This is a genomic window from Streptomyces sp. NPDC102441 (assembly GCF_044765585.1).
In the GTDB taxonomy this organism is placed as follows: domain Bacteria; phylum Actinomycetota; class Actinomycetes; order Streptomycetales; family Streptomycetaceae; genus Streptomyces.
This window is the reverse complement of the sequence record NZ_JBIWKH010000009.1, coordinates 1-360951: the sequence shown is the minus strand read 5'-3', so window position 1 is coordinate 360951 and position 360951 is coordinate 1. Positions and strand designations below refer to the sequence as shown.

The window sequence follows — 360951 nt, the reverse complement described above, 5'->3', positions numbered from 1 at the left end:
ACGGCACACCCGTCAACTGGCAACAAACAAACACCACACACAACACCCAGACCGTGGACCTCCCCACCTACCCCTTCCAACACACCCACTACTGGGTGACCAAGCCTGAAGGCGCGCGGAACGTCCACGCCGACAGCGGGGACGCCCGCTTCTGGCAGGCGGTCGAGGGACAGGACCTCCAGGCGCTCGCCGAGACGATCGGGACCGGGCATCACGAGGCGCTGGCCCAGGTGTTGCCCGCTCTGACGGACTGGTACCGCGGCCGCACCTCGCGCGCCGAGGCCGACTCCTTGCGGTACGCCATCGCCTGGCGCCCGGTGAACCCGCCGGCCGGTGCCGCCCTCTCGGGGACCTGGATCGTCGCCGCCGCACCGGGTCAGGAGCGGCTCGCCGCGTCCGCCGCGCGGATGCTGACCGAACACGGCGCCTGCGCGGCCCCCCTCACCGACGGCGAAGAGGGTGCGACCCGTGCCGAACTGGGGGCGGTCCTTCGGTCCCACGGCAGGGAGCTCTCCGGGGTGCTGTCCCTGCTTCCCGCCACGGGCACCCTGCGACTGCTCCAGGCACTGGCGGACAGCGAGGCGGCCGCGCCCCTGTGGGCCGTGACGCAGGGAGCCGTGTCCACAGGCTCGTCCGACCCACTCACCGCTCCCGGCCAGGCACCGGTATGGGGTCTGGGCCAGGTCGCCGGACTGGAGTTTCCGCGGCTGTGGGGCGGGCTGATCGACCTGCCCACCGCCGTCGACGCGCAGGCGCGGTCCCGGTGGGCCGGAGTGCTCGGCGGCGGCCTCCGCGGTGAGGACCAGCTGACGATCCGCCCTGCCGGACTGCTCGCGCGGCGGCTGGTCCCGGTGCTCGCGACAGCCGGCCCGGCGGACGTCTGGCAGGCCCACGGCACGGTACTGGTCACCGGCGGCACCGGCCCGGTGGGCACGGAGGTCGCCCGAGCCCTGGCCGAATGGGGCGCGGAGCACCTCGTACTGACCTCCACCCGGGAGGTGCCCGCCCGGCGGCGGGAAGAACTCCGGGCGGAACTCGCCGAATCGGGCACCCGGACCACCTTCGTGGTGTGCGATCCGGCCGACCGGGCACAGCTCGCGGCGGTGTCGGCGGTGATCACGGCCGACGCGCCGCTGACCGCGGTGGTGCACACCGAGGACACCCGGGAGGAGTACGCCCTGGAAGGTATCGACCCCGAACTGTTCGAGGGGCTGGTCCGGGCGCAGACGGCCGCGGCGTGGAACCTGCACGAGTTCACCGCGGGCACGGACGTCTCCGCCTTCGTGCTGTTCTCGTCGATCGCCTCGGCGTTCGGGGCGGGCCCGGGCCTGGCAGCGTACGCGGCCGGGCACGCCTACCACGACGCGCTGGCCGTGCACCGCTCCGGGCTCGGCGAGCCGGCCACCGCCATCGGCTGGGGACTCTGGGAGAGCGACGTCCTGTCCGGTGACGAGGACACCGACGCCGAACGTCTGGACCGGCTCCGTGGGCGCGGCACCCCCGCGATGGCGCCGGCCCGGGCCGTGGAAGCCCTGCGGGCGGCCCTGGGCCGGGCGGCGGGCGAGGAGAGCGGGCCGGTCACCGTCGTCGCCGATGTCGACTGGGAACGCTATCTGGACACCCTGTCCGACGAGCGGCCCCTGCTGGCCGAGGTGCCGCAGGTCAGACGGGTACGGCAGGAGCGGGAGCAGCGGCGAGGCGGCAGCGGCGCCGAGGCAGTCGCGCTGCTCGCGGACCTCGCCGGCAGGGAGCCCGCGGAGCGGCGGGCGCTGGTCCTCGACGCCGTCCGGACACACACAGCGGCAGTCCTGCACCGCGACCCGGCCGCGATCGGCCTGGGGCGGGCGTTCCTCGAGATGGGCCTCGACTCGCTCACCACCGTGGAACTGCGCAACCGGCTGTCCGCCGCGACCGGGCTGCGCATCGCCGCCCGGAAGATCTTCGAACTGCGCACGCCGGACGAGCTCACGGACTACATCCTCACGGAGGTCCTCGCCGGGACGGAAGGCCGGACGGACAGCCCGGCAGGCGGGGAATCCCCGGCCGGGAGCACGATCCGCGCGCAGTTCGAGCGCTCCCTGCTCCACGGTGACCTCACCGGACTGTCCGAGGCGGCCCGGCTGCGTGACACGTTCGAGCATCCGGGGCCCGGCGACATCCCGGAAAGTGTGCTGCTTGCCCAGGGCTGCGAGAAGCCCGCGCTGATCTGCTTCCCCACCATGCTGGCGACTTCGGGCTGCCACCAGTACGCCCGGCTCGCCGCGCCGTTCGCCGGCACCCGGGACGTGGCCGCCGTATCGCTGCCCGGGTTCCTTCCCGGCGAGCGGGTCCCGGGGAGCCTGGGCGCACTCGTGGACGCGGCCGCCGAGGCGGTGCTGCGGCGCGCGGCGGGCGGGCCGTTCGTCCTGGTCGGCTACTCCTCAGGCGGGATCCTCGCACACGCCGTCGCCCAGCGGCTGGAGGAGCGGGCCCACGCCGTGCCCGAGGGCCTGGTTTTGCTGGACACCTATCCTCCGGACTCGGGCCTCCTGGCCCGGACGGCTCCGGGACTGCTGGCCGCCATGGCCGGGCGGGCCGGCGAGGTGGTCCCCCTGGACGACACGCGGCTGACGGCGATGGGGGCGTACCTGAGCCTCGTCACGGACTGGCAGCCGGGTGCGATCGAGACGCCGGCGCTGCTGGTGCGGGCCGCGCGGCCGCTCACGGAGTCGGCGGACGAGGAGAGGCGAGCCGTCTGGCCGCTGCCGCACTGGTCCGTGGACGTGCCCGGTGACCATTTCGACCTGATCGAGGACAGCGCGCACAAGACCGCGGCCTCGATGGCCGCCTGGCTGGACGGGGCTCTCTGCCAGGCCTCCTGCCCGGCCGTCCGGTGAAGGACAACAGACATCCGGTGAAGGACAACAGACAATCGACAACGAAGGAACGGGATGACGATGACCACCCCCGTGCTGATCGCCGGAGCCGGCCCCGCGGGCATGGCGGCCGGATGTGAACTGCTGAGACTCGGTGTCCCGATACGTGTACTGGACTCCGCGCCCGAACGCAGCAAGGGCACCCGCGCGCTCCAGCTCTGGCCGCCTGCCCTGGAGGTCCTGCGGGGTCTGGGGATCCAGGGCGAGGCGGAGAGCCGCGGGCTCAAGGTCCGGGCCATGAACTACCACCTGGCCGGCGGCCGCAGCCTGCGGATCACGCTCGGCGCGCACAACGAGCCGCTGCTCCTGCCGCAGGAGCAGACCAACCTGCTGCTGGAAGAGGAACTGGAGCGGCTCGGCGGGAAGATAGAACGCGACAGGACCGTCACCGGGGTGGCCGTCCACGACGAGCGCGTGGTGGTCACGGCCGAGGGCCCGGCCGGCACCGAGACGATCGAGGCCGAGTGGCTGATCGCCGCGGACGGCGTCCGCAGCACGGTCCGTGACCGGATCGGGAGCGAGTTCGCCGGTGAGCGCGTCACGATGACCTTCCTGCTCGCCGAGGGCCGGATCGACGGCGAGTACGAGCGCGGAGCCGTGCACTACTTCCTCGGCCGGTCCGGCTCGCTCGTCTTCGCGCCGATGGCGGGTGGCAACGTCCGGGTCTCCGCAGCCGTCCCGGAGAACACCCCGATGACCGCGGAATCCGTCCAGGCGCTCCTCGACGAGCGCGGACCCGGCGACCTGCGGGTCTCTCGGCTCGACAGTCTGCGGACCTTCACCAGCTCCGAGCGCATCGCCTCTCCGATGCGTGAGGGCCGGGCCTTCCTCGTCGGGGACGCGGCACACACCCACTCTCCCATCGGCGGGCAGGGCCTCAACCTGGGCCTGCAGGACGTCCACAACCTCGTGTGGAAACTCGCCGGGGTCGTGCAGGGACGGCTCGACGCCTCGGTCCTGGACAGTTACGAGCCCGAGCGCCGCCAGGCCGCAGAACAGGTGCTGCGCACGACACACCAGATGATCCGGATGTTCACCCTGGGACCGACCGCGGCCCGGATACGCAACTTCTCCTGGCGGGGTCTGGACTCCGCCGGGGTGCTGCGGCACTGGTTCGTGCCGCTGCTGGCCGGCTGGCGCGTCCGCTACCCGGACGCGTTCCCGGGGCCGGGTGCCCCCCGGGCGGCCACGAGCCGCGCCACCCGGTTCGCCTGGGGCCTGGGCCGGCTACCGCGGCCGGGGACGCGTACACCGCACTGGGTACCCCGGCCCCAGCTGCCCGCGCAGGGCGTCGGCCTACGGCTGCTGACCTCGGGCGTCTCCGGGAGCGACCTGGTGCGGCAGGCGCGGCGGACGGCGAACCGGTACCGGGGCCTGGTGACACACGGCCACCTGGAGCGGCGCGGCACGGGGTTCATGCTGCTGCGGCCCGACGGATATGTGGCGGCAAGCGGGACCGGCCGCGAGGAAATGGAGCGGATCGGCACACTGCTCGACCAGCTGGCCAACGTTCGTAAGGAGACAGGATGAGTACGCCGACCATCGCCACCCGGGTGGAGGAACTCGCCCGGCTGAAGGAGGTTGCCCGGCGCGGACCGGACCGCAAGGCCACCGAGCGGCAGCACGCCAAGGGCAAACTGACCGCTCACGAGCGCGTCGAACTGCTCCTGGACGAGGGCTCGTTCCAGGAGATCGAGCCCTTGCGCAGACACCGCGCCGTCGGCTTCGGCCTGGAGGACAAGAAGCCCTATACGGACGGCGTCGTCACCGGCTGGGGGACCGTGCACGGCCGGGCGGTGTTCGTGTACGCGCACGACTTCCGGATCTTCGGCGGTGCCCTCGGAGAGGCGCACGCAGCGAAGATCCACAAGCTGATGGACCTGGCGGCGTCCTCCGGGGCGCCACTGGTGAGTCTCAACGACGGCGCGGGCGCCCGTATCCAGGAGGGGGTCACGGCCCTGGCCGGCTACGGCGGCATCTTCCAGCGCAACACCCGCAACTCCGGGGTGATCCCGCAGATCAGCGTGATGCTGGGGCCCTGCGCGGGCGGCGCCGCGTACTCGCCCGCGCTCACCGATTTCGTGTTCATGGTCCGGGACACCGCGCAGATGTTCATCACGGGCCCCGACGTCGTCCAGGCCGTGACCGGCGAGAAGGTCAGCCAGAACGGGCTGGGCGGCGCCGATGTGCACGCGTCCACCTCGGGCGTGGCGCACTTCGCGTACGACGACGAGCAGAGCTGCCTGGAGGACGTCCGGTACCTGCTGTCACTGCTGCCGGCGAACAACCGGGAGCTACCGCCGCGGGAGCGCGGCGGTGATCCGGCCGACCGGTCCACCCCGGCCCTGCTCGACCTGGTGCCCGCCGACGCCAACCGGTCGTACGACATGCGCCGGGTCATCGAGGAGATCGTCGACGACGGCGACTTCTTCGAGGTCCATCCGGCCTGGGCGGGCAACATCCTGTGCGCACTGGCCCGGATGGACGGCAGCGTCGTCGGCATCGTCGCCAACCAGCCCCTGACCATGGCGGGCGTGCTGGACATCGAGGCGTCCGAGAAGGCCGCACGCTTCGTGCAGTTCTGCGACGCGTTCAGCATCCCGCTGGTCACCCTCGTCGACGTGCCCGGGTTCCTGCCGGGCGTCGACCAGGAGCACGGTGGGATCATCCGGCACGGTGCCAAACTGCTTTACGCGTACTGCAACGCCACGGTGCCACGGATTTCACTGATCGTCCGCAAGGCGTACGGCGGCGCCTACATCGTGATGGACTCCCGTTCGATCGGGGCGGACATCGCGCTGGCCTGGCCGACGAACGAAATCGCCGTCATGGGTGCCGAGGGCGCGGCCAATGTCATCTTCCGCCGGGAAATAGCAGCTGCGGACGATCCGGACGCTGTGCGGCAGCAGAAGATAAAGGAATACCAGACCGAATTGATGCACCCCTATTACGCGGCGGAGCGCGGGCTGATCGATGACGTCATCGATCCGGCCGACACCAGGGCCGTGCTCATTCGCACGCTCGGCATGCTGCGCGGCAAGCACGCCGAACTCCCGTCCCGCAAGCACGGGAACGCGCCGACATGAGCGGGATACGCGTGGTGCGCGGGAAGGCCGACGAGGCGGACATCGCCGCGCTCACGGCCGTACTGCTGGCCGTCCGGCGACAGCGGTGGGCGAACGTGGCCACCGTCCCGGCCGATGCCGGCCCCGCCGCGGCCGGCTGGGACCGGGCCCGGCCGCCCGGCCACCGGCCTGCCGGCTCATGGCGCTCCGGGTAGGGGACCCGCGCACCGGATCAGGGGTTGGCGATAGGGGGCGGCCGTTCCTAGTTTGATGGTCAGGAAGGCCGAAAGGCATCCGTCCGAAAGTTGAGGAGTCGTACGCATGCCCGGATTTCTGGCCGGCCTCGAATCCGGCCGGCTCCGCTGGGACCTGCTGGAGCCCTTTCCGGATTCTTCGCCCGAGGCGGAAGCCGCCGGCGATGCGGCGGTGGCCACCGTGGCCGAATTCGTCGAAGCGGTCGTGGACCCGGATGAACTCGACCGCACCCGGCAGCTGCCGGAGGGCTTCCTCGACGGACTCCAGGAGCGCGGTCTGCTACGGCTGTGTGTGGAGGCGGAACTGGGCGGCCTCGGCCTCTCCTCGTACGAGGCCTTCCGGGCCATCGTCCGGGCGGCCCGCTGGTCGGTCACGGCCGGTCAGGTCATGGCGATCCAGGCAGGGGTCGGCGCGACCGCGCTGCTCCCTGCGCTTCCCGAGGGCGAACTGCGCGACCACGTGCGGGCGCGGATCGCCGAGGGAGTCGTATCGGGCTTCGGGGACACCGACCGGACGGGCCAGAACAACACCTGGCCGGCGCTGACCGCGACCCCCACCGAGGACGGCACGGCCTACGAACTGCGCGGCGAGAAGCTCTTCATAGGCAACGGCCCGGTGGCTGATCTGCTGCCGGTCTCGGTGACCCTCCTCGACACCGACCGGCAGCGGCTCGGGGTCGCCTACGTCGACACCGCCGCGCCCGGCTTCCGCGTCGTTTCCCGGATCGGGTTCATGGGCAGCCGCGGGCTTCCGAACGGATCGCTGGCCTTCGACGGCGTCCGAGTCCCCCGGAAGCGGGTGCTGGTGGAGGGGGACGGCGATCAGCTGCCCACCGCCATCGCGTTCCTGGCCCTCGTCGGCCGCATCCACTTCACGGGCGCGCCCGCCCTGGCCATTGCCGAGAACTGCGCCGAGTGGTCCCGTTCTTTCGTGGCCCGACGGCGGATCGACGGCCGGGACCTCGGCGAGTTCGACCAGATCCAGCGCCTGGTCGCGTTGACGGTGGCGGAGGTCTTCGCGATGGACAGCGTGGCCCGGTCCAGCCTCGTGGGAGCCGGGCTCTCGGACCGGTGGCTGGAGCAGTTCCTCGCCAAGAACATCCTCACGCTGGCCGCGGGCCGTGTCGTGGACCGTACAGTGTCGCTGCTGGGCGCCGAGGGGTTCGAGACCGCTCGGAGCAAGCGGCGGCGCGGCGCCGACCCGCTGCCGGTCGAGCGGGCCTACCGCGACGCGCGCGGTCTGCGGATCGCCGGGAACGTCGACTTCAGGCTCGACCACCAGGCGGCGAAGCTGTTGCTGGCCGGCTTCTACCGCGCGGTGGACGACTCCACGGACACCGGCACGGACGTGAACGCCGATACCGCCGACGCCGAACTCACCCCCGCCAACCGGGGGCACCTGCTCGAGACTGTCCGGCTGACCGCCGAACTGCACACACGGTGCCGGGAACTGGTCCGCAACCACCCGGACCGGGAGGTTCTGTTCGAACGACAGGACACGCTCGCTCTGATCAGCATGATCGCGGGTGAGCTGTTCTCCTGCTCCTCGGCACTCGCCCGCGCAAGCCACCTGAGCCGGACCGCCGACGAGGCTTCCCTGCCATGGGGAGGCGACCCGCAGTCCCTGGCCGACATCCACTGCACCGAGGCGCTGCACCGCACCGCCGGCCACTTCCGCCGCCTCGGCGCCGCGGCGGAACCCGACTACGCCAAGGTCAGCCACGCCTGGCTGACCGCGTCGCGCCTAACCGACTGAGCGGCACAGAGAGGCATCGATGAGCACGCAAACAGCCCCCGAAGCAGGCGAACTCCCTGCCATCCTCGGCGGGTTCGACCTGACCGATCAGTCCGCCTACGCGGCCGGCCTGCCCTACGAGCTGTTCGCCAGGCTACGCCGCGACGAGCCGCTGCTCCACCACCCGCCCGGCCACAGCGCGGACGGCGAGGGCTTCTGGGTCCTGACACGGCACGCCGACGTGGTGGGCGTCACACGGTCACCCGACTTCTCGGCGCAGGGCGGCGGCGGCCGGGCCGGCGGCGGCACCCACCTGGACGACATGCCCGCGGGCGTCCACGCGGGTGTTCTGCTCCCCATGATGGACAACCCTCGGCACGACGCGATCAAGCACCTGTTGTCGCCCGCTGTCACCGGCGAGGTCGCCGCCCGCCTCGGGGAGGAGCTGCGCGGGCGCGCCCGCGCCCTCGTCGACGACGCCGTCGACCGGGGCAGCGCCGACTTCGTCGACGACGTCTCCGAGCCGTTCGCGCTGGAGTCGATGGCCCTTCTGCTGGGCGTCCCGCCCGAGGACTGGGCGCAGCTGACCACATGGGTGCACGGCGTCCTGGGCTTCACCAACCGTCGTACCGGCGAGAGCGACGCGTACTCGATCGCCACCTTCACGGCGATGCAGGAGTACTTCACGGACTTCGTCGGCCGCAAGCGGGCCCGGCCGGGGCACGACCTCGGCTCCCTGCTGGCCGTCGGCGAGCTGCCCGAGTCGCTGGGGCTCGCGCCGCTGTCGGACCGGGAGCGCGAGGGCAACGCCGTGCTGTTCCTGGTGTCCGGGTTCGAGCAGCCCCGCAACACCATCGCGGCGGCGGTGCTCGCGTTCGCCCAGTTCCCCGAGCAGTGGGAGGCGCTGCGCGCCGACCGGTCGCTGATGCCCGGCGCGATCGAGGAGATCCTGCGCTGGGCGCCGGCCAACCCGTACAACCGGCGTACGGCGGTCCGCGACGTCGAGCTGCACGGCCAGGTCATCAAGGCGGGCGAGAAGGTCACCCTGTGGTGGCCGTCGGCCAACCGGGACGAGGCGGTCTTCGAGAACGCGGCCTCCTTCGACATCCGCCGCCCGCGTAATCCGCACGTCTCCTTCGGCCACGGAATGCACTCCTGCCTGGGCGACGAGGTCGGCCGACTTCAGATCAGGCTGGTACTGGAAGCCCTGCTCGACAGAGTGGCCGCGTTCCGGCTGACCGGCCCTGAGCAGTGGGGCCCCAACAACAAGCACACCGTGCTCCTCGACCTGCCGGTCGAGTTCGTCGAAACCGGAAGTGAATCATGACCGAAACCCTCACCGGGCCGGACGAGACCTACACGCCGCCCGAGGTCCTGCCGTACGACCCCTTCGACCCGTCCTTCCATGCCGACCCGTACACGGTGTTCGAGAAGCTGCGTGCGGAATCCGGCCAGGTCATCCGTACGCCGGCCGGGGTGGCCCTGCTCGGCCACGACGTCATCCAGTCCGCCCTGCGCGACCCGCGGCTCGGCCGCGGCGAAGGCGCCGGGGTACAGGAAGGGATGATGCCGACCTCGGAGGGCATGCGCCGGGCGTTCTTCTTCATGGATCCCCCGGACCACACCCGGGTGCGCGCGCTGGCTTCGAAGGCGTTCACCCCGCGACTGGTCGAGCGGCTGCGCCCGCCGGCCGAGAAGTTCGTGGCGGAGCGGCTCGCGGCCGCGCGGGAGACGGCCGTCGACGGCGTGGTCGACCTGATGCCGACCGTGCTTCGGCCGCTCAGCGCCTACATCATGAACCAGATGATGGGCGTGCCGGACGAGTACCTGGACCGCTCCATCGAGGCGGCGACCGACGGTGGCCGGGGCATAGACCCCGAGTACGCCATGCCGCCCGAGGCGGTCCAGGCCCGTACCGACCTGCGCATATGGATGGGCGAACTCGCCACGAAGCTCATAGCCGAGCGGCGCGAGGAGCCGCGCGAGGACCTGATCAGCGCCCTGGTCGCGGCGGAGCAGGACGGCGACCGGCTCAGCGAGGTCGAGGTCCTCACGACCACCATGGCGATCTTCCTGCCGGGCTTCAGCGCGCCGCAGGCCATGATGGGGCTCTGCGCCTTCAACCTGCTGCGCCATCCCGAGCAGCTGGAGTGGTTCCGCAGCCACCCGGAGCACACGGTGACCTCCGTGGAGGAACTGCTGCGCTACGACGCCGCCCTCCAGATCATCAACCGTACGGTGCTGGAGGAGGCCGAGATCGGCGGCCACCCGCTGGTGCCGGGCGACGAGGTCTTCATGCTGCTCGGCGCGGGCAACCGCGACCCGGAGGTTTTCGAGGAAGCCGACCGGCTCGACCTGTCCCGCAAGCAGATCCGCAACTTCGGCTTCGGTCACGGCATCCATTTCTGCGTGGCCGCGCCGGTCGCCCGGCTCGCGACGCAGGTCGTGCTGTCCGAGCTGGTCCGTCACGACATCGAGCTCGCTACGGACACCCCTGCCACCAATGGCGCCCTGGCCATCCGGAGTCTCGCCGAACTTCCGGTGATCCTCCGCTGAGCCAGGTGATGTTGATTGACACCACCCCCAGAGAGGCACACATTTCATGAGCACCGATTACCAGTCGCTGATCGAGAAGTTCATCGACGTCGTCAACGAGCCCGACAACGGCCGGCGCCGGGCGGGCATCGACGCGCTGTTCACCGAGCAGCCCGAGTACTGCGACCCCGACATCCAGGTCGAGGGCCGCGACGGGCTCGCCGCGCACCTGGACAAGCTGCGCGCCGGCTTCCCTCCGGGCGTCTCCTTCTACCTGACGGCCAAGGTCAACGGCCATCACAACCAGGCCCGGTTCGAGTGGGCCTTCGGAACGCCTGGCGCGCCGTTCGCCGGCGGCAGCGACGTCGTCGTCCTGGAGGGAGGCCGCATCAAGCGCCTGCACGCCTTCTTCAACTGACACCGTCCTGCGCGCAGGCGGTGAACCGATGACAGCGGCGGCCGCCGCGGTGTTCAGGCACCGCGGCGGCCGCCGCTGCATCGTCGCGGAGGGAGGCGGAGCCGGGGCAGGACCGGCACGACGCGGTCAGCGCGGAGGAGTCAGGCCCAGCGAGACGATCAGGTCCAGCAGTTCGGCTCGGTAAAGCCGGGTGGGGTCCGCGGACTGGGGGGTCAGATGTCCGTACACCTCCAGCGAGACCAAGCCGTGCATCCGGCCCCACACCCGCAGCGCGACGGCCGCGGCGGCCGCCGGCAGCTCGGGGTGCCGCTCGCGGAAGGCGCCGGCGAACTCCGGACCGAAGTCAGCCCAGGTGAATTCCTGGAGGACGGGCGGATGTTCGGCGAGGGACCAAGCGGCGGCCACGAGGTCGCCGAACAGCTCGCAGGCGCGGTGCTCGGCGGCGGCTGCGGCGCCGCCCTCCGGGCTGCGGTAGCCGGGCACGGGGGCGCCGTAGACCAGCTGGAACTCTTCCGGGCGGGAGACCGCCCAGTGGCGGTAGGTCTCGCCGAAGGTCATGATGCGCTGGGCGACATCACCGGCGGGCAGAGCGGCCAGGGCCGCCTGCTGACCGTCCGTGAAGGCCGTGTAGACGTCCGAGACAAGGGCCGTGATCAAGGCGTCGCGCGTTTCGTAGTAGCTGTAGATGGCGCCGGCGGTCATGCCCATCTCCCGCGCGATGGCCCGCAAGGAGATCGCGGCCGCACCCTCGGCGGCGAGCTGCTTGCTCGCGATGGCCTTGATCTCCCTGGCGGTCTCGACCCGGAGGCGGTCTCGTCTGCCCAGCGTGGCTCCCATGCGCGGATCGTACACCGTTCACTTTCTGGACGGCGCGTACTTACGGGCCGTACGGGGTTAGGGGGTCGCGACTCCCACTCGGGGTTGCCGGTAGGGGGAGGCCCGGCCTTAGCGTTTCCATGAGCGATCCCCGTGGTCTCTCCTGATTCCCGACTCCCTGCGATCACATCCGATCGCACCAGTCCCCCACATCAAGTCCGCGTCAGACAAACGCACTTGACAGCCAACGGTGTTCATATACTCTTCGTCGAGCTAACTTTGAACGCCGTGCATTAACTGAACGCCCTGTACTTTCCCCTGATCTTGGAAGGAAGCCCCCACCGTGGTTTCTTCAGCGACCCGAACCCAGAAGGGGAGCGGGCTGACCCTGGCGTTGCTGGCATTCGCCCAGTTCATCGTCGCTCTCGACTACAACATCGTGTACGTCGCACTCCCCGACATCGGCAAGGAGCTCGGCTTCACCGCCCAGTCCCTCCAGTGGGTGGTAAGCGCCTACGTCGTCGCCTTCGGCGGCCTGCTGCTCCTGGGCGGCAGGGCCGTGGACCGGCTCGGCGCCCGGCGCCTGTTCATGACCGGTCTCGCCCTCTACGGCCTGGCCTCCCTGGTCGGCGGTCTGGCCACCGAGCCCGGCCTGCTGATCGCGGCCCGCGCGGTCCAGGGCATCGGCGGCGCGCTGCTGACCCCGGCGACCCTCGCGCTGGTGGCCGTCAGCTTCGACGAGGGCCCGGCACGCACCAAGGCCATGGCGGTGTGGGGCGCAGCCGGCAGCGGCGGCCTCGCGGCCGGCGCCCTGCTGGGCGGCGTGCTCACCAACTACCTGGGCTGGACCTGGGTGTTCTTCGTCAACGTGCCCCTCGTGCTGATCGCGGTCCTCGCCGCCCCGCGTCTGCTCGCCGCCGACGCCCGCGCAACCGGACCGAAGGCCTCCTTCGACCTGCCCGGCGCGATCATCGCCTCGATCGGCTCCACACTGCTGGTCTTCGGCCTGGCGACCGGCCCGGAGAGCGGCTGGACCTCGGCCCGCACCGCCGGCTCCCTCGTCGCCGGTGTGGTCCTCCTCCTCGTCTTCCTGCTTGTCGAGAGCAAGACCCGTGACCCGCTGGTGCCGCTGCGTATGTTCCTCAGCCGCGGGCTGGCCACCACGATGGTCGTGTTCTTCCTCTTCCAGGGCACGCTCGCCACCGGCTACTACCTGTTCACCACCTACCTGCAGGGCGCACTCGACTACAGCCCGCTCGCCGCCGGCCTCGCCTTCCTCCCCCTCACACTCATCTCCATGGGCTCGTCGACCAAGTTCGTCGGCCCGCTGATGGGTAAGTGGGGCGTGGGCAAGACCCTGGCCTTCGGCGCCTTCTTCACTGGGCTCGGAATGGGCATCCTGGCTGTGGGCATGTCCGTCGGCGGCTCCTTCTGGGCGCTGGTCCCCGGCATCGTCGTCTGGGGCCTCGGCGGCGGAATCGCCTTCCCCTCCCTCTTCATCGCGGCGGCCACCGGTGCCCAGCCCGGTGAGCAGGGTGTCGCCTCGGCACTCGCCTCGACCTCCCAGCAGATCGGTGGCGCCGTCGGCCTCGCCGCGCTCGTGGCGGTGGCCAACGCCGGCCTGGACCTCAGCGAGGGCGCGACCCCGCCGCTCGCCGACGTGGTCGACGGTCTCCAGGTCACCGGATACGTGGCCGCGGTCGTGACCATCGTGGCGGCCGCCATCGCGCTCTGGTTCCGTCCCCCGGCCGCTCCGGCCGCCCCTGCCGCCGACGAGCCCGCCACGGGGCGCGCCGCCGAGCAGGTCAGCGGCGCGGTCTGAGCGAGCCGCCCCCTGAACGAGGCCCGCGGCGGTACACGTTCCCCCGCGCCCGCCGCGGGCCTCCCCCTCCCTCCCATCACCGATGCGCTTCACCGAGGAGACACGACATGCAGTGGGACGGCATTTACGTGAACGGCGCCGCCGCTCATCTGGGCCGCACCGAGGGCGTGCGGACAGCCGTGGCCGAAGGCCGGTACGACGAGACCGAGTGCCGCGAGGACGCCTACCTCGCCGTGCGCGTGGCACCCGACGACGAGGCTCCTGTCGACATGGCGGTGGCCGCCGGACGCACCGCACTGGAGCGGTCCGGCATACCGGCAGACGTCTTCGCCCTTGTCCTGCACGCCAGCATCGCCCACCAGGGGCTCGACCATTTCACGGCGGCCTCGTACATCCAGGGCCGGACCGTAGCGGGGCGCGCGCAGGCTCTGGAGATCAAGCAGTCCTCCAACGGAGGCATGGCCGCGCTCGAACTGGCGGCGGCCCATCTGTCGGCCGGTTCGGAACAGGCCGCCGCGCTCATCACCACCAGCGACAAGTTCGCCGCCCCGGCGTACGACCGCTACCGCTCGGACGGCGGCATGCTGATGTCCGACGGCGCCACCTCCGTCGTCCTGTCACGCCGCCCCGGCGTCGCGCGGCTCCTGTCGACGGCGATCATCGGCGATGCCACGCACGAGAACGCCTACCGCGGCGATGTGCCGTGGACCGCCGCCCCCGGCGACGAGGGATGGCCGCTGGACATCCGGGCACGCCGCGGCCGCCATCTGGAAAACGGCGGCAACATCTGGGAGATCGTCAAGGACCTCACCGCGCGCCAGCAGGAAGCCATCGACCTCGCGCTGACCGACGCCGGCACCGACGTCGGCGAGATCACCCGCTTCGTCTTCCCCAACGTGGGCCGCTCCGTGCAGGACTGGGACTCACGCAAGGCCAACGGCATCGACGAGGCCCAGGCCACCTGGGAGTGGGGCCGCCAGGTCGGCCACATCGGCGCAGGCGACCAGCTCGGCGGTCTGACCCACCTGCTGGAGACCGGAGCCGTGCGCCCGGGCGACAAGGTCATGCTCTGCGGCATCGGCAGCGGCTGGTCCTTCAGCACCGCCGTCCTGGAGATCACCGGCCGGCCGGACTGGTCCGTCACGACCCTCTGAGACCGCTGCCCCGCTTCGTCGCTTCCACAGGAGATCCCATGTCCCCCGATACAAAGCCCGCGATCCTGGAGTTTCTCACCGGCCGGTACCCGGGCACCGAATTCACCTACGACCAGGACATTTTCAAAATCGGCTTCGTGAGCTCGCTGCTCGCCACCGAACTCGTCGTGTTCATCGAGAAGACCTTCTCGGTCTCGATCCCGGGACGTGAGCTGCGGATCGAGAACTTCCGGACGATCAACGCCATGGACGCGCTGATCCGCCGCCAGAGTGGAGTCAGCGCATGACCAGCACCGCCACAGAGCCCTCGTCGCAGGAGACCTCCGTACCGCGCAAGCCCAAGCGTGGCCGCGTCAAGTGCGTCGTCTGGGACCTCGACCACACGCTGTGGGACGGCGTCCTCCTGGAGGACGGCACGACCCGGCTCCGCGAGGACGTCGTGGCCGCGATCCGCCGTCTCGACGAGGCCGGAGTTCTGCACTCCGTCGCCAGCCGCAACGATCACGACGCGGCCATGGAGCGCCTGCGCGAGTTCGGGATCGACGACCTCTTCCTGCACCCGCAGATCAACTGGAACGCCAAGTCCCACTCGATCCGGGAGATAGCCCGGGCCCTGAACATCGGCATCGACGCCATCGCCTTCGTCGACGATCAGGACTTCGAACGGGCGGAGGTGGCCCGGGAGCTGCCCGAGGTGATCTGCGTCGACGCGCTCGACGTCCACCAGGAGCTGGAGCGCGAGGAGTTCAGGCCCCGCTTCATCACAGACGAGTCGCGTCGCCGGCGCGCCATGTACCGCGGCCAGATCGAGCGGGAGCAGGCGGAGACCGAGTACGTCGGCCCGAGCGAGGAGTTCCTCGCCGACCTCGGCATGACCCTGAACATCACCAAGGCCCGGACCGAGGACCTCCAGCGGGCGGAGGAGCTGACGATCCGCACCAACCAGCTCAACTCCACCGGCCGCACCTACTCGTACGAGGAACTCGACGCCCTGCGCACCTCGCCCGACCATCTGTTGCTGGTCGCCGCGCTGGACGACCGGTACGGCAGTTACGGGAAGATCGGTGTCACGCTGCTGGAGAAGGGCGAGGGGCACTGGCACCTTCGCCTGCTCCTGATGTCCTGCCGCGTCATGTCCCGAGGTGTGGGAACAATTCTCCTCAACCACATCATGAGCCTGGCGAAGGAGGCCGGGGTCACGCTGCGCGCCGACTTCGTCGAGACCGGCCGCAATCGAATGATGCAGATCGCCTACGCCTTCGCCGGCTTCGAGGAGATCAGCCGCGACGGCGACCACCTGGTGATGGAGAACGACCTGTCCGCCATCCAGGGCGCCGCCGCCTACATGAAGGTGATCACCGACCACGCTCCGTCCGCCGACTAGACGGCCGTGATGACACAGCGTCCGCCGTCCGTCTGGCGGATCGCGCTGGACCAGCCACCCGCCACCGTCTCCCGCCTTCACGGCCTGCTGGACCTCCGGGAGCGGTGGCGGGCACAGCAACTGGCCTCCCCCGCCGACAGGCGGCGCTACATCGTGGCGCACGGCGCCGCCCGGTCCGTGCTTGGCGGGCTCTGCGACTGTCCGCCCGGACTGCTGGCCGTACGGCGGGAACCCGACGGCCGCCCCCGGCTGACCGCCGCCGCCCGCCCCGGCCACCCGCCAGGCGGACTGCCGGACTTCAACCTCTCGCACACCGACGGCTGGGCCCTGCTCGGTGTCGCCTGGGACGGCTGTCGCATCGGCGTCGACGTGGAGCGGGTCCGGGAGGACCTCGACCTCTCCGGTGTGGCCCGGCGGTTCTTCCAGCCCCATGAGGTGCGCCTGATCAACAGCAGCCCGCCCACCGACCGGCCGCGTGAGTTCTTCCGCCTGTGGACCCTCAAGGAAGCCTTCCTCAAGGCCCACGGCAGGCGAGTTGGTGAACTGGCCGAGGTCACAGGCGACGTGCCCGGGGAGCCCGGAGGGCCTGGAGCCCTCCGGCTCGCGCCCGACGGCACTCTCACAGCCACCGGCTGGGAGGTACCGGCACCGGCGGGCCACAGTGCGGCGGTGGCGATCGCCGGGGGGCCGGCCACCCGCCCGATGTACACCGCCTGGAGCGAAGACATTTCGACCGACGAGGCACCGACTGCGAGGCAGGACCGTGACGCAACAGATCGATGATCGCTGGATCCGCAGGTTCCATCCCGGCGCACCGGGTGCGCTGCCCCTGGTGTTCTTTCCCCACGCGGGCGGCGGGGCGAGCTCCGCCCTGCAGCTCTCCAAAGCCCTCACCCCCTCCGTAGAGGTTCTGTCACTGCAGTACCCGGGGCGCCAGGACCGCCGTACCGAGGGCCAGATCGCCGGCATCCACGAGCTGGCCGACGAACTCGCCGGGGTACTCGCCGATGGCCTCGCGCCCGAGGCAGGTACCCCGTATGCCTTCTTCGGCCACAGCATGGGCGCCATCCTCGCCTTCGAGGTGGCCCGTCGCCTGGAGGAGGCCATCGGCAACGGGCCGGGGCGGCTGATCGTCTCCGCCCGCCGCGCCCCCTCGGTGCCTCGCCACGAACTGCACCACCTGCGCGACGACGCCGGACTGCTGTCCGTCATCCGGGGCCTGAGCGGAACGGACCAGCGGGTGTTCGAGGACGAGGAACTTCTCGCGCTCGCTCTGCCCACCATCCGCGGCGACTATCGTGCGATCGAGACCTATGTCTACCGGCCGACCCCGGGACGAGAGTTCGACCTCCAGGTCCCTGTCACCGTTTTCACCGGCACCGACGATCCCGAGACGGCACCCGTCGGCACCGTCGCCGAATGGGCCCACCACACCGGCGCGCACACCACGCACCGGTCCTTCCCCGGCGGCCACTTCTACCTCGACGGTCAGGTGCGGGCCGTCGCCCGCGAGATCAGCGCCGTAGTGTCGGGCGACCGGGAGGCGGGCACGCGGGCGGGCGCGACGAGCGGCCTGACATGATCGGGTGCGGGCACTGGGCTTCACCGGCCTGCCGCGCCAGGACGACCGTACCCGGTGCGGATTCCCACGCGCGCCGGCTGGAGCTGCGTTGACCTGCTCGCTACCGGACTCAGACCGTTGCCGTCCGGTACGCCGCCGCCAGTTCGCTGCGCCGGGTCACCCCCAGCTTGCGATAGACACGGGTCAGGTGCTGTTCGACCGTACTGACCGTGATGAACAGCTTCTTGGCGATCTGCCGATTGCTGTAGCCGGCGGCGGCCTGTGACGCGACCCGGTGCTCGGCATCGCTGAGCGGAGCAGACCGGCCGCTCGCCGAGGAGACCGACGCTGCTCCGGCACCCGGCACACCGGCCGCCGGAGCAGAAAGCGGGTACGGATCCTGCACGCCGCACTCCCGGGCGAGCAGCCTGGCCCGCTCCCGGCACTCCGCCGCCCGCTCCGGCACCCCGGCGCCGTCCAGTACGTCGGCGAATTCGGCCAGCGCGTCGGCGAGTTGCAGCGGCGCCTCGCAGCCGCTCAGCGCCTCGACCGCCTGCTCGTAGACCTCTATTTGCTTGCCGCTGTCGCTGGTCGCGGCCAGGACGCGCAGGCACGCGCCACGGGTTCGCGCGTCCTCGAACGCGGTCCGGTCCATCTCCTCGTTCGCCAGCTGGCGCGCCCGCGTGGGACGGCGCATGGCCAGCTGCACCCGAGCGGCGTCGATGCGCCAGGACACGAACGGCTGGGGCTCCACGTGCCACTGCTCCAACAGCTCACCGACGGTGCGGAAATCCTCCAGCGCCTCGTCGTACTTGCCGATGGCGTAAAGATAACGGCCGCGCGCCTGAAGGTAGTAGAGACCGATGGGGCTCTGGAACATCGCCTCCGGCACCGGCACGTGCAACAGGGAATCGGCCTCTTCCAGCCGGCCCAACGCGACCTCGGCCTGCACGAGCACGCTGAGTGGTACCGCCACCCGGATTCCCCAGGACGCGGCCGGGATGAGATCCAGTGCCGCGCGGGCATGCTCGGCCGCGCCCCTCAGATCACCGCGCTGGAGGGCGATCTCGGCCCGTACGGCGGTGAACAGGGCGTGCCACATGGCCGTGTGCGGGCTGTCGGAACGGGCGATGAGCTGCTCGCACCACTCCTGGGCGAGGCCGAGCCGGTTCTGGTACGTCAAAGTGAGCAGCGCCGTGGCACACAGGATGACCGTGTGCTCGTCCAGATGGCCACGGCGCAGGGCCCGTTCGGCGTCGGCCAGCTGCTCGGCGGCGGCCTTCTGCGATACGAGGCCCCCCAGCAGCCGCGCCGACTCCAGGGCCGGATCGGGGCCGAACGTGCGCCCCGCCCCGTCGGCCGTCGGGGCCTTCGAGCCGATGCCGCGCCGCCCCAAGGAGGGGTACAGACACGAGAGCCACACCTCGGCCGCGTACAGCCGCTTGCGCTCGACAGGCGTCAGTACGTCCTGCATGCCGGTGAGCTGGCGGATGGTCTTGACGGCTTCGTCGATCCGGCCGAACCACAGCAGCTGATCGACGAGGGCGAGGGTGTGCCGGATGCTGAGCCCGTTGCCGTCGGCCGCCTCGACCATGGCGGTCAGATGGTGCGCGGCGGTGGCCGGGTCGGCCTGCCATTCGGCCTGGACGAGCAGTGCCGTGGTGGCGTGGCGCTGCAGGTCGTCGACGGCCAGATGGCGGGCCAGCCGCAGGAACCGGACCGCCTCGCCGGGCTCGTTGACCACCATGGCCTGCTCGGCGGCCTCGTGCAGCAGAGGAACCACCCAGGACGCGTCCGGCACCTTCGCGGCGAGCAGGCAGCGCGCCACGACCCGGGGCGGCGCCCCGTCGGCGTACAGCATCGGGGCGGCCAGGCTGTGCAGTTCGCTGCGCTCGCGCACGGGCATGTCCCGCAGGACGAGTTCGGGTACGGCCGGATGCGTGAAACGTCCGTGCACCAGCAGGCCGGTCTCATCGAGCGTGCGCAGCGCGCGGGCACAGGACTCGGAGTCCATCTCGGTCAGCGTCGTGAGGTTGACGGGCTGCGCGGGCGCCCCCAGGACGGCGAGGGCCCGTGCGGTGCGCAGCGTCGGGCCCTCGCACCGGTGCAGGGCGCCGAGCAGCGCGCGGCCGAAGGAGGCCCCGATGACGAGTTCGCCGGGGTGGGCCGCCGCCTTGAGGTCCTCGTGCAGGGCGTGGGCAAGCATCGGGCTGCCACCGGAGGCCGCGTGGATGTCGGGGGCGGACACGACCGCGGCCGGGTCCGCGGCCAGCAGGGCCGCGACCCCTTCGGCGGACAGGGGGTTCAGGGCGATGCGCACGCACAGGGGCTCGGGCGGCAGTTCCACCGCGACCAGAGGATCGTCCGAGGCCGAGGAGGGCACCTGGGTGAGTACGACCAGGGCTCGCACGGAACGGAGCCGGCGGGCGACGGAGGCCAGGCACTGGAGCGAGGTGGGATCGGCGAGGTGTGCGTCGTCGACGCTGATCAGCACAGGCCGCTGCGCCCGCTCGATGACCGAAAGCAGCGCCATGGCCGCCTCGTAAGGATTGTCTGCCGTGGCGGAGAGTGCGACGGCCGGCAGCAACTGCCGCGCAACGCCGAGCGGCACGCCGCGTTCGGTGCGGGTGGCGATCGCGTGGAGGTGCAAGGGTCTCTCGCCGCCGGGATCGGCGGCAAAGGCGCGCAGCAACTCGGTCTTGCCCACAGCGACGGGGCCGCTGACGACCGCGGTGTGCCCGTTCCCTTCACGGCTTGCGCGGTACAGCTCCCGCAGCCGAGCCAACTGTTCTTCCCGCTCCGCGAGAACCATCCGGATCCGCACCCCCCAGTCGCAAGTTCCTTCGGTTCGGCAAGTTTATACCTACCCGAAGGTATGTCTATTTTTTAAGGCCTGATCGGGGGAACCGTTCCGGAGGTCCGTCCCCCACTTCCCGCACCCCGGGCGCCCGGGACCACGCGGTGGGCAGCACCTCGTCGACGGGTCCGCGCCGCACACAACGGCCGTCGTCGAACAGCACGGCCTCCTCGGTGAGCGCCCGCACCGCGGGCAGGTCGTGGCTGACGAACAGCAGGGCGGTTCCGGCCGGGGCGAGCAGGCCGGGCAGTGCGTCCAGGACCCGCTGCCGGGAGACGGTGTCCAGCGCCGACGTCACCTCGTCGCACACCAGCAGCGCCGGCTGCGCCGTCAGCGCCCGGACCAGCGCACAGCGCTGGAGCTGGCCGCCGGACAGCCGGCCCGGGGTCCGGTGCAGGAGCGCCTCGTCGAGTCCCATCGCGGCGGCGGCCGCCATCGCCTCGGCCGTCGCCTCCGTCTCCCCCAGGTCGCGCAACAGCCGTGCGGTGTCCGCGAGTTGCCGGATGAGTGGGCGGTGCTCCTCGAAGGAGTCGGCGCTGCTCTGGTGCACGTACTGGACGACGCGGCGCAGTGCGGCCGTGCGCCGGTCGACGCGTCGCGGGAGCGGGCGGCCGTCGAACCGCACCTCGCCCTGGGAGGGCGTGGTCAGCCCGGCAAGGACCCGGGCGAAGGTCGTCTTGCCCGAGCCGGAGGGGCCGAGCAGCGCGGTCCTGCTGCCGGACGGGAACTCCATGGACACCGGCCCGGCGAGCAGATCGCCGGACCGGCGGCGCACGACGAGGCCCCTGGCTGAGACCCCGCGGCCTCCCGGAGCCGGGCCGGGTGCCCCCGTTCTTCCTGCGGCGCCCGTGCCGTGCTCCGCCGCGAGCAGGTCCCGGGTGGCACGATGGCGGGTCGCGGACGGCCCACCGGTTTCCGGGACTCCCGTGCCGAGGATGCCCGGCGTCGGCCCGTCGTCCACAGCACGGCCGTCCTCCAGCACGATGACCCGGTCCGCCGTCTCCCGCACCAGCCGCAGGTCGTGACTGAGCAGCAGCACGCCCGCGCCGCCGTCCGCGAGCGCCCGTACCGTACGGCCCAGAGCGTGGGCGAGCGCCGGGTCCAGGCCGCTCGTCGGCTCGTCGAGCACCAGCATGCCCGCCCCGGTCACCAGCGCGGACGCGAGCGCCAGGCGCTGTTGCTGGCCGCCGGAGAGCTGATGCGGGAAACGGCGGCGGACGGCCTGCCACTCCAGGCCGGCCAGAGCCAGGGCCCGGCGCGCGGCCTGCTGTCGGACGGCGCGCCCCGGATGCCCGAGGGCGGCCAGCTCCGTCAGCGCGCCGCCGGCCCGGCGCACCGGGTCCAGCACCGTCTCGGGGTGCTGGGGCAGGTGCGCGGCGCGGCCGGCCCGGGCCGCCGGCCGCCGGGCGGGCTCCAGGAGCAGCAGGTCCGTGCCCGCCAGCAGGACACGTCCGGCCAGCCGCACACCGTTCCGGGAGGCGCCGAGCGCCGCCAGGCCGAGCGTGGTCTTGCCGCTGCCCGACGGGCCGACGACGGCGGTGACGCGGCCCGCCGTCACGGTCAGCGCGACCCGGTCCAGCAGCGGGCGCTCCGCACCGTCGGCATGGGCGGAGATCTCCGGGGCGTCCAGCAGCGGCATCTCGGCGGAGCCGGTCATCGGCCTCTCCTCCTCCGTGCGAGGGCACGGTCCACGAGCAGGTTGCCGCCGACGCACAGCGCCGTCAGCAGACCGGCGGGCACCAGCACCGCGGCGGGCTGGGTGAACAGGGCGTCGCTGTTACGTTCGATGAGTACCGCCCAGTCCGGGGACGAGGCGGGCAGCCCCAGGCCGAGGAAGTTCGCGGACGCCAGCAGGTACAGCACCACGGCGAACCGGCCGCCCGCGTCGGTGGCGAGGGGAGCGGCCAGCTCCCGTGCCAGGTGCCGGAGATGGATGTACGCCCAGCCGTGCCCCTGCATCCACAGCGCCTCGACGACTGTCCGGGAGCCCGGTGCGAGCGCGGCTCCGCGTACCAGGCGCGCCACGGCCGGGATCTGGAGGATCCCGGCGACCGTCACCAGCCAGTACCACTCGCGGTGTCCTGTCGCGGCCAGTGTCATCAGCACCAGCAGTCCGGGAAAGGCGAGCAACAGGTCGAGCCCGCGCATCACCGTCCCGTCGAATGCACGCCGCGGGCCTGCGGCCAGCAGCCCCAACGGGATACCCGCGGCCATACCGACCAGCAGCGCACCCAGGGCACTGCCCAGGACCGAGGCGCCGCCGTGCAGCACGAGCCACAGCACGTCGCGGCCCAGGACGTCCGTACCGAGCGGGTGCCCCGCGCCGGGCGGCTGCGACGGCAGCGCGCCCTCGGCCGACGGCGCGGCGCTTGCCGCCCAGGGCCCCAGCAGGGCGATGAGCACCGGCACGCCGAGCAGTACCAGAGCGATCCACGGACGGCGTCGCCTGCCGGTACGCGCGCAGCCGGCCTTCTCCGGCGCGGTCATGCCGTCACCTCCCGGCGCGGTGCCAGCCGGTGGGCGACCAGGTCACCGACGAGGTTCACCGCGACGGCTGTTCCGGCGAACAGCAGCGCGTACGTCTGCACCTGGGGCAGGTCCCGGTTCTGCACCGACTCGACGAAGCCGCCCCCCAGCCCCCGGAAGCCGAACACCGCCTCCACCAGCACGGCACCGCCCAGCAGCCCCTCCACGCAGCGGGCGAACTGCTGCGCGGCGGGGCCCAGGGCCCCCGGCAGCACATGGCGCAGCACCACCGTCCGTTCCCGCATCCCGAGCAGCCGCAGGTGCTCGGCGACCGGCCCGTGCCGCCCCGCCGCCACACCGGCGCGGATCTGCCGTGCCAGATCACACAGGTGCCTGGCCGTCAGTACGGTGACCGGCAGCACCAGGACAGCCGGCTGCGCCACCAGCGCGGCCGTGTCCATGCCGATGGCGGTGGCCGGCAGCAGCCCGGCCGCCAGCGACACCGAGGCGACCAGCAGCAACCCGAGCACGAACTCCGGGACCGCGTGCAGCACGACGGCGGCCGTGTTCAACGTCCGGTCGACGCGGCTGCCCTCCCGCAGCCCGGACACCGTGCCCAGCAGCGGCGCGAGCACCGTGACCAGTACCAGCGCGGGCAGGCCCAGCAGCAGCGTCACGCCGATGCGGCTGCCGATGTCGTCACCCACCGGCAGCCCGGTCGTCAGGGAGTTCCCGAAGTGACCGCTGGACAGGCTGCCGAGCCAGTGCCCGAAGCGGGTCCAGGCAGGCTCGTCCAGACCCAGCTGTGTACGGAGCGCGGCCACCTGTTCGGGCGTGCCGAGTTCGCCGCGGAGCACGTCCGCCGTGTCACCGGGCAGCAGTGAACCGACGGCGAACACGGCGACCAGCACCACCAGGCACTGGAGGACCGCCAGCAGGGAACGCCGAAGAAGGTAGGCGCGCACGTCAGCCGACGCGGACCCGGTCGAACCGGGCCCAGTCGTGCGAGTTCGGCGGTGCGGCGCGCAGGCCGCTCACCGACGGGCCGATGGCGTCGTTGGCGTCGGAGAAGGCCCACACCAGCAGCCCGGACCCGTCCCGGGCGATCTTCTGGGCCCGTGCGAGCAACGCCAGCCGGTCCTGCTCCCCACGGGTGGTGCGGGCGCGGTCCAGCAGCGCGTCGAACTCCTCCGAGGTGTACTGCGTCTGGTTGCGGGCCGCTCCGCCGCGGACCCGTTGCTGGAGGAAGTCGGAGACCGGCAGCGTGGAGGTGGTGTTGAAGGCGGCGACCCCCTTCGTCTTGATCTCGCTGAAGTACGTACTGGAGGCCCTGACGTTGGCGGTCACCTCCAGCCCGACCTCGCCCAGCTGTCGGCCCATCAGGTTCGCTGCGGCCTCCCACGCGGCGTCGACGGGGCTGGTCTCCACGGTGACGGGCAGTCCCTCCGCACCGGCTTCCCTGACCAGCCTCCGCGCCTCCCCGACGTCCCGTTCGCGGGGCGCCAGGCCCTCCGGATAGCCGCGCAGGCCCATCCCGAACAGGTCGTTCCCCGGCTCACCGTGGCCGGCCAGCGCGACCCGGACCAGTGCCTCCCGGTCGATCCCGAGCTGTACGGCCCGTACCAGCCGCGGGTCGTCGAAGGGCTTGCGGCCGGTGCGCAGCAGCAACTGCTGCGCGGTGGCACGCCGTGCGGTCAGCAGTCGCGTCGAGCCTTCCCGCTTCAGCCGTTCCACGGAGGCGCCGGCCATGTCGGCGGCGTAGTGGACCTGCCCGGACAGCAGCGCGTTGAGCCGCGCCGACTCCTCGTTCGCGGGGACGATCTCCAGCTCCGCTATGTGCGGGGCACCGTCCCAGTGGTCGGCCCATCGCCGGTAGCGGGCGGTGCCGCCGGGCGTGAACGACACATAGGTGAAGGGGCCGGAGCCGACGGGCTCGTGAAAGTCCTTCGTGCCGTCGGGGATGATCTCGGTGCCGGGGCCTGCGAAGACGGTGGGGAACTCGAAGTTGGGCGCCTTCAGTGCGAAGACGACCGACCGTTCGCCGTCTGCCCTGCTGGCGTCGAAGTCGATCGCGGAGAGCAGTACCTGCGAGGGCGAGCCGGTGCCGGGGTCGGCGGCGCGCCGGTAGCTGTGGAGGACGTCCTTCGCGGTGACCGGTTTCCCGTCGTGGAACTCCGCCTTGCGCAGACGTATTCGCCACCGGGTGCCGGAGGTGTCGCTCTCCCAGGATTCCGCGAGCCGCTCGCGGACGGACATGTCGTCCGCGTAGGTGGCCAGGGTGTCGTAGAGGGCCTTGGCGCGGGCCTGGTCGACGAAGTTCGGGGCGACGTGGGGGTCGAGGGTCTCCTGCGAGCCACCCGCCGTGAAGGCTGCGCGGAACCGGTCGCCCCCTCCCCCGTCCTTCCTGTCCGCACCACAGCCGGCGAGCAGGCCGGACGCGGCCAGCCCCAGGGCCCCGCCGGCGGCCAGCACGCTCCGTCTGCCGGGCTCAGGGCGGTTGCCGGGTTGTGGCCGGTGCCCCGGCTCCGTCCGGGCATGCATCGTCACAGTCGATCCTTTCCGGGGGTGTCCTCGCCCCTGCTGTCGGACCGGCGACGGGTCAGTCTCCTGGCTCCCGGATCGTCGCTCTCCTCCGCCTTCCCATCCGCGGCTGCGGACAGTGACATACAGAAGGACCGCTCCCCGGTCACAGTGGCGGGACCGCGCCGGACTCGCACCGGCTTCCTGATCCCCGTCGCCTCGTGGGCTCATTGTGACCCATGAGGTCGCCGGAGCGTGCCCCGGCTCTCGCCCCGGGCTCCGGAGCAACCGCGGTCAGCCGCGCAACACGTCCCGCGCCACGTCGGCATCGGTGATCAGGATGTTGACCCACCCGCCCCGCACCGCTCCTCGGATGGCCTCCACCTTGTCCTTGCCGCCCGCCACACCGATCCGGCGCTCCACGGCTCGGAGGTCGTCCGGCTCGATCGCGATGAGACGGTCGTTGAAGGGCGCGTCCACGGGCTCGCCCTCGGCGTCGAAGTAGCGGGCGCATACGTCGCCGACCGCCCCCAGCTCTCTGAGCCGCTGCTGGTCCTCGGCGGTGACGGCGTTGCCCGAGCGGCGCAGCAACGGCGACGGGTCCAGGCTGCCGATGCCCAGAACGGCCAGCGTGATGCGGGACCACGCCTGCATGACCTCCGCCATGGCCGGCTCCCGCGAGAGCAGGTCACGCAGCTCGCGGCTGCCGACCAGCGCCGCGGAAGGGGCGAAGACCGGCCGCGCCCCGGTGAGTTCCGCCAGGCGGCTCGTCAGCCGTGTGGCGTGCAACTGCACCTCCGGGCTCCCCGATCCGCCGAGGATCTGCACGACCTCATGGGCAACGGACGAGGTCTTGGCCCGCATGACCTTGACCGATTCCAGCAGGGTGGCGCTCCACGAGGACACGCCGATGACATCGCCTCCCTTGAGCGTGGCGTCCAGATAGGTGGCGGTCGCCGCGGCGAGGGCCGGAATGACGTCGGCGCCCGATCCCTCCGTCTCGACCACGACCGCGTCACGCAGGCCGTAGCGCTCGACCAGCGCATCCTCCAGCTCGGCGTGCACGCCTTCGGGTGAGACCACCACCGTACGGACCACACCCCGGTCGACCGCTTCCTTGAGGAGGCGGGAGACGCGGGGCTGGGACATATGGAGATGCGCCGCGATCTCCGGCTGCCTCACGCCGCGCTCGTGGTACATACGAGCCACCTTGACCAGCAGCCGGATGTGGTCCGGGCTGGGAGTGGACGACGCCACCGCCACCATGCCTCCAACTTCCTTGGTCCCGAGAGTCAGGCGCCGGATCGCACCGCACCGTCGCGGGCCATTCTATTCGCGGGGCGCTCGCTCGCGCCGGTGGTCATGGTGTCCCTCACCTCGCGCGTGCCCCGAGGTCGCGAGCGGCCCCGAGGCGCTGGTGCCAGCGGGCGACGGCATCGCTCCGGCGGGCGTCCTCCCAGGCGGGTGCGAAGATCCTCAGACCGCTGTCGGCACGCCGTTCCAGCTCGCCGGCCGTCCACAGGCCGGCGCCGAGACCGGCCAGATGGGCCGCTCCCATCGCGGAGAGTTCGTGATGCGGTGTACGGGCCACGGTCATGTCACTGATGTCGGCCTGCAGTCGCATGAGCTCGTCGCAGCGGCTCAGCCCGCCGTCGGCGACGACGTGGCGCAGCCCGGGCAGGACTGCGAGGACGTCATTCACCTGAAAGGCGACCGATTCCAGTGCTGCGCGAGCCAGTTGGGCGCGGCCGGTCCCCAGGCCGAACCCGGCGAGCACGGGCACGGCCCGGGCGTCCCACCAGGGTGCGCCGACGCCGCCGAAGGCCGGCACCAGGGTCGCGCCGCCGGCGTCCGCGTCGGAGGCGAGCCGGAGCACCTCCTCGGGTGTGCAGCCGAGGAGTTCGGCCAGCCAGGTGATGGTGCGCCCGGTGGAGCGGATGTTGGCCTCGTGCGCGTACGTCGTCGGTCCGGTGGACCAGGCCACTGTGGTGCACAGATCCTCCGCCGGCCGGGACGAGTCCGTGACGGCCATGACGGAGGAGCCGGTGCCGTAGGTGACCTTGACGGTTCCCCGGCGCCAGCCGGCGTGGGCGAACAGCGCGGCGTGCGAGTCACCCATCACCGCGAGCACCGGGGTGCCGTCGAGCAGCGGCGTCAGTCCGCGGATCTTCCCGAAGGGCCCGGTGGAGGGGACGATGTCGCTCAGCGCCGCCCGTGGGACGCCGAACAGCGCGAGCAGTCCGGTGTCCCAGTCGCCCGTTGCCAGGTCCATCAGCTGGGTCCGGGAGGCGTTGCCGATCTCCGTGACCGACTCCCCCGTCAGCGCGTGCAGAAGGTAGGCGTCGACGGTGCCCAGGGTCCAGGCACCGGAACCGCCGCGTACGCGGGAGGGGTCGTGCGCGTCGAGGAGCGCGGACATTTTCAGCGCGGAGAACATCGGGTCGAGCGGAAGGCCGGTGCGCCGGCGGATCTCCTCGCTCCGGCCCGCCCTGCCGAGACGGGCCGCATGCTCGACGCCGCGCTGGTCCTGCCAGCTGACGAGAGGGGCGACGGGCAGGCCCGTCGCCGTGTCCCATACGACGACCGACTCACGCTGCGTGCTCAGAGCCACCCCGGCCACGGCGCGCGGGTCACTGTCCCTGAGGCAGTCGGCGACTGCGGCGCGGACGCTGTCCAGGAGTGCGGACGCGTCCTGTTCCACCAGGCCGGGGCCCGGGTGGGACTGTGCCAGAGGTGCCTCGGCGCGGGCGGCGATGCGGCCGGCGGCGTCCACGAGCAGGGCTTTGGTGGAGCTGGTGCCCTGGTCGACGGCGAGGATGTGCGATTCCCTCAAGTGCGCCCCAGAACGTCGCGCGCGGCACCGGCGATGCCTTCGGCGCTCAGGCCGAAGTGGTCGAGCAGGAAGGACGCGCTTCCTGTCGGGGCAAAGGCCGGCACGCCGAGCATCCGCACCGGGACGGGGTGGTGCTCGGCCACCACCTTGGCGACGGCTGCTCCCAGGCCACCGGAGAGGAGTCCTTCCTCGGCGGTGACGATGGCCCCGGTCTCCCTGGCCGCGGCCACCACGGACTCCACGTCGAGCGGCTCGACGAACGTGGCGTTGAGCACGCGGGCCGAGAGTCCGTCGCGGGCGAGGAGGGCGGCGGCGTCGAGTGCCCGGGAGACCATCGTGCCCACCGCGATCAGCGTGAGGTCCGTTCCCGCGGCGAGGCAGGTCGCCCGGCCGGCCTCGAACGGGGTGCCGTCGGGCACGACGGCGGGCACCTTGAAGCGGGGCACCCGAAGGTAGGTGGGCCTGCCCGACGCTGCGGCCCAGCGCACGGCGGCACGGGTCTCGGACGGATCCGCGGGCACGATGATCTCCAGGCCCGGGACGGCCCGCATCCAGGAGAGGTCCTCGATGGAGTGGTGTGTGGGGCCCAACTCGCCGTAGGCCATGCCGGGGCTCTGGCCGCACAGCACCACATGGCGGTAGCTGTAGGCGATGTCGGCCTTGATCTGCTCCAGGGCGCGGCCCGTCAGGAAGGGCGCCGCGGCGGAGACGAAGGGGATGAAGCCGGCGTTGGCCAGTCCGGCCGACACACCGACGAGGTCCTGTTCGGCGATTCCCACGTTGATCAGCCGGGTGGGGAACTCCTCACGGAACTTCACGAGGTTGCTGGAACCCACCGAGTCGTTGCACACCGCCACGATCCGTTTGTCGGCGCGGGCCAGCACGGCGAGTTCGTCGGCGAAGTCCACCCGGCAGTCGTACACGGGGGCGACGGGCGCCTGTCCGGTCAGGGCGGTCACCGGTTCAACTCCTCCAGCGCGAGGCGGACCTGCTCGTCGGTGGGCACCTTGTGGTGCCACTCGACGCGGTCCTCCATGAACGAGACGCCCTTGCCCTTGACGGTCGCGGCGACCACCGCGACCGGGCGCCCGGTGGCCGAGGGGGCATAGGCCTCCTTGATCGCGCGGTGGTCGTGGCCGTCGATGACACGGACCTCCCAGCCGAAGCTCGACCACTTCGCGTCCAGGGGTTCCAGGGCCTTTGTGTCCTCCGTACGGGCGCCCTGCTGCAGCCGGTTGCGGTCCACCACGGCGGTCAGGTTGCCCAGTCCGTAGTGGGCGGCTGTCATGGCGGCCTCCCAGTTGCTGCCCTCCTGCATCTCTCCGTCCCCGAGGACGACCACGGTCCGCCATGTCTCGCCGCGCAGCCGGGCACCGAGCGCGCAGCCGGTGGCGACGGGGAGTCCGTGTCCGAGCGGACCGGTGCTGGTCTCCACACCGGGCACCTTGAGCCGGGCGGGGTGGCCGTTGAGCGGTGACAGCGGGGCCATGAAGTCACTCAGGCGGGTGCGCGGGAAGAAGCCGCAGGACGCCAGCGTCGAGTACAGCGCCGCGGCGCAGTGCCCCTTGCTGAGGACGAAGCGGTCGCGCTGCGGATGGCCGGGCTCGGCGGGGTGCATCCGTAACGTCCCCCACAGGGCCGTGACCAGCAGGTCGGTGACGGAGAGGTCACCACCGACGTGACCCATGCCGGCCGACTGGATCGTGGTGAGGATGTCGCGCCGGACGGCGGCGGAGATCTCCGCGAGTTCCGGAGCGGCCTCGGCAGGGGAGGCCGCACGCAGCCGGGCGTTGCGCTCCCGGTACGAGAGGGCCGCGGCGGCGTCGGGCCGCAGCGGGGCACCGGCTTCCACGGTGACGGTCACACGGACTCGCTTTCCGCGAGCGCGCGGAACAGCGCCCGCTTCGCGACGCGTTGCGCGCGGAGGGCGTCCTGCGCCGACTGGGCGGCGGCCAGTTCGTCACGGTCGAGGTAGGCAAGGGCGTGGTGGAACGCGCGCATGGTGCGGATGCCGGTACGCGCGGCCTCGACGGGATCCTCCCTGAAGGGGAACTGGTCCAGCTGCCATACGCCTTCCCAGCCCGCGTCGTGCAGGGCGAAGAAGAACTCGAAGGTCTCCAGCAGGTGCACCGAGCCGACGACCATGTCGTCGTCCCAGCCACGGAAGTTGTCGTTGACGTCGATGGCGAAGAGCTTGTCGCGGGCGATCGCCATGCGTGCGGCCTCGGCCGGGGTCTCGCCTCCGTACAGGGAGTGGCCGAAGTCGAGCAGGACGCCGACGTTGTCCACGCCCATGTCCTGGATCGCCAGCAGGGTGCGGGCGACGGAGGAGAAGACCATGCGGTTGCGGGGCTCGCGCGGCTTGTACTCGATGGCGAACCTCAGGTCGGGGAAGCCCTGCGCGAGTTCGCGCACCGCGTCCACCGACTTGCCCCACAGGTCGGTGTAGTCGGCCTGGAAGGGGTAGTCGTATCCGTCCTGCCCCGGCCAGAGCTTGACGTAGTCCACGCCCAGCTCACGGCCGACCTCGGCGGCACCCGCGACCAGGTCGACGGCCTGGCGGCGGACGGCCGGGTCGGGGTTGGTGAAGCCGCCCTTGGCGAACTTGCCGGTGTAGAACTCCGGCGTCACCGCGATGGCCCGCAGGTCCTGCTCGGCCAGGGCTTCCTTCACCTGAGCCGTGCTGATGTCCCCCGGCGGGAAGGGCCAGTTGAGGTCGAGAACGGACAGGCCGCCCACCGCACCGGCCAGCTTGATGGCGTCGAGGACGGTGCGCGGATCGCCGTATCCGTCCGTCGCGTAGCGGTCGACGTAGGTGGCGAAGTGCCAGACGCCGGCGCCGTACACCGGTTCGCCGGGACTCGACTCCTGAATGTCTATGCGAGGTTGAGTCGACATGCATCACAAGCTACGAACCGCCCTCCGGTGCGTCAACCCCCCGTGCACCCCGCCCGCACCGTTAGTATCGACCACTATTATTCAATTTTTTGAGTAAACAACTCTGGACAGAGCAGGGCACGGATGCCTAGGCTCCCCCGCATCAGCAGGTCAAAGAATCGACAACCTGGGGAGAAACCTGTGGGCACGTTCCGTGAAGCGGTGGAGGCCGGGGACCACACGGCGATCGAGAAACTGCTCTCCGACGACGTGGTGTTCACCAGCCCCGTCGCCTTCGCCCCGTACACGGGCAAGCCGATCACCGCGGCCATCCTGCGCGGCGTCTCCCGCGTGTTCGAGAACTTCCGCTACGTCCGCGAGTTCACCGGCCAGGACGGCCGCGAGCAGGCCCTCGTCTTCGAGGCCACGGTCGCCGGCCTGAACATCTCCGGCTGCGACTTCCTCCACTTCGACGACGACGGCCGCATCGACGACCTCCAGGTGATGGTCCGTCCGCTCTCGGCGGCGAAGGCCCTGTCCGAGGCCATGGGTGAGCAGTTCGACCGCATCACGGCGGAGGCAGCGGCGGGCGCGTGACCAGCGGCAGCGCGCCTCGTCCGGACCACGGCGCCGTCAGCCCTCCCGCCGCTCCGCCGCGCCCTTGATGCCCTCGAGGGTGGCGTCCATGCCCCTGCCCAGCTCCTCGAAGCGGTAGGCGATGATCGCCTCCTCACGCTCGGGAGTGCGCTCGATGTAGGCGCTCAGCCCGGAGCGGCCGGGCCCGATCGTGACCGACTGACGCAGCACGACGCCGTCCCCGTCCGGAGCGAGCGTGAAGGACCAGGTCGCCATCCGGTGTTCCGGGTCCTCGGCCGGCCTGCCGTAACGGCCGTCGATGTCCAGGACGCACCAGGCGAGGGTCCGGCCCGGCTCGAACTCGGTGAAGTGGGCGACGGTGCGCCAACTGCCGTTCACGGGGTGTTCGTTGTGTCCGACGTAGCGGGCACCCGCCGCCGGGGAGGTGGCGCCGCCCTGCCACTCCACCTCCACCAGCTCAGGGCTCCACCCGGCCATGGCCTCGACATCGGCCAGGATCTCCCAGACACGCGCCGGGTCCGCGGAGATCCGGACCTCACGGTGTGTGCTGGGCCCCTCGGCGTATCGCATGGCAACTCCTCCTGCGGAAAGGGGCGTTCGCCGTTTCCGCGAAGAAGACTCTATGATCCCCCTTCCCGGGGGTGTGGCCGCCCCCTCGCCTCTCCACGAATGAGCATCGGGACGGCCGTTCCCCCGTGGGCGTGGAGCCGCGCTCCACGCCCACGGCGTCCAGGCCGGCCACAGAGGTCCTCGCCGCATCGGCAGCGACCTCGCCGGCACGCAGCTGACCTTCTCCCCCGCCGGGCACGGACACGGGTCGCGTACCGGTTCCGGGTGCGAGGAGTGATCACCGGCTGCTGCCGGGCGGAGCCAGGGCTACTGCCGGCGGCCCGGCAGGACCGTTCCGGGTTCGGCGGAGGCGACGCCCGTCCCCTCCGTCTTCGGGTTGCGCCGCTGCCGTCTGGCCACCCAGGTGGCGAACCAGGAGAGCAGCATGCACATGCCGATGTAGATGGGCGAGATCACCATGACCACGGGGATGAACGGCAGATCGTAGTCGAGGTTCGACGCGATCAGCTTGCCCGCGTGGAGGAACTCCTCGTAGGTGATCAGATAGCCCAGCGAGGTGTCCTTGAGCGCCACCACCAGCTGGCTGATGATGGTGGGCAGCATCGCACGGATGGCCTGCGGAGCCAGGCAGTGGACGGTGACCTGGGTCTTGCGCATGCCCAGCGCGTACGCCGCCTCCCGCTGCCCCCGGTCCACGGAGTTGATCCCGGTCCGGAAGACCTCCGCGAGCACGGACCCGTTGTAGAGGGTCAGCCCGGCCACCAGTGCGGGCAGCGGCTGGACCTTGAGTGCGACGAAGATGAAGAAGATCATGACCAGCACGGGCATGGCCCGGAAGAACTCGACCAGCAGCGTCGAGATCCAGCGCACCGGTCTGTGGTCGGAGAGCCGGCCCACGGCGAGTACGGCCCCGAGCGCGAGGGAGAGGACCGCCGCGTAGGCGAAGGCCTTCAGTGTGTTGCCCAGGCCGCGCAGCAGCAGCTCCTGAATGCCCTTGTAGGTGAAGGGCGACCACTTCTCACCGGTGAACTGGTCGGTGTCGAAGAGCAGATAGAGGATCCAGCCGAACAGCGCGAGGATCACGGCCGTCGACAGGACTCCGTACAGGAAGTGCCGCTTGCGGGTGACGGGCCCCGGGATGTCGTAGAGCGCGGTGGCGGAGGCGGTTGAGTGGGTCATCGGGCGACTCCCCAGCGCTTCTCCAACACGTTGAAGACCGCACTGATGGCGAGGGTGATGATCAGGTATCCGACAGCGATCCAGACGAAGGACCACACGATGCTGTAGCCCAGTTCGTTGAGGGTCTTGTAGGTGCCCAGCAGTTCAGTGACGCTGAAGGCCCCGGCGATGGCGGAGTTCTTGGCAAGGGCGATGAGCGTCGATCCCACCGGTGGGATCACCGACCGGAAGGCCTGTGGCAGCACCACGTTGCCCAGCGTCTGGCCGAAGGACATCCCCAGGCTCCGGGCCGCTTCGCCCTGCCCCGTGGGCACGGTGTTGATGCCGGAGCGCAGCGCCTCGCAGATGAAGGCCGAGGTGTAGCAGCCGAGCGCCAGGACCGCGAAGACCTGGAAGGGCAGAACCAGGCCGAAGCGCGGCAGGCCGAGCAGCACCGCGAAGAAGAGCAGCGTCAGCGGGGTGTTGCGGAGCACCGCGACCCAGACGGTGCCGATCACCCGGAGCGAGCCGACGGGCGCGACCCGGAACGACGCCATGACGAAGCCGAGCACCAAGGCCAGGACCGAGGCGTAGACGGTGAGTTCGACGGTGCCGAGGAAACCCTTGCCGTAGAGCGACCAGTTGTCTGTCAGTACGTCCATGATGTTGGCCGGCCCCTCAGTTCGACGGGTAGCGGTCGATGGGCGGCGGTTTCGGCGCGGGTACCCCGGACAGGCCCAGAGTCGCCTCGAACGCCTTCTTCCAGTTGCCGTTCTTCTCGTTGGCCTCCAGCGCGTCGTTGAGCGCGGCGCGCAGCGCGTTGTCGGCGCGCGGGACGCCGATGCCGTACGGCTCCTCGGAGAAGGGCTTGCCGACGACCTTCATCTCGTCCGGTGCCTTCGCCGCGAAGCCCAGCAGGATGGCGTCGTCCGTGGTGACGGCGTCGACCTGGAAGGTCAGCAGGTTGTCGACACAGATCGAGTAGGTGTCGTAGGCGACGAGTTTCGCCTTGGGGTAGTCGGCGGCGATGCGCTGGTACGGGGTGGACCCGGCCGCCGAGCAGACGGTCTTGCCCGCCAGGTCCTGCGGCCCGTGGATGTCGTCCTCGTCCGTGCGCACCAGCAGCCCCTGTCCTGCCATGTAGTACGGCCCGGCGAATCCGACGAGCTTCTTGCGCATGTCGTTGATCGTGTAGGTGCCGACGTAGTAGTCGATCTGCCCGTTCTGGAGTGCCGTCTCCCTGTTGGCGGAGGCGATGGTCCGGAAGCGGATCGTGTCCGGGTCGAAGCCGAGGGAGGCCGCCATCATGCGGGCGATCTCGATGTCGAAGCCCGAGTAGATCCCGGCCGCCGGGTCCTTCTCACCGAGGTAGGGCTGGTCCTCCTTGGCGCCGACCACGAGATATCCACGCTTCTTGGCCTTCTTCCAGGTCTTCGATCCGGGCAGCTGGAAACCGGCGTCGACCTTGTACTGCGGCAGTGCCTCCGCCTTCGGCCCCTTGACCGGCGGGCTGCCCTCCCTGCCGCAGCCCGCGGAGAGCGCGACGATCAGAAGGCAGGCCAGCACGGCCGCGATGTTCCTCGTACGCAACACGGTGCCCCCTGTCAGTGCTTGAGGATCTTGGACAGGAAGTCCTTGGCGCGGTCGCTCTCCGGGGAGGTGAAGAAGTCCTCCGGCGTGCGGTCCTCGATGATGCGTCCGTCGGACATGAAGACCACGCGGTTGGCGGCGGACCGGGCGAAGCCCATCTCGTGGGTGACGACCACCATGGTCATGCCCTCGCGGGCGAGCTGCTGCATGACCTCCAGGACCTCGTTGATCATCTCCGGGTCCAGCGCGGAGGTGGGCTCGTCGAAGAGAAGAGCCTTCGGGTCCATGGCGAGGGCGCGGGCGATGGCGACGCGCTGCTGCTGGCCGCCTGAGAGCTGGGCGGGAAACTTGTCCGCCTGCGAGGCCAGCCCGACCCGCTCCAGAAGTTCCCGGGAGCGCTGGTCGGCCTCGTCCTTCTTACGCTTCCGGACCTTGAGCTGGGCGAGCGAGACGTTCGCCAGCACGGTCTTGTGCGCGAACAGGTTGAACGACTGGAAGACCATGCCCACTTCGGCCCGGAGCTCCGCGAGCCCCTTCCCCTCCGCGGGGAGCGGCTTCCCGTCGATGGCGATGTGGCCGGACTCGATCGTCTCAAGCCGGTTGATGGTCCGGCAGAGCGTGGATTTACCCGATCCGGAGGGGCCGATGACCACCACCACCTCCCCTCGGCCGACGGTGAGATTGATGTCCTGCAGTACGTGCAACTTCCCGAAGTACTTGTTGACGTCCCGCAGCTCGATCAAAGGATCGACGGCCATACGCTGCCCTACCCACTTATCGCTTGTGTCGAGGTCAGCGCAAACTATCCGGGGTGGACGCGCACTTCGGGGCCGACACGCACCGGTGGGGCATAAGGCTGTTTATCGCGTTTTGACCTCCGGGCCGCTCTCCGATGTCTCCGCGTACATCTCGGAGAGCTCGGGGCTGCCGGACATCGCCCAGTCCAGACCCGCGGCGACCACATCGATCTCGCGGCCGGAGCTCAGCCTCACCACGGGCTTCCCGCCCGCCAGGATGTCCCAGGCGGCCCCGGGGACCGTACGCACCAGCACGGTGCCGAGGTAGAGGCCGGCGTCGTTGCCCACCCAGGGCAGCTCCTCCGGGTCGTCCCGCCAGATGGGCGGCAACTGGTCGAGCGCGGACAACGAGGCGGGGCTGTCATCGAGTTCGAGGCCGCACTGCCCTGCTCGGGCGCGCAGCAGCTCGCATTCCGCGAACAGCTCGGCCACGCCGTCCGGATCGGTCTCGACGGCGGCAGCGAGAGCCGCCTCCCGCGTACCGCCTTGGCGCTTCCGCCAGTTGTCCAGGAAAGGGATGTTCATACCACCAGGGTCCCACCCCGGACAGCCTCCGCACCGCAGGGCGCGCGACTGTACCGGTTCCGGTACCCACCCCGTACATGATCCGGCCACCTCCTTAAGGTACGGGGATGACGTCGCAGAACTATCTCTCCGAACTCTTCTCCCTGGAAGGCCGGGTCGCCGTGGTGACCGGCGGCAGCTCCGGCATCGGCCGGGCCATCACGGGGGCGCTCGCGCACGCCGGTGCGAGCGTCGTGGTGGTGGCACGCAGGGAGGCGGAACTGAGGCGGACCGTCGGCGAACTCGACGCCGACGGCTGCCGGGCGGCCTGGGTGAGCGCCGACCTCGGGTCCGCCGACGGAGTGCGTACGGCCGGTGAGGGCGCGGCGGCCGCGTTCGGTGAGCCCGACATCCTCGTCAACTGCGCGGGCGTCAACCTGCGGCCGCCGATGAGCGAGCTCGACGAGGACGTCTGGGACACCACGATGACGGTGAACCTCAAGGCGCCCTACCTGCTGGGCCACCGGTTCGGCCCCGGTATGGCGGAGCGCGGCTTCGGCCGGATCATCCACATCACGTCCCAGCAGGCACACCGGGCGTTCGTGCACAGCGGCGCGTACGGAGTCTCCAAGGGTGCGCTGGAGTCACTGGCCCGCTCACAGGCCGAGGCCTGGTCGCCGTACGGAGTCACCTGCAACACGCTGGTGCCCGGGTTCGTCATGACGCCGCTCAACGAGCGGCTGTCGTCCGACCCGGAGCGGGTGGAGGCGCTGGCCGCTCGCACGATGGTGGGACGCAACGGGCTGGCCGAGGACTTCGCGGGCGCCGCGGTGTTCCTGGCGAGCGCGGCCTCCTCCTATGTCACCGGACAGTCACTGTTCGTCGACGGCGGTTTCTCGGTCCACTGAGGCGGCCCTGACGCGGGATGCCGCCCCGGCGAAGGGCGGCATCCACTGCGCGCAGCGCCCGGGACCGAACGCTGGACGGTCACTTCAGCTCCGGTCACCCGGAGTTGGCTCCTCTGTTTCGGCGGCGACCGCCGCGGCGACGTCGGACGATGCCACGTCCTTGTCGACCCCCAGCCCCGTGAGCACGCCCGCGCCCCCCTCGAACTCCAGCAGCGCCAGCACGATGTGCCCGGTCCCGATGAAGTCGTGGCCGAGGCGCAGCGCCTCCCGGAAGGTGAGTTCCAGGACCTTGCGGGCCCCGGCGTCGTACGGGATCAGCTCGGGGACCTCGTCGGCCGCGGCCGGCAGGACGAGTGACGCCGCTTCCCGGACCGCCTCCAGCGGGACGCCCTGCCCGGCGATCACCTGAGCGCCGAGGGAGTCCGGCTCGACCAGGAGGCCGAGGATCAGGTGCTCCACCCCCACCTGGTCGTTGCGGGCGGCGTGGGCCTCGTTGTTCGCACCCATGACGGCGTTCCTGGCCTGCTGGTCGAACTGGCCGAAGCCCTGGCTCGGATCAAGCTCCGAGGCCTCGCCGGGCTTCTTGGGGACGAACCTCTTCTGGGCTGCCTGCCGGGTGACCCCCATGCTCCGGCCGATGTCCGTCCATGAGGCGCCGGAGCGGCGCGCCTGGTCCACGAAGTGGCCGATGAGGTGGTCGGCGATCTCGCCCAGGTGATCCGCGGCGACCACGGCCCCGGAGAGCTGTTCCAGCGTGTCGGTATGGGTCTCCTTGATCGCGTCGATCAGCTCGTCGAGGCGGATCGGCGGATTGGCGCGCAGCGGCTTCGTCATGAGGCAACCCTAGGTTGACACCTCACGCATGTCAACCCAAGGTTGACGCCTGGAAGCGGCGCCCCCCTCGCCGGAGCCTGAGCCTCAGACGTCGAGGTCCACTACCACCGGGGCGTGGTCGGAGGCGCCCTTCCCCTTGCGCTCCTCGCGGTCGACATAGCTGTCCTTGACCGCCGACGCGAAGGGGGCGTTGCCGTAGACGAGGTCGATGCGCATGCCCTTGTTCTTCGGGAAGCCGAGCTGACGGTAGTCCCAGTAGGTGTACGGGTGGTCGTACTTCAGGGGGCGCGGCACCACGTCGGAGAGCCCCTCCTCGCGCAGTGCGGCGAGCGCCGCCCGCTCGGCGGGGGTGACGTGTGTGGCGTCCACGAAGAGCGCCGGATCCCAGACGTCGTCGTCCGTCGGGGCGATGTTGTAGTCACCGAGGACCGCGAACGGCAGCGCCCCCGCCGCGTCCGCCGCGACGGCCTTCCGCAGGGCCTCCAGCCAGCGCAGCTTGTAGGCGTAGTGGTCGTGGGCGACCTCGCGGCCGTTGGGGACGTAGACGGACCAGACGCGGGCGGGGCCACAGGTCGCCGAGACCGCTCTCGGTTCCTGCACGCCCTCGTAGTCCGGGCCGTCGGGAAGGCCCGTCACGACGTCCGCGAGGCCGACGCGCGAGAGCAGCGCGACGCCGTTCCACCTGCCTGTGGCGTTGACCGCGGACTCGTAACCCGCCTCGCGCAGCGCTTCGGCGGGGAACTGCTCCAGCGTGCATTTGGTCTCCTGGAGACAGAGCACGTCGGTGCCGCTGCTCTCCAGCCAGGCCAGCAGCCTCGGGAGCCGGGCGGTGATCGAATTGACGTTCCACGTGGCGATGCGCATGCAGCAAACCTAACCGCTGCCACTGACAGCCGGGTCAGAGAAGGGTCGCGTCGCCCGGGGTCAGCCGGCCGTGGTCCGCCCCTCCCAGGGCGCCGATCTGCATGTCGTAGATCGGCCGGGCGAGGTCGGTGAGCAGGGCGTCGTGGATGTCGATCGCCCGGCGCGGCTTGACCTCGCGCACGTAGTCGATGACCTCCGAGATCTTGCTCCAGGGAGCCATGACCGGCAGCATCAGCGTGTCCACCTGGTGGTCGGGCACCGTGAAGGCGTCACCCGGGTGGAAAACCGAACCGTCCACGAGGAAACCGATGTTGGTGATCCTCGGGATGTCCGGGTGGATCACCGCGTGCAGCTCTCCGTGCACCTGTACGTCGAGCCCCGCCGCGGTGAACGTGTCGCCGTGACCGACCGTGTGCACGCGCCCCGGGAACGCGGCTGACACCTGCTCCGCCACACTGCGCAGGGTCCACACCTGCGCGGCGGGGTTGGACTCCAACGCCGCGCGCAGCCGCTCCTCGTTGAAGTGGTCCGGGTGTTCGTGCGTCACCAGGATCGCGTCGGCACCCAGAGCCGCGTCGTCCTCGGCGAACCCGCCGGGGTCGATGACGAGCGTCCGGCCGTTCCGCTCCAGGCGGACGCAGGAGTGGATCTTCTTGGTAAGGGTGAGAGACGAATCGTTCATGCCACCATCCTGCTACGCGGGCGGGGTGGTTTCCTCCTGGATCACGGATTGCGCGATCTCGAACGCCGCGCCTGCCGCCGGGATGCCGCAGTAGACGGCCGTCTGGAGCAGCACCTCCTTGATCTCGACGGGTGTGAGCCCGTTGCGCAGAGCAGCCCTGACGTGCTGCGCGAGCCCGCCCAGGTGTCCGGACGCGACGACAGCGGTGAGGGACACACAGCTACGGGCCTTGCGGTCGAGGCCCTCCCTGCTCCAGATCTCGCCCCAGGCGTAGCGGGTGAGGAGCTCCTGGAAGTCCTCGGTGAAGTCGTCGGAGGCGGCCTTCGCGGCGTCCACGTGGGCATCGCCCAGAACCTCGCGCCGGACCTTCATCCCCCGTTCGAACCGGTCGCTGCGGCCCGTGGGGGAAGCATCGGGCAGGACGGTCGCGGCGGTGATCTCCGCCATGGGTACGACCGGGGCGAACGGGGCGGCGAAACCCGGTGACGGCGGGACGGGGATCGAGGCCTGGGTGTCCTGCCAGGCGGTCGAGAAATGCATGAGCAGCAGATCGGTGACGGCCGCCGGCTGCTCGACCGGGGCCAGGTGGGAGGCGCCGGGGACGAGGGCGAGCCGGGCGTCCGGGATGCCGGCGACCAGGGTCCGGGCCTCGGCGGGGCCGGTGACCTTGTCCTCCGCGCCGACCAGGACGAGCGTCGGCACTCCGATACGGGGAAGCTCCGTACGGATGTCGAAGGCGGCCAGGGCCTCGCAGGAGGCGATGTAACAGCCGGGGTCGGTGGTACGGACCATCTGTACCGCCCACTCGACGATGGCGGGCTGTGCGGCGGCGAAGCCGGGGGTGAACCAGCGCTCCGGGGAGGTGCGGGCGATCGGCTCCAGGCCGTTGCTGCGGACGATCACCCCGCGCTGCCGGAATTCGTCGGCGGTGCCGAAGCGCGGTGACGCGGCGACCAGCGCCAGGGCGGCGACCCGGTGGGGGTGGCGCAGCGCCAGGTCGGCACCGACGGCGCCGCCGATGGAGCAGCCGGCGTATCCGAAGCGCTGGACGCCCACGCTGTCCAGTGTGGCGAGGAGGCGGTCGGCGAGGTCGGTGACCGCTGCGGCGGGGTGCGCGGGGGCCCCGCCGTGCCCCGGCAGGTCGTAGCGGAAGATCCTCCAGTGCTTGGAGAGCTCGGGTATCTGCCGGTCCCACATGTGCCATGTGGTACCGAGTGAGGGTCCCAGCACCAGCACGGGTGCGTCCTCTGGCCCATCCACCTGGAACTTCATCGTCTTGTTGTCCATCTCGCTCACGCTCACACGCTCCCACGTCTCACAGCCATCTCACACACCGCCCTCCTGAGCACTGTGCAGACCGCCCCATGTCGTAGCGGCTCCACGAAGATCCTCTACGTCTGGCTTCACGTACCAGCGCTTGGTGGTCTTCACGTCGGTGTGCCCAGCCCATCGTGCCAGGAGGTGATCCGGCACCCCGTTGTTGGCCAGGCAGGTAAAGCACGAGGCACGCGCGTCGCAGTGAACCGCCCCGGGTTTGCTGCAATGCCACGTAGCCAGGGCTCGCAGATCTCCGGCTCCTTCCAGGGCTGTCGGATGTCGCGGATGCGCCTGTTGATCGTCTCGGGCGGGCCTCGAACAGGGCCGCGACCGCAACCTGGGGCGGGGTGAGCCGGTGATGGAGGAGGGCGGCCAGGCGTGGGCGGTACCCGCGCCGTCTGTCCAGGCCGGCCTCCCGCCGAGGTCTGGACTTCCTCTTTGCCCCGTTATGCTGCCGCCGCAGGTCCAGCACCGCGAGGGCCGTACGCTCCACAGCGAGCAGGCCCGGGGCTGGGCTGGGCTGCGTGCTAGCGTGAGCAACGCTAGATGGAATGCGCGAAAAAAACGCTCACGAATGGTGCTTCTGAGCGGCGCCCCGTGCGGTGTTGGTTCCTTCCTCGGGAACGCCGGTGCTTCCTTCGTCATCATGAACGAAGGTAGAGAACTGTGCGTACTCCGTATCGTGTGATCATTGTGGGCGCCGGCTTGGGCGGGCTGGCACTGGCCCACGGTCTGCGCTCGCAAGGCATTGATGTAGCCGTCTACGAACGCGATGTCCACTCGGGCGCGCACCCTCAGGGGTACCGCATCCAGCTCGACGAACCCGGTCTGACCGGACTGGAATACTGCCTTCCCGTCCCGCTGTTCCAGCTCTGCCTGGGAACCGCAGGCGCACCGCCGGCGCGGGTGTCGGTCCGCAGCCGCCACCTGGACGTTCTGGCGGACAAGGCCGCGCTCAGCAGCTCCGGCGCAGGGGACGCTCCGGGCCCTCGCGCATTCAATCGCCCGACTCTGCGTCAGGTCATGCTCTCCGGGCTACGCGACCACGTGCACTACGGTGCGCGGTTGGTGGCCTACCAGCACGAGGCGGACGGGACGGTCACGGCACGCTTCGCCGACAGGCGCACCGTGAGCGCCGACCTCCTGGTCGGCGCGGACGGCGTCAACTCAGCTGGCCGCCGGACCCTGCTGCCTGACGCCCGGGTCGAGGACGCTGGCCTGCGGCTGGTCTACGGCAAGATCCCACTTGAGGGAAGCACACGAGCAGGCATCCCCGACTGGGTCTTCGACAGCATCTTCACCGTGGTCACCGGCGACCCACACCCCGCCTGTGGCACTGTCCCCGGTCGCCGACTATGTCGCATGTATGGTCGGCGCCCCCGCCGACCATCCGGCGATGCCCACCTTCGAGGAGCTGCGCGACCTCGCCCCCGCAGCACTACGCGACGTCGCCCTGGGAGTGCTCGGCGACGACTGGCACGATGATGTCCACCGGCTGCTGGGATTGTGGGACACCGATTCCCTGTTCCCCCTGCGGATCTCCACCGCTGCTCCCGTGCCGGTCTGGGAGTCCGGCCCGGTCACGCTGATCGGCGACGCGATCCATGCGATGAGCCCGGCCCTGGCGATGGGCGCCGATACCGCCGTTCGTGACGCCGGTGAACTCACTCGCGCCCTCTCCTACGCGGCCGGTACGGGTGAGCCACTGATGAATGCGGTCAGCTCGTACGAGAACCGCATGACCGACTGCGCATTCTCGATCGTGGCCAACGCCCGGCAGACAGGGCGGCAGCGGTAGACCCCGCTGATCGCTGGCCGTTCCCGGCCACCGTCGGCGACGGCGCTATTCGGAAAGTTTCGGCAGCAGTTGACAACCAGCACCTCGGCCCGGCCGCCCAGGTGGAGCAGCATGGGCGGCGGGTGGCCGGCGTTGGCGATGGTGATGTGGTGGGCGACGGGGTCGTACACCGCGTACAGGCAGGTCGCCATGCGGTCGCTGCCGAGCCGCTGCTCCTGCTGTTCGCGTCCCGTTCCGGGGCAAGGACCTGCGCGGCTGGCGCCGGCGTCACAACCGGGACCACACGAAGATCCGCAGCCTCGGCGAAGGCGCCATGGCGATCCTCAAGTCCTGGCGGCTCCTGCGGAAGCTCCGCTGCGGCAGGACCCGAATCACAGGCGTCGCCCGAGCCGTCGTCGCCCTCGGACTCACCGCCTGATCAAGATGCAAAAGGCTCAGTGCCCGGGGTCAGCATGCTTACCTGGGTCATGCGCCAGATCCTCCGTCACTGGCAGGCACTCGGCGAGCAGGTCGACGACGTCGCGCCAGGCCCGCTGCGCGTGCCGTGGGTGGTAGCCGACGCCGGGAACCACGGGGTGGCCGACCGGCGGGTGGTGGAAGGCGTGCAAGGCGCCGCCGTAGACCGTGAGGCGCCAGTCGACGCCCGCGGCCTGCATCTCAGCGGTGAACGCGTTCCGTTGCGCGGGCGGCATGATCGGGTCTTCCGACCCGACCCCGGCCCACACCGGGCAACGAATGTGCGCCGCCTCGCCCGGTCGGCCCGTGGTCAGTGCGTTGACTGTCCCGATCGCGCGCAGGCTGACGCCGCCGCGCCCGAGTTCCAGCCCGACGGCACCCCCCGTGCCGTAGCCGACAGCGGCGATCCGGTCGGGGTCGGTCCGCGGTTCGGTGCACAACACATCGAGCGCCGCATGGCCGATGCCTCGCATCCGCTCGGGATCAGCGAGCAGCGGCAGGCAACGGGCCAGCATCTCCTCGGGGTCGCCCAGATAGCGCCCGCCATGAAGGTCGAAGGCCAGCGCTATATATCCCAGCTCGGCGAGAGCATCGGCCCGGCGGCGCTCGACGTCGCTGAGCCCCATGCCCTCTGGTCCGAGCAGCACCGCGGGCCGGCGATCGACACCGGCCGGGAGCGCGAGGTGCCCGATCATCGTCAGACCGTCGGCCGGATACTCGACCGTACGCGTCGTAATCGTCGTCATGAGACTGGACTGTAGTGATGGTCGGGCCCGGTCCGGCCGGTGTTCTGCGGCTGGCAGAACAGCGCGGGCAGGACGGCGTCGACGCCGTGAACACACCAGGCACGCTGTGCTCATTTCAGCCCGGATTCTCCTGCCGCGATGGCGCCCGTTTCCCTGGCCCATCGTCGGCTCCAGGCATCCAGCGGGCTCAGCGCCTCTACGAGGTCCTGACCGAGCTGGGTGAGGTGGTAGCCGTCTTCGCGCAGGGTGAGCAGGCCGGCGCCGGTCAGCTCGTCGAGCCGGGTGCTGAGCACGCTGGAAGACATGCGCTCGCATCGGCGCTGCAGTTCGCGGAAGCCTGCCGGCGCTTGACTCAGTTCCCACAGGACGCGCATCGTCCAGCGCCGCCCGAGTAGATCAAGTGCGGCCATGACGGGACGACCCGACGCGGACCCTCGTACCGGCATACCTGGCCGCGGTGTTCTGGCTCCCATACCCACTCCTTGCGCTTCGGTTCTCGAAGCATCATAGTGATTCGAAAATCGAAGCAGGAGAAGCCACATGCCGCGCATCGAACCGCTCAGCCCGCCTTACCCCGCCTCCGTCGACCAGGCACTGCGTCGGTGGATGCCTCCGGACGTGCCGCACGAGCCACTTACCCTGTTCCGAGTACTGCACCGCAATCCGGAACTGGCCTCACGCATGTTCGCCCTGGGCGCCGGCCTCCTGGGCCACGGACACCTCCCCGCCATCGACCGCGAAGTCGTCATCGCTCGCGTAACCGCGCGCGCCGGCTGCGCCTACGAATGGGGCGTGCACACCGCGACCCTCGCACCGCAGGCCGGACTCAGCCCGGAACAGATCCGAGCGACCACCGAAACCCATGCGACAGTCACTGCCGCATGGTCGCCACACCACGCGGCACTGCTTGACACAGTCGACGAACTGCACGACACGGCCCAGCTCTCGCAGCCCGTCTGGGACGCCCTGTGCGTGCACTACGAGGACGCTCAGCTCCTCGAAATCCTCGTACTGATCGGCTGGTACCGAACCATCAGCTACGTGGCCAACGGGCTGCTCATCGAGGAGGAATCCTGGGGCGCCCGGTTCCCGGCGAGGTAACTACACCCTGCGCATGCACCATTGCGGGACAGCCCTTACACCGCCGCAGCGCTGGTCGGCATCGGCGCCATGACGATCACGACGCCGACAAGCCCCGCTCTCGCCCGCCGCCGCTCGTCCGAGACCAACCCGTAAGTCAGATGCACTCATCCCAACACTGGAGGTTCCATGCCCAAGGGCTACTGGGTCAGCGCCTACCGCACCATTTCAGACCCTGAGAAGCTGGCTGCTTACAACAAGCTGGCCGGTCCGGCCGTCAAGGCCGGGGGCGGTCGGATCCTCGCCCGTGGCGGTCGGGTCGTGGCGTATGACGCCGGAATCGCCGAGCGCACCATCCTGATCGAGTTCGACAGCTTCGAGCAGGCCGTCGCGGCGCGCGAGAGTGCGGCCTACCAGGAGGCGCTGGTCGCCCTCTCCGACGGCGTCGAGCGCGACTTCCGCATCGTCGAAGGCATCGACTGACCGAGGTCCAGTCGGATCTTCTCTGAAGCAGCAGAATTCTGGGGTATACCGGCCCGCTCCCGTGAAGGACGTCACCAGCTAGTTCCCTCACGGCTCAGGCAGCCTGGCCGAGACCGGCGGCGGTCAGGTCCTGCTCGCGCAGCGGGGTGAAGTCGACGTCGGGTTTCGAGTCGTACGCCTCGGTCGCGTATCGGCCCAAGGAGTCGGTGAGCTTGGGCTCGTTGCCGAACGGCGGGCCGAGACGGCGCCACCACTCCCGGGGATCTGGGCAGCGGTCGTCCCCGGCGACGCCCCCACGGGGGAGGGCGGCGCCGGGGACGACGTGGGCGGGCACCTTGACGCGGGGCCGGTCAGGTGGTGGCGATGACGTAGGCGCGGGCGAAGTGGCTGCCGATGTGGGCTTTGTGGAGGTGCCCGGCGATGACGCGGTCGCCTTCGACGCCCATGCCGACGTGGATGTGGGCGGAGCCATTTACTTGCTACGGCTTGGCCATCGTGCAGACCAGTGTGGCCTTGGACGGGTCACACGCCTTGAACCAGGCATTGCCCGGGTCGAGGGTGTAGGCGTCTACTGAGCTTGTTCCGCTTTGACGGACACCATTGGTGTGGTGGTCAGGCTGCGAGTGCGGTCTCGTACTCGGCGGGGCTGAGGTAGCCGAGGCTGCTGTGCAGTCGGTGCAAGTTGTACCAGCCCTCGATGAAATCGAAGATCGCGGTGCGGGCGGCGGCCCGGCCGGGCCAGGCGGGGGTGCCGAGCAGTTCGCGTTTGATGGTCGAGAAGAACGACTCGGCGAGCGGCAATCGTCGGGCCCATTCGTGGACCAGGTGAACGCCGCCGAGTTTGCTCGTCACGTAAGCACGACGGCCGGCTCGGACATACTCGGAACGGTCGAATGCTCCGGGTCGGGAGATCTCCGGGATGGCCCAACGGGGCGCGGGCATGGTCCCCCCGGTGTGCCGCAAATCACCGGGCTGCGGCGGGTACGACGGCCAGGGCGAACATCGTGCGCCAACCGCCGCTGTCCGCAAGGGCCCAGCCACACAGATAGGCGATGAGTTGTCCGATGGCGACCATCAGCTGGAACAGCACCATGAGCCGTCCGCGGATCCGGGCCGGGGCGAGTTCGGCGATGTACACCGGCACCATGCTCGAGGCACCGCCGACGGCCAGGCCCAGCACGAAGCGGGCGGCGATGAGGCTGTTCACGTCGGGGGCCGCGGCAGCAGCCCCCGCCCCCAGGCCGAAGACCACCGCGACCGCGATGACGACCCTGCGCCGCCCGTGCCGCGCGGCCAGCCGCCCCGATACGAGTGCCCCGGCCATGGCTCCGAGCAGGATGACGCTGACTACCATCTCCTGCTCGCTGGAGTTCAGGCGCAGGTCATCCCGCAGATGCAGCAGTGCCCCGGAGATGATGCCGGTGTCATAGCCGAACAGCAGTCCGCCCAGGGCGGACACAGCCGAGACGGCGTAGACGGCGGCAGGGGTGCGCGAGGCGGGCGAAGCGCCCGTCGGAAGGCACACGGTCGGGCCCCCGCCGCGCTGTTAGCTCAGGCATCGCCCATGACCAGACCCTCGATGGTGTGCTTCTGGGTGATAGGCACCAGCTCGTCGACGACCGGACAGTCCAGATGCTGCCGGACGCGCTCGGGCAGCGCCTCCCAGTAAGCACGGGTCACGGCAGTGTCATGCCGCTCGCCGTTGGCGGCCTCAGGACCGTCCACACCCAGAACCAGCACGGGCCGGGACTTCGCGGAGTCGTTCCTCGTGCCGCGGTGGATGGTGAGAGCGCTACGCGCCGAGATGTCACCGCGCTGAGGGTACTTGCGCACGGCGCGTTCCTCATAGCGCGGGTAGTGGGGCCGGGGCGGGAACATGCCGTGTCCGAACTCCGGACTGTCGTCCCACTGGGTGCCCGGCGCGATCTCGAAGGGGCCCATGTCCTCCTCCGTGTCGACGGCGGTGACGTTGAAGGCCAGGGAGGTCAGCCGCCGCTCTGCACGGGTCTCCTCGGGAAGGGGGAAGTCCCGGTGCCAGGGCTGGTTGACGGCCCCTTCGAGCGGCACGTCGAAGCCGAGCTCCACTATGCGATAGCCGGGGCCGAGCACCGCCTCGCAGACCGAGCGCACCCAGGGGTGGTCGACGAGCTCCACGAAGCCGCGCAGCTGCTCGGGGTGGATCTCCACGTAGTAGCGGTGCGGACCGCGTCCGACGGCGCCGCCGGGCCGCGTCAGCGCTTCCTGGAAAGCGGACTCGATGTCCTCACGCAGCCGGTCGGCCCACTCCGGGCCGAACGCGCCCTTGCGAGCCGTGATATCGAGCGAGTACAGGGCCTCGACCTCTGCGGACACATCCACGTCGAGATCGGCCGGGGAGATTCCGGGGTGCGCGTGCGGGCTCATGCGTGCCTCCTTGCAGCAGACTGTCCGAGACATGTTGCAACGATGATTGCAACGTTGCAACACCCTGGGGCCCACAATCTTGATCCCTGCCGGCGGCCGCATGTCAGGATGGCGTGGTGACCAGCAGCCTGAAAGATGTAGCCGCCCTCGCCGGTGTCTCGGCTCGCACCGTGTCGAACGTGGTCAGCGGTTCCGCGCGGGTCGCGGCGGACACCCGCCGACGGGTCCAGGAAGCGATCGACGAACTGGGATACCGGCCCAACCTCGCCGCGCGCAGCCTGCGGGCCGGTCGCACCGGCATCATCGGGCTGGCCATCCCGGAGCTGCACTCCCCCTATTTCGCGGAGCTCGCGGGCCTGATCGTGGAGGAGGCACGAAAACGCTCGTGGACAGTGATCATCGACCAGACACTGGGCGACGCCGAGGCGGAACGCCGGTTGCTGACCGGCAGCGGCGGACGCGTGATGGACGGGCTGATCATCAGTCCGTGGGCGCTGACCGCTCAGGAACTGGCGTCCACCGCGAGGTCTCTGCCGATCGTGCTGCTCGGCGAGCGCAGCCCTCAGGGCTTCGCCGACCGCGTGGCCGTCGACAATGTGAACGCAGCGGATGAGGCCACCACTCATCTGCTGACGCTGGGGCGCCGCCGCATCGCGGCCATCGGGCTGCAGCCACACCTGCACAACGGGACCTCCGACCTGCGCGCCGAGGGCTATCGCAGGGCGCTGCGGCGGGCCGGCATCAGTCCCCGGCCGGAATGGGAACGCACCGTGGACACCCTTCACCGCAAGGACGGCGCTCTGGCTCTGGCGGAGCTGCTCGACAGGGATCGCGAGGTCCCGGACGCAGTGTTCGCCTTCAGCGACGAACTCGCCCTCGGGGTACTGCATATGGCGCACCAGAGGGGTGTGCGGATCCCGGAGGACCTCATGGTCGTCGGGTTCGACGACATCGAGGACGGCCGGTACGGCCACCCGACGCTGACTACAGTCTCCCCCGGCAAACGGCAGATCGCTCAGCTCGCCCTGCAGTGCCTGGCGGACCGGATCTACAGTCCGGACAACGAGGTTTCTCCCTCGGACCTCACGGCTCCGCACCGCTTGGTGATACGTGCCAGTACAACCGAGCGGCCCCCGCCCTTTCGCCTGCAACATGGCGTCGGCCCCGCTACGTAGCGGGGCCACTGCCCATCAGCGCCACCGTCTGTGCTGTTGTCACACCGGAGACCTCTTGGGACTCTTTTCGGCCGATCCTGCCAGGCCCGTCGGGTTGCCGCCCGAAGGGTCTTCCCCGCCTCTATGCTTCTACATGCGTGTAGAAGACGCGAGGGCGGCAGCACGTTGAGCGGTGAGCGAGGCCAACCCCTCGTCGCTGTTCGGTCCACGAACCACATGTACATGAAGGAGTGAACGCCGCGATGGTGTTCAAACGACTGCTCGGCTCGCTCGGCTTGGGCGGCCCTACGGTGGACACAGTGCTGGACACCGGTGCGGTACTGCCGGGTGAGAACCTCACAGGGCAGGTTCATCTCTCTGGCGGCAGTGGTGACTTCGACATCGAACAGATCTCCCTGGAGCTGGTGGCCAGGGTGGAGGCGGAGCACGAGGACGGCGAGAGCGAAGGCACCCTCGCCTTCGACCGGTTCACCGTGGCCGGGGGTTTCTGCCTCGCCGAGGGCGAGCAGCGCAGCGTTCCGTTCTCGGTGACGCTGCCGTGGGAGACACCGGTGACCGAGTTGCACGGCCAGCCGCTGGGCGTCGTGCTGGGGTTGCGCACCGAGCTGGCGGTGGCCGGGGCCAAGGACAAGGGCGACCTCGACCCACTCGTGGTGCATCCGCTGCCGGCCCAGGAGGCGATCCTGGAAGCCCTGGGACAGCTCGGATTCGGCTTCAGGGGCGCGGATCTGGAGTACGGCAGGATCGGCGGCACCGGCCAGCAACTCCCCTTCTACCAGGAGATCGAGCTTTCCCCGCCTGCGCAGTACGCACACGCCATGAGCGAGATCGAGGTGAGCTTTCTGGCCCATCCCGGAGGGATGGAGGTCGTGCTGGAAGCGGACAAGCGAGGCGGCTTCTTCTCGGGCGGCCATGATGCGCTCACACGTTTCACCGTCAGCCACCACGCCGTCGAGCAGCACGACTGGAACGTCGAGGTCGACGGTTGGGTTCGCCGACTCGTCGAAGACCGGTCTTCGCACGGCCACGGTGACGTGTACGGCGGCAGCGCACACAAGGACGACCACCACGGTCACGGCGAGCATCACCACGACAGTGGCCACCGGCACGGAACCGGGATGGGCACCGTCGTCGCCGCCGGCGCGGCGGGCCTGGCGGTCGGAGTCGTCGGCGGGATGGTGGCTGCCGAAGTCGTCGACGAAGTCGGCGACTTCTTCGAAGGAGACGATGAAGAGGGCGACGAGGGCTGAGGCGCGGCGCCTTCGCCTGGCAACTGATGAACCTACGCAGGTGAATTGGGTGCAGGCTCCAGCAGCACCTTCTCCTTGCGGCAAGCAGCGGTTTCGGCACGATGGACGCAGGTCATGGCGCCGGCGACATCGAAGCCGCCGCCGAGTTCCTCGCCGCCAGAATGCGTTCGCGATGCGGTCACCGTGACCGTCCGCCGAACATCTTCTTCCGGCGTCGCGAGGCCTTCACTGCACCGGCCCGAGCAGAACAGAGCCGTCGCCCTCCGGTCGACGCCGATCACTCACCGGGCCCCGCACTCGGGACACCCGGCCTCGCCGGCCCCGGTCTGCACGGCCGTCAGGCGCTTGCGCAATTGCCGGTCCGTACGCCACTGCCTGGAACGACACGGCGAGAACAGAACAAGGCGTCAGGCGGGGCCTCCGACCTGAGGCCGGGGCGGGCGTCGCTCTACCGCAACGATCGGCATGTGCAGACCTCTGAGATGCCGGTACGGTTCGCGCTCGGAACCGTCCGCATCGACGTCGCTGCGAGTCGGTACGGCATGAGGCGGAATCATCTGATCAGCGCCGACGGCAGCGAACGACGCCTCGATCCCGCTCCGGGGACGCCCGAGTACTGGCGCGCCCGACTCTCCCGACGACACCCCGACATCGGGCGCACCCTGGCCGTTGGCGCGATCGTCGTGTTGGCCACCAACCTGGCCCTCTTCGCGCCCTTCGTCTCGCCGATCCGCCTACCGGCGTGGGCGAATACAGCCCTCACGATCACCACGGGGCTGGCGGGAGCCGAACGGGCACTCGCCTTCCGGCACCACCGAGCCGGTCGAGGCGGGTGAGCGAGGATGAACGTGGCGGGCGCGGTGCATCGCAGCGTGAGCAGCCCCGGCAGGCACGAGACGGATGCCGTTATAGTCATAAGGTCGCGAAAAACGATGTTCCGCGGGTCCACCCGCCGGACATCGCTCGTACATCGATGCAGATGGTTCTGATCGGTGAGCGTCTCCTTGCCGAGATCGGGCATCCCGTCCGCTTTTGGCGCTGACCACCGCCGGCGCGTGTCGGCGCGACAGAGGAGCGCAGCATGCAGAAGACCATCGCCATTGTCGGAGCGGGACTGGGCGGACTGACGCTCGCCCGGGTGCTTCAGGCTCACGGTGTCGCCGCGACGATCTACGAGGGTGAGGCTTCGGCGACGACCCGTGCGCAGGGCGGCCTGCTCGACATTCACGTAGAGACCGGACAGGTCGCGCTTCGCGAAGCCGGTCTCTACGACGAGTTCCTCACTCTGGTCCGCCCGGGCGAGGACGCCAAGCGCGTGGTCGACCGCCACGGCACGATTCTGTTCGATATGCCTGCGGACCCCGGTTCGGCCCGTCCAGAGGTGGATCGTGGCGAACTCAGGCGCCTGCTCATCGACTCGCTGGCGCCCGGGACGATCAGGTGGAGTCATAAGCTCGCCTCGGTCCGGCACCGTGTAGAGGGCGGCTACGACCTCACTTTCGCGGAAGGTTCCGCCACGCGCGCCGACATCGTCATCGGCGCGGACGGTGCCTGGTCGAAGGTGCGTCCGCTGCTCACCCCCGCCAAGCCTCTCTACAGCGGAACCTGCTTCATCGAAATAGCCCTCGCCCCGGGAGGCCAGGACTGTCGGGCGAGCGTGGCCGCAATCGGCAGCGGCACGCTGATGGCGGTCGCGCCGGGCAAAGGCATCATCGCCCATCGCTACGCCGACGGACGCGTGCTCGGATACGTGGCGCTGAACAAGCCCGAGGAGTGGATGAGGTCGGTCGACTTCGGTGACCCGTCCGCGGGCCTCCGTCAACTTGCCGACGAGTTCGATGGCTGGTCGCCACTGCTCACCACCTTCGTGACACAGAGCGACGCGGAACCGTGGGTCCGGCCCATCCATGCTCTTCCCGTCGGGCTCAAATGGGACAGGGTGCCCGGCGTGACGCTCGTCGGCGACGCCGCGCATCTGATGTCGCCCTTCGCCGGCGAGGGTGCGAACCTCGCCATGTACGACGGCTCTGACCTGGCGAGCAAGCTAGTTGAGCAGCACGACATGGAGGTCGCGCTCACCGCCTACGAAGAGCGGCTGTTCCTCCGTAGTAGCGACGCTGCCGGCCGCTCGGCGGAGAACCTGGAGATCTTCTTCGGCCGGGAAGCACCGCAGAGCGTAGTCACTCTGTTCGATCGCTCCTGATACCTCAGCCCTGTTTCGCGATCTTGGCTCAGCATCGCCCTCTCGGATTCGCCCTCCAAGGTTCTGACCACCAGCACCGCAGTGGCCGGCGACCTGTCCCGCCTCGCCGCCTCGCGACAGCCGGGCCTTACCTTCGCGCCGGCGGGACGGACAAGGTCACCCGCGACATGCGGGCCGCCGTCGCCGACTTCGTGTACCTCACGGGCCGGATGGCCGCCGCCCCCGCGGCCGTAGCCCGCGCTGTCTCCGAGCAGGCCGTACGCCTCACCCGGCTTCAGACGCCTCTCGACCTGCCCGGCTGGAACGGGGAGGTCACGACAGCCGAAACGGCCCACCGAAGAAACCGACGGGCCGTCACGAAAGATCGTGGCCAAAGGAAATGCCCGGAACGCCGAATTCGGCAACGGGAACCGTCTGCGAGGTCGTCAGAGCACATGAGTCATCAGGACGTGAAGCTTTCAAACGTACCCGTTCGCCGCACATCCAGCGTTGCGCAGTGAAAACCACCCCCCAGGGATCGACCCTGGCGCCATGGAAGAGGAGCGCAAGTAATCCCCTTCTTCTCCAGCATGCGAATGAGTTCGGTTTGCGATTTTTCGACTACTACCAATTCCGGAGAAATACTCAGGAGATTCATGCTGATCCAAGGCGAACTGAAGGAATAACCCAAAAATCCGGTATCTACCGGCTCCGGGGCCAGGATTACTTCCCAGCTACGCAGCACGTCCGGAATTGTCTTTTCGCTGACACGTGCAGGATTCACGAGCAAGAGGCCCGGGCGGAGCGCCGTAATTGTTGTGTCGATATGCGTCGACTTGTAGATGTTCTCGCATGGATGAACGCGATATCTGGCCCCGAGAGTGGTCTGAAGCCATCTAGCTCCACTCAGATTTCCAGAATCAGACACTAGGTAGAGGATGTCACTGCCAAGGCGCAAGCAATTGGCAGCATCGAACACCGGCTCTTCCTCGAGAACAGCGAGTAGTGACCGGTCAAGCCTGTTATAGCCAGATTCCTTCAACTCCGGTTTAGGTGCAGAAATCCATCGAGCACCACTTTCCATGTACTCCCGGAGTATCGGCCGATAAGCCAGCGACTCGTACTGACGAGAGCGAAGTGACATCGGCGTCTCAATAATGGTCCTCCCGACAGCCAGGAGCGTATCTCGTGGACAAAACGCGTGCATCCCATCGGACTTCCAATCCGGGGTCGAGTACTCTCGCGAATTATCAAGTGCGACCGGCCGACGGACCGTGATTCCTTGCGACTTCAGCAAGGCTATCAATCCAGCGATGTCCTCCTCAGCTTCTGCTATGCATCGAGGATCAAAGGGGCCCACGGGAATCGCCGAAAGGTCCTGGCATCGGATTGTGTGTTGGCCCCTGTCGGCACTCGGAACTCGAGATCCCAAGGCGGTGCCAACGATCACCTCCTCAAGGGGGCTCCATTCATCGTGGACAGACACCAACGAGTTACTCATGCGGGCTCGCTTCCTTTCAGTGGGGACAAATCGGAAGGCGGAACAACGAGTCGGGAACCATGTCCGACGTAACGTGCATCGGGTCGTACAAGCGGCTGGCCAGTCGCTCGCTCCTCAAGGATATGTGCGATCCATCCGACTATTCGGTAGCAGACATGCAGTGGTGCGGATAGGTCAACTGGCAATCCGAGCGACTCGTAAAGGAGCCCCCCAAAGAGATCGTAGTTCGGTTGGGCGCCGTCCCGCCTTGAGCAGGCAGCGTCGTACATCGCATTGGCCTTTTCCAGCCCATTCACATTGCCTTCATCTAGGGCAACCTGCGTTGCGACCTTTCGGTATGGCGCCAGACGCGGATCACCCGCTCTCCCGTAGATAGCGTGTCCAATACCGTCGACCAATGTACCGTCATCCAAAAGACGCTCGACGTACGCCTTGACGGCGTCCGGCCCGTCCAACCTCGCCAGCTGCGCGTAGGCTGTTTCCGAGGCGTATCCATGACGCGCACCCGAGAACACACCAGCTGCGGCGGCAACAGCTGCATGAACGGTAGTGTGCGCGCTGTTCGCCACTAGACATGCATAGGTTGACGCCGTGGTGCCATTATCCGCGTGAATAATGAAGTCCCTAGTTATGGCGTCAATGTTTCGCTCGCTCGCAGGAAATCCGAACATGTGCAACATGTTCACTACGTGCGGAAACTCCGGCTCGGGCGCTATGGGCTCCCTCCCCTGCCGAAGCATGTGATAGGCACTAAGCAACGTAGGAAGCTGAGCGATAAGATCCATGCCGGCCTCTCCGACTTCCCCCAAGGACTGAACGGAAAGACCACCCCGAACTCCGGAGATCTCGGCATTCAGGAGCGATACCGCGGTCACGAGGGCAGATAGGGGATGCGCGCCGACACGCGCACAGAGACGGAGGGCCTCCATAGCCGCTGGTGAGATTGCCCTCCGCCTCGCCAATTGTTGCTGAAAAGCGAGCACCTGGGTGCCATCCGGAAGCTCACGATTCAGAAGGAGATACGACACCTGTTCAAAGGTTGCGCTGCTCGCAAGCAGATCGGTTAAGCCGTATCCACAGTAGGAGAGGGAGCCGTTACTTACATCGCTATTCGCGATGGAAGTCTCCGTAACAAGCAAACCCCGAAGACTTCTATTCACCTGCCGCGAGCCCGTACGCCCGTGCGCGAAAGCCAAGATGCCTTGGATGGAGCGCAGCTCATGATCGTGTCCGGGGTCGATCTGCGTACCCAGCCGAGTTTCTAGGGCCACCACGACACTGATATGGCCCAGAGAATCCCAACTGTCCGGATGGTGCAAATGTGAATCATCGGATACGTTGCTGGGATCTTCGCCCAGGGCCTGCGCCACCAGCAACTTCACATCGTCCAGGGACAGTTTCGATGAAGCGACCTTTGTGGGGCGCAAAGATTCCGCCAATAGCTCTACGACACCCTTGCGGTCTATCTTGCCGTTTACATTCAGGGGCATTTCGTCCAGATTAACAATCTTCTGCGGGACCATGTAGGGTGGCAAGACTTGCTCCACGGCTTCAATATTCACGGAAGAGCCGGTTGTTGCAGCAAAAATAGATTTCGCGTCGTTTGGCGGCCAGGGAACGGCGACCGCATCAGTCGCGCCCAGCTTTCTCAGCGCGGCCTCTACGTCGCCCAACTCAATACGGTAGCCGCTGATCTTCACCTGATGGTCATTGCGAGCAACGTAAACTATCGTCCCGTCCCCCAGAACCTCACAGATGTCACCAGTTTTGTAGTACCTTCTAACCTCGCCAAGCTCGGATCGAAGCAGAAAGCAATTACTGCTCCGGTCACTATCGAGATAGCCGGAAAAGATTTGGGGCCCTGCAATACACAGCTCCCCTCTGCCTCCGATCGCAACATCAAGTCCTGCTTCGTCAACAATGGCGACATGATGACCCGCATAAACGTGGCCGATTGGAACCAGGCCGTTGACGCATTGTTTCGGGGAAGAAGCTGGATTCCAAGTATATTCGGAAACTGAAATCGTAGCCTCGGTCGGGCCATACATATTGATTAGGGCTGAGTTGTGTGCAGCTTGCTGCCAGGCGGTAGCGACGTATTCAGGAAGCGCTTCACCGCAAAATAGGCTATATCGTAGACTCGGCAGGCTCCGCGGGCTCAAGGCTGCGTCACTTACTAGAGTCTTGGCGACGGAGGGCACAGAAAGCCATACGCTCACCTTATTCTCGTTGATGAAGTCAACAGGGCTTGAGATATCTCGCGGTCGCATCGTGATTGCAGAGGCCCCACTCTCCCAGGCCATAAAGGGACCGAATATCGATAGGTCGAAAGTGGAATCGAAGGTGAGCGCGAAGATGTCCTCGTGGCCAAAATTATATCGGCGCACAGCAGAATCCACGTACGCCATCAAGCTACCGTGAGATACTGGAACACCCTTTGGTTGCCCACTACTACCTGACGTGAACATGATATAGGCAACGTCGGCGGCTGTCGGTTGCGCGATTTCGTCCAGGGGAAGCGGAGACGCTTGCGCGAGATCAACTGCGTCGACAATGGGGGTCCCGATTCTCCTGCGAAGCGGCCTACTCAGTCCCTCGGGAAGAAATACAGTGGGCTTTGTTTTGAGGAGGTCGAAGATGTCGCCCAACTCTTTCGCGGCCCCGCCGTCGACGATAATAATTGAGATACCGGCTTGCGTTATCATTTCCGCCAAACGCTGAGCGGGGAACTTTGGGTTCAATGGAACGAATGCGATGCCCGCCAGCAGAGCGGCTACCTTTCCCACATGTTCGGCTGCGCCCGTGTGAACATAAATGCCCACGCCTTGCACCGGATGTGAAGTCACGCACTCGCGCAGCCGAGTGGCCCATCGACGTGCTTCTTCCAGTACTTCCGCATACGACCATGCCTGACCCTCGTGAATCAGAGCCGCTTGATCGGCTCGCGTACTAGCGCTCTTCAGAAAGCCCGACACTGAACCGGTCACATTGTGTTCCGAGGAATCCCGATTGCAAAGTACGCCGTCCACCTACTTCACTGCTCCCGTGTCGTCTTGACCTGCAACGGTAATTCACGGTATTACGTCGGCTTCTTGTGTCAGATTGTTTCAGAGCCGACGCAGGCGGTGGCAGAGTTCCTTCGCGTAGACCTCCAACGGTCGTTCGGGCGGCGTCCTGGCGCCCGCCGAGGCAGGGGAGAGCCTCTGTTGAACATGCACATTCGGGAACTGTCTGATTTTTTGTGGGCGGGGCGGTGATCACTTCAGTTTGAGGGTGAAGCGGCCGCTGTAGTCAGAGTCCCGGCAAAGTGGCGCGGTGTCCATAGGCCGTTTGGGAGCGTGGTGGGTGAATCGGTCTGTAGCTCGATGGCCGGGGCTTCGGCGCAGTCAGCCGGCGTCCGCCTCCTGATGGGGCGACCGTTTGGGCGGGGTCCGATGCGGAACAGGCGCGGACGCCCGTGATCATAAAGTTCTCCACGCTCTTCGATCCTCGGAAGTCACAGGCCTTGCGCTTACACGAAGCGGGCTGTCCGAATGGTGATCTCGAAAGCAGAAAGCGCCTCTGACCAGCGGGAATGTTGATTACTGAGATCCTTGTTCCCGCCACCGCCAGAGGCACTTTCCAGGTGAAGAAGCCTATCGGGACCTACCCGCGTGTCCGCGTCGAGCGCGGCGGTCGCGGAGTGGATTCGCAGGCCGGTGCAGTACTGCTGGCCGAGGAAGTCCGTAAGTCCGGTCTGGATGCGGCGACATCGGCGGCGCCCGAGCCATGGCGGAAGGCCCGGCGGTGCACGATCCGGGCAAGATCCTGCTGGATGTCGCGCTCGCCGTCGCGCTGGGCGGGGACTGCCTGGCCGATGTGGCCCTGCTGCGGGCCGAGCCGGCAGTGTTCGGGCCGGTGGCCTCCGACCCTACGGTCTCCCGCCTGATCGGCGGACTGGCCTTGGGCGGCAGGCAGGTCTTGGCCGCGCTGCGCACGGCCCGCACCGAAGTGCGCGAACGTGTCTGGCGGTCGGCAGGAGATGCGGCGCCGGATGCAGGCAGGCAGGCAGGCAGGCAGATCGTGGACATCGGCGGCGTCCTCGTCCTGGCGCACTCCGAGAAGGAGAACGCCGCCGCGACCTGGAAGAGGGCGCGGGCAGTTTGCGAGGCGTGCGACGTTGCCCCTGGTGCCTGGGGCAGCTGTGCCGTACCTCTGCGGGACGGGCTGAGCGGCTGCCAGAGTGATCCGTAGAGCGCCGTAGTGGCGGCTCGTCGCTTCGTTTCAAGGAGTCCAGTTGAGCTCAGGCCACTATGTCCGCCGCCCGAGGAGGCAGTCGGGGGCACCCGGTTCCTTGATGGTTATGACCATTCTGCTCGGTTCTGTATTCGTTGTCGGGAACTGGGACGAAAAGGAGGGCAGCACGCTTGAGGCCTCCGTGCCCTGGTGGCTGTGGGTTGTTGTAGGCGTGGCTGTGGCCGTCATCGCCGGAGCTGGGTGCTACTACCTCTGGACTCGCATCCGAAGGGAGAATGCAGCGCTCAAGGCAGAGGAGGAGGCTGCCGAGAGACAGCGGGAGCTGGATGCTCAGAAGCTGACTGACTTGAAGACGGTCACTCCGCTGGCGACGCTCCTGGAGCTGAACCAGACCCAGCTCGATGAGTACCACCGGATTGCGACGGACCAGGCGGACCGGTCCTTCCGGTCCTCCCAGCGAGCGATGGCCATCGGCCTGATGGTGATCGCCGGCTGTTTCGGCGCCGGGCTCTACTTCGACAACCTGCAGACCAAAGTCTTCGTGGCGTCGATCGCGGGGGTTGCCGCAGCATTGACCGCGTTCTTGAACCGCACTTACTTGCAGATGTACGGGCAGACTCTTGGTCAGCTCAACCGGTACTTCGAGCAGCCTGTGCTGACCGGGTACTACCTGACCGCTGAGAGGCTGGCCTTGAACCTGAAGGAAGACCCCGAGAGCGAGATGCGGCGCCGCATTATCGACCAGGTCCTGGAGGCTAGTGCCCGGATGAACAATGCTGCGGAGCCGGCAGAGGAACCGCAGGCCCGGCCCCGGCGAAGGAAGAAGAAGGCGATGATCCCCGCTCAAGCCTCCAAGTAGACCCGAGCTTGAACTCCGCCACGCGCCGGTCCGTCTCCAGGTCGTACGGCCGGGGTCGTTGCCGGCCCCGAGGGAAGGGCGCAGGGAAAGCCTGCCGCCTCTCTCCAGGACGTGCGGTAGTGCCAGCAGGATCCCCTAGGTGTGGATGAGGTCATTGATTCGGCCGAGGCTCTCACGCACGGTGAGCGCGGAGGCAAGGAGACCGGCGTCCATGCCGCCCGCGCCGAGGATGAGCCTGGCGGCACTCGTCCCGAAGTCCTCAGGCCTGCAGCATGTGATGGTCCTCAGAGCTGGCTCACTCGCGCTCATCCCGCCTCAAGGCTCGTCATCAAATGCACTTCGGCCTGCTCAGCCTCTCGGCTTAGAGGGGGCGCGGGTGATCAGTTGCTGACCGACTCGTCGCGTGCGGCCACCGCGTCAGCCCCCTCCTGCACGAAGCCCACGACCGCCGGCACCTTCTTCGCGACCCCGGTCCGTTCCGCCACGCCATGGGCGGCTGTGCCCGTCCGCTCTCCGGCGGCGCTGGTTGTGAGAACGGTGTCGGTCAGTGCCGGAGCGAAGTTGTCGGCCTGGGCAGTGGGGGCGGCGGCCAGCAGAAAACATCCGGCTGCGGCGACGGTGAGGGTTCGGCATACGTTCATGGCCGGTACAACGCGCCGCCCTCCCGCAGGGCACGCCTCCGCCCCGATGCGTCACCCTTCGTCCGGCCCGCTCACCCGTGGGGGGCTGTCCGGCAGCAGCGACCACAATCGGGATACCCGGGGGCGCCCCTATGGGGGGTTTGGTCAAGCTGACTGGGCGGGTCGAGGGCAGCACCGGTTACCTGTTTCCCGAGCGCGGCCTCTTGTTCACCGGCGACGCCCTGGTCACCCATGACGGGCTCACCGGAGATACCGGCCCCCGACTCGTGTGCCGGGGCTTCACCCACGACGGCGACGCGGCCCTGGCCACCCTCGACCGAATCGACGAACTGCCCACCACGACAATGCTCCTGCCCGGCCACGGCGATCCGGTCACCGGCGACGCGCGGACCGCCACACGGAAGGCCCGACAAGCCGGACTGCGCTGACCAACGCCTGCCCCGCCCCAAACGGCGCAGGTCGCGGGAGACCCTCGCTGAATCCCTTTTTGGACACGTGGTGGCCACGGTTGTCCTCTTGAGGTTCCATGAACCTGCGCCGCTGAGTTGACGGTTGCGGCGCTTCGCGGACACACGACTGATGAGGACACGGGGAGACGGGGCGATGAGCGAGAGCGAGGACCCGCTGGGTAGAAACACGAACGAACCCGCTGCCGGGCTGCGAACGAACACGGGGACACCGCCGGCACCCGACCCCGACCCGGGCAGCCCCCCGCCGTCACCCGGCCCCGAGCCGGGCAGCCCCCCGCCGGCCCAGACCCCGACGCCCGCCCGGGCAGGATCGCTGCTGCGGCGTGTGGGCGCGCTCAGCGTGGCTAACAAGATCGGTTTTGCCGGGGTCGTCGTGGCCCTGCTGGCTCTGCTCGTCCCCCTGCTGACCACGTTATGGGGACGGTGGGTCGAGGAACCCTCGGTGGTGTTCCGTGCGGAACCGCAGAAAGGCTTCTGCCAAGTCGACTGGTCTACCCTCCCGGGCAATGCGGGCCTGCTGCCACAACTGCAAGACGCCGACACCAGGACGCTGACCCGCTGGGAACGCGAGCGCCGCATCGTCCAGCGCGGGACCAACCGAATCATGCTCTCGCTGCGCGGGAATTCCGGAATGGCCGCCCAACTGCGGGATATCACCGTGACCGTCGTGCGCAGAGACCCGATACCCGCTGGGTCTCGGTCGGATCCGAGAACACCGGGGTGCGGAGACGGCTCGCTCCCTCCGGAAGCGGCCGGGGTCAACCTGGACGAACTCGCCGTGGGCCGCCCAGTGTCCGTGATCGACATCTTGGGAAAACCGACCCAGCAAACGGCGGCCAAGGAGGCTCTTGACTGGGGCACACCCGTGGTCCTCCCTCGCACGCTGACCTCCGACGCGGTGTACACCCTGTGGTTCCTGGGCCGTACCGACCGCTGGGACACCTCCTGGAAAGCCACCCTGACCTGGTGGGACGGGAAGAGGACGCAGACCGTGCAACTCGATGACCACGGAAGCCCATTCCGGGTGATGGCGACCGCCCCGAGAACCCCATGACCGGGGTCGCGGTGATGGCACAAACGACGCGGCGCAACCCGGTGGGCCTGCTCACGGTGCCCCTCACCGCGATCCTCGTCCACGCGCTGGGCGTGCTTCCGGCACAGATCAGATGGGCGGAAACGCATGTTTCACCCAAGCGGGCAGAGGGCCTGCCGGGGGGCACGCTCGAACCCCTGGAGGCCTTGCGGCTGCTCACCGTCTCCCCGGTATGGCGGCTGGGAGAAGCGGCAGGAGGAGAGGCACTCCTGACCGAAGCAGTCTGGACCAGCCTCTTCGCCCTGTTCCTGCTCGCTGCCTCCACCGTTTTCACCGGCCGGACAGACCTTGGCGTGTACCGAACCCTGCGAGCCTGCGTGCCCCTGGTGGTGCTGGCCCCGCTCGCGGGTCTGGCCGCCCTGATGGTCACCCGCCTACCGCTCTTCCTGCGGGAACAGCCACAGCTGGAGTCCTCGAAATTCAGCAGCCCCGTCCACGGGTACACCCCGCTGACCGAGACCCTTCAGGACGCGTACCAAATCGCCCCGCACACCGCCCTGCTCGGACTGTCCGCAGCAGTGGTCCTGCTCGCAGTCAAGGGCACCCGATGGTGCACCTCCGCCCACGCACCGGGAGCGCGCAGGGCTACGCTTCTCCTTCTTGCCCTTCTCCGCGGGCCCGTGCGCACCGTGTGGCGCCGCATCGGCGAGACGGTACTCGTGACCGGCACCGCCACAACGGCTCTGCACCTGCTCACTTCCCCCGACCTGGCCAAGGCGGTGCGCCCACTGCTCGACGGCCGCTGCTCCTCCCGGTTCTGTGCGAACGAACTGACCCAAGCCCTCCTGCGTCCCCGCCCCCGGCTGTTTCCGCACAGCGAGGGTGTCGAGATACTCACCGAGACCTTCCTACGCCCCTGGGCCTACGAGTGCTTCGCCCTGCTGTTCGCTCTCACTTTCTTCGGGCTCAGATCACTGCCCGGCCTGCGCACCCGGCCGATGCGGGCGCGGGCGCTGTTCCTGCTCTGCCTGGCGGGCTTCATATCTGGCTCGGTCGCCGCGAACACTTCGCTTCTCCTGTACACCGACGCCCTGTTCGGCGCGGAGCCCCTTCATACCTTCTCCGGCCTACTCCTGCACTCACCGGGAATGCACGACGCCCTCTACGCGGGCCCCGCCACGGCGTTCGTGACGACCGCCGGAGCCAGTGCGCTCAGGGCCCTCGCCCGTGGTACCAGCCGGTTACGCGGAGCCGGGGGCCAGGTTGCCGCCGTCACTGACACACCACATGTCGCCGGCCACTGACAATGCCGTGTCGCCCGACAAGCTCGTCGCAGACCTCAGGTATCAACCCGTGTGCCCGTGTCCGTGCCCGTGCCCGTGCCGACAGCGGCGACGGACGTACGGACGCCCCCAGCACCTGCCCTGCCGGGGCGGTCCACGAAGACCCGCCCCAGCTCGAATCGCTCTACCACCAGCGAGAGACCGCATGCCTCTTTCGGTGAACAGACGGCACGAGAGCACCTCCAGCGGCGGCTTCCAGGACGCCTGCGTAGAGGCCCAGGCGCAACCGGACCGCGCCGGTGTACTGATCCGGGACTCCAAGGGCCGTCACCGCAGCAAGCCATCGTGTCCCCGTCGACCAAGCGGCGGCAGAGACGACCATAGGGATTCGGGCCGAAAGAGGCCGGCGCGTGAGCGGGCCGCAGCCTCCAGACGTGCGGTGCGGTGATCGCGGACCGGGTGGCGTGCGGAGCCGTTCGGGCCTCGGTCCAGCCTCGCCCCGGAGGCGTAAGGGCGCTCCCGCGGTTGGTCGTGAGGCATGTTGGCCTGACTCCTGAGACAAGGGTCCCGCTACGCGGAGCCGCGCTAGTAATAGCCCTTCGCGCCGTCGAGCAACTCCCGGACGATGTCCGCGTGCCCCGCGTGCCGGCCCGTCTCCTCGACGAGGTGGATCAGCATCCAGCGGAGGTTGGCGCTGCCGTCGCGGAAGTCGGAGTGCCGGCCGACGTCGTCCAGGGAGGCCGTGGCGACGATCTCATTGCTGCGGGCGCACTGAGCCTCGTACTCTGCGAGGAGCTCGGTGAGGGGGCGGGCGTCGGTGTGCCAGTCGGCGTCCTCGCTCGACTCGTCGAACGACGGGTTCTGCTTCTTGTCGCCGCCGAGGAACACCACCTCCAGCCACGTGTGCTCGGTCCAGCGCATATGGGAGATGAGACCGGCCATCGTCATGGCCGGTGAGGTCGGGATGACCGAGCGGTGCGCGTCCTCGTCGCTCAGTCCCTCACATTTCCAGCGCAGGATCTGCCGCTGCAGGTCCAGCCAGCCTATGAGCGCGGTGCGTTCGTCCGCTTGGAGCGGGGGGCGTTCCAGTTCCGATGTCATGCCGGCGCACGCTACCGGGGCGGCCTTGAGAGGGACACCTGAATAGTGGAGAACTGGGCCTGGAGTTAGCAACGTTGGCACCGAAGCCTCGGGATCGGTGCCGGCCACGACCCGCTACCTCACCGAGCAGAATGACTCCGTGCGATGGCTCGCGGCTGATTCAGATGCCGAGCTCCTTGCGGCCGCTTGAGCGTGCGGAACGCTGGAGCGTTCGCGCGACTCATAAGACGGGCGACTTCCCGTGGGTGGGAGTCCGATTCACTGCCGGGTGTTCCCTCCGAGCACGGCTCCTTCCTCGACGCCCTCGAGAAGGACCTCGACATCCAGCACTCCCCCGCACCCAGCCGGAGTGCCGCTGCGTGAGCATGTCGTGCATATAGACCTCTCCTGGATCCTCGAAGTGGCCGAACGCGCCGGCCACCAGGATCCCGCCCCCCAAGATCTGGGAGTTCCCCTCGCCGCGGTCGCTCGTCACCGCGCCCACCTTCTGGAAACCCCCGTCCACCAAGGTGCCTTCGCCAGGGCTGCGGCCCTGGTGCACACCTTGGGGCGACTGCGCTGGCTGGAGCAGTCCAACCTGAGCGTGGCCTGCGCCGTCGCCGTGATGTACCTCGAGGCCAGCGGCGTATCTGTGGCACCGACACGGGACCAGCTGTCAGCACTGGCACGTGAGCTGTACGACCCGAAATGCACAGCCGCACGCATCGCGGTGCACCAGCGGGCTTGGCGGGACTGAGACCGGTGCGCGTGTTGTCCGCGGCCACCGTCAGCATGGGGCCGTCCATGCACGCGCGGGGAGCAGCCGTGCATCCCCTCGGTCGACGCGTCGTGGCTGGGACTGGCTTCGTCGATCTCCGGGAGCAGCGTTTGTCGACGGGTTCCGGAGTCATGTGGTGATCACTCGGCTCGTGATTTGTCGAGCAGAAGTGACGGTGCTGCGCGTGGGACGGTTAAAGGGAAGGCGGGAGCCAACGGACGCTGGCAGGATGTCGGAGCTCAGCACCCGATGGAAAAGGACCGCCGACTATGGCTCGTGCCATCACGTTGATCCGCTCTGCCTCCCTGTCCGACGTCGCCGAGTACGCCTACGCGGCTACGGCGCCCGCCGAGTCACGCCTGATCTTCCTCGCCGGGGCGTGTCCGCTGAACGAGGACGGCTCCACGGCAGCGGTCGGTGACTACGCGGGTCAAGCGACGAAGGCCATCGAGAACATGCACGCCGCCCTCGCCACCTCAGGTGCGTCGCTCCAGGATGTCATCAGTACGAGGGTTCTCGTCGCGTCGGCCCGGCGAGAGGACCTGGTGGCTGCCTGGAAGGTAGTCCGAGACTCGTTCGCTGACCATGACGTCCCCAGCACCCTGATGGGGGTCACCGTGCTCGGCTACAAGGACCAACTCGTCGAGATCGAGGCCGTCGCCGCCGTGCTCGATTCTTGAGCCCACTGGCACGCTGAGTCGTCGGCATGACCAGCAACCTTCACCAACGGCATCCCACCCACAGCGTCGTCACGGACCTGCACCTGTTCCAGCAACCTTGCCCACGTGCCGCCCGCCTCCCAGCGGGCGAAACGCTCGTAGACGGTCTGCATGTCAGACAAGCCTCAGGAGCCGGATGGGGTGGCAGCAACTTCGGCGAACAGGTCTACGTAGGCGTCCCCAATTCGGGTGCGTGTAGTCAGGCTCCATACGGGTCCCACCCGTCTTCGATGACCACCCATGGGTGCGGTGCCACACCCGGCTCGTACGACGCCGCACGCGGGAACGGCTCGCCCCCCTCACACATGCGCGCGAAATCCCCCTGCTCGCGCGGCTTGTCGCCGAGGACGGCGTCGTTGACGGGTGGCAGCAGCATCAGCACCCACGCCACCAGGGCCGCCGAACCGAGCGCCACCACCAGGGCCTTGACTACGCGACGTCGCACACGTGTCATGAGCCGGATGCTACGGACGCCAGCGGGGAGGGGCGCCGACGACGGCGTACCGGACGATCTGCTGGCTCGGTGGGCGGGGCGTACATCAGGACTACGAAGAGGTGGTACGTCAAGCCGGGTGATCTTTAGCCTCGGGGTCCGAACGGTTCGTGGTACGTGAAGCGGACGACCGCCGGATCATCCGACTGTGTCTCACCCCGGAGGGCGTCGAACTGGCCGAGCAGAACTTCACCGTACGGTCGGCCCAGGAGCAGGCACTGCTCGCCGGACTGGGCGCGGCAGACCGGCGCGCTCGGGCGATGCGTTCGCCGCTCAGTTCGCATCCTCCCCACTGGCCGGCTGGTGCGCTTGCTGCGGTCCAGCCAGCCGGCCAGTGGGGGGCGCGGCCTATCCGTGGTGGCGTGCGGCGAGCGGGTCTCCGGCCTTGCGGACGACCTTGGCGATCCAGGCCATGGCCTCGGGCACGTCGTAGTTGCCGGCATGCGGCTGGTTCCAGGCGAGCTGGTAGTCGACGTCCTTGACCTGCTTGTCCGCTTCGAGCGCCCGGTCAAGGTTGATCGAGACGGTGAACGAGGTGTCCCGGTCACGGGTGCCGGTCCGGACATACCAGTTCTCTGCCGTGTCGGCACCGGTACCGACGAAGTCCATCGGGTTGATCAGGTGGACCTGGTCGTCGACGGTGGTGCTGCGCTTGCCCGTGTACTGATCCCAGGTCAGGCCGGTGTCATCGAGCCCGCTGCCGTCGCCGGCGACGTCGTTGTGGTCCCAGCTGTACTCGGTGTAGTTCATGTACTTCTGGTTCGAGGGGCCGAAGAGGTTGGTCTCGGTCCGACTGGTGATGTCTCCGTTGACGCCCACCGCGTCGAAGGCGGGCGTCGTCTTCAGCGTGGCCTGGGCGACGACGAAGGCGAGGTACCTCTTCATGTCGACCGAGAGCACCTTGTCGGTGCCGTTGTCGACGTCGATCCAGTCATTTACGTACGACTTGGTGGTGGGCGGGCCCCCGGGACCTCCGGACTGAATCTCGAAGCTGCCGCCCAGCGGCGGGATCGTGTGGGTGGCGTCCGCCTTCATATAGGTCTCCGCGGAGCGGATGACCTCCTGCTCGATGGTGTCGATCATGTTCGCGGCGGTGAGCCTGGAGCCGTCGGGGTTGCGCAGCCCGAGGCTCTTCTCGTAGGCGGGGAACTGCGCCGCGATCGCGGCCGCGTCTTCGGGCGAGGGGTTCTGGCCTGCGCCGTCCCGGGTGTCGAGGACGTTGTACAGCCACTCGTACGCCCTGTCGGCGTTGCCCAGGTCGGTGATCGGGCAGTACGCGTTGACGGCGAAGACGTCGTCGCGCAGACTACTGCGGCCCTTCCCGTCGATGCCGGCGGCGCCGACGGCCTCGAGGTAGGGGTTGTACTCACTACTGTTGCCGGAAGCACCCAGGATCGACACCAGCGCGCCGCCGCCGCTGGTGCCGTTGATGACGATGCGCTCGGCGCTGCCGGGCATCGTGGCATCGTTCAGGCGGAGGTAGCGGACGGCGGCCTTGGCGTCGACCACTGCCGCGGGGGCCTTGCCGGGGGACGAGCCGTCCGCGCCCACCAGGCCACGACTGCGGTTGGCCACGTCGGCGAAGACGTATCCGGCCTTCAGTGCGGCTCCGACGTTGCTCGTCGAGCTGTCGTACGAGGTGCCGTCGGTCACGCTCGCCTTGACGTAACTGGCCATCCAGCCGCTGTTGTTCAATGCGAAGTAGACCGGTGCCTGCTGATTGCTGAAGGCGCTCTCAGGTACGAACACGTTTATGCTCTGGTAGCCGCAGGCCGTGTTGGGAATCGTGGTACCGCCACCCCCGGGACCGCCGGGCTGCTGTGCCGCCGCAGCAACAGGCTTGGCGACGTAGCAGATCTCCTTGTACCAGCGCACGTTCATCGGCTGCCCGTCGACGGTGACGCTGATCGTCGTGTACGCGGCGGAGTCGAAGGCCAGTGCGTCGTCCTGGGGGTCCGCAGCATGGCCGCTGCCGTGCGACAGGACCGCGCTGTCAGTAGCCGCGAAAGATGTCGGCACAGCGATGGCCGTGAGGGCGAGCGAGCCGGCGACCGCCACGCCTTGAAGCAAGTACTTGCGAGTCACCGAGCCTGTCCGGAAACCCGTGGTTCGGACCAGTCCATCGCGTCCGGAGGACGTCGAGAGCCGCCGCATGGCATCTCCACTCGTTGAGCACCAGGTGCTTCGCCGATGCCCCGGGGCCGAGGCGTCACGCACGCTATCGGATTGTCAACAATGTGCCCAGCAGTTTGACGAACATTTCCGTTGAAGATTCGACCTTACCGAGCGACGGGTCCCCACCGAGGCACCTACGGGCCCGGCGGCAATCACATCGAACCGTGCAGCCCGCTCACCCGCCTCGCGCTCACCCCCGACCGATATCGCGACCACCTGACCCGAAGCGGAACGCACCGAGCGCCGAACCAGGGACAAATTGTTCCTTAGATTGTCAACAAAAGCGTTGACATGCCGTTCGGGTGTTCTTACCGTCAAGGCCACCATCGCGAGCACCCGTCTCGCTCGTGTCGGGTCCGCAGCTTGAGCCGCACCGACCACCCCCGCCTTTCGCACCGATCTCCAGGGACCCTCCTCCCGGACGAGAGGAAACAACGATGTCCTCCTCGCTCGCCCCAGCCTCCCGCGGCAGCAGAATGGCCGTACTGGTCATCGCTCTGTGCTGGCTTGTCGTGTTCTTCGACGGCCTCGACATGTTCATCTACGGCTCCGTTCTGCCGCACATGCTGGAGCAGCGCGCCCTCGGCCTCGAGCCGGGCACGGCCGGCGACCTCGGCAGCTATGCCACCTTCGGCATGCTGATCGGCGCCCTCTCCTCGGGCACCCTCACCGATCTCATCGGGCGCAAGAAGATGATCATGGCGTGCACCGCGCTGTTCTCGCTGGCTTCGGCCCTCTGCGCGGCCGCCCCCACGGTCGCGGTCTTCGGGCTCGGCCGGACGCTCGCAGGGCTCGGCCTCGGAGGTCTGCTGCCCACCGCGATCACCATGGTCTCCGACTACGCCCCGCGCGGCCGCGGCGCCTTCATCATCGGCGCACTGATGACCGCCCACCACGCCGGCGGCATCGTCTCCGCCTATGTGGCCCTGTGGATCGTGGAGCCCCTCGGCTGGCGTGCGGCCTTCTGGGTCTGCGTGACACCGCTGATCGTCGCCGTCCCGCTGGTCGCCCGGTTCATGCCGGAGTCCCTGAGCTTCCTGGTCGCCAAGGGACGCACCACCGAGGCGCGCGAGCTCGCCGACCGCTACGCCGTCGAACTCCCCGTCCCCTCGAAGAACCGTGCCGCGGCCGGCGAACGGTGGAGTGCCCTCGCCCAGCTGTTCCGCGGCAGCGAGTGGGTCCAGACGGTGATGTTCTGGCTGGCCTCCTTCGGCGGCCTGCTGCTCGTGTACGGCGTCGCCACCTGGCTCCCCACCATGATGCGCGGCAAGGGTTACGAACTCGGCTCCTCCCTGAATTTCGTCGTCGTCTTCAACCTCGGCGGCATAGTGGGCATGCTCGTCGCCGGCCGCTGCGCCGACCGCTTCGGCGCCGCGCGCATCTCGGCGATCTGGTTCCTGCTGACCGCCGTGGGCGTCTACCTGCTCAGCGTTCACATGCCGCTCGCACTGACCTTCACGGTGATCTTCTTCACCGGCCTGTTCCTCAACAGCGCCCAGACGATGATCTACGCGACAGTGGCCGGATACTCCACCTCCGAGAACCGTGCCACGGCCGTGGGCTGGACCTCCGGCATGGGCCGCTTCGGCGCCGTGTTCGGTCCCTGGCTCGGCGGTCAGCTGCTCGCCAACGGGGCAGCCGACTGGGGCTTCACCGCGTTCGCCCTCTCCGCCCTGTTCTCCACGGTCTTCATCACCCTGGCCGGCCTGCGCATGTCCCGCCGGACCCCGGGCCGGACCACCGTGCCGCCCCTGACCGCCACCAGCTGACCGGCCTGTTCCGCCGACCGGCGCGGACTGCAAGCGACAGTCTCGGGGTCTGCGGCAGTCATGTGCCGCAGACCCCGAGCCGGCGAAGGTGGCATCAACGGTGCTCGCGGTACCGCGCGGGGGTTCCTGACGGACGGTCCGGCTCAGCCGCTGACCGTGAGCTGGATGTTGCCTATTCGCCCCATCCGGTCGAAGGAGACTACGGCGGCGTTCCCGGTCGGCAGATCGGCGATCAGCCGGTCGCCTTCCACGCGCTGCGGCACCCCGTGGTGCTCGAAGTACCCCGTGACGGCCCGTCGCGGCGAACGCCCGATGAGTGAGACCCCGGCCATGAGCACGCGCGGCAGGGCGACCGGATCGAGCTGGGCGCTCGGCACCTTCGGGTCGTCGGGCAGGAAGTACACCCGGGTGCCGGGCCCGGCGGGCTGCCCGATGTACCCGGGAGCGTCGGCAACCCCCATCCCCGCGAAGGCCAGCATCTCGGCAGCCCGCCGGGGATCGTCGAACCCGGACAGATCGAGTTCCTCAGCGGTGAACTCAGGAATCCCGTGCACCTGTCCGTACCGTGCCACGGCAGCGGACAACGCCACGACCTCACTCCCGCCGAGCCCGGGATTCGCCCAGCCCCACAGCCAGGAACCCGCCTCCATGTCGTACGTCCCGAGGACACCGACCCGCAGCTGCACCTCCCCCTGCTGGTACGAACACGTCGGCAGGTCCGCGCTCCACGGCGCCTCGGGCAGGAACTCCATGAGCGCCTCGAGCTGAGCGGCGCCCCAGACGGAGTGCCGTTCCGCCTCGAGCACGAACTGGTCGCTGAATCCGGTCGTCATGATCACGAGCGTAGAGGGGGAGGTCCAACGACGTTTAGTCCGGGCCCCGTTCCTCGGCCAACCGCTCCTTCGGCAGGTGATGGAGGCGTCCGAACGACTTCGGCGGGTGCCTTCGCCGGCGCGTCGAGGATCCGCCGTACGGAGACCGCGCTGCCCCCTCCCGCGCGGCGACGGACGCCTTGGGCGGGACGTCTCCCACGCGCCCGGAATGTGCCGCGCGGCCTCCCTTCGGCGAAGAGCGTCGTGTCCCGGCTGGAGTGTTCGGGAAAGTGGATCGTCTGTCAGACCTGCCTGGGATGCTCCGAGTATGGAGATGACCGTGCAGCTGACGATCGACTGCTCCGATCCGCAGAAGATGGTGACTTTCTGGGCCGAGGCCCTGGGCTACGTCCCCGAGCCTCCGCCGGGCGGGCACCCCACGTGGCGTGCTTACTGGGCGGCGATGGGGGTGCCCGAGGCGAAGTTGCCGACCGGTGCGGGAGATGTCCCGGAGTCGATCATCGATCCCGCGGGACGTGGACCGAGGGTGTGGTTCCAGCAGGTTCCGGAGCCGAAGGCCGCCAAGAACCGGTGGCACTTCGACCTGAAAGTCGGTGGGGGCCGTGACGTCCTGCTGGACGTCCGCACACAGCGGGTCAACGCTTCGGTGGAACGGCTGGTCAAAGCTGGTGCCACCGTGCTTCGGATCAAGGATGCGCCGGACATGGGGCTCTACGCCGCCGCCATGCAGGACCCCGAAGGCAACGAATTCGACGTCGTCTGAGAGCCGTTGCGACGGTGCAGGCCACAGCCGGTTTCCAACCGTGGCCGCCCGCCCGGACTTGGAGGCCGGCGCGGGCGGAGAGCCAGGAGGCGCCCTGCTCAGCGATGACGTGGTCGAGCAAGCCGGTCGAAGCCCTGGGCGCCCACCGTGCCCTGCACGAAGCGCCGAAGGTGCGCACGCACAGCGTCCGGCTGCTCCAGCCACGGCTCATGCCCAGCGCCCTCGATCCGCGTCAGCGGAAGATCGAGCCGGAGCGCAAGTGATTCAAGAGCCGACACGGGGCGGGGATCATCGGCCCCGCCGAGAAGCTCCGCCCGCGCGGGCAGGCACCCGAGCAACTCGGCAAGATGCCCATCGAGCGGGTCCTCCCGTCCCTCCTTGCCAAGTTCACCGTTCATGGACCAGTTGACCGGTCGGCGCCGCCGGGCACCCTGGGCTGCCCAGCGCCATCCGCGTTCGGGATCGGAGTGGTCGGTGAACCAGGCCAGCGTGAGAAGCTCGACTTCCTGCTCCTCCGTGCGGTGCGGCAGCTCCTCCAATTCGCGGAGCCGGTGCTGCTGCTCTGCGGACATGCGGCGGCCGCGTTCCGCCCGGTCCCCCGTACGCCAGTCACCGACGAACGGCCCGCACATCAGCAGCATCGCGGCAACCCTGTCAGGATGCTTCAGGCAGAAGCGGCTCGCCAGGTCAGTGCCGTAGGAGTGCCCGATCAGCACGGCCCTGGGCACGTCCCATACGTCGAGCAGCTCGACGAGATCGTCGACATGCCGGGCGAGGGAATGGCGGCCCTGCCACGGGGATCGGCCCGTGCCACGCTGGTCGTACCGGTACACAGGCGCGAGGTCCGCCACCATGGGGGCGACATCGCCCAGATAGTCCGGCAGACCCGGACCGCCGTGGAGCAGGACCACGGCCGGCTGCCGAGTCGTGTCCCCCAGCGCCGTCCAGTGCAACTGCGCCTCATCGGTCATCGACACCAGGCCCTGCGTCTTCATCAAAGTCACCGCGAAGAATTTACCGGCGTCACCAGCTGCCCAGCGGCGAACCCGCGCGATCCGACCGCGGTCACCGAGCGCGCTGATGGATGACCGCCCGGCGCGGCCGATCCTCTTGCGGGTCATCCGAGCCGGCGCCGACGGATCGTCCCGGGCTCAGGGCGTGCCGCGCACCGGGCGCTCGGGGCGCGGCGTTGTCGACAGGGGCGGGGAGAGGAGGGACTCGAGCAGCTGAGCGAGCTGTTCGCGCTGCTCCGGATCGAGTCGCCCCGTGGCCGGCGCGAGGGCGTCCTTGCCTTCCTCGTACATGCGCTTCGGCGCGGGCGATGAGGCCGGACATGGTCGACTTGTCCAGCCCCAGGAAAGCCGCAAGGTCGCTCATGCGGGGGCCCCGCTGGTGCCCGGCGTCGACGGCGTCGTGCGCGACGCCTCGGGCCGCCTGCGTTACGCGGTCCTGGACGACACGAACCTCGGCACCTTCGCCGAGCGCACCGTGATCGACACCCGCCGAAGTGTCGTCCTGCCCGATGACGTGGATCCCGGCCGGATCGCCGCCGCGATGAACCCGGGTATGTCCTCCTGGGTCGCCCTGCGCCGCCGCATCACGTTCCGCGAGGGGCAGCGCGTCCTCATCCTCGGCGCCACCGGCAGCGCCGGGCGCATGGCCGTCCAGATCGCCAAGCGGTTCGGCGCCTCTCAGGTATTCGCCGCCGGCCGCGACACCACCCGCCTCAAGACGCTGCCCGGCCTCGGCGCGGACCAGGCGCTCACCTTCGACGAAATCGCCGCCGCAGCCGACGTCGATGTCGTCCTCGACTTCGTGTGGGGCGCTCCCGCCGCCGACGCCATGCTTCCGATGCTCACCGCCCGTGCCGACCGCTCCGCCCCGCTGACCTGGGTCCAGATCGGCTCCATGGCGGGCGCGTCCGCCCCGATCCCCTCCGCGGCGCTGCGGGCAGCCCGACTGAAGATCGTGGGCAGCGGCATCGGCTCGGTCGCTCCCAGCGACTTCATCGCCGAACTGCCCGGGCTGGCGAAAACGGTGACCGAGGGCGCCCTCTACGTCCAGGCCCGCGCCGTGCCGCTGGCCCGGATCGCGCAGGCCTGGTCCGAGAAGACCAGCGAGCGCCTGGTCTTCGTGCCCTGAGCCCTCGCCCGGCCTTCCGCCTCACGTTCTCCGGCCGGGCAGCCAAGCGAATCCAGGAGTGAGTCATGCAGGAACACGCGTTGTGAAAAGCCCGCCTGCACCATGCGTCTGGCACTCGACGCCCGGCGCACCGTCACCGAAGCGCGCCTCCTCAGCCGGCGCCCCGGTACCGGACAGCGTGTGAGACGTGGTCGGCCGGCGCCGCCCCGACGGGTCGATCCTGGCGTAGCCGGACAGCAGCAGGAAGCCACGCCTCCAAAGCTCCCGAGGACGGTCATTCCACGAGGGGCTGCGTCCCTATGACGTCCAGGAGCGCCAGGCGTTCGGCGTCTTCGGTGCCGGGTTGGGCTGTGTAGACCATGATGCGCAGGTCACTGCCGGTGGCTCTGAGCACGTCGCAGTCCAGGGTCAGGGCGCCGACGTGGGGGTGGTCGATGGTTTTGCGGGCGGCTCGGTGCTCGCCGACGGCGCCTGATTCCCACAAGGCGTTGAAGTGAGCGCTGCGGCGGCGCAGTTCGGCGACGAGGGACCGCAGGTTCGCGTCGTCGGGATAGTTCCCGACGGTGCGGCGCAGGTCGGCGGCGTGTGCTGCCTGGAGTGCGCCCTTGGATTCCGAGGTGTGGCGTACGCGGCTGTGCGGGTCGAGGAAGTTGCGCCAGACAGCGTTGAGGTCGTTGCCGTGCCATTCCCCCATGAGTGCCGTGTACAGGGGGTTGGCGAGCAGTTGGGTCCAGGCGGCGTCGAAGACGGCGACCGGCGTGCTGATCAGACGGTCCAGCACGCGGTGGACGCCGGGAGTGATGTGCCGCGGGATCGTGCTGGGGCCTGGCGGTGCGAGGCCGGCCAGGCGGAAGAGGTGATCGTGTTCGTCCTGGGTGAGCCGCAGGGCGCGGGCCAGGGCTTCGACGACCTGGGGTGAGGGGTTGGTGGCGCGTCCCTGTTCCAGCCGGACGATGTAGTCGGCGGAGATGCCGGCCAGCTGCGACAGTTCCTCGCGGCGCAGGCCGGCGGCGCGCCTGCGTGCGCCCACGGGCAGGCCGACGACCTGGGCCGGGGTGTGATCGCGCCAGTGGCGCAGGGCCGTGCCGAGTTCCGTGGTCGCCATACCGTTGATTGTGGCAAGAGAGACGGTCGTCTGTCCTGGTACCGCCATTCCCAGGAAGGCGGGTCTACTGGCTGATCAGGTGTTTTCGGCCGACCATGGGGGGAGGAACGGCACGGTCGGTGAGCCGGCTGCCGCCTGCGACATCGTCTGCCTGTGCGTGTGCACCGATGACGACGTGCCGCCTCGGCCGACATCTGGAAGGAACAAACACCCATGAACAAGCTCGCCCTCATCACCGGCGCCACCTCCGGCATCGGAAGAGCGTTCGCCGACCGCCTTGCCGCCGACGGTTATGACCTGATCATCGTCGGCCGCCGCAAGGACCGCCTCGACGAGTTCGCAGCCGACCACTCCGGCGTCGCCATCCGGGCCGTCGCCGCCGACCTGTCCACCGACGCCGGCATCGACACCGTCGCCGGCATCTGCGCCGCCGAGCCGTTGACCGTGCTCGTCAACAACGCCGGCGTCGCGCACTACATGCCACTGGCCGAACTGCCCGCCGACAGGGCCCGCGAGCTCGTCCACGTCAAGGTGCTCGCCCCCACCATGCTCACCCGCGCCGTCGTCGCCGGCATGCAGGAACGCGGTGAGGGGCAGATCATCAACGTAGCCGGAATGATCGCTTTCAGCGGTCCCGCCGACAAGTCCGTCATGCCTCGCCGCGCCGTGTACGCCGGCTCGCTGGCCCACCTCGTCGCCATGTCCCAGACCCTCAGCGCGGAATTCGACGGCACCGGCGTCCAGGTCCAGGTCCTGTGCCCCGGCATCGTCGCCACCGAGTTCCACTCCCGCCAGGGCCTCGACATGAGCGTCGTACCTCGCATGAGCGCCGAGGACGTCGTCACGGCCAGCCTGCGCGGCCTCGAACTCGGCGAAGTCGTCTGCGCCCCCGGTGTCGAAGACGGCAACCTCCTCGACAGCGTCTTCCAGGCAGACCTTGCTGCCTTCGGCGGGCAGAGCTCCGACCTCGCCTCCCGCTACCGGGCCAACTGAACCGGATCGCGTCGTCCTGCCTGCCGGTCACCGGCGCGGAGGTCGCCACCAGTTCGACGCATCCCGGACTCCGGCCACCAGGACGACCGGGTACAGTGCGCCCGTCAGTCCGGCTCACCCGAGGAGGGGAAGCGTGACCGAGACCAGCGAAGCCCGATCCGCGGACGGTACGGCGCATGCGACCCAGCAGAGTCGGCTGCGCCGCCTGATGCGCTACATCCCTCTGATCGCCCCCGTCCTGCTGTGGACGGTGCCCTGCTGGGTTCTGCTGCACACCGGCCAGCACTGGCCGCCCCCCGTGGCGCTGGGCGGCACCGCCCTGTTCGTCCTCGGTCTGGTCGCAATGCCGCTCGCGATGACGCGCGGCCACGGCCGACGGCAGCAGGACCGGGCGGCCATCGTCGGAGACACCCTCCTCGGGGCCAGCTGGGTTCTGTTCACCTGGTCCGTCCTGCTCGGCGTCCTGCTGCGCCTCGCCCTGACCGTGGCCGGCGTGGGCGACGGGCAGACCCGGGCCCGGATCGTCAGTTGGGTGGTTCTCGGCGTAGCCGCCGTGCTGCTCACCTGGGGGTACGCCGAGGCCCGCCGGGTGCCACGGGTGCGCCGGCTCGACGTGCAACTCCCGCGACTGGGCGCCGGATTGGACGGCCTTCGCGTCGCCCTCATCACCGACACCCACTACGGCCCGCTCGACCGCGCCCGCTGGTCGGCGCGGGTCTGCGAGAAGGTCAACACCCTGGAGGCAGACCTGGTCTGCCACACCGGCGACATCGCGGACGGCACGGCCCGACGGCGCCGTGCCCAGGCCGCTCCGCTCGGCACCGTGCGAGCCACCCGGGCCCGGGTCTACGTCACCGGAAACCACGAGTACTACAGCGAGGCCCAGGGCTGGGTCGACCTGATGGACGAGCTGGGCTGGGAGCCGCTGCGCAACCGCCACCTGCTGCTCGAACGCGGCGGCGACACCCTTGTGGTCGCCGGCGTGGACGACGTCACCGCCGAGTCCTCCGGCCTGGCCGGTCACCGCGCCCACCTCGCCGGAGCCCTGAACGGCGCCGACCCCGACCTGCCCGTCCTGCTCCTGGCCCACCAGCCCAAGTTCGTCGACCGGGCCGCAGCAGGCGGCGTCGACCTCCAGCTCTCGGGCCACACCCACGGCGGCCAGATCTGGCCCTTCCACCACCTCGTCCGCATCGACCAGCCCGCCCTCGCCGGCCTCAGCCGCCACGGCACCCGCACCCTCCTCTACACCAGCCGCGGCACCGGCTTCTGGGGCCCGCCGTTCCGCGTCTTCGCCCCCAGCGAGATCACCCTGCTCGTACTCCGCTCCCCGCAGGGGTCTCCCACACAGCCCCTGTGAGCGGACTGGCGTGTGCCGGGACGAACGGGGGTGGGCCCGGCCGATGAAGGCCGGGCCCACCCGCTCGTTCCGCTCAGCTGATGAAGGCCTCCTCGGGCGCGGTGGGGGCGCCACCCCCGGGGACTCCGCCGTTGGTCCACACCGGGTCCGGCCAGACTCCCGTGCAGGCGGGCGGGTCGGCGTACCAGCCCGAGTTGCCGGTGCCTTGAGTGACCTTGAAGCCGCTGCCGACACAGTTGTGGATCGGGTTGGACTGGGCGATGTGTGTGGCGACGACGTTGTCGAACGAGGCCGTGCCCGGGGACTGGACCTGCAGCGCGTACGTGCCGGCGCCGTCGATCCTGATGTTGTCGAAGTGCAGCCCGTCGGTCGCGCCCTCGATCAGATGGATCGCGGCGTAGGAGCTGTCCAGGATCTCGCTGTCGGTGATGTTGATGGTGGCGCCGCTGATCGGCTCGTTGAGTCCGCTGAACCAGATCGCGCCGACGCCGAAGTGCCAGTTGAAGTCGTTGTTCCCGGTACGGATCAGGGTGTTGCGGGCAGCGGTGTGCGTGCCCGAGACGGCCGTCCCCTGACCGGAGTTGACGCCCGGATAGCGGTTGGCGATGTGCAGGCCGCCGCCGTTGGTGATGGTGTCCGACATGACGTTGTCGGAGATCGTGATGTCCTTGCCGCCGTAGGTGACGATGTTGTTGGCGAGGATCGGCAGGATCACCGTGTTGAACGTGAACGCGTTCTTCACGTTCGGGACGTTCTCCGCCCACATGGCCAGACCGTCGTCCCCGGTGTTACGGACGAAGGTGTTGGTCACCGTGGAGTTCGTGACGCCGTAGTGGAAGTTCACCCCGTCGGCGGTCTGGTCCAGGATCCGGCTGTTCTTGATGGTGAAGTCGTCCATCGGGCCGTCCATCCAGGCACCGCACTTGGTGTGCTGCATCCAGACGTTGTCGACGACCGAGTCGGACATGGCCCCGCCGATGGCGTTGACCTGGTCGTTGTCCACCCGCTCACGGATGTCGCCGATGATGGCGAAGTCCTTGAGGGTGACATCGCTGCTGCCTCCCTGCGCCGCGTACTTCCCGTAGACCCCGACCGCCTTGCTGCGGTCGGTCGGGTGCCGCCCGGTCAGCACGCTGTACCAGGGCCCGGCCCCGCGCAGCGTCACCTTGTCGACGACGATGTGGTCGGTGACCTGGAAGGTGCCCTGGGGGATGTACACCTCCTTGCCCTGGGCGCTGCCCGCGTCGACCGCGGCCTGGATCTTGGAGGTGGAGTCGGCTTCGCCCGTCGGGTCGGCACCGAAGTCGCTCACCACGTCCAGCGCCCCGGACGGCTTGCCGACCGGGGCGTCCACCTGCTCGAAGTCCGCCAGGTCGATGGTGAACGACGGTGATGTGGCGGTGGAGCTCACCTGGAGCCGGACCTTCGTGCCGGCGGCCAGGGTGGATCCGAACATGGTCCGGGTCTCGTCGTAGAAGTGGTGCGGGTTGGTATCGCCCGGGTTGTTGTTGAAGGGGTAACCCCCGTAGTACCAGCCGTACTTCGATGTCACCGGCACGCTCTTGAGCGAGGTGCCGTCGACCTGCAGATCGAGAGCGGCGTCCCGGCCCGTCCCGGCCTCGTCGTCCGGCAGCGAGTAGCGGAACGTCATGGCGTTCGCGGGGGCGGTGAGCGTGAACTCGACGTACTCACCGGTGGCGTCGAGCGTGACCGCCTGCCGCCCCGACGCCTCCGAGGGCAGCGAGCCGTACAGACGGTCGGGGCCGATCAGGGAGCCGTTCGTGGCGGCGTACTCGGCCTCCTGTTCCGTGAACGGAACGGTGGCGCCCCGGCCGGATATCCCGACCGGGGAAGGCGCGGGGACCGCTGCGGCCTGGGCGGCGGGAGCACCGGCCAGGACGACCGCCGCCGCGGTACCGACGGCGGTGAGGGCCAGGGCGAGGGAAGCGGACAGGGAGCGCCGCAGAACACGGCTGGGGCGTGGGGGGTGTGGGGGGTGAGTCTGCACGTGGGGTCCGTCCTTGCGGCTCGGGGGCACTGTGGACGCCCTGAGGCTAAGCGCACCCCCGCAAGGAAGTCTATGAGGACGCGCAAAATAGTGCTGTGATCGCTCAAATTGTCGACTCGAAGTGGGATTACTTTCCCAGGCCCCGCGCGACGGCATCGCACAGGGCACACAGGCCGGCCGCGTGCGTGCCCTGTGTGGTGACGAGAGGCATCGGCCGGCCGGTGGGGCCCGCCCCTAAGCGCGGGTCCCACCGCTGTTCTCTGCTGCCCGAGGGCGCTACTCGACGTTGACCTTGAACGTGCTGGTCGTGTTGCGGATGTCCTCCGCGTTGCCGCTCATCCGCAGGTCACGGAAGGTGACTTCACCGACCGCGGGCCCCTGTCCGGGTTCGGGCATCTCGTTCGCCCAGATACCGAAGCCCGACCTGGCGTCGAAATCGTCCCCGCTCTTCTTGGAGTTGGTGATGGAGATGTCGGTGAAGACCGTGTCCTTGACCGGGAACTGCGGTTGGCCCCCCACGTAGTTGGTCTGGAACATCACGCCGCCGTAGGTGGAGTCCTCGATGTCGACGTCGTTGACCCTGATCCCCTGGAAGACCTTGGAGGCGGAGAAGGCCCAGATGGCCGGGAAGACCTGCGAGCCCCAGAAGTGGCCACCCGTACGTTCCAGGGACACGTTCTCGACGGTCGTGGGATCGGTCCCGAAGCCGTTCATCGGATACCCGAAGTCCAGCGAGGAGATGGTGATGCCGGAGTACACCAGGGTGTCGGCGATGCGGATGTTACGGAAGGTGTTGTTGTAGCCGCCGTAGACGGCCAGGCCTGCCGCTCGCCAGGTCAGCGTCGCGGTGAGGTTCTCGTAGACGTTGTTCTTCATGTCCGCTCCCCCGGCGTCTATCGCCGAGAAGAGCGCGAAACTGTCGTCGCCGGTCGCCCGGGCGTCGTTGTTGACCACGTGGTTGTCCGTGGAGCCGTTGGTCATGTTGATGCCGTCGGCGAACATGTTGCGGATCCGGGAGTTCTTGATGGTCATGTTGTCCGTGTTGGCGCCCCAGTAGAGGCACACCATGTGCTCGACCCAGATGTTGTCGATCGTGATGTCGGACACGCTGGAGAAGTCGAAGACCTTACCCGGGCCGTCGATGCGGGATGTGTAGTTGCCGAGGTAGGCGAACCCGGCGAACGAGGAACCCTTGGCGCTCGCGTCGGCCCGGAATCCGATGTCCGTGTTCTGCTGCGAGGAGGGTGCGTGGAAGCGGGTGAACCACGGGCCGGCCCCGACGATCTTCACCGCCTTGCCGTAGACCTGGAACTTGCTGGAGGTCTCGTAGTCCCCGGCGGGCAGGAACACTCCGACGAGTGAGCCCGTGCTGTCCATGCGGACCTTGTCGATGGCGTTCTGCACGTCCTGATGCGAGAAGCCCGCCGGGACGGTGTAGGCGGCCGGGTCCGGGTTCGAGGCCGCGGTCACCTGCTCGGTGTTGACGAAGTCGATGGCGTAACTGGAGCTGTTGCCGGCGTCCTTCTGGAGCCGGATCCTGGAGCCGGCCGGAATCGTCCTACCGAGCTGCAGGCCGGCTTCGTCGTAGATGTGCCGCGGTGCGCCCTCGCCGGGTGAGTTGCCGGGTGAGGCCTCGTTGCCGTAGAGCCAGGCGTACTTCGCGGTGAGGTCGACCGCCTTGAGGAACTGTCCGTCCACGTACACGTTCAGTGTCGTGTCGGCGCCGTCGGGGATCGAGAAGCGGGTGACGAGGGTGTTGGTCTCCGCGCGGGTGGTCCATTCGACGTACTGGCCTGTTCCGGTGAGCGTCACCGCCTTGCGGCCGCTGGCCTCACCGGCGATGTCGCCGACGGTCCGGTTCGGGCCCACCGCCTTGGCGCCGCCGCCGAGCACACCGTCCTCGGCCTCGTACATGTCGTAGGGCATACTCGCCCCGCGTCCGACGAACAGTGAGCGCGACGTGGTGTTGTTGGCCCGCTTGACCGGCAGTTCGTTGGTGTCGTCGGCTATGACCGTCCTGACGGTGTACTTGCCGTCGCCCGCCTTCCACGAACCGAGGCTGACCGGAGCGGCGATCTCCCCCGCGGCGATGACGCCGCTGTGGGAACCGCTGAGTGTCTTCACCGTGTCGCCCTTGGCGTCCTGGATCAGCAGGGTCACGTCGTGGGCGCCGGATGCCGAATCGGTCGTTCCCTGGTTCTTGATCGCCACCGAGAACTTGACGTCGTCACCGGCCGAGGGGCTGGAGGGGGCCCAGGACACCGGCGCGGCGAGCAGGTCGGAACTGGAGACCGGCTTGATGACCAGGGCGGCGGGCCGGGTGAAGACGTTGTTCGCCTCGTTCTGCTCGATGACCTTGTTCGACGGGTCCACCTCGGCACCGACCGGGTAGCTCCCCTCGCTCTGCGCCCCGACGCTCGCCGTGACGTTCTCGGACTCGCCGGGAGCGATGGCGGGAACGTCCGCGGAGGCGGCCTTCTTGCCGCCGAGCGTGAAGTCCACGGTCGTAGGCGTGGTCGGCTTGCTGCCGCTGTTGGTGACTGCCGCGGTGAGACTGACGGCGTCGGACTCGACCGGCGCGGTGGGCGCGTGGGTGATGCCGGTGACCTCGAGGTCCGGATTGGCGGCCGGGGTGCCGATGACCTGGACTTCGGCCACCTGCGCGCCGGGAGCACCGGTGTTCTTGGTGAACTTGAGCTGGATGTCGGCGGCGGAACCGGTGACCGGGATGGTCACCTTGTTGTCGCTGTCGGGTGAGAAGGAGTAGTCCTTCGACGCCACGAGGCTCTCGTAGGCCGTCCCGCTCTGACCCCGGCCGAGCACCTGGATGGCCTGGGTCCGCGGGGACCAGGCGGCGTCGGGGCTGAGCTTCACGACGACCTGGCTGATGTCGGCGTCGGCACCGAGCCCGGTGGTCAGGGTGGCCGGGTAGGCGCCGCCCACGCTTTCCCAGTAGGTGCTGGTGGAGCCGTCGTTGGCGTTGGCCGCGACGTAGGTGGAGTTGTCCGAGGACGCCTCGATGGGCTTGCCCTGGGCGAGGTCGGAGCCGGGTCCGCTGGTCGCGCCCGGCCGGGTGACGCTGTTGCTCGGCGCCGATTCGTTGCCGGCGGCGTCCTTCGCCTTCACGTAGTAGATGACCGTGGAGGCCGTCGACGGCTTGTGGGTGAACGCCGTGACATCGCCCCCGACGGACTCGACGAGCTTGTCGTTCGCGTAGACGTCGTAGCCGCTGACCTTGACGTTGTCGTCGGACGCCTGCCAGGTGAGCCTGACGTCCTCACCGCCGGGCTGCGTGTAGGCGAGGTTGCCCGGGGCTGTCGGTGCCTGGGTGTCGCCGCCGGAACCCTTGCGGGTGACACTGTTGCTGTTGGAGGAGACGTTGCCCGCGGCGTCCTTGGCGCGGACGTAGTAGGTGACGTCGCTGCCGGCGGGCTGGGTGTCGGTGTATGTCGGAGCGCCGGCGGGGATGCTTGCCCGCAGCCGGCCGTTGGCGTAGACGTCGTAGCCGGTGACGCCTGTGTCGTCGCTCGCCGCGTTCCAGATGAGCTTGATCTTCCCGGTGGCGGGTTCGGTGTAGCCCAGACCGGAGGGGGCGGTGGGGGCCTGGGTGTCGCCGGTCGCCGGTCCGTAGACCTCCAGTTCGGACAGCTGGCCGGCGGGCCAGCCAGTGTTGGCGGTGATCAGTACGCGTACGTACCGCGCCGTGGTGGTGTCGAAGCTGATGTTCGCCGACTGCTGGTTTCCGCTGTCGAAGGTGTACGCCTTCGACGCCGTCAGGTCGGTGAAGTTCTGGTTGTCGGTCGAGCTCTGGATCTTGAGAGTCTGACTGCGGCTCGGCCATCCGCCGGGCAGGCGCAGCGTCACCTGGTTCACCTTGGCGGAGGAGCCGAGGTCCACCTGCACCCACTGGGGGAATGCGTCGTTCTTGCTTTCCCAGTATGTGTCGCGACTGCCGTCACCGGCGTTGGCCGCGCCGTACACGTCGGCGTGTCCGCTATCGCTGTAGGGCTTGTCCTGGGCGAGGTTGGGGGTGGAGGCGGTGGTGGTGAGCACCTGGAGCTCGGCGAGTTGCGCGGTGCCGCCGGCCGAGTTGTCGCTGAAGTCGGCGCGGACGTAGCGGGCGAGGGTCGCGGGGAGGGTGATCTTCACCGTGTTGCCGTTGCCAGGGCTGAATGTGTACTGCGCCGATGACTTGAGCGTGGTGAAGCTCTTGCCGTCTGCGCTGCCCTGGAGTGCGAACGTCTGCTTGCGGGTCTGCCAGTGGGCGGGCAGACGTAACACGATCTGCCGGACACGCTTGGCCTGTCCAAGATCGGTCTGCACCCACTGCGCCGACTTCTTGCCGGCCTGCCAGTAGGTACGGGCGTCCCCGTCGCTCACGTTGCCGGCGGAGTGTGCACCGAGGGTGCTGCCGGCTCTCGCCGGGGTGTCGGCGGCGGTGTTCGGACCGGCGTGCGCGTCAAGGGCCGGCAGCCCCAGGACCATGACCGTGGAAGCCAGCGCGGCGGTAGCGGTGCGCTGTTTCCAGCGGCCGGCTTTGGATGGGGGCATGCGGAGTCCTCCCAGCGAAGGCTCACGTACCGAGGCAGTACGCGAGTGCGGCTCGTTACGGGCTGAACGGTGGCGCTCTGCTGCGGGCGGGGGCCGAGAAACGGCCCCGCGACACCACTGCGGCCATGCGCGCCTCACACCATCACGGCGCGCTCAGGTTTTTGCAGCGTTCGATGGCAATATTGCAGATGCTTCGTCGAGTCGTCCATGGCTGTGACGGACCTTCTCAGAAACGCGCAAGTGCGCCTGCTTGCGCAGCATCTGCGGATGCCGCTGAGCCGCACTCGGCCGGCGAGTGCGGCTCAGCGCCCGGAAGCGGGCGGCCTGGACCGGCGAGGAGGCAGACACCCACCGCCCCGCTCACCGCCCGGTCCTCATGCGGTCGGGCCTGGCCCGAGGGTCAGGCCCGAAGCCAGACCGCGGTGTCCCGGGGCAGTTGTCCCTCCTCGTCGAGCGGTCCGCTGCTCAGGAGGCGGGTGCGGTGCGCCGGCAGGCCGACCGCTCCGGCGGAGAGGTTGACCAGGCACATGAGGCCGTCCGTCCGTGCGAAGGACAGCACACCCTCGGGGGCGGGGAGCCAGGTCAGGGGGCCGTCGCCGAAGCCGGTCCCGGAGCGCCTCAGGCGCAGGGCCTCGCGGTAGAGAGCGAGCATCGAGTCCGGGTCCGTGGCCTGCCGGTCGGCGGCGTGGACCGGCCAGTCGTCGGGCTGCGGCAGCCAGGGCTCCGTCCCGGAACCGAACCCGCTGTACGGCTCGTCGGCCGCCCAGGGCATCGGTACCCGGCAGCCGTCGCGGCCCGGGTCGGTGCCGCCCGAGCGGTAGTGCATGGGGTCCTGGATGCGGTCGTGCGGAATATCCGCCTCGGGGAGGCCCAGTTCCTCGCCTTGATAGACGTAGACAGAGCCCGGCAGCGCAAGGGTCAGCAGCGCGGCCGCCCGGGCCCGCCGGGTGCCGAGTTCCAGATCGGTCGGGGTGCCGAACGTCTTCGTGGCGAAGTCGAAGCCGGTGTCCTCACGCCCGTACCGGGTCACCGTCCGGGTCACGTCGTGGTTGCACAGGACCCAGGTGGCGGGCGCGCCGACCGGGGCGTGCTCGGCCAGCGTGTCGTCGATGGCACGGTGCAGGCGGCCGGCGTCCCACGGGCAGGTGAGGAAGTTGAAGTTGAACGCGGTGTGCAGTTCGTCCGGGCGGAGATAGCGGGCGAAGCGCTCGGCATCAGGCAGCCAGACCTCACCCACGAACACGGCCCCGTACTCGTCCGCGATCGCCCGCCATGAACGGTAGATGTCGTGCAGGTCGTCCTGGTCGATGTACGGGTGGGGGTCGACGCCCTCCACGAAGTCCGGCAGACCCGGGGCTTTGGCGGGCAGGGCCGCGGAGTCGATGCGTACGCCCGCGACGCCCCGTTCGAACCAGAAGCGCAGCACGTCCTCGTGCTCCCGGCGGACCTCGGGGTTCGCCCAGTTGAGGTCGGGCTGCTCCGGGGTGAACAGGTGCAGATACCACTCCCCGTCGGGAACCCGGGTCCATGTGGTTCCGGAGAACTGCGAGGGCCAGTCGTTGGGCGGCAGTTCGCCGTCCGGTCCCCGGCCGGGCCGGAAGTGGAAGCGCTCCCGCTCCGCGCTGCCGGGTCCGGCCGCGAGGGCTGCCTGGAACCAGGCGTGCTGGTCGGAGACATGGTTGGGCACGACGTCGACGATGGTGCGGATGCCGAGGTTCCGGGCCTCGGCGATCAGCTTCTCCGCCTCGGCCAGGGTGCCGAAGGCGGGATCGATGGTGCGGTAGTCGGCCACGTCGTAGCCGCCGTCGATCAGGGGCGACGCGTACCAGGGGGTGAACCAGACCGCGTCTACGCCCAGCTGGGCAAGGTATGGCAGCTTCGCCCGGACCCCCGCGAGGTCTCCGGTACCGTCTCCGTCCCCGTCTGCGAAACTGCGCGGATATATCTGGTAGATGGCGGCGTCGCGCCACCAGTCGTCGGTGCGGGGCGGGAGGGGGGCTGCCACGTTGTGGTCCTTTCGGGCAGGGTGGGTCTTCGCCGCAGGCACGGAAGGCGGGGCGTCGGCGTGCCGGCGGCGAAGTCTGGGGAGGGTGCGGAGAGGCGGCCGTCGGGTACGGCCCGCTGGGCTCAGCCCTTGAGTCCGCCTGCGGTCAGGCCGCTCATGATGTTGCGCTGGAAGACCAGGAAGATCAGCAGGGTGGGCAGCGAGGCGATCGTGAGGGCGGCGATCAGCACGTTCACGGGTACGCCGTTCGACAGGGAGTAGATGCCGACGTTGAGGGTCTGCTTCGCAGGGTCGGGCAGGGTCAGCATCGGCCAGAGGAAGTCCTTCCAGACCCCGACGATCGCGAAGATGGACACCACTCCGAGGATCGGCCGGGAGATCGGCAGGACGATCGAGCGGAGTGTGCGCATCGGGCTCGCACCGTCCATGGAAGCGGCGTCCAGGAGTTCCTGCGGTATCGAGTCGAAGAACCGCTTCAACAGGAAGATGTTGAAGGCGTTGGTCACCGACGGCAGCCAGATCGCCCAGGGCGTGTTGAGCAGGTTGCGCTCCACGATCGGGACGTCGAGCACGGTGAGGTACTGGGGCACGACGAGCACCGTCGCCGGGATCATCAGGGTCGCCAGCATCATGCCCAGGATCGCCTTGCCGAAGACGGGGCGGAGCTTGGACAGCGAGTAGGCCGCGGCGACGTCCAGGACGAGCTGGAAGGCCAGGGCGCCGAACGCGTAGTAAAGGGTGTTGAACAGCAGCTTGGCCAGGTCCATGACCTCCCAGGCCCGGCTGTAGTTGTCGGGCTCGATGGAGCCGGGCACCAGGGTCGGCGGGGTCTGGATGACCTCCTGGGCGCCCTTGAAGCCACTGGACACCAGCCAGTACAGCGGGCCGAGGAACACGAGGGTGAAGCCCCCGACGACCACGGCGAAGGCCACCCAGTAGACCGCTTTTCCGCGGGGCCTGGCGAGCTGGGCCGGTGATATGAGCGTGCGTGTGGACATGTCGGATCTCCGGTCCTACTCGTTCTCGGAACGGCTGAGCTTCACGTACGCCGCCGAGAATCCGGCGAGGAGTACGAGCAGGAGCAGGCCGAGGGCCGCGGCGGCGCCGTAGTTGTTGAAGTTGAAGGCGTACTGGTAGATGAGGTAGACGACCGTGGTGGTGGAGCCCTCCGGGCCGGCTCCACCGGTGAGCAGGAAGGGTTCGACGAACACCTGCATGGTGGCGATGATCTGCATGAGCAGCATCAGGGAGAGGATGAGGCGCGTCTGCGGGATGGTGACGTGCCAGATCTTGCGGAGCACACCCGCGCCGTCGAGTTCGGCCGCCTCGTACAGCTCGCCGGGTATGCCCTGGAGCGCGGCGAGATAGATCAGCGCCGCACCGCCCATGTTCATCCAGGTGGAGGCCACGACCACCGACAGCAGAGAGGTGTCGGGGTCCTGCAGCCACTGCTGCGCGGGCAGGCCGAAGAAGCCGAACACCTCGTTGAGCAGGCCGTAGCCGGGGTCGTAGAGGTACTTGAAGAGCAGGACGGAGGCGACGGGGGGCAGCATCACGGGGAGGTAGACGAGCAGCCTGAGGTATCCCTTGCCGTGCCGGAACTCGTTGATGACGATGGCGACGACGAAGGGCACGGCAAAGCCCAGGACGAGGGCCAGGGCCGTGTAGAGCAGGGTGTTGCGCCACGCCTGCCAGAAGGCCGGGTCGTTGACCACGGTGGTCAGGTTGTCCAGCCCCACCCAGGTGACGGCCCCGCCGTCGGTCTTCTGGAAGGCCAGGAGGAACTCACGGACCATCGGATACCAGGAGAACAACGCGAAACAGACCAGTGCGCCGATGAGGAAGCCATGGGCGGTGAGGTTGCGTCGCAGGCTCCTGGCGAAGCCGGTGCCGGGCTGTACGGGGCCCGCCGGGTGAGGCGGGGTGTGGCGGGTGCTGGCCGCCTTGCTCTGGGTCAGGCCGGGGGCCGACATCGATGCTCCTTGGTACGGGCTGCTGTTGTCGTTCCCGCTCGCGCGGTGCGCCGGTGCGGGTCCGTGCAGGGTGCCGGTGCCTCATGGCGGGGACGGACAGTTCCGTCCGTCCCTGCCATGACGGCGGTCACTGCGTGGCGAGGACCTGGTTGACCTGGTTCTCGGCGGTGTCGAGGAGCTTGTCGACATCGGCGTCCTTGTTGGTGAGGATGCTCGACATGACGTTGTCGAGGACCTTGTAGACCTCCTGCGCCTTCGGCGGCTCGGCCTTGCCGGCGACGGGGCTGTCCATGAAGGACTTGAAGTTCTCCACGGGCATGGTGGCGTGCTCGACCCTGGAGGCGTCGTCCTTGGTCTTGGACCCGTTCAGCCAGAAGTTGGGCTGCGGGATACCGACGGGCAGCTTGTCGGCCTTGGTGCGGGCCCAGTCGAACTGCCCCTTGCCGACGGTGAGGTTCTTGAAGTTCAGCCAGGCGATGCCGGCCTTGACCTTGTCGCCGGAAATGCCCTTCTTGACCATGTAGTTGTTACCGCCGGCCAGGGTGTTCTTCCCGCCCGGGATCGGCCCCATACCGAAGTTCTCGTACTCCGCGCCGAGTTGCTGCACCATGTAGGCGATGTCGTCGGGGGCGGCGAGGAACATACCGAGCTTGTCGGTGGCGATCTGCTTCTGCAGGTCACCCCACTTGAGCAGCTGGGTCTTGCCCATGCTGTCGTCCTCCCAGCGCATGGCGTGGAGGTTCTTCGCGACCTGCTTGCCGGTCTCGTCGTTGAAGGCGGCCTTCTTGCCGCTCGCGTCGACGACGTCACCGCCGAGGCTGTACATCTGCGCGGTGAAGTGCCAGCCGCCGGTGTTGCCCGCGCTGTACTCACCGAATCCGGCGACGCCCTTGCCGAGACCGGCGATCTTCCCGGCGGCGGTCCGGACCTCCTCCCAGGTACGCGGCGGAGCGTCGGGGTCGAGGCCGGCCTGCTTGAAGAGCTTGCGGTTGATCAGCAGGCCCATCGTGTAGTTGCTGGTGGGCAGGCCGTAGAGCTTGCCGTCCTGTTTGAGGGAGTTGAGGACGTTCGGGTCGATGTCCTGCAGGGCGGGAACGGTCTTGTCGCTGACGTACGCCGTGATGTCCTGGGCGCCGTCGTTGTCCAGGACCTGGGGCAGGTCGGTGAAGTAGGTGTAGAACACGTCGGGCTGGGACTTGGCCTTGAGCATGGCGGTGAAGCGCGGCGGCTCCAGACACTGCCCCGGCGTGGAGCGGCCCTCGATGGTGACGTTGGGGTACGTCTTGTTGAACTCCTTGACGTCCTCCTTCCACTCCTTCAGCTCGGCCGCCTTCGCCGTCGGCGGCATGCAGTCGATCGTGAGCGTGACCTTGGTCTTCGGGTCGAGCGGTGCCGCGGGGTCCGAGGAACCGCTGCTCCCGGATCCGTTGTCATCGTCGTTGCTGCTGCTCGTTCCGCAGGCAGCCAGGGCGGTGAGCGCGAGCGCGGAAACGAGAGTCATGGCGCCGACACTGCGGGCACGACGCATCTGGGCACTTCTCATGGGTGGACCCCTTCGGGCATGAACGTGGAAGGCGCCCCACCGCCGATGCGTTGTGGGGCGCCGCTCACTCAACCACCGTGACCAGACGAGCGCAATATCTCTTTCTAACTTCGTAATTGTTTGACAGTCCCATGGGAAGCGAGCACAAGCAGACTCTCGTGCCCTCGCCTGCGGCCTATGCCGTGGCGGCCTCGACCCCTCGCGGTGAAGCCATGACGGACCGCAGGCCGGCGGCCCGGGCCGTGGAGGCGCGGACGACGAGTTCGGGTTCGAAGAGCAGTTCCGCGTGGGGCACGGCGCTGCCCTGGATCTGCGCCACCAGGAGTTCCACCGCGGCACGCCCCATGGCCTCGATCGGCTGGCGCACGGTGGTCAGTGGCGGTTCGGTGCACGTCATGAAAGCGGAGTCGTCATACCCCACCACCGACACGTCCTCGGGCACCCGCAGCCCGCGTCGGCGCGCGGCCCGCACGGCACCCAGGGCCAGGGGGTCGCTCGCGCAGACGATTCCCGTCACTCCCCTGTCCAGCAGTCGCGACGCGACCGCCTGCCCGCCCTCCAGCGAGAAGGTGGACCGCTCCACGAACTCCTCGGCCAGCGCCCCGCCGGCGGCCTGCCGCGCGGCACGCAGACGGCGGCGTGAAGGAATGTGATCGGCGGGACCGAGCACCAGTCCGATCCGGTCGTGCCCCAGCGACACCAGGTGCCGCCAGGCCTGTTCCACCGCCACTTCGTCGTCACAGGCCACGCAGGGGAAGTCGAGGTCCTCGATCGCGGCGTTCATCAGGACCACCGGGATGTTGCGCTCGGCGAGGAGCCGGTAGTGCTCGTGCGGGGCGTCGGCCTGGGCGAAGAAGCCTCCGGCGAAGACGACGCCGGAGACCTGCTGCTCCAGCAGCAGGTCGACGTAGTCCGCCTCGGAGACCCCTCCCCTGGTCTGGGTGCACAGCACCGGGGTGAGCCCCTGTTGCGCCAGGGCACCGCCGATCACCTCGGCGAACGCCGGGAAGATCGGGTTCTGCAGCTCCGGCAGGACGAGACCGACCAGCCGGGCGCGCTCCCCCCGCAGCTGGGTCGGACGCTCGTAGCCCAGCACGTCCAGAGCGGTCAGGACCGTCTGCCGGGTCGTCTGCGAGACCCCAGGCTTACCGTTGAGCACCCGGCTGACCGTGGCTTCGCTGACCCCGACCTTCTTAGCTACCTGAGCAAGTCGTCGCGTCATACACGCAAGAGTATCGCAAGGACCGCAAGAGCTTGCGTTCCCGTGTGCCCTCGCAGTCAACCGAGGGGCGGCCGGGCTCGCCGGCCGCCCCTCGACAAGGACCGGTCAGTCGCGCGGCCCCTTCCGCTGCGGCGCCGCAGACGCCGACTTCGCCGTACCGTTGATCACGAACTGGGAGCCGGGCTCGATCAGGACGTCACCCTGCGCCGAGCCGGTGACGGTCACGTCGGTCAGATCCGCGCTGCCGCGCGCCCCGCCCATCGCGAGAATCCCGGATCCGTTGAGCGACTTGTCGATGGTCACGTTCTCGATCGCGACGCCGGGCACCGTGCCACCGCCGGTCTTGAACTGGATGCCGTCGTAGGTCGAGTCATGGATGTCGGTGTCACGGATGGTGACACCCGGGATGTCAGGCCCCTGGGCGAACAGTGTGATCGCGCCGAACTCCTGGTCCTCGTTCCAGAACGCGCCGCCCGTGCGGTAGAGGCCGTTGTTGGCTATGAGGGTCTTGCCGGAGAAGGGCAGCGGGTCGTGGTCCGTGGCCAGCATGATCCCCGGGTAGTTCATGGTGTCGGAGATCAGGTTGTTCTCGATGGTGTTGCCGTGACCGCCGTAGACCGCGATGCCGTTCGCGCGCCAGGGCAGCTGAATCGTGTTGTTGCGGAAGTGGTTGTCGTGGCCGATGTCCACCGAGGTGTCCTTGACGTACTTGTTGGACCAGACGGCGAGCGAGTCGTCGCCCGTGTTACGGAAGGACGAGTTGGACACGGTCGAGTTGCGCGTGCCGTTGGAGAAGTTGACCCCGTCGGCGTAGGTGTTGCGGATCCGTACACCGTCGAACTCGACCCCGTCGCCGGGGCCCCACAGCTCGGGGATGTTCGAGTAGTCACGGCCGACCCAGGCCGCGACGTTGGCGTGCTCGATCCACACGTTGCTGATCTTGGTGTCCTTGCCGAGGCGGCCGTTCAGTGCGACACCGCCCTCCGCGTTGCCGTCACCGCCGCGGATGGTCCCGGATCCGAAGATGGCGATGTCGGAGATCTTGGTGTTGTCGTCGATGTCGAAGCCGAAGTTGCCCTCGTGAGGGTGGTTGATGCCGCCGGCATCCTGGGGCTGGATGAGCGAGTAGAGCTGGGAGTGCCACATGCCGGCTCCGCGGATGGTGACGTCCCGGATGCCCACCTGGTTGTACTGACCGCGGTCCTGCGGGTCGTCGGTGAGGATCTTCTTCTCCTGGCGCCACTGGCCGGCGGGTATCCACACGCAGGGGATCTCGCCCTCCTGGTCCGCCGTGACGGCGCGCTGGATGGCGTCGGCGTCGTCGAGCCCGTCGTTGGGGACGGCACCGTAGGTGGTGATCGAGACGCACTGGTCCGGCTTGGCCGCGGGGGCCGCGACCTGCTCCAGGTCGATCAGGTCGACGATGTAGAAGGCCGCGTCGTCACCGGCGTCGCGCTGGAGACGGAACGTGGTGCCGACCGGGTAGGTCTCGGTGAGCAGGGCGTGCGACTCGTCGAACAGCCGCCGGGCGTCGCCACCCGGCCGGTTGGTCAGGCCCTCCGGGTCGTCGGTCGATCCGTACAGCCAGCTGTGCTTGGAAGAGAGGTCCAGCTTGCGGACGAACTCCCCGTCGGCGTAGAGGCTGAGGGTCGCGTCCTGGCCGCCGCCGCTCGCCGCGTCCGGGATCGAGTTGCGTACGACGATGGAGTTGGAGGGCGTGGTGGACGTGAACTCCACGTACTCACCGGTCGAGTTCAGCCGGACGGACTCGCGGCCGGAGGACTCGGTGGCGAAGTTGGTGTGGCCGAAGGTCCGCTTGGCGTCCGTCTTCAGCAGCGTGCCGTCGTAGCGCGCGTCCTCCGCCTCGTACTCGGTGTAGGGCACGGCTGCGCCACGTCCCACGACCAGGGAGCGGGCGAAGGTGTTGTTGTCCTCGTTGGTCTCGTCGACGACACTCGTCGCGTCGGCGGTCGCGGTGAGCGTGGCGCCACCGCTGGTGGCGGTCCATCGGCCGCTGACGGCCACCGTGGCCGAACCCCCGGCGGGGATGCTGCCCGTGGTGCCGTTCAGGGTGGTACCGCCGACCGTGAGCCGGGTGACCGATCCGGACGGCACCGCGCTGATGCCCCGGTTGTGCACGGCCACGGTGAAGGTGACCTCGGCGCCCGGGGACGGGGAGGCCGGGCTGGCCGTGATGCCCGTGACCTCCAGGTCGGGTCCCGGGGCCTGTCCGACGACCAGCTCGGTGGCGGCGTTACGGCTGTTGTTGCTGTTGTCGAGTTCGGCGACGGTGTCGGCCGGGTCGACCACCGCGGACACGGTGTAGCTGCCCGCGGCCCGCTTGCCGGCCTCGACCGGTACCTTCACCGACGCACCGGGGGCGAGAACACCCACGGTGCCGCTGCCGGCGACTTCGCCTTCCAGGCTGACATCCACCGTGGTGGCGGATGCGGCGGCGGTCCCGGTGTTGCGTACGGTCGCCTCGACGGCGATGTCGTCCTTCTCGGACACGGGGCCGGACGGCCAGGTCAGATCGGTGACCATCAGGTCGGGAGCCGGAGCGGCCTCGCCGACGACCTCGAACTCGGCGACCTGTCCCCCGCCCGCTCCGGTGTTGCCGGAGAACTGCAGACGGACGTCCGCGGCGCGGCCGGTGACCGGGATGGTCACGGTGTTCTTGTTCTCCGACGGGCTGAAGATGTGATCGGCCCGCGCTGCCAGCGAGGTGAAGCCGGACTCACCGGCCTTCCGTCCCAGTACCTGGATGCTCTGGGTGCGGCTGCTCCAGGCGGCGTCGGGGTTCAGCTTGATGACGACGCCGGTGACGTCGGCGTCGGCTCCGAGCTTCGCGGTCAGCGTCGAACTCTGGCCGCCTGCCTCCCAGTAGGTGGAGGTGCTGCCGTCGTTGGCGTTGCCCGCGACGTAGTCCTGTGTGGTCGAAGACGCCTCGATCGGCTTGCGCAGGGCCAGGTTGGTGCCCGCCTGCGGGACTCCGGGCTCGTCCTCGCCCGGCTCGCCGTGGACCTCCACCTCGGAGAGCTGTGCGGCGTTCCAGCCGGTGTTGCCACTCACCTGCACACGCAGATACCGGGCCTCGCCCGCGATGTCGAGCGTCACGGCGTTGCCGGACGACGGGGAGAAGGACTTCGCCGAACTCGCGGCGAGGTTGGTGAAGTCCCTGCCGTCGGTACTGCCCTGCACGCTGACGGTCTCGGTGCGCGGCTCCCATGAAGCGGGGAGCTTCAGCACCATGTCGTCGACATCGGCGGTGCTGCCGAGATCGACCTGCACCCACTGCGGGAACGAACCTGCGGGGCCTTCCCAGTACGAGGCCTGGACGCCGTCGGTGACGTTGACGGCCGCGTACGAGCCGTTCCCTCCACTGGTGGTCGCCGGTCTCCCGAGCGCCAGGTTCGGCCCCGCTTCTGCCGCGTGGGCTGCCTGGGGCAGCAGCCCGACCGTCAGCAGCCCTCCGGTCACCAGGCCGGCGAACAACCGCCGCGCATGTTGTCTTCCTGTCATGAGGCCCTCTTCTTTTTTCGTACCTGAGCGACCAGCACTCGCTCTGCCGCTCGTTCCGACAGCGGTGCGGGGACCGGTGCGCCACGTGGACACTTAGCCGTACTTGGGCGGATATGGGCACTACTTGATGAACCTGACACCCAACTATCGGGAAGTTGAGTGATTCCGTTCGCCTTTTGCAGGCAGCAGGGCACAGGTTTCTAGTACATGACAGGTTTGTCAACGGCTTGGTGACTGCCACTTTTCGGACAGCACAGAAGCGCCCCCGCGCGGCCCGCACTCGGGTGCGGGCCGCGCGGGGGCGTCATTCCTGCTTCACGCACTCGCTCCAGGGAGACGAGCGGACCTTCCGCTCCCTGTCAGGGGGTCGAAGCGGAGACCACATAGACGACGGGAGCCGCCGGATCGGTCATGTTGACGGTGATGTCCTGGGTGGGACGCGGGTCCTTGTTCTTGTGAACCGTGCCCGCCCAGTCGACGCCAGGACCGAAGTACCAGCCGGTGATCTTGATGTCCCGCTCGGCGATGGTGACCTTGCCGGTCTCCAGCGCGGCGCGGCCGGTGCCGATCCCGCTCAGGAAGCGGTCCAGCCCGGCGGAGGTCGTACGGAACTTCACATACATCCGGCTGGCTTTCCAGTTGTTCGTCTCGTAGTACTGAACCCCCATCGCGTTGCCCGGGATGGGCAGTTCGAAGATCCGGCGCTGCATGCCGGAGGGCCAGTCCTCGCGCAGGCCCTGGGCGGCCGCCTCGGCCTCCTTGTCCTTGCCCGAGCGGCGGCTCTGCCCTGCGGAGATCACCAGGTAGCCGGCCGGGATACCGATGAGCAGCACGATGATGGTCAGCGTGATCAGACGCCGCCTGACGACCCTGCGCCGGTCCTCCGGAGGCATCCCGCCGCCGCCCCCGGAGGCCCCTGAGGAACCCGAGGAGCCGGAGCCGGAGGATCCCGAAGACCCCGAGGAGCCGGACGCCCCGGAGGAGCCGGACGTAGGGGGCTGGCGCGGCACGACGTGGTGCTCGGCTGCGGTCATGTTCGGTGATCCCTCGAAGCTGCGGTACGGAGCGGAGTGCCGGGTGCCGCGGGCGCGGCACGGCCTTCACTCGCCGGGGCGGGTGCTGCGCGTGTTCCGGATGGTGCTCGCGGCCTGGTCGTAGAACTGCGCGTACCGCTCGTAGCGCTCGACCCGGCGGCGGTTGGTCCGCCGGAACCTCCGGGCTACCAGCCGGGCGAGATCCGCGGCGCCGACCATACCCGCCTCGGGGCCGAGCTGGGCCTTCGCGATCCGGGCCTCCGGGCGGTAGCCGCGGCCGGTGAGGTGACGCTTGAAGGCGTCCCTGGCCGGGCCGATCAGCAGGTCGTCGGCGGCGCTGACGCCGCCGCCGATGACGAAGCAGGACGGGTCCAGGGCCGCCGCGAGATTGGCGATGCCGACGCCGAGCCACTGACCGATGTCCTGGAGGAGCTCCACGCACATCGCGTCGCCCTCACGGGCCAGCTCGGTGATGAGCGGGCCGGTGATGTCGGGGATGTTGCCCTTGACCCGCTCGATGATGCCGTGCGCCACCGGGGAGTCCGCCGCGGCCAGCTCCCTGGCCTCCCGCACGAGGGCGTTGCCCGAGCTGTACTGCTCCCAGCAGCCACGGTTGCCGCACGGGCAGCGGTGCCCGCCGGGCACCACCTGCATATGGCCGAACTCACCCGCGACGCCGTACTTGCCGCGCTTGACGTGCCCGTCCTCCAGGATCGCGCCGCCGATGCCGGTGCCCAGCGTGATCATGACCAGGTGGTCCTCGCCGCGGCCGGCGCCGAAGCGCCATTCCGCCCAGGCCGCCGCGTTGGCGTCGTTGTCGACCATCACGGGGACCACCAGCCGGGAGGCGATGGCGTCGCGGAGGGGTTCGTCGCGCCACGCGAGGTGCGGGGCGAACAGCACCTTGGAGCGGTCCGCGTCGACCCAGCCCGCCGCACCGATCCCGACGGCGTGCACATCGTGCCGGTCGGAGAGGTCCAGGACCAGTTCGACGATGGTGTCCTCGACGACCCTGGGGCTCTTGGACTTGTCCGGCGTCTCGGTGCGCAGGGTCTCCAGGATGTTGCCGTCGGCGTCGACGACTCCGGCCATCACCTTCGTCCCGCCGATGTCGATACCGACCGTGGGAACCCGGGGCGCCGTGAGGTGCGAGCGCCGCTCCTTCGTGCCGACGGTCCGCAGGACGGTGGCGCGGGCGGAGCCGCGGTGTGTGAAGTCGCGGTACGTGCTCATCGTCCCTGCGCAGGTCGGGGTGCCGGTCGGTGGTCAGTCCGGCGGCGGACGGCGCCCGCCGTACACGATTCTGCCATTCCCCCGGCACCGGAAGTGGTCTCCGGGCCGGGGGCGGGGGTGCGGAACATGCTTTTACGGGCTGTCGTCACCGGCCGGGCGGCCGCCGAGGCCGTCCGGCGAGGGGGCTCGTTCGAGCTCGTGGCTGAGCTCGTCGAGCTCGCTCCCACCGGCCATCTGGCGGGTCAGTTCGTCCAGTGTGACCTCGTTCTTGTTGTGGCTTCCGGACATCACGCCCCGCTTGAGCAGCACGAACCGGTCACCCACGAGGTACGCGTGGTGAGGGTTGTGCGTGATGAGGACCACGCCGAGCCCGGCGTCCCTGGCCGCCGCGACGTACTTGAGTACGACCCCCGACTGCTTGACTCCGAGCGCCGCCGTCGGCTCGTCCAGGACGAGGACCTTCGCTCCGAAGTACACGGCACGGGCGATGGCCACGCACTGGCGTTCACCGCCTGACAGCGTGCCGATGGGTTGATCGACGTCACGCAGGTCGATGCCCATGCGCAGCAGCTCCGCCCGGGTCGTCTCACGCATCCGCCGCACGTCGAGGCGCTTGAACGGTCCGGATCCCTTCGTCGGCTCGGAGCCGAGGAAGAAGTTGCGCCAGACCGGCATCAGCGGGACGACGGCGAGGTCCTGGTAGACCGTGGCGATCCCGCGGTCCAGGGCGTCGCGCGGGTTGGCGAGGGTGGTCGCCTCGCCCTCGATCAGGAACGTCCCCGAGTCGTGCCGGTGCAGCCCCGCGATGATCTTGATGAGGGTGGACTTGCCGGCGCCGTTGTCGCCGAGTACGCAGGAGATCTCCCCCGCGCGCACCTCAAGCGAGACATCTTCCAGGGCCTTGATGTTGCCGTAGTACTTGCTGACGTCGTCGAGCTCGACGAGCGCCGGGGCGGCCTGGCCGTCCCGGGGGGCCGGAGCCTGGGTGGCCGTCATTTCGTCGCCTCCGCACGCTTGCGTACCCAATGGTTGAGCAGGGTGGCCAGGAGCAGCATCGCTCCCAGGAAGAACTTGAACCAGTCGGGGTCCCATTCCGCGTACACGATGCCCTTGCTGGTCATGCCGAAGATGAGCGCGCCGATCGCGGACCCGATCGCGGAGCCGTAGCCACCGGTGATCAGACAGCCGCCGATGACCGCCGCGATGATGTAGGTCAGCTCGTTTCCGACGCCTTCGCCCGACTGGACCACGTCGTAGGAGAAGAGCAGGTGCTGCCCGGAGACCCAGGCGGCGAAGGCGACACCGAGGTAGAGCCCGATCCGCGTACGGATCACCGGGACACCCACCGCGCGTGCGGCGTCGGACTCGCCGCCGACGGCGAAGATCCAGTTGCCGAAGCGGGTGCGGATCAGGATCCAGGTGCCGATCGCGACGAGCGCCGCCCACCACAGGATGGTGACCTTCAGCTCGACGTCGCCGATCGTGAGGTAGGACGCGAAGACCTTACGGGCGGAGTCGAAGCCCTCCATGTTCCCGATGGCCTTGGTCGACACGGTGCCGCTGATCAGCTTGGTGAAGCCGAGGTTCAGGCCGGTCAGCATCAGGAACGTGCCGAGCGTGATGATGAAGCTCGGGAGCTTGGTGCGGGTCAGCATGAAGCCGTTGAACGCGCCGAAGCCCAGGGTCACCAGCAGCGACACGAAGACGCCGACCCAGACGTTGGCGGTCATCTGGTAGCTGAACATCGAGGAGATCAGCGCGGAGCTGGTCACCATCACACCGGCGGAGAGGTCGAACTCGCCGCCGATCATCAGCAGCGCCACGGGCGCCGCCATGATCCCGATGGTGGACGCCGCGTACAGCACCGTGCCGAGGCTGGAGGCCTGCAGGAAGCTGTCCGCGACGATCGCGAAGAAGAGGAAGACGGCCACGGCCCCGACGACCGAGCCGAGCTCGGGCCGGCCGAGGAGCTTGCGCAGCGGGGAGGTGCGCAGCAGGCGTTCGTCGGTGGGGGGCGCCGCCGGTTGCCCGGTCGCTGTCATCGGGTCCCCCGGTTCGTGTACTCCGCCAGCGCGTCGGCGTCGTCGCGGGTGATGACCTGCGGGCCGGTCAGGACGGGCAGGCCGCCGCCGAGGACGTTCTGGTTGTAGCGGTAGAGCCAGAGCAGGTCGACGGCCTCGTACCCCTGGAGGTAGGGCTGCTGGTCGACCGCGAAGCCGAGCGACTTGTTCTGGAGGCCTGTCGCGACGCTCGCGTTCAGGTCGAAGGTGTCGATCTCGGCCTTGCTGCCCGCGGTCTGCTTCGCCTTGACGGCCGCGGCGGCGAACGGGGCGCCGAGGGTGACGACCGCGTCGATGCTCTTGTCGGAGTCGAGCTTGGCCTCGATGGACGCCTGTACGTCGGGCATGTTGGTGCCGTCGACGTAGAGGTTCTGCATCGTTCCGTCGAAGGTCTTCTTCGCCCCGGCGCAGCGCTGCTCGTGGCCGACGTTGCCCTGTTCGTGCAGGACGCAGAGCACCTTCTTACGGCCCCGCTCGTCGAGCTCGTCGCCGACGGCCTCGCCCGCGATGGACTCGTCCTGGCCGATGTGGGTGAGCGCGCCGAAGGCCTTGGACTCGGCGGAGCCCGAGTTCACCGTGATCACGGGGATGCCCGCCTTGACCGCCTTGGCCACGACCGCCTTCATCGAGTCGGGCTTGGCCAGCGAGACGATCAGGCCGTCGACCTTCTTGTCGATCGCGGTCTGGACGAGCTCTGCCTGCTGCTGGCCCTCGTCGTTGTGCGAGTACAGGAAGTTGATGTTGTCCTTGTCGGCCGCCTGCTTGGCACCCTTCTGGACGATGTCCCAGAAGGTGTCGCCATCACCCGAGTGGGTGACCATGGCGAACGTCCAGCGGGGCGTGCTCACCGCGGACCGGCCTTCGGCGGCCTGAGCGGCGCGCTCCTCCGCCCGCTTGCCGCCGGTGCTGCTGCATCCCGCGAGGGAGGCTGCCAGTACCGCTGCCAGCACGGCGCCCATCGCGCGTACCCCTGTCCGAACCCTTGCCACGACGTCGTGCCCTTCTTGTGCTGCTCGCTGTGCTGCCTGGTGAAGCCGGGGAGGGCGGACTCGCCGCCCGGCGGGCCAAGTATCCCCGAGCCCGGACCGGTGTGGCCCAGCAGGGGCGCGGGCCGCGCCCTCCCGTCGTTCTAGCGACCTAGCATGACCTCGTCAACGGTTTTGTCCGAACATTCTTACCGGAGACCTGCGGTCCGGAGATTTCAGGACCGGACCAGCAGCTGGAACTCGAAGGCGTACCGCGAGGCCCGGTAGACGTGCGAGCCGAATTCGACCGCCCGGCCGCCGTCGTCGAAGGTGGTGCGCTCCATCGTCAGCAGCGGCGCACCGGCGGCCTCCGCGAGCAGTTCGCCCTCCTCGGCGGTGGCCGCGCGGGCTCCCACGGTCTGCCGGGCGCTGTGCAGGGTGATCCCCGAGCCGCGCATCATCCGGTACAGACCGGTCGACTCAAGCCGCTCGGTGGAGAGCTCGAGCAGACGCGGCGGCAGGTGGTTGCGCAGGAGCGCCATGGGCTCGTCGTGGGCGTAGCGCACGCGCTCGACGAGATGGACCTCGCTGCCCTCCTCGACACCGAGCGCGGCGGCGACCTCGGGCGTCGCCGGCTCGACGTCGTTGCGCAGGACCCGGGTCGCCGGCTTCCGGCCGGCCGTCTCCAGATCGTCGTAGAGGCTGCTCAGTTCGAGCGGGCGCTTGATCCGGCTGTGCACGACCTGGGTGCCGATTCCCCGCCGGCGCACCATGAGCCCTTTGTCGACGAGCGACTGGATGGCCTGGCGGACGGTGGGACGGGACAGCCCGAGGCGCCCGGCGAGCTCCAGTTCGTTGCCGAGGAGGCTGCCGGGTGCGAGCCGTCCCTGCGCGACGGCCTCTTCCAGCTGCTGGGCCAGTTGGTGGTAGAGCGGGACGGGACTGGTGCGGTCCACACCCAGCCCCAGGGCGGCGGAGTCGGCGGCGGGTTTGGGCACGGCAGGGAGCGTACCCCGTACGGTCGCGCCGCACCCTTCGATTTGTCAGGACATATAGTTGACAGTGCGCCCGGTGGGCGGCACGTTGGGTCCATGCGCATCGGACTCATCGGCACGGGCCGGATCGGTTCCTTCCACGCGGGCGTCCTGGCACGCCACCCCGCCGTCGCCTCCCTCGTGGTGGCGGATCCCGACGCCGCTCGCGCCGCCGAGGTCGCGGCACGGACAGGGGCGACCCCCGTCGCGTCCGCCGAGGAGATCTTCGGCGCGGGGGTGGACGCGGTCGTGATCACCTCGGCCACCTCGGCTCACGCGGATCTCATCGGCCGGGCGGCACGCGCCGGTCTGCCCGCCTTCTGCGAGAAGCCGATCGCGCTCGACCTGGCGGGAACCCTGCGTGCGCTGCGCGAGGTCGAGCGGGCGGGCAGTGTGCTCCAGCTCGGTTTCATGCGCCGGTTCGACGCGGGCTACGCGGCGGCGCGCACCGCCGTGCGCGGCGGGGCCCTCGGCCGGCTGCACACCGTACGGGCGACGACCTCCGACCCCGCTCCCCCGCCCGCCGCGTATCTCCCGCTCTCCGGCGGCCTGTTCAGGGACTGTCTGGTGCACGACTTCGACATCCTGCGCTGGGTGACGGGCCGTGAGGTGACCGAGGTGTACGCCGCCGGTTCCGACGCGGGTCCGCCGATGTTCCGGGAGGCCGGCGATGTGGACACGGCGGCGGCACTGCTGACCCTGGACGACGGCACGCTCGCCACGGCGACCGCGACCCGGTGCAACGGCGCCGGTTACGACGTACGGATGGAACTGGCGGGCGAGCGGGACCAGATCGCGGTCGGCCTCGACGACCGTACGCCGCTCACGTCGGCCGAGCCGCAGGGTCCTCCCGCGCCCGCCAAGCCGTGGCCGGGCTTCCTGGAGCGGTTCGCCCCTGCGTACGAGGCCGAACTGGACGCGTTCCTCGGCGTCGTACGCGGGGAGCTGGCGAACCCGTGCGACGGCCGGGAGGCGCTGCACGCGCTGCGCATCGCCGAGGCGTGCGAACTGTCGCGCGGGCAGCACCGTCCCGTACGGATGACGGAGATCGCCGAGGCTTAGCCCCGGGGACCCCCGCTACCAGGCCACCGGCAGGCTCAGCGGGCCTCGTATGAGCAGGCCCGTACGCCAGGACAGACGGGCCGGATCCGTGTCGAGCCGCAGCCCCGGGCAGCGTTCGAGGAGCGACCGGATCGCTATGCGGGCCTCGATGCGGGCCAGTGGCGCCCCCAGGCAGTAGTGGATGCCGTGCCCGAAGGCGACGTGACCACGGGCGTCGCGCGTGATGTCGAAGCGGCCGGCGTCCGGGTAGCGGGCGGGATCGCGGTCGCAGTCGGCCATCGCGACGAGGACGAGCTCGCCGGCGCCTGGGATCACCGTGCCCGAGACGTCGAGCGGCTCGGTGGTGAAGCGCTACGTGGGGGTCTCGACGGGCCCCTCATAGCGGAGGGTCTCCTCGACAGCGTTCTCCATGAGGCCGAAGTCCGCTCGCAGCGCCGCGAGTTGACTCGGGTGCGTCAGCAGGCTCAGGACACCGTTGGAGATGAGATTGACGGTGGTCTCATGGCCGGCGACCAGCAGCAGCCAGGCCATGCCCATGAGCTCGTCGGCGGAGAGCTGATCACCGTCGTCGTCCGAGGTGTGGACCAACGCGCTCATCAGGTCGTCCCCGGGGGCCGCGCGCTTCTCCACGATCAGCCCGGCGAGGTACGTGGTCATGTCGGCCTTGGCCCGGCCACGCGCCTCCGCGTCGAGGGACGAGACGGCGGTGTCGGACCATGCGCGGAACGCCTGCCGGTCCGCGGCAGGCACACCCAGCAGTTCACAGATGACGGCCATCGGCAGCGGAACAGACAGCGCCTCGACCAGGTCGGCGCTCCGTACGGGCCCGCCGGTCATGGAGTCGAGGAGTCGGTCCGTCATCTCCTGGACGCGTGGGGCGAGCCGTTCCATGCGGCGTGGGGTGAACTCCCGGGCCACGAGCCTGCGCAGCCGGGTGTGGGTCGGAGCGTCACTGCCCAGCATGGACGTGCCCGCGGACACCTTGCCGACGCCCAGCGAGGGCGACGCCTTGTTCCAGTCCTTGGAGAGCCGCTGGTCGGCGAGGAGGGCTCTTCCCGCCTCGTACCCGACGACGAGCCAGGCCTCCGCGCCCTCCGGAATGCGGACCCTGTGCACGGGCCCGCGGGCCCGTAACCGGGCGTAGACGGGATACGGGTCGCGGATGAAGTCGTCGCCGAGTGCGCCGAGGTCGAGCAGGGCACGGGTGGTCAACGCGTTTCCCTTCAGGCCGGGCGGGCGGAGAGAACGGTCCCCTGCGCGACCGCGCACAGGGTCTCCGCCCCTTCGTCGTCCACGGTGTACAGATCGCAGCGCACGACGGCCTGCCTGCGGCCGGTGTGGACCACCTCGGCGCGGGCGCTCAGGGTGCGGCCGCTCGCGGGGCGGAGGTACTGGATGGAGAAACCGCCGGTCAGGACGGCCGCACCGAGCGTCGTCCCGGCGGCGAAGGTCAGCGCGTTGTCGGCCGCGTAGGACAGCACTCCGCCGTGCAGGAACCCGTTCTGCTGGGTGAGCTCCTCGCGTACGCCGATCTCGAGGATGGCCGCGCCGTCCCCGAACGCCGTGATCCTCGCGCCGACGAGCCCGCTGAACGGCTGGCTGTCGAGTACCTGCTGTGCGGTGTCCAGGGAGAGTCCGGTCATGGACGCCATCTCACCTCACCAGCGCACCGGGAAGTGACGGACGCCCCGGAGCAGCAGCCCGGGCAGCCAGTCGGGCTCCCCGGCATCCGGGTCGCGGACGAGTCCGGGGCAGCGCTCCAGCAGGGCGTGGATGGCGATACGGCCCTCCATCCGGGCGAGCGGGGCGCCCAGGCAGAAGTGGATGCCGTGTCCGAAGGCCAGGTGTCCCTGCGCCTCGCGCCGTATGTCGAAGGTGTCCGGATCCGGATAGCGGTCCGGGTCCCGGTCCCCGGAGCCCAGGGCGACCAGCACCGCCTCGCCCTTCGGTATGACGACCGTGCCGACCGTGACGGGTTCGCGGGTGAAGCGGAAGGTCGCCGTCTGGACGGGGCCGTCGTAGCGGAGCATCTCCTCGACCGCGCCGTCGATCAGCTCCGGCCGGGCGCGCAGCAGGGCCAGCTGCTCGGGGTGGTCGAGCAGCGCTCGTACACCGTTGGAGATCAGGTTCACGGTCGTCTCGTGTCCGGCGACCAGGAGCACGAAGGCCATGCCGACCAGTTCGTCCGGCGACAGGCGGTCACCGTCGTCGTCGTGTGCCTGGATCAGGGCGCTCATGAGGTCGTCGCCCGGGGCGCGGCGTTTGGCCTCGATCAGCTGGTCGAGGTAGGCGCCCATGGCGTGGACCGCCTCGCTCTCCTTCTCCGGCGAGACGGGCGTGACGATGGCGTTGGACATCAGGCGGAAGGCGTCCCGGTCGATGTCGGGCACGCCGAGGAGCTCGCAGATCACGGTCATCGGCAGCGGGAAGGCGAACGCGTCGATGAGGTCGGCGCTCCCGGCGGGCACCATCGCGTCGAGGAGGTCCCCGGTGATCTGCTCCACGCGCGGGCGCATCGCCTCGATCCGCCGGGCGGTGAACTCACGTGCGACGAGCTTGCGCAGCCGGGTGTGGTCCGGGGCGTCCATCTCCAGCATGTTGGCGTTGATCGGGTTGCTCGTCGCGGAGAAGAGTTCCGTCGTCCGCCAGTCCTTGCTGAAGCGCTGGTCCGCGAGGGCCGCGCGGGCCTCCTCGTAACCGACGATCATCCAGACCCGCTCGAACTCGTCGGTCCGGACCGGGTGCGCCGGCCCCTCGGCTCGCAGTTTCGCGTAGTACGGATACGGATTCGCGCTGAAGTCCGCCGCCCCGCGCAGATCGACCACTGACATCGTCCCGCCCCTCTTCCGGTCTGACCGGTTCAGCCTAGGCGGCCGTCCCCGCTCCCGTCCTCGTCCTCATGGAGGAGACCCGCGTCGTGCACCAACAGCGCGATCTGGACACGGTTGTTGAGTTCGAGCCTGGCCAGGATCCGGGAGACGTGCGTCTTGACCGTGGCGACGCTCAGGTGGAGCGCGCCGGCGATCTCGGCGTTGGAGCTGCCGCGCCCGACGGCCGAGGCGACGTCCTGCTCGCGCTCCCCCAGTCCCGCGAACCGCTGCCGAGCGCGCGTCCGACGTGCCTGGCGGTCGTCCGCCGGGTCCCCGGCCGCGCGGGCCATGAGCCTGCGGGTGACCGCGGGCGAGAGGACGGGCTCACCGGCCGCGACGCGCAGGACCGCCTCGACGATCTGTGCGGGCGGGGTGTCCTTCAGGACGAAACCGGCCGCCCCCGCGCGGATGGCGCGCAGCACCTGCTCGTCGGCGTGGAAGGTGGTCAGGACGATGACCTCGGGCCCGCCGGGCCGGCGCCGGAGCTCCTCGGTCGCGGCCAGCCCGTCCATGACCGGCATGCGGATGTCCATGAGCACGACGTCGGGGTGCGTCCGGTCGACGAGGGCGGCGGCCTCGGTGCCGTCGGTGCCCTCGCCCACGAGGTCGATGCCGTGGGCGCCGCCGAGCATCAGGGCGAGTCCGGCCCGCACGAGCGGGTCGTCGTCGATGACGGCCAGCCGGACCGGTGGTGCCTCCGGAGACGTTGGAGTACTCATGCGGGCCACGGTAGCTGGGCCTTGACCGTGAATCCGCCGTCGGGCCGCGGGCCGTGGTCCAGGCTGCCGCCGGCCAGGCTCGCGCGTTCGGTGAGGCCGATGAGTCCCTGTCCGGATCCGGGGACCGGCTCGAAGGGTCCGGCGGGGGCGGGGTTGCCGACCTCGATGGTCAGCCCGTCGCCCGGACCGCCGGCCACGCTGACGTCGACAGGGGCTCCGGGCGCGTGTTTCCTGGCGTTGGTCAGCGCTTCCTGGGCGATGCGGTAGACCGTGCGTCCGGTGGCCGCGGGCGCCCGGGACGGCTCTTCGACTCTGTTGGCCAGCGTGACCTCCATGCCCGCCGAGCGGGACTCGTCGATCAGGGCGTCCAGGGTGACGAGCGTGGGCTGGGGCCTGTTGCCCTCGTCGCTGTCGCCCGGGGCGCGCAGCACGCCGATGATCTCGCGGAGGTCCTGGAGCGCCTCGTGGGCGCTGTCCCGGATGACCCCGGCGGCCCTCGCGACCTCGGCCGGGGGTGCGTCGGGCCGGAATTCGAGGGCCCCCGCGTGGACGCTGAGCAGCGTCAGCCGGTGAGCGAGGACGTCGTGCATCTCCCGGGCGATGGCTTCCCGCGCCAGCCGCTGCGCCTGCTCGGCGCGGAGCGCGGCCTCGGCCTCCGCCCGGCGCGCGCGTTCGCGCAGCGTGACGACCAGTTGCCGCCGGGACCGTACGACCATGCCCCAGCTGAGCACGAGGAGGACGAGCAGCACCCCGATGACGGTGGAGGCGAGGAGCGACGCCTCGGGATCCGGGCGCAGCATCGGCTGCACAGGGGCGACGACGAGTGCGCCCGCGCCGACGAGGGCGACCCGCTTGTACGGACGGTGCACGGCCAGGCTGAACAGCCCGATCAGCATGGCCCCGGCCGCGACGGGCTCCACCAGGCTGAGCGCCGTCAGGCCCACGGCGACTCCCGCCGGCCACCGTCGCCGGACCCAGAGCGCACAGCACGACACAGCCCCGATGAGCGAGTCGGCGAGGACGACACCGTCGGGTGTGGTCGGGTCCGCCTCGATCGCCGCGAGGGCGATCATCCCGAACCCCGCGGCGCAGAGGAACGCCGTGATGTCGACGGCCCAGTCCCGCACGGTCCGCCGCGACCTGCCCCGGTCGCCCGGCAGCTCGTCGGCAAGGGCCGAGGGCAGTAGCCAGCGGTACTCCGTACGTGTCATGTCGACGAAACTACGCATGTGGAGGCGCCGAGAACGTCTGTCCGTGCCAGGGAGATACCAAAGTCGTACGATCCGAGACTTCCGTCGGTCGGCCGCATACCGGTGGCCGACGCGGACCCGGGGCGGCCCACGCCAGGCTCGGGCCATGAAGAAATTCGTGGAGTCGGTGGGTTTCATCGTGTTCGCGCAGGGCGCCGCGGGGCTGCTGTACGAGTGGACGGGCTGGTTCCGGCTGTGGGCCGTGGTGGCGAAGCTCGACTTCCTCGACGACTACGGGCTCTTCGTCAACATCGTGCTGGTCGTGACGGGCGGAGCCGTGATGATCGCGGCGGATTCGATCAAGACGTGACGCGGTCTCCGTCAGAATGTGGCGTCGGCCCGTCCCGCCGCCCCCACGCCGTGCCCGTCAGCACGAGCACCGCGCCGAGCGCTCCCAGCGCACCGAGGCGCTCCCCGCCGATCGCGATGCCGACGGCGGCGGCCCAGAGCGGCTCCGTGCCGAGCAGCAGGCTGACCCGGGACGGCGAGGTGCGGCGTACCGACCACATCTGCACGAAGAACGCGAACAGCGTGCAGAACACGGACAGGAAGAGCAGACCCGCCCACTCGGCGGCCCCGAAGTCCGCCGCCACCGTCCAGGGCGCGAGCCCCGTCCCGGGGACCGCGGCCAGTACGGCGAAGACGGCGACCGCGCTGCCGAGCTGCACCGTGGTCAGGGAGAGCGAGTCGGCGTCCTGGACCGCCTTGATGCGTGCCATCGCCAGGACGTGCACCGTACGGGCGAGGGCCGCGAGCAGCATCAGGAGGTCCCCTGCCGAGGGGCTGGTGAAACCGGCGCCCTGGGTCAGCAGCACCACGCCCGTGACGGAGAGGCCCGCCGCCGACAGGAAGGCGGCCGGCGGCCTGACCCGGGTGACGGCGGCCTCGGCCAGCGGGGTGAAGACCATGGTGAGGCTGATGATGAGCCCCGCGTTGGTCGCCGACGTGTGCACGACGCCGTACGTCTCCAGCAGGAAGATCCCGCTGAGCACGAGCCCCAGCAGGCCCGCGCCCCTCCACTGCGCACCGCTCAGGGCCCGCAGCCCGCGCCACCCGGCGACGGCCAGGGCGGGCAGCACGATCGCGAAGCGGAGCACGAGGACGGCGATCACGGTGTGCGTCGTGGTGATGCCCTTGGCCGCGAGGTAGCTGGCTCCCCAGACGGCGGCGACGAGCAGGAGCGGCAGGTCGGTGACCCACGCGCGGCGGGGCGGGGCGAGAGTGGACACGACGGCAGCGGACACCTGGTTCTCCTGGTTCTCCACAGCGGGAACGATGTGGAGACCTCGCCGGCTCACACGGGAGCAATCACCGTACCGAACGCTCGCGCCCCTCGGGAACCACTGTCCACAGGTCGACTCGGCCACCTGTTCGCAGGGGTCGTCACCGGTCGAAGCGGTCTCCCGCCGGTGTCACCTCCTCCTAGAATGTCGGTCTTGGGACGCTCGGACACACGGAGTTGGCAATGGGTGGAGCGCGGCTGGACGGACGGGTCGAGCGGGGGAACCAGACCAGGCAGCTGGTGCTGGGGCGCGCGGTCCATGTCGCCTCGACCGAGGGGCTGGAGGGCCTGTCGCTCGGCCGGCTGGCGACGGAGCTGAAGCTGAGCAAGAGCGGCGTGTTCGCCCTCTTCGGCTCCAAGGAGGAGCTGCAGCTGGCCACCGTGCGCGCCGCCGTGACCATCTTCGTCGAGCACGTACTGACGCCGACCAGGGCGGTTCCGCCCGGCCTGGGCCGCGTCTGGCGCATGTGCGAGAGCTGGCTCTCCTATTCGCAGCGCCGGGTGTTCAGCGGCGGCTGCTTCTTCTACGCGACCATCGCCGAGTTCGACTCCCGGGAGGGCAAGGTGCACGACGCGCTGGCCTCCACCCAGACGGGCTGGGTCACCTTCGTGGAGGAGACCCTCGAGGAGGCCAGGGTGCGGGGGGAGCTCCTCGCGGACACGGATGTCTCGCAACTGGCCTTCGAACTCATCGCGTTCATGGAACTGGCCAACGCCGAGTCCGTACTGCACAACAACAACCCCGGCTACACCAAGGCGGCGCGGGCCATCCTGGGGCGGCTGCACACGGCCGCCACCGACCCTTCCGCGCTGCCGCCTGTTCCCGGACGGAAATAGCTGCACGACCGTTCGTTTAGTTATATGGTCACCGGGAGGCCGGACACAGGTCCGGCCCGCCCACCTCGACGGAGGGTACGGCCATGCCGTCCGGAATCTGGAAGACGTCCTGGACCTACGGTCCCGCAGCGCACGGCATCGATCCCGGCTCGGCCGTCGTCGTCAGCGTCACCGAATTCGTCACGCACCGCCCGTGGGGCACCCCCGCCGTCGCGGTCGAGGGCCTGCGACTGCGACGGAACTGGCCGCAGATGCCCGGGGCGGTCGCCGTCCTGCTCTGGGCGGACACCGGTCTCCGGCTGAACCGCTCGGGCTCGGTCACGGTCTGGACCGATGAGGCCGCACTGACGAGGTTCGTCGCCCACCCGGACCACATGCGGATCGTCCGGGCGTTCCGGGGGCGCGGAGTGATGCGGGCGAACCTCAGGGAGACCACGCCTGCCGCGCTCTCCGGCCCGGACGCCGGTCCCTGGCCGACGGCGGTCCGGGCGTACGCGGAAGCGGATCCTGACCGGCGCCGAACCCTGGAACTGAGAGGCAGCGATGGACATCGTCCTGCTCGACCGCACCGCCGTCCTGGAGTCCGTCCGTGTCGTGGCGCAGGCCCGCCCCGGGGACTGGCGGCGACCGACCCCGTGTGACCGGTGGACCCTGCGCGAGCTGGTGGAACACATGACCGCGCAGCATCACGGCTTCGCGGCGGCCGCGCGCGGAGAAGGGAGCGACGCCGGCGCCTGGCGGCTCCCGGATCTCGGGGACGACCCGGCCGGCGCCTACCGGGCCGCCGCCGACGCGGTCCTGGACGCCTTCGCCGCCCCGGGCCTGCCGGGGAGACCGTTCGCACTGCCGGAGATCAGCGAGCGGGCGGTGCCCGGCCCCCGGGCGATCGGGTTCCACTTCATCGACTACGTGGCGCACGCGTGGGACGTGGCCGCCGCTCTCGAACTCCCCGTCCGTCTGCCGGAACCCGTACTTCGCGCGGCCCTGCCGCTCGCCCGGGCCGTACCGGACGGTGACGCACGGCGCGCTCCGGGCTCCGCGTTCCGCCCAGCCGTCCCTCCGGACGAAGGGACCGGGCCCGGCACACTGTCCCTCTTCCTTGCCGCTCTGGGGCGCCACCCCGCCTGGGCACCGCCCCGGGAGCGGTGATCCTCGGCCCGGGAGCGGTGATCCTCGGCCCGGCCGGTCACACCCTGGGGTCGAATTCGCCGAACCGCGCACGTCCCGCGGGCCGGTAGGTGTGGATCGCGATGCCGCTCCCCGTGGCCCGGGCACCTGTCAGCTCGAAGGCCGTCGGCTGCCCGCCGTCCGCGAAGAGCCGCCTGCCGCCGCCCAAATAGACGGGGTGGACCAGCAGGTTGATCTCGTCGATCAGGTCGTGCGCCAGGAGGGACCGCGCCAGTGTGGCGCTGCCGTGGACCTGTAGTTCGCCCTCCTCCGTCCGCTCCTTGAGCCGGGCGACCTCGGCCGGCACGTCGCCGGAGACCACGGTCGTGTTCTCCCACGCCGGGTCGGTCAGGGTGGTGGAGACGACGTGCTTGGGCAGCGTGTTCAGACGTGCGGCGATCGGGTCCTGCGGGTCGGTGACCAGGGGCCAGTAGGCCGCGAAGATGTCGTACGTTCGCCGTCCGAGCAGAAAGGCGCCCGACCGGTCGAAGACCTCGGTCATGAAGGTCCCCATGTCCTCGTCCGCGAAGGGCACCTGCCAGCCGCCGCACTCGAACCCGTCGCTGGTGTCCTCGTCGGTGCCTCCGGGCGCCTGCATCACGCCATCGAGGGACACGAACGTGGTGAGAGTCAGCCTCGCCATGATCCGCTCCTTCGCCTCACTGCCATGGGCCCCAGGCTCCGGCAGTCCATCTGCTTCCACTGTTCCGACCCCACTGTCGGGCGAAAGTCATCGGCACGCCCGGCGAAGCGCGGTTCGATCCGCTCCTCGACCGGGGTACGGGAGGACGGTGAGTGGCACTTTTCCGCTGACGGGGGCGCCTCGCGTGCCGTGCCCGGCGGCCCGTCCTACGCTGGCGGGGACGGCACGCGAACGAAATGGGAGACCATGAGCCAGACACCGCACCCGGTCCGCAATCTCCATGACGGCAGCACCATCCCGGCGGTGGGCCTGGGCACCTGGCCTCTCGACGACGAGGCGGCCGAGGAGGCCGTCGCCGGGGCGCTGCAACTCGGCTACCGGCTTGTGGACACCGCGCTGAACTACGGGAACGAGACCGGCACCGGCCGCGGCGTCGCCCGCTCCGGCGTGCCGCGGCAGGACGTCCACGTCACGACCAAGGTGCCCGGCCGGCACCACGGCTACGAGGAGACGCTGGCCTCCTTCGAGGAGTCACGCGGCAAGCTGGGGCTGGAGTACGTCGATCTGTATCTGATCCACTGGCCGCTTCCCCGGGTCGACAAGTACGTCGACACCTGGAAGGCGATGATCAAGCTCCGTGAGGACGGCCTCGTACGCTCCATCGGTGTCTCCAACTTCACGGCGGAGCACCTGGAACGGCTGGAGCGGGAGACGGGTGTGCTGCCCGTGGTGAACCAGATCGAGATGCATCCGCTGCTCCCGCAGGAGGAGTTGCGGGCGGTGCACACCGCGAAGGGCATCGTCACGGAGAGCTGGAGTCCGCTGGCCCGGGGGCGCCAGGTGCTGGAGGCCCCCGAGGTGGTCGCCGCCGCCGAGGCCCACGGTGTGACGCCGGGGCAGATCGTGCTGCGGTGGCACACCCAGCTGGGGGCGGTGCCGATCCCGAAGTCCGCCGATCCCGGGCGGCAGCGGGAGAATCTCGACCTGTTCGGTTTCGAGCTGACCCAGCAGGAGCTGGACCGGATCGGGGCCCGGCCCTCGCACCGCTTCGGCGGGGACCCCGACACGCACGAGGAGTTCTGAGCCCGGCCCCCGGAGGCCCCGGAGCCCGGGGAGGTCACCGGCCGGGGAAGGTCACCGGTTGCGCGGGGTGACCTCCGACATCCGGGACCAGTCGTCCCCGGGCACCTCTACGTTGATGATCTCCGGGACCTCGGTGACGAGCTCGGACATGGTCTCGATCGCCGCCTTGAAGTGCTCGGAGTTCACATGGGCCACACCCGCCTCCTGCGAGGCGAACGCCTCCAGCAGGACGAACTCGTCCGGGTTCTCGACGCTGTAGGACCAGTCGAAGAAGAGGTTGCCCGGTTCCTGGCGGGTCGCGAGGGTGAAGTCCTCGACGGCCGGGAGCCAGTTGTCCCGCTCGGCGGTACGCACGGTGAACTTGACGGCGATGAAGATCATGGCGACTCCTGGTCGGGGCGGCGGCGACCCGAACAGGGTCCCATATCCTCACAGGCCGGATGTGAACCGGCGCACCAGCTCTGGGGCGGTCACCCGCCGAGCGCCTCGTGACGGGCGGCCAGCCGTGCCGCCCCCTCCTCGGTCAGTGAGCCGAAGAGCCGCAGCCGGGAGATCCCGCCGTCCGGGAAGATGTCGATCCGGACGTGCGTGGAGCGCACGGTCTCCGGCAGGACGAAGCGGTGGTTCGTGTCGGGCTGGAGGCGGGTGCGGGGCACGATCTCCGACCGCTCGCCGTCCTCGCCGTCGCTGACCGAAATCGTCGCCCAGCCCGCCGCGTTGCCCTTGAGGTAGGCGGTGTCGATCTCGACGGCGCGGATCTCCGACTGCTCGGCGAGCCGGTAGCGGATCCAGTCGTTGCCCTTGTCGCGCCGGCGGCGGGTCTCCCAGCCGTCGTCCATCTTGTGGGAGCGGCCCGGCGCGATGGTGTTGGTGGCCGGGGAGTAGAAGCGGTCGGAGGCGTCCTCGACCTGGCCGCCGTTCTCCAGGGCCACCAGGTCGAACGTACCGAGGGCGGCCAGCCACGCCGGATCGGGTGCCACCTCGCCGTGGACGCGCAGGCGGGCTATGCCCCCGTCGGGGTGCTGGTTGACCCGGAGATGGGTGAAGCGCTGCTCCGCGTCGACGGCGAAGCCGTTGGCGGCGTGGCCGCCGACAGCCGTACGGGGCACCAGGGTCGTCCACTTCACGCCGGGCGCGAGGAGGTCCTCGGGGGACGGGGAGCCGGGCAGCGAGGTCGCCTCGACGGAGACGGACTGCGGGTAGTTGCCGCGGAAGTGTGCCGTGTCGATGATCAGACCGCGGATCACACCGGGAGCCCCGAGGCGGACCAGCGCCCAGTCGTGGTCCTCGTCGGTGGGGTGCGGCTCGGCCGCGCCCGTACCGCGCCGGCGGCGGGTCTCCCAGCCGTCCATGATCTTGCCCTTGTGTCCGAAGCGCTCGGGGTCGAACTCCGCGGGCCCGGGCTTCAGCAGGTTCTCGCGCTCGGCGAAGAACTCGTCGTTGGCGGCGATGACACCGGCACCGAGACGCCGGTCGGCGAGGTCGACGAGATGGGTGAAGGGGAAGTCGGCGGTGCGGTGGTCGGCGTAAGGGTCACCTCCCCCGTACGGGCTCGCGTCGCCGGTGAAGTGCGGTGTCGCCGTCATGGTCAGTGGTTCCTTTCGAGGAGGCGGCCGGTGGGTCCGGCGAGTACGCCGTCGGCCACGATCCGTGTGCCGCGCAGCCAGGTGGACCTGACGACGCCGTGCAGGGTCTTCCCCGCGTATGCGGTGACCTGGTTGCGGTGGAAGAGGCCTGCCGGATCGACGGTGAAGGTCTCGTCGGGGGCGAGGACCGCGAAGTCCGCGTCCCGTCCGGCCTCGATGGCGCCCTTGCGCTCCAGCCCGGCGAGCCGTGCGGGTGCGGCGGACATCCAGCGGGCCACGTCGTCGAGGGTGTGACCACGCCGGCGCGCCTCGGTCCAGATGGCGGGCAGGCCCAACTGCAGCGAGGAGATCCCGCCCCACGCGGAGGCGAAGTCGGGAGTCTTGAGGTCCGTGGTGCAGGGCGAATGGTCGGAGACGACGCAGTCGATGGTGCCGTCGGCCAGCCCGGCCCAGAGCGCGTCCTGGTTGGCGGCCTCCCGGATGGGTGGGCAGCACTTGAACTCGGTTGCTCCGTCAGGGACTTCCTCTGCCGTCAGGGTGAGGAAGTGTGGGCACGACTCCACGGTGACGCGTACGCCCTCGCGCTTGGCGGCGGCGATCAGCGGCAGCGCGTCGCTGGAGGAGAGGTGCAGGACGTGGATGCGGGCGTTCAGCCGCTTCGCGTGGGCGATGAGGCCCTCGATCGCGGCGTTCTCCGCACCACGGGGCCGGGAGGCGAGGAAGTCGGCGTACTTCTCCCCGGCCCTCTGCGGCGCCGCGGCCAGGTGGTGCGGGTCCTCGGCGTGCACGATCAGGAGTCCGCCGAAGCCCGCGATCTCGGCCATGGAACGGGCCAGTTGTTCCTGGTCCAGCTCCGGGAACTCCTCTACACCGGAGGGTGAGAGGAAGCACTTGAAGCCGAAGACCCCGGCCTCGTACAGCGGGCGGAGGTCCTTCGTGTTGGACGGGATCGCACCGCCCCAGAAGCCGGTGTCGATATGCGCCTTGGAGCGGGCGACCTCCTGCTTGACGCGCAGGTGCTCGACCGTGGTGGTCGGGGGGAGGGAGTTGAGCGGCATGTCGAGGAGGGTCGTGATGCCTCCGGCGGCGGCCGCGCGGGTGGCGGTCCAGAAGCCTTCCCACTCGGTGCGGCCGGGGTCGTTCACATGGACGTGGGTGTCGACGAGTCCGGGCAGCAGGACGTCGTCACCGAAGTCCTCCACGTGGGCGCCGCCGGGCACCTCGGTGTCGTACGGCAGGACCGCCTCGATCTCCCCGCCGGTCACGAGGACGGCCGCCGCACGGGTTCCCCCCGGGGTGACGACGCGCGTCGAACGGAGTACCTGCTTCACGTCCACACCGGACACCTGTGCTCCTCACGCAGATTTCAACGATTTGTTGAAGGAGTCTTCACTCGGGAAAGCAGCCCGTCAAGACCCCACCTTCCCGGCCTGCCGGCCACTGGGGCCTCAAGGACACGGATTGGAGATTTCCACGAAGTAAAAGTTCAATTTCGACAGGCGGAACGTAGAATGAGCCAGGAGCGGCACCACCGCGCTTCGGGCCGAACGCGGCCCGGACCACCGACACCAGGACAAAACAGGCCCTGACCGGCAAGGACGCCGCACCGGGAGCAGTGGGCCGATCGGGAACAGCCCGGTAGGCTGCTGCCTTGCCTCCGCTTCGAAAGGACCGTTGACGTGCCGCCGTCCCACGCCAGCACATCCGACTCCAAGCCCGCCGGTCCCAGCGGCGGTGTGCAGTCACTCGAGCGCGCCTTCGATCTGCTGGAGCGCATGGCGGACGCCGGGGGCGAGGTCGGTCTCAGCGAGCTCTCCGCGAGCAGTGGGCTCCCCCTGCCGACCATCCACCGTCTGATGCGCACCCTGGTCGTGTGCGGCTACGTACGCCAGCAGCCCAACAGGCGTTACGCACTGGGCCCGCGTCTGATCCGCCTCGGCGAGTCCTCGGCCAGGCTGCTGGGCACCTGGGCCCGGCCGTATCTCCAGCGCCTGGTCGAGGAGACCGGCGAGACGGCGAACATGGCGCTGCTCGACGGGGACGAGATCGTGTACGTCGCCCAGGTGCCGTCGAAGCACTCGATGCGGATGTTCACCGAGGTCGGCCGGCGGGTGCTCCCTCACTCCACCGGTGTGGGCAAGGCCCTCCTCGCGCACACCCCGGCGGACGAGGTGCGGGCCCTGCTGGCCCGTACGGGCATGCCGGCGGCCACCGAGAAGACGATCACCACTCCGGACGGCTTCCTCGACGCACTCGAACTGGTGCGGAGGGCGGGCTACGCCGTGGACGACAACGAGCAGGAGATCGGGGTCCGCTGCCTCGCGGTCCCGGTGCCGGACTCCCCCACCTCGGCGGCCATCTCCATCTCCGGGCCCGCGGGCAGGGTGACGGAGACGGCGACCGAGCGGATCGTGCCGATCCTGCAGCAGATCGCGAAGGAGCTCTCCGAGGCACTGGCCAGCAGCGGCGGCTCGACGGGCTGAGCCCCTCCGGGCGGCCTCTCAGGCCGGGGCGGGTACCGACAGACATCCGTCCTCCATGCTCACCGTTCCGTCCACCCGCTCCAGATGCGCCCGGTCGTGGGTGACCATGACCGTGGCAGTCGAACGCTCCCTGGTCAGGCCGAGCAGCAGGTCGAGGACCGCCGCGCCGCGTTCGTGGTCGAGGGCGCTGGTCGGCTCGTCGACGAGCAGGACCGCGGGTTCGTTCATCAAAGCGCGGGCGATGTTGATCCGCTGGCGCTGACCGCCCGACAGCTGGTGCGGCCTGCGGTCCGCACGGTCGGCAAGGCCGACCGCGTCCAGGAGATCAAGCGCCCGGCCCCGGGCCGCGCGTACCGGACCGCCCGACAGATGCGCCATCACCTGGAGCTGCTCCACGGCCGTGAGGGACGGCAGCAGATGGGGCTGCTGGAAGACGATGCCGATGCTGTCCCGGCGCAGGGCGGCCTTGCCGGCACGGCTGAGCCCGGCCGTCTCCGTACCGGCGACGACGACGCGCCCGCGGTCCGGGGTGACGAGCGTGGCGGCCACCGCGAGAAGGCTGGACTTACCCGAACCGGACGGCCCGACGACCGCGGTGAGCGTGCCCGCCGGCACGTCCAGGGAGACCCGGTCGAGTGCGGTGAGCCGGGTGTCGCCGTCGGGATACGTGAGGGTGACGTCGGTGAGAGTGAGGGTCATCGGGCGCTCCCGAGTGCGGTGAGGGGGTCGACGGCGGTGATCCGCCGGATGGACAGGGCGGCCCCGAGCACGCCGAGGACGATCATCACGCCTGCGGGGACGAGCACGGTCGAGGCGTCGAGCACGAACGGCACGGCGCCGCCGTCCCCGCCGACCAGCGCACCGATCCCCGCGGCCAGCGCGGTGCCCACGCCCGTACCGGCGGCCAGCATGGCCACGGCCTGTCCGAGCGCGTCCTTCAGCAGGTACGGGGTGGAGGCGCCCAGCGCCTTGAGCACGGCCACATCGCCGCTGCGCTGGATGGTCCAGACCGTGAAGAAGGCCCCGATGACGAGCGCCGAGATGACGAAGAGGAAGCCGCGCATCAGCTGGAGCGACCCGTTCTCGGACCGGTAGGAGCCGATCGCCGTGAGCGAGTCGTCCAGGGTCAGCGTGCTGGTGCCGGCCGCCTTGTCACCGGCGGCGAGGTCGGCGCCGTCGGTCGTGGTCAGGGCGATCACGGTGGCGGCCTTGCCCCCGCTCCCGCCGATGCGCTGCCAGTCGGCGAGCGAGGTCCACACCACCGGCGTATGGCTGTACGAGGCGTCGCCCCTGACCGCGGACACGGTCATCTCCGCACCGCCGAGTCCGAGGGTCTCACCGGCCTCGGCGCCGAGGTCGTCGGCTGCCTGCTCCGAGAGTACGAGCCCGCCGTCCTTCACATCGGCCGGCGCGAGCCCGCTGCCCGGTTCGACGCCGAACGCCGACACCGCGGCCGTGCTCCTCCCGTCGCCGGCCGTGGCGTTCAGCGTCCGGATGCCCAGGGGCCGCGCGGCGGTGACACCCGGCTGCTCCGCCCAGGTGTGCCAGGCGCTCTCCTCGACGGCCGAATCCGAGAAGGACGCCGACTCCCCGTCCGGCGGTGCGCCGAACGCGATGCGGTCGGCGTCCAGCCCTGTGACGGCCGAGGTGTTCTCCCTGCCCAGGCCGGCCGTGAGGCCGGACAGCAACCCCACGAGCAGCGTGATCAGCACGACGACCGTGCCCATGAGGGCGAACCTGCCCCGGGCGAACCGTAGATCTCTCCATGCGACGAACATGACTCCAGGCTCACCCTCCGGACCTGCGAGAACATCGCGCGCCGGAGGGGGCCGACATCAACCTTTCGATTGACCGGCCCGGCGCGGGGCGCGTCTACGCTGGAACGCCATGGACACGCGTGCGCACACTCCCGTCACCACCGCACTGCGGCTCTGTCTGCACGCGCTGATGGTGGGACTGCTGGTGCTCGCGGCGCTGCGCGCGACCGGCGACAGCGACCGGCACGCCACGGCCGTCGTCGTGGTGGCGGGCGTGATGGCCGCGGTGTACGCGGCGGGCGTGCTCGCCTCCGTCGTCCAGCCGCACACCCGGGCGGCCGCCCTCTGGCTCACCGCACTGGGGGCCGTGTGGCTGGCGTTGCTCGCCCTGTCGCCCGACGCCCTGTGGGTGGCCTTCCCGCTCTACTTCCTCCAGCTGCACCTGCTTCCGGTGCGGTGGGGGCTGCCCGCCGTCGCGGTCACGGCGTCTGCCGCGATCGCCGCTTTCCTGCTGCACGGGCAGGAGGTCACGCCGGGCACCTTCATCGGCCCGCTGCTCGGCGCGGCGGTGGCCGTCGCGACCGTACTCGGCTATGACGCCCTGTTCCGTGAGAGCGAGCAGCGCCGTCATCTCATCGACGAGCTCGTCTCCACCCGGGCGGAACTCGCCGACGCGGAGCGCACCGCCGGCACGCTGGCCGAGCGGGAGCGCCTGGCGCGGGAGATCCACGACACCCTCGCCCAGGGCCTGTCGAGCATCCAGCTCCTGCTCCGGGCGGCCGAGCGTTCGCTCCCCGAGGACGCGCCCGCGACCGCGCACGTCCGGCGCGCCCGCGAGGCGGCCCAGGACAACCTGGCCGAGGCCCGCCGCTTCGTCCGGGCACTGACCCCGCCGGACCTGCAGCAGGGCTCCCTGGCGGCGGCCCTGTCCCGCCTGGCGTCCCGCACCTCGGCAGCGGACCTCACGGTGCAGTTCGTGGTCAGCGGCAGGCCGGTCGAACTGCCCACCCCGTACGAGGTGGCCCTGCTGCGTACCGCGCAGTCGGCGCTGGCCAACGCGGTGCAGCACTCGGGCGCACGGCGGGCGGAGATCACGCTCAGCTTCATGGACACTTCGGTGGCCCTGGACGTGGTGGACGACGGAGATGGTTTCGACACGGCTGCCGAGCCGGTGACGAGCAGCGGCGGCGGCTTCGGACTGCCCGCGATGCGTGCGCGGGCCCGTTCACTGGGCGGGACGCTGAGCGTGGAGTCGGGGCCCGGTCAGGGGACGGCCGTCGCCGTCACCCTGCCGCTTCCGGCCGCCGACGGGCCTGCCGAAACGAACTCGGACGGCACCGGAAACACAGAAGGCAGGGCGGCATGACCGGCCCCATCAGGCTGCTGCTCGCCGACGACCACCCGGTCGTCCGCGCCGGGCTGCGCGCGGTCCTGGACACCGAGCGGGACTTCCAGGTCGTCGCCGAAGCGCCCACCGCGGAGCGGGCCGTCGCCCTGGCCGCGACCGGCGCGTGCGACGTGGTCCTGATGGACCTGCAGTTCGGCTCGGGCATGCACGGGGCGGAGGCCACCGCGTCGATCACCGCCGCGCCGGACGCGCCCCGCGTGCTGATCCTCACCACGTACGACTCGGACGCCGACATCCTGGCCGCCGTCGAGGCGGGGGCCGCCGGCTATCTGCTGAAGGACGCCCCGCCGGAGGAGCTGGCCGCCGCCGTGCGCACGGCGGCGGCCGGCCGCTCGGCGCTGGCGCCGGAGGTCGCCCACCGGCTGATGGACCGGATGCGGACACCGGCCCAGGCCCTGACCAAGCGCGAACTGGAGGTGCTCCAGCTGGTCGGCGAGGGGCTGTCGAACCAGCAGATCAGCAAGAGGCTCTTCCTGAGCCAGGCGACGGTGAAGTCCCATCTGGTGCACATCTACGCCAAGCTGGGCGTCGACTCACGCACGTCGGCGGTGGCCGCGGCGACCGCGCGCCGCCTGATCCGCCGCTGACGTCACGGGTGGCGCGGCGGCTCCCCGAAGAGGTCGACCGCGACCCGTACGTCCCGGAGCCCCGGGGCCAGCGCGCTGACCGAGCCGATCGCCCCGGCGACCAGCAGCAGGGAACGGCGCAGCCTGGGTATCTCGGGCCGTCCGCTGACCGCCATGGCGTCCAGCGCGGCCAGCTCGTCCTCGGCGATACCCCGGTCCGGGAACTCGGCGGGATGTCCGGCGAGTTCCCGGCGGAGCCTGGAGACGGCCGTACGCAGCTCCGTCACCCTCGGGTCCTCACCGCTCCCGGCCAACCGCTCCTGCCCCACGCTTCGCAACAAAGCACTCCCCCTCGCACGTCATTGTGCCGGTGTGTCGACCGGGCCCCGGGCGGCGGTCAAGTGCCTGGGGCCGTCCGCAAGTTAACGCCATCGACGGTGGCGCGCGCCACCGTGCGGACATGTAATGAGAGTACCTCCGGGGACTGACAGCCACCGCGCCGGTACGCACAGCAGTGGTATCCAGGGCACATGGCTCACACACAACGAATCCCCGTAATCGCTGGAGTCCTGCTCGCCGCCGGCGGCGGGCGGCGCCTCGGCGGCCGGCCGAAGGCACTGCTGGAACACCGTGGCCGCCCCCTGGTCGAGCACGCGGTGCGGGCGCTGCGCAACGGCGGGTGCGGCCCCGTCCGTGTCGTCCTGGGCGCCGCGGCCGATGAGGTGCATGCCCTGGCGGACCTGTCGGCGTGCGGGGTGACGGAGAACCCGTCCTGGGAGGAGGGCATGGGCTCCTCGCTCCGGGCGGGGTTGGGCGCTCTCGCGGGCTCCGACGTGGACGCGGCCCTCGTGCTCCTGGTCGACCAGCCGGGTATCGGGGCGGAGGCGGTCGCGCGGGTCCGCGCGGCGTACCGCTCCCGGGCGACGCTGGCGGCGGCCGCGTACGACGGGGAGCGCGGCCATCCCGTGCTGTTCGGGGCCGAGCGGTGGGCGGACATCTCGGCGGGCGCGGTCGGTGATCAGGGAGCGCGGGCGTATCTGCGGGCGCATCGCGATGCGATCACGCTCGTCGAGTGTTCCGATGTGGCTCAGGCGTACGACATCGACACGACGGAGGACCTCATGCGCCTGGATTGAACGGACCGTACCGAGCCTGGCACGCCGCGCCACCACGGGCGCACCTCTGTCGACCCGGAGAATCTCGATATCAACAAACCATTGAACTTCCACCATGAGGAAACTAATATCCACTGATCAGAAGCCCATGGTTCCGCTTCCGGTTCCCCGGCGGTGCCCATGGCCGTATCTCGGAGCCCTGGCACCCCGTGCCGTCCCGGGCGACCCGGCGGCCGTGGGATGCCGCCGCACCACCCGCTGAAGGAGTGACAGCTCATGTCCGCACCAGCGCCGTCCCCGCTGGCCATCGTCGACGCCGAGCCCCTGCCGAGGCAGGACGAGGTCCTGACCGATGCGGCCCTCGCGTTCGTGGCCGAGCTGCATCGGCGGTTCACGCCCCGGCGTGACGAGCTGCTCGCCCGCCGCGGCGAGCGCCGCGCCGAGATCGCCCGCACCTCCACGCTGGACTTCCTGCCGGAAACGGAAGCCGTCCGCGTGGACGACACCTGGAAGGTCGCCCCGGCCCCGGCCGCCCTGGACGACCGCCGGGTGGAGATCACGGGTCCGACCGACCGCAAGATGACCATCAACGCCCTGAACTCGGGCGCCAAGGTCTGGCTCGCCGACTTCGAGGACGCGTCCGCCCCCACGTGGGAGAACGTGATCATCGGCCAGCTCAACCTGATCGACGCGTACAACCGGAACATCGACTTCACCGACCCGAAGTCCGGCAAGTCGTACGCCCTGAAGCCCGCCGAGGAGCTCGCGACCGTCGTCACGCGCCCGCGCGGCTGGCACCTGAACGAGCGCCACCTCCAGCTCGACGGCACCCCGGTGCCCGGCGCGCTGGTCGACTTCGGCCTCTACTTCTTCCACAACGCCAAGCGTCTGATCGATCTCGGCAAGGGTCCGTACTTCTACCTGCCGAAGACGGAGTCGCACCTGGAGGCGCGCCTCTGGAACGACATCTTCGTCTTCGCCCAGGACTACGTCGGCATCCCGCAGGGAACGGTCCGCGCGACCGTCCTGATCGAGACGATCACCGCCGCGTACGAGATGGAGGAGATCCTCTACGAGCTCCGCGACCACGCCTCCGGGCTGAACGCCGGCCGCTGGGACTACCTCTTCTCCATCGTCAAGAACTTCCGTGACGGCGGCTCGAAGTTCGTCCTGCCGGACCGCAACCTGGTCACGATGACCGCCCCGTTCATGCGGGCGTACACCGAACTCCTGGTCCGCACCTGCCACAAGCGCGGCGCGCACGCCATCGGCGGCATGGCCGCCTTCATCCCCTCGCGGCGCGACGCCGAGGTCAACAAGGTGGCCTTCGAGAAGGTCGAGGCGGACAAGGACCGCGAGGCGAACGACGGCTTCGACGGCTCCTGGGTGGCCCACCCCGACCTGGTCCCGATCGCGATGGCCTCCTTCGACGCGGTCCTGGGCGACAAGCCCAACCAGAAGGACCGCCTGCGCGAGGACGTCTCGGTGGCGGCCGGCGACCTGATCGCCATCGACACACTGGACGCGAAGCCCACGTACGACGGCCTGCGCAACGCCGTCGCGGTCGGCATCCGCTACATCGAGGCGTGGCTGCGCGGCATGGGCGCAGTCGCCATCTTCAACCTGATGGAGGACGCCGCCACCGCCGAGATCTCGCGCTCGCAGATCTGGCAGTGGATCAACGCGGACGTGGTCTTCGAGAACGGCGAGCACGCCACCGCGGACCTGGCCCGCAAGGTCGCCGCCGAGGAACTGGCCGTGATCCGCGCGGAGGTCGGCGAGGAGACCTTCGAGTCCGGCAAGTGGCAGCAGGCCCACGACCTGCTGCTCACGGTCTCGCTCGACCAGGACTACGCGGACTTCCTGACGCTGCCGGCGTACGAGCAGCTGGGCTGACGTCCGCAGGGTGAAGCAACAACCGCCTCCGGTGCCGTCGGTACCGGGGGCGGCGCTTCTCGTGTCCGAACTCGCGTCAGGAAGGCGCCAGGGTGACGAATCCGGCCTGGTCGACGTCGGAGAGAGGGCGTTGCCGTGCCCTCCGCCGACTTCGTCAGGTCGAAGAGTCAGGGGCGGGTCGAGTAACGCCCGCCTTACGTTCCCCGCCGGGCGGCAACCTGGTGCGCACGTCCGGGGGAACCGCTCGCTTCAGCCGGGAAACGATCTCGGCGCGTGCATACCGTTGACCAGGAGAGACGCGCCGGTACGTCCACGTTGTACGCGTCCGCGTGCGGACTGTACGCAAGACGGTGCGTGACCGGCCTGGGTGGACGGAGTTGGCCGATCCACGGGTGCGGGGGCCGTTCGGGGCAGCCGGGGCGACGCGGGACGGTAACGGGAGGCGCAGGACATGGACGATCAGCGGCAGCAGACGGAGCATGAGTACGAGGTCGGGTCGGGCATCCTGCATGTGTTCGGCCAGCACTTGAAGCTCTTTCGGGTGCGGGCGGGGCGGGAGCGGGCCGAGTTCGGGACGATGACGGGTTACGCGCCGTCGAGCATCGCCTCGTTCGAGCAGGGTCGCAGGATCCCGCCACCGAAGTTCATCGACCAGGCGGATGAACTGCTGGATGCGGGTGGGGTGTTGAAGGCCAGCAAGGAGGAGGTGGCCCGGGCTCAGTATCCGGCGTTCTTCCGGGATGCGGCGCGGCTGGAGGCGGAGGCGGTCGAGCTGCATGTGTATGCCAACCATGGTGTGCCCGGGCTGCTACAGACGGCGGAGTACGCCCGGGCCGTGTTCGAGATGTGGCGACCGGTGCTGGAAGAGGAGATCGTGGAGCGACGTGTGTCAGCACGTCTGGCCCGGCAGGAGATCTACTCCCGTCGTCCCAGGCCCATCATCAGCTTCGTGATCGAAGAGTGCATGCTGAGCCGTCCCCTGGGCGGGGACGAAGTGCTGCGTGGGCAGTTGGAGCAGATTCTCCTGGTCGGCCAATACCGCAACGTCGAGATCCAGGTGATGCCGACTCGGCGCGAGGACCACGCGGGAATGGCCGGAGCCTTCACCTTGATCGAGACCAAGGAAGAGCGGAGGATCGCGTACGTTGAGGCGCACAAGGACAGCCGTCTCTACACGGAGCGAAGGTCGGTCCGGGAGTTCGAGGAGCAGTACGGAGTCCTCCGGGCCCAGGCACTCACTCCGCGCGAATCGCTGGCCCTCATCGAGAAATCTCTGGGAGAGACATGAACGCCGAAGCGCCTGTGGGGACGCCTGAGTCCGCGTGGTTCAAGAGCAGTTACAGCAGCGGTGCGGGCGGCGAGTGCGTCGAGGTTGCGACCAGCACGAACAGCGTCCACGTCCGCGACTCGAAGGACAAGACAGGGCCGATCCTGTCCATCGCCTCTGGCGGCTGGGCGGCCTTCGTGGAGTTCGCCACGCAGGGCTGATCGTCCGACGGACGGCGACGCCCCGCCACCGAGCGTTCCGGCGGCGGGGCGTCCTCCTGCACACGATCGTTCGCGGGGCTCAGTCGGCCGGCTTGGCACGGCCCCATACTTGGCGCACTGCTCGTCCACTCAGCGAGTGCGCCCGTACAGTCCGGGCGGTCACCCGCTGCCCGAGCACGGGGCCTGGACTGCGTCCCGCTGCCCCCTCAGGCGCCCGAGCCCGAGACCGTCAGCTCCCGCTCCTGCTGTTGCGACTCCGGCGCGCGGGCGGCGAAGGGGCACTCCCAGTCGGCCGGCTTGGCGCGGCCGGAGTAGCGACGGGCTTCGGAGAGCTGTTCGTACTCGTGCAGGTTGGGGTTGATGTCACCCTGCAGCTTGATGTCTTGTTTGCGTATCTTGTCCGCCAGTCGGTCCCACATCCCGGCGCCCTTGATCCGGTCGAACTGCTCGTGCGAGTTGAAGGCGAGCATCGGGAACGGTGGCCGCCGGCCCCACCTGCGGTGGGTCTCGTGCAGGCCGATCACGAAGAAGGGGTGGCCGGCCACGCTGTACGCGAACTCCCCGGACCCTGCATCCGACGAGTAGCCGTCGGCCCAGCGGTGTGTCCGCGCGTCCTGCTCGTGCAGCAACTGCAGCTGCTGCCAGAGGAGTTCCTCGAACCGCAGCTCGTCCACTCCGCGAGGCTGCTCGAAGGTCGCGACGAAACTGCTGAACGTCCGGGGGCTCCAGTCCGCCGATTCCACGAACTCGGCGAGGTCGAGCGCCATCAGCCGGGCGGACTCCGCTCCCCCGAGGACGTCGTAGTGCCGATGGGCGATGCCTCCACGTCGCCAGGCGGACCGACCCGCCAGGCAGGAGAACCGGTCCCCCAGGATGAACTCCTCGACTTCGCCGCGCGCATCGACCGTCATGGCCAGCCTTCCTTCCAACTACGTGCCTCCTCAACAGGGAGATCGTCCTGCGTGCTTCCGATGGCGCCCACCTCATGCCTGCGGCGCCCAGTCCTGCGGCTGTGCGGCGGTGACGGCCTGAAGCGGGCATGACTGGGCCCGTGGCGTCACGAGGGGAGGTCGCTGTCTGATTGTGGGGGACGGATGCCCATCAGCGAAAGTCCGGCCCGATCTCGTCACCCAGGGTCAGGATCCGAGTGGATCTTGCAGCCGGGGGGAGGCGGGCGAGGGCCAGGAGGACGCCGGCTGCCGGGCCCGTTACTTCGGCGCGACGGCCAGGCGTACGGCCAGCGCGGCGAACACCGAGCCGCTGAAGACGTTCAGTCCTCGTGCCACCCGGCGGCTGCCCCGCAGCAGGGCGGCGAGCTTGCCGGACATCAGGCCGACGGTGCCGTCGACGCAGAAGCCCATGACCGCGATGGTGACCCCCAGAAGCATGAACTGGGCCGAGACGTGGCCGAGCCCCGGGTCCACGAACTGGGGCAGAAAAGCGACGTTGAAGAGGATCACCTTGGGATTGAGCAGGTTGATCACCGCGCCCTGCCAGAAAGCGCGTTGCCGCCCGGGGCCCGCGGACGGTTCCTCCTCGCCCGGCAGCGAGCGGTCGCGGAACGCCTTGACGGCCAGGTACAGGAGGTAGGCCGCTCCTGCCCAACGCAGCACGTGGTAGAGCGCAGGCAACGTGGTGAACAGCGCCGACAGGCCGAGGGTCGCGGCGCCCGCGTGCACCAACATCGCGCAGGCCACCCCGAGTGCCGCCAACAGCCCCGTGACGGGGCCGCCGCGACCGCCCATGGCCACGATGAACATCATGTCGGGGCCGGGGGTGACGCACAGGACGAAGGCCGCGACGAGGAAGGCCACGTACAGAGAGGTGTCGACCATGGAGCCCACTGTTCGGGACGGGGCACAGGCACGCCAGTGGTTCTCGAAGAGTGAGACCGTGGTCAGCTCCCGGGCACCGGGCCGCGGAAGATGAGTGCGGCTACTCAGGCTCCCGGCGCCCCACCGGCCGACGATGGAGCTCGACATCGCCGAGCTCAGGAGACCGGACATGCTCAGCCGCTTCGCCGACGCCCTGGTGCCAGCCGTCGGCCGCCTCACGGTCACCGCCGACGCGGGCGCCGAACTCGCCCCCGGCAGCATCATCGTCGCGAACCACACCTCGCTCGCCGACCCCGCCGTCGTGCTCGCCGCGCTGCACCGCCTCGGGGTCCGTCCGGTCGTCATGGCGACCGCCGGACTGTGGCGCGTCCCGGTGCTCGGCCGCGCGCTCGCCCTCGAAGGGCACATCCCCGTACACCGTGGCGACCGGCGAGCGGCGGACGCCCTGGACGGAGCCGTCGAGGCGCTCGGGCGCGGGCGCCTGGTCCTGATCTACGCCGAGGGCGGCCTCCCGCACCGTACGGACGCCGCGGAAGCAGCGCCCGGGGCCTTCCGCAGCGGCCTGTCCCGGCTCGTCGGACGCACCGGGGCCCCGGTGGTGCCCGTCGGCCAGGCCGGCGCCCGACGGGTCACCTCGGGAAGCACGGCCAAACAGCTCGCCGGCCTGTTCACGGCGCCGCTGCGCCGCCCGGAACTGCACGTCCACGTGGGAGAGCCACTCGAACTCGCGGCAGAGGACGCCGCACCGGCCGAGCGGGCGCACACAGCCGTGACGGCCGCCTGGCGCACAGCCGCGGCCCGGCTCGGAGAACCCGCCGCGCTCGCCGCCTGAGGAGAGCGTGCGGTCCGGCACCTGGCCTCAGCGGCCGAGGCGCGCCCGCACCATCCCGGTCAGGGCGCTGAGTTCCGGGATCCGCAGGAGGCGGGCAAAGGCCAGGAAGACGACGAGCAGGACGGCACCGCCCGCGACCAGAGCCGCGAGCGAGCCCGAGGCGCTGCTGCTCAGGGCCCTGGTCAGCGCGTACGCCACACCGCCTCCGGCCAGTGCGGCGGGAGCGCCGGCCGCGACCAGGCGCGCGTAGGTACGAAGGACCCGGCGGCCGTCCAGGTCACCGTCCAGTCGCTTACGGAGCCGGCGCCAGGCGATGCCGACCCCCACCGCGTAGGCCAGGCCGTACGAGGCGGCCATGCCCGCGACGGCCCAGCGGGGGCTGAGGACGACGAAGCAGAGAACGGATCCGGCGGCGTTGACCAGGGCGACGACCACTGTGTTGTAGAACGGCGTGCGGGTGTCCTCGTATGCGTAGAAGCCGCGCAGGACGACGTACTGGACGGAGTAGGGGATGAGCCCCAGGCCGAAGGCCATCAGGACGAACCCGATGCCGCGTGCGCCCTCGGCGCCCGAGCCGGCGTAGAGCAGGGTGGACATCGGTACTCCCAGGGCCAGGAACGCGAACGCGCAGGGCACGATGGCGACGGCCGAGGTCCTCAGACCGTAGGAGATGTCGTCCCGTATCGCCGCCTTGTCGTCGTCCTGGGCCGAGCGGGAGATCCGGGGCAGTACGGCGGTCATGACCGAGACGGTGATGATGGCCTGCGGCATCTGCCACAGCAGCAGGGCGTAGTTGTAGGCCGTGATCCCGGAGCCCGTGTGTCCCGCGTCCTCGGCGAGGGAGCCCGCCTCGGTGGCGAGCTGGGTCACGACGATCATGCCGAGCTGGTTGACGAGCACGAAGAGGAGCGTCCACTTCGCCAGGCCCATGGCCTTGCCGAGGCCATGGCCTCTGAAGTCGAACCGCGGACGCAGTCGGAAACCGGCGTCGCGCAGATACGGGAGCATGGCGAGTGCCTGCACGGTGAGTCCCAGCAGTGTGCCGAGGCCCAGGAGCCGCACCCCTTCGGGGGTGATGGTGGCGGGGCTGACGCCGGACTCGGTGAAGCCGCCGAAGGCCCAGACGAAACTGCCGAACGAGGCGATGATCACGAGGTTGTTGAGTACCGGCGTCCACATCATCGCGCCGAAGCGGCCGCGGGCGTTGAGGATCTGCCCGAGCACCACATGGGCGCCCATGAAGAAGAGTGTGGGCAGGCAGTACCGGGCGAAGGCCACGGTCACCGCCCTCCGCTGCGGGTCGGAGGCGATCTCCGGCGACATCATGTGCACCAGCAGCGGCGCGGCGAGCACGCACACGACCGTGACGCCCGCCAGCGCGACCATCACGAGGGTGAGCAGACGGTTGGCGTAGGCCTCTCCCCCGTCGTCGTCCTTCTTCATGGCCCGTACGAGCTGGGGGACGAAGACGGCGTTGAGCGCCCCGCCGCCGACCAGGACGTAGATCATCGTGGGCAGGACATTGGCCACCTGGTAGGAGTCGTTGAGCGTGCCCACGCCGATGGCCGCCGCCATGACCAGGGTCCGGAGGAAGCCGGTCATACGCGAGACGATGGTGCCCGCGGCCATCACGGCACTGGACTTGAGCAGGCTCGAAGGCCCGGACGGCTTCGACCGTGCCCCCTGCTCGGGACCGGGCGGCTCGGGTGAGCCGTCGTCCCGCTTCGGCCCGCCGGCGTTCGCCGCGACCGCCCCGGCCGCGTGCGTGGTGCCGGCGGGGAGGCGCAAGGCCATCGTGTCCTCGGCCCGGAGGCGCAGCACCATCGTCTCGTCGGTCGGCGTGCCACCTCCGGAACCCCGGGTGCCGCCCCTCGGGTCGTTCGGCCCGCTCATTGCTTTCCCCCACCGTGCGTCAGCCTTTACGCAGCCAGCGTACTGGCGTGCGATTTCGATCCGCACGCCCCGGCCGCCCCCTTGGGCCGGACCGGTCGGCGTCACGGCCCGAGGGCCGGGACAGCCGTGCGCCGTTCCCGGGCCGCGCGGCCCGGGAACGGCGCACTGTCGTACGGCCTGCCAGGTCACCCGCCGGACGGGATGTCCACGTAGTCCTTGAAGAGCAGCGACACGGTGTGGCGGTCGGAGGGCCAGTTCGGCACGGCGATCGCCTCGTCCACACCCGCGCTCCCGCGCATCGTCTCCGTGACGGGGATCGTGCCGACCCCCTGCCCGTCGGCCGGGAGGGAGAGGTCGGTGGCCGTCAGGAACGGGATGCGGTCGAAGGGCGGCAGCGCCGCGTCGAGGTGGCTCACCCCGTCGCAGCCCCGGTCGAAGGCGAACAGGCCCAGAATCTGCCGCAGTTGTGGGGAGACCGCCGGGTTGAGGACATCGGTCCCGGCGATGCGGAGCCGGTCGTCCTCCGCCGTGCCGGCCCGCCACTCTCGTGCGCGGACGATGGTGAGCGCCGTCTGCCCGGGGCAGATGTCGATGGAGTCCGCGACACCGCCCGGAGGCGAGACGAGGAGACGCACGAAGCGGTCGCTACGCTCGAACGGTTCGAAGTAGAAGTGGCCGGTCCGCTCTCCGGAGCGGATGAACGCCAGCTCGTAGTGCCCACGTCCGCTCACGCCGAGCGGGCCGAAGGCGCCGTCCACGCCGACCCGCACGACATGCTGCGGGAGCAGGCCGGCCCGCGTGCCGGTCGCGGGATCGAGCCTCCACACCTCGAGCCGCCCCGCGAGCCCCTTGTTCTGCGGGAAGTGCACGGCGCGGCCGGCGATCTCCACCGAGGCGGACGGCTGGGGCAGCACCCGGGTGGTCAGCGGTGGCCTGCCACGGAGGAACGCGTAGATGTGGCCGAAACTCTCGGCGGACGTGGCGCTCTCCGTGTGGCTCGCCTCCGGCTCGTGGACGTTGAGCGCGCCACCGATCGACCCGTTCGGCTGGAGGCTGCTCCAGATGGCGAGCGTGGGCACCCCGCCGGGCTGCGCGGTCGCCGTACGCCCGTCCAGGTTCACGTACTTGGCGACTTCCGCCGCGCGCTCCGGCACCGCGAGATAGGCGTGCAGCACGCGCGTGCCGCGCGAGTGGGCCAGGATGTCGACCTTCTCCGCGCCCGTGCGTTCCCGTACGGAGTCGACCAGTGACTCCAGCCCGGCGATCGCGTGGTCGTCCGTCGCGAGAGAGGTGTCGTACTCATGGACGTACAGCAGGTCGTCGCGGTAGCCGTTGCTGGAGAACCGCTTGGCCTGGGACTGCCACTGCTGGGCCGAGCCCTCCTGGCCGTGCACGAAGATCACCGGGTTGACCGTGGCGCGGGGGGTGGTCGCGGCCTGCGCCGGGGCCGTCGGAGCGGCGAGTGTGCCGACGAGCGCCAGAAACACAGCGAGCAGTATGGCCCGGCCCGTCCGGGCCGGCTGGTGACCGGTCATCGTGTCCTCCGAGTTGCCGTCGTCGGAGTCGGAAACTACGGCGGGTCCCGGCGGACCCACCAGCCTCAGGACCGAGGGTGAGACAGCGGTCTCAGCTGGTGCCCGGTGACGTTCAGCGGGTTTGCCGGAGCACGGCACGGGCAGTGCGTTCGGCCAGGGCGAGGTCCGGCCGGCGGCTGCTCAGCAGCTCGGCGTACAGGGCGGATTCGACGACCCTCACATAGAGATAGGCCAGGTCGTCGATGCCTGAGCGTGGCCAGAGACGGTCCCTCTCCCCCGCTTCCAGGAGGATGCTCCGCTGCGCAAGGACCGCCCGCCGGTGTACGCATCCGCCGGTCAGCAGGCGCCGCGCCGTCTCGGGTTCGGCCCGCAGGAAACCCTCGAAGGGGGCGGAGCCGCGCAGGTCCGAGACGAAGTAGCGGGTGATCTCCAGGACACCGTCCACACCCGTGCGGGTACGCCGTCGCCGCGCCCGCGCCAGGAGGCCGTCCGCCAGCCCCCACAGGACGTCGGCGAGGAGCGCGTCCCGGCTGCCGACCACGCGGTAGAGGGTCGCGCGGCTGACCGCGAGGTCCCGGGCGAGCGCGTCCATGTCGACCGTGCCGTGCCGCAGGAAGAACCGGCAGGCGCTGTGCACCACTTGGCCCCGGGTGACCACACGCCGGGAAACCCGCGCACCTCGCATGCCGACCGCCTCCTTCGCCAGCACCGGCACCACCGCCGGGGGCCGGTACCTTAGCGCGCGGGCACCGCCGGGGACGAGCGGGCGGCGGCCGGTCAGCCCGGCAGGACCACCGTGCGCTGGGCCGAGAAGTCGCCCCATGTCCCGTCGGGGAGCTTGGGCCGGATCTTGACCGAGTAGCGGGTGCCGGGCGGGTCGGTCAGGGTGAGCCGGTACGTCGCGCGGCCCGTGGGAGGTGTGCCGCCCCAGACGATCGTGGTGGTCAGCCCTCCGTTCAGGAACAGCTGGTACGCGGGAATCGTGCCGCCGGTGTCCGGCTGGTCCCAGGAGAGGTCGACCAGGGACTCCTCGCCCCGCGCCGTGGTCTCCGTACGCAGCCCGGTGGGCGCCGTACTCGCGGGGGCACCCGCGGTGGACCGGGTTGTGAGGTCCAGCGCGTTGCTGTCGGGCGAGGAACGGTCGGCCGCGTCGCGTGCGCGGACGGTGAAGGTGTAGACGGTGCCGGGCCGCAGCCCGGTGAGCCGGGCCGTGGTGCGCGTACCGGGGACGCTGTGGATCCTTTGGTCCTCCTGGTAGACGTCGTACGAGGTGACGCCCACATCGTCCGTGGATCCGCCCCAGGACAGGGTGACCGTCCGTCCGCCGTCCGCCGTGCCCCGCAGCTTCGTCGGTCCGGTCGGGGGTTCCTCGTCGGCAGGCGCGGCGGCAGGCGTGGTGACGGGCACGGAGGCGCTCGGGGCGGAGAGGTTCTCTGCGGCGTCGCGTGCCCTGACGGTGAAGGTGTAGGCCGTGGACGCGGTCAGGCCGTCGATGTCGGTCATCAGCTTCGTCGCGGGCACCGAGAGGATCTTCTTCCCCTCGCGGTAGACGTCGTAGCCGGTGATCCCCTCGTTGTCGGAGGCCCGCTCCCACATGACGTGTGCGGAGGTGGCGCTGCCGGCCTGCACTGTCACCCCCTCGGGGGCTGTCGGGCTCTCGGTGTCCGCTTCGGCCGAGCCACCACAGGCGGTGAGCGCGGCGAGGAGCAGCGCGGCGGAGCAGGCCGACGCGGTGCGTGCGTGGGGGCGTTGCACGGTGATGCCTTCCATCCGACAGCAATGGTCCAGACCTATATGCCATGCGGGTGGGGTCGCCTACAAGGGGGCGGATCGGATCGTTCGCAATGCCTGCGATGAGTTCCGGGCCCGGAAACGGTCTGAAGGGTATGGAAACGAACAACGCAACCGCACCCGGCCTCGATCTCGGACCGGCGGCGCGGCACGTCCGGGAGCTGATCGGCTCCATCGACGACCGGCAGCTGGCCTGCCTGACACCCTGTCCCGACTACGCGGTACGGGAGCTGCTGGGGCACGTACTGGGACTGGCCGCCGCCTTCCGGGACGCGGCGCACAAGAAGCTCGGCCCGACGACCGACACTCCGCCCACGTCGGCCCTGCCGGTGCTGCCCGCCGACTGGCGCACAGCTCTGCCGCCACTGCTGGACGAGCTGGTCGAGGCCTGGCGCTCCCCTGCCGCACTGGAGGGAATGACACAGGCGGGCGGCGTGGACCTGCCCGGCCAGGTCGCGGGAATGATCGCACGGAACGAACTGGTCCTGCACGGCTGGGACCTGGCCAGGGCGACGGGACAGGAGTTCCGGGCGGACGAGGCCGACCTGCACGCGTCGGAGGCGATGCTGGCGCCGGGAGACGACGACAGGTCCGGAGCCGACGCGATCTTCGGCCCGCCGGTCCCTGTTCCGGCCGACGCACCGCTGGTCGACCGGGTGATCGCGCTGAGCGGGCGCCGGCCCGACTGGCGGCCGGGCGACTGACGGCGTCATGCGCGGGGTCGGCGGCCAGGAGTCCGGGGCGGCTCAGCTGGTGAAGAACTCGGTGATCTGCTGGGCCACCTGGTCCGCGTGCTTCATGTGCACGTGGTGACCGCCGCCCAGGGTGAGCAGCCGGCAGTCGGGGATGAGCGAGGCCATGTCGGCCAGCCTCTCCTGCGGCATGCTGCTCTCCGGGCCGCCCGCGATCATCAGGGTCGGCGCGACGATCTGCCCCAGCTCCTGCTCCCACCTGGAATCCGGCTCGGCGATCTGGGCCCGGACGGCCGGCACGGCGTTCTCGTCGTAGTCCACCGGGCCGGTGGGGCGGGTGTCGGCCACCAGCTGCCCCGGGAACGGCGGCGGGGTCTCGACCAGCACCAGCCGTTCCACCCGGTCCGCGTGCTCCTCGGCGAGCAGATAGGCGACCACCCCGCCCATCGAGTGACCGACGAGGCCGACCCGGTCGAGCTCACAGGCGTCGAGGAACTCCAGGACGTCCTCCCGCATCTGCTCGAAGGCGTACTCGTCGGGCCAGTCGCTCTCGCCGTGCCCGCGCAGGTCGACGGCGTACACCCGCCACTCCTCGCCGAGCAGGGTGCCCACCGCATCCCAGCTCAGGGACGAGCCACCGAGGCCGTGCAAGAGGACGACGGGCGACCCGAAGGGATCGCCCCAGGTCCGATACGCCAGCCGTACTTCGCCGACGTCCACAACAGACTGATCTTCCATATCGCGAACGCTACAGGCGCCCCGCTCCCCTCGGCGCCGCCCCCCGGCCTGGCACGCTTGGCGCGTGAAGCACAGACGTCTCGCCCTCGCCGCCACCGCGGCCCTCGTCCTGACCGGCTGTTCCGGGTGCGCTTCCGGGTCCTCCGAGAAGGGCCTCGACGACCCCGCGAAGAAGGACATCGCCATGCGGCTGGTGTCCAGCGCGGAGAACTCCACCCTGGACTGGAAGGCCCAGTACGCCTACGCCGAGGACATCGGCGACGGCCGCGGCTACACCGCCGGCGTCATCGGATTCTGCTCCGGCACCGGCGATCTGCTGAAGGTGGTCGAGCGCTACACGGCGAAGCGTCCGGGAAACGCACTGGAAGGCTTCCTTCCGGCGCTGCGCGCGGTGAACGGCAGCGACTCCCACGAAGGACTGGGCAGCGCCTTCACCGAGGCCTGGGCGGAAGCGGCGGCGGATCCGGACTTCCGGTCGGCGCAGGACGCGGAGCGGGACAGCACGTACTTCGACCCGGCGGTCGAGCGCGCCGAGGCCGACGGGCTCAGCGCGCTGGGGCAGTTCATCTACTACGACGCCTACGTGATGCACGGGTACGCCGATGCCGACGGCACGGTCGGTTTCCGGACGATACGCGCCCAGGCCACCGCCGAGGCAGATCCGCCGTCCGAGGGCGGTGACGAGGAGGCGTATCTGAACGCCTTCCTGGACGCCCGGGTCGCCGCGATCCGCAAGGAGCCCTCGCACAGCGACACCAGCCGGGTGGAGACCGCCCAACGCGTCTTCGTGCGCGAAGGGAAACTGCAGCTGGAGACCCCGCTGGCGTGGAAGGTCTACGGGGAGAGCTTCCATATTGCCGGAGGCTCCTAAACACCCGTCGGGTAGGCGCTCGAAGCGTCCGCCCGACGAAACGCGTACGCCGGTCCGACCCCACCTGAGCTGCACACTTACTCGCAGGCGATGTCGGCCTCCGAGCCGTGACCGGGAGCGGTGGTTCCCCGTTCTGACTGCTGGAGGCCCACACCGTGTGCGGCCCCCAGCCTCAGGGAGACAGTCGAATGATCAAGAAGATGTTGCTGACCGCAATGGTTCTGGCCGCCGGTCTCGGCCTCGCCGCGAGCCCCGCCTCGTACGCGGTGCAGACCGTGGCGCAGAGTTCCGTCGCGGCACCCGCCGTGGCTGCTCCGCAGCTCGTGTGCACGGTCAACGACAACGGTGTGAACTTCCGGGGCGGGCCGGGTACGGACTACCCCGTGCTGGGTAGCGTGAACCGGGGCCAGAACCTCAACTACCGTGGCCAGCAGGGCAATTGGGTCATGGGCGACCTGTGGGGCGGACCCACCGGCGTCTGGATCCACGTGGCCTACCTCAACTGCTGAGACCGGCGAAGGAGCCCCGCACCCGCACCGGGTACGGGGCTCCTTCGCATACGGGGGACCTTTCCGCTCACCCGCGTCCAAGGTCTGTACTGCACCTCCGACCCCTGATAGGAAAGCTTCCTAACAGACATCGGAACGACGAACTCCCCTGGGAGGACCGGTGCATCACCTCCACAACAGCACCTCGCGTCGCACCACCCGACTCACCCGCACCATCGGACTCGCCTTGCTGGCCCTCGGGCTGACCTTCACCGCGATTCCGGCCATCGCCCACGCCGGCGCCCCCATGCCGCCGGCCGCACACCTGGAGGCAGCCGCGACCGGGCTCGACGATCCCGCGAAGAAGGACATCGCGATGCAGCTGGTGTCCAGCGCGGAGAACTCCACGCTGGACTGGAAGGCCCAGTACGGCTACATCGAGGACATCGGCGACGGCCGGGGCTACACCGCCGGCATCATCGGATTCTGCTCCGGCACCGGAGACATGCTGGATCTGGTGGAGCTGCACACCGAGCGCCGGCCGGACAACGTGCTCGCGTCGTACCTGCCCGCCCTGCGCGCGGTGGACGGGACGGATTCGCACGAGGGTCTTGACCCCGGCTTCACCGGCCACTGGGCCGAGGCCGCGTCGGACCCCGCGTTCCAGCAGGCGCAGAACGACGAGCGCGACCGGGTGTACTTCGATCCGGCGGTGGGCCAGGGCAAGACCGACGGCCTCGGCACACTCGGCCAGTTCGCGTACTACGACGCCATCGTCATGCACGGTAACGGCAGTGACAGCACGAGCTTCGGCTCGATCCGGCAGAAGGCCCTCGCTCAGGCGAGCCCGCCCTCACAGGGCGGCGACAAGGTGGCCTACCTCGACGCCTTCCTGGACGCACGGGTCCGGGCGATGAAGCAGGAGGAGGCCCACTCGGACACCAGCCGGGTGGACACGGCCCAGCGGGTGTTCCTGAGGAACGGCAATCTGGATCTGGACCCGCCGCTCGACTGGCAGGTCTACGGCGAGAGCTTCCACATCGACTGACGTCACCCGCCCCCGGTCCGCGTACGGGAGCCCTTCGAAGGGCTCCCGTACGCGCACGGCTCAGCGGGCGACAGGCAGGGCCATCGGGTCCTGGGCCTGTTCGCTGGACGGCGCCTCCGCCTCCGGTTCCGCATCCGGTGTCCGGCCCCAGTGGTTGAAGGCCAGGTTCAGCACGATCGCCACCACGCAGCCTGTGGAGATGCCCGAGTCCAGGACGACGAGCAGGTCCTCGGGGAAGGCGTGGTAGAAGTCCGGCGCGGCGATCGGGATCAGGCCGACGCCGACGGCCGCCGCGACGATCAGGGCGTTCTCGCCCTTCTCCAGGGCGGCGGTGGCCAGTGTCTGGATGCCGCTCGCGGCGACCGACCCGAAGAGCACGATGCCGGCGCCGCCGAGGACGGGGAGCGGCACGAGGGCGATGACGGACGCGGCCACGGGGACAAGACCGAGCAGCACCAGGATGACGCCGCCCGCGGCGACGACGAACCGGCTGCGGACCTTGGTCATGGCGACCAGCCCGATGTTCTGGGCGAACGCACTGCACATGAAGCCGTTGAAGAGCGGGCTGACGGCGCTGCCCAGGGTGTCGGCGCGCAGTCCGCCCTCGATGGTCCGCTCGTCCGCCGGCCGGCCGACGATCTTGCCGAGTGCCAGCATGTCCGCGGTCGACTCGGTCATGCAGACCAGCATCACGATGCACATCGAGATGATGGCGGCGATCTCGAACTGCGGTGCGCCGAAGTGGAACGGCGTCGGGAACCCGATCACATCGGCGTCGCCCAGTGCCCCGAAATCGGTGATGCCGGCGGGGATCGCGATCAGTGTGCCGATGACCAGGCCGAGCAGGATGGCGATCTGCTGGAGGAAGCCCCGCAGCAGCTTGCGCAGGGCCAGCACGATCACGAGGGTGACGGCGGCCATCGTGATGTTCGTCATCGAGCCGTAGTCGTCGGCGGTCGCGTTGCCGCCCTGCGACCAGTTGAAGGCGACCGGCAGCAGCGAGACGCCGATCAGTGTGATGACGGTGCCGGTGACCACGGGTGGGAAGAACCGCACCAGTTTGCAGAAGTACGGGGCGAGGACGAAGCCGAGGAGTCCGGCGACGATGATCGCTCCGAAGATGACGGCGATGCCGTCGTGCCCACGGTCCTTGCCTATCGCGATCATCGGGGTGACCCCGGCGAAGGAGACGCCGTTGACGAACGGCAGTTTGGCACCTATCCGCCAGAAGCCGAGGGTCTGGAGCAGGGTGGCTATCCCCGCGGTGAAGAGGCTCGCCCCCATGAGGAAGGCGGTCTCCTTGGCGCTGAGGCCCACGGCGGGCCCCACGATCATGGGCGGGGCCACCACACCCGCGTACATCGCGGCGACGTGCTGCAGGCCGCTGGTGAACATCCTGAGGGGCGGAAGCTTCTCGTCGACCGGGTGTCTGGGACCCGGCTCTCCGCCACTTCCTCCGGCTGCGTTGGCGTCGACTGCGTTCTTACGAAACCTGGGCGTAGCTGCCACGGCTTCCTCCGGTCGGGTACACGTCGGGCGACGTGGGTGTCAGGGAGGTGGTGCTGAGTGGTGCGTTGGTGCAGGTCGTGCAGCTGGTGCGGGCAGCTTGGTGCTCACCTGTGCGGGTGCGCGTACGTAAGGTACGCGCACCCGCACAGGCTGCCGTGAACCTGATGGGTCCACGGCGGCCGGCCGAGGGCCGTCCCCCTCGGCCGGCCTGTCAGGGGGTGCGAAACATCAGGCTCCGGCGGCGATCTGTGCCAGACGCCTTGCCTCGTCGCGGGTCGCGCGGGCGATGGCGTCCTCGTCGACGGTGGTGAGGCGGTTGTCCTCGACGACCGTCCTGCCGTTGACGAGGGAGAGGGTGACAGGGGCCGCGGCGCCGAAGACCAGAGCGGTCACGGGGTCGGCGATGGAGGCGTGGGCGAGGGTGTCCAGCTTCCACAGCACGAGATCGGCGAGCTTGCCCGGTTCCAGGGAGCCGATCTCGGCGGACCGGCCGAGGACCTGCGCGCCGCCGTGCGTGCCGAGGCGCAGTGCCTGGCGCGCGTCGAGCGCCTTCTCACGATGGGCGCCCAGGCGGTTGATGAGGAGGGCGTTGCGCAGCTCGGTGTGGAGTTCGCCGGACTCGTTGGACGCGGTGCCGTCGACGCCGAGCCCGACCGGCACACCGGCGGCGAGCATGTCGGGGACGCGTGCGATGCCCGCGGCGAGGCGGGCGTTGGACGACGGGCAGTGCGCGACGCCGGTTCCGGTGCGGGCGAAGGCGGCGATGTCGGAGTCGTTCATATGGACGCAGTGCGCCATCCACACGTCGTCGCCGAGCCAGCCGGTCGACTCGAAGTAGTCGGTCGGCCCCATCCCGAACAGCTCCTTGCAGAACTGCTCCTCCTCGACGGTCTCCGAACCGTGCGTGTGGAGTCGCACGCCGCGTCGGCGGGCCAACTCGGCGCCCTGTCGCATCAGTTCGGTGGACACGGAGAAGGGCGAGCAGGGGGCGACCGCGATCTGCGTCATCGCGCCGAACGCGGTGTCGTGGTGTTCGTCGATGGTCGCCTCGGTGGCGGCGAGCGCTCCGTCGAGGGTCTCCACGGCGAAGTCCGGCGGCAGTCCGCCGTCCTTCTCGCTGCGGTCCATGGAGCCGCGGGCGAGCGTGAAGCGTACGCCCATGTCACGGGCGGCGCCGATGATCGCGCCTGACAGGTCGCCGGAGCCACGGGGGTAGACGTAGTGGTGGTCCATCGCGGTGGTGACGCCGCCGCGGGCCATCATGGCGAGCGACCCCTGGGCCGCCGCGCGGGCCATCGGCTCGTCGATGCGCGCCCACGTCGGGTACAGCGCGACCAGCCAGTCGAAGAGGTTGTGGTCGGTCGCCAGGCCCCGGGTGATCCACTGGTAGAAGTGGTGGTGGGTGTTGACCAGGCCCGGCGTGACCAGGTGGCCGGTGCCGTCGACGCGCCGTACGACGCCTCCGAGGCCCTCCGGAGCCTTGCCGGCGCCGACCGACTCGATGCGGTTGCCCGCAACGACGACGTGCCCGGACGCGTATTCGGTGTCGTGGGCGTCGACCGTGGCGACGGAACAGTTCTCGATGACGATGCGCTGCGGGTCTGCCGATGCTGCCATGGCGCTTCCTTCTTCTTTCCGGGGATGAGTGGGCACGGCAGGACCCTAGGAGGATTTGAGTGCCACAGCGTTACGGCTGTGGGTGCCGAGATGGTGGAAGAACAGATTGAGCAGGACCGCCACGAGCGCTCCCGCACTGATCCCGGAGCCGAGGACGGTCTGTGCCCAGGACGGGAATCCGGCATAGAAGGCGGGCGCGGCGAGCGGGATGATGCCCGCGCCGAGTGCCACCGCCACGAGGATGATGTTGGAGCTGTCGTCGAGCCCCGCCTCGGACAGGGTGCGGATGCCGCTCACCGCGATCGAGCCGAACAGGACGATACCGGCGCCGCCGAGCACGGGCATCGGGACGATCGAGACGACCGCCCCGAGAACGGGGAAGGCACCGAGGATCAGCAGGGCGCCACCCGCCGCCGCGACCACGTAGCGGCTGCGGACCCGCGTCAGGGACACGACGCCGACGTTCTGGGCGAAGGCGCTGGTCGGGAAGGATCCGAAGACAGGGCCGAGGAGGGTGGCGATGCCGTCGGTGCGCAGGCCGCGCGTGATGGTGGGGCCGTCGGTGCGCCGGTCGCAGATCTCGCCGAGCGCGAGCATTCCGGCGGACGACTCCGTCATCAGCACCAGCATCACGATGCACAGGGAGAGGATCGCGGCGGGCTGGAACTCGGGCGGCCCGAAGGCGAAGGGGGCGGGCAGGGCGGCGACGGGTGCGGAGCCGAGCGCGGAGAAGTCGGCCAGCCCGAACGGGATCGCGGCCAGCGTGCCGATGAACATACCTGCGAGCAGGGCCACTTGCTTGACGAAGCCCCGTCCGAAGCGCTGGATCAGCAGGATGACGACGAGGGTGAAGGCGGCCAGCGCCAGATACTTCATGGCACCGAAGTCGTCGGCGGTCGCGTCGCCTCCCTGCGCCCAGCCGACCGGTACGGGCATCAGGGTGACGCCGATGAGGGTGATGACGACCCCGGTGACGAGCGGCGGGAAGAAGCGCAGCAGCCGCCCGAAGAACGGGCCGACGGCCAGGCAGAAGACACCTGCGACGAGTACCGCCCCGTAGATCGCGGGGAGTTGGTGACCGGGGGCGCTGGTCTCGGCGATGGCGAGCATCGGCGCGATCCCGGCGGAGGACGCCGCGTTGACGAACGGCAGCCGGTTCCCGGCGAATCGTCCGGCGCCGAGGGTCTGGAGGAGGGTGGCGAGCCCCGCGATGAGGAGACTCGCCGCGATCAGCCGGGTCATACCGGCCGCGTCGAGTCCGACGGCCTGCCCGATGATGAGCGGAGGGGTGACGACGCCCGCGTACATGGCGGCGACGTGCTGGAGCGCGGCGGGGACGAGCCGCGCGGGCGGAAGCTTTTCGTCCACCGGGTGAACTGCCGTGCCGGCAGCGGCCGGTGGTGACGTACATGGGCCTTTCGCCGGCCCCGTTGCAGGCTGTGCCATGGATTTTCCCTCCGGGACGACCGGTCCCCGCCCGCAGCCGGGGCGGGGGCCGGTTCAGCACCGCGTCAGAGGTTGGTCATGTCGACCGGGATCTTCGGCTCGACGCCGTCCCGGAGCACCGTCGCCTCGATGAGGCCGTACGGACGGTCGGCTGCGAAGTACACAGCACCCTCGGCGGTATCGTTCTTGAGACCGAACGGCTCCAGATCGACGAGGAAGTGGTGGTTGTTCGGCAGCGAGAAGCGGATCTCGTCGATCTCGCTGCGGTTGTTGATGATGCGCGAACCCATCTGGTACAGGGTCTGCTGGAGCGAGAGGGAGTACGTCTCCGCGAAGGCCTGGAGCATGTGCTTGCGCGTCTGCTCGTAGGACTTCTCCCAATTCGGCATGCGCTCCTCGTCGCTGGTCCAGTTGTACCGCCACTTGGCGGAGACGTCGGTCGCGAGGATGCGGTCGTACGCCTCCTTCAGCGTCGTGTACTTGTCCTTGACGTAGCCCCAGAACTCCGAGTTGGTGGAGTTCATGACGCTGAGGTCCTTGAGGCCGGAGATGACCTCCCACTTCTCACCGTCGAAGGTGATCTGCGTGGTACGCGTCTCCTGGCCCTTACGGACGAAGGAGTGCTTGACCTCGTCGGCGCCGATGAACTTCGAGTTGCCGTCGGAGGTCGCGATGCGCTCCCAGGAGTACTCCTCGACCCTGATCCGGGCCACCTTGATCGGCTCCTGCGAGGACACGAAGTGCCGGGCGAGGTGGATGCCGAACTGCTCGGCGGACTCGATGCCGTGTTCCTTGGCGAACGCGAACACCGTGTTCTTGGTGGTGTCGGTCGGCAGGACGTTGGCGTTGGAGCCGGAGTAGTGGACGTCGTCCATGTCGCCGGAGAGGGCGACCGAGACGTTGAGGTCCTTGATGTGGTGGGTGTCGCCGTCCCGCGTGATCTTGACGACGCGGTTCTCTGCTTTGCCGTACTGGTTCTGGCCGAGAATCGTGGGCATTGTCTGCTAGCTCCCTCGGTAAACGGAGTAGCCGAACGGGTTGAGCAGCAGCGGTACGTGATAGTGCTCGCCCGGGGTGACGGCGAATGCGATCGCCACCTCCGGGAAGAACGCGCCGCTGTCCCTTACGCGGGGGGCGTCCTGCTGCGCCTCGGCTTGCTTCTTCGCGGTGAAGTACGACTCGGTGTCGAAGACGAGCCGTACGTGGGTGGTTCCTTCCGGCAGGGCCGGCAGGTCTTTGCAGCGCCCGTCCGCGTCGGTCGCGGATCCGCCGAGCGCCACGTACTGCGCGTCGCCGCCGCTGCGGGCGGCCAGGGAGACGGTGACGGCCTCGGCGGGCCGGCCGAGGCTGGTGTCCAGGATGTGGGTGGACACCGATGCGGTGGTGTCGGTGCTCAAGACCGTCACGCTCCTTGTTCTCAAGATTGCTGTACGGACTCCTGTTCCTCAGGAGTCCTGTACGAGGCGGGTCAGCCGGATGCGGTTGATCTTGCCCAGCTCGGTGCGGACGATCTCGCGTTCCTGCTCGGGCGAGTTGCCGGTCCGGGCCTTCACCGCGTCGCGCATCTGCTCACCGGTGGCTCCGGTGGCGCAGATCAGGAAGACATGTCCGAACCGCTCCTGGTAGGTCAGGTTGAGTTCGAGCATCTCCGCCCTGAGCTCCTCGGACGCACCGGCCATCCCCCGCTGCTCACGGGCGGAGGCCGGGTCCCCCGGCTTGGGGCGTCCGATCGGCGGGTGGCCGGCCATGGCCTCTGCCAGGTCCGCCGGGGAGAGCTCCGCCATCGCGGCGTCGCTCGCGGAGAACAGGGCTTCGGTGTCGGCGTACGGCCGGTGGGCGAGGACGGAGCTTCCCCACGTCGCACTGGCACACACCTCGTGCAGCGCGGCTGTGGCCTCGTCGGCCGCCAGGGTGTTGAACCGGGCGAGGCCCGGTGTGGAGCTCGTAGTCACGGGAGCCTCCGTGGCTTTTTTCGCTGTGCGTTGTCGGGCTGCGGATAGCTAACGCCCTCCACAACACCACGTCAACAGTTTGTTGAAATTCCGCGAACAAGTGATGCCGCCGCCCGAGTTCCCGGGCGACGGCATCGCGCCGCGTCACACGTCGCTACTCGCCCTTGGCCGCATTGTCCCGGTTCAGGTAGTTGTAGACGGTGAAGCGGCTGACACCGAGCGCGCCCGCCACGGTCTCCACACCGTGCCGCACGGAGAAGGCACCGCGTGCCTCAAGGGTGCGCACCACGCCCTGCTTGGCCTTACGGTCCAGCTCGGCCAGCGGCATCCCGTGCCGCCGTTCCATCGCGGACAGGATGTGGTCGAGCGATTCGGAGAGCTGCGGGAGCCGCACAGCTATGACGTCGGCCCCCTCCCACGCGAGGAGCACGTCCTCGGTGGTGGCCTGCTCGGGGGCGAGCAGCTCCGCTCCCATGGCATCGACGAGCGGCTTCACCGCGGTGACCAGCGGATGGTCTGCCGGTTCGGTCACGGGGTGTCCTCCCCGATCACGTTGAGCTGGAGGGAGACCCGGGTGGCGCCCGAGGCCAGGGCCTTGCGCAGCAGGGAGTCCACGGCGGTGAGGACCTCGTCCGCGCCGCCTTCGGCCGTGTTCCCGAAGGGGCCCACGTCCACCGCGTCCAGGTCGGCGGTCTGGATGACCTCACGGGCCACCACCGCGTGGGCGGGTGCCTCGTCGAGATCGAAGGGCTCGGTGGTGAATTCCACCCTCAAGCGCACGGTGCCTCCCTCATGTCCCGCCGCGTTCTTCGGCTCGCACGGCTCGTCCGACCCTAAGGCACGGGCCCCCTGGTCCGGAGGCCCGAAGAGGGCGGACGGGACGACCCCGGGGACACGGCGGACCTGGCCTCTCACACGTGTCCGTAATTCGGGTTCCCTCTTGACAGCCTCACCACGCGCCAGGCAACCTTCCGTTAAGCAGAAACTAACTTCCGCGATACGGAAGGAGCGCATGATGGGTTACTCGGACCAGCGCTTCGATGTGAACCTCTCGATCCTCTTCACCGAACTCCCGCTCCTGGAGCGCCCCGCGGCGGCCGCCGCCGCGGGCTTCACGGCGGTCGAGCTCTGGTGGCCCTGGATCGAGACCCCCACCCCCGCGCAGGCCGAGCTCGACGCCCTGAAGAAGGCGCTCGACGACGCGGGCACGCAGCTGGTGGGGCTGAACTTCTACGCGGGCCGGCTCCCCGGCCCCGACCGTGGGGCCCTCTCGCTGCCCGGCGAGGAGTCGGACCGCTTCCGCGCCAACATCGACGTGGCGGCGGACTTCGCCGCCTCGGTCGACTGCAAGGCGCTCAACGCGCTGTACGGCAACCGCGTCGAGGGCGTGGACCCGGCCGTCCAGGACGAACTCGCCCTGGAGAACCTGGTCCTGGCCGCCCGCGCGGCCCACCGGATCGGGGCGACGCTTCTGATCGAGACCCTCAACGACACGGAGTCGCCGCTCTACCCCCTGGTCAGCGCACCGGCGGGCATCGAGGTCGTCGACCGTGTCAACGAGGCGACCGGCCTGGGCAACGCCACGTTCCTGCTGGACCTCTACCACCTGTCGATGAACGGTGAGGACCTCAGCCAGGTGATCAAGGCGTACGCCGCGAAGACCGGCCACGTCCAGATCGCCGACAATCCCGGCCGCGGCGCGCCCGGCACCGGCTCGCTCACACTGGAGCGCCTCCTCGACGAGCTGACCGAGGCCGGTTACGACGGCTGGGTCGGCCTGGAGTACAAGCCGGGCGACCGGCCGAGCGCGGAGTCCTTCGACTGGCTCCCCGCCGGGCACCGGCCTGCCCGCTGAGGCCCGCCCCCTCCCGCACACACGCTTACCGGAAGGCACCCTCATGAGCAGCAACCTCCCCAAGGTCGCCTGGATCGGGCTCGGCATCATGGGCTCCCCCATGTCGGAGAACCTGATCAAGGCCGGATACCAGGTGACCGGCTACACCCTCGAGCAGGACAAGATCGACCGGCTCGTCGCGGCGGGCGGCAAGGGCGCCGCCTCGATCGCGGACGCGGTGCGCGACGCCGACATCGTCGTCACGATGGTCCCGGCGTCCCCGCAGGTCGAGGCCATCGCGTACGGCCCCGACGGCATCCTGGAGAACGCCAGGCAGGGCGCCCTGCTGATCGACATGTCGTCGATCACGCCGCAGACCTCCGTGGATCTGGCATCGAGCGCGAAGGACAAGGGCATCCGCGTACTGGACGCCCCCGTCTCCGGCGGTGAGGCCGGTGCGATCGAGGCCGTCCTGTCCATCATGGCCGGCGGTGAGCAGAGCGACTTCGACGCCGCGAAGCCGCTGCTCGACGCGCTCGGCAGGACGATCGTGCTGTGCGGCCCCCACGGCTCCGGCCAGACGGTGAAGGCCGCCAACCAGCTGATCGTCGCGGTCAACATCCAGGCCTGCGCCGAGGCCGTCGTCTTCCTGGAGAAGTCCGGGGTCGACCTCGCCGCCGCACTCGACGTGCTGAACGGCGGGCTCGCCGGCTCGACGGTCCTCACTCGCAAGAAGGACAACTTCCTCAAGCGGGACTTCGCCCCGGGCTTCCGGATCGACCTGCACCACAAGGACATGGGCATCGTGACGGACGCCGCCCGCAACGTCGGCGCGGCACTGCCCGTCGGCGGGGTCGTGGCCCAGCTGGTGGCCTCCCTGCGCGCGCAGGGCGACGGCGGCCTGGACCACTCCGCGCTCCTGCGCTCGGTCGAGCGGCTCTCCGGCTCCCAGGTCTGACACCCGGCCCCGCCCCAGGGGCCCCATGAACTCCGGGTCGCGGCGGCGCTGACACCTGTCCTGTCGCGCCCAGGCGCTGCCGCGGCCCGGAACCTAATCCTCCAATTTCAACAAACTGTTGACGCTTCGATCCCGGCGAATCTACGCTCCTGAGGCCGTCAGCAGCCCCGTACGGAAGGCCTCCATGTCCCAGCGTGTGCTCACGACCGAGTCAGGCGCCCCGGTCGCCGACAACCAGAACTCCGCCACGGCCGGCGCCGGCGGGCCGATCCTTCTCCAGGACCAGCACCTGCTCGAGAAGCTCGCCCGCTTCAACCGTGAGCGCATCCCGGAGCGCGTCGTCCACGCCCGGGGATCGGGCGCGTACGGCTACTTCGAGGTGACCGACGACGTCACCGGCTTCACCCACGCCGACTTCCTCTCCGAAGTGGGCCGCCGCACCGAGACGTTCATCCGCTTCTCGACGGTCGCCGACTCGCTGGGCGGCGCCGACGCCGTACGCGACCCCCGCGGCTTCGCGCTCAAGTTCTATACGGACGAGGGCAACTACGACCTCGTCGGCAACAACACCCCGGTGTTCTTCGTCAAGGACCCGGTCAAGTTCCCCGACTTCATCCACTCCCAGAAGCGGGACCCGTTCACGGGCCGCCAGGAGCCGGACAACGTGTGGGACTTCTGGGCGAACTCCCCCGAGGCGACGCACCAGATCACCTGGCTGATGGGCGACCGCGGGATTCCCGCCTCGTACCGCCACATGAACGGCTTCGGCTCGCACACCTACCAGTGGACGAACGCGCAGGGCGAGGCCTTCTTCGTCAAGTACCACTTCAAGACCAACCAGGGTGTGCGTTCCCTCTCGGCCGACCAGGCCGCCGAACAGGTCGGCAAGGACGCCAACTCTCACCAGACGGACCTGCTCCAGGCCATCGAGCGTGGAGTCAACCCGTCCTGGACGCTGCACGTGCAGCTGATGCCCGCTGCCGAGGCGGTGGACTACCGCTTCAACCCGTTCGACGTCACGAAGGTGTGGCCGCACGCCGACTACCCGCTCCAGCGCGTCGGCCGGCTGGTGCTGGACCGCAACCCTGACAACGTCTTCGCCGAGGTGGAGCAGGCGGCGTTCTCGCCGAACAACTTCGTGCCCGGTATCGGTCCTTCGCCGGACAAGATGCTGCAGGGCCGGCTGTTCGCGTACGCCGACGCGCAGCGCTACCGGCTGGGCATCAACCACACCCAGCTCCCGGTCAACGCGCCGAAGACCGCCCAGGTCGACAACTACGGCCGGGACGGACTGCACGCCACCCGGTACGGCTCGCGCCAGGACAAGAACTACGAGCCCAACTCGTACGCGGGGCCCGCGCAGACCGGAGCCGCCCTCGCCTCGCCGCTCGCGGTGCACGGCTGGACGGGTACGCACGAGGCGCCCCTGCACGCGAAGGACGACGACTTCTTCCAGGCGGGTGAGCTCTACCGGCTGATGTCGGCGGACGAGAAGGACCGCCTGATCGCCAACATCGCCGGCGGCCTCTCGCAGGTCACCCGTGACGACGTGATCGAGAAGAACCTCGCCCACTTCCACGCCGCCGACGCCGGCTACGGCAAGCGCGTGGAGGAGGCCGTCCGCGCCCTGCGCGAGGACTGAGCCTCACCTCAAGGCCCTGTCCGTACCGCGCACCCGGATGAGGGGTCGCGCGCGGTGCGGGCAGGACGAGGCCGCGGCGGCGGACGACGCCAGTGCGGTGGCGAAGGGGCCCGGAGGCCCTGGTTCCTGACCTGAAGGAACCCGGGCCGCCGGATCCGTTGTCCGCCGTCGCGGTCACTGTGAGCCGGCGACAGGGGTGTGGTGCACGCGGACGGCGTGCACCACACCCCTGTCCTCGTGATGGCGGACGCGGCAGCACCGGCAGGGCCGAGTGGCGCGGGCCGTCCTCAGGTGCGGTGGGAGTGAACCGCACGGGCCACATGGACCAGGCACAGGCCGACGACGGCCAAGGGCAGCCAGCGGGTGTGGTGGTCGAGATACCACACGCCGGCGACTGCTCCGGCTGCCAGCCCTGACATGAACCCCAGATCCCAGAAGCGAGCCATGACCGGGTTGCTGTAGCGGTCGAGGACGTATGCCGCGCCGAGCAGTACGCCGCTCGTGACGAGCCATGGCTGCCAGTCATCCGGACCACGGGAATGCCGGACCCCGGACAGAGCCACCCAGGCGAGGACCGCGAAGGCAGCCACGTAGAGGGCCGTCCCCCAGAATCCGACACCGTTTCTGAACAACCAGTGGACGCCGTCCACCGTGCCTGTCAGCCACAGGCTGACGACGAGTACCGACATCTGCGCTGTCGCGTCGTCAGCGGCCAGCCAGAGGCCGGCAAGCACCAGGAGCGTCACCGACGTCACGACTGCCAGCCGAACGGCAAGGCCCTCTGCCCACCACCCGAGCCTTGTCATCGCTTCTTCGGTCCCCCACGGCCATGACATGGGGAAATGGTATCGACAGACGAACGCGTCACATCCCTTTCGACGTGGCGACTCCCGGCTCCCCGTCGCCCGAGGCACGACGCCACATGAGGCGCACCGGAGCACGGGCACCCCTGAACGCCCTGGCAGGGCTCGGATGACGGCCCGTGCACCGCGAAGGACCCTGGCGGGCCCACCGGCCCGCCAGGGTCCTTCCACACGTCACGCGGCCGGGGTCAGGACACCGTCAGCGGGCGGATCGACGTCGGGGCGTGGCCCGGCTCGGAGGCCACGTCCTCGAACTCGTTGACCGACGCGATGTCGGTCCCGCTCATCGAGATGTTCGTGACCCGCTCCAGGATCGCCTCGACGACGACCGGGACGCGGTGTTCGGCCGCGAGCTTCTTGGCCTCCTCGAAGGCGGGCAGCAGCTGGTCGGGCTCGGTGACGCGGATCGCCTTGCAGCCCAGCCCCTCGACGACCTTGACGTGGTCCACGCCGTAGACGCCCAGCTCCGGGGAGTTGAGGTTCTCGAACTCCAGGTTGACCTGGAAGTCGATGTCGAAGTTGCGCTGTGCCTGCCGGATGAGCCCCAGGTAGGAGTTGTTCACCAGGACGTGCACGTACGGGATGCGGTGCTGCGCGCCGACGGCGAGCTCCTCCAGCATGAACTGGAAGTCGTAGTCGCCGGAGAGGGCGACCACGGTGCCGTCCGGGTCGGCCGTGGCGACACCCAGCGCGGCGGGGATCGTCCAGCCCAGCGGCCCGGCCTGGCCGCAGTTGATCCAGTGACGCGGCCGGTAGACGTGCAGCATCTGCGCGCCCGCGATCTGGGAGAGGCCGATGGTGGTGACGTAGCGGGTCTCCGGGCCGAACGCCCGGTTCATCTCCTCGTACACCCGCTGCGGCTTCAGAGGCACGTTGTCGAAGTGCGTACGGCGCTGCAGCGTGGCCCGGCGCTCCTGCGTGGACGCGGCCCACTGCGAGCGGTTCTTCAGCTTGCCCGCGTCCTTCAGCTCGCGCGCCACCTCGACGAAGAGCTCCAGCGCCGCCTTCGCGTCGGACGCGATCCCGAGGTCCGGGGCGAAGATCCTGCCCAGCTGGGTGGGCTCGATGTCGACGTGGACGAAGGTGCGGCCCTCGGTGTAGACGTTCAGGTGGCCGGTGTGGCGGTTGGCCCAGCGGTTGCCGATGCCGAGGACGAAGTCGGACTCCAGGAAGTTCGCGTTGCCGTAGCGGTGCGAGGTCTGCAGGCCGACCATGCCCGCGTTCAGCTCGTGGTCGTCGGGGAGGATGCCCCAGCCCATCAGGGTGGGGACGACCGGGACTCCGGTCAGCTCGGCGAACTCCACCAGGAGTTCCGACGCGTCGGCGTTGATGATGCCGCCGCCCGCGACGAGCAGCGGTCGCTCCGAGGCGTTGAGCATCTCGACGGCCCGCTCGATCTGCCTGCGGGTCGCGGCGGGCTTGTGGACGGGCAGCGGCTCGTACAGCTCGGGGTCGAACTCGATCTCGGTGAGCTGCACATCGATCGGCAGGTCGATGAGGACGGGACCCGGCCGGCCCGTGCGCATCAGGTGGAAGGCCTGCTGGAAGACGCCCGGGACCTGGGCGGCCTCCAGGACGGTGGTCGCGGCCTTGGTCACCGGCGCGGCGATCGACGCGATGTCGACGGCCTGGAAGTCCTCCTTGTGGAGGGCGGCGGTGGGCGCCTGGCCGGTGATGCAGAGGATCGGGACGGAGTCGGCGATGGCCGAGTAGAGGCCGGTGATCATGTCTGTGCCCGCGGGCCCCGACGTACCGATGCAGACGCCGATGTTCCCCGCCGTGGCGCGGGTGTAGCCCTCCGCCATATGGGAGGCGCCCTCGACATGGCGGGCGAGCGTGTGCCGCACCCCGCCGGAGGCCTTGAGGGCCGCGTAGAACGGGTTGATCGCCGCACCCGGCACACCGAACGCGTTGCTGACGCCTTCGCGCTTGAGGATCTCAACTGCCGCTCGGGCAGCGGTCATACGAGGCATGAGTGCTCCTGCTCGGACCTGGTGGAGTCGGGCTCTGTCGCGCCACCTGAGAGCACTAATTCCACATTACGGAAACTTCTTTCTGCTATGTGAAATCAATTTAGGGCGGTCGGGGGCGACCGTCAAGGGAAGGCGGAGGAAGCAGCCGAGACCATCGGTCCGAAGTGCGCGAATCACCCCCGGGAGCGTCGCTCCTGGTGGACGATGGAGATACAGAACGCAGTCGCCGCCACAGGGGCGGAAGAAGGGGGCAGCACGTGGAGTCCGTACCGGTGCGCTGCCCGGCCTGCCGCCGGGACCACGCGTACATCACGCCGGTATACCCCTGTCCCTGCGGTTCCCCGACCGCCCCGCCGCTGATGCGCGGCGCCCCTGCCGTGCTCATCACGCACCGCACCTGGAACGACGACTGGGTGAGCGTGCGCTGCCACTCCTGCGGACGCCGCGACCAGTGGCCGCACCCCGAACTCTGCTGCCCCTGCGGCGCGGTGCTGAGGATCCCCGTGCGCCCGGTGGCCACGCGTGGCATCATGCAGCCGCCCACCGCCGGCGGTTCGCCCGGCCCGTCCCACATACCGCTGCCGCGCACGGCGGCGCATCCGCGGCCGTCGTTCAGGCCACTGGTGATACGGACGGCCCGCGACGCGGTGAACACCGCGGCGCTCTACCTGAAATGGCTGGGCTTCCGCGATGTCACCCAGCCCGAGGTGCGGCCCAGTTCCCGGATCGACCTCAGGGCGGCCGGCCTCATCGCCCAGGTCGACGCGACCACCCGCCCGACCTCCCTCCGCGATGTCGAGTGCCTCTGGCTGAACGCGCTGAACAGCTCGGTGTCCGGCGCACTGTTCTCCCTTGCCGGCTACACGGACGAGGCCCGTTCACGCGCGGACGGCCTCGCCATCCCGCTGTTCGTCCTGGACCTCACGGGTACACCGCAGCCGGTGAACGGCCCCGCGGACGAGCTCATCAGCGTCGGCCCCGCCCCAGCCGAATGATTTCGGTCACCTGTGCCCTGCCAGCCGCATATGTTCGAGCTGTTGTCAGTATGAGGACGTAGAGTGAAGGCATGGTCTTAACTCCTCGGATTCCTGCACACCCCGCCCCCGTTTTTCTGACCCAGCCCGTCCACCCGTCCGTCGTCGAGGCCAACGACGCCATTCGCGCACTCGTCGACTCACGGGCCGGCCAGGACTGGACGCCGGTGGAGGCCGCGGAGTACGAGGTACTGCTCATCGAGTGGGCGGCGGCGACCCAGGGCATAGCCGCCGGCATCATCGAGGCCGCCTGACGCCGCGGCCCCGGCGTGGGCTACGCGCCGTACCCCTCCCGCAGTTCGACCTTGCGGACCTTGCCGCTGACGGTCATCGGAAACGCCTCCAGGATCCGCAGCCCGCGCGGGACCTTGTAGTGCGCCAACTGCTCACGGCAGTACGCCTTCACCTCGTCGAGGGTCGGCGGGTCGGCCGGATCGCGAGGGATGACGCAGGCCAGGATCTCCTCGCCGTACCGCTCGTCCGGCACCCCGACCACCTGGACGTCGGCGATCTTCGGGTGCCCGTAGAGGAACTCCTCGATCTCACGCGGGTAGACGTTCTCGCCACCCCGGATGATCACGTCCTTGATCCTGCCGACGATCTGGACGTACCCGTCCTCCCGCATCCTCGCCAGGTCACCCGTGTGCATCCAGCGTCCCGCGTCGATGGCCTCGGCGGTCCGCTCCGGCTGGTCCCAGTAGCCGAGCATCACGCTGTACCCCCGGGTGCACAGCTCGCCGGGCTCACCGCGCGGGAGCGTCAGGCCCGTCACGGGGTCGACGACCTTCACCTCGATGTGCGGCATCACCCGGCCGACCGTGCCCGTGCGGCGCTCCAGGTCGTCCTCCCGCCGGGTCTGGGTGGAGACCGGTGAGGTCTCCGTCATCCCGTAGCAGATGGACACCTCGGCCATGTGCATCTCCGCGACGACCCGTTTCATCACCTCGACCGGACAGGGCGACCCTGCCATGATCCCGGTGCGCAGCGAGGAGAGGTCGTACGAGGCGAAGCCGGGGAGGTCCAGCTCCGCGATGAACATGGTGGGCACGCCGTAGAGCGAGGTGCAGCGCTCCTGCTGGACGGCGGCCAGCACGGCTGCGGGCTCGAAGGCCGGCGCGGGGATCACGATGCAGGCGCCGTGCGAGGTGATGCCGAGGTTCCCCATGACCATGCCGAAGCAGTGGTAGAACGGCACGGGCAGACAGACCCGGTCCTGTTCGGTGTAGGCGACCGTCTCCCCCACGAAATAGCCGTTGTTGAGGATGTTGTGGTGGGAGAGCGTGGCGCCCTTGGGGAATCCGGTGGTCCCGGAGGTGTACTGGATGTTGATCGGGTCGTCGCAGGACAGCTCCGCCTCGCGGGCGGCGAGTTGCTCCGGGGTCACGGATCCCGAAGCGGCGGTCAGCTCGTCCCAGGACGGGTCGCCGATGTAGTGGACGGACCGCAGCTCGGGGCAGCCGGCGCGGACCTGGCCGACGAGTGCGCGGTAGTCGGAGGCGCGGTGGGCGAGCGAGGCGACCAGCACGGAGATCCCGGCCTGCTTCAGCACGTACTCCAGCTCGTGCGCGCGGTAGGCGGGGTTGATGTTGACCATGACCGCTCCGGCACGGGCCGTGGCGTACTGGACGAGGACCCATTCCGGGCAGTTGACCGCCCAGATGCCGACCCGGTCGCCCTTGGCCACCCCGGAGGCCATGAGCCCGCGGGCCAGTTCCTCGACCGCTCCACCGAACTCGGCGTAGGTCCAGCGGCGTCCGGAGACCACGTCGACCATGGCCTCGCGGTCTCCGTACGCCTCGATCGCGCGGTCCAGGTTGCGTCCGATGGTGTCGCCGAGCAGTTCCGTGGAGCTGGTGCCTTGCGCGTAGGAGAGGTCGCTCATCGCAGGTCCCCCTCGTCGAACTCGGTGCCGGTGCCCCGGGCGGTGCGCTCACGCAGCTCGATCCTGCGGATCTTCCCCGAGACGGTCTTGGGCAGCTCGGCGAACTCCATCCGGCGGATGCGCTTGTACGGGGCGAGGACCGCCCGGGAGTGCTCGAACAGGACCCTCGCCGTGCCGGGCCCGGGCTCCCAGCCCTCGGCGAGCACGACGTACGCCTTCGGGACGGAGAGCCGCACCGGGTCGGGGGCGGGTACGACCGCGGCCTCGGCCACCGCCTCGTGCTCCAGCAGGGCGCTCTCCAGCTCGAACGGTGAGATCTTGTAGTCGGAGGCCTTGAACACGTCGTCGGCCCGGCCTACATAGGTGATGTAGCCGTCCTCGTCCCGTGCGCCGATGTCACCCGTGCGGTAGTAACCGCCCGCCATGGCCTCGGCCGTGCGCTCCGGGTCGCCGTGGTAGCCCGTCATCAGGCCGACGGGAGCCGTGGCCAGGTCGAGGGAGATCTCGCCCTCCGCCGCGCCCGGTGCGCCGGTGACCGGGTCCAGCAGTACGACCGTGAATCCGGGGCTGGGCCGTCCCATGGAGCCGGCCTTCAGCGGCTGCCCCGGGGTGTTGGCCACCTGCACGGCGGTCTCGGTCTGCCCGAACCCGTCGCGGATGGTGACGCCCCAGGCACGCCGGACACTCTCGATGACCTCGGGGTTGAGCGGCTCGCCTGCCGCGACCACCTCGCGCGGCGGTGTCTTCAACTGCGTGAGGTCGGCCTGGATGAGCATCCGCCAGACCGTCGGCGGGGCGCAGAAGCTGGTGATCGCGGAGCGGTCCATCTCTGCCATCAGCCGGGAGGCGTCGAACCGGGTGTAGTTGAAGATGAAGACGGTGGCCTCGGCGCTCCACGGTGCGAAGAGGTTCGACCAGGCGTGCTTCGCCCAGCCCGGCGAGGAGATGTTCAGATGGACGTCGCCGGGCTTGAGCCCGATCCAGTACATCGTCGACAAGTGGCCTACCGGATAAGAGACATGGGTGTGCTCCACGAGCTTCGGGCTGGCGGTGGTGCCCGAGGTGAAGTAGAGCATCAGGGGTTCGCAGGCGTCCGTCTCCCGGTCCGCGGTGAAGGTCTCCGGTGCCTCGTCGGCCCCGCCGTAGGAGAGCCAGCCGTCGATGTCGGCACCGACCGAGATCCGGGTGTAGTCGCCGGGCACCTCGTCGAACTTGGCGGTGTCCGCCGACCGTACGAGGACATGGCGGACCCTGCCGCGATCGACCCGGTCGCGCAGATCGGCCGGCCCGAGCAGGGGGGTTGCGGGGACGACGACGGCGCGCAGCTTCATCGCGGCCAGCGCGGTCTCCCACAGCTCGGTCTGGTTGCCGAGCATGACCAGGATCCGGTCGCCTGCGGCCACGCCCTGTTCGCGCAGCCAGTTCGCCGCCCGGTTCGACCGGGCCGCCATCCGGGCGAAGGACACCTCGGTGCGGCCGCCGTCCTCCTCCACGATGTGCAGGGCGGTGCGGTCGTTGTTCTCGGCGATGACGTCGAACCAGTCGATCGCCCAGTTGAAGTAGTCGGGGCGGGGCCAGCGGAAGCCCTCGTACGCCGCGGAGTAGTCCTCGCGGTGTTCGATCAGGAAGTCCCGGGCCGCCCGGAACGTCTCCGTCGCATTCGTTGCCGGCATGTGCACTCCTCGTCGCGAACCCGTCCTTCGGCCGTAACATCATGTAAACAGTGACCCAGATCTCACCACCCCCGAACAGGGGTGGGAATCCGACAGGGCGGGGAGTCATCGGCGTGACGGAACCGGGCGAGGCGACCGAGCTGCGGGCGGCCCTGATCGGGCTGCGCCGGACGAGCGGGCTGCCCGTGGTCTTCGGCGGGCTGCTCTCCGACGCCCGCCATGCCCGGATCGGCGAGCTGAGCGGCGCGCAGACGCCCGCGCTGCGCGGGCTCGTCATCTCGGCGGGCAGCGGGCTCGGCGGAAAGGCGATCGCCCTGTCACGGCCGTGCGCGGTCACGGACTACCACTCGTCGCGCCACATCACCCACGAGTACGACACGGCCGTCGCGGCGGAAGGCCTGCGCTCGGTCGTCGCGGTGCCCGTGATCGTCCGCCGGACGGTCCGCGGCGTGCTGTACGGGGCGCTGCGCGAGCCGCTCACGCTCGGGGATCGTACGTTCGACGTGGCGGCGTCGGCGGCCCGCGACGTGGAGCAGGCCCTGGCCGTCCGGGACGAGGTGCAGCAGCTCCTGGCGGCGACCCGGGACCGGGTCGCCGATCCGGGCGCGGGCACCGGCACATGGGAGGACGTCCGCGAGGCCCATCGTGAGCTGCGCGCCCTGGCCCCGAAGATCGTGGACCCGGCCCTGCGCGACGAACTCCTCGCGGTGTGCGGGCGCCTCGCGTCGGCCGCCGGGGCGGACCGAGGCGGGGGCCCTGCGGCGGGGCGGGTACGGCTGGCGCCGCGCGAGGTCGATGTGATCGCCTGCGTCGCGTCGGGCGCGACGAACGCCTCGGCGGCCGAACGGCTGGCTCTGCGGCCGGAGACCGTGAAGAGCTACCTGCGGTCGGCGATGCGGAAGCTGGGGGCGCACACCCGGCTGGAGGCGGTGGTGGCGGCACGCCGCGCGGGGCTGCTGCCGTAGGACGGGCGTCTCAGAGGGTCCGGCAATTGGGAGGTGGGAGAAGGAGCGGGGGTGGGTACGTACAGCTGCAAGGCGGAGGATTGAGGCAACGCGGAGCGATTGGGGTCTCCCCTGGTCATGGGGGTCCCCCCGCTCGAGCGGAGCCGAGAGCTTGGGGGAGCGCGTGCCCACTTCCGCGACGCCGCCCCCCAATTGCCGGACCCTCTCAGTCCCCGAAGTCGACGAACGTGCCGAAGCGGACGTCGTGGGCGGGCGCCGAGGACATCACCGTCAGCAGCTCCACGGCCTCCTGGGTGATCTCGTCGCGGGTGGCCCGGCCGAGCTCGCCCAGGGCCTGCACCGTGACGGTCCCGGTGTCCGCGGTCTCGTCGAGGCGCCAGAGCGCGGTGAGGAATCCGTCGGCCAGGACGGTCCCGTAGGACTGGTTGCCGACGCCGTTGCGGCCCTTGTACGCGGACGGGATCACCCTGGTCCGGTCGGCGTGGCCGAGCAGGACGTTGTCGAACTCGGGGAGGAAGCGCGGCGGGGCCGGGGTTTCGGGGTCCGGGCGCGGGGCGTCGGGCAGGTCGAAGAGTTCCGCGCCGTTCTCGTCACGGAAGGTGGCGAGTCGGGGCCGCAGGCGTTCGAAGACCTCGCGCATCCGGGTGAGTCCTGCCCACATCTGCATGTCCTTCACGGAGGCCGGCCCGAAGGCTCCGAGGTAGCGCAGCACCGTCGCGTCGGGCGAGGCCGCCGGCCGGGACGGGCTGTCCAGCCAGTGCTCGGCGGTCGTCAGGGCGACCTGTCCGCTGCGTCCCCACAGCCCGCGCGGGGTGACCTGGACCAGTGGCAGCCGGCAGCGGGCGGCGACCGCGAGGGCCCGGGGGTCGGCTTCCGGCCAGTGGAGGAGGAGCTGCTCGCGCAGTTCCTTCATGGTGCGCGGCCGTTCCTCGACGAGCCCTCTGGAGAGCGAGGTGAGCCGGTCGAGATCCACGCCGGCGAGCCCGGCGCGGAACATCCTGAGCTCCCGGTCGCGGGCCGGCTGGACGAGGGGGCGCAGGGTGAGGGCGTCCTCCGCGGTGTGGGTGTGGATGGTGGAGCGGAGGCTGACGATCCTGACGATCTCGCGGGACTCCATCAGCGCCGAGAGCGCGGCCGGGTCGAAGCCCTCCAGCCGGGAGAAGAGCTGGAAATACGGCGGCCTGGTGTTCTGTGCCTGGAGGCCGACCAGGCGGCTGACCGCGTCCTTCACCGGCACGGCTGTGCGGCGGAGCAGCAACTGGCGCTCCATCGTTGCCCTGTTGAGTGCGCGGGTGGAGAGCACGGGAGTGTTCTTGGCGGCCATGGTCCGCAGATTACGCGGCCCCTGTGACACCGGCGCGGAACGGGCGACACTCGCACGGGTACGCGGCACCGGGGGCCGGGCGGCACCGGCCCTCATGATGGGGCGGTGATCAGTGTCCTGTTCGCCGTCCTGACCGCGCTCAGCAACGGCACCGCCTCGGTACTCCAGCGCCGCGCCGCCCTCCAGGTGCCCGACAGCGAGGCGATGCGCCTGTCTCTGATCGGGCATCTGCTGAGGCAGAAGGTGTGGCTCGCCGGGATCGGTCTCGTGATCGTCGCCGCCGTCTGCCAGGCGGTGGCGCTGGCCACGGGCCCCATCGCCGTGGTTCAGCCGATCTTCGTGATCGAGCTGCCCGCGACCCTGGTCGTCGCCGGGTTCGTCATGCGGGTCAGGGTGGAGCGCCCCGTCTGGTACGGGGTGGCCGCCGTGACGCTCGGCCTGGCCCTCGGGATGGCCGCCGCCGCACCGGTCGGCGGCAGCGAGGGCGTTCAGGGGGCGGCCTGGATCCCGGCTCTGGTGGCGACCGGGCTCTTCGAGGCCGCGCTGATCTCTGCGGCGCTCGGCACCTCCGGCAACGCCCGGGCCGCGCTGCTGGGGCTGGCCGCGGCGTGTGGGTACGCGCTCACCGCCGCGCTGATGAAGGACGCCATGTCGCGGCTGGACGGCGAAGGCGTGACCGGTCTGGTGACCGCGTGGCAGCTGTACGCCACCGCGGCGGCCGGAGTGGGTGCGCTGTTCCTCCTCCAGAACGCGCTCCAGGCGGGGTCGCTGGTGGCGGTGCAGCCGATGCTGACGCTCGGGGACGCGCTGATCAGCATCACCTACGGGGTGACCCTGTTCGGCGAGGAGCTGCGGGCCGGGTGGTGGCTGCTCCCCCAGCTGGCGGGGGTGGCTCTGATCGCCGTCGGCTGTGTCGTTCTCGCCCGCTCCCCGTTGGCGACGGCGGACCCGGCGCCACCTCGCGTGAAGTGACCGGGCCGGAGCGCGCCGCACGTGGGCGGGCCGGCGCGCCGCACGTGGGCGGGCCGGCGCGCCGCACGTGGGCGGGCCCGGCGCGCCGCACGTGGGCGGGCCCGGTCAGGGGCGCCCCCGCGCCGGAACCTCCTCGCCCGGCGGCACGGGTCCGGGCGGGGTGCCGTCGCCGAACGGGCGGCCGCCCAGCTGCTCCCGGTGGTGCGGGGCCGGCCAGCCCGCCGGGTCGGGGCCGAGCGGCACGATGCCGGTCGGGTTGATGCCGGTGTGCACCTGGTAGTAGTGCCGCTTGATGTGGTCGAAGTCGACGGTGTCGCCGAAGCCCGGGGTCTGGTAGAGGTCGCGGACGTATGCCCACAGGACGGGGTCCTCGGCGAGCTTGGAGCGGTTGCACTTGAAGTGTCCGTGGTAGACGGCGTCGAAGCGCACCAGGGTGGTGAACAGCCTGATGTCCGCCTCGGTGATGGTGTCGCCGACCAGGTAGCGCTGTCCGGCGAGGCGTTCGGAGACCAGGTCCAGGCGGCGGAACACATCGACGTACGCCGCCTCGTACTCCCCCTGCTCGGCGGCGAAGCCGGCACGGTAGACCCCGTTGTTGACGTCCCGGTAGATGCCGCCCATCACCTCGTCGATCTCGTCGCGGAGCCGCTCGGGGTAGAGGTCGGGGGCACCGGGACGGTGCAGCCCGGTCCATTCGGTGGCCAGGTCCAGGGTGATCTGCTGGTAGTCGTTGGTGACCAGGGCCCGGGTCGGTACGTCGACGATCGCGGGCACGCTCACCCCGCCCGGGTAGCCGCGCTCCCGTGCGTCGTAGGCCTCGCTCAGGTAACCGATGCCGAGCACCGGGTCCTTGCCGTCCTCGTCGAGGGTGAAGCGCCAACTGCGGTCGTCCTGGATGGGGTCGGCGACGGCCAGCGAGAGGGCGCTCTCCAGCCCGAGCAGCCGGCGTGAGACCAGGGCCCGGCTCGCCCAGGGGCAGGCCCGGCTGACGACCAGCCGGTAGCGCCCGGCCTCGACTGGCCAGCCGTCCCGGCCGTCGGCGGTGATGCGGTCGGCGAAGTGGCTGCGGGAGCGCTTGAAGGGCTTGTGACCGTACGCGGTGTTCCCGCCCTGCTCCCCGTCCTCGGTGTCGCTCATTCTGTTCTCCTCGGGGCGTCGGTGGGGTCAGTGGCATCGGACGTCTGGTTACGTCTCCTTCCCCTTCTGCCCGCCGCGACGTCGGCCAGGGCCACGATCAGGCCCGCGAGGACGAACGCGACCGAGACGAGGAGCCCGTGGTCGTAGGCCGCCGCCCAGTCACCGGCGCCGAGTTGGGCGAAGAAGACCGAGCCCACCGCGGCGATCCCGATGGCCGAGCCGACCCGCTGGCTGGTCTGGAGGGTGCCGCCGGCGCTGCCCGCGTCGTGGACGGGGACCTCGGAGAGGGTGAGGGTCTGGTTGGGCGCGATGACCAGTCCACTGCCCAGGCCCGCCAGCAGCAGCGGGGCCGCCATCGCGAGCCCGGCGCCCCTGCCCGGCACCAGGTGGGCGGCCAGTGCGGTGAGCCCGAGTCCGACGGCCACCATGATGAGGCCCACGACGATGAGGGGCCGTCCGAAGCGGCCGACCAGCCGGCCGCCGATGCTCGCCGACCCGCCCGCGCCCAGGGCGAACGGGGTGATCGCGAGCCCGGCCTCCAGGGCGCTGTAGTGCAGCCCGGACTGCAGATAGAGCGTGCTGATGAAGAAGATCGAGGTGAAGCCGGCGAAGTACAGCAGGATCATCAGGGAGCCCAGCCAGAAGGACCGGAGCCGGAAGAGTGACAGGTTCAGCACCGGCTGGACGCTCCGGCGCGCGCAGCGGGACTCCCAGGCCACGAACGCCGTGAGCAGGACCACGGCCACCACGACGAGCAGCCACTTCCCGTTGCCCGGCCACTGCTGTGCCTGGACGAACGGCAGCAGCAGGGCGAGTACCCCCGCGCCGAGCAGCAGGACTCCGACGGGGTCCAGGTCGCGCGGGCGCACCCGGCCCGCGGACGGGGTGTCGGGGAGCAGCCGCCGTGCGAGCAGGAGGCAGACGGCGCCGATCGGCAGGTTGACGTAGAACACCCAGCGCCAGCCCTCCTGTGCGCCGGCCCCCTGGATCAGGAGTCCGCCCAGGAGCGGTCCGACGGCGGTGGAGATGCCGACCACGGTGCCGAACATTCCGAAGGCGCGGCCACGCTCGCGTCCGGAGAACATCTGCTGGATCAGTGCGGAGATCTGGGGCGAGAGCAGTCCGCCCGCCGCGCCCTGGAGGAGCCGGGCGATGACGAGCCAGAGGCTGGACTGGGCCGCACCGCAGGCGGCGGAGGCCAGGGTGAAGAGGGTCAGCCCCGCCATGAACACCGCGCGCCGCCCCCGTGCGTCGCCGAGGCGTCCGCCGGGGATGAGGACCAGCCCGAACGCGAGGGCGTAGCCGGACAGCACCCACTGGAGGTCGGACTCCGGGGTGTCGAGGCCCTCCTTGATGGACGGCAGCGCCACATTGACGATGGAGACGTCCAGCAGTGTCATGAAGCCCGCCACCAGACAGACGGCGAGGGCACGCCAGCGACGGGGGTCGTCGGGGCCGGTGCCCGTAGAGGCCGTGTCCCGGTTACCCGCGCTCGCTGCCATGACCCGCACCCTAGGACGCGGTTCCCCGATCGACATCCGGGCGCGCCGTGCGGCCGGTCGGCGGGCCCCTGTCAGCGGTCATCCGGCCTGTCCGGCCGCTTCGCGGGTACCTGTGAAGACATGACTGTCGCGAAAACGAGTGTGCTGGTCCTGGACTGTGCCGAGCACGTGGAGCTCGCCGAGTTCTACGCCGCTCTGCTGAACGCCGAGACGCGCGTCGGGAACGATCCCGACTTCGTCGAGATCGTCGGCCGGAGCGGTGTGCAGCTGGCGATCCGCCGCGATCACGGCTACGCCCCGCCCAGCTGGCCTCGTCCCGAGGACTCCCAACAGGCCCATCTGCGCATTCTGGTGGACCGGGGAAACATGGACGAGGCCGAGCGCGAGGCGGTCGGCCTCGGTGCCCGGCCGGTGGAGGCCAGGGACAACAGCGGCCCTCGCGACGTCCGCGTCTACGCGGATCCGGCCGGGCACTCCTTCACCCTGGCCGTCCACCCCGCCCCGCCGTCGGCCGCCGGTCCGGCCGCGTAGCACCAGGTCCCATGCGCCGCCGCTTGCGAAATCAGGTCGCCGCCGTGGCGAGGCCGATGCCGGTGTGGCCCTCGCGGGTGTCCACGGCGTCGAACAGCCGGTTCGCCGGCCTCGGCAGGCCGTAGTGCTCGCGCAGGGTGGCTCCTGTGTACTCGGTACGGAACAGGCCGCGCTCCTGGAGGATCGGGACGACCCGGTCCACGAAGATCTCCAGCCCGGAGGGGAGCACGGCGGGCATGATGTTGAAGCCGTCGGCCGCCCCGCTGTCGTACCAGTGCTCGATGGTGTCGGCGACCTGCTCGGCCGTTCCGGCGAAGGTGCGGTGTCCGCGCCCGCCGCCGAGCCGTCCGATGAGCTGCCGCACCGTCAGCTTCTCGCGTCTGGCGAGCTCCACCACCAGGGTGTAGCGGCTCTTGGCTCCCTCGATCTCGTCCTCGTCGGGAAGGTCCTCCGGAAGCTCCCGGTCGAGGTGCAGCTCGGACGGGTCGAGCTTCAGCGTCCTGGCGAGCTGGCGCTTGGCGTACTCCGGGACGATGAGCCGGTCGAGTTCGGCGTCCAGTCCCAGCGCCTCGGCCTCGGTGTCGCCGATGACCGGGACGATGCCGGGAAGGATCTTGATGCCGTCCGGGTTGCGGCCCAGCGCCTCGGCACGCTGTCTGACGTCCTTGTAGAAGGCGATGCCCTCCTCCAGCGTCTGCTGCGCGGTGAACACCGCCTCGGCGTAGCGGGCGGCGAAGTCCTTGCCGTCCTCGCTGGATCCGGCCTGTACGAGCAACGGGTAGCCCTGCGGCGGTCGTTGGACGTTGAGCGGGCCGTCGACCCGGAAGAACTCGCCGGTGTGGCCGATGGTGCGGACCCGGTCGGCCAGCGCATGGATCCCGGCCTCCTTGTCGGCCACGACCGCGTTGTCCGCCCAGCTGTCCCAGAGCTTCGTGGACACCTCGACGAACTCCGCGGCTCGGCGGTAGCGGTCGTGGTGCAGGGGTGTGTCGTCGAGGCCGAAGTTGCGGGCGGCGTCGGCTCCGGCGGTGGTGACGATGTTCCAGCCGGCCCGGCCGCCGGAGATGTGGTCCATCGAGGCGAACCTGCGTGCCAGGTTGTACGGCTCGTTGTAGCTGGTGGAGGCGGTGGCGATCAGGCCGATGTGCTCGGTGACCCCGGCGAGCGCGGTGAGCAGCACGGTGGGTTCCAGCTTGGCGGCGGGCCGCCGGCCGGGGTCACCCATGAGGACGGGCCCGTCGGCGAGGAACAGCGAGTCCAGGAGACCGCGTTCGGCGATCCGGGCCAGGTTCTTGTGGTGCTCCAGGTCGGAGTTGGCCTCGGCATGGCTCTCGGGGAGCCGCCAGGACGCCTCGTGATGGCCGGTGGACATCAGGAAGGCGTTCAGATGGAGCTGCTTGCGCGGCATGGGTGTCTTCTCCTCGGGGGATCAGTGCGTGATCTGGGGCTGTGCCACGCCGAGGGCGGCGAGCAGGGTGTCGCGGTACTCCTGGAAGCGCGGTTCGCGGCGGGAGCGCGGCGTCGGCAGGTCGATCCTGAGGTCGACGGAGATGAGGCCGTCCTCCAGGACCAGGACCCGGTCGGCGAGCTCCACGGCCTCGTCGACGTCATGGGTGACCAGCAGCACCGCGGGGCGGTGGCGTTCGTACAGCTCGCGCAGCAGGTCGTGCATCTTGATCCGGGTCAGCGCGTCCAGTGCCCCGAACGGCTCGTCCGCCAGCAGGAGTTCGGGTTCGCGTACGAGGGCACGGGCCAGGGCGGCGCGCTGCTGTTCGCCGCCGGACAGCTCGTGCGGCCAGGAGCGGTCGCGGCCCTCCAGGCCGACCTCGGCGAGCGCGGTGAGACCCCGTTCGCGGGCCTGGGGGCCGCGGAGCCCGAGGACGACGTTGTCGAGCACCCGCAGCCAGGGCAGCAGCCGGGAGTCCTGGAAGGAGAGCGAGACCCTGTCCGGTACGGAGAGCTCACCGGATCCTTCGACGGTGTGGTCGAGACGGGCGACGGCCCGCAGCAGGGTGGACTTGCCGGAGCCGCTGCGCCCGAGGAGGGCGGTGAACTCCCCCTGCGCCACCGTCAGGTCGAGGTTCTTGAGGACCTTGCGGTCATCGAACCGCCGGACCAGGCCGGAGGTGCGGATCGCGGGCCGTGCTTCCGTCAGCCCGCCAGCGTGCGTCGCCATGACAGGACCTTCCTTTCGACTGCGCGTACCGCCGCGTCCGAGGCGAAGCCGAAGATCCCGTAGGCCACGAGGCCCACGATGATCACGTCGGACTGGGCGTACTGCTGGGCCTGGAACATCATGTAGCCGATGCCGCTGGTGGCGTTGATCTGCTCGACCACGATGAGGCCGAGCCAGGACGAGGTGACGCCCAGGCGCAGGCCGACGAAGAAGCCGGGCAGCGATCCGGGTACGACGACCTTGCGGATGAACGTCGCCCGGCTCAGGTCGAGTCCTTCGGCGAGCTCCACGTACCTGCTGTCGATGCCGGTCAGCGAGGCGTACGTGTTGACGTACATGTTCACCGCCACGCCGAGCGCGATCACGGTGACCTTCATCTGCTCACCGATGCCGAGCCAGAGGATGAGCAGGGGCAGCATGGCCAGGGAGGGGATGGCCCGCTTGATCTGGAGCGGGCCGTCCACCAGATACTCGCCGCTGCGGCTCAGACCCGCCACCACGGCCAGGATCACACCGGCCGACACCCCGAAGAACAGGCCGAGACCGGCGCGCTGGAGCGAGATCAGGACGTTGTCCTGGAGGCGGCCGGTGCTGACCAGGTCCACCACTGTGGCGAACACCGTGCCGGGCGAGGACAGGATCCGCGGATCGAGGTAGCCGGACGCCGAGGCGGTCCACCACGCGAGCACGAGCAGCGCCGGGCCGATCAGCCGCCCGAAGGGCAGCGCCCGGCCGGGACCGAGGCGCCGGCGGGTGCCCTTGGAAACATGTGCCGTTCCCTCGGTGGCCGGTGGCCCGGCAGGCTCCGCCGTCTCCGTGCCGGCCGTCCGTGCTTTCGCCAGCAGGTCGGTCACGACCCCTCCCGGTACTCGGCGGCCACGGCCTCGGCCGCCAGCCTTTCGAACCGGCGGTCGAACAGTTCGGAGGCCTTCTGCTCCGGTACGAAGCCTCCCTCGGCCAGCAGATCGGCGGTCTTCTGCTCCCAGTCGACGGCCTCGTCCCAGCTGACCGGGAACTGCGGCTTCTGATAGGAGTCGACGATGCGCCGGCCGTCCTCCTTGGACACGCCCTGGTCCTTCACGTAGTACGTGTCGATCCACTCCTCCTGGTTCTCCCAGGCCCATACCTGACCGCGCGCCCACAGCGGTACGAAGCTGCGCACGGCCTTCGCCCTCTCCGGGTCGTTGAGTACCTCGTTCGGCGCCCAGAGCACGGTCAGCAGGTCGACGACCTCCGTCTTCACCCCACGGGCGCCGTCCTTGCCGTACTGGTCGAGATACTTCGTCAGGGTCGGCTCACCCAGCGGCGCCACATCGACCTGCGCGGACTGCAGGGCGGTGAGGAACTGGGTGCTGGGCAGGTCGACCAGTTCGACGTCGGAGTTCTTCAGTCCCGCCTCCTCGATCGCTCGCAGGACGACGACACCCTGGGCCTGGCCCTGGGAGAACCCGATCTTCTTCCCCCGGAAGTCCTCGGCCTTCCTGATGGAAGAGCCGGGGGCCGTCGCAAAGGTGTAGATCGGGTGCCGGCGGACCTGGACGGCGACGATTTTCGCCGGGACGCCGATAGCATGCGCCTGGATCGGCGGAATTCCCGCATTGGTGGCCAGGTCGATCGATTTCGCGCGGAATCCCTGAATTACATCGGGCCCGGCGGAGAGGTTCGGCCACTCGGCGACGGTGAAGGGAACCTCCTTCGCGAGCCCGGCAGGATTCAGCTGGAGCTGCGTCGTACGAGCGGCGATCTTCAGTTTCGTCCCGGACGCCGGATCTCCGGCCGGAAGGGCGCCGGCGGGTTCTGCGTCGGCCACGGATTTCACCTGCGGCGAGCAGGCGGCGAGGCTCAGTACGGTGCCTCCCGCGAGAGCGAGGAACGACCTCCGGGCCAGGGCCCGCCTGTTGTCATGGCGTGTCATCGTGAATTCCTGATCACTGGTCGGGCGCGGGACGGATGGAGTGGTACGAACCGTCGTGGAAGAGCAGCGGACTGCGCCCCTCGTCCAGCCAGGACTCCTCGACCCTGGCGACGACGATGCGGTGGTCGCCGGCCGGCACGATGCTCTGGACGGTGAGCCTCAGCCAGCCGGTCACCCCGTCGAGCACGGGCTCCCCGCCGGGCAGCCGGCGCCAGCCGGTCGGAGCGGCGAAACGGTCGATGCCGCTGGTGGCGAACGTGGTGGCCAGCCGCTGCTGTTCGACTCCGAGGAAGTTCACGACGGCCGTGGAGGCCCGCTCGATGTGCGGCCAGGACGAGGTGGACGTCCCGATCCCGAAGGAGACCAGCGGCGGGGCGAGGGACAGCGAGCTGAGCGAGGTGGCGGTGAAGCCCACCGGCCCGTGCCCGGCGTCGGCGGTGATGACGACGACGCCCGCCGGGTACCTGCGGAAGGCCTGCTTGAAGCCCTCGGGTGCGATGCCGGGGAAGGCTGCGGTCGTGGCGGGTTCGGAGGGGCGGACGGCGGCGTACGAGGACACGGTGACGGTCAATGTCTCTCCCCGGTCGGAGGGTTGAATTCGGGCATGCGGAATCGCGCGGCGGCCTGCCGGAGCACACGAAAGCGCGCGGGAACACGGGCGGAAGGAAAATCACGCACGCATGCGGACCGCCCGGTAATTCAGCTGGGGGTTACCGGTTTCCCGGACAGGGACGGCAACAGAAGCACCGGGCGATTCCGCTCGTCGGCGCGGCCGCGCGGCAGGAACGTGCCGCTGTGGGCGCGCTCTCCGAATTCCGCTGTCGGCTGGTCATGAATCCATCCTCCCGTTCTTTCCGCGGCCGGTCAACAATGCAACGTCCTGAATTAAAGCGGTTACCGGCGGAGTTCAGGACACCGCGGGCAGTGCGGGCCACGGGCCCAGCGGGTCGGCGTACAGGGCGCCCAGCGCCACCGCGCCGCCCGCCGTGGCCAGCACCGATCCGGTGAAGCTGCTGGGCACCACGGCCCTTTCCGGGTCGTCACAGACCGAGGAGCGCATCCCCACCTCTTCCCGGAGGTCGGCGAGGCACTCCGGCAGCCGGCCGGCTCCGGGCTCGACCACCACCAAGCACTCCGGGTCGAACATGTCCAGGAGCAGCGCGGCGGCCCTGCCCACCAGCCGGGCGCGGCGGCGGAACAGCGCCACGGCTCGCGGCTCCCCGGCCATGGCGTGGTCGAGCAGCTCCTGGAACGTCTCCACGTACAGGCTCTGTGCGGCGGCGCGGCGGATCATGGCGCGCTCGGACACCTCGGACTGCAGGCACCCGGTGCGCCCGCAGCTACAGGGCTCCGCGTCCCCCGATCCGCCCGCCCCCAGAGGGAGATGGGCCACACTGCCCGCACCGGAGCGCGGCCCCCGGTGCAGTTCACCGGAGGTGGCGAAGGCCCCGTCGACGACCGCGCCGATGAAGAGCAGCACCGTGCTGCGCCGGGTCGAGACCTCGCCGAACATCTGCTCGGCTCGTGCCAACGCCCGTGAGTGGCTGTCGACATGGACGGGAAGCCCGGTGGCGGCGGTCAGGATCTCGCGTACGGGGACAGCGCGCCAGCCCAGATGCGGATGCTCCACGACGACTCCGGCGGCGGGGTCCACCCGGTGCCCGGTGGCGAAGCCCAGCGCCAGCACCTGCCGGCCGGCCGCGTGAGCGCCCGTCAGCAGAGGGAGCCGGGCCGCCAGGTCGTCGAGGATCCGGCGCGGGTTCGTGTCGAGGTGCGGCCTGCGGTCCTCGGCGACGATCCGGCCGCGGAGGTCCATCAGGGCGACCGTCGAGTGCGCGACCGCGATGTGCGCACCGGCCACCAGGAAGCATGAGGTGTCGATCTCCAGGGGCACATGGGGGCGGCCGAGCCCGCGCGGTCCGGTCGTCTCGGCGCTCTCCCTGACCAGTCCGCGGGAGAGGAGCTGCGTCACATGGCCCGTGACCGAGGCGGGCGAGAGGCCGGTGAGCCGCGCCACGGTGGAGCGGGCCACCGGGCCGTGGTCGAGGATCGCGCCCAGCACGGATCCCGTGCCGGAGCCACGGCGGGCGTGTGCCGGCAGGGGGATGTCGGAGCGGCGCGGGGGCCGGGAACGGCGGACGGGCGCAGGCAGACGTGTCACAGGTCTTCCAGGTCCTCGATGGCAGCGGGCGCGGAGGTGACTACCGGGTGTTCAGCTCCGGTGACACGCCGCGGAGCACACGCGCTTCAGGTCGACATGACCTCGCGTCGTCAGGTGTGCGGATCGCTGCATGTCACGCAACGTATCCGGAGCGCCGCGGGACGGTCAAACACCTGACCGTATGGTGGACGCCCGGAATTAACCTCCGGTCTCTTGCCACGACCGTTCTACGCGCATAGTTTTTGGCCCCTCACTACACAACTGGGGGCAGTTCCCGTGCACATAGCCAGACCCGGCTCCGCCCTGCTGGCCGCCGCTGTCGCCGTGACCCTGTCGGTCACCGCGCTGCCCGCCGCCTTCGCGGCCCCTTCGTCGTCGGCAGTCGTCTCCGAGGTGTACGGCGGCGGGGGCAACTCCGGCGCGACGCTCACCCGTGACTACATCGAGCTGGCCAACGCCGGCCAGAGCTCCTTCGCACTGTCCGGCTTCAGCGTCCAGTACCTCCCGGGGACTCCCTCCGCCGGATCGCTCTGGCAGGTCTCCGCGCTGTCCGGCGCCGTCGCGCCCGGGGGCCGCTACCTCGTCGCGCAGGCCGCAGGCACCGGCGGCACGGCGGCCCTGCCCGCCCCCGACGCGACCGGGACGACTCCGATGTCCGCGGCGAGCGGCACCGTCGCGCTCGTCTCCGGCACCACCCCGCTGACCTGCAGGACCGCGGCGGACTGCGCCGCCGACGCCCGCATCGTCGACCTCGTCGGCTACGGCTCCGCCGTCGTACGTGAGGGCGGCGGCCCGGTGACGGGTGCCTCCGCCACCGCCTCCGTGGCGCGCGGCACATCCCTCGCGGACACCGACGACAACGCCGTGGACCTGACCGCGGGCACCCCGACGCCCGTCAACGCGGCGGGCGAGACCGCCGACGGCTCCGGACCCGGCGAGCCCGGCGGACCGACCGAGCCCGGCACGGTGCGGGTGCACGACATCCAGGGCACCACCCGGCTCTCCCCCCTCGCCGGACAGCCGGTCACCGGAGTCCCGGGCGTCGTCACCGGCGTACGGACGACGGGTTCACGCGGCTTCTGGATCCAGGACACGACGCCGGACGACGACGCCCGGACGAGCGAGGGTCTGTTCGTCTACACCGGCTCCGCGGCGCCCGCCGTCGCCGTCGGTGACTCGGTGCTGGTCAGCGGCAAGGTCGCCGAGTACTACCCGGCCACCGGTGCCCAGTCGCTCACCCAGATCACCGCCCCGCTGACCACGGTCCTGTCCTCGGGCAACCCCCTGCCGGACGCCGTCGTCCTCGACGCCTCCTCGGTGCCGGACGCCTATGTGCCGGCAGCCGGCGGCGGTTCGATCGAGGGCCTCGCCCTCGCCCCGGAGGCGTACGCCCTGGATCTGTACGAGTCGCTCGAAGGCTCCCGCGTGACGATGACCGACACCCGGGTCACCGGCGCGACGACCGCGTACGACGAGGTGTGGGTGACGGTGAAGCCGAGGGAGAACCCCACCCGGCGCGGCGGCACGCTGTACGCCTCGTACGAGGACCAGAACACCGGCCGCCTCAAGGTGATGTCGCTGGACCCCGCGCAACCCGTACCGGCCGCGGACGTGGGCGACGTGCTGTCCGGCCCCACCACGGGCGTCGTCGACTACGCGTCGTACGGCGGCTACAACGTGCAGGCCGCCGAGCTGGGCACGCTGAAGGACAACGGCCTGAAGCGCGAGGTGACGCGGAAGCAGAAGCGCAAGGAGCTCGCCGTCGCCACGTACAACGTGGAGAACCTCGACGCGTCCGACGAGCAGGCCAAGTTCGACACGCTCGCCCAGGGCGTCGCGGTCAGCCTCTCGTCCCCGGACATCGTGTCGCTGGAGGAGATCCAGGACGACAACGGTGCGGTGGACGACGGCACCGTTGGCTCGGAGGCGACGCTGAAGCGCTTCACGGACGCGATCGTGGCGGCGGGCGGCCCCCGCTACGCGTGGCGCTATGTGGTTCCCACGGACGGCCAGGACGGCGGCGAGCCCGGTGGCAACATCCGTAACGTCTTCCTCTTCGATCCCGGCCGGGTCGACTTCGTGGACCGCCCGGGCGGCGACGCGACCACCTCGGTGAAGGCGGTGAAGACGAAGAAGGGTGCCACGCTCTCCGTCTCACCCGGGCGGGTCAACCCCACGAGCACGGCCTGGGACAGCAGCCGTAAGCCGCTGGTGGGCGAGTTCCGCTTCCGTGGCGAGCCGGTCTTCGTCATCGCCAACCACTTCGCGTCCAAGGGCGGCGACCAGTCCCTGCACGGCCGCTACCAGGAGCCGGCGCGCAGCTCGGAGACTCAGCGTGTGCGGCAGGCTGCGGAGGTCAACACCTTCGTCACCTCGCTGTTGAAGGCGGACAGGTCGGCCCGGGTCGTCACGCTCGGCGATCTGAACGACTTCGCCTTCTCCCCCACGATGAGGACGCTGACCAGCGGCAAGGTACTCAAGCCCCTCATCACCACACTGCCCGCGCGCGAGCAGTACAGCTATGTCTACGACGGCAACTCGCAGACCCTGGACCACATCCTGACCAGTCCCGCGGTCCGCCGCTTCGACTACGACGTGGTGCACATCAACGCGGAGTTCGCCGACCAGGCGAGCGACCACGACCCGCAGATCGTGCGGATCGACATGAAGGGCCACCGGCACTGACAGCCCGTGGTGGCGGTCCTGGACGGGCCGCCACCACGGCGGGGGAGCTCACCGTGGTGCGGGCGAACCGGCCCGCACCTGGTTCGGGAGCCGCGCCGTGACCGGTTCGAGGGGCCGGTCAGTGAAGAAGCGGGTCACGAGGGCGGCGACCTCGTCGGACCGCTCCAGCACGACCCAGTGGTCGGCTTCCGGAAGGGTGAGGAAGCGGCTCCCCTCGATCGTCCCGGCGAACTCCCGCTGGCGCTCCGGCGATGTCACCGTGTCGTGCTCCCCGGCGAAGACCAGGGCCGGTACGCCCGACAGCCCGCCGGAGAAGTCCGGGCGGTCGGCCAGCGCCCGCCGCAGCGAGTCGGCGGCATGCTCCGAGTGGGCGAGCGCGTGCAGGAAGGAGCGCCGCACGAAGCGCCGGGCGAGCTCACGGCGGTGCACGGGGCGGTCCGGGTCAAGGCACATCAGCGCGTCCGCGGCCAGCGCCGCGAAGCCCTCCATGTCCCCCTCGGCCAGCGCTCGCGTCGCCCGGCGCCAGTGGCTCCGCCGGTCCCTGCCGACATGGGTGGGTACGCCGCCGAGGACGAGCCGGGCGACACGCCCAGGGGCGTGCTGCGCCCAGTCGAAGGCGATGGCCGCGCCGTAGGAGAAGCCGAAGAGATTGATCCGGGAGGCGCCCAGATCGTCGATGATCCCGGTGACCGCCGCGCGCAGGACCGGGGCGCTGGGTCCGGGCGGCAAGGGGTCGGCGGAGCCCATCCCTGGCAGGTCGGCGGTCACCACATCGGCCACCGGGCCGAGATGGTCGTCCATCTGTGGCCAGCCGTACATCCCCTGCAGCGCGCCGCCGATCACGAGAACCGGCTCGGTGACGGACGCTCCGTCCGCGGCCGGGTCACGGGGCAGGAGGCGGTAGCCGTAACGCAGGCCGTCCACGGTGAGGGACCGGATGATCTCCTCGGGCATGATGCTCCTCGCTTCCCGTCAGGCCCTGGTGAGCACGAGCGCCGCGTTGTGGCCGCCGAAGCCGAGCGAGGTCTTGACGGCGTACTCGAACGCGGCGCGCCGGGCCTCCTTGCTCACCACCTCGACGGGGATCGCCGGGTCGGGGACGTCGAGGTTGGCGGTCGGCGGGACGAGCTGGTGCTGGAGCGCGAGGACGGTCAGGGCGGTCTCGATGCCGCCCGCGGCACCCAGGGTGTGTCCCGTCATGGCCTTCGTCGAGGTGACGAGGGGGCGGTCGCCGAGGACGCGGCGCAGCATGGTCGCCTCGATGAGGTCGTTGGCGACGGTCGACGTCCCGTGGGCGTTGACATGGCCGATCTCGGTGGCGTCGACGCCGGCGTCGGCCAGGGCCGTGCGCAGCGCGCGCTCGATGCCCAGGCCGTCGGGGTCGGGGGCGACGGCGGAATGGGCGTCGCTGGAGGCCCCGTAGCCGGCGACTCGGGCGCGGACGGTGGCACCGCGGGCCCGGGCGTGCTCGGGGCGTTCCATGACGAGGAGGCCGGCGCCCTCGCCGACGACGAAGCCGTCGCGGTGGGTGTCGAAGGGGCGGCAGGCGGCCTGGGGGTCGTCGCAGCGGGTGGAGACGGCCCTCATCTGGCAGGCGCTGGCGATGAGGAGCCGGGAGCGGACCGATTCGGCGCCGCCGGCGACGACGATGTCGCAGGCCCCGGTGCGGAGCATCTGGTGGGCCGTGCCGATGGCCACGGTGCCCGACGAGCACGCCGTGGAGACGGCCTGGCTCGGGCCGTGCACACCCAGATCCATGGCGACGCTGCTGGCGGCGCCGTTGACGACGGTCAGCGGGGCGAGCTTCGGGGAGACGCGGCGCGCGCCGCGCTCGCTGAGGGTGGTGTGCTGCTCGTCGTAGAAGGGCAGACCGCCGTGGGCGGAGCCGATGACGACGGCGACCCGTCCGCTGTCCCAGACCGAGGGGTCGAGCCCCGCGTCCGCGACCGCCTCACGGGCGGCGATCACGGCGAGCTGGGAGAAGCGGTCCATCAGCCGCTGCGCGGCGACGCCCAGGACGGCCTTCGTGTCCAGTGCGTCGACGGTGTACATGAAGTCGCAGGTCAGTCCGTCGAGTTCCGGCAGGTGCGGTACCGAGGGGGCGACCGCCGTGTCGCACACACCGCGCCAGGCCTGCTCGATCCCCACGCCGGCGGCGGTGACCAGGCCGATGCCTGTGACGGCGGCACTGAACGGCTCGATGCCCGGCCCGGCGGCCTTGCGTGAGAACGGCCCCCGGCCCGTCACGCGCCGGCCTTGGTCCGTACGGCCGCGACCAGGTGGCCCACGGTGTCGCGCGACGACAGGACGATGTCCTCCAGGTCGATGCCCATCCGGTCCTCGATGAGGAGCCTGAGCTCCTCCAGTGCGAGCGAGTCCAGCTGTAGCTGCCGGAGCGGCACCTCCGGCCGGATGGCGTCCGGATCGGTCCCGAACCTGGTGACGAGCAAGGCGCTGATCTCTTCCGAGGTGCTCATGGGGACACTCCTCCGCTCTCGGTACGCGGTGACGCCGGCCGCGTGGGGGGTGAGATGGCCATCGGGGACGCCGGCTGCTCGGAGGGACCCTTTATACGCCTTCGCGACTGCCGTTCCCGCCCCCGTTCCCCCGTGAGGAGGGGGGACGGCCAGGTGTGCGATTCCGCCGTGCCGCAGCGGCGGATGACACGAAGGGCACGGACGTAGGGACCTGAGGACACCGCCCGACCCGGCTCTCACCTGCGCGGGGCCGGGGCAGGCGGGGTACGAACGGGGCTGCCCGCGCCGGGCCTTGAGCCGTACACTCCGCGATCATGACCTTCGAAACGGTGTACGCCGACGCACCCGCCACCGACGGGCCCGCTCTCTTCCCGACCATGTCCACCATGCGCGCCATGCGCCGCCTCAAGCCGGACGCCGTCCCGGACGGGACGATCGACCAGCTCATACAGGCCGCAGTCTGGGGGCCGAGCGGCGGCAACATGCAGTGTTACGAGTACGTGGTCGTCACCGACCGCGCGGTGATGGCCGAACTGGCCCCGCTCTGGAAGCGGTGCGTGGACGCCTACCTCGCGACGACCGGCAAGCACGCGCCGAAGGGCATGGGCGACGCGGCGTACGGGCGGATGGTCGCGGCGATCGAGCACCAGCGCGACCACTTCTCGGACACCCCGGCGCTGATCATCCCCTGCTACAAGTTCCCGGAGCCGGAGTTCGACGAGGAGGGCCTGGGGGTCTACGCCGAGTCGCTGGGCCCGGCGGGTCTCGAGCACATGGGGAACACGCAGACGCGCTTCCAGGCGCTCGCGGAGGGCTCCTGCGTCTATCCGGGCGTCCAGAACATCCTGCTCGCGGCGCGGGCGCTGGGGCTCGCGGCCAACCTCACCATCTGGCATCTGATGCTGGAGCAGGAGTGGAAGAAGGCCCTCGGGATCCCGTCGGACACACACACCTTCGCCGCCATTCCGGTGGGGTGGCCGCAGGGCAACTTCGGGCCGGTCCGCCGCCGTCCCGTGGCCGACGTGGTCCACCGGAACCGCTGGTAGCGACACCTGCGGGCCGGCACCCTCTGCCGGGGTGGCGGCCCGCCGGACGATCCGCCGGCGGCTCCTCAACTCCATTGGAGTGAAAGGGGATTGGACACACGGCGGCGTCATTGTCATGCCCTGAGCAGGTGGATAGCCTGTGCGGACTCAGCGGCCCTCGGCCCACCCCGCACCGGACCGGCGGCCCTCCTCTCCCCCACAGACCTGGAGCAGGTATGCCCCGACGTCCCGCCGGCCACACCCGTGGCCGCGCCGCCGTTCTGGCCTCTCTCACCGTCACCGCCCTCGTCGCCACGGGCCACCCGGCCGGCGCCGCCCCCGCCGACGCGGGCCCCGTGAACCAGGCCCTCGACCAGGCCGCCGAGGAGTACGGCGTACCGCGTGACCTGCTCGCCGCCGTGGGCTACGGCGAGACCCACCTGGACGGACACGGTGGGCGCCCGAGCCAGGACAACGGCTACGGCGTGATGCACCTCGTGAGCAACCCCGTCAACCACTCCCTGGAGAAGGCCGCCGCGCTGACGGGTGAGTCCACGGCCGATCTGCGCGAGGACACCGAGGCCAACATCCTGGGCGGCGCCGCCGTGCTGAGGAGCCACGCCGACACCCTGGGCCTGGACAAGGCCGAGCGGGCGGACATCGACGCCTGGTATCCGGCCGTGGCCCGCTACAGCGGCACGGACGGCGCCGTCGCCGCGCTCTACGCGGACACCGTCTACACCTTTCTCGCCCAGGGACTGCGGGCATCCGTCGCCGGCGGCGAACCGGTCACGGTGACCTCGCGCCCCGTCTCGCCCGAGAAGGGCCCCCTCGCGAAGGCCGATGTCACGGCCAAGAGCCCGGACTACCCCCCGGCGCTCTGGGTGGCCGCCAATTCCGCCAACTTCGCGACGGGCCGCACGGCGACGGTGGACAAGGTCGTCATCCACGTCACGCAGGGCTCGTACGCCGGGACCATCAGCTGGTTCCAGAACGCGACGTCGAAGGTCAGCTCCCACTACGTGGTCCGCTCCTCGGACGGCCAGATCACGCAGATGGTGCGCGACTCGGACACCGCGTACCACGCCAAGAGCGCCAACGCCTCGTCGCTCGGCATCGAGCACGAGGGGTGGGTGGACGACCCGTCGTGGTTCACCGACACGATGTACCGCTCCTCGGCCGCACTGACGACGTATCTGTGCGACCGGTACGGCATCCCCAAGGACCGGTCGCACATCATCGGGCACAGCGAGGCCCCCGGCAACGACCACACCGACCCGGGCGCCAACTGGAACTGGACGTACTACATGCAGCTCGTCGGCGGCTCCGGCAGCGGGGCCGACGGGCTGAGCTTCATGTCGTACACGACCCAGAAACCGGGCTCGACCGGCCCTCAGACGAAGGCCGTCCAGACACTGCTCAACAAGCAGGGTTACGAAGCCGGCACCGAGGACGGGGTCTTCGGGGCCACGACCGAGAGCGCCGTCACGTCGTTCCAGGCCGCCCGCGGTCTCGACGCCGACGGCGTGGTCGGCCCCAAGACCTGGACGGCGCTGCTCTCCGCCGGCACCACGCCGACGCTCGTCGCGGGCGCCTCGGGTGACGCGGTCAAGCGGCTCCAGCGGACGCTGACCGCCGCGCTGGGCAGAACCGTGGCCGTCGACGGAGCCTTCGGCACGATCACGGACAAGGCCGTCCGCGACTACCAGGACGCCCGTGGCCTTTCAGTCGACGGTAGCGTCGGCCCCGACACCTGGAAGGCGCTGCAGGCCGGGCGCTGATCCCCGCCGCACCGGATTCCGACGCCCCGCGCCTGCCGCTGAGTACCGGTACTCATGTCCCCTCCCCGCCGCGCCGGGACCATGAGGACGAGCGGGCGCGGGGCGTCTTCGGGGCCTGGTGGAGGGGCGTATCGAGGAGCAGCGGGAGGCCGACGGAGCCCGCGTGGGAGACACGGCACACTGACGCCGCCCCGGCCGCCCGTACGCTCCGGAGCACACCCGAAAGGTGCCGGTGCGCCTTCCCCCGTACCAGGCTCCCAGCCGAATCTGGGCGCTGTCGGCACACGGCCGGCGGGACTCGGAGGGCGGTCGGACATGGCTCGTACGCAGTCGAAATGCGGGGCACTCACCCAGAAGGGCACGCGCTGCCAACGGCTCGCGATGAAGGGGGCCTCCCGGTGCGACCGGCACCGGGGCGACTGGTCGAACTACACCGTGGCGCGGCGCAAGGGGCGTTAGCCGGCGGTCCGTCGGCGGTGAGAGCCGCCTGCTCCCGTGGTCGGCGCTCATGCAGAACGGGCCGATGAGCGCCGGCACCCTCCAGGCCCGGGCGCGCGCCCTGAGGCATGTGGCCGCGCAGTCGACGGGGCCGCCTCTGGACCCGTCCCTGCGTGTGAGACTGAATTTCCACCCCGCCCGTGTCAGCGGGGGCCGTACTGTCCTGGAAAGGCTGGCGGAGGACGGTGTGTACGTCTCCCAGTTCGTCACGGGCACCAGCAACGGCGGGCTGACCGCACGCCCGGACGGTGACCGGTGGCACTGGGAGAGCCGGATCTTCGGCGGCGCCTACGACGGCGCGAGCGCCCAGGAGCGGCCCGTCCACGGCGCGCTGGACTTCCGCCGCTCCGCATACGGCGCGGCGCCCCGCTTCGGGTCCGCGCACTTCAGGCTGAACGCCCAGACCCTGGCCCACGCCACGTTCTGCTATCCCGACAGCTTCCTGGAGCCCACCGACTTCGGTGTGGCGGCGGCCGGGCACCGGCTCGTCGCGCTCGCCGAGGCCGACGGCCGGGACGCCCTGGACGACTACATCGAGGCACAGGTGCACGGCCCGGTCCGGCTCGACCGTCATGTGGAAGCCCTTGTCCTCGACCCGTGCTTCCAGGGCACGGTTGTGGAGAAGACGGCCCGGGCAGGGCAGCACGATCCGCAGGACCTCAAGCGGGTGTGGCACTGCCTGGCACGCTTCGGGCGGTGAGCGGGCCGGCGGCTGGCGCAGGACGCGGTGGTCCCGCACCCCCACGCGGGATGCGGGACCACCTCTGCCCGTTTGTTCAGCAGGTCACTTGAGGCCGAAGGCCTTGATGATCTCCTGCTCCACGGCGAGCCCGCCGGGGCCCTCGGCGTGCGCCTTGAGCGAGACGGAGCCCGCGTGCTTCGGCGTCCTGAGCTTCGCGGTCCACTTGCCCGACGAGCCCTTGCGCAGCTCGGCCTTGCTCCAGGTCCTGCCCTCGTCGTAGCTGACCGACAGCGAGGCCTTGGTCGCCTTCACGGCACCGTCCAGCCAGGCCTGCGTGCCTGACTCTATGCCGACCGCGATCTGCTTGCCGGCCCTGACGTCACCCGCCAGGTCGGTGTCCACGTCGTAGTCGAGCTGGAGCAGGGGGATGTCGGCCTGCTGGGTGCCCTCGGGCAGAGCGCCCGAGACGAAGCCCCAGTCGGTGTGCGTCCGCGTCGAGGTCTTCCAGGTGGCCTCGTCCCGCACCGAGTCGATGACCAGGCGGTACGGCACCTTCTCGGCCGACAGGTCCCAGGCGTAACCGGCCCGGCCCGCACCCTCCTTGATCAGGGTGTCCCCCTGGTAGAAGGCGTAGGAGGTGGTGTCGTACTCGTCCGCGGGCATCGAGCCGGAGTGCCCCTCGCCCGAGTCGGTCCACGGCGTGATGTTGAACTGGACATCGTTGTACGAGGTGCGGAAGGGACCCCAGTAGCCGGTGCCGAGGCGGGGTCCGGTCACCGGAGCGAACCAGTCGGCGCGGTAGGTCCGGCCCGCGGTGTAGTCCAGCTGGGCGCTGCGCATCTCCAGCGCCCGGTCGGAGGCGTCGGCGTTCAGCACCGAGTGGTTCTCGTACCAGTAGGAGTCACCGGGCAGCGGGGTGGCCCACTCCGTGCGGGTGCCGGGGAACTTCTCGTACTCCTCGAAGCCGATGCCCGGTCCGTAGTCCGGGATGTCGTAGCGGTAGCCGGCGCCGAGCGTCGTCTTGTGGCCGTAGAAGGTGTTCTCGACCTTCGCCAGCTGACGGGCCGACGGGGCGAAGGCCAGCGAACGGTCCGGGATGGTGCCGTCGTGACGGTCCACCAGGTCGTAGACGTACGAGGCGAACTTCTTCTGGTCGACGGAGAGCTTCTTGCCGCGCTGCGCCGCCTTGATCAGTGTCCCGCCCGCGATCTTCTGCACCGAGGCGACCGGGATGGTGGTCTCCTCGCCGTACGGCACGTAACTCTCCAGCGCGACTCCACGGCTGTCGTTGACGACGAAGAGCGCCTTCGCGCCCGCCGCGAGTGCGTTGGCCAGCCGGTCGGCGGGCGGGACGGCGTCGCTGCGCGTGACGACGACGGCCTTGCCCTTGACGCTGCGGCCCTTGTAGTCGGCCGCACCGCCGTTGCCCGCGTAGACACCGGTGAGCTTCTGCTCGCTGTCCTCGGCGACGACCGAGCCGTTCTGCACCGTGACGGGGACGTCATGGCCGTCGGCCGTCAGGTCGATCAGCTCCTCGCCCTGGCGCCAGCGGGTCAGGAAGCTGAAGCTGCCCTGGGTGACCTTCTTCGTCGGGCTCGCCCACAGCTGGTCGTAGGTGAGCGGGATCTGGAACGCGTCGCGCTGGACGGTGCCGTCCGGGGCGGTGCGTGCCATGTCGTACCGCAGCTGACGGGTCTCGGTCTCCTTGGGGGTGCGCACACTGACCTTGCGGGCCTCGGACGCGTCCAGGGTGACGGTGGTGGGCTTGTCAAGGATGGTCTCGGGCGCCGCGAGGAAGGCGACGGCCTTGGAGTCCGCGCGGTCTCCGTCGATGTCCACGGAAGCCCAGGCGGTGTAGTTGCCCGGGGGCAGCCGCAGGGTGGTGTCACCCGGGACCGCCACGACACCCAGGTTGGGGTCGCCGAGCGGGGCGATGACGACGTTGCCGTCCATCGGCTCGCCCGACCGGTCTCGCAGCCGGAGCGTCAGGTCGTAGAGCTCCTGCTCCTTGTTGAGGGCGAAGCCGGTGTGCGCGACGGTCGCGCCGGAGGCGTCGGTGGCGACGACCTGGCCGGAGAACTGGGTGTCGTTCGGGACCTCGGAGGGGTCCAGGGACAGCACCGCCTGGGCCGTGGAGCCCGCCGGGACGGTCAGCGTGGACGCGGAGAGCGTGTACGCCTTGGAGTCAGTGCCGGTCGCCAGGTTCAGCGTGACGTCGTTGTCACCCGTGTTGCGGTAGGTGATCGTGCGCTCGGCGACCGGGTCGGACGCGGCGTGCGGCCAGTCGTACGACGCGACCTCGACGGAGCCGGTGGCCTCGATCGTCGTGTCGACGGCGGCCTTCACGTCGAGACGGCCGGTGCCCTGCTCGTACGGGGTGTAGCCGGTCAGCTCCTTGGAGGAGCTCATCAGCGCGTCCTTGAGGCGCTCGCCGGACCACTCCGGGTGACGCTGCTTCAGGATCGCCGCGGCACCCGCGACATGCGGCGTCGCCATCGACGTACCGTCCATCGACTGGTACATGCCCTCAATGCCCGGCACCGACTGGGAGGCGGCCGCGTTGATGCCGACGCCCGGTGCGGACAGGTCGGGCTTCAGACCGTAGGACCGAACGAGCGGACCCATCGAGGAGAAGTCGGCGCGGTTGTCGCTCTTGTCGACGGCGGCGACGGTGAGCGCGCTCGCCGCGGAGCCGGGCGATCCGATGGTGCCCGCGCCGTAGGCGTTGCCCGCCGCGATCACGAACAGCGGCCCGCCGTCGGCGGAGAGCGTGTTCACGGCCTGGGCCATCGGGTCGGTGCCGTCGTCCGGGATGCTGGACCCGAGGCTCATCGAGACGACGTCGGCGCCTTCCGCCTTCGCCCACTCCATGGCCTCGATGATGCCGGAGTCGGCGCCGGAGCCCTCGTCGCTGAGGACCTTGCCGATGATCAGGCCGGTGGCCGGGGCGACGCCCTTGTTGACGCCGTCCGACGCCGCGCCCGAGCCCGCGATCGTGGAGGCGACGTGCGTGCCGTGACCGTTCCTGTCGACGACCTCCTCGCCGGGGACGAAGCTCCTGGACTGCGTGACGCGGTCCTTGACGTCCGGGTGCGTCGCGTCGATGCCGGTGTCCAGGACGGCGACCGTGGTGCCCTTGCCGTCGAAGCCCTCGGCCCATGCCTGCGGGGCGTTGACCTGCGGCACGGAGTCCTTGAGTGCGGCCTCGGCCTTGCCGTCGAGCCACAGCTTGGTGATGCCGTTGGCCGGCGAACGACTCTTCTGTGTACGGGAGATGTCGCTCCAGAAGGCGCGGGCGTCGTCCTTGTCGGTCTTCAGCGCCGCACCGTTCACCGACTCCAGCCGACGGACCGTCTCGCTGCCGCGCGGGGCGGCGGGAAGCGAACGCGCGGTGCTCGCGGGATAGGTGGCGATCAGCGGGATGCCGCCGGAACGCGCGTCGTCGTAGCCCATCTCGACCAACGTCGAGATGTTGAACAGCCGGCGGTCCAGCTTCTGGGCCGCGATGAGAGTGCTCGCCTCGTCGGGGATGACGAAGATGTCCTCCCCCGCCTGCTGCACGTGTACGCCGCCCTGCGCACCGTCGGGGCGGTCGACGGTGACGGTGTCCTGGCTGCCCGCGCCGTCCGTGTAGTGGACGACGTCACCGGTGACCAGCGTGATGTCGTAGTCGCGGGACTCGGAACCTCGGTGGTCCTCGGCGGTCGACGGCTTCGGGGCGGCGGTCGCGGAGCCCGCCGCGGGGAGCATGACGCCACTCACGAGGGCGACCGAGGTCGCTATGAGCAGAGCCCTGCGTCCCGCGCGAGCGGGTCTCGCCCGGCCGGAAACGGAGGAGAGGGAAAATGTCATGCAGCTGATCTACCGGTAAATCGGGGGCCACGGACGGCTTCACCCCTGGCGTGAATCCGCCGTGGCGGCAATCCGCCCGCCGTGGTCAGCCGCTGACGGTCCGGATCAGGCCACCGATGCCAGTGGTGTGGCGCTCTCGTGGTGGATCGGGGTGTGGGCGCCCTTCAGCGGCAGACCACTGCCGCCGCGACGGGCCGCCACGATCTCGGCGGCGATCGACAGCGCCGTCTCCTCCGGCGTACGGGCGCCGAGGTCGAGCCCGATCGGCGAGTGCAGGGCGGCGAGCCGGCGCTCGGGGACACCCGCCTCGCGCAGCCGTTCGTTGCGCTCCAGATGGGTACGGCGCGAGCCCATCGCGCCGACGTACGCGACCGGAAGCCGCAACGCCAGTTCCAGCAGCGGGATGTCGAACTTGGCGTCGTGCGTGAGGACGCAGAGCACGGTGCGCGCGTCCACCCCGGTCGTGGCGAGATAGCGGTGCGGCCAGTCGACGACGATCTCGTCGGCGTCCGGGAAGCGGGCCGCCGTCGCGAAGACGGGGCGGGCGTCGCAGACGGTGACGCGGTAGCCGAGGAAGCGCCCGGCCCGCACCAGGGCGGCGGCGAAGTCGATGGCCCCGAAGACGATCATCCGGGGCGGTGGGACGCTCGATTCGACGAGCAGGGTGAGGGGGCTGCCGCAGCGGGATCCCTCCGCACCGATGACGATCTCTCCGGTACGGCCGTTGTCGAGCATCGCGCGGGCCTCGGCGCCGGCCGTACGGTCCAGCTCGGGATGTCCGCCGAGCCCGCCCTCGTACGTGCCGTCGGGGTGGACGAGCAGGGGCCGGCCGAGCAGCTCGTCCGGGCCTTCGGTGACCCGGGCCACCGCCGCCGCCGCCGTCCCCCCGGCGGCGGCGGCGAACGCGGCGGCGAACACCGGGCGCGCGGGATCGTCCGCGTGCACCGGTGTCACCAGGATGTCGATGACACCGCCGCAGGTCAGTCCGACCGCGAAGGCGTCGTCGTCGCTGTAGCCGAAGCGCTCGCGCACGGTGTTCCCGTCCTCGATCGCCTCCCGGCACAGCTCGTACACCGCGCCCTCCACGCATCCGCCGGAGACCGATCCGATGGCGGTGCCGTCGCTGTCCACGGCGAGGGCGGCGCCAGGCTGCCGGGGCGCGCTGCCGCCGACGGCCACCACGGTGGCCACGGCGAACGTGCGTCCTTGCCCGACCCACCGGTGGAGCTCTTCGGCGATGTCCAGCATGGCGTGTCTCCTTCTGACAGAAGCGGCGGAGGGGCGGGCGGCTCAGTTGACGCCCAGCCAGCTCTCGATGGGGTGCAGGGCGAAGTACACGAGGAAGACCAGCGTCAGGACCCACATGAAGACGCCGACCTCGCGGGCCCTGCCCTGGGCGAGCTTGATGGCCGAGTACGAGATGACGCCCGCGGCGACACCGGTGGTGATGGTGTACGTGAACGGCATCAGGACCACGGTGAGGAAGACCGGTACGGCGACGGAGCGGTCGCTCCAGTCCACGTGCCGGGCGTTCTGCATCATCATGGCGCCGATGACGACCAGGGCGGCCGAGGCCACCTCGGCCGGCACGATCGCCGTGAGCGGGGTGAAGAAGAGGCAGGCGGCGAAGAAGAGCCCGGTGACGACGGAGGCGAGCCCGGTGCGGGCGCCCTCGCCGACGCCGGTCGCCGACTCGACGAACACGGTCTGGCCGGAGCCCCCGGCCACACCGCCGATCGCACCACCCGCGCCGTCGATGAACAGGGCCTTGGACAGGCCCGGCATCCGGCCCTTGTCGTCGGCGAGCTTCGCCTCCGTGCCGACGCCGATGATGGTGGCCATGGCGTCGAAGAAGCCGGCCAGGACGAGCGTGAACACGATCATGCCGACCGTCATCACACCGACGTCGCCCCAGCCGCCGAACTCGACGTTCCCGAAGAGCGAGAAGTCCGGTGAGGAGACCGCGCTGCCGCTCAGTTCGGGCGGGCCGCTGCTCCATGCCTTGGGGTCGATGTCGCCGACGGCGTTGACGACGATCGCGGCCAGGGTGCCGACGACGATGCCGATCAGGATCGCGCCGGGGACGTTGCGCGCCTGCAGCATGAAGATCAGGAGCAGGGTCACGGCGAAGATGAGGACCGGCCAGCCGGCGAGCTCACCGGCCGGGCCGAGGGAGAGGGGCGTCGCCTCCCCCTGATGGACGAAGCCTGCCTTGAAGAGGCCGATGAGGGCGATGAAGAGGCCGATCCCGATGGTGATGCCGTGCTTCAGCGCGAGCGGGATGGCATTCATGATCATTTCGCGGAGGCCGGTGACGACCAGGAGACAGATCACCAGCCCGTAGATCACGCACATGCCCATGGCCTGCGGCCAGGTCATGGCGGGTGCGACCTGCGAGGCGAGCACCCCGGAGACGCTCAGTCCCGCCGCGAGCGCGAGGGGGACCTTGCCGACGAAGCCCATCAGCAGGGTGGTGGCCGCCGCCGCGAGCGCGGTGGCGGTGATCAGCCCGGACTGGCCGAGCAGCTGGCCGTCGACGTCCTTGCCGCCGAGGATGAGCGGATTGAGCAGGAGGATGTACGCCATGGCCATGAAGGTCGTGACGCCGCCGCGCACTTCGCGTGCGACGGTCGATCCGCGTTCGGATATGTGGAAGTACCGGTCGAGCCAGGACCGTCCGGCGGGGACACGCGAGCCGGGGCCCGCGTCCTCCGCGCCTGTCCTGGGTTCCACGGACTGCTGGGTCATGTTGCCTGACTCCCAAGGTTCACAGGGGCACCCGCGTGGAGCGCTGGAGATTGCGGGATTTGGGATGACTGCGTGGCGGCACGACCCGGGGGACGGCCCGAGGCGAACTCTTCGTGCAGACGGAGCGGTTGTGCGATGGCTCCGGACGGTGCGCGGCGCGGGGAAGTGTGACGTTCACGGCAGGCACGCACCGCCCGGAGGGTCTTGGGGAGCCGGTCAGGTGCCGGTGAGGTGCTCGGGGCGCACCGGCGTCCTGTTGAGCTCCAGGCCCGTCGCGTTCCGGATCGCCGCGAGGACGGCCGGGGTGGACGACAGGGTCGGGGCCTCTCCGACGCCACGCAGCCCGTACGGGGCGTGGTCGTCGGCGAGTTCGAGCACATCGACCGGGATGGTCGGCGTGTCGAGGATGGTGGGCAACAGGTAGTCCGTGAAGGACGGGTTGCGTACCTTGGCGGTCTTCGGGTCGACGATGATCTCCTCCATGACGGCGATGCCCATGCCCTGGAGGGTGCCGCCCTGGATCTGGCCGATGACCGACAGCGGGTTGAGGGCCTTGCCGACGTCCTGGGCGCACGCGAGCTCGATGACCTTGACCAGTCCGAGTTCGGTGTCGACCTCCACGACCGCGCGGTGCGCGGCGAAGGAGTACTGGACATGACCGTTGCCCTGCCCGGTGCGCAGGTCAAAGGCTTCGGTGGGCCGGTGGCGCCACTCCTGTTCGATGTCGACGGCCTCGTCCTCGAGCACGTCCGCCAGCGAGGCGAGCACCTCGCCGCCGTCGGTGACGACCTTGCCGCCCTCCAGGAGGAGTTCGGCGGTGGCCCAGGCGGGGTGGTACGTACCGAACTTGCGGCGGCCCATCTCCAGGACCTGTTCCCGTACGGCCTCGCAGGAGTTCTTCACGGCGCCGCCGGTGACGTACGTCTGCCGGGAGGCCGAGGTGGAGCCGGCGGAGCCGACCTGGGTGTCCGCCGGGTGGATGGTCACCTGGCTGACGCCTAGTTCGGTGCGGGCGATCTGGGCGTGGACGGTGACCCCGCCCTGTCCGACCTCGGCCATCGCGGTGTGCACGGTGGCGACCGGTTCGCCGTTGATGACCTCCATCCGCACCCGGGCGGTGGAGTAGTCGTCGAAGCCCTCGGAGAATCCGACGTTCTTGAGGCCGACGGCGTAGCCGACGCCGCGGACGACAGCCTCGCCGTGGGTGGTGTTGGAGAGCCCGCCGGGCAGCGCCCGGACGTCGACCGAGGTGCCCTCGCTCCCCGCCGCCAGCCACTGCTGCTCGGGCGGCAGCGGCCGTGACTTTACGCGGCGCAGCAGCTCGGCGACCGGGGCCGGCGAGTCGCAGGGCTGGCCGGTGGGGAGGAGGGTGCCCTGTTCCATGGCGTTCAGCTGCCGGAACTCGACCGGGTCCATCTCCAGCTTCGCGGCGAGCTTGTCCATCTGCGCCTCGTAGGCGAAGCACGCCTGGACCGCGCCGAATCCGCGCATGGCGCCGCAGGGCGGGTTGTTGGAGTAGAGCGCGATCGCCTCGATGTCGACGTCCTCGACGACGTACGGTCCGACCGCGAGCGAGGAGGCGTTGCCGACGACGGCCGGGGACGCGGAGGCGTAGGCGCCGCCGTCCAGCACGATCCGGCACTTCATGTGGGTGAGCTTGCCGTCCTTGGTGGCCCCGTGCTCGTAGTGGAGCTTCGCGGGGTGCCGGTGGACGTGGCCGAAGAAGGACTCGAAGCGGTTGTAGACCATCTTGACGGGCTTGCCGGTGCGCAGCGCCAGCAGGCAGGCGTGGATCTGCATCGACAGGTCCTCGCGTCCGCCGAAGGCCCCTCCGACGCCGGAGAGCGTCATCCGGACCTTGTCCTCGGGCAGGCCGAGGACGGGGGCGATCTGCTTGAGGTCCGAGTGCAGCCACTGGGTGGCGACGTACAGCTCGACGCCACCGTCCTCGGACGGCACGGCGAGGCCGGACTCGGGGCCGAGGAAGGCCTGGTCCTGCATGCCGAAGGTGTAGTCGCCGCTGACGACGACATCGGCGCGGGCCGCCGCCGCGTCCGCGTCGCCGCGGATGATCGGCTGGCGGTGGACGATGTTGGGGTGCGGGACGTGCCCGATGTGGTGGTCGTCGCGGCCCTCGTGGACCAGGATCGCGTCGGGGGCGGTCGCGGAGGCCTCGTCCGTGATGACCGGCAGCTCCGCGTAGTCGATCTTGATCTTGGCGGCGGCGCGGCGGGCGGTCTCGGGGTGGTCGGCGGCGACCAGCGCCACGGGTTCGCCGTGGTGGCGGACCTTGCCGTGGGCGAGTACGGGGGTGTCCTGGATCTCCAGCCCGTAGTTCTTCATCTCCGCGGGCAGGTCGTCGTAGGTCAGGACGGCGTAGACGCCGGGCGTGGCGACGGCCTCGCCGATGTCGATGGAGCGGATCTCGGCGTGCGCGACGGTGGAGCGGAGGGTGTGGCCCCACAGCATGTCCTCGTGCCACATGTCCGAGGAGTACGCGAACTCGCCGGTGACCTTGAGGGTTCCGTCGGGGCGAAGGGTGGACTCACCGATGCCGCCCGGGGACTTGGAGCCCTGGGTGATCTTGGTGGGGGTGCCGGCCGGTACGGACGTGGCTCGTGGGTGCAGCGTCATGGCTATCGGACCGCCTCTTCCTGGCGGGCGGCCGCGAGCCGGACCGCGTCGAGGATCTTCTCGTAACCGGTGCAGCGGCAGAGGTTGCCGGAGAGCGCCTCGCGGATGTCCTGGTCGGACGGGGAGGGCTGCGTCTCCAGCAGCTCGTCTGCGGCGACCAGCAGACCGGGGGTGCAGAAGCCGCACTGCACGGCACCCGCGTCGATGAACGCCTGCTGGACCGGGGAGAGTTCCTCCGTCTCGGCGCTCCGTCCGTCCGCGGGCCTGGCCTGCCACCGCTGGGCGGCGTCGAGCGATGTGCCGCAGGTTCCCGCGGCGCAGCCGGTGCCGGGGTGGGCGTCGTCGCGGTGTCTGGCGTAGTCCGCCAGGCCCTCGACGGTGACGATCTCGCGGCCCTCCGCCTGGCCCGCGGCGACGAGACAGGAGCAGACCGGCACGCCGTCGAGGCGCACCGTGCAGGAGCCGCACTCACCCTGTTCGCAGGCGTTCTTGGAACCGGGAAGGCCCATGCGCTCGCGCAGGACGTACAGGAGGGACTCGCCCTCCCAGACGTCGTCGGCCTCCTGCTTCCGGCCGTTGACCGTGAAATTCACTCGCATGGTTAAGCAGCTCCTTCGAGGGTGCGTCCCGCTCCGCGGTACTGCTCCCAGGTCCAGCCCAGCGTGCGGCGGGCCATGATGCCGACGGCGTGCCTGCGGTAGGCGGCCGTGCCCCGTACGTCGTCGATCGGGTTGCAGGCCCCGGCGGCGAGCTGGGCGAACTGCTTGGCCACGGACGGGGTGATGATCTTTCCGCTCTCCCAGAAGCCGCCCTCCTCCAGTGCGGCGTTCAGGAACGACTCCGCCTCCTTCGCCCGGACCGGGGTCGGGGCGGCGGAGCCGATGCCGGTGCGCACGGTGCGGGTCTCCGGGTGGAGCGCGAGGCCGAAGGCGCAGACGGCGATGACCATCGCGTTGCGGGTCCCGACCTTGGAGTACTGCTGCGGGCCGTCGGCCTTGTTGATGTGCACGGCCCGGATCAGCTCGTCGGGGGCGAGGGCGTTGCGCTTCACGCCGGTGTAGAAGTCGTCGATCGCGATCATCCGCGTCCCCCGTACGGACGCGGCTTCGACCTCTGCGCCCGCGGCGAGCAGCGCCGGGTGGGCGTCCCCGGCGGGTGAGGCGGTGCCCAGGTTGCCGCCGACACCGCCGCGGTTGCGGATCTGCGGCGAGGCGACGGTGTGCGAGGCGAGTGCGAGACCGGGCAGCTCGGCCCGCAGGTGGTCCATGACGGCGCTGTACGGCACGGAGGCGCCGAGGCGTACGGCGTCCGGGCCCACCTGCCACTCGGACAGCTCACCGATGCGGTTGAGGTCCATGAGGTACTGGGGCCGCCGGTGGTCGAAGTTGATCTCGACCATCACGTCGGTGCCACCCGCGATGGGCACAGCCGTCGGGTGCTCGGCCTTGGCGGCGAGCGCCTCCTCCCAGCTGGCGGGGCGAAGGAAGTCCATGAGTGGCTCTCTTCTTCTCAATCGGGTCGTTCGGCTGGGCTGGGGACGGCCGGCCCTGGATGGGTCGTTCATATGTTGTTCACGCGGTGTGTGGCCCAGTACACAAGCCTTGCTCCACTCGGTGCAGTCACCGAAACCATGAAGGAGTTGGCTGGTCCCCGTCCGTGTCTTGTAGATTCGAACGAATGGCGGGTACCGGTAACCTCACCGCAATTCACAGGTGACCTCCGCCCTCCCCCGCACCAACGACGAGATCGGCGGCAATCGACGATGCGGCTGCGCGCACTGCTGGACACCGAGGCGCTGGGTCTGCGGCTGCTCGGCGGCGAGGACGAGCTGGACCGTTCGGTCCGGGGCGTCATGACGACCGACCTGCGCGATCCCAGCCGTTATCTCTCCGGCGGTGAGCTGGTCCTGTCCGGTCTGGCCTGGCGCCGGGACGCGTCGGACACGGAGCCGTTCGTACGGATCCTGGCGAACGCGGGCGTGGCCGGCCTGGCCGCGGGTGAGGCGGAGCTCGGGGCGGTCCCGGACGACCTGGTCGAGGCGTGTCTGCGGCACCGGCTCCCGCTCTTCGCGGTCGACGAGACCGTGGCGTTCGCGATGATCACCGAGCATGTGGTGCGCCAGGTCTCCGGGGAGCGGGCCGGCGACCTCGCCGCTGTCGTCGACCGCCATCGCAGGCTCATGACCTCGGGCCCGGCGGGCGGCGGCCCCGAGGTGGTCCTCGACCTGCTCACCTCCGACCTGGACCTGCGCGCCTGGGTCCTGTCCCCGACGGGCCGGCAGATCGCCGGTGCGGGCGAGCCCCTGTCCCCGCGCACCGGCGCGGAGCTGGCGGGCCGCCATCTCGCGGCGACCCGTACCGGACGTCCGGGGCCGCACCGGGCCGAGGTGGCCGGCACCGCCTACTCGCTGTTCCCGGTCCGGAACACCGGCCGGGGAGCCCTGCCCGCCCCGTCCCGCGACGTGCGCGAGTCCGTGCTCTCGGACTGGCTGCTGGCCGTGGCGGCGGACTCCGGCGACTGGCCTGCGGCCCGCCTGGACCTGCTCCAGGGCGTCACCCAGCTGATCGCTGTCGAACGGGACCGCCGCGACGCCGCCCGCGCGGTGCGCCGTAGGCTCGCCCAGGAGGTCCTGGAGCTGGTCCAGACGGGCGCGGCCCCGGCCGAGATCGCGGCGAGGCTGCGGGTGGCCGCCCCGGTCCTGCTGCCGGGCGTCGGCACGGCGCCGCACTGGCAGGTCGTGGTGGCCCGCGTCGAGTGGTCGGCGGAGGGCAAGGACCTGCCGGGCGGCCAGGCCGCACAGGCCCTGCTGGAGGAGATCCTGGTCGACCCGGCGGTGACGGGCCCCGACTCGGCCGACCGGATCGCCGTGGCACACACCGGCGAGGAGGCCGTCGCCCTCGTGCCGCTGACCGCGGTTCCCCCGCCGGGCCCCGACGGGGCCGACGCGTCCGGGGAGTCCGGCGCCCCGGATCCGCACGACACCGCGCTGCACGCCGACGCCCTGCTCGACGCCGTCCGCGCGCCGCTCTCCGCGGGCCTCGCCGACGACGGCCGTCTGACACTGGGTGTCAGCGCCGCCGTGCATTCCGCCGAGGGGCTGCGCGGCGCCCTGGAGGAGGCCCGGCACGCCCGCCGCGTCGCCGCGGCCCGGCCGGGCCCGGTCTGCGCGGCCGGCCACCACGAGCTCGCCTCGCATGTCCTGCTGCTGCCCTTCGTCCCGGACGACGTCCGCCGGGCCTTCACCGCCCGTCTCCTGGACCCGCTGCGCGACTACGACCGCCGGCACCGCGCGGAGCTGATCGAGACGCTGGAGACCTTCCTGGACTGCGACGGGTCCTGGACCCGCTGTGCGGCCCGGCTGCACCTGCACGTCAACACACTGCGCTATCGCGTCGGGCGTATCGAGCAGTTGACGGGGCGTGACCTTTCGCGCCTCGAGGACAAGCTCGACTTCTTCCTCGCCCTGCGTATGAGCTGACTTCGCGGGCGTATCACCGCCCTCCCGTGCTCAAGGTGATTGTGAAATCTTTCACCTGACATTGATCCCACCCCTTGGCCCGGCGTGCCATTCCGTGCTGAGATGCGCGCAGACCCTGGCCGACCCGGCGCTCGCCGGCCGGCCTCCACAGCTCGATGGCGCGCTCGGGGAGGGCAATGTGGCGCATACCGCCATGTCTGGTTCCGGAACGACCGCAGATGACGATCCGCCGCTCCAGACCGCGGTATGGCGGCTGCGCTCCCGGGCCTGCTGGACCGACGCCGCCGCGCTGCTCGAACCCCGGGCGGCCACCGACCCCGCGGCCGCTCTCCAGCGGACCTCGCTGCTGACGGAGCGGTGCCTCTACACGGGCGTGGGCTGGACGGACGCCGAGGACGCGCTGCGCACCGCGGAGGCGCTCGCCCAGGACGACTCCGAGCGTGGGGCCGCCGCCTGCGAGCGCGGCTACCTCGCCTACGCCTCGACCCTGCTCAGGGCACGCGACCGGGCCGACGAGGCCAGTGTGGCGCTCAGCAGGGCCGCCGCCCTGCTCTCACCCTCGGCCCCCGGCCGCCCCCTGCTGGACTTCCGCCGGGGCCTGATCGCCCAGAACATCGCCGATTCCCCCCAGTCGGCCCGCGCCGCCTACCGCAGGGCGCACGCCGGAGCCACCGCCCGGGGGGACGAGCTCCTGCTCTCCTTCACCTGGCGGCACCTCGCCTCGCTGGCCCTGGGCGAGGGCGAGCTCGCGGAGGCGCGCCACGGCTTCGCCGAGTCGCTGCGGATAAGGGAGGAGCTGGGCTATCTCGTGGGCACGGCGCCGGCGCTCATCTCGCTCGCGGACGCCGAACCCGAGCCCGAGGCGGCCGCCCGGCTGCGCGCCGAGGCGGGCCGGCTGTTCCGGCTGCTGGGCGGCGTGCCGACCTGGCTCGCGCCCCGGCTGGAGCCACCGGCTCCGGAGACCGTCGAGGCGAACTGACAGCGGGCCCGGAGGCCGCGCCGAGGGGGTCCGGTGCGGTCACGGACCCCATCGGCGCGGCCGTGGCCCAGACGGCCCGGCCGTGTCTCAGACGTCCGCGCCGTTGAAGTGTTCGCGTACGAGGGACCGCACCACCGTGAGGTCCCGGGCGATCAGCGCGTCCAGCAGCGCGGTGTGCTCCGAGGCGTCGGCGAGCAGCTCGGCACGCCGGCCGGCGGGGCTGTCGACCAGGGGCCACTGGGACCGGCGGTGCAGGTCGTCCGCGACCGAGACGAGCTGCTGGTTGCCCGACAGCGCGAGCACGGCGCGGTGGAAGGCGCGGTCGCTCTCCGCGTACGCCGCCCGGTCGCCGACAGCGGCCGCCGCGACCGTGGCGTCGGCCAGGGGACGCAGGGCGCACCAGCCGGCCGCAGGGACGGTGCGGGCGAGCCGCAGCATGACGGGGACCTCGATCAGGGCACGCACCTCGGCGAGCTCACCCAGCTCACGGGGGCCCCGCTCACTGACCCGGAAACCGCGGTTCGGCACGACCTCGACGGCTCCCTCGACGGCCAGCTGCTGCATCGCCTCGCGCACCGGGGTCGCCGACACACCGAAGCGGGCGCCGAGTGCCGGGGCGGAGTAGACCTCCCCTGGGGCCAGCTCCCCGCCGACCAGTGCGGAGCGCAGGGCATCCAGGATCTGGCCGCGCACGGAGTGCCGCTGGACCACTCGGGGCGCCGGGGGCTCGCTGTGGGTGTGCTCGCCGCGCGCCTGCTCGGGCACGCGTACGTCCTGCGGGGCGCCCTCGGACGCGTACGGCCGCGCGTTCTGACGCGCTCTGCCCTGCTCCACCGGAACCTCCTCGCACTGGCGGGCCGACTCGCGCGCGCCGGGCCCCCTGTGCACGATAGGCGGAGCGGGCGTCAGTTCAAACACCGATCACTTCGGGTAAGGTAAGGCTTACCTGTAAGAGATCGTGATTCGGTGGTCCCTGAATGACCGTGCCCGCTCTGCTCGCCGCCACCGCCCCGTCCCCGCTGACGGCGGCGTACGCACGTCTGGCCGAGGTCTTCCCGGGGCTGCGCGCCGAGGTACTCGCCGATGACGTCGCGGCACCCTCGGGCAGCGGATGGGTCGGCGCCTTCGAGCTCGCGGCGGGCGGTGCAGCGCTGGACGACTTCCTGGCCTGGGACGAGGCACAGGTGCTGCGGGACTACGGCACCCGGGCCCGCCCCGACGTGGTGGCGAGCTTCGGACTGCACCGCTACGCCTGGCCGGCCTGCCTCCTGGTGACCCTGCCGTGGTTCACGCACCGCCGGGTGCCGCGGATCCCCGCCGCTGACGTCTCCTTCCACCGGGGCCTCGGCCATCTGACCCTGCGCGTCAGCGAGTTCGCCTGCCTGCCCGACGACCCGGCGGCCGGATCGCCCGGCGCCCGCGTCGTGCCCGACGAGTCTGCGCTGCGGGCCGAGGTCCTCGACTGCGTGGCGGAGCACATCGGCCCGGTGCTGGACGGCTTCCGGCCACGCATGCGGCGCGGAAAGCGCGCGCTGTGGGGCATGGCGACCGACGAGATCGTCGAGGGCCTCTGGTATATCGCCCATCTGCTCGGCGAGGAGAACCGCGCGGTGAGGGAGCTGGAGCTGCTGCTGCCGGGCACCACCAAGCCGTACGTGGGCACGGCCGGCTTCCGTGAACTGACGGGACCCGACGGCGAATCGCTCCCGACGCGCGACCGCGCGAGCTGCTGCCTCTTCTACACCCTGCGGCCCGAGGACACGTGCGCCACCTGTCCGCGCACCTGCGACGCCGACCGCGTCCGGAAGCTCACTGCCGCCCTCTGAGCCACTCAGAAGCTCACACCACCCGGTCGAGCGACCAGAAATCGAACTCAACTCAGTCTTCCCGCGCGGGCGTTCGTACAAATTCCACCCATAGGGCAGCCCCGCGAACCCAATTGCATGCGCCGACCCCGAAAGCCGCTGGAAGAGACGTTATTTCCGCCACAATGGCGCCCGAAACGTCCTACGTGACACAAGGGACCGCGCATGAGATTGACCGATATCTCGCTTGACTGGTTGCTTCCGGGCGCCGTGCTGCTCGTGGGGGTTCTGGCGGCGGTGACGGTGGTCGCGCGCGGCAAGCGCGCCGCTGGGAAGGCCACGGCCGACGACGGCTGGGAACGCAGCGAGGAGCGCCGCAGGCGCAAGGAGGCGCTCTACGCCACCGCCTCGTACCTCCTGCTGTTCTGCTGTGCCGCGGTCGCCGCCGCCCTCTCCTTCCACGGGCTCGTCGGCTTCGGCCGGCAAAACCTCAGCCTCTCAGGGGGCTGGGAGTACCTCGTACCTTTCGGCCTCGACGGGGCCGCGATGTTCTGTTCGGTTCTCGCGGTGCGCGAGGCCAGCCACGGAGACGCCGCTCTGGGGTCCAGACTGCTGGTCTGGACGTTCGCCTGCGCCGCCGCCTGGTTCAACTGGGTGCACGCGCCGCGTGGCATGGAGCACGCGGGCGCCCCGCACTTCTTCGCGGGGATGTCGCTCTCGGCGGCCGTGCTGTTCGACCGCGCGCTGAAGCAGACCCGCAGGGCGGCACTGCGCGAGCAGGGCCTGGTGCCCCGCCCGCTGCCGCAGATCCGGATCGTACGGTGGCTGCGCGCCCCCAGGGAGACCTTCGGGGCTTGGTCGCTGATGCTCCTCGAAGGCGTACGCACCCTGGACGAGGCGGTGGACGACGTCCGCGAGGACCGTCAGGAGAAGGAGCAGAACAGACACCGCAGAAGGGACCAGGCCAAGCTGGACCGGGCCCAGATCAAGGCCCTGAACCGGCAGAACCGGGTCTGGGGGCGTGGCGTCCGGATCGGCCGCCAGATGGACGCCCAGGCCATCGCCCGCACACCGGGTGTCCCCGGCCAGGCGGCCGCCGTGGAGCCTGCCTCGACAGAGCCGGGACAACTGCCACTGCGCCCCCGGCCATCCCTCCAAGCCGTGAACGGCTCTAATTCCAGGAGTGCTTCGACACAGACCACCGGTGAACCCGCGACCGTCGACCTCACGACCGAGGACGACACCCAGGCCCTGCCCCGGCTCGATTCGCTGGAGCAGAAACTGAAGGACCTGGAGCAGCAGTTCGGCTGAGCGTCAGGACCTCCCGGCGTTCAGCTCGAACCAGACCACCTTGCCCAGCGCCTGTGTCGCGACCCCCCAGGAGTCCGCCAGGCTCTGGACGAGAAGCAGTCCCCTGCCATGCGTACCGTCGTCGGCGTTCGGTACGTACGGCGCGGGCTCCTGTCCGGTCTCGAAGTCGCGCACCTCCACCCGCAGTCGGGTGGGCACGGAGGTCACCGTGACCACGGCGCCGTTCCTCGTGTGGATGAGCGCGTTCGTCACCAGCTCGCTGAGCAGGAGCTCCGCCACCTCCGTCTCCTCCGGCCGCCTGCGACAGCGCAGGAAGTCGCGCAGCGCTCCACGCATCTCCCCCACGGCCGACAGATCGGCATGCCCGACTCTGCGGTGCAGCCGCATCGGCGGGCCCTCCCTTCGCTTCGTCATGTCCCCCGCACGCACGCTGAATCGACCTCCCTGAGTTCCGTTTCATGACGTCATGTCTCGAACACCTTCACGGGATGCATGCCCCGCAGGGCGGCGGGCACGCGTCCTGAGGCGTCAACATATGAACGGGCGGTCGCGCAACCCCCGCGGGACGACCGACGCGTTACGTCTTCGTACTCACGGTTAACTTCCCAAAAATTCACTCGTATTGGCGTTGACGGATGGGGATCTACGCGCGTCATCATGGTGGACATGCGAATCCCCCCACGGATCACCACGCTCGGCGGCATCGCCGCCCTCCTGTCCGTCCTCTTCGTCGGCGGGCCGGTCACCGCATCGGCCGCGACAGCTCCCTCGACCGCCGCCGTCGGCAGCGTCTGCTACTCCGCGCTGCCGTCCCAGGCCCACGACACCCTCGACCTCATCGATGCGGGCGGCCCGTTCCCGTACGAGCAGGACGGCACCGTCTTCCAGAACCGGGAAGCGCTGCTGCCCAGCCAGAGCACGGGCTACTACCACGAGTACACGGTCATCACGCCCGGGTCCTCGGACCGCGGCGCCCGCCGGATCGTGACGGGCGAAGAGGCCGAGGAGGACTACTACACCGCCGACCACTACGAGTCCTTCGACCTGGTCGACCACGACTGCTGAGCCGCACCGACCCAGGTCCGGTCCGCGCCGTAGTCCCCCACCTGCGGCGCGGGCCATCGGACCCGCGTCACCCGCGTCGGGAGAGCACACGCTTGTACGCTCCACGCATGACCGTGACCTATGTGATCGACGGCGCCCGGATCACCGGCCTGGACAGCTTCTGGGATGTGATCGGCGAGGCGGTGAACGGCCCCGGCGGCTATCTCGGCCGTAATCTCGACGCCTTCGCGGACTGCCTCGGCGGCGGATTCGGCACGCCCGAGGACAGGTCCTTCACCATCGAGTGGCACGACCACGCCCGCTCCGCCCGCGCACTGGGCCACGAGGAGACCGCGCGCCGGCTGGCCGGCCTGCTCCCCCGGGCGCACCCCACCAACAGGTCGCGCCTCGAACGGGAACTGGCCGAGGCCCGGGCGGGCCGGGGTCCGACACTCTTCGACCAGCTGGTCGGGATCATCGAGGACCGGACCGCGCCCGGGACACTACATCTGGTGTGAGACCGCGCCGGTCTCCGACCGGACGTGGTGCCGGCCGATGGGCAGCATCAGTGGCTTGCCGGAGACCGGGTCCTCGATGATGCGGCTCCGGAGGCCGAACACCGACTCGACCATCTCCTCCGTCAGCACTTCCGCGGGGGAACCTGCGGCGTGGATGCTTCCCCCCGCGAGGGCGATGAGGTGATCCGCGTATCTGGCCGCCAGGTTGAGGTCGTGCAGGACCATCACGACGGTGGTCCCCCGGGTTCGGTTCAGGTCGGTCAGCAGGTCGAGCACCTCGATCTGATGGCTGGCGTCGAGGAACGTGGTGGGCTCGTCGAGGAGCAGCAGATCGGTCTGCTGCGCCAAGGCCATGGCGATCCACACCCGTTGCCGCTGTCCGCCGGACAGCTCGTCCACCGCGCGGTCGGCGAGTCCCGCGGTCTGCGTGGTCTCCAGGGCGGACGCCACGGCGGCGTCGTCCTTCTCGCTCCACCGGGTGAAGACTCCCTGGTGGGGGTGGCGCCCGCGGCCCACCAGATCCAGCACGGTGATGCCCTCGGGCGCGATGGGCGACTGCGGCAACAGCCCCAGCGTGCGCGCGAGTTCCTTGGCGGGCATCCGGTGCACCTGCCTGCCGTCCAGGAGCACCTGCCCCTCGCGGGGCGCCAGCAGCCGTGACATCGAGCGCAGCAGGGTCGACTTCCCGCAGGCGTTGGCCCCGACGATGACCGTGACCTTGCCTGGCGGCACCGTCAGGTCGAGGGATTCGACGACGACGCGATCGCTGTAGCCGAGCGTCAGCCGCTCGGCGGTGAGGGAGTGGGACGTGGTCAAATCGAGCCTCCAGCCCGATGGGTGCGGACAATCAGATAGACGAGGTACGGCGCCCCGAGTACCCCGGTGACGACGCCGACGGGGTAGCGGGTGTCGAAGGCGAACTGGCCGGCGAAGTCGGCGACGAGGACCAGGAGCGCGCCGACCAGCCCCGCGGGCACCAGGAGAGAGCCCCCCGCCCCGACGATCCGGGCCGCGATCGGACCGGACAGGAACGCCACGAACGCGATGGGTCCGGCGGCGGCCGTGGCGAAGGCGATCAGGCCGACGGCGACGACGATGACGGTGATCCGGGTGCGTTCGACGCGGACCCCGAGAGCCGAGGCGGTGTCGTCACCGAGCCGCAGGGCGGAGAGATTACGGCCCTGCGACAGCAGTACGGGGGCCAGCACGACCAGCGCGACGACGGCGGGGACGGTCTGGTCCCAGCCCACGCCGTTCAGGCTCCCCGTCAGCCAGCGCGTGGCCTCCTGGAGGTCCCACTCCGCGGCGCGGGACAGGACGTAGGAGGTGACGCTGTCGAGCATCGCGGAGATCCCGATACCGATCAGGATGAGGCGGGTGCCGACGACCCCGTCGCGGAACGCCAGGGTGTACACCAGCAGGGCGACGAGCAGAGCGGCGACGATCGCGAGGACGGACACCTGGGTCTCGTCGAGCGACAGGGTCACGATCGCGATGGCCGCGGCGGCGCTCGCTCCGGAGCTGATGCCGATGACATCGGGGCTGGCGAGCGGGTTGCGCAGCATCGTCTGGAAGGTGACACCGGCCATGCCGAAGCTGAACCCGGCCGTCACGGCGAGCACCGCGCGCGGCAGCCGCAGCCGTCCGACGGTGAACGACGCCCCTGGCACCTGCTCCCCGAGGATCACCCTGACCACGTCGTCGAGCGGGTAGAAGGTCTGCCCGGCCATCAGGGTCACGGCGAACGCGGCGACGACGAGCACGGCCAGGACGAGCCCGACGAGGCGCCGGCGGGAGGCGTTCCTGACGCGTCCTCGGGTGACCTCGCGCAGGACGGACGGCCGGGCGACGGTGGGGGCGCTCACAGGGCACGCACTTTCTGACGGCGGACGGTCCAGATGAAGAACGGGGCGCCGATCAGCGCGGTCACGATGCCCACGTCGACCTCGGAGGGCCGTGCCACGATCCGCCCCACGACATCGGCGGCCGTCAGCAGCACGGCCCCGGTGACCGCGGAGAACGGCAGCAGCCAGCGGTGGTCGACGCCTGCCATCAGCCGGCACGCGTGCGGGACGACGAGCCCGACGAAGCCGATCGGCCCGGCGGCGGCCGTCGCGGCACCGCACAGGATGACGGCGCCGACCGCCGCCGTGGCGCGGGCGACGGCGACCCGTTCGCCCAGCCCGGCGGCGAGTTCGTCGCCCAGGGCGAGCGAGTTCAGCGCCCGCGCGGAGAGCAGGCAGATCAGGACGCCGACGCCGAGGAAGGGCAGCACATGGCCGATGCGCTCGAAGGACGCGCCGCCGACCCCGCCGATCTGCCAGAGCCGGAAGGACCCCGAGATGTCGTTACGGGGCAGGACGACCGCGGTCACCATCGAGGCGAACGCCGCGGAGGTGGCGGCGCCCGCGAGGGCCAGCTTGAGGGGCGTCGCACCGCCACGCCCCAGGGAGCCGACGGTGTAGACGAATACGGCCGAGAGCGCCGCTCCGGCCATGGCGACCCACACGTACCCCGTCGGCGACGTGAGCCCGAAGAAGGCGACGCCCGTGACCACGGCCAGCGAGGCGCCCATGTTGACGCCGAGGATGCCCGGGTCGGCCAGCGGGTTGCGGGTCACCCCCTGCATCACGCCGCCGGCCAGTCCGAGCGCCGCGCCGACCACCACGGCGAGCAGGGTGCGCGGGATCCGCTTGGTGACAGCCGCCTGTTCCAGGGTGCCGTCGGCGCCGCCGAGCGCGCTCCAGACGTCGGACCAGGCGACCGTACGCGAGCCGACGGCGACCGAGAGCACCGTCACCGCGGCCAGCAGCAGCAGGGTGACCAGGAGCCACAGGATCCGGACACGCGCCGGACGCCGCACCACGGCGGTGTCCGGCACGTGCCGTGTGTCGACCGTCGTCACTTGACCTTGTCCGCGGCCTTGGCGAGTTCGGCCACGTAGTCCTCCAGCACCCAGGAGATCGACAGCGGCGTGGGGTTCGCGGCGGTGGCCAGCGGGGCGCTGCCCGGGAGGAGGTAGACCGAACCGCGCTCGACTGCGGGGATCTTCGAGAGCAGCGGGTCCGTCCGCAGCGTCTTGAGCAGTTCGCCCTTGTCGTCGCCGTAGCCGGTGATGATGTCGACGTCGTCGAACGCGTCGATCTGCTCCGCACTCTTGGTCAGCGCGAACTTGTCCGTGCCCTTGGACGCGTCGGCGATGCTGCCGGGAGTGTCCAGGCCGAGGTCCTCGAAGAACAGGGTGCGGGTGTCATGGGTCGTGTAGAAGCCGACCTCACTGACGTCGTTGGGGTCGACGTGCGTCATGAACATCGCCGACTTCCCCTTCAGCTGGGGGTACTTGGCGACCGTCTTCCTGATGTCCCCCTCGACCTCGGCGATCAGCTCGTCGCCCTCGTCGGCGAGGCCTATCGCCTTGCTGTTCATCTGGATGATCTCGCGCCAGGGAGTGGCCCACGCCGCCTCCGGGTACGCCACCACGGGGGCGATGTCGCTCAGAGTCGCGTAGTCCTGCTTCGTCAGCCCGGAGTACGAGGCGAGGATGACGTCCGGCTTCGTGTCGGCCACGGCTTCGAAGTCGATGCCGTCGGTCTCGTCGAAGAGGACCGGGGTCTTGGCGTCCAGCTCCTTCAGCTTGTCCTCGACCCAGGGCAGGACGCCGTCGCCGTCGTCGTCACCGAAGTTCGCGGCGGCCATGCCGACGGGCACGACGCCGAGAGCCAGCGGCACCTCGTGGTTGGCCCAGTTCACCGTGGCCACGCGCTTGGGCTCGGACGGGATCGTGGTCTTCCCGAGTGCGTGCTCGATCGTCATCGGGAACGCCCCCGAGCCGGCCTTTCCGCTCGCGTCCTTCTCGGACTCGGACTCCCCGCCGCAGGCCGTGAGGCCTACGAGCAGGGCAGCCGCGACGGCGACTACGCGAAGGCGATGTGGACGCATGGATCCGTACTCCAGTTCAGGATGGGCGGCGCCTGCCTCACACGTCTGCGTGAATCGGGGCGTGGGGCTGTGCACCGGAGACGCTCAAGCGACTTAGGTAAGGCTTGGCTTGCCTTTGACCTTATGAAAGACACAGGGATGTCGCAATCGACCGTTTCAGACAGTCGTTGTAGCGATCGGGACATCGAGAACGCGCCGCACCGGCGAGCAGCCCTCGTGCACCCGCATCAGCGTGCCCGGAACGCCCCCGGCGTGAGCCCCGTCGTACGCCGGAAAGCGGCACCGAAGGCGCTCGCCGAGCGGTAGCCGACCTTCTCCGCGACGTCCTCCACCTCCCAGCCCCGGGTGAGGAGCTCGACCGCGTGCTGCGCCCTGACTCCGGCGACCCAGCGCGCGAAACTGGTGCCCGTCTCGGCGTTGAAGGCGCGGGTGACCGTGCGGGTGCTCACACCCAGCTCGGCTGCCCACCGGGACAGCGTCCGCTGATCGCCGGGGTTCTCGCGCACGGCGTCGGCGATCGGGCGCAGCAGCGGCGACGCCGGGATCTGGACCAGCAGTTCCCGGGAGGACGGAGCGAGCACGTCCAGCACCATCACCTCCGCGGCGGCCCGGGAACCGGCCTCCAGGCCGGCGTCGCCGAGCCGTTCAAGCAGCAGGCGGAGCAGCGGGGTGATCTCGACGGCCACGGGGACGTCGGAGAGCGCGGGTGTGGTGGCACGGCCGAAGAAGGTCGCGCGGAACCACGTCCCGGCGACCGCGGAGCCGGAGTGCATGGTGCCCGCCGGCATCCACAGGCCCAGGGCCGGGGTGATCGTCCACGCCCGCGCGCCCACCACCGCCATGGAGGCGCCCCGCTCGTTCCAGAGCAGTTCGTCCCAGGGGTGGGCGTGGGCGTTCCAGCTGGTGTCGTGCGGGACGGTCTCTTCGTAGCCGTGTATGACGAACGGTGCCCGCGCCGCACCCGGGTCCTGGTCCGGCACGGTGCGGGTCTCGCGGGTCACGGCGCGGCCCCCGGCCCGCCGGCGGGCGTCGCCGGGCCGTCGCCGGTCGGAGGGGCCGTTCGCATGCCCTCACATTACCGGGGCGGCCGGACGGGTCCCCCTGCCGCCAGGGGGCCTCCGCCCCGGCCGCACTCAGGGCCGTGGCACGTTGCGGAGGTTGGATCGTGCCATCTGGAGCATCCTGCCGACCCCGCCGTCCAGGACGATCTTGCTGGCGGAGAGCGCGAAGCCGGTGACCATGTCGGCACTGATCTTCGGCGGGATCGAGAGGGCGTTCGGGTCGGTGACCACATCGACGAGTGCGGGGCCCTTGTGCTTGAAGGCGTCCTTGAGCGCGCCCTCCAGCTGTTTGGGCTTCTCCACCCGCACCCCGTAGGCCCCGCAGGCCCGTGCGACGGCCGCGAAGTCGGGGTTCTCGTTGGTCGTACCGAACGAGGGAAGCCCGCCGACCAGCATCTCCAGCTCGACCATGCCGAGCGCGGAGTTGTTGAACAGGACGACCTTCACCGGCAGGTTGTACTGGACGAGCGTGAGGAAGTCACCCATCAGCATGGTGAATCCGCCGTCGCCGGACATCGAGACGACCTGCCGGTTCCGGTCGGTGAACTGGGCGCCGATCGCCTGCGGCAGCGCGTTGGCCATCGAACCGTGGCTGAACGAACCGATGACCCGGCGCTTGCCGTTGGGCGTGAGATAGCGGGCCGCCCACACATTGCACATGCCGGTGTCGACGGTGAACACGGCGTCGTCGTCAGCGAGTTCGTCGAGGACCGAGGCGACGTACTCCGGATGGATCGGGACGTGCTTCTCGACCTTGCGGGTGTACGCCTTGACCACGCCCTCGAGCGCGTCGGCGTGCTTCTTCAGCATCCGGTCGAGGAACTTGCGGTCGGTCTTCGCCTTCACGCGCGGGGTCAGGGCGCGCAGCGTCTCGCGTACGTCGCCCCAGACGGCCAGATCGAGCTTGGACCGCCGGCCCAGATGCTCGGGGCGCACATCGACCTGGACGATCTTCACATCGTCCGGGAGGAACGCGTTGTACGGGAAGTCGGTGCCCAGCAGGATCAGCAGATCGCACTCATGGGTCGCCTCGTAGGCGGCGCCGTAGCCGAGCAGCCCGCTCATGCCCACGTCGTACGGGTTGTCGTACTGGATCCACTCCTTGCCGCGCAGCGCGTGACCGACCGGGGACTTCACCCGCTCGGCGAACTCCATCACCTCGGCGTGCGCGCCCGCCGTCCCGCTGCCGCAGAACAGCGTCACCCGTTTGGCCTTGTCGATCATTTCGCAGAGCTTGTCGATCTCCTCGTCACCGGGCTTCACGGAGGGCCGCGAGGTGACCAGGGCGTGCTCGATCGACTTCTCCGGGGCCGGCTGCGAGGCGATGTCACCCGGCATCGACACGACGCTGACGCCGCCGCGGCCGATCGCGTGCTGGATCGCCGTCTGGAGCAGCCGCGGCATCTGCTGCGGGTTGGAGATCATCTCGTTGTAATGGCTGCACTCCTGGAAGAGCAGCTCCGGGTGGGTCGCCTGGAAGTAGCCGAGGCCGATCTCGCTCGACGGGATGTGCGAGGCGAGGGCGAGCACCGGGGCCATGGAGCGGTGGGCGTCGTAGAGGCCGTTGATGAGGTGGAGATTGCCCGGCCCGCACGACCCGGCGCAGGCCGCGAGGGTGCCGGTGATCTGGGCCTCGGCTCCGGCCGCGAACGCGGCCGTCTCCTCGTGCCTGACCTGGACCCACTCGATGGCGGCGTTACGCCGGATGGCGTCGACCACGGGGTTGAGGCTGTCGCCGACGACGCCGTACAGCCGCTTGACCCCCGCCCGCACGAGGATGTCGACGAACTGCTCCGACACGTTCTGCTTGGCCATGGGTGCGCACCCTCTCTGCCTCCGGCTTTCCGTGACTCCATCAACCCACGGTGTGCCCGGTTACGCCTCCCAGACCGCGGCGCTCGTGCGGTCGTCGGCGTATCCCTTGGTCCTCAGCTGGGTGTCGGCGAGATAGGCGGGAAGCCCGGGCGGGCCGTCGGCGCTCCAGCGCCGCGCGAGCTCCTCGGCGAGCGCGGGCTCCCCGCGCATCGGTTCGGCCAGGCCGTTTCCGCAGAGCAGCAGCGTGTCCCCGGACCGGGCGACGGAGGCACGGAAGCGGAAGGGCTCCGCGGGCGGTGGGCTGTCGGCGTACGGGGACGGGGGCGTGGTGATCTGCAGATCCATCGTCAGCCGGTCCCCACCCGGGCTCTCCTCGCTCTCCCCGCCCACGGTCGAGGGCAGCTCGGGGTCGAGGTCCTGCCAGGCCCCGTCGCGGAGGCGGAACAGGCCGCCGGGCCCGATGCCGAAGAAGACCCGGGTGCGGCACTCCGGGTCGGCGGACAGCAGCAGACAGCGCAGGCCCGCGCTGTACCCGGACGGTTCGAGGCCAAGCTCGGCGGCGCGGGCGCGCAGCTTGCCGTAGGTGCGGTCGGTGAGGCGGTGCAGCCCCGACTTGAGGTCGCCCCTTCGTCCTGCCCTTATGTCGTCGGAGAGCCGGGCGTGACTGCGGGCGACGGATCCGCCGATCCAGCGGCAGGCGTCGGCGGCGGCCGTACGGGTCTGATCCGCGCCCCGGCCACCACCGGCCACCGCGACCAGGACCAGGGCGCTGTCCCCGGTTCCGAAGCGTGCGGTGAGCAGGGCGTCGCGGCGTGGCTCGCCCCGGAAGCGCGCCGAGTCCCCGCGCACCGAGGCCGCCCGCAGGGTGTACGTCCCGTACCTGGCGCCGTCGAGGACCGTGTCGGGGACGAGGCCGTCGAGGTCGTCGGGGCCGGATTCGGGCAGCGCGGCGGGCTCGGCGTCATAGGTGGGAGGCCGGTCCCCGAGGTGGCCGACCACAGGGCGCACCGGCGGCGCGGACACTGCCGGCTGCTCCGGCCCGGCCGGTACGGCGGGTGGCTCGGCGGCCGGGGGCGCGGCCGGCGCCCGCACGGCGAAGGTCCGGGGCCGAGGGGGCCCGGCGGGGGCCTCCCAGGGGGCCCGCTCCTCCACGACGGTGCGCGGGGCCGGCGGCGGCCCCGGCACGGGACTCGGCGGCTCCGGCGCGGGACTCGGCGGCCCCGGCACGGGACTCGGCGGCCCCGGCACGGGACTCGGCGGCTCCGGCGCGGGAGGCGCCGGTGGCTCCGGTGGCTCCGGTGGCGCCGGTGGCTCCGGTGGCGCCGGTGGCTCCGGCGCGAGGTCCGCCTCCGACGGGCGCGGGTCGGGCAGCGGCACCACCGTCACCGGGTGGTCCGCCTCGGCCGCCGCCGGTCCGCCCACGGCGCCCGCCGCGGAGTCGAAGCGGTCGTCGATGCTGTCGGCCGCGCCGCTCGGCCCGGTGTCGGGCGCGGTCTCGTCGTACAGCGCCCGCCACCAGTCGTCCTCGTGGGCGGCGGGCTTCTCCCCCTGCTGGCTCATGACCGTATTGTCGACCGCCCGGGGCTTACGAAAACGGGTCATTCGGAAAAGTGGCCCGGAAGTGGCATCCACGAGGTCATCCACGAGGTGACCCGCCAGGCGTCCCCACCCCCCACGGGAAGGTCGCCCGGCGGGCCGGTCTGTGCTCTCAGCCCACCGCCCATGGTGTGGTCGTCGCTGCGGTGGCGCCAGATTGTCAGAGAGACGCGTGCTACGGGGCATGATGGGCCCGGCGGGTTTACGCCGTGGCTGTTTCCCGCCACCGCACACCCCGTCCGACGGGCGCAGGAACGCGTGGGCACGGAGCCGGGGAGGGCCGAGGATGCTGTCAGCGATAGGTCTCGACGAGAGACAGGAGGCGGCCTACCGGGCGCTGGTCGCGGCCGGCGCCGCGGAGCTCTCCGATCTCGCGCGCCGGCTGGCCCTGCCCGAGGCGGACACCGAGCGCGCGCTGCGCCGGCTGGAACAGCAGGGTCTGGTGGCGCAGTCGTCGTCACGGGCGGACCGCTGGGTCGCCGCCCCGCCAGGGGTCGCGCTGGGCGCGCTGCTGACCCAGCAGCGCCATGAGCTGGAGCAGGCGGAGCTGGCGTCCGCGCTGCTCGCCGAGGAGTACCGGGCGGAGGCGGCCGAACCCGCCGTGCACGACCTGGTGGAGGTGGTGACGGGCGCGAGCGCCGTGGCCCACCGGTTCCACCAGCTGCAGCTGGGTGCCACGTCCGAGGTCTGCGCGCTGGTCACGGGGAAGCCGATCGCGGTCACCGGGATGGAGAACGAGTCCGAGGAACGCGCGGCGATGCGGGGCGTGTCCTACCGCGTGGTCGTCGAGCGCGACGTGCTCTCCCTGCCGTCCGGGATCGTGGAGCTGTCGGCGGCGCTGGGCCGCGACGAGCAGTGCCGGGTGGTCGACCGGGTGCCGACGAAGCTGGTGGTCGCCGACGCCGCGCTGGCCATGGTGCCGCTGACCGGCCGGGGGGCCGAGCCGGCCGCCCTGGTGATCCACGCCAGCGGGCTGCTGGAGTCCCTGATGGGCCTCTTCGAGGCGGTGTGGCGGGACGCGATGCCGCTGCGCCTCGGCGGGAACGGCATCAGTGAGGAGAACGGTCCCGGTGCGGATCCGACCGATCTGGAGATCCTCTCGTTGCTGCTGGCCGGTCTGACGGACGCGAGCGTGGCGAAGCAGCTGGATCTGGGGCTGCGGACGGTGCAGCGGCGGGTGAAGGGGCTGATGGAGCTCACCGGGGTCACCACCCGGCTGCAGCTCGGCTGGCATGCGTACGAACGCGGCTGGGTGGCCCGCGCCCCGCGCTGACCGCCCCGCCTGCACCTTCGGCCGCTCACCGGCCCCTCGCTGACGGGCGGGACCCGGCGCACTCCGGCACGCTGGTCGAATGAGTGTGTGGCAGCTCGTTGCTGTCGGGGCGGTGATGCTGCTCGGCCTCGTCGGCGTCCTGGTGCCGGGCGTGCCCGGGCAGGCGATCGTCTGGGCCGCGGTCCTCTGGTGGGCCCTGACGGACCCGGCCCCGGTCGCCTGGGGCGTGCTGATCGGCGCGACGTGTCTGCTGCTGCTCAACCAGACGCTGAAGGCGCTGCTGCCCACGCGCCGCCCACGCGAGACGGGGGCGCCACGCAAGACGCTCATGGTCGGCGGGCTCGCGGCGATCGGCGGGTTCTTCGTGATCCCGGTGGTGGGCGGGATCCTGGGGTATGTGGGTGCGATCTACGGCGCCGAACGCCTGCGCCTCGGCGGCCGGGCGGCGGGCTGGGCCTCGCTCAGGTCCGTGATGCGGGCGACGGGGTACTCCGTGCTCGTGGAGCTCTTCTGCTGTCTGCTGGCGGTGGGCGCCTGGCTGGGCGCCGTCATCTGGGGCTGAGGACCGGGGGTGCCGGGGGCGGCGGTACCGCTACCCCGACGCCCCCGGCCGTTCCCGTCAGCGGATCCCGCCGCGCTTCATCGCCATGGCCGCCCTGCCCTCCGTGCTCCTGCGCTTCCATTCACGCAGGGTCTCGGAGCGCAGCCGGGCGTCCGTCTTCGCCGCGATGCGGTGGTTCTCCCGGAGCAGCTTGCGGTAGCTGTCGAGACGCCGTTCGGGCAGGGACCCGTCCTCGACGGCGCCGAGCACGGCACAACCGGGCTCGGCGTCGTGGGCGCAGTCGTGGAAGCGGCACTGCTCGGCCAGGTCCTCGATCTCCGAGAAGACCTGGCCGACGCCGGTCTCCGCGTCCCAGAGACCGACGCCCCTCAGCCCGGGGGTGTCGATCAGGACACCGCCTCCCGGCAGCACGAGGAGGTTGCGCGTGGTGGTGGTGTGGCGGCCCTTGCCGTCCACGTCGCGCGCCGCCCGTACATCCATCACGTCCTCACCGAGCAACGTGTTGGCGAGGGTCGACTTTCCGGCGCCGGAGGTCCCGAGCAGCACGCTCGTACCGCCGCCGACGCTCGCACCGAACACATCCACGCCCTCCCCCGTCGCGGAGCTGACGGGGAGCACCTGCACCCCCGGGGCGATGCGCTCGATGTCCTCGACGAGGTGGGACAGCGTCGTGGCGTCGGGGACGAGGTCGGCCTTGGTGAGCAGAACGAGCGGGTGCGCCTCGTACTCCTCGTGCCCGGCAGGGCGGGCCCCCTCACCGAGCAGCGCGGCGCCGGCGGTGCTGGACATGGCCAGCGCCAGGAACCGTTCGAGACGCCCGAGGTCGAGCTCGACGGCGAGCGAGACACAGATGACGATGTGATCGATGTTGGTGGCGAGCACCTGCCCTTCGGAGCGCTGCGACGACGTCGAGCGTACGAAGGCGGTGCGGCGTGGCAGGAGCGTGCGGACGAACTGCGGGTCACCGTCGGGGTCGACGGCCACCCAGTCCCCGGTGCAGACGATCCGCATCGGATCGCGGGGCACCACGAAGGCGGTGTCCGCCCTGAGGGTGCCGTCCGGAGTGACCACGTCGCACCGGCCGCGGTCCACCCGCACCACGCGTCCCGGCAGGAGTCCCTGCTCGGCGTACGGGGTGAAGGTGTCGGCCCATGCGTCGTCCCAGCCGTACGGGGCCAGCGGGTGCGACGGGGTGGAGGCCTGAGAAATCGAGAAAGACAAGGGAAACCCTTCACAAGGGCGGCCCCGGCACCGCGCGTTCAGGCGCGGAGGGAAAAGATCAAGGTCAGCCGGCGGCCACAGGGGTGGGAACGATGCACTTCGGGTCGTGGGCAGCGCCCACCGCTACGACAGTCATCAATGTCCTCACCTCCTGGTTCCTCGAACTGCGCACACCCTAGCCCGGGGCCCGCCTGGGCCGTCAACAGGTTTTCCGGGCGACGAGCGCGCACCTGTTGGATTGGACCGGGTTGGCAGAGATATTCCCCGATCAGGTGATACGCGTGGACAAGGACCGGTCTCGGGCCGTTAGGGTGCCGGACATGACCTCACCCAAAGCCGCCACCGCCCCCTTCACACCTGCCCAGTTGGGCACCCAGATCCTGCTCGCGTGGAGCGGGTCGAACCCCGGGACAGGGCGTGAGACAGCTTTTCTGCTCACCTACGCACTCGGCGACGCCCCCGGCGGGCCGGAGGCCGGCGAGAGGGCCATGCGCACCGCTCTGGAGCGCAGCGGTCTGCGGGTGGGCGGCGAGACGCTGGACGCCTCGGAAATGCCGAACCTTCCGGTGAAGCTGCTCGTCCAGGCCGGGCAGGCCGTCCTGACGCTGCCTCACTTCACGGCGCAGTACACCGTGCCGCCCGAGTGGCTGGCCGTGGCGCGGTCCGAGGGCAGGGTGCACGGAATGTTCGCCACGCGGCCGTGGCCCGCGGCGGCCCCCGGGCAGCCGGTGGGCGAGGAGCTGCTGCGGTCCTTCGTGGCCGACCCCGAGGTCGTCAGCACCTCCGCCCACTGCCTGATGCCGGTACGCAGCCTGGGCTGAACCCCGCCCCGCACACAGAGCGATGCCCACCACCCCCCGTGGAGTGGTGGGCATCGCCCTGTGCGGTGTCGTCAGCTGTTGCCGGCGCCGTTACCCGAGAGGACCGGGATGTCCGACAGGATGTGGGACAGCGGCTCGTCACCCTTGGCCTGGGTGGAGTTGTCCGTGCACTGCTGGTTCTGCGGGTTGGACAGGACGTTGACGTCCTGCACCGCGATCGGAACGAGGCCGACCAGCGAGCCCACGTTGGCCTTGACCGGCAGAGCGATGCACGGCTTGTTCAGCGAACCCTGGACGAGGCTGAGCTGGGGGCTCTGGTCACCCTTGGTCTCGCTGTTGCCGTACTCCGCCTCGGCGCCGTTGCCGTTGACCGTGGTGGTGCCGTGGTCGTCGCCGATCGCCATGGCCGAGGGGGCCGCGGCGGCGGAGAGGCCGATCAGGGACACAGCCACAGCGGCGGCGGCGGTCATCTTCTTCATTGCACTTCACCTTTCGGAGCGTCCCGTTGTGGAACGTACTGTTAACCAAAATCGGAGGGTTTGGTTCCGCTACACCACTCGAACGAGTTGGATCACGTTCCAGGCCGCTACCCGCGCCGCTCTTCCGCACGTGCGGCGGGGACGAACGCGCCCCTCCGGCCTCGCACGGAACCGCGAGCCACCTGCGGCCCGGTCGACGCGTCGACCGGGCCCGGCCCGGCGACGCGCCGTGCCGCTTCCTGCCATTCGGCGAGCAGCCGGTCGTAGATGGGCGTGGAGCTCTCGGGCAACCGGTCGTGTCCGGGGGCGTGATGTCTGTCGTACGGGTCCATGAGGCGCATCTACCCGGCCGGGGGGACGGCGTGGGCCGCGCGTAAGGCATCCGGCCCAATTCCCGCACTATCGGGCTACCCGACGTGCAGACCGGCGGTGAAGGACCGGACGCGGACAGACGTGTGGGGCCGCTCCGCCCCGGGCTGCTGACCGAGGTCGGTCGCTGCACGGACGGAACGGCCCCACACGGTTCATGGACTACGACGAGGCGGGAAACGGTGCACCCTGGCCTGGATGGACGCAGGGAGAGCCGGATTCGCGCGGTGTCAGTTGTTGCCCGCGCCGTTGCCCGAGAGGAGCGGGATGTCGTTCAGGATGTGCGACAGCGCCTCGTCACCCTTGGCCTGGGTGGAGTTCTCGGTGCACTGCTGGTTCTGCGGCGAGGACAGGACGTTGATGTCCTGGACCGAGACCGGGACCAGCCCGAGGAGCGAACCGACATTGGCCTTCGCCGGCAGCGCGATGCAGGGCTTGTTGAACGAGCCCTGGATCAGGCCGATCTGCGGGCTCATGTCGCCGTGCGTGCTGCTGTTGCCGTAGTACTGGTCGGCGCCGTTGCCGTTGACCGACGTGGTGCCCTGGTCGTTGCCGATCGCCATGGCCGAGGGGGCCGCGGCGGCGGAAACGCCGGCGACGGAGGCGGCGACTGCCGCCGACGCCAGAATCTTCTTCATCATGAAACGTGCCCTTCTGGTATTTCTGTTGCCCGCCTGTCCGGAGCATTCTGTTCAACTCCGCCGGTGGCATTCGGTTGCGCCATATCACTCGAACGATTTCCTCGGCCGGTCCGCAGCCGAATGCGCGGGAGCCGGCCGGCGAAATGGTGCGGCGTGAAGGGACCACAGGGGCCGCGCGGCGGATCAGCCGCCGAGCGGCAGCCCGCCCATGAGCGGGCCCGCCGCATCGGCCACGCCGGTCACCGCGTCGGCCGTCCTGCTGACCGTGCCGTCCTCGTGTACCGCTCCCGCGGTCTCTCCGACCGCGTCCACCACGGGGTTCACCACCTGGTCGGGGATCTGCGGCGCGGTGGACGTCAGCTCGTTCACGCCGGTGGTGAGGCTGATCCTGGGGGCCGTCGGGGTGCCTGCGGCGAAGGCGGGGGCGGCCGCCCCGAGAGCGGCCACGGAACCTGCGACAACGGCGACGGTCTTCGCGTACTTCACTTTCCGAAATCCCTTCTGCGGGCGGCATTCGCCGCCTTTGACCGGGACAACGATCAATCCGTGCACGGGGAAACTGCACGCGCCGGGATTTCCCCCTGGACAGCGGGAAGGCCCTGGAGCGTTGATCACCCCAGGGCCTTCTCATGACGAGCCGTCGGCTCGGTCAGCGAAAGATCAGTCGTTGACGCAGGTGTTGCCGAACGCCGGGTTGAGCAGACCGATCACGTTGATCGTGTTGCCGCAGACGTTCACCGGAATGTGGATCGGAACCTGCACGACGTTGCCGGACAGGACGCCCGGGGAACCGACGGCAGCGGCACCGGCGCCGGCGTCAGCCATGGCCGGGGCAGCGGCACCGAGTGCCATGAGGGTTCCGGCGGCGACGGCGGCAACCTTGGTGTACTTCACTTTCATCCCTTTCTGCAGCGGAGTCCTGGGCGGACACGTCTTTCGTGCCGCACGAGCGCCCAACTGAATGCGCTCGTGACTCCGGAGCTGTAATCCGTAACGATTGGCGGGCGGCATCGAAACGCTATGCGTGCCGTTTCAGGGAAAACCGCCCGAATGCCACAGGCCCGGGCCGCACGATGGAGGAGTGTCGGCGGCCCGGACCGGTCCTTGGGGCCCGGTCAGTTGTTGCCGACGCCGTTGCCGGAGAGGACCGGGATGTCCGACAGGATGTGCGACAGCGGCTCGTCACCCTTGGCCTGGGTGGAGTTGTCCGCGCACTGCTGGTTCTGCGGGTTGGACAGGACGTTGATGTCCTGGACCGCGATCGGGACGAGACCGACCAGCGAGCCCACGTTGGCCTTGACCGGCAGGGCGACGCACGGCTTGTTCAGGGAGCCCTGGACGAGCGTGAGCTGGGGGCTCTGGTCACCCTTGGTCTCGCTGTTGCCGTACTCCGCCTCGGCGCCGTTGCCGTTGACCGACGTCGTGCCGGTGTCGTCACCGATCGCCATGGCGCTGGTCGCCGAGAGACCGAGGATGGAGGCGGCGACGGCGCCCGTAGCCAGAACCTTCTTGATCACGATTAACCCTTCTCGTACCGATTGCCCCGCAGCGGAGCGACCTGATCAACTCGCCGGCGCCCGTTTGGTTCGCCTCACCGGCCCCCGTTCACCCGAATGCCGGAACTCCCGCGCAAAAGCGAACACCCGTACGTGACCCTTTCGGGTGGTTACACAATTTCCACGCATCTCCAAGTTTCCCCCGCATCCTTCACGTCGTTAGGGATTCGTCCGCGTCGATGGAATGACCGCCATCAGGGTCACCGACCACGCGAATTTCCCGAAGAAGGGCATGTAATGCGACAGGTTCTGAATAAAAGCATGATCGTCATGGCGGCGGCGTCGGGCATCCTGACCGCCGCGGGCGGTTATGCGCACGCCGACGCCTCGGCCGACGGTGTCGCCGCGAATTCCCCCGGTGTCGGCTCGGGCAACGCCGTGCAGGTCCCGGTGCACGTGCCGGTCAACCTCTGCGGCAACACCGTCGATGTGATCGCCCTGCTCAACCCGGCCTTCGGCAACACCTGCGCGAATGTCAGCTCGGGCGACCAGCACGACGACGCGTACGGCGACGATGCATACGGCAGCGACGACAACGGTGCGTACGGCGGCGGGCACGGCAGCCACCAGGGCTCCGGCGCGAGCGCCGACGGCCAGGCGGTCGGCTCGCCCGGCGTCCTGTCCGGCAACCTGGTCCAGGCCCCGGTGGATGTGCCGGTGAACGCCTGCGGCAACAGCGTCGACGTGGTCGGTCTGCTCAACCCCGCGTTCGGCAACACCTGTGCCAACGACAGTGGTTACGAGCACCCGCCGGTCGAGCCGCCGGTGGTGGAGCCGCCGACCGACGAGCCGCCCACCTCGAAGCCGCCGGTCGAGCCGCCGGCCACCGAGCCCCCGGCGGAGGAGCCGCCGGCCGGCAACCCCGGTCCGAACACCCCCGACACACAGCTGGCCCAGACCGGTGCGGGTGACATCGGCATGGCCGCCGGTGCCAGCGCCGCGCTGCTGCTGGGAGGCGCGGTGCTCATGCGCCGCACCCGCGGTTCGCGTAACTAGTCCCGCAACCACGAGGGGCCGCCCCGCAGCAAAGATGCTGCGGGGCGGCCCCTTCGCGTGTGCCGGACAACGAGGTCAGACGCGGGACAGACCCGCCCGGTCCAGGAGCGCTGCGATCGCGCTCGTCTCGTCCGTGTCCAGGCGGCGCATCGGCGGGCTCATCACGTTGGTCGCGATGACGCCGCGCAGCATCAGGGCCGTCTTGAAGGCCCCGAGACCGGCCGCCGTCGCCGAGGCGGTGCCGGGCGCGGCGGCCCCCACGATGTCGAACAGCGCGACCAGCCGGTCCTGTTCGGTTGTGGCGGCGGCCCAGTCACCTCTTACGGCGGCCTGGTGCAGGCGCACGTAGCCGTGCGGGTCCACATTGCCCAGGCCGGGCACCGACCCGTCCGCACCGCTCAGCATCATCGCGTCGACCACGAGCTCATGGCCCGTGAGAACCGAGAAGCCGGGGAGCTCGCGCGCTCCGATGGCGAGCCTGCGGAAGGAACCGTCGTCCCCGCTGGAGTCCTTCACACCGGCGAGCACCCCGTCCGCGGCGAGCGGGAGCAGCAGCTCGGGCTCCAGTTTGCTGTGCACGCAGACCGGCACGGCGTACACCAGGAGCGGGGCGTCCACGGCCGCCGCGATGTCGCGGAAGTGGCGGTCGATCTCCGTGGCGTGGGTGCGCGTGTAGAAGGGGGCGGTGGCCACGACCGCGTCGGCGCCGAGGGCGACCGCGGCGCGGGCCCGCTCGATGGCGCGGTCGGTGGTCGTCTCGATGGCACCGACGAGGACCGGTACCTGGCCCCCGGAGGCCGACGTGATCACCTTGATGACCTCGTCCTGCCGGCCGGGCGTCAGATAGGCGGTCTCGCCGGAGCTGCCGAGGGCGAAGAGGCCGCTGACGCCGCCGTCGAGGAGGTGGCCGACGACCCGCTCCAGGGAGACCCGGTCGAGCTCACCGTCCGCGGTGAGCGGCGTGACGACGGGCGGGATCACTCCGGAGTACGGGGCGGTGGGGGCGGTCATGCGGTGCTCCTTGCAGGCGGTACGGGGGCCCGGTCCCCGGTGGGGGACGCGGGGGCCTGGGGGTGGACGCAGTGCCAGCGGTGTTCGCCGGGCCCGAAGGTCTCCGCGGGGAAGACCGTGGAGCACTCCGCGTCCGCCTTCCAGCAACGGGTGCTGAACGGACAGCCGGGCGGCGGGTTGGTCGCGGAGGGCACCGGGCCGGTGAGCACGATGCGCTCGGTCGCCTCCAGCAGGCTGGGGGTCGCGGAGAGCAGCGCCTCGGTGTACGGGTGCCTGGGGGCGTCCGCTACATCGGCGGCCCTCCCCTCCTCGACGATGCGGCCCAGGTAGAGGACGGCGATGCGGTCGGCGAGGTAGCGCACGGTCTGGATGTCGTGCGAGATGAACACCATGCCGAGGCCCAGGCGTTCGCGCAGGTCGACGAGGAGGTTGAGCACCTGGGCGCGGACGGAGACGTCGAGGGCGGAGGTCGGTTCGTCGGCGACGATCAGTTCCGGTTCGAGGGCCAGGGCGCGGGCGATGGCGACGCGCTGGCGCTGGCCGCCGGAGAGCTGTCCCGGCAGTGCTCCGAGGGTGTGGCCGGGCAGTCCGACCAGGTCGAGCAGCTCCTCGACGCGCGCCTCGCGGGCCTCCCGGGTGCCGCGCCGGTGCACGTTCAGCGGGTCCAGCAGGACCTGGCGGACCGTCAGGCGGGGGTTGAGCGCGGTGGAGGGGTCCTGGAAGACGACGCCGACGGCCGAGCCGAAGTCGTTGCGCCGTTCGGCGCCCGTCATCTCCCACAGGTCGCGCCCGTGGAAGAGGACCTCGCCCTCGGTCGGCTTCTGCAGTCCGGTCAGCACCCGGGCGAGTGTGGACTTGCCGCAGCCGGACTCGCCGACCAGCCCGACGATCTCGCCACGCCTGACCTCCAGTGTGGCGTCGGTGAGCGCGTGGACGGCGTCGCGGCTGAAGAGGCCTCCGCTGCGTGCCTTGTGGCGTACGTGGACGCCGTCGAGCCTGATCACAGGGCGCTCCCTTCCAGCTTCTGCACGGCATCGGCCTCGGACGGGTGGTGGCAGGCGAAGCCGTGGTCCTTCGTGGTGCCGCGCACGGTGAGTACGGGTGGCGTGGTGCGGCAGAGTTCGGTCGCGGCGCCGCAGCGCCCGGCGAAGCGGCATCCCTCACCGAAGCCCTGGGGGGCGGGGACGACGCCGCGGATCTGGTGGAGGCGGTTCGCACCGGCTTCCAGGGAGACGACGGAGCCGAGGAGGCCCCGGCTGTAGTGGTGGGCGGGGTCGGTGAGGACGGACCGGGTGTCCCCGACCTCGGCGAGCCGGCCCGCGTACATCACGGCGACCCGGTGCGCGAGGTCGCCGACCAGGGCGAGGTCGTGCGAGACCAGCACCATGGCGAAGCCGAGCTCGTCGCGGAGCCGGATGAGGAGTTCGACCACCTGGGCCTGGACGGTGACGTCGAGGGCGGTGGTCGGCTCGTCGGCGATCAGGAGGCGGGGGCTGCGGGACAGGGCCATGGCGATGAGGACGCGCTGGCGCTGCCCGCCCGAGAGCTCGTGCGGGTAGCTGCGCAGGGTGCGTTCGGGCGAAAGTCCGACCAGTTCGAGCAGTTCGGCCGGGGTCTTCGTGCCGCCACGCGAGGTCAGCTGCTTGAGCTGGGTGCCGACCAGCACGGAGGGGTTGAGGGAGGAGAGGGCGTCCTGGTAGACCATGGCGATCTCGGGGCCCATCAGGGCGCGGCGTTCCTTGGGCGGGAGCTTCAGCAGGTCCCGGCCGCGGTAGAGGATCTCGCCGCTGACCTCGGCGTTGCGGGCGAGGAGGCCCATGACGGCGAGGCTGGTGATCGACTTGCCGCAGCCGGACTCACCGACCAGGCCGAGGGTCTCGCCCTCGTGGACGGTGAAGTTCAGCTTGTCGACGACGGGGATCTCGCCGTAGCGGTCCGGGAAGCGGATCGCCAGGTCGGTCACGACGAGGAGGTCGTCGGCGTCCTCGCGTACCGGGGTGATGGTGGGCTCGGTGGCGTTGATGTGCCGGGCGAGCTTGGAGAGGGCGGCATCGATGTCGACGGTGGAGGCGGCCTCGACCGGGTCCGGTGCCGTGGCGGCGGGCTCGGCGGCGGCGCGTGCGCTCCTGGGCGCGGCGGAGGCGTCGGTGAGGCCTTCGGAGAGGATGTTGAGCGCGAGGACGGTGATCAGGAGTGCCAGGCCGGGGAAGAAGGTGGCCCACCATCCGCCGGCCAGGAGGATCTGCCGTCCGTAGGCGAGGACACTGCCCCAGCTCGGGTCGGGGTCCTGCACGCCGGCTCCGATGAAGGAGAGGCTGGCCTCGAAGATGATGGCCTCGGCGACCATGACGGTGGCGAACACCATGACCGGGGCCATGCAGTTGACGGCGACGTGCCGGAGCACGATGTAGCCGCGCCTGGCGCCGATGACCTTCTCCGCGGCGACGTAGTCCTCGCCGTACTGCGCGAGCACGTTGGCCCGTACGACACGGGCGAGTGAGGGGCTGTAGACGAAGGCGATCGTGAAGATGATCACCGGGATGCTCGTACCGAAGACGGCGACGAGGACGGCCGCGAGCGCGATCGGCGGGAACGACATCACGACGTCGAGGGTGCGCATGACCGACTCGTCGCCGAGCTTGCGCGAGGTGGCGGCGAGCGAGCCGAGGACGGCTCCGACGACCAGGGCGACGGCGGTCGCGCCGAGGCCGATGATCAGTGAGTAGCGCGATCCGTGCACCACACGGGCGAAGACGTCGCGTCCGGCGCGGTCGGTGCCGAACCAGTGGGCGCCGCCGGGTGCCTCCACGGGGGTGCCCGTGGCCAGTGGGTCCTGGGTCAGCAGGGGGGCGAGTACGGCGCCGAGCACGACGACGACCAGGACGCCGAGGGCGACGCGGGAGGTGACGGGGAGGGCGCGGAAGGCGATGCCCGGTCGGGAGAGTTTTTTGGCCATACGGCCCGTGGTGAACATGTCACACCGTCCTGATGCGCGGGTTGACCAGCAGATAGAGCAGGTCGACGATGACGTTGACCACCAGGAAGGCGATGGCGATGGTCAGCACGGTGCCTTGGACCAGGGCGACATCGCCGCCGGTGACACCTTCGAGAATGAGTTTGCCCATGCCGGGCAGGTCGAAGATCGCCTCGATGACGACGGCTCCGCTCAGCAGGTAGCCGACCTTGACGCCGAGCACCGTGAGCGGGGTGACGAGCGCGTTGCGCAGCACCGAGCGGATGACCAGGGAGACCGGCAGGCCGTTGCCCTGGGCGGTACGGACGTAGTCCCGGTCGAGTTCGGTGACCATCGAGGTGCGGATGAGGCGGGCGAGCGAGGCCGCGACGGGTACCGCGAGCGACACGGCGGGCAGGGCCATGGTGGTGAGCCACCCGCTGAACGAGTCGGCGGGGTTGGTGTAGCCGCCGGTCGGGAAGAGCTGGGTGTTCAGCGCGAACTGCTGGATGAGCAGGACGCCCAGCCAGAAGGACGGGATGGCGACCCCGGCCATGGACAGGATCCGGAAGAGCTGGTCGGGCCAGCGGTCGCGGTACATGGCGCCCAGGACGCCGCCGACGACGGCGAGGACGACGGCGATGATCAGCCCGAGAACGGTGAGCTGGAGGGTGAGCGGGAAGGCGGCGGTGATCCGGTCGACCACGGGCTGGCTCGGCGGGACGGTCATCCCGAGGTCGAAGTGGAGCAGCCGGCCGAGGAAGTCGAAATAGCGCACGGGCAGCGGGTCGTTGAGCCCGTTGGCCTCGGCGAAGGCCTCCCTGGCCTCCGGGGTGGCGCTCTCTCCGAGCGCGTTGAAGGCCGGGTCGACCGGCGAGAACTGCAGCACCACGAAGACCAGCAGCGCGATGCCGAGGATCATCACCGGCATCATCGCGACGCGACGCAGCGCGAGCCGGAGAAAAGCAACCATCTTCGGTTTCCTTGCGATTGGGCGGGCAGCGGGTCCGGGCCGCCGGACGGGGCGGCCCGGGCCGGTGGGCGTCAGGCGCGGCCGACGTCCAGGAAGGACAGGCCTGTGGTGGACAGCGGCTTGAAGCCGGTCAGTTGCTTTTCGTTCCAGGCGGTCGGCAGCTTGCGGTGGAGAATCGGGTAGAGCGGGACCTCTTCCGCGATCAGGTCGGTGGCCTCGCCCCACAGCTGCTTGCGCGTCGCCTCGTCGGCGGACTGCGCGGCCGTGTCGAGGAGCTGCTTGAGCTTCTTGTACTCAGAGGTCCTGGACCAGCTGTAGCGGCTCTCCGGCCAGAAGCCGTAGTAGAACCAGCGCAGCAGGAGGTCGACGTCGTTACCGAAGACGGACGGGTCGCCGGGGGCCACCAGGACCTCGAAGTCGCCACTGTCGACCTTGGCGTACTGCGCCGCGCTCTGGGAGATGCCGAGCGTGGCCTCGATGCCGGCCTCCGCCCAGCTCTCCTTGAGCAGCGGGGCGATGTCCTTGACCCAGCCGGTGTCGGTGGTCAGGACGGTGAACTTGAGCTTCCCCACGCCGGCTTCGGCGAGCAGCTTCTTCGCCTTGGCCACGTCGTGGGTGTAGACGGTGGCTGCCTCGTGGTAGTCGGGGTGGGTCGTGGGGACGTAGCCGGTGGCGGCCGCCGCGTTCCCGACCATGGCGGTCTTGATGATCTTCTCGGTGTCCAGCGCGTAGTGCAGCGCCTGGCGGACCCGCTTGTCGGCGAACCGCTTGTCCGCGGTGTCGAACATCAGGAAGAGCAGGCCGAAGGACTGCACCGCCTCGGTCTTCGCCGTCGCGGAGAGCCCCTTCACGTCGATGTACGGGACGTCCTCGATGGCCTGGACGCGGCCGGACTGCATCGCGCTGACACGGGCCGACTGGTCCGATATCAGGCGCCAGATCATCTTCTTGGCCTTGGCGGGGTGCGAACCGTTGTACTTGTCGTACTTCTCGAAGACGATCTTGTCTTCGCGGGTCGCCTCGACGAGCTTGTACGGGCCCGAGCCGACGGGCTTGGCGTCGAATCCCTTGACGTCCGCCTCGACGATCTTCTTCGGCACGATCCGGGCGACGGCGATACGGGAGGGGAACAGCGCGAAGGCGTACTTGAGCTTGAACTCGACCGTCCTGGCGTCGACGGCGGTGATCGTGTCGATGAACGGCACGAACTGGGCCATCAGCGACGCGTTCTTCGGGTCCAGGATGCGTTCGAAGCTGAAGACGACGTCCTCGGCGGTGACCGGTGAGCCGTCGTGGAAGGTCGCGCCGTCGCGGAGGGTGGCGCGATAGGTGGTGGCGTTGATCTTCTTCGGCATCTCGGTGGCGAGCGCGGGAGCGGCCACGAGCGTGGCCGGATCGAGATCGACCAGGCCCTCGAAGATGTGCATGTTGGCCGCGTACGGCGTGGCGCCCGACGTGATCATCGGGTCGAAGCCGGTCGACAGGGCGTACGACAGACCGGCCTCGATGGTGCCGCTGCCGTCGCTCCCGCCCGACGCGCCGTCGGAGGTCGAGGAGGGCCCACCGCACGCCGACAGGCCTGCCGTGATGGCGGCGGCCGCCCCTATGGCGCTGGTGTAACGCAGGAAGGTGCGGCGCTCGACGCCGGTTGGCCTCAGCTCGGGCACGGGTCCTCCAAAGGACGTTGAGAATGAGGAAACAAGTGATGAGGGGCGTTATCGACCGTTCTCGGCAAGCCGAAGAACCAGCGAGCATCAGACGTCAGATGTCTGATGCCTTGATAGCGTGGGAACGTAGCTTGCCGATCGAGAGGGGTCAAGAGGTGGGGAGTTCACATATGTCCGGCACGCGACCCGGTCGCACCCTGTTGCGACAGGAGGTCGTCGAGGGCATCAAGCGCTACATCCTCGACGAGCGGCTGCGCCCCGGGGACCCGCTTCCGACGGAGCCGGCCCTCTGCGAGGCGCTCGGCGCGAGCCGGTCCAGCGTCCGGGAGGCCGTCAAGATCCTCGACGCCCTCGACATCGTCGAGGTGCGCCACGGCCACGGGACGTACGTCGGCCGGCTGAGTCTGTCCGCGCTGGTGGAGAGCCTCACCTTCCGCGGGCTGCTCTCCCCCGACGACGACTTCCAGGTGATGGCCGACCTCGTCGATGTGCGCGAGCTCTTCGAGCGGGGCATGGCCGACCGCATCATCTCCTCGCTCAGCACCGAACAGCTCGACTCCCTGGACGGCCTGGTGGGGACGATGCGCGCCACCGGCGCGGGCGACGGCCACGGCTTCGTCGCGGCGGACCGGGCCTTCCACGCCCTGCTCGTGGCCCCTCTCGGCAACGCCCTGATCGGCCAGCTCTCGATGGCCTTCTGGGACGTCTACACGATCGTCGCGCCGCACCTCGACGGGTTCACGCACGCTGACGAGACGGAGACGATCACCGCCCACCAGAACATCGTGGACGCCGCCCGGGAGGGCGACATCACCGCGTTCCTGAAGGCCCTCGGTGAGCATTACGCGCCGGTCCGGCGACGGATCGCCGAGGCCAGGGCACGCGGAGCGGACGCGCTCTGACCGCTGACGCCACACCCCCCGCCCCCTCGCCGGGGCGGGGACTCCCGGCACCGCCGCACCCTTGACGCCCGGCCGCAAGGCTCCCTAGGGTCCGGATGCCGGGCAGGACATCTGACGTCTTCTGTCCTGTCGCTTCCCGTCCCCCAGGAGGGCACAGCCATGCCGTCGGCCGATCTCCCGCTCGCGGAATGCCGCACCTACCGGCCGGAACTTCCGCTGCCCGACGACTTCGACGTCTTCTGGTCCGACGCACTGGGCGAGGCGCCTCATGACGGCACCCCGGGCAAGCCCCGCTACCGGCAGATCGACTGCGGGCTGACCCAGGTGCGTACGTACGACGTGAGCGTTCCGGGGTACGGCGGCCGTCCGGTGCGCGGATGGCTGCACCTGCCCACGGGGGCCACCGAACCTCTCGGCTGCGTCGTCGAGTTCCTCGGGTACGGACGCGGCCGTGGGCTCGCGCACGAGCAGCTGATGTGGGCCTGCGCCGGCTACGCACACCTGATCATGGACACCCGGGGCCAGGGATGGTCCGCGGCGGGCGGCGCCACCGCGGACACCGACGCCGGGGCCGCCGGGACCGTGCCGGGCTTCCTGACCCGGGGCGTCGAGAGCCCCGGGACGTACTACTACCGGCGGGTGTTCACCGACGCGGTGCGCTGCGTGGAGGCAATGCGCGAGCACCCCGAGGTCGATCCCTCCCGCATCGTGGCGACCGGGTTCAGCCAAGGCGGCGGCATCGCGCTGGCCGTGGCCGGGCTCGTGCCAGGGCTGGCCGGGGTGATGCCGGACGTGCCGTTCCTGTGCAACATCCCCCGGGGCGCGCGGATCGCGGGAGTGCCGCCGTACACCGAGATCGCCGCCTACCTCCGGCTCTACCGCGACCGCACCGCCCCGGTCTTCCGCACCCTGTCGTACTTCGACGCGGCCCACCACGCCACCCGGGCGACAGCACCCGCGCTGTTCTCCATCGCGATGATGGACGAGATCTGTCCGCCCTCCACCTGCTTCACGGCCTACAACCGTTACGCGGGCCCCAAGGACGTGCGCGTCTACGAGTTCAACGGGCACGAGGGCGGCACCGAGTACCACCGGGCCGAGCAACTGGCCTGGTTGCGCTCCCTGTTCGCCGGCCTGCCGGCCGGGCAGGCAGACCGGTCCTGACGCGCCGCCCCTCACCCCGTGCGCTCCGCTCCATCTCCGCAGCTCTCCCCCTCACGAGAAGAGAGACCGTTCATGCAGCGCAGAGTCACCGTCGCCATGCTGTCCGCCGCCGTCATGGTGGCCACCGCGGCAGGCACCGCCCACGGCGCGCCCACCGCCGCCGGCGAACCGGCCTTCCAGGACGTCGCGACCGCAGGCGTCGGTTCCCCGTACTACCGGATCCCCGCGCTGACCACCTCCACCAAGGGCACGCTGCTGGCCGCCTACGACGCCCGCCCGACACTCGGCGACCTGCCCGGCAACCTCGGGGTCGTCCTGCGCCGCAGCACCGACAACGGCACCACCTGGGGGACCCAGCAGGTCGTCCGCAAGGAGGCCGCACCCAAGGGATTCGGCGACCCGAGCCTGCTCACCGACACCACCACGGGCCGGATCTTCGTCTTCTACGCGAGCTCCGTGAACCAGGGCTTCCTCGGATCGGCCACCGGCAACGACGAGAGCGACCCGGATGTCCTCCAGGCCGACTACAGCTACTCCGACGACGACGGGGTGACCTGGACGCACCGCCGGATCACCGGCCAGATCAAGGACCCGGCCTGGAGCGGCATGTTCGCGGCCTCCGGCCAGGGCATCCAGCTGCGCAACGGCGCGTACAAGGGACGCCTGATCCAGCAGTACGCGATCCGCGACAACGGGGCCAACTACGCGGTCAGCGCGTACAGCGACGACCACGGCGCGACCTGGAAGACGGGCAACCCGGTCGGACCGGGCGGGGACGAGAACAAGACCGTCGAGCTCAGCGACGGCCGGATCATGCTCAACAACCGTTCCGCGCCCTACCGGACGATCGCCTACTCCACCGACGGCGGCGTCAACTACACGCCGTTCACGCAGGACACGAATCTGCCCGACCCGGCGAACAACGGCTCGGTCATCCGCTACGCCCCGGACGCCGCCGCGTCCGACCCGAAGTCGTCGTGGCTGCTGTTCAGCAACACGGAGAGCACCTCCTCCCGGAGCAACCTCACCGTGAAGATGTCCTGCGACAACGGGAAGTCCTGGCCGATCCGGAAGGTCGTCGACCCCGGCAGCGCGGCGTACTCGACACTGACCGGGCTGCCCGACGGCCGGCTCGGGCTGCTCTACGAGCGCGGCGGCGTCGAGGCCATCACCTACTCCTCCTTCGACCTGGAGTGGCTCGGCGGCACCTGTGCCGACATCACCATCACACCGCCGGCCACGCTGAAGGCGGGGACCACCACGGAGGTCACGGTCCGGGTCGTCAACCGGATGGACGTGACGCGCGGCGCGGGAACGCTCGACCTGACGGTGCCCGGCGGCTGGACGACGTCGCAGGTCGCGTTCCCGGCGACGAAGCCCGGTGAGGGCGCGAACATCAAGGTCCCGGTCACGATCCCGGCGGGCGCGTCCGGTGACGCGAAGCTCACCGTGACCTACAAGGCCGACGGCAAGCAGGCCTCGGGGAGCCGGACGGTGACCGTCACTCCGTAACACCCCGTCCCGGTGGTGGTGTTGTTCCCCCGTCCGCATCCGGCCGGCTGCGACGATGGGGAACGACACCTCCCGGGGATCCCGGGCCGACGGACGGAGAGGCGGCGGCATGGCGGCGACGGGCTTACGGATGGGCGTGGTCGGTGGCAGCATCGCCGGGTGCGCGATGGCGGTCGCGGGCCTCAGGGCGGGCGCGGACGTCACCGTGTACGAGCGGAGCGCGGGCGCGCTCCAGGACCGGGGACTCGGGATCGTCATCCCGCCCGCCCTGCACGAACGGCTGGTCGCCACGGGCTATCTGGACGCCGCCATGCCGACCGCGCCCGTGGCGGCCCGCGTCTGGCTGACCCGGGCGCCGGACGGACGCTCGGCACGCGAGTTCGCCCGGCAGCCCAGCCCGGTCACCCCCTGCAACTGGGGTCTGCTGTGGCAGGCGTTACGCACAGCCTCCAGCGGCGCACGCCATCACCGCGGGCGTCCCGTCACCGCTGTCGAGCGGACCGCCTCGGGTGGCGCCGTCGTCCGTACCGCAGAGAGCGAGGAGACCTACGACATCGTCGTGGGCGCCGACGGGCACGAGTCGCTCACCCGCCGTGTCCTGGCCCCGGGCCTGCGTCCCTCCCCGGCCGGGTACGCGGTGTGGCGCGGCACGCTCCCGCTGGGCGCGCTCGCGGAGCACCGCCGGCCTCTGGAGCTGCTGCGCGACGCCTGGGTGACGGTCGGTTTCCCCGGCGGGCACGGCATCTTCTATCTCATCCCCCGGGGCGGCGGAGGAGCGGACGACCGTCTGCTCGCCTACGCGATCTACGCGACCCCGCCCGGCCGTTCGCGGGGCGAGGCCGGATACGTACGGCAGCTGGCCGAGGAGTACTTCCCCCAGGAGTGGGCCGAGATCGTGGCCCACGGCGAGCACACCGCGATGACCTGCCACCCCGTCGCCGACCTGCACGCGCCCCTCGCGGCGGACCCGCCGTTCCTGCTCGCGGGCGACGCGGCGGGGGTGACCCGTCCGCACACGGCGAGCGGGGCGGTCAAGGCGCTGCAGGACGCGCTCTGCCTGGAGGAGGCTCTGCGGGCGTCGGCCTCGGCGGCCGGAGCACTGCGGCACTACGCCCGCGAGCGCACCCCGGAGGGCGCGCGGCTGGTGGACCTGGGCCGCCGGCTGGGCCGCGCCCAGGTGGAGCGGGCCCCGGACTGGACCGCGATGGACCAGGGCGCGGTGGAGGCGTGGTGCCGCGCCACCCTCGCGGGCACGAGCAGCTATCTCTACGCGGACTGAGGTTCCAGGCGGCCCCGGATGCCGTCGAAGTGGGTGCGCATGGCGCGGACCGCGCGCACCCCGTCGGCCGCCGCGACCGCCTCGACGATCTCGTGGTGCTGGGCGCAGGTGACGGCCGGGTCCTGGTGGCCGTCGTCCATGTCCTCGCGCACCCGGTCCATGGCCGCCCAGAAGGCATCCAGCACCTCGCTGAGCAGATGGTTGTCGAGGGAGGCGTAGAGCGCGAGATGGAAGGCGCGGTCGGTGGCCCGGGCGACCCGGCCGTCCCGGTCCGCCTCGGACTCCATCGTGGCGACGAGGGCCCGCAGCACGGCCAGGTCCTCCGCCGGGACGCCGGCGGTCACCGTGCCGACCAGCCCGGTCTCCAGCGCCTCGCGCACCTTCATCAGCTCCAGCAGGCCCGGCTCGTCCTGTCCGTGCCGGACGGCGGCCCGGAAGGCCAGTCCCTCGGCGAAGGGCGACAGGGAGAGGGAGCCGACGAAGGTCCCGAAGCCGCGCCGGATCTCGACGACGTTCACGGCCTGGAGCGCCTTGAGCGCCTCGCGCACCGAGACGCGTCCGGCCGTGAACAGCTCCATCAGCTCGGTCTCCGTGGGCAGCGGGTCGCCCGGCCCGAGCCTGCGTTCGAGGATCAGTTCCTTGATCCTTCGCTCGATGTCCTGAGCCATGGTGGGGCGGGCCACAACGGTCCTCCTGATGTGTCGCGGGCTGCCGGTACCTCTTGACCGGTCGCCGGTGCGTCTGTTTAAGGTGAGTCCAGACATAGGACATCTTACGTCTCACGTCGCGGCCTCGTCTCCTCCTTCCGGGCGACGGGCCAGTGTTCCGAACGAGCTGGAGCCCTTCACCATGTCCTTGACCGCACCGCTGCACGGCGTCGTACCGCCGGTCTGCACCCCGCTCGACGACCGCGGAGAGGTCGACACCGCCTCCCTCACGCGGCTCGTCGGCCACCTCGTCGACGGCGGCGTGCACGGGCTCTTCGCCCTCGGCTCGACGAGCGAGGTCGCCTATCTGACCGACGGCCAGCGCGCCACCGCTCTGAAGACCGTGGTCACCGCGGCCGCCGGCCGGGTACCGGTACTCGCCGGGGTCATCGACACGACGACCGCCCGCGTCGTCGAGCACGCCAGGACCGCCGCGGAGCTCGGCGCGGACGCCCTCGTGGCGACCGCGCCCTTCTACACCCGTACGCACCCGAAGGAGATCGCCGGGCACTTCCGCCGGCTGCGCGCGGCCGTCGACCTGCCGCTGTTCGCCTACGACCTCCCGGTCTCCGTGCAGTCCAAGCTCTCCGCCGCCCTGGTGCGTGAGCTGGCCGAGGACGGCACCCTGGCCGGCGTCAAGGACAGCAGCGGCGACGAGGGCGGGCTGCGCCGGCTGATCGTGGAGCTCGGCGGGCGCAAGGGCCGGGCGCAGGGCCCCGTGCCGCACTTCAGTGTGCTGACGGGTTCCGAACTCACCGTGGACGCGGCGCTGCTGGCCGGTGCGGACGGTGTCGTGCCCGGCATCGGCAACGTGGACCCGGCCGGTTACGTCCGGCTGTACGACGCCGCGCGCGCCGGTGACTGGGAGCTCGCCGGCCGGGAACAGGAGCGTCTCGTCGAACTGTTCGCCATGGTCGATGTCGGCCCGGAGCAGGACATGGGCCGCAGCTCCTCGGCGCTCGGCTCCTTCAAGCACGCGCTCCGGCTGCTCGGTGTGATCGACAACGGTGCCACCGCCTTCCCTCAGATCCAGCTGTCCGCCGAGTCCGTCGAGCTGATCGCGGAGCGTCTCGGAGCCGCCGGTCTGCCGCCGGTCCGATGAGCGCGCGGGCGGCCGGGGCCATGGTGATCGGCCTCGACCTGGGCGGTACGAAGATCGCGGCAGCGCTCTTCGCCGCCGACGGCACGGTGCTTGCCCGGCACACCCGGCCCACCCCCGCCCGGGACGGAGCGGCGGCGGTGCTCGACGCGCTCGCCGCGGCGGCCGCCGAGGTGGACCCGGGCCGCTTGGCCACGGTGCTCGGCATCGCCGCCGCCGGGGTCGTCGACCCTCACAGCGGCATGGTCACCAGCGCCACCGACTCGATCAGCGGCTGGGCGGGCACCGCACTGGGCGCCGGGCTCGCGGACCGTACGGGCCTGCCGGTGGCCTGCGACAACGACGTACGCGCCACCGCGGGCCCGGAGCTCGCCGCTCTGCCGGAACGCGGTTCGCTGCTGTTCGCGGCCGTCGGCACCGGCGTGGGCGGCGCACTCGCCGTCGACGGGCGGATGCTGCACGGCGCTTCGGGCATCGCCGGCCACCTCGGCCACCTCCCCAGTGCGGAGGCGGCCGGACTGCCCTGCACCTGCGGCGCCACCGGGCACCTGGAGGCCATCGCCTCGGGACCGGGCATCACCGCCCACTACGGACGGCTCACCGGCGCCCCGGTGGACCGGCTCGAGACGGTGGCCGCCAGGGCGGCCCGGGGTGACGACGCCGCCGTACGCGCGGTCACCACCGGGGCGGCCGCCGCCGGACGGGTCCTCGGCGGCCTCGCCAACGCGCTCGGCCCCGACCGGGTCGTCGTCGGCGGCGGGGTCCCACGGATCGGCGCGCTCCACGGCGACGCGCTGGCCGCCGCCTTCGCCGCCGAACTGATGCCACCGCTGCGCGGGCTCGCCCCCGAGCCCCCGCGCTTCGGCCACGACGCCGCCGTACGCGGCGCCGCGGCCCTGACCAGCACCCTTCCCCTCCACCACCCAGGAGCTCCCCGATGACCGCACAGGACCTTGCCGACACCCTCCGGGGCCGGCTGATCGTCTCCTGCCAGGCGCCGCCCGGCGACCCGATGCGGGAGACCGCCACCCTCGTACGCCTCGCCCTCTCGGCCGTGGCCGGCGGCGGCTCCGCGATCCGCGCCAACGAGCCGGAGGTCGTCGCCGCGATCACCGGCGCCGTGGACCTTCCGGTCATCGGTCTGTGGAAGGACGGCGACACCGGCGTCTACATCACCCCGACCGTCCGGCACGCCCTGGCGATCGTCGAGGCCGGTGCGGCGGTCGTCGCCGCCGACGCCACCGACCGGCCGCGCCCCGACGGCTCCACCTTCGCCGAGCTGGTCACCGCCGTGCACGCGGCGGGCGCCCTCGTCATGGCCGACGTCTCCACGCTCGACGAGGGGATCGCCGCCGCCGCGCAGGGAGCGGACTTCGTCTCCACCACCCTCTCCGGCTACGTGCCCGGGACCCCGGAGCAGACCGGCCCGGACCTGGACCTTGTGACATCTCTCTCGGCCGCGGTCTCTGTACCGGTCGTCGCCGAAGGCCGTATCAATACCCCTGAGGAGGCCGCCGAGGCTCTCGCCCGCGGCGCTCACAGCGTCGTGGTCGGCACGGCCATCACCGCACCCACCGCCCTGACGTCCCGCTTCGTCGCCGGCCTCGCCCGGCCCTGAGCGGCCCTCACCACGCGGGACGGCCGCCCGGCCACGAGACGCCGTCCCGCACCATGGAGCGCACCGTGCAGAAAACCTCCTCCACGCTCCCCTGGTACCGCGAGGTGAGCGGTACCCAGTGGAAGTCCTTCTTCGCCGCCTGGATCGGCTACGTCCTCGACGGCTTCGACTTCGTCCTCATCACGCTCGTCCTCACGGAGATCAGTGACGAGTTCGGGCTGAGCACGGTCCAGGCCGCCAGCCTCATCTCCGGTGCGTTCATCACGCGGTGGCTGGGCGGCGCGGTACTGGGCGCCCTGGGCGACCGGTACGGCCGCAAGTTCTCCATGGTCCTGAGCATCCTGCTCTACTCGCTGGGCACCTTCGCCTGCGGGTTCGCCTGGAACTACCACAGCCTCTTCGCCGCCCGGCTGGCCATCGGCATGGGCATGGCCGGGGAGTACAGCGCCAGCGCCACGTACGTCATGGAGAGCTGGCCGGCCCGTCTGCGCAGCAGGGCCAGCGGCTTCCTGATATCCGGCTTCTCCGTCGGTTCGGTCCTCGCCGCGCAGGTCTACAACTGGGTGGTGCCCTCGCTCGGCTGGCGCTGGATGTTCTACCTGGGCCTGATACCGATCGCCGTCGCGCTGTGGATGCGGCGTGCTCTGCCGGAGGCGGAGGAGTGGACGGCGGACGTCGCGGACCGGGGCGCCAGGCCCAACCCCTTCCGGCCACTGTTCCGGACCCCGCGGCTCGCCGTGGCCAACACCGTCCTGATCGTGGCCGCCACGCTCTCGCTCTTCATGGTCTTCACCCCGGCCGGCGAAGGCATGGTGCCGGTGCTCTCGGTGGTCGCGGGTCTCGCCCTCGTGGCGTTCGCGGTGCAGCTGGGCGGGAAGCGCGGCCGGCTGCTGTACGTCTCGATGATCGTGACGCTGTTCTTCGCGTTCCTGTACTCCTGGCCCATCCAGGCGCTGCTGCCCACCTATCTCAAGACGGATCTGGGCTACAGCACCGACCAGGTCACCGACGTCCTGTACTTCGCGGGTTTCGGCACCATGGTGGGCTGCTGGGCGGCGGGCTTCCTGGGCGACCGGATCGGGGCGAGGAAGGCGTACGCGGTGACGCTGCTGGCCTCGCTGGCGTTCGTCTACCCGGTCTTCGCGGTGGACGACAACCTGCTGCTCCTCGGCTGTCTGCTGTTCCTGCTCCAGGCCACCAGCTTCGGTATCTCCGGGCTGCTGCCGCGGTACATCGGCGGCCACTTCCCGACCGCCGGCCGCGGGGCCGCGCTGGGCTTCACGTACAACGTGGGAGCGCTCGGCGGAGCCGTCGCCCCGGTGCTCGGGGCGCATCTGGCGTCCGGGATGGATCTGGGACAGGCCCTGGCGGTGCTGACCTTCGCGGGCACGGTGATCGTGGTGCTGCTGGTCGGCTTCGACGTACCGGCCAGGCTGAACCGGCTGACGGACCCCGACGCGCCGAGGGACCATCTCGCCGCACCTCCCGAGGCCGCCCGGGCCGAGCGGAAGGAACCGGCGGGCCAGGACCTGTCCTGAGCTCTTCCTCTCCCCTTACGGATAGAAGTGTGTCAGCGACTCCGCGACACAGGCCGGCTTCTGCGACCCTTCGAGCTCGAAGGTGAAGGCCCGGGTCATCCGCGCCCCGCCCCGCGCGACCTCCGTCACCCCGGCGACGGACGCGTGCAGCCGTACGCGGCTGCCGACCGGAACGGGTGCCGGATATCTGACCCGGTCGACACCGTAGTTGAGCGCGCGTCCCACGCCGCTGACCCGGAGCAGCTCGGCGAACATCGGGATACCCCAGCTGAGCACCATGTAGCCGTGGGCGATGGTGCGCCCGTACGGGCCGGCGGCGGCGCGTTCGACGTCGGTGTGGATCCACTGGTGGTCCCCCGAGACGTACGCGTAGACGTCGATGAGCTCCTGGGTGACCTCCTTCCACTCCGAGCGCCCGAGGTCGCGCCCGCCGAGGGCGAGGATCTCCGGGATGCCGTGCACGGTCAGGGGCATCGGTGGTGCTCCGTTCTGCTCGTACGGGGTGTGGACAAACTCTCAGGCGGTGGCGGGCGCGGTGCGGGGCGCGGCGACCGGCTCGGCGGCCTGCTCGTCGTGGTTGGGGCGCTTGAGCAGCAGGAGCATGCAGCCCAGGGTCAGCACCACCTGGAAGACGGCGTAGGCGATGACCGCGGTGATCGAGCCGGTCCGGTTGAGCAGGAACTGGCCGATGATCGGGGTCGTACCGCCGAGCAGGGTGCCGCAGAGCTGGTAGCAGAGCGAGATGCCGGTGTAGCGCAGATGGGCCGGGAAGCGGCTGGCGAGCATTCCGGCCAGTGCCGCGTAGTAGAGGCAGTGCGGGATCGTGGCGACGGCGACACCGAGCATCGCGAGGCCGTAGTTCCCGGTGCTGATGAGGACGAACATCACCGGCATCAGGATCAGCTCGGGAAGCAGCATCACGGTCACCGCGCGGGACCAGCTCTTCATCCGGGTGGCGATGAGGGCACCGAAGGGCTGGACGATGATCTGGGTGACGTTGGCGACGAGGATGATCGTCAGGAACGAGCTGCGGTCGAAGTCGAGGGACGTGGTGGCCCAGGACAGGGCGAACGTCGACTTGAAGTACGTCGCCGACAGGCCGATGGTGCAGGCGCCGATGCCGAGGACGATCAGCATGGGGTGGCTGCGCAGGACCTCGGTCAGCGGGAGCTTGGCGACTTCCTTCTTCTCGATGAGCTTGGCCATGGCCGGGGACTCGGTGACCTTCAGGCGTACCAGCAGACCGACCATGACGAGCGCGGCGGAGGCGAGGAACGGCACCCGCCAGCCCCAGGAGACGAAGGCGTCGTCGGGCAGCTGGCTGATGGCGAGGAAGCTCAGCGTCGAGAGGGTGTTGCCGACGGGCGAGCCCTGCTGGGCGAACGCCCCGTACAGCACCGACTTGCCCTTGGGGGCGTGTTCGGAGGCGATCAGGACGGAGCCGCCCCACTCACCGCCGAGGCCGATGCCCTGGATCATGCGGATGCAGACCAGCAGGATCGGGGCGGCGATGCCGATGGAGGCGTAGCCGGGCAGCAGGCCGATCGCGGTGGTCGAGACGCCCATCATCAGCAGGGTGATGACGAGCGTCTTCTTACGGCCGAGCTTGTCGCCGTAGTGGCCGAAGATGATGCCGCCGAGGGGGCGGGCGAGGAAACCGACCCAGAAGGTGGCGAAGGCGACCAGGGTGCCTATCGGGCCTTCGAGTTCGGGGAAGAACACCTTGTCGAAGACGAGCGCTGCCGCGGTTCCGTAGATGTAGAAGTCGAACCACTCGATGGTGGAGCCGATGAAGGCTCCGAACCCCGCGCGGTTGGCGGCCTTCGTTCGCTCGCGTGCGGTTGCGGTGTTCGCACTCATGGTGGCTCCCGTGAATCAAGCGGATGGGGGCACGGCTGACCCGGCGTCGCCCGAGACGCCCTGGATCGCGTGGTGGAGAGGGGACGGAGAAGAAGGAGGGGACGGTGGGGGGGTGTCAGGCGGCGATGCGTTCGAAGACCGCGGCGAGGCCCTGGCCACCGCCGATGCACATGGTCTCCAGCCCGTAGCGCGCCCCGCTCCGGTGCATCTCCCGGCTGAGCGTGGCGAGGATGCGGGCGCCGGTGGCGCCCACCGGGTGGCCGAGCGAGACGCCCGAGCCGTTGACGTTGATCCGCTGCTCATGGTCCTTCTCGCCGAGTCCCAGCTCCCGGGTGCAGGCGAGGACCTGGGCGGCGAAGGCCTCGTTGATCTCGATCAGGTCGAGGTCGGCGAGGGTGAGTCCGGCGCGGCCGAGTGCTGTGTGGGTGGCCGGGACGGGGCCGATGCCCATCGTCGCGGCGGGGACACCCGCGCGGGCGAAGGAGACCAGACGGACGAGCGGGGTGAGCCCGAGCCGTTCGGCGGTGGCGGCGCTGGTGACGAGACAGGCGGCTGCGGCGTCGTTCTGCCCGCTGGCGTTGCCGGCGGTGACGGTGGCCTCCGGGTCGGACTTGGCCATGATGGGGCGCAGCGACGCGAGTTGCCCGGCGGTGGTCTCGGGGCGGGGGTGCTCGTCCGCGGTGACGACCGTCTCGCCCTTCCGCGTGCGTACGGTCACGGGGACGGTCTCCGCGTCGTAGCGCCCCTCCCGCGCGGCGCGGGCGGCGCGGGCCTGCGAGCGCAGGGCGAGGGCGTCCTGGTCGGCGCGGCTGATCGAGTAGGCACGGCGCAGGTTCTCGGCGGTCTCGATCATGCCGCCGGGAACGGGGTGGTGGACGCCGCCGGCGGTGACCCGTCCGCGAGCCAGGGAGTCGTGGAGCTGGAGGCCGGGGCCCTTGATGCCCCAGCGTCCGTCGTGCGTGTAGTAGGGGGCGGCGCTCATGACGTCGACTCCGCCCGCGACCACGACATCGCTGAACCCGGCCCGGATCTGCATGGCGGCGTCGAGGACGGCCTGGAGGCCGGAGCCGCAGCGCCGGTCGGTCTGGACGCCGGTGACGGTGTCGGGGAGTCCGGCGTCCAGGGCGGCGACCCGGCCGATGGCGGGTGCGTCGGACGAGGGGTAGGCGTGTCCGAGGATCACCTCGTCCACCCGGTCGGGGTCGATGCCCGTGCGGGCGACGACCTCGGCGATGACGCGTGCGGCGAGCGCGGCGGGCGTCTGCTGGGCGAAGGCTCCGCCGAAACGCCCGATGGGGGTGCGCAACGGTTCACAGATGACGACATCGGTCTGGTCGGGCACGGCGGAACACCTTTCGGCGGCTCGGGTGTGTGGGGTGACCTTCGCACTGGACCACTGAGTCGGTCCAATATCGAGTTTCCGCACATTCAAGACGCCACGCGTCTCAATCGGGCAGCCGTGGCCTTTCGACGGGGTCGGCGGGCCGGATCAGGGAGACGACCCGGCAGGGCTCCCCTCCACCGCCCGCCGTGCCTCGGCCACCACGTCGGGGTCGGTGACGAAGTGGGTGTCCTGCTCGGCCGACACTCCCCCGGCGCCGAGCGGTACCCAGCTGCCGCCGCGCCGGCGCGGCGCCCTGGTCTTGGCGGAGAGGTGAACGGCGGCGACGCCGGCCGACATCAGGGCCGGGATGTCGGCGGGGCGCACGCCGCCGCCGGCCATCACCTGCACCTTGGGGACGGCTGCGGTCATCGCGGCGATGACCCTCAGCCCGTCGGCCGCTGCGGGAGCACCGCCCGAGGTGAGGACCCGGGTCACGCCGAGTCGGGGAAGCAGGGCGGCGGTGGCCACCGGGTCGGCGGACTGGTCGACGGCGCGGTGCAGGGTGACGTCCACCGGGCGGCCCGGGGTGTGGGCCGCTTCGACGAGCCGGGCGACCGCCACGGTGTCCAGGGCACCGTCGGCGGTCAGCGCACCGATCACCACGCCGGAGGCACCGGAGGCGATGACGGACCGCACCTCGGCGGCCATGAGCTCGATCTCCTGCGCGTCATGGACGAAATCGCCGGGCCGGCACCTGACCAGCACCTGCACCGGCAGCCCCTCCCCGGCGACCGCCTCCACCAGCGCGGCCGAGGGGGTCAGGCCGCCCAGCTCCAGGGCGGTGCAGAGCTCGACCCGGTCCGCGCCGTTCTCCCGGGCCGCACGGGCGCCGGCCGGTGAGGTGACGGCGATCTCCAGGGCGGGACGCTCGGTCACTCGTCTTCGCCTGTCAGCGGCCGGTCGGAGGCGGGGATGACACGGGCGAGAAGATCCGGGGCGGCCATCTCACGGTCGAACGGGAACATCGGGCGGCGGATGCGGTGGTGGCCCAGGCGTACGAGGTCCTGGTCCACGCCTCCGGGGGTGAGCGCCATCTTCCAGCCGACCGACATGTCGAAGAGCTCGGGCTCCAGATAGCCGATCTTCACGATCACGATGTCGGCGCCTCGCGGGTCGAGGTCCAGGTCGGTGAAGTCGTGCTCGTGGTGGTACGGCTTGCGAAGCCCGGTGAGGATCGCGTACACGCTGCCGACCCGGATCACGGCCTCGGTCCGGGCGTCACGGTCGCCGTGCCTGATGGCGTGCACCGTGCCGGTCAGGGTGACCGGGCCCGCGTGGCGGTCGTCCACCTCGGCACCGGCGGTGACCGTGACGGTGGCGCCGACACCGGCGGCGACGGCGGTCTCGACGGCGGCCGGTCCCGGCACCGAGGCGTAGATGACGGTCGGACCGTCGTCCTTCTGGAACTCGGGGCGGGCCAGCAGCCTGGTCAGGCCCCAGGTCACGTCGCCGGCGCCCCCGGCGGTCGGGTTGTCCCCGGTGTCGCTGATGAAGTACGGGCGCCGGACGGACCCCAGGGCCTCGTCCAGGATGCCGTCGAAGGTTCCGGTCGGGGCGACGAAGGCGAAGTCGTCGCGCGCCTTCCAGAAGCCCTGGGCCAGACGCTCGGCACCGGCCGAGACGGCGGCCTCGTCGGTGCCGGTGACCACCACCGCGGCGCGGTTGCGGGGTTCGTCGGCCCAGGCGTAGCCGACCCATATGGCGGCGTCGATCACGCCGTCCACGGCCTCGACGTCGTCCACGGCCGCGTACACGCTCCTGGCCGGCTCGATCCGGGTGGAGGTCTGCTCGCCGGCCAGCAGCACCGGCACCGGCACCCACGCCTTGACCGGGCGGGGCGCTCCGGAGGCCAGCAGCTCCACCAGGTTGCGGACGGCCCGTTCCTTGGTCTCCATGTGGTCCTCGTGAGGGGCCATCCGGTAACAGGTGATCAGGTCGCTGCGGTGGACGAGTTCGCGGGAGACGTTGCCGTGCAGGTCCATCGAGGTGGAGATGATGACGTCGGGGCCGACGGTGGCGCGGATGCGCTCCAGCAGGATCGCCTCGGCGTCGTCGACGCCCTCCACGGTCATCGCGCCGTGGATGTCGTACCAGAGGCCGTCCGGGCGGGGCAGTGCGGCGAGCCGTTCGATCAGCTCGCCGGTCAGCTCGGCCCAGGCGGCGGCGGTGACGGTGCCGCCCGGCAGCGACTTGCCGACCAGGGCGCCGTGCCAGTCGGCCGCCTCGCGCAGTTCTTCACCGGGGGCCAGGAAGGGGTACCGGTCCATCACCTCGGCGCCGCGCGAGGGGTGGAAGGCGGCGGCCTGGGTCCTGGCGGGGGAAAAGGTGGAGGACTCGATGCCGAGTCCGGCTATGACGATGACCGGCCGGGAGGCGGTACGGGATTGCGACATGGCTCCTCGTAGGGGTGGGGCATCAGACGTGACGGGGCGGGGCGGTGCCGAACTGGCCGGTGCCGCCCACTTCGTGCAGGGCGTGGGCCAGGGCGCGCTGCAGGGCGAACTGCCCGGCGCCGACCAGTCCGGCGTCGGCGCCGAGGCTGGCCCGCTCGATGGTGAGGTGCTCGGTGACGAGCGGGTGGCAGCTCTCGTAGAGCCGGCTGCGCACGGCGGCGACGAACGGTTCAAGGGTGGAGAGGATGCCGCCGAGGTAGACGGCTTCCGGATTGAAGAAGTTGACGTTGGCGGCGAGCACCTGGCCGAGGTACTCGCCGGCCCTGCGGACCGTGCGGGTGGCCAGGGGATCCGCGTCGATGGCCAGTTGGGCCACGTCCTCGATGCTGCTCACATCCGCCCCGCGCTCGTTGAGGATGCGGACCAGGGCGGCGCCCGACGCCACGGTCTCCAGACAGCCGGTGTTGCCGCAGGAGCAGGGGATGTCGGCACCGGCATCGATCCTGATGTGGGTGATGTCCCCGGCAGCGCCGGTCGCGCCCCGGTAGAGACGTCCGTCGACGATCACTCCGGCGCCGATCGCGGATCCGATCTTCACCATGATCGTCTGACGGCGCCCGTCGAGCCGTACGGTGTGCTCGCCGACCGCCATGCAGTTGGCGTCGTTGTCCACGGCCGCCGGGATGCCGAAGCGTTCCTCCAGCCAGGCGGTGACCGGGAAGCGGTTCCAGCCCGGCATCCGCGACGGCAGGACGACCGATCCCGACGCGATGTCCACGGGTCCGGGCAGCGAGAGCCCGACCCCGCGCAGGCGGTCGCGTCCGCGCTGTTCGGCCAGCGCTTCCAGGGTGTCGGCCAGCCGGGACAGAGCCGCCTCGGGTCCGTCGGCAACCAGGAACGGGACGGTCGAGACGTCGGTCAGGCCTCCGCCGGGCAGCACCACGCCGATCCGGGCGTGCCGGCCGCCGAGGTCGGCGGCGACGGCGAACTCGTCCCGGCTGCCGAGCCGCAGCACTTTGCGGGGACGCCCGCCGGTGGAGGACTGGGTGCCCTCCTCGGCGATCAGCCCGCGCTCCACCAGCTGGGCCACGGTGAGAGAGATGGTCGATGCGGCGGCCCCGAGCAGTTCGGCGAGTTCGGCACGTGAAGATGCCTGACCCGATGCGATGAGTTCCAGGACCCGCACGGCGACGGCCGAGGTCCCTTTCGTGGCCTTGCGGTCCCACGCACTTATTCCAGTCATGTACAAAGTTACTTCCGCAACGGTGTGGTTGGCGAAGACAATACGCCCGCGCTTGGCACGGGGGAACAGCTTCGCGAAGAAAGTGCGCCATCCAAAATCCTGCCGTACTGCGCCAAATCCGCCCAAACAAGTGGGCAAACCGGGGCGTGAGGACTTTCATCGGATTCGCAGTAACTTACTTTTTACTAATTCTTGTTTGTTTCTTCGGCAGCTCCGGCGTTAGCTGTCGTGAGCGCAGCGCCGGTCTCCCGTGGACGCATGCGGGCCCTTTTCACTCTGAGGAGAATCATGATCCTTGCTCACAAGGCGAACAGACGCCGCTGGGCCCTCGTCGCGGGCGCCGCCGCCACCGCGGCTGTTCTGCTGTCGGGCTGTTCCGGCGGCGGCACCTCCTCGTCCGCCTCCGGCTCGTCGGACACCATCAACTACGCCCTGCCGGCCAACTTCACGCCGAACTGGATCCTCCCGGTCGGCACCGCCGCACACCTGAACACCAACAACGCCTCCATATCCCAGTCCGTCTGGGAGCCGCTGATCGCGTACGACGGCTCCGCCGGCAAGGTCGGCTGGAACAAGGACAACTCGCTCGCCACCGCCGCGGACTTCTCGAAGGACAGCAAGAGCGTCGCGATCACGCTCGGCGACCGCCACTGGAGCGACGGCGAGCAGATCACCTCCCGCGACGTGGAGTTCTGGTTCAACCTGGTCAAGGCCAACAAGGCGGACTGGGCCAGCTACAGCCCCGGCAAGGCGCCGGACAACTGGACCTCGCTGAAGATCGCCGACGACACGCACTTCACCATCACTTTCGACCAGGCGTACAACCAGCAGTGGATGCTCGCCAACGAGTTGAGCATGATCCGGACGATGCCGCAGCACGTCTGGGACAAGACCAGCGACTCGGGCACCGTGTCGGACCTCGACCACACCCCCGCGGGCGCCAAGAAGGTCTGGACGTACCTGAACGAAGCCGCCAAGAAGATCTCCGGCTACGCGACCGACCCGCTCTGGAAGACGGTCAGTGGCCCGTACACCATCAAGTCGTTCTCCACGGCCGGCAAGGTCCAGCTGGTGGCCAACGCCAAGTACGACGGTGGCGGCAAGGCCAACATCAAGACCGTGAACCTGCTGCCGTTCACCACCACGGAGGCCGAGGCGAACGCGCTCCGGGCAGGCACGGTCGACTACGGCTACATCAACGCCACCGACCTCAGCCAGGAGGCGTCCTTCACCGCCAAGGGCTACACCGTGAAGCCGTGGTCGGGCTGGGCCGTCACGTACATGCCGTACAACTTCAACAACCCCGCCATGGGCGCGGTGTTCAAGCAGCTCTACGCCCGCCAGGCGATCCAGATGTCGGTGGACCAGACCACCCTCTCGAAGGTCGTCTTCAACGGCACCGCGGTCTCGACGTACGGCCCGGTCCCGCAGGGCCAGACCTCGTCCTTCGTCTCCTCGGAGCAGAAGAACAACCCGTACCCCTTCTCCACCGCCAAGGCGAAGAAGCTGCTGACCGGCCACGGCTGGACCGAGCAGAGCGGCACCATGGTGTGCACCGACCCGGGCACCGGCGACAGTCAGTGCGGCGCGGGTGTGGACAAGGGCACCGAGTTCCGGATGCAGGTGCTCTCGCAGTCCGGTTCGACCGTGACCGACAACATGATGAGCGCCCTGCAGTCGTCGTTCGCCAGGACCGGCATCGACTTCACCATCAAGACCGCCCCGGTCAACTCGGTCCTCTCGCAGTCCGGCCAGTGCAAGGCGGACGATGCCGGCTGCAAGTGGCAGCTCTCGTTCTTCGGCTCCGCGGGCAGCTGGTACTTCCCGGCCTACCCGAGTGGTGACGCGCTCTTCGCCACCGGCGGCGGCTCCAACTTCGGCAGTTACTCCAACTCCGCCGTGGACGAGCTGGTCACCGAGACCACCACCTCCGCCTCGGACGAGGCGATGCGGAAGTACAGCGCGGCCCTCGCGAAGGACCTCCCGGTCATCTGGCTGCCGGAGCCGGACTACCAGGTCTCCGTGGTCAAGAAGGGTCTGGGCGGTTTCTCCCAGGACTCCCTCGCCAACTTCCACCCCGCCATGTGGAAGTGGACGACCGAGTGACGCCGGCCGGTGACCACGCGTACCACTGAGCCGAAGCGACCGGAAAGCACATGAGTACTTCCTCGTACCTGATCAGGCGGTCCCTCCAAGCCGTCGTGGTGATCGTCATCGTGACGATCGTGGTCTTCGGTCTGCTGCACGCCCTGCCCGGGGGCCCCGCTCGCGGGATCCTCGGCCCGCAGGCCACGGCGCAGCAGATCGCCTCCTTCAACCACGAGCAGGGCCTCGACAAGCCACTTCCCGTGCAGTACTTCTACTACCTGAACCAGCTGCTCCACGGTGACCTGGGAACCTCGTACACCCTCAATGAGCCGGTCTCCCAGCTCATCACCGAGCGGCTCGCCAAGACCCTGCTCCTCACCGCCCTGTCGGCGGTCGCCGGCCTCGTGCTGGCCATCCCGCTGGGCATGTGGCAGGCCGTCCGGCGCAACAAGCCGGTCGACTACGTCATCACCACGCTCAGCTTCATCGCCTACTCCACGCCCGTGTACTTCCTCGGGCTGATCCTGGTGCTGGTGTTCAGCCAGGCGGTGCCGTGGTTCCCCTCCCAGGCCCCTCAAGGGGACACGCTCGCCCAGGTCTTCTCCGAACCGCAGGCACTCGTGCTGCCGGTCATCGCCGGCGCCGCCTCGATGATCGCGGTGTTCAGCCGCTACATGCGGGCGGCCACCCTGGAGAACCTCTCGGAGGACTACGTCAGGACGGCGCGGGCCGGCGGCTCCCGCTCCCGCTCCATCCTGTGGCGCCACGTGTTCCGAAACTCCCTGACGCCGGTCGTCGCCATGCTCGGCTACTACGTGCCGGTGCTGTTCGGTGGCGCCCTGGTCGTCGAGCAGCTCTTCAACTACCCGGGTATGGGGCTGCTCTTCTGGACCGCCGCACAGTCCTCCGACTACCCCGTGCTGCTGGGCTGCGTGCTGGTCATCGCGGCCGCCACGGTGGTCGGCACGCTCCTCGCCGACATCGTCCAGCGCGTCATCGACCCCCGAGTGAAGGCAGGCCGGGCATGAGCGCCGTCATCCAGCCGGGCAAGGCGCCCGGCACGGCCACCACGGCCTCCACGGCGTCCGGTTCCCGGCTCGCCCTCCGGCGCTTCCTGCGCAACCGGCTCGCCGTGGTCGGGCTCGGCGTCGTGGTCGTCGTCCTCCTGTTCTGCTTCGCCGGTCCGCTGGTGTACTCCACGGACCAGACCCACACGTTGCTCCAGCAGGTCAACCTCGCCCCCAGCGGTTCGCACTGGCTCGGCACCGACGCGGTCGGCCACGACGAGCTGGGCCGGCTCATGTACGGCGGCAAGGTGTCGCTCGTCGTCGGCCTCGCCGCAGGCATCCTGGCCACCGTGATCGGCACCCTGTGGGGCGCCGTCGCCGGTTACGCGGGCGGCTGGATCGACGCGGTCATGATGCGGATCGTGGACGCGGGAATCGCCATCCCGGCGCTCTTCATCCTGCTGGTGGTCTCGGCCATCACCACGCCGGACCTGACCGGGCTGATCGTCATCCTGGGCTTCGTCTCCTGGCTGGTGCCGTCCCGGCTGGTCAGGGCGGAGACGCTGAGCCTGAAGAACCGCGACTACGTCCTGACCCTGCGGGCGATCGGCGGGACACACTCCCGGGCGATCACCCGGCACATCCTGCCGAACTCGGTCTCGACCATCATCGTCGCGGCCACCTTCCAGATCGCCGACGCCATCCTGCTGGTCGCCTACGTCTCCTATCTGGGCCTCGGCGTCCAGCCGCCGGCCACCGACTGGGGCGGCATGCTCTCGGCCGGTCTCACCGCCGCCTACTCCGGCTACTGGTGGCTCATCATCCCGCCCGGCCTGGCCATCATCCTGGTGGTGTGGGCGTTCAACGCGATCGGGGACGGACTCCGCGACGCATTCGACGTGAGGGGACGCGGATGACCGCCACCCAGGGCCCCGCCGCCCCGCAGGCCGGGCCGATTCTCGAACTCGACGGCCTCGGCGTCGTCTTCACCACCGAGACCGGGGAGGTGCCGGCCGTCCGGGGTGTCTCCCTGCGCGTCGGGCCCGGTGAGACGCTCGCCCTGGTCGGCGAGTCGGGCTCCGGCAAGTCCACCATCGCGCTGGCCGCGATGGGTCTGCTGGACGGCAACGCCCGGGCCACCGGCAGCGCCACCATCGCCGGCACCCAGGTGGTCGGCGCCCACGAGACGGACCTGGCGGCGCTGCGCGGCCGGACCGCTTCCATGGTGTTCCAGGAGCCGGCCACGGCACTGGACCCGCTGACCCGGATCGGCAAGCAGATCGCCGAGGTGATCCGCAACCACCGCAGGATGTCCGCCAAGGACGCCGCCGCCGAGGCCGTCGGGCTCCTCCGCAAGGTCGGCATACCCGAGCCGGAGAAGCGGGCCGGCGCCTACCCCTTCCAGCTCTCCGGTGGACAACGCCAGCGCGTGGTCATCGCCATGGCCATCGCCAACGATCCCGTCCTGCTGATCGCCGACGAGCCGACCACCGCGCTCGACGTCACGGTGCAGGCCGAGATCCTCGACCTGCTGCGCCGGCTCGCCGCGGAGACCGGCACCGGCGTCCTGCTGGTCACCCACAACATGGGTGTCGTCGCTGACTTCGCCGACCGGGTCGCAGTGATGTACCAGGGCGAGATCGTGGAGACCGGACCGGTCGAGGACGTGCTCCTGCGCCCGTCCCACGACTACACCAGGCGCCTGCTGGCCGCGGTGCCACGACTGTCCGTGGCCGAGGCGGACCGGTCGGCTCCGCCGGTCTCCGCCGGTCAGCCGGACACCGAGCCGGTGGTCGGTCTCCATGACATATCCGTGGTGTTCGGCCGTGGGAAGAACGCCGTACGGGCCCTGGACGGGGTCTCTCTCGCCGTCCACGCAGGAGAGACCCTGGGCCTGGTGGGCGAGTCGGGCTCCGGCAAATCCACCGCCGCCCGGGTCGCGCTCGGTCTGATCCCGCCGGGTTCCGGCACCGTCTCGCTGTTCGGCGCCGATCTGGGGCGCACCCGGCCACGGGCCCGCCGGGCGCTGAGAGCGGGCATCGGCGTGGTCCTCCAGGACCCTGTGGCCTCGCTGGACGCCCGGATGACGGTCGGCGAGTGCGTCGCCGAGCCGCTCAGGGTGCACCGCCGCGGCCTCTCCGCCAAGGACCGCCGGAGCATGGTCGCCGCCATCCTCGACCGGGTCCGGCTGCCGCGTGAACTCGCGGGGCGCGCGCCCCGCGAGCTGTCCGGCGGCCAGCGCCAGCGGGTCAGCCTGGCCCGGGCGCTGGTCCTGGAACCCCGGCTGCTGGTCGCCGACGAGCCCACCAGCGCGCTCGACGTGAGCGTTCAAGGGGCGGTGCTCGAAGTGATCTCCGAGCTCCAGGACGAGCTGGGCTTCGCCTGCCTCTTCGTCTCCCACGACCTGGCCGTCGTACAGCACTTCGCGCAGCGCGTCGTGGTGTTGCGTGACGGCCGCATCCAGGAGCAGGGCCCCACCGGAGCGACCCTCCTGCACCCGGAGACCGACTACACCCGCCGGTTGCTGGCCGCCGTGCCGGTGCCCGACCCGGTGATCCAGCGCGGCCGCAGAGCCGAACGCCTGGCCGCCCTCGCAGCCGGCCGGACGGAGACCCAGGAATGAACTCGTACGACCGTACGCTCTTCGCCGGAGCGGACATCGGCGGCACCACCACCCAGGTGGTCCTGTGCGCCGACGACCTGACCGTCCTGAAGCGCGCCGAGGTACCGACCCCGGCAGCTGACGGCGGCCGGGCCATGACCGGAGCGGTCCTGGACTCGCTCGCCCTCCTGCTGGAGCGCACTCCCGGCCGGCTCGCCGGGTGCGGGATAGGCGCCGCCGGCGTCGTCGACTCCGGTACCGGCCACATCCTGGTGGCCAGCGACTCCTTCACCGACTGGGCCGGCTTCGCGGTGACGGAGGCCGTCGAGGACGCCCTGGGTGTCCCGGCCTTCCTGGACAACGACGTCAACGCCTTCCTCCGCGGGGAGGTGTCGGGCGGCGCCGTGCGCGACGAGCCGGACGTACTCGGGATCACCCTGGGCACCGGGGTCGGTGGCGCACTGTGGAGCGGCGGCACACTGTTCACAGGACCGCACGGCGCGGCCGGCGAGATCGGGCACATCCCCGGCTTCGGTGACCTGCTCTGCACGTGCGGCGGACGGGGCCATCTGGAGACCCTGGCCTCCGGCCGCTCCATCGGCGCCCGTTACGCGGACCGCACCGGCCGGCGGCTGACCGCCCGCGAGGTCGCGCGGGCGGCGGACCACGGGGACCAGGACGCCCTCGCGGTGTACGAGGCCGCGGGTGCCGGTATCGCCCGGGCGATCGTGATGACGGCGGGCGTCGTGGACATCACCACCGTGGTGATCGGCGGCGGGGTCAGCCACGCCTGGCCTCTGCTGAGTCCCCTCGTCCTGGCGTCGCTGGCCGCCGAACCGCCGGTCAGCGGTCGCCCTGTCCGGCTGGTCAGGGCCGCCCTGGGTGCCGATGCCGTACCGGTCGGCGCCGCGGCACGGGCGCGGCACGAACTCGCGGCGAGGTCCGCGGTCTGAGGGGCCCTACGGCGTGGGCAGGGCCTCCTCCGCGACCGCGAGCACCGCGCGGAGCGCGGCCGAGGGGTTGTCCGTGCGCCAGGCCAGCGCGGCCTGGCGCCGGACGGGCGGACCGGCGAGCGGCCGGTAGACCAGCCCCGTCTGCTGGATGTGGCGGACGGAGGAGACCGTGAGCGTGACACCGACGCCCGCGGCGACGAGGGCCAGGATCGTGTACGAGTCGGGGGCCTCCTGCACCACGCGGGGGTTGAAGCCGGTGGCCTCGCAGACCTGGACCATCGCGTCGCGCACCGTGGAGCCCGCGTTCGCCGGGAAGGAGACGAAGGGTTCCTCGGCGAGGATCCCGATCGGAATGCTCTCCAGGCGGGCCAGCGGATGGTCGGAGGGCAGCGCGCAGAGCAGCTCCTCCTCGTCGATCACCCGGTAGGCCACTCCGGGCTGGGTGACCGGCAGCCGGACGAACCCCAGGTCGAGGGAGCCGTCGGCCACGCGGGACAGGGCCACGTTGGCGTAGGTCTGGCCCTTCATGGCCAGCTCGATCCCGGGGTGGGCGGCCCGCACCGCCCGGGTCAGCAGGGGCAGCGTCTCGTGGCTGGAGGCCCCGGCGAAGCCGATCGTGACGCGGCCGTACTCGCCACGTCCGGCTGCCTTGGCGGCCCGTACCGCGATGTCGAGGTCGTCGAGCACCGTCCGGACCGGTTCGAGGAAGGACTCCCCCGCGCTGGTCAGCCGCACCGAACGGGTGTTGCGCTCGAAGAGCTGGACGCCGAGCTCCTTCTCCAGCTGCCGGATCTGCTGGCTGAGCGGGGGCTGTGCCATCTGGAGCCGCTTGGCGGCGCGGCCGAAGTGCAGTTCCTCGGCGACGGCGGTGAACGCGGTCAGATGACGCAGTTCCATCGGGACTTCCATTCATTAACCATTGGTCTTGATCCGACCTTAATTTGGTATTGGACAGCAATCAATGGCCGCTGACACGGTAAGGGCGACCAGCACGCACTCGCCCGAGGAGCACCGTGGAGCGGACGGATACGGCCGACGGGGCCGGCAAAGTCATGTCGATGAAGGAGGCCGTGGCCGCCTTCGTGCACGACGGGGCCACCGTCAGCCTCGAAGGGTTCACCCATCTCGTCCCCACGGCCGCCGGACACGAGATCATCCGCCAGGGCCGCAAGGACCTCACCGTCGTACGGATGACGGCGGACATCGTGGTGGACCAGATGATCGCGGCGGGCTGTGTCTCGCGGCTGGTCTCCTCCTTCGTGGGCAACTCCTCCGCCGGTTCACTCGGTGAGCTGCGGCGCAGGATCGAGCGCGCCGACCCGGCGCCGCTCGCCTTCGAGGAGTACAGCCACTACGGGATGGTCTGCCGCTACCTCGCGGGCTCCCAGCGGCTGCCCTTCTATCCGCTGCGCAGCTACGGCGGCAGCGACCTGCCGTCCGTCAACAGCGATCTGCGCAAGGTGACGTCGCCCTACCCCGGGCCGGACGGGGAGCAGGAGCAGATCTACGTCGTGCCGCCCGTGAACCCCGACGTGACGATCATCCACGCGCAGCGGGCCGACCGCAGGGGCAACACCCAGATCTGGGGGCTGACCGGCATCCAGGCCGAGGCGGTGTACGCGGCGGACAAGGCGATCGTCGTCGTCGAGGAGGTCGTCGGGGACGAGGTGGTCCGCTCGGACCCCAACCGCACGCTCGTCCCGTCGCACGCCGTGGACGCTGTCGTCGTCTGTCCGCGCGGCGCGCACCCGTCCTTCGCCCAGGGCTACTACGACCGCGACAACGCCTTCTACCGGGCCTGGTCGCACATCAGCAAGGACCCGGCGCGGCTGCGGGCGTGGCTGGACGAGTGGGTGTACGGAACGGCCGACCACGCCGGGTACGTCGCCAAGCTGGGCGAGGACTTCTGGGCGGGGCTCGCGGTGGGCGAAGCGCTCAGCGAGCCGGTGAACTACGGACGGCGGCTGTGAGCGCGCCGCAGGAGAAGGAACCGAACATGACCGCCACCGCACCGGGGACCGTCACCTCTTCCGAGCTGCTCTCCGTCGTCGCCTCCCGGGAACTGGCCTCCCGGCGCACGGTGTTCGCCGGCATCGGGCTGCCGACACTCGCCACCGAACTCGCCCGTCTGACGGTCGCCCCGCGGATCGAGGTCGTGTACGAGTCCGGGGTCTGCGGGGCGCACCCCTCGCACCTGCCGGAGACCATCGCCGACGCCGTGCTCATCTCGGGCGCGGAGGCCGTGCTGTCGATGCCCGCGCTGTTCGGCTGCGTGCTCCAGGGCGGGCACATCGACGTGGGGTTCCTCGGCGCCGCGCAGATCGACCGGTGGGGCAACCTGAACACCTCCGTCATCGGCGACTACGAGAGCCCCACGGTGCGGCTGCCCGGTTCCGGCGGCGCCGTCGAGGTGATGGCCAACTCCCACGAGGTCTTCGTGGTGATGCGACGGCACAACCCGCGCTCCTTCACCGCAAACCTGGACTTCTGCACCACCCCGGGCCCGGACCGCGCGCTCGCCGAGGGCATCAGGCCGCTGGGCGCGGGAGTCACCCGGGTGATCACCGAACTGGGCGTCCTGGCCCGCGCCGGCGTCGGGGAGGAGCTCCGACTCGTCGCCGTGCACCCCGGGGTGACGGTGGATCAGGTGCGGGAAACCACCGGCTGGGACCTCCGGGTCGCCGACTCCGTGGAGACCGTTCCCCCGCCGGCCGCGGCGGAACTGCGCCTCCTGCGGGAGGATGTCGACCCCGGCCGTGTCTACCTCCGCTGACAGATTCCCACCTCCCGAAGGGGCGTAACCGCCATGCGTATCAGGATCGTCGGCGCCGGAGCCATGGGCCGTGGCATCGCCCAGTGGGCCGCTGCCGCAGGACACACCGTCGAGCTCTGCGACGTACGGACCGAGGCGGTGACAGCGGCCGTGGACTTCGTACACTCCATGCTGGAACGCTCCGTCCAGAAGGGCCGGATGTCCGCCGCGGACCGGGACGCGGCCCTGGAGCGGCTCGTCCCGCTAGACGACCCGTGGGCGCCCGGCCCTGAGGTCGAGCTGGTCATCGAGGCCGTACGGGAGGACCTGGACACCAAGGCCGAGGTCTTCGGGAAGCTGGAGCAGGCCCTGCCGGACTCCGCGGTCTTCGCGACCAACACCTCGTCCCTGTCGGTGACCCGGATCGCCGCGTCGCTGCGGGACCCGGGTCGGCTCGCGGGGCTGCACTTCTTCAACCCCGTGCCGCTGATGAAGATCGTCGAGGTCGTGCCGGGGGCCGCCACCCGCCCCGGGATCCCGCCCGCTCTCACGGAGCTGGTCGAGAGCTGCGGCCACCGCGCGGTCACGGTCGCCGACTCCCCCGGTTTCCTGGTCAATCACGCCGGCCGGGGGCTGGTGACGGAGGCCCTGGCCCTGCTGGAGGAGTCCGTCGCCGACCCGGCGGGGATCGACCGGATCGCCCGGGACGTCCTGGGGCTGCGCATGGGGCCCTTCGAACTCATGGACCTCACCGGGCTCGACGTCACGGCCGCCGTGATCGACTCGATCTGGCAGGGCTTCCGCTACGAGGACCGGCTCCGCCCGTCGTACCTCACCCCGAACCGGGTCACCGCGGGGCTGCACGGCCGCAAGACCGGGCAGGGCTGGTTCGCGTACGGCTCCGAGGCGCCCGCCCCCGCACCGGAACCGCCGGTGACGGGTGACGCGGACCGTCCCGTGTTCGTCGCGGGCGCCGAGGAGCTGCGGACCGCGCTGTCCGACGCCGGCGCGACGGTCGAGAGCGGAACCGAGCCCTCCGACCGCGCCCTGGTCCTCGTCCCGGTCTGGGGCACCACGGTGGCGGCCTCCGTCGCCTCACTGGGGCTGCCCGCTGCGCGCACCTTCGGCGTCGACCCGCTGCCCCCGGCGGGCCGCCGCCGGGTGCTCGCCGTCACGCCGGCGTCCGGTCCCGCCGCCGCGCGGGACGCCCGCGCGGTACTGGCCCGCGCGGCGGACGGCGGGGAGCCCTGGGCCGTGTCGGTGGTGCGGGACACCGCGGGTTCGGTGGCGCAGCGGCTGCTGGCGTCGGTGGTCTCGGTCGCCGCCTCGATCGCGGAGCGCTCGCTGGCCACCCCGGCGGACATCGACCTCGCCGTGACGACCGGCCTCGGCTACCCGGCGGGGCCGCTGGCCTGGGGCGACCGGATCGGCGCCGCGCGGATGCTGGAGCTGCAGCGGTCCCTGCACGCCACGACCGGCGATCCACGGCACCGGCCGACCCGCTGGCTCACCGAGCGCGCCCAGCTGGGGCTGGCGCTGACGGAGCCGGGCACCTCGTCCGCCGGCTGCTCCTGAAGAGCACGTCCTGCACACTTCGGTTCCCGCGTTGCGCCATGCACTCGGCCGGTGCGCGTCGGTCAGCGGCTCCCCAAGGTGCCGGTACGCACCTTCTTCGAGACGGCGTAGCAGACGGCGGTGTGGTACTCGCTCGACCACTGGTCGGGCCTGGGAGACAGCCAGTGCGGCAGGACGCCCGGCTTGTCGCCGCCCAGGTACTTCTTGACCGCCGCCGGGCAGTGGTCCTTGGTCCGTTGGAGCATCTTGTCGATGCTGGGCGCCGGGTCGTCGGGGTCACCGAGGTCCACGACGCCGGGTACGGCTTCGGTGCGGTGCGGTTCGTCACAGGGGATGACGTTGTTCGGCCCTCCCGGCTCCGGCTCGCCCTTCATGCAGGCCTGCAGGCTGCCGAGACCGTGAGCGAGGCCGGCGTACAGCGAGCCTTCGCGGCGCACGGGGTCGTTCTTCGGGCTGCGTTCGGCGAGCAGGCAGGCGAACCACCGGTCGCCGTCACCCCACTGCTTCTCCGTCGGCCAGAACGCCACCGCGTCGAGCCGAGTGGCGTCCCAGTCGGGGCCGTTCAGGTAACCGGGGGGAGCGGCGTCGCAGCGGGGACCGGCATACTCCTTGACCGGCGGCGGGTAGGCGTCCGGTACATCCGACGGGAACGACGCGGACGTCATCACCTCGTACTCGTGCGGCCGGTCACAACTCACCTTCGTCACGCCGTCCTTGAGCTCCAGGCAGTCGCCCGGCCGGTACGGGCCCACGCCCGTGCGTTCCGGCCGGGGAGAAGGACTGGCCGAAGGCTTCTTGCTCGTGCCGGGAGAGGCCCCGCCGCTCGTCGTCGCACCAGGGGGCCCGCCGCCGCCCTTCGCGGCACGGTCAGGCGCCGTGCCCTCCGATGTGCAGCCGGCGAGGACGGAGACCGTGAGCAGCAAGGCGGCGCAGCCGCGACGAGAATTGGCCGTCATCCCGCGCAGACTACAGGCGGGCGAGGCCCGGTCCGGGCCGAATGCCGGACGTGACCGTTTCGTACAAGACCCGGTCGCGACCCCCGCATACGGTCGTCCCATGACTCCACGACTCGACGCGATCTCCGTCACCACCGCCGACATGGCCGCATCGCTCGCCTTCTACCGGAGGCTCGGGCTCGACATCCCCGCCGGCGCCGAATCGGCGCCCCACGTCGAAGTGACGCTCCCCGGCGGGCAGCGCCTGCTGTGGGACACCGAGGATGTCGTGCGCTCCTTCGAGCCCGACTGGCAGGCGTCCGGAGGCGGCGAACGCCTCGGGCTCGCCTTCCTCTGCGACAGCCCGGCTGAGGTCGACGCGGTGTACGCCGAGCTGACGGGTGCCGGCCACCAGGGTCATCTGAAGCCCTGGGACGCCGTCTGGGGGCAGCGTTACGCGGTCGTCCTCGACCCGGACGGCTCCGCGGTGTCGCTGTTCGCCGCCAATCCCTCGTAGCCCGTCGAGGCCAGATAGCCGCCGAGCGTCGTGCCGGCCAGGTCCCGCATCTCCCGGGCGAGATGTGCCTGGTCGGTGCAGCCCGCGGCGTACGCGGCCTCGGCGTACGGCGTTCCCGCGCGTACGAGCTCCAGGGCGCGCTGCAGTCTCAGTACCCTGGCCAGGGTCTTGGGGCCGTAGCCGAACGCGGCCAGCGAGCGGCGGTGCAGCTGACGGGGCCCCAGCCCGACGGCATGCGCGGTGGCGGCGACGGAACGCCCCTGCCGCAGCTGTACGGCGACGGCCGCCATGAGCGGGTCCGGGGGCCCGGTGCCGGCCGCCCGGCGCAGGGCGACGCCCTCCAGCGCGGTGGCCGGGTCGCCGGCCGCGCCGATCCGCTCGGTCAGCCCGCGGACCTCGGGGCCCGGCCAGAGGGCGTCGAGCGCGACCCGCCGGTCGCGCAGTTCGTGCGCGGGTACGCCCAGGAGCGCGGGTGCCGTGCCGGGGGCGAAGCGGATGCCCGCGCAGCTGCCGGAGAGCGCCGCGGCGGGGGTGAAGGCGTGGGTGTCGGGGCCCGCCACCAGCAGTCGGCCGCCGGCCCACAGCAGGTCCATGCAGCCGTCGGGCAGGACCGGCCGTGAGGGTTCGCGCGGCCCGCTCCAGGTCCAGAGAACCGCGCCGCCGAAGCGCGATGCCCGCTCCTCGTACCGTGCGCCCATGGTCACCAGGCCAGCCGGAAGCCCTCAGGGGGCGTCCTTGTCGCGGTTCCCGTGCAGTCGGGACTTCACGTCGTCCGGGGGCAGGAAGCGTGACCAGCGCTCGGGGAATTCGGACGGCATGGACACGTCCTCGTCCTCGTCCTCGTCGGCGTAGGCGTCCCAGTTCGCGGCCTGGGCACGGGCCAGGAGTTCCGCGGCCTGCGCCGCCTTGACGCGCTCGCTGGTGGCGCGGGCCTCGGCGGTGGCGAGCGAGGGCCAGACACGGTCGATCGCGGCGTTCACCGCGGCGCCCACGAGTACGGCGAAAGCGGAGATTCCTATCCAGAGCAGGACAGCGATGGGCGCCGCCAACGAGCCGTAGATCGTGGGTCCTTCGACCGTGCTCGTCAGATAGATCCGCAGCAGGAAGCTGCCCACCACCCACATCCCGAGCGCCACGAGCGCCCCGGGCACGTCCTCCATCCACGGTGAGCGGACGGGGACGGACACGTGGTAGAGCGTCGTCAGGAACGCGATGGACAGCAGTATCACCAGCGGCCAGTACATGACCGCGAGCACCTCGGTGCCCCACGGGACGAACTCCACCACCCGGTCGGGACCGACCACCAGCAGCGGCAGCACCACCGCGCCCAGCAGCAGCGCGACCACGTACAGCAGAAAGGCGAGCAGCCGGGTCCTGACGATGCCGCGGTGGCCATCGAGCCCGTACATCACGGTGATGGTGTCGATGAAGACGTTCACCGCGCGTGATCCTGACCAGAGCGCGATCGCGAAGCCGATGGAGATGACGTCGGGGCGCGCGCCCGTGGTCACGTCGGCTATGAGGGGCTTGGCGATCTCCTTGACGCCCCGCTCGGAGAGCACCGTCTGCACCGCGCCCAGGATGTTGCGCTCGATGGAGGCGACCGTGGTGGTGGACGTCCAGTCGTCGACGTAACCGAGCAGCCCGATCATGCCGAGCAGCAGCGGCGGCAGGGACAGCAGAGTGAAGAACGCCGCCTCGGCCGCGAGGCCGAGGATGCGGTACTCGACACACGAGTTGACCGTGTCCTTGAGCAACTTCCATGCCATCTGCCGCTTCGAGACGTTGCGGTAGAGGACTCGAGCCCGGTGGAGCCGACCCGATGGCCGCTCGGGTGTTTCATTTGCTGCCTGCACCTCCTTACCGTATCGGCATGGCACCCAGCACCCACACAGTGACCAACCAGGTACCGCCGCTGACCGGCTATGACGTCTTCTCCGGTGACCGGGTACTGACAGAGGCCGTCGAGCGGCATCTCGCGCCCGGAGTCCTGGACGAGGCCCGGGAGGAACTCAGCACGCTGGGCCGGTCCGCCGGCTCCCCACAGGCGCAGGAGTGGGGTGCGCAGGCCAACGAGAACCCGCCGAGGCTGCGCACGCACGACCGCTACGGACACCGCGTCGACGAGGTCGACTTCCACCCGGCCTGGCACCGGCTGCTGGGGCACGCGGTCACGGCCGGGCTGACCGACGCCTGGGGCAGGCAGGGCGGCCATGTCCGGCGCGCGGCCGGGTTCCTGGTCTGGACGCAGGCCGAGGCGGGGCACGGATGCCCGCTGTCGATGACGCACGCGGCGGTCCCGGCGCTGCGGACCGATCCCGCGCTGGCGGCGGAGTGGGAGCCGCTGCTGACGTCGCACGTGTACGAGGAGGGTCTGCGGCCCGCGTCGCAGAAGACCGGTGTGCTCTTCGGGATGGGCATGACGGAGAAGCAGGGCGGCACCGACGTACGGTCCAACACGACCCGGGCCGTACCGCTGGCCGGGGACGGGGAGTATCTGCTCACCGGCCACAAGTGGTTCTGTTCGGCGCCGATGTCCGACGGCTTCCTGGTGCTGGCGCAGGCGCCCGGCGGGCTGAGCTGCTTCCTCGTGCCGCGGGTCCTGCCGGACGGCGCCCGCAACGTGTTCGCGATCCAGCGTCTCAAGGACAAGCTGGGCAACAGGTCCAACGCGTCCGCCGAGGTCGAGTTCGACGGGACGTGGGCCCGCCTGGTCGGCGAGGAGGGGCGGGGGGTGCGCACCATCATCGAGATGGTGGCGACGACCCGGCTGGACTGTGTGGTCGGTTCGGCGGCGCTGATGCGGCAGGCCGTGGCGCAGGCGATCCACCACAGCGCCTACCGCAGCGTGTTCGGCGGGCTGCTGATCGAGAAGCCGCTGATGCGCAACGTACTGGCCGACCTGGCTCTGGAGTCGGAGGCGGCGACGACGCTCGCGCTGCGGCTGGCCGCCGCGTACGACGCGGACACGGAGGAGGAGCGTGCCTTCCTGCGGATCGCGGTGCCGACGGCCAAGTACTGGGTGACGAAGCGGTGCGGTGCGGTGGTCGGGGAGGCCCTGGAGTGCCTCGGCGGCAACGGTTACGTCGAGGAGTCCGGGATGCCCCGGCTGTTGCGCGAGGCCCCGCTGAACTCGATCTGGGAGGGCTCGGGCAACGTACAGGCCCTCGATGTGCTGAGGGCGCTGCAGCGTGAGCCGCAGGCGCTCAACGCCTTCCTCCAGGAGGTCGGGAAGGCCCGTGGCGCGGACCACCGGCTCGACGCGGCGATCAAGGACCTGCTGACGGAGCTTGCCGACCTGGACGCCGCCGAGGCGGGTGCCAGGCGGCTGGTGGAGCGGATGGCCCTGGTGCTGCAGGGGTCGCTGCTGCTGCGCTGGGCGCCGCCGGAGACCGCGGACGCGTTCTGCGCCTCACGGCTGGGCGGGGACTGGGGCTCGGCCTTCGGGACGCTGCCGCACAGTCTGGATCTGGCCACGGTCGTGGAGCGGGCGCGGGCTCAGGCAGGCTAGAACGGCCCGGGACAAACGACGGAGGGTGGTGCTGCGCCGACACGGCACCACCCTCCACGCTTGTGCACCACCGCACGGCGGGTCGGGGACTCCCCGCACGGTGTTCCCCCCACCTTCGTACGGTCTGCGACCTGCCGACAGAGTTGCAAGGGGTTGCAACCATTGCGTGGAGTCGGAGCCAATGGGCCCCCCGCACGGCAGGATGGGTACTCAGGGCCGGGTTCCTCTCTTCCGGACCGGGCCCGAGTTCGGTTGGGGGGACTCGTCATGGAGACACATTCTGCCGCGCGACCGCGGCCGGAAAACGCCTCGTACCCAGCGGTGACCGAGCGCCTGGTGCACCGTGCGCGCGAGGCCCGGCTGGCGGGCGAGCGTACGGCGGCGGCTCCGCGCGCGGAGATCGACGCCTCCTGGGACCGTGTGCTGCGCAGCGGGATCGATCCCGAGCAGTCACCGGAGAGCAGGCTGCTGGAGACGGACGAGATCGAGCACCGGCGCAGAAGCGCGGCGCTCGGCGAGGTCATGCCCTTACTGCGGAAGGGGCTGGCCACCATCGCGGACGCGTCGCAGCAGATCATGGTCGTCACCGACACCGAGGGCCGGGTCCTGTGGCGTCAGGGTCACGCGGCCGTGATGCGTCTGGCCAAGGACATCTGCCTGGAGGAGGGTGCCGCCTGGGCGGAGGCGGCCACGGGGACGAACGCCATCGGCACGGCGCTCGCCGTGCGCACCCCCATTCAGGTCCATTCCGCCGAGCACTTCATCCGCGCCCTGCACAACTGGACCTGTGCGGCGGCCCCGGTGCGCGACCCCCGGGACGGCCGTCTGATGGGCATCGTCGACATCAGCGGGCCGGCCTCCACCTTCCATCCGGCGACGCTGGCGCTGGTCGGTTCGGTGGCGGCGCTGGCCGAGAGCGAGCTGCGCGGCCGGCATCTGGTGGCGATCGAACGGCTGCGCTCGGTGGCCGCCCCGCTCCTGTGCCGGCTGGGCGGCCGCGCGCTGGTGGTGGACACCCATGGCTGGCTGGCCGCCGTCAGCGGGATGCCGCCCGTGGACCGGCTGCCGCTGCCGAAGTCGCTGGAGCCGGGCACGGTGTGGCTGGCCTCGCTCGGGATGTGCCGGGTGGAGCCCCTGCCCGGCGGCTGGCTGGTCCAGGTCACGGAGGGCACGCACGACCACGCGCCGCGCCGGGTGGTGCTCGACCTGAGCCGGGAGCGGGGGCTCACGGTCCATGTGTCGGGCCCGGTGGGCAGCTGGACGCACCCGCTCTCGCCCCGCCACGCGGAGCTGCTGTACGCCCTGGCCCTGCATCAGGAGGGGCGCACCGCGGCGGAGCTGGCCGAGGACGTCTTCGGTGACGCTTCCAGGACGGTGACGGTGCGGGCCGAGATATCGCGGATGCGCCGCCACCTCGCGGAGGTGCTGACGCATCGGCCGTACCGCTTCCGGGAGGGCGTCGAGGTGGAGGTGGTCCACCCGGAGGTGCCGGCCGACCTGCTGCCCCGTTCGACGGCCCCGGTGGTGATCAGGACGCGGATGCCGGCGGGCACGGCCTGAGAGTCTCCGAGGCCGGGACGGGTTTGGGCAGCGGCCCGCAGTCGTGGTTTTCTGACCGCCATGAGCCACTCCACGCCCTCCGCCCCCGCTGTCTCCGACGTGACCGTCTGGTACCTGCAACAGACGGCGCCCGGCGATCTGAGCCCGGCCGCCGCCCCGGCGGACGGAGTGACGGTGGCACGCTCGGAGATACCGCTGCCGGAATTCAGCCGGTTCCTCTACACGGCGGTGGGCGGGGACGTCCGGTGGACCGACCGGCTGGACCTCACCTACGCGCAGTGGCAGGAGATCATCGAGCGGCCGGCGGCCGAGACCTGGGTGGCGTACGAGAACGGGACCCCGGCGGGGTTCATCGAGCTCGACGCCCAGGAGGACGGGGCGGTCGAGATCGTCTACTTCGGCCTGATCCCTTCCTTCCGGGGCCGCCGGATCGGCGGCCACCTGCTGTCGTACGGCGTGGCGCGCGCATGGGACCTCGCTGAGCGCCACCCGGAGCGGACTCCCACCCGGAGGGTGTGGCTGCACACCTGCTCCGACGACGGTCCGCACGCGATGGACAACTACCTGCGGCGGGGTTTCCGGCTGTTCGACACGAAGACCGAGGAGCAGGAGCCCGAGGCCGTCGCCCCCGGCCCCTGGCCCGGGGCGTACGCCTGACCGCACGCCGTTCATGTCGCTTTGTCGGCAGGTCATGTCGCTTTGTCGGCAGGACGGGCGTGATCGACACCACAGCGTCTCACATTTCGGGACCATCTCGTCCAGATACTGGATCGTGGTGGACTGGCCCGAGATTCGCGTGACACGCTTCCGTCATGTCTGGAACTGGAATTGCCTTGGTGAGTCGGCGGCACGTCGACCTCGGCCGCATGTCCAGCGCCATCTGTCCGGTCCGCTGAGAGTCTCCAGCACCGCGCATTCCTGAAGTCAGCTCCACCCCTGCGCACCGCCGCGCCTCACGCGAGTGTGCAGTTCAGAGCCGCCCTCCTGCAGTCCCGAAGGACGTATAGCCATGGCCGCCATCCCCGAGAAGCCTGCTACCGCCACGCCCCGCCGCAAGGCCGGACGTCACCGTGGTGAAGGTCAGTGGGCTATGGGTCACTTCACCCCGCTGAACGGGAACGAGCAGTTCAAGAAGGACGACGACAGTCTCAACGTGCGGACACGCATTGAGACGATCTACTCCAAGCGCGGATTCGACTCCATCGACCCGAACGACCTCCGCGGGCGTATGCGCTGGTGGGGCCTGTACACCCAGCGCCGGCCCGGCATCGACGGCGGCAAGACCGCGGTGCTGGAGCCGGAGGAGCTGGACGACCGCTACTTCATGCTGCGTGTGCGCATCGACGGCGGAAGGCTGACCACCGCGCAGCTGCGCGTCATCGGCGAGGTCTCCGAGCAGTACGCGCGCGGCACCGCCGACATCACCGACCGGCAGAACGTCCAGCTGCACTGGATCCGCATCGAGGACGTCCCGGCGATCTGGGAGAAGCTCGAGGCGGTCGGACTCTCGACGACCGAAGCCTGCGGTGACTGCCCCCGTGTGATCATCGGTTCCCCGGTGGCCGGGATCGCCGCCGACGAGATCATCGACGGCACGTCCGCGGTCGACGAGATCCATGAGCGCTACATCGGCAGCAGGGAGTTCTCCAACCTGCCCCGCAAGTTCAAGACCGCGATCTCGGGCTCGCCGGTCCAGGACGTGGTGCACGAGATCAACGACATCGCGTTCGTGGGTGTCGACCACCCCGAGCACGGTCCCGGCTTCGACCTGTGGGTCGGCGGAGGGCTCTCCACCAACCCCCGGTTCGCCGAGCGTCTGGGCGCCTGGGTGCCGCGGGACGAGGTGCCCGACGTCTGGGCCGGCGTCGTCGGGATCTTCCGCGACTACGGCTACCGCCGGCTGCGCACGCGTGCCCGGCTGAAGTTCCTGATGGCCGACTGGGGTCCGGAGAAGTTCCGTCAGATCCTCGAGGACGAGTATCTCAAGCGTCCGATGCTGGACGGACCGCCCCCGGAGCAGCCCAGCTCCCGCTGGCGCGACCACATCGGTGTGCACGCGCAGCAGGACGGCCGCTTCTACGTGGGCTTCGCCCCGCGCGTCGGACGGGTGGACGGGTCCACCCTCTCCAAGATCGCGGAACTGGCCGAGGCACACGGCTCGGGCCGGGTGCGCACCACCGTCGAGCAGAAGATGCTCATTCTGGACGTGGAGCAGGACCGGATCGAGTCGCTGACCGCCGGTCTCGAGGCACTGGACTTCCAGGTGAACGCCTCGCCCTTCCGGCGCGGCACGATGGCCTGCACCGGCATCGAGTTCTGCAAGCTGGCGATCGTCGAGACGAAGGCGCGCGGCGCCGCGCTCATCGACGAACTGGAGCGCCGCATGCCGGACTTCGAGGAGCCGCTCTCCATCAACATCAACGGCTGCCCCAACGCCTGCGCCCGCATCCAGACCGCGGACATCGGCCTCAAGGGCCAGCTCATGCTGGACGACCAGGGCAACCAGGTCGAGGGCTACCAGGTGCACCTCGGCGGTGCGCTCGGCCTGGAGGCCGGCTTCGGCCGCAAGGTCCGCGGGCTGAAGGTCACCTCGGCCGAACTCCCGGACTACGTCGAGCGGGTGCTCGGGAGGTTCCAGGAGGAGCGCGAGGACGACGAGCGCTTCGCGACCTGGGCCGCCCGGGCCAGTGCGGAGTCGCTGTCATGAGCGAGCGAGCCGCGCCGTTCTACTGCCCGTACTGCGGCGACGAGGACCTGCGTCCGCACGAGGCGGGGCACGGCGCCTGGGAATGCGCTTCCTGCAATCGCGCGTTCCAGCTGAAGTTCCTGGGCCTCCTGGCTCACGGACTCCGGCGCAACGACGTGGAAGGGGACGGGACATGACGGACACGCTGCAAGCGGGCGAGCTCACCGACGAGGCCCTTAAGGAACTGGCCGACCAGGCGGGCCGCGACCTGGAGGACGCCTCCGCGAGCGACATCCTGAAGTGGGCGGCCGACACCTTCGGCAAGCGCTTCTGCGTCACCTCCTCCATGGAGGACGCGGTCGTCGCGCACCTCGCCTCCCGGGTCTTCCCCGGCGTCGACGTCGTCTTCCTCGACACCGGATACCACTTCGAGGAGACCATCGGCACCCGGGACGCGGTGGACGCCGTGATGGACGTCAACCTCATCACGCTGACCCCGCGTCAGTCGGTGGCCGAGCAGGACGCCGAGTACGGGCCGAAGCTGCACGACCGCGACCCGGACCTCTGCTGCGCGCTGCGCAAGGTCAAGCCTCTGGAGGAGGGGCTGACCGCGTACGCCGCCTGGGCGACCGGACTGCGCCGCGACGAGTCCCCCACCCGGGCGAACACCCCCGTCGTGGGCTGGGACGAGAAGCGCCGCAAGGTCAAGGTCTCGCCGATCGCCCGCTGGACCCAGGACGACGTGGACGCGTACGTCGCGGAACACGGCGTACTGACCAACCCGCTGCTGATGGACGGTTACGCCTCCGTCGGCTGCGCGCCCTGCACCCGCCGGGTGCTGGAGGGCGAGGACGCGCGGGCCGGCCGCTGGGCCGGGCGGGGCAAGACCGAATGCGGGCTGCACGGCTGATGACGACTGATCAGGAGATATCGATGAGCGTGACGGAGACGGGGGCCACCGTCTGGCTCACCGGTCTGCCGAGCGCCGGCAAGACCACCATCGCCTACGAACTGGCGGGCCGACTGCGCGCGGACGGGCACCGGGTCGAGGTGCTCGACGGTGACGAGATCCGGGAGTTCCTCTCCGCCGGGCTCGGCTTCTCCCGCGAGGACCGGCACACCAACGTCCAGCGGATCGGCTTCGTCGCCGAACTGCTGGCCGCCAACGGTGTGAAGGCCCTGGTCCCGGTCATCGCACCGTACGCCGACAGCCGTGACGCGGTGCGCAAGCGTCACCAGCAGGAGGGCACCGCGTATCTGGAGGTGCACGTCGCGACCCCGGTCGAGGTGTGCTCCGAGCGCGATGTGAAGGGGCTGTACGCCAAGCAGGCGGCGGGCGAGATCAGTGGTCTCACCGGGGTCGACGACCCCTACGAGGCTCCCGAGTCGCCGGATCTGCGGATCGAGTCGCACCAGCAGACCGTGCAGGAGTCCGCAGCGGCGCTCCGTGCGCTGCTCACCGAGAGGGGCCTGGCGTGAGCACTGTCGCCACCGTGCCGGAAGGCACTGTCAACCCGTACGCGCTGAGCCACCTGGACTCCCTGGAGTCCGAGGCGGTGCACATCTTCCGTGAGGTGGCGGGTGAGTTCGAGCGGCCGGTGATCCTTTTCTCCGGCGGCAAGGACTCGATCCTGATGCTGCACCTCGCGCTGAAGGCGTTCGCCCCCGCACCGGTCCCCTTCACGCTCCTGCATGTCGACACCGGGCACAACTTCCCCGAGGTCCTCGAATACCGCGACCGCGCCGTCGAGAAGCACGGACTGCGCCTGCACGTCGCCTCCGTCCAGGAGTACATCGACGCCGGCAAGCTCCGCGAGCGCCCCGACGGCACCCGCAACCCCCTGCAGACCGTCCCCCTCACCGAGGCCATCCAGCAGCACCGCTTCGACGCCGTCTTCGGCGGCGGACGCCGCGACGAGGAGAAGGCCCGCGCCAAGGAACGCGTCTTCTCACTCCGCGACGAGTTCTCCCAGTGGGACCCCCGCCGCCAGCGCCCCGAACTCTGGCAGCTCTACAACGGCCGCCACGCCCCCGGGGAACACGTCCGCGTCTTCCCGATCTCCAACTGGACCGAACTCGACGTCTGGCAGTACATCGAGCGCGAGGGCATCGAGCTCCCGCAGATCTACTTCGCCCACGAGCGCGAGGTCTTCAACCGCTCCGGCATGTGGCTGACCGCGGGCGACTGGGGCGGCCCCAAGGACCACGAGACGGTCGAGACCCGCCAGGTCCGCTACCGCACCGTCGGCGACATGTCCTGCACCGGCGCCGTCGACTCCGACGCCACCACCCTGGACGCCGTCATCACCGAGATCGCCGCCTCCCGCCTCACCGAGCGGGGCGCCACCCGCGCCGACGACAAGATGTCCGAGGCCGCGATGGAAGACCGCAAGCGCGAGGGGTACTTCTAAAAATGACCACCATCACCGACCTCTCTGCCACCACCCTGCTGCGGTTCGCCACCGCCGGGTCCGTCGACGACGGCAAGTCCACCCTCGTCGGACGCCTCCTGCACGACTCCAAGTCGGTCCTCACCGACCAGCTCGAAGCCGTCGCACTGGCCTCCACCAACCGCGGCCAGGAAACACCCGACCTCGCGCTCCTCACCGACGGGCTCCGGGCCGAACGCGAGCAGGGCATCACCATCGACGTGGCCTACCGCTACTTCGCCACGCCCCGCCGCCGGTTCATCCTCGCCGACACCCCCGGCCACGTGCAGTACACCCGCAACATGGTCACCGGGGCCTCCACTGCCGAGCTGGCCGTCGTCCTCGTCGACGCCCGCAACGGCGTCGTCGAGCAGACCCGCCGCCACGCCGCCGTCGCCGCACTCCTCCGCGTCCCCCACGTCGTCCTCGCCGTCAACAAGATGGACCTCGTGGACTACGCGGAGCCCGTCTTCGCCGCGATCGCCAAGGAGTTCACCGCGTACGCCGCCTCGCTCGGTGTCCCGGAGATCACCGCGATCCCGATCTCGGCGCTGGCCGGGGACAACGTCGTGGAACCGTCCGCCCACATGGACTGGTACGGCGGCCCGACGGTCCTGGAGCACCTGGAGACGGTGCCGGTCAGCCACGACCTCACCGAGTGCCACGCGCGCTTCCCCGTGCAGTACGTGATCCGCCCGCAGACCGCCGAACACCCCGACTACCGGGGGTACGCCGGCCAGATCGCCGCCGGCGTGTTCCGGGTCGGCGACACCGTCTCCGTGCTGCCCTCGGGCCGCACGTCGACGATCGCCGGGATCGACGCCCTGGGTGAGAGCGTCGACATCGCCTGGGCGCCGCAGTCAGTGACGCTGCGGCTCACCGACGACCTCGACATCTCGCGCGGCGACCTGATCGCACCGAGCTCCGACGTGCCCGCTGTCACGCAGGACGTCGAGGCGACGGTCTGCCACGTGGCGGACCAGCCGCTCACCGTGGGCCAGCGGGTGCTCCTCAAGCACACCACCCGCACGGTCAAGGCGATCGTCAAGGAGATCCCGTCGCGGCTCACGCTGGACGACCTCTCCCAGCACCCGGCCCCCGGGCAGCTGGTGGCGAACGACATCGGCCGTGTCGTCGTCCGTACGGCCGAGCCGCTCGCGCTCGACACCTACGCGGCCTCGCGGCGCACCGGCTCGTTCCTGCTGATCGACCCCGCCGACGGCACGACGCTGACGGCCGGCATGGCGGGCGCCTCGTTCGCCGCCACCGACGGCGACGAGAGCGCCGCGGACACCTCCGCCGAGGACGCGGAGTGGGACTTCTGATGATCACCGATTTCTTCTCGACCTTCGCGAAGGAGGGCGGCCGGGTCGGCAGCGGCGCCCTCGGCAGCGGCCAGGGCGGGGTCGGGCGATGTGCGTGATGACGTACGCGCACTGCCTGCGCGCCCGCTCGCACCGACCGCACCGCCAGTCCAGACGAAGACCTGCCGATCGCCCGGCCGCGCCACCTGACCCCAGGGGGACGTGAGCACCGGGCCAACGAGAGGAAAGCCTCCCGTGTCTGCCACCCGTACCACGCTCCGCCGCGGCCTCGTCGCTGCCGCCGCTCTGCCGCTGCTCGCCGTGGCGGCCACCGCCTGCGGCTACGGTTCCGAGGCCAAGGACGACGACACCGCGAAGTCGAACGTCTCCGCCGGCGGGAAGAAGCTCTCGGCCGACACCGTGAAGATCGGCTACTTCCCGAACCTCACGCACGCCACCGCCCTGGTCGGTATCCAGGAAGGCCTCATCGCCAAGGAGCTGGGCGGCACCGCGGTCAAGCCCTCGACGTTCAACGCCGGGCCCTCCGAGATAGAGGCGCTCAACGCGGGTTCGATCGACATCGGCTTCATCGGCCCCTCCCCCTCGATCAACGGCTACGCCAAGTCCCAGGGCCAGAGCCTGCGGATCGTCGGAGGCTCTGCCTCCGGTGGCGTGAAGCTCGTCGTGGACCCGAAGAAGATCAAGACCCTGGACGACCTCAAGGGCAAGAGGATCGCCACCCCGCAGCTCGGCAACACGCAGGACGTGGCATTCCTCAACTGGATCTCCGAGAAGGGCTGGAAGGTCGACGCCCAGAGCGGCAAGGGCGACGTCTCCGTGGTCCGATCGGACAACAAGGTGACTCCGGACGCCTTCAAGGCCGGTTCCCTGGACGGCGCCTGGGTCCCGGAGCCGACCGCTTCGAAGCTGGTCGCCGAGGGCGGCAAGGTCCTGCTCGACGAGTCGACGCTGTGGCCGGACGACAAGTTCGTCATCACGAACATCATCGTGTCGCAGAAGTTCCTCTCCGAGCACCCGGACGTCGTGGACGCGGTGCTGCGCGGCACGGTGAGCACCAACAAGTGGATCAACGCCAACCCGGACAAGGCCAAGGCCTCCGCCAACTCGGCGCTGGAGAAGCTGAGCGGCAAGGCGCTGCCCGCCGAGGTCCTCGACCCGGCGTGGGAGTCCATCCAGATCACCGACGACCCGCTGGCCGCCACGCTCGAAGCGCAGGCGGACCACGCGGTCAAGGCCGGTCTGCTGGAGAAGCCCGACCTCAAGGGCATCTACGACCTGAAGCCGCTGAACAAGATCCTCAAGGCCGCGGGACAGCCCGAGGCCGCCGACGCCGGTCTCGGCGTCAAGTAGCCCACCCGACCGCACCAGGATCCCCTGACGACTCCCAGGAGGTGACGACCATGGCGACCACCACCCTCACCAAGGCCGAGGACCGTGCAGCGGTCGAGCACGCCGCTCGGATCACCAACGTCTCCAAGTCCTTCGCCGGACCCACGGGGCAGCAGCTCGTCCTGGACGACATCACGCTCGATGTCGCCCCGGGCGAGTTCGTCACCCTCCTGGGAGCATCCGGGTGCGGTAAATCGACGCTGCTCAACCTGGTGGCCGGACTCGACCGCCCGACCGCGGGGTCCATCGAGACCCCTGGCGGGCGGCCGGCCCTGATGTTCCAGGAGCACGCCCTCTTCCCGTGGCTGACCGCGGGCAAGAACATCGAACTGGCCCTGCGGCTGCGCGGGGTACCGAAGTCGGACCGCCGCCCGGAGGCGGAGCGGCTGCTCGAACTCGTGCGCCTCGGCGGGGCGTACGGGAAGCGGGTGCACGAGCTCTCGGGCGGGATGCGACAGCGGGTGGCGATGGCCAGGGCGCTCGCCCAGGACAGCCAGCTGCTGCTGATGGACGAGCCGTTCGCCGCGCTCGACGCCATCACCCGTGATGTCCTGCACGACGAACTGACTCGGATCTGGCGGGAGACGAACGCCTCCGTCCTCTTCGTCACCCACAACGTGCGCGAGGCGGTACGGCTCGCCCAGCGCGTCATCCTGCTGTCCTCGCGCCCCGGCCGGATCGCCCGGGAGTGGACGGTCGACATCGAGCAGCCTCGCCGCATCGAGGACACCGCCGTGGCGGAGCTGTCCGTCGAGATCACCGAACAACTGCGTGGGGAGATCCGCCGACATGGCCAGCACTGAAACGAAGGCCGACGACCTGGCGGGTCTCGAAGCAGGCCTGGACGCCCTCGACGCCGTACAGGTGCGCAGGACGCCGGCCCGCGAGATCCTGCTCAGCAAGGTCCTGCCGCCGGTCGTCGCGGTCGTCCTGGTGGTCCTGGTCTGGCAGTTGCTGGTCTGGGCGAAGGTCACCGACGACTACAAGCTCCCTCCGCCCGGAGCGGTCTGGGACAGCCTCACCGACATGTGGATGCAGGGCACCCTGCTGGAGGTCGTCTGGACCAGCGTGTCGCGCGGTCTGCTCGGCTTCGTGATGGCCGTCGTGATCGGCACCCCGCTGGGTCTGCTGGTCGCGCGGGTCAAGGTGGTCCGGGCCGCGATCGGCCCGATCCTGTCCGGGCTGCAGTCCCTGCCGTCCGTGGCGTGGGTCGCGCCGGCCATCATCTGGCTCGGTCTGGACGACAAGACGATGTACGCGGTGATCCTGCTCGGCGCGGTGCCGTCCGTCGCCAACGGTCTGGTCTCCGGCGTGGACCAGGTGCCGCCGCTGTTCCTGCGCGCGGGCCGCACGATCGGCGCGACGGGGCTGCGCGGGACGATCCACATCGTCCTGCCGGCGGCGCTGCCCGGTTATCTGGCGGGCCTCAAGCAGGGCTGGGCGTTCTCCTGGCGCTCGCTGATGGCCGCCGAGATCATCGCGTCCTCGCCCGACCTGGGCCTGGGGCTCGGCCAGTTGCTGGAGAACGGCCGGAACAACTTCGACATGCCGGGGATCTTCCTGGCGATCCTCCTCATCCTGTTCGTCGGCATCGCGATCGACCTGCTGATCTTCAGCCCGCTGGAGCGGCGGGTGCTGCGCAGCCGCGGTCTCCTCGTCAAGAGCTGAGTTCCCATGGCCTCCCCCGTCCTGCTCGTCATCGCCCACGGCAGCCGCGACCCGCGGCACGCGGCGACCGTGCACGCGCTCACCGCGCGGGTACGGTCGTTGCGTCCCGGGCTGCGTGTGGAGACGGGCTTCCTGGAGTTCAACGCCCCGTCCGTGCCGAGGGTGCTGGAGCGCCTGGCCGCGGAGGGGGCGGGCGAGGTCGTCGCGCTTCCCCTGCTGCTGACCAGGGCCTTCCACGCCAAGTCGGACATCCCCTCGGTGCTGCGGGAGGCCCGCACCCGGCTCCCGCGGCTGCGGATCAGCCAGGCCGATGTCCTGGGCCCGTCCCCGCTGCTGAACGCGGCGCTGGAACAGCGGCTGCACGAGGCCGGGGTCTCCCCCGGCGAGAAGGGCTCGACCGGGCTGGTCCTGGCCTCGGCGGGCTCCACGGACCCGGAGGCGAGCGCAGTGATCGCTGAAATCGCGCGGGAGCTGCGGCATACCGGTTGGTGCGCCGTGCGGCCTGCGTTCGCCTCCGCATCTCTCCCCCGCACCGCCGACGTCGTACGCGCCCTGCGGGCCGACGGCGTACGGCGGGTCGCGGTGGCGCCGTACGTCATCGCCCCCGGCCGTCTCCCCGACCGTATCGCCGCGGGGGCGGAGGAGGCCGGGGCGGATGTGCTGGCCGGCGTCCTGGGGCCGTCCCCCGCGCTGGCCCGGCTGCTGCTGACCCGGTACGACGGGGCTCTCGTCCCGCTGGACGGGGCGTTGAGCGCCTAGCCCACCATGTCCGGCGCCCGGTCGGACTCCGGCACCGCGCTCCGCCGCTTGCGGAGCGATATGGGGCAGGTTTGACTGTCTACGGAATCGGCTCCTGCGTGTACGGAGACGGTGACACCGAGAGCGGCCGCGGTCTGAAGACAGGTGGGACATGAATCTCATTGAAGAGACCATTGAGGTCGCGGTGCCGGTCCGTACTGCTTACAACCAGTGGACGCAGTTCAAAAGCTTCCCGCGATTCATGTCCACGGTGAAGAAGGTCGAGCAGATCCGACCGAATCTCACCAACTGGGTGATCGGCTTCGGCCCGCTGCGACGCGATTTCACGGCGGAGATCGTGGAGCAGCTTCCCGACTCACATGTGGTGTGGCGCAGCCTTGAGGGGCGCTCCAGCCATCAGGGTGAGGTGTCGTTCCGTACGGCGGGGCCGGACCGTACCGAAATCGCCGTACGCATAAGAGTGAAGCAGCACAGAGTCGCAGACCTCTTCACCAGGTTCACGCATCGCGTGGTCCGATCCGAACTGGCACATTTCAAGGAGTTCATCGAGGGCCTGGGCCAGGAGGGTGGCGCCTGGCGAGGCTCCATCCGGAACGGCCACGTCCAGCCGATGGAGCCGGAACCGCCCAGAAGCCGGGTCCCCCACTGGCCTGTCGGCTGACCCGTCTCCTTCAGCGCAAGAGAGCGAGAGACTCCCGATGAAGAAGCCGCCGAGCCACGAACCGGATGACGAACTCAGCGTGACTCCGCCCAAGAAATGGGCGGCCGGAGTGCCCGCGGTGACGCACGCCCTGGAGTACTCCCTGGAGGAGACATCGGTCCGGCGGACAGGGACGACGCTGCTGACCATGAACCAGGTGGGTGGCATCGACTGTCCCGGTTGCGCCTGGGCGGATCCCTCCCCGGGTCATCGGCACCTCAACGAGTACTGCGAGAACGGCGCCAAGCACATCAACGACGAGGCCACGACGCGCCGCATCACCGCCGACTTCTTCCGCAGGCACTCGGTCTCCGAACTGGGGAAGCGGTCCGATCTGTGGCTCAACCAGCAGGGCCGGCTCACCGAGCCGATGGTCAAGCGGGACGGTTCGGACCACTACGAGCCGATCAGCTGGCACGACGCCTTGGGGCTGCTCGCCGAGGAACTGAGGACGCTGGACTCGCCTGACGAAGCGGTCTTCTACACGTCGGGCCGGGTGAGCAACGAGGCCGCGTTCCTCCTGCAGCTCTTCGCCAGGGTCTTCGGCACCAACAATCTGCCCGACTGCAGCAACATGTGCCATGAGTCCAGTGGCTTTGCTCTGCACGAGACCCTGGGCACGGGCAAGGGCTCGGTGAGCCTCGAGGACATCCACCATGCTGACCTGATCTTCCTGGTGGGGCAGAATCCCGGCACCAACCACCCGCGGCAGCTCTCCGCACTGGAGGAGGCCAAGGGAAACGGCGCTCGCGTCATCGCGGTGAACACCCTGCCGGAGGCCGGACTGCTGCGGTTCAAGAACCCGCAGAAGGCCCGTGGCGTCGTTGGCGACGGCGTCCAGATCGCCGATCGTTTCCTTCACATCCGCAGCGGCGGCGACCTCGCGATGTTCCAGGGCCTGAACCGGCTTCTGCTCGAAGCGGAGGACGCCCAGCCGGGCACCGTGCTCGACCACGAATTCATCCGCTCGAACACCAGCGGATTCGAGGAGTTCGCCCGGCACGCCCGGACCGTCGCCTGGGAGGACATCCTCACCGCCACGGATCTCACACGCGAGGAGATCGAGGCGGTCCGCGACGAGGTCCTGCGCAGCAAGCGTGTCATCGTGTGCTGGGCCATGGGGGTCACGCAGCAGAAGCACGGTGTGCCCACGGTCAGGGAGATCGTGAACTTCCTGCTTCTGCGCGGCAACCTCGGCAAGGCCGGAGCCGGTACCTGCCCGGTCCGGGGGCACAGCAACGTGCAGGGCGACCGGACGATGGGAATCTGGGAGCAGATGCCCGACTCGTTCCTGGACGCGCTGGAGCAGGAGTTCGGCTTCGAACCGCCCCGCGCCCACGGGCTCGACTCGGTGAACTCGATCAAGGCCATGCAGGAAGGCCGTGTCAAGGTCTTCCTGGGCGTCGCCGGCAACTTCGTCCGAGCCGCTCCCGACAGCACCTACACCGAGAACGCCATGCGGCGATGCGGGTTCACCGCCCACATCTCCACGAAGCTCAACAGGTCCCACACCGTGTGCGGCCGGACCGCCCTCATTCTGCCCACCCTCGGGCGTACCGAACTGGACACCCAGGCGACCGGTGAGCAGTTCGTCACCGTGGAGAACTCCATGAGCGAGGTACACACCTCGTACGGGCGTCTGAAGCCGGCCTCGAAGCTCCTGCTCAGCGAGGTCGCCATCCTGGCCCGGCTCGCCGTCCGCACTCTCGACGGCAAGGGCGGAATTCCGTGGGAGCAGTTCGAGGCCGACTACGGGGCCATCCGTGACCGCATCTCGAACGTGGTGCCGGGGCTGCACCACTTCAACCGCCGTGTGATCCGTCCCGGTGGCATCAGGCTGCCCAATCCCGTCAACGAGGGGATCTACCCCACCCCCGTCGGCAAGGCCCTGTTCAGCTGCAATGCCTGGGAGATGTCGTCGGCCCCCGAGGGGCACCTGCTGTTGCAGACCTTGCGCTCCCACGACCAGTGGAACACCATCCCCTACACCGAGAACGACCGCTACCGGGGCATCCGCGGAAGCCGCCGGGTGGTCATGGTGAACCCGCAGGACATGGACCGGCTCGGCCTGGCGGAAGGACAGCGCGTCGACCTGGTGAGCGTGTGGGCCGACGATGTCCTGCGCCGCGCGGAGGACTACAAGGTGGTGCCCTACCCGACCTCGGCCGGATGCGCCGCCGCCTACTACCCGGAGACCAATGTCCTGCTGCCGCTGGACAGCGTGGCCGTGACCAGCAACCAGCCGACCGCCAAGGGCATCGTGGTCCGACTGGAGCCCACCGTCTCGGTGAAGTCCACGTCGTAGGCCTTCACCACCCGCTGCTGAGGTACGCGGAACCGGGCAGCGCCAGGAGGCCCGGCCGGTGGGTGTGCGCCATCGCGGCGATCTCCCCGGCCGGGGAGGCGCCGTGGCCGGTGTGCCCCTCGTGCGGCGAGCACCACCTCGTGACCCGCCTCCGCGAGCCGTCCGCCTATGGCGCCGCCCGTTCCCACGATGATGTAGCGCATACCAGGGGGCCTGGCACGGCGTCCGCTCCCACGGAAAGCACCCACGGAGAGCACGGACGGCAACGGGCCGCGCTCGGTGAGCGCGGCCCGTCGGCACGTGGGTGGTGTGTGCTGTGTGAGCCCTAGAAGACGCTGACGCCGTAGGCGCTCAGCGCCTCGGTGACGGGCTGGAAGAACGTGGTGCCGCCGGAGGAGCAGTTACCACTGCCGCCCGAGGTGAGGCCCAGCGCCGTGCTGCCGGAGAAGAGCGAGCCGCCGCTGTCGCCGGGCTCGGCGCAGACGTTGGTCTGGATCAGGCCGTAGACGATGTCGCCGCTGCCGTAGTTGACCGTCGCGTTGAGGCCCGAGACGGTGCCGCTGTGGACGCCGGTGGTGGAGCCGCTGCGCTTGACGGACTGGCCGACGCTGGGGGTCGCGGCGGAGGTGATGTCCTGGTAGCTGCCGTTGTAGAGGTAGACCCGGCCGTCGGCGGCGGAGGAGCTGGCGTGCCGGATGAGCCCGTAGTCGTTGCCCGGGAAGCTGGAGCCGGCCCTGCTGCCGAGAGTGGTGCTCTGGCCGGAGTTGGTGTACCAGGTGCTGCCTATCTCCGTGCAGTGCCCGGCGGTCAGCGCGTAATAGGTGCTGCCGCTGCGGACGTTGAAGCCGAGGGAGCAGCGCCCGCCGCCGGCGTAGATGGCCTGGCCGCCCGCGATGAGCTTGTTGAACGTGCCCTCGGTGCGGTTGATGTCGGCCTTCGCGCCCGAGTCGGTGACCGACTTCTCGATCGTGGCGATCTCGGCGGCGGTGACCGTGCTGTCGACGGTCACGACGACCTTGCCGGTACTCGCCTCGGTGTACCAGGCGGTGCCGGCGATGTCGGCGCCGCGCACGGCCGAACTCGCGTCGGCCAGCTCGGCCTTCGTCACGGTGGTGTCCGGTGCCGCCTGGGCCACCGCTGTGGGTGCCGCGAGCGCTACGGCGGTCACGAGACCTGAGGTCGCGGCGATGATGCGGGCACGTCTGGAGAGCGAGCTGAGGGGGGCGAAAGGCTTGAAGGTCACAGGATCCTCCGTCATCGGGGGTGTCCGGCCCGCTGGGTGGGCGGGCCGGGGCGTGCGGCTGTTCACAGCCATGGGGTTCTAGTCGTGAACCTGCCAACCGCACGCCTCGAATCCTTGACTCCGCTTCACCCGGTGACAAGGTCGCCTTCCGGACCCCGACGGAGAACGGATCCTGAACTCCGATATGCGTGCGGGCGGCTTCCGAACAACGGCGTCCGCCCACCGAACGGAAGGAGGCAGCGAATTGCAGCAAAGCCCTTCACGGGGAGCGGACATCGGCCGCGGTCTACGCGCATCGCGTTCACACACACGGGGCCTGCCCGTCCGGCGCACCCCTGCGGGTGTCCGCGGCCCGGTCCGGGCGCCTCGAGGCCCAGCCGGTTCGGGCGGCTTACCGGCGTTTTGCCCGGGCGCCCCAGGTGGCCGGAATCAGCCCTTCCGGCGAGAACCGGCCGGGCTCCGGGCGCAGATCAGACCGGCGCGGCACTCTTGCGGCGCCGCCCCGGCATGTGCTGCCGGGGATGGGGTGGAGCCTCGCGGCCGCCGGCTCAGATCTCGGCGAACGGATCGTCGATGAAGGGCGTCGCCTGGTGGAAGTAGAGCCGCCAGCCGCTCCCGGTCAGCCGCCACAGTGAACTGCGGTGGGAGCGCAGGCCCTTGGACTCCGTGTCGAAGGTGAGGTGCACCAGGTCCGGCGCGAGCTGGTCGCCCCGCATCCGTGACGCGGTGAGCGGCCCGGGGTGCGGGGCGCCCGGGGCCGGGTCGGTGAGCATGGCGATGATCGTGTCCCGCTCCCACAGCCGGCCGCTGGTGCCGATCTCGCGGAAGTCGGGGTGCAGCAGGGTGACCAGGACATCGGCGGAGGCCCGCACCACGGGATCGAGGAGCCGGATCTCACCCTCGATGGCTGCGGCCACTGCGGGCGAGGGCTCAGTCACGCGTCATCTCCACAAGCTTGACCACGGTGTTCCAGTTACGGCTGGTGGCGACGAGGCCACGTGTGAGGGCGGGCCGCCCGAGCGCCACGGCGAGCTTGGAGCGGCCGAGCCCCTCAGGCGCGTACAGATAGAGGGCGCGGTCCCCCAGCCGGAACTCCTCCGGGCGGAAGGACTCCGCGTCGAGCGGGGCGAACCGTGCCGCGTCGAGGGGCTTGTCGACGTAGGTGACATGCAGCTGCTTCGCCTCGAGCTCGGCGGCCGGAAAGGGACAGGAGCCGACCACTCCCGCGAGGTAGTCGCCCGAGCGGACCAGAACGTCGACCGGGAAGCCGAACCGTTCCTCGATCGCCCGCTCCAGCTCGGCGGCCAGGGTGCTCTCGTCGCCCGACGCACTGCGGAACACGGCGTTCCCGCTCTGCAGATACGTGGCGACGTCCTCGTGCCCCAGCTTCCCGAGCAGCGTACGGAGTTCCGCCATCGGGACCCGCCGGTGGCCTCCGACATTGATCCCGCGCAGCAGCGCCGCGTACATCGTGCTCATGATCCCACCTTAGGGCTTTCCACCGACAGGAGGCCGCCGCGCCCCGTGGGGGAGGGCGCGGCGGCCTCCTGCCTGTGCTGCTCGACCTACTCCACGATCTTCAGGAGCTTGTTCGCCGTGCCCTCGGTCGCGTTGGAGATGGCGTCCGGGGTGGCTCCTTCGGTGAGCGCCGTGGCGACCTCCTCAGGGGTGGCGTCCGGGTGTCCACCGAGGTAGACGGCCGCGGCGCCGACGACGTGCGGGGTCGCCATGGACGTACCCGAGATGGTGTTCGTGCCGTCGTCGCTGTCGTTCCAGTCCGACGTGATGTCCGAACCGGGGGCGTAGATGTCCACGACCGAGCCGAAGTTGGAGAACGACGACTGCTCGTCGTCCACCGTGGACGAGGCGACCGTGATGGCCTCGGGGACACGGGAGGGGGAGCCCTCGCCCGCGTCGCTCGACTCGTTGCCCGCGGCGACCGCGAAGGTGACGCCGGAGGCGATGGCCTTCTGCACCGCGGCGTCGAGGGCCGGGTCCGCGGTGCCGCCGAGGCTCATGTTGGCGACGGACGGGCCCTCGTGGTTCTCGGTGACCCAGTCGATGCCCGCGACGACCTGCTCGGTGGTGCCCGAGCCCGCGTCGTCCAGGACCCGGACGGCCACGATCTTCGCCTTCTTGGCCACCCCGTGGGACGCGCCGGCGATGGTCCCGGCCACGTGGGTGCCGTGTCCGTTGCCGTCGTCGGCGTCGTCGTCGTTGTCCACGGCGTCGAAGCCCGAAGTGGCGCGGCCCTCGAAGTCGTTGTGGGTGACGCGGACACCTGTGTCGATCACGTACGCGGTGACGTCCCCGCCCGCGGCGTCCGGGTAGGTGTACGCGCCGTCACCGGCGGTTTCGTCCTGGTCGATCCGGTCCAGCCCCCAGGACGGCGGGTTGTCCTGGACGGCGTTGACATGGAACTTCTTGTTCTGGACGACCTTGGAGACGGCCGGGTCGGCGGCGAGCCGCTTGGCCTCGGTCTCCGAGAGCCCGCTGGCGGAGAAGCCGTTGATGGCCGACTTGTAGTTCCGCTTGAGCGTGCCGCCGTACTCCTTGGCGAGGCCGGCCTTGTCGGCCTTCTGGTCCAGCATCACGATGTAGCTGCCGGAGACGGCTGTCGCCGCGTCCGCGCCGTAGACGGTACCCGTCGCGGGCGCCGGGGCGGCTCCGGCGAAGGGGGTGGTGAGCAGAGTGACACCGGCGGCAGCTGCCACGGCGGTTATCGCGGCGGTGAGCTTGACCGAACGCACGCGCTTGTGAATTGCCATGAAGAGGGGTCTCCTCGTCATTCTTTTGTGGGGGGATTGGCCCTCGGCCGGAAAATCTCCGGGGGCTGCCTCGAAACCCTGCTCGATTGACGCGCCCAGATCAAGACCTTCATGTAGCCGTCACGTACTCGGCTACCTTTCGTCACACAGAACCTGCGCACTCCACTCCATGTCGGGCAAACCGCCGGGCCCCTCCTCGAACACGGAGACCCATGCTGGTTCCGGACGGGTGAACTTGGCGCGATCCCGCTCGCATATCGCCACCTGTGGCGGCGCGACAGCCGTTCGCACGCCACCGGCGTGGGGCCGATCACCGGCGCCGGCCCCTACCCCGGCCCCACGGGGTACACCACTGCCGCGTACCGGCCGGAGAGCTCGAGCCGACTGGACCGGCTACACGTCGGCTTCCGGGTGGCAGGACTGCGGGAGGGGGAGGACGGCGCCGGCCTGATCGTCCGTGACGGGGCCGGCCACGCTTCACCTCTCTGACGGTGCGTCCGTCGGCCGGCACCGGGACGCCTGAGGCACGGCGTGGGTAGCCGCCCCCGGCGCCGGTCAGCCCTGCCGGGCGGGCAGTTCGGCCTCGATGAGGTCGGCTGCCCGCTTCGCGCCGCCCTCCCCCGCCATCTGCTCCTTGATCCGTACGAGCTTCGCCGCCACGTCGGGGTCGTCCACCAGAGCGAGCACCGCTCCACGCAGGGACGCGGCGTCGGCCTCCTCCTTCGGCAGGTGCCGGGCGACACCGAGGGCCTGGAGCATGTCCGCGTTGCCGAACTGGTCGACGGCCTGCGGGACCGCCACCATCGGGGTGCCGGTGGCGAGGCCCTCCTGGCTGCCGCCCGCGCCCGCATGGGTGATGAAGGCGTCCGCCTGCTTCAGCACGGACAGCTGCGGGACCCAGGAGTGCACCTCGACACTGTCCGGTACGTCCCCTAGTTCCGCCGGGTCGACATGGACGCCGATCTGCAGCACCACATGCCAGTCCGGCAGGTCACCGAAGGCCTTGACGCACTCGCGGTAGAACGCGGGCTCGTTGGTGAACGACGAGCCGAGGGAGACCAGCAGGACCTTCCCGGCCCCGGCCGGCCGCTTCCACTCCCCCTGGTCGGCGCGCTCACCCTGGCAGGCTCCGACGAAGGTGAACCTGTCGTGGTCCACCCGGTCGGCGTTCGGCTGGAGCGCCTCGGGGATGAGCACCAGGCCGCGGCGCGGCCGGGCCACGAAGTCGTCGGACGAGAGGTCGCCCAGGCCGTTCTCCGCGAGCCAGGCCGCGAAGCGCGCGTAGTACGCCCGGCCCCGCTCGGTCTGCTTCATCCCGGCGGTCGCGGGATCCCCGACCTCTGCCTCGTATCCCTCCCAGGGAACGAGGTTGGGCCAGAGCTGGACGGCGGGCACACCCCAGCGGTGGGCGAGGGCGCGAGCCGGGTAGGAGGTGATGTCGTGCAGGACGAGGTCCGGCTCGTCGCCCTCGAAGGCGTCGGCGAGCTGCGGCAGGGCCTGGATCGCGTCCGCGAGGAACGGTTCGAGGTTCTCGATCAGCTCGGTTCCCCAGTCCTCCGGATTGTCCTCCGTGGGCAGCACCGAGGTGTAGATCACCGGCTCCGCTCCGGTGGCGGCGATCCTCTCGGCGAACGAGGCCGGGATGGCGTAACTGACGCGGTACCCACGGGCGACGAGCTCCCGGATCACTTCGAGGCTCGGGTTCACGTGCCCGTGGGCGGCGATGGAGAACATGGCGATATGGGCACGCGGGGTCGGTGTCATGCCACCGACCTTAAACGAGACGATACGTCTCGTCCAGCTGATTTCCGGTTCTCCTCCCGGTGGCCTCTCAGCGCTGGTAGCGGGCCAGCACCCGGTTCCCGTCGTCGACCAGGCGTTTCCTCAGCTCCTCCGTGTCGATGGCCCCGCTGTAGTACTCCTGGAGCGCGGGCGTGGCGACCTTGTCCTTCCACTCGGGATAGCCGCGCACCGACTGCGCGGGGGCGGGACGCAGCGCGCGGGCGAGAGCGGTGCCCGTCGCCCAGCCGTTCTCCTCGGTGTGCAGCGCGGGATCGGCCAGCGCCTCGGCGCCGGTCGGCAGCATCCAGTCACCCCTGGCCAGCCGCACCATGTTCGGGGGGCGCAGGAGGAAGTCGATGAACTGCGCGGCCTCCTTCTTGTGCGGGCTGTCCTCCGCGACCGAGAGGGTCTGCGGGCTGACCCCCTGGGCGAGCCCTCCGCTGCCGGCCGGGGTGGGCAGGACTGTCCACTCGAAGCCCTCGGGGGCCTGCTCGACGACCTGCTGGCGGTAGGAGAAGCCCAGCGGGACCATGGCGTACTTGCCACCGAAGAACCCGGGGAGCGTGTCCGAACCGCCCATTCCGAGCGCCGAACGCGCGGCGCTGCGGTCGGAGTTGACCTGGTCCCTGACTGTGCCGGGCATGACCTGGTCACCCTCGCCGGACCGGATGGTCACCTTGCCGTCCGCGCCCCGGTGGAAGAGCTGCCCGCCGGCGGAGAGGCCCAGGTTGAGGGTGACGGAGACCGGTTCCTTGAGCGGCCAGGCGACGCCGTACGTCCCCTTCTTCGTCAGCTTCCCGGTGACCTGCCGGAATTCCGGCCAGCTCCAGGGCTTCTCCGGGGTCGGGATCCGGACCCCGGAGGCCTCGAGGATCTTCTTGTTGGCGATCAGGACCTTGGGCTCCTGGAGGAACGGCACCCCGTAGACGCCGCCGTCGAAGGTGGTGGTCGCCCAGGACTGCCGCGGGATGTCCTCGGTCAGCCGGTCCGGCAGCAGGGTCCGCAGGTCGGCGAGGTATCCGCCGTACGCGAAGTCCGCGAGGTCGTCGGAGGCATCGTGGATGATGTCGGGCGCCTCACCGCCCTCGAAGGAGGTCAGCAGCTGGTCGTGGACGTTGTCCCAGCTGCCCTGGACGTAGTCCACCTGGACGTCCGGGTGGGCGGCGTTCCACTCGCGTACGAGCTGCTTGTTGGCGTCGACGGACTCCTTCTGCCAGGCCAGCGACTGGAAGCTGAGCCGGATCGTGCCGTCCGCGTCCGCACCGCGGCCGCCCGCTCCCGAGCAGCCGGTCAGCAGGAGCGCGAGGGCGGTGGCCACCGCGGCGAGAGCCGGCAGGCGGCGGCGCATCAGTGCTTCACCGCCCCGGCCGTCAGCCCGCCCGTGATGCGCTTCTGGATGACCGCGAAGAGCACGAGCGAGGGGAGGGTGGCGAGGAACGCGGCGGCGGCGAGCGGCCCGAGGTCGGCCACCCCCTCCGCGCCGAGGAAGTGGGTGAGTACGACCGGCAAGGTCTGCTTCTCCGGTGTCTTGAGCAGGACGAGTGCGAAGAAGAACTCGTTCCATGCGGTGATGAACGCGAAGAGCGCGGTGGCGACGATCCCGGGGGCCAGCAGCGGCGCGGTGACCGAGATGAGGATCCGCGCCCTCCCCGCCCCGTCGACGGCGGCGGCCTCCTCCAGCTCGGGCGGCACGGCCCGTACGTATCCGGCGAGCATCCAGAGCGCGAAGGGGAGCGACCAGACGACGTACACCAGGATCAGCCCCCACAGCGAGTTGATCAGGTGCAGGTACTTGAGGACCAGGAACAGCGGAATGATCACCAGGACGAAGGGGAACGCCTGGCTGACCACGACCCACCCGGTGGCGGCCGTCGACAGCCGCCCCCGGTGCCGGGCCATCACATAGGCCATGGGGGTGGCGATGACGACGGCGATCAGGGCGGCGCAGAGCGCGGCGGTGAGCGAGTTGGCGGCGGCCCGGAGGAGCGGCTGCTCGTCGAAGGCCTGCCGGAAGTTGTCCAGCGTCGGGTCTTCGGGGATCCACGTGGGGTGCAGCGATCCGAGCTCACGGGCCGGCTTGAAGGCGGTGGAGACCAGCCAGAGGAAGGGGAACGCCAGGAAGACGAGGTAGCACAGGAGCGCGGCGTACTGCCCGGCGCGTGCGGTTCTGCCCGTACGGAGGCTCATGCGTCCTCGCCTCCCCTGAGCCGCCCGACGAGATAGAAGGCGAGGAGGACCGAGATGACGGCGACCATCACGCATCCCATGGCGGCGGCGTAGCCGAACTGTCCGTAGCGGAACGCCTCCTCGTAGGCGAATAGCATCGGCAGCCGGGTGCGGCCGCCGGGTCCTCCGCTGGTCAGGACGTAGACCAGGGCGAAGGAGTTGAAGTTCCAGATGAAGTTGAGCGCGCTGATCGCGAGTGCCACCGGCCTGATCGCCGGCCAGGTGACGGTACGGAAGCGGCGCCAGGCCCCGGCGCCATCGAGGGCGGCTGCCTCGTGCAGTTCGCCCGGGGTGTTCTGCAGACCGGCGAGCAGCGCCACGGCGGTCTGCGGCATACCGGCCCAGACGCCGACGACGATCACGGCGGGCAGCGCGGTAGCAAGTCCGGTCAGCCAGTCCCTGCCGTCCCCCAGCCCGAGATCACGGATGGTCTCGTTGAGGATGCCGGCGTCGGGGTTGTAGACCAGACGCCACATGATGCCGACGACGACCTCGGGCATGGCCCAGGGGATGATCGCCAGCGCCCTGGCGAGCCAGCGCATCCGCAGGTTCGCGTTGAGCAGCAGGGCGAGGCCGAGAGCGAGCACGAACTGCGGGACCGTGACCCCGACCGCCCACAGCAGGCCGATCCGGAAGGAGTCCCAGAACAGGGTGTCGTGCAGGAGGTCCTGGAAGTTGAGGACACCGACCCACTGCGTGGAGCGGGTGCGGCCCGACTGCGCGTCGGTGAAGGCCAGCAGGATGCCGTACAGCAGCGGGCCGACGCTCAGGATCAGGATCGGGATCAGTGCGGGCAGCACCAGGAACCAGGTGGCGCCGTCCCGTCGGCGGCCTTCACCCCGTCCGCCCTGCGGGCTCTTGCGCCCGGACCGCGTCACCGCGGTCGCCAGTGTCATGAATTCGACCCCTTTTACCTCATGGGGTCTGTTTCATCCCCGTATCGCCACCCAAGCGCCCCCGTCATCGTGCTGACGGACCGCCCGTTCGTCAAGGTGGCCTGCGAGGATGAGAAAATCGGGCCATGGACGACATGCGTGCGCGCGAGGTACTGACCGCCGCCGGACTGCCCGCCGGTGCGGAGCTCCTCGCGCTGGGCGAGAACGCGGTGTTCGCCGCCGGCGACCTGGTGGCCAAGGTGGGCCGGGACGCCACACACCACCCGGAGCTCCGGGAGCGGGCCGAGCGCGAGGTGGCCGTGGCCCTGTGGCTCGCCGGGTCGGGCGTACCCGCCGTACGGGCCGCCGAACCCCGGGCCCGCCTGGTGGACGGCCACCCCGTGACCCTGTGGCACCGGCTGCCCGACGCCGTACGCCCGCCCGAACCGCGCGACCTGGCCCCGCTGCTCACCCAGGTGCACGCACTGCCCGCCCCGGAGGGCTTCACGCTGCCGCCCCGTGAGCTGCTGGGCGGCGTCGAGCGCTGGCTGCGGCTCGCGGGGGACGCGATCGATCCGGCCGACGCCGACTACCTGCGGGGCCGGCGCGACGGCTTCGCGAAGGCCGCGGCGGCCCTCGCCCCGCATCTGCCGCCGGGTCCCGTGCACGGCGACGCGCTCCCCCGCAATGTCCATGTCGGCCCGGACGGGCCGGTGCTGGTCGACCTGGAGACCTTCTCCGCCGACCTGCGTGAGCACGACCTGGTGGTCCTCGCACTCTCCCGCGACCGCTACGGCCTGCCCGCCGAGGCCTACGACGCGTTCACCGAGGCGTACGGCTGGGATGTACGTGCCTGGGAAGGATGTGCGGTGCTGCGCGGCGCCCGCGAGACGGCGAGCTGTGCCTGGGTGTCCCAGCACGCCCCGGCGAACCCCAAGGCGCTCGCCGAGTTCCGGCGCCGGGTGGCGTCACTGCGCGAGGACGACCCCGAGGTGCGCTGGTACCCGTTCTGAACGGCGGGCTCCCGAACGCGGCCCCCCGCGCGCGACATCGCGGGGTCGGGGCACCGTGAGGCACGTCTGCGTATGCTGCCGGTTGTCTGTGTCGATCCGAATGATACGGATCACCGCGAAATGGAGCTTGTCATGACCATAACCCGCCTGCCCGTAGTGACCTGGAGCCTGGCGACGGTGGCCGCAGGCGCGCTCCTCGTCGGCTGCTCGGGCTCGGTCTCCATCGGAGATCCCAAGCCGAAGAAGTCCTCCGGTGCGGCCGAGTCCGAGGACTCCGCGGGAGCGTCCCCCAAGGTGGCCGCGGCTGAGCTGGGCGACACGGTGGCCGAGAAGCTGGCCGCCACGACGGGCCAGCCGAAGCCGGACGTCACCTGCCCCGACGACCTCGTCGGCAAGGTCGGCACCACCACCCGTTGCACGCTCACGGCAGGCGACGGCAGCACCCTTGGCGTCACGGTCACCGTCACCGCGGTCAACGGAGAAAAGATCGACTACGACATCAAGGCCGACAACACGCCCACCCCGGCCACGAACTGACATCCAGGCTTCCACTGCGCCGGAGGGCTCTCCGGCGGACAGCCCTCTCCCGGAAGGCGCCGGTCGACAGGGTCATCGCATCCGGGGGATCAGCGGCCAGGCAGCCTCGACGACTGCCGCCGGGTCCGCGGTGCGCCGCAGATAGGCCTGTAGGGAGAGCGACTGCTCGGCCGCCGCGCGCACCTGGAGACCGTGCAGGTCCTCCAGCGCCATCACTCCGACGGGCTGGTGCTTCTCCCCCATGCGCCGCACCACACGGGCTGCGGCCACGGCGTCCGCCCTCGCGTCGTGCGCGTCGTCCAGCGACACCCCGTAGTGGGCGCACAGCGCGTGGAGGGCCCGCTTCCCCTTCCGGTACTTGTCGACGTGCTTGTCGATCACCAGCGGATCGATGACGGGCGAGGGCGCGTCACCCAGGCGCTCGCTGACCGACCCGACCGCGTACCGCCGGCACTCACGGTCGAGCAGGGACAGGTCGTACCGAGCGTTCATCACCACCAGTGGTGTCCCCGAGCGCAGCCCGCCGGCCACGGCCCGTGCGATCTCATCGATCGCGGACGCGGCCGGCATCCCGTGCTCGCGGGCGCGTTCCGTGGAGATGCCGTGGATCGCCGACGCCTGCTCGGGTATGGCCACACCGGGGTCCAGCAGCCAGGTCCGCTCCTCCGACACGGAGCCGTCCGCCTCGAGCCGGACGACCGCCGCCGTCACGATGCGGTCGGTCTCCACGTCCGTGCCCGTGGTCTCCAGGTCGAACGCCAGCAGCGGCCCGCTGATCCAGCTCATCCCGTATCTCCTTACTGTGGTGCGCTCCCCCAAGTGATGACCACCTTCGCACGCACCACTGACAACGCCGGAAGAGGCGTCACGAGACGGGTCTGGAGTCCGTCCACACCGACTCGAACTCCTCGCGGTAGGTCTCGAAGAGGCCGTGCTCACTGTCCTGCCCCGCCCTGACCACCGCTCGCCCTCCGCCCCGCAGCACCAGCACGGGCGCCTCCATGCCGCGTGCGCGCCGCAGATACGACTGGACGACCCCGACCGCGTCGGCCCCGTCGCCGTCCACCAGATACGCAGTGAAGCGCGGCGTCTCGTCGAAGACGTGGATCTGGAAGGCGCCCGGATCGCGGAGCTTGGAGCGGACCCGGCGCATGTGGAGGATGTTCATCTCCACGGAGCGGCTCAGTTCGCCCTTCTTGAGCCCCAGTTCGCGCTCCCGGCGCTTGACCGCGCTGCTCGCCGGATTGATGAAGAGCAGCCGGACCCGGCAGCCCGACTCGGCCAGGCGCACCAGCCGGCGTCCCGAGAAGTTCTGCGTGAGGAGATTGAGCCCGATCCCGATCGCGTCCAGCCGGCGCGCACTGCCGAACAGGTCCTCGGCCGGCAGCTGACGCTGCAGCCGCACCCGGTCGGGGTGGACGGAGACCACGTCGGCGTAGCGGTCCCCGACCAAGTCCTCCACGGCGTCCACGGGCAGCCGGTCGGCGGAGGGGACCGCGGCACCGTTGCCGAGGATCTCCAGGAGCCGCGCGGAGGCGCGTTCGGCCTGGGCCAGGACCGCCTCGTTCAGCGCACGGTTGCGGGAGACGACGTTGCGCGCCACCTCCAGCTCGTCCAGCGCGAGCTCCACCTCACGGCGGTCGTCGAAGTACGGCTCGAAGCAGGGCCAGTGCTGGACCATCAGCTCCCGCAGCTGCGGCAGCGTGAGGAAGCTCAGGACGTTGTCGTCGGCCGGGTCGAGCAGATAGCCCTTGCGGCGCGAGACCTCCCGGACCGCGACGGCGCGCTGCACCCACTCCTGCCCCGCGGGTCCCGCGGCGGCCACCACCCAGTCCTCGCCGTGCACAGAGTCGTAGATCGGCCTGATCACGGCGGAGACCACGGCACGCAGCCGCTGTTCCACCAGATTCAGCCAGATGTACGCCCGCCCGGCGCGCTGGGCCCGGGTGCGGACCTCGTTCCAGGCCTCCGCTCCCCAGTTCAGATCGGCACCGATCTCCATGGGCTGTGCGAGGGAGACAGCCCCCGGCGGGGCATCGGTCGATTCCCCCTCGTGACCCGCGTCACCTGGGGGCAGCTCGAACCCTCCCGAGCTCACCCGCGTACCGCCTTCCACTCCCCCACCAACGATCAAGGAAGGGTACTCCGGTAGCGGGAGCCGGTGCAGCAGGATGCACAGGCTCCTTACTCAACTCCCCTGATCCGGGGGCGCGTTCCTTGCGGTGAGATCGGATGGAGTGAGATGGTTCATAGTGATTGCGCACCCCCTCGCACGCCGCATACCGGACGGAGGAGCTGCCCGGGGCCCGGGCCCCCTGTCCGGGCGACACCGAGGTGTACCGGGTTGACCGGCCCGGCGGGATCGCACGACGGAACCCGGCCGCACCGGTCGACGTACTAGGTACAGGACCGTCTTTCGGGGAGTATCGGGGCGAAAACCCCCAGCACCCGGATCAGAAGTGGAAGAGTCCTATCTATGCAGGTCTGGCCGGGACACGCGTATCCCCTGGGCGCCACGTACGACGGCGCCGGAACCAACTTCGCGGTCTTCTCGGAGGCCGCCGACCGGATCGAGTTGTGCCTCCTGCACGACGACGGTTCAGAAACGGCGGTGGAGCTCCGCGAGACCGACGCCTTCGTCCGGCACGCCTATCTGCCCGGGGTGATGCCGGGGCAGCGTTACGGCTTCCGGGTGCACGGGCCGTACGAGCCGCAGTACGGACAGCGCTGCAATTCGGCGAAGCTGCTCCTCGATCCGTACGCCCGTGCGATCTCGGGGCAGATCCAGTGGGGCGAGGCGGTGTACGGCTACCCGTTCGGCAAGCCGGACGAGCGCAACGACCTCGACTCGGCACCGCACACGATGAGCTCGGTCGTGGTCAATCCGTACTTCGACTGGGGTGACGACCGCCGCCCGCGCACCGACTACCACCGCACGGTGATCTACGAGGCTCATGTGAAGGGCCTGACGATGCTTCACCCGGGCCTTCCCGAGGAGCTGCGCGGCACCTACGCGGCACTCGCGCACCCCGAGATCATCGCCCATCTGACGGAGCTGGGCGTCACCGCGATCGAGCTGATGCCGGTGCACCAGTTCGTCCAGGACCACCGTCTGGCCGACGCCGGCCTGGCCAACTACTGGGGCTACAACACCATCGGCTTCTTCGCCCCGCACAACGCCTACGCCTCCTGGGGCGACCGCGGAGAGCAGGTGCTGGAGTTCAAGCAGGCGGTGAAGGCGCTGCACCAGGCGGGCATCGAGGTGATCCTCGACGTGGTCTACAACCACACCGCCGAGGGCAACCACCTCGGTCCGACGCTCTCCTTCCGGGGCCTGGACAACGCCTCGTACTACCGCCTGGCCGAAGACCAGAAGTACTACATGGACACCACCGGCACGGGGAACTCCCTGCTGATGCGGTCGCCGCACGTCCTCCAGCTGATCATGGACTCGCTGCGTTACTGGGTGACCGAGATGCACGTGGACGGCTTCCGCTTCGACCTGGCGGCGACACTCGCACGTCAGTTCCACGAGGTGGACCGGCTGTCCTCGTTCTTCGACCTGGTGCAGCAGGACCCCGTGGTCAGCCAGGTGAAGCTGATCGCGGAGCCCTGGGACGTGGGCGAGGGCGGCTACCAGGTGGGGAACTTCCCCCCGCTGTGGACCGAGTGGAACGGCAAGTACCGGGACACGGTGCGGGATCTGTGGCGCGGCGAGCCCCGGACCCTCGCGGAGTTCGCCGGGCGTCTGACGGGCTCGTCGGACCTCTACCAGGACGACGGCAGACGCCCGCTGGCCTCGATCAACTTCACCACCTGCCACGACGGTTTCACGCTGCACGACCTGGTCTCGTACAACGACAAGCGCAACGACGCCAACGGCGAGGGCAACCGGGACGGCGAGAGCCACAACCGCTCGTGGAACTGCGGGGCGGAGGGCGAGACCGAGGACAAGGAGGTCCTGGAGCTGCGCAGCCGTCAGATGCGCAACTTCATCGCCACGCTGATGCTCTCCCAGGGTGTGCCCATGCTCAGCCATGGCGACGAGTTCGCCCGGACGCAGCGGGGCAACAACAACGGCTACTGCCAGGACAACGAGCTCTCCTGGGTCCACTGGCCCGACCCGGCCGCCGCCTCGCACGCCGAGGACGGCGACGAGGACGGCGGCTCCACGGACACGAGCCTGCTGGAGTTCACCCGGTCCATGGTCTGGCTCCGCCGCGACCACCCGGTCTTCCGGCGCCGGCGCTTCTTCCACGGCCGTCCGGTGGAGGGCACCCACGACGAGTTGTCGGACATCGCGTGGTTCACCCCCAGGGGTGCGGAGATGACCCAGCGGGACTGGCAGGCCGCACACGCCAAGGCCATGACGGTCTTCCTGAACGGCCACGCGATCTCCGAGCCGGGGCCACGCGGGGAGCGGATCTCCGACGACTCGTTCCTTCTCATGTTCAACGCGGGCGCCGAGACGCTGGAGTTCGCCGTCCCGATGAACCACGGCAAGCAGTGGCAGGTCGTCGTGGACACGGCGATCCCGGACGGGGTGCCGCCGGGGGCGGGCCCCAAGGTGTCGGCGGGCGAGCGGGTGACGCTCGTCGGTCGGAGCCTCACGGTGCTCAAGCGTCCGGCTTAGACCGAAGGGGTGACCGGCACCGGGCGGACGCCGTCCGGTCGGTGCCGGGTGGCGCAGAAGGTGGGAGAGAGGCGTCCTGCTGGGTACGTACGAGTCCATGACGCCCACCGCCACGTACCGGCTGCAGCTCCAACCGGACTTCCCGTTCGCCGCCGCCTCGGACGCCGTGCCGTATCTCGCCGAGCTCGGCGTCTCCCATCTGCATCTGTCCCCCGTCCTGGAGGCCGTGCCCGGCTCCGGGCACGGCTACGACGTCGTCGACCACAGCACGGTGCGGGCCGAGTTCGGCGGCGAGCAGGGTCTGCGGGAGCTGGCCGGAGCGGCACGTGCCCATGGCCTCGGGCTGATCCTGGACATCGTGCCGAACCACATGGCCGCCGCGCCCCGGCACAACCTGCCCCTGTGGGAGGTGCTGCGCGAGGGCCCGGAATCCCCCTACGCCCGCTGGTTCGACATCGACTGGGCGGCGGGCGGCGGGAAGGTGCTGCTGCCCGTGCTGGCGGGGCGCTTCGGCGAGGAGAGCGGCGGCTTCGAGCCGGGCACCAGGGACGACGGCACACCTGTGCTCCGCTACGGCGACCTGGAGTTCCCCCTGCGCGAGGGTACGACGGACCTCCCGCTTCCCGAGCTGCTGGCCGCCCAGCACTACCGGCTCGCCTGGTGGCGGCTGGCCAGGACGGAGCTGAACTACCGGCGTTTCTTCACGATCTCCGATCTGATCGGTGTGCGGGTGGAGCACCCCGAGGTCTTCGCCGCCACCCACGCCAAGATTCTCGAACTGGTCCATGACGGGGTCGTCGACGGACTGCGCATCGACCACCCGGACGGACTGGCCGACCCCGCCGCGTATCTCGGGCGGCTCGGCGACGCCACAGGCGGGCGGTGGACGGTGGTGGAGAAGATCCTCACCGGTTCCGAGGCCCTGCCGGCCGGCTGGGCGGTCGCCGGGACGACCGGTTACGACGCACTGCACCGGATCGACGGCCTGTTCACCGACCCGATGGGCGCGGCGGACCTGCTCGGCCGCTACCGGGACTTCGCGGGTCCGCCCGGGGACCGCGGCGGCTACTGGACCGCGACCGTCCGCCGTGCGGCGTACCGCGTGGTCACCCATGAGCTGGCCGCCGAGACCGAGTGGCTGACCCGCCTGGCCGTCGAGGCGTGTGCCGGGGACGCCGCGCTCAGCGACCACGCGCCGTGGGCGCTCCACACGGCGGTGCGCGAGCTGCTGGTGCGGGTGCCCGTCTACCGGCCGTACGTGACCGCGGGCGGCCCGCTCACGGAGATCGCCGAGTCGACGCTCCCGGCCGAGGCCGTACGGGACGCCAGGGCGGTGTTCTCCGTCTCCCAGGAGGCGGACGCCGTCGACGTGGTGCGGGATCTGGCACTGGGCCGCCTCGGAGACGGGCCGGAACACGTGGCGTTCTGTGCCCGGTTCGCCCAGACGGCGTCGGCGCTGCACGCCAAGTCGGTGGAGGACACGGCGTTCTACCGCTACGTCCCGCTGATCTCGGCGACCGAGGTGGGCGGAGACCCGGGCCGGCCGGCGGTGAGTCCGGAGGAGTTCCACGCCTTCTGCGCCCGGATCGCGCGGGACTGGCCGGCGACCGGCACGGTGCTGACGACCCACGACACCAAGCGCAGCGGGGACGTAAGGGCCCGGATCGCGGTCCTCTCCGAATGTCCGGAGCGGTGGTCCGCGCTGGTGGCGCGACTGGCCGGGGCGGCGCCCGTGCCTGCCCCCGACCCCCAGCTGGCCTGGCAGGCCTGGCAGTCGGCGTACGGCTGCGCGGGGCTTCCCGCCGGTGAGATGGCGGGCAGGCTGGAGCCCGCGCTGCTGAAGTCCGTGCGCGAGGCGGGCCTGTTCACCAGCTGGACCGAGCCGGATCCCGCGTACGAGCGGGCGGTGACCGACTTCGTGGCGGCGGGTCCGGGCAGCGACGCGGGCGAGGCCCGGTCGATGATGACCGGGTTCGCGGAAACGCTCGCCCCGTTCGCGCGGGCCAACGTGCTGGGTGCCGCGCTGGTGCATCTGACGATGCCCGGGGTCCCCGATCTCTATCAGGGCACGGAGCGGGAGTACATCGCGCTGGTCGACCCGGACAACCGGCGGCCGTTCAGCAGGCCGCCAGGAGGCGCCGACGAGAAGGCCGCCCTGACGTCGGCCGCGCTGCGGCTGCGCCGGGAGCGCCCGGAGGTCTTCGGCGAGTCGGGCACCTACGCCCCGCTGACGGCACGGGGCCCCGCGGCCGCGCACTGTCTGGCCTTCTGCCGGTCCGGGGAGGTGGTCACGGCGGTGACCCGGCTCTCGCTCCGGCTCGACGAGGAGGGTGGCTGGCGCGACACGGAGCTGGCTCTGCCCGACGAGGGCCCGTGGGCCGATCTCCTGTCGGCCGGGCGGGAGTTCACCGGCCCTGTGGTCTCCGCGGCACGGCTCTTCGCGGACCGGCCGGTGGCGCTGCTGGCGAGGGCGGGGCGCTGAGCGGCTCAGGGCCTTCCGTTCCGGACGAAAGACCCTGGCTCACGCCGGGGGCACGGGCAGCGAGGCGGAGAGCCGGAAGGCCATCCGGCCGAAGCTCACCTGGTCGCCGTCGCGCACGGCGACCGAGCCGACGACCCGCTGGCCGTTGACACAGGTGCCGTTCGTCGAGCCCAGGTCGCGCAGGATCCACCGGCTGCCGTGCGCGGTCAGTTCGGCGTGCAGCCGCGACACGGTCTCGTGGCTGAGCCTGAGGCCGTTGCCCGGGTCGCGGCCGATGCGCAGCGGGTCCGGGCCGGGCACGGGCAGCAGGAGTCTGGGCAGTCGTTCGGACTGCCACGCCCTGCGCACCCGGGCCGGAAAGGCGGAGACCCCGCCCACCGCGCGGAACAGGCCGCGGGACCAGCGCCCTCCGCCCGGCTCCAGGTCCGAGGTGAGCGCCTTCAGCTCCTCGGAGCGCCGGGCGGTCAGGGCCAGTTCCATGCGTCGCAGGAAGGTGTCGTGGGAGAGCTTTCCCTGTGCGGCGCCGTCTCTGAGCACACCGAGTACACGGTCGCGCTCGGCGTCCGAGAGCCGCGCGGGATACGTGTAGTGCTCGAAGGAGGACGTCACAGTACCGATTGTCGGGCCGAGGGGCCCGAGGTGTCCAGACGGTGCCCGTTTCCTGCCACCCTGACCAGCGCGGCCGTGGATGAATACCGCTCGCCGGCCACCGGGAAGTTGCTACTGTCGCGCGCTGCCGCAATCGGACGCGGCACACACGTCGAGGAGACTTCGTGACCCGTGCACCATCGGAACTGACCATCCGCCCACTCACCGGAGCGGACGAACTCGGTCTCTTCCTCCGGCTGTCCTACACGCTCGACCACGAGGTCGCCGGCGACCTCGCCACGGGCCGTCGCCGCCCCGAGTGGATGTGGGTGGCCCTGCGCGGCGGCCATGTTGTGGGACGGATCGCCTGGTGGACGGGCCAGGAAGGCGGCAGCCCTCAGCTCCTGGACTTCTTCGACCTGGACGACACCCTGCCGGAGCCGGAGCGCGGTGCGATCGGCCTCGAACTGGTGGAGAAGGCGACCAGCGCGGTCGTTCCCGCCGGCGCCGAAAGGCCCGAGTACGGCCGGTACATCCCGCCGGACTGGCGCGAGGACCCGGCGGCGCGCGATGTCGTCGAGGCCCGGATACGGGTCATGGAGGCGAGCGGTGCCCGGATGCTGGTCGAGCGGCTGCGTCTGGAGTGGCGGGCGGGCACGCCGGTGCCCGAGGACACCGGCCGGCTGGTGTTCCGCCCGGTCACCGGACGCGAGGACCTCGTCGCGCTGATGACCCCGGTGATGGAAGGCACCCTCGACGCCCACGGCCAGGCGGACCTGGCGTCCGGGCTGAGCGCCCGCGAGACGGCGGAGAAGCAGTACGACGAGGAGTTCGCCGGCCTCAGGACGCCGCAGGAGTGGTGGCGGGTCGCGGAGTTGCCCGGCGGGGAGCCGGTGGGCTTCGTCATCCCGGCGCGCAACAACTACCACCCGATGATCGCCTACATCGGGGTACTGCCGGCGCACCGGGGGAACGGCTACATCGACGACATCCTGGCCGAGGGCACCAGGGTGCTCGCCGCTCAGGACGTGGAACGCATCAGGGCGGCGACCGACCTCGGCAACGTCCCGATGGCGAAGTCCTTCGAGCGCCTTGGCTACGTCAACTTCGAGCGCTCCTTCGACATGGTGTGGGACCAGCCGTAGAACGGTGGACGAGAACGGGTCGGGTGGTCTCCCGCGGCCGAGGGCGCCGTCGCGGGCGCGACGGACCGGGGCAATGTGCCGATGGCCGCAGCGTTCGCCCGGGCAGGCCACCGCGTCATCCAGGAGCGTGTCCACCTCGTGTGAGCGCCGGGCCCTGCGCGATGCCCGTGCGCTGCGCGCTGATCACGTCGCGGTACCAGGCGTAGGAATCCTTGGGGGTGCGCTTCATTGTCTCGTAGTCGATGTGGACCAGGCCGAACCGCTTGCCGGCGCCCTCGGTCCATTCGACGTTGTCGGTGAGTGACCAGGTGAAGTAGCCCCGCACGTCGACGCCCGCGTCGATGGCCTTACGCAGTGCCTCCAGGTGCCCTTCCAGGAAGGCGATGCGGCGGCCGTCGGCGACGGGCTCGTCGACTGCGCAGCCGTTCTCCGTGATGTAGACGGGCGGCAGCCGGTCGCCGAAGCGGTCCCGCAACTGGCCGAGCGTCTCGCCGAGCCCCTCGGGGACGACGGGCCAGCCGAAGTCGGTGGTGTCGTAGCCCTCGATCTCCCGGATCCCGAAGGGGAGCCCGGCGGGCATGGCGTACCCGGAGAAGGAGTCGAGCGCCTCGGGCCTGGGGGCCCCGACGAGGGTGGGGTTGTAGTAGTTGACGCCGTACCAGTCGAGGGGTGTGGAGATGACCTTGAGGTCCTCCTCGACCGGTCCCGGCATCAGTGAGGCGAAGCCTTCGTCGGGATAACGGCCGGTGAGGACCGGATCGGCGAACAGCCAGTTGGTCAGGGTGTCGTAGATCTCCGCCCCCGCCCTGTCCTCGTCGGTGTCGCCCGCCGTCCACACGGGGGTGTGCGAGAGCGCGATGCCGATGTTGCCGGCGCCTGCGGCGCGCAGCGCCCGTACGGCCAGTCCGTGCGCGAGCAGCTGATGGTGTGCGGCCGGCAGGGCGTCGAAGAGGAGCGTGCGGCCTGGGGCGTGCTCGCCGAGGGCGTAGCCGAGCATCGTGACCTCGGCCGGCTCGTTGATGGTGATCCACATGGGGACCCGGTCGGCGAGGCGTTCGGCGACGATGCCCGCGTACTCGGCGAAGCGGTAGGCCGTGTCCCGGTTGAGCCAGCCGCCCTCGTCCTCCAGCGGGAGCGGGGTGTCCCAGTGGTAGAGGGTCGGGGCGGGGGTGATGCCGTGGGCGCAGAGCTCGTCGACGAGCCGGTCGTAGAAGTCCAGCCCGGCGGGGTTGAGCGAACCGCTGCCGCCGGGCACGACCCGGGGCCAGCTGATGGAGAAGCGGAAGGCGTCCGCGCCGAGTCCCGCCAGCAGGGCGACGTCCTCGCGGTAGTGCTCGTGGAAGCCGGTGCCCCTGGTGGTGTCCGTGCCGTCCTTGATCCGGCCGGGCTGGGCGGCGAAGGCGTCCCAGCCGGAGAGCCCCTTGCCCTCCGCGTCGAAGGCCCCTTCCGTCTGGAAAGCGGAAGCTGAGGCTCCCCACAGGAAGCCGGGTGGGAACGTCGGAACGGTCATCGCGGCCTCCAGCAGCCGTAAGAGGGGCCCGGGGTCTCTCGTCCCGATCATGCCGGGCTCGCCTGATCCAAACAAGGGACCCTTGTACTACTGCCCGGGCTCGCCGCGTATGAGCAGAACCCGGCAGGGCAATGATCAGGACCAGACCCTGATCGCCAGTTGCGGACTCGCTCCAGTACCCGGGGCCCGTGCGTGCGGATTCCGCCGAACACGGGCCTCTGGCGAGGCACCGGGTTCACGGACGAGGAGTGCTGAATGCAGTTCGAGGTGTGGGCCCCCGAGGCCGGGTCGGCGGTGCTGTGCACGGCGGGCGGCCGCCGGCCGATGGAGCGCGATCCGCTGCGTGCGGGCTGGTGGACGGCGGACGCGGAGGCGGCCGACGGGGACCGCTACGGTTTCTCGCTCGACGACGGTCCCGTGCTGCCCGATCCGCGCTCCCGTCGGCAGCCGGACGGGCCCGACGGCGAGAGCGCGGTCGTGGACCACGGCGCCCACGGCTGGCGGACCGTCTGGGCCGGCCGCGGAATGCCGGGCGCCGTCCTGTACGAGCTGCACATCGGCACGTTCACGGAGGCGGGCACCTTCGACGCCGCGGCCGAGCGGCTCGGCCGCCTGGTGGACCTCGGCATCACCCATGTGGAGCTGATGCCCGTCTGTCCGTTCCCCGGCACCCACGGGTGGGGGTACGAAGGGGTGTCGCTCTGGGCGGTGCACGAGCCGTACGGCGGCCCGGCGGGACTGAAGCGCTTCGTCGACACGGCGCACGGTCTGGGTCTCGCGGTCGTCCTGGACGTGGTCCACAACCACCTGGGCCCCTCGGGCAACTACCTCCCGGCCTTCGGCCCGTACTTCACGGACACTCACCACACCCCCTGGGGTTCGGCCGTCAATCTCGACGCCCCCGGCTCGGACGAGGTGCGCGCCTATCTGCTGGGCAGCGCGCTCGCCTGGCTGCGGGACTACCGCCTGGACGGCCTGCGCCTGGACGCCGTCCACGCGCTGGCCGACGGCAGGGCGTTCACCTTCCTGGAGGAGCTCGCCACGGCCGTCGACGCCCTCGCCTCGGAGCTCGGCAGACCGCTCGGGCTGATCGCGGAGTCCGATCTCTGCGACCCGAGGACGACCACTCCGCGCACGGATGGCGGCATCGGGCTGCACGCCCAGTGGAACGACGACTTCCACCACGCCCTGCACACCGCGCTCACCGGCGAGTCCCAGGGGTACTACGCCGACTTCGCGACGGCTCCGCTGGCCGCCGTCGCCAAGACCGTGACCAGTGCGTTCTTCCACAACGGTACGTACTCCAGCTTCCGTGGCCGCACTCACGGCCGACCCGTGGACGTCACCCGGACACCCGCCCACCGCTTCGTGGGCTACGCCCAGACCCACGACCAGATCGGCAACCGTGCCCTGGGTGACCGGCTCGCCGCCGGGCTCTCCCCCGGCCTTCAGGCGTGCGCCGCGGCGCTCGTGCTCACCGGGCCGTTCACCCCGATGCTCTTCATGGGCGAGGAGTGGGGCGCCCGCACCCCGTGGCAGTTCTTCACCGACCACACCGACCCGGAGCTCGCCCGCGCCGTACGCGACGGCAGGCGGAGGGAGTTCGCGGCGCACGGCTGGGCCGAGGAGGACATCCCCGATCCGCAGGACCCGGCCACCCGGGCCCGCTCCTGCCTCGACTGGAGCGAACCGGAGCGCGAGCCGCATGCCCGGATGCTCGCCTGGCACCGCCAGCTGATCGCACTGCGCCACACCCTGCCGGACCTCTCGGATCCGGATCTGGCGTCGGTGAGAACGGCGTACGACGAGGAGGCCCGCTGGATCGCCTACCGGCGGGGCGATCTGCGGATCGCGGTCAACCTTTCCGGGAGGCCCGCCGCCATCCCGCTGGGATCCGGCCGGCACCGGAAGGCCGGGGGCAGGGTGCTGGCCGCCTGGGGGCCGGTCGAGGCGCCCGGCGCGGACGGGGTGCTGCGTCTGCCGCCGGAGTCGTGCGTGGTGCTGGCGGACGACTGAGAGCGCGCCCCGGGCGTTCCCCCTACTCGACGACCGCCAGTTCGCGCGCGGTGGTGTTCAGCCGCCTGCCCCCGCTCTCCGTGACCGTGACGATGTCCTCGATACGGACGCCGAAGCGGCCCGGGAGATAGACGCCCGGCTCGACGGAGAAGCACATCCCGGGGACCAGCGGCTGCTCCTCGCCCTCGATCATGTAGGGCGGTTCGTGGGTGGTGACGCCGATGCCGTGGCCCGTGCGGTGGATGAACCGCTCGCCGCAGCCGAACTCGGTGATGACCGCGCGGGCCGCGCGGTCGATCTCCTGACAGGCCACCCCGGGCCGCACGGCACGGCAGCCGGCCTCCTGCGCCTCGCGTACGACGTCGTGGACCCGCTGCTCCTCGGCGGTGGGTTCGCCGACATGGACCGTACGAGAGGTGTCGGAGCCGTAGCCGTGCATCAGCCCGCCGAAGTCCAGGACGACCATGTCGCCCTGGACGATGGTGCGGTCGCCCGCCTCGTGGTGCGGGTTCGCACCGTTGGGGCCCGAGCCCACCACGGTGAAGTCGACCTGGGAGTGCCCGTGTTCGGTGAGAAGGGCGGCCAGGTCGGCGGCCACCTCGCTCTCCCGGCGGCCGGAGAAGCGGACCTTGAGGATCTCCTCGTACGTCGCGTCGGCGGCGGCCCCCGCGGCGGCGAGGCGTTCCAGCTCGGCCGTGTCCTTGACCGCGCGCAGCATCGGCAGGGCCTCGGTGAGCGAGGCGTAGGAGGTGTCGGGGAGAAGCTTGTGCAGGGCCAGCAGGTGCAGCGCCCAGGCGTTGTCGCTGATCCCGAACCGGCCCTTGGCGTGCAGCAGTCCGGCGGTCAGGGTGTAGGGGTTCGCGGCGTCGGTCCAGTCCGTCAGGGTGAGGGCGGGGGCGCCCGCCGCGCGTTCCGCGTCGGCCGCCTCCAGGGCCGGGACGACGAGGACCGGGTCGTGGCCCGCCCGCAGGACGAGCAGCGTGAGGCGCTCGGTCTCCGCGGTCGGCCGGTAGCCGGTGAGGTGGACCATGTCGGGGCCCGGCGCGACGAGGACGCCGGCCAGGCCGGCCGCGTCGGCCGACTCGGCGGCGCGGGTCATCCTGGCCCGGTAGTCGTCGGCGGTGAAGGGCACGGGCTGGTCGGTGCTGGGCATGGGGACCTCCTGGGCGGGCGACGCGGCACTCAGCATCCTGCCCGGCCGCCCCGGAGGATGCGAGCGGGATACCGGGTGTGCTCAGTCGCGCCGTACGACGAGGTCGGCACGGCCGCGGTGGAGCTCGACCAGCCGGGCGTTGCGCTCGTCGGACTCGGCGACCCAGCGCTCGGCGTGCCTGCGGGGCTTCCCGAAGCGCACATGCCGTTCCACGAGCCCGCCGACCCGGGCCGCCGGATCGACGTCCAGGAACCACACCTCGTCCAGCAGCCCGCGTACCGGCGCCCAGGGCCCCTCGTCCAGCAGCAGGTAGTTGCCCTCTGTCACGACGAGCGGGACGTCCGGGGCGACGCACACGGAGCCGGCGACCGGCTCCTCCAGCGCGCGGTCGAAGGCGGGCGCGTACACCGGGTCCGGGCCTCCGGGGTCGCGCAGCCGCCGGAGCAGGGCCGCGTATCCGGCGGCGTCGAAGGTGTCGGGGGCGCCCTTGCGGTCGGCCCGCCCGAGACGTTCGAGCTCCGCCCCGGCCAGGTGGAAGCCGTCCATGGGGACGAGGACCGCGCGGCCTTCGAGCCGTTCGACGATCCGGGCGGCCAGCGTGGACTTCCCGGCACCGGGCGCCCCCGCGATGCCGAGGATGCGGCGTCCGCCGGCTGTGGCGAGGCTGCGGGCGCGGTCCGTCAGCGCGGCGAGGTCGCTCGTGTCCATGACGGACATTGTCCCCGGCCGGGGCGACGACACGTTAGTGTTACGTATAACTACCGCATCCCCACGCCGAGGACGAGGTTTCCCATGTCCCACATCGCCCTGGTCACGCTGGTCGTCCGCGACTACGACGAGGCCCTCTCCTTCTACACCGGCGCCCTCGGTTTCGAGCTGGTGGAGGACACGGACCGGGGGGACGGCTCCCGCTGGGTGGTCGTGCGGCCGCGTGGCACCACGGGCACGGGGCTGCTGCTGGCGCGCGCCAAGGACGAGCCCCAGCGGGCGAGTGTCGGGGCGCAGACGGGCGGACGGGTCGGCTTCTTCCTGCACACGGAGGACTTCGCGGGTGACCACGAGCGGATGCGGGCCGCCGGGGTCCGATTCCTGGAGGAGCCGAGGCACGAGACGTACGGCTCCGTCGCGGTGTTCGAGGACCTCTACGGCAACCGGTGGGATCTGCTGCAGCCGGCGTGACCGCCCTTCCGGGACGTCACACCGGCCCGGCCGCCGCCCGCAGCGCTTCCAGGACCGGCTTGATCAGCGGGTGTCCTTCGGCCCCCTGCCGTACGGCGGCGAAGACCCGCCGGGTCGGCGCGACACCCTCCACGGGCCGCACGACGACGCGGCCGAGCTCCGTGCCGCGCAGGGCCGAGCGGGGCACCAGCGCCACCCCGGCGCCGGCCCCGGCCAGGGCGACCACGGCGTGGAAGTCGTCCGACGAGTGCTCCAGCAGGGGCTCGAAACCGGCGTACTCACAGGCCAGGACCACCACGTCGTGGCAGGGGTTGCCCGGGTACGGGCCGATCCACGTGTCCTTGGCGAGATCGGCGACGGCGACGTGCTCCTGGTCCGCGAGCCGGTGGCCGACCGGCAGTACCGCGTCGAACGGCTCGGAGTACAGCGGCACCCGGGTCAGCCGCCGGTCGTCGTCACCGGGCGCGCCCCGGTATTCGACGGCGACCGCCACATCGGCCTGCCGGTCCAGCACCATCGGCACGCTCGCGTCACCCTCGGCGTCCTGCACCCGGACCCGGATGCCCGGCGCGGTGCGGGTGAGTTCGGCGATCGCCGGCGCGAGGACGAGCCCGATCCCCGTGGCGAAGGCGGCGACGGTGACCGTCCCCGCGACACCCGCGCTGTAGTCGGCGAGCTCCGCCTCCGCCCGCTCCAGCTGGGCGAGGACCGCGTTGGCGTGGGTCAGCAGGATCTCCCCGGCGACGGTCAGCCGGGCACCCCGCGCCCCGCGCTCGACCAGCCGGTGGCCGGTCTCCTGCTCCAGTGCGGCGAGCTGCTGGGAGACCGCGGAGGGGGTCAGGTACAGCGCGGCGGCAGCGGCGGTCACCGTGCGGTGGTCGGCCACCGCACGGAGAATGCGCAGCCGCCGTGCGTCGATCATGCGCCCATGGTCCCAGATCGTGAGACGGCTCTACGCCTCCAGGGCGTCCCGTGCGTCGACGAACGCGTCCACGGCGCGGTTGACATCGTCGGTGGAGTGGGCGGCGGAGAGCTGGACGCGGATGCGCGCGGCTCCCTGCGGGACGACGGGGTACGAGAACCCGATCACGTACACACCGCGTTCCAGGAGCAGTTCGGCCATCCGGGCCGCCTTCGCCGCGTCCCCGATCATCACCGGGGCGATGGCGTGGTCGCCGGGCAGGATGTCGAAGCCTTCCGCTGTCATCCGGGAGCGGAAGAGCGCGGTGTTGGCGTCGAGCTGCTCGCGCAGGTCGCCCGCGGACTCCAGCAGGTCGATGACCTTGAGGGAGGCGGCGGCGATGACCGGGGCGAGCGAGTTGGAGAAGAGGTACGGGCGCGAGCGCTGGCGCAGCAGCGCGACGATCTCGGCGCGCGCCGCGACGTAGCCGCCGGAGGCGCCGCCGAGCGCCTTGCCGAGCGTGCCGGTGATGATGTCGACGCGGTCCATGACGCCGTGCAGTTCGGGGGTGCCCCGGCCGCCGGGGCCGACGAAGCCGACTGCGTGCGAGTCGTCGACCATGACCATGGCGTCGTAGCGGTCGGCGAGGTCGCAGATCTCGGCCAGCGGGGCGACGTAGCCGTCCATGGAGAAGACGCCGTCCGTGACGACGAGCCGGCGGCGGGCCCCGGAGGCCTCCTTGAGCTGCTGCTCCAGGTCGGCCATGTCGCGGTTGGCGTAGCGGAGGCGCTTCGCCTTGGACAGGCGGATGCCGTCGATGATGGAGGCGTGGTTGAGGGCGTCGGAGATCACCGCGTCCTCGGGGCCGAGGAGGGTCTCGAAGACTCCGCCGTTGGCGTCGAAGCAGGAGGAGTAGAGGATCGTGTCCTCCTGGCCGAGGAAGGCGGAGAGCCGCTGCTCCAGCTCCTTGTGGACCTCCTGGGTGCCGCAGATGAAGCGGACGGACGCGAGCCCGTACCCCCAGCGGTCGAGCGCCTCGTGTGCCGCGGCGACGACCTCGGGGTGGTCGGCGAGGCCCAGGTAGTTGTTGGCGCAGAAGTTGAGCACCGCGCCTGGGCGCCCACCGCCGGTGACGGCGACGGTGGCGGACTGCGGGGTGCCGATGACGCGCTCGGGCTTCTGGAGTCCGGCCTCGCGGATCTCGTCGAGGGTGGTGCGCAGGTCATCGCGTACGGAATCGAACATCAGGAGTGTCTCCCAGGTGGATACGGGTGCGTACGAGGAGTGTCAGGCGGCCCAGTCGAGCAGGACCTTGCCGCCGAGACCGCTCGCGGCGTCGTCGAACGCGGCCTCGAAGTCGCGGTAGCCGTAGCGGCCGGTGATCACCGGGGCGAGGTCGAGCCCGCCCTCCAGGAGTACGGACATGGCGTACCAGGTCTCGTACATCTCGCGGCCGTAGATGCCCTTGATCGTGAGCATCGAGGTGACGACCCGGGACCAGTCGACGGGGAATTCGGCGGACGGCAGTCCGAGCATCGCGATCCGGCCGCCGTGCGTCATGTTCGCGATCATGTCCCGCATGGCCTCGGGGCGTCCGGACATCTCCAGGCCGATGTCGAAGCCCTCGCGCAGTCCGAGGGTGCGCTGGCCGTCCGCGACGGTCGCGCCGCCGACGTTCAGGGCGAGGTCCACCCCGACCTTCCTCGCCAGGTCGAGGCGGGCCTCGCTGACATCGGTGATGACGACGTTGCGGGCGCCCGCGTGGCGGGCGACGGCGGCGGCCATGATGCCGATCGGGCCGGCGCCGGTGATCAGCACGTCCTCGCCGACGAGCGGGAAGGACAGCGCGGTGTGCACGGCGTTGCCGAAGGGGTCGAAGATCGCGGCGATGTCGAGATCGACCTTGTCGCGGTGCACCCAGACGTTCGACGCGGGCAGCGCCAGGTATTCGGCGAACGCCCCGTCCCGGCCGACTCCGAGCCCGAGGGTGGAGCGGCACAGGTGCCGGCGCCCGGCGAGGCAGTTGCGGCACTTCCCGCAGACCAGATGGCCCTCACCGCTGACCAGGTCGCCGATCTTGATGTCGACGACGTCGGAGCCGAGACCTGCGACCTCGCCGACGAACTCGTGGCCCAGGACGAGCGGGGTGCGCACGGCCTGCTGCGCCCAGCCGTCGTAGTCGCGGATGTGCAGGTCGGTGCCGCAGATCCCGGTGCGCACCACCTTGATCAGCACGTCCCCGGGGCCGGTCTCCGGCTCCGGCACGTCCATCAGCCACAGTCCCGGCTCGGCCTTGTGCTTCACGAGTGCCTTCACAGCTGCGGCTCCCTGTACCTGGTACCTGGTGAACACCCGGCCCGAGGGCATGCCGAAGGCGGCCTGCGGCCCGGGGTGTGTGGGGGACGGCGGACGGACCGGGGCGAACGTGCCGTTCGCCGCGCGCTGCCGTCCCAGAGACCCTCCCGCACACCGGGCCCCAGGTCCATCGAGGATTTCTTAAGCGCCGCCGCAGCTCCGCTTCACACCTTCGTGCTCACGTGTTCGTGCTCACGTGCGACAAGCGGGACACGCGTGTGACCGAACGGGTTCCGTGTGCTCAGGGCCGGGGCCAGGGCCGCCCGTCGAGGTTCTCGATGTCGCCGTTGAAGCGCTTGAGGTACGCGGCGAAGCCGGCGACCTCGTCGGGCGACCAGTCGGCCATGACGCGCTCCAGGCCGCTGATGTTCTCCGCGCGCTCCGTGTCGAGGCCACGTTCACCCGCACCGGTGATGCGGAACTTGCGGGCGATGCCTCCGTCGGGGTCCGGGATGCGCTCGACCAGACCGTCCCGCAGCATGGCGGCGGTCTGCCGGTTCAGGGTGGAGGCGTCGAGGCCGAAGGCCTCGCTGAGCTGCCCGATGGACATCGGTCCCTGCATACGGATCCGGCTCAGCAGGGTGTAGGCGCTGCGGTCGAGATGCCCGCCGCCCCGCCTCGACCGGGGCGCGCCCGGCTGGAGGTGCCGCCCGAGCAGCATCGTCTCGAACTCGACCAGGTGCGTCGGCTTGTCCACGGTCCTTCTCTCGACCGCCTTGGCGGCACATCGGGGCTCTTCACGGCACATATACCACTCGACCACCGTCCATATTTGGGTATGTTGACATAGCTATCTCCCGGTACCTATGCTGGGGACGTGCCAGACCCCACCGCGCCCGACCAGGAGATCGACCACGTAGCCTCCGCGCTCGTGGCGTCCCTGCCTGCTCTGCACCGGGGTCTGGAGCGGCAGGTCGCCCACGGGTTCCCGCATCCCCGGCTTCCCGACGGCCAGTTGGCGCTGCTGTTCCTCGTCGAGGAGCGCGAAGGGATCACCGTCAGGGAGACGGCCGAAGCCCTGCTGATGAAGCCGAACAACGTCAGCGCCCTCGTCTCCCAGCTCACCGACCTGGGACTGCTGGAACGCCGCCAGGACCCCGCCGACAAGCGGGTCGCCCACCTGCATCCGACGCCGACGGCCCGGGAGCGGCTCGCCGAGGCGCGGGCGCTCAAGGAGACCCATCTCGCAGGCGCGCTGCGCACCCTCACCGAGGGGGAGCTCGACGCTCTCGGTGCGGCCCTGGGCGCGCTGACGTCACTGAACCGGCGCCTCCACTCCCCCGCGGGCTGACTCCCCCGCCGGGCACGGCCGTGACCGGGTCTCCCGGCACGGCCGGCTCCCCGTACGCGGCTGAGTCGTGGCCGGGGCACGTCTTCTCGTCATCCCGAAGTTTCACAGACAAGGCTTCCGCATGTCCTCCACCACCGTGGACACCTCCTCCCTGCCCGAAAGCAGTCCACCCGATGTGCCCCGGGGCAGGCGCGGCAATCCCTGGCTGACGCTGATCGCCGTGGCCGTCGGCCTGTTCATGGTCAACCTCGACTCCTCCGTCGTCGCGATAGCCAACCCCGAGATCGGCCGGGACCTCAGCGCGTCCACGGCCGATCTGCAGTGGGTCACCAACGCCTATCTGATCGCCATGGCCGCCCTGCTGATCCTGGGCGGCAAGCTCGGTGACCGCTTCGGGCGGCACACGGTGTACATGGTCGGTACCGTCGGCTTCACGCTGGCCTCGGTCGCGATCGCCCTCTCCGGCTCGATCGAGGGCGTCATCACCTTCCGTGCGGTCCAGGGCCTCTTCGCCGCCCTGCTGATTCCCAACACCCTCGGTCTGCTGCGTGCGGTCTTCCCGCCCCAGAAGTTCGGAATGGCCGTGGGCCTGTGGGCCATGGTGGCGTCCTGCTCCACCGCGCTCGGCCCGATCGTCGGCGGTCTGCTCATCGAGCACGTCAACTGGGAGTCGGTCTTCTACATCAACGCCCCCATCGGCGTCGCCGCGCTGGTCTTCAGCCTGTTCGTCCTCCCGAAGAGCAAGGACTCCACCGGACACCACCGCTTCGACGTGCTCGGTGTGGTCCTGCTGGCCGTCGGCCTGGTCGCCCTGATCTTCGGCGTGGTCAAGGGGGAGACCTGGGGCTGGGCCTCCGGCGGAACGCTGGGGTCGATCGCGGCGGGCCTGGTCGTGCTGGCCGGCTTCTGCCGGTACGAGACCCGTCGCGAGCACCCGCTGCTGCCGATGCGCCTCTTCCGTAACCGTTCGCTGACCATCGGCACGATCGTCACCGCGATCAACTTCTTCGTGATGCTCGGTGTCATCTTCTTCGTGATGCTGTACCTGCAGAACGTGCGCGGCTTCTCGCCGGTCGAAGCCGGTGTCCGCACACTGCCGTTCAGCCTGGCCACCGTGGTGGCGGCACCGCTCGGCGCCACCCTGACCCAGCGCTTCGGCCCGCGGGTGACCATGCCGGCCGGCATGGTCCTCCAGGCGGCGGCCTCCCTGTGGATGCTGACCTGGGACGCCGGTTCCGCGTTCGCCGCGATGTGGCCGCCGTTCCTCGCCATCGGTCTGGGTGTCGGCATGGTGATGTCGGCGTCCTCCGACGCCATCGTCGGCAACGCGCCGAGGAAGGACGGCGGCGTCGCGGGCGGGCTGCAGGCCACCTCGCTGCAGATCGGCGGTGCGCTCGGCACGTCCGTGCTGGTCTCCCTGATCAGCGGGAAGGTGGGTTCCACCCTGACCGGTGAGCTGGCCTCCGCCGGGGTCCCCGCCGGGACCGTGGCGGGCCTCGGAGAGGCCAGGGACGCGGTGTCCATGGGTGTCTCGCCCGTGTCGGCCGACATGCCGGCGCAGCTGAGGGCCGCCGTGATCGAGGGCAGCGGAAACGCCTTCATGAACGGGATGCACGCCGCCGTGATCGTCACCGCGGTCCTGTGTGCCGCCGGTGCGCTGCTGGCCGGGTTCGGCATGCGCGGTCGCACCCGGGCGGAGGCCGTGGAGGACTGAGGACTGGCGGGTGCGGGAGCGCGCGCCCCCGTACCCGCCCGCGTTACGTCAGGACAGCGGTACGAACGTCCTGATGGCCTCGCCCAGCGGCCGGGGCTGGTCCTCGGGGATGAGGGTGAAGCTGTCGGCGATCTCCACGAGTTCACCCTTGGGCAGCATCTCCGCCAGCCTCCGGCCGTGCGCGAGCGGCATGACCTTGTCCTCGGCCGCCCAGACGACGAGCGCTGGGCGGTCGAACGTGCGCAGTGCTTCCGCCCACGCCAGGAGCTCGTCCCGGGGAGGCACCCCGAGCACGTATGCCCGCAGGTCCCGCCGGATCGCGGCGGAGGTCCACAGCGGCCGGAACCACTCGTCCATCACGTCGGGCGGGACCGGCCGTCTGCTCATCCACCCCCATGTCAGGGGCAGCCGGCGCATCCGCTCCAGCTTCAGCAGGGCGAAGGCGAGCCGCAGGCCGCCCGGCACCCTGGCCGCGGCGTACAGGTTGCGGCCGGGCAGGCCGGGCGGGAAGTTGTCGAACGCCTCGCAGGACGTGATCACCAGCCTGCCGATCCGCTGGTCCCTGCCCTCCGCGACGAGGGCCTGTGCCCCGCCCCAGTCGTTCATCACCAGGGTGACGTCCTGGAGGTCCAGCGCCTCCAGGAACTCCGCCACCAGGTGGGCGACTCCACGCACCGTCAGGTCGGCGTCCGGGCGCATCGGCCTGCGGTGGGCACCCAGTGGCAGCGTGGGCACGACGCACCTGTAGTCGGAGCGCAGCCCGGCGACGACATGGCGCCAGAGCGAACCGTTCATCGCTACCCCGTGGAGCAGGACCAGCACCGGCCCTTCCCCGCCCGTGTCCTCGTACTCCACCACTCCCGCGGAAAGCGTCACCTCGGTCATACGGCCAACCTAGAGGTTCCTCGTACTCGGTGCGGCCCAACGGGGCGTCAGGGCTTGATAGCGTCGCCCGCACGACTGCGGAAAGCTCCCCGCCGGGGTCGTCGCTCCGCCGGGCCGGGCCGCACCGACAGGGCGGCGAGCGGCGGCCGGTGCGCGTGACGGGGACGCACGTGGCAGGGACGATGAGGGCCTACACATGAGCCTCCCGCAGTTGCACTACACCTCCGTCACGTCCGGGGGCGGGGCGCCCGCCGGCCGGTTCACCGCCGTGGACCCCGCGATACCCGGGCCGGTGCGCGCGGAGGCCGCGCCGCTTCTGGCGTACGACGCCCCGGCGGGCACTCCCGGCCGGCTCCCCGATGCCGGGCTCCGCGCGCTGCCGGTGTCGTTCGGCTTCGTCCTGCTCTCCGACGGCAGCCATCTGCTCAGCCGTACGGTGGCCACGGGCACGGGCGGGTTCCACGCCCACGCCGTACACCTCCTGCCCGGTACGCCGATACCCGGCCGAGTGCTCCCGGTCGCCGCGTGGGGTGGCCCGGGGTGGCTCTCCACGACGCCGGACCGCATGCCGCTCGATCCCCTGACCTCCATGGCCGCCGCGCAGGGTCCGCCACGGGGGCTCACCCGGGAAGGCCTCGGCGACTTCGCCGTGGCCCGCAGCCCCTGGCTCCCCTCGGTGCTCAGCGATCTGCGCCGCGTGAGCGAGGACCCGTCCGCTCCCCCGGTCGTGCTCGTGGAGCGGCAGAGCGCGGACGTGGCCCGCTGGGTCGCGCTCGCCACCGCCGTGCTGCCCCGGGACCATGCCGAGCGGCTGACCTTCACCACCTACACCCGGCATCCCGGACGCACCACGCACCAGGTCATCGGTGTCCTTCCCGAGGACGCACCCGACGTCCGCGATCCCCGCTTCCGTGTGCACACCGCCTCCGGTCCGCGCCCCTCCGGAGCCGTGGACGACGCGTGGGCGGGAACGGCCGCCCGGATCTGGCGCAGCCGGTCCCCCGAGCTCTTCCGGGAGGCGGCGGAGCTGCCGGGCGAGCCGTTCGCCGCCGGACCGCTCGCCGTCACCGCGCTCGGCGCCGGCATCGCGCTCGGGTCCGACGAACGGGCAGCGGCCGCCGACTGGGCGGCCGAGCGGCCGTACGCGCTGGACGAGAAGCGGACCCGTCAGCTGACCGACGCGCTGACCGCGCCCGCCGACGACCGCACGGCCGCGGAGTGCGCCGCCGCGCTCCGGCTGCTGACGGCCCTCGACGGCCGCTGCCCCGCCGCCGTGACCGCACCCCTGGCCGCGCTCCTGGTGACGGAGGCGGTACGTGGCGGCGATGTGACCCTGGAGCCGCCCGCGCGTTCGGCGTTCGCGGACACCGCCGGGGAGCGCGTGCTCGCCGCGCTGGTCGATGAGCTCGGCGACGAGCTGCTGGCCGAGCTCTCCCCCGGGGCGCCCGGGAGTGTCGGACGGACGGTGCAGCTGCTGCGGATCGTCCGGCTGCTCGGCGTCGACAGCGCGGATCTGCTGCCCGGCGTGGTGGGCCGGCTGGCCGGCGCGCTGCTCGACGACCCCGAGGCGGCCGCGGGCCGCGCGCTGCTGGATCTGCTGGACGAGCAGTTCGACATCCGTACGGCACTCCTGGGCGAGCTCGACCGGCTCGCCCCGGACCGCCCGGCGGACATGGAGCGGCTGCTGGTCCGGGTGGCCCTGCCGTTCACCGGGACGCAGGCACTCCCGCATCTGCGGATGTGCGCCGAGGCCCCCGGGGCGAAGGCGCGGGGCGCCGACCGGGTGGGAATCCTGCACACGGTGCTGCGCGCGGCGGGCATGTCCCCGTTCGCCGAGCCACTGGTGCTGCGGACGGCTGTCGGCCTGGTGTGGGGCGAGGAGACCCCGACCGCGGGCGAGGCCAGGTCACTGCTGGGCGAGACCACGTCCGACGCCCACCGGACGGCGGGCACCTGGTCGCACCTGGTCGACGCCGCGCTGGCCGCGCCCTTCGACGACGAGGACGCCCCCGAACTCGCCCACGACCTGCTGCGCGGCTTCCCGCAGGAGATCGGCTCCCGGGTACGCGCCTGCCTGATGCTGCTGGACTTCGCGCGCGACCTGCGCTCGGGTACGCCGGAACCCGGCTGGGCGGACCACGCCCGGACCCTGCGCAGCCGCGCCGAACCGGCGGAGCCCCTGGCCCTGGAGCACGCCTTCGGCGCCCTGTCCGAGCGGCTGCTGGCTCCCGGCCGGCCCGCGGACGAGCTGTACGCCTTCGTGCACAGCGGGGACGAGGACCTGATCGCGGCGTACGGCAGGGCGGCCCGCCGCGAAGCGGTCCAGGCACTGCTGCGGGCGGATCCCGCGTACGCGGCGGACTGCTTCACCGTCTGGAACGCCCACCCCCACGCGGGCAGCGACTGGACCCGGACCCGGACCGCCCTGCTGGAGGAGGTGCTGCGCCCCGCGGTACGCGGCCTGTCCCCCGAGGAGCTCGCCGCGGTGGAGCAGGCCGTTGAGCGGGAGGGCACCAGCCGCACCGTGGACGCGTTCCGCGCCTGGAACCGGCCGTCCCGCTCCCTTGGGCGCCTCGGCAGAAGGATCGCCGGACGGGTACGCCGGGGGTGACCTCGGGCTAGGGGAGGGTGCGGCGGTCCCGCCCGTCGGAGGACCGCCGCACCCGGCTCCGTACGGACTCAGACGTTGGGCACCTTGAGCTTGTCCCAGCTGGCCTTGCCCGGGACACCGTCCGCGTCGCTTCCCGAGTAGCCCAGCTCGCGCTGCCACGCGGCGTACGACTTGCGGTCCGCCTCCGACCAGTCCGGGCCGGGGCCTACCTCGTACTTTCCGCAGCCTTCGGACACCAGTCTCTTCCCCATCGCCGTGATGACGGCGCTGTGCCGGCCGACCCGGAAGAACGCGGCTCCGGGGAACGGCTCGTACTTCGCCGGGGCGGGCGGCTTCGACGGGCCGTCCGGATCGCCTCCGAGACGTGTCCTGACCCGGCCGCGCATCGAGTCCATCGTGAAGCCGCGCGGGTCTACCTTCCCCGGCTGCCACTCCAGGTGGCCGATCACCGAGCGCTGGTTCCAGCCGTGGGCCCGGCAGATCGCGGCTGCCGCCTTCTCGATGGCCTCCAGCTGGGCGGCCGGCCAAGGGTCCTTGCCGTTACCGAGATTGATGCATTCGAAGCCGTAGAAGGAGCGGTTTCCGTCGGTGTTGGCCTCGTTGTCAGCGGGCAGCGCCGTTTCGTTGATCACCGCGCGCAGGACGTCGTCGTCGCCGAGCCCGGCGTGGTTGGCGCGGCCGTGGCCGACCAGGTGGACCGAGCCGTCCTTGGCGATCACACCGTGGCACAGCGGGCCCGGCAGACTGGAATGGCCGTCGTAGCAGAGGTCCACGGAGCTGTCCGTGCCCGAGGTAACGGTGTGATGGATCATCACACCGTGCACGGGCCCCCACGAACCCTTGTGGTTACGGTTGTGCGTGCGCCAGCTCCGGTGCTCGACGACGTGCAGACCCTCGTCCCGCAGAGCCTTGAGCAGTTTGTCGGCGGACAGAGGCGTTGCCATCGTGGTGCTCCTTCACTCAGGTGGTGCATCGGTTCTCGAGCTGTCCCTCGTCGTCCTGCCCCGCCTTACAACCGTCCGAACCCGCAGCGGCGATCGTCTGTCTGTGTGCCGAAGTGCCCTTGAGGGCTGGAAGACTGACGAGATGGACAGCGCTGATGGTTTCCTGGAGACGCTCGGGCAGAGCGGTCTGCCACCCCTGCGCGGCGGCCGGCCCCCGGGCGAAGGCTTCAGTGCGAGCTTGGTGAGCCGTGACCTGGGGCCCTTGCGGCTGACCGAACTGGTGACCCCGGCCGGGGAGTGTTTCCGCGACGCACGGTCCGCGCGGGCCACCGACAGTGAGCTGTGGCAGGTCGAGGTGGTGGCACGGGGGCAGGTGCGCGCCGAGCAGGGCGGCAGCACCGCCGTGCTGGGCCCCACGGACCTGGTCCTGATCGACCCGGTGCGGCCGGTGCGGTTCGCCAGTTCCGCGACCACCCACGTGACGATGCTGATACCGCGGCACTCGCTGCGGCTCGGAGCGGACGACGCCGCCCGGCTGACCGGCGTGCGTATTCGCGGTGACCGAGGCCCTGGCGCTCTGGTGTCCTCGCTCGCACGCGACATGGCGCGGTCCCTGGACGGATTCCGCACCCACGAGGCGGACCGGTCGGCGGCGGCGGTGATCGAGCTGATCGCGGTGATGCTGTCGGCCGGCCTGGGTGCCGCGCGTCCGGTCGCCGACGAGGTTCTTCGCACGCGGATCACCGGCTTCATCGAGGCGAGGCTGTCCGACCGGGATCTCACCCCCGCCAAGGTGGCCGCGGCACACCACGTGTCGGTACGCCGCCTTCACAAGCTCTTCCAGGACGAGCCGCTCACGGTGGCGGCCCTGATCCGCTGGCGGCGCCTGGAGCGGTGCCGCGCGGACCTTGCCCGGAGGAGCTCCACGGTCGCGGCTGTGGCCGCCCGCTGGGGGTTCGCAGATCCGGCGCACTTCAACCGGCTGTTCAAGGCCACCTACGGGTACAGCCCGGGTGCGCGCGTGTCCAACGACTGTGCACGGATGGTCAATGAGTCCGCCGCCCGGCCCGACGAGGATGGTGACTGAAAGCACAGAACATAGAAAGGCCAGGACATGGAACCTTCGGTTGAAGCTCTGAGTGCTGTCCCTGCCCGGATGATCGAGGGATGGAACAGCGGCGACGCCGCCGCGTTCGTCTCCGATTTCGCGGAGGACGCCGAGCTCGTGGACTTCGACGGAACCGTCCACAAGGGGCGCGACACAGTGATCGCTTTTCAGCAGCCGGTCTTCGACACGGTACTGAAGGGCTCCCGGCTCGTGCACGGCGAGGTGCAGTTCGCCCGGATCATCGGGCCGGGTTCGGGCGTGGTGCACCACCGTTTCGGCATGGTGATGGCCGGCGAGGAGGAGCCGCTGCCGAGCCGCTACTTCCTGCAGCTGTTCTCGGTGGTCTGGCAGAACGACCGCTGGGAGATCGCAACGCTGCAGAACTCGCGTCTGGTCTCGCTGGACGCCGCAATGGCCCTGGACGCACAGGCCACCGCGTAAGGGCCCACAGCCGCGATCCCGATGCGTGTCCCACGGTGCCTGTGAGGCGGTACCGTGGGACGTTCTGATCTCGTGTGCCTCCTGGCGGGCTGCGTGACACCCCAGGAGGAGACGGCATGACGACGAACCGTGGACGCAAGGACGTCATCCGGGACCGGATGGCCGCGACCGGTGAGTCGTACAACGTCGCCGCGCGGAACCTCAAGGCGATGAAGGACATGGGCGTCACCGGCGACGCGCGGCTGATCCAGCGGTGGCAGCCCGCGGAGTCGCTGGACGTGCCCTGTCCGTGCGGCGGCACGTGCGAGCCGGGCGAGACCTGCGGTCACTGCCATGCCCGGCACCGGCATGTGAAGCGTTACCCGGGCAGCGTCACCGATGTGGAGGTCTGGGCGGACCGCTACGAGTGCATGGGCTGCTCCTCCTCGTACACGCTCACCGTCCACCTGGCGGGACGCCCGTGGGGCATGGCCGAGACCGTGGTGCAGGGCGGCGCGGCCGAGGAGGTCGTACGGGCCAGGGTGTTCCCCGGGGTCGTGCACCCGTTGCTGCGGGCCGAGGCAGCCGCGGAGTCCGGGGCCGGGTCCGACGAGGACTAGGGTCTTTCGTTTTCCTAGGGCCGTACCTCCGGGGACACGCTGCGACCGGCGTCCCGGCAAGAATCCCTGACCGATCGGTCAGCTCTGACCGATCGGTCAGCTACGGTGGCCCCATGCCACGTCCGCCTTCCCCCATGCGCCGCCAGATCCTTGATTGCGCGCTGCGTCTCTTCGCCGAGCACGGCTTCAAGGGGACCTCGCTGCACGACATCGCAGTCGAGGCGCGCTGCTCCAAGGCGTCCCTGCTGTACCACTTCACCGGCAAGGACGCGATCCTCACCGAACTGCTGACCCCTCCGGCCGAGGGGCTGTCCGCCATGGGCGAGGAGCTGGCCGCGCTGACCGGCGGCCGGGCCGCCGAATCCGCCGTCACGGGCTACGTCGGCCTCGCCATGCGCTTCCACCTGGAAATAAAGATCATCTTTGCCGAGCTGCCCGACATGCTCGGCCATCCCGTGCTGGCCGTCATCCCCCGGGCGGTCGACCAGCTCGCGGCCGCACTGGCCGGCGGCTCGGACGAGCCGCGTGCGCGCGTCATGGCGCAGATGGTGATCGGCGGCGTGGCTGTCACGGTCGCCTCCGACGTGGATGCCGAACCCGTCACGATGCGTGCCGAACTGGTCCGGGGAGCCCTGAGAACCCTCGGGCATCCGACCAGCTGACGGAAGCCGTCCAGACCGAAGAGAAAGACGTCTCTCTCGCATGGCAATACTGCTGTACCGGCTCGGCCGGCTCTCCTTCCGCCGCAGAGGGCGTGTCCTCGCCCTCTGGCTCCTGCTGCTCGCCCTGCTCGGAGGGGGCGCCGCGGCCTTCAGCGGGCCCACCACCAGCAAGTTCTCGATCCCGGGCACCGAGTCTCAGAAGGCCCTGGACTCGCTCGCCCGGGAGTTCCCGCAGGCGGGCGGCGCGACGGGGACCATAGTCGTCGCCGCACCCGAGGGCGGCAGGCTCACGCCCTCGGCTGTGGCTCCCGTGACCGAGGAGGCCGGGAAGGTCCCCGGTGTTCTCTCGGCCGTCGACCCCTTCGTGTCCAAGGCCGTCTCGCAGGACGGCCGCTACGCCCTGATCCAGGTGCAGTTCGAGTCGGGTGCCGACGGCATCACCGACGCGCAGCGGGAGGCGTTCAGTGAGGCGGGCGCGTCCGTCGCCGATCTGCGCGTCGAGCACGGCGGCGAGATCATGCGGGGCGTACCGGAGATCGGTTCGACCGAGATCATCGGTGTCGCGGTCGCGGCCCTCGTCCTGGTCCTCACCTTCGGCTCCCTGGTGGCCGCGGGCATGACCCTGCTGAACGCCCTGGTCGGCGTGGCAGCCGGCATGGCGGGTCTCTTCGCCCTCAGCAGCACGGTGGAGCTGACCAGCACCGCGCCCATCCTGGCGCTCATGCTGGGCCTGGCGGTCGGCATCGACTACGCCCTGTTCATCACCTCCCGTTACCGCCACTACCTCGCGGAGGGCATGACCGGGGAGGAGGCGGCAGGCCGGGCGGCCGGGACCGCCGGTTCGGCCGTCGTCTTCGCAGGGGCCACCGTAGTCATCGCGCTGGCCGGGCTCGCCGTCGCCGGTGTGCCGTTCCTGACGGTCATGGGCCTGGCGGCCGCGGCCACGGTCGCTCTCACGGTGCTGGTCTCCCTCACACTCCTGCCGGCCGCCCTCGGCTTCGCGGGCACCCGCGTCCTGCCCCGTAAGCAGCGGACCCGGGACCGGACGCCCCCCTCCGCCTCCGCCCCCGTCGAGGCCGGGGACGGCTTCGGCTTCCGCTGGGGCCGGATCGTGGCACGGCTGCGCGTGCCCGTCCTCGTTCTCGGTGTGGTCGGCCTCGGCGCTCTCGCCCTGCCCGTGCAGGACATGCGTCTGGCACTGCCCGACGCGGGCACCGAGGCGGTCGGGTCACCCAACCGCGACGCGTACGACCTGACCACCGAGGGGTTCGGCGAGGGCTTCAACGGACGGCTGGTCGCCGTCGTGTCCGGCGACACCGCGCGGGCGACGGGCGAGACGGCCAAGGAGGCCGCCGCGGTCATCACGGACACCGACGGGGTACTGGCCGTCGCCGCCCCGCAGATGAACGAGAAGGGCACGACCGCTCTTCTGGCCGTGATCCCCGAAACCGGCCCCACCGCCGCCGCGACCGAGGACACCGTCAACGAGATCCGTGACCGGGTGGCGGACGTCGGGGGCGCCGCCATCTCGCTGACCGGCGCCACCGCGGTCGGCATCGACGTCTCCGAGAAGCTCGCCGACGCGCTGCCCGTCTATCTGCTGCTGGTGGTCGGGCTGTCCGTCCTGCTGCTGATGCTCGTCTTCCGGTCGGTCCTGGTGCCCCTCAAGGCGGCGCTGGGCTTCCTGCTGACCATCGGCGCCACCTTCGGGATCACCGTCGCGATCTTCCAGGAAGGTCATCTGGCGGAGCTGGTCGGCCTCGACACACCCGGGCCGCTGGTCAGCTTCCTGCCCATCCTTCTGATCGGCATCCTCTTCGGGCTGGCCATGGACTACGAGGTCTTCCTCGTCTCGCGTATGCGGGAGGACTTCGTCCACGGCTCCGACGCCCGCGAGTCCGTCATCAGCGGGGTCGGTCACAACGGGCGCGTGGTGACGGCGGCGGCGGTGATCATGACAGCCGTCTTCGGTGGATTCGTCTTCATGCCCGACCCGGTCATCAAGTCCATCGGGTTCGCCCTCGCGATCGGCGTGCTGGTCGACGCCTTCGTCGTGCGTATGGCGCTCGTGCCCGCGGTCATGCACCTTCTGGGGCGCGCCGCCTGGTGGCTGCCCCGGCCGGTCGACCGGATCCTGCCCGATCTCGACATCGAGGGCGAGCGGCTGCACCGGGAGATCCCGGTCGAGCCGCAGGCGGCGCAGCTCGTGAAGACGTGAGCGCGCCGGTGTCCCCGGCCGGGGGCCGGGGACACCGGAGGGCCGTCCGGCTCAGCTCTCGTCCGGCGCCAGCGTCAGCGAGATCGAGTTGATGCAGTACCGCTGGTCCGTGGGCGTCTGATAGCCCTCGCCCTCGAAGACATGCCCCAGGTGCGAGCCGCAGCGGGCGCAGCGCACCTCGGTGCGGGTCATGCCCATGGTGTTGTCCGTGAGCAGCTCGACCGCGTCGGTGTCCTTCGGGTCGTAGAAGGACGGCCAGCCGCAGTGGGACTCGAATTTGGTGTCGGAGCGGAACAGCTCCGCCCCGCAGGCACGGCAGGAGTACACGCCCGCCGTCTTCGTGTCGGTGTACTCACCCACGAAGGCGGGCTCTGTGCCGGCCTTGCGCAGCACCGCGTACTCGGCGGGCGTCAGCTCCGCCTGCCATTGCTCGTCCGGCTTCTCGACGTCGTACGACACGGTGGCTCCCTCAGCTCGACAGGTGGTCCAGGATCTGCGGGCCGAGGTCGGTGACATCGCCCGCTCCCATGGTGAGAACCAGATCGCCGGGCTTCGCCATTCCCGCGACGGCGGCGGGAACCGCCGCCTTGTCGTGGACGGCAGTGACGTCCGCGCCCGCGGCCTTCGCTGCGTCGATGATCATTGCGCTCGTGACGCCCGGGACCGGGTCCTCCCTCGCCGGGTAGATGTCCAGGACCAGCGAGGCGTCGGCGAGAGCGAGGGCCTGGCCCATCTGCGTGCCGAGCTCCTGGGTGCGGGAGAAGAGATGGGGCTGGAAGACCACCAGGATGCGCGCGTCGGTCGCAGCGCCGCGCATGGCCTCCAGGTCGGCGGTCATCTCCGTGGGGTGGTGTGCGTACGAGTCGATGACCTGCACGCCGGCCGCCTCTCCCTTGAGCTGGAGACGACGTTTGACCCCGGTGTACTTGCCGATGGCGGAGGCCAGGTTGTGTGCGGGGATACCGAGGGCGACACCGGCGGCGAGCGCGGCGACCGCGTTGTGCGCGTAGTGGCGGCCCGGCACGGAGACCGTGAAGGTCAGGTACCTGCCGTTGAGGACGACCGTGACCTCGCTGGTCAGCCCGCGCGGGGTGACCTTGTGCACGCGGACGTCCGCGCCCTCGGACTCGCCGTAGGTGACGACGGTGAGGGACGAGAGGTCGCGGACCCGGCGGGTCAGCTCGACGGCGCCGGGCTGGTCGGCGGCGATGACGAGGGTGCCGCCCGGGACGACCTTGCCGACGAAGGTCTCGAAGGACTCGTAGATCTCGTCCATCGACGCGTAGTTCGCGTGGTGGTCGAGCTCGACGTTGAGGACGATCGCGACCTCGGGGGCGTACTTCTGGAAGCTCCGGTCGCTCTCGTCGGCCTCGGCGACGAAGATGTCGCCGTCCCCGTTCGTGGCGTTGGTACCGGGGCCCTCCAGATCGCCGCCGATGGCGTACGAGGGATCGAGGCCCAGCTCGGACAGGGCGACGGCGAGCATCGACGTGGTGGTGGTCTTGCCGTGCGTGCCGGCGACCGCGATGGCGCGTGCGCCCTCCATCAGGGAGGCGAGCGCGTCGGAGCGGTGGACGACGGGGATGTCCAGCTCGGCGGCGCGGACCAGCTCGGGGTTGTCGGCGCGGATGGCGCTGGAGACGACCACCGAGGTCGCGTCGTCGGCCAGGTGCCCGGCCGCGTGCCCGATGTGGACGGTCGCTCCCAGCGCGCGCAGCGCCTCGGCCGTGGCGGACTCCCTGGCGTCGCTGCCCGCCACCTTCGCGCCGCGCTGGGCGAGGATCTTCGCGATGCCCGACATTCCGGCGCCGCCGATGCCGATGAAGTGCGGCCGTTCAAGGGCGGCAGGAATACCGGGTGCCATACGTGTCTCTCCCGAGCTGTGGGTGGGTCTGGGTCCGGCCCCAGCCTATTCGCTGTGCGCGAAGAGCTTGAGCACCGGTACGCCGACCTTGTGCCGCGCCCGGGACGCCCAGTCGCGGTGGAAGAACTCCTCGACGTAGTGCGGCGCCGTCAGCACGATGACCTCGTCGGCCCCGGAGTCGTCGACCACGGTCTTCAGCTTGTCCAGGGGGTGATCCTCGATCACCTGTCCGATGGCCTCGGAACCCGCCTCGCGCAGCTCCCGGAGCGAGTACTCCAGCGCCATCTCGGCCGGCTCCCTGGCTTCCTTGCCCTCCGGCTGTTCCCCTTCGCGGACGGCTTCCCGCAGCTCGCCGATCGCTACGTCATCGATCGCACGCAGCAGCACGTCGGCCTGGTCGCTGCGGGGCTGCATCAGCACGACGAATGAGATCTGCTCCTCGCCGTGGAGGGTCGTGACGAATTCCACGTCCTCGGGAGTGAGGGGCTTCTCGATCATCAAAACGCTTGTGAACACGACAGGCGCCCTTCCGCTTCGTCTCGTCGGCCGCAGCGACGGCCACTGTTGCTGAAACCATCCTTCCCCGCAGTCGCACGGGGTTGCAGGACTAAGTGTGCCCATCCGGAGCTAACCGGAACGGGTAATTCCACTAAGTGTCAGATCTTCCCGTACCGGGTGAAGAGGAATCCTGCCTCCTCCAGGAGCGAGACGAGGGAGAAACGTTCCGGCACGGCGACGGCGGGACCGCCCGCGATGCGCTGCGCGTCCCCGGCCGTGAGCAGCGGCGAGAGGGTCAGGCAGAGCTCGTCCAGCACCCCGGCCGCCACGAACTGGCCGAGCAGGCGTGGCCCGCCCTCGGTGAGGAGCCGGCTGAAGCCCCGCCGATCCAGTTCCGCGACCGCGCGGGCCGGGTCGACCGCGGCGCCGTCCCCGGCGAACAGCACCTCGGCGCCCGCCTTCCGGGCCGCCTGGACCCGGTCCGAGGGTGCCGTCGCCCCGGTGACCACGAGGGTCGGGACCACCGGCGAGGCGAAGAGCGGAAGCGAGAAGTCCAGGTCCAGGCTCGCGCTGACGACCGCGACGGCCGGGGCGGGCCCCTGGCCCGCCGCCTCGCGCCGGGCGGCGAAGGCCTCGCGGGCCCGTGCCGGCCGGTAGCCCTCCGTACGCACCGTCTCGGCGCCCACGACGACCGCGTCGGCCAGGCCCCGCAGGGTGCCGAAGATCCTCATGTCGCCGGCGCTCGAGATGCCCTGGGAGCGGCCGTCGTGCTGGGCGGCTCCGTCCAGGGTGGAGACCATGTTGGCCCGGAGCCAGGAACGCCCGCCGTCGGGATAGGCGTAGGCCTCGGCCAGTTCGTCGAGCGTCCACTCGCGGTCGGCGGCGGAAGCCGGGGCGGCCGTGGTTGTCAGGTCCGTCACAGGGAGCAGGCGTCGCATGCCCAGCAGTCTGGCATGGCCCTTAAGGTGAGGAGTTGTGTCGTCCTCCACCGCCGTGCCGGGGCAGAGCCCCATAGCCGAAACGGCCCCGCAGTCCCTGTGCGCCCTCGAGCCGCGCGTCCCCGCCGACCGCCTGGTCGCGGAGATGGTGCCGCCGCCGCGCTTCGACTCGGTGCGCTTCGATACGTACGTACCCGACCCGAACCAGCCGAGCCAGACCGAGGCGGTCGAGGTCCTCAGCTCGTTCGCGGCGGGGCTCGGCGGGGCTCATGCGACGGGGGCGGGTAAGACAGGAAGAGCGCGAAGCGCATCCTCTGTGGGGTGGTGGCGGGCGACGGGTGGGCGGTTCGGGAAGAAGCAGGCTGCCGCCGGCCCGCGCGGCGTCTACCTCGACGGCGGGTACGGCGTCGGCAAGACGCACCTGCTGGCCTCGCTCTGGCACGCCACCCCGGCCGCGCCCTCGCTCAAGGCCTTCGGCACCTTCGTCGAGCTGACGAACCTGGTCGGCGCGCTGGGCTTCCAGCAGACCGTGCAGACCCTGAGCGGGCACCGGCTGCTCTGTATCGACGAATTCGAACTGGACGACCCGGGTGACACCGTCCTGGTGTCGTCCCTGCTCAGCAGGCTCGTCGAGGCGGGCGTCGCACTGGCCGCCACATCGAACACGCTGCCCGGGAAGCTCGGGGAAGGCCGTTTCGCGGCGGCCGACTTCCTCCGCGAGATCCAGGGGCTGTCCTCGCACTTCCGGCCGCTGCGGATCGACGGCGAGGACTACCGCCACCGAGGACTGCCCGAGGCGCCGCCGCCGTACTCCGACGACCAGGTCACCAGGGCCGCGTACGCGGCTCCGGGAGCCTCGCTCGATGACTTCCCGGGCCTGCTCGACCATCTCGCCCGGGTGCATCCGAGCCGGTACGGCGCGCTGACGGACGGGATCACCGCGGTCTGCCTCACCGATGTGCAGCCGGTGCCCGACCAGTCGACAGCACTGCGTCTGGTGGTGCTCGCGGACCGGCTGTACGACCGCGAGGTCCCGGTGCTCGCCTCCGGTCTTCCCTTCGACCGGCTCTTCAGTGACGAGATGCTGAACGGCGGGTACCGGAAGAAGTACTTCCGGGCCATCTCGCGGCTGACGGCGCTGGCACGTGACGCAAAGGGGCTGGTGGCGCAGTAGGTTCGGTGGTTGCAGGGCGTACGAGTGCCTCCGGGTGCCGCGTACGCCCGTACCAACCGCGCACACCGTTTGAAGGGATCCAGCATGGCTACCACGCGTCAGGCGCACACGGTCTGGGAAGGCAACCTGCTCGAGGGCAACGGCGTTGTCACCCTCGACTCCTCCGGGATCGGGGCGTACCCGGTCTCCTGGCCGTCCCGCGCGGAGAAGGCGAACGGCAAGACCAGCCCCGAGGAGCTCATCGCCGCCGCGCACTCCAGCTGCTTCTCGATGGCCCTGTCCAACGGTCTGGCCACGGCGGGCACCCCGCCCACCCGGCTGAACACCCAGGCCGAGGTCACCTTCCAGCCTGGCACCGGCATCACCGGTATCCACCTCACGGTGGAGGGCGAGGTCCCCGGCCTGGACGAGGCGGGCTTCGCGAAGGCCGCCGAGGACGCCAAGGCGAACTGCCCGGTCAGCCAGGCGCTCTCGGGCACCACCATCACGCTCACCGCGTCGCTGGCCTGATCCCGCTCAGGGCCTGTCAGCGAACTCCCGCCTGCCGCGAGTTCCACGACAGGGCCCTGGTCCCCGGGGCCTCATCCGCCCCGGGGACACAAGGGGCACCGTGGTCCGCATGGTTCCCGTGCGCCACGGCGCGTGGTACACACATGCGGGTCACTTCACCTGTCCGCCAACAGGGAGTTGCCTCATGTCATCCACACCTCGACACCTCGCAACACGACGACAGGTCCTGGCCGGCAGCGCCGCGACCGCCGCCTCGGTCGCTTTCGCCGGGGCCTTCACCGAACTCTTCTCCGGCACCGCCGCCGCAAGGGGCCACAGCGGCTACGGCCCCCTCCTGCCCGACCCCGACGGCCTGCTCGACCTGCCGAAAGGTTTCCGCTACCGGGTGCTCTCCCGGGAGGGCGACCCGCTCCGCTCCGGCGAGGGCCCGGTCCCCAGCAACCACGACGGCATGTCCGCCTTCGCGGGCCGGGGCGGCCGGGTCCATCTCGTACGCAACCACGAGAACCGCGCGGACGCGAAGATCGCGGTTCCCACGATCGAGGGCCTCACCTACGACCCCATGGGCAAGGGCGGCTGTACGTCCCTCGAACTCGACGGCCGCGGCCGTGTACACGGCGAGCGCGTCGCCATCGCGGGTACCGCCGTCAACTGCGCGGGCGGCCCTACCCCTTGGAACACCTGGCTGACCTGCGAGGAGACCGAGGACAAGGCCGGCACCAACGGCTACACGAAGGACCACGGCTTCATCTTCGAGGTGGACGGCGCCGATCCGCGCCGCACCGGGGCCGTACCGCTGACCGCGATGGGCCGCTTCCAGCACGAGGCCATCGCGGTCGACCCCGAGAACGGCATCGTGTACGAGACGGAGGACGCCTTCGAGAAGCCGTTCGGGCTCTTCTACCGTTTCCTTCCCGAGAAGCCGCTCGGCGGGACAGGCTCCCTGCGGGCCGGCGGCGCTCTCGAGGCCATGCGGGTCCCCGGCGTGCCGGACCTCTCCGTGATCCAGGAGACGGGTGCGAGCTTCGACCGGATCGAGTGGGTCCCCGTACCTGATCCGCAGGCGGCCCGGACGCCGATCCGGCTGCAGGACTTCGGGCGGAAGGGCATCACGCACGCCCAGAAGCTGGAGGGCTGCTACTGGGGCGGCTCATCGGTGTACTTCGTGTCAAGTTTCGCGCACAGCTCGGAGGGGTCGGCCGCCGACCACTTCGGCCAGGTGTGGCGGTACGAACCGGAGCGGCGCCGGCTCACCCTGGTGATCGTCTTCGGCCCGGACACCGACATCCAGCTGCCGGGCGAGTCCCCGGACAACATCTGCCTCGCCGCAGGGGGCGGGCTGATGGTCTGCGAGGACGGGGGCGGTGCGCAGCACGTACTCGGGGTGACGCGACGCGGCGAGGTCTACGCGATGGCCCGGGGGCGGCAGAACATCGGCACAGCCGGGGAACCGGAGTGGGGCGAGTTCGCGGGCGTGACGTTCTCACCGGACGGCGGGACGATGTTCGTGAACTGCTACACACCGGGGACGACGTTCGCGGTGACGGGCCCCTGGCGCTGACGGGGCCCGAAGGCAGACGGGTGATCCGGCGGCCCGGCGGACGGGCCGCCGGAGTGCCGTGAGCATCATCCGATGAACCACCGGCTAGCGTCCTTCAGTGATCAAATCCGTTCGTACGATGATCGTGCTGACTGTTTTGAGTGGGGTGCTCGCCGGCTGCGGAAGCGCCGAGGACACCCGAGCCAGGACCGCAGCGCTGCCCAAGGCCTCTCCGGAACCCGCGACGGGATCCGCGTCCCCTTCGCGGGTCCCGGAGAGCAAGCCCCCCGTATTGGCCCCGGGCCCCGGCGGTCTCACGCCGGTCTTCGAGCGACGGGCGGACGACGCCGGCTCCGCCCCCGGCTCCGGTACGCCGGACAAGCGGGCCGAGGCGGGCGGGGCCGCCGACAAGGTCGTGGCCCTCACCTTCGACGCGGACATGACGGCGGATCAGGGGCCGCGCGCCGCCGACGGGGAGCACTTCGACAATCCCGCGCTGATCGCGTCGTTGCGCCGGCTGAAGATCCCGTCGACTGTGTTCATGACGGGCAGGTGGGCGCAGGAGTATGCGGCCCAGGCCCGCTCGATCGGCACCGATCCCCTCTTCGAGATCGCCAACCATTCGTTCAGCCACTACGCCTTCTCCTCCCCCTGTTACGGGCTGCCGACCGTCGAGAAGCCGGACATGCGGCGCGAGGTGGAGAGAGCCTTCACCGCGATCCGCGGGACCGGGGCGCGCAATGTCGTGCCGTACTTCCGGTTCCCCGGCGGCTGCTACGACGACGCGTCGCTGAAGGCCCTGGCCCCGACTGGGGTGACCGCGGTCCAGTGGGACGTGGTCAGCGGGGACGCCTTCGCCACGGACGCGGACGCGGTGGCCGAGCAGGTGCTGGCAGAGGTGAAGCCGGGGTCGCTGGTGGTCATGCACTGCACCCGCAGCGCGGCGCCCGTCACCGAGGACGCCGTACGCCGGATCGTCCCGGAGCTGCGCGAGCGCGGCTACCGCTTCGTCAAGGTCTCCGAGCTGATGCGCGGCTGAGTGCGCCCCTCCCGGGCGTCAGCCGGAACAGGCGGTGCGCCCCGCCTCCTGCCATGCGCAGACCGGGCAGAGGGTGGCGCCCCTCGTCGACTCCGGGAACTCGGTCGGCTTCCGGCACAGCACGCACTCGGCGTACGGCGGGCCCGCGTCCACGGGCGCGGGGGCCGGCGCGGGCGTCTCGCAGTACGCATCGTCCATACGTACGAGCCTACTCACTCGCGCAGAGCGGCGAGCCGGGATGTGAGGGCGGCCACCGCGACGGCGAGGAGGACGGCCCCTGCCAGTGGCAGGACCGGCACCCGCACCGTGCCGGTCAGCGACCCGGAGACCAGGCCTGTCACCGCGGCCTTCGCGGGTGAGCCGTCGGTCACCAGCGCGAGCAGCGAGCCGAGCACGGTGGCGGCGAGCGACCAGCCGTGGCGGTGCAGGACCGGCCGGGCGCAGAGCGCCCCGACCGCCGCTCCCAGCAGCGCGGAACACCCTGCCGCGAGCAGTCCGGCGAGCGCGGCGGGCAGCAGCGGTACGGCGGCGGTGCGGCCGGTGCTGACCGGGTCGCTGATCAGCAGCACGAGCCCCCAACCCGCACCGCCCAGGGCGAGCGCGCATCCCAGGCCTGTGAGCAACGAGGCGCAGTGGGCACGCGACGGCCCGACGGCGGCGGCGGTGACGGTCCGGGCGGCGGGCGGCGGGCGGCTCCTGGGCGACGCACAGCCGCACGAACCAGGCGGCCACGGGGAGCAGCGCGGCGGCGGCCCAGCCGAGCGAGTCCAGCAGGGGCTGCCCCGCCCGTACGCCGATGCCGAGGACGGCCGCGTACAGCAGGAGGGGTGCGAGCCAGCGCTGGGAGCGTGCCAGCGTCGCGGCCTGATAGCGCATCACGGCCGCCGTGGCACGGCCCGGAGAACGGACCGCGCGGGCCGTGACCGGGTCCGGCCCGGCTGCGGCTCCGGGCACGGCGCCGGGAGCCGGCCGGCCGATCAGGTCCACGGCTGTGCCGTCCGGGGCTGAGGCGGCCACGGGGGCCGGGACCGGCGCGGGGAGCTGCGAGAGCCCGGTGATGTGCCACGGCGGACGGGCCGTGAGAAGGGCATGGAGCAGGGGGTCCGAGTGCGCCGCGGTGGTCGTGAGCCGCACCGCGGCCGGGTTCCCCTCGTCCCGTTCCACCACCGGGGCGCCCGGCAGTTCCGGCGGGAGGGCGGCGGACGGCCGGCCCGTCGCCTCGATCCGGACGGGCGGACCGGCGTCGCCGGGCGCGACCGTCGCCGGGGTGAGGGCGCGGCCCTCCAGCCGGTAGGAGCGGCCGGCCGACCCGGCGAGCCGCCGCGGGTCATGGTCGACGAACACCACCGTGGCGCCGTCGGCGACCCGCTCGGCGACGGCCCCGTCCAGTTCTTCGCGGGCCGCGGTGTCCAGTCCGGTCCAGGCCTCGTCCAGGACGAGGAGGTCAGGACCGGCGAGAAGCGCCTGGGCGACGGCGACCTTCTGACTGGTGCCCTTGGAGAGTTCCGCGAGGGGTGTACGGGCGTGTTCTGCGGCCCCGAAGCGCGCCAGCCACTCCTGGGCCCGTGCCGCGGCCTCGGGGGCCGGGAGCCCGTGGGCACGGCCCATGTGGATGAGATAGCCGGCCGCGGTGAACGGCAGCGCCGCGGGGAACCGTTCGGGGACGTACGCCGTGCGCGGCCGGCCCCTCACACGCCCCTCGGTCGGCGCGTCGATGCCGGCGAGCAGCCGCAGCAGAGTCGACTTGCCGACACCGTTGGCACCCTCGATCCGGACCAGGGTGCGCGCGGGCAGCTCCAGGTCGAGCCCGCGCAGCACCCAGGGACCGCGCAGGCCGTACCGGCGGCCCACTCCTTGCAGCATCAATTGGCCGACGGCTTCTCCGGCTTGAGCTCACTGGGCCGTACGAGCACGAAGCCCTCGCCCTGGAGCATCAGCTGGACCGCCTCGCCCGAGCCGCCGCGCACCATCGAGCCGAAGCTCTGCGAACGGTGCAGCGAGGTGGAGAGCTGGGCGCTCCAGCCGACGACCGCGTCCGTGTCGACGTACACCGGCTGCTGCGCGGTGACGGGAATGACGATGGGGTGGCCCTCGCAGATCAGGCCGAGTTTGCCGTATCCGCTGAAGACGCTGTTGAAGAGCCCGCCACCGGTCATCCCGGCGCCCTTCACGGTCTTGATCTCGTAGGAGAGGCTCGCGTCGAAGCAGAGGACGTTGCGGCCGTTGATGGTCAGGACGTCGCCCTGCTCCATCTCCACGATGAAACAGTTGGCCGCCTCGTGCGCGAACCACGCCTCGCCCTGGCCGGTGACGGCCATCAGGGCCAGCCCCTCGCCGGTCACGGCGCGCTTGAGCATGCCGCCGATGCCCTGGCCCTTGCGCTCGAACTGGAGATTGCCCCGGAAGGCGATCATCGACCCCTGACGTGCGTGCATCTCACCGTTGACGGCGTACTTTATGGATTTGTCGTTCTGCAGGGTCATGCCGGGGACCGTGGCCTGCTGCGCCGTGTGCTCGCTGGAAAAAAGATCGCTCTTCATGCCGTGCATCCTCACCCGGAGCCCTCTGTTCCGCCAAGAACTCCGCCAAGAACACGTTGTCGGAGGGGCCTGGCAGACTGGACGCGTGAGCAGCGACAGCATTCCTGAGCCCCTTCCCGCAGCGCCGGAGGCCCCCGCCGACAGCCCGTTCCGCACGGAGCCGACGGCCCGTGACGAGGCCCCGCAGTTCGTCCTGCCCCTGGTGGTGCGCCTGGAGAAGACCGACCCGCCGGCGCGCAACGACGCCCTGGTGACCGCGGCCCGCGCGGTGCTCACGATCCTCTCGGACCCACGCTCGCTCGGCGAGGACGAGGGCGGCGCCGAGGGCGAGTGGGCGCAGGCCGTCCGCGACTGGCAGGACGCCCGGATCCGCAAGGTGGTGCGGCGGGCGCGCGGCGCGGAGTGGCGCAAGGCGTCCGCGCTGCCCGGGATCACGGTCACGGGCGAGCACGCGGAGGTCCGGGTGTTTCCGCCGGTCCCCCTGGACGGCTGGCCCAAGGAGCTGGCCAAGCTCCAGGTCTCGGGCACCGACCTGGACGACCCGGAGGCGCCGGCAGCGCCCGATCCGGCCGGTCCCGTGCTGTGGATGAACCCGGACGTCCCGATGTCCGCCGGCAAGGCCATGGCGCAGGCCGGGCACGGCGCCCAGCTCGCCTGGTGGGAGCTGTCGGACACGGAGCGCAAGGCGTGGCGCGAAGCCGGGTTCCCGCTCTCCGTCGCCACCCCGGACACAGCGCGCTGGCGCGAACTCACCGCGAGCGGGCTGCCGGTGGTGCGGGACGCCGGATTCACCGAGGTCGCCCCGGGGTCCTGCACGGTCGTCGCCGACCACCCGGCCCTGCGCCGCTGAGCTGCCGGGGGCTGGTGGCTGGTGGCGCCACCATCCCCGCCCGGCTGAACATCCCCGCGCCGATATACGTAGGCCAGGAGTACGAGCAGAAGTTCGCCGACATCCTGCGTGTCTCGCACGGCAAGGTGTCCGTCGTTCATCTCCCGCCCGGTGCCACCGACGATGGCTCCGCTGCCTCAGCCGTGAGGCCCCTCAGTCACGGTCCTGACGGCGGACGTAGAGGCGGTTGCCCTTCGGGCCGGTCCATTCCACCCGCACGACACCGGGCACGGCGGCGTCGGCGAGGCGCGACGGGTTGGACCAGTGGCCGAAGTTCGGGTTGCGGAAGAACGTCGCCCACAGACCGCCTTCGGAATCCTCGAAGAAGTTGTTGTGGCCGGCGCCGACCCCGACGGTCCAGCGCTCGGAGTACGGGCCCTCGAAGGTGTCCGACACGGCGGCGACCGCGTCGTACTGGTACTGCACCCGTCCGGTGCCACCCGGGTCGTAGGCCTGGCGCGCGGTGCCGTCGGCCTCGACCGACGTCCGGTCCCAGGCGGCGTGCAGGAGGAAGTACCTCCCCCCGTACTTGAACACGTACGCGCCTTCGAGATACGGCTCGGGCGTGTAGGGGGTCTGCCGGAACGGGGGGAGGCCCGTCGCCGGGACGATGTCCTCCATGTCGTCGCGGAACTTCGCGTACAGGTTGTTGTGCAGCACGAGCCAGGCGTCGTCGCCCTCGCTGTAGAGGCTGCCGTCGATGTGGTGGTAGGCACCGGGCTCGATGAAGGCCGGGCCCCCGGCGACCGGGTCGCCGAACGGCTTCTCCAGGTTGCCCTCGACGAGCCGGTACGGGCCCTCGACCCCGCCCTCGCTCACCAGCATGAACGAGCCCACCTTCTCGGAGTGGTCCCCCATGCACGCGACGATGTACCACTTCCCGCGGAAGCGGTGCAGCTCCGGGGCCCACGCCTGGCCGCGCTTGCCGAACTCCTCGTCGTACCAGTACTCCTGCCACGGAGCGACGACCGTGCGCCCGGGCCGGTTCTCGCCGGTGAACTCGGGCGACCACACCTTGCCCTTCTCCGCACCGGGCCTGATCCCCCTCGTGTCGGCCAGCTTCCAGGGGCCCTTGAGGGAGCGGGCCGTCCAGACGAAGATGCCGTCGTTCCACGGGCCGGCCGCTTCGAGGCCGGGCACGCGTGTGGTGCCCGTGGCGACGTACAGCGGACGGCCGTCGACGACGAAGCAGTTGACGTAGGTGTCCCGCATCCACACCACTCCGCGCTCCTTGTCACGGGGGCGCAGCTCCAGCGGGAGGACGAAGGAGTTGTCCTCCCGTGGCCACAGGTCCTGCCGGGTGTCCGCGAGTCCGTAGGGCTCCGGGTCGGGCCAGTTCGCCGGGTACCGCCGTTTCGCGGCCGGAGCGGGAGGGTTCGGAACCGGGGCGGGCGAGGCCTGCGCCGCCGACACGGCGGCCACGGGCAGTGCGGCCGCCCCCACGCCGGCGGCGCGGGCCAGCAGGGACCGCCGGCCGAGATGCGGCCTGTTCTCGGTGCTGGTCATAGCAGTCACGTCCCCTTCGTTCGCCCAGGCGGCCGCGCCCCGGCCGGGAGGACCGCCGGGGTCATGGATGGCATGTCGATCAGCATGCGAACGTCTGTTGATCTACGTCAACAGACCATCGGTTTAATCCGGAGTGTCCGGCTCGTCGGCATATCCGTGCTCCGCGTTTCCGCAGGTCGATGTGGTGCCGACGGACCCGTAAGACGCATCACGATCGAATAACGGGATATCCGGGGCCCCGTCCGGGAACCTCAAATTCTGCTCTGAACGTCTCCCCTTCCGGGTTCACCGGCCGCTGGCGGGGCCATGACCCCTGCACAGAACGGGGAGGGAACACCATGAAGCTGGGAATCGGGATCGGATGGCGGCCGGAGATCGCGGACGCCGTCGAGGCACTGCCGGGGATCGACTGGGTCGAGGCCGTAGCGGAGAACCTCTGCACCGGCCATCTCCCCGAGTCCCTCGTACGCCTGCGGGAACGCGGGGTCACGGTCGTCCCGCACGGGGTCTCGCTGGGCCTGGGCGGGGCCGAGCGCCCGGATCCCGGGCGCCTCGCGGGTCTGGCCGCCCGGGCCGAACTGCTGGGCACGCCCCTGGTGACGGAGCACATCGCGTTCGTACGCGCCGGAGGGCCGCTCACCGCTTCGCCGGTGCTGGAAGCCGGCCATCTGCTGCCGGTGCCCAGGACCTGGGACGCGCTGGACGCGCTGTGCGAGAACGTGCGGATCGCACAGGACTCGCTGCCCGTCCCGCTGGCCCTGGAGAACATCGCCGCCCTGATCTCCTGGCCCGGCGAGGAGATGAGCGAGGGGCAGTTCCTCGCGGAGCTGGTCGAGCGGACCGGCGTACGGCTGCTGATCGACGTCGCCAATCTGCACACCAACCACGTCAACCGCGGCGAGGACCCCGCGACGGCACTCGACGAACTGCCGGTGGAGGCCATCGCGTACGTCCATGTGGCGGGCGGCGTCGAGAAGGACGGCGTCTGGCACGACACGCACGCCCACCCCGTGACAGGCCCCGTCCTGGACGTACTGAGCGAGCTCCGCTCCCGCGTCGACCCGCCGGGGGTCCTGCTGGAGCGCGACGACGACTTCCCGCCCGCCGAGGAGCTGGCGGGTGAACTGACCGCGATCCGCTCCACGCTGGCGGAGGCGGCCGCCGCTCCGAGGGCCCGCAGGCAGCGGCCCGCCCGGCCTCCGGAGCCGGCGGTCCGCGCGTCCGGAGCCCGCGACCGTACGGCCGTGGCGCAGGCCGCGCTGCTCTCCTCGCTCGTGGCCGGCACACCGGCACCGGACGGCTTCGACCCCCGGCGCCTCGGAGTGCAGAGCCGCGCTCTGGCGGCCAAGCGGGCCGACGTCGTCGCCAAGGTCGCACCGGAGCTGGTCGAGATCCTCGGCGACGGCTACCGGAAGGCGTTCCTCGCCTACGCCAGGAACCGTCCCATGTCCGCCGGTTACCGCCGCGACGCACTCGGCTTCGCCGAGCAGCTGCTCGTCGACGGCCGCCCCGCCGATGACGCCGCGAGGCGGAGGCTGACGCGCTGGTGGCAGGAGCGCGCAGCCCCTCGTCCACCTCGCCGGGGGACCCGTGTGGTCCGCGCCGCCCGTACCGCCCTTCTCGGAAAGTGACCCTGCGATGAACGCTCTCGCCCTTCTGCTGACCCTGGTCGTGGCCGTGGCCTGCACGCTCCTGATCGTCGCGACGCGCCGCGCCCGACTGCGGAGCGACGACTCCGCCGCGTATGTGCACGACCTCTCCGAGGCGGCCTTTCTCAGCGGTGGCCCGGCCCGGGTCGTGGACACCGCTCTCACCCGCATGCACGCGGACGGGCGGCTGGCCGTCGGCGGCCCAGGCATCGTCGTGGTCCTGCGGAACGAGGCCCGTGACCCCGTGGAGCGCGCCGTGCTCCAGGAGCTGGCCGCCGCCCCGAGCGGAGCCCTGCACACCCTGCGGAACGCGGTGATGCGCCATCCCGCGGTGCAGGAGATCGGCGACGGACTCGCGGCCCGTGGGCTGCTGATCACGCCCGGTGAGAGCCGGACCCGCCGCGCCTGGGGGCTCGCGCTGGGTATCTGGTGCATCGTGGGGTTCCCGGCCGCCATCGTGCTGACGATCGTGCAGTACGCCGCGCTCGACGCGTACGCGGACCTGCCGTTCCCCTTCGTGGTGAAGGTGCTGCCCGCCATCGTGGCCGGGTCCGTGGTCGGTCTGGTCACCGCCGCGTCCGCCAGGGCGCGGCTCACCGAGGCGGGTCGCAGGGCCGCCGACGGCCACCGGGCGGCCAACGCCCAGGTGACCGACCCCGCCCACCTGGTGGCCACCGTGGGGCTGTCCGCGCTCCCAGACCCGGAGTTCCAGGCACAGTTGGTGGCCGCCGCCCGGCAACGGCCCGCCGGGCGCCGCTCCTCGACGTCCTCCGCCACGGCGGCCGCGTTCGTGCCGGTGGTGTGGTGCTCCGGGGCGAGCCCCGGCGGCGGGAGCTGCGGCGGATCCGGCGGCGGGGGCGGCGACTCGGGTTCCGGGTCCTCGTGCAGCTCGGGGTCGAGCTGCGGCGGCAGCGGCTCCAGCTGCGGCGGCGGGTCGAGCTGCAGCAGTGGCTCCAGCTGTGGGGGCGGGTCCAGCTGCGGGGGCGGCTCCTGAGAGCGCGCGGGACGGCAGGCATGCGGATTCAGCCCCCGTTGACCGCCCGTGACCGACTCCGGTCCATATCGTGAACAAGGCATGGCGCTCCCCTGCCGGTTTCGCATAGAACTCAGCCATGCTCTGGGTCCTGCTTCTTGTGGTCGCGTGGGGCGCGGCCGTCGCCTCCTGCATCCGGCTGTGCCTCGTCACCGCGGGTGCGGCCCAGCGGCCGCCCGGTGGGGCGCGGGCGCCCGCCTCCCCCGAACTGAGTCTGTACGAGACGGCGTTCCTGGCCGGCGGGCCGCAGCGGGTGGCCGATCTGGCGCTGGTCTCCATGCATCTGCGGCGCCGGCTGCTGCTCGCCCACACGGGCTGGGCGACGGTCGTCGACCCGGAGGGGCGGGACGAGGTCGAGCGCACCGTGATCCGTGCGATCGGCCCGGAAGGGCAGTCACGGATAGCGCCCATACGGGCCGCGGCGGCGGCGGCCGACGCCGTACGCTCCCTCGCCGACCGTCTCGTAATCGCGGGACTCGCCGTACCCCACGGGGCCAGGACGGACCTGGAGTCGGCGGTGCGGGGCGTGCGGGGAGCGGCGGTGCTGGTGGTGGTCCTGGCGGCCGCCGCCGCGCTGATGCCCGGCCAGGGGACGGGCTACGCGGGCCCGGTGGCGGCCTGGTTCGGGCTGCCGCTCGTGCTGACGCTGGGCTGCATGGTCATCGCGCGGGTGGAGACCCACCCGTACAGCCCGTGGGCCTCCCCGTCGGGGCAGCGCTGGCTGGACTCGCTGCCGGCACCGGTGCGCGGCGCGGACCGCGATCTGCTGGCGGCGGTGGCGGTACGGGGCGTGGGAGCCCTGGAGGACCCGGGCCTGAGGGCCGCCATGCTGAGCGGGGCACGGGCCGGCGGCTGACCACGTGCGGGACAAGCAGCGGGGCCGCCCCCGGAACGACGGGGGGCGGCCCTGCTGCTGTGCTGTCCAGTTGTGCGGCGCGGGACACATCGGCCGGACTGGCGAGGAGCGGTGGTCCGCGGAGAGGAATGGCTGACTCCCCCGCGGGCCACAACAGTTCGCCGGCGGCCGGCCGATGTGCACCCGGCACCGGACCCGGTGTCGCTGGAACGACGGGCGGCGTCACACACGCCGTTGCCCGCCAACTGATCTTCCGGGTCGGGATGACCGGAAACGCTGGCTATGCGAGTCCGGCCACCAATTCTGCGACGGACCTCCTGCGCCCGGTGTAGAACGGGACCTCTTCCCGGACGTGCAGCCGCGCCTCGGAGGCCCGCAGATGACGCATGAGGTCGACGATGCGGTACAGCTCGTCGGCCTCGAAGGCGAGCACCCACTCGTAGTCTCCCAGCGAGAAGGAGGCAACGGTGTTGGCGCGCACGTCGGGATAGCCACGGGCCATCTTGCCGTGGTCCGAGAGCATACGGCGGCGGTCCTCGTCGGGCAGCAGGTACCAGTCGTAGCTGCGTACGAAGGGGTACACGCTGATGTAGTCGCGCGGGGTCTCGTCGGCCAGGAAGGCCGGCACGTGCGCCTTGTTGAACTCGGCGGGGCGGTGCAGCGCCATGTTCGACCAGACCGGCTCGAGTGCGCGGCCCAGCTTCGTGCGCCGGAAGAGGTTGTACGCCTCCTGGAGCTCCTCGGAGGTCTCGGCGTGCCACCAGATCATCAGATCGGCGTCGGCCCGGAGCCCGGACACGTCGTAGGTGCCGCGGACCGTGACGTCCTTGGCCCCGAGCTGGTCGAACAGCTCCTGGACCTCGTCGGCGTAACCGGCGCGGTCCACGGGAAGGACGTCCTTCAGCCTGAAGACGGACCACAGGGTGTAGCGGATGACCTCGTTGAGGTCCTTGGCCTTCTTGCCTGCGTTCGGAAGCTTTTCTGGCGCGCTCATACGGCTATTGTCCCGCCTCGCTCCCGGTGCCCCGAACCCGGGGCGGCGTGTTGTCGATCTCCCCGGTGACCGCGCCCGTGAGGTCCTGGACGATCTCGTCCGCGGCGCGGTGGGCGCTGGCGACACAGGCCGGGATCCCGACGCCGTCGTACACCGCTCCGCACAACCGCAGACCGGGCAGCTTGGCGACCGCGTCGCGGATCCGGGCGACCCGGCTGAGATGGCCCACGGGGTACTGGGGCAGGCCGCCGATCCACCGGGTGACCTCGGTGTCCACCGGCCTGGCCGCCAGTCCGGCCGCGGTGGCGAGGTCCCCCAGGGAGGCGGCGACGAGTTCGGAGTCCTCACGGTGCAGGTGTTCCTCCTCGCCGTAGCGGCCGACGGAGGTGCGGAGCACGAAGAGGCCGGGGGCCGCGTCGGCGACCCACTGCCACTTGTTGCTGGAGAAGGTGGCGGCCTTGATCGTGCGCCCGTCGACGGGCGGCACGAGGAAACCGGAGCGCCCCTGGAGCGCTTCGTTGCCCTCGATGTCGGAGCGCCGGAAGGCCATGGTGACCAGGGCCATCGAGGCGTACTCGACGGCGGCGAGCTCGACCGAGGCGGCCGGGCACTCGGCGGCGAGCAGCGTGGACGCGGACCAGGCGGGGGCGGCCAGGACGAGGGCGTCGGCGGCGATCACCCGGCTGTCGGTGCGCACGTCCCAGCCCTCGCCCGTCCGGGTCAGGCCGAGCACCGGGGTCTCGGTGAGGATCTCGGCACCCCCGGCCCGTACGGCGTCGGCCACTGCGCCCGGCAGGGTGCCGATGCCCCCCTCGATGCCCTGGAAGACCGGTCCGGTTTGCTGCCGGGCGGCGGCCCTCTCCTGGATGCGGAGCACGCCGTCGAGGAGGGGACCGCCCTCCTTCACCGCCTCGAAGAGCTGGGGCACGGCCGCGCGCATCGAGATCCGGTAGGCGTCTCCCGCGTACACCCCCCCGAGCAGCGGCTCCACGAGCCGGTCGACGACCTCGCGGCCGAGCCGGTCGGCGACGTACGAGCCGACCGCGACGTCGTCACCGACGGCGGTCGGTGTGAGGTCGCGTTCCTCGGCGATCCTGGCGACGCCCTCGGGCGAGAGCACGCCGCCGAGCGCCGACGGATCACCCGGCACACCCATCACATGGCCCTTGGGCATGGGGCGCAGGGCGTCGCGGGTCCAGACCGAGGCACTGGCGGTGGCGGGCGGCTGGAGCCGGCCGCCGAGTCCGGTCGCGGTGGCCAGCTCGACCCCTTCGGGCCGGCGCGCGAGCATCGACTCGGCGCCGAGGTCGACCCGGGTGCCCGCGATCTCGCCGGTCATCAGCTTGCCGCCGAGCCGCTCGGTCGCCTCCAGGAGTGTGACCCGGAGGCCGGAGGCCAACAGCCGGTGAGCGGCGGCGAGTCCGGCGATGCCGCCGCCGATGACGACGACGTGGCCCGTGCGTGTGGTGTCGCGCTGAGAAGAACGCTGCATGGGTCCACTCTCTCAAACCCGTCCCGAGTCCCGAACGTGACCGCTTCGAAACCGCCGGCAGGAAACCCGCACACGGGCCCCGTACGTCGAACCGGCACCATCGACAACGGCCCTGGGGGGACGCGTCATGCCTTTCGACCGACACACGGACAGTCATCCACCCACTCGCCCCGGCCGCCGCCGCTCACGCGCGCCGGTGGCCGCCGCCCTGCTCGTCGTGCTCCTGGCCACCGGTGCGTGCGGTGCGTCCGACAGCGGAGGGCAGGGGCTCGACCCGGCGTCCGACGACAAGGCGGCGGCTCCCGCAGCGGCCGGTACCGGTGGGGAGAAGGCGGCTGCCGAGGCTGCCGACGGCCCGTCCTCGGCGCCGGAGGCGGGGTCCACGGCCGCCGTTCACGTCATCCGCACGGCGACCCTCACCATCGAGGTGAGGAGCGTGCCGAAGGCGGTCGCCGCGGCCCGGGAAGCGGCGGAGGCCGCCGGCGGGATCGTCGCGGACGAGGCCACGGAGCGGGTCGACGACGCCCACGACTCGTCCCACCTGGTCCTGCGCGTGCCCCAGGCCCGGTACGACGAGGTGCTGCGCGAACTCGCCGGGTCGGGGAAGCTGCTGTCCCGTACCTCGAACGCGAAGGACGTCACCGGGCAGGTCGTCGACGTCGAGAGCCGCATCGCCACCCAGAAGGCGAGCGTCGCGCGGGTCCGCGATCTGATGGACAAGGCCGAGAAGCTCACCGACGTGGTGACGCTGGAGGGCGAACTGAGCAGTCGGCAGTCCGACTTGGAGTCCCTGCTGGCCCAGCAGGCGTCGTTGAAGGACCGCACCTCGCTCGCGACGGTCACGCTCGAACTCAGCGAACCGTACGAGGGGGAGAAGGATCCCGGGGAGGAGGACACCGGCTTCCTCGACGCGCTGCGCGGCGGCTGGGACGCGTTCGTGACGATGCTGCGGTGGATCGCGGTGGCGATCGGTGCCACGGCACCGTTCCTGGCCGCGGCGGGCGTCCTGGCGCTCCTGTGGCGGCTACTGCGCGGCCGGCTGCCACGACGCCGTACGAGGTCCCGGTAGGCCGCGGACACCTCCGAGGCCCCGCCTGCGCCGTAGGCCCCGTAGCGTGGGCCCCTGACCCTGCATACGGCGGCGGAAGGGACCCGGCATGACGGCGGAGCGACTGGTGGTCGTCGGAGGCGACGCGGCGGGCATGTCCGCCGCGTCGCAGGCCCGCAGGCTCAGGGGGCCCGACGCGATGAGCATCATCGCCTTCGAACGCGGTGACTTCACGTCGTACTCCGCCTGCGGCATCCCGTACTGGGTGAGCGGCGACGTCGAGGGGCCCGACGCCCTCGTCGCCCGTACGCCCGAGGAGCACCGGGCCCGTTCCATCGATCTGCGCACCCGCACCGAGGTGACGGAGATCGACGTCGCCGGGCACCGGGTACGGGCACTGGACCGCGACAGCGGCGAGACGTACTGGACGGGCTACGACAAGCTGGTGATCGCCACGGGCGCGCGGCCGGTGCGACCCGATCTGCCCGGGATCGACGCTCCGGGTGTCCACGGCGTGCAGACCCTGGGCGACGGCGAGGCGCTCCTGGAATCGCTGGACCGGGCTCCGGGGCGCCGCGCGGTCGTCGTCGGCGCGGGCTACATCGGCGTCGAGATGGCCGAGGCGATGCTCAAGCGCGGCTTCGAGGTGACGGTGCTCAACCGCGGCGCGCAGCCGATGGCGACGCTCGATCCGGACATGGGAAAGCTGGTCCACGACGCGATGGACGGGCTGGGCATCACCACGGTGAACGGTGCCGGGGTCACCCGGATCGGCACCGGCCCGGACGGCCGGGTCACGGAGGTCGTCACGGACGGGGAGACCTACCCCGCGGACGTCGTCGTGCTCGGCATCGGCGTCGAGCCGGAGACCGCGCTGGCCCGCGAGGCCGGTCTGCCGCTGGGGCCGCACGGCGGCCTCCTGACGGACCTGTCGATGCGCGTCACTGGGCAGGACGACATCTGGGCCGGCGGGGACTGCGTCGAGGTACTGGACCTCGTCGCCGGCCGCACCCGGCACATCGCGCTCGGCACCCATGCCAACAAGCACGGCCAGATCATCGGTTCCAACGTCGGCGGCGGCTACGGCACGTTCCCAGGCGTGGTGGGTACGGCGGTGAGCAAGGTCTGCGACCTGGAGATCGCCAGGACCGGGCTGCGGGAGAAGGACGCCCGCGCGGTCGGCCTCCGCTTCGTCACGGCGACGATCGAGTCGACGGGCCGCGCCGGCTACTACCCGGGGGCGGAGCCGATGACGGTGAAGATGCTCGCGGAGTACCGGACGGGCCGGCTGCTGGGCGTGCAGATCGTCGGCCGTGAGGGGGCGGCGAAGCGTGTGGACGTCGCCGCGGTGGCGCTCACCGCCGGGATGACGGTGGAGGCCATGACGGCCCTGGACCTCGGCTACGCCCCGCCGTTCTCCCCGGTGTGGGACCCGGTCCTGGTGGCCGCCCGCAAGGCCGTGTCGGCGGTGCGGGCGGCGGGAAGCTGACTAACGCGCCGTCGCCTGGTGGACGTACTCCACCAGGCGCGTGAGCGCGTCCGGGTCCATGTTCGGCATCACGCCGTGGCCCAGGTTGAAGATGTGGCCCTCCAGGCCGGCGGCCGCGTCCAGCACCTCCTGGGTCTTGGCCTCCACCGCGGAGGTCGGCGCGAACAGCACCGCCGGGTCGAGGTTGCCCTGGAGCACCTTGCCGGGTCCGACGCGGCGCGCGGCCTCGTCCAGCGGGACCCGCCAGTCGACGCCGACGACGTCCGCGCCGGCCTCCCCCATGAGGCCGAGCAGTTCGCCGGTGCCGACGCCGAAGTGGATACGGGGGACGCCGTACGGGGCGACGGCATCGAAGACCTTCGCGGAGGCGGGGAGCACGGAGCGCCGGTAGTCGGCGGGGGCGAGGGCGCCCACCCAGGAGTCGAAGAGCTGGACCGCCGAGGCGCCGGCCTCGATCTGGACCTTCAGGAATGCGCCGGTGATCTCCGCGAGCCGGTCGAGCAGGTCGGCCCAGAGCTCCGGGTCGCCGTACATCAGGGCCTTGGTGCGCTCGTGGTTGCGGGACGGGCCGCCCTCCACGAGGTAGCTCGCGAGGGTGAACGGTGCGCCCGCGAAACCGATCAGCGGGGTGGACCCCAGCTCGGCGGTGAGCAGGCCGATGGCCTCGGTGACGTACGAGACGTCCTCGGGGGTGAGGTCGCGCAGCCGGGCCAGGTCGGCGCGGGTGCGGATCGGCTCGGCGATCACCGGTCCGACGCCGGGCTTGATGTCGAGGTCGATGCCGATCGCCTTGAGGGGGACGACGATGTCGCTGTAATAGACCGCGGCGTCGACCTTGTGGCGGCGGACGGGCTGCATCGTGATCTCGGCGACGAGCTCCGGCATCGTGCAGGAGTCGAGCATCGGGATGCCTTCGCGCACCTTCAGGTACTCGGGCAGCGAGCGCCCCGCCTGACGCATGAACCAGACCGGGGTATGAGGCACGGACTCACGACGGCAGGCCTTGAGGAACGCCGATTCATGGGTGGCGGGGGTCGTCCGCAGGCCCGAGGACGGGCCCTCCCCTGATCGGACGGAGCTGGGCTCTTGGGGAAGGTCGTTGGCACTCACGCACAGAATCTTCGCACGGAGTGACAACGAGCCGGACGTCGCATGGGTGTCCCTCCCTGCACGGCGCTCCGGTTCCGCCTACTCTTCCCCGCATGGCTCCGGCTCAGGGACAATTTTCCGATCATTCCGATAGCACTGACAGCGAGGAGAGCGCGGACGGCGACTCCGTCCCACCCGCGTTCCGGTCGGCGGTCGACGCGCTGCGTTCCGCCCGGCTGCGCCCCGAACTGGAGGTCGAGCCGACACGGCCGCCGAAGCGGCTCGCCCCGCACGCTTACGCCCTGGAGGCCGCCGTCGTGGAGGGCGAGGACGATCTCGCCGACGGCCGACTGGTCCTCCTGCACGATCCGGCCGGACACGACGCCTGGCAGGGCACGTTCCGGCTGGTGACGCTCGTACGGGCCGAACTGGAACCGGAGATGGCGGCCGACCCGCTGCTGCCCGAGGTCTGCTGGTCCTGGCTCACGGGGGCACTGGACGCCCGGGGGCTCTCGTACGGGGAGGCCGGCGGCACGGTGACGCGGGCCGGTTCGCACTACTTCGGCGCGCTGTCCGCGCGCCGCCCAGCGACGCAGATCGAGATCCGCGCCTCGTGGACGCCGCGTGAGGGGCGCGGCGGGGTGCCGGACACGGCGGCGCACCTGGCCGCCTGGGGAGATCTGCTCTGCCAGCTCGCCGGTCTGCCGCCGTCGGGCACGGCCGACGCGGCGGTGGTGACGCTGCCGCAGCGGCGTGGGCCACAGGTCTCATAACGCTGCGTCATTTTCGGGGAGAGCCGGTCGCACGTGGACCGGCTCTCTTTTCGTACAATCGATCGCGCGTCCTATTTGCCCGAATTGTTACTCACTAAATCGTGATCTTCCCCTAAAGGAGGACCCCCCTGCTGCCGAAGAGGTCAATGACCCTTCAAGCACGGTTCGCCCCGGCTTCACCCCCGAGCCGGCCCGTCCCGCCACTCCCCAGGAGGCCTGGTGTCCGTTCTCCTCGAGCAGCCCGCAAGCCTGGTCGCCTACCGCCCGAACAAGCCGACGGCCATGGTCGTCGTGGCCGACCCGCGCGTCCGTTCCACCGTCACCCGCCATCTGTGGGCCCTCGGAGTTCGTGACGTCATCGAGGCGTCGTCCATCGCGGAGGCCCGCCCCCGCGTCGGCAACCCACGCGACATCTGCGTTGCCGACGTCCACCTGCCCGACGGTTCCGGGCTGACCCTGCTGTCCGAGACCCGAGCCGCCGGCTGGCCGAACGGCCTCGCCCTCTCCGCCGCCGATGACATCGGCGCGGTGCGCAACGCCCTCGCGGGCGGCGTGAAGGGCTATGTCGTCACCGGCACCCGTACCAACATCGGCCACCCCACCCGTCCCGGCGTCGCCCCGATCGGCGCCAATGCCGCCCGTATGCACCGCAGGCCTCCCGGTTCCCCGAGCCACCCGGGCGGCTACCGCGAACTCTCCGGCCGTGAGGTGGAGGTGCTCCGCCTGGTCGCCGAAGGCCAGTCCAACAAGGCCATCGGCGTCTCGATGGGCCTCTCCGCCCTCACGGTCAAGAGCCACCTCGCCCGCATCGCCCGCAAGCTCGGCACCGGAGACCGCGCAGGAATGGTCGCCGTCGCCCTGCGCACGGGCATCATCCACTGACCCTGGGGCCTCTCGAACGAAAGACCCCGCCCGCCGGCACCTGCGCGGATGCGTATCCGGCCGGTTTACGTGCATGGCCGCCCGTCGACGGAACGTTCCGTCGACGGGCGACGCACATACACAGATACCCTTGGCATGTGACCGACGCCCAAGAGACCGCAGAAGACACCTCACTGCGAACCACCGGGGGCGCTCCCCCGGACGACGTCGCCCCGGCGCCGATCCCCTTGCTCGAACCGCGCGAGGGCATCCCCCCGGTGGTGGCGACCGACGACGCGCTGGCCCGGGTTGTCGCGGACTTCGCCGCGGGCACCGGCCCGGTGGCCGTCGACGCCGAGCGCGCCTCGGGCTACCGCTACGGGCAGCGCGCCTACCTCGTGCAGCTGCGCCGTGAGGGCGCGGGGAGCGCGCTGATCGACCCGGTCGGCTGCCCCGATCTGTCCACGCTCGGCGAGGCCCTCACCGGAGCCGAGTGGATTCTGCACGCCGCCACCCAGGACCTGCCCTGCCTGCGCGACATAGGCATGACCCCGACCTCGCTCTTCGACACGGAGCTCGCCGGACGGCTGGCGGGATTCCCGCGCGTCGGCCTGGGCGCCATAGTCGAGAACGTCCTCGGCTACGCCCTGGAGAAGGGCCACTCCGCGGTCGACTGGTCCACGCGCCCCCTGCCCGACCCCTGGCTGCGCTACGCCGCCCTCGATGTCGAGTTGCTGGTGGACCTGCGCAACGCCCTGGAGGATGAGCTGGACCAGCAGGGCAAGCTGGAGTGGGCGCTGGAGGAGTTCGCCGCGATCGCCTCGGCACCGCCCGCTCCCCCTCGCAAGGATCCGTGGCGCCGGACCTCCGGCATGCACAAGGTGCGGCGACGCCGCCAGATCGCGGTCGTCCGGGAGCTGTGGACCGCCCGTGACCAGGTGGCGCAGCGCCGTGACATCTCGCCCGGCAAGGTGCTCGGCGACGCCGCGATCATCGAGGCGGCCCTGGCGCTCCCGGCGAATGTCCAGGCGCTCACCGCCCTGCCCGGCTTCGGGCACCGCATGGGGCGCCGTCAGCTGGAGCAGTGGCAGGCAGCCGTCGACCGGGCCAGGGAACTGCCCGAATCGGAGCTGCCACAGCCCGGCCAGCAGCCGGCGGGGCCGCCGCCGCCCCGGTCGTGGGCGGACAAGGACCCGGCCGCCGCGGCCCGGCTCTCGGCGGCCCGCACCGCCGTGTCGGAGCTCGCCGAGCGGCTGCACATGCCGCAGGAGAACCTGATCACCCCGGACACCGTGCGCAGGGTCTGCTGGGAGCCGCCCAAGGTCCTGACCCCGGACGCGGTCGAGACAGCGCTGGCCGCACACGGCGCGCGCCACTGGCAGATCGAACAGGTCGGCCCCCTGCTGCTGCGGGCCCTGGACACGAGCGCCTGACCGTCCCGACACGCGTGTGCTCTCCCGCTGGAGTCCGGCGGGAGAGCACACGCGTGTCGGGACCACCCCAGGGGCCACCTCGTCCAGGAGGATCGAATTCACGCCAGTTACCCGGCCTTCCCGGGCCACCGGCGCCGTCCCCTGCGCATGTGACGTTCAACGCTCCGGTGGTGGGGGGTGGGCAGCCCGGTTACCCGCAAGTAGCATGAGGGTCGTGGCGTGCCGATGCGTGCGCCCGCAGCAGTGCCATCCCGCACCCTGGAGGAGAGCCACCGTGCCTCGTACCATCCGGGACGTCGTCTTCGTCGACGGCGTCCGCACCCCGTTCGGCAAAGCGGGCCCGAAGGGCATCTACCACGAGACCCGCGCCGACGATCTCGTCGTGAAGGCCATCCGGGAGCTGCTGCGCCGCAACCCGGACCTGGACCCCGCGAAGATCGACGAGGTCGCCATCGCCGCGACCACCCAGATCGGCGACCAGGGCCTCACCCTCGGCCGCACCGCCGGAATCCTGGCCGGTCTGCCGCAGTCCGTACCCGGTTACTCCATCGACCGCATGTGTGCGGGCGCCCTGACCGCCGTCACCTCGACGGCCGGCTCCATCGCCTTCGGCGCGTACGACGTCGTCATCGCCGGTGGTGTCGAGCACATGGGCCGCCACCCGATGGGCGAGAGCGTGGACCCCAACCCGCGCCTCGTGTCGGAGAAGCTGGTCGACGAGTCCGCCCTCTTCATGGGCATGACCGCGGAGAACCTGCACGACAGGTACCCCTCGATCACCAAGCAGCGCGCCGACGAGTACGCGGTCCGTTCGCAGGAGAAGGCCGCCAAGGCGTACGCCAACGGCAAGATCCAGCAGGACCTGGTGCCGGTCTCCGTGCGCAACACCAACGCCGAAGTCGGGGAGACGGGCTGGGGCCTGGTCACCGCCGACGAGCCGATGCGCCCGGGCACCACGCTGGAGTCGCTGGCCGGCCTGAAGACCCCGTTCCGCGCCCACGGCCGCGTGACGGCCGGTAACGCCGCGGGTCTCAACGACGGCGCCACCGCCTCGCTGCTCGCGTCCGAGGAGACCGCCCGCGAGCTGGGCCTCCCGGTCAGGATGCGCCTCGTGTCGTACGCCTTCGCGGGTGTCGAGCCGGAGGTCATGGGCTACGGCCCGATCCCGGCGACGGAGAAGGCCCTGACCAAGGCCGGTCTCTCCATCGACGACATCGGTCTCTTCGAGATCAACGAGGCCTTCGCCGTGCAGGTGCTCGCCTTCCTGGAGCACTACGGCATCGCCGACGACGACCAGCGCGTCAACCAGTACGGCGGCGCGATCGCCTACGGCCACCCGCTCGCCTCCTCCGGCGTCCGCCTGATGACTCAGCTGGCCCGCCAGTTCGAGGAGCAGCCGGAGGTCCGCTACGGCCTGACGACCATGTGCGTCGGCTTCGGCATGGGCGCGACGGTCGTCTGGGAGAACCCGAATTTCGACGGAGGCAACAAGTGAGCACCACCACCACTGAGCTTCTGAAGGGTGCGGCCGAGCTGTTCCCCGGCGAGGTCGTCACCCAGGCGCACGTACGCCACCTCGACCTCCCCGGCGGCGCGGGCCGTTTCGCCCTCATCACGCTGGACAACGGCTTCGACCACACCAAGCCGACCACCATCGGCCCGCAGTCGCTGGCGAATCTGAACGCCGCCGTCGACCAGGTCGAGAAGGAGGCCGCCGAGGGCACGATCACCGGCGTCGGCGTCACCGGCAAGCCGTTCATCTTCGCGGTGGGCGCCGACCTCAAGGGCGTCGAGCTCCTCAAGGACCACAAGGACGCGCTCGCCATCGGCAAGGGCGGCCACGACGTCTTCCGCCGGCTGTCCGGCCTCGCGGTCCCGACGTTCGCGTACTACAACGGTGCGGCGATGGGCGGCGGCGTCGAGATCGGGCTGCACTGCTCGTACCGCACCGTCTCCAAGGCGCTGCCTGCGTTCTCGCTGCCCGAGGTCTTCCTCGGTCTGGTCCCCGGCTGGGGCGGCTGCGCGCTGCTCCCCAACCTGATCGGCGCCGACCGCGCGGTGTCGGTGATCATCGAGAACTCGCTGAACCAGAACCGTCAGCTCAAGGGCAAGCAGGTCTTCGAGCTCGGGATCGCCGACGCGATCTTCGAGGGAGCGGACTTCCTGGAACAGTCGCTGATCTGGACCGCCTCCGTCCTCAAGGGCGAGATCGCGGTGGAGCGTCCCGAGGTCGACCGCGGTGACGCCTGGGACCAGGCCGTCGCCCGCGGCAAGGCGATCGCCGACTCCAAGGTGCACGGCGCCGCCCCGGCCGCGTACCGCGCGCTGGAGATCATCGCCGCGGCGAAGAGCGGCGACCTGGGCGCCGGCTTCGACGCCGAGGACCAGGCCCTCGCGGACCTGATCATGGGCGGTGAGCTGCGCTCCGGGATCTACTCCTTCAACCTGGTCCAGAAGCGTGCCAAGCGCCCGGCCGGCGCCCCGGACAAGTCCCTGGCCCGCCCGGTCACCAAGGTCGGTGTCGTGGGCGCGGGCCTGATGGCCAGCCAGCTCGCCCTGCTGTTCCTGCGCCGCCTGGAGGTCCCGGTCGTCCTCACGGACATCGACCAGGAGCGCGTCGACAAGGGCGTGGGCTACGTCCAGGCCGAGATCGAGAAGCTGCTCGGCAAGGGCCGTATCAACCAGGACAAGGCCAACCGCCTCAAGGCCCTGGTCTCCGGTGTGCTGGACAAGGCGGAGGGCTTCTCCGACGCCGACTTCATCATCGAGGCCGTCTTCGAGGAGATCGGCGTCAAGCAGCAGGTGTTCGCGGAGGTCGAGGCGGTCGCTCCGGCGCACGCGATCCTCGCCACGAACACCTCGTCGCTCTCGGTCACCGAGATGGCGTCGAAGCTGAAGAACCCCGAGCGGGTCGTCGGCTTCCACTTCTTCAACCCCGTCGCGATCCTCCCGCTCCTGGAGATCGTCCGCGGCGAACAGACCGACGACGCCTCGCTGGCCACGGCCTTCGGCGTCGCCCGCAAGCTGAAGAAGACCGCGGTGCTGGTGAAGGACGCCCCTGCGTTCGTCGTCAACCGCATCCTCACCCGCTTCATGGGCGAGATCCAGAACATCATCGACGAGGGCACCCCGGTCGGGACGGCGGAGAAGGCCATCGAGCCCCTCGGCCTGCCGATGTCCCCGTTGGTGCTGCTCGAGCTGGTCGGCCCGGCGATCGGGCTCCATGTCTCCGAGACCCTGAACCGCGCGTTCCCGGACCGCTTCACGGTCTCCGAGAACCTCGCGGCGGTCGTCAAGGCCGGCAAGCGCGGCTTCTACGTCTACGAATCCGGCAAGCCGGAGCTGGACCCGGAGGTCGCGGCGCTCCTCAAGCAGGGCGACACCGTCCTGACCGAGGAGCAGGTCCGCGACCGCGTCCTGGACGCGGTGGCCCAGGAGATCGGTCTGATGCTGGCCGAGGGCGTCGTCGCCGAGGCCCAGGACATCGACCTCTGCCTGATCACCGGCGCGGGCTGGCCCTTCCACCTGGGCGGCATCACGCCGTACCTGGACCGTGAGGGCGTCTCCGAGCGGGTGAACGGCAAGCCGTTCCTGGCGCAGGGCGTGGCGAGCGTTCCGGCGTAACACCTGACGGACACCGGCGAAGGGTACGACTCGGCCACGGGTCGTACCCTTCGTCGTGCCCGGGGCGCCCGGCCCTTCGTCGTGGTCACAGCCGCCGTCACGCCAGGACTGACCAGGTCAACGGGGTTTCGCCATACGGCTGTTCTTCCGCCCGTACGCGAGGTAGATGATCACGCCGAGCACCATCCAGATCCCGAACCGCAGCCATGTCTCCGCCGGCAGGTTCAGCATCAGCCAGACCGAGGCGGCGACCGACACGATCGGCAGCAGCGGCACCCACGGGGTGCGGAAGGCACGGTGGAGGTCGGGGCGGGTGCGCCGCAGGACGATGACGCCGAGGGCCACGACCACGAACGCGAAGAGCGTGCCGATGTTCACCAGGGTCGCCAGCTCGTTGATGCTGGTGAAGCCGGCCACGATCGCGATGATCACACCGAGCAGGATGGTCGGCCGGTACGGGGTGTGGAAGCGCGGGTGCGTCACCGAGAAGAACCTCGGGAGCAGCCCGTCGCGGCTCATCGCGAAGAACACCCGGGTCTGGCCGAGCAGCAGGATCATGCAGACCGTGGTGAGTCCGACGGCCGCGCCGAAACTGATGACGCCCGCGTAGAAGGGGTGTCCCACGGCCTTGAAGGCGTCGGCGAGCGGCGCGCTGACGGAGAGTTCGGAGTAGTTCTGCATGCCCGTGACGACGATCGACACGGCCACGTAGAGCAGCGTGCAGATGACGAGCGAGGCGAGGATGCCGCGCGGCATGTCACGCTGCGGAAGCTTGGTCTCCTCGGCCGCCGTGGCCACGACGTCGAAGCCGATGAAGGCGAAGAAGACGATGGACGCGGCGGTGAAGATGCCCATGATGCCGAAGTTCGTCGGCTGGTAGCCGAAGATCAGCTGGACCAGAGGGGCGTCCAGGCCCGATCCGCCGGTCTGCTTCTCGGCCTCGGGGATGAAGGGCGAGTAGTTGGCCGACTTGATGAAGAACGCGCCGGCGATGATCACGATGCCCACGACCGCCAGCTTGATGGCTACGACGACCGTGGTCACCCGGGCGGAGAGCTTCATCCCGAGTACCAGGATCACCGTCAGGACCAGCACCAGGGCGAACGCCAGGATGTCGAAGCCGAAGCCGCTCGCCACGTCCGGTCCCGAGAGCCACTCGGGCATCGTCCAGCCGATGTTGTCCAGGAGCGAGCGGACGTAACCGGACCAGCCGACCGCCACCACCGCGGTGCCCAGCGCGAACTCCAGCACCAGGTCCCAGCCGATGATCCAGGCGACCAGCTCGCCCAGGGAGGCGTAGGAGAAGGTGTACGCCGATCCGGCCACCGGCACGGTGGAGGCGAATTCGGCGTAGCAGAGGGCCGCGAGCGCACAGACGATGCCCGCCGCGACGAAGGCGAGAGCCGTGGCGGGGCCAGCCGTCTCCTTGGCGACCTTGCCCGTGAGGACGAAGATTCCGGTGCCGATGATGACACCCACTCCGAAGACCGTGAGGTCCAGCGCTGAGAGGGATTTCTTGAGCGCGTGCTCCGGTTCTTCGGTATCGCGGATGGACTGTTCGACCGTCTTGGTCCGGAACAGTCCCTTTCCGCTGGGGGGCGTGTCCTGCTGCGTGCTCACCGGCGTACCTCCACGCACTCGTCGTGCACGCCATGATTCGGAACCGTCCGCCCCCGAATGCGCAGTACGCCCCGATTTCACGCGAATGGGCCGGTCGGACCACCCGAGTGGGGTGGGCGACCGGCCCATCGAGGCCCGGGGACGCGGAAGGATCAGTCGCGTACGGGCTCCACGGTGCGGCGGCTCTCGTACCGGCCGTCGACCTTGGCGACCAGGCCGGTGACCTGGCGGGCGATGTCCGGTGCGGTCAGCCCGATCTCGGCCATGACCTCGCCGCGCGAGGCGTGGTCGAGGAACACCGGCGGGATACCGAAGTCACGCAGCGGTACGTCGACGTCCGCGTCGCGCAGGGCCTGGGCGATGGCGGAGCCGACACCGCCGGCCCTGCTGTTGTCCTCGACGGTGACGACGACCCGGTGCTCCGCGGCGAGCGGGGCGAGCGCCTCGTCGACGGGCTTGACCCAGCGCGGGTCGACCACCGTCGTCGAGATGCCCTGGGCGTCGAGCAGCGTGGCGATCTCCAGGCACATCGGGGCGAGCGCCCCGACGGAGACGAGGAGGACGTCCGGCGTGTCCGTGCCCGCCGTACGCAGGACGTCCATGCCGCCGACGGTGCCCACGGCCTTGACCGCGGGGCCGACCGCACCCTTGGAGAAGCGGACGACGGTGGGTGCGTCGTCCACGTCGACGGCCTCGCGCAGCTGGGCGCGGACCTGGTCGGCGTCGCGCGGGGCGGCGATGCGCAGGGTCGGCACGCACTGGAGGATCGACATGTCCCACATGCCGTTGTGCGAGGCTCCGTCCGTGCCCGTGACGCCGGCCCGGTCCAGGACGAAGGTCACCCCGCACTTGTGCAGGGCGACGTCCATCAGGACCTGGTCGAAGGCGCGGTTCAGGAAGGTCGCGTAGACCGCGAAGACGGGGTGCAGCCCGCCCGTGGCCAGGCCCGCCGCGGAGACCGCCGCGTGCTGCTCGGCGATCCCGACGTCGTAGATACGGTCCGGGAAGGCCTCCTCGAACCTGCCGAGACCGACGGGCTGGAGCATGGCCGCCGTGATGGCGACGACGTCCTCGCGCTCATGGCCCAGCTTGACCATCTCCTCGCCGAAGACCGAGGTCCAGTCGAGGCCGGAGGTGGAGATCGGCAGGCCGGTGTCCGGGTGGATCTTGCCGACCGCGTGGAAACGGTCCGCCTCGTCCTGGAGGGCGGGGGTGTAGCCGCGGCCCTTCTCGGTGAGGCAGTGCACGATGACCGGGCCGCCGAAGCGCTTGGCCCGCTGGAGCGCGGACTCCAGCGCCTCGATGTCGTGGCCGTCGATCGGCCCGACGTACTTCAGGCCGAGGTCCTCGAACATGCCCTGGGGGGCGATGAAGTCCTTGAGGCCCTTCTTGGCGCCGTGCAGGGTCTCGTACAGCGGCCTGCCGACGACGGGCGTGCGCTCCAGGAGGTCCTTGCCGCGGGCCAGGAACCGCTCGTACCCGTCGGTGGTGCGCAGGGTGGCGAGGTGGTTCGCGAGGCCGCCGATGGTCGGGGCGTACGAGCGCTCGTTGTCGTTGACGACGATGACGAGGGGGCGGTCCTTGGCGGCGGCGATGTTGTTCAGCGCCTCCCAGGCCATACCGCCCGTGAGCGCGCCGTCACCGATGACGGCGACGACGTGGTCGTCCTTGCGCAGGACCTCGTTGGCCTTGGCGAGGCCGTCGGCCCAGCCGAGCACCGTCGAGGCGTGCGAGTTCTCGATGACGTCGTGCTCGGACTCGGCGCGGGACGGGTATCCGGAGAGTCCGCCCTTGCTCTTGAGCTTCGAGAAGTCCTGCCGGCCGGTGAGCAGCTTGTGCACATAGCTCTGGTGGCCGGTGTCGAAGAGGACCTTGTCCTGCGGGGACTCGAAGACCCGGTGCAGGGCGATGGTCAGCTCGACCACGCCCAGGTTCGGGCCGAGGTGGCCGCCGGTCTTGGACACCGCCTCGACGAGGAAGGTACGGATCTCCCCGGCGAGCTGGTCGAGCTGCTCGAGGCCGAGCCGGTCCAGGTCGCGCGGTCCCCTGATGCGGGTCAGCAGGTCCACCCGTGCCTCCTTGCGTGTGAGCTGGTCGAGCGTGTCGATCCGATGAGTCTAATGTTCCGCCGGCGGCCGCGGTCATCGGGCGGCGCTTTCCGTCGCGCCGCGCCGGAGCCCGGTGGACGCGCACGTGCCCGGCATCACGGGGATGCCGGGCACATGTGTGCAGGTGCGGACGGTCAGGCGCGGCCCGCGGTCTTCTGCGTCTTGCGGGTGACGGAGTCGATGACGACCGTGGCGAGAAGCACAGCGCCGGTCACCATGTACTGGACCGGAGTCTTGATGCCCTCCAGCGACAGGCCGTACTGGATCGAGACGATCACCATCACGCCGAGCAGGGCGTTCCAGGTACGGCCCCGGCCTCCGAAGAGGCTGGTGCCGCCGATGACGGCCGCGGCGATGACGTTCATGAGGAGGTCACCGGTGCCGGAGCCCTGGTTGACGGCCGCGATCTTGGAGGCCCAGAAGAGACCGCCGATCGCCGCGAAGGTGCCGGCTATGGCGAACACCGAGACACGGATCGCGGTGACGTTGATACCGGCGCGGCGGGACGCCTCGACGCTGCCGCCGAGCGCGAAGATCTTCCGGCCGTACGTCGTACGGCGCAGCAGGAAGTCCGTGGCGACGAGGACGACGAGGAAGAGCACCAGGGCCAGCGGGAGACCGCGGTACTGGTTGAACATGAACGCCGCGGCGAAGGCGAACACCGCGAGCACGACGGTGCGCACCACGATGTCGGTGACCGGACGGGAGGGGACGCCGGCGGCCTCACGGCGGCGGCTGTCCAGGAACGCCGAGAGGAAGAAGGCGATCACCAGGACGGCGGCCAGGCCGTAGGCGGCGGCGACGTCCGAGAAGTAGTACGTGGTCAGCTTGCCGACCACACCGTCGCTGTCGAGGTTGATCGTGCCCGTGTCACCGAGCAGCTGGAGCATGAGCCCCAGCCAGAACAGCAGGCCGGCGAGGGTGACGGCGAACGCCGGGGCGCCGATCCTGGCGAAGAAGAAGCCGTGGATCGCGCCGATGGCCGCGCCGCTGAGGATCGCGACGAGGACGGCGAGCCACTCGTTCATGCCGTTGGTCACGCTGAGCACGGCCACGACGGCACCGGAGACACCACTGACCGAGCCGACCGACAGGTCGATCTCGCCGAGCATCAGCACGAAGATGATGCCGACGGCCATCATGCCGGTGGCCACCATCGCGACGGAGATGTCACTGATGTTCTTCGCGGAGAGGAACTCGGAGTTCAGGCTCTGGAAGACCACGCAGATGATGATCAGGCCGATGACCACCGGGATCGAGCCGAGGTCACCACCGCGCATCTTGCGCTTGAACTCGGTGAGGTATCCGCCGAAGCCCTGCTCGCGCACGAGCAGCCGCGGGTCGACCACGGTGTCCGCGCCCTTGGCGGCCTCCGGGTTGACCACAGCCGTGGACGTCTTGTCGGTTGTCACTTCTTGACCTCCGCGTTACGCGCCGCACGACGGGTCACGGCGTTCTCCGTGGCGCCCGTGATGGCGGAGATGATGTCTTCCTGCGAGGTGGTCTTCACGTCGAAGACCCCGTTGTTCCGGCCCAGCCGCAGCACGGCGACCTTGTCGGCCACAGCCTTCACATCGGCCATGTTGTGGCTGATGAGGATGACGGCGTGACCGCGCTCCCGCAGCCGCTCGACGAGGTCGAGGACCTGGGCGGTCTGCTCGACGCCGAGGGCGGCGGTGGGCTCGTCGAGAATGACGAGCTTGGGATCACCGAGCATGGAGCGCGCGATGGCGACGGTCTGGCGCTGACCGCCGGAGAGCGAGGCGATCGGGATGCGGACGCTCGGGATGCGGATCGACAGCGTGGACAGGAGCTCGCGGGAGCGGCGCTCCATCTCGACCTCGTCGAGGATTCCGAACTTCCGGACCTCCCGGCCGAGGTAGAGGTTGCCGACGACGTCGATGTTGTCGCAGAGCGCGAGGTCCTGGTAGACGGTCGCGATGCCCAGGCTCTGGGCGTCGTTCGGCTTGTTGATCTGGACCGGCCGGCCGTCCCACTCGATGACTCCGTCATCGATCGGGTGCACCCCGGCGATCGTCTTGACCAGCGTTGATTTACCGGCGCCGTTGTCGCCCACCAGGGCGACCACCTCGCCGGCGTGGACCTCAAGCTCTACATCGGTGAGCGCCTGAACGGCACCGAATCGCTTGGAGACCCCTCGCAACGCCAACACGGGCGTAGCGGACACGTGAACCATCTCCTTCGCCGCCTGACCCGGCGGGGATGCCGCGCCTGGGGGGAGGCGCGGTGGTCGAGCAGAAGCATTGAGAAACTGCTGAAGCGTTCCGTCCGGCGCCCTGCCCGGTAGCGGGACAGTGAGGTGGGCGGGGCGCCGGACAGGCTTCGGGCCGCGCGGTACCGGCCGGGGCCGGTCGCGCGGTGGGAGTTAGTTCTTCAGATCGATCGAGTCGCAGGCGGCCTTGTACTTGGTCGTGCAGATCTCGTCGATCGTCCAGATCCCATCCTTGATGATGGTTTCCTTGATGTTGTCCTTGGTCAGCGAGACGACCGGGACGAGGACGGTCGGAACGTCCTTCGCGCTGGCGTTGTCGGCCTTGGACGTGGCGATCTTGTCGAGCTTCTCGCCCTTGGCGAGCGCCACAGCCATCTCCGCGGCGATGATGCCCTCCTGCGGGTACGACTTGTAGACGCTCATGAACTGCTCACCGGCGACGATGTGCTGCACACCCGCGAGTTCGGCGTCCTGGCCGGTGATCGGCGGGAGCTTGGTGACGCCCGCGGACTTGAGTGCCTGGATGATGCCGCCCGCCAGACCGTCGTTGGCGGAGTAGACGCCGTCGATCTTGTCCTTGCCGAGGGACGTGATCGCGCCCTCCATGTTGGCGTTGGCGTTCTCGGCCTTCCACTCCTTGGTGTCGTACTCCTTGCCGTACGTCACCTTGCCGTCGAGCACCGACTTGGCGCCCTTCTTGAAGAGCTTGGCGTTCGGGTCGGTGATCGCGCCGTTCATCATCACGACGGTCGGCTTGGTCTTGCCGCCCAGGGCCTCCAGCAGGGCCTTGCCCTGCACGCGGCCGACCTCTTCGTTGTCGAACGAGGTGTAGGCGTCGATCGGGCCCTCGGCGAGGCGGTCGAAGGCGACGACGGGGATGCCCTCGTCCTTGGCCTTCTTCACGCTGTTCTCGATGGCCTTGGAGTCGACGGCGTCGATGATGAGCGCGTCGACCTTGTTCGTGATCATCGTGTCGACCTGCTGCGCCTGCAACGTGGCGTCCTGGCGGGCGTTGGAGTAGACGACCTCCGCCTTGCCGCCCGTGAGCTCGCTGACCTTCTTCTCGATGATCGGCTTGTCGAACTTCTCGTAGCGGGCCGTGGCGTTCTCGGGAAGGAGCAGACCGATCTTGAGATCGTCGCCCTTCTTCGCCGAGTCGGAGCTGGTCTTGTCGCCGGACTCCTTGGCGCTCCCGCAAGCGGCGAGAGAGACAGCCATGGTGGTGGCGGCAACGGCAACGGCGGCACGACGCATACGCGTGTTCATTTCGAACCTCCCTGACGAGGCCGCGACGTTGCGGCCGAGGTGGCTGGAAGTCAACTCGGCCGCGACGTCAGCGTCAAGGAGTAAATCCTTAACGAGATGACAACGGTGCCATTCGTTATCTAAGTGAAGGCAGGAGTCGCGGAAGGGAGGGTGCTGTCCAAAAGGGTTGAATCCCCCATCTCGCTCAGCACGAGGGCCAGTGCGCCCAGTACCTCGGCCCGCGCTCCGAGTGCCCCGGGGAGCACGGAGAGCTGCCGTGCGGCGCTGGGGATGGCATAGCGCGAGACCGAGTCGCGGATGGGCGCCAGCACCAGCTCCCCCGCCTCCGCGAGGGATCCGCCGAGCACCACCCGGCTGGGGTTGAGCAGGTTGCACAGGTTCGCCACCCCGCTGCCGATGTGCCGGCCGACGTCCCCGATGACCCGGCGGCAGCCCGGATCGCCCTCGCGGGCCAGCTGCACCATCCGCTCCATGGTGAGATCGGGCCCGTGGCTGGGCTTCAGCAGCGGCAGGACGTACCGGGCGGCGGTGAAGGTCTCCAGGCAGCCACGGTTGCCGCAGCGGCAGACAGGGCCCGACTCGTCGAGGGTGATGTGGCCGATCTCGCCGGCGGTCCCTCCCGGCCCCCGGTAGATGCGCCCGTCGATCACCAGACCGGCGCCGACACCGCTGGCGACCTTGATGTACGCGAGGTCCCTGACGCCCCTGCCACTGCCCCAGACGAGCTCTCCGAGCGCACCGAGGTTGGCGTCGTTGTCCACGTACACCGGGACGCCGAGGCGCCCGGCGAGCTCCTGGCTGGGGTTGATGCCCGTCCAGCCCGGCAGGATGGAGGTGGAGCCCAGCGTGCCGGACTCCACGTCGATCGGCCCCGGCACACCGAGGCCCACGCCGATCACCTTCCCCGGGCTGATCCCTGTGGTCTCGACCAGCCGGTTGACCAGCTGCTCCGCCCGGCCGAAGCCCTGCGCCGACGAGGCGTCCACGTCGAGCGGCTCGGATTCCTCGGCGAGCACCTGGTGGGCCAGGTTGCCGATGGCCACACGAAGGTGCGTGTGCCCGAAATCAACCCCTATGACGATGCCCGCGTCCCCGCTCAGCGAGACGCTCCTGGCACGGCGCCCGCCCGCCGAGGTGGGGGTCACCTCGACCGTGCCGGCGTCCTTGAGTTCACGGACGATGTTGGAGACGGTGGCTGCGGAGAGGCCGGTGCTCCTGGCGATCTCGGCCTGGGTCAGGGACCCTGCCATCCTTACGGCACGTACGACCCGCTCAAGGTTGGCCCGATGCAGAGATGTCTGCGACCCCGGAGTCTCCATCGACTCACTCACTCCTGCCGTTTTCTCTAACATGTGAACCCTAAGCTGAGCGTTTTGGGGTGCCCCCCGTCAAGACCTTGAGCAGTCGGAGCCTCCGATGAGCATCGGGCCTCCACATTCCGACAGGCACGAAAGCATCGGAAATGGCATGAAACCACCCTCCGGCCGGCGACCGAAGGGTGGTTCCCTGCCCAGGGGGCCTGTTCGTTCCTGGTGACTGCTGTTACGCGAGTGACGACAAGACCTGATTAGTGAACGCGCCCGCTCCTACGTGGGCCCTACTTGAGCGCCCCCGCCGTCAGCCCCGCGACGACCTGGCGCTGGAAGATGACGTAGGCGGCGAGGACCGGCAGCATCGCCATGACGAGACCGGCGAAGAGCCCGGACCAGTCCCCCTTGTACCCCTGGCTGGTGGCCAGTTCGACCAGGCCCTGGGAGAGCACCTTGCCCTCCGGGTCGGTGTTCAGCACCGTCGGCAGCATGTACTGGTTCCACTGCCCCAGGAAGTTGAAGATGCCGACGCTGATCAGGCCGGGCTTCGCCATCGGCAGCATCACCTGGAAGAACGTCCGGGTGTGCGAGGCCCCGTCGAGCATGGCCGCTTCCGCGATCGACGTCGGCAGGGTCCGGAAGAACGAGGTGAGGAAGAAGACGGTGAACGGCAGCGAGTAGGCGATGTAGACCAGGATCAGCCCGTGCACCGAGTTCAGCAGGCCCATGTTGTTCATGACGAAGAACAGCGGGACCAGCGCCAGGATGATCGGGAAACTCATCCCGCCGATGAAGAGGAAGTAGATGAAGCGGTTCCCCGGGAAGTCGAACCGCGCCAGCACGTACGCAGCCATCGAACCCAGCAGCAGGGTGCCGATCAGCGAACCGCCCACCACCATGATGGTGTTGAGGAAGTAGTCGCTCATATGGGCCTGGTTCCAGGCCCGCGACCAGTTCTCGAAGTGGAGCTTGTCCGGCAGCTCCCAGGGCCTCGACAGGATCGAGTCGTCCGTCTTGAAGGACGACATCACCGCCCAGAGCAGCGGCATGACGACGAGGACCGCCCAGATGACCAGCACACCGTGCGAGAAGACGTTGAGGACCTTGCCCTCACCGCTCTTCGCCGGCTCGTCCACCGGGGCCTTCGTCTTCGTCACCGGCGAGCGCGGTGCCGGGACGGCGGGCGGGGTCTCAGTGACCTTCATGCGTGCTCACCTCGTGCAACTGTCGGGCCGGCCACCGGGACCGAACTGTTCTGCGTGGGGCCGGTCTTCCGGTCACGGGGCGGCATCAGAACTCCAGCCGCTCGCGTCGGCCCAGTCGCATCACGATGGCCGCGAAGAGCATGGTGACGATGAGCAGCCCCACGCCGATCGTCGTCGCATAGCCGGCCTGGGCGTCCCGGAAGGCCGTCTGGTAGACGTACAGCGGCAGGACGGTGGTGGAGTAGTCGGGACCGCCCGGGCCCACCGTCATGACCTGTACGGCGGTGAAGGCCTCCACACCGAGCGCCAGGATGCCCATGTAGACCCAGCCGGACTGCACGGTGTCCCAGAGCAGCGGCAGCGTGATCTTGAAGAACGTCGTGATGCGGTCGGCCCCGTCGAGCAGCGCGGCCTCGTAGAAGTCCTTCGGAATGGAGGCCATTCCGGCGGAGAAGAGGACGACGAAGAATCCGACCGTCGACCAGATCAGCACGACCATCACGCAGTACAGCGCCAGGTCCGGATCGCCCAGCCAGTCCGGCTGGAGGCTCTTGAGGCCGACGGCCTTCAGCGTCGCATTCAGCATTCCGGACGTCGGGTTGAACGCGAACTGGAAGAGCAGGGCCACGATCACGATCGACAGGACCTGCGGGAAGAAATAGGCGACCTTGTAGAAAGCGGAACCCCGCACGCCGGCGACCGCGGCGTTCTTACGCCGACGGCCCCCGACATTGAGCATGAAGGCGAAGAAGAGCGCCAGGCCCAGCGTCACCAGCGGCAGCAGCAGCGCCAGCAGCACACTGTGCTGCAGCGACTTCCAGAAGATGTCGTCGTCGAGCATCCGGCTGTAGTTGTCGAAGCCGACCATCTTGAAGTCGGAGCTCAGTCCGGTCCAGTCCGTGAACGAGTAGTAGATGGACTGGGCGAAGGGCCAGATGACGAAGATGGCGTACAACGCCAGTGGGGCTACCAGGAACCCCACGATGAACCGGTACTTGCCGTGCTGCATCGTTTACCGACCCCGATTTCCGAGCGGGTGCCGCCGCTGGTGACGGTTGCTCACTGGTGCTTGTAGTGCTTGATGGACTGGTCCTTGGCCGCCGCGTCGGCGAAGGCCTGGATCTTCTTGATGGTCTCCGCCGGGGTCGCTCGGCCGGCCATCATCTCGCCGATGCCGGCGATACCGATCTGCTCCTTCTGCAGCTTCACGTACCAGTCCTGCATGCGCGGGTTCACCACGTTGTCGCCAGCCTTCGCCAGGACGTCCACGCCGGACTGCAGCGCGGTGGAGAGCGTCAGGCCGTCGGTGCCGCCGTTGAAGGCGCTGAGGGACTTGACGGACTTGGTGAAGTTCTTCGAGGAGTCCTCGCTGAGCATGATGCGCAACTGCTCCATGCCGCCCTCGGGGTTCTTCGACTTCGCCGGCACGATGAACGGCTCGCCGCCGGACGCCCAGAGGGTGCCGAAGGGCATCTTGTCGGAGGAGTCCAGGCTGGACGGCGCCCCGACCATCATCTTGAAGTCCTCGGGCGTGGTGGGCGCGGCCTCGTTCTCCACCCACGAGCCGTTCGGGATGAAGAGCGCCTTGCCCTTGGTCCACTCGGTCTGCGACTGGATGTGCGTCAGACCGGGCGTGCCCTTGAGGACGTAGCCCTTCTGGAAGAGCTCGTAGTACGCCTCGAAGGCGGCCTTGACGGCCGGGTCCTTCCAGGCGTTGGGCTCCAGGTTGTCGATCTTGTCGAGGACCTCGCGGCCGCCGATCTTGGCGATGAAGGGGTAGAGCGAGAACGGCAGGTAGTACGGGTACTTGCCCGGGTACGTCCAGCCGGCGATGCCCTGCTTCTTCGCCTTCGCGCAGAGCGCGAGCATGTCGTCCCAGGTCTCCGGGTACGCCGCGTCGAGCTTCTCGAGGTTGGTCTGCGAGTACCAGACGCCGTAGACCGTGTACGCGTAGTACATGATCCAGACCGGGTCGCCGTCGAACTGGCCCATCTCCAGGACACCGGGGCGCAGCGTGTCGCGGACCTTCTTCGCCGGGTCGTCGTAGGACGGGGCGTCCATCAGCGCGGTCAGGTCGGCGAGCTGCTTCTTGCCGACCAGGACGCCCATGTCCATCTGCTCGGCACCCGAGTTGTCGATCAGGTCCGGCGGGGTGCCGCCGTTGAAGCGGGGCTGCAGGATCGACTGGATCTTCTCGGTCGCGGAGTGCTTGACCTTGGGTGCCTTGGGGAAGGCCTCGTTGTACTTCTTCTCGGCGTCGATGGCGTACTGCTCGCCGAAGCCACCGTTGAAGATGACGACCTCGAGGGCTGCGGTCTCATTGACACCGAGCGGGTTCTTCTCGCTCTTGGTGCCCTTTTCGACCTTCTCGTCGCTTCCGCCGTCGCTGCTCGCGCAAGCGGACAGGAAGCTCATCGTCGGAACAGCGATCAGGCCGAGTGCGGCAGAACGCTTGATCACATCGCGACGGCCAAGGCCCTCATTCGTGCGGCCGGAGGTGGATCCCATGCTCAAGTCCTCGCCTTCTCCAGGACTCAGGCGGTGTACCGGTCACCCGTAGAGAATTCGCCTCAGGCGAAGGGCCCCGCCACCGCGGTCAGTTGCGCTTGGGTCGTGCAGAATGCCGGATTTCCAGGTGCCGTGGGGGAGTTTCGGGCGAACGTACGGCAGGCGCTTCCGCGCCCACAGCTGTTCCGCCCTCCCCCGTGCCCGCGCGCCGTTGTGAAGCGACTGTGCAGACGCCGACAGGTATAGTCCACTTCCCGTCAACTGAGCAAGATCGAATGCATGGTTGAGCGGCAGTCTTTCCCGAGTTGAGACCTCACAGACACCTGAGGCCTCTCGTTTGGATCATGCCGGGCTCGCGCGCCTTCGCGCGGAAACCCCGTTTTCCGCAATACGGTCGAATCGTCGGCGTCAACCCCACGCAACACCCTTGACACACCCCGTCACTTGGCTCCCTACTGGAACACGCATCCTAAAATGACAACGTTGTCCAAGCCTGCCCCCCGGGAGGAACGGCTCCGTATGCAGCCCCTACGTGGTCCTCAGCACGGCTCGCGCCCCAGACACAGCCACTCCGCCGCGGTCCTCGCGGCCTCTCTCGTCCTGGCCCTGGCCGCCCCCACCGCGGCCCTCGCCCAGCCGTCCGGCGCAGCACAGAAGCCTTCCGGCGACACGTCGTTCAGCTCCTCCTTCGAGGACGACGAAAAGCAGCCGGACTGGCGTAATACCGTCGAAGAAGGCGCTGACGGAAAGAAAAGGGCATCGGGTGTCGACGGTGGATTCTCCGCCGGAATACCGGGCAATGTCACCGATCAGATCACGGATCTGCGTGCCAGCGACGAGAACGCCGACGGCGGTGAGGTCAAGGAGAACCTGACCGATGTGCAGCCCGGCACCAAGTGGCTGGCCTTCAAGCCCACGGGCTGGGTCGAGTTCGACCTCGTCGAGCCCACCAAGGTCGTGACCTACGCCCTCACTTCGGCCGACGACCACGACGAGCGGGACCCCAGGGACTGGACCCTGAAGGGTTCCGCCGACGGCAAGACCTGGACCGACCTGGACACCCGCACCGGCCAGACGTTCTCCGAGCGGCTCCAGACCAAGTCGTACGACTTCACGACGGACACGGCCTACCAGCACTTCCGGCTGGAGATCACGAAGAACAACGGCGCGTCCGACGCTCTCCAGCTCGCGGACGTCCAGTTCTCGAACGGGGACACCTCCGCCCCGGCCCCCGACGACATGCGCACCCAGGCCGACCGTGGCCCCTCGGGCTCCCCCACGGCCAAGCAGGGCGCCGGGTTCACGGGGAAGAAGGCGCTGCGCTACGCGGGCACGCACAAGCCGGACGGGCACGCCTACTCGTACAACAAGGTCTTCGACGTCGACACGGCGGTCACCAAGGACACGCAGCTGTCGTATCTGGTCTACCCGCAGATGGCCGAGACGGACCTCGACTACCCCGCCACGCATGTGGCGGTGGACCTGGCCTTCACCGACGGCACCTATCTGAGCGAGCTGAAGGCCACCGACAGCCACGGCGGGCTGCTCACCCCGCAGGGCCAGGCCGACGCCAAGCGGCTGTACGTGAACCAGTGGAACAGCGTCGCCTCGCGGATCGGCACGGTCGCCGCGGGCAAGACCGTCGACCGGATCCTGGTGGCGTACGACTCCCCCAAGGGCCCGTCGAAGTTCCAGGGCTGGATCGACGACGTCACGATCGCCCCGAAGGCCCCGGAGAAGCGCAAGGCGCACCTCTCGGACTACGCGTCGACCGTGCGCGGCACCAACTCCAGCGGGGACTTCTCGCGCGGCAACAACTTCCCGGCGACCGCCGTCCCGCACGGCTTCAACTTCTGGACGCCGGTGACCAACGCCGGTTCCACGAGCTGGCTGTACGACTACGCGCGGGGCAACAACGAGGACAACCTGCCCACGCTCCAGGCGTTCAGCGCCAGCCACGAGCCGAGCCCCTGGATGGGCGACCGCCAGACCTTCCAGATGATGCCCTCGGCGGCCTCCGGCACCCCCGACGCCTCCCGCGAGGCCCGCGAGCTGCCGTTCCGCCACGAGAACGAGACGGCGACCCCGCACTACTACGGGGTGACGTTCGAGAACGGCCTCAAGGCCGAGATGACGCCCACCGACCACGCGGCGCGCATGCAGTTCACCTACCCCGGTGACGACGCGAGCCTCGTCTTCGACAACGTCTCCAACGCCGGCGGCCTCACCCTCGACGCGAAGACCGGTTCCTTCACCGGCTACTCCGACGTGAAGAGCGGCGGCTCAACCGGGGCCACCCGTCTCTTCGTATACGGCTCCTTCGACGCGCCGGTCACCGACAGCGGCAAGCTGAAGGGTGGCGGCGGTGACGACGTGACCGGCTTCTTCCGCTTCGACGCGGGCAAGGACCGTACGGTCGGACTGCGCCTGGCCACCTCGCTCATCAGCGTCGACCAGGCGAAGAAGAACCTCGCCATGGAGCTGCCGGCGAAGGACTCCTTCTCCAAGGTGAAGAGGAACGCGCAGAAGGCCTGGGACAAGATCCTCGGCAAGGTCGAGGTCGAGGGTGCGAACGCCGACCAGCTGACCACGCTCTACTCCAGCCTGTACCGGCTCTACCTCTACCCGAACTCGGGCTTCGAGCAGGTCGGCGGCAGGAGCACCTACGCGAGTCCCTTCTCGGCGCCGACCGGGACCAACACCCCCACCCACACCGGCGCGAAGATCGTCAAGGGTGAGGTGTACGTCAACAACGGCTTCTGGGACACCTACCGGACGACCTGGCCGGCGTACTCCTTCCTCAGCCCGAAGCAGGCCGGGAAGATGGTCGACGGCTTCGTCCAGCAGTACAAGGACGGCGGCTGGATCTCCCGCTGGTCCTCCCCCGGCTACTCCGACCTGATGACCGGGACCAGCTCCGACGTGGCCTTCGCCGACGCGTACGTCAAGGGCGTCGACTTCGACGCCGAGGCGGCGTACGACGCGGCGGTCAAGAACGCCACGGTGGCCCCGCCCTCCTCGGGTGTCGGCCGCAAGGGCATGGAGACCTCGGTCTTCACCGGTTATGCCGATACCGAGACGCACGAGGGCCTTTCGTGGTCGCTGGAGGGCTACGTCAACGACTACGGCATCGCGCAGATGGGCCAGGCCCTCTACAAGAAGACGAAGAAGCAGCGCTACAAGGAGGAGTCCGAGTACTTCCTCAACCGCGCGCAGAACTACGTCAAGCTCTTCGACGACAAGTCGGGCTTCTTCCAGGGCAAGAAGCCCGACGGCTCCTGGCGCCTCCCCTCCGACCAGTACGACCCCCGTGTCTGGGGCTACGACTACACGGAGACCAACGGCTGGGGCTACGCCTTCACCGCCCCGCAGGACAGCCGGGGCCTGGCCAACCTCTACGGCGGCCGTGACGGTCTGGCGAAGAAGCTGGACACGTACTTCTCGACCCCGGAGACCGCAGGGCCCGAGTTCGTCGGCTCGTACGGCGGCGTGATCCACGAGATGACCGAGGCACGCGACGTGCGGATGGGCCAGTACGGCCACAGCAACCAGGTCGCGCACCACGCCACGTACATGTACGACGCGGCCTCGCAGCCCTGGAAGACGCAGGAGAAGGTCCGCGAGGTCCTCGGCCGTCTGTACACCGGCAGCGAGATCGGCCAGGGCTACCACGGCGACGAGGACAACGGCGAGCAGTCGGCCTGGTTCCTCTTCTCCTCGCTCGGCTTCTACCCGCTGGTCATGGGCAGCGGTGAGTACGCCATCGGCTCGCCGCTCTTCACGAAGACGACCGTGCACCTGGAGAACGGCCGCGACCTGGTCGTCAAGGCCCCGAAGAACAGCGCGACGAACATCTACGTCCAGGGCCTGAAGGTCAACGGCAAGAAGTGGACCTCCACTTCGCTGCCGCACGACCTGCTCGCCAAGGGCGGCGTGCTGGAGTTCGACATGGGCTCGAAGCCGTCGGCGTGGGGCACGGGCAAGAACGCGGCTCCGGTCTCGGTCACCAAGGACGACAAGGTGCCGACGCCGAAGGGCGACGTGCTCAAGGGCGACGGCGCACTGTACGACAACACCTCCGCCACCTCGGCCTCGGTCGAGTCGGTGGACCTGCCGGCCGCCGAGGGCACGAAGGCGGTCCAGTACACGCTGACCTCGGCCACGGCGGCGAAGGCCCCCACGGGCTGGGTGCTACAGGGATCGGCGGACGGCACGTCCTGGAAGGACATCGACAAGCGGTCCGGCCAGAAGTTCGCCTGGGACAAGCAGACCCGGGTGTTCTCGGTGCAGGCGCCGAAGGCGTACACGAAGTACCGGCTGGTGAGCGCGGCAGCGGCGACGCTGGCGGAGATCGAGCTGATCTCCTGAGTCATCCGCCGAACGCATGAGGACGGGCCGCCCGGCACACCGGGCGGCCCGTTCCCGTAGGTGCGGACGGGGCGATACTGGTGGTGGGAGTCGCCCTGCCGGCGGCCGGGCCCTGGTGTGGGCCGGATCGGTGGGGACGCACCGTGTCGATGTCTCCGAGGGGAGCAGTTCATGACCACGGCGAAGGACCTGTTCATCATTGCCATGGACCCGAAGCATTCTGTGGGACAGGGTGACCTGTCGCTCACGCTCGCGGGAGCCGAGCTGATCGATCTCATCGGCGCCGGGGCAGTCGCTCTGGACGGCGACCGCATCGTGCCGGACGGACCGCCGACGCTGGACGACCGGCTCATGCGCGAGGCTGCGGCAGGGCTCACCCGGCAGGCGCCCTACGAGCGTATCGAGGACTGGCTCTGGCGCCGGGGCAGCGACCTGTCGGCCACGTACCAGGCCGCCTTGGAAGAGGACGGTGAGCTGACGCCGAAGCGCAGTGGCCGGTTGCTCTTCGGCTCGGAGCGGATGGAACCGGTCGACACGTCCGCGCACCGCCGGGCAGCCGACCGCGGGAGGGAGGAACCCGTCCTGGCCGCTCTCGCCTCGGTCATCGGCGTCGGCGTCGAACGATCCGAAGATGAGCCCGGCCTCGACGACGAGGCGGTGACGACCGTGGTGGCCGTCGTCCACGACGCGGTGATGGAACTGGAGGCCGTACGCCAGCGGCGGGCCATCGAGAGGGCGGCCTTCGCCAACGTCTGGCGAGGACCGTGAGCCGGGCCCGGGGGCACGGTCGAGTCCGACGGCGAGGATGAGCGGCTTGGACTGCCGGTGGACGGGGGCAGTCCTACCCGCTCATCGCATCATCACCGCCCCGGTGACATAGTGCTCCGCATGTCGCTCTCCCCCCGGATACGGATCACCGCGCGCGCGGCGGCCCTCGCGACGGGGCTGGCCGCGGTCCTCTCCGTGGCCCTCGCGCCGGCCACCGCCACCGCGTCGGACAAGGCCGCTCTGAGCCTGAAGGACGTCCCGCGCACCATGGTCGTGTACAACGCGGACGAGGGCGCCGAGGCGACGAACGGGGACTTCGAGGTGCCCGTCGCCGTCGTCCCCGGCAACAAGGAGCCCGCCCGCAACATCAAGGTCGTGGTCGACGCCTCGGGCCTCAAGGACATCGCCCGCGTGACCAAGGGCGGTTACGGGAACTGCACCGGCAGCGGCTGGGTGTACACCTGCGAGTACGGCACTCTTCAGAACGACGGCGAGAGCAACGCCCCCTTCGACATCCTCGGGCTGGCCGGCGTGAAGCCGGGCGACAGCGGCACGGTCACCTACACGGCGAGCGCCGACAACGCCGCACCCGTCACCGGCACCACGCGGATGGTCGTCGGCGGCCCGACACTGGGCGCGCCCGACGAGGAGGTCAAGGTGAGCGGGGTGAAGCCGGGGCAACCCGCGCCGGTGACGCCGGAGTTCGCCAACCACAGCCCGTTCGCGGCGGACCGGGGCATCGCCCTGCACATCACGAGCGACGGGCTCACCCTGAACGCACGTCACAGCAACTGCTATTACGCGGGCTCCTCGCCCACATCGGCGTGGTGCCTGTTCCCCACGGAGGCCGCGCCGGGCGCCGCCTACCGCACCAGCTCGCCGCTGTCCTACGTCGCCGCAGAGAAGGCGCTGTACGGCTCACTGTCCTACAGCTGGTCGTCGGACCCTACGAGGCCCGCCGACCACACCGTGCGAGGCACCGGCGCCCCGATCACGCTGACCGGCGCGAAGGACGGGAACTACGACGACACCCATGGCGAGGTCGCGGTGGAGACCACGGTCCAGGCCGACTACCGGCCGGTGACCGGAACCGTCCGGGGGCGCGTCGGCGACACGGTTCAAGTTCGGCTCGGGGTACAGGACCTGGGCCCCGGCGAGCTGCGGGACGACGAGATGAAGGGCCGCTTCGAAGTGATCCCGCCGGAGGGCACCACGGTCACCTCCATTCCGTACGCCTTCGAGGAGACGAATCGGAAGTGGGGTTGCGAAGAGCCGGAGGAGGCCGGCGGGGCCTTCGTGTGCGACCTCGGCAGCGAGGCGTTCATGTGGGCGGAGGAGGACGGGACGAGCGCCATCGTGTTCCACGTCCGCATCGACCGGCAGGTCGAGGGTGCCCGGGGCACGATCCGGACCTACAACCCGTACGACCGCACCCCTGGCAACGACTCCACGGTCATCCAGCTCGAAGCCTCGCCCGCCCCGCTCTACCGGGTCTTTCTCGGCCCCTGGGCCTGGGCCGTGACCGCCGCGGTCGTTGTCCTGGCCGTGGTCCTGACGGCCGCCCGGCGACGCGGTCGGCAGCGGTCCGCCTGATCCGTTCTCCCGCTTCCCGGGCTTTCGAACGGTTTCGACCTGGGCATTCTCTGACCGCTATCGGCTAGTCAGGGTACTTTTGCGCGTTTTTACGGTGTCCCGACACACTCTTTTGGCGATCCATGTCATCTCTTAGGCGATCAGGTGATCAGTACGACAATCATCTCGGCTTGAAGGAGCCCAGCATGCGCATTTCCGCTTCCGTCCGCTCCCGCAGCATCCGCACCGGCGCCAGGGTGGCCGCCGCAGTGGCCGTCGCCGGTGTCACCCTGGCCGGCGCTCCGGCCGCCTACGCCCTGCCCGGGGACAGCGGCGACATCGACGTCACTTCGGTCGGCTGGCACTCGCGTGGTGACCGCGACGGGGTCGAGGTCTGCAAGTTCGTGCTGGAGGCGAGCAACTTCGAGTCATTCCCCTCCGTCCCCTGGACGATCACCGAGCAGCCGCCGACCATCCCCCCGGGCGACACGCTGCTGGGCACCCTCCCGCTGGTGAACGGCAAGGCCCGCAGCCAGCAGTACCTGCTCCCGGAGGGCACGTACCAGCTGGTGTGGACGGTCCCGGCGGGCCCGAAGCAGAAGAGCTTCGAGGTCGACTGCGCCCCCAGGCCCGGCCAGGGCGGCAGCCGCGGTGACAACAACGACCAGGGTTCGTCGTCGCACGCCGAGAAGGGCAGCGACAAGACGTACGAGAAGCCGTCCGGCGCGGTGCCGGCGGGTGGCGGCGGCGTCCCGGACATGGAGAGCGTCAGCTCCGAGAGCGACTCGAACGTCGGCGCCTCGGCCGCGCTGGTCGCCGGTGCCGCCGGAATCGCGGGGCTGATCATGGTCCGTCGATCCGCACGCCGTCGTGCCCGTAACGAGGCATAACGCGCGCGGCCGACGGCGACGACGGGGACCGAGTCGCGCATGCCGGCTCACGATCACCCTGTGCGTGACCTTCTCGCTGGTGACCGGCGTCGTGTGGGCGAGTTCCGACTCGCCCGAGGACGCCTCGTCGGTCACCGCCGCCCGCGGCAGCGACGCCGCGGGCGGCGGGGAGCCGCCGTTCCGGAGGGCACCGCACAAGCCACAGAAGTCGGTGCCCGCCTCGCACGCGCCGCTGGTGCACTCCCGGCCGGTGAAGGTGACCATCCCCGCGATCTTCATCGAGGCCCCGGTCACCGGCCTCGCCCTCGACAAGAAGGGCCGGCTCGGCGCCCCGCCGCTGAGCAAGCCCAAGCTGGTCGGCTGGTACCGCAAGGGCCCGTCCCCCGGGGAGGCCGGAACCTCACTGCTCGTCGGCCACCGGGACACCGCGACGGGGCCTGCGATCTTCCTCAACCTCAACGCCCTGCGGCGCGGGGACACGGTGAAGGTCGCGCGGGCGGACAAGCGGACCGCGGTCTTCACCGTCGACGAGGTGAAGACCTACACGAAGGACAAGTTCCCCGACGACAAGGTGTACGGGGCCACGGGCCGCCCAGAGCTCAGGCTCCTCACATGCGGCGGGCGCTTCAACAAGAAGGGCGGCTACTCGGCCAACGTCGTCGTCTTCGCCCACCTCACGTCACTCAAGAAGAAGGCGGCCTGAAACCGGGCACGCCACACGGAACCGGCCGGTACCTCGGGGGCGAGGTACCGGCCGTCCGTCACCCGGGGCGGGCCTCTGCCCTCTGCTTCACGGAACGCTCAGGGCTCGTGCGGCGCTACGGCCAGAACAGCTTCACGTCATCCGTGGAGATCCGTGGCCCGGGAACCTCAGGCTCTGTGACCGAGTACCCCAGGGTCCGCAGCACCCTGGCAGCGGCGTCAGGCGCGTCCCGCACAGCAGCTCTGAGCTGCATGGTCCGCCAGTCCTTGAGGTGCTCCTCAATGACGGTCCTCCACCCAGGAACCGTGTCGATCGCGAACTCACGGTGGAGGAAGAGCAATACGTCCTCCAGCGACGGACGCATCCGGTGGCCTCCCACCGGGAGGTGCATCTCCGAGAGTCGGGGCAGCTGGTTTCGCTTCAGGCCTTGCTTCGGTCGGCCACGCTCCGCCAGACGCAGCAGACAGGCCATTTCGTCTCGGTGCGCGTGCACCTGTAGATGCGCCCCCGGCGGTTCCTTGCTGCTCCGGACATACTCGTAGCGCAACAGTGGATCGATCACGGTGTCGACCCGAACCATGTGAACACCCTGCGCAGGAAGGCTCCTGCGGCCTCGTCCGGGTGACGTCGACAGGAGCTCCGTATACAGGGCCCCGGTGGCCGCTACCTTCCGGGGCATGCCGCTGCCGAAGGACCTGGACCCGTACGCCAATCCCCGTGCCTTCTACGGCGCCGAGCTGCGCCGCCTGCGTGAGGCGGCGGGGCTGTCGCAGAACGATCTGGGCGAGCGAGTGTTCTGCTCGGGCACCTACATCGGGCTCTTCGAGGCGGGTGAGCGGCGCCCGCAGGAGGAGATCTCACGCGCGCTGGACGAGTTGCTGGGCAGCGGCGAGCACCTTCAGCGGCTGTGCCGGCTGGCGCGTACGTCGAAGGTGGCGGCGTATTTCGCGGATGCGGCCGAGCTCCAGCAACGCGCCGTGTCCATCGCGGAGTACTCCTCCATGATCATCCCGGGGCTGCTGCAGACCAAGTCCTACGCGCGAGCACTGACGCGGGGGGCCCATCCCTACGCTTCGGACGACGTCATCGACAACCATGTACGGACCCGCATGGACCGGGGACTGCTGCTCGACTCCCCCGATGCACCGGTCCTCTGGGTGATCGTCCACGAGGCGGCGCTCCGCCTTCCGGTGGGTGGAGCGGCCGTCATCGCCGAGCAGCTCGATCACCTTCACACCCAGGGCAGCGCGCGCCCGCGTGTAGTCGTGCAGGTGCTGCCGTTCTCGGCAGGGTCAAGTTCTCTGCTGGACACACCCGTGACCTTGATGCACTTCTCCGATGCCCCACCCGCCGTCTACATGGAGGCGGCATACAGCGGCCAACTCGTCGAGGACTCCGGGCTGGTGGAGCAAATCTCTTCCGCATACGATCTGGCCAGGGCTTCCGCGCTGTCCCCGGAAGCATCACTGTCCCTCATCAAGTCGGCTGCGAAGGGCCATGGATCAGATGCTCACCTCTCGTGACCTGCGCTCCGCGACATGGCGCAAGTCGTCCTACAGCAACGGGGACGGGGGGAACTGCGTCGAGGTCGCCGACGGCTTCCCAGGTCTCGTCCCCGTACGCGACAGCAAGGCCCCCGACGGCCCCGCGCTCGTCTTCAGCGCCGCGCACTGGGCCTCGTTCGTCGGTGTCTTGAGGAACGGCAGCCTCTGAGAGGTCCGCTCCTCAGTCCTGGCCGGGAGGCCGCCGGTGGATGTTCACCGTCACGTGGATGCCACCGGCGACGGCGCTGCCCGCGACACCGGCCGCCGCGGCGGCTTCGGCATGGCCGGTGAGCGCCAGGATCACGGCGCCGACGACGGACAGCAGGCCGGTGACGGCCGCGATCCGCCCTGGACCACGCGCCTCGGGTCCGGGTTCCGCCGGGGTGCGGTCGATGGATGTCATGGGGTCCTCACTCCTCACAGCGCGTCGCGTCCCAGCCTTGCCTGGACGGCCTGTTCCAGGGTGAGGCCGTCCGAGTCCTCGGCCGGTTCGAGGAATCCGTGGATCACCGCGAGGGCGACCGTGCCCATCAGGGACCGCTCCCGTTCCTGGTCGACGACCCCGGCGCGCGGGTCGCCGATGGAACGCAGGACCATGCCGTCCGTGGCGGCGGACAGGGCGTTCGCGAGGTCGTCGAGGCCGAGCCCCGCACGTAACCGCAGGCCCCGCGCCTGGAGGACCTCGGCGTACACCTGTTTCCAGGAGGAATGGTAGCCCTGGTATGTCTCGGTGAGGGCGCGCTGGACCGCGTCGTCGCCGTCCGCGAGCACCATCAGGGCGAGGCTGAGCCGGACGGACGGCATGCGGGCACTCTCGGCGGTATGCAGGTAGGCCGTCTCGTGGACGGCCCTGACGAAGTCCTCGCCGGCCACGAGCCTCTTGGTGACGGCCGCCCTCTGCTCCACGTATCCGGGGTGGTAGTTCGTCGGCCACATGGCGAAGTTGATCAGGTCGGCGACGAAGTCCGACTGCGAGCGCCAGGTGGTCCGCAGCCGGGGGCCGAGCCGAGGACCTTCTGCTCACCCTCGATGTGCGGGGCATCGGCATCACCGATGTCACCCGGGAGAAGATCACCACGTGTAGCGACCCGGAACTGCTCCGCCGATGGCTGGCTCGCGCACTTGTCGCCACCACGGCCGACGAGGTCTTCGGTGAGGGGGCCTCCGCCGACGGCTGACTCCCAGCCGTCCGCTGGAAGCGCCCCAGCGGTCTCCCGTGCGAATGCATCCGGGTTGTCCAGCATGGTGGGTGCCCACAGCGCGGGACCGGGACCACGCGCTCACCGGTTTCGGTGAGCGCGTCGGCCCCGGCGAAAGACCCCGGCCGCGCTCAGCCCCCGGTCACGGTCGACGCGTAACCGCCCCCGCCCAGGCCAGGTAGACCCAGTCCCCGGTCATCGAGGCGCCGTCCGCGCTGAACGCGATCGCGCGAGGTTCCCGCCGCCCCGGCTCAGGCGCGCGCCGCCTCGTACAGACTCTTCGGCAGCGCGAGGTTCAGCGCTGTCACGACCGGCTTGCCGTGTTCCGTGCCGAGGCGGGAGACCGCGCCCGTGGCGAGCTGGAAGAGCTCGCCACTCGCGGGCGTCAGTCCCAGATAGCGCGCGGTGAGCACGCGCAGGAAGTGCGAGTGCGCCACGAGCGCGATGTCCGCCTCGCCGAGACGGGAGGCCGCCGCCCGTACCTCCGCCAGGATCCGGTCCGCCCGGTCACCGACCTCCTGCGGGCTCTCCCCCGGGTGCTCCTCGGGGCCGGGGGCGACGCCGTCGGTCCAGAGGTTCCAGTCGGGGCGGGTGCGGCGGATGTCGACCGTGGTGATTCCCTCGTACGCCCCGTAGTCCCACTCCCGCAGGTCAGGCGTCTCACGGGGCGCTGCAAGGCCCGCGAGTTCGGCGGTGCGGCGGGCACGGAGATAGGGGCTGACCAGGGTGAGGCCGACCTCGCGCTCGGCGAGGAGCGGTACGAGGGCGCGGGCCTGGCGCTCCCCCAGCTCGGTCAGGGGCAGGTCGGTCCAGCTCGTGTGCTGCCCGGACCGGGACCACTCGGTCTCGCCGTGCCTGATCAGGATCAACTCGCCCATCGATGCTTCCGCTCTGTGCGCCGTAGTCGTACGTATGTGCCGCTTGTGCCAACCTGCCGGCCAACGATCGCATTCCATCCGGCCCTGCGTGGGGCGGCTCGCCCCACGCAGGGCCGGCAGCTGACGGCTGTCAGGCCTTCTCGCCCACCACCGTGACCGTGTACGGCCGGTCCGTGTCCGTCGTGACGCGGACCTCGCCGCCCTCGCGGTGCACCTCGTAGGTCGCCGCCACCGCGCCCGTGCGGTCGGGGACGGTCACCGTGCGGGTGAAGTCGCCCGTCCCGGCCGGGGCGAACACGCGGAGTTCGAGGTCGTCGAGCCACTCGCCGTCCGGACGGGACTCGTCCGCGCCGAGCGCCAGGACCGCGCCCTGGCGGACCAGCAGGGGCAGGCTGTCGAAGCCGTGGGTCTCGCGGCGCCAGGCGGGGCCGGTGACCGTGTCGCCCGTCAGCAGGTGGGTCCAGGTGCCCTCGGGCACGTAGTACTCCACCTCGCCGTCCTCGGTGAAGACCGGGGCGACCAGGACGTCCGGGCCCAGGAGGTACTCGCGGTCCGCCGTGCGGGCCGTCGGGTCCTCCGGGAACTCCAGCAGCAGGGGGCGCATCGTCGGGACGCCCGTGCGGTGGGCCTCGACGGCCGCGCCGTAGAGGTACGGCATGAGGCGGTGCTTGAGGCGGGTGAACTGCCGGGCCACGTCCACCGCTTCGTCGCCGAACTCCCACGGCACGCGGTACGACGACGAGCCGTGCAGCCGGCTGTGCGAGGAGAGCAGGCCGAAGGCGAGCCAGCGCTTGAAGACGGCCGGGTCGGGGGTGCCCTCGAAGCCGCCGATGTCGTGGCTCCAGAAGCCGAAGCCGGAGAGCGACAGGGAGAGGCCGCCGCGCAGGGACTCCGCCATGGCCTCGAAGGAGGACCAGCAGTCGCCGCCCCAGTGCACCGGGTACTGCTGGCCGCCCGCGGTGGCCGAGCGGGCGAAGAGGACGGCCTCGCCCTGGCCGCGCTCGTTCTCCAGGAGCTCGAAGACGGCCTGGTTGAAGAGGTGCGTGTAGTAGTTGTGCATGCGCTCCTGGTCGGAGCCGTCGTGCCAGACGACGTCCGTGGGGATGCGCTCGCCGAAGTCGGTCTTGAAGCCGTCGACGCCCTGGTCGAGGAGGCCCTTGAGCTTGCTCTGGTACCAGGCGGTGGCCTCGGGGTTGGTGAAGTCGACCAACGCCATGCCGGCCTGCCACTTGTCCCACTGCCAGACGTCGCCGTCCGGGGTGAGGACGAAGTAGCCCTCGCGCGCGCCTTCTTCGTACAGGGCGCTCTTCTGCCCGATGTACGGGTTGATCCAGACGCAGATCTTCAGGCCCTTGTCCTTGAGCCGGGCGATCATGCCCTCCGGGTCGGGGAAGACGGCCGGGTCCCACTCGAAGTCGCACCACTGGTACTCGCGCATCCAGAAGCAGTCGAAGTGGAAGACGCTCAGCGGGATGCCGCGCTCGGCCATGCCGTCGACGAACGAGGTGACGGTGGCCTCGTCGTAGGAGGTGGTGAAGGAGGTGGTCAGCCAGAGACCGAACGACCACGCCGGGGGGAGGGCGGGGAGGCCGGTGAGGGCGGCGTAGCGGGAGAGAACGTCCTTCGGGGTGGGGCCCGCGATGATGAAGTACTCCAGCGTCTGGTCCTCGACGCTGAACTGCACCTGGCCGACGGCCTCGGAGCCGACCTCGAAGGAGACCTTGCCGGGGTGGTTGACGAAGACGCCGTAGCCGCGCGAGGAGAGGTAGAACGGGATGTTCTTGTACGCCTGCTCGCTGCTGGTGCCGCCGTCGGCCTGCCACATGTCGACGGTCTGGCCGTTCTTCACGTACGGGGTGAAGCGCTCGCCGAGGCCGTGTACGGTCTCGCCCACGCCGAGGGCGAGCTGGGCGAACATGTGGTGGCTGCTGTCGTCGTCGACGGTGGCGAACGCGCTGCCCTTGCGGCCGGCGGAGGTCAGGACCCGGCCGTCCCCGTCGAGGAACTCCAGACCGAAGGCGCCCTCGGTGGGCAGCCGCAGGGTGAGCGGGCCGCTCGTCAGCTCGGCGGTCGCGTCCTGGGTGCGGGTGGTGGCGGCGGACCGGGGGGCGGCGCCCGGCAGTCCGAAGTCGGGGCCCTTGCGGCGCTTGCCGGCGTGATGGGTGAGGCGCACCGCGATGACGCCTTCGGCCGGGGCGTGAGCCTCCACCGTGATCAGCGGGGCGTTCAGCGTGTCGCCGCGGCGTTCGACGCGCTTGACGGCGGCGTAGGCGGCGAGACGGTCGTCGTCGAGGCGGACATCGCGGACTTCCGTGGCGTACGAGGCGTGCACACCACTGCGCATCTGCCAGAAGCCGTCGGTGAACTTCATGGGGGTGGTCCTTAGCCGATCTGGGGGTTCCGGGCGGGACGTCAGGGCGCCTACGGCGAGCGCGGCTGCGGGTCCTCTTGATTTTGATCGTACACAAAACAAATGTGGCCGAGAAGGGCGGTACGTAGCGGGAATTCCCGTATTGCCCGGTAAACCGAACCACGGTTCACTGCCCCGGATCTGCCATGTTGGCGCCATGTACCGACACGTCACGGAAATGGTCTAGAAACGATTGGCTGGATGGCGTATTAGTACTGCAAGCAAACAAATCGGCCCGGCCGGCGGAGCTGTCGTCCGGGCCTGAACGTCGAGCAAGAGGCTGTGCAATGTCGGACCGCTTCACCCCCACCCCCGCGGACAGGTTCACCTTCGGTCTCTGGACCGTGGGCTGGCGTGGCAACGACCCGTTCGGTGACGCGACGCGTCCCGCGCTGGACCCGGTCGAGTCGGTGGAGCGGCTCGCCGAGCTCGGTGCGCACGGTGTGACGTTCCACGACGACGACCTGATCCCGTTCGGTTCGTCCGAGACGGAGCGCGCCCGGCTGATCGGCCGGTTCAAGGACGCGCTGGAGCGCACCGGGATGAAGGTCCCGATGGCCACCACGAACCTGTTCACGCACCCCGTGTTCAAGGACGGCGGCTTCACCTCCAACGACCGTGACGTACGCCGCTTCGCGCTGCGCAAAGTCATCCGCAACATCGACCTGGCCGTCGACCTGGGTGCCACCACCTACGTCGCCTGGGGCGGCCGCGAGGGCGCGGAGTCCGGCGGCGCCAAGGACGTACGCGT

General features: G+C 70.3%; 323 protein-coding genes, 7 pseudogenes and 1 riboswitch. Of the genes and pseudogenes, 150 read left to right on the top strand and 180 right to left on the bottom strand.

Features of this window, described 5'->3' with window-relative positions; genetic code table 11:
* Positions 1 to 95 precede the first annotated feature (95 nt).
* The 8 genes from ACIREO_RS22120 (at position 96) to ACIREO_RS22085 (ending at position 10922) form a co-directional block, all read left to right on the top strand.
* Complete coding sequence (locus ACIREO_RS22120; protein WP_404112876.1) at positions 96 to 2876, top strand: alpha/beta fold hydrolase; 2781 nt, start codon at positions 96 to 98, stop codon at positions 2874 to 2876.
* 54 nt (positions 2877 to 2930) lie between these two features.
* The gene (locus tag ACIREO_RS22115) at positions 2931 to 4445 is read left to right on the top strand and encodes an FAD-dependent monooxygenase (RefSeq protein ID WP_404112873.1); all 1515 of its coding nucleotides are present in this window, start codon (positions 2931 to 2933) and stop codon (positions 4443 to 4445) included.
* Positions 4442 to 6001, top strand: a complete 1560-nt coding sequence (locus ACIREO_RS22110) for an acyl-CoA carboxylase subunit beta (RefSeq protein WP_404112870.1) — start codon at positions 4442 to 4444, stop codon at positions 5999 to 6001. The genes ACIREO_RS22115 and ACIREO_RS22110 overlap by 4 nt, the downstream gene beginning before the upstream one ends.
* A complete protein-coding gene (locus ACIREO_RS22105; protein ID WP_404112867.1) occupies positions 5998 to 6195 on the top strand; it encodes an acyl-CoA carboxylase subunit epsilon in 198 nt (65 codons plus the stop codon). Before ACIREO_RS22110 ends, ACIREO_RS22105 begins: the two co-directional genes overlap by 4 nt.
* Positions 6196 to 6301: 106 nt before the next feature.
* Positions 6302 to 7990, top strand: coding sequence for an acyl-CoA dehydrogenase family protein (locus ACIREO_RS22100; protein ID WP_404112864.1), 1689 nt, complete (start codon positions 6302 to 6304; stop codon positions 7988 to 7990).
* 19 nt (positions 7991 to 8009) lie between these two features.
* Positions 8010 to 9296 (top strand): cytochrome P450, encoded by a 1287-nt coding sequence (locus ACIREO_RS22095; RefSeq protein ID WP_404112862.1) that lies wholly within the window; start codon positions 8010 to 8012, stop codon positions 9294 to 9296.
* The gene (locus ACIREO_RS22090) at positions 9293 to 10525 is read left to right on the top strand and encodes a cytochrome P450 (RefSeq protein WP_404112860.1); all 1233 of its coding nucleotides are present in this window, start codon (positions 9293 to 9295) and stop codon (positions 10523 to 10525) included. The genes ACIREO_RS22095 and ACIREO_RS22090 overlap by 4 nt, the downstream gene beginning before the upstream one ends.
* 46 nt (positions 10526 to 10571) lie before the next feature.
* Positions 10572 to 10922: a nuclear transport factor 2 family protein gene (locus ACIREO_RS22085; protein WP_404112857.1), complete on the top strand. Its 351-nt coding sequence runs from the start codon at positions 10572 to 10574 to the stop codon at positions 10920 to 10922.
* A 126-nt stretch (positions 10923 to 11048) separates the two neighbouring features.
* Here ACIREO_RS22085 and ACIREO_RS22080 read toward each other — a convergent pair whose 3' ends face one another.
* Entirely contained in the window at positions 11049 to 11759 is a 711-nt protein-coding gene (locus tag ACIREO_RS22080; RefSeq protein WP_404112854.1) for a TetR/AcrR family transcriptional regulator, read from the bottom strand.
* A gap of 322 nt (positions 11760 to 12081) precedes the next feature.
* Between ACIREO_RS22080 and ACIREO_RS22075 the strand changes: the two genes are divergently transcribed.
* The 6 genes from ACIREO_RS22075 to ACIREO_RS22050 all read left to right on the top strand — a co-directional run bounded on the left by ACIREO_RS22075 (position 12082) and on the right by ACIREO_RS22050 (position 17680).
* On the top strand, positions 12082 to 13560 hold the full coding sequence (locus ACIREO_RS22075; protein ID WP_404112851.1) for an MFS transporter: 1479 nt from the start codon (positions 12082 to 12084) through the stop codon (positions 13558 to 13560).
* A gap of 107 nt (positions 13561 to 13667) precedes the next feature.
* A complete protein-coding gene (locus ACIREO_RS22070; RefSeq protein ID WP_404112848.1) occupies positions 13668 to 14714 on the top strand; it encodes a ketoacyl-ACP synthase III family protein in 1047 nt (348 codons plus the stop codon).
* A 38-nt stretch (positions 14715 to 14752) separates the two neighbouring features.
* Positions 14753 to 15001, top strand: coding sequence for an acyl carrier protein (locus tag ACIREO_RS22065; protein ID WP_404112845.1), 249 nt, complete (start codon positions 14753 to 14755; stop codon positions 14999 to 15001).
* Positions 14998 to 16098 carry an HAD-IIIC family phosphatase gene (locus tag ACIREO_RS22060; RefSeq protein WP_404112842.1) on the top strand — a complete coding sequence of 367 codons (1101 nt, stop codon included), beginning with the start codon at positions 14998 to 15000 and terminating at the stop codon, positions 16096 to 16098. Before ACIREO_RS22065 ends, ACIREO_RS22060 begins: the two co-directional genes overlap by 4 nt.
* A gap of 9 nt (positions 16099 to 16107) precedes the next feature.
* Positions 16108 to 16881: a 4'-phosphopantetheinyl transferase family protein gene (locus ACIREO_RS22055; protein WP_404112839.1), complete on the top strand. Its 774-nt coding sequence runs from the start codon at positions 16108 to 16110 to the stop codon at positions 16879 to 16881.
* Entirely contained in the window at positions 16862 to 17680 is an 819-nt protein-coding gene (locus tag ACIREO_RS22050; protein WP_404112836.1) for a thioesterase II family protein, read from the top strand. Before ACIREO_RS22055 ends, ACIREO_RS22050 begins: the two co-directional genes overlap by 20 nt.
* A 109-nt stretch (positions 17681 to 17789) precedes the next feature.
* On the opposite strand, the gene ACIREO_RS22045 is transcribed toward ACIREO_RS22050, so the two are convergent.
* From ACIREO_RS22045 to ACIREO_RS22000, 10 genes are all read right to left on the bottom strand, one after another.
* Positions 17790 to 20471, bottom strand: a complete 2682-nt coding sequence (locus ACIREO_RS22045; protein ID WP_404112833.1) for a LuxR C-terminal-related transcriptional regulator — start codon at positions 20469 to 20471, stop codon at positions 17790 to 17792.
* A 67-nt stretch (positions 20472 to 20538) separates the two neighbouring features.
* Positions 20539 to 22173 carry an ABC transporter ATP-binding protein gene (locus ACIREO_RS22040; protein WP_404112830.1) on the bottom strand — a complete coding sequence of 545 codons (1635 nt, stop codon included), beginning with the start codon at positions 22171 to 22173 and terminating at the stop codon, positions 20539 to 20541.
* Entirely contained in the window at positions 22170 to 23003 is an 834-nt protein-coding gene (locus ACIREO_RS22035; RefSeq protein WP_404112827.1) for an ABC transporter permease, read from the bottom strand. The genes ACIREO_RS22040 and ACIREO_RS22035 overlap by 4 nt, the downstream gene beginning before the upstream one ends.
* The gene (locus tag ACIREO_RS22030; protein ID WP_404112824.1) at positions 23000 to 23947 is read right to left on the bottom strand and encodes an ABC transporter permease; all 948 of its coding nucleotides are present in this window, start codon (positions 23945 to 23947) and stop codon (positions 23000 to 23002) included. The genes ACIREO_RS22035 and ACIREO_RS22030 overlap by 4 nt, the downstream gene beginning before the upstream one ends.
* A gap of 1 nt (position 23948) precedes the next feature.
* Positions 23949 to 25523 (bottom strand): ABC transporter substrate-binding protein, encoded by a 1575-nt coding sequence (locus ACIREO_RS22025; protein ID WP_404112902.1) that lies wholly within the window; start codon positions 25521 to 25523, stop codon positions 23949 to 23951.
* A gap of 59 nt (positions 25524 to 25582) precedes the next feature.
* Positions 25583 to 25711: riboswitch (cobalamin riboswitch) on the bottom strand.
* Between the two features lie 85 nt (positions 25712 to 25796).
* Positions 25797 to 26768, bottom strand: coding sequence for a sugar-binding transcriptional regulator (locus ACIREO_RS22020; RefSeq protein ID WP_404112821.1), 972 nt, complete (start codon positions 26766 to 26768; stop codon positions 25797 to 25799).
* A 106-nt stretch (positions 26769 to 26874) separates the two neighbouring features.
* On the bottom strand, positions 26875 to 28335 hold the full coding sequence (locus tag ACIREO_RS22015; protein WP_404112818.1) for an FGGY family carbohydrate kinase: 1461 nt from the start codon (positions 28333 to 28335) through the stop codon (positions 26875 to 26877).
* Positions 28332 to 29294 carry a transketolase family protein gene (locus tag ACIREO_RS22010; protein ID WP_404112815.1) on the bottom strand — a complete coding sequence of 321 codons (963 nt, stop codon included), beginning with the start codon at positions 29292 to 29294 and terminating at the stop codon, positions 28332 to 28334. Before ACIREO_RS22010 ends, ACIREO_RS22015 begins: the two co-directional genes overlap by 4 nt.
* A complete protein-coding gene (locus tag ACIREO_RS22005; protein WP_404112812.1) occupies positions 29291 to 30199 on the bottom strand; it encodes a transketolase in 909 nt (302 codons plus the stop codon). Before ACIREO_RS22005 ends, ACIREO_RS22010 begins: the two co-directional genes overlap by 4 nt.
* Entirely contained in the window at positions 30196 to 31233 is a 1038-nt protein-coding gene (locus ACIREO_RS22000; protein WP_404112809.1) for a TIM barrel protein, read from the bottom strand. The genes ACIREO_RS22005 and ACIREO_RS22000 overlap by 4 nt, the downstream gene beginning before the upstream one ends.
* A gap of 180 nt (positions 31234 to 31413) precedes the next feature.
* Between ACIREO_RS22000 and ACIREO_RS21995 the strand changes: the two genes are divergently transcribed.
* On the top strand, positions 31414 to 31809 hold the full coding sequence (locus ACIREO_RS21995; protein ID WP_404112806.1) for a nuclear transport factor 2 family protein: 396 nt from the start codon (positions 31414 to 31416) through the stop codon (positions 31807 to 31809).
* 36 nt (positions 31810 to 31845) lie between these two features.
* On the opposite strand, the gene ACIREO_RS21990 is transcribed toward ACIREO_RS21995, so the two are convergent.
* The 6 genes from ACIREO_RS21990 to ACIREO_RS21965 all read right to left on the bottom strand — a co-directional run bounded on the left by ACIREO_RS21990 (position 31846) and on the right by ACIREO_RS21965 (position 36449).
* Entirely contained in the window at positions 31846 to 32379 is a 534-nt protein-coding gene (locus tag ACIREO_RS21990; RefSeq protein ID WP_404112804.1) for an SRPBCC family protein, read from the bottom strand.
* A 306-nt stretch (positions 32380 to 32685) separates the two neighbouring features.
* Positions 32686 to 33558 (bottom strand): amino acid ABC transporter permease, encoded by an 873-nt coding sequence (locus ACIREO_RS21985; protein WP_404112801.1) that lies wholly within the window; start codon positions 33556 to 33558, stop codon positions 32686 to 32688.
* Positions 33555 to 34199 carry an amino acid ABC transporter permease gene (locus tag ACIREO_RS21980; RefSeq protein WP_404112799.1) on the bottom strand — a complete coding sequence of 215 codons (645 nt, stop codon included), beginning with the start codon at positions 34197 to 34199 and terminating at the stop codon, positions 33555 to 33557. Before ACIREO_RS21980 ends, ACIREO_RS21985 begins: the two co-directional genes overlap by 4 nt.
* Before the next feature lie 16 nt (positions 34200 to 34215).
* Positions 34216 to 35130: a glutamate ABC transporter substrate-binding protein gene (locus ACIREO_RS21975; protein WP_404112796.1), complete on the bottom strand. Its 915-nt coding sequence runs from the start codon at positions 35128 to 35130 to the stop codon at positions 34216 to 34218.
* A gap of 11 nt (positions 35131 to 35141) precedes the next feature.
* A complete protein-coding gene (locus ACIREO_RS21970) occupies positions 35142 to 35885 on the bottom strand; it encodes an amino acid ABC transporter ATP-binding protein (protein ID WP_404112793.1) in 744 nt (247 codons plus the stop codon).
* 102 nt (positions 35886 to 35987) lie between these two features.
* Positions 35988 to 36449, bottom strand: coding sequence for a DUF6278 family protein (locus ACIREO_RS21965; protein WP_404112791.1), 462 nt, complete (start codon positions 36447 to 36449; stop codon positions 35988 to 35990).
* 107 nt (positions 36450 to 36556) lie between these two features.
* Here ACIREO_RS21965 and ACIREO_RS21960 point away from each other — a divergent pair, with 107 nt between their 5' ends.
* Entirely contained in the window at positions 36557 to 37336 is a 780-nt protein-coding gene (locus ACIREO_RS21960; RefSeq protein WP_404112788.1) for an SDR family NAD(P)-dependent oxidoreductase, read from the top strand.
* 84 nt (positions 37337 to 37420) lie between these two features.
* Here the strand turns inward: ACIREO_RS21960 and ACIREO_RS21955 are convergent, their stop codons facing one another.
* From ACIREO_RS21955 to ACIREO_RS21940, 4 genes are all read right to left on the bottom strand, one after another.
* On the bottom strand, positions 37421 to 38170 hold the full coding sequence (locus ACIREO_RS21955; RefSeq protein WP_404112785.1) for a Clp protease N-terminal domain-containing protein: 750 nt from the start codon (positions 38168 to 38170) through the stop codon (positions 37421 to 37423).
* Positions 38171 to 38254: 84 nt separating this feature from the next.
* Positions 38255 to 39034 carry an exodeoxyribonuclease III gene (locus ACIREO_RS21950; RefSeq protein WP_404112782.1) on the bottom strand — a complete coding sequence of 260 codons (780 nt, stop codon included), beginning with the start codon at positions 39032 to 39034 and terminating at the stop codon, positions 38255 to 38257.
* 34 nt (positions 39035 to 39068) lie between these two features.
* A complete protein-coding gene (locus tag ACIREO_RS21945; RefSeq protein ID WP_404112779.1) occupies positions 39069 to 39716 on the bottom strand; it encodes an MBL fold metallo-hydrolase in 648 nt (215 codons plus the stop codon).
* Between the two features lie 12 nt (positions 39717 to 39728).
* The gene (locus ACIREO_RS21940; RefSeq protein ID WP_404112900.1) at positions 39729 to 41003 is read right to left on the bottom strand and encodes an alpha/beta fold hydrolase; all 1275 of its coding nucleotides are present in this window, start codon (positions 41001 to 41003) and stop codon (positions 39729 to 39731) included.
* 696 nt (positions 41004 to 41699) lie between these two features.
* Here ACIREO_RS21940 and ACIREO_RS21935 point away from each other — a divergent pair.
* Both ACIREO_RS21935 and ACIREO_RS21930 read left to right on the top strand, forming a co-directional pair.
* Positions 41700 to 42518 (top strand): FAD-dependent monooxygenase, encoded by an 819-nt coding sequence (locus tag ACIREO_RS21935; RefSeq protein WP_404112777.1) that lies wholly within the window; start codon positions 41700 to 41702, stop codon positions 42516 to 42518.
* Positions 42430 to 42831, top strand: coding sequence for an FAD-dependent oxidoreductase (locus ACIREO_RS21930; protein ID WP_404112775.1), 402 nt, complete (start codon positions 42430 to 42432; stop codon positions 42829 to 42831). Before ACIREO_RS21935 ends, ACIREO_RS21930 begins: the two co-directional genes overlap by 89 nt.
* Positions 42832 to 42839: 8 nt before the next feature.
* Here ACIREO_RS21930 and ACIREO_RS21925 read toward each other — a convergent pair.
* The 3 genes and pseudogenes from ACIREO_RS21925 to ACIREO_RS21915 form a co-directional block, all read right to left on the bottom strand.
* A pseudogene (locus tag ACIREO_RS21925) lies at positions 42840 to 43055 on the bottom strand (SpoIIE family protein phosphatase); the annotation flags it as partial.
* 210 nt (positions 43056 to 43265) lie between these two features.
* Positions 43266 to 44033 carry a dienelactone hydrolase family protein gene (locus ACIREO_RS21920; RefSeq protein ID WP_404112772.1) on the bottom strand — a complete coding sequence of 256 codons (768 nt, stop codon included), beginning with the start codon at positions 44031 to 44033 and terminating at the stop codon, positions 43266 to 43268.
* A 110-nt stretch (positions 44034 to 44143) separates the two neighbouring features.
* The gene (locus ACIREO_RS21915; protein ID WP_404112770.1) at positions 44144 to 44506 is read right to left on the bottom strand and encodes a winged helix-turn-helix transcriptional regulator; all 363 of its coding nucleotides are present in this window, start codon (positions 44504 to 44506) and stop codon (positions 44144 to 44146) included.
* A 67-nt stretch (positions 44507 to 44573) separates the two neighbouring features.
* On the opposite strand from ACIREO_RS21915, the gene ACIREO_RS21910 reads away from it, so the two are divergent.
* Both ACIREO_RS21910 and ACIREO_RS21905 read left to right on the top strand, forming a co-directional pair.
* On the top strand, positions 44574 to 45134 hold the full coding sequence (locus tag ACIREO_RS21910) for a carboxymuconolactone decarboxylase family protein (RefSeq protein WP_404112767.1): 561 nt from the start codon (positions 44574 to 44576) through the stop codon (positions 45132 to 45134).
* Positions 45135 to 45302: 168 nt separating this feature from the next.
* Complete coding sequence (locus ACIREO_RS21905; RefSeq protein ID WP_404112764.1) at positions 45303 to 45596, top strand: DUF1330 domain-containing protein; 294 nt, start codon at positions 45303 to 45305, stop codon at positions 45594 to 45596.
* Positions 45597 to 45690: 94 nt separating this feature from the next.
* On the opposite strand, the gene ACIREO_RS21900 is transcribed toward ACIREO_RS21905, so the two are convergent.
* The 4 genes and pseudogenes from ACIREO_RS21900 to ACIREO_RS21885 form a co-directional block, all read right to left on the bottom strand.
* On the bottom strand, positions 45691 to 45930 hold the full coding sequence (locus ACIREO_RS21900) for a hypothetical protein (protein WP_404112761.1): 240 nt from the start codon (positions 45928 to 45930) through the stop codon (positions 45691 to 45693).
* Between the two features lie 278 nt (positions 45931 to 46208).
* Positions 46209 to 46385, bottom strand: a pseudogene (locus ACIREO_RS21895) (IS3 family transposase); the annotation flags it as partial.
* A 175-nt stretch (positions 46386 to 46560) separates the two neighbouring features.
* Complete coding sequence (locus tag ACIREO_RS21890) at positions 46561 to 47121, bottom strand: MFS transporter (RefSeq protein ID WP_404112758.1); 561 nt, start codon at positions 47119 to 47121, stop codon at positions 46561 to 46563.
* 26 nt (positions 47122 to 47147) lie between these two features.
* A complete protein-coding gene (locus ACIREO_RS21885; protein WP_404112755.1) occupies positions 47148 to 47999 on the bottom strand; it encodes a phytanoyl-CoA dioxygenase family protein in 852 nt (283 codons plus the stop codon).
* 116 nt (positions 48000 to 48115) lie between these two features.
* On the opposite strand from ACIREO_RS21885, the gene ACIREO_RS21880 reads away from it, so the two are divergent.
* Together ACIREO_RS21880 and ACIREO_RS21875 are read left to right on the top strand one after the other, a co-directional pair.
* On the top strand, positions 48116 to 49174 hold the full coding sequence (locus tag ACIREO_RS21880; protein WP_404112753.1) for a LacI family DNA-binding transcriptional regulator: 1059 nt from the start codon (positions 48116 to 48118) through the stop codon (positions 49172 to 49174).
* A gap of 242 nt (positions 49175 to 49416) precedes the next feature.
* Positions 49417 to 50424 carry a sporulation protein gene (locus ACIREO_RS21875; protein WP_404112751.1) on the top strand — a complete coding sequence of 336 codons (1008 nt, stop codon included), beginning with the start codon at positions 49417 to 49419 and terminating at the stop codon, positions 50422 to 50424.
* A gap of 32 nt (positions 50425 to 50456) precedes the next feature.
* On the opposite strand, the gene ACIREO_RS21870 is transcribed toward ACIREO_RS21875, so the two are convergent.
* Positions 50457 to 50705 (bottom strand): hypothetical protein, encoded by a 249-nt coding sequence (locus ACIREO_RS21870; protein ID WP_404112748.1) that lies wholly within the window; start codon positions 50703 to 50705, stop codon positions 50457 to 50459.
* 186 nt (positions 50706 to 50891) lie between these two features.
* On the opposite strand from ACIREO_RS21870, the gene ACIREO_RS21865 reads away from it, so the two are divergent.
* On the top strand, positions 50892 to 51260 hold the full coding sequence (locus ACIREO_RS21865; protein ID WP_404112746.1) for a hypothetical protein: 369 nt from the start codon (positions 50892 to 50894) through the stop codon (positions 51258 to 51260).
* A gap of 245 nt (positions 51261 to 51505) precedes the next feature.
* A complete protein-coding gene (locus ACIREO_RS21860; protein ID WP_404112743.1) occupies positions 51506 to 52627 on the top strand; it encodes an FAD-dependent oxidoreductase in 1122 nt (373 codons plus the stop codon).
* 442 nt (positions 52628 to 53069) lie between these two features.
* On the opposite strand, the gene ACIREO_RS21855 is transcribed toward ACIREO_RS21860, so the two are convergent.
* A complete protein-coding gene (locus tag ACIREO_RS21855; RefSeq protein ID WP_404112741.1) occupies positions 53070 to 53750 on the bottom strand; it encodes a hypothetical protein in 681 nt (226 codons plus the stop codon).
* Positions 53751 to 54103: 353 nt separating this feature from the next.
* Entirely contained in the window at positions 54104 to 57136 is a 3033-nt protein-coding gene (locus ACIREO_RS21850) for a citrate/2-methylcitrate synthase (RefSeq protein WP_404112739.1), read from the bottom strand.
* 596 nt (positions 57137 to 57732) lie between these two features.
* Here ACIREO_RS21850 and ACIREO_RS21845 point away from each other — a divergent pair.
* Together ACIREO_RS21845 and ACIREO_RS21840 are read left to right on the top strand one after the other, a co-directional pair.
* A pseudogene (locus ACIREO_RS21845) lies at positions 57733 to 58322 on the top strand (transposase); the annotation flags it as partial.
* A gap of 127 nt (positions 58323 to 58449) precedes the next feature.
* Positions 58450 to 59202, top strand: coding sequence for a hypothetical protein (locus ACIREO_RS21840; protein ID WP_404112737.1), 753 nt, complete (start codon positions 58450 to 58452; stop codon positions 59200 to 59202).
* Positions 59203 to 59582: 380 nt separating this feature from the next.
* Here ACIREO_RS21840 and ACIREO_RS21835 read toward each other — a convergent pair whose 3' ends face one another.
* Positions 59583 to 59843, bottom strand: coding sequence for a hypothetical protein (locus ACIREO_RS21835; protein ID WP_404112734.1), 261 nt, complete (start codon positions 59841 to 59843; stop codon positions 59583 to 59585).
* A gap of 140 nt (positions 59844 to 59983) precedes the next feature.
* Here ACIREO_RS21835 and ACIREO_RS21830 point away from each other — a divergent pair, with 140 nt between their 5' ends.
* The 3 genes from ACIREO_RS21830 to ACIREO_RS21820 all read left to right on the top strand — a co-directional run bounded on the left by ACIREO_RS21830 (position 59984) and on the right by ACIREO_RS21820 (position 62650).
* Positions 59984 to 60271, top strand: a complete 288-nt coding sequence (locus tag ACIREO_RS21830; RefSeq protein WP_404112731.1) for a hypothetical protein — start codon at positions 59984 to 59986, stop codon at positions 60269 to 60271.
* Positions 60272 to 60638: 367 nt separating this feature from the next.
* Entirely contained in the window at positions 60639 to 61367 is a 729-nt protein-coding gene (locus ACIREO_RS21825) for a hypothetical protein (protein WP_404112728.1), read from the top strand.
* Between the two features lie 14 nt (positions 61368 to 61381).
* On the top strand, positions 61382 to 62650 hold the full coding sequence (locus tag ACIREO_RS21820) for a hypothetical protein (protein ID WP_404112726.1): 1269 nt from the start codon (positions 61382 to 61384) through the stop codon (positions 62648 to 62650).
* Positions 62651 to 63214: 564 nt separating this feature from the next.
* Here ACIREO_RS21820 and ACIREO_RS21815 read toward each other — a convergent pair.
* On the bottom strand, positions 63215 to 63730 hold the full coding sequence (locus ACIREO_RS21815; protein ID WP_404112723.1) for a DinB family protein: 516 nt from the start codon (positions 63728 to 63730) through the stop codon (positions 63215 to 63217).
* A 349-nt stretch (positions 63731 to 64079) separates the two neighbouring features.
* Here ACIREO_RS21815 and ACIREO_RS21810 point away from each other — a divergent pair, with 349 nt between their 5' ends.
* Both ACIREO_RS21810 and ACIREO_RS21805 read left to right on the top strand, forming a co-directional pair.
* Positions 64080 to 64466 carry a fic family toxin-antitoxin system, toxin component gene (locus ACIREO_RS21810; protein WP_404112722.1) on the top strand — a complete coding sequence of 129 codons (387 nt, stop codon included), beginning with the start codon at positions 64080 to 64082 and terminating at the stop codon, positions 64464 to 64466.
* A gap of 290 nt (positions 64467 to 64756) precedes the next feature.
* Positions 64757 to 65167, top strand: a complete 411-nt coding sequence (locus ACIREO_RS21805) for a RidA family protein (protein WP_404112719.1) — start codon at positions 64757 to 64759, stop codon at positions 65165 to 65167.
* A 50-nt stretch (positions 65168 to 65217) separates the two neighbouring features.
* Here ACIREO_RS21805 and ACIREO_RS21800 read toward each other — a convergent pair.
* The 3 genes and pseudogenes from ACIREO_RS21800 to ACIREO_RS21790 form a co-directional block, all read right to left on the bottom strand.
* A pseudogene (locus tag ACIREO_RS21800) lies at positions 65218 to 65316 on the bottom strand (IS5/IS1182 family transposase); the annotation flags it as partial.
* An 89-nt stretch (positions 65317 to 65405) separates the two neighbouring features.
* Entirely contained in the window at positions 65406 to 65660 is a 255-nt protein-coding gene (locus ACIREO_RS21795; RefSeq protein WP_404112716.1) for a hypothetical protein, read from the bottom strand.
* Positions 65661 to 66047: 387 nt separating this feature from the next.
* Positions 66048 to 67784 carry a subtype B tannase gene (locus ACIREO_RS21790; protein WP_404112713.1) on the bottom strand — a complete coding sequence of 579 codons (1737 nt, stop codon included), beginning with the start codon at positions 67782 to 67784 and terminating at the stop codon, positions 66048 to 66050.
* A gap of 527 nt (positions 67785 to 68311) precedes the next feature.
* Here ACIREO_RS21790 and ACIREO_RS21785 point away from each other — a divergent pair.
* Positions 68312 to 69643 (top strand): MFS transporter, encoded by a 1332-nt coding sequence (locus tag ACIREO_RS21785; RefSeq protein WP_404112710.1) that lies wholly within the window; start codon positions 68312 to 68314, stop codon positions 69641 to 69643.
* A 143-nt stretch (positions 69644 to 69786) separates the two neighbouring features.
* Here ACIREO_RS21785 and ACIREO_RS21780 read toward each other — a convergent pair whose 3' ends face one another.
* A complete protein-coding gene (locus ACIREO_RS21780) occupies positions 69787 to 70476 on the bottom strand; it encodes a DUF6882 domain-containing protein (RefSeq protein ID WP_404112707.1) in 690 nt (229 codons plus the stop codon).
* Positions 70477 to 70783: 307 nt separating this feature from the next.
* Here ACIREO_RS21780 and ACIREO_RS21775 point away from each other — a divergent pair, with 307 nt between their 5' ends.
* Positions 70784 to 71239 carry a VOC family protein gene (locus tag ACIREO_RS21775; RefSeq protein ID WP_404112704.1) on the top strand — a complete coding sequence of 152 codons (456 nt, stop codon included), beginning with the start codon at positions 70784 to 70786 and terminating at the stop codon, positions 71237 to 71239.
* A 98-nt stretch (positions 71240 to 71337) separates the two neighbouring features.
* On the opposite strand, the gene ACIREO_RS21770 is transcribed toward ACIREO_RS21775, so the two are convergent.
* Together ACIREO_RS21770 and ACIREO_RS21765 are read right to left on the bottom strand one after the other, a co-directional pair.
* The gene (locus ACIREO_RS21770; protein WP_404112898.1) at positions 71338 to 72234 is read right to left on the bottom strand and encodes an alpha/beta fold hydrolase; all 897 of its coding nucleotides are present in this window, start codon (positions 72232 to 72234) and stop codon (positions 71338 to 71340) included.
* Between the two features lie 156 nt (positions 72235 to 72390).
* Entirely contained in the window at positions 72391 to 72543 is a 153-nt protein-coding gene (locus tag ACIREO_RS21765; RefSeq protein WP_404112701.1) for a hypothetical protein, read from the bottom strand.
* Positions 72544 to 72631: 88 nt separating this feature from the next.
* Here ACIREO_RS21765 and ACIREO_RS21760 point away from each other — a divergent pair, with 88 nt between their 5' ends.
* Positions 72632 to 73381 carry a zinc-binding dehydrogenase gene (locus tag ACIREO_RS21760; RefSeq protein WP_404112698.1) on the top strand — a complete coding sequence of 250 codons (750 nt, stop codon included), beginning with the start codon at positions 72632 to 72634 and terminating at the stop codon, positions 73379 to 73381.
* Between the two features lie 274 nt (positions 73382 to 73655).
* On the opposite strand, the gene ACIREO_RS21755 is transcribed toward ACIREO_RS21760, so the two are convergent.
* A complete protein-coding gene (locus ACIREO_RS21755; RefSeq protein WP_404112696.1) occupies positions 73656 to 74486 on the bottom strand; it encodes a helix-turn-helix transcriptional regulator in 831 nt (276 codons plus the stop codon).
* A gap of 213 nt (positions 74487 to 74699) precedes the next feature.
* Here ACIREO_RS21755 and ACIREO_RS21750 point away from each other — a divergent pair, with 213 nt between their 5' ends.
* Together ACIREO_RS21750 and ACIREO_RS21745 are read left to right on the top strand one after the other, a co-directional pair.
* Complete coding sequence (locus ACIREO_RS21750; protein WP_404112693.1) at positions 74700 to 75479, top strand: SDR family NAD(P)-dependent oxidoreductase; 780 nt, start codon at positions 74700 to 74702, stop codon at positions 75477 to 75479.
* A gap of 133 nt (positions 75480 to 75612) precedes the next feature.
* Entirely contained in the window at positions 75613 to 76839 is a 1227-nt protein-coding gene (locus tag ACIREO_RS21745) for a metallophosphoesterase (protein WP_404112690.1), read from the top strand.
* A gap of 88 nt (positions 76840 to 76927) precedes the next feature.
* Here the strand turns inward: ACIREO_RS21745 and ACIREO_RS21740 are convergent.
* The 14 genes and pseudogenes from ACIREO_RS21740 to ACIREO_RS21675 all read right to left on the bottom strand — a co-directional run.
* Positions 76928 to 78847, bottom strand: a pseudogene (locus ACIREO_RS21740) (glycosyl hydrolase family 28-related protein); the annotation flags it as partial.
* Positions 78848 to 79123: 276 nt separating this feature from the next.
* A complete protein-coding gene (locus ACIREO_RS21735; RefSeq protein ID WP_404112688.1) occupies positions 79124 to 83398 on the bottom strand; it encodes a discoidin domain-containing protein in 4275 nt (1424 codons plus the stop codon).
* 400 nt (positions 83399 to 83798) lie between these two features.
* Complete coding sequence (locus ACIREO_RS21730; RefSeq protein WP_404112685.1) at positions 83799 to 85403, bottom strand: glycoside hydrolase family 13 protein; 1605 nt, start codon at positions 85401 to 85403, stop codon at positions 83799 to 83801.
* 122 nt (positions 85404 to 85525) lie between these two features.
* Positions 85526 to 86401 carry a carbohydrate ABC transporter permease gene (locus tag ACIREO_RS21725; RefSeq protein ID WP_404112682.1) on the bottom strand — a complete coding sequence of 292 codons (876 nt, stop codon included), beginning with the start codon at positions 86399 to 86401 and terminating at the stop codon, positions 85526 to 85528.
* A 15-nt stretch (positions 86402 to 86416) separates the two neighbouring features.
* Positions 86417 to 87376, bottom strand: coding sequence for a carbohydrate ABC transporter permease (locus ACIREO_RS21720; RefSeq protein ID WP_404112680.1), 960 nt, complete (start codon positions 87374 to 87376; stop codon positions 86417 to 86419).
* A gap of 127 nt (positions 87377 to 87503) precedes the next feature.
* Entirely contained in the window at positions 87504 to 88919 is a 1416-nt protein-coding gene (locus ACIREO_RS21715; RefSeq protein ID WP_404112677.1) for an extracellular solute-binding protein, read from the bottom strand.
* A 175-nt stretch (positions 88920 to 89094) separates the two neighbouring features.
* Positions 89095 to 90141: a LacI family DNA-binding transcriptional regulator gene (locus ACIREO_RS21710; protein ID WP_404112674.1), complete on the bottom strand. Its 1047-nt coding sequence runs from the start codon at positions 90139 to 90141 to the stop codon at positions 89095 to 89097.
* Positions 90142 to 90246: 105 nt separating this feature from the next.
* Positions 90247 to 93663 carry a CARDB domain-containing protein gene (locus tag ACIREO_RS21705; protein ID WP_404112671.1) on the bottom strand — a complete coding sequence of 1139 codons (3417 nt, stop codon included), beginning with the start codon at positions 93661 to 93663 and terminating at the stop codon, positions 90247 to 90249.
* Between the two features lie 359 nt (positions 93664 to 94022).
* Complete coding sequence (locus ACIREO_RS21700) at positions 94023 to 94556, bottom strand: hypothetical protein (protein ID WP_404112895.1); 534 nt, start codon at positions 94554 to 94556, stop codon at positions 94023 to 94025.
* A gap of 207 nt (positions 94557 to 94763) precedes the next feature.
* Positions 94764 to 95930: an ROK family glucokinase gene (locus tag ACIREO_RS21695; RefSeq protein WP_404112668.1), complete on the bottom strand. Its 1167-nt coding sequence runs from the start codon at positions 95928 to 95930 to the stop codon at positions 94764 to 94766.
* Positions 95931 to 96062: 132 nt separating this feature from the next.
* Positions 96063 to 96926 carry an ATP-binding cassette domain-containing protein gene (locus ACIREO_RS21690; RefSeq protein WP_404112665.1) on the bottom strand — a complete coding sequence of 288 codons (864 nt, stop codon included), beginning with the start codon at positions 96924 to 96926 and terminating at the stop codon, positions 96063 to 96065.
* Positions 96923 to 97972 (bottom strand): ABC transporter permease, encoded by a 1050-nt coding sequence (locus tag ACIREO_RS21685; protein ID WP_404112662.1) that lies wholly within the window; start codon positions 97970 to 97972, stop codon positions 96923 to 96925. Before ACIREO_RS21685 ends, ACIREO_RS21690 begins: the two co-directional genes overlap by 4 nt.
* Positions 97969 to 98949 (bottom strand): substrate-binding domain-containing protein, encoded by a 981-nt coding sequence (locus ACIREO_RS21680; protein ID WP_404112659.1) that lies wholly within the window; start codon positions 98947 to 98949, stop codon positions 97969 to 97971. Before ACIREO_RS21680 ends, ACIREO_RS21685 begins: the two co-directional genes overlap by 4 nt.
* A gap of 242 nt (positions 98950 to 99191) precedes the next feature.
* Positions 99192 to 99953 (bottom strand): GntR family transcriptional regulator, encoded by a 762-nt coding sequence (locus ACIREO_RS21675; RefSeq protein ID WP_404112656.1) that lies wholly within the window; start codon positions 99951 to 99953, stop codon positions 99192 to 99194.
* Between the two features lie 93 nt (positions 99954 to 100046).
* On the opposite strand from ACIREO_RS21675, the gene ACIREO_RS21670 reads away from it, so the two are divergent.
* On the top strand, positions 100047 to 101051 hold the full coding sequence (locus tag ACIREO_RS21670; protein ID WP_404112653.1) for a Gfo/Idh/MocA family oxidoreductase: 1005 nt from the start codon (positions 100047 to 100049) through the stop codon (positions 101049 to 101051).
* Positions 101052 to 101066: 15 nt separating this feature from the next.
* Here the strand turns inward: ACIREO_RS21670 and ACIREO_RS21665 are convergent.
* From ACIREO_RS21665 to ACIREO_RS21645, 5 genes and pseudogenes are all read right to left on the bottom strand, one after another.
* Positions 101067 to 102263: pseudogene (locus tag ACIREO_RS21665) on the bottom strand (cytochrome P450).
* Positions 102264 to 102274: 11 nt separating this feature from the next.
* Complete coding sequence (locus ACIREO_RS21660) at positions 102275 to 102694, bottom strand: PaaI family thioesterase (RefSeq protein ID WP_404112650.1); 420 nt, start codon at positions 102692 to 102694, stop codon at positions 102275 to 102277.
* Positions 102695 to 102709: 15 nt separating this feature from the next.
* Complete coding sequence (locus ACIREO_RS21655; protein WP_404112647.1) at positions 102710 to 103882, bottom strand: cytochrome P450; 1173 nt, start codon at positions 103880 to 103882, stop codon at positions 102710 to 102712.
* A gap of 29 nt (positions 103883 to 103911) precedes the next feature.
* On the bottom strand, positions 103912 to 104640 hold the full coding sequence (locus ACIREO_RS21650) for a response regulator (protein ID WP_404112644.1): 729 nt from the start codon (positions 104638 to 104640) through the stop codon (positions 103912 to 103914).
* Positions 104637 to 105851 carry a sensor histidine kinase gene (locus ACIREO_RS21645; protein ID WP_404112641.1) on the bottom strand — a complete coding sequence of 405 codons (1215 nt, stop codon included), beginning with the start codon at positions 105849 to 105851 and terminating at the stop codon, positions 104637 to 104639. Before ACIREO_RS21645 ends, ACIREO_RS21650 begins: the two co-directional genes overlap by 4 nt.
* A 145-nt stretch (positions 105852 to 105996) precedes the next feature.
* Between ACIREO_RS21645 and ACIREO_RS21640 the strand changes: the two genes are divergently transcribed.
* The gene (locus tag ACIREO_RS21640; RefSeq protein ID WP_404112639.1) at positions 105997 to 106200 is read left to right on the top strand and encodes a hypothetical protein; all 204 of its coding nucleotides are present in this window, start codon (positions 105997 to 105999) and stop codon (positions 106198 to 106200) included.
* On the opposite strand, the gene ACIREO_RS21635 is transcribed toward ACIREO_RS21640, so the two are convergent.
* The gene (locus ACIREO_RS21635; protein WP_404112893.1) at positions 106190 to 107134 is read right to left on the bottom strand and encodes a DMT family transporter; all 945 of its coding nucleotides are present in this window, start codon (positions 107132 to 107134) and stop codon (positions 106190 to 106192) included. The genes ACIREO_RS21640 and ACIREO_RS21635 overlap by 11 nt on opposite strands.
* 221 nt (positions 107135 to 107355) lie before the next feature.
* On the opposite strand from ACIREO_RS21635, the gene ACIREO_RS21630 reads away from it, so the two are divergent.
* The 3 genes from ACIREO_RS21630 to ACIREO_RS21620 all read left to right on the top strand — a co-directional run bounded on the left by ACIREO_RS21630 (position 107356) and on the right by ACIREO_RS21620 (position 109158).
* Positions 107356 to 108009: a TetR/AcrR family transcriptional regulator gene (locus tag ACIREO_RS21630; protein ID WP_404112636.1), complete on the top strand. Its 654-nt coding sequence runs from the start codon at positions 107356 to 107358 to the stop codon at positions 108007 to 108009.
* 83 nt (positions 108010 to 108092) lie between these two features.
* Positions 108093 to 108650 (top strand): hypothetical protein, encoded by a 558-nt coding sequence (locus ACIREO_RS21625; protein WP_404112633.1) that lies wholly within the window; start codon positions 108093 to 108095, stop codon positions 108648 to 108650.
* Positions 108553 to 109158, top strand: coding sequence for a TIGR03086 family metal-binding protein (locus ACIREO_RS21620; RefSeq protein ID WP_404112631.1), 606 nt, complete (start codon positions 108553 to 108555; stop codon positions 109156 to 109158). Before ACIREO_RS21625 ends, ACIREO_RS21620 begins: the two co-directional genes overlap by 98 nt.
* 37 nt (positions 109159 to 109195) lie before the next feature.
* Here the strand turns inward: ACIREO_RS21620 and ACIREO_RS21615 are convergent, their stop codons facing one another.
* Positions 109196 to 109819, bottom strand: a complete 624-nt coding sequence (locus ACIREO_RS21615) for a dihydrofolate reductase family protein (RefSeq protein WP_404112628.1) — start codon at positions 109817 to 109819, stop codon at positions 109196 to 109198.
* A gap of 246 nt (positions 109820 to 110065) precedes the next feature.
* On the opposite strand from ACIREO_RS21615, the gene ACIREO_RS21610 reads away from it, so the two are divergent.
* Positions 110066 to 110902 carry an aldo/keto reductase gene (locus ACIREO_RS21610; protein WP_404112625.1) on the top strand — a complete coding sequence of 279 codons (837 nt, stop codon included), beginning with the start codon at positions 110066 to 110068 and terminating at the stop codon, positions 110900 to 110902.
* Between the two features lie 51 nt (positions 110903 to 110953).
* Here the strand turns inward: ACIREO_RS21610 and ACIREO_RS21605 are convergent, their stop codons facing one another.
* The 3 genes from ACIREO_RS21605 to allB all read right to left on the bottom strand — a co-directional run bounded on the left by ACIREO_RS21605 (position 110954) and on the right by allB (position 113834).
* Positions 110954 to 111283 (bottom strand): putative quinol monooxygenase, encoded by a 330-nt coding sequence (locus tag ACIREO_RS21605; protein ID WP_404112622.1) that lies wholly within the window; start codon positions 111281 to 111283, stop codon positions 110954 to 110956.
* Positions 111284 to 111372: 89 nt separating this feature from the next.
* Positions 111373 to 112488: an allantoicase gene (gene alc / locus ACIREO_RS21600; protein ID WP_404112619.1), complete on the bottom strand. Its 1116-nt coding sequence runs from the start codon at positions 112486 to 112488 to the stop codon at positions 111373 to 111375.
* A 2-nt stretch (positions 112489 to 112490) separates the two neighbouring features.
* A complete protein-coding gene (gene allB, locus ACIREO_RS21595) occupies positions 112491 to 113834 on the bottom strand; it encodes an allantoinase AllB (RefSeq protein ID WP_404112616.1) in 1344 nt (447 codons plus the stop codon).
* A gap of 333 nt (positions 113835 to 114167) precedes the next feature.
* Here allB and ACIREO_RS21590 point away from each other — a divergent pair, with 333 nt between their 5' ends.
* Positions 114168 to 114971 (top strand): IclR family transcriptional regulator, encoded by an 804-nt coding sequence (locus tag ACIREO_RS21590; RefSeq protein WP_404112614.1) that lies wholly within the window; start codon positions 114168 to 114170, stop codon positions 114969 to 114971.
* Positions 114972 to 114989: 18 nt separating this feature from the next.
* Here the strand turns inward: ACIREO_RS21590 and ACIREO_RS21585 are convergent, their stop codons facing one another.
* Both ACIREO_RS21585 and ACIREO_RS21580 read right to left on the bottom strand, forming a co-directional pair.
* Positions 114990 to 115670 (bottom strand): ABC transporter ATP-binding protein, encoded by a 681-nt coding sequence (locus ACIREO_RS21585; RefSeq protein WP_404112611.1) that lies wholly within the window; start codon positions 115668 to 115670, stop codon positions 114990 to 114992.
* The gene (locus ACIREO_RS21580) at positions 115667 to 116749 is read right to left on the bottom strand and encodes an ABC transporter permease (RefSeq protein ID WP_404112608.1); all 1083 of its coding nucleotides are present in this window, start codon (positions 116747 to 116749) and stop codon (positions 115667 to 115669) included. The genes ACIREO_RS21585 and ACIREO_RS21580 overlap by 4 nt, the downstream gene beginning before the upstream one ends.
* Positions 116750 to 116858: 109 nt before the next feature.
* Between ACIREO_RS21580 and ACIREO_RS21575 the strand changes: the two genes are divergently transcribed.
* Positions 116859 to 118094, top strand: a complete 1236-nt coding sequence (locus tag ACIREO_RS21575) for a sensor histidine kinase (RefSeq protein WP_404112606.1) — start codon at positions 116859 to 116861, stop codon at positions 118092 to 118094.
* Positions 118091 to 118723 carry a response regulator gene (locus ACIREO_RS21570; RefSeq protein WP_404112603.1) on the top strand — a complete coding sequence of 211 codons (633 nt, stop codon included), beginning with the start codon at positions 118091 to 118093 and terminating at the stop codon, positions 118721 to 118723. The genes ACIREO_RS21575 and ACIREO_RS21570 overlap by 4 nt, the downstream gene beginning before the upstream one ends.
* Before the next feature lie 2 nt (positions 118724 to 118725).
* Here the strand turns inward: ACIREO_RS21570 and ACIREO_RS21565 are convergent, their stop codons facing one another.
* Positions 118726 to 119043: a DUF5955 family protein gene (locus ACIREO_RS21565; protein WP_404112601.1), complete on the bottom strand. Its 318-nt coding sequence runs from the start codon at positions 119041 to 119043 to the stop codon at positions 118726 to 118728.
* Positions 119044 to 119232: 189 nt separating this feature from the next.
* On the opposite strand from ACIREO_RS21565, the gene ACIREO_RS21560 reads away from it, so the two are divergent.
* The 4 genes from ACIREO_RS21560 to ACIREO_RS21545 all read left to right on the top strand — a co-directional run bounded on the left by ACIREO_RS21560 (position 119233) and on the right by ACIREO_RS21545 (position 123201).
* Positions 119233 to 119838, top strand: coding sequence for an NTP transferase domain-containing protein (locus tag ACIREO_RS21560; protein ID WP_404112598.1), 606 nt, complete (start codon positions 119233 to 119235; stop codon positions 119836 to 119838).
* 255 nt (positions 119839 to 120093) lie between these two features.
* Positions 120094 to 121713 carry a malate synthase A gene (gene aceB / locus ACIREO_RS21555; RefSeq protein ID WP_404112595.1) on the top strand — a complete coding sequence of 540 codons (1620 nt, stop codon included), beginning with the start codon at positions 120094 to 120096 and terminating at the stop codon, positions 121711 to 121713.
* A gap of 451 nt (positions 121714 to 122164) precedes the next feature.
* A complete protein-coding gene (locus ACIREO_RS21550; RefSeq protein ID WP_404112592.1) occupies positions 122165 to 123001 on the top strand; it encodes a helix-turn-helix domain-containing protein in 837 nt (278 codons plus the stop codon).
* Positions 122998 to 123201 carry a DUF397 domain-containing protein gene (locus ACIREO_RS21545; protein ID WP_404112589.1) on the top strand — a complete coding sequence of 68 codons (204 nt, stop codon included), beginning with the start codon at positions 122998 to 123000 and terminating at the stop codon, positions 123199 to 123201. The genes ACIREO_RS21550 and ACIREO_RS21545 overlap by 4 nt, the downstream gene beginning before the upstream one ends.
* 206 nt (positions 123202 to 123407) lie before the next feature.
* On the opposite strand, the gene gntA is transcribed toward ACIREO_RS21545, so the two are convergent.
* The gene (gntA, locus tag ACIREO_RS21540) at positions 123408 to 124112 is read right to left on the bottom strand and encodes a guanitoxin biosynthesis heme-dependent pre-guanitoxin N-hydroxylase GntA (protein ID WP_404112586.1); all 705 of its coding nucleotides are present in this window, start codon (positions 124110 to 124112) and stop codon (positions 123408 to 123410) included.
* A gap of 297 nt (positions 124113 to 124409) precedes the next feature.
* The gene (locus ACIREO_RS21535) at positions 124410 to 125036 is read right to left on the bottom strand and encodes a LysE family translocator (protein WP_404112583.1); all 627 of its coding nucleotides are present in this window, start codon (positions 125034 to 125036) and stop codon (positions 124410 to 124412) included.
* Between the two features lie 169 nt (positions 125037 to 125205).
* Here ACIREO_RS21535 and ACIREO_RS21530 point away from each other — a divergent pair, with 169 nt between their 5' ends.
* Entirely contained in the window at positions 125206 to 125868 is a 663-nt protein-coding gene (locus ACIREO_RS21530; protein WP_404112891.1) for a lysophospholipid acyltransferase family protein, read from the top strand.
* A 27-nt stretch (positions 125869 to 125895) separates the two neighbouring features.
* Here the strand turns inward: ACIREO_RS21530 and murJ are convergent, their stop codons facing one another.
* The 4 genes from murJ to ACIREO_RS21510 form a co-directional block, all read right to left on the bottom strand.
* Positions 125896 to 127761 carry a murein biosynthesis integral membrane protein MurJ gene (gene murJ / locus ACIREO_RS21525; RefSeq protein ID WP_404112580.1) on the bottom strand — a complete coding sequence of 622 codons (1866 nt, stop codon included), beginning with the start codon at positions 127759 to 127761 and terminating at the stop codon, positions 125896 to 125898.
* Positions 127762 to 127946: 185 nt separating this feature from the next.
* Entirely contained in the window at positions 127947 to 129296 is a 1350-nt protein-coding gene (locus tag ACIREO_RS21520; RefSeq protein WP_404112576.1) for a hypothetical protein, read from the bottom strand.
* Positions 129297 to 129408: 112 nt separating this feature from the next.
* Positions 129409 to 129981: a QsdR family transcriptional regulator gene (locus ACIREO_RS21515; protein WP_404112573.1), complete on the bottom strand. Its 573-nt coding sequence runs from the start codon at positions 129979 to 129981 to the stop codon at positions 129409 to 129411.
* A 92-nt stretch (positions 129982 to 130073) separates the two neighbouring features.
* Positions 130074 to 131066: a fibronectin type III domain-containing protein gene (locus tag ACIREO_RS21510; protein ID WP_404112570.1), complete on the bottom strand. Its 993-nt coding sequence runs from the start codon at positions 131064 to 131066 to the stop codon at positions 130074 to 130076.
* A gap of 116 nt (positions 131067 to 131182) precedes the next feature.
* Here ACIREO_RS21510 and ACIREO_RS21505 point away from each other — a divergent pair, with 116 nt between their 5' ends.
* Positions 131183 to 131791 (top strand): TIGR03086 family metal-binding protein, encoded by a 609-nt coding sequence (locus tag ACIREO_RS21505; RefSeq protein WP_404112567.1) that lies wholly within the window; start codon positions 131183 to 131185, stop codon positions 131789 to 131791.
* Positions 131792 to 131833: 42 nt separating this feature from the next.
* Here ACIREO_RS21505 and ACIREO_RS21500 read toward each other — a convergent pair whose 3' ends face one another.
* A complete protein-coding gene (locus ACIREO_RS21500) occupies positions 131834 to 132517 on the bottom strand; it encodes an alpha/beta fold hydrolase (protein WP_404112565.1) in 684 nt (227 codons plus the stop codon).
* A 64-nt stretch (positions 132518 to 132581) separates the two neighbouring features.
* Here ACIREO_RS21500 and ACIREO_RS21495 point away from each other — a divergent pair, with 64 nt between their 5' ends.
* From ACIREO_RS21495 to ACIREO_RS21485, 3 genes are all read left to right on the top strand, one after another.
* Positions 132582 to 133388: a chitosanase gene (locus ACIREO_RS21495; RefSeq protein WP_404112562.1), complete on the top strand. Its 807-nt coding sequence runs from the start codon at positions 132582 to 132584 to the stop codon at positions 133386 to 133388.
* A 188-nt stretch (positions 133389 to 133576) separates the two neighbouring features.
* Positions 133577 to 133897, top strand: a complete 321-nt coding sequence (locus ACIREO_RS21490) for an SH3 domain-containing protein (protein WP_404112559.1) — start codon at positions 133577 to 133579, stop codon at positions 133895 to 133897.
* A 160-nt stretch (positions 133898 to 134057) separates the two neighbouring features.
* A complete protein-coding gene (locus tag ACIREO_RS21485) occupies positions 134058 to 134924 on the top strand; it encodes a chitosanase (protein ID WP_404112556.1) in 867 nt (288 codons plus the stop codon).
* Positions 134925 to 134984: 60 nt separating this feature from the next.
* On the opposite strand, the gene ACIREO_RS21480 is transcribed toward ACIREO_RS21485, so the two are convergent.
* The 8 genes from ACIREO_RS21480 to ACIREO_RS21445 all read right to left on the bottom strand — a co-directional run bounded on the left by ACIREO_RS21480 (position 134985) and on the right by ACIREO_RS21445 (position 142228).
* On the bottom strand, positions 134985 to 136433 hold the full coding sequence (locus ACIREO_RS21480) for a nucleobase:cation symporter-2 family protein (protein WP_404112553.1): 1449 nt from the start codon (positions 136431 to 136433) through the stop codon (positions 134985 to 134987).
* A gap of 228 nt (positions 136434 to 136661) precedes the next feature.
* Complete coding sequence (locus ACIREO_RS21475) at positions 136662 to 138050, bottom strand: 8-oxoguanine deaminase (RefSeq protein ID WP_404112550.1); 1389 nt, start codon at positions 138048 to 138050, stop codon at positions 136662 to 136664.
* Positions 138051 to 138095: 45 nt separating this feature from the next.
* A complete protein-coding gene (locus ACIREO_RS21470) occupies positions 138096 to 139496 on the bottom strand; it encodes a nucleobase:cation symporter-2 family protein (RefSeq protein ID WP_404112547.1) in 1401 nt (466 codons plus the stop codon).
* A 65-nt stretch (positions 139497 to 139561) separates the two neighbouring features.
* On the bottom strand, positions 139562 to 140494 hold the full coding sequence (gene pucL / locus ACIREO_RS21465) for a factor-independent urate hydroxylase (protein WP_404112543.1): 933 nt from the start codon (positions 140492 to 140494) through the stop codon (positions 139562 to 139564).
* A gap of 6 nt (positions 140495 to 140500) precedes the next feature.
* Positions 140501 to 140893, bottom strand: a complete 393-nt coding sequence (uraH, locus tag ACIREO_RS21460; RefSeq protein ID WP_404112540.1) for a hydroxyisourate hydrolase — start codon at positions 140891 to 140893, stop codon at positions 140501 to 140503.
* A gap of 48 nt (positions 140894 to 140941) precedes the next feature.
* Entirely contained in the window at positions 140942 to 141448 is a 507-nt protein-coding gene (gene uraD / locus ACIREO_RS21455) for a 2-oxo-4-hydroxy-4-carboxy-5-ureidoimidazoline decarboxylase (RefSeq protein ID WP_404112537.1), read from the bottom strand.
* Positions 141449 to 141602: 154 nt separating this feature from the next.
* Positions 141603 to 141980, bottom strand: a complete 378-nt coding sequence (locus ACIREO_RS21450; RefSeq protein WP_401519506.1) for a helix-turn-helix domain-containing protein — start codon at positions 141978 to 141980, stop codon at positions 141603 to 141605.
* Positions 141977 to 142228, bottom strand: coding sequence for a hypothetical protein (locus ACIREO_RS21445; protein WP_362935780.1), 252 nt, complete (start codon positions 142226 to 142228; stop codon positions 141977 to 141979). Before ACIREO_RS21445 ends, ACIREO_RS21450 begins: the two co-directional genes overlap by 4 nt.
* 235 nt (positions 142229 to 142463) lie before the next feature.
* On the opposite strand from ACIREO_RS21445, the gene ACIREO_RS21440 reads away from it, so the two are divergent.
* The 3 genes from ACIREO_RS21440 (at position 142464) to ACIREO_RS21430 (ending at position 145882) form a co-directional block, all read left to right on the top strand.
* Positions 142464 to 143303 carry a TIM barrel protein gene (locus ACIREO_RS21440; RefSeq protein ID WP_404112534.1) on the top strand — a complete coding sequence of 280 codons (840 nt, stop codon included), beginning with the start codon at positions 142464 to 142466 and terminating at the stop codon, positions 143301 to 143303.
* Between the two features lie 43 nt (positions 143304 to 143346).
* Positions 143347 to 144240 (top strand): 2-hydroxy-3-oxopropionate reductase, encoded by an 894-nt coding sequence (locus tag ACIREO_RS21435; protein ID WP_404112531.1) that lies wholly within the window; start codon positions 143347 to 143349, stop codon positions 144238 to 144240.
* 184 nt (positions 144241 to 144424) lie between these two features.
* A complete protein-coding gene (locus ACIREO_RS21430; RefSeq protein WP_404112529.1) occupies positions 144425 to 145882 on the top strand; it encodes a catalase in 1458 nt (485 codons plus the stop codon).
* A gap of 287 nt (positions 145883 to 146169) precedes the next feature.
* Here the strand turns inward: ACIREO_RS21430 and ACIREO_RS21425 are convergent, their stop codons facing one another.
* A complete protein-coding gene (locus ACIREO_RS21425; RefSeq protein ID WP_404112526.1) occupies positions 146170 to 146637 on the bottom strand; it encodes a hypothetical protein in 468 nt (155 codons plus the stop codon).
* Positions 146638 to 146933: 296 nt separating this feature from the next.
* On the bottom strand, positions 146934 to 148718 hold the full coding sequence (gene gcl / locus ACIREO_RS21420; protein WP_404112523.1) for a glyoxylate carboligase: 1785 nt from the start codon (positions 148716 to 148718) through the stop codon (positions 146934 to 146936).
* 257 nt (positions 148719 to 148975) lie between these two features.
* On the opposite strand from gcl, the gene ACIREO_RS21415 reads away from it, so the two are divergent.
* Positions 148976 to 149713: a hypothetical protein gene (locus ACIREO_RS21415; protein ID WP_404112520.1), complete on the top strand. Its 738-nt coding sequence runs from the start codon at positions 148976 to 148978 to the stop codon at positions 149711 to 149713.
* Positions 149714 to 149784: 71 nt separating this feature from the next.
* Positions 149785 to 150006, top strand: a complete 222-nt coding sequence (locus ACIREO_RS21410; protein WP_404112518.1) for a hypothetical protein — start codon at positions 149785 to 149787, stop codon at positions 150004 to 150006.
* A 20-nt stretch (positions 150007 to 150026) separates the two neighbouring features.
* Here ACIREO_RS21410 and ACIREO_RS21405 read toward each other — a convergent pair whose 3' ends face one another.
* Both ACIREO_RS21405 and ACIREO_RS21400 read right to left on the bottom strand, forming a co-directional pair.
* Entirely contained in the window at positions 150027 to 151634 is a 1608-nt protein-coding gene (locus tag ACIREO_RS21405) for an AMP-binding protein (protein WP_404112515.1), read from the bottom strand.
* Complete coding sequence (locus ACIREO_RS21400) at positions 151631 to 153307, bottom strand: AMP-binding protein (protein ID WP_404112513.1); 1677 nt, start codon at positions 153305 to 153307, stop codon at positions 151631 to 151633. The genes ACIREO_RS21405 and ACIREO_RS21400 overlap by 4 nt, the downstream gene beginning before the upstream one ends.
* Positions 153308 to 153420: 113 nt before the next feature.
* Here ACIREO_RS21400 and ACIREO_RS21395 point away from each other — a divergent pair, with 113 nt between their 5' ends.
* Positions 153421 to 154272: a LuxR C-terminal-related transcriptional regulator gene (locus tag ACIREO_RS21395; protein ID WP_404112511.1), complete on the top strand. Its 852-nt coding sequence runs from the start codon at positions 153421 to 153423 to the stop codon at positions 154270 to 154272.
* A gap of 205 nt (positions 154273 to 154477) precedes the next feature.
* Here the strand turns inward: ACIREO_RS21395 and ACIREO_RS21390 are convergent, their stop codons facing one another.
* Positions 154478 to 155596: a winged helix DNA-binding domain-containing protein gene (locus ACIREO_RS21390; protein WP_404112508.1), complete on the bottom strand. Its 1119-nt coding sequence runs from the start codon at positions 155594 to 155596 to the stop codon at positions 154478 to 154480.
* 105 nt (positions 155597 to 155701) lie between these two features.
* On the opposite strand from ACIREO_RS21390, the gene ACIREO_RS21385 reads away from it, so the two are divergent.
* On the top strand, positions 155702 to 156568 hold the full coding sequence (locus ACIREO_RS21385; RefSeq protein ID WP_404112506.1) for a DMT family transporter: 867 nt from the start codon (positions 155702 to 155704) through the stop codon (positions 156566 to 156568).
* Positions 156569 to 156673: 105 nt separating this feature from the next.
* Here ACIREO_RS21385 and ACIREO_RS21380 read toward each other — a convergent pair whose 3' ends face one another.
* On the bottom strand, positions 156674 to 157705 hold the full coding sequence (locus ACIREO_RS21380) for a glutathione S-transferase family protein (protein WP_404112503.1): 1032 nt from the start codon (positions 157703 to 157705) through the stop codon (positions 156674 to 156676).
* Positions 157702 to 159207, bottom strand: coding sequence for an MFS transporter (locus tag ACIREO_RS21375; protein WP_404112500.1), 1506 nt, complete (start codon positions 159205 to 159207; stop codon positions 157702 to 157704). Before ACIREO_RS21375 ends, ACIREO_RS21380 begins: the two co-directional genes overlap by 4 nt.
* A 120-nt stretch (positions 159208 to 159327) precedes the next feature.
* Between ACIREO_RS21375 and ACIREO_RS21370 the strand changes: the two genes are divergently transcribed.
* A complete protein-coding gene (locus ACIREO_RS21370) occupies positions 159328 to 159738 on the top strand; it encodes a VOC family protein (RefSeq protein ID WP_404112497.1) in 411 nt (136 codons plus the stop codon).
* 31 nt (positions 159739 to 159769) lie between these two features.
* Here the strand turns inward: ACIREO_RS21370 and ACIREO_RS21365 are convergent, their stop codons facing one another.
* The 6 genes from ACIREO_RS21365 to ACIREO_RS21340 form a co-directional block, all read right to left on the bottom strand.
* Positions 159770 to 161146 carry an LLM class flavin-dependent oxidoreductase gene (locus ACIREO_RS21365; protein WP_404112494.1) on the bottom strand — a complete coding sequence of 459 codons (1377 nt, stop codon included), beginning with the start codon at positions 161144 to 161146 and terminating at the stop codon, positions 159770 to 159772.
* Between the two features lie 21 nt (positions 161147 to 161167).
* On the bottom strand, positions 161168 to 161914 hold the full coding sequence (locus ACIREO_RS21360) for an ABC transporter ATP-binding protein (RefSeq protein ID WP_404112492.1): 747 nt from the start codon (positions 161912 to 161914) through the stop codon (positions 161168 to 161170).
* The gene (locus ACIREO_RS21355; RefSeq protein ID WP_404112489.1) at positions 161890 to 162768 is read right to left on the bottom strand and encodes an ABC transporter permease; all 879 of its coding nucleotides are present in this window, start codon (positions 162766 to 162768) and stop codon (positions 161890 to 161892) included. The genes ACIREO_RS21360 and ACIREO_RS21355 overlap by 25 nt, the downstream gene beginning before the upstream one ends.
* Positions 162765 to 163829: an ABC transporter substrate-binding protein gene (locus ACIREO_RS21350; RefSeq protein WP_404112487.1), complete on the bottom strand. Its 1065-nt coding sequence runs from the start codon at positions 163827 to 163829 to the stop codon at positions 162765 to 162767. The genes ACIREO_RS21355 and ACIREO_RS21350 overlap by 4 nt, the downstream gene beginning before the upstream one ends.
* Before the next feature lie 13 nt (positions 163830 to 163842).
* Entirely contained in the window at positions 163843 to 164400 is a 558-nt protein-coding gene (locus tag ACIREO_RS21345; protein ID WP_404112485.1) for a flavin reductase family protein, read from the bottom strand.
* A 336-nt stretch (positions 164401 to 164736) separates the two neighbouring features.
* Complete coding sequence (locus ACIREO_RS21340; RefSeq protein WP_404112482.1) at positions 164737 to 165990, bottom strand: ROK family protein; 1254 nt, start codon at positions 165988 to 165990, stop codon at positions 164737 to 164739.
* Positions 165991 to 166266: 276 nt separating this feature from the next.
* Between ACIREO_RS21340 and ACIREO_RS21335 the strand changes: the two genes are divergently transcribed.
* Entirely contained in the window at positions 166267 to 168675 is a 2409-nt protein-coding gene (locus tag ACIREO_RS21335; protein ID WP_404112480.1) for an endonuclease/exonuclease/phosphatase family protein, read from the top strand.
* Positions 168676 to 168723: 48 nt separating this feature from the next.
* Here the strand turns inward: ACIREO_RS21335 and ACIREO_RS21330 are convergent, their stop codons facing one another.
* From ACIREO_RS21330 to ACIREO_RS21320, 3 genes are read right to left on the bottom strand one after another with little or no spacing between them, the layout of a single operon-like run.
* On the bottom strand, positions 168724 to 169629 hold the full coding sequence (locus ACIREO_RS21330; protein WP_404112477.1) for an alpha/beta fold hydrolase: 906 nt from the start codon (positions 169627 to 169629) through the stop codon (positions 168724 to 168726).
* A gap of 18 nt (positions 169630 to 169647) precedes the next feature.
* A complete protein-coding gene (locus ACIREO_RS21325; RefSeq protein WP_404112474.1) occupies positions 169648 to 170922 on the bottom strand; it encodes a beta-ketoacyl-[acyl-carrier-protein] synthase family protein in 1275 nt (424 codons plus the stop codon).
* Entirely contained in the window at positions 170919 to 171152 is a 234-nt protein-coding gene (locus ACIREO_RS21320; RefSeq protein ID WP_404112471.1) for an acyl carrier protein, read from the bottom strand. The genes ACIREO_RS21325 and ACIREO_RS21320 overlap by 4 nt, the downstream gene beginning before the upstream one ends.
* Before the next feature lie 314 nt (positions 171153 to 171466).
* Between ACIREO_RS21320 and ACIREO_RS21315 the strand changes: the two genes are divergently transcribed.
* The 4 genes from ACIREO_RS21315 (at position 171467) to ACIREO_RS21300 (ending at position 175156) form a co-directional block, all read left to right on the top strand.
* Positions 171467 to 172198, top strand: a complete 732-nt coding sequence (locus ACIREO_RS21315) for a nitroreductase family protein (protein ID WP_404112468.1) — start codon at positions 171467 to 171469, stop codon at positions 172196 to 172198.
* Positions 172199 to 172413: 215 nt separating this feature from the next.
* Positions 172414 to 173958: a peptidoglycan-binding protein gene (locus ACIREO_RS21310; protein ID WP_404112465.1), complete on the top strand. Its 1545-nt coding sequence runs from the start codon at positions 172414 to 172416 to the stop codon at positions 173956 to 173958.
* A 315-nt stretch (positions 173959 to 174273) separates the two neighbouring features.
* A complete protein-coding gene (locus ACIREO_RS21305) occupies positions 174274 to 174417 on the top strand; it encodes a hypothetical protein (protein ID WP_365930551.1) in 144 nt (47 codons plus the stop codon).
* A 64-nt stretch (positions 174418 to 174481) separates the two neighbouring features.
* Complete coding sequence (locus ACIREO_RS21300) at positions 174482 to 175156, top strand: DUF3626 domain-containing protein (protein ID WP_404112462.1); 675 nt, start codon at positions 174482 to 174484, stop codon at positions 175154 to 175156.
* An 84-nt stretch (positions 175157 to 175240) separates the two neighbouring features.
* Here ACIREO_RS21300 and ACIREO_RS21295 read toward each other — a convergent pair whose 3' ends face one another.
* From ACIREO_RS21295 to ACIREO_RS21270, 6 genes are all read right to left on the bottom strand, one after another.
* On the bottom strand, positions 175241 to 178888 hold the full coding sequence (locus tag ACIREO_RS21295) for a S8 family serine peptidase (protein ID WP_404112888.1): 3648 nt from the start codon (positions 178886 to 178888) through the stop codon (positions 175241 to 175243).
* Between the two features lie 207 nt (positions 178889 to 179095).
* Positions 179096 to 180238, bottom strand: coding sequence for an XdhC family protein (locus tag ACIREO_RS21290; protein WP_404112459.1), 1143 nt, complete (start codon positions 180236 to 180238; stop codon positions 179096 to 179098).
* 42 nt (positions 180239 to 180280) lie between these two features.
* The gene (locus tag ACIREO_RS21285) at positions 180281 to 181738 is read right to left on the bottom strand and encodes an NCS2 family permease (protein ID WP_404112457.1); all 1458 of its coding nucleotides are present in this window, start codon (positions 181736 to 181738) and stop codon (positions 180281 to 180283) included.
* A 216-nt stretch (positions 181739 to 181954) separates the two neighbouring features.
* On the bottom strand, positions 181955 to 184372 hold the full coding sequence (locus tag ACIREO_RS21280) for a xanthine dehydrogenase family protein molybdopterin-binding subunit (protein WP_404112455.1): 2418 nt from the start codon (positions 184370 to 184372) through the stop codon (positions 181955 to 181957).
* Between the two features lie 2 nt (positions 184373 to 184374).
* On the bottom strand, positions 184375 to 184971 hold the full coding sequence (locus tag ACIREO_RS21275) for a (2Fe-2S)-binding protein (protein WP_404112453.1): 597 nt from the start codon (positions 184969 to 184971) through the stop codon (positions 184375 to 184377).
* A gap of 2 nt (positions 184972 to 184973) precedes the next feature.
* A complete protein-coding gene (locus ACIREO_RS21270; protein ID WP_404112450.1) occupies positions 184974 to 185864 on the bottom strand; it encodes an FAD binding domain-containing protein in 891 nt (296 codons plus the stop codon).
* 270 nt (positions 185865 to 186134) lie between these two features.
* Between ACIREO_RS21270 and ACIREO_RS21265 the strand changes: the two genes are divergently transcribed.
* On the top strand, positions 186135 to 187850 hold the full coding sequence (locus ACIREO_RS21265; RefSeq protein ID WP_404112448.1) for a PucR family transcriptional regulator: 1716 nt from the start codon (positions 186135 to 186137) through the stop codon (positions 187848 to 187850).
* Between the two features lie 193 nt (positions 187851 to 188043).
* Positions 188044 to 188829, top strand: coding sequence for a hypothetical protein (locus tag ACIREO_RS21260; protein ID WP_404112446.1), 786 nt, complete (start codon positions 188044 to 188046; stop codon positions 188827 to 188829).
* 87 nt (positions 188830 to 188916) lie between these two features.
* Here the strand turns inward: ACIREO_RS21260 and ACIREO_RS21255 are convergent, their stop codons facing one another.
* Positions 188917 to 189663 (bottom strand): GntR family transcriptional regulator, encoded by a 747-nt coding sequence (locus tag ACIREO_RS21255; protein WP_404112443.1) that lies wholly within the window; start codon positions 189661 to 189663, stop codon positions 188917 to 188919.
* A gap of 143 nt (positions 189664 to 189806) precedes the next feature.
* On the opposite strand from ACIREO_RS21255, the gene ACIREO_RS21250 reads away from it, so the two are divergent.
* Together ACIREO_RS21250 and ACIREO_RS21245 are read left to right on the top strand one after the other, a co-directional pair.
* Complete coding sequence (locus ACIREO_RS21250; RefSeq protein ID WP_404112441.1) at positions 189807 to 190655, top strand: (2Fe-2S)-binding protein; 849 nt, start codon at positions 189807 to 189809, stop codon at positions 190653 to 190655.
* A 204-nt stretch (positions 190656 to 190859) separates the two neighbouring features.
* The gene (locus ACIREO_RS21245; protein ID WP_404112440.1) at positions 190860 to 191945 is read left to right on the top strand and encodes a DUF2637 domain-containing protein; all 1086 of its coding nucleotides are present in this window, start codon (positions 190860 to 190862) and stop codon (positions 191943 to 191945) included.
* A gap of 3 nt (positions 191946 to 191948) precedes the next feature.
* Here ACIREO_RS21245 and ACIREO_RS21240 read toward each other — a convergent pair whose 3' ends face one another.
* Entirely contained in the window at positions 191949 to 192359 is a 411-nt protein-coding gene (locus tag ACIREO_RS21240; RefSeq protein WP_404112437.1) for an ATP-binding protein, read from the bottom strand.
* Between the two features lie 252 nt (positions 192360 to 192611).
* Here ACIREO_RS21240 and ACIREO_RS21235 point away from each other — a divergent pair, with 252 nt between their 5' ends.
* Positions 192612 to 193010: a ribonuclease domain-containing protein gene (locus ACIREO_RS21235; protein ID WP_404112434.1), complete on the top strand. Its 399-nt coding sequence runs from the start codon at positions 192612 to 192614 to the stop codon at positions 193008 to 193010.
* Between the two features lie 107 nt (positions 193011 to 193117).
* Positions 193118 to 193507: a barstar family protein gene (locus ACIREO_RS21230; protein WP_404112432.1), complete on the top strand. Its 390-nt coding sequence runs from the start codon at positions 193118 to 193120 to the stop codon at positions 193505 to 193507.
* On the opposite strand, the gene ACIREO_RS21225 is transcribed toward ACIREO_RS21230, so the two are convergent.
* From ACIREO_RS21225 to ACIREO_RS21195, 7 genes are all read right to left on the bottom strand, one after another.
* A complete protein-coding gene (locus ACIREO_RS21225) occupies positions 193493 to 194323 on the bottom strand; it encodes an ABC transporter ATP-binding protein (protein WP_404112430.1) in 831 nt (276 codons plus the stop codon). The genes ACIREO_RS21230 and ACIREO_RS21225 overlap by 15 nt on opposite strands.
* The gene (locus ACIREO_RS21220) at positions 194320 to 195372 is read right to left on the bottom strand and encodes a FecCD family ABC transporter permease (protein ID WP_404112428.1); all 1053 of its coding nucleotides are present in this window, start codon (positions 195370 to 195372) and stop codon (positions 194320 to 194322) included. The genes ACIREO_RS21225 and ACIREO_RS21220 overlap by 4 nt, the downstream gene beginning before the upstream one ends.
* Entirely contained in the window at positions 195369 to 196412 is a 1044-nt protein-coding gene (locus ACIREO_RS21215) for a FecCD family ABC transporter permease (protein ID WP_404112425.1), read from the bottom strand. The genes ACIREO_RS21220 and ACIREO_RS21215 overlap by 4 nt, the downstream gene beginning before the upstream one ends.
* Positions 196409 to 197446, bottom strand: coding sequence for an iron-siderophore ABC transporter substrate-binding protein (locus tag ACIREO_RS21210; protein WP_404112422.1), 1038 nt, complete (start codon positions 197444 to 197446; stop codon positions 196409 to 196411). Before ACIREO_RS21210 ends, ACIREO_RS21215 begins: the two co-directional genes overlap by 4 nt.
* Before the next feature lie 227 nt (positions 197447 to 197673).
* On the bottom strand, positions 197674 to 198447 hold the full coding sequence (locus ACIREO_RS21205) for a helix-turn-helix domain-containing protein (RefSeq protein ID WP_404112420.1): 774 nt from the start codon (positions 198445 to 198447) through the stop codon (positions 197674 to 197676).
* Between the two features lie 132 nt (positions 198448 to 198579).
* Positions 198580 to 200322 carry a pyruvate dehydrogenase gene (locus ACIREO_RS21200; protein ID WP_404112417.1) on the bottom strand — a complete coding sequence of 581 codons (1743 nt, stop codon included), beginning with the start codon at positions 200320 to 200322 and terminating at the stop codon, positions 198580 to 198582.
* Positions 200323 to 200382: 60 nt separating this feature from the next.
* On the bottom strand, positions 200383 to 201882 hold the full coding sequence (locus ACIREO_RS21195; protein ID WP_404112414.1) for a protein phosphatase 2C domain-containing protein: 1500 nt from the start codon (positions 201880 to 201882) through the stop codon (positions 200383 to 200385).
* A 322-nt stretch (positions 201883 to 202204) separates the two neighbouring features.
* On the opposite strand from ACIREO_RS21195, the gene ACIREO_RS21190 reads away from it, so the two are divergent.
* Together ACIREO_RS21190 and ACIREO_RS21185 are read left to right on the top strand one after the other, a co-directional pair.
* Entirely contained in the window at positions 202205 to 203191 is a 987-nt protein-coding gene (locus ACIREO_RS21190; RefSeq protein ID WP_404112411.1) for a helix-turn-helix domain-containing protein, read from the top strand.
* 79 nt (positions 203192 to 203270) lie between these two features.
* On the top strand, positions 203271 to 203753 hold the full coding sequence (locus tag ACIREO_RS21185; RefSeq protein ID WP_404112409.1) for a DUF456 domain-containing protein: 483 nt from the start codon (positions 203271 to 203273) through the stop codon (positions 203751 to 203753).
* Between the two features lie 57 nt (positions 203754 to 203810).
* On the opposite strand, the gene rsgA is transcribed toward ACIREO_RS21185, so the two are convergent.
* Complete coding sequence (rsgA, locus tag ACIREO_RS21180) at positions 203811 to 204974, bottom strand: ribosome small subunit-dependent GTPase A (RefSeq protein ID WP_404112406.1); 1164 nt, start codon at positions 204972 to 204974, stop codon at positions 203811 to 203813.
* A 320-nt stretch (positions 204975 to 205294) separates the two neighbouring features.
* Between rsgA and ACIREO_RS21175 the strand changes: the two genes are divergently transcribed.
* Positions 205295 to 205795 carry a DUF5949 family protein gene (locus tag ACIREO_RS21175; RefSeq protein WP_404112403.1) on the top strand — a complete coding sequence of 167 codons (501 nt, stop codon included), beginning with the start codon at positions 205295 to 205297 and terminating at the stop codon, positions 205793 to 205795.
* Between the two features lie 71 nt (positions 205796 to 205866).
* Here the strand turns inward: ACIREO_RS21175 and ACIREO_RS21170 are convergent, their stop codons facing one another.
* The 6 genes from ACIREO_RS21170 to ACIREO_RS21145 form a co-directional block, all read right to left on the bottom strand.
* On the bottom strand, positions 205867 to 206274 hold the full coding sequence (locus ACIREO_RS21170; RefSeq protein ID WP_404112400.1) for a rodlin: 408 nt from the start codon (positions 206272 to 206274) through the stop codon (positions 205867 to 205869).
* Between the two features lie 107 nt (positions 206275 to 206381).
* Entirely contained in the window at positions 206382 to 206606 is a 225-nt protein-coding gene (locus tag ACIREO_RS21165; RefSeq protein WP_404112397.1) for a hypothetical protein, read from the bottom strand.
* A gap of 267 nt (positions 206607 to 206873) precedes the next feature.
* The gene (locus ACIREO_RS21160; RefSeq protein ID WP_404112394.1) at positions 206874 to 207284 is read right to left on the bottom strand and encodes a rodlin; all 411 of its coding nucleotides are present in this window, start codon (positions 207282 to 207284) and stop codon (positions 206874 to 206876) included.
* Between the two features lie 183 nt (positions 207285 to 207467).
* Positions 207468 to 207770, bottom strand: a complete 303-nt coding sequence (locus ACIREO_RS21155) for a hypothetical protein (protein WP_404112391.1) — start codon at positions 207768 to 207770, stop codon at positions 207468 to 207470.
* 174 nt (positions 207771 to 207944) lie between these two features.
* The gene (locus ACIREO_RS21150; RefSeq protein ID WP_404112388.1) at positions 207945 to 208178 is read right to left on the bottom strand and encodes a chaplin; all 234 of its coding nucleotides are present in this window, start codon (positions 208176 to 208178) and stop codon (positions 207945 to 207947) included.
* Positions 208179 to 208399: 221 nt separating this feature from the next.
* Entirely contained in the window at positions 208400 to 208801 is a 402-nt protein-coding gene (locus ACIREO_RS21145; RefSeq protein ID WP_404112385.1) for a rodlin, read from the bottom strand.
* A 276-nt stretch (positions 208802 to 209077) separates the two neighbouring features.
* On the opposite strand from ACIREO_RS21145, the gene ACIREO_RS21140 reads away from it, so the two are divergent.
* Entirely contained in the window at positions 209078 to 209836 is a 759-nt protein-coding gene (locus ACIREO_RS21140; protein WP_404112381.1) for a chaplin, read from the top strand.
* A gap of 75 nt (positions 209837 to 209911) precedes the next feature.
* Here ACIREO_RS21140 and ACIREO_RS21135 read toward each other — a convergent pair whose 3' ends face one another.
* From ACIREO_RS21135 to ACIREO_RS21115, 5 genes are all read right to left on the bottom strand, one after another.
* The gene (locus tag ACIREO_RS21135; protein ID WP_404112378.1) at positions 209912 to 210847 is read right to left on the bottom strand and encodes a dihydrodipicolinate synthase family protein; all 936 of its coding nucleotides are present in this window, start codon (positions 210845 to 210847) and stop codon (positions 209912 to 209914) included.
* The gene (locus ACIREO_RS21130) at positions 210844 to 211851 is read right to left on the bottom strand and encodes an oligopeptide/dipeptide ABC transporter ATP-binding protein (protein WP_404112376.1); all 1008 of its coding nucleotides are present in this window, start codon (positions 211849 to 211851) and stop codon (positions 210844 to 210846) included. The genes ACIREO_RS21135 and ACIREO_RS21130 overlap by 4 nt, the downstream gene beginning before the upstream one ends.
* Positions 211848 to 213821: a dipeptide/oligopeptide/nickel ABC transporter permease/ATP-binding protein gene (locus ACIREO_RS21125; RefSeq protein ID WP_404112373.1), complete on the bottom strand. Its 1974-nt coding sequence runs from the start codon at positions 213819 to 213821 to the stop codon at positions 211848 to 211850. The genes ACIREO_RS21130 and ACIREO_RS21125 overlap by 4 nt, the downstream gene beginning before the upstream one ends.
* A gap of 1 nt (position 213822) precedes the next feature.
* Positions 213823 to 214773 (bottom strand): ABC transporter permease, encoded by a 951-nt coding sequence (locus ACIREO_RS21120; RefSeq protein WP_404112370.1) that lies wholly within the window; start codon positions 214771 to 214773, stop codon positions 213823 to 213825.
* A 71-nt stretch (positions 214774 to 214844) separates the two neighbouring features.
* On the bottom strand, positions 214845 to 216440 hold the full coding sequence (locus ACIREO_RS21115) for an ABC transporter substrate-binding protein (protein WP_404112365.1): 1596 nt from the start codon (positions 216438 to 216440) through the stop codon (positions 214845 to 214847).
* 170 nt (positions 216441 to 216610) lie between these two features.
* On the opposite strand from ACIREO_RS21115, the gene ACIREO_RS21110 reads away from it, so the two are divergent.
* The 4 genes from ACIREO_RS21110 to ACIREO_RS21095 all read left to right on the top strand — a co-directional run bounded on the left by ACIREO_RS21110 (position 216611) and on the right by ACIREO_RS21095 (position 221297).
* Positions 216611 to 217342 carry a FadR/GntR family transcriptional regulator gene (locus ACIREO_RS21110; protein WP_404112363.1) on the top strand — a complete coding sequence of 244 codons (732 nt, stop codon included), beginning with the start codon at positions 216611 to 216613 and terminating at the stop codon, positions 217340 to 217342.
* A 159-nt stretch (positions 217343 to 217501) separates the two neighbouring features.
* A complete protein-coding gene (locus ACIREO_RS21105) occupies positions 217502 to 218506 on the top strand; it encodes an acetylxylan esterase (RefSeq protein ID WP_404112360.1) in 1005 nt (334 codons plus the stop codon).
* Positions 218507 to 218578: 72 nt separating this feature from the next.
* Positions 218579 to 220018, top strand: a complete 1440-nt coding sequence (locus ACIREO_RS21100) for an exo-alpha-sialidase (RefSeq protein ID WP_404112357.1) — start codon at positions 218579 to 218581, stop codon at positions 220016 to 220018.
* A gap of 109 nt (positions 220019 to 220127) precedes the next feature.
* Positions 220128 to 221297 (top strand): FAD-dependent monooxygenase, encoded by a 1170-nt coding sequence (locus tag ACIREO_RS21095; protein WP_404112354.1) that lies wholly within the window; start codon positions 220128 to 220130, stop codon positions 221295 to 221297.
* On the opposite strand, the gene ACIREO_RS21090 is transcribed toward ACIREO_RS21095, so the two are convergent.
* The gene (locus ACIREO_RS21090; protein ID WP_404112351.1) at positions 221285 to 221980 is read right to left on the bottom strand and encodes a FadR/GntR family transcriptional regulator; all 696 of its coding nucleotides are present in this window, start codon (positions 221978 to 221980) and stop codon (positions 221285 to 221287) included. The two genes, ACIREO_RS21095 and ACIREO_RS21090, sit on opposite strands and share 13 nt — an antisense overlap.
* A gap of 166 nt (positions 221981 to 222146) precedes the next feature.
* Between ACIREO_RS21090 and ACIREO_RS21085 the strand changes: the two genes are divergently transcribed.
* The 4 genes from ACIREO_RS21085 to ACIREO_RS21070 are packed head-to-tail and all read left to right on the top strand — an operon-like array spanning position 222147 to position 226259.
* On the top strand, positions 222147 to 223106 hold the full coding sequence (locus ACIREO_RS21085; RefSeq protein ID WP_404112349.1) for a dihydrodipicolinate synthase family protein: 960 nt from the start codon (positions 222147 to 222149) through the stop codon (positions 223104 to 223106).
* Positions 223103 to 224044 carry an ROK family protein gene (locus ACIREO_RS21080; RefSeq protein ID WP_404112346.1) on the top strand — a complete coding sequence of 314 codons (942 nt, stop codon included), beginning with the start codon at positions 223103 to 223105 and terminating at the stop codon, positions 224042 to 224044. The genes ACIREO_RS21085 and ACIREO_RS21080 overlap by 4 nt, the downstream gene beginning before the upstream one ends.
* Entirely contained in the window at positions 224041 to 224721 is a 681-nt protein-coding gene (locus ACIREO_RS21075) for an N-acetylmannosamine-6-phosphate 2-epimerase (protein ID WP_404112343.1), read from the top strand. The genes ACIREO_RS21080 and ACIREO_RS21075 overlap by 4 nt, the downstream gene beginning before the upstream one ends.
* A gap of 53 nt (positions 224722 to 224774) precedes the next feature.
* Positions 224775 to 226259, top strand: a complete 1485-nt coding sequence (locus ACIREO_RS21070; protein ID WP_404112340.1) for a sialate:H+ symport family MFS transporter — start codon at positions 224775 to 224777, stop codon at positions 226257 to 226259.
* A gap of 15 nt (positions 226260 to 226274) precedes the next feature.
* Here the strand turns inward: ACIREO_RS21070 and ACIREO_RS21065 are convergent, their stop codons facing one another.
* From ACIREO_RS21065 to ACIREO_RS21040, 6 genes are all read right to left on the bottom strand, one after another.
* On the bottom strand, positions 226275 to 226733 hold the full coding sequence (locus tag ACIREO_RS21065; protein WP_404112337.1) for a MaoC family dehydratase: 459 nt from the start codon (positions 226731 to 226733) through the stop codon (positions 226275 to 226277).
* A 42-nt stretch (positions 226734 to 226775) separates the two neighbouring features.
* On the bottom strand, positions 226776 to 228119 hold the full coding sequence (locus tag ACIREO_RS21060; RefSeq protein WP_404112334.1) for an MFS transporter: 1344 nt from the start codon (positions 228117 to 228119) through the stop codon (positions 226776 to 226778).
* A gap of 115 nt (positions 228120 to 228234) precedes the next feature.
* Complete coding sequence (locus tag ACIREO_RS21055; protein WP_404112331.1) at positions 228235 to 229461, bottom strand: acetyl-CoA C-acetyltransferase; 1227 nt, start codon at positions 229459 to 229461, stop codon at positions 228235 to 228237.
* Positions 229462 to 229608: 147 nt separating this feature from the next.
* Positions 229609 to 230379, bottom strand: a complete 771-nt coding sequence (locus tag ACIREO_RS21050; RefSeq protein ID WP_404112328.1) for a copper homeostasis protein CutC — start codon at positions 230377 to 230379, stop codon at positions 229609 to 229611.
* Positions 230376 to 231896 carry a M81 family metallopeptidase gene (locus ACIREO_RS21045; RefSeq protein ID WP_404112325.1) on the bottom strand — a complete coding sequence of 507 codons (1521 nt, stop codon included), beginning with the start codon at positions 231894 to 231896 and terminating at the stop codon, positions 230376 to 230378. Before ACIREO_RS21045 ends, ACIREO_RS21050 begins: the two co-directional genes overlap by 4 nt.
* Positions 231897 to 231918: 22 nt before the next feature.
* Positions 231919 to 233139 carry an ROK family protein gene (locus tag ACIREO_RS21040; protein ID WP_404112322.1) on the bottom strand — a complete coding sequence of 407 codons (1221 nt, stop codon included), beginning with the start codon at positions 233137 to 233139 and terminating at the stop codon, positions 231919 to 231921.
* Positions 233140 to 233427: 288 nt separating this feature from the next.
* On the opposite strand from ACIREO_RS21040, the gene ACIREO_RS21035 reads away from it, so the two are divergent.
* The 5 genes from ACIREO_RS21035 to ACIREO_RS21015 are packed head-to-tail and all read left to right on the top strand — an operon-like array spanning position 233428 to position 239789.
* Positions 233428 to 235245: a peptide ABC transporter substrate-binding protein gene (locus ACIREO_RS21035; protein WP_404112319.1), complete on the top strand. Its 1818-nt coding sequence runs from the start codon at positions 233428 to 233430 to the stop codon at positions 235243 to 235245.
* 50 nt (positions 235246 to 235295) lie between these two features.
* Positions 235296 to 236255, top strand: coding sequence for an ABC transporter permease (locus tag ACIREO_RS21030; RefSeq protein WP_404112316.1), 960 nt, complete (start codon positions 235296 to 235298; stop codon positions 236253 to 236255).
* Positions 236252 to 237151, top strand: coding sequence for an ABC transporter permease (locus ACIREO_RS21025; RefSeq protein WP_404112313.1), 900 nt, complete (start codon positions 236252 to 236254; stop codon positions 237149 to 237151). Before ACIREO_RS21030 ends, ACIREO_RS21025 begins: the two co-directional genes overlap by 4 nt.
* A complete protein-coding gene (locus ACIREO_RS21020; RefSeq protein WP_404112310.1) occupies positions 237148 to 238857 on the top strand; it encodes a dipeptide ABC transporter ATP-binding protein in 1710 nt (569 codons plus the stop codon). Before ACIREO_RS21025 ends, ACIREO_RS21020 begins: the two co-directional genes overlap by 4 nt.
* A complete protein-coding gene (locus ACIREO_RS21015; protein ID WP_404112307.1) occupies positions 238854 to 239789 on the top strand; it encodes an ROK family protein in 936 nt (311 codons plus the stop codon). Before ACIREO_RS21020 ends, ACIREO_RS21015 begins: the two co-directional genes overlap by 4 nt.
* A 6-nt stretch (positions 239790 to 239795) precedes the next feature.
* Here the strand turns inward: ACIREO_RS21015 and ACIREO_RS21010 are convergent, their stop codons facing one another.
* The gene (locus ACIREO_RS21010; protein WP_404112304.1) at positions 239796 to 240686 is read right to left on the bottom strand and encodes a LysR family transcriptional regulator; all 891 of its coding nucleotides are present in this window, start codon (positions 240684 to 240686) and stop codon (positions 239796 to 239798) included.
* Positions 240687 to 240841: 155 nt separating this feature from the next.
* On the opposite strand from ACIREO_RS21010, the gene ACIREO_RS21005 reads away from it, so the two are divergent.
* Genes ACIREO_RS21005 through ACIREO_RS20995 form a run of 3 tightly spaced genes read left to right on the top strand, consistent with a single transcriptional unit; the run spans position 240842 to position 244116 of the window.
* Positions 240842 to 241759: a CoA transferase subunit A gene (locus ACIREO_RS21005; protein ID WP_404112885.1), complete on the top strand. Its 918-nt coding sequence runs from the start codon at positions 240842 to 240844 to the stop codon at positions 241757 to 241759.
* Positions 241760 to 241785: 26 nt separating this feature from the next.
* On the top strand, positions 241786 to 242562 hold the full coding sequence (locus tag ACIREO_RS21000) for a CoA-transferase subunit beta (RefSeq protein ID WP_404112302.1): 777 nt from the start codon (positions 241786 to 241788) through the stop codon (positions 242560 to 242562).
* Between the two features lie 33 nt (positions 242563 to 242595).
* Positions 242596 to 244116, top strand: coding sequence for a 3-hydroxyacyl-CoA dehydrogenase (locus ACIREO_RS20995; protein WP_404112299.1), 1521 nt, complete (start codon positions 242596 to 242598; stop codon positions 244114 to 244116).
* A gap of 62 nt (positions 244117 to 244178) precedes the next feature.
* Here the strand turns inward: ACIREO_RS20995 and ACIREO_RS20990 are convergent, their stop codons facing one another.
* Complete coding sequence (locus ACIREO_RS20990) at positions 244179 to 245072, bottom strand: septum formation family protein (protein WP_404112296.1); 894 nt, start codon at positions 245070 to 245072, stop codon at positions 244179 to 244181.
* 100 nt (positions 245073 to 245172) lie between these two features.
* Between ACIREO_RS20990 and ACIREO_RS20985 the strand changes: the two genes are divergently transcribed.
* Entirely contained in the window at positions 245173 to 245568 is a 396-nt protein-coding gene (locus ACIREO_RS20985; RefSeq protein ID WP_404112293.1) for a VOC family protein, read from the top strand.
* On the opposite strand, the gene ACIREO_RS20980 is transcribed toward ACIREO_RS20985, so the two are convergent.
* Together ACIREO_RS20980 and ACIREO_RS20975 are read right to left on the bottom strand one after the other, a co-directional pair.
* Positions 245505 to 246266 carry a DUF6597 domain-containing transcriptional factor gene (locus tag ACIREO_RS20980; protein ID WP_404112290.1) on the bottom strand — a complete coding sequence of 254 codons (762 nt, stop codon included), beginning with the start codon at positions 246264 to 246266 and terminating at the stop codon, positions 245505 to 245507. The genes ACIREO_RS20985 and ACIREO_RS20980 overlap by 64 nt on opposite strands.
* 24 nt (positions 246267 to 246290) lie before the next feature.
* On the bottom strand, positions 246291 to 247424 hold the full coding sequence (locus tag ACIREO_RS20975; RefSeq protein WP_404112287.1) for a YihY/virulence factor BrkB family protein: 1134 nt from the start codon (positions 247422 to 247424) through the stop codon (positions 246291 to 246293).
* Between the two features lie 17 nt (positions 247425 to 247441).
* Between ACIREO_RS20975 and ACIREO_RS20970 the strand changes: the two genes are divergently transcribed.
* The 16 genes from ACIREO_RS20970 to ACIREO_RS20895 all read left to right on the top strand — a co-directional run bounded on the left by ACIREO_RS20970 (position 247442) and on the right by ACIREO_RS20895 (position 263900).
* A complete protein-coding gene (locus ACIREO_RS20970) occupies positions 247442 to 249079 on the top strand; it encodes an acyl-CoA dehydrogenase family protein (RefSeq protein ID WP_404112284.1) in 1638 nt (545 codons plus the stop codon).
* 267 nt (positions 249080 to 249346) lie between these two features.
* Positions 249347 to 250639: a GAF domain-containing protein gene (locus ACIREO_RS20965; RefSeq protein WP_404112281.1), complete on the top strand. Its 1293-nt coding sequence runs from the start codon at positions 249347 to 249349 to the stop codon at positions 250637 to 250639.
* 60 nt (positions 250640 to 250699) lie between these two features.
* Positions 250700 to 251296, top strand: coding sequence for a GNAT family N-acetyltransferase (locus ACIREO_RS20960; RefSeq protein WP_404112278.1), 597 nt, complete (start codon positions 250700 to 250702; stop codon positions 251294 to 251296).
* A gap of 155 nt (positions 251297 to 251451) precedes the next feature.
* The gene (locus ACIREO_RS20955; RefSeq protein WP_349817346.1) at positions 251452 to 251535 is read left to right on the top strand and encodes a putative leader peptide; all 84 of its coding nucleotides are present in this window, start codon (positions 251452 to 251454) and stop codon (positions 251533 to 251535) included.
* 113 nt (positions 251536 to 251648) lie between these two features.
* On the top strand, positions 251649 to 253346 hold the full coding sequence (locus ACIREO_RS20950; RefSeq protein WP_404112275.1) for a nitrite/sulfite reductase: 1698 nt from the start codon (positions 251649 to 251651) through the stop codon (positions 253344 to 253346).
* Positions 253343 to 253522: a hypothetical protein gene (locus ACIREO_RS20945; protein WP_404112272.1), complete on the top strand. Its 180-nt coding sequence runs from the start codon at positions 253343 to 253345 to the stop codon at positions 253520 to 253522. The genes ACIREO_RS20950 and ACIREO_RS20945 overlap by 4 nt, the downstream gene beginning before the upstream one ends.
* The gene (locus tag ACIREO_RS20940; protein ID WP_404112269.1) at positions 253519 to 254235 is read left to right on the top strand and encodes a phosphoadenylyl-sulfate reductase; all 717 of its coding nucleotides are present in this window, start codon (positions 253519 to 253521) and stop codon (positions 254233 to 254235) included. The genes ACIREO_RS20945 and ACIREO_RS20940 overlap by 4 nt, the downstream gene beginning before the upstream one ends.
* Complete coding sequence (gene cysC / locus ACIREO_RS20935) at positions 254235 to 254804, top strand: adenylyl-sulfate kinase (protein WP_099174957.1); 570 nt, start codon at positions 254235 to 254237, stop codon at positions 254802 to 254804. The genes ACIREO_RS20940 and cysC overlap by 1 nt, the downstream gene beginning before the upstream one ends.
* Positions 254801 to 255736 (top strand): sulfate adenylyltransferase subunit CysD, encoded by a 936-nt coding sequence (gene cysD, locus ACIREO_RS20930; protein ID WP_404112266.1) that lies wholly within the window; start codon positions 254801 to 254803, stop codon positions 255734 to 255736. Before cysC ends, cysD begins: the two co-directional genes overlap by 4 nt.
* A 2-nt stretch (positions 255737 to 255738) precedes the next feature.
* Positions 255739 to 257079 carry a sulfate adenylyltransferase subunit 1 gene (locus tag ACIREO_RS20925; protein WP_404112263.1) on the top strand — a complete coding sequence of 447 codons (1341 nt, stop codon included), beginning with the start codon at positions 255739 to 255741 and terminating at the stop codon, positions 257077 to 257079.
* Positions 257080 to 257313: 234 nt separating this feature from the next.
* Positions 257314 to 258429, top strand: a complete 1116-nt coding sequence (locus ACIREO_RS20920; protein WP_404112260.1) for an aliphatic sulfonate ABC transporter substrate-binding protein — start codon at positions 257314 to 257316, stop codon at positions 258427 to 258429.
* A 50-nt stretch (positions 258430 to 258479) separates the two neighbouring features.
* Complete coding sequence (locus tag ACIREO_RS20915) at positions 258480 to 259271, top strand: ABC transporter ATP-binding protein (RefSeq protein ID WP_393765303.1); 792 nt, start codon at positions 258480 to 258482, stop codon at positions 259269 to 259271.
* Positions 259258 to 260136, top strand: coding sequence for an ABC transporter permease (locus tag ACIREO_RS20910; RefSeq protein ID WP_404112257.1), 879 nt, complete (start codon positions 259258 to 259260; stop codon positions 260134 to 260136). The genes ACIREO_RS20915 and ACIREO_RS20910 overlap by 14 nt, the downstream gene beginning before the upstream one ends.
* A gap of 6 nt (positions 260137 to 260142) precedes the next feature.
* Positions 260143 to 260895, top strand: coding sequence for a sirohydrochlorin chelatase (locus tag ACIREO_RS20905; protein ID WP_404112253.1), 753 nt, complete (start codon positions 260143 to 260145; stop codon positions 260893 to 260895).
* A gap of 151 nt (positions 260896 to 261046) precedes the next feature.
* Positions 261047 to 261556 (top strand): SRPBCC family protein, encoded by a 510-nt coding sequence (locus ACIREO_RS20900; RefSeq protein ID WP_404112251.1) that lies wholly within the window; start codon positions 261047 to 261049, stop codon positions 261554 to 261556.
* Between the two features lie 37 nt (positions 261557 to 261593).
* Complete coding sequence (locus ACIREO_RS20895) at positions 261594 to 263900, top strand: FdhF/YdeP family oxidoreductase (RefSeq protein WP_404112248.1); 2307 nt, start codon at positions 261594 to 261596, stop codon at positions 263898 to 263900.
* Between the two features lie 325 nt (positions 263901 to 264225).
* Here ACIREO_RS20895 and ACIREO_RS20890 read toward each other — a convergent pair whose 3' ends face one another.
* From ACIREO_RS20890 to ACIREO_RS20855, 8 genes are all read right to left on the bottom strand, one after another.
* Positions 264226 to 265143, bottom strand: coding sequence for a S1 family peptidase (locus tag ACIREO_RS20890; protein WP_404112245.1), 918 nt, complete (start codon positions 265141 to 265143; stop codon positions 264226 to 264228).
* Positions 265144 to 265691: 548 nt separating this feature from the next.
* Complete coding sequence (locus tag ACIREO_RS20885; RefSeq protein ID WP_404112242.1) at positions 265692 to 266081, bottom strand: DUF4440 domain-containing protein; 390 nt, start codon at positions 266079 to 266081, stop codon at positions 265692 to 265694.
* Positions 266074 to 266622: a DUF1697 domain-containing protein gene (locus ACIREO_RS20880; RefSeq protein ID WP_404112239.1), complete on the bottom strand. Its 549-nt coding sequence runs from the start codon at positions 266620 to 266622 to the stop codon at positions 266074 to 266076. Before ACIREO_RS20880 ends, ACIREO_RS20885 begins: the two co-directional genes overlap by 8 nt.
* Positions 266623 to 266708: 86 nt before the next feature.
* Positions 266709 to 267911, bottom strand: coding sequence for a S8 family peptidase (locus ACIREO_RS20875; RefSeq protein ID WP_404112236.1), 1203 nt, complete (start codon positions 267909 to 267911; stop codon positions 266709 to 266711).
* Positions 267912 to 268466: 555 nt separating this feature from the next.
* On the bottom strand, positions 268467 to 269675 hold the full coding sequence (gene mgt, locus ACIREO_RS20870; RefSeq protein ID WP_404112233.1) for a macrolide-inactivating glycosyltransferase: 1209 nt from the start codon (positions 269673 to 269675) through the stop codon (positions 268467 to 268469).
* Positions 269676 to 269742: 67 nt separating this feature from the next.
* Positions 269743 to 271041, bottom strand: a complete 1299-nt coding sequence (locus tag ACIREO_RS20865; protein ID WP_404112231.1) for an ABC transporter substrate-binding protein — start codon at positions 271039 to 271041, stop codon at positions 269743 to 269745.
* Entirely contained in the window at positions 271041 to 271880 is an 840-nt protein-coding gene (locus ACIREO_RS20860; RefSeq protein ID WP_404112228.1) for a carbohydrate ABC transporter permease, read from the bottom strand. Before ACIREO_RS20860 ends, ACIREO_RS20865 begins: the two co-directional genes overlap by 1 nt.
* Entirely contained in the window at positions 271877 to 272815 is a 939-nt protein-coding gene (locus ACIREO_RS20855; RefSeq protein ID WP_404112225.1) for a carbohydrate ABC transporter permease, read from the bottom strand. The genes ACIREO_RS20860 and ACIREO_RS20855 overlap by 4 nt, the downstream gene beginning before the upstream one ends.
* 125 nt (positions 272816 to 272940) lie before the next feature.
* Here ACIREO_RS20855 and ACIREO_RS20850 point away from each other — a divergent pair, with 125 nt between their 5' ends.
* Positions 272941 to 273807, top strand: a complete 867-nt coding sequence (locus tag ACIREO_RS20850) for a phosphotransferase (protein ID WP_404112222.1) — start codon at positions 272941 to 272943, stop codon at positions 273805 to 273807.
* Between the two features lie 132 nt (positions 273808 to 273939).
* Complete coding sequence (locus tag ACIREO_RS20845) at positions 273940 to 274344, top strand: DUF4333 domain-containing protein (RefSeq protein ID WP_404112219.1); 405 nt, start codon at positions 273940 to 273942, stop codon at positions 274342 to 274344.
* 72 nt (positions 274345 to 274416) lie between these two features.
* Here the strand turns inward: ACIREO_RS20845 and ACIREO_RS20840 are convergent, their stop codons facing one another.
* Together ACIREO_RS20840 and ACIREO_RS20835 are read right to left on the bottom strand one after the other, a co-directional pair.
* Positions 274417 to 275130, bottom strand: a complete 714-nt coding sequence (locus ACIREO_RS20840; protein ID WP_404112216.1) for a 3'-5' exonuclease — start codon at positions 275128 to 275130, stop codon at positions 274417 to 274419.
* 79 nt (positions 275131 to 275209) lie between these two features.
* Positions 275210 to 276442 carry an SAV2148 family HEPN domain-containing protein gene (locus ACIREO_RS20835; protein ID WP_404112213.1) on the bottom strand — a complete coding sequence of 411 codons (1233 nt, stop codon included), beginning with the start codon at positions 276440 to 276442 and terminating at the stop codon, positions 275210 to 275212.
* A gap of 378 nt (positions 276443 to 276820) precedes the next feature.
* On the opposite strand from ACIREO_RS20835, the gene glgX reads away from it, so the two are divergent.
* Both glgX and treY read left to right on the top strand, forming a co-directional pair.
* Entirely contained in the window at positions 276821 to 278977 is a 2157-nt protein-coding gene (gene glgX, locus ACIREO_RS20830; protein WP_404112210.1) for a glycogen debranching protein GlgX, read from the top strand.
* A gap of 97 nt (positions 278978 to 279074) precedes the next feature.
* Positions 279075 to 281459, top strand: a complete 2385-nt coding sequence (gene treY / locus ACIREO_RS20825) for a malto-oligosyltrehalose synthase (RefSeq protein ID WP_404112207.1) — start codon at positions 279075 to 279077, stop codon at positions 281457 to 281459.
* A 39-nt stretch (positions 281460 to 281498) separates the two neighbouring features.
* Here the strand turns inward: treY and ACIREO_RS20820 are convergent, their stop codons facing one another.
* Positions 281499 to 282068: an FHA domain-containing protein gene (locus ACIREO_RS20820; protein ID WP_404112204.1), complete on the bottom strand. Its 570-nt coding sequence runs from the start codon at positions 282066 to 282068 to the stop codon at positions 281499 to 281501.
* A 164-nt stretch (positions 282069 to 282232) separates the two neighbouring features.
* Here ACIREO_RS20820 and ACIREO_RS20815 point away from each other — a divergent pair, with 164 nt between their 5' ends.
* Both ACIREO_RS20815 and ACIREO_RS20810 read left to right on the top strand, forming a co-directional pair.
* Positions 282233 to 283192 (top strand): GNAT family N-acetyltransferase, encoded by a 960-nt coding sequence (locus ACIREO_RS20815; RefSeq protein WP_404112201.1) that lies wholly within the window; start codon positions 282233 to 282235, stop codon positions 283190 to 283192.
* A gap of 45 nt (positions 283193 to 283237) precedes the next feature.
* Positions 283238 to 283336: pseudogene (locus ACIREO_RS20810) on the top strand (GNAT family N-acetyltransferase); the annotation flags it as partial.
* Here the strand turns inward: ACIREO_RS20810 and ACIREO_RS20805 are convergent.
* Positions 283308 to 284702 carry a GH1 family beta-glucosidase gene (locus tag ACIREO_RS20805; protein WP_404112198.1) on the bottom strand — a complete coding sequence of 465 codons (1395 nt, stop codon included), beginning with the start codon at positions 284700 to 284702 and terminating at the stop codon, positions 283308 to 283310. The pseudogene ACIREO_RS20810 and the gene ACIREO_RS20805 sit on opposite strands and share 29 nt — an antisense overlap.
* 255 nt (positions 284703 to 284957) lie before the next feature.
* Between ACIREO_RS20805 and treZ the strand changes: the two genes are divergently transcribed.
* Complete coding sequence (gene treZ / locus ACIREO_RS20800; protein WP_404112195.1) at positions 284958 to 286718, top strand: malto-oligosyltrehalose trehalohydrolase; 1761 nt, start codon at positions 284958 to 284960, stop codon at positions 286716 to 286718.
* Between the two features lie 22 nt (positions 286719 to 286740).
* Here the strand turns inward: treZ and ACIREO_RS20795 are convergent, their stop codons facing one another.
* Both ACIREO_RS20795 and ACIREO_RS20790 read right to left on the bottom strand, forming a co-directional pair.
* The gene (locus ACIREO_RS20795) at positions 286741 to 287871 is read right to left on the bottom strand and encodes a M24 family metallopeptidase (RefSeq protein WP_404112192.1); all 1131 of its coding nucleotides are present in this window, start codon (positions 287869 to 287871) and stop codon (positions 286741 to 286743) included.
* Between the two features lie 81 nt (positions 287872 to 287952).
* Positions 287953 to 288579, bottom strand: coding sequence for a nucleoside/nucleotide kinase family protein (locus tag ACIREO_RS20790; protein ID WP_404112189.1), 627 nt, complete (start codon positions 288577 to 288579; stop codon positions 287953 to 287955).
* A gap of 84 nt (positions 288580 to 288663) precedes the next feature.
* Here ACIREO_RS20790 and ACIREO_RS20785 point away from each other — a divergent pair, with 84 nt between their 5' ends.
* Positions 288664 to 289050 carry a VOC family protein gene (locus tag ACIREO_RS20785; protein ID WP_404112186.1) on the top strand — a complete coding sequence of 129 codons (387 nt, stop codon included), beginning with the start codon at positions 288664 to 288666 and terminating at the stop codon, positions 289048 to 289050.
* A 16-nt stretch (positions 289051 to 289066) separates the two neighbouring features.
* Here the strand turns inward: ACIREO_RS20785 and ACIREO_RS20780 are convergent, their stop codons facing one another.
* The 4 genes from ACIREO_RS20780 to ACIREO_RS20765 all read right to left on the bottom strand — a co-directional run bounded on the left by ACIREO_RS20780 (position 289067) and on the right by ACIREO_RS20765 (position 292967).
* A complete protein-coding gene (locus tag ACIREO_RS20780) occupies positions 289067 to 289972 on the bottom strand; it encodes a LysR family transcriptional regulator (protein ID WP_404112183.1) in 906 nt (301 codons plus the stop codon).
* Between the two features lie 30 nt (positions 289973 to 290002).
* Positions 290003 to 291196: a glycine C-acetyltransferase gene (locus tag ACIREO_RS20775; protein WP_404112181.1), complete on the bottom strand. Its 1194-nt coding sequence runs from the start codon at positions 291194 to 291196 to the stop codon at positions 290003 to 290005.
* Between the two features lie 42 nt (positions 291197 to 291238).
* Positions 291239 to 292267: an L-threonine 3-dehydrogenase gene (tdh, locus tag ACIREO_RS20770; RefSeq protein ID WP_404112178.1), complete on the bottom strand. Its 1029-nt coding sequence runs from the start codon at positions 292265 to 292267 to the stop codon at positions 291239 to 291241.
* Between the two features lie 280 nt (positions 292268 to 292547).
* Positions 292548 to 292967, bottom strand: a complete 420-nt coding sequence (locus tag ACIREO_RS20765) for a MarR family winged helix-turn-helix transcriptional regulator (RefSeq protein ID WP_404112882.1) — start codon at positions 292965 to 292967, stop codon at positions 292548 to 292550.
* Positions 292968 to 293123: 156 nt separating this feature from the next.
* Here ACIREO_RS20765 and ACIREO_RS20760 point away from each other — a divergent pair, with 156 nt between their 5' ends.
* A complete protein-coding gene (locus ACIREO_RS20760) occupies positions 293124 to 293597 on the top strand; it encodes a MarR family winged helix-turn-helix transcriptional regulator (protein ID WP_404112176.1) in 474 nt (157 codons plus the stop codon).
* Positions 293598 to 293718: 121 nt separating this feature from the next.
* Positions 293719 to 295311, top strand: coding sequence for a DHA2 family efflux MFS transporter permease subunit (locus ACIREO_RS20755; RefSeq protein ID WP_404112173.1), 1593 nt, complete (start codon positions 293719 to 293721; stop codon positions 295309 to 295311).
* 48 nt (positions 295312 to 295359) lie between these two features.
* On the opposite strand, the gene ACIREO_RS20750 is transcribed toward ACIREO_RS20755, so the two are convergent.
* The gene (locus ACIREO_RS20750) at positions 295360 to 296196 is read right to left on the bottom strand and encodes an alpha/beta fold hydrolase (protein WP_404112170.1); all 837 of its coding nucleotides are present in this window, start codon (positions 296194 to 296196) and stop codon (positions 295360 to 295362) included.
* A 196-nt stretch (positions 296197 to 296392) separates the two neighbouring features.
* On the opposite strand from ACIREO_RS20750, the gene ACIREO_RS20745 reads away from it, so the two are divergent.
* The gene (locus ACIREO_RS20745; protein ID WP_404112167.1) at positions 296393 to 298807 is read left to right on the top strand and encodes a GTPase-associated protein 1-related protein; all 2415 of its coding nucleotides are present in this window, start codon (positions 296393 to 296395) and stop codon (positions 298805 to 298807) included.
* A 68-nt stretch (positions 298808 to 298875) separates the two neighbouring features.
* On the opposite strand, the gene ACIREO_RS20740 is transcribed toward ACIREO_RS20745, so the two are convergent.
* Entirely contained in the window at positions 298876 to 299751 is an 876-nt protein-coding gene (locus ACIREO_RS20740) for a peptidoglycan-binding protein (RefSeq protein ID WP_404112164.1), read from the bottom strand.
* 142 nt (positions 299752 to 299893) lie between these two features.
* Between ACIREO_RS20740 and ACIREO_RS20735 the strand changes: the two genes are divergently transcribed.
* From ACIREO_RS20735 to ACIREO_RS20715, 5 genes are all read left to right on the top strand, one after another.
* On the top strand, positions 299894 to 300838 hold the full coding sequence (locus ACIREO_RS20735) for a helix-turn-helix domain-containing protein (RefSeq protein ID WP_404112161.1): 945 nt from the start codon (positions 299894 to 299896) through the stop codon (positions 300836 to 300838).
* A gap of 27 nt (positions 300839 to 300865) precedes the next feature.
* Positions 300866 to 301300: an SgcJ/EcaC family oxidoreductase gene (locus ACIREO_RS20730; RefSeq protein ID WP_404112158.1), complete on the top strand. Its 435-nt coding sequence runs from the start codon at positions 300866 to 300868 to the stop codon at positions 301298 to 301300.
* Between the two features lie 116 nt (positions 301301 to 301416).
* Positions 301417 to 301899 carry a hypothetical protein gene (locus ACIREO_RS20725; RefSeq protein WP_404112155.1) on the top strand — a complete coding sequence of 161 codons (483 nt, stop codon included), beginning with the start codon at positions 301417 to 301419 and terminating at the stop codon, positions 301897 to 301899.
* A gap of 113 nt (positions 301900 to 302012) precedes the next feature.
* Positions 302013 to 302561, top strand: a complete 549-nt coding sequence (locus tag ACIREO_RS20720; RefSeq protein ID WP_404112152.1) for a TetR/AcrR family transcriptional regulator — start codon at positions 302013 to 302015, stop codon at positions 302559 to 302561.
* 40 nt (positions 302562 to 302601) lie between these two features.
* Positions 302602 to 304779 carry an MMPL family transporter gene (locus ACIREO_RS20715; RefSeq protein WP_404112149.1) on the top strand — a complete coding sequence of 726 codons (2178 nt, stop codon included), beginning with the start codon at positions 302602 to 302604 and terminating at the stop codon, positions 304777 to 304779.
* A gap of 51 nt (positions 304780 to 304830) precedes the next feature.
* Here ACIREO_RS20715 and msrB read toward each other — a convergent pair whose 3' ends face one another.
* The 4 genes from msrB to ACIREO_RS20695 all read right to left on the bottom strand — a co-directional run bounded on the left by msrB (position 304831) and on the right by ACIREO_RS20695 (position 308079).
* Positions 304831 to 305238, bottom strand: coding sequence for a peptide-methionine (R)-S-oxide reductase MsrB (gene msrB, locus ACIREO_RS20710; RefSeq protein ID WP_404112146.1), 408 nt, complete (start codon positions 305236 to 305238; stop codon positions 304831 to 304833).
* A 10-nt stretch (positions 305239 to 305248) separates the two neighbouring features.
* Positions 305249 to 306643 carry a UDP-N-acetylmuramate--L-alanine ligase gene (murC, locus tag ACIREO_RS20705; protein WP_404112143.1) on the bottom strand — a complete coding sequence of 465 codons (1395 nt, stop codon included), beginning with the start codon at positions 306641 to 306643 and terminating at the stop codon, positions 305249 to 305251.
* Positions 306644 to 306688: 45 nt separating this feature from the next.
* On the bottom strand, positions 306689 to 307141 hold the full coding sequence (locus tag ACIREO_RS20700; protein ID WP_404112140.1) for an indole-3-glycerol phosphate synthase: 453 nt from the start codon (positions 307139 to 307141) through the stop codon (positions 306689 to 306691).
* Positions 307142 to 307299: 158 nt separating this feature from the next.
* On the bottom strand, positions 307300 to 308079 hold the full coding sequence (locus tag ACIREO_RS20695; RefSeq protein WP_404112138.1) for a pyrimidine reductase family protein: 780 nt from the start codon (positions 308077 to 308079) through the stop codon (positions 307300 to 307302).
* A gap of 37 nt (positions 308080 to 308116) precedes the next feature.
* On the opposite strand from ACIREO_RS20695, the gene zapE reads away from it, so the two are divergent.
* The 4 genes from zapE to ACIREO_RS20675 all read left to right on the top strand — a co-directional run bounded on the left by zapE (position 308117) and on the right by ACIREO_RS20675 (position 312342).
* A complete protein-coding gene (zapE, locus tag ACIREO_RS20690) occupies positions 308117 to 309253 on the top strand; it encodes a cell division protein ZapE (protein ID WP_404112135.1) in 1137 nt (378 codons plus the stop codon).
* Positions 309254 to 309337: 84 nt separating this feature from the next.
* Positions 309338 to 309763, top strand: a complete 426-nt coding sequence (locus ACIREO_RS20685; protein ID WP_404112133.1) for an OsmC family protein — start codon at positions 309338 to 309340, stop codon at positions 309761 to 309763.
* A gap of 184 nt (positions 309764 to 309947) precedes the next feature.
* Positions 309948 to 311324 carry an alkaline phosphatase PhoX gene (locus ACIREO_RS20680; RefSeq protein WP_404112131.1) on the top strand — a complete coding sequence of 459 codons (1377 nt, stop codon included), beginning with the start codon at positions 309948 to 309950 and terminating at the stop codon, positions 311322 to 311324.
* Between the two features lie 118 nt (positions 311325 to 311442).
* Positions 311443 to 312342 (top strand): polysaccharide deacetylase family protein, encoded by a 900-nt coding sequence (locus tag ACIREO_RS20675; protein ID WP_404112879.1) that lies wholly within the window; start codon positions 311443 to 311445, stop codon positions 312340 to 312342.
* An 18-nt stretch (positions 312343 to 312360) separates the two neighbouring features.
* Here ACIREO_RS20675 and ACIREO_RS20670 read toward each other — a convergent pair whose 3' ends face one another.
* Both ACIREO_RS20670 and ACIREO_RS20665 read right to left on the bottom strand, forming a co-directional pair.
* Positions 312361 to 314205, bottom strand: coding sequence for an ATP-binding cassette domain-containing protein (locus tag ACIREO_RS20670; protein ID WP_404112128.1), 1845 nt, complete (start codon positions 314203 to 314205; stop codon positions 312361 to 312363).
* Positions 314205 to 314882, bottom strand: coding sequence for an AIM24 family protein (locus ACIREO_RS20665; protein WP_404112125.1), 678 nt, complete (start codon positions 314880 to 314882; stop codon positions 314205 to 314207). Before ACIREO_RS20665 ends, ACIREO_RS20670 begins: the two co-directional genes overlap by 1 nt.
* Positions 314883 to 314967: 85 nt before the next feature.
* On the opposite strand from ACIREO_RS20665, the gene ACIREO_RS20660 reads away from it, so the two are divergent.
* Positions 314968 to 315732 (top strand): peptidyl-tRNA hydrolase, encoded by a 765-nt coding sequence (locus tag ACIREO_RS20660; protein ID WP_404112123.1) that lies wholly within the window; start codon positions 314968 to 314970, stop codon positions 315730 to 315732.
* Between the two features lie 192 nt (positions 315733 to 315924).
* Here ACIREO_RS20660 and ACIREO_RS20655 read toward each other — a convergent pair whose 3' ends face one another.
* Positions 315925 to 317277 carry a family 43 glycosylhydrolase gene (locus ACIREO_RS20655; protein ID WP_404112120.1) on the bottom strand — a complete coding sequence of 451 codons (1353 nt, stop codon included), beginning with the start codon at positions 317275 to 317277 and terminating at the stop codon, positions 315925 to 315927.
* Positions 317278 to 317615: 338 nt separating this feature from the next.
* On the opposite strand from ACIREO_RS20655, the gene ACIREO_RS20650 reads away from it, so the two are divergent.
* From ACIREO_RS20650 to ACIREO_RS20640, 3 genes are all read left to right on the top strand, one after another.
* Entirely contained in the window at positions 317616 to 318908 is a 1293-nt protein-coding gene (locus ACIREO_RS20650) for a DUF692 domain-containing protein (RefSeq protein ID WP_404112117.1), read from the top strand.
* A gap of 7 nt (positions 318909 to 318915) precedes the next feature.
* Positions 318916 to 319920, top strand: a complete 1005-nt coding sequence (locus ACIREO_RS20645; protein WP_404112114.1) for a TIGR04222 domain-containing membrane protein — start codon at positions 318916 to 318918, stop codon at positions 319918 to 319920.
* 118 nt (positions 319921 to 320038) lie between these two features.
* Positions 320039 to 320815, top strand: a complete 777-nt coding sequence (locus tag ACIREO_RS20640; RefSeq protein ID WP_404112112.1) for a TIGR04222 domain-containing membrane protein — start codon at positions 320039 to 320041, stop codon at positions 320813 to 320815.
* Between the two features lie 280 nt (positions 320816 to 321095).
* On the opposite strand, the gene hemQ is transcribed toward ACIREO_RS20640, so the two are convergent.
* Positions 321096 to 321809, bottom strand: coding sequence for a hydrogen peroxide-dependent heme synthase (gene hemQ / locus ACIREO_RS20635; RefSeq protein ID WP_404112109.1), 714 nt, complete (start codon positions 321807 to 321809; stop codon positions 321096 to 321098).
* A gap of 4 nt (positions 321810 to 321813) precedes the next feature.
* Positions 321814 to 323301, bottom strand: a complete 1488-nt coding sequence (gene hemG / locus ACIREO_RS20630; RefSeq protein WP_404112106.1) for a protoporphyrinogen oxidase — start codon at positions 323299 to 323301, stop codon at positions 321814 to 321816.
* A gap of 127 nt (positions 323302 to 323428) precedes the next feature.
* On the opposite strand from hemG, the gene ACIREO_RS20625 reads away from it, so the two are divergent.
* Complete coding sequence (locus ACIREO_RS20625; protein WP_404112103.1) at positions 323429 to 324370, top strand: DUF4349 domain-containing protein; 942 nt, start codon at positions 323429 to 323431, stop codon at positions 324368 to 324370.
* An 88-nt stretch (positions 324371 to 324458) separates the two neighbouring features.
* Positions 324459 to 325838 carry an FAD-dependent oxidoreductase gene (locus ACIREO_RS20620; protein WP_404112101.1) on the top strand — a complete coding sequence of 460 codons (1380 nt, stop codon included), beginning with the start codon at positions 324459 to 324461 and terminating at the stop codon, positions 325836 to 325838.
* On the opposite strand, the gene hemE is transcribed toward ACIREO_RS20620, so the two are convergent.
* On the bottom strand, positions 325839 to 326948 hold the full coding sequence (gene hemE, locus ACIREO_RS20615) for a uroporphyrinogen decarboxylase (protein WP_404112098.1): 1110 nt from the start codon (positions 326946 to 326948) through the stop codon (positions 325839 to 325841).
* 92 nt (positions 326949 to 327040) lie between these two features.
* Between hemE and ACIREO_RS20610 the strand changes: the two genes are divergently transcribed.
* The 5 genes from ACIREO_RS20610 (at position 327041) to ACIREO_RS20590 (ending at position 333618) form a co-directional block, all read left to right on the top strand.
* A complete protein-coding gene (locus ACIREO_RS20610; RefSeq protein ID WP_404112095.1) occupies positions 327041 to 327700 on the top strand; it encodes a DUF3000 domain-containing protein in 660 nt (219 codons plus the stop codon).
* Between the two features lie 219 nt (positions 327701 to 327919).
* Positions 327920 to 328582: a response regulator transcription factor gene (locus ACIREO_RS20605; protein WP_033300087.1), complete on the top strand. Its 663-nt coding sequence runs from the start codon at positions 327920 to 327922 to the stop codon at positions 328580 to 328582.
* 137 nt (positions 328583 to 328719) lie between these two features.
* The gene (locus ACIREO_RS20600) at positions 328720 to 329994 is read left to right on the top strand and encodes an HRDC domain-containing protein (RefSeq protein ID WP_404112093.1); all 1275 of its coding nucleotides are present in this window, start codon (positions 328720 to 328722) and stop codon (positions 329992 to 329994) included.
* 274 nt (positions 329995 to 330268) lie between these two features.
* Positions 330269 to 331489, top strand: coding sequence for a thiolase family protein (locus ACIREO_RS20595; protein WP_404112090.1), 1221 nt, complete (start codon positions 330269 to 330271; stop codon positions 331487 to 331489).
* Positions 331486 to 333618, top strand: a complete 2133-nt coding sequence (locus tag ACIREO_RS20590; RefSeq protein WP_404112087.1) for a 3-hydroxyacyl-CoA dehydrogenase NAD-binding domain-containing protein — start codon at positions 331486 to 331488, stop codon at positions 333616 to 333618. The genes ACIREO_RS20595 and ACIREO_RS20590 overlap by 4 nt, the downstream gene beginning before the upstream one ends.
* A gap of 117 nt (positions 333619 to 333735) precedes the next feature.
* On the opposite strand, the gene ACIREO_RS20585 is transcribed toward ACIREO_RS20590, so the two are convergent.
* The 9 genes from ACIREO_RS20585 to ngcE all read right to left on the bottom strand — a co-directional run bounded on the left by ACIREO_RS20585 (position 333736) and on the right by ngcE (position 345868).
* Complete coding sequence (locus ACIREO_RS20585) at positions 333736 to 335238, bottom strand: amino acid permease (RefSeq protein WP_404112084.1); 1503 nt, start codon at positions 335236 to 335238, stop codon at positions 333736 to 333738.
* A 152-nt stretch (positions 335239 to 335390) separates the two neighbouring features.
* Positions 335391 to 337307 carry a 1-deoxy-D-xylulose-5-phosphate synthase gene (gene dxs / locus ACIREO_RS20580; protein WP_404112081.1) on the bottom strand — a complete coding sequence of 639 codons (1917 nt, stop codon included), beginning with the start codon at positions 337305 to 337307 and terminating at the stop codon, positions 335391 to 335393.
* A gap of 173 nt (positions 337308 to 337480) precedes the next feature.
* The gene (locus ACIREO_RS20575; RefSeq protein ID WP_404112078.1) at positions 337481 to 338758 is read right to left on the bottom strand and encodes a sugar ABC transporter permease; all 1278 of its coding nucleotides are present in this window, start codon (positions 338756 to 338758) and stop codon (positions 337481 to 337483) included.
* Positions 338755 to 339543 carry an ATP-binding cassette domain-containing protein gene (locus ACIREO_RS20570; RefSeq protein WP_404112075.1) on the bottom strand — a complete coding sequence of 263 codons (789 nt, stop codon included), beginning with the start codon at positions 339541 to 339543 and terminating at the stop codon, positions 338755 to 338757. The genes ACIREO_RS20575 and ACIREO_RS20570 overlap by 4 nt, the downstream gene beginning before the upstream one ends.
* Before the next feature lie 189 nt (positions 339544 to 339732).
* A complete protein-coding gene (locus ACIREO_RS20565; RefSeq protein WP_404112072.1) occupies positions 339733 to 340845 on the bottom strand; it encodes a sugar ABC transporter substrate-binding protein in 1113 nt (370 codons plus the stop codon).
* A gap of 119 nt (positions 340846 to 340964) precedes the next feature.
* Positions 340965 to 342164: an ROK family protein gene (locus ACIREO_RS20560; protein WP_404112069.1), complete on the bottom strand. Its 1200-nt coding sequence runs from the start codon at positions 342162 to 342164 to the stop codon at positions 340965 to 340967.
* A gap of 278 nt (positions 342165 to 342442) precedes the next feature.
* Entirely contained in the window at positions 342443 to 343360 is a 918-nt protein-coding gene (locus ACIREO_RS20555; protein WP_404112066.1) for a carbohydrate ABC transporter permease, read from the bottom strand.
* A gap of 85 nt (positions 343361 to 343445) precedes the next feature.
* Positions 343446 to 344369, bottom strand: a complete 924-nt coding sequence (locus ACIREO_RS20550) for a carbohydrate ABC transporter permease (RefSeq protein WP_404112063.1) — start codon at positions 344367 to 344369, stop codon at positions 343446 to 343448.
* A gap of 50 nt (positions 344370 to 344419) precedes the next feature.
* The gene (gene ngcE / locus ACIREO_RS20545; protein ID WP_404112060.1) at positions 344420 to 345868 is read right to left on the bottom strand and encodes an N-acetylglucosamine/diacetylchitobiose ABC transporter substrate-binding protein; all 1449 of its coding nucleotides are present in this window, start codon (positions 345866 to 345868) and stop codon (positions 344420 to 344422) included.
* Positions 345869 to 346387: 519 nt separating this feature from the next.
* Between ngcE and ACIREO_RS20540 the strand changes: the two genes are divergently transcribed.
* The 5 genes from ACIREO_RS20540 (at position 346388) to ACIREO_RS20520 (ending at position 354169) form a co-directional block, all read left to right on the top strand.
* A complete protein-coding gene (locus tag ACIREO_RS20540) occupies positions 346388 to 350236 on the top strand; it encodes a GH92 family glycosyl hydrolase (RefSeq protein ID WP_404112057.1) in 3849 nt (1282 codons plus the stop codon).
* Between the two features lie 171 nt (positions 350237 to 350407).
* Positions 350408 to 351004, top strand: a complete 597-nt coding sequence (locus ACIREO_RS20535; protein WP_404112054.1) for a GPP34 family phosphoprotein — start codon at positions 350408 to 350410, stop codon at positions 351002 to 351004.
* Positions 351005 to 351124: 120 nt separating this feature from the next.
* Entirely contained in the window at positions 351125 to 352597 is a 1473-nt protein-coding gene (locus tag ACIREO_RS20530; RefSeq protein WP_404112051.1) for a hypothetical protein, read from the top strand.
* Positions 352598 to 352782: 185 nt separating this feature from the next.
* Entirely contained in the window at positions 352783 to 353466 is a 684-nt protein-coding gene (locus ACIREO_RS20525) for a hypothetical protein (RefSeq protein WP_404112048.1), read from the top strand.
* A 64-nt stretch (positions 353467 to 353530) separates the two neighbouring features.
* Positions 353531 to 354169, top strand: coding sequence for a class F sortase (locus ACIREO_RS20520; protein ID WP_404112045.1), 639 nt, complete (start codon positions 353531 to 353533; stop codon positions 354167 to 354169).
* A 115-nt stretch (positions 354170 to 354284) separates the two neighbouring features.
* Here ACIREO_RS20520 and ACIREO_RS20515 read toward each other — a convergent pair whose 3' ends face one another.
* The gene (locus tag ACIREO_RS20515) at positions 354285 to 354533 is read right to left on the bottom strand and encodes a hypothetical protein (RefSeq protein WP_404112042.1); all 249 of its coding nucleotides are present in this window, start codon (positions 354531 to 354533) and stop codon (positions 354285 to 354287) included.
* A gap of 313 nt (positions 354534 to 354846) precedes the next feature.
* Between ACIREO_RS20515 and ACIREO_RS20510 the strand changes: the two genes are divergently transcribed.
* Positions 354847 to 355692 (top strand): Scr1 family TA system antitoxin-like transcriptional regulator, encoded by an 846-nt coding sequence (locus ACIREO_RS20510; protein ID WP_404112040.1) that lies wholly within the window; start codon positions 354847 to 354849, stop codon positions 355690 to 355692.
* Positions 355676 to 355882 carry a DUF397 domain-containing protein gene (locus ACIREO_RS20505; RefSeq protein WP_404112037.1) on the top strand — a complete coding sequence of 69 codons (207 nt, stop codon included), beginning with the start codon at positions 355676 to 355678 and terminating at the stop codon, positions 355880 to 355882. The genes ACIREO_RS20510 and ACIREO_RS20505 overlap by 17 nt, the downstream gene beginning before the upstream one ends.
* 12 nt (positions 355883 to 355894) lie before the next feature.
* Here the strand turns inward: ACIREO_RS20505 and ACIREO_RS20500 are convergent, their stop codons facing one another.
* Both ACIREO_RS20500 and ACIREO_RS20495 read right to left on the bottom strand, forming a co-directional pair.
* Complete coding sequence (locus ACIREO_RS20500; protein WP_404112035.1) at positions 355895 to 356116, bottom strand: hypothetical protein; 222 nt, start codon at positions 356114 to 356116, stop codon at positions 355895 to 355897.
* Positions 356117 to 356130: 14 nt separating this feature from the next.
* Entirely contained in the window at positions 356131 to 356649 is a 519-nt protein-coding gene (locus ACIREO_RS20495) for a TetR family transcriptional regulator C-terminal domain-containing protein (protein WP_404112032.1), read from the bottom strand.
* Positions 356650 to 356744: 95 nt separating this feature from the next.
* Between ACIREO_RS20495 and ACIREO_RS20490 the strand changes: the two genes are divergently transcribed.
* Positions 356745 to 356891 (top strand): hypothetical protein, encoded by a 147-nt coding sequence (locus tag ACIREO_RS20490; protein WP_404112030.1) that lies wholly within the window; start codon positions 356745 to 356747, stop codon positions 356889 to 356891.
* A gap of 272 nt (positions 356892 to 357163) precedes the next feature.
* On the opposite strand, the gene ACIREO_RS20485 is transcribed toward ACIREO_RS20490, so the two are convergent.
* Positions 357164 to 357790 (bottom strand): histidine phosphatase family protein, encoded by a 627-nt coding sequence (locus tag ACIREO_RS20485; RefSeq protein WP_404112028.1) that lies wholly within the window; start codon positions 357788 to 357790, stop codon positions 357164 to 357166.
* A 130-nt stretch (positions 357791 to 357920) separates the two neighbouring features.
* A complete protein-coding gene (gene yicI, locus ACIREO_RS20480) occupies positions 357921 to 360161 on the bottom strand; it encodes an alpha-xylosidase (protein ID WP_404112025.1) in 2241 nt (746 codons plus the stop codon).
* Between the two features lie 326 nt (positions 360162 to 360487).
* On the opposite strand from yicI, the gene ACIREO_RS20475 reads away from it, so the two are divergent.
* On the top strand, positions 360488 to 360951 hold a 464-nt coding region (locus ACIREO_RS20475), incomplete at its 3' end, for a TIM barrel protein (RefSeq protein WP_404112022.1).

Excerpts from the sequence above, each read along its gene's own strand:
- ACIREO_RS21950 (WP_404112782.1), bottom strand. The coding sequence starts at position 39,034 with ATGCGCATCGCCACGTGGAACGTCAATTCGATCACCGCCCGGCTCCCG.
- ACIREO_RS22065 (WP_404112845.1), top strand. The coding sequence starts at position 14,753 with ATGTCCCCCGATACAAAGCCCGCGATCCTGGAGTTTCTCACCGGCCGG.
- ACIREO_RS20795 (WP_404112192.1), bottom strand. The coding sequence starts at position 287,871 with ATGCCCAGCACCGACCAGCCCGTGCCCTTCACCGCCGACGACTACCGG.
- ACIREO_RS21230 (WP_404112432.1), top strand. The coding sequence starts at position 193,118 with ATGACCGTGACCTATGTGATCGACGGCGCCCGGATCACCGGCCTGGAC.
- ACIREO_RS20510 (WP_404112040.1), top strand. The coding sequence starts at position 354,847 with ATGCCGCTGCCGAAGGACCTGGACCCGTACGCCAATCCCCGTGCCTTC.
- ACIREO_RS21410 (WP_404112518.1), top strand. The coding sequence starts at position 149,785 with ATGGTCTTAACTCCTCGGATTCCTGCACACCCCGCCCCCGTTTTTCTG.
- ACIREO_RS21010 (WP_404112304.1), bottom strand. The coding sequence starts at position 240,686 with ATGGAACTGCGTCATCTGACCGCGTTCACCGCCGTCGCCGAGGAACTG.
- murJ (WP_404112580.1), bottom strand. The coding sequence starts at position 127,761 with ATGAGCGGGCCGAACGACCCGAGGGGCGGCACCCGGGGTTCCGGAGGT.
- ACIREO_RS22085 (WP_404112857.1), top strand. The coding sequence starts at position 10,572 with ATGAGCACCGATTACCAGTCGCTGATCGAGAAGTTCATCGACGTCGTC.
- ACIREO_RS20535 (WP_404112054.1), top strand. The coding sequence starts at position 350,408 with ATGACCACGGCGAAGGACCTGTTCATCATTGCCATGGACCCGAAGCAT.
- gntA (WP_404112586.1), bottom strand. The coding sequence starts at position 124,112 with ATGACGGTCGATGCGCGCGGCGAAGTCGAGGAGTTCATCCTGGGGGAC.
- ACIREO_RS21910 (WP_404112767.1), top strand. The coding sequence starts at position 44,574 with ATGCCGCGCATCGAACCGCTCAGCCCGCCTTACCCCGCCTCCGTCGAC.
- ACIREO_RS21955 (WP_404112785.1), bottom strand. The coding sequence starts at position 38,170 with ATGACGAAGCCGCTGCGCGCCAATCCGCCGATCCGCCTCGACGAGCTG.
- ACIREO_RS21300 (WP_404112462.1), top strand. The coding sequence starts at position 174,482 with ATGAGCGCCGGCACCCTCCAGGCCCGGGCGCGCGCCCTGAGGCATGTG.
- ACIREO_RS21140 (WP_404112381.1), top strand. The coding sequence starts at position 209,078 with ATGCGACAGGTTCTGAATAAAAGCATGATCGTCATGGCGGCGGCGTCG.
- alc (WP_404112619.1), bottom strand. The coding sequence starts at position 112,488 with ATGACGGCGACACCGCACTTCACCGGCGACGCGAGCCCGTACGGGGGA.
- ACIREO_RS21045 (WP_404112325.1), bottom strand. The coding sequence starts at position 231,896 with ATGTCGCAATCCCGTACCGCCTCCCGGCCGGTCATCGTCATAGCCGGA.
- ACIREO_RS21350 (WP_404112487.1), bottom strand. The coding sequence starts at position 163,829 with ATGACACGCCATGACAACAGGCGGGCCCTGGCCCGGAGGTCGTTCCTC.
- ACIREO_RS20555 (WP_404112066.1), bottom strand. The coding sequence starts at position 343,360 with ATGAAGGTCACTGAGACCCCGCCCGCCGTCCCGGCACCGCGCTCGCCG.
- ACIREO_RS21915 (WP_404112770.1), bottom strand. The coding sequence starts at position 44,506 with ATGGGAGCCAGAACACCGCGGCCAGGTATGCCGGTACGAGGGTCCGCG.
- ACIREO_RS21505 (WP_404112567.1), top strand. The coding sequence starts at position 131,183 with ATGGAAACGAACAACGCAACCGCACCCGGCCTCGATCTCGGACCGGCG.
- ACIREO_RS21695 (WP_404112668.1), bottom strand. The coding sequence starts at position 95,930 with ATGAGCACGTACCGCGACTTCACACACCGCGGCTCCGCCCGCGCCACC.
- ACIREO_RS21720 (WP_404112680.1), bottom strand. The coding sequence starts at position 87,376 with ATGTCGGCCCCCGGCCTGACCCAGAGCAAGGCGGCCAGCACCCGCCAC.
- ACIREO_RS20765 (WP_404112882.1), bottom strand. The coding sequence starts at position 292,967 with ATGCTGCTCGGGCGGCACCTCCAGCCGGGCGCGCCCCGGTCGAGGCGG.
- ACIREO_RS22105 (WP_404112867.1), top strand. The coding sequence starts at position 5,998 with ATGAGCGGGATACGCGTGGTGCGCGGGAAGGCCGACGAGGCGGACATC.
- ACIREO_RS21435 (WP_404112531.1), top strand. The coding sequence starts at position 143,347 with ATGAGCAGCAACCTCCCCAAGGTCGCCTGGATCGGGCTCGGCATCATG.
- ACIREO_RS21380 (WP_404112503.1), bottom strand. The coding sequence starts at position 157,705 with ATGAGCGACACCGAGGACGGGGAGCAGGGCGGGAACACCGCGTACGGT.
- ACIREO_RS21175 (WP_404112403.1), top strand. The coding sequence starts at position 205,295 with ATGACCTCACCCAAAGCCGCCACCGCCCCCTTCACACCTGCCCAGTTG.
- ACIREO_RS21905 (WP_404112764.1), top strand. The coding sequence starts at position 45,303 with ATGCCCAAGGGCTACTGGGTCAGCGCCTACCGCACCATTTCAGACCCT.
- ACIREO_RS20640 (WP_404112112.1), top strand. The coding sequence starts at position 320,039 with ATGCTCTGGGTCCTGCTTCTTGTGGTCGCGTGGGGCGCGGCCGTCGCC.
- ACIREO_RS21370 (WP_404112497.1), top strand. The coding sequence starts at position 159,328 with ATGACTGTCGCGAAAACGAGTGTGCTGGTCCTGGACTGTGCCGAGCAC.
- ACIREO_RS20670 (WP_404112128.1), bottom strand. The coding sequence starts at position 314,205 with ATGCTGCAAGGAGTGGGCCGCCGGTACGGCCTGCGCGGTCCCTGGGTG.
- ACIREO_RS21735 (WP_404112688.1), bottom strand. The coding sequence starts at position 83,398 with ATGCCCCCATCCAAAGCCGGCCGCTGGAAACAGCGCACCGCTACCGCC.
- ACIREO_RS22060 (WP_404112842.1), top strand. The coding sequence starts at position 14,998 with ATGACCAGCACCGCCACAGAGCCCTCGTCGCAGGAGACCTCCGTACCG.
- ACIREO_RS20495 (WP_404112032.1), bottom strand. The coding sequence starts at position 356,649 with ATGTGGCCGACGAACTACCACCCCGGATACGTGGAGCAGAGGGCGGCC.
- hemG (WP_404112106.1), bottom strand. The coding sequence starts at position 323,301 with ATGCAGCGTTCTTCTCAGCGCGACACCACACGCACGGGCCACGTCGTC.
- ACIREO_RS20940 (WP_404112269.1), top strand. The coding sequence starts at position 253,519 with ATGACGGACACGCTGCAAGCGGGCGAGCTCACCGACGAGGCCCTTAAG.
- ACIREO_RS21240 (WP_404112437.1), bottom strand. The coding sequence starts at position 192,359 with ATGACGAAGCGAAGGGAGGGCCCGCCGATGCGGCTGCACCGCAGAGTC.
- ACIREO_RS20530 (WP_404112051.1), top strand. The coding sequence starts at position 351,125 with ATGTCGCTCTCCCCCCGGATACGGATCACCGCGCGCGCGGCGGCCCTC.
- ACIREO_RS21690 (WP_404112665.1), bottom strand. The coding sequence starts at position 96,926 with ATGACGGCCACCCAGGCTCCGGCCCCCCGGGACGGCCAGGCCGCCCCG.
- ACIREO_RS20990 (WP_404112296.1), bottom strand. The coding sequence starts at position 245,072 with ATGACGGCCAATTCTCGTCGCGGCTGCGCCGCCTTGCTGCTCACGGTC.
- ACIREO_RS21585 (WP_404112611.1), bottom strand. The coding sequence starts at position 115,670 with ATGACCCTCACTCTCACCGACGTCACCCTCACGTATCCCGACGGCGAC.
- ACIREO_RS20620 (WP_404112101.1), top strand. The coding sequence starts at position 324,459 with ATGACGGCGGAGCGACTGGTGGTCGTCGGAGGCGACGCGGCGGGCATG.
- ACIREO_RS21705 (WP_404112671.1), bottom strand. The coding sequence starts at position 93,663 with ATGACAGGAAGACAACATGCGCGGCGGTTGTTCGCCGGCCTGGTGACC.
- ACIREO_RS20725 (WP_404112155.1), top strand. The coding sequence starts at position 301,417 with ATGACGACGAACCGTGGACGCAAGGACGTCATCCGGGACCGGATGGCC.
- ACIREO_RS20485 (WP_404112028.1), bottom strand. The coding sequence starts at position 357,790 with ATGGGCGAGTTGATCCTGATCAGGCACGGCGAGACCGAGTGGTCCCGG.
- aceB (WP_404112595.1), top strand. The coding sequence starts at position 120,094 with ATGTCCGCACCAGCGCCGTCCCCGCTGGCCATCGTCGACGCCGAGCCC.
- ACIREO_RS21795 (WP_404112716.1), bottom strand. The coding sequence starts at position 65,660 with ATGACACGTGTGCGACGTCGCGTAGTCAAGGCCCTGGTGGTGGCGCTC.
- ACIREO_RS21985 (WP_404112801.1), bottom strand. The coding sequence starts at position 33,558 with ATGACCCACTCAACCGCCTCCGCCACCGCGCTCTACGACATCCCGGGG.
- ACIREO_RS21965 (WP_404112791.1), bottom strand. The coding sequence starts at position 36,449 with ATGAACATCCCTTTCCTGGACAACTGGCGGAAGCGCCAAGGCGGTACG.
- ACIREO_RS21715 (WP_404112677.1), bottom strand. The coding sequence starts at position 88,919 with ATGAGAAGTGCCCAGATGCGTCGTGCCCGCAGTGTCGGCGCCATGACT.
- gcl (WP_404112523.1), bottom strand. The coding sequence starts at position 148,718 with ATGCCTCGTATGACCGCTGCCCGAGCGGCAGTTGAGATCCTCAAGCGC.
- ACIREO_RS21390 (WP_404112508.1), bottom strand. The coding sequence starts at position 155,596 with ATGGCCGCCAAGAACACTCCCGTGCTCTCCACCCGCGCACTCAACAGG.
- ACIREO_RS20700 (WP_404112140.1), bottom strand. The coding sequence starts at position 307,141 with ATGATCGAGAAGCCCCTCACTCCCGAGGACGTGGAATTCGTCACGACC.
- ACIREO_RS20570 (WP_404112075.1), bottom strand. The coding sequence starts at position 339,543 with ATGGTTCACGTGTCCGCTACGCCCGTGTTGGCGTTGCGAGGGGTCTCC.
- ACIREO_RS21885 (WP_404112755.1), bottom strand. The coding sequence starts at position 47,999 with ATGAGCCCGCACGCGCACCCCGGAATCTCCCCGGCCGATCTCGACGTG.
- ACIREO_RS21765 (WP_404112701.1), bottom strand. The coding sequence starts at position 72,543 with ATGTACGAGGAAGGCAAGGACGCCCTCGCGCCGGCCACGGGGCGACTC.
- ACIREO_RS20895 (WP_404112248.1), top strand. The coding sequence starts at position 261,594 with ATGAAGAAGCCGCCGAGCCACGAACCGGATGACGAACTCAGCGTGACT.
- ACIREO_RS21195 (WP_404112414.1), bottom strand. The coding sequence starts at position 201,882 with ATGAGCCAGCAGGGGGAGAAGCCCGCCGCCCACGAGGACGACTGGTGG.
- ACIREO_RS21040 (WP_404112322.1), bottom strand. The coding sequence starts at position 233,139 with ATGACTGGAATAAGTGCGTGGGACCGCAAGGCCACGAAAGGGACCTCG.
- ACIREO_RS22115 (WP_404112873.1), top strand. The coding sequence starts at position 2,931 with ATGACGATGACCACCCCCGTGCTGATCGCCGGAGCCGGCCCCGCGGGC.
- ACIREO_RS22040 (WP_404112830.1), bottom strand. The coding sequence starts at position 22,173 with ATGACCGGCTCCGCCGAGATGCCGCTGCTGGACGCCCCGGAGATCTCC.
- ACIREO_RS21920 (WP_404112772.1), bottom strand. The coding sequence starts at position 44,033 with ATGACGACGATTACGACGCGTACGGTCGAGTATCCGGCCGACGGTCTG.
- ACIREO_RS21210 (WP_404112422.1), bottom strand. The coding sequence starts at position 197,446 with ATGCGTCCACATCGCCTTCGCGTAGTCGCCGTCGCGGCTGCCCTGCTC.
- ACIREO_RS20515 (WP_404112042.1), bottom strand. The coding sequence starts at position 354,533 with ATGCGTCCGTCGCTGGAGGACGTATTGCTCTTCCTCCACCGTGAGTTC.
- ACIREO_RS21060 (WP_404112334.1), bottom strand. The coding sequence starts at position 228,119 with ATGAGTGCGAACACCGCAACCGCACGCGAGCGAACGAAGGCCGCCAAC.
- ACIREO_RS20960 (WP_404112278.1), top strand. The coding sequence starts at position 250,700 with ATGAGCCACTCCACGCCCTCCGCCCCCGCTGTCTCCGACGTGACCGTC.
- treY (WP_404112207.1), top strand. The coding sequence starts at position 279,075 with ATGACGCCCACCGCCACGTACCGGCTGCAGCTCCAACCGGACTTCCCG.
- ACIREO_RS21120 (WP_404112370.1), bottom strand. The coding sequence starts at position 214,773 with ATGGTTGCTTTTCTCCGGCTCGCGCTGCGTCGCGTCGCGATGATGCCG.
- ACIREO_RS21770 (WP_404112898.1), bottom strand. The coding sequence starts at position 72,234 with ATGAAGACGCAGGGCCTGGTGTCGATGACCGATGAGGCGCAGTTGCAC.
- ACIREO_RS20645 (WP_404112114.1), top strand. The coding sequence starts at position 318,916 with ATGAACGCTCTCGCCCTTCTGCTGACCCTGGTCGTGGCCGTGGCCTGC.
- yicI (WP_404112025.1), bottom strand. The coding sequence starts at position 360,161 with ATGAAGTTCACCGACGGCTTCTGGCAGATGCGCAGTGGTGTGCACGCC.
- ACIREO_RS21475 (WP_404112550.1), bottom strand. The coding sequence starts at position 138,050 with ATGGCAGCATCGGCAGACCCGCAGCGCATCGTCATCGAGAACTGTTCC.
- ACIREO_RS21275 (WP_404112453.1), bottom strand. The coding sequence starts at position 184,971 with ATGCGAGTGAATTTCACGGTCAACGGCCGGAAGCAGGAGGCCGACGAC.
- ACIREO_RS22045 (WP_404112833.1), bottom strand. The coding sequence starts at position 20,471 with ATGGTTCTCGCGGAGCGGGAAGAACAGTTGGCTCGGCTGCGGGAGCTG.
- ACIREO_RS20780 (WP_404112183.1), bottom strand. The coding sequence starts at position 289,972 with ATGATCGACGCACGGCGGCTGCGCATTCTCCGTGCGGTGGCCGACCAC.
- ACIREO_RS22020 (WP_404112821.1), bottom strand. The coding sequence starts at position 26,768 with ATGGTGGCGGTGGCGTCGTCCACTCCCAGCCCGGACCACATCCGGCTG.
- ACIREO_RS21680 (WP_404112659.1), bottom strand. The coding sequence starts at position 98,949 with ATGGGCGCCGTGCTGGCAGCGGTACTGGCAGCCTCCCTCGCGGGATGC.
- ACIREO_RS21640 (WP_404112639.1), top strand. The coding sequence starts at position 105,997 with ATGAAGAAATTCGTGGAGTCGGTGGGTTTCATCGTGTTCGCGCAGGGC.
- ACIREO_RS21280 (WP_404112455.1), bottom strand. The coding sequence starts at position 184,372 with ATGACGCTGCACCCACGAGCCACGTCCGTACCGGCCGGCACCCCCACC.
- ACIREO_RS20775 (WP_404112181.1), bottom strand. The coding sequence starts at position 291,196 with ATGTTCGATTCCGTACGCGATGACCTGCGCACCACCCTCGACGAGATC.
- ACIREO_RS21980 (WP_404112799.1), bottom strand. The coding sequence starts at position 34,199 with ATGGACGTACTGACAGACAACTGGTCGCTCTACGGCAAGGGTTTCCTC.
- ACIREO_RS21750 (WP_404112693.1), top strand. The coding sequence starts at position 74,700 with ATGAACAAGCTCGCCCTCATCACCGGCGCCACCTCCGGCATCGGAAGA.
- ACIREO_RS20790 (WP_404112189.1), bottom strand. The coding sequence starts at position 288,579 with ATGGACACGAGCGACCTCGCCGCGCTGACGGACCGCGCCCGCAGCCTC.
- ACIREO_RS21320 (WP_404112471.1), bottom strand. The coding sequence starts at position 171,152 with ATGAGCACCTCGGAAGAGATCAGCGCCTTGCTCGTCACCAGGTTCGGG.
- ACIREO_RS22055 (WP_404112839.1), top strand. The coding sequence starts at position 16,108 with ATGACACAGCGTCCGCCGTCCGTCTGGCGGATCGCGCTGGACCAGCCA.
- ACIREO_RS20550 (WP_404112063.1), bottom strand. The coding sequence starts at position 344,369 with ATGCAGCACGGCAAGTACCGGTTCATCGTGGGGTTCCTGGTAGCCCCA.
- ACIREO_RS20685 (WP_404112133.1), top strand. The coding sequence starts at position 309,338 with ATGGCTACCACGCGTCAGGCGCACACGGTCTGGGAAGGCAACCTGCTC.
- ACIREO_RS21105 (WP_404112360.1), top strand. The coding sequence starts at position 217,502 with ATGCCGTCGGCCGATCTCCCGCTCGCGGAATGCCGCACCTACCGGCCG.
- ACIREO_RS21685 (WP_404112662.1), bottom strand. The coding sequence starts at position 97,972 with ATGACAGCGACCGGGCAACCGGCGGCGCCCCCCACCGACGAACGCCTG.
- ACIREO_RS21490 (WP_404112559.1), top strand. The coding sequence starts at position 133,577 with ATGATCAAGAAGATGTTGCTGACCGCAATGGTTCTGGCCGCCGGTCTC.
- ACIREO_RS21085 (WP_404112349.1), top strand. The coding sequence starts at position 222,147 with ATGTCCTTGACCGCACCGCTGCACGGCGTCGTACCGCCGGTCTGCACC.
- ACIREO_RS21510 (WP_404112570.1), bottom strand. The coding sequence starts at position 131,066 with ATGGAAGGCATCACCGTGCAACGCCCCCACGCACGCACCGCGTCGGCC.
- ngcE (WP_404112060.1), bottom strand. The coding sequence starts at position 345,868 with ATGGGATCCACCTCCGGCCGCACGAATGAGGGCCTTGGCCGTCGCGAT.
- ACIREO_RS21110 (WP_404112363.1), top strand. The coding sequence starts at position 216,611 with ATGTCCGGCACGCGACCCGGTCGCACCCTGTTGCGACAGGAGGTCGTC.
- ACIREO_RS21630 (WP_404112636.1), top strand. The coding sequence starts at position 107,356 with ATGGGTGGAGCGCGGCTGGACGGACGGGTCGAGCGGGGGAACCAGACC.
- ACIREO_RS21960 (WP_404112788.1), top strand. The coding sequence starts at position 36,557 with ATGACGTCGCAGAACTATCTCTCCGAACTCTTCTCCCTGGAAGGCCGG.
- ACIREO_RS21160 (WP_404112394.1), bottom strand. The coding sequence starts at position 207,284 with ATGATGAAGAAGATTCTGGCGTCGGCGGCAGTCGCCGCCTCCGTCGCC.
- ACIREO_RS21270 (WP_404112450.1), bottom strand. The coding sequence starts at position 185,864 with ATGGACTTCCTTCGCCCCGCCAGCTGGGAGGAGGCGCTCGCCGCCAAG.
- ACIREO_RS21655 (WP_404112647.1), bottom strand. The coding sequence starts at position 103,882 with ATGTCAGTGGTCGATCTGCGCGGGGCGGCGGACTTCAGCGCGAATCCG.
- ACIREO_RS21670 (WP_404112653.1), top strand. The coding sequence starts at position 100,047 with ATGCGCATCGGACTCATCGGCACGGGCCGGATCGGTTCCTTCCACGCG.
- ACIREO_RS20735 (WP_404112161.1), top strand. The coding sequence starts at position 299,894 with ATGGACAGCGCTGATGGTTTCCTGGAGACGCTCGGGCAGAGCGGTCTG.
- ACIREO_RS21580 (WP_404112608.1), bottom strand. The coding sequence starts at position 116,749 with ATGTTCGTCGCATGGAGAGATCTACGGTTCGCCCGGGGCAGGTTCGCC.
- ACIREO_RS22100 (WP_404112864.1), top strand. The coding sequence starts at position 6,302 with ATGCCCGGATTTCTGGCCGGCCTCGAATCCGGCCGGCTCCGCTGGGAC.
- ACIREO_RS21065 (WP_404112337.1), bottom strand. The coding sequence starts at position 226,733 with ATGCCCCTGACCGTGCACGGCATCCCGGAGATCCTCGCCCTCGGCGGG.
- ACIREO_RS20970 (WP_404112284.1), top strand. The coding sequence starts at position 247,442 with ATGGCACCCAGCACCCACACAGTGACCAACCAGGTACCGCCGCTGACC.
- ACIREO_RS20905 (WP_404112253.1), top strand. The coding sequence starts at position 260,143 with ATGGCCTCCCCCGTCCTGCTCGTCATCGCCCACGGCAGCCGCGACCCG.
- ACIREO_RS21310 (WP_404112465.1), top strand. The coding sequence starts at position 172,414 with ATGCCCCGACGTCCCGCCGGCCACACCCGTGGCCGCGCCGCCGTTCTG.
- ACIREO_RS21570 (WP_404112603.1), top strand. The coding sequence starts at position 118,091 with ATGACCGGCCCCATCAGGCTGCTGCTCGCCGACGACCACCCGGTCGTC.
- ACIREO_RS21545 (WP_404112589.1), top strand. The coding sequence starts at position 122,998 with ATGAACGCCGAAGCGCCTGTGGGGACGCCTGAGTCCGCGTGGTTCAAG.
- ACIREO_RS21100 (WP_404112357.1), top strand. The coding sequence starts at position 218,579 with ATGCAGCGCAGAGTCACCGTCGCCATGCTGTCCGCCGCCGTCATGGTG.
- ACIREO_RS21780 (WP_404112707.1), bottom strand. The coding sequence starts at position 70,476 with ATGACGACCGGATTCAGCGACCAGTTCGTGCTCGAGGCGGAACGGCAC.
- murC (WP_404112143.1), bottom strand. The coding sequence starts at position 306,643 with ATGGCACCCGGTATTCCTGCCGCCCTTGAACGGCCGCACTTCATCGGC.
- ACIREO_RS21305 (WP_365930551.1), top strand. The coding sequence starts at position 174,274 with ATGGCTCGTACGCAGTCGAAATGCGGGGCACTCACCCAGAAGGGCACG.
- ACIREO_RS20740 (WP_404112164.1), bottom strand. The coding sequence starts at position 299,751 with ATGGCAACGCCTCTGTCCGCCGACAAACTGCTCAAGGCTCTGCGGGAC.
- ACIREO_RS20955 (WP_349817346.1), top strand. The coding sequence starts at position 251,452 with ATGTCTGGAACTGGAATTGCCTTGGTGAGTCGGCGGCACGTCGACCTC.
- ACIREO_RS21135 (WP_404112378.1), bottom strand. The coding sequence starts at position 210,847 with ATGACCGCCCCCACCGCCCCGTACTCCGGAGTGATCCCGCCCGTCGTC.
- ACIREO_RS20720 (WP_404112152.1), top strand. The coding sequence starts at position 302,013 with ATGCCACGTCCGCCTTCCCCCATGCGCCGCCAGATCCTTGATTGCGCG.
- ACIREO_RS21030 (WP_404112316.1), top strand. The coding sequence starts at position 235,296 with ATGAGTACTTCCTCGTACCTGATCAGGCGGTCCCTCCAAGCCGTCGTG.
- ACIREO_RS22000 (WP_404112809.1), bottom strand. The coding sequence starts at position 31,233 with ATGTCGACTCAACCTCGCATAGACATTCAGGAGTCGAGTCCCGGCGAA.
- ACIREO_RS21700 (WP_404112895.1), bottom strand. The coding sequence starts at position 94,556 with ATGCCTCCGGAGGACCGGCGCAGGGTCGTCAGGCGGCGTCTGATCACG.
- ACIREO_RS20875 (WP_404112236.1), bottom strand. The coding sequence starts at position 267,911 with ATGGCAATTCACAAGCGCGTGCGTTCGGTCAAGCTCACCGCCGCGATA.
- ACIREO_RS21725 (WP_404112682.1), bottom strand. The coding sequence starts at position 86,401 with ATGTCCACACGCACGCTCATATCACCGGCCCAGCTCGCCAGGCCCCGC.
- ACIREO_RS21400 (WP_404112513.1), bottom strand. The coding sequence starts at position 153,307 with ATGCCGGCAACGAATGCGACGGAGACGTTCCGGGCGGCCCGGGACTTC.
- ACIREO_RS20805 (WP_404112198.1), bottom strand. The coding sequence starts at position 284,702 with ATGACCGTTCCGACGTTCCCACCCGGCTTCCTGTGGGGAGCCTCAGCT.
- ACIREO_RS21860 (WP_404112743.1), top strand. The coding sequence starts at position 51,506 with ATGCAGAAGACCATCGCCATTGTCGGAGCGGGACTGGGCGGACTGACG.
- ACIREO_RS21605 (WP_404112622.1), bottom strand. The coding sequence starts at position 111,283 with ATGATCTTCATCGCCGTCAAGTTCACCGTGCGTACCGCCGAGCGGGAC.
- ACIREO_RS21235 (WP_404112434.1), top strand. The coding sequence starts at position 192,612 with ATGCGAATCCCCCCACGGATCACCACGCTCGGCGGCATCGCCGCCCTC.
- ACIREO_RS21080 (WP_404112346.1), top strand. The coding sequence starts at position 223,103 with ATGAGCGCGCGGGCGGCCGGGGCCATGGTGATCGGCCTCGACCTGGGC.
- ACIREO_RS21660 (WP_404112650.1), bottom strand. The coding sequence starts at position 102,694 with ATGACCGGACTCTCCCTGGACACCGCACAGCAGGTACTCGACAGCCAG.
- ACIREO_RS21295 (WP_404112888.1), bottom strand. The coding sequence starts at position 178,888 with ATGCTCCCCGCGGCGGGCTCCGCGACCGCCGCCCCGAAGCCGTCGACC.
- hemQ (WP_404112109.1), bottom strand. The coding sequence starts at position 321,809 with ATGAGCGCGCCAGAAAAGCTTCCGAACGCAGGCAAGAAGGCCAAGGAC.
- ACIREO_RS21775 (WP_404112704.1), top strand. The coding sequence starts at position 70,784 with ATGGAGATGACCGTGCAGCTGACGATCGACTGCTCCGATCCGCAGAAG.
- ACIREO_RS22110 (WP_404112870.1), top strand. The coding sequence starts at position 4,442 with ATGAGTACGCCGACCATCGCCACCCGGGTGGAGGAACTCGCCCGGCTG.
- ACIREO_RS20730 (WP_404112158.1), top strand. The coding sequence starts at position 300,866 with ATGGAACCTTCGGTTGAAGCTCTGAGTGCTGTCCCTGCCCGGATGATC.
- ACIREO_RS21855 (WP_404112741.1), bottom strand. The coding sequence starts at position 53,750 with ATGTCACTTCGCTCTCGTCAGTACGAGTCGCTGGCTTATCGGCCGATA.
- ACIREO_RS21930 (WP_404112775.1), top strand. The coding sequence starts at position 42,430 with ATGCCCACCTTCGAGGAGCTGCGCGACCTCGCCCCCGCAGCACTACGC.
- ACIREO_RS20950 (WP_404112275.1), top strand. The coding sequence starts at position 251,649 with ATGGCCGCCATCCCCGAGAAGCCTGCTACCGCCACGCCCCGCCGCAAG.
- ACIREO_RS22080 (WP_404112854.1), bottom strand. The coding sequence starts at position 11,759 with ATGGGAGCCACGCTGGGCAGACGAGACCGCCTCCGGGTCGAGACCGCC.
- ACIREO_RS20995 (WP_404112299.1), top strand. The coding sequence starts at position 242,596 with ATGCGTATCAGGATCGTCGGCGCCGGAGCCATGGGCCGTGGCATCGCC.
- ACIREO_RS21095 (WP_404112354.1), top strand. The coding sequence starts at position 220,128 with ATGGCGGCGACGGGCTTACGGATGGGCGTGGTCGGTGGCAGCATCGCC.
- ACIREO_RS21250 (WP_404112441.1), top strand. The coding sequence starts at position 189,807 with ATGACCGTGCCCGCTCTGCTCGCCGCCACCGCCCCGTCCCCGCTGACG.
- treZ (WP_404112195.1), top strand. The coding sequence starts at position 284,958 with ATGCAGTTCGAGGTGTGGGCCCCCGAGGCCGGGTCGGCGGTGCTGTGC.
- ACIREO_RS21290 (WP_404112459.1), bottom strand. The coding sequence starts at position 180,238 with ATGCTGGACATCGCCGAAGAGCTCCACCGGTGGGTCGGGCAAGGACGC.
- ACIREO_RS21375 (WP_404112500.1), bottom strand. The coding sequence starts at position 159,207 with ATGGCAGCGAGCGCGGGTAACCGGGACACGGCCTCTACGGGCACCGGC.
- ACIREO_RS21405 (WP_404112515.1), bottom strand. The coding sequence starts at position 151,634 with ATGAGCGACCTCTCCTACGCGCAAGGCACCAGCTCCACGGAACTGCTC.
- ACIREO_RS21520 (WP_404112576.1), bottom strand. The coding sequence starts at position 129,296 with ATGACCGGTCACCAGCCGGCCCGGACGGGCCGGGCCATACTGCTCGCT.
- ACIREO_RS20560 (WP_404112069.1), bottom strand. The coding sequence starts at position 342,164 with ATGGAGACTCCGGGGTCGCAGACATCTCTGCATCGGGCCAACCTTGAG.
- ACIREO_RS22035 (WP_404112827.1), bottom strand. The coding sequence starts at position 23,003 with ATGACCGCGCCGGAGAAGGCCGGCTGCGCGCGTACCGGCAGGCGACGC.
- ACIREO_RS22025 (WP_404112902.1), bottom strand. The coding sequence starts at position 25,523 with ATGCATGCCCGGACGGAGCCGGGGCACCGGCCACAACCCGGCAACCGC.
- ACIREO_RS20675 (WP_404112879.1), top strand. The coding sequence starts at position 311,443 with ATGATCGTGCTGACTGTTTTGAGTGGGGTGCTCGCCGGCTGCGGAAGC.
- ACIREO_RS21840 (WP_404112737.1), top strand. The coding sequence starts at position 58,450 with ATGACCATTCTGCTCGGTTCTGTATTCGTTGTCGGGAACTGGGACGAA.
- ACIREO_RS21615 (WP_404112628.1), bottom strand. The coding sequence starts at position 109,819 with ATGGCGAGGCTGACTCTCACCACGTTCGTGTCCCTCGATGGCGTGATG.
- cysC (WP_099174957.1), top strand. The coding sequence starts at position 254,235 with ATGACGACTGATCAGGAGATATCGATGAGCGTGACGGAGACGGGGGCC.
- pucL (WP_404112543.1), bottom strand. The coding sequence starts at position 140,494 with ATGCCCACGATTCTCGGCCAGAACCAGTACGGCAAAGCAGAGAACCGC.
- ACIREO_RS21125 (WP_404112373.1), bottom strand. The coding sequence starts at position 213,821 with ATGTTCACCACGGGCCGTATGGCCAAAAAACTCTCCCGACCGGGCATC.
- ACIREO_RS21315 (WP_404112468.1), top strand. The coding sequence starts at position 171,467 with ATGACCTTCGAAACGGTGTACGCCGACGCACCCGCCACCGACGGGCCC.
- ACIREO_RS21365 (WP_404112494.1), bottom strand. The coding sequence starts at position 161,146 with ATGCCGCGCAAGCAGCTCCATCTGAACGCCTTCCTGATGTCCACCGGC.
- ACIREO_RS20910 (WP_404112257.1), top strand. The coding sequence starts at position 259,258 with ATGGCCAGCACTGAAACGAAGGCCGACGACCTGGCGGGTCTCGAAGCA.
- ACIREO_RS20610 (WP_404112095.1), top strand. The coding sequence starts at position 327,041 with ATGGCTCCGGCTCAGGGACAATTTTCCGATCATTCCGATAGCACTGAC.
- ACIREO_RS20900 (WP_404112251.1), top strand. The coding sequence starts at position 261,047 with ATGAATCTCATTGAAGAGACCATTGAGGTCGCGGTGCCGGTCCGTACT.
- ACIREO_RS21200 (WP_404112417.1), bottom strand. The coding sequence starts at position 200,322 with ATGGCCAAGCAGAACGTGTCGGAGCAGTTCGTCGACATCCTCGTGCGG.
- ACIREO_RS20625 (WP_404112103.1), top strand. The coding sequence starts at position 323,429 with ATGCCTTTCGACCGACACACGGACAGTCATCCACCCACTCGCCCCGGC.
- ACIREO_RS21710 (WP_404112674.1), bottom strand. The coding sequence starts at position 90,141 with ATGACGCGACGACTTGCTCAGGTAGCTAAGAAGGTCGGGGTCAGCGAA.
- ACIREO_RS21625 (WP_404112633.1), top strand. The coding sequence starts at position 108,093 with ATGCCGTCCGGAATCTGGAAGACGTCCTGGACCTACGGTCCCGCAGCG.
- ACIREO_RS20985 (WP_404112293.1), top strand. The coding sequence starts at position 245,173 with ATGACTCCACGACTCGACGCGATCTCCGTCACCACCGCCGACATGGCC.
- ACIREO_RS20505 (WP_404112037.1), top strand. The coding sequence starts at position 355,676 with ATGCTCACCTCTCGTGACCTGCGCTCCGCGACATGGCGCAAGTCGTCC.
- ACIREO_RS20680 (WP_404112131.1), top strand. The coding sequence starts at position 309,948 with ATGTCATCCACACCTCGACACCTCGCAACACGACGACAGGTCCTGGCC.
- ACIREO_RS21170 (WP_404112400.1), bottom strand. The coding sequence starts at position 206,274 with ATGAAGAAGATGACCGCCGCCGCCGCTGTGGCTGTGTCCCTGATCGGC.
- ACIREO_RS21035 (WP_404112319.1), top strand. The coding sequence starts at position 233,428 with ATGATCCTTGCTCACAAGGCGAACAGACGCCGCTGGGCCCTCGTCGCG.
- ACIREO_RS21645 (WP_404112641.1), bottom strand. The coding sequence starts at position 105,851 with ATGACACGTACGGAGTACCGCTGGCTACTGCCCTCGGCCCTTGCCGAC.
- ACIREO_RS21785 (WP_404112710.1), top strand. The coding sequence starts at position 68,312 with ATGTCCTCCTCGCTCGCCCCAGCCTCCCGCGGCAGCAGAATGGCCGTA.
- ACIREO_RS21190 (WP_404112411.1), top strand. The coding sequence starts at position 202,205 with ATGCTGTCAGCGATAGGTCTCGACGAGAGACAGGAGGCGGCCTACCGG.
- ACIREO_RS21360 (WP_404112492.1), bottom strand. The coding sequence starts at position 161,914 with ATGGCGACGCACGCTGGCGGGCTGACGGAAGCACGGCCCGCGATCCGC.
- ACIREO_RS21945 (WP_404112779.1), bottom strand. The coding sequence starts at position 39,716 with ATGAACGATTCGTCTCTCACCCTTACCAAGAAGATCCACTCCTGCGTC.
- ACIREO_RS20840 (WP_404112216.1), bottom strand. The coding sequence starts at position 275,130 with ATGAGCTGGATCAGCGGGCCGCTGCTGGCGTTCGACCTGGAGACCACG.
- ACIREO_RS20655 (WP_404112120.1), bottom strand. The coding sequence starts at position 317,277 with ATGACCAGCACCGAGAACAGGCCGCATCTCGGCCGGCGGTCCCTGCTG.
- ACIREO_RS20855 (WP_404112225.1), bottom strand. The coding sequence starts at position 272,815 with ATGACACTGGCGACCGCGGTGACGCGGTCCGGGCGCAAGAGCCCGCAG.
- ACIREO_RS21185 (WP_404112409.1), top strand. The coding sequence starts at position 203,271 with ATGAGTGTGTGGCAGCTCGTTGCTGTCGGGGCGGTGATGCTGCTCGGC.
- ACIREO_RS21015 (WP_404112307.1), top strand. The coding sequence starts at position 238,854 with ATGAACTCGTACGACCGTACGCTCTTCGCCGGAGCGGACATCGGCGGC.
- ACIREO_RS20715 (WP_404112149.1), top strand. The coding sequence starts at position 302,602 with ATGGCAATACTGCTGTACCGGCTCGGCCGGCTCTCCTTCCGCCGCAGA.
- ACIREO_RS20525 (WP_404112048.1), top strand. The coding sequence starts at position 352,783 with ATGCGCATTTCCGCTTCCGTCCGCTCCCGCAGCATCCGCACCGGCGCC.
- ACIREO_RS20665 (WP_404112125.1), bottom strand. The coding sequence starts at position 314,882 with ATGAAGAGCGATCTTTTTTCCAGCGAGCACACGGCGCAGCAGGCCACG.
- ACIREO_RS21970 (WP_404112793.1), bottom strand. The coding sequence starts at position 35,885 with ATGGCCGTCGATCCTTTGATCGAGCTGCGGGACGTCAACAAGTACTTC.
- ACIREO_RS20540 (WP_404112057.1), top strand. The coding sequence starts at position 346,388 with ATGCAGCCCCTACGTGGTCCTCAGCACGGCTCGCGCCCCAGACACAGC.
- ACIREO_RS21260 (WP_404112446.1), top strand. The coding sequence starts at position 188,044 with ATGTCTGGTTCCGGAACGACCGCAGATGACGATCCGCCGCTCCAGACC.
- ACIREO_RS21530 (WP_404112891.1), top strand. The coding sequence starts at position 125,206 with ATGCTCAGCCGCTTCGCCGACGCCCTGGTGCCAGCCGTCGGCCGCCTC.
- ACIREO_RS20750 (WP_404112170.1), bottom strand. The coding sequence starts at position 296,196 with ATGACCGAGGTGACGCTTTCCGCGGGAGTGGTGGAGTACGAGGACACG.
- ACIREO_RS21000 (WP_404112302.1), top strand. The coding sequence starts at position 241,786 with ATGACCGCCACCGCACCGGGGACCGTCACCTCTTCCGAGCTGCTCTCC.
- ACIREO_RS20865 (WP_404112231.1), bottom strand. The coding sequence starts at position 271,041 with ATGCGCCGCCGCCTGCCGGCTCTCGCCGCGGTGGCCACCGCCCTCGCG.
- ACIREO_RS21020 (WP_404112310.1), top strand. The coding sequence starts at position 237,148 with ATGACCGCCACCCAGGGCCCCGCCGCCCCGCAGGCCGGGCCGATTCTC.
- ACIREO_RS21560 (WP_404112598.1), top strand. The coding sequence starts at position 119,233 with ATGGCTCACACACAACGAATCCCCGTAATCGCTGGAGTCCTGCTCGCC.
- ACIREO_RS22070 (WP_404112848.1), top strand. The coding sequence starts at position 13,668 with ATGCAGTGGGACGGCATTTACGTGAACGGCGCCGCCGCTCATCTGGGC.
- ACIREO_RS21535 (WP_404112583.1), bottom strand. The coding sequence starts at position 125,036 with ATGGTCGACACCTCTCTGTACGTGGCCTTCCTCGTCGCGGCCTTCGTC.
- ACIREO_RS20755 (WP_404112173.1), top strand. The coding sequence starts at position 293,719 with ATGTCCTCCACCACCGTGGACACCTCCTCCCTGCCCGAAAGCAGTCCA.
- ACIREO_RS21815 (WP_404112723.1), bottom strand. The coding sequence starts at position 63,730 with ATGACATCGGAACTGGAACGCCCCCCGCTCCAAGCGGACGAACGCACC.
- ACIREO_RS21550 (WP_404112592.1), top strand. The coding sequence starts at position 122,165 with ATGGACGATCAGCGGCAGCAGACGGAGCATGAGTACGAGGTCGGGTCG.
- glgX (WP_404112210.1), top strand. The coding sequence starts at position 276,821 with ATGCAGGTCTGGCCGGGACACGCGTATCCCCTGGGCGCCACGTACGAC.
- ACIREO_RS20915 (WP_393765303.1), top strand. The coding sequence starts at position 258,480 with ATGGCGACCACCACCCTCACCAAGGCCGAGGACCGTGCAGCGGTCGAG.
- ACIREO_RS21515 (WP_404112573.1), bottom strand. The coding sequence starts at position 129,981 with ATGCGAGGTGCGCGGGTTTCCCGGCGTGTGGTCACCCGGGGCCAAGTG.
- ACIREO_RS21805 (WP_404112719.1), top strand. The coding sequence starts at position 64,757 with ATGGCTCGTGCCATCACGTTGATCCGCTCTGCCTCCCTGTCCGACGTC.
- ACIREO_RS20785 (WP_404112186.1), top strand. The coding sequence starts at position 288,664 with ATGTCCCACATCGCCCTGGTCACGCTGGTCGTCCGCGACTACGACGAG.
- ACIREO_RS21500 (WP_404112565.1), bottom strand. The coding sequence starts at position 132,517 with ATGGAAGATCAGTCTGTTGTGGACGTCGGCGAAGTACGGCTGGCGTAT.
- ACIREO_RS20980 (WP_404112290.1), bottom strand. The coding sequence starts at position 246,266 with ATGGGCGCACGGTACGAGGAGCGGGCATCGCGCTTCGGCGGCGCGGTT.
- ACIREO_RS21245 (WP_404112440.1), top strand. The coding sequence starts at position 190,860 with ATGAGATTGACCGATATCTCGCTTGACTGGTTGCTTCCGGGCGCCGTG.
- ACIREO_RS21620 (WP_404112631.1), top strand. The coding sequence starts at position 108,553 with ATGGACATCGTCCTGCTCGACCGCACCGCCGTCCTGGAGTCCGTCCGT.
- ACIREO_RS21070 (WP_404112340.1), top strand. The coding sequence starts at position 224,775 with ATGGAGCGCACCGTGCAGAAAACCTCCTCCACGCTCCCCTGGTACCGC.
- ACIREO_RS21165 (WP_404112397.1), bottom strand. The coding sequence starts at position 206,606 with ATGGACCCGTACGACAGACATCACGCCCCCGGACACGACCGGTTGCCC.
- ACIREO_RS21875 (WP_404112751.1), top strand. The coding sequence starts at position 49,417 with ATGGTGTTCAAACGACTGCTCGGCTCGCTCGGCTTGGGCGGCCCTACG.
- ACIREO_RS20965 (WP_404112281.1), top strand. The coding sequence starts at position 249,347 with ATGGAGACACATTCTGCCGCGCGACCGCGGCCGGAAAACGCCTCGTAC.
- ACIREO_RS20845 (WP_404112219.1), top strand. The coding sequence starts at position 273,940 with ATGACCATAACCCGCCTGCCCGTAGTGACCTGGAGCCTGGCGACGGTG.
- ACIREO_RS21610 (WP_404112625.1), top strand. The coding sequence starts at position 110,066 with ATGAGCCAGACACCGCACCCGGTCCGCAATCTCCATGACGGCAGCACC.
- ACIREO_RS21430 (WP_404112529.1), top strand. The coding sequence starts at position 144,425 with ATGTCCCAGCGTGTGCTCACGACCGAGTCAGGCGCCCCGGTCGCCGAC.
- ACIREO_RS22090 (WP_404112860.1), top strand. The coding sequence starts at position 9,293 with ATGACCGAAACCCTCACCGGGCCGGACGAGACCTACACGCCGCCCGAG.
- mgt (WP_404112233.1), bottom strand. The coding sequence starts at position 269,675 with ATGACACCGACCCCGCGTGCCCATATCGCCATGTTCTCCATCGCCGCC.
- ACIREO_RS20945 (WP_404112272.1), top strand. The coding sequence starts at position 253,343 with ATGAGCGAGCGAGCCGCGCCGTTCTACTGCCCGTACTGCGGCGACGAG.
- ACIREO_RS20850 (WP_404112222.1), top strand. The coding sequence starts at position 272,941 with ATGGACGACATGCGTGCGCGCGAGGTACTGACCGCCGCCGGACTGCCC.
- ACIREO_RS20650 (WP_404112117.1), top strand. The coding sequence starts at position 317,616 with ATGAAGCTGGGAATCGGGATCGGATGGCGGCCGGAGATCGCGGACGCC.
- ACIREO_RS21940 (WP_404112900.1), bottom strand. The coding sequence starts at position 41,003 with ATGGACAACAAGACGATGAAGTTCCAGGTGGATGGGCCAGAGGACGCA.
- ACIREO_RS21075 (WP_404112343.1), top strand. The coding sequence starts at position 224,041 with ATGACCGCACAGGACCTTGCCGACACCCTCCGGGGCCGGCTGATCGTC.
- ACIREO_RS21330 (WP_404112477.1), bottom strand. The coding sequence starts at position 169,629 with ATGCCCGAGGAGATCATCCGGTCCCTCACCGTGGACGGCCTGCGTTAC.
- ACIREO_RS22095 (WP_404112862.1), top strand. The coding sequence starts at position 8,010 with ATGAGCACGCAAACAGCCCCCGAAGCAGGCGAACTCCCTGCCATCCTC.
- ACIREO_RS21440 (WP_404112534.1), top strand. The coding sequence starts at position 142,464 with ATGGGTTACTCGGACCAGCGCTTCGATGTGAACCTCTCGATCCTCTTC.
- ACIREO_RS21820 (WP_404112726.1), top strand. The coding sequence starts at position 61,382 with ATGGCACAAACGACGCGGCGCAACCCGGTGGGCCTGCTCACGGTGCCC.
- ACIREO_RS20695 (WP_404112138.1), bottom strand. The coding sequence starts at position 308,079 with ATGCGACGCCTGCTCCCTGTGACGGACCTGACAACCACGGCCGCCCCG.
- ACIREO_RS21650 (WP_404112644.1), bottom strand. The coding sequence starts at position 104,640 with ATGAGTACTCCAACGTCTCCGGAGGCACCACCGGTCCGGCTGGCCGTC.
- ACIREO_RS21025 (WP_404112313.1), top strand. The coding sequence starts at position 236,252 with ATGAGCGCCGTCATCCAGCCGGGCAAGGCGCCCGGCACGGCCACCACG.
- ACIREO_RS20925 (WP_404112263.1), top strand. The coding sequence starts at position 255,739 with ATGACCACCATCACCGACCTCTCTGCCACCACCCTGCTGCGGTTCGCC.
- ACIREO_RS21470 (WP_404112547.1), bottom strand. The coding sequence starts at position 139,496 with ATGGCACAGCCTGCAACGGGGCCGGCGAAAGGCCCATGTACGTCACCA.
- ACIREO_RS21285 (WP_404112457.1), bottom strand. The coding sequence starts at position 181,738 with ATGACCCAGCAGTCCGTGGAACCCAGGACAGGCGCGGAGGACGCGGGC.
- ACIREO_RS20880 (WP_404112239.1), bottom strand. The coding sequence starts at position 266,622 with ATGAGCACGATGTACGCGGCGCTGCTGCGCGGGATCAATGTCGGAGGC.
- ACIREO_RS20500 (WP_404112035.1), bottom strand. The coding sequence starts at position 356,116 with ATGACATCCATCGACCGCACCCCGGCGGAACCCGGACCCGAGGCGCGT.
- ACIREO_RS21835 (WP_404112734.1), bottom strand. The coding sequence starts at position 59,843 with ATGAACGTATGCCGAACCCTCACCGTCGCCGCAGCCGGATGTTTTCTG.
- ACIREO_RS21265 (WP_404112448.1), top strand. The coding sequence starts at position 186,135 with ATGCGGCTGCGCGCACTGCTGGACACCGAGGCGCTGGGTCTGCGGCTG.
- ACIREO_RS20860 (WP_404112228.1), bottom strand. The coding sequence starts at position 271,880 with ATGAGCCTCCGTACGGGCAGAACCGCACGCGCCGGGCAGTACGCCGCG.
- ACIREO_RS21005 (WP_404112885.1), top strand. The coding sequence starts at position 240,842 with ATGTCGATGAAGGAGGCCGTGGCCGCCTTCGTGCACGACGGGGCCACC.
- ACIREO_RS20565 (WP_404112072.1), bottom strand. The coding sequence starts at position 340,845 with ATGAACACGCGTATGCGTCGTGCCGCCGTTGCCGTTGCCGCCACCACC.
- ACIREO_RS21990 (WP_404112804.1), bottom strand. The coding sequence starts at position 32,379 with ATGCGATACGCCGAGGGGCCCAGCACACACCGTGAGGTCCGGATCTCC.
- ACIREO_RS20745 (WP_404112167.1), top strand. The coding sequence starts at position 296,393 with ATGAGCCTCCCGCAGTTGCACTACACCTCCGTCACGTCCGGGGGCGGG.
- ACIREO_RS21575 (WP_404112606.1), top strand. The coding sequence starts at position 116,859 with ATGGACACGCGTGCGCACACTCCCGTCACCACCGCACTGCGGCTCTGT.
- ACIREO_RS21755 (WP_404112696.1), bottom strand. The coding sequence starts at position 74,486 with ATGGCGACCACGGAACTCGGCACGGCCCTGCGCCACTGGCGCGATCAC.